The organism is Flexivirga meconopsidis, from assembly GCF_026162425.1.
Classification (GTDB): domain Bacteria; phylum Actinomycetota; class Actinomycetes; order Actinomycetales; family Dermatophilaceae; genus Flexivirga; species Flexivirga meconopsidis.
In genome coordinates, this window is record NZ_JAOBQJ010000005.1 from 1 (window position 1) to 453042 (window position 453042).

426 protein-coding genes, 6 tRNA genes, 1 rRNA gene, 1 other RNA gene, 2 pseudogenes and 3 riboswitches (1 of these 439 only partly in view) are annotated in these 453042 nt (G+C 68.8%); of the genes and pseudogenes, 175 read left to right on the forward strand and 261 right to left on the reverse strand.

The features are described from left to right. The 5 genes from N2M23_RS16470 to N2M23_RS16490 form a co-directional block, all read right to left on the reverse strand. A 16S ribosomal RNA gene (locus N2M23_RS16470) occupies positions 1–124 on the reverse strand; the annotation flags it as partial. A gap of 149 nt (positions 125–273) precedes the next feature. After that, positions 274–423, reverse strand: coding sequence for a hypothetical protein (locus tag N2M23_RS16475; RefSeq protein WP_265447011.1), 150 nt, complete (start codon positions 421–423; stop codon positions 274–276). Between the two features lie 191 nt (positions 424–614). Further along, a complete protein-coding gene (gene tyrS, locus N2M23_RS16480) occupies positions 615–1874 on the reverse strand; it encodes a tyrosine--tRNA ligase (protein ID WP_265447012.1) in 1260 nt (419 codons plus the stop codon). Positions 1875–1938: 64 nt separating this feature from the next. Further along, a complete protein-coding gene (locus tag N2M23_RS16485; protein ID WP_265447014.1) occupies positions 1939–2535 on the reverse strand; it encodes a DNA-3-methyladenine glycosylase in 597 nt (198 codons plus the stop codon). Beyond that, entirely contained in the window at positions 2522–3067 is a 546-nt protein-coding gene (locus N2M23_RS16490) for an AAA family ATPase (protein ID WP_425270264.1), read from the reverse strand. The genes N2M23_RS16485 and N2M23_RS16490 overlap by 14 nt, the downstream gene beginning before the upstream one ends. Positions 3068–3196: 129 nt before the next feature. Between N2M23_RS16490 and N2M23_RS16495 the strand changes: the two genes are divergently transcribed. Together N2M23_RS16495 and N2M23_RS16500 are read left to right on the forward strand one after the other, a co-directional pair. After that, on the forward strand, positions 3197–3799 hold the full coding sequence (locus tag N2M23_RS16495; RefSeq protein WP_265447019.1) for a cysteine hydrolase family protein: 603 nt from the start codon (positions 3197–3199) through the stop codon (positions 3797–3799). 15 nt (positions 3800–3814) lie between these two features. Continuing rightward, on the forward strand, positions 3815–4720 hold the full coding sequence (locus N2M23_RS16500) for a GlxA family transcriptional regulator (protein ID WP_265447020.1): 906 nt from the start codon (positions 3815–3817) through the stop codon (positions 4718–4720). Between the two features lie 14 nt (positions 4721–4734). Here N2M23_RS16500 and argH read toward each other — a convergent pair whose 3' ends face one another. The 15 genes from argH to N2M23_RS16575 all read right to left on the reverse strand — a co-directional run bounded on the left by argH (position 4735) and on the right by N2M23_RS16575 (position 19980). Beyond that, a complete protein-coding gene (gene argH, locus N2M23_RS16505; protein WP_425270252.1) occupies positions 4735–6207 on the reverse strand; it encodes an argininosuccinate lyase in 1473 nt (490 codons plus the stop codon). After that, the gene (locus N2M23_RS16510) at positions 6204–6725 is read right to left on the reverse strand and encodes an arginine repressor (protein ID WP_265447023.1); all 522 of its coding nucleotides are present in this window, start codon (positions 6723–6725) and stop codon (positions 6204–6206) included. The genes argH and N2M23_RS16510 overlap by 4 nt, the downstream gene beginning before the upstream one ends. Further along, on the reverse strand, positions 6722–7663 hold the full coding sequence (argF, locus tag N2M23_RS16515; protein WP_265447024.1) for an ornithine carbamoyltransferase: 942 nt from the start codon (positions 7661–7663) through the stop codon (positions 6722–6724). The genes N2M23_RS16510 and argF overlap by 4 nt, the downstream gene beginning before the upstream one ends. Continuing rightward, positions 7660–8850: an acetylornithine transaminase gene (locus tag N2M23_RS16520; protein ID WP_265447026.1), complete on the reverse strand. Its 1191-nt coding sequence runs from the start codon at positions 8848–8850 to the stop codon at positions 7660–7662. The genes argF and N2M23_RS16520 overlap by 4 nt, the downstream gene beginning before the upstream one ends. Then, positions 8837–9772, reverse strand: coding sequence for an acetylglutamate kinase (gene argB, locus N2M23_RS16525; RefSeq protein WP_265447027.1), 936 nt, complete (start codon positions 9770–9772; stop codon positions 8837–8839). The genes N2M23_RS16520 and argB overlap by 14 nt, the downstream gene beginning before the upstream one ends. Next, on the reverse strand, positions 9769–10920 hold the full coding sequence (gene argJ, locus N2M23_RS16530; RefSeq protein WP_265447028.1) for a bifunctional glutamate N-acetyltransferase/amino-acid acetyltransferase ArgJ: 1152 nt from the start codon (positions 10918–10920) through the stop codon (positions 9769–9771). The genes argB and argJ overlap by 4 nt, the downstream gene beginning before the upstream one ends. Then, positions 10917–11960, reverse strand: a complete 1044-nt coding sequence (gene argC / locus N2M23_RS16535) for an N-acetyl-gamma-glutamyl-phosphate reductase (RefSeq protein ID WP_265447029.1) — start codon at positions 11958–11960, stop codon at positions 10917–10919. Before argC ends, argJ begins: the two co-directional genes overlap by 4 nt. Before the next feature lie 46 nt (positions 11961–12006). Continuing rightward, positions 12007–14547: a phenylalanine--tRNA ligase subunit beta gene (pheT, locus tag N2M23_RS16540; RefSeq protein ID WP_265447030.1), complete on the reverse strand. Its 2541-nt coding sequence runs from the start codon at positions 14545–14547 to the stop codon at positions 12007–12009. Continuing rightward, entirely contained in the window at positions 14547–15641 is a 1095-nt protein-coding gene (gene pheS / locus N2M23_RS16545) for a phenylalanine--tRNA ligase subunit alpha (protein WP_265447033.1), read from the reverse strand. Before pheS ends, pheT begins: the two co-directional genes overlap by 1 nt. Before the next feature lie 30 nt (positions 15642–15671). Continuing rightward, positions 15672–16760 (reverse strand): sensor histidine kinase, encoded by a 1089-nt coding sequence (locus N2M23_RS16550; RefSeq protein ID WP_265447035.1) that lies wholly within the window; start codon positions 16758–16760, stop codon positions 15672–15674. A gap of 10 nt (positions 16761–16770) precedes the next feature. Beyond that, a complete protein-coding gene (locus N2M23_RS16555) occupies positions 16771–17571 on the reverse strand; it encodes a TrmH family RNA methyltransferase (protein ID WP_265447037.1) in 801 nt (266 codons plus the stop codon). A 41-nt stretch (positions 17572–17612) separates the two neighbouring features. Beyond that, complete coding sequence (gene rplT / locus N2M23_RS16560) at positions 17613–17999, reverse strand: 50S ribosomal protein L20 (RefSeq protein WP_171157116.1); 387 nt, start codon at positions 17997–17999, stop codon at positions 17613–17615. Between the two features lie 51 nt (positions 18000–18050). Beyond that, positions 18051–18245 (reverse strand): 50S ribosomal protein L35, encoded by a 195-nt coding sequence (rpmI, locus tag N2M23_RS16565; protein WP_171157115.1) that lies wholly within the window; start codon positions 18243–18245, stop codon positions 18051–18053. Positions 18246–18356: 111 nt separating this feature from the next. Continuing rightward, entirely contained in the window at positions 18357–18944 is a 588-nt protein-coding gene (gene infC, locus N2M23_RS16570) for a translation initiation factor IF-3 (protein WP_265447768.1), read from the reverse strand. A gap of 502 nt (positions 18945–19446) precedes the next feature. After that, complete coding sequence (locus tag N2M23_RS16575) at positions 19447–19980, reverse strand: DUF6886 family protein (RefSeq protein WP_265447040.1); 534 nt, start codon at positions 19978–19980, stop codon at positions 19447–19449. 68 nt (positions 19981–20048) lie between these two features. Between N2M23_RS16575 and yidD the strand changes: the two genes are divergently transcribed. Further along, positions 20049–20447: a membrane protein insertion efficiency factor YidD gene (gene yidD / locus N2M23_RS16580; protein WP_265447042.1), complete on the forward strand. Its 399-nt coding sequence runs from the start codon at positions 20049–20051 to the stop codon at positions 20445–20447. 18 nt (positions 20448–20465) lie between these two features. On the opposite strand, the gene N2M23_RS16585 is transcribed toward yidD, so the two are convergent. From N2M23_RS16585 to N2M23_RS16595, 3 genes are all read right to left on the reverse strand, one after another. Beyond that, positions 20466–21674 carry a winged helix-turn-helix domain-containing protein gene (locus N2M23_RS16585; protein WP_265447043.1) on the reverse strand — a complete coding sequence of 403 codons (1209 nt, stop codon included), beginning with the start codon at positions 21672–21674 and terminating at the stop codon, positions 20466–20468. 48 nt (positions 21675–21722) lie between these two features. After that, a complete protein-coding gene (locus tag N2M23_RS16590) occupies positions 21723–22919 on the reverse strand; it encodes an MFS transporter (protein WP_265447044.1) in 1197 nt (398 codons plus the stop codon). A gap of 219 nt (positions 22920–23138) precedes the next feature. Continuing rightward, positions 23139–23816, reverse strand: coding sequence for a GntR family transcriptional regulator (locus N2M23_RS16595; protein ID WP_265447046.1), 678 nt, complete (start codon positions 23814–23816; stop codon positions 23139–23141). 118 nt (positions 23817–23934) lie between these two features. On the opposite strand from N2M23_RS16595, the gene N2M23_RS16600 reads away from it, so the two are divergent. From N2M23_RS16600 to N2M23_RS16620, 5 genes are all read left to right on the forward strand, one after another. Continuing rightward, positions 23935–25707 carry an FAD-dependent monooxygenase gene (locus tag N2M23_RS16600; protein WP_265447047.1) on the forward strand — a complete coding sequence of 591 codons (1773 nt, stop codon included), beginning with the start codon at positions 23935–23937 and terminating at the stop codon, positions 25705–25707. Between the two features lie 48 nt (positions 25708–25755). Beyond that, positions 25756–26628 carry a fumarylacetoacetate hydrolase family protein gene (locus tag N2M23_RS16605; protein WP_265447048.1) on the forward strand — a complete coding sequence of 291 codons (873 nt, stop codon included), beginning with the start codon at positions 25756–25758 and terminating at the stop codon, positions 26626–26628. Further along, on the forward strand, positions 26625–27551 hold the full coding sequence (locus tag N2M23_RS16610) for a VOC family protein (RefSeq protein WP_265447049.1): 927 nt from the start codon (positions 26625–26627) through the stop codon (positions 27549–27551). Before N2M23_RS16605 ends, N2M23_RS16610 begins: the two co-directional genes overlap by 4 nt. Before the next feature lie 171 nt (positions 27552–27722). Then, positions 27723–27887 (forward strand): hypothetical protein, encoded by a 165-nt coding sequence (locus N2M23_RS16615; RefSeq protein WP_265447050.1) that lies wholly within the window; start codon positions 27723–27725, stop codon positions 27885–27887. Between the two features lie 58 nt (positions 27888–27945). Further along, complete coding sequence (locus N2M23_RS16620; protein ID WP_265447051.1) at positions 27946–28716, forward strand: DUF952 domain-containing protein; 771 nt, start codon at positions 27946–27948, stop codon at positions 28714–28716. Here the strand turns inward: N2M23_RS16620 and N2M23_RS16625 are convergent. From N2M23_RS16625 to N2M23_RS16645, 5 genes and pseudogenes are all read right to left on the reverse strand, one after another. Then, complete coding sequence (locus N2M23_RS16625) at positions 28693–30135, reverse strand: FGGY-family carbohydrate kinase (RefSeq protein ID WP_265447052.1); 1443 nt, start codon at positions 30133–30135, stop codon at positions 28693–28695. The genes N2M23_RS16620 and N2M23_RS16625 overlap by 24 nt on opposite strands. A 7-nt stretch (positions 30136–30142) precedes the next feature. Further along, positions 30143–31635 (reverse strand): annotated as a pseudogene (locus N2M23_RS16630) (mannitol dehydrogenase family protein). A gap of 5 nt (positions 31636–31640) precedes the next feature. After that, positions 31641–32468 (reverse strand): carbohydrate ABC transporter permease, encoded by an 828-nt coding sequence (locus N2M23_RS16635; protein ID WP_246242693.1) that lies wholly within the window; start codon positions 32466–32468, stop codon positions 31641–31643. A 32-nt stretch (positions 32469–32500) separates the two neighbouring features. Beyond that, complete coding sequence (locus N2M23_RS16640; RefSeq protein WP_265447054.1) at positions 32501–33451, reverse strand: carbohydrate ABC transporter permease; 951 nt, start codon at positions 33449–33451, stop codon at positions 32501–32503. Between the two features lie 6 nt (positions 33452–33457). After that, complete coding sequence (locus tag N2M23_RS16645) at positions 33458–34831, reverse strand: ABC transporter substrate-binding protein (RefSeq protein WP_265447055.1); 1374 nt, start codon at positions 34829–34831, stop codon at positions 33458–33460. Between the two features lie 132 nt (positions 34832–34963). Here N2M23_RS16645 and N2M23_RS16650 point away from each other — a divergent pair, with 132 nt between their 5' ends. The 4 genes from N2M23_RS16650 (at position 34964) to N2M23_RS16665 (ending at position 39069) form a co-directional block, all read left to right on the forward strand. Then, positions 34964–35905: a sugar-binding transcriptional regulator gene (locus tag N2M23_RS16650; protein ID WP_265447057.1), complete on the forward strand. Its 942-nt coding sequence runs from the start codon at positions 34964–34966 to the stop codon at positions 35903–35905. Positions 35906–35985: 80 nt separating this feature from the next. Continuing rightward, positions 35986–37386, forward strand: coding sequence for a dihydrolipoyl dehydrogenase (gene lpdA, locus N2M23_RS16655; RefSeq protein WP_265447058.1), 1401 nt, complete (start codon positions 35986–35988; stop codon positions 37384–37386). 34 nt (positions 37387–37420) lie between these two features. Beyond that, the gene (locus N2M23_RS16660) at positions 37421–38203 is read left to right on the forward strand and encodes a hypothetical protein (protein ID WP_265447059.1); all 783 of its coding nucleotides are present in this window, start codon (positions 37421–37423) and stop codon (positions 38201–38203) included. Positions 38204–38214: 11 nt separating this feature from the next. After that, complete coding sequence (locus N2M23_RS16665; RefSeq protein ID WP_265447060.1) at positions 38215–39069, forward strand: patatin-like phospholipase family protein; 855 nt, start codon at positions 38215–38217, stop codon at positions 39067–39069. Between the two features lie 24 nt (positions 39070–39093). On the opposite strand, the gene N2M23_RS16670 is transcribed toward N2M23_RS16665, so the two are convergent. Next, positions 39094–39900, reverse strand: coding sequence for a TetR/AcrR family transcriptional regulator (locus N2M23_RS16670; protein WP_265447061.1), 807 nt, complete (start codon positions 39898–39900; stop codon positions 39094–39096). A 104-nt stretch (positions 39901–40004) separates the two neighbouring features. Here N2M23_RS16670 and N2M23_RS16675 point away from each other — a divergent pair, with 104 nt between their 5' ends. Continuing rightward, positions 40005–41480, forward strand: coding sequence for an MFS transporter (locus N2M23_RS16675; protein ID WP_265447062.1), 1476 nt, complete (start codon positions 40005–40007; stop codon positions 41478–41480). Between the two features lie 4 nt (positions 41481–41484). Here N2M23_RS16675 and N2M23_RS16680 read toward each other — a convergent pair whose 3' ends face one another. From N2M23_RS16680 to hisD, 7 genes are read right to left on the reverse strand one after another with little or no spacing between them, the layout of a single operon-like run. Continuing rightward, complete coding sequence (locus tag N2M23_RS16680; RefSeq protein WP_265447063.1) at positions 41485–42240, reverse strand: SseB family protein; 756 nt, start codon at positions 42238–42240, stop codon at positions 41485–41487. Beyond that, on the reverse strand, positions 42237–42992 hold the full coding sequence (priA, locus tag N2M23_RS16685) for a bifunctional 1-(5-phosphoribosyl)-5-((5-phosphoribosylamino)methylideneamino)imidazole-4-carboxamide isomerase/phosphoribosylanthranilate isomerase PriA (RefSeq protein ID WP_265447064.1): 756 nt from the start codon (positions 42990–42992) through the stop codon (positions 42237–42239). The genes N2M23_RS16680 and priA overlap by 4 nt, the downstream gene beginning before the upstream one ends. A 32-nt stretch (positions 42993–43024) precedes the next feature. Then, on the reverse strand, positions 43025–43654 hold the full coding sequence (gene hisH / locus N2M23_RS16690; RefSeq protein ID WP_265447065.1) for an imidazole glycerol phosphate synthase subunit HisH: 630 nt from the start codon (positions 43652–43654) through the stop codon (positions 43025–43027). Next, on the reverse strand, positions 43651–44277 hold the full coding sequence (locus N2M23_RS16695; RefSeq protein WP_265447066.1) for a hypothetical protein: 627 nt from the start codon (positions 44275–44277) through the stop codon (positions 43651–43653). Before N2M23_RS16695 ends, hisH begins: the two co-directional genes overlap by 4 nt. Positions 44278–44281: 4 nt before the next feature. Continuing rightward, a complete protein-coding gene (gene hisB / locus N2M23_RS16700) occupies positions 44282–44890 on the reverse strand; it encodes an imidazoleglycerol-phosphate dehydratase HisB (protein WP_265447067.1) in 609 nt (202 codons plus the stop codon). Beyond that, on the reverse strand, positions 44887–45996 hold the full coding sequence (locus N2M23_RS16705; RefSeq protein WP_265447068.1) for a histidinol-phosphate transaminase: 1110 nt from the start codon (positions 45994–45996) through the stop codon (positions 44887–44889). The genes hisB and N2M23_RS16705 overlap by 4 nt, the downstream gene beginning before the upstream one ends. Further along, positions 45993–47339 (reverse strand): histidinol dehydrogenase, encoded by a 1347-nt coding sequence (hisD, locus tag N2M23_RS16710; protein ID WP_265447069.1) that lies wholly within the window; start codon positions 47337–47339, stop codon positions 45993–45995. Before hisD ends, N2M23_RS16705 begins: the two co-directional genes overlap by 4 nt. Positions 47340–47417: 78 nt before the next feature. On the opposite strand from hisD, the gene N2M23_RS16715 reads away from it, so the two are divergent. Continuing rightward, a complete protein-coding gene (locus N2M23_RS16715; RefSeq protein WP_265447070.1) occupies positions 47418–48179 on the forward strand; it encodes an ABC transporter permease in 762 nt (253 codons plus the stop codon). Positions 48180–48189: 10 nt separating this feature from the next. On the opposite strand, the gene N2M23_RS16720 is transcribed toward N2M23_RS16715, so the two are convergent. The 3 genes from N2M23_RS16720 to N2M23_RS16730 form a co-directional block, all read right to left on the reverse strand. Next, positions 48190–51180: a bifunctional [glutamine synthetase] adenylyltransferase/[glutamine synthetase]-adenylyl-L-tyrosine phosphorylase gene (locus N2M23_RS16720; RefSeq protein WP_265447071.1), complete on the reverse strand. Its 2991-nt coding sequence runs from the start codon at positions 51178–51180 to the stop codon at positions 48190–48192. Between the two features lie 19 nt (positions 51181–51199). Next, positions 51200–52537, reverse strand: coding sequence for a type I glutamate--ammonia ligase (gene glnA, locus N2M23_RS16725; RefSeq protein WP_171157053.1), 1338 nt, complete (start codon positions 52535–52537; stop codon positions 51200–51202). A gap of 111 nt (positions 52538–52648) precedes the next feature. Further along, positions 52649–54970: an immune inhibitor A domain-containing protein gene (locus tag N2M23_RS16730; protein ID WP_265447072.1), complete on the reverse strand. Its 2322-nt coding sequence runs from the start codon at positions 54968–54970 to the stop codon at positions 52649–52651. 193 nt (positions 54971–55163) lie between these two features. Between N2M23_RS16730 and panB the strand changes: the two genes are divergently transcribed. Further along, positions 55164–56024 carry a 3-methyl-2-oxobutanoate hydroxymethyltransferase gene (gene panB / locus N2M23_RS16735; protein ID WP_265447073.1) on the forward strand — a complete coding sequence of 287 codons (861 nt, stop codon included), beginning with the start codon at positions 55164–55166 and terminating at the stop codon, positions 56022–56024. Here panB and N2M23_RS16740 read toward each other — a convergent pair. The 4 genes from N2M23_RS16740 to N2M23_RS16755 form a co-directional block, all read right to left on the reverse strand. Continuing rightward, positions 55915–57189: an MFS transporter gene (locus N2M23_RS16740; protein ID WP_265447074.1), complete on the reverse strand. Its 1275-nt coding sequence runs from the start codon at positions 57187–57189 to the stop codon at positions 55915–55917. The two genes, panB and N2M23_RS16740, sit on opposite strands and share 110 nt — an antisense overlap. 185 nt (positions 57190–57374) lie before the next feature. Beyond that, positions 57375–58565, reverse strand: coding sequence for a xylose isomerase (xylA, locus tag N2M23_RS16745; RefSeq protein WP_265447075.1), 1191 nt, complete (start codon positions 58563–58565; stop codon positions 57375–57377). A 9-nt stretch (positions 58566–58574) separates the two neighbouring features. Then, positions 58575–59786: an MFS transporter gene (locus N2M23_RS16750; RefSeq protein ID WP_265447076.1), complete on the reverse strand. Its 1212-nt coding sequence runs from the start codon at positions 59784–59786 to the stop codon at positions 58575–58577. Between the two features lie 21 nt (positions 59787–59807). Next, positions 59808–59999, reverse strand: a complete 192-nt coding sequence (locus N2M23_RS16755; RefSeq protein WP_265447077.1) for a methionine aminopeptidase — start codon at positions 59997–59999, stop codon at positions 59808–59810. Between the two features lie 49 nt (positions 60000–60048). Between N2M23_RS16755 and map the strand changes: the two genes are divergently transcribed. Then, positions 60049–60912 (forward strand): type I methionyl aminopeptidase, encoded by an 864-nt coding sequence (gene map, locus N2M23_RS16760; RefSeq protein WP_265447078.1) that lies wholly within the window; start codon positions 60049–60051, stop codon positions 60910–60912. A gap of 41 nt (positions 60913–60953) precedes the next feature. Continuing rightward, positions 60954–61715 (forward strand): polyphosphate--glucose phosphotransferase, encoded by a 762-nt coding sequence (ppgK, locus tag N2M23_RS16765; RefSeq protein ID WP_265447079.1) that lies wholly within the window; start codon positions 60954–60956, stop codon positions 61713–61715. Positions 61716–61870: 155 nt separating this feature from the next. Here ppgK and N2M23_RS16770 read toward each other — a convergent pair whose 3' ends face one another. From N2M23_RS16770 to N2M23_RS16780, 3 genes are all read right to left on the reverse strand, one after another. Continuing rightward, complete coding sequence (locus N2M23_RS16770) at positions 61871–62980, reverse strand: lipid II:glycine glycyltransferase FemX (protein ID WP_265447080.1); 1110 nt, start codon at positions 62978–62980, stop codon at positions 61871–61873. 75 nt (positions 62981–63055) lie between these two features. After that, entirely contained in the window at positions 63056–63232 is a 177-nt protein-coding gene (locus N2M23_RS16775; RefSeq protein WP_265447081.1) for a hypothetical protein, read from the reverse strand. A gap of 46 nt (positions 63233–63278) precedes the next feature. Continuing rightward, a complete protein-coding gene (locus tag N2M23_RS16780; protein ID WP_265447082.1) occupies positions 63279–63932 on the reverse strand; it encodes an MBL fold metallo-hydrolase in 654 nt (217 codons plus the stop codon). Between the two features lie 61 nt (positions 63933–63993). Between N2M23_RS16780 and N2M23_RS16785 the strand changes: the two genes are divergently transcribed. Then, on the forward strand, positions 63994–65451 hold the full coding sequence (locus N2M23_RS16785; RefSeq protein ID WP_265447084.1) for a GuaB1 family IMP dehydrogenase-related protein: 1458 nt from the start codon (positions 63994–63996) through the stop codon (positions 65449–65451). 36 nt (positions 65452–65487) lie between these two features. Here N2M23_RS16785 and N2M23_RS16790 read toward each other — a convergent pair whose 3' ends face one another. After that, positions 65488–66318, reverse strand: a complete 831-nt coding sequence (locus tag N2M23_RS16790) for a phosphatidylinositol-specific phospholipase C/glycerophosphodiester phosphodiesterase family protein (protein ID WP_265447086.1) — start codon at positions 66316–66318, stop codon at positions 65488–65490. Between the two features lie 63 nt (positions 66319–66381). After that, positions 66382–67911, reverse strand: a complete 1530-nt coding sequence (locus N2M23_RS16795; RefSeq protein WP_265447088.1) for an arylsulfotransferase family protein — start codon at positions 67909–67911, stop codon at positions 66382–66384. Positions 67912–68118: 207 nt separating this feature from the next. Here N2M23_RS16795 and N2M23_RS16800 point away from each other — a divergent pair, with 207 nt between their 5' ends. After that, complete coding sequence (locus N2M23_RS16800; protein WP_265447089.1) at positions 68119–68727, forward strand: hypothetical protein; 609 nt, start codon at positions 68119–68121, stop codon at positions 68725–68727. A 299-nt stretch (positions 68728–69026) separates the two neighbouring features. On the opposite strand, the gene rnpB is transcribed toward N2M23_RS16800, so the two are convergent. Both rnpB and N2M23_RS16810 read right to left on the reverse strand, forming a co-directional pair. Then, positions 69027–69398, reverse strand: an RNA gene (gene rnpB / locus N2M23_RS16805) — RNase P RNA component class A. 27 nt (positions 69399–69425) lie between these two features. Beyond that, positions 69426–70865 (reverse strand): RNB domain-containing ribonuclease, encoded by a 1440-nt coding sequence (locus tag N2M23_RS16810; protein WP_265447090.1) that lies wholly within the window; start codon positions 70863–70865, stop codon positions 69426–69428. 74 nt (positions 70866–70939) lie between these two features. Between N2M23_RS16810 and N2M23_RS16815 the strand changes: the two genes are divergently transcribed. Next, the gene (locus tag N2M23_RS16815; RefSeq protein ID WP_265447091.1) at positions 70940–71686 is read left to right on the forward strand and encodes a YaaA family protein; all 747 of its coding nucleotides are present in this window, start codon (positions 70940–70942) and stop codon (positions 71684–71686) included. Positions 71687–71690: 4 nt separating this feature from the next. Next, complete coding sequence (locus N2M23_RS16820; protein WP_265447092.1) at positions 71691–72767, forward strand: SLC13 family permease; 1077 nt, start codon at positions 71691–71693, stop codon at positions 72765–72767. Here the strand turns inward: N2M23_RS16820 and thiD are convergent, their stop codons facing one another. The 11 genes from thiD to N2M23_RS16875 form a co-directional block, all read right to left on the reverse strand. Further along, a complete protein-coding gene (thiD, locus tag N2M23_RS16825) occupies positions 72768–73571 on the reverse strand; it encodes a bifunctional hydroxymethylpyrimidine kinase/phosphomethylpyrimidine kinase (protein WP_265447093.1) in 804 nt (267 codons plus the stop codon). It abuts the gene before it with no gap. Next, positions 73568–74212, reverse strand: coding sequence for a thiamine phosphate synthase (gene thiE / locus N2M23_RS16830; protein ID WP_265447094.1), 645 nt, complete (start codon positions 74210–74212; stop codon positions 73568–73570). The genes thiD and thiE overlap by 4 nt, the downstream gene beginning before the upstream one ends. An 8-nt stretch (positions 74213–74220) precedes the next feature. Continuing rightward, on the reverse strand, positions 74221–75009 hold the full coding sequence (thiM, locus tag N2M23_RS16835; protein ID WP_265447096.1) for a hydroxyethylthiazole kinase: 789 nt from the start codon (positions 75007–75009) through the stop codon (positions 74221–74223). Further along, on the reverse strand, positions 75006–75683 hold the full coding sequence (gene tenA / locus N2M23_RS16840; protein WP_265447098.1) for a thiaminase II: 678 nt from the start codon (positions 75681–75683) through the stop codon (positions 75006–75008). Before tenA ends, thiM begins: the two co-directional genes overlap by 4 nt. Then, positions 75678–75789, reverse strand: a riboswitch (TPP riboswitch). (Overlaps the previous gene by 6 nt.) Positions 75790–75815: 26 nt before the next feature. Next, entirely contained in the window at positions 75816–76517 is a 702-nt protein-coding gene (locus N2M23_RS16845) for a response regulator transcription factor (RefSeq protein ID WP_265447100.1), read from the reverse strand. Beyond that, positions 76514–77668: a sensor histidine kinase gene (locus N2M23_RS16850; RefSeq protein ID WP_265447101.1), complete on the reverse strand. Its 1155-nt coding sequence runs from the start codon at positions 77666–77668 to the stop codon at positions 76514–76516. The genes N2M23_RS16845 and N2M23_RS16850 overlap by 4 nt, the downstream gene beginning before the upstream one ends. Before the next feature lie 63 nt (positions 77669–77731). Next, positions 77732–78922: an O-succinylhomoserine sulfhydrylase gene (locus N2M23_RS16855; RefSeq protein ID WP_265447769.1), complete on the reverse strand. Its 1191-nt coding sequence runs from the start codon at positions 78920–78922 to the stop codon at positions 77732–77734. Next, a complete protein-coding gene (locus N2M23_RS16860) occupies positions 78919–79326 on the reverse strand; it encodes a rhodanese-like domain-containing protein (RefSeq protein ID WP_265447102.1) in 408 nt (135 codons plus the stop codon). Before N2M23_RS16860 ends, N2M23_RS16855 begins: the two co-directional genes overlap by 4 nt. Before the next feature lie 25 nt (positions 79327–79351). After that, the gene (locus N2M23_RS16865) at positions 79352–80482 is read right to left on the reverse strand and encodes a bifunctional RNase H/acid phosphatase (RefSeq protein WP_265447103.1); all 1131 of its coding nucleotides are present in this window, start codon (positions 80480–80482) and stop codon (positions 79352–79354) included. Between the two features lie 3 nt (positions 80483–80485). After that, positions 80486–81226: a zinc ribbon domain-containing protein gene (locus tag N2M23_RS16870; RefSeq protein WP_265447104.1), complete on the reverse strand. Its 741-nt coding sequence runs from the start codon at positions 81224–81226 to the stop codon at positions 80486–80488. Further along, positions 81223–82101 carry a Nif3-like dinuclear metal center hexameric protein gene (locus N2M23_RS16875; RefSeq protein WP_265447106.1) on the reverse strand — a complete coding sequence of 293 codons (879 nt, stop codon included), beginning with the start codon at positions 82099–82101 and terminating at the stop codon, positions 81223–81225. Before N2M23_RS16875 ends, N2M23_RS16870 begins: the two co-directional genes overlap by 4 nt. Before the next feature lie 86 nt (positions 82102–82187). Between N2M23_RS16875 and N2M23_RS16880 the strand changes: the two genes are divergently transcribed. From N2M23_RS16880 to N2M23_RS16900, 5 genes are all read left to right on the forward strand, one after another. Next, entirely contained in the window at positions 82188–84551 is a 2364-nt protein-coding gene (locus N2M23_RS16880; protein ID WP_265447107.1) for a molybdopterin cofactor-binding domain-containing protein, read from the forward strand. A gap of 14 nt (positions 84552–84565) precedes the next feature. Next, a complete protein-coding gene (locus N2M23_RS16885; protein ID WP_265447108.1) occupies positions 84566–85042 on the forward strand; it encodes a (2Fe-2S)-binding protein in 477 nt (158 codons plus the stop codon). Between the two features lie 6 nt (positions 85043–85048). After that, entirely contained in the window at positions 85049–86146 is a 1098-nt protein-coding gene (locus N2M23_RS16890) for an XdhC family protein (protein WP_265447109.1), read from the forward strand. After that, complete coding sequence (locus tag N2M23_RS16895) at positions 86143–86748, forward strand: nucleotidyltransferase family protein (RefSeq protein ID WP_265447111.1); 606 nt, start codon at positions 86143–86145, stop codon at positions 86746–86748. The genes N2M23_RS16890 and N2M23_RS16895 overlap by 4 nt, the downstream gene beginning before the upstream one ends. A 539-nt stretch (positions 86749–87287) precedes the next feature. After that, positions 87288–87818: a glyoxalase superfamily protein gene (locus N2M23_RS16900; protein ID WP_265447112.1), complete on the forward strand. Its 531-nt coding sequence runs from the start codon at positions 87288–87290 to the stop codon at positions 87816–87818. Between the two features lie 926 nt (positions 87819–88744). On the opposite strand, the gene N2M23_RS16905 is transcribed toward N2M23_RS16900, so the two are convergent. Beyond that, the gene (locus N2M23_RS16905; RefSeq protein WP_265447113.1) at positions 88745–90055 is read right to left on the reverse strand and encodes an MFS transporter; all 1311 of its coding nucleotides are present in this window, start codon (positions 90053–90055) and stop codon (positions 88745–88747) included. Positions 90056–90154: 99 nt separating this feature from the next. Between N2M23_RS16905 and N2M23_RS16910 the strand changes: the two genes are divergently transcribed. Continuing rightward, positions 90155–90715, forward strand: a complete 561-nt coding sequence (locus N2M23_RS16910; RefSeq protein ID WP_265447114.1) for a TetR/AcrR family transcriptional regulator — start codon at positions 90155–90157, stop codon at positions 90713–90715. A 245-nt stretch (positions 90716–90960) separates the two neighbouring features. On the opposite strand, the gene mobF is transcribed toward N2M23_RS16910, so the two are convergent. Beyond that, positions 90961–94422: a MobF family relaxase gene (gene mobF, locus N2M23_RS16915; RefSeq protein ID WP_265447115.1), complete on the reverse strand. Its 3462-nt coding sequence runs from the start codon at positions 94420–94422 to the stop codon at positions 90961–90963. A gap of 268 nt (positions 94423–94690) precedes the next feature. On the opposite strand from mobF, the gene N2M23_RS16920 reads away from it, so the two are divergent. After that, positions 94691–95497, forward strand: a complete 807-nt coding sequence (locus tag N2M23_RS16920) for an APH(3'') family aminoglycoside O-phosphotransferase (protein ID WP_265447116.1) — start codon at positions 94691–94693, stop codon at positions 95495–95497. 31 nt (positions 95498–95528) lie between these two features. On the opposite strand, the gene N2M23_RS16925 is transcribed toward N2M23_RS16920, so the two are convergent. Beyond that, on the reverse strand, positions 95529–96227 hold the full coding sequence (locus N2M23_RS16925; protein WP_265447117.1) for a hypothetical protein: 699 nt from the start codon (positions 96225–96227) through the stop codon (positions 95529–95531). Between the two features lie 420 nt (positions 96228–96647). Between N2M23_RS16925 and N2M23_RS16930 the strand changes: the two genes are divergently transcribed. Beyond that, positions 96648–98372, forward strand: a complete 1725-nt coding sequence (locus tag N2M23_RS16930; protein WP_265447770.1) for a recombinase family protein — start codon at positions 96648–96650, stop codon at positions 98370–98372. Here N2M23_RS16930 and N2M23_RS16935 read toward each other — a convergent pair. The 9 genes from N2M23_RS16935 to N2M23_RS16975 all read right to left on the reverse strand — a co-directional run bounded on the left by N2M23_RS16935 (position 98329) and on the right by N2M23_RS16975 (position 105718). Next, positions 98329–98404: transfer RNA gene (locus N2M23_RS16935), tRNA-Val, on the reverse strand. The two genes, N2M23_RS16930 and N2M23_RS16935, sit on opposite strands and share 44 nt — an antisense overlap. 191 nt (positions 98405–98595) lie before the next feature. Further along, positions 98596–99066 carry a peroxiredoxin gene (locus N2M23_RS16940; protein WP_265447118.1) on the reverse strand — a complete coding sequence of 157 codons (471 nt, stop codon included), beginning with the start codon at positions 99064–99066 and terminating at the stop codon, positions 98596–98598. Then, entirely contained in the window at positions 99063–99485 is a 423-nt protein-coding gene (locus N2M23_RS16945) for a DUF3052 domain-containing protein (protein ID WP_265447119.1), read from the reverse strand. Before N2M23_RS16945 ends, N2M23_RS16940 begins: the two co-directional genes overlap by 4 nt. Positions 99486–99569: 84 nt before the next feature. After that, positions 99570–101600 carry a phosphocholine-specific phospholipase C gene (locus N2M23_RS16950; protein WP_265447120.1) on the reverse strand — a complete coding sequence of 677 codons (2031 nt, stop codon included), beginning with the start codon at positions 101598–101600 and terminating at the stop codon, positions 99570–99572. Positions 101601–101693: 93 nt separating this feature from the next. Beyond that, positions 101694–103091: a nucleobase:cation symporter-2 family protein gene (locus N2M23_RS16955; RefSeq protein WP_265447121.1), complete on the reverse strand. Its 1398-nt coding sequence runs from the start codon at positions 103089–103091 to the stop codon at positions 101694–101696. 2 nt (positions 103092–103093) lie between these two features. Beyond that, a complete protein-coding gene (pucL, locus tag N2M23_RS16960; RefSeq protein WP_265447122.1) occupies positions 103094–103981 on the reverse strand; it encodes a factor-independent urate hydroxylase in 888 nt (295 codons plus the stop codon). 7 nt (positions 103982–103988) lie between these two features. Next, positions 103989–104330, reverse strand: coding sequence for a hydroxyisourate hydrolase (gene uraH, locus N2M23_RS16965; protein ID WP_265447123.1), 342 nt, complete (start codon positions 104328–104330; stop codon positions 103989–103991). Then, a complete protein-coding gene (uraD, locus tag N2M23_RS16970) occupies positions 104327–104851 on the reverse strand; it encodes a 2-oxo-4-hydroxy-4-carboxy-5-ureidoimidazoline decarboxylase (protein ID WP_265447124.1) in 525 nt (174 codons plus the stop codon). Before uraD ends, uraH begins: the two co-directional genes overlap by 4 nt. Positions 104852–104941: 90 nt before the next feature. After that, positions 104942–105718 (reverse strand): IclR family transcriptional regulator, encoded by a 777-nt coding sequence (locus N2M23_RS16975; protein ID WP_265447125.1) that lies wholly within the window; start codon positions 105716–105718, stop codon positions 104942–104944. A gap of 124 nt (positions 105719–105842) precedes the next feature. Between N2M23_RS16975 and N2M23_RS16980 the strand changes: the two genes are divergently transcribed. The 8 genes from N2M23_RS16980 to aceE all read left to right on the forward strand — a co-directional run bounded on the left by N2M23_RS16980 (position 105843) and on the right by aceE (position 117154). After that, positions 105843–107114, forward strand: a complete 1272-nt coding sequence (locus N2M23_RS16980; protein WP_265447126.1) for a DUF6986 family protein — start codon at positions 105843–105845, stop codon at positions 107112–107114. 101 nt (positions 107115–107215) lie between these two features. Continuing rightward, positions 107216–108058 carry a hydroxypyruvate isomerase family protein gene (locus N2M23_RS16985; protein ID WP_265447127.1) on the forward strand — a complete coding sequence of 281 codons (843 nt, stop codon included), beginning with the start codon at positions 107216–107218 and terminating at the stop codon, positions 108056–108058. Positions 108059–108175: 117 nt separating this feature from the next. Further along, positions 108176–109150 (forward strand): 2-hydroxy-3-oxopropionate reductase, encoded by a 975-nt coding sequence (locus tag N2M23_RS16990; RefSeq protein WP_265447772.1) that lies wholly within the window; start codon positions 108176–108178, stop codon positions 109148–109150. Continuing rightward, positions 109147–110916, forward strand: coding sequence for a glyoxylate carboligase (gcl, locus tag N2M23_RS16995; protein WP_265447128.1), 1770 nt, complete (start codon positions 109147–109149; stop codon positions 110914–110916). The genes N2M23_RS16990 and gcl overlap by 4 nt, the downstream gene beginning before the upstream one ends. Positions 110917–110935: 19 nt before the next feature. Next, positions 110936–112087 (forward strand): glycerate kinase, encoded by a 1152-nt coding sequence (locus N2M23_RS17000; RefSeq protein WP_265447129.1) that lies wholly within the window; start codon positions 110936–110938, stop codon positions 112085–112087. Continuing rightward, positions 112084–113436, forward strand: coding sequence for an allantoinase AllB (gene allB, locus N2M23_RS17005; RefSeq protein ID WP_265447130.1), 1353 nt, complete (start codon positions 112084–112086; stop codon positions 113434–113436). The genes N2M23_RS17000 and allB overlap by 4 nt, the downstream gene beginning before the upstream one ends. Then, on the forward strand, positions 113433–114254 hold the full coding sequence (locus tag N2M23_RS17010; RefSeq protein WP_265447131.1) for a bifunctional allantoicase/(S)-ureidoglycine aminohydrolase: 822 nt from the start codon (positions 113433–113435) through the stop codon (positions 114252–114254). Before allB ends, N2M23_RS17010 begins: the two co-directional genes overlap by 4 nt. Before the next feature lie 137 nt (positions 114255–114391). Then, positions 114392–117154 (forward strand): pyruvate dehydrogenase (acetyl-transferring), homodimeric type, encoded by a 2763-nt coding sequence (gene aceE, locus N2M23_RS17015; protein ID WP_265447132.1) that lies wholly within the window; start codon positions 114392–114394, stop codon positions 117152–117154. A gap of 148 nt (positions 117155–117302) precedes the next feature. Here the strand turns inward: aceE and N2M23_RS17020 are convergent, their stop codons facing one another. Further along, entirely contained in the window at positions 117303–118361 is a 1059-nt protein-coding gene (locus N2M23_RS17020) for a glycerophosphodiester phosphodiesterase family protein (protein ID WP_265447133.1), read from the reverse strand. 205 nt (positions 118362–118566) lie between these two features. Here N2M23_RS17020 and N2M23_RS17025 point away from each other — a divergent pair, with 205 nt between their 5' ends. The 19 genes from N2M23_RS17025 (at position 118567) to N2M23_RS21035 (ending at position 140078) form a co-directional block, all read left to right on the forward strand. Beyond that, positions 118567–119907: a PucR family transcriptional regulator gene (locus N2M23_RS17025; RefSeq protein WP_265447135.1), complete on the forward strand. Its 1341-nt coding sequence runs from the start codon at positions 118567–118569 to the stop codon at positions 119905–119907. 174 nt (positions 119908–120081) lie between these two features. Further along, on the forward strand, positions 120082–120690 hold the full coding sequence (locus N2M23_RS17030; protein ID WP_265447136.1) for a hypothetical protein: 609 nt from the start codon (positions 120082–120084) through the stop codon (positions 120688–120690). 11 nt (positions 120691–120701) lie between these two features. Further along, positions 120702–122045 carry a Dyp-type peroxidase gene (locus tag N2M23_RS17035; protein WP_265447138.1) on the forward strand — a complete coding sequence of 448 codons (1344 nt, stop codon included), beginning with the start codon at positions 120702–120704 and terminating at the stop codon, positions 122043–122045. A 58-nt stretch (positions 122046–122103) separates the two neighbouring features. After that, positions 122104–122724: a hypothetical protein gene (locus N2M23_RS17040; RefSeq protein ID WP_171156949.1), complete on the forward strand. Its 621-nt coding sequence runs from the start codon at positions 122104–122106 to the stop codon at positions 122722–122724. A gap of 88 nt (positions 122725–122812) precedes the next feature. Continuing rightward, the gene (locus N2M23_RS17045; protein ID WP_265447140.1) at positions 122813–124141 is read left to right on the forward strand and encodes a Dyp-type peroxidase; all 1329 of its coding nucleotides are present in this window, start codon (positions 122813–122815) and stop codon (positions 124139–124141) included. Positions 124142–124176: 35 nt separating this feature from the next. Then, the gene (locus N2M23_RS17050) at positions 124177–125340 is read left to right on the forward strand and encodes a DUF4331 family protein (protein WP_265447141.1); all 1164 of its coding nucleotides are present in this window, start codon (positions 124177–124179) and stop codon (positions 125338–125340) included. Next, positions 125337–126407 carry a tetratricopeptide repeat protein gene (locus N2M23_RS17055; RefSeq protein ID WP_265447142.1) on the forward strand — a complete coding sequence of 357 codons (1071 nt, stop codon included), beginning with the start codon at positions 125337–125339 and terminating at the stop codon, positions 126405–126407. The genes N2M23_RS17050 and N2M23_RS17055 overlap by 4 nt, the downstream gene beginning before the upstream one ends. A 14-nt stretch (positions 126408–126421) precedes the next feature. Beyond that, positions 126422–127843, forward strand: a complete 1422-nt coding sequence (locus N2M23_RS17060) for a dihydrolipoyl dehydrogenase family protein (RefSeq protein ID WP_279672388.1) — start codon at positions 126422–126424, stop codon at positions 127841–127843. 108 nt (positions 127844–127951) lie between these two features. Further along, positions 127952–128572 carry a TetR/AcrR family transcriptional regulator gene (locus N2M23_RS17070; protein WP_265447143.1) on the forward strand — a complete coding sequence of 207 codons (621 nt, stop codon included), beginning with the start codon at positions 127952–127954 and terminating at the stop codon, positions 128570–128572. Positions 128573–128679: 107 nt separating this feature from the next. Beyond that, a complete protein-coding gene (locus N2M23_RS17075) occupies positions 128680–129843 on the forward strand; it encodes a VOC family protein (protein ID WP_265447144.1) in 1164 nt (387 codons plus the stop codon). Beyond that, positions 129840–130778 carry a fumarylacetoacetate hydrolase family protein gene (locus N2M23_RS17080; protein ID WP_265447145.1) on the forward strand — a complete coding sequence of 313 codons (939 nt, stop codon included), beginning with the start codon at positions 129840–129842 and terminating at the stop codon, positions 130776–130778. The genes N2M23_RS17075 and N2M23_RS17080 overlap by 4 nt, the downstream gene beginning before the upstream one ends. Further along, the gene (locus tag N2M23_RS17085; RefSeq protein ID WP_265447146.1) at positions 130778–132706 is read left to right on the forward strand and encodes an acyl-CoA synthetase; all 1929 of its coding nucleotides are present in this window, start codon (positions 130778–130780) and stop codon (positions 132704–132706) included. Before N2M23_RS17080 ends, N2M23_RS17085 begins: the two co-directional genes overlap by 1 nt. After that, entirely contained in the window at positions 132703–134256 is a 1554-nt protein-coding gene (gene mhpA / locus N2M23_RS17090) for a bifunctional 3-(3-hydroxy-phenyl)propionate/3-hydroxycinnamic acid hydroxylase MhpA (protein WP_265447147.1), read from the forward strand. The genes N2M23_RS17085 and mhpA overlap by 4 nt, the downstream gene beginning before the upstream one ends. Positions 134257–134265: 9 nt before the next feature. Continuing rightward, positions 134266–135396, forward strand: a complete 1131-nt coding sequence (locus N2M23_RS17095) for a PucR family transcriptional regulator (RefSeq protein ID WP_265447149.1) — start codon at positions 134266–134268, stop codon at positions 135394–135396. A 172-nt stretch (positions 135397–135568) separates the two neighbouring features. After that, positions 135569–136504, forward strand: a complete 936-nt coding sequence (locus N2M23_RS17100) for an ACP S-malonyltransferase (RefSeq protein ID WP_265447150.1) — start codon at positions 135569–135571, stop codon at positions 136502–136504. Positions 136505–136519: 15 nt separating this feature from the next. Further along, the gene (locus N2M23_RS17105) at positions 136520–137593 is read left to right on the forward strand and encodes a beta-ketoacyl-ACP synthase III (RefSeq protein ID WP_265447151.1); all 1074 of its coding nucleotides are present in this window, start codon (positions 136520–136522) and stop codon (positions 137591–137593) included. Between the two features lie 94 nt (positions 137594–137687). Further along, positions 137688–137936: an acyl carrier protein gene (locus N2M23_RS17110; protein WP_265447152.1), complete on the forward strand. Its 249-nt coding sequence runs from the start codon at positions 137688–137690 to the stop codon at positions 137934–137936. A 95-nt stretch (positions 137937–138031) separates the two neighbouring features. Continuing rightward, a complete protein-coding gene (gene fabF / locus N2M23_RS17115) occupies positions 138032–139279 on the forward strand; it encodes a beta-ketoacyl-ACP synthase II (protein ID WP_265447154.1) in 1248 nt (415 codons plus the stop codon). 4 nt (positions 139280–139283) lie between these two features. After that, positions 139284–140078 carry a GNAT family N-acetyltransferase gene (locus tag N2M23_RS21035; protein ID WP_265447156.1) on the forward strand — a complete coding sequence of 265 codons (795 nt, stop codon included), beginning with the start codon at positions 139284–139286 and terminating at the stop codon, positions 140076–140078. 1 nt (position 140079) lies between these two features. Here the strand turns inward: N2M23_RS21035 and N2M23_RS17125 are convergent, their stop codons facing one another. Together N2M23_RS17125 and N2M23_RS17130 are read right to left on the reverse strand one after the other, a co-directional pair. Continuing rightward, positions 140080–140595 carry a DUF3145 domain-containing protein gene (locus N2M23_RS17125; RefSeq protein WP_265447158.1) on the reverse strand — a complete coding sequence of 172 codons (516 nt, stop codon included), beginning with the start codon at positions 140593–140595 and terminating at the stop codon, positions 140080–140082. Positions 140596–140736: 141 nt separating this feature from the next. Further along, a complete protein-coding gene (locus N2M23_RS17130) occupies positions 140737–142014 on the reverse strand; it encodes an LCP family protein (protein ID WP_265447159.1) in 1278 nt (425 codons plus the stop codon). Between the two features lie 177 nt (positions 142015–142191). Here N2M23_RS17130 and N2M23_RS17135 point away from each other — a divergent pair, with 177 nt between their 5' ends. Genes N2M23_RS17135 through N2M23_RS17155 form a run of 5 tightly spaced genes read left to right on the forward strand, consistent with a single transcriptional unit; the run spans position 142192 to position 147675 of the window. Next, the gene (locus N2M23_RS17135) at positions 142192–143370 is read left to right on the forward strand and encodes a sugar ABC transporter substrate-binding protein (RefSeq protein ID WP_265447160.1); all 1179 of its coding nucleotides are present in this window, start codon (positions 142192–142194) and stop codon (positions 143368–143370) included. Positions 143371–143374: 4 nt separating this feature from the next. After that, the gene (locus N2M23_RS17140; protein ID WP_265447161.1) at positions 143375–144160 is read left to right on the forward strand and encodes an ATP-binding cassette domain-containing protein; all 786 of its coding nucleotides are present in this window, start codon (positions 143375–143377) and stop codon (positions 144158–144160) included. Beyond that, on the forward strand, positions 144157–145542 hold the full coding sequence (locus N2M23_RS17145; protein WP_265447162.1) for a sugar ABC transporter permease: 1386 nt from the start codon (positions 144157–144159) through the stop codon (positions 145540–145542). The genes N2M23_RS17140 and N2M23_RS17145 overlap by 4 nt, the downstream gene beginning before the upstream one ends. Positions 145543–145546: 4 nt before the next feature. Then, positions 145547–146749: an ROK family protein gene (locus tag N2M23_RS17150; protein ID WP_265447163.1), complete on the forward strand. Its 1203-nt coding sequence runs from the start codon at positions 145547–145549 to the stop codon at positions 146747–146749. 35 nt (positions 146750–146784) lie between these two features. After that, positions 146785–147675 (forward strand): hypothetical protein, encoded by an 891-nt coding sequence (locus N2M23_RS17155; protein ID WP_265447164.1) that lies wholly within the window; start codon positions 146785–146787, stop codon positions 147673–147675. Positions 147676–147684: 9 nt separating this feature from the next. Here the strand turns inward: N2M23_RS17155 and N2M23_RS17160 are convergent, their stop codons facing one another. After that, positions 147685–148209, reverse strand: a complete 525-nt coding sequence (locus N2M23_RS17160; protein WP_265447165.1) for a YflT domain-containing protein — start codon at positions 148207–148209, stop codon at positions 147685–147687. A gap of 28 nt (positions 148210–148237) precedes the next feature. Between N2M23_RS17160 and N2M23_RS17165 the strand changes: the two genes are divergently transcribed. Together N2M23_RS17165 and N2M23_RS17170 are read left to right on the forward strand one after the other, a co-directional pair. Next, complete coding sequence (locus N2M23_RS17165; protein ID WP_265447166.1) at positions 148238–149233, forward strand: 2-dehydropantoate 2-reductase; 996 nt, start codon at positions 148238–148240, stop codon at positions 149231–149233. 67 nt (positions 149234–149300) lie between these two features. Next, entirely contained in the window at positions 149301–150164 is an 864-nt protein-coding gene (locus tag N2M23_RS17170; RefSeq protein ID WP_265447168.1) for a phosphatidylinositol-specific phospholipase C/glycerophosphodiester phosphodiesterase family protein, read from the forward strand. A 7-nt stretch (positions 150165–150171) separates the two neighbouring features. Here the strand turns inward: N2M23_RS17170 and N2M23_RS17175 are convergent, their stop codons facing one another. After that, positions 150172–151161 carry an SMP-30/gluconolactonase/LRE family protein gene (locus tag N2M23_RS17175; RefSeq protein WP_265447170.1) on the reverse strand — a complete coding sequence of 330 codons (990 nt, stop codon included), beginning with the start codon at positions 151159–151161 and terminating at the stop codon, positions 150172–150174. Positions 151162–151193: 32 nt separating this feature from the next. On the opposite strand from N2M23_RS17175, the gene N2M23_RS17180 reads away from it, so the two are divergent. Beyond that, a complete protein-coding gene (locus N2M23_RS17180; protein ID WP_265447171.1) occupies positions 151194–152207 on the forward strand; it encodes an ArsR/SmtB family transcription factor in 1014 nt (337 codons plus the stop codon). Between the two features lie 9 nt (positions 152208–152216). On the opposite strand, the gene N2M23_RS17185 is transcribed toward N2M23_RS17180, so the two are convergent. The 3 genes from N2M23_RS17185 to N2M23_RS17195 all read right to left on the reverse strand — a co-directional run bounded on the left by N2M23_RS17185 (position 152217) and on the right by N2M23_RS17195 (position 154034). Then, entirely contained in the window at positions 152217–152786 is a 570-nt protein-coding gene (locus N2M23_RS17185) for an antibiotic biosynthesis monooxygenase (protein ID WP_265447172.1), read from the reverse strand. Positions 152787–152850: 64 nt separating this feature from the next. Beyond that, entirely contained in the window at positions 152851–153315 is a 465-nt protein-coding gene (locus tag N2M23_RS17190; protein WP_265447173.1) for a vitamin K epoxide reductase family protein, read from the reverse strand. Then, positions 153312–154034: a DsbA family protein gene (locus tag N2M23_RS17195; protein ID WP_265447175.1), complete on the reverse strand. Its 723-nt coding sequence runs from the start codon at positions 154032–154034 to the stop codon at positions 153312–153314. The genes N2M23_RS17190 and N2M23_RS17195 overlap by 4 nt, the downstream gene beginning before the upstream one ends. A 674-nt stretch (positions 154035–154708) precedes the next feature. On the opposite strand from N2M23_RS17195, the gene N2M23_RS17200 reads away from it, so the two are divergent. The 5 genes from N2M23_RS17200 (at position 154709) to N2M23_RS17220 (ending at position 160732) form a co-directional block, all read left to right on the forward strand. Then, positions 154709–155386: a hypothetical protein gene (locus N2M23_RS17200; RefSeq protein ID WP_265447176.1), complete on the forward strand. Its 678-nt coding sequence runs from the start codon at positions 154709–154711 to the stop codon at positions 155384–155386. 103 nt (positions 155387–155489) lie between these two features. Continuing rightward, positions 155490–156383, forward strand: a complete 894-nt coding sequence (locus N2M23_RS17205) for a GGDEF domain-containing protein (RefSeq protein ID WP_265447178.1) — start codon at positions 155490–155492, stop codon at positions 156381–156383. Next, positions 156380–157699, forward strand: a complete 1320-nt coding sequence (gene pgsB / locus N2M23_RS17210; RefSeq protein ID WP_265447180.1) for a poly-gamma-glutamate synthase PgsB — start codon at positions 156380–156382, stop codon at positions 157697–157699. The genes N2M23_RS17205 and pgsB overlap by 4 nt, the downstream gene beginning before the upstream one ends. Further along, positions 157692–158702, forward strand: a complete 1011-nt coding sequence (locus N2M23_RS17215; RefSeq protein ID WP_265447181.1) for a poly-gamma-glutamate biosynthesis protein PgsC/CapC — start codon at positions 157692–157694, stop codon at positions 158700–158702. The genes pgsB and N2M23_RS17215 overlap by 8 nt, the downstream gene beginning before the upstream one ends. Continuing rightward, positions 158699–160732, forward strand: a complete 2034-nt coding sequence (locus N2M23_RS17220; protein ID WP_265447182.1) for a CapA family protein — start codon at positions 158699–158701, stop codon at positions 160730–160732. Before N2M23_RS17215 ends, N2M23_RS17220 begins: the two co-directional genes overlap by 4 nt. Positions 160733–161183: 451 nt before the next feature. Here the strand turns inward: N2M23_RS17220 and N2M23_RS17225 are convergent, their stop codons facing one another. The 8 genes from N2M23_RS17225 to N2M23_RS17260 all read right to left on the reverse strand — a co-directional run bounded on the left by N2M23_RS17225 (position 161184) and on the right by N2M23_RS17260 (position 167156). Next, positions 161184–162134 carry a tyrosine-type recombinase/integrase gene (locus N2M23_RS17225; RefSeq protein ID WP_265447183.1) on the reverse strand — a complete coding sequence of 317 codons (951 nt, stop codon included), beginning with the start codon at positions 162132–162134 and terminating at the stop codon, positions 161184–161186. 358 nt (positions 162135–162492) lie between these two features. Beyond that, complete coding sequence (locus N2M23_RS17230) at positions 162493–162924, reverse strand: hypothetical protein (RefSeq protein WP_265447185.1); 432 nt, start codon at positions 162922–162924, stop codon at positions 162493–162495. 125 nt (positions 162925–163049) lie between these two features. Next, a complete protein-coding gene (locus N2M23_RS17235) occupies positions 163050–163292 on the reverse strand; it encodes a helix-turn-helix domain-containing protein (RefSeq protein WP_265447186.1) in 243 nt (80 codons plus the stop codon). Continuing rightward, entirely contained in the window at positions 163259–163513 is a 255-nt protein-coding gene (locus tag N2M23_RS17240) for a helix-turn-helix transcriptional regulator (protein ID WP_341870611.1), read from the reverse strand. The genes N2M23_RS17235 and N2M23_RS17240 overlap by 34 nt, the downstream gene beginning before the upstream one ends. Continuing rightward, complete coding sequence (locus N2M23_RS17245; protein WP_265447190.1) at positions 163443–164864, reverse strand: FtsK/SpoIIIE domain-containing protein; 1422 nt, start codon at positions 164862–164864, stop codon at positions 163443–163445. Before N2M23_RS17245 ends, N2M23_RS17240 begins: the two co-directional genes overlap by 71 nt. Then, positions 164861–165112 (reverse strand): hypothetical protein, encoded by a 252-nt coding sequence (locus N2M23_RS17250; protein WP_265447191.1) that lies wholly within the window; start codon positions 165110–165112, stop codon positions 164861–164863. Before N2M23_RS17250 ends, N2M23_RS17245 begins: the two co-directional genes overlap by 4 nt. Continuing rightward, positions 165112–165471, reverse strand: coding sequence for a hypothetical protein (locus tag N2M23_RS17255; RefSeq protein ID WP_265447193.1), 360 nt, complete (start codon positions 165469–165471; stop codon positions 165112–165114). The genes N2M23_RS17250 and N2M23_RS17255 overlap by 1 nt, the downstream gene beginning before the upstream one ends. 395 nt (positions 165472–165866) lie before the next feature. Continuing rightward, a complete protein-coding gene (locus N2M23_RS17260) occupies positions 165867–167156 on the reverse strand; it encodes a protein rep (RefSeq protein WP_341870612.1) in 1290 nt (429 codons plus the stop codon). Between the two features lie 431 nt (positions 167157–167587). On the opposite strand from N2M23_RS17260, the gene N2M23_RS17265 reads away from it, so the two are divergent. From N2M23_RS17265 to N2M23_RS17290, 6 genes are all read left to right on the forward strand, one after another. Then, positions 167588–167664 (forward strand) — tRNA-Ile (locus N2M23_RS17265). Between the two features lie 720 nt (positions 167665–168384). Continuing rightward, the gene (locus N2M23_RS17270; RefSeq protein WP_265447195.1) at positions 168385–169164 is read left to right on the forward strand and encodes an amino acid ABC transporter ATP-binding protein; all 780 of its coding nucleotides are present in this window, start codon (positions 168385–168387) and stop codon (positions 169162–169164) included. 64 nt (positions 169165–169228) lie between these two features. Then, positions 169229–170077, forward strand: a complete 849-nt coding sequence (locus N2M23_RS17275) for a glutamate ABC transporter substrate-binding protein (protein ID WP_265447197.1) — start codon at positions 169229–169231, stop codon at positions 170075–170077. Between the two features lie 7 nt (positions 170078–170084). Then, a complete protein-coding gene (locus N2M23_RS17280) occupies positions 170085–170765 on the forward strand; it encodes an amino acid ABC transporter permease (protein WP_265447198.1) in 681 nt (226 codons plus the stop codon). Further along, entirely contained in the window at positions 170762–171691 is a 930-nt protein-coding gene (locus N2M23_RS17285) for an amino acid ABC transporter permease (protein ID WP_265447201.1), read from the forward strand. Before N2M23_RS17280 ends, N2M23_RS17285 begins: the two co-directional genes overlap by 4 nt. Positions 171692–171807: 116 nt before the next feature. After that, entirely contained in the window at positions 171808–172983 is a 1176-nt protein-coding gene (locus N2M23_RS17290; RefSeq protein ID WP_265447202.1) for an NAD(P)/FAD-dependent oxidoreductase, read from the forward strand. Between the two features lie 116 nt (positions 172984–173099). Here N2M23_RS17290 and N2M23_RS17295 read toward each other — a convergent pair. The 10 genes from N2M23_RS17295 to N2M23_RS17340 all read right to left on the reverse strand — a co-directional run bounded on the left by N2M23_RS17295 (position 173100) and on the right by N2M23_RS17340 (position 180866). Further along, positions 173100–173172 (reverse strand) — tRNA-Asn (locus N2M23_RS17295). A 68-nt stretch (positions 173173–173240) separates the two neighbouring features. Continuing rightward, a complete protein-coding gene (locus N2M23_RS17300; RefSeq protein WP_265447203.1) occupies positions 173241–173753 on the reverse strand; it encodes a hypothetical protein in 513 nt (170 codons plus the stop codon). Beyond that, positions 173753–174553: a class I SAM-dependent methyltransferase gene (locus N2M23_RS17305; RefSeq protein WP_265447204.1), complete on the reverse strand. Its 801-nt coding sequence runs from the start codon at positions 174551–174553 to the stop codon at positions 173753–173755. The genes N2M23_RS17300 and N2M23_RS17305 overlap by 1 nt, the downstream gene beginning before the upstream one ends. Positions 174554–174589: 36 nt before the next feature. Continuing rightward, positions 174590–176500, reverse strand: coding sequence for a DNA primase (gene dnaG / locus N2M23_RS17310; RefSeq protein WP_265447206.1), 1911 nt, complete (start codon positions 176498–176500; stop codon positions 174590–174592). Between the two features lie 28 nt (positions 176501–176528). Next, on the reverse strand, positions 176529–177572 hold the full coding sequence (locus N2M23_RS17315) for an NAD(P)H-dependent flavin oxidoreductase (RefSeq protein ID WP_265447208.1): 1044 nt from the start codon (positions 177570–177572) through the stop codon (positions 176529–176531). Next, complete coding sequence (locus N2M23_RS17320; RefSeq protein ID WP_265447209.1) at positions 177572–178807, reverse strand: deoxyguanosinetriphosphate triphosphohydrolase; 1236 nt, start codon at positions 178805–178807, stop codon at positions 177572–177574. Before N2M23_RS17320 ends, N2M23_RS17315 begins: the two co-directional genes overlap by 1 nt. Next, positions 178804–179253, reverse strand: a complete 450-nt coding sequence (locus N2M23_RS17325; protein ID WP_265447210.1) for a hypothetical protein — start codon at positions 179251–179253, stop codon at positions 178804–178806. The genes N2M23_RS17320 and N2M23_RS17325 overlap by 4 nt, the downstream gene beginning before the upstream one ends. Then, positions 179250–179675: a DUF3806 domain-containing protein gene (locus tag N2M23_RS17330; RefSeq protein WP_265447212.1), complete on the reverse strand. Its 426-nt coding sequence runs from the start codon at positions 179673–179675 to the stop codon at positions 179250–179252. Before N2M23_RS17330 ends, N2M23_RS17325 begins: the two co-directional genes overlap by 4 nt. A gap of 55 nt (positions 179676–179730) precedes the next feature. Beyond that, entirely contained in the window at positions 179731–180012 is a 282-nt protein-coding gene (locus tag N2M23_RS17335; protein WP_265447213.1) for a DUF2277 domain-containing protein, read from the reverse strand. A gap of 92 nt (positions 180013–180104) precedes the next feature. Beyond that, the gene (locus tag N2M23_RS17340) at positions 180105–180866 is read right to left on the reverse strand and encodes a DoxX family protein (protein ID WP_265447214.1); all 762 of its coding nucleotides are present in this window, start codon (positions 180864–180866) and stop codon (positions 180105–180107) included. A gap of 152 nt (positions 180867–181018) precedes the next feature. Between N2M23_RS17340 and N2M23_RS17345 the strand changes: the two genes are divergently transcribed. After that, entirely contained in the window at positions 181019–181849 is an 831-nt protein-coding gene (locus tag N2M23_RS17345; protein WP_265447216.1) for a sulfurtransferase, read from the forward strand. Positions 181850–181921: 72 nt separating this feature from the next. Here the strand turns inward: N2M23_RS17345 and N2M23_RS17350 are convergent, their stop codons facing one another. Both N2M23_RS17350 and N2M23_RS17355 read right to left on the reverse strand, forming a co-directional pair. After that, positions 181922–183943, reverse strand: coding sequence for a PhoX family protein (locus tag N2M23_RS17350; protein WP_265447218.1), 2022 nt, complete (start codon positions 183941–183943; stop codon positions 181922–181924). A 127-nt stretch (positions 183944–184070) separates the two neighbouring features. Continuing rightward, on the reverse strand, positions 184071–184652 hold the full coding sequence (locus tag N2M23_RS17355) for a TetR/AcrR family transcriptional regulator (protein WP_265447775.1): 582 nt from the start codon (positions 184650–184652) through the stop codon (positions 184071–184073). A 100-nt stretch (positions 184653–184752) separates the two neighbouring features. On the opposite strand from N2M23_RS17355, the gene N2M23_RS17360 reads away from it, so the two are divergent. Further along, a complete protein-coding gene (locus N2M23_RS17360) occupies positions 184753–185505 on the forward strand; it encodes an SDR family oxidoreductase (RefSeq protein WP_265447219.1) in 753 nt (250 codons plus the stop codon). A gap of 58 nt (positions 185506–185563) precedes the next feature. Here N2M23_RS17360 and pdxR read toward each other — a convergent pair whose 3' ends face one another. After that, the gene (pdxR, locus tag N2M23_RS17365) at positions 185564–186970 is read right to left on the reverse strand and encodes a MocR-like pyridoxine biosynthesis transcription factor PdxR (RefSeq protein ID WP_265447221.1); all 1407 of its coding nucleotides are present in this window, start codon (positions 186968–186970) and stop codon (positions 185564–185566) included. A gap of 83 nt (positions 186971–187053) precedes the next feature. On the opposite strand from pdxR, the gene N2M23_RS17370 reads away from it, so the two are divergent. Beyond that, positions 187054–188352 (forward strand): amino acid permease, encoded by a 1299-nt coding sequence (locus N2M23_RS17370; protein WP_265447222.1) that lies wholly within the window; start codon positions 187054–187056, stop codon positions 188350–188352. Positions 188353–188375: 23 nt separating this feature from the next. Here N2M23_RS17370 and dusB read toward each other — a convergent pair whose 3' ends face one another. From dusB to N2M23_RS17395, 5 genes are all read right to left on the reverse strand, one after another. Further along, positions 188376–189581 carry a tRNA dihydrouridine synthase DusB gene (gene dusB, locus N2M23_RS17375; RefSeq protein WP_265447224.1) on the reverse strand — a complete coding sequence of 402 codons (1206 nt, stop codon included), beginning with the start codon at positions 189579–189581 and terminating at the stop codon, positions 188376–188378. A 231-nt stretch (positions 189582–189812) separates the two neighbouring features. Beyond that, the gene (locus tag N2M23_RS17380) at positions 189813–190421 is read right to left on the reverse strand and encodes a response regulator transcription factor (protein WP_265447225.1); all 609 of its coding nucleotides are present in this window, start codon (positions 190419–190421) and stop codon (positions 189813–189815) included. Continuing rightward, a complete protein-coding gene (locus tag N2M23_RS17385) occupies positions 190418–191665 on the reverse strand; it encodes a sensor histidine kinase (protein ID WP_265447227.1) in 1248 nt (415 codons plus the stop codon). The genes N2M23_RS17380 and N2M23_RS17385 overlap by 4 nt, the downstream gene beginning before the upstream one ends. Positions 191666–191687: 22 nt before the next feature. Continuing rightward, positions 191688–192500, reverse strand: coding sequence for an ABC transporter permease (locus N2M23_RS17390; RefSeq protein WP_265447229.1), 813 nt, complete (start codon positions 192498–192500; stop codon positions 191688–191690). Positions 192501–192526: 26 nt separating this feature from the next. Then, positions 192527–193459: an ABC transporter ATP-binding protein gene (locus tag N2M23_RS17395; protein WP_265447777.1), complete on the reverse strand. Its 933-nt coding sequence runs from the start codon at positions 193457–193459 to the stop codon at positions 192527–192529. A gap of 109 nt (positions 193460–193568) precedes the next feature. Here N2M23_RS17395 and N2M23_RS17400 point away from each other — a divergent pair, with 109 nt between their 5' ends. Together N2M23_RS17400 and N2M23_RS17405 are read left to right on the forward strand one after the other, a co-directional pair. Then, positions 193569–193880, forward strand: coding sequence for a DUF6703 family protein (locus N2M23_RS17400; protein ID WP_265447231.1), 312 nt, complete (start codon positions 193569–193571; stop codon positions 193878–193880). Between the two features lie 5 nt (positions 193881–193885). Further along, entirely contained in the window at positions 193886–194296 is a 411-nt protein-coding gene (locus N2M23_RS17405; RefSeq protein ID WP_265447233.1) for a Fur family transcriptional regulator, read from the forward strand. A 12-nt stretch (positions 194297–194308) separates the two neighbouring features. Here the strand turns inward: N2M23_RS17405 and N2M23_RS17410 are convergent, their stop codons facing one another. Both N2M23_RS17410 and recO read right to left on the reverse strand, forming a co-directional pair. Then, entirely contained in the window at positions 194309–195097 is a 789-nt protein-coding gene (locus N2M23_RS17410) for an isoprenyl transferase (protein WP_265447234.1), read from the reverse strand. Beyond that, a complete protein-coding gene (gene recO / locus N2M23_RS17415) occupies positions 195094–195846 on the reverse strand; it encodes a DNA repair protein RecO (RefSeq protein ID WP_171156838.1) in 753 nt (250 codons plus the stop codon). Before recO ends, N2M23_RS17410 begins: the two co-directional genes overlap by 4 nt. Before the next feature lie 63 nt (positions 195847–195909). Between recO and N2M23_RS17420 the strand changes: the two genes are divergently transcribed. Both N2M23_RS17420 and N2M23_RS17425 read left to right on the forward strand, forming a co-directional pair. Further along, entirely contained in the window at positions 195910–197460 is a 1551-nt protein-coding gene (locus tag N2M23_RS17420) for a phytoene desaturase family protein (protein ID WP_265447237.1), read from the forward strand. Positions 197461–197507: 47 nt separating this feature from the next. After that, entirely contained in the window at positions 197508–198143 is a 636-nt protein-coding gene (locus N2M23_RS17425; RefSeq protein ID WP_265447778.1) for an alpha-ketoglutarate-dependent dioxygenase AlkB, read from the forward strand. On the opposite strand, the gene N2M23_RS17430 is transcribed toward N2M23_RS17425, so the two are convergent. Next, complete coding sequence (locus N2M23_RS17430) at positions 198128–198325, reverse strand: GNAT family N-acetyltransferase (protein WP_265447238.1); 198 nt, start codon at positions 198323–198325, stop codon at positions 198128–198130. The two genes, N2M23_RS17425 and N2M23_RS17430, sit on opposite strands and share 16 nt — an antisense overlap. Before the next feature lie 331 nt (positions 198326–198656). Here N2M23_RS17430 and N2M23_RS17435 point away from each other — a divergent pair, with 331 nt between their 5' ends. Next, positions 198657–199502 carry a serine hydrolase gene (locus N2M23_RS17435; protein WP_265447240.1) on the forward strand — a complete coding sequence of 282 codons (846 nt, stop codon included), beginning with the start codon at positions 198657–198659 and terminating at the stop codon, positions 199500–199502. Positions 199503–199505: 3 nt separating this feature from the next. On the opposite strand, the gene N2M23_RS17440 is transcribed toward N2M23_RS17435, so the two are convergent. Then, positions 199506–200072 (reverse strand): polyadenylate binding domain-containing protein, encoded by a 567-nt coding sequence (locus N2M23_RS17440; protein ID WP_265447241.1) that lies wholly within the window; start codon positions 200070–200072, stop codon positions 199506–199508. A gap of 25 nt (positions 200073–200097) precedes the next feature. Further along, entirely contained in the window at positions 200098–201327 is a 1230-nt protein-coding gene (locus N2M23_RS17445; protein ID WP_265447243.1) for an aminotransferase family protein, read from the reverse strand. An 87-nt stretch (positions 201328–201414) separates the two neighbouring features. Between N2M23_RS17445 and N2M23_RS17450 the strand changes: the two genes are divergently transcribed. Beyond that, positions 201415–201888: a maleylpyruvate isomerase N-terminal domain-containing protein gene (locus N2M23_RS17450; RefSeq protein ID WP_265447245.1), complete on the forward strand. Its 474-nt coding sequence runs from the start codon at positions 201415–201417 to the stop codon at positions 201886–201888. Then, positions 201885–202211 (forward strand): hypothetical protein, encoded by a 327-nt coding sequence (locus N2M23_RS17455; protein ID WP_341870613.1) that lies wholly within the window; start codon positions 201885–201887, stop codon positions 202209–202211. The genes N2M23_RS17450 and N2M23_RS17455 overlap by 4 nt, the downstream gene beginning before the upstream one ends. Before the next feature lie 7 nt (positions 202212–202218). Here the strand turns inward: N2M23_RS17455 and leuA are convergent, their stop codons facing one another. Further along, positions 202219–204012, reverse strand: a complete 1794-nt coding sequence (gene leuA / locus N2M23_RS17460; protein WP_265447247.1) for a 2-isopropylmalate synthase — start codon at positions 204010–204012, stop codon at positions 202219–202221. 196 nt (positions 204013–204208) lie between these two features. Beyond that, positions 204209–205174: an LLM class flavin-dependent oxidoreductase gene (locus N2M23_RS17465; protein ID WP_265447249.1), complete on the reverse strand. Its 966-nt coding sequence runs from the start codon at positions 205172–205174 to the stop codon at positions 204209–204211. A gap of 295 nt (positions 205175–205469) precedes the next feature. On the opposite strand from N2M23_RS17465, the gene N2M23_RS17470 reads away from it, so the two are divergent. Further along, entirely contained in the window at positions 205470–206633 is a 1164-nt protein-coding gene (locus N2M23_RS17470) for a M4 family metallopeptidase (RefSeq protein WP_265447251.1), read from the forward strand. A gap of 38 nt (positions 206634–206671) precedes the next feature. Here N2M23_RS17470 and N2M23_RS17475 read toward each other — a convergent pair whose 3' ends face one another. The 8 genes from N2M23_RS17475 to N2M23_RS17510 all read right to left on the reverse strand — a co-directional run bounded on the left by N2M23_RS17475 (position 206672) and on the right by N2M23_RS17510 (position 214174). Beyond that, entirely contained in the window at positions 206672–207400 is a 729-nt protein-coding gene (locus tag N2M23_RS17475; protein WP_265447252.1) for a DUF305 domain-containing protein, read from the reverse strand. After that, entirely contained in the window at positions 207397–208005 is a 609-nt protein-coding gene (locus N2M23_RS17480; protein ID WP_265447254.1) for a DUF3105 domain-containing protein, read from the reverse strand. Before N2M23_RS17480 ends, N2M23_RS17475 begins: the two co-directional genes overlap by 4 nt. Positions 208006–208101: 96 nt before the next feature. Further along, complete coding sequence (locus N2M23_RS17485) at positions 208102–208845, reverse strand: class I SAM-dependent methyltransferase (protein ID WP_265447256.1); 744 nt, start codon at positions 208843–208845, stop codon at positions 208102–208104. Between the two features lie 17 nt (positions 208846–208862). After that, positions 208863–209774 (reverse strand): GTPase Era, encoded by a 912-nt coding sequence (gene era / locus N2M23_RS17490; RefSeq protein WP_265447258.1) that lies wholly within the window; start codon positions 209772–209774, stop codon positions 208863–208865. Then, positions 209771–211126: a hemolysin family protein gene (locus N2M23_RS17495; RefSeq protein WP_265447260.1), complete on the reverse strand. Its 1356-nt coding sequence runs from the start codon at positions 211124–211126 to the stop codon at positions 209771–209773. The genes era and N2M23_RS17495 overlap by 4 nt, the downstream gene beginning before the upstream one ends. 7 nt (positions 211127–211133) lie before the next feature. Further along, positions 211134–211631, reverse strand: a complete 498-nt coding sequence (gene ybeY / locus N2M23_RS17500) for an rRNA maturation RNase YbeY (RefSeq protein WP_265447261.1) — start codon at positions 211629–211631, stop codon at positions 211134–211136. Next, positions 211628–212749 carry a PhoH family protein gene (locus tag N2M23_RS17505; protein ID WP_265447263.1) on the reverse strand — a complete coding sequence of 374 codons (1122 nt, stop codon included), beginning with the start codon at positions 212747–212749 and terminating at the stop codon, positions 211628–211630. The genes ybeY and N2M23_RS17505 overlap by 4 nt, the downstream gene beginning before the upstream one ends. A gap of 12 nt (positions 212750–212761) precedes the next feature. After that, the gene (locus tag N2M23_RS17510; protein WP_265447264.1) at positions 212762–214174 is read right to left on the reverse strand and encodes an MFS transporter; all 1413 of its coding nucleotides are present in this window, start codon (positions 214172–214174) and stop codon (positions 212762–212764) included. A 65-nt stretch (positions 214175–214239) separates the two neighbouring features. Between N2M23_RS17510 and N2M23_RS17515 the strand changes: the two genes are divergently transcribed. Next, entirely contained in the window at positions 214240–215001 is a 762-nt protein-coding gene (locus tag N2M23_RS17515) for an ArsR/SmtB family transcription factor (protein WP_265447265.1), read from the forward strand. Here N2M23_RS17515 and N2M23_RS17520 read toward each other — a convergent pair. From N2M23_RS17520 to hrcA, 3 genes are read right to left on the reverse strand one after another with little or no spacing between them, the layout of a single operon-like run. Then, positions 214998–215738, reverse strand: a complete 741-nt coding sequence (locus N2M23_RS17520; RefSeq protein ID WP_265447267.1) for a 16S rRNA (uracil(1498)-N(3))-methyltransferase — start codon at positions 215736–215738, stop codon at positions 214998–215000. The two genes, N2M23_RS17515 and N2M23_RS17520, sit on opposite strands and share 4 nt — an antisense overlap. Then, positions 215735–216862 carry a molecular chaperone DnaJ gene (gene dnaJ / locus N2M23_RS17525; RefSeq protein ID WP_265447269.1) on the reverse strand — a complete coding sequence of 376 codons (1128 nt, stop codon included), beginning with the start codon at positions 216860–216862 and terminating at the stop codon, positions 215735–215737. Before dnaJ ends, N2M23_RS17520 begins: the two co-directional genes overlap by 4 nt. Positions 216863–216883: 21 nt before the next feature. Next, on the reverse strand, positions 216884–217927 hold the full coding sequence (gene hrcA / locus N2M23_RS17530; RefSeq protein WP_265447270.1) for a heat-inducible transcriptional repressor HrcA: 1044 nt from the start codon (positions 217925–217927) through the stop codon (positions 216884–216886). A 128-nt stretch (positions 217928–218055) separates the two neighbouring features. Here hrcA and N2M23_RS17535 point away from each other — a divergent pair, with 128 nt between their 5' ends. From N2M23_RS17535 to nadC, 5 genes are all read left to right on the forward strand, one after another. Then, positions 218056–218931, forward strand: a complete 876-nt coding sequence (locus N2M23_RS17535; RefSeq protein ID WP_265447272.1) for a DUF3097 domain-containing protein — start codon at positions 218056–218058, stop codon at positions 218929–218931. A gap of 7 nt (positions 218932–218938) precedes the next feature. Beyond that, complete coding sequence (locus N2M23_RS17540; protein WP_265447274.1) at positions 218939–219853, forward strand: NUDIX hydrolase; 915 nt, start codon at positions 218939–218941, stop codon at positions 219851–219853. 95 nt (positions 219854–219948) lie between these two features. Continuing rightward, complete coding sequence (nadA, locus tag N2M23_RS17545; RefSeq protein WP_265447275.1) at positions 219949–220950, forward strand: quinolinate synthase NadA; 1002 nt, start codon at positions 219949–219951, stop codon at positions 220948–220950. Between the two features lie 14 nt (positions 220951–220964). Further along, positions 220965–222419 carry an L-aspartate oxidase gene (locus N2M23_RS17550; RefSeq protein ID WP_265447277.1) on the forward strand — a complete coding sequence of 485 codons (1455 nt, stop codon included), beginning with the start codon at positions 220965–220967 and terminating at the stop codon, positions 222417–222419. Further along, on the forward strand, positions 222416–223294 hold the full coding sequence (nadC, locus tag N2M23_RS17555) for a carboxylating nicotinate-nucleotide diphosphorylase (RefSeq protein WP_265447278.1): 879 nt from the start codon (positions 222416–222418) through the stop codon (positions 223292–223294). Before N2M23_RS17550 ends, nadC begins: the two co-directional genes overlap by 4 nt. Before the next feature lie 14 nt (positions 223295–223308). Here nadC and hemW read toward each other — a convergent pair whose 3' ends face one another. Together hemW and N2M23_RS17565 are read right to left on the reverse strand one after the other, a co-directional pair. Continuing rightward, positions 223309–224547, reverse strand: a complete 1239-nt coding sequence (hemW, locus tag N2M23_RS17560; protein ID WP_265447279.1) for a radical SAM family heme chaperone HemW — start codon at positions 224545–224547, stop codon at positions 223309–223311. A gap of 270 nt (positions 224548–224817) precedes the next feature. Then, entirely contained in the window at positions 224818–226509 is a 1692-nt protein-coding gene (locus N2M23_RS17565; RefSeq protein WP_265447281.1) for an HNH endonuclease signature motif containing protein, read from the reverse strand. A gap of 627 nt (positions 226510–227136) precedes the next feature. Here N2M23_RS17565 and N2M23_RS17570 point away from each other — a divergent pair. Further along, positions 227137–228252 (forward strand): N-acetylglucosamine kinase, encoded by a 1116-nt coding sequence (locus tag N2M23_RS17570; protein WP_265447282.1) that lies wholly within the window; start codon positions 227137–227139, stop codon positions 228250–228252. A gap of 15 nt (positions 228253–228267) precedes the next feature. Here N2M23_RS17570 and N2M23_RS17575 read toward each other — a convergent pair whose 3' ends face one another. After that, a complete protein-coding gene (locus N2M23_RS17575) occupies positions 228268–229338 on the reverse strand; it encodes a YeiH family protein (protein ID WP_265447284.1) in 1071 nt (356 codons plus the stop codon). A gap of 71 nt (positions 229339–229409) precedes the next feature. On the opposite strand from N2M23_RS17575, the gene N2M23_RS17580 reads away from it, so the two are divergent. After that, complete coding sequence (locus N2M23_RS17580; protein WP_265447285.1) at positions 229410–230294, forward strand: LysR family transcriptional regulator; 885 nt, start codon at positions 229410–229412, stop codon at positions 230292–230294. Positions 230295–230302: 8 nt separating this feature from the next. Here N2M23_RS17580 and N2M23_RS17585 read toward each other — a convergent pair whose 3' ends face one another. The 3 genes from N2M23_RS17585 to lepA all read right to left on the reverse strand — a co-directional run bounded on the left by N2M23_RS17585 (position 230303) and on the right by lepA (position 233431). Further along, a complete protein-coding gene (locus tag N2M23_RS17585; RefSeq protein WP_265447286.1) occupies positions 230303–230773 on the reverse strand; it encodes a hotdog fold domain-containing protein in 471 nt (156 codons plus the stop codon). A 39-nt stretch (positions 230774–230812) separates the two neighbouring features. Continuing rightward, positions 230813–231520, reverse strand: a complete 708-nt coding sequence (gene trmB, locus N2M23_RS17590) for a tRNA (guanosine(46)-N7)-methyltransferase TrmB (protein ID WP_265447288.1) — start codon at positions 231518–231520, stop codon at positions 230813–230815. A 63-nt stretch (positions 231521–231583) separates the two neighbouring features. Continuing rightward, the gene (lepA, locus tag N2M23_RS17595) at positions 231584–233431 is read right to left on the reverse strand and encodes a translation elongation factor 4 (RefSeq protein WP_265447289.1); all 1848 of its coding nucleotides are present in this window, start codon (positions 233429–233431) and stop codon (positions 231584–231586) included. Between the two features lie 187 nt (positions 233432–233618). Between lepA and N2M23_RS17600 the strand changes: the two genes are divergently transcribed. Continuing rightward, on the forward strand, positions 233619–234257 hold the full coding sequence (locus N2M23_RS17600; protein ID WP_265447290.1) for a hypothetical protein: 639 nt from the start codon (positions 233619–233621) through the stop codon (positions 234255–234257). A gap of 91 nt (positions 234258–234348) precedes the next feature. Here N2M23_RS17600 and N2M23_RS17605 read toward each other — a convergent pair whose 3' ends face one another. Next, positions 234349–235593, reverse strand: a complete 1245-nt coding sequence (locus tag N2M23_RS17605; protein WP_265447292.1) for an MFS transporter — start codon at positions 235591–235593, stop codon at positions 234349–234351. 172 nt (positions 235594–235765) lie between these two features. Here N2M23_RS17605 and aceB point away from each other — a divergent pair, with 172 nt between their 5' ends. From aceB to N2M23_RS17645, 8 genes are all read left to right on the forward strand, one after another. Then, positions 235766–237373, forward strand: a complete 1608-nt coding sequence (gene aceB, locus N2M23_RS17610; RefSeq protein ID WP_265447294.1) for a malate synthase A — start codon at positions 235766–235768, stop codon at positions 237371–237373. Between the two features lie 5 nt (positions 237374–237378). Next, positions 237379–238848, forward strand: a complete 1470-nt coding sequence (locus N2M23_RS17615) for an FAD-linked oxidase C-terminal domain-containing protein (protein ID WP_265447295.1) — start codon at positions 237379–237381, stop codon at positions 238846–238848. Then, positions 238849–240069 carry an FAD-binding oxidoreductase gene (locus N2M23_RS17620; RefSeq protein WP_265447297.1) on the forward strand — a complete coding sequence of 407 codons (1221 nt, stop codon included), beginning with the start codon at positions 238849–238851 and terminating at the stop codon, positions 240067–240069. Beyond that, a complete protein-coding gene (locus tag N2M23_RS17625) occupies positions 240069–241397 on the forward strand; it encodes a (Fe-S)-binding protein (protein ID WP_265447298.1) in 1329 nt (442 codons plus the stop codon). The genes N2M23_RS17620 and N2M23_RS17625 overlap by 1 nt, the downstream gene beginning before the upstream one ends. Then, positions 241394–242161, forward strand: coding sequence for an IclR family transcriptional regulator (locus N2M23_RS17630; protein ID WP_265447299.1), 768 nt, complete (start codon positions 241394–241396; stop codon positions 242159–242161). The genes N2M23_RS17625 and N2M23_RS17630 overlap by 4 nt, the downstream gene beginning before the upstream one ends. Beyond that, positions 242148–242588 carry a type II toxin-antitoxin system PemK/MazF family toxin gene (locus N2M23_RS17635; RefSeq protein WP_425270258.1) on the forward strand — a complete coding sequence of 147 codons (441 nt, stop codon included), beginning with the start codon at positions 242148–242150 and terminating at the stop codon, positions 242586–242588. Before N2M23_RS17630 ends, N2M23_RS17635 begins: the two co-directional genes overlap by 14 nt. 134 nt (positions 242589–242722) lie before the next feature. Next, entirely contained in the window at positions 242723–244054 is a 1332-nt protein-coding gene (locus N2M23_RS17640) for an acyl-CoA dehydrogenase family protein (RefSeq protein WP_265447300.1), read from the forward strand. Positions 244055–244120: 66 nt separating this feature from the next. Continuing rightward, positions 244121–245371: an acyl-CoA dehydrogenase family protein gene (locus N2M23_RS17645; RefSeq protein WP_265447302.1), complete on the forward strand. Its 1251-nt coding sequence runs from the start codon at positions 244121–244123 to the stop codon at positions 245369–245371. A 161-nt stretch (positions 245372–245532) separates the two neighbouring features. Here the strand turns inward: N2M23_RS17645 and N2M23_RS17650 are convergent, their stop codons facing one another. Both N2M23_RS17650 and N2M23_RS17655 read right to left on the reverse strand, forming a co-directional pair. Further along, positions 245533–245682: a hypothetical protein gene (locus tag N2M23_RS17650; RefSeq protein WP_171156753.1), complete on the reverse strand. Its 150-nt coding sequence runs from the start codon at positions 245680–245682 to the stop codon at positions 245533–245535. Between the two features lie 440 nt (positions 245683–246122). Next, positions 246123–246473, reverse strand: a complete 351-nt coding sequence (locus N2M23_RS17655; protein WP_265447304.1) for a GntR family transcriptional regulator — start codon at positions 246471–246473, stop codon at positions 246123–246125. 129 nt (positions 246474–246602) lie between these two features. On the opposite strand from N2M23_RS17655, the gene N2M23_RS17660 reads away from it, so the two are divergent. From N2M23_RS17660 to N2M23_RS17695, 8 genes are all read left to right on the forward strand, one after another. Continuing rightward, positions 246603–247919, forward strand: coding sequence for a sugar ABC transporter substrate-binding protein (locus N2M23_RS17660; RefSeq protein ID WP_265447305.1), 1317 nt, complete (start codon positions 246603–246605; stop codon positions 247917–247919). Positions 247920–247922: 3 nt separating this feature from the next. Further along, positions 247923–248837 (forward strand): carbohydrate ABC transporter permease, encoded by a 915-nt coding sequence (locus N2M23_RS17665; protein ID WP_265447306.1) that lies wholly within the window; start codon positions 247923–247925, stop codon positions 248835–248837. Then, positions 248834–249655 carry a carbohydrate ABC transporter permease gene (locus N2M23_RS17670; RefSeq protein WP_265447307.1) on the forward strand — a complete coding sequence of 274 codons (822 nt, stop codon included), beginning with the start codon at positions 248834–248836 and terminating at the stop codon, positions 249653–249655. Before N2M23_RS17665 ends, N2M23_RS17670 begins: the two co-directional genes overlap by 4 nt. Then, positions 249652–251166 (forward strand): glycoside hydrolase family 3 N-terminal domain-containing protein, encoded by a 1515-nt coding sequence (locus N2M23_RS17675; RefSeq protein WP_265447308.1) that lies wholly within the window; start codon positions 249652–249654, stop codon positions 251164–251166. The genes N2M23_RS17670 and N2M23_RS17675 overlap by 4 nt, the downstream gene beginning before the upstream one ends. 101 nt (positions 251167–251267) lie before the next feature. Further along, positions 251268–252857 (forward strand): sialidase family protein, encoded by a 1590-nt coding sequence (locus tag N2M23_RS17680; protein WP_265447309.1) that lies wholly within the window; start codon positions 251268–251270, stop codon positions 252855–252857. A 28-nt stretch (positions 252858–252885) separates the two neighbouring features. Further along, entirely contained in the window at positions 252886–253950 is a 1065-nt protein-coding gene (locus N2M23_RS17685) for a DUF4185 domain-containing protein (RefSeq protein WP_265447782.1), read from the forward strand. A gap of 102 nt (positions 253951–254052) precedes the next feature. Then, the gene (locus tag N2M23_RS17690; RefSeq protein WP_265447310.1) at positions 254053–254664 is read left to right on the forward strand and encodes a TetR/AcrR family transcriptional regulator; all 612 of its coding nucleotides are present in this window, start codon (positions 254053–254055) and stop codon (positions 254662–254664) included. A 5-nt stretch (positions 254665–254669) separates the two neighbouring features. Continuing rightward, entirely contained in the window at positions 254670–255557 is an 888-nt protein-coding gene (locus N2M23_RS17695; RefSeq protein ID WP_265447311.1) for an SDR family oxidoreductase, read from the forward strand. A gap of 14 nt (positions 255558–255571) precedes the next feature. Here N2M23_RS17695 and N2M23_RS17700 read toward each other — a convergent pair whose 3' ends face one another. Beyond that, the gene (locus N2M23_RS17700; protein WP_265447312.1) at positions 255572–256561 is read right to left on the reverse strand and encodes a GlxA family transcriptional regulator; all 990 of its coding nucleotides are present in this window, start codon (positions 256559–256561) and stop codon (positions 255572–255574) included. Between the two features lie 71 nt (positions 256562–256632). Between N2M23_RS17700 and N2M23_RS17705 the strand changes: the two genes are divergently transcribed. The 3 genes from N2M23_RS17705 to N2M23_RS17715 are packed head-to-tail and all read left to right on the forward strand — an operon-like array spanning position 256633 to position 259332. Further along, the gene (locus N2M23_RS17705; protein ID WP_265447313.1) at positions 256633–257937 is read left to right on the forward strand and encodes an MFS transporter; all 1305 of its coding nucleotides are present in this window, start codon (positions 256633–256635) and stop codon (positions 257935–257937) included. Positions 257938–257950: 13 nt separating this feature from the next. Then, complete coding sequence (locus N2M23_RS17710; protein ID WP_265447314.1) at positions 257951–258670, forward strand: transporter substrate-binding domain-containing protein; 720 nt, start codon at positions 257951–257953, stop codon at positions 258668–258670. Further along, positions 258667–259332: an MOSC domain-containing protein gene (locus N2M23_RS17715; RefSeq protein ID WP_265447316.1), complete on the forward strand. Its 666-nt coding sequence runs from the start codon at positions 258667–258669 to the stop codon at positions 259330–259332. The genes N2M23_RS17710 and N2M23_RS17715 overlap by 4 nt, the downstream gene beginning before the upstream one ends. Before the next feature lie 6 nt (positions 259333–259338). Here N2M23_RS17715 and N2M23_RS17720 read toward each other — a convergent pair whose 3' ends face one another. Further along, positions 259339–259698 (reverse strand): hypothetical protein, encoded by a 360-nt coding sequence (locus tag N2M23_RS17720; protein ID WP_265447317.1) that lies wholly within the window; start codon positions 259696–259698, stop codon positions 259339–259341. 266 nt (positions 259699–259964) lie between these two features. Here N2M23_RS17720 and N2M23_RS17725 point away from each other — a divergent pair, with 266 nt between their 5' ends. Continuing rightward, positions 259965–260756 carry a helix-turn-helix transcriptional regulator gene (locus N2M23_RS17725; protein WP_265447318.1) on the forward strand — a complete coding sequence of 264 codons (792 nt, stop codon included), beginning with the start codon at positions 259965–259967 and terminating at the stop codon, positions 260754–260756. 9 nt (positions 260757–260765) lie between these two features. Here N2M23_RS17725 and N2M23_RS17730 read toward each other — a convergent pair whose 3' ends face one another. Beyond that, positions 260766–261317: a histidine phosphatase family protein gene (locus N2M23_RS17730; protein ID WP_265447319.1), complete on the reverse strand. Its 552-nt coding sequence runs from the start codon at positions 261315–261317 to the stop codon at positions 260766–260768. Positions 261318–261366: 49 nt separating this feature from the next. Here N2M23_RS17730 and N2M23_RS17735 point away from each other — a divergent pair, with 49 nt between their 5' ends. Together N2M23_RS17735 and cobF are read left to right on the forward strand one after the other, a co-directional pair. Next, complete coding sequence (locus N2M23_RS17735) at positions 261367–262806, forward strand: cobyric acid synthase (RefSeq protein WP_265447321.1); 1440 nt, start codon at positions 261367–261369, stop codon at positions 262804–262806. Next, entirely contained in the window at positions 262803–263582 is a 780-nt protein-coding gene (cobF, locus tag N2M23_RS17740) for a precorrin-6A synthase (deacetylating) (RefSeq protein ID WP_265447322.1), read from the forward strand. Before N2M23_RS17735 ends, cobF begins: the two co-directional genes overlap by 4 nt. Here cobF and bluB read toward each other — a convergent pair. Further along, positions 263579–265213 (reverse strand): 5,6-dimethylbenzimidazole synthase, encoded by a 1635-nt coding sequence (bluB, locus tag N2M23_RS17745; RefSeq protein WP_265447324.1) that lies wholly within the window; start codon positions 265211–265213, stop codon positions 263579–263581. The genes cobF and bluB overlap by 4 nt on opposite strands. A gap of 82 nt (positions 265214–265295) precedes the next feature. Beyond that, on the reverse strand, positions 265296–268964 hold the full coding sequence (gene cobN / locus N2M23_RS17750; RefSeq protein WP_265447325.1) for a cobaltochelatase subunit CobN: 3669 nt from the start codon (positions 268962–268964) through the stop codon (positions 265296–265298). Between the two features lie 56 nt (positions 268965–269020). Beyond that, a riboswitch (cobalamin riboswitch) is annotated at positions 269021–269138 on the reverse strand. Between the two features lie 32 nt (positions 269139–269170). On the opposite strand from cobN, the gene N2M23_RS17755 reads away from it, so the two are divergent. From N2M23_RS17755 to N2M23_RS17765, 3 genes are read left to right on the forward strand one after another with little or no spacing between them, the layout of a single operon-like run. Then, on the forward strand, positions 269171–270292 hold the full coding sequence (locus N2M23_RS17755; RefSeq protein WP_265447326.1) for a cobalamin biosynthesis protein CobG: 1122 nt from the start codon (positions 269171–269173) through the stop codon (positions 270290–270292). Beyond that, positions 270285–270959, forward strand: a complete 675-nt coding sequence (locus N2M23_RS17760; RefSeq protein WP_265447328.1) for a precorrin-8X methylmutase — start codon at positions 270285–270287, stop codon at positions 270957–270959. Before N2M23_RS17755 ends, N2M23_RS17760 begins: the two co-directional genes overlap by 8 nt. Beyond that, positions 270959–272518, forward strand: coding sequence for a precorrin-2 C(20)-methyltransferase (locus N2M23_RS17765; RefSeq protein WP_265447330.1), 1560 nt, complete (start codon positions 270959–270961; stop codon positions 272516–272518). Before N2M23_RS17760 ends, N2M23_RS17765 begins: the two co-directional genes overlap by 1 nt. Here N2M23_RS17765 and cobM read toward each other — a convergent pair. Together cobM and cbiE are read right to left on the reverse strand one after the other, a co-directional pair. Beyond that, positions 272509–273267 carry a precorrin-4 C(11)-methyltransferase gene (cobM, locus tag N2M23_RS17770; protein WP_265447332.1) on the reverse strand — a complete coding sequence of 253 codons (759 nt, stop codon included), beginning with the start codon at positions 273265–273267 and terminating at the stop codon, positions 272509–272511. The two genes, N2M23_RS17765 and cobM, sit on opposite strands and share 10 nt — an antisense overlap. After that, complete coding sequence (gene cbiE / locus N2M23_RS17775; RefSeq protein ID WP_265447334.1) at positions 273264–274535, reverse strand: precorrin-6y C5,15-methyltransferase (decarboxylating) subunit CbiE; 1272 nt, start codon at positions 274533–274535, stop codon at positions 273264–273266. The genes cobM and cbiE overlap by 4 nt, the downstream gene beginning before the upstream one ends. Positions 274536–274579: 44 nt before the next feature. Beyond that, a riboswitch (adenosylcobalamin (AdoCbl) riboswitch) is annotated at positions 274580–274671 on the forward strand. Between the two features lie 69 nt (positions 274672–274740). Here cbiE and N2M23_RS17780 point away from each other — a divergent pair. From N2M23_RS17780 to cbiB, 7 genes are read left to right on the forward strand one after another with little or no spacing between them, the layout of a single operon-like run. Further along, the gene (locus tag N2M23_RS17780; RefSeq protein ID WP_265447336.1) at positions 274741–276786 is read left to right on the forward strand and encodes a VWA domain-containing protein; all 2046 of its coding nucleotides are present in this window, start codon (positions 274741–274743) and stop codon (positions 276784–276786) included. Continuing rightward, the gene (gene cobO, locus N2M23_RS17785; RefSeq protein WP_265447337.1) at positions 276786–277400 is read left to right on the forward strand and encodes a cob(I)yrinic acid a,c-diamide adenosyltransferase; all 615 of its coding nucleotides are present in this window, start codon (positions 276786–276788) and stop codon (positions 277398–277400) included. The genes N2M23_RS17780 and cobO overlap by 1 nt, the downstream gene beginning before the upstream one ends. Further along, positions 277394–279898, forward strand: coding sequence for a bifunctional hydrogenobyrinic acid a,c-diamide synthase/histidinol phosphate aminotransferase CobBC (gene cobBC, locus N2M23_RS17790; protein WP_279672394.1), 2505 nt, complete (start codon positions 277394–277396; stop codon positions 279896–279898). The genes cobO and cobBC overlap by 7 nt, the downstream gene beginning before the upstream one ends. Beyond that, the gene (gene cobA / locus N2M23_RS17795) at positions 279891–280910 is read left to right on the forward strand and encodes a uroporphyrinogen-III C-methyltransferase (protein ID WP_265447341.1); all 1020 of its coding nucleotides are present in this window, start codon (positions 279891–279893) and stop codon (positions 280908–280910) included. Before cobBC ends, cobA begins: the two co-directional genes overlap by 8 nt. Further along, entirely contained in the window at positions 280907–281701 is a 795-nt protein-coding gene (locus N2M23_RS17800; RefSeq protein ID WP_265447343.1) for an adenosylcobinamide-GDP ribazoletransferase, read from the forward strand. The genes cobA and N2M23_RS17800 overlap by 4 nt, the downstream gene beginning before the upstream one ends. Next, positions 281698–282273, forward strand: coding sequence for a bifunctional adenosylcobinamide kinase/adenosylcobinamide-phosphate guanylyltransferase (locus N2M23_RS17805; protein ID WP_265447344.1), 576 nt, complete (start codon positions 281698–281700; stop codon positions 282271–282273). Before N2M23_RS17800 ends, N2M23_RS17805 begins: the two co-directional genes overlap by 4 nt. Next, positions 282266–283192 (forward strand): adenosylcobinamide-phosphate synthase CbiB, encoded by a 927-nt coding sequence (gene cbiB, locus N2M23_RS17810; RefSeq protein WP_265447346.1) that lies wholly within the window; start codon positions 282266–282268, stop codon positions 283190–283192. Before N2M23_RS17805 ends, cbiB begins: the two co-directional genes overlap by 8 nt. Here cbiB and N2M23_RS17815 read toward each other — a convergent pair. Both N2M23_RS17815 and N2M23_RS17820 read right to left on the reverse strand, forming a co-directional pair. Then, entirely contained in the window at positions 283095–283748 is a 654-nt protein-coding gene (locus N2M23_RS17815) for a DedA family protein (RefSeq protein ID WP_265447348.1), read from the reverse strand. The two genes, cbiB and N2M23_RS17815, sit on opposite strands and share 98 nt — an antisense overlap. Before the next feature lie 90 nt (positions 283749–283838). Next, positions 283839–284582: a cobalt-precorrin-6A reductase gene (locus N2M23_RS17820; RefSeq protein ID WP_265447349.1), complete on the reverse strand. Its 744-nt coding sequence runs from the start codon at positions 284580–284582 to the stop codon at positions 283839–283841. A 39-nt stretch (positions 284583–284621) separates the two neighbouring features. Here N2M23_RS17820 and N2M23_RS17825 point away from each other — a divergent pair, with 39 nt between their 5' ends. Continuing rightward, positions 284622–285272, forward strand: coding sequence for a (2Fe-2S)-binding protein (locus N2M23_RS17825; RefSeq protein ID WP_265447351.1), 651 nt, complete (start codon positions 284622–284624; stop codon positions 285270–285272). A 125-nt stretch (positions 285273–285397) separates the two neighbouring features. Then, entirely contained in the window at positions 285398–286384 is a 987-nt protein-coding gene (locus tag N2M23_RS17830) for an alpha/beta hydrolase (protein ID WP_265447353.1), read from the forward strand. 9 nt (positions 286385–286393) lie between these two features. Here the strand turns inward: N2M23_RS17830 and N2M23_RS17835 are convergent, their stop codons facing one another. Continuing rightward, positions 286394–287389 (reverse strand): GlxA family transcriptional regulator, encoded by a 996-nt coding sequence (locus N2M23_RS17835; protein ID WP_265447355.1) that lies wholly within the window; start codon positions 287387–287389, stop codon positions 286394–286396. A gap of 163 nt (positions 287390–287552) precedes the next feature. Between N2M23_RS17835 and N2M23_RS17840 the strand changes: the two genes are divergently transcribed. The 3 genes from N2M23_RS17840 (at position 287553) to N2M23_RS17850 (ending at position 290021) form a co-directional block, all read left to right on the forward strand. Beyond that, positions 287553–288143: an isochorismatase family protein gene (locus N2M23_RS17840; protein WP_265447357.1), complete on the forward strand. Its 591-nt coding sequence runs from the start codon at positions 287553–287555 to the stop codon at positions 288141–288143. Then, positions 288143–288862: a cysteine hydrolase family protein gene (locus N2M23_RS17845; protein ID WP_265447359.1), complete on the forward strand. Its 720-nt coding sequence runs from the start codon at positions 288143–288145 to the stop codon at positions 288860–288862. Before N2M23_RS17840 ends, N2M23_RS17845 begins: the two co-directional genes overlap by 1 nt. 67 nt (positions 288863–288929) lie before the next feature. Beyond that, the gene (locus tag N2M23_RS17850) at positions 288930–290021 is read left to right on the forward strand and encodes a hypothetical protein (protein ID WP_265447361.1); all 1092 of its coding nucleotides are present in this window, start codon (positions 288930–288932) and stop codon (positions 290019–290021) included. An 81-nt stretch (positions 290022–290102) separates the two neighbouring features. Here the strand turns inward: N2M23_RS17850 and N2M23_RS17855 are convergent, their stop codons facing one another. Next, complete coding sequence (locus tag N2M23_RS17855) at positions 290103–291287, reverse strand: zinc-dependent alcohol dehydrogenase (protein WP_265447363.1); 1185 nt, start codon at positions 291285–291287, stop codon at positions 290103–290105. Positions 291288–291453: 166 nt separating this feature from the next. Between N2M23_RS17855 and N2M23_RS21145 the strand changes: the two are divergent. Further along, positions 291454–291672 (forward strand): annotated as a pseudogene (locus tag N2M23_RS21145) (benzoate/H(+) symporter BenE family transporter); the annotation flags it as partial. On the opposite strand, the gene N2M23_RS17860 reads toward N2M23_RS21145, so the two are convergent. Next, positions 291629–292633: an oxidoreductase gene (locus tag N2M23_RS17860; protein WP_265447365.1), complete on the reverse strand. Its 1005-nt coding sequence runs from the start codon at positions 292631–292633 to the stop codon at positions 291629–291631. The pseudogene N2M23_RS21145 and the gene N2M23_RS17860 sit on opposite strands and share 44 nt — an antisense overlap. Positions 292634–293182: 549 nt before the next feature. On the opposite strand from N2M23_RS17860, the gene N2M23_RS17865 reads away from it, so the two are divergent. Beyond that, positions 293183–294355 carry a toll/interleukin-1 receptor domain-containing protein gene (locus N2M23_RS17865; RefSeq protein WP_265447367.1) on the forward strand — a complete coding sequence of 391 codons (1173 nt, stop codon included), beginning with the start codon at positions 293183–293185 and terminating at the stop codon, positions 294353–294355. A 292-nt stretch (positions 294356–294647) separates the two neighbouring features. Here N2M23_RS17865 and N2M23_RS17870 read toward each other — a convergent pair. From N2M23_RS17870 to N2M23_RS17950, 17 genes are all read right to left on the reverse strand, one after another. Next, a tRNA-Ala gene (locus tag N2M23_RS17870) sits at positions 294648–294723 on the reverse strand. 84 nt (positions 294724–294807) lie between these two features. Beyond that, complete coding sequence (locus tag N2M23_RS17875; protein WP_265447369.1) at positions 294808–295623, reverse strand: siderophore-interacting protein; 816 nt, start codon at positions 295621–295623, stop codon at positions 294808–294810. A gap of 65 nt (positions 295624–295688) precedes the next feature. Next, positions 295689–296183, reverse strand: coding sequence for a PaaI family thioesterase (locus N2M23_RS17880; RefSeq protein WP_265447371.1), 495 nt, complete (start codon positions 296181–296183; stop codon positions 295689–295691). Continuing rightward, entirely contained in the window at positions 296180–296797 is a 618-nt protein-coding gene (locus N2M23_RS17885) for a histidine phosphatase family protein (protein ID WP_265447373.1), read from the reverse strand. The genes N2M23_RS17880 and N2M23_RS17885 overlap by 4 nt, the downstream gene beginning before the upstream one ends. Before the next feature lie 3 nt (positions 296798–296800). After that, positions 296801–297157, reverse strand: coding sequence for a ribosome silencing factor (gene rsfS / locus N2M23_RS17890; RefSeq protein ID WP_171156664.1), 357 nt, complete (start codon positions 297155–297157; stop codon positions 296801–296803). Between the two features lies 1 nt (position 297158). Further along, entirely contained in the window at positions 297159–297770 is a 612-nt protein-coding gene (gene nadD / locus N2M23_RS17895) for a nicotinate-nucleotide adenylyltransferase (RefSeq protein ID WP_265447784.1), read from the reverse strand. Continuing rightward, positions 297767–297958, reverse strand: coding sequence for a hypothetical protein (locus tag N2M23_RS17900; protein ID WP_265447376.1), 192 nt, complete (start codon positions 297956–297958; stop codon positions 297767–297769). Before N2M23_RS17900 ends, nadD begins: the two co-directional genes overlap by 4 nt. 55 nt (positions 297959–298013) lie before the next feature. After that, on the reverse strand, positions 298014–299303 hold the full coding sequence (locus N2M23_RS17905) for a glutamate-5-semialdehyde dehydrogenase (RefSeq protein ID WP_265447378.1): 1290 nt from the start codon (positions 299301–299303) through the stop codon (positions 298014–298016). A 185-nt stretch (positions 299304–299488) separates the two neighbouring features. Next, the gene (locus N2M23_RS17910) at positions 299489–300310 is read right to left on the reverse strand and encodes a sugar nucleotide-binding protein (protein ID WP_265447380.1); all 822 of its coding nucleotides are present in this window, start codon (positions 300308–300310) and stop codon (positions 299489–299491) included. Then, a complete protein-coding gene (locus N2M23_RS21040) occupies positions 300307–301110 on the reverse strand; it encodes a DedA family protein (protein ID WP_265447382.1) in 804 nt (267 codons plus the stop codon). Before N2M23_RS21040 ends, N2M23_RS17910 begins: the two co-directional genes overlap by 4 nt. Positions 301111–301142: 32 nt before the next feature. Continuing rightward, a complete protein-coding gene (gene proB / locus N2M23_RS17920; protein ID WP_265447384.1) occupies positions 301143–302282 on the reverse strand; it encodes a glutamate 5-kinase in 1140 nt (379 codons plus the stop codon). A gap of 6 nt (positions 302283–302288) precedes the next feature. Next, positions 302289–303848: a GTPase ObgE gene (gene obgE / locus N2M23_RS17925; protein WP_265447386.1), complete on the reverse strand. Its 1560-nt coding sequence runs from the start codon at positions 303846–303848 to the stop codon at positions 302289–302291. A 97-nt stretch (positions 303849–303945) separates the two neighbouring features. Next, positions 303946–304206 (reverse strand): 50S ribosomal protein L27, encoded by a 261-nt coding sequence (gene rpmA, locus N2M23_RS17930; RefSeq protein WP_171156647.1) that lies wholly within the window; start codon positions 304204–304206, stop codon positions 303946–303948. A 61-nt stretch (positions 304207–304267) separates the two neighbouring features. Then, positions 304268–304576, reverse strand: a complete 309-nt coding sequence (gene rplU, locus N2M23_RS17935; RefSeq protein ID WP_171157235.1) for a 50S ribosomal protein L21 — start codon at positions 304574–304576, stop codon at positions 304268–304270. Between the two features lie 190 nt (positions 304577–304766). Then, positions 304767–307364 (reverse strand): Rne/Rng family ribonuclease, encoded by a 2598-nt coding sequence (locus tag N2M23_RS17940; protein ID WP_265447388.1) that lies wholly within the window; start codon positions 307362–307364, stop codon positions 304767–304769. A gap of 307 nt (positions 307365–307671) precedes the next feature. Then, on the reverse strand, positions 307672–308328 hold the full coding sequence (locus tag N2M23_RS17945; RefSeq protein WP_425270260.1) for a TIGR03936 family radical SAM-associated protein: 657 nt from the start codon (positions 308326–308328) through the stop codon (positions 307672–307674). After that, on the reverse strand, positions 308282–309874 hold the full coding sequence (locus tag N2M23_RS17950; protein WP_265447390.1) for an MFS transporter: 1593 nt from the start codon (positions 309872–309874) through the stop codon (positions 308282–308284). The genes N2M23_RS17945 and N2M23_RS17950 overlap by 47 nt, the downstream gene beginning before the upstream one ends. A gap of 85 nt (positions 309875–309959) precedes the next feature. Between N2M23_RS17950 and N2M23_RS17955 the strand changes: the two genes are divergently transcribed. From N2M23_RS17955 to phoA, 4 genes are all read left to right on the forward strand, one after another. Beyond that, positions 309960–310562, forward strand: a complete 603-nt coding sequence (locus tag N2M23_RS17955; RefSeq protein WP_265447392.1) for a TetR/AcrR family transcriptional regulator — start codon at positions 309960–309962, stop codon at positions 310560–310562. A 91-nt stretch (positions 310563–310653) separates the two neighbouring features. Further along, on the forward strand, positions 310654–311382 hold the full coding sequence (locus N2M23_RS17960) for an ABC transporter ATP-binding protein (RefSeq protein WP_265447394.1): 729 nt from the start codon (positions 310654–310656) through the stop codon (positions 311380–311382). Next, positions 311379–312692 (forward strand): FtsX-like permease family protein, encoded by a 1314-nt coding sequence (locus tag N2M23_RS17965; RefSeq protein WP_265447396.1) that lies wholly within the window; start codon positions 311379–311381, stop codon positions 312690–312692. The genes N2M23_RS17960 and N2M23_RS17965 overlap by 4 nt, the downstream gene beginning before the upstream one ends. A gap of 141 nt (positions 312693–312833) precedes the next feature. Beyond that, positions 312834–314231, forward strand: coding sequence for an alkaline phosphatase (gene phoA / locus N2M23_RS17970; RefSeq protein WP_265447398.1), 1398 nt, complete (start codon positions 312834–312836; stop codon positions 314229–314231). A 56-nt stretch (positions 314232–314287) separates the two neighbouring features. On the opposite strand, the gene N2M23_RS17975 is transcribed toward phoA, so the two are convergent. From N2M23_RS17975 to N2M23_RS18025, 11 genes are all read right to left on the reverse strand, one after another. Next, positions 314288–316243, reverse strand: coding sequence for a TIGR03960 family B12-binding radical SAM protein (locus tag N2M23_RS17975; RefSeq protein WP_265447399.1), 1956 nt, complete (start codon positions 316241–316243; stop codon positions 314288–314290). Positions 316244–316580: 337 nt separating this feature from the next. Further along, positions 316581–318413, reverse strand: a complete 1833-nt coding sequence (locus N2M23_RS17980; protein WP_265447401.1) for an AMP-dependent synthetase/ligase — start codon at positions 318411–318413, stop codon at positions 316581–316583. A 20-nt stretch (positions 318414–318433) separates the two neighbouring features. Next, the gene (gene rodA, locus N2M23_RS17985; protein WP_265447403.1) at positions 318434–319582 is read right to left on the reverse strand and encodes a rod shape-determining protein RodA; all 1149 of its coding nucleotides are present in this window, start codon (positions 319580–319582) and stop codon (positions 318434–318436) included. A gap of 21 nt (positions 319583–319603) precedes the next feature. Then, positions 319604–320422, reverse strand: coding sequence for an LLM class F420-dependent oxidoreductase (locus N2M23_RS17990; protein ID WP_265447404.1), 819 nt, complete (start codon positions 320420–320422; stop codon positions 319604–319606). A gap of 42 nt (positions 320423–320464) precedes the next feature. Next, the gene (locus tag N2M23_RS17995) at positions 320465–321412 is read right to left on the reverse strand and encodes a bifunctional riboflavin kinase/FAD synthetase (protein WP_265447406.1); all 948 of its coding nucleotides are present in this window, start codon (positions 321410–321412) and stop codon (positions 320465–320467) included. Between the two features lie 49 nt (positions 321413–321461). Further along, positions 321462–322589, reverse strand: a complete 1128-nt coding sequence (nicT, locus tag N2M23_RS18000) for a Nickel transporter NicT (protein ID WP_265447407.1) — start codon at positions 322587–322589, stop codon at positions 321462–321464. Positions 322590–322705: 116 nt separating this feature from the next. After that, a complete protein-coding gene (locus N2M23_RS18005; RefSeq protein ID WP_265447409.1) occupies positions 322706–323311 on the reverse strand; it encodes an ABC transporter substrate-binding protein in 606 nt (201 codons plus the stop codon). A gap of 124 nt (positions 323312–323435) precedes the next feature. Beyond that, the gene (gene truB / locus N2M23_RS18010; RefSeq protein WP_265447410.1) at positions 323436–324344 is read right to left on the reverse strand and encodes a tRNA pseudouridine(55) synthase TruB; all 909 of its coding nucleotides are present in this window, start codon (positions 324342–324344) and stop codon (positions 323436–323438) included. A gap of 4 nt (positions 324345–324348) precedes the next feature. Next, complete coding sequence (rbfA, locus tag N2M23_RS18015) at positions 324349–324792, reverse strand: 30S ribosome-binding factor RbfA (RefSeq protein ID WP_265447411.1); 444 nt, start codon at positions 324790–324792, stop codon at positions 324349–324351. A 57-nt stretch (positions 324793–324849) separates the two neighbouring features. Continuing rightward, entirely contained in the window at positions 324850–325872 is a 1023-nt protein-coding gene (locus N2M23_RS18020) for a TRM11 family SAM-dependent methyltransferase (protein ID WP_265447413.1), read from the reverse strand. Between the two features lie 19 nt (positions 325873–325891). Then, the gene (locus tag N2M23_RS18025) at positions 325892–326734 is read right to left on the reverse strand and encodes a helix-turn-helix domain-containing protein (RefSeq protein ID WP_265447415.1); all 843 of its coding nucleotides are present in this window, start codon (positions 326732–326734) and stop codon (positions 325892–325894) included. 25 nt (positions 326735–326759) lie between these two features. Between N2M23_RS18025 and N2M23_RS18030 the strand changes: the two genes are divergently transcribed. Then, complete coding sequence (locus tag N2M23_RS18030) at positions 326760–327155, forward strand: VOC family protein (RefSeq protein WP_265447416.1); 396 nt, start codon at positions 326760–326762, stop codon at positions 327153–327155. A gap of 12 nt (positions 327156–327167) precedes the next feature. On the opposite strand, the gene N2M23_RS18035 is transcribed toward N2M23_RS18030, so the two are convergent. Beyond that, on the reverse strand, positions 327168–327551 hold the full coding sequence (locus N2M23_RS18035) for an SdpI family protein (RefSeq protein WP_265447417.1): 384 nt from the start codon (positions 327549–327551) through the stop codon (positions 327168–327170). Further along, complete coding sequence (locus tag N2M23_RS18040) at positions 327548–328324, reverse strand: TetR/AcrR family transcriptional regulator (RefSeq protein ID WP_265447418.1); 777 nt, start codon at positions 328322–328324, stop codon at positions 327548–327550. Before N2M23_RS18040 ends, N2M23_RS18035 begins: the two co-directional genes overlap by 4 nt. A gap of 85 nt (positions 328325–328409) precedes the next feature. Here N2M23_RS18040 and N2M23_RS18045 point away from each other — a divergent pair, with 85 nt between their 5' ends. Beyond that, on the forward strand, positions 328410–328838 hold the full coding sequence (locus tag N2M23_RS18045; RefSeq protein WP_265447419.1) for a hypothetical protein: 429 nt from the start codon (positions 328410–328412) through the stop codon (positions 328836–328838). Here the strand turns inward: N2M23_RS18045 and N2M23_RS18050 are convergent. Both N2M23_RS18050 and N2M23_RS18055 read right to left on the reverse strand, forming a co-directional pair. Next, positions 328835–329707 carry a Gfo/Idh/MocA family protein gene (locus N2M23_RS18050; protein WP_265447420.1) on the reverse strand — a complete coding sequence of 291 codons (873 nt, stop codon included), beginning with the start codon at positions 329705–329707 and terminating at the stop codon, positions 328835–328837. The two genes, N2M23_RS18045 and N2M23_RS18050, sit on opposite strands and share 4 nt — an antisense overlap. 55 nt (positions 329708–329762) lie before the next feature. Continuing rightward, positions 329763–330716 (reverse strand): zinc-binding dehydrogenase, encoded by a 954-nt coding sequence (locus N2M23_RS18055; RefSeq protein WP_265447421.1) that lies wholly within the window; start codon positions 330714–330716, stop codon positions 329763–329765. 138 nt (positions 330717–330854) lie between these two features. Here N2M23_RS18055 and N2M23_RS18060 point away from each other — a divergent pair, with 138 nt between their 5' ends. Next, complete coding sequence (locus N2M23_RS18060; protein WP_265447422.1) at positions 330855–331268, forward strand: DUF4362 domain-containing protein; 414 nt, start codon at positions 330855–330857, stop codon at positions 331266–331268. Positions 331269–331292: 24 nt separating this feature from the next. On the opposite strand, the gene N2M23_RS18065 is transcribed toward N2M23_RS18060, so the two are convergent. Next, positions 331293–332360 (reverse strand): hypothetical protein, encoded by a 1068-nt coding sequence (locus tag N2M23_RS18065; RefSeq protein WP_265447423.1) that lies wholly within the window; start codon positions 332358–332360, stop codon positions 331293–331295. Between the two features lie 219 nt (positions 332361–332579). Here N2M23_RS18065 and N2M23_RS18070 point away from each other — a divergent pair, with 219 nt between their 5' ends. After that, complete coding sequence (locus N2M23_RS18070) at positions 332580–338075, forward strand: ATP-binding protein (protein WP_265447425.1); 5496 nt, start codon at positions 332580–332582, stop codon at positions 338073–338075. A gap of 124 nt (positions 338076–338199) precedes the next feature. Here N2M23_RS18070 and infB read toward each other — a convergent pair whose 3' ends face one another. The 13 genes from infB to N2M23_RS18135 all read right to left on the reverse strand — a co-directional run bounded on the left by infB (position 338200) and on the right by N2M23_RS18135 (position 352658). Continuing rightward, the gene (gene infB, locus N2M23_RS18075) at positions 338200–341082 is read right to left on the reverse strand and encodes a translation initiation factor IF-2 (protein ID WP_265447426.1); all 2883 of its coding nucleotides are present in this window, start codon (positions 341080–341082) and stop codon (positions 338200–338202) included. Between the two features lie 138 nt (positions 341083–341220). Next, complete coding sequence (locus N2M23_RS18080; RefSeq protein ID WP_265447427.1) at positions 341221–341565, reverse strand: YlxR family protein; 345 nt, start codon at positions 341563–341565, stop codon at positions 341221–341223. 8 nt (positions 341566–341573) lie between these two features. Beyond that, on the reverse strand, positions 341574–342599 hold the full coding sequence (gene nusA / locus N2M23_RS18085; RefSeq protein WP_265447429.1) for a transcription termination factor NusA: 1026 nt from the start codon (positions 342597–342599) through the stop codon (positions 341574–341576). Continuing rightward, positions 342599–343156, reverse strand: a complete 558-nt coding sequence (gene rimP, locus N2M23_RS18090) for a ribosome maturation factor RimP (protein ID WP_265447431.1) — start codon at positions 343154–343156, stop codon at positions 342599–342601. The genes nusA and rimP overlap by 1 nt, the downstream gene beginning before the upstream one ends. Positions 343157–343216: 60 nt before the next feature. Then, the gene (locus tag N2M23_RS18095) at positions 343217–343672 is read right to left on the reverse strand and encodes an HIT family protein (protein WP_265447433.1); all 456 of its coding nucleotides are present in this window, start codon (positions 343670–343672) and stop codon (positions 343217–343219) included. A gap of 1080 nt (positions 343673–344752) precedes the next feature. Next, positions 344753–345631 carry an ABC transporter permease gene (locus tag N2M23_RS18100; protein WP_265447434.1) on the reverse strand — a complete coding sequence of 293 codons (879 nt, stop codon included), beginning with the start codon at positions 345629–345631 and terminating at the stop codon, positions 344753–344755. Beyond that, entirely contained in the window at positions 345618–346400 is a 783-nt protein-coding gene (locus tag N2M23_RS18105; protein WP_265447436.1) for an ABC transporter ATP-binding protein, read from the reverse strand. Before N2M23_RS18105 ends, N2M23_RS18100 begins: the two co-directional genes overlap by 14 nt. Continuing rightward, entirely contained in the window at positions 346397–347491 is a 1095-nt protein-coding gene (locus tag N2M23_RS18110; RefSeq protein WP_265447437.1) for an ABC transporter substrate-binding protein, read from the reverse strand. The genes N2M23_RS18105 and N2M23_RS18110 overlap by 4 nt, the downstream gene beginning before the upstream one ends. Positions 347492–347500: 9 nt before the next feature. Further along, the gene (locus tag N2M23_RS18115; protein WP_265447438.1) at positions 347501–348799 is read right to left on the reverse strand and encodes a sulfate adenylyltransferase subunit 1; all 1299 of its coding nucleotides are present in this window, start codon (positions 348797–348799) and stop codon (positions 347501–347503) included. A gap of 2 nt (positions 348800–348801) precedes the next feature. Beyond that, on the reverse strand, positions 348802–349716 hold the full coding sequence (cysD, locus tag N2M23_RS18120) for a sulfate adenylyltransferase subunit CysD (RefSeq protein WP_265447440.1): 915 nt from the start codon (positions 349714–349716) through the stop codon (positions 348802–348804). A 58-nt stretch (positions 349717–349774) separates the two neighbouring features. Then, the gene (gene cysC / locus N2M23_RS18125) at positions 349775–350323 is read right to left on the reverse strand and encodes an adenylyl-sulfate kinase (RefSeq protein ID WP_265447441.1); all 549 of its coding nucleotides are present in this window, start codon (positions 350321–350323) and stop codon (positions 349775–349777) included. Next, positions 350320–351012, reverse strand: coding sequence for a phosphoadenylyl-sulfate reductase (locus tag N2M23_RS18130; protein ID WP_265447443.1), 693 nt, complete (start codon positions 351010–351012; stop codon positions 350320–350322). The genes cysC and N2M23_RS18130 overlap by 4 nt, the downstream gene beginning before the upstream one ends. Continuing rightward, positions 351009–352658 carry a nitrite/sulfite reductase gene (locus N2M23_RS18135; RefSeq protein WP_425270261.1) on the reverse strand — a complete coding sequence of 550 codons (1650 nt, stop codon included), beginning with the start codon at positions 352656–352658 and terminating at the stop codon, positions 351009–351011. The genes N2M23_RS18130 and N2M23_RS18135 overlap by 4 nt, the downstream gene beginning before the upstream one ends. A gap of 109 nt (positions 352659–352767) precedes the next feature. On the opposite strand from N2M23_RS18135, the gene N2M23_RS18140 reads away from it, so the two are divergent. From N2M23_RS18140 to N2M23_RS18160, 5 genes are all read left to right on the forward strand, one after another. After that, a complete protein-coding gene (locus N2M23_RS18140; protein WP_265447447.1) occupies positions 352768–353664 on the forward strand; it encodes a DUF4439 domain-containing protein in 897 nt (298 codons plus the stop codon). Positions 353665–353825: 161 nt separating this feature from the next. Next, positions 353826–354935 (forward strand): DUF4185 domain-containing protein, encoded by a 1110-nt coding sequence (locus N2M23_RS18145; protein ID WP_265447449.1) that lies wholly within the window; start codon positions 353826–353828, stop codon positions 354933–354935. Positions 354936–354952: 17 nt separating this feature from the next. After that, complete coding sequence (locus N2M23_RS18150) at positions 354953–355888, forward strand: aminoglycoside phosphotransferase family protein (RefSeq protein WP_265447450.1); 936 nt, start codon at positions 354953–354955, stop codon at positions 355886–355888. Then, complete coding sequence (locus tag N2M23_RS18155) at positions 355885–356070, forward strand: GNAT family N-acetyltransferase (RefSeq protein ID WP_265447452.1); 186 nt, start codon at positions 355885–355887, stop codon at positions 356068–356070. Before N2M23_RS18150 ends, N2M23_RS18155 begins: the two co-directional genes overlap by 4 nt. A 130-nt stretch (positions 356071–356200) precedes the next feature. Further along, positions 356201–357598 carry an HNH endonuclease gene (locus tag N2M23_RS18160; protein ID WP_265447454.1) on the forward strand — a complete coding sequence of 466 codons (1398 nt, stop codon included), beginning with the start codon at positions 356201–356203 and terminating at the stop codon, positions 357596–357598. Here the strand turns inward: N2M23_RS18160 and N2M23_RS18165 are convergent. Beyond that, positions 357595–358371: a metallophosphoesterase family protein gene (locus N2M23_RS18165; RefSeq protein ID WP_265447456.1), complete on the reverse strand. Its 777-nt coding sequence runs from the start codon at positions 358369–358371 to the stop codon at positions 357595–357597. The two genes, N2M23_RS18160 and N2M23_RS18165, sit on opposite strands and share 4 nt — an antisense overlap. 112 nt (positions 358372–358483) lie before the next feature. Between N2M23_RS18165 and N2M23_RS18170 the strand changes: the two genes are divergently transcribed. Both N2M23_RS18170 and N2M23_RS18175 read left to right on the forward strand, forming a co-directional pair. Next, positions 358484–359455: a phosphotriesterase family protein gene (locus N2M23_RS18170; protein ID WP_265447457.1), complete on the forward strand. Its 972-nt coding sequence runs from the start codon at positions 358484–358486 to the stop codon at positions 359453–359455. Then, positions 359452–360999 carry a class I adenylate-forming enzyme family protein gene (locus N2M23_RS18175; protein ID WP_265447458.1) on the forward strand — a complete coding sequence of 516 codons (1548 nt, stop codon included), beginning with the start codon at positions 359452–359454 and terminating at the stop codon, positions 360997–360999. The genes N2M23_RS18170 and N2M23_RS18175 overlap by 4 nt, the downstream gene beginning before the upstream one ends. A 15-nt stretch (positions 361000–361014) precedes the next feature. Here the strand turns inward: N2M23_RS18175 and N2M23_RS18180 are convergent, their stop codons facing one another. The 7 genes from N2M23_RS18180 to N2M23_RS18210 all read right to left on the reverse strand — a co-directional run bounded on the left by N2M23_RS18180 (position 361015) and on the right by N2M23_RS18210 (position 367824). After that, positions 361015–361779, reverse strand: a complete 765-nt coding sequence (locus N2M23_RS18180) for a DsbA family protein (RefSeq protein ID WP_265447459.1) — start codon at positions 361777–361779, stop codon at positions 361015–361017. A 43-nt stretch (positions 361780–361822) separates the two neighbouring features. Then, positions 361823–362332 (reverse strand): MauE/DoxX family redox-associated membrane protein, encoded by a 510-nt coding sequence (locus N2M23_RS18185; protein ID WP_265447461.1) that lies wholly within the window; start codon positions 362330–362332, stop codon positions 361823–361825. Between the two features lie 40 nt (positions 362333–362372). Then, on the reverse strand, positions 362373–363080 hold the full coding sequence (locus N2M23_RS18190; RefSeq protein WP_265447463.1) for an HAD family hydrolase: 708 nt from the start codon (positions 363078–363080) through the stop codon (positions 362373–362375). Next, on the reverse strand, positions 363077–364861 hold the full coding sequence (locus N2M23_RS18195; RefSeq protein ID WP_265447465.1) for a proline--tRNA ligase: 1785 nt from the start codon (positions 364859–364861) through the stop codon (positions 363077–363079). The genes N2M23_RS18190 and N2M23_RS18195 overlap by 4 nt, the downstream gene beginning before the upstream one ends. Before the next feature lie 101 nt (positions 364862–364962). Then, positions 364963–366381: an MFS transporter gene (locus N2M23_RS18200; RefSeq protein WP_265447466.1), complete on the reverse strand. Its 1419-nt coding sequence runs from the start codon at positions 366379–366381 to the stop codon at positions 364963–364965. A 66-nt stretch (positions 366382–366447) separates the two neighbouring features. Beyond that, a complete protein-coding gene (locus tag N2M23_RS18205) occupies positions 366448–367011 on the reverse strand; it encodes a TetR/AcrR family transcriptional regulator (RefSeq protein ID WP_265447468.1) in 564 nt (187 codons plus the stop codon). A gap of 60 nt (positions 367012–367071) precedes the next feature. Beyond that, the gene (locus tag N2M23_RS18210; RefSeq protein WP_265447469.1) at positions 367072–367824 is read right to left on the reverse strand and encodes a hypothetical protein; all 753 of its coding nucleotides are present in this window, start codon (positions 367822–367824) and stop codon (positions 367072–367074) included. A gap of 203 nt (positions 367825–368027) precedes the next feature. Between N2M23_RS18210 and N2M23_RS21045 the strand changes: the two genes are divergently transcribed. From N2M23_RS21045 to N2M23_RS18225, 3 genes are read left to right on the forward strand one after another with little or no spacing between them, the layout of a single operon-like run. Beyond that, complete coding sequence (locus N2M23_RS21045) at positions 368028–369188, forward strand: EfeM/EfeO family lipoprotein (RefSeq protein WP_265447471.1); 1161 nt, start codon at positions 368028–368030, stop codon at positions 369186–369188. Between the two features lie 3 nt (positions 369189–369191). After that, positions 369192–370439 (forward strand): Dyp-type peroxidase, encoded by a 1248-nt coding sequence (locus tag N2M23_RS18220; protein WP_265447472.1) that lies wholly within the window; start codon positions 369192–369194, stop codon positions 370437–370439. Positions 370440–370476: 37 nt separating this feature from the next. Continuing rightward, complete coding sequence (locus N2M23_RS18225) at positions 370477–372120, forward strand: phospholipase C (RefSeq protein WP_265447473.1); 1644 nt, start codon at positions 370477–370479, stop codon at positions 372118–372120. Here N2M23_RS18225 and N2M23_RS18230 read toward each other — a convergent pair whose 3' ends face one another. Then, positions 372121–373779, reverse strand: coding sequence for an acyl-CoA dehydrogenase family protein (locus tag N2M23_RS18230; protein WP_265447475.1), 1659 nt, complete (start codon positions 373777–373779; stop codon positions 372121–372123). Between the two features lie 59 nt (positions 373780–373838). Between N2M23_RS18230 and N2M23_RS18235 the strand changes: the two genes are divergently transcribed. The 3 genes from N2M23_RS18235 to N2M23_RS18245 are packed head-to-tail and all read left to right on the forward strand — an operon-like array spanning position 373839 to position 376616. Continuing rightward, the gene (locus tag N2M23_RS18235; protein ID WP_265447477.1) at positions 373839–374615 is read left to right on the forward strand and encodes a maleylpyruvate isomerase family mycothiol-dependent enzyme; all 777 of its coding nucleotides are present in this window, start codon (positions 373839–373841) and stop codon (positions 374613–374615) included. A 4-nt stretch (positions 374616–374619) separates the two neighbouring features. Next, entirely contained in the window at positions 374620–375273 is a 654-nt protein-coding gene (locus N2M23_RS18240) for an MSMEG_1061 family FMN-dependent PPOX-type flavoprotein (RefSeq protein WP_265447478.1), read from the forward strand. Continuing rightward, positions 375270–376616, forward strand: a complete 1347-nt coding sequence (locus N2M23_RS18245) for a CoA transferase (protein WP_265447479.1) — start codon at positions 375270–375272, stop codon at positions 376614–376616. Before N2M23_RS18240 ends, N2M23_RS18245 begins: the two co-directional genes overlap by 4 nt. Before the next feature lie 31 nt (positions 376617–376647). Here the strand turns inward: N2M23_RS18245 and N2M23_RS18250 are convergent, their stop codons facing one another. Further along, positions 376648–377037, reverse strand: a complete 390-nt coding sequence (locus tag N2M23_RS18250; protein ID WP_265447480.1) for a DoxX family protein — start codon at positions 377035–377037, stop codon at positions 376648–376650. A 63-nt stretch (positions 377038–377100) separates the two neighbouring features. Then, entirely contained in the window at positions 377101–377943 is an 843-nt protein-coding gene (locus N2M23_RS18255; protein WP_265447482.1) for a GNAT family N-acetyltransferase, read from the reverse strand. 87 nt (positions 377944–378030) lie between these two features. Between N2M23_RS18255 and N2M23_RS18260 the strand changes: the two genes are divergently transcribed. Further along, positions 378031–378594: a DUF402 domain-containing protein gene (locus N2M23_RS18260; RefSeq protein ID WP_265447483.1), complete on the forward strand. Its 564-nt coding sequence runs from the start codon at positions 378031–378033 to the stop codon at positions 378592–378594. A 1-nt stretch (position 378595) separates the two neighbouring features. Here N2M23_RS18260 and N2M23_RS18265 read toward each other — a convergent pair whose 3' ends face one another. Continuing rightward, the gene (locus N2M23_RS18265; RefSeq protein ID WP_265447485.1) at positions 378596–379255 is read right to left on the reverse strand and encodes a response regulator transcription factor; all 660 of its coding nucleotides are present in this window, start codon (positions 379253–379255) and stop codon (positions 378596–378598) included. After that, a complete protein-coding gene (locus N2M23_RS18270) occupies positions 379225–380337 on the reverse strand; it encodes a sensor histidine kinase (RefSeq protein WP_265447486.1) in 1113 nt (370 codons plus the stop codon). The genes N2M23_RS18265 and N2M23_RS18270 overlap by 31 nt, the downstream gene beginning before the upstream one ends. 132 nt (positions 380338–380469) lie before the next feature. On the opposite strand from N2M23_RS18270, the gene N2M23_RS18275 reads away from it, so the two are divergent. Together N2M23_RS18275 and N2M23_RS18280 are read left to right on the forward strand one after the other, a co-directional pair. Continuing rightward, the gene (locus N2M23_RS18275; RefSeq protein ID WP_265447487.1) at positions 380470–380760 is read left to right on the forward strand and encodes a hypothetical protein; all 291 of its coding nucleotides are present in this window, start codon (positions 380470–380472) and stop codon (positions 380758–380760) included. After that, entirely contained in the window at positions 380757–381656 is a 900-nt protein-coding gene (locus tag N2M23_RS18280) for a hypothetical protein (RefSeq protein WP_265447489.1), read from the forward strand. Before N2M23_RS18275 ends, N2M23_RS18280 begins: the two co-directional genes overlap by 4 nt. Position 381657: 1 nt before the next feature. Here the strand turns inward: N2M23_RS18280 and N2M23_RS18285 are convergent, their stop codons facing one another. From N2M23_RS18285 to N2M23_RS18330, 10 genes are all read right to left on the reverse strand, one after another. Next, the gene (locus N2M23_RS18285) at positions 381658–383379 is read right to left on the reverse strand and encodes an alpha/beta-hydrolase family protein (RefSeq protein WP_265447490.1); all 1722 of its coding nucleotides are present in this window, start codon (positions 383377–383379) and stop codon (positions 381658–381660) included. A gap of 26 nt (positions 383380–383405) precedes the next feature. Further along, positions 383406–384566, reverse strand: a complete 1161-nt coding sequence (ispG, locus tag N2M23_RS18290; RefSeq protein WP_425270262.1) for a flavodoxin-dependent (E)-4-hydroxy-3-methylbut-2-enyl-diphosphate synthase — start codon at positions 384564–384566, stop codon at positions 383406–383408. Positions 384567–384601: 35 nt separating this feature from the next. Then, positions 384602–386125, reverse strand: coding sequence for a hypothetical protein (locus N2M23_RS18295; RefSeq protein WP_265447491.1), 1524 nt, complete (start codon positions 386123–386125; stop codon positions 384602–384604). Between the two features lie 247 nt (positions 386126–386372). Continuing rightward, on the reverse strand, positions 386373–387107 hold the full coding sequence (locus N2M23_RS18300) for a class I SAM-dependent DNA methyltransferase (RefSeq protein ID WP_265447493.1): 735 nt from the start codon (positions 387105–387107) through the stop codon (positions 386373–386375). A 49-nt stretch (positions 387108–387156) separates the two neighbouring features. Continuing rightward, positions 387157–388488, reverse strand: coding sequence for a M50 family metallopeptidase (locus tag N2M23_RS18305; protein ID WP_265447494.1), 1332 nt, complete (start codon positions 388486–388488; stop codon positions 387157–387159). A 58-nt stretch (positions 388489–388546) separates the two neighbouring features. Continuing rightward, positions 388547–389767: a 1-deoxy-D-xylulose-5-phosphate reductoisomerase gene (gene dxr / locus N2M23_RS18310; RefSeq protein ID WP_265447496.1), complete on the reverse strand. Its 1221-nt coding sequence runs from the start codon at positions 389765–389767 to the stop codon at positions 388547–388549. Further along, positions 389764–390468: a hypothetical protein gene (locus tag N2M23_RS18315; protein WP_265447498.1), complete on the reverse strand. Its 705-nt coding sequence runs from the start codon at positions 390466–390468 to the stop codon at positions 389764–389766. Before N2M23_RS18315 ends, dxr begins: the two co-directional genes overlap by 4 nt. Next, on the reverse strand, positions 390465–391985 hold the full coding sequence (locus N2M23_RS18320; RefSeq protein WP_265447500.1) for a WXG100 family type VII secretion target: 1521 nt from the start codon (positions 391983–391985) through the stop codon (positions 390465–390467). Before N2M23_RS18320 ends, N2M23_RS18315 begins: the two co-directional genes overlap by 4 nt. Beyond that, entirely contained in the window at positions 391982–392275 is a 294-nt protein-coding gene (locus N2M23_RS18325; RefSeq protein WP_265447501.1) for a hypothetical protein, read from the reverse strand. Before N2M23_RS18325 ends, N2M23_RS18320 begins: the two co-directional genes overlap by 4 nt. A 102-nt stretch (positions 392276–392377) precedes the next feature. Then, the gene (locus N2M23_RS18330) at positions 392378–393835 is read right to left on the reverse strand and encodes an NAD-dependent succinate-semialdehyde dehydrogenase (RefSeq protein ID WP_265447503.1); all 1458 of its coding nucleotides are present in this window, start codon (positions 393833–393835) and stop codon (positions 392378–392380) included. A 57-nt stretch (positions 393836–393892) separates the two neighbouring features. On the opposite strand from N2M23_RS18330, the gene N2M23_RS18335 reads away from it, so the two are divergent. After that, positions 393893–394576 carry a copper homeostasis protein CutC gene (locus N2M23_RS18335; RefSeq protein ID WP_265447505.1) on the forward strand — a complete coding sequence of 228 codons (684 nt, stop codon included), beginning with the start codon at positions 393893–393895 and terminating at the stop codon, positions 394574–394576. Positions 394577–394586: 10 nt separating this feature from the next. On the opposite strand, the gene N2M23_RS18340 is transcribed toward N2M23_RS18335, so the two are convergent. From N2M23_RS18340 to N2M23_RS18365, 6 genes are all read right to left on the reverse strand, one after another. Next, positions 394587–395603, reverse strand: coding sequence for a metallophosphoesterase (locus tag N2M23_RS18340; RefSeq protein WP_265447507.1), 1017 nt, complete (start codon positions 395601–395603; stop codon positions 394587–394589). Positions 395604–395665: 62 nt separating this feature from the next. Beyond that, positions 395666–397081 (reverse strand): M81 family metallopeptidase, encoded by a 1416-nt coding sequence (locus N2M23_RS21050; RefSeq protein WP_265447509.1) that lies wholly within the window; start codon positions 397079–397081, stop codon positions 395666–395668. A gap of 30 nt (positions 397082–397111) precedes the next feature. Continuing rightward, on the reverse strand, positions 397112–399223 hold the full coding sequence (locus N2M23_RS18350) for an alpha-galactosidase (RefSeq protein WP_265447511.1): 2112 nt from the start codon (positions 399221–399223) through the stop codon (positions 397112–397114). 36 nt (positions 399224–399259) lie between these two features. Next, positions 399260–400606 carry an ABC transporter substrate-binding protein gene (locus N2M23_RS18355; RefSeq protein WP_265447513.1) on the reverse strand — a complete coding sequence of 449 codons (1347 nt, stop codon included), beginning with the start codon at positions 400604–400606 and terminating at the stop codon, positions 399260–399262. Beyond that, positions 400603–401433, reverse strand: coding sequence for a carbohydrate ABC transporter permease (locus N2M23_RS18360; RefSeq protein WP_265447516.1), 831 nt, complete (start codon positions 401431–401433; stop codon positions 400603–400605). The genes N2M23_RS18355 and N2M23_RS18360 overlap by 4 nt, the downstream gene beginning before the upstream one ends. A 9-nt stretch (positions 401434–401442) precedes the next feature. After that, entirely contained in the window at positions 401443–402336 is an 894-nt protein-coding gene (locus N2M23_RS18365) for a carbohydrate ABC transporter permease (protein ID WP_265447520.1), read from the reverse strand. A gap of 144 nt (positions 402337–402480) precedes the next feature. On the opposite strand from N2M23_RS18365, the gene N2M23_RS18370 reads away from it, so the two are divergent. Beyond that, positions 402481–403476, forward strand: coding sequence for a LacI family DNA-binding transcriptional regulator (locus tag N2M23_RS18370; RefSeq protein ID WP_265447521.1), 996 nt, complete (start codon positions 402481–402483; stop codon positions 403474–403476). Positions 403477–403485: 9 nt separating this feature from the next. Here the strand turns inward: N2M23_RS18370 and N2M23_RS18375 are convergent, their stop codons facing one another. Genes N2M23_RS18375 through N2M23_RS18395 form a run of 5 tightly spaced genes read right to left on the reverse strand, consistent with a single transcriptional unit; the run spans position 403486 to position 407854 of the window. Further along, entirely contained in the window at positions 403486–405399 is a 1914-nt protein-coding gene (locus N2M23_RS18375) for a M3 family metallopeptidase (RefSeq protein ID WP_265447523.1), read from the reverse strand. Between the two features lie 44 nt (positions 405400–405443). After that, a complete protein-coding gene (mutM, locus tag N2M23_RS18380; protein ID WP_265447525.1) occupies positions 405444–406310 on the reverse strand; it encodes a bifunctional DNA-formamidopyrimidine glycosylase/DNA-(apurinic or apyrimidinic site) lyase in 867 nt (288 codons plus the stop codon). After that, positions 406303–407055, reverse strand: coding sequence for a ribonuclease III (rnc, locus tag N2M23_RS18385; RefSeq protein WP_265447527.1), 753 nt, complete (start codon positions 407053–407055; stop codon positions 406303–406305). Before rnc ends, mutM begins: the two co-directional genes overlap by 8 nt. Positions 407056–407070: 15 nt before the next feature. Continuing rightward, a complete protein-coding gene (gene rpmF / locus N2M23_RS18390) occupies positions 407071–407265 on the reverse strand; it encodes a 50S ribosomal protein L32 (RefSeq protein ID WP_265447529.1) in 195 nt (64 codons plus the stop codon). A gap of 1 nt (position 407266) precedes the next feature. Next, entirely contained in the window at positions 407267–407854 is a 588-nt protein-coding gene (locus N2M23_RS18395; protein WP_265447531.1) for a YceD family protein, read from the reverse strand. Between the two features lie 192 nt (positions 407855–408046). Here N2M23_RS18395 and N2M23_RS18400 point away from each other — a divergent pair, with 192 nt between their 5' ends. Further along, positions 408047–409150, forward strand: a complete 1104-nt coding sequence (locus tag N2M23_RS18400; RefSeq protein ID WP_265447532.1) for a DUF3533 domain-containing protein — start codon at positions 408047–408049, stop codon at positions 409148–409150. Here the strand turns inward: N2M23_RS18400 and coaD are convergent. From coaD to N2M23_RS18420, 4 genes are read right to left on the reverse strand one after another with little or no spacing between them, the layout of a single operon-like run. Continuing rightward, on the reverse strand, positions 409089–409583 hold the full coding sequence (coaD, locus tag N2M23_RS18405) for a pantetheine-phosphate adenylyltransferase (RefSeq protein WP_265447534.1): 495 nt from the start codon (positions 409581–409583) through the stop codon (positions 409089–409091). The genes N2M23_RS18400 and coaD overlap by 62 nt on opposite strands. Positions 409584–409630: 47 nt before the next feature. Next, complete coding sequence (rsmD, locus tag N2M23_RS18410) at positions 409631–410206, reverse strand: 16S rRNA (guanine(966)-N(2))-methyltransferase RsmD (RefSeq protein WP_265447537.1); 576 nt, start codon at positions 410204–410206, stop codon at positions 409631–409633. Continuing rightward, positions 410203–412407: an ATP-dependent DNA helicase RecG gene (locus tag N2M23_RS18415; RefSeq protein ID WP_265447539.1), complete on the reverse strand. Its 2205-nt coding sequence runs from the start codon at positions 412405–412407 to the stop codon at positions 410203–410205. Before N2M23_RS18415 ends, rsmD begins: the two co-directional genes overlap by 4 nt. Then, entirely contained in the window at positions 412408–413946 is a 1539-nt protein-coding gene (locus N2M23_RS18420) for a DAK2 domain-containing protein (protein WP_265447541.1), read from the reverse strand. A 184-nt stretch (positions 413947–414130) separates the two neighbouring features. Between N2M23_RS18420 and rpmB the strand changes: the two genes are divergently transcribed. After that, positions 414131–414325, forward strand: coding sequence for a 50S ribosomal protein L28 (gene rpmB, locus N2M23_RS18425; RefSeq protein ID WP_171156463.1), 195 nt, complete (start codon positions 414131–414133; stop codon positions 414323–414325). 320 nt (positions 414326–414645) lie between these two features. Beyond that, on the forward strand, positions 414646–415086 hold the full coding sequence (locus N2M23_RS18430; protein ID WP_265447544.1) for a DUF1203 domain-containing protein: 441 nt from the start codon (positions 414646–414648) through the stop codon (positions 415084–415086). A gap of 101 nt (positions 415087–415187) precedes the next feature. Here the strand turns inward: N2M23_RS18430 and N2M23_RS18435 are convergent, their stop codons facing one another. From N2M23_RS18435 to thiL, 3 genes are all read right to left on the reverse strand, one after another. Beyond that, complete coding sequence (locus N2M23_RS18435) at positions 415188–415490, reverse strand: hypothetical protein (protein WP_171156461.1); 303 nt, start codon at positions 415488–415490, stop codon at positions 415188–415190. Between the two features lie 19 nt (positions 415491–415509). Continuing rightward, positions 415510–417177, reverse strand: a complete 1668-nt coding sequence (locus N2M23_RS18440) for a sodium:solute symporter family protein (protein ID WP_265447546.1) — start codon at positions 417175–417177, stop codon at positions 415510–415512. A gap of 132 nt (positions 417178–417309) precedes the next feature. Beyond that, positions 417310–418281 carry a thiamine-phosphate kinase gene (gene thiL / locus N2M23_RS18445; protein ID WP_265447548.1) on the reverse strand — a complete coding sequence of 324 codons (972 nt, stop codon included), beginning with the start codon at positions 418279–418281 and terminating at the stop codon, positions 417310–417312. A gap of 125 nt (positions 418282–418406) precedes the next feature. Here thiL and N2M23_RS18450 point away from each other — a divergent pair, with 125 nt between their 5' ends. Continuing rightward, on the forward strand, positions 418407–418640 hold the full coding sequence (locus N2M23_RS18450) for an Lrp/AsnC family transcriptional regulator (protein WP_171156454.1): 234 nt from the start codon (positions 418407–418409) through the stop codon (positions 418638–418640). Continuing rightward, on the forward strand, positions 418619–419092 hold the full coding sequence (locus N2M23_RS18455) for a DUF3515 domain-containing protein (RefSeq protein ID WP_265447550.1): 474 nt from the start codon (positions 418619–418621) through the stop codon (positions 419090–419092). The genes N2M23_RS18450 and N2M23_RS18455 overlap by 22 nt, the downstream gene beginning before the upstream one ends. A gap of 18 nt (positions 419093–419110) precedes the next feature. Here N2M23_RS18455 and N2M23_RS18460 read toward each other — a convergent pair whose 3' ends face one another. Beyond that, on the reverse strand, positions 419111–420253 hold the full coding sequence (locus N2M23_RS18460; RefSeq protein ID WP_265447552.1) for a D-alanine--D-alanine ligase family protein: 1143 nt from the start codon (positions 420251–420253) through the stop codon (positions 419111–419113). Positions 420254–420335: 82 nt separating this feature from the next. Between N2M23_RS18460 and N2M23_RS18465 the strand changes: the two genes are divergently transcribed. Next, positions 420336–421400, forward strand: coding sequence for a trans-sulfuration enzyme family protein (locus tag N2M23_RS18465; RefSeq protein ID WP_265447553.1), 1065 nt, complete (start codon positions 420336–420338; stop codon positions 421398–421400). Here N2M23_RS18465 and N2M23_RS21055 read toward each other — a convergent pair. The 5 genes from N2M23_RS21055 to N2M23_RS18490 all read right to left on the reverse strand — a co-directional run bounded on the left by N2M23_RS21055 (position 421382) and on the right by N2M23_RS18490 (position 425295). Continuing rightward, entirely contained in the window at positions 421382–422443 is a 1062-nt protein-coding gene (locus tag N2M23_RS21055) for an FUSC family protein (protein WP_265447554.1), read from the reverse strand. The genes N2M23_RS18465 and N2M23_RS21055 overlap by 19 nt on opposite strands. Further along, positions 422440–423015: a cysteine hydrolase family protein gene (locus N2M23_RS18475; RefSeq protein WP_265447555.1), complete on the reverse strand. Its 576-nt coding sequence runs from the start codon at positions 423013–423015 to the stop codon at positions 422440–422442. The genes N2M23_RS21055 and N2M23_RS18475 overlap by 4 nt, the downstream gene beginning before the upstream one ends. Continuing rightward, positions 423012–423446 (reverse strand): MarR family winged helix-turn-helix transcriptional regulator, encoded by a 435-nt coding sequence (locus N2M23_RS18480; protein ID WP_265447556.1) that lies wholly within the window; start codon positions 423444–423446, stop codon positions 423012–423014. Before N2M23_RS18480 ends, N2M23_RS18475 begins: the two co-directional genes overlap by 4 nt. Positions 423447–423529: 83 nt before the next feature. Then, complete coding sequence (locus tag N2M23_RS18485) at positions 423530–424531, reverse strand: NAD(P)H-dependent glycerol-3-phosphate dehydrogenase (RefSeq protein WP_265447558.1); 1002 nt, start codon at positions 424529–424531, stop codon at positions 423530–423532. Beyond that, complete coding sequence (locus N2M23_RS18490; RefSeq protein WP_265447560.1) at positions 424528–425295, reverse strand: lysophospholipid acyltransferase family protein; 768 nt, start codon at positions 425293–425295, stop codon at positions 424528–424530. Before N2M23_RS18490 ends, N2M23_RS18485 begins: the two co-directional genes overlap by 4 nt. Positions 425296–425432: 137 nt before the next feature. Between N2M23_RS18490 and cofC the strand changes: the two genes are divergently transcribed. Beyond that, positions 425433–426062: a 2-phospho-L-lactate guanylyltransferase gene (gene cofC / locus N2M23_RS18495; RefSeq protein ID WP_265447561.1), complete on the forward strand. Its 630-nt coding sequence runs from the start codon at positions 425433–425435 to the stop codon at positions 426060–426062. Positions 426063–426072: 10 nt separating this feature from the next. Further along, positions 426073–426285: a hypothetical protein gene (locus N2M23_RS18500; protein ID WP_265447563.1), complete on the forward strand. Its 213-nt coding sequence runs from the start codon at positions 426073–426075 to the stop codon at positions 426283–426285. 74 nt (positions 426286–426359) lie between these two features. Here N2M23_RS18500 and N2M23_RS18505 read toward each other — a convergent pair whose 3' ends face one another. From N2M23_RS18505 to leuC, 3 genes are all read right to left on the reverse strand, one after another. Beyond that, positions 426360–426983, reverse strand: a complete 624-nt coding sequence (locus tag N2M23_RS18505) for an HU family DNA-binding protein (protein WP_265447564.1) — start codon at positions 426981–426983, stop codon at positions 426360–426362. A 320-nt stretch (positions 426984–427303) separates the two neighbouring features. Then, the gene (leuD, locus tag N2M23_RS18510) at positions 427304–427897 is read right to left on the reverse strand and encodes a 3-isopropylmalate dehydratase small subunit (protein WP_265447566.1); all 594 of its coding nucleotides are present in this window, start codon (positions 427895–427897) and stop codon (positions 427304–427306) included. A gap of 32 nt (positions 427898–427929) precedes the next feature. Next, complete coding sequence (gene leuC / locus N2M23_RS18515) at positions 427930–429327, reverse strand: 3-isopropylmalate dehydratase large subunit (RefSeq protein ID WP_265447567.1); 1398 nt, start codon at positions 429325–429327, stop codon at positions 427930–427932. Positions 429328–429437: 110 nt separating this feature from the next. Between leuC and N2M23_RS18520 the strand changes: the two genes are divergently transcribed. Next, the gene (locus N2M23_RS18520; protein WP_171156433.1) at positions 429438–430190 is read left to right on the forward strand and encodes an IclR family transcriptional regulator; all 753 of its coding nucleotides are present in this window, start codon (positions 429438–429440) and stop codon (positions 430188–430190) included. Here N2M23_RS18520 and N2M23_RS18525 read toward each other — a convergent pair. Beyond that, positions 430172–430678, reverse strand: coding sequence for an SRPBCC family protein (locus tag N2M23_RS18525; RefSeq protein ID WP_265447569.1), 507 nt, complete (start codon positions 430676–430678; stop codon positions 430172–430174). The two genes, N2M23_RS18520 and N2M23_RS18525, sit on opposite strands and share 19 nt — an antisense overlap. After that, the gene (locus N2M23_RS18530) at positions 430675–431178 is read right to left on the reverse strand and encodes a DUF4188 domain-containing protein (RefSeq protein ID WP_265447570.1); all 504 of its coding nucleotides are present in this window, start codon (positions 431176–431178) and stop codon (positions 430675–430677) included. The genes N2M23_RS18525 and N2M23_RS18530 overlap by 4 nt, the downstream gene beginning before the upstream one ends. Before the next feature lie 73 nt (positions 431179–431251). Between N2M23_RS18530 and N2M23_RS18535 the strand changes: the two genes are divergently transcribed. Beyond that, positions 431252–431866, forward strand: coding sequence for a MerR family transcriptional regulator (locus N2M23_RS18535; protein ID WP_265447572.1), 615 nt, complete (start codon positions 431252–431254; stop codon positions 431864–431866). Here the strand turns inward: N2M23_RS18535 and N2M23_RS18540 are convergent. Next, entirely contained in the window at positions 431767–432441 is a 675-nt protein-coding gene (locus tag N2M23_RS18540) for a histone deacetylase (RefSeq protein ID WP_265447574.1), read from the reverse strand. The two genes, N2M23_RS18535 and N2M23_RS18540, sit on opposite strands and share 100 nt — an antisense overlap. Next, positions 432341–433312, reverse strand: coding sequence for a DMT family transporter (locus N2M23_RS18545; protein WP_265447576.1), 972 nt, complete (start codon positions 433310–433312; stop codon positions 432341–432343). The genes N2M23_RS18540 and N2M23_RS18545 overlap by 101 nt, the downstream gene beginning before the upstream one ends. 89 nt (positions 433313–433401) lie before the next feature. Between N2M23_RS18545 and N2M23_RS18550 the strand changes: the two genes are divergently transcribed. Continuing rightward, on the forward strand, positions 433402–434244 hold the full coding sequence (locus N2M23_RS18550; RefSeq protein WP_265447578.1) for a LysR family transcriptional regulator: 843 nt from the start codon (positions 433402–433404) through the stop codon (positions 434242–434244). Positions 434245–434503: 259 nt separating this feature from the next. Here N2M23_RS18550 and N2M23_RS18555 read toward each other — a convergent pair. The 6 genes from N2M23_RS18555 to clpS all read right to left on the reverse strand — a co-directional run bounded on the left by N2M23_RS18555 (position 434504) and on the right by clpS (position 438018). Further along, a tRNA-Glu gene (locus N2M23_RS18555) sits at positions 434504–434576 on the reverse strand. A gap of 61 nt (positions 434577–434637) precedes the next feature. Continuing rightward, a tRNA-Gln gene (locus N2M23_RS18560) sits at positions 434638–434712 on the reverse strand. 60 nt (positions 434713–434772) lie between these two features. Next, on the reverse strand, positions 434773–435573 hold the full coding sequence (locus N2M23_RS18565; RefSeq protein ID WP_265447580.1) for an HAD family hydrolase: 801 nt from the start codon (positions 435571–435573) through the stop codon (positions 434773–434775). A gap of 7 nt (positions 435574–435580) precedes the next feature. Next, positions 435581–437110, reverse strand: coding sequence for a glutamate--tRNA ligase (gene gltX / locus N2M23_RS18570; protein ID WP_265447581.1), 1530 nt, complete (start codon positions 437108–437110; stop codon positions 435581–435583). Positions 437111–437135: 25 nt separating this feature from the next. Then, positions 437136–437714, reverse strand: coding sequence for a DUF2017 domain-containing protein (locus tag N2M23_RS18575; RefSeq protein WP_265447583.1), 579 nt, complete (start codon positions 437712–437714; stop codon positions 437136–437138). A gap of 1 nt (position 437715) precedes the next feature. After that, the gene (gene clpS, locus N2M23_RS18580) at positions 437716–438018 is read right to left on the reverse strand and encodes an ATP-dependent Clp protease adapter ClpS (protein WP_265447585.1); all 303 of its coding nucleotides are present in this window, start codon (positions 438016–438018) and stop codon (positions 437716–437718) included. Positions 438019–438155: 137 nt separating this feature from the next. On the opposite strand from clpS, the gene N2M23_RS18585 reads away from it, so the two are divergent. Continuing rightward, positions 438156–439403 (forward strand): nicotinate phosphoribosyltransferase, encoded by a 1248-nt coding sequence (locus N2M23_RS18585; RefSeq protein ID WP_425270265.1) that lies wholly within the window; start codon positions 438156–438158, stop codon positions 439401–439403. Between the two features lie 173 nt (positions 439404–439576). Here N2M23_RS18585 and N2M23_RS18590 read toward each other — a convergent pair whose 3' ends face one another. The 7 genes from N2M23_RS18590 to N2M23_RS18620 all read right to left on the reverse strand — a co-directional run bounded on the left by N2M23_RS18590 (position 439577) and on the right by N2M23_RS18620 (position 445936). Beyond that, entirely contained in the window at positions 439577–440233 is a 657-nt protein-coding gene (locus tag N2M23_RS18590; RefSeq protein WP_265447587.1) for a DJ-1/PfpI family protein, read from the reverse strand. After that, positions 440230–441198, reverse strand: coding sequence for a GlxA family transcriptional regulator (locus N2M23_RS18595; protein ID WP_265447589.1), 969 nt, complete (start codon positions 441196–441198; stop codon positions 440230–440232). Before N2M23_RS18595 ends, N2M23_RS18590 begins: the two co-directional genes overlap by 4 nt. A gap of 84 nt (positions 441199–441282) precedes the next feature. Beyond that, positions 441283–441894 (reverse strand): hypothetical protein, encoded by a 612-nt coding sequence (locus N2M23_RS18600; protein ID WP_265447590.1) that lies wholly within the window; start codon positions 441892–441894, stop codon positions 441283–441285. Continuing rightward, complete coding sequence (locus N2M23_RS18605; protein WP_265447592.1) at positions 441878–442618, reverse strand: MgtC/SapB family protein; 741 nt, start codon at positions 442616–442618, stop codon at positions 441878–441880. Before N2M23_RS18605 ends, N2M23_RS18600 begins: the two co-directional genes overlap by 17 nt. Then, positions 442615–443559, reverse strand: a complete 945-nt coding sequence (locus N2M23_RS18610; protein WP_265447595.1) for a nucleoside hydrolase — start codon at positions 443557–443559, stop codon at positions 442615–442617. The genes N2M23_RS18605 and N2M23_RS18610 overlap by 4 nt, the downstream gene beginning before the upstream one ends. Then, the gene (locus tag N2M23_RS18615) at positions 443556–444587 is read right to left on the reverse strand and encodes a LacI family DNA-binding transcriptional regulator (RefSeq protein WP_265447597.1); all 1032 of its coding nucleotides are present in this window, start codon (positions 444585–444587) and stop codon (positions 443556–443558) included. The genes N2M23_RS18610 and N2M23_RS18615 overlap by 4 nt, the downstream gene beginning before the upstream one ends. Continuing rightward, a complete protein-coding gene (locus tag N2M23_RS18620; protein ID WP_265447599.1) occupies positions 444584–445936 on the reverse strand; it encodes an MFS transporter in 1353 nt (450 codons plus the stop codon). Before N2M23_RS18620 ends, N2M23_RS18615 begins: the two co-directional genes overlap by 4 nt. Before the next feature lie 237 nt (positions 445937–446173). On the opposite strand from N2M23_RS18620, the gene N2M23_RS18625 reads away from it, so the two are divergent. Then, positions 446174–446740, forward strand: coding sequence for an isochorismatase family protein (locus N2M23_RS18625; protein WP_265447600.1), 567 nt, complete (start codon positions 446174–446176; stop codon positions 446738–446740). A gap of 105 nt (positions 446741–446845) precedes the next feature. Further along, positions 446846–448975, forward strand: coding sequence for a HelD family protein (locus N2M23_RS18630; protein WP_265447601.1), 2130 nt, complete (start codon positions 446846–446848; stop codon positions 448973–448975). Here the strand turns inward: N2M23_RS18630 and N2M23_RS18635 are convergent. Further along, positions 448968–450800, reverse strand: a complete 1833-nt coding sequence (locus tag N2M23_RS18635) for a bifunctional metallophosphatase/5'-nucleotidase (RefSeq protein ID WP_265447602.1) — start codon at positions 450798–450800, stop codon at positions 448968–448970. The genes N2M23_RS18630 and N2M23_RS18635 overlap by 8 nt on opposite strands. A gap of 140 nt (positions 450801–450940) precedes the next feature. Continuing rightward, positions 450941–452182, reverse strand: a complete 1242-nt coding sequence (locus N2M23_RS18640) for a homogentisate 1,2-dioxygenase (RefSeq protein ID WP_265447603.1) — start codon at positions 452180–452182, stop codon at positions 450941–450943. A gap of 60 nt (positions 452183–452242) precedes the next feature. On the opposite strand from N2M23_RS18640, the gene N2M23_RS18645 reads away from it, so the two are divergent. Beyond that, a protein-coding gene (locus tag N2M23_RS18645; RefSeq protein ID WP_265447604.1) for a hypothetical protein crosses the window boundary here: on the forward strand, positions 452243–453042 show its 5' portion. 10 nt of this gene lie beyond the right edge of the window; 800 of the gene's 810 nt are visible here — the first part of the coding sequence; its start codon is at positions 452243–452245; its stop codon lies beyond the right edge, outside the window.

A 453042-nucleotide genomic window follows, 5' to 3' on the forward strand; every position in this document is an offset into this window, starting at 1 on the left:
CTCACGTGTTACTCACCCGTTCGCCACTAATCCACCCGTGCAAGCACGGGCATCATCGTTCGACTTGCATGTGTTAAGCACGCCGCCAGCGTTCGTCCTGAGCCAGGATCAAACTCTCCGCAAAAAAACAAAAAATTCAAACCATGGCTAAAAAATCGATCAAGAGCAAAAATGCTACAAAAACGATCAAAACCAACAAACAATTGGCATCAATCACTCGACACGCTGTTGAGTTCTCAAAAAACGACCGCTCCGAAGAGTTCCGCAGCTTTATCAAGCTGTTTCGCTCTGGGCGACTTCGGTAAAACTTACATCCTCTTCGACCATCTTCCAAATCGGCGTGATCCGGATGATTTCGGGCAGCACAATGACCGCTCGAATATGATCGGTTCGGATGGATTTGTCGCAATCGGGACCGGCCATCCGGATCTCTCCGGCTTGTCCGTGCCTCCCGGGCAACGAGGTTCAACGTTACAGTCAGCAGGTCCGACCTGCCAAATCCGCTTCGCTGAACCGGCGGCTGCCCTGCCGGAGGTGTCCCTCCCGCAAAAGCAGCGGATGTCAACTATACAGATCCCGCGACCCTCTGCCAAGCCGTGAGAGCGTGACCTCGGTCACGACCGTCGGGCGGCGGCCAGGTGCTTGCGACCGCGCTTCACGATCGCCACCTGGTCGTGCAGGAAGGCGTCCTCCGGGAGGGTCGCCTCCGGGTCGGTCACCTTCTCGTTGTTCACCGAGATGCCGCCGTCCCCGATCAGCCGCCGGGCGCTGTTGCGGGAGTCTGCGATCCCCAGCGCGATCAGCACCTCCACGATGTCGGTGCCCGGTGCGACGGGTGCGCCCGGCAGCTCGGCAGTCGCGTCGGCGAGGGTCTGCGGGTCGAGGCCGGAGACATCGCCCTTGCCGAACAACGCCTCGGATGCGGCCTGCACCGCCGCCGTCGCCTCGGCACCGTGGACCAGTGTCGTCACCGATTCGGCCAACGCCTTCTGGCCGGCGCGCCGGAACGGCTCATGCTCGACTTGACGGGCGAACTCGGCGATCTGCTCCTGGTCGAAGTCGGTGAAGACCCGCAACTTGTTGACGACTTCGGCGTCCTCGATGTTGATCCAGAACTGGTAGAAGGCGTATGGCGACATCAGGTCGCGGTTGAGCCAGAGCGCGTTGCCCTCCGACTTGCCGTACTTGCGGCCGCTCGCATCGGTGATGAGCGGCGTCGTCATGGCGTGCACCGAGACCCCCTCGGCGGAGTGGATCAGGTCGACGCCGGCGAGCAGGTTGCCCCACTGGTCGCTGCCGCCGAGCTGCAGGGTGACGCCCTCGTCACGGTAGAGGTGCAGGTAGTCCAGCCCCTGCAGGATCTGGTAACTGAACTCGGTGTAGCTGATGCCCTGGTCGCTGTTCAGCCGACGGGACACCGCATCCTTTTTGATCATCGCGTTGACCCGGAAGTGCTTGCCGTAGTCGCGCAGGAAGTCCAGCGCGGAGATCGGCTCGGTCCAATCCAGGTTGTTGACCATCGTCGCCGGGTTGTCGCCGGTGAAGTCGAGCAGTGCCTCGGCCTGGCTGCGGATCGACGCCACCGCCTCCGCGACGGCTTCCTTACTGCGCAGCACTCGCTCGGAATCGGGTTTGGGGTCACCGATCAGCCCGGTGGATCCACCGACCAGCGCGATCACCCGGTGACCGGCCTGCTGCATCTTGCGGGCGACGATCAGCTGGACGAGGTTGCCGATGTGCAACGACTCGGCGGAGGGGTCGAACCCGACATACATGGTGAGTTTCCCGTCGGCGAGTGCTTCGCGCAGCGCGGCCTCGTCGGTGGTCTGTGCCACCAGCCCGCGCCACTGCAGCTCGTCGAAGATGTTGCTCACGTCGTTGTCCGTCCTCGTCGTTCGTCGTCGCGGCGCCGGTCGGCGCCGGGTCAAGCCTGCCGTATCAGCCGGCGCGGCGGCGACGGGGTTTCGCCGGCCGGTACGGCGACACGGTCGGATCCGCGTCGATCCAGAAACGCCAGGGAAACCGCTCGCCGTCACCGCCCGGCCCGCTGACACCGACCCTGGGCCCGCTGAGAATGCGCTCGGCGGGGAACGGATCCTGCCAGTCAAGACGCAGCGGGCTGGCGTCGTCGTGCAGGTCAGTTCCGTTGTCGGACAGCGAGATTCCCAGGGCAACGGTGAGGCGCGCCGGCCCCCGCGCCAGTTCCCGATCCTTGTCCGTATGACGGCGCTCCCGTGCGAGCTCGATCCCGTCGATCACCTCACCCGCGCGGATCAGCACCGCTCCCGCTTCGCCCGGCTCGCTGCACACGTAGTTGCAACAGGTGTGCATGCCGTAAGTGAAGTAGCAGTAGAGGTGCCCCGGTGGTCCGAACATCACCTCGTTGCGCGGGGTCTTGCCGCGGAACGCGTGTGAGCCCGGGTCGGCCTCGCCGGCATACGCCTCGACCTCGGTGATGCGCAGCGACACGCCCCTGCCGAGCAGGTGCGCGCCGAGCAGTCGACGGGCAGTGGTCCGCGAGTCAGCCGCGGTCATCGATCCAGGCGACGATGCGATCGGCGGCATCGGCGGCCGGCAGTGTCGTGGTGTCGAGCCGCAGCGCGTCGTCGGGCGCAGGCAGCGCCTGCTTGCTCAATGCGTCCGCGACCTTGGCCGGGTCGCGCAGCTTGTTACGCGATCTGCGGTCCGGATGGTCGATCCGTCGATGGATCTCGGCCGGGTCGCAGGTGAGCCACACCGGATGGAAGGAAGCGCCACGAGCCCGCGCGATCTGACGCAGGTCTGCAGCCGAGCGCCGGTCGTCCTCGGTGTCGATCAGCCAGTTGGTGAACACGTGCCGTACGGAGGCGGGCGCCTCCGTCACCGCCTCGTTCACAATGTCGCGCACCCGCCTGGCATAGCCGAAGGCCGCTGGCGGCAGGTCACCGAAGCCATTCGCGCCGAGCGCGGTGAAGACCGGATCGTTGATCAGGTGGTTGTCGATCAGTTGCGCCCCGAGTCGCTCGGCGACCAGCGCACCGATCGTCCGCTTGCCGCACGCGGGCGGCCCGACCAGCTGCACGATCATCGACACGGGTAGCAAGTCTGTCAGAGCGTCATCGAGCTGTGCGCTGTCGGTCGATCAGTGACCGGATCGTTCCGCTTACTGGCTCGATCATCCCTGGGCAGGGGATCCGCCGAGGGGCAGCCTGGAGTCATGACGAACACCGCTCTGCTCGTGATCGACGTCCAGAATTCCTTCACCGCACTGCCGCGCTGGCAGGCGATCTCAGCGCCCGACATCGTGCAACGTACGAAGACTCTCGTGGATCACGCCCGGGCATCCGGCGACCTCGTCGTGTGGGTGCTCCATGCAGAACCAGGCTCGGACGGGCCTTTCGACCCGAAGCGCGGCCAGGTGACATTGCAGCCCGGCCTCAGCCCTGCGCCTGATGAACCCGTCCTGACCAAGACCTCCCGAAATGCCTTCACCACCACAGAGTTGGGCAGGGTGCTCACCCGGCATTGCATCCATCGGCTGCGCATCTGCGGCATCCAGACCGAGCAGTGCTGTGAGACCACGGCCCGCATCGGCGCGGACCTCGGCTACCAGGTCGACTTCGTCACCGATGCCACCGCCACCTTCCCGATCGCGCATCGCGACAGTGACCCGGACCGTCCCTACGAACAAGTCCTGTCCGATCCCCACACCCTGGGGACCGCGGAGATCATCGAGCGCACGGAGTATGCACTGTCCGGCCGGTTCGCTCGCATCACCAGCATCGAAGAGGTCTGCTCGACAGCAACGGCGGAGGCCTGACAAAGTGACCGGATCATGCCAAGGGTTGTATTTGTCATCGCGCCTGACGTGCATCTGCTCGATGTCGCCGGACCGGCCCAGGTGTTGTCGGCCGCCGCGGAGCTGGGCGCGCCATACGAATTGCGGTTCGTCGGTCCTACGGCCGGCGTCACCAGCTTCCAGGGGCTGCCGCTCGCGGTGGACCGGCAGCTCCCGACGCTCACGGCGGACGACTGGCTGTTGGTGCCGGGCTGGAAAGTGCGACGGCCGGTCCGCCCGCCGACGCTGACCGCCGAGCTGCTCCAAGCACTCGCTGACCATCACGCCGGTGGCGGATTGGTGGGGAGCATCTGTGCCGGTGCATTTGCGTTGGGAGCGGCCGGACTGCTCGACGATCGGCGCTGCACAACCCATCACGATGTGCAGGAGGAGCTGCAGCGTCGTCATCCGCGGGCCCGGGTGGAGCGGGATCGGCTGTTCGTGATCGATGGGAACGTGGTCAGTTCGGCGGGCATCGCAAGCGGCATCGATCTCGCACTTGAGCTCGTGGCCAGACACGACGGACCGGCTCTTGCCGCTCGGGTGGCCAGGTCGTTGGTCGTCTATGGCCGCCGCAATGGCGACGCCGCGCAGCTCGGCACGATGCTGCGCCATCGCGACCACCTCCGCGAGACCGTGCATCGCGCACAGGACATGATCGACGCCGAGTTCAGCCGTGCGCTCCCGTTGGCAGAGGTGGCTGCCGTAGCAGGGGTCAGTCCGCGGACGCTCACTCGGGCGTTCGTGGACGCCACCGGTATGACGCCGCTGCGCTACCAGCAGACACTCCGAGTCGAGCGCGCGGAGCTGCTGCTTGCGCAGGGCGCCACAGTCGAGTCCGCCGCTCATACGGTTGGTTTCGACGATGCCCGCATGTTGCGTCGGCTGCGCAGTCGCGACTGACGTCTGCAGGACCGTCAGTCGACGCGTTGGGGGAAGTCGATCGGGGTGGCCGCCCAGGCGCGTGCCTCGGTGCTCGCGTCACGCGCCTGCTGCAGCTGCTCGCCCACGCGCACCGGAGCAGTGCCGCCGGTGGCGTCGCGGGAGGCGAGCGAGCCCTCGACGCTCAGCACGGAGCGCACGTCCGGGCTGAGCGCCGGGTTGATCTCGGCCAGGTCGTCGTCGGTGAGGTCCCAGAGCTCAATGCCGCGGGACTCGCAGACCCGCACGCACTCCCCCGCGACCTCGTGCGCGACTCGGAACGGCACGCCCTGCCGCACCAGCCACTCCGCAACGTCGGTGGCAAGCGCAAACCCTTGCGGCGCAAGGGAACTCAGCCGGTCGGGATGGAAGGTGAGGGTCGCGACCATGCCGGCGAAGGCCGGCAGCAGCAGCTCCAGGGTGTCGACGGCGTCGAACACCGGCTCCTTGTCCTCCTGCAGGTCCCGGTTGTAGGCCAGCGGCAGCGCCTTCAGCGTCGTCATCAGCCCGGCGAGGTCCCCGACCAGACGGCCGGCCTTGCCCCGGGCCAGCTCGGCGACGTCGGGGTTCTTCTTCTGCGGCATGATGCTCGACCCGGTCGAGAACGCGTCGTCGAGAGTGACGAACGAGAACTCCTTGGTCGCCCACAACACGGCCTCCTCGGCGATGCGCGAGATGTCGACCGCCGACATCGCCGCGACGAAGGCGAACTCCGCGACGAAGTCCCTGCCCGCGGTGCCGTCGATCGAGTTGCGCACCGACCGGCTGAAGCCGAGGTCGGCGGCGACGGCAGCCGGATCGAGACCCAGCGAGGATCCCGCCAACGCACCTGCACCGTATGGCGATTCGTCGGTGCGCCGGTCCCAGTCCCGGAAGCGGTCGACGTCACGCAACAGCGCCCAGGCGTGCGCGAGCAGGTGGTGGGCGAGCAGCACCGGCTGCGCGTGCTGCAGGTGCGTGCGTCCCGGCATCGGGACCTCCAGGTGGTCGGTTGCCTGTGCGATCAGCGCATCGACGACATCGAGCAGTTGCACCGAGACCACGCGGGCGTGGTCGCGCAGGTACATCCGGAACAACGTGGCCACCTGGTCGTTGCGGGACCGGCCGGCCCGCAGCCGGCCGCCGACGTCCGCACCGGCCCGCTCGATCAGGCCGCGCTCCAATGCCGTGTGCACGTCCTCGTCGTCGTCCGCCGGCGCAAAGCTGCCGTCGCGCACGTCGGTCGCGAGCTGGTCGAGCGCGGCCGTCATCGCGGCGAGGCTCGCCTCGTCCAGCAGGCCCGCGGCATGCAGGACGCGCGCGTGCGCCTTGGAGCCCGCGATGTCGTATGGCGCGAGCCGCCAGTCGAAGTGGGTGGACTTGGAAAGCGCCGCCAGCGCGTCGGCGGGGCCTCCGGCGAATCGCCCACCCCACAGGCTCAGCCGCTGCTCTGCTTCGGTCACGTGTAGATCGCTCCTGTCATTGGTCATTCGCCTGTCAGCTCCATCAGGAAGCCGCACACGTCATCGGCGGCGGCCTCGGCGGTGATGAGCAAGATGGTGTCATCCCCGGCGATCGTGCCGAGCACACCGTGCAAGGAGGCGTGGTCGATGGCTGATGCCAGAAAGTTGGCAGCACCAGGGGGTGTGCGAAGCACCAGCTGGTTGCCGGAAACCGCTGCGCTGACGAGCAGTTCGCCGCAGATGCGCCGCAGCCTGGCGTCCACCTCGTGATGCGTCTCGCCGGCCACCGGTGCACGGTCGCCGCCCTCACCCGGTATGGCGTAGACGAGCTGCCGCCCGTGGCGCACCTTGACCGCGCCGAGCTCCACCAGGTCCCGCGACAGCGTCGCCTGCGTGACGTGGATGCCGTCCTGCTCCAGGTAGCGGGCCAGCGCGTTCTGTGAAGGGACCGCTTCCCGCGTGATGACGTCGACAATGCGCTGCTGACGCGCGGTGCGTCCGCTCGCCACGGCGCCGTCGTCCCGGTGTGAACCGGAGCCGGTCATGAGTCTCTGCCTACTTCAAGCAGGAACGCCAACAATGCCTTCTGCGCATGCAACCTGTTCTCGGCCTCGTCCCAGACTGCCGACTGCGGGCCGTCGATCACGTCCGCGCTGATCTCGAAGCCACGGTAGGCCGGCAGGCAATGCAGCACGATCGCGTCGTCCGCCGCCCGTGCGACCAGGTCGGAGTCCACGGCGAACGCGGCGAACGGGCTCTGCGCACCCTTGCGGTCACCGGCCTCGGCTTCCTGCCCCATCGACACCCAGGTATCGGTGATCACCACGTCCGCACCGTCCACCGCCGCCACCGGATCGTCGGTGACCTGCACCGAACCCCCTGTCCCGGCAGCGATTTCGCGGGACGCGTCGACGATGTCTGCGCGCGGCTGGTGGGTGGACGGGGTGCCGATCCGCACGTGCATGCCGGCAGTTGCTCCACCGAGCAGGTAGGAGTGGGCCATGTTGTTGGCGCCGTCCCCGACATAGGTCATCGTCAGCCCGGCGAGCCGTCCCTTGTGCTCGCCGATCGTCAGCAGGTCCGCCAGGATCTGGCACGGGTGGAAGTCGTCGGTGAGCGCGTTGACCACGGGCACGCGCGAGTACGAAGCCATTTCGGCCAGGCGGTCCTGCTCGTAGGTGCGCCATACGATCGCGGCGACCTGCCGCTCGATGACGCGGGTGACGTCGGCGATCGACTCACGGGAGCCGATCTGCGCGAGCTTGCCGTCGATCACCATCGGGTGACCACCCAGCTCCGCCACTCCGACGCTGAACGACAACTGGGTGCGCAGCGTCGGCTTGTCGAAGATCAACGCGACACCACGAGGTCCGGTGAGCGGTCGGTCGGCGAAACGGTCGGCCTTCATCCGGGCCGCGCGTTCGAGGACCGCCTGCTGCTCCTGCGGGCTGAGGTCGTCGTCGCGGAGGAAGTGTCGGGTCATGAAGTGAGGGCTCCTTCGACGAAGGTCGGTAGTGCGTGCACGAAGCCGTCCAGCTCGTCCGTGCTCACGATAAGCGGTGGGGCGAGCCGAAGTGCTTGTGGTGCAACGGGGTTGACGATGAAGCCGCCGGCGCGCGCGGCGGTCGCGACGGCAGCACTGATGGGGCTGTCGAGGGTGATGGCGCGAAGCAGCCCTTGGCCACGCACGCCGGTGACGTGCGGGATGCCGGCGGCGGCGACGGCCTGCTCCAGATGACGACCGGTGCTCTCGGCATGGTCGAGCAGTCCCTGCTGCTCGATCGTGTCCAGCACCGCGAGTCCGGCTGCCGCGGCAAGCGGGTTGCCGCCGAAGGTCGAGCCATGCTGACCGGCGGTGAGCAGACCGGACACCTGCTCACCGAAGGTGACGAGGGCGCCGATCGGCACCCCACCGCCGAGCCCCTTGGCGACGGTGATCGCGTCCGGCTGGATGCCGGCGTGCTGGAAGCCGAACCAGGCGCCGGTGCGGCCGACGCCGGTCTGGATCTCGTCAATGATCAGCAAAGCACCTGCGGCAGTGGTGATTTCGCGTGCCGCGCGCAGAAAGTCCGGCGCGGGACTCAGCACGCCGGCCTCACCCTGCACCGGTTCGAGTATGACGGCAGCCACGTCGCCGGTGACGGCCTGACGTAGGGCGTCGACGTCGTCGTACGGCACGTGAACCACACCAGGCAGCAGCGGCTCGAACGGCTCGCGGTAGGCGGCCTTGTGGGTGAGCGCCAGCGCGCCGGTCGTGCGCCCGTGGAAGGCACCCTCCGCGGCCACGATGCCGGTGCGCCCGGTGCGGCGGGAGAGCTTGATTGCCGCCTCGATCGCCTCGGCGCCCGAGTTGGCGAAGAACACCCTGGATCCGGTCGGCGCGTCGGCGATCGACAGCAGTCGTTCGGCAAGCTGCACCTGAGCCGGCGAGGTGAAAAAGTTGGAGATGTGCACCGCCTCGGCGGCCTGCTTGGAAATCGCCGACACCACCGCCGGGTGACCGTGCCCGAGCGCGTTGACGGCGATGCCGCCGACCAGGTCGAGGTATCGGTTGCCGTCGACGTCCCACACGTAGCAACCGTCACCACGCTCGATCACCAGGCTGGGAGTGCCGAACACGCCCAGGAGGCTGTCCGAATATCGCTGCAACCACTGACTATTCGCGCTCATGCACATCTCCGTCCGGTAGCACCATCGTGCCGATCCCCTCGTCGGTGAAGACCTCCAACAGCAGCGAGTGCGGTGCGCGGCCGTCGATGACGTGCGCCTGTGGCACTCCCCCACGAATCGCCCGCACGCACGCCTCGAGCTTGGGCACCATGCCCGAGTCCACCCGGGTCATCAACTGCTCGGCCTCGCTCACCGGCAGTGAGCTGAGCAGGCTGTCCCGATCGGGCCAGTTGCTGTAGACCCCCTCGACGTCGGTCAGCACCACCAGCTTGTGCGCGCCCAGGGCGACGGCCAAGGCAGACGCAGCAGTGTCCGCGTTGACGTTCAGCACTTCACCCGGCGCGTCCAGGTCGGGTGCGACCGACGACACGACGGGAATCCGCCCAGCGGCCAACAGGTCTCGCACCGCGGCCGGGTTGACCGTCGCGACATCGCCAACATGCCCGATGTCCACCGTCTCGCCGTCGACCACCGCACCGCGACGACGCGCACCAAAGAGCGCGGCGTCCTCACCGGACAAACCCACCGCAAGCGGGCCGTGGTGGTTGATCAGCCCGACGAGCTCACGCGACACCTGGCCGGTGAGCACCATCCGCACGACGTCCATCGCCTCGGGCGTGGTCACCCGCAGGCCGCCCTTGAACTCCGACGCAATGCCGAGCCGGTCGAGCATCGCCTGAATCTGCGGCCCGCCACCGTGCACCACCACCGGCCGCAGACCGGCGTAGCGCAGGAACGCGATGTCCTCGGCGAAGGCTGCCTTCAGCCCGTCATCGGTCATTGCATTGCCGCCGTACTTCACCACCACGAGTGCGTCGCGGAAGCGCTCCAGCCACGGCAGTGCCTCGACGAGCGTGGCCGCCTTCCCGGCGGCGGTGGCGAGATCGGTCGGGATGCGGCGCCCGGTGTGCGGCGTGGTCACGTCGAGTACGCCGAGTTCTCGTGGACGTAGTCGTGCGTCAGGTCGTTGGTCCAGATCGTCGCCGTTTCGTCGCCCGCGTGCAGGTCGACCACGATCTGCACCTCGCGCGGGTCGAGGTCCACCAGCGACCGGTCTTCCCCGACGCCGCCGTCACGGCATACCTGAATCCCGTTGATCGACACGGCAAGTCGCTGCGGTTCGAACTGCGCAGAGGTCGTGCCGACGGCCGCCAGGATGCGACCCCAGTTGGGATCCTTGCCGAAGATCGCGCACTTGAAGAGGTTGTTGCGGGCGATTGCCCGACCGACCTCCAGCGCGTCGTCGACATCGGCCGCGCCCCGCACCTGGATCGCGATGTCGTGCGCGGCGCCTTCGGCATCGCCGATCAGCTGACGCGCCAGGTCGGCGCAGACCGCGGTCACCGCCGCACCGAACTCCTCGAGGTTCGGGCGCACCCCTGAGGCGCCCGACGCCATGAGGAGCACGGTGTCGTTGGTGGACTGACAGCCGTCGGAGTCGACCCGGTCGAAGGTAAGCGCGGTGGCGGCGCGCAACGCATTGGTCGCTTCCTCCGCATCGACCACGGCATCGGTGGTGAGCACGACGAGCATCGTGGCGAGAGCCGGCGCAAGCATGCCCGCCCCTTTTGCCATCCCTCCGACAACCCAGCCATCGCCTGTGGCCGTCGCCTCCTTCGAGACGGTGTCGGTGGTCATGATCGCTTCTGCGGCGCTCGAACCACCTTGTGCCGAGGCGAGTTTCACCGCCTCATCCACGCCGGCAAGCAGCTTCTGCATTGGCAGCAACTCGCCGATGAGTCCCGTGGAGCAGACCACCACGTCACCGGCTGACACCTCCAAGGCCTCCGCGACGTGCTCGGCCGTCTGGTGGGTGTCGGCGAAACCCTGCGCGCCGGTGATCGCATTGGCGCCGCCGGAGTTGAGGATCACGGCGTCCACCCGACCGTCGGTCAGCACCTGGCGCGACCAGGTGACCGGTGCGGCCTCGACACGGTTGCTGGTGAACACTGCGGCCGCGGCATGTGCCGGTCCGTCGTTGACCACGATCGCGACATCTTTCGTGCCACTCGGCTTCAGTCCGGCGGTGACGCCGGCGGCCCGAAACCCTTTGGCTGCAGTCACGCTCATGGTGCCACTCCTACTGTCGGAAGGCCGGCGGTCTCGTCGAGACCGAGCAGCAGGTTGAGGCATTGCACGGCACCGCCGGCGGTGCCCTTGGTCAGATTGTCGATCGCCGCAACGACGATCACCCGGCCGACCCGCTCGTCCAGGCTGACTTGCAGCTGCACGTTGTTCGAGCCGAGCACCGAGGCAGTGGCGGGCCACTGGCCATCCGGCAGTAGATGCACGAACGGCTCTGTGCCGTATGCCTTCTCGTAGGTCTCGTGTAGCGACTCAGCCGTCACTCCGGGGGATGCCGGCGCGGTGCACGTCGCGAGGATGCCGCGCGACATCGGCGCCAGCGTCGGGGTGAACGACACGGTGACCGGCGCTCCCGCAGCGCGGGAGAGGTTCTGCTCGATCTCGGGGGTATGCCGGTGCACGCCGCCCACGCCATACGGACTCATGGAACCCATCACCTCCGAGCCGAGCAGGTGGGGTTTGAGTGACTTCCCGGCACCGGAGGTCCCGCTGGCCGCGACGATCACCACGTCGCCGGACCCGATCAGTCCCGCCTGCGCGGCCGGCGCCAGCGCCAGCGAGCACGCGGTCGGGTAGCAGCCGGGCACCGCGACGCGGGTCTGCCCGGCGAGCTCATCGCGTTGCACCCTGCCGCCGGCGAGCCGCAGCTCGGGAAGCCCGTAGGTCCAGGTGCCGGCGTGCGCACTGCCGTAGAACTGCTGCCACGCGTCGGCGTCGGCCAACCGGAAGTCCGCGCCGCAGTCGAGAATCCGCACGTCGGAAGGCAATTCGGCCGCAAGCGCCGCCGAGGCACCGTGCGGCAGCGCCAGGAAGACCGCGTCGTGGCCGGACAGAGTCTCGACGGTCGTGGGCTCGATGACTCGATCCGCCAACGGCGCGAGGTTTGGCTGGTGGTCGCCCAGGCGGTCGCCCGCAGAGTTGCCGGCAGTGACCGCGCCGACGGTGACCTCGGGGTGCGCCAGCAACAGGCGCAGCGCCTCCCCGCCCGCGTATCCGGTGGCTCCGGCTACCGCAACTGTGACCATGCGCATCAGTATACACATTCGTGCATATTCATGCGTCAGGCCGGGTTCAGACGCGCTGCACCGCGCCGGTCGCCTCTGCCGCGGCCTGCACCGCGGAGTCGCGCGCGGCGTTGACCTCGTCGGTGGTGAGCGTCTTGTCTGCGGACCGGAAGCCCATGCGGTAGGCCAGCGACTTCTTGCCCTCCCCCGCCTGGTCGCCGGTGTAGGAGTCGAACAACGCGATCGACTCGAGCAACGGGCCGGCGCCGTCGCGCAGCGCGGCCTCGACGCGCGCGGCCGGCACACCCGCATCGACGACGAGGGCGACATCGCTGCTCGCGAGCGGCAGGTTGGCGATCGGGCGGCTGGTGATCGGACTGCCGCTGGCCGCGATGAGGGCGTCGAGGTCGACCTCGGCCCCAACGGTGCGCGGCGGCAGACCGAGCGCCTGCACGACCTTCGGGTGGAGTTCGCCGGCGTGCCCGATCAGTGTGCCGTCGGCGAGGGTCAGCTTCGCGCAGCGCCCCGGGTGGAACGGCATCGCGTCGCCGTCGGCCTCGACCGTGAGCGGTATGACGAGGGCTTCGGCGATGCTGCGCACCGCGTCGACCGCGTCGCTCCAGTCGGCCGGCCGTCCCTTGCCCCACCACCCAGCGTGCGCGGCGTCACCGGCCATCAGGATGCCGAGGTGACGCGGCTGCGGCGGCACGGCGGCGCGAATCTGCTCCAACAACTCAGGCGCAGGCAACACACCCACCGGCGAGGTCGGTGCCTGTCGCTGCTCATCCTCGAGCGCGACGACCAGGCCGAGCTCGAAGAGCGCAACGTCCTTGACGCCACGCCCGACATTGCGCTTCAGCGCATCGACCATCGTCGACAGCACCGAGATGCGCATCAGCGGCTGCTCGTCGGAGAGCGGGTTGACCAGGCTGACCGTGCGCGCGCGGGCAGCCTCGACCGGGTAGCCGAGTGCCGCGTGCCGCTCGTCGCTGACGAACGGCGCCGACCAGATCTCCGAGAATCCACGCGCCGCAAGGGTATTGGCGATAATGCGGCGGGCATGCTGGTCGTGCGTGAGCCCGCGGCCGCCGGGCGGAGTGGGCAGGATCGACGGGATCTGCTCGTAGCCGACCGTGCGGGCGACCTCCTCGACCAGGTCGGGACCGGTGTGCAGGTCGGGCCGCCATGACGGAGGCGTCACCCGCCACCGGGTGCCGGTGGTCTCGACGGTGCAGCCGATGCGGTGCAGGACGTCGGCGACCTGGTCGTCCGGGTAGTCGATCCCGACCAGCCGGGACGCCAGCTGGGGATCGAAGACGATCGCCTCGCTGCCCGAGACGTCGTTGAGGTCGGTGACGCCCGCGTCGACCGTGCCACCGCCGAGCTCCACGAGCAGCTGCACCACGAGCTCGACCGCCGCGGGCGCGAGCTGCGGGTCGACGCCGCGCTCGAAGCGACGCGACGCCTCCGACGGCAGCTTGTGCCGGCGGGCCGAGCGCGCGACCGTGATCGGGTCGAAGTGCGCGCCCTCGATCAGCACGTCCGTGGTGGAGTCGGTCACCTCGGAGTCGGAACCACCCATCACGCCGGCGATGCCGAGGCCGCGCTCGCCGCCGTCGGTGATCAGCAGATCTTCGTCGAACAGCGAACGCTCATTGCCGTCAAGGGTTTTCAGCTTCTCCCCCGGCCGGGCACGGCGGACGACGATCGGGCCGTCAATGGTCGCCAGGTCATAGGCGTGCAGCGGCTGGCCGAGCGCGAGCATGACGTAGTTGGTGACATCGACCGGCAGCGAGATCGGCCGCATGCCGGCCTCGGTGAGCCGGGTCGCCATCCACGCGGGTGTGGGCGCGGACACGTCGATGCCGCGCACCACCCGCGCCACGAATCGGTCACAGCCCACCTGGTCGCGCAGCGGCGCATCGTCGCGCACCTCGACCGGGTGGCCCACGTCGTTCGCTGCAGGGGCGGCGTCCGTGAGCGCGAGCGCCGGGTCGGTGAAGGACGCACCGGTGGACAGCCCGTATTCGCGGGCTACACCACGCAGCGAGAAGCAATAGCCCCGATCGGGCGTCACGTTGATCTCGACGGTCTCCCCGTCGAGCCCGAGGAGCGGGATCGCGTCCTGGCCGGGTGTGAGGTCGACCCCGGGGAGACGCTCCGCGAGGCGGATGATGCCGCCGGAGCCGTCGTCGGGGAGGCCGAGTTCGTCTGCGGCACAGATCATTCCGGCCGACACGTGGCCGTAGGTCTTGCGTGCCGAGATCGCGAAACCGCCGGGCAGCTCGGCACCGGGCAGCGCCACGACCACCAGGTCGCCGGGTCCGAAGTTGTGCGCACCGCAAACGATCCCCTGATGATCGGAGCCCTTCGCCGAGTCCGCTGAATTGCCGACGTCGACCGTGCACCAGTTGATCGTCTTGCCGTTCTTCTGCGGCTCGGGCTCCATCGTGAGCACCTTGCCGACCACCAGTGGTCCGGTCACCTCGCCGCCGTGCAGGCCCTCCTCCTCCAGGCCGACCCGGACGAGTGCCTCGGCGACAGCGGCGCCGGATACGTCCGCGGGCAGCTCGACATACTCACCCAGCCAGTCCAGTGGGATGCGCATCAGACCTCCAAACCGAACTGCGCGTCGAAGCGCACGTCGCCCTCGATCAGCTCGCGCATGTCGCTGACGCCGCTGCGGAACATCAGCGCCCGGTCGATGCCCATGCCGAACGCGAAGCCGGAGTAGCGGTCGGGGTCGACACCCGCAGCGGTCAGCACATTGCGGTTGACCATGCCGCAGCCACCCCACTCGATCCAGCCGGTGCCGGAGCAGGCCCGGCAGTCGGGGTCCGCACCCCGGCAGACGAAGCAGCGCAGGTCCATCTCCGCGGACGGCTCGGTGAACGGGAAGAACGACGGGCGCAGACGGGTGATGATGCCCTCGCCGAAGAGTTCGGTGGCCAACCGGTCGAGAGTGCCTTTCAGGTGGGCCATCGTGATGCCCTCGTCGACCGCGATGCCCTCGATCTGGTGGAAGGCCGGCATGTGCGTCGCGTCGAGGTCGTCGGTGCGGTAGACCCGGCCGATCGCGCCGACATACAGCGGCACGCCGCGCTCCAGCAGCGAGCGCGACTGCACCGGTGAGGTGTGCGTGCGCAGCACCAGGCCGCTGTCCTCGGGCGCGATGTAGAAGGTGTCCTGCATCTGCCGGGCGGGGTGGTCCTCGTCGAAGTTGAGGGCGTCGAAGTTGAACCACTCGGCCTCGATCTCGGGGCCTTCGGCAATCTCCCAGCCCATCCCGACCAGCAGGTCGGCGACCCGCTGCGCCATGAGTTCGACCGGATGCCGGCGGCCCAGGGGTTGGCGGTCGGTGGGCAGCGTGACGTCGACGGCCTCCTCGACCAGGATGCGCTCGTCGCGCTCGGCCTCCAGCTGCGCCTGGCGTTCCTTGAGCGCCTGGCCGACCTTCCCACGTGCCTGTCCGACCCGCTTGCCCGCCTCGGCCTTGGCCGACGGCGGCAGCGCACCGATCTCACGGTTGGCGAGGGCCAGCGGGCTCTTATCGCCCTGGTGGGCGGCGCGCGCGGCCTTGAGCTCGTCGAGCGTCCGCGCCGCGTCGAAGGCTGCGAGCGCGTCGGTGACGGCCTGCTCAAGCTGCGCTGGATCGAGAGCGGCTACCTCGACCGGGTCGTATGACGTGTTGGGTCCTGACACGACACAGCAGTCTAGGTGTGCGACACGCCTCTACTTCAGGTGGTCGGGCACTCCACTGGGCAGCGTGACCCGGAAGGTCGCCCCGTGCTCGGTGTCCAGCACCTCGACGTGCCCGCCGTGCGCCTGGGCGAGACCTTGCACCACGAACAGGCCGAGCCCGTTGCCGTTGCCCCGGCGGCCGGCCTGCCAGAAACGGGAGAAGACCAGCGACCGGTGTTCCGGCGCGATGCCGGCGCCCTCGTCGGCAATGTCCAACCGCACCTGCTCGTCCACCACGTCGATCGTGGTGGTGACCTTGCCGGCGCCGTGGCTCACGGCGTTCTCCAGCAGGTTGGACACGACCTGGGTGAGCCGGTCGGCGTCACCCCACAGTTCGACCTGGTCGGCGACCTGGACGACCCGGAACCTGGCCGGATCCTCACCACTGCTGACCATCCGGTCGACGCAGGCGCGGACGATCTCGGCCAGGTCGACGGGGCTCCTGCGCAGCTCGAGCCGTCCGGTGTCGATGCGGGAGATGTCCAGCAGCTCGCCGACCAGCCGCTGCAGACGGGCGGCGTCGGTCTCGATCGCGCCCAGCATCCATCGTTTCTGGTCCTCGCGCAGCTGCTCCCACCTGCTGCGCAGCGTGCGGGAGAAGCCGCGGACCGCGCCGAGCGGTGCACGCAGTTCGTGGGCGACAGTGGTGACCAGCGCCGACGTCTCAGCCTCGATGCGGTCTCGGACGGTCGTGCTGCGCATCGTCAGCACAAGCCACTGCAGGGCGCGTAACGGTGCACCGCCGCGGATGTGCCGAGTGGCCATCAGCACACTGCGACCGCCGGGCAACAGCATCCGGCGTTCGGGTGAGCCGCTGCGCGTGTGCAGGCCCGACCAGGGGTTGTCGGTGGTCCAGAAGGAACGCCCATCCGGGCTGACCAGCGGCAGTGCCTCGCGGATGTCGCTGCCGAGCATCCTGGACAGCGGTACGCCGGTGAGGCGCTCGGCCCGCTGGTTGGCCAGCACCAGCCGCGCCTGCGCATCGGCCACCACGACTCCCTCGGGCAGCTGCTCCAAGAGCGCGCGGTAGACCCCCGCGGCGAGCGCGGGCTCGACCGGCTGAGGGCCCTCGAGAGTCACGCGGGCAAGCCTAAACCGGTGACTTATCGGTCAGTTCGGCGGCGCTGGCGTACATGCACACGGTGGCTGCCATGGCCAGGTTGAGCGACTCGGCGTGCCCGTGGATCGGCACCCGCACGACGTCGTCGGCGAGCGACCGGGTCGTCTCGTCCAGCCCCCACGCCTCGTTCCCCATCAGCCACGCGTGTGGCGAGCGCAGGTCGGCGTCGGGCAACAGCGTGCTGCCGGCGCCGTCGGCTGCGAGCACTCGGCGGCCACGGCCCTGGCAGGCGGTGACGAGGGCCGCGACCTCGCCGCCGATCGCGATCGGCAGGTGCCAGAGCGACCCAGCCGTGGACCGGACCACCTTGGGGTTGTAGAGGTCGACGCTCGCGTCGGAGATGAGTACGGCGCGGGCCCCGGCCGCGTCGGCGCCGCGGATCACCGTGCCGGCGTTGCCCGGGTCGCGCACGTGGGCAAGGACGACGACGAAGCCGTCGTCGGCGGCGAGGGCGTCGTCGATCGGGACGTCCATCGGCCGGCAGACCGCCACGACCCCTTGGGGGTGCTGGGTGTCGACCAGCGCGGCCATCACCGCCGCGTCACAGTCGTGCACGGGGATGCCGGCGTCGTCGGCGGCACCCACCAGGTCGTCGTGCCGTGCGCCGCTCTCGACATACAACTCCAGGACGGTGTGCGGGGCGAAGCGCAGCACCTCGCGCACCCCCTGCGGCCCGTCGACGACGAATTTGCCGGCCCGCAGACGCGCCGAACGCCGGCCCAGCGCCCGGATGGCCTTGACCCGCTCCGCACGGGGGTTGGTCAGGGTCATCGGGACGTGGACCGGCGTTCGATCAGGTGTGAGTGGTCGACTCAGGCGACGCTCTCGGCCTTGGCGTCGGTCGCCGGCACGTTGGCCTTGGCGATCTCGACGAGCGCGGTGAAGGCGGCGGCGTCGTTGACGGCCAGCTCGGCCAGCATGCGACGGTCGACCTCGACCTCGGCGGCCTTGAGGCCCTGGATGAACCGGTTGTAAGTCATCCCGTTGGCGCGGGCGCCGGCGTTGATGCGCTGGATCCAGAGGCGACGGAAGTCACCCTTGCGGGCGCGGCGGTCACGGTAGCTGTAGCCGAGGCTGTGGGTGACCTGCTCCTTGGCCTTGCGGTAGAGCCGCGAACGCTGGCCGCGGTAGCCGCTGGCCTGCTCCAGGACGGTCCGGCGCTTCTTCTGGGCGTTGACCGCCCGCTTCACGCGTGCCACGTGAATCTCCTTCTAGCTGTTAGGTGTTCGGGGGAAACGTGAAGTGGGGGCTTACTTGCCCAGCAGCTTCTTGATCTTCTTGGCGTCGGCCGGTGCGGCCTCGACGTCGGGCACGAGCCGGCGCGCGGCGCGGCTGCTGCGCTCCTGGAACTTGTGCACGTGGCGCGCACGCTGCCGGATGACCTTGCCCGACCCGCTGATCTTGAAGCGCTTCTTGGCGCCGCTGTGGGTCTTCATCTTCGGCATTGCCGATCTCCTTCGTCTTTTCGGTGTTCTCAACGCCGGCGGACCGGCTTGACTGCATGCTCAGATCAACGCAGGTCACCCCGCGTCGAGTGGGTGGGACCGACCGTGCGGTCAGGCCTCCGCGGTCGCGGTCTGGTCGGACTGCGACTGCTCGCGTCGGCGGCGACCCTCCGCGCGGGCCTCCGCCTTCTTCTTGGTCGGTCCGAGCACCATGATCATGTTGCGGCCGTCCTGCTTGGGCGCGCTCTCCACGAAGCCCAACTCCTGGACGTCCTCGGCCAGCCGCTGCAACAGTCGGAAGCCGAGTTCGGGTCGCGACTGCTCGCGACCGCGGAACATGATCGTCACCTTGACCTTGTCGCCCGCCGACAGGAACCGCTCGACGTGGCCCTTCTTGGTGCCGTAGTCGTGCGGGTCGATCTTCGGGCGGAGCTTGATCTCCTTGATGACGGTGTTGACCTGGTTCTTGCGTGCCTCACGGGCCTTCATGGCGTTCTCGTACTTGAACTTGCCGTAGTCCATGAGTTTTGCCACCGGTGGCTTGGCCATCGGGGCGACCTCGACCAGGTCGAGGTCTGCCTCTGCGGCCAGTCGGAGCGCGTCCTCGACGCGCACAATGCCGACCTGCTCACCGTTCGGCCCAACCAACCGCACTTCCGGCACCCGGATGCGGTCGTTGATACGGGGCTCAGCGCTGATGTGAAGCTCCTTCGTCGTACGTCATGTGCACGGGAGACGAAGAAAGGCTCCTCGCCGCCCATCATGTGGGTGCACGAGAAGCCTCGGATGCAGCTCAGGACGTGGATGACGTATGCCGGGAAAGCAACTCGCTGCACGCGGGCTGCTCCCGTCGAACGGGATCCTGCCTGGACCGAACCTGGCGACCTGCCGGTCGCTCGAGGTGGAAGCCGGAGCTTCTCTTGCACACTGATCCAACACTGTCGGACCAGTCGGTGATCTCAACGATAACAGCGCGCGCGCCATTCCCGCGAATCGAGCGGGTCGGCGAGGCTGGGTCGGCGTGTGCCGTTCGGCCGACCGTCGTCCCAAAAGTGCACTCCCGCGGAAGGGATGGTGCACAAGTCGCAACCGTTTCGAGTTATGCACGCCACCAGCCCCGATCCCGTGCATAACCCGCAACCGTTTCGAGTTATGCACGCACCGCAGCGCCAAACCGTGCGCAACCCGCAACCGTTTCGACTTATGCACGGCGCGGGGCCGCGTTGCGCAACCGGATTCCGCTGAAGCCGAGCGTGCTGCGCGCGACCGCATCCCACCAGGGCCACAGGTTGCTGGTCACTCGCAGCTCGATGCCGGCGCGCTCGTGCGCGGCGAGCAGGTCGCCGACCGGCTCGGGCGGCCCGAGCGGGGTGACCTCGTGGTCGCTCACCATCGCGTGCCGGTCCTGTCCGAACGCCCGGAACTCCTCGGCGGCGAAACGGTAGGCCCACAACGTCGCCCGCTGTATGACGGGCAGCCACACATACTCGATCAGGTGCACTCGACGGGCGCCCGGCCCGAGCAGCCGCTCGGCATCGGCGGCGGTGCTGTCGTCAGTCACCCACGCCATCGCCCTCGGGCACTGTCGCGGGAACCAGTAGTCCGGACTGCGCGCCGCGTCCACCGCCCAGACGTAGGCATCCGGCTGCTGCGCAGTGGTCGCGACGTGCGGCCGGAAACGGGTGATCGTCGGGTCCTCGCTGAAGTGGAGCACCTCGCGCGGCTCGGCATACATCGCAAGCACGCTACCCGTGCATGACACCCCCGGGCCCTAAGGTGAGCATCCCTGGGGAGGAGCTATCCATGACCGATTACCCGAGCACGCCCGACGCCGCTGCCAATCCGGACAAGTCCCAACGGAAAGGGAGCTGCGACTGCGACATCTGCGATGCGATCGACTGTTGCGACCTGTTCACGCTGTGGCTCCCGATGGTGATCGTATGGCGCAGCCTGCGCGCACTGCCGGCAACGACCCCGGTCCAGGACGGCAGCCTCGGGCAACGCATCGCGATCCGACTGGTCGGTGCCTACCAGTTGGGAGTGTCCGCGCGACGTGCGTCGCCGGTGTGCCGGTCAGTGCCGAACTGCTCGGCATACGGCATCGAAGCGCTGCGCCGGCACGGGGTGTTGCGCGGTGTCGTGCTGATCTACCGCCGGCTGCGGCGCTGCTCACAGGGCGGTTTCGACCCCGTGCCGAGCTAGCGGGTGGACCCGATCGCATCAGCCGACCGCGGCCACCAGCGCCGGTGCGAGGTCACCCCGCGGTGCCACCCCAATGCCGGAAAGCCCCAGCCAGGTGGCGAGTTCGCGTAGGGCGGCCGCCAGCGCTTCGGCGGTGTGGTCGGGCGCATGCGGCTCGGCATACGACCCGGCGACGTGCAGCAGCCCGCCTTTGCGGTCGGCCTTGAGGTCGACGCGCGCGGCGATGCGGTCGCCGAGCAGGAACGGCAGCACGTAGTAGCCGTGCACGCGCTTGGCCGCCGGCACGTAGATCTCGATGCGGTAGAAGAAGTCGAACAATCGCAGGGTGCGGTCGCGCTCCCAGACCACCGGGTCGAACGGGCTGAGCAGTGCCCGCGCGTCGACCTTGCGCGGCAGCCGGGCGTCCCGGTGCAGGTATGCCGGGCGGCCCCAGCCCTCGACGTCGACCGGCAACAATTCGCCTGTCTCGACGAGGGATTCGATCGCCGGGCGCACCTGGCCCTGGTGCGCCTTGGAGTGCTGCATGCGGAAGTAGTCGCGCAGGTCGAACTCCGTCGCCACGCCGTAGGAGCGGGCGGCCCGACCGATCAGCTCGCGCGCCGCCTCCTCGACCGTCGGCTCGGGCCGGGCGAGGATCTCGGGAGGGATCACCCGCTCCGGCAGGTCGTAGACACGCTCGAATGCCGAGTTGCGCTTTGAAACCGCGAGTTTGCCTGCCACGAAAAGGTATTCGAGCGCGACCTTGGTGTTGGACCAGTTCCATCCCCAGTTGTCCCGAGTGCGTGGCAGGCCGTCGTCGAGGTCGCGCGCGGTGGCGGCTCCCCCGGTCTCGATCTCGCGCAGCAACGCGGCGGGCAGCTGCTCGTCCGGCAGGTTGGCCCAGGCGTGGCCGCGCCGCTCGTAGTCGCGCATCCGGTGCACCATCACCGGCCACAGCTCCACCGGCATGTATGCCGCGACGTGCGCCCAGTATTCGACGAGGCGCCTCGGCTTCCGGGAGGACGCGCGCTCCAGGAGGCTCACGTCATACGGGCCCATGCGGGAGTAGAGCGGCATGAAGTGGGCGCGCTGCAGCACGTTGACCGAGTCGATCTGCAACACGCCGGTGCGCTCGATGGTGCGGGTCAGCGTGCGCATCGTCGGCCGCTCGTGGCGTCGGTCGAGGAAACCCTGGGCGGCGAGCGCGACCCGACGCGCCTGGGCAGCGGACATTGAAGCGGCGGTCACGGGCGCCACTGTAGGTGGCACCCGTGACAGCCCAGGGCAAACGCGGCGTCAGGCGGCCAGTGCGTGCGCGGCCACGCGCGCCCGGTGCAGCCGGATCCCGCCGTAGCCGAGCACGGCGACGACGGCACCGATGGCCGCAACGGTCGCGAAACCGCCGGCGAACCCAGCGGTGTCGATCGCCGCTCCCGCGAGCGGCGCGCCGAGCGCCGAGCCGGCGGTCATGAACGACCCGTGCCAGCCCATCGCCTCACCACGCGCGGCGACCGGCACGATGCGGCTGACCGCGTCGACGGTGGCGGTGATCGTCGGCGCGCAGAAGAAGCCGGCGACCAGGGACAGCCCGGCGAGCGACCAGGTGCCCTGTGCGAGCGCCATCGGCGCGGTGACCACGGCGAGGCCGAGCAGCAGCGCGAACGGCGGCAGGGCACGCGGCAACGCGCCGTAGATCAGGCCGCCGAGCAGCGAGCCGAGGCCCCACGGCACGAGCACGATGCCCATCTCGTTGACGGCATCGAAGTCGCGCATCGCGGCTACGATCGCGACGTCACTGCCGGACAGCACGATGGTCGAGGCGGCCGCGGCCGCACAGACCGCGAGGAAGCCGGCCCGGAACCACGACGTGCGCGGCAGCCGCTCTGCGGCGGCGTCGGCCGCGTCGGTGGTCGCCGACCGCAGCGGCGGGTTGACCCACCAGAGGATCGCGCCGACGACGACACCGATCATCTCGACGCCGAAGAGCACCCAGCGGGTGTCGACGAAGCTGGCCAGCCACACCCCGAGGATCGGGCCGACCATGAAGGACATCTCGACGACCATGCCGTCGAGCGAGAGCGCGGTCCGGCGGTCCGAGTCGGGCACGGCCGCGATGACAGCCTGCCGGATGATCGAGAAGGTGGGTACGACGAAAAGGCCTGCAATCGTTGCGAGTACGAGCAGCGCCCAGTAGCCGACGAACGGCGCGGCCGCCCAGCACAACCCGCTGATGATCAGCGACGGCAGCACCACGCGGCGCAGCCCCATCCGGTCGAGCAGCTTGCCGCGCCACGGCCCGGAGACCGCGATCGCGATGGTGGCGCCGGCCGCGACGAGACCGGCATCGGCATACGACCGGTGCAGCGAGCCGACCACGTGCAGGGTCAGGATCACCCCGGCCGAGAAGATCGGGATGCGCAGCAGAAACCCGAGCAGCAACACCCGTCGGGCGTCAGTCACACTCAGCACGCGCTGGTAGGGCTTGATGGACATAGGGGTGTCACTCCTTCGGGGGTGTAGACGTCAAAAAAGGCGGCCGATCGGCCGCTCCTCAATACTTCCATATCGAAATGTTCGACGCCACCGATTTATGCCCGGTATGACGGAACTCACCGGCGATCCACCCGCGAGCCGTAAGCAGAGGTGACTCCAGCCGCACCTTCGCTTACGAGACGCGCGCCCGACCGCGGCCGGACGGCGGAGCAACCTCGCTCAGTCGTCCTGCTCGGTGAGGCCGCGCTCGACGATGTCGGCGGTGCGCTGGTAGTGCTCGCGCAGTCGCTCGGTGGCCAGGTCGGCGTCTCGGGCGAGCGCGGCCTCCAGGATTGCGCGGTGCTCGCCGCAGGCATCCCGGTCCGGCTCGACGATCTGCGACCACCGGCGGTAGAACTCGGCGGCGTCGCGCAGCGTGGTGGCGATGCCGAGCAGCCAAGGACTGTCACAGCCGCTCAGCAGCGACCCGTGGAAGGCCGCGTGCGCGACCTCCCAGTCGTCGGAGACTCGCGGCGGGGCGTCGTCGTCGGTAAACATCGCGGTGCGCTCCAGCCGGTGGTGGGCGGCGACGATCTGCGACTCCCAGTCGACGTCGCCGCGCTCGATGGCCTTGCGAAGTGCGAGCGTTTCCAACTCGATTCGCGTCATCGTCAGATCGCGCAAGTCATCGACCGTCATGGCCCGCACAGCGAAACCGATGCGCGGCTCGGAGACCACCAGGCCCTGCTCGGCCAGTCGGCTGAGCGCCTCCCGCACCACGCTGACGCTCGCGCCATACCGCTCACACAACGCGGAGAACTTCAGCCGCTCGCCGGGACGGTGCACCCCACCGAGCACGTCGGCCCGCACTTGGGCATAGACGGCCTCGGTATTGGCGCGCTGCTTGGTGGATGCCATGACCGGGGAGCCTAACAAGGTGCGACAACGATGGATATTCGAATATTAGTTGATTTTTCGCATATTGGAGAGTAGAACTTGTGAGGTGGCTCACCCGCCCGTGACGCAAGGAGCAGCGATGTCAACCAGTCAGGCAATGCGAACCCGACCCGGGCAGCTCCCCACCCAAACCGACGTGCTCGTCGTGGGCGCCGGCCCGGCCGGCCTCACAATGGCGGCACTGCTGGCCCGGCACGGCGTCGATGCACTGACGGTGACCAAGTACCCGGGCACCGCGCACTCCCCCCGCGCGCACATCACCAACCAGCGCACCGTTGAGGTGTTCCGCGATCTCGGCATCGAGCGCGCGGTCCGGGACGCGGCCACCGACAACTCGCTGATGGGCAACAACGTCTGGGCGACCAGCTTCGCGGGACCGGAGCTCGCGCGGCTGATGACCTGGGGCAGCGGACCCGAGCGGCACGGCGACTACGAGCTCGCCAGCCCGAGCAGCATGTGCAACATCCCGCAGCACATCCTCGAGCCGGTCTTACTGCAGGGAGCGCTCGACCACGGCGCCCGGATCGAGTTCGACACCGAGCTCGTCCAGGTCGAGCAGGACGAGGACGGCGTCACCGCGACCCTGCGCTCACGAATCGACGGCACCGAGCACCAGGTGCGCGCGAAGTACCTCGTCGGCGCCGACGGCGGCCGCTCGCTGGTGGCCGATCAACTCGGTTTCACCTTCCGCGGCGAGACCGGCCTCGGTGCCGCCGCCAACGTCTGGCTCGAGGCGGACCTGACGGCATACACCGCCCATCGTCCGGGCACGCTCTACTGGATGTGCCAGCCCGGCAACGACTACTGGGTCGGCTCGGGCACCTGGATCTGCGTCAAGCCGTGGACCGAGTGGGTGCTGCTGTTCATGTACGACCCGGCACAGGGCGAGCCCGATCTGTCCGAGGAAGCCGTCACCGCTCGCGCCCAGCAGACCATCGGCGATCCGAACGTCGACATCACGATCAAGGCGACGAGCCTGTGGCAGATCAACCACCAGGTCGCCGACAGTTACCGCCGCGGGCGTGCCTTCCTCGTCGGCGACGCCGCCCATCGCCATCCGCCGGCCAATGGCCTCGGCACCAACACCTCGATCCAGGACTCCTTCAACCTGGCCTGGAAACTCGCTTGGGTGCTGCAGGGCCGCGCCGGCGAGGCGCTGCTCGACTCGTACGACGCCGAGCGGCAGCCGGTCGGGTCGCAGGTCGTCGACCGGGCGCTGAAGAGCGTCGGCGACATGCTGCCGATCTCGCAAGCGCTGGGCTTCGCCCCCGGCCAGAGTCGCGAGGAAGGCGAGGCCGCGCTCCAGGGCCTGTATGACGCAGGCAGCGCCGGCGAGGAGCGCCGCGCCGCGCTGGACGACGCGGTCGAGCTGCAGAACTACCAGTTCAACGCGCACGGCGTGGAGCTCGACCAGCACTACGAGTCGGCGGCGATCACCGACGACGGCACACCCTGGCCCGTCCCGGAACGCGACCCCGAGCTGTTCCACCACCCGACGACCCATCCGGGTGCCCGGCTGCCGCACGCCTGGCTGGACCACGACGGCGATCAGGTCTCGACACTCGACCTGGCCGGCCACGGTGAATTCCTCCTGCTCACTGGTGTCGGCGGCGAGCCCTGGGTCGAAGCCGCCGAGAAGCTCGCCGCGGAGCACGGAATCCCCCTGCAGGCCAAGCTGATCGGCCAGGACTACCGCGACATCTTCGGGCGCTGGCGGGCGGTCCGCGAGGTCGCCGACGACGGCGCACTGCTGGTGCGGCCCGACCACCACATCGCCTGGCGGTCCAGTGGATCGACCGCCGACCCGCACACCGAACTCGACCGCGCGCTCCGCCGAGCACTCGGCCGCTGAAGCTCGCCCCAGCACCCGACCCCACCCGACCCCACCAAGGAGACACACATGCGACTGGCAAACCTCGACGGACGCGCACAGCTCATCACCGACGACGAGCGGGCAGTCGACGTTCACAAGGCGAGCGACGGCAAGTTCGGCCCGGAACTCGCTGCGATCTATGACAATTGGGCCGGCTTCGCCGACTGGGCGCAAGGCGCGGACCTGACCGATGCCGTGGAGTTCGACCGCTCCGCGCTCAGTGCGCCGTCGCCGTCGCCGCGCCAGATCCTGGCGGTCGGCCTCAACTACGCCGAGCACGCGCAGGAGTCCGGCTTCGACTCGCCCAACGGCCTGCCCCCGGTCTTCCCGAAGTTCCTGTCCAGCCTGAGTGGTCCCGAGACCGAGGTGGTGCTCCCCGAGGGCGGCAACACCGACTGGGAGATCGAACTCGTGGTGGTGATCGGCAAGCAGGCCGACCAGGTGCCCGAGGAGAAGGCGTGGGACTACGTCGCGGGCGTCACCGCCGGGCAGGACATCTCCGAGCGGGTGATCCAATTGTCAGGCCCCGCACCGCAGTTCGGCCTCGGCAAGTCCTACCCGGGCTTCGCACCGACCGGCCCCTATCTGGTCACTCCCGACACACTGCCCGACCGCAACGACCTGCACCTGCACGCCGAACTCGACGGCGAGACCGTCCAGGACGGCAGCACCGCCAAGCTGATCGTGCCCGTCGCGAAGCTGATCAGCGAGCTGTCGGCGATCATCACCCTCTTCCCCGGCGACATCATCTTCACCGGCACCCCGGAGGGCGTGGGGCTGGGGCGCAAACCACAGCGCTTCATCAAACCCGGTGAGACGCTGGTCAGCACGATCGACGGCATCGGCCGGCTGAAGCAGACGTTCGTCGCTGCCGGCGCCGGACAAGGAGGTCAGTCATGAGCCTGCACGGTCTCAGCCACGTCGTGATGGGCGTGCCCAACGTTGCCGAAACACAGGCCTACTACGCCGACTTCGGCCTCACCCCGCTGGCGGATGGCTGGTTCGCGACCGAGGACGGCGGCCCGCAGCTGCAGGTGGTGCATGCGCCCACCCGCCGGTTGGTGGAGCTCGGCCTGCGAGCCGATGACGCCGACGACCTGGCCCGCGTTGCCGGGTCGCTGCGCGCGATCGGGGTGCAGCCGGACCTCGACCGCGAGGCGGTGGTCGCCGTCGAACCGGTCTCGGGTCTGCGCACCAGAGTGGCGGTGCTGCCCAGACTGCAGCAGGAGCGAGCCAAGCCCACGCCATACAACGGCCCGGGCCGCATCGAACGCCACGGCCGGGCTCCCGGCCTCGTCCGCACGACGCCGATCCGGCCGCGCCGCTTGGGGCATGCAGTCGTCGGCACCACGGACCTGACGGCGACGATGCGCTTCTTCGTGGACGGCCTCGGCTTCAAGGTGTCCGACCACATCGGCGACAAGGGCGCCTTCATGCGGTGCTCGAACGACCACCACAACTTCCTGGCCATGCGGGCGCCGGTCAACTACCTGCACCACACCAGCTGGCAGGTCGACGACATCGACGACGTCGGCCGCGGCGCGATGAACATGCTGGAGGACCACCCGGAGCGGCACATCTGGGGCCTGGGCCGCCACTACGCCGGGTCGAACTTCTTCTGGTACCTCAAGGATCCGGCCGGCAACTTCTCCGAGTACTTCTCCGACATGGACGTGCTACCCGAGGAGGAGATCTGGGAGCCGGAGGTGCTCGAGGGTGCCAAGGGCCTGTTCGCGTGGGGGCCACCTCCCCCGCCGTCGTTCCTCGACCCGGAGGATCTCGCCGGGTTGATGACGGGAGCGCACAGCCTCCGCTCCCGCTGATCGCCGTCCCGAACGACGCTGGCAGTCCCGCCCATTCGTGGGTAAGTGCCAGCGTCGTTTCATGCTGCCCGCAGGTTGGCGAAGAAAACTTCCGAGGTCAGGAAATAAACCGGAGTGACCCTCCGTTACACCTGATGTCCGTCCGATCCAGACCCACGAAAGGACGCCACTATGGGCCAGACCTCGCCCGTCGTACGCCGCACCACCGACCAGCTCCTCGCCGAGCTGCACCGCAACGGCGTGCAGCGCACCGCGCACAAGACGGCACCGACACACAAGCTGCACCCGATGCGGCCGTATGCCGAGCAGCTCGCCTACGAGCAGAGTGCCGGCTGACCGCCATACATCGACAGCACTGACGACCGCTCCCGCCCACCCTGAGAGGGTGTGCACCATGGAGCTCATCTACCACCTGGCGGAGCCGCAGCACTGGGCCACCGCCGAAACGATCGGCCGCTACGAGCAGTCCACCAAAGGGGTGCCGCTCGCAGCGGCCGATTTCGTGCACGCCGCGGACGCGGACCAGTGGCCGACCGTCCGGCAGCGCTTCTACTCCGACTACGAACAAGACCTCTTCCTGCTCGCCATCGATCCTCGGCGGCTCGACGCCGAGGTCAAACGCGAGGTCGGTGACCCGGAAACCGGTGAGCAGTTCCCGCACATCTACGGACCCATCGACGTGGACGCCGTGCAGACCGTGCACACCCTGCACCCGACTCACGACCTGCCGCACGACGACGCGAAGACCGCGTCTCGGTCCGCGGTCGTCATTCCCAATGACGTCGGCACGGTGTGGGAGACCCTCATCGACTGGCAGCGCGCGGGTCGCTGGCTCCCGGGAGTCAACACGATCACCGCCGACGGGCCGACCGCAGTCGGCACCCGGCTGACCTACCTGACGACGGACGGGGCATTCGTCAGCACGGTCACGGCAGTCGACCGCGGCAGCCTGTTGCAGATCCGGTCGGAGCGCGACGACATCACCGCGACACACTCCTTCCACCTGGGCCGTGCTTTCAGTGAGGGGCGCACGGCGACCGTGCTGACCCTGGTGGCCGAGGTCGACGGCACCGCATCGGAGGCAGCGTTGGCGCAAGCGCGCGCCGACGTGGGCAGCGCCGATCGACGGCTGCCGGAGCTACTACGCGGTGCGCTCACCGACTGACGGATCGGGGTGGGTGTTGCGCAAAACCTCCTGGTAGCGCCGCAGCGTCCCCGCGCCCGCGTCCGCATTCTGCGGCCGCACCTCCGCCGCCAGCGGCACGTCCCACTCCGGAGGTGCCGTGGCACCGGACAACGCCCACGCTGCCTGGCGGGCGGCGCCGCGCGCGACGTACTCGGCCGGCTCCGGCACGACCACCGGCACCCCGAAGATGTCAGCGGCGACCGTGCGCACCGTCCGTGACGCCGCCGCACCACCGATCAGCAGAACCCGGTCGGTCCGAATCCCGTTGCGTTGCAACGCGTTGACGCAGCCGGCCAAATTGCAGAGCATCCCCTCGACATACGCCCTCGCGAGATGGCCGGGCGTGGAGTTGGCGCGCGTGATGCCCGCCAGCGTGCCGGTCGCCGTCGGCAGGTTGGGGGTGCGTTCGCCGTCGAGGAACGGCAGCAGAGTCAGCCCACCCGCACCTGCGGGCGCCTCCCCTGCCAGCCGGTCCAGCTCGGCCAGGTCGACCCCGAGCGTCGCGGCCGCAGCGGACAGCACGCGTGCCGCGTTCAGCGTCGCGAGCAGCGGCAGGTGACGACCGGTCGCATCCGCGAAGCCGGCGACCTCGCCGCGCTCGTCCCCGACGACTCCGTCATGCACGGCGAACACGGCCCCACTGGTGCCGAGCGAAACCACGACATCGCCCGGCTCGAGGCCCAGCCCCAAAGCGGCGGCCGCGTTGTCGCCGGTGCCGGCCGCAACGAGCAACTCCCCGGCCTGGCCGGCCGCTTCGGCCGGACCGAGCACCCGAGGCACCCCGACGTCTCGCCCGAACGCCATGCGGAGCAGGTCGAGGCGATAGTCCTCGGTGACCGGCGACCAGTAGGCGGTGCCCGAGGCATCTCCCCGGTCGGTCGTCCATTCGGTGAATCCGCCTGCCTCGGCAAGGATCCGACCGGTCAGCCAGTCATGCGGCAGCACCACCGTGTGGGTGCGCGCGGCGTTCTCCGGCTCGTGTTCGGCGAGCCACCGCAGCTTGGTGCCGGTGAAGCTGGCTACCGGCACCAGGTCGACCGCATCGACCCACGCGCGCGGACCGCCCAACTCGGCGGTCAGAGCGCGTGCGGCGTCCGCCGAACTTGTGTCGTTCCAGAGCATTGCGTCCCGGACGAGCTGACCCGCGTCGTCGAGGGTGACCATCCCGTGCTGCTGGCCGCCGACGGCGATGGCCGCGACGCCGTCGAGCAGGCCGCCTTCGCGGGCGCGGCGGAAGGCGTCCCACCAGGCGGCGGCACTGACCTGTGTGCCGTCGGGGTGGCTCGCCCGCCCCTCGCGGAGAGTGCGACCGGTGACCGCGTCACAGACCACGATCTTGCACGATTGCGTCGACGAGTCGACACCTGCGACAAGAGTCTGAGAGGACGTGCTACTCATCCCCCGGTCAGCCTCGCAGCCGCTCGACGGTCTCCTGCAGCGTCGCGCGAGATCCCTTCTCGTGCAATGACTTCAGCGCCTGCCGGTAAGGGGTGGTGAACGCTTCCTGATCGACCAGATCGCCGAACAGCGTGGGATCCCGCAGGAACGCCAGGTCGTCGTCGGCCTGCCGTGCCGCTGCCGCCATCACCTGCTCCTTGCGGTGGTCGACGATGTCGATCGGCTGACCGTCCTCGTCGACGCCTTCGGCATACCTCGCCCACGCGGCCACCACGAGTGCGGCGCGATCGACCCGCCGTCCAGCTGCCAGGTCGTCACGGATGACCGGCACCAGCCATTTCGGAATGCGGTCACTGCTCTCCGCGCAGAGACGGGCCAGCGTGTCTCGCACCTCCGGGTTGGCGAAGCGCTCGACCAGCTCCTGCCGGTATGCCGCGAGGTCGACTCCGGGCACCTCGGGCAGCGTCGGCGAACCCTCGAATTCCATGTAACCGAGCAGGAATTGCGCGAACAACGGATCTTGCGCCACCTCGTGGGCGTAGCGATAGCCGGCGAGGTAGCCGAGGTAGCACAGCGCCTGGTGACTGGCGTTGAGCAGCCGCAGCTTCATCAGCTCGTAGGGCACGACGTCGGGCACGACCTGCACGCCGACGTCCTCCAACGGCGGCCGGCCCGAGCTGAATTCGTCCTGCAGCACCCACTGAGTGAACGGCTCGCAGACGACCGGCCAGCCGTCGGCGATGCCGAACTCCTGCGCCAACCGGTCGATGTCCTCGGTTGAGGTCACCGGGGTGTGATCCGGTCGACCATCGAGTTGGGGAAGACGACGTTGGCGTCGATCCAGCCGGCAAGCTCGGCGTCCTTGAGTCGCGCGAACGACGTGATCGTGTAGCGCGCGACGTCGCCATTACCGGGCAGGTTGTCGCACGACATCACCGTGAACGGCGGAGTGCCTGCTTCCCGGCGGCGTCGCAGCGCCTCCACGATGAAGCCGAACGCCGTTGTCGGCGTTGCACTCTCGGCCAGGTCGGCCTGGATGGAGGGGTGCCCGGCGTCGAACTCCCCGGTGACCTGGTCGATGAGGTAGCTGCCCTCGGTGATGGTCAGCGACACGATGCGGGTGGCCGGGTCGGTCATCGCCGACAGCACAGCCTCGGGGTCGGCCGGCGCGTGCAGCATCGCCGCGATCGAGCCGATCACCCGCGGCTCCAGCCGGCCGTCCGGGTGTTTGATGACCAGCGTGTAGAGGCCGTCCTGGTCGTTCAGCACCTGCACGATGCGCTCGTCCTGCGGGAGGACCCCGACACCGGTGATCGCCCAGTCGTAGGCGGTGCCGCCGGACATGAGCGCGTCGACATACATCGCCTGATGGGCGCGATGGAAGCCGCCGACACCGAGGTGCACGATGCCAGTGGTGTTCGCCGACCGGTCGTAGCTCGGCACCACGACCCGCGAATCCAGTTGGTGGACGGTGCTTTCGGACAGTGGAGTGACACTCATCCGACTCACCGTACCGCGCCCATGGACAGACCCTGGACCAGCTTGTCCTGCGCGGCGAACCCGGCGGCCAGCACCGGAAGCGACACCACGAAGGACGCGGCGCACACCTGCGCGAGGAACAGGCCCTGGCTGGTGACGAACCCGGTGAGGAAGACCGGCGCCGTCTCCGCGCGGGTGCCGGTCAGCACGCGGGCGAAGAGCAACTCGTTCCAGCTGAAGATGAAGCAAATCAACGCCGCGGACGCGATGCCCGGCATGATGACCGGCGCAATGATCTCCCGGAGCGTGCGCACGAGTCCGGCACCGTCGACCTGCGCCGCCTCGAGCATCTCGTCGGGGATCTCGGAGAGGAAGGAACGCAGCATCCACACCGCGATCGGCAGGTTCATCGAGGTGTAGAGGATGATCAGCAGCCAGATGTTGTCCAGGAACTTGATCTTCTCGGCGAACAGGTAGACCGGCAGCAGCGCCGCGACGACCGGCATGAACTTGGTCGACAGGAAGAAGAACAGCACGTCGCTCCACTTCTTCACCGGCCGGATCGACAAGGCGTATGCCGCAGGCAGCGCCAGGCAGAGCACGAAGACCGTCGAGATCACGCTCGCTGTCAGCGAATTCAGGATCGGCGGCCACGGGTTGGAGCCGAAGAACGCGCTGTAACCCTCGGTGCTGAATGGCGACAGGATCTTCGGCGGGTTGGTCGCCGCGTCCGTCTCGGAGTGGAACGACGTCCAGATCATCCAGACGACCGGGAAGACGAACAGCACCGAGATGATCCAGGCGGCGCCGGTGAGCAGCACCCCGGACCGCTTCTTCTTGCCGGCCTGGGTCATCGCCGGCCCGGCCTGGGCCTGCTTGACGGTGGTCATCGCGACTCCTCCCGAAATAGGCTGAGCACGGTCCGCAGCGCGAAGGTCGCGATGATGATCGTGCCGATCACGACGATCACGCCCGCGGCGGACGCGGTGCCGTAATCGTGTGCGGAATAGAAGGTTTGGTAGATGTAGTACGGCAGGTTCGCGGTGCCGAGCCCACCGGAGGTGATGGTGAAGACCGCGTCGAAGTTCTGCACGATGTAGATGGCACCGAGCAGCCCAGACAGTTCGATGTACTGCCGTAGGTGCGGCAACGTCATGTTGGTGAAGATCTGCCAGCCGGACGCGCCGTCGATGCGGGCCGCCTCGACAACGTCCATCGGCCGGCTCTGCAGACCGGCGAGCAGGATCAGCATCATGAACGGCGTCCACTGCCAGACCAGCGAGAACATCACCGCGATCAGCGGGTGGTCGCTGATCCAGTCCGGTTGCGGGGCGCTGTCCCCGAACACGAACTTCAGCACCCCGTTGAACAGGCCGTACTGCGCGTTGTAGAGCGCGTGCTTCCACAGCAGCGCCGCCGCAACGGGGACGATGAGGAACGGGGTGATCATCAGCGTGCGCGCGACGCTCCGACCCTTGAACTTGCGGTCCAGCAGCAACGCGATCGCCAGCCCGAGCACCAGGCTGATCAGCACCACGCCCACGGTGAGCAGGACGGTGACGATGATCGCCTCGCGGGCGTTGACGTCGGTCAGCACCGTCTTGAAGTTGTCCAAGCCGGCGAAGCTGCGGTCTTTGGGGTAGTAGGCGTTCCAGTTCATGAACGAGATGACGATCGTCGCCACGAATGGCAACTGCGTCACCACGATCATGAAGATCAGCGCCGGCAGCAGCGGCGCCCGCCGCGCCCACGCGCCCGCCTTGGCCAGCGAGGTCGACTTGTCCGGGTCGACGCCCGAATCCTTGGTCACCGCGGCAGCGGACGTATCAGCGCTCATGCCAGATCACTTCCCTTCCCGCTTCCGGTACTGCTTGGCGACATCGTCGGCGAGCTGCTGGCCCTTCGACAGCGCGCTCTTGACCGACTTCTTGCCGGCGATCGCCGAGCTGATGTCCTGGCTGACCTGGGTGCCGAGGTTGGTGAACTCGGGGATGTCGACGAACTGGATCCCGGGAGCCGGCCGGGGCTGCACGCCGGGGTTGTTCGGATCGGCGCCCTCGATCGCCTGCAGCGTCGGCTTGGCGAACGCCGACGACTTCGCCAGGTAAGCCGGGTTGGAGTAGAGGGATTCGCGGGAACCCGCGGGAACCCTTGTCCAGCCGAGCTTTTCGCCGACCAGCTGCTGATACTCCTTGCTGCTCGCCCACGAGACGAACTTCCAGGCCGCCGACTGCTTCGTGCTCGCCTGCTCGATCGCCCACGACCAGGTGTAGAGCCAGCCCGAGCTCTTGGTCTGTACGACGGGGGCCGGCGCGTAACCGATCTTGCCCTTGACCGGTGAGCCGTCCGCCTCGAGCGATCCGGCGGCCGAGGTTGCGTCGTACCACATGGCGACGCTGCCCTGAGTCAGGTTGTTCAGACATTCGGTGAAGCCGGCCTGCGCAGCGCCCTTCTCACCGTGCCGCCGCACCAGGTCCACGTAGAACTGCGTCGCGCGAGTGAACTGCGGAGAGTCGACCTTGGCGTTCCAGTCCTTGTCGAACCAGGTGCCGCCGAAGGTGTTGACCACCGTGGTGAGCGGGGCCATCACCTGGCCCCACCCGGGCTGTCCACGCAGGCAGATGCCGGCCATCCCGGGCCGGGCGCCGTCCACCTTGGCCGCAATGTCGGCGACCTGCTGCCAGGTCGGCTTCGCCGGCATGGTCACGCCCTTGGCCGCGAGCACGTCCTTGCGATACATCAGGAACGACGACTCGCCGTAGAAGGGTTCGCCGTACACCTTGCCGTCGACGGTGAGCGCGGTCTGCATGGATTTGAGGATGTCGCCCTGGTCGAAGCCGGGGTCCTTGGCGATGTCGTCACTCAGCGACGCCACCCAGCCGCTCTTGGCATAGATCGGTATCTCGAAGTTGGACAGCGTCGCCACGTCATACTGACCGGCCTGTGAGGAGAACTCCTGGCTCGCCTTGTCGCGCAGGTCGTCCTCGGGCAGCACCGTGTAGTTGACCTTGATGCCGGTCTGCTTGGTGAAGTACTGGTCGGTCAGCTTCTGCAGATCGATCATCTGCGGGTTGTTGACCATCAGCACGTTGATGGTGTTGGCGCCACCGCCACCGCCGCCCCCACCCCAGCCGGCAGCGGCGCCGCAGGCGGTCAGCGTGCTCATCGCGATCGCACCCGTGGCCAGTGCTGCGATCCGTCGTCTCCGCGCTCGCATGGATCCTCCTTGGACTGCCGCGCACCGCTCATTTGAGCATTCTTCTGCACAGATGAGACTTAGTGTGGCACACTCCACACCACGATGGGTCGGAACCAGCCGATCCGGGCTGACCGGTGGAAGGGGCGAGGCGTGCCGACCGAACCGACCAGCGGCGACCGGGCATTGCTCACCGGTGTTGCCCGCCGCTTCTACCTGCAGGACCAGTCGAAGATCGAGATCGCCCGGGAGCTCGGCCTGTCCCGTTTCAAGGTGGCGCGGCTGCTGGACACCGCACGGGCCCGAGGCATCGTGCGCATCGAGATCCTCGGCGAACCGCAGGTCGACTACCGACTCTCCGAAGAGCTGATCGATCGCCTCGGGGTTGCCTCCGCCGTCGTGCTGCGACCGGACGCCGAGCAGACCATGCAGGAGGTGCGGCGGGACATCGGCGTGATGGCCGCCCGGGAGCTCACGCGCATCGTCACCGAGCGCGACGTGCTGGGCCTGCCCTGGTCCCGCACGGTGTCGGCGACGGTGGCGGCGCTCGAGCAGCTGCCCCGAGTGCCGGTCGTCCAGCTGTCCGGGGCCCTCGCCATACCCGATGTCGAGACGCCGGTCGACGTGGTGCGCACGGCGGCCAACCTCAGCAACGGCACGGCGCATCATTTCTACGCCCCACTCGTCGCCGCGGATGCCGACAGCGCGCACATGCTGCGGCGGCAGCCGGGCGTCGCCGATGCGCTCGCGCAGGTGCCACAGGTGACCGTCGCGGTGGTCGGCATCGGCGGATGGGCTCCCGGTGAGTCCACTCTCTATGACCTTGCCACGGCGAGGGAGCGCACGGCCATGACGCGCGCCGGGGCGATCGGCGAGATCTCGGGAGTGTTCATCGATGCCGGCGGTGAGCGCGTCGACGGCGACCTCGCCGACCGCATCATCACGCTGTCGGCCGAGCAGTTGCGCGCCATACCCGACGTGATCGGCCTGGTCCTCGGCGCAGCGCGCGTCGATGTCGTGCGCGCCGCGGTCAAGGGCGGGCACGTCAACCGGCTGGTGGTCGATCAACCGCTGGCGCAGGCGCTGCTGGCGTAGTGCGCCGCGCCGACTCATGGCACGAGCAGTTGCCGATGCGCTGACGTGCGCCGATCAACGGCGGACTATCGTCTGATGACGTGGCACAACACTTTGACGTCGTCGTCCTCGGTGCAGGTCCTGGTGGGTATGTCGCGGCCATCCGCGCCAGCCAGCTCGGCCTCAAGACCGCCATCATCGAGAAGCAGTATTGGGGCGGCATCTGCCTCAATGTCGGCTGCATCCCGTCCAAGGCGCTGCTGCGCAATGCGGAGATCGCCCACATCCTGACCAAGGAGCAGAAGACCTTCGGCATCTCGGGCGAGGTGTCGATGGATTACGGCGTCGCCTTCACTCGCAGCCGCGGCGTCGCGGACGCCAGTGCCAAGGGCGTGCACTACCTGATGAAGAAGAACTCGGTCACCGAGTTCGAGGGCACCGGCACCTTCACCGACCCGCACACCATCGAGGTCGCGCTCAACGCCGGCGGCACGGAGACGGTGACGGCCGGCAACGTCATCATCGACACCGGCACCACCACCCGGCTGATCCCGGGCACCGAGCTGTCCGAGCGAGTCGTCACGTTCGAGGAGCAGATCCTCACCGACAAGCTGCCGGAGTCGATCGTCATCGCCGGCTCTGGCGCCATCGGCGTCGAATTCGCTTACGTGATGAGCCAATACGGCGTCGACGTGACGATCGTGGAGTTCCTGGATCGGATGGTGCCCACCGAGGACGCCGATGTGTCCAAGGAGCTGCTGCGGCAGTACAAGAAGCTCGGCATCAAGGTGCTGCTGTCGACCAAGGTCGAGTCGATCGACGACTCCGGCGACAAGGTGAAGGTCACCGTCTCCCCCGCCGCCGGCGGCGACAGCCAGGTCATCGAGACCGACAAGGTGCTGCAGGCGATCGGCTTCGCGCCGCGCACCCAGGGCTACGGCCTGGAGCAGACCGGCGTCGAGCTCAATGACAAGGGCGCCATCGCGGTCGACGCCCGGGGCCGCACCAACGTCGACGGCGTCTACGCGATCGGTGACGTCACCGGCAAGCTGATGCTCGCGCACACCGCCGAGGCGATGGCGATCGTGGCCGCCGAGACGATCGCGGACGTCGAGACCGTGGAGATCGACTTCGACATGATCCCGCGAGCCACGTTCTGCCAGCCGCAGATTGCCTCGTTCGGCTACTCCGAGCAGCAGGCCAAGGACCTCGGGTATGACGTGAAGACCGCGTCCTTCCCCTACTCCGCCAACGGCAAGAGCCGCGGCATGGCCGAGACCGTCGGATTCGTGAAGGTGGTCGCCGACGCCAAGCACAACGAGCTGCTGGGCGCGCACATGATCGGCCCGGAGGTCACCGAGTTGCTGCCGGCGCTGACCCTGGCGCAGAAGTGGGACCTGACCGCCGACGAGGTGTCCCGCAACATCTTCGCCCACCCGACATTGAGCGAGGCCGTCAAGGAAGCCGTCGAGGGCATCGCCGGCCACATGATCAACCTCTGAGCGAACCTGCAGCTGCCCGGGTCAGAATGGCCCGGTGCAGCTGCTGCTCCTGCTGACCGCGCACGGCCGCGCCTGGCTCGACGGTCACGTCCTCGATCCGGGCCGATTGCCCCTGCTGCTAGCGCTTTTCGCATTCATCGTCACGTTTCTGGCGACCCGCACCGTGACCCGGTTGATCCGGGCGGGGCGGGGGCCGTTTCGCAATCGGGTGTCACCAAGTGGCGTGCACGTGCACCATGCCGTGCCCGGCCTGGTGGTGCTGCTGATCGGATCGTTCGCCAGCCTGGCCGCACGCGGAACCAGGCCGTGGATCGAGATCGCGGGCGTGCTGATCGGCGTCGGCGCGTCACTGCTGCTCGACGAATTCGCACTGATCCTGCACCTGCGCGACGTCTACTGGAGCGGCGAGGGCCGGGTGTCGGTGGAGCTGGTCACCCTCACCACGGCATGCCTTGCACTGCTGACGATCGGGCTGGAACCCTTTCATTTCCATGCCGATCCGCGGCACCACGTCGTGCATCTGGTGATGCTCGCCGGATTGCCCGTGCACATCCTCGCCGAGATCGTGGTGGTGCTGAAGGGCAAGTACCACATGGCCCTGATCGGCGCCTTCATCGGCCCGGTGGCGTTCTTCGCGGCGCTCACCCTTGCCCGCCCGCACTCGTGGTGGGGCCGCCGTTACGGGCCGGCCAAAGCGGCGCGCGCGATCGAGCGCAGTCGACGCTGGGATGCCCAGTGGGGTCGGCTCACCGCGAACGTCGCCGACTTCGTGGCCGGCGGCCCGACCGACCCGGACCAGGCCGATCCACGTCGATAGGGTCGATCGTCATGAGCGCACCCGCCGCCCGCAAGACCGCGTTCGTCCTCGGCGGCGGTGGTGTGCTCGGCGCAACTCAGATCGGTGCTATGCGCGCCCTGCTGCAGCGCGGCATCACTCCCGACTTGGTCGTCGGCACCAGCATCGGCGCGATCAACGGATCGTTTATCGCCGCTGAGCCGAGTGAGGAAGGCATCGAGGCGCTCGGTGAGCTCTGGGCCGGACTCGGCAGCGGGCGGCTGCTCTTCGACACCGGCACCTCCCGAGGCCGTCGACGCTGGCGCCCGGGGCGCCTGCGCACCCATCTCTACTCCCCCGGCCCGTTGCTGCGCATCCTGCGCCAGGAGCTTCCCGTGCAGACGTTCGAGGAGTTGCAGGTGCCGTTCCAGTGCGTGGCCGCGAGCGTCGAACACGCTGTGTCCCACTGGTTTTCGTCGGGCAAGCTGCCGGAGGCGATCGTCGCGTCGTGTGCCGTGCCCGGGCTCTTCCCGGCGATGCGGATCGGCGGCGAGCACTTCTTCGACGGTGGCCTGGTGCACTCGATCCCGGTCGGTCGCGCGGTGAGCCTGGGCGCGACCGACGTCTACGTGTTGCAGGTGGGCCGGGTCGAGCAGGCACTCAGCCCGCCCCGCTGGCCGTGGCAGGTCGGGCAGGTCACCTTCGAGATCGCCCGCCGGCACCGCTACCTCGAAGAGATCGCGTCGGTGCCCGACCGAGTGCGGCTGCACGTGCTGCCCACCGGCACGAGCGACGCGCCGATGGTGTCACTGCTGCACATCAACCGCGCGTTCGTGCTCGGACGGGTCAACTCGGCATACGACGCAGCGAATGCCTATCTCGACGAGGCAGAACGCCGCTCCTCGTGATCGTGCCCCGGGCGTGGCAGCGGCCTACTTCGACTTCTTTGCCGCCTTCTTGACCGGCTTCGCGCGCGGCACGTCCGCCCGTTTCTTCGCCGTCCGCTTCGTCGCCGACCCGGGGTTGCGCGCCTCGATACCCGCGATCAGCAGCTCCATCCCGAACTCGAAACGCGCATCGCCGCCGCCACTCATCATCGGCGCGAGGTGGCTGGTGATCATCGGGTAGCGGTCGGGAGGGAGCGCCGCGAAGTACTCCTTGACATCCGCGATCCACTGCCGGCCGGCCACTTCGGCGGCAGCAGCGTCGGTGGCGCCGAACCGCTCCTGCAGGAGATAGCCCTCCACGGCGTCGGCCCCGACATACAGCACCATCCGGTCGATCAGCCAGGCGGCGTCCTGCACCTCGACGCCACCCTCGATCAGCGAGCGCAGGATCGCCTCGGAGATATCCAGCGCACGCGCCCCCGTCGGGATGTCGGCGAAACTCAGCCGAGCCAGGTCACGATGGCGGCGGAAGAGGTCATACGTCGACTGCGCCCACTCGCGCACGACGTCCTGCCACGGCTGGTCCAGGTTGGGCATCGCCAGCTCGCTGAGTGCCAATTCGTTGACGGCAGCTAGCAATTCGTCCTTGTCGGCAACGTAGGCGTAGAGGCTCGCCGGGCCGGTGCCCAACTCGGCCGCGATGCGCCGCATGCTCACGCCCTCGATCCCTTCGGCATCGAGGATCTCCAGTGCCTTGGCAACGATGGTGTCTCTGCTGAGCGGCTTGCGCTGCTTGGGTGCTCGGGTCTTGTGCGGTCGGCGCCACGGCGGCTCGGGCATCTGGCTACTCACCCGAACACTGTAATTGACACGAACACCGTTCCAGCGTAGAACGATGTTCGTGTACGCGAACGGTGTTCGCCACTCGAGACTTCTCCCGAAAGGACCTCACGATCATGGAAACCCGGACCGTTCCTCCCGATAGCCCGGCAGCACCGGCCGTCACCGCTTCTTACCGCTGGCGCTGGGTCGCACTGCTCGTGGTGTTGTGCGCCGAGATCATGGACCTGCTCGACGCACTCGTCACCACGATCGCCGGGCCGACGATCGCCGGCGACCTGGGCGGCGGGGACACCCTCATCCAATGGCTCTCGGCCGGCTACACCCTCGCCATGGCAACCGGCCTGCTGATCGGTGGCCGGCTGGGCGACATGTTTGGTCGCAAGCGGATGTTCCTCATCGGCATGGCCGGCTTCAGCTTCTTCTCCCTGCTCTGCGCGATGGCGGGGGACCCGACGACGCTGATCACCGCACGGGTGCTGCAGGGTCTGCTCGGCGCCACCCTGCTGCCGCAGGGCCTCGGCATCATCAACGAGGTGTTCGCACCTGAGGAGCGGGCCAAGGCTTTCGGCGCGTTCGGTCCGGTCATGGGCCTCGGCGCGGTCGGTGGACCGATCCTCGCCGGTTGGCTCACCGACGCCGACATCCTGGGCTTGAGCTGGCGGGCGATCTTCGCGATCAACATCCCGATCGGCGTACTCGCCCTCCTCGGCGCGGTCCGCTTTCTACCGAAGAATCGCCCGGACCGCGGCCTCGGCGTCGATCTGCTCGGCACGGGCCTGGCGGCTGCGGGAATGTTCCTGCTGGTCTATCCCCTCGTGCAGGGTCGCGAACTCGACTGGCCGCTCTGGTGTTTCGCAATGATCGCCGGCTCGCTGGTTGCCTTCGTGCTCTTTGCGTATGTCGAGCGCAGTCGTGACCGCTCCGGTCGCTCGACCCTCGTCGTACCCAGTCTGTTCACCAAGCGGGCCTTCACCGGTGGCCTGGTCACCGGACTCGCCTTCTTCAGTGCACTGATGGGCACCTCACTCATCCTCACGCTGTATGTGCAGGCCGGCCTCGGCTACACGCCCGTGCAAGCGGGCCTGACCAGCGTGCCGCAGGCGGTGGGCATGATCCTCGGCTTCGGCATCGGGCAGGCACTCACGGCGCGGATCGGCCGCTCCACCATGCACCTCGGATTCCTCATCGTGATCGCCGGGCTCGCCCTCTTCGCAGGCACGATCGGCTGGTCGGGCGACGCGATCAACGCATTGCGGCTGGCACCATCCCTGGCGGTGATCGGGATCGGCATGGGCATGGCGATGACCCCGTTCTTCGACATCGTGCTGAGCGGCGTGGACGACCACGAGTCGGGCTCGGCATCCGGCTCGATGACCGCCGTCCAGCAGATCGGTGCGGCGCTCGGCGTCGCGGTGCTCGGCACCGTCTTCTTCGGCCACGTGGACGGCGGGACCGGTTCTCGCACAGAGATTTTCGGATCCGCGACGCAGGTCACGACCTGGGTCGGGATCGGCGCGGTCGTGATCGCCTTCGCGCTGACCTTTCTGTTGCCGAAGCACACCCGCGAGGACGTGGCAGCGCAGTCCTGATCGATCAGGAGGTCGTTGCCGCCACGATCGCGAAGGCGAGGCCGTCGATGCGGGCGCGGGCTTCGCCGTCGGTGGCCACCGCCTCGCCCACCCGTCGCGCGAGTGCCTGGAGCTCTTGCTGGGTGAGGCCGGGCAGCACCGAGAGCACCACGCGCAACTCACCCGGTTCGGCGCCGGCTTCCCCGCGCACCTCGGCCACGTCCGGCTCGTCCGCGACCGCCTGGCGCAACGCCTGCTGCACATGCTGATCGAGGTATGGCGGGAGCCACTCGTGCCGTTGCGCGAGTGCCCAGACCATGCTCGGTCGCAGGACGAGCGGCTGCTCGGATGCCATGTCGAGCACCATGACGTCGCACTGCTCCCCGACCGCCGCCTGCGCGGCGAGCGCTGCGGTCACCGGCGACGGCCGGGCGGCAGGGTCCCACGCAGCGAGGGCCGCGACGTCGGAGAAGACCGGAAGTGCACGCTCACCCGTTGGTGCCGAAAGCGTCACCACCGCCATGTCGGTGCTCTTCTCGACGGCGAGGTCGCCGGATGCGTCGACCTCGGTCGGCGCCGCCACGATCGGCACCAGGAGCCGTGCACCGGCCAGCGCCGTCATCAGCCGGCGTTCGTCCGTGCGGTCGGCCAGCGCAGCGGTCAACGCCGCGTCCGCGGAGCCGTCGTCGCCGTCGAAGCCGGTGCCGGACAGCGCGCGTCCAGCGAACGACTGCCCGGCAGAGTCGGCCGGACCCGACGGGCCGGCCGGCTGGTCGCTCATCCCCGTGCTCCCGTGCGACCGGCCAGGTCGAGCGCATCGGAGAGCTCGAACGCGCCCTTGTAGAGCGCCGATCCGATGATCGCGCCCTCGACGCCCTGCGGCACGAGCTCACGCAGCGTGCGCACGTCCTCGAGGGTCGACACCCCACCGGAAGCGACGACCGGGCGGTCGGTGCGTGCGCAAACCTCCTGCAACAAGGCCACATTCGGCCCCTGCAGCATGCCGTCCTTGGCGACGTCGGTCACCACATAACGCGCGCAACCCTCACGATCGAGGCGGGCCAGGGTCTCCCAGAGGTCGCCACCCTCTTTCGTCCAGCCGCGGGCGGCGAGGGTGGTGCCGCGCACGTCCAGCCCCACGGCGATGCGGTCGCCGTGCTCGGCGATCGCGCTGGCGGTCCACGCGGGGTCCTCCAAGGCCGCGGTGCCGAGGTTGACCCGTCGGCACCCGGTCGCCAGCGCCGCGCTGAGCGACTCGGCGTCACGGATTCCCCCGGACAGCTCGACCTTCAGGTCGAGCCGGCCGATGATGTCGGCCAGCAGGTCGCGGTTGTTGCCACGACCGAAGGCGGCGTCCAGGTCGACCAGGTGCAGCCACTCGGCCCCGGCGTCCTGCCAGTTCTTGGCCGCCTGGAACGGGTCACCGAAGCGACCTCCGGTGCCGGCCACACCCTGCACGAGCTGCACTGCCTCGCCACCCGCCACATCGACCGCGGGCAACAGCTCCAGCCGGGGAGCAGCATCGTCAGCCATCGAATCTCCTTGTCCTTGAGCGTAATTCCAGGTCAAAGACGACGGAGCCAGTTGGCGATCAGCTGGGCTCCGGCGTCACCGGACTTCTCCGGGTGGAACTGCGTGCCGACGAGCGGCCCGTCCTCGACGGCGGCCACGAACGGTGCACCGTGTTCGGCGGTGGTCACGAGCGGACGACCGGCGACACGGCTGGCCAGCAGCTGCGCCGCAGCGTAGGAGTGCACGAAGTAGAAGCGCTCGTCCTCGACGCCCGCCAGCAGGGCAGAGCCGTCGGGTGGGTGCACGGTCGACCAGCCCATGTGCGGCACCACCGGAGCCTGCAGACGGTCGACCACACCCACGAAGTGACCGAGGCCGGGCGGCGGCGGTTGCACGGTCGTCGGCTCGGTGGACCCGTCGAACAGCACCTGGAAACCGACGCAGACACCGAGCACCGGACGGTCCCCCGCGATGCGCTCGGCGATCACCTCGCGGCCGCCGGCGGCGAGCAGCCCCGTCATACAGGCGTGGAAGGCGCCGACTCCGGGCACATAGAGTCCGTCGGCGGCGAGGGCGGCGTCGTGGTCGGCGGTGAGCGTGACGTCGGCACCGACACGTTCGAGCATCCGCACCACCGACCGCACGTTGCCGCTGCCGTAGTCGAAGACGACGACCTTCTTCACAGCGACTCCAACTCGGCGCGAATTTCCTTGTCTTCCTTCGTGACTCGCGCGAACCGATCGACGGCCTTGCCGTCGGGTTCGACGAGCGCGGCATCGTCCGCGGACTTCACCGAACCTCCGCGGAGCAACTCTTCGCCGGGTAGCGCGAGGGTCGTCATCAGGTCGGAGAGCACGTCCATCGGCAACGCCGAGTGCTCGGACAGCACCTGCCGGATCGGGCGGGTGGCCTCCGGCACGACACCGGCCGCCATCGCCAGGTCGCCCGGCCGGGCGGTCGGTAGCGAAGGCAGGCCGGCGACCCCGCGGCCGGACTCCCAGACCAGCCAGCGCGGCAATGCGCGCCAGCCACGCGGATGCACGACGACCACCGCACGTCCGTCGATCTCGAAGAATCCCAGGGCTGTTCGCATGCGCGCCGGCACCGGACGAGCCGCGGTCACGGTCAACTGATCGTCATAGGGAGCGTGACCCTGCGCGGGACCGCCCGGGACGACAGCGGTCCAGCCCGCGAGCGGCACGACGTATGACGGGACGATCCCCTGCCGCACCCACGCCGACGCCGACTTGGCGTCCCCGTGCAGCAGGAGCACTCCGCACGCGCCCCGACGACTCGGTGCCGTCATGGGCTTACAGCGCGCCCTTGGCGCTCGGGATCCCGACGACGCGCGGGTCGCGGGCGATCGCCGCACGCAGCGCGCGGGCGACCGCCTTGAACTGCGCCTCGACGATGTGGTGCGGGTCGCGGCCGGACAGCACCCGCACGTGCAGCGCGATCGCGGCGTGGTGGCCGAAGCTCTCCAGCACGTGCTGGGTGAGCGATCCGGCGTAGTTGCCACCGATGATCGCGTAGATCTGCCCGTCCGGCTCGCCGGTGTGCACCACGTAGGGACGTCCGGCGACGTCGACGACCGCGTGCACGAGCGCTTCGTCGAGCGGCACGGTCGCGTCGCCGAAGCGGGAGATGCCGGACTTGTCGCCGAGCGCCTCGCGGACCGCCTGCCCGAGCACGATCGCGGTGTCCTCGACGGTGTGGTGCGCGTCGACGTCGAGATCGCCGGTTGCCTTGACCGCCAAGTCGATCAGGCTGTGCTTGGCGAAACTCTCGAGCATGTGGTCGTAGAACCGCACACCGGTCGAGACGTCGCTCTGGCCGGTGCCGTCCAGGTCGAGCGACAACTCGATCTGGCTCTCCTTGGTGGCGCGCTCGATGCGCGCGGTGCGGTGCTGATCGCTCATGAAGCCTCTCCTGCCGTCACCGTGCGCAATGCCTGCAGCACGGCGTCGTTCTCCTCCGGGGTGCCGGCGGTGATGCGTAGATGGTGCGCAATGCCGACGTCACGCACGAGCACACCCTCGTCGAGCAGAGCCTGCCACGCCGCCCGGCTGTCGGCGAATCCCCCGACCAGCACGAAATTGGCGTCGCTCGGCACCGGCTGCAGTCCGAGCGCACGGCATCCGTCGACCAACGCGTCCCGGGTGGCCTTGATCCGCTCGACCATCGCCAGCATGGTGTCGCTGTGCTCCAAGGCGGCGCAGGCGACTGCCTGCGTGACGCTCGACAGGTGGTAGGGCAGCCGCACCAGGCGCATCAAGTCGGCGAGTTCCGTTGCAGCAGCGAAGTATCCGAGCCGCGCACCGGCAAATGCGAACGCCTTCGACATCGTGCGACTGACCACCAGCCGGTCCCTGCCCGGCAGCAGCGTCAGCGCGCTCTGGGTGCCGGTCCGGGCGAACTCGGTGTAGGCCTCGTCGACGACCACGATCGCGTGGTCGCTCGCGTCATACACCCGGCGGACGACGTCGAGGTCGATCGAGGTGCCGGTCGGGTTGTTCGGAGAGGTGAGGAAGATCAGGTCCGGGTCGTGCTGCGTGGTCTGCTCGACCGCGAGGTCGGCGTCCAGGTCGAACCGCCGCGGGTCGGCATCGCGCAGCCCGTCGACCCAGGTCGCCCCGCCCCGGCCGGCGATCAGCGGATGCATCGAGTAGGACGGGGTGAAGCCCAGCGCGGTGCGACCGGCTCCCCCGAACGCCTGCACGATGTGCTGCAGCACCTCGTTGGACCCATTGGCCGCCCACACCTGGTCGGCGGTGACGTGCTCGCCACTCGTCTTCGTCAGGTATGACGCCAAAAGCTCTCGCAGCCGGGCAAATTCGCGGTCGGGATAGCGATTGAGCGTGGCCGCGACCTGCGCGACGTCGTGGGCGATCTGCTCGACCACGACGGGCGGCACCGGGTAGGCGGACTCGTTGGTGTTGAGGGCGACCGGCACGTCGAGCTGCGGGGCGCCGTAGGGCGTTGCTCCCTGCAACTCGGGCCGCAGCAGCGCCCGCAGCTCGGTCACGAGTCCGACGCGAAGCGGGCGGTGACCGCTTCGCCGTGTGCCGGCAGGTCCTCGGCGGTGGCGAGCGTGACCACGGTGTCGGCCACGTCGGCGAGCGCCTCGCGCGAGTAGTCGACCACGTGGATGCCGCGCAGGAAGGTCTGCACCGACAGGCCGCCGCTGTGGCAGGCGCAGCCGCCGGTGGGCAGCACGTGGTTGGAGCCGGCGGCGTAGTCGCCGAGGCTGACCGGCGCGTAGTCGCCGACGAAGATCGCGCCGGCGTTGCGGATGCGGGCCGCGACCGCCGCGGCGTCGCGGGTCTGGATCTCCAGGTGCTCCGCCGCGTAGGCGTCGACGACGCGCACGCCCTCGTCGACCCCGGAGACCAGCACGATGCCGGACTGCGGGCCGCCGAGCGCGGTCTTGACCCGGATCGCGTGCTTGGTCCGGGAGGCCCGGCGCTCCAGCGCCGCCTCGACGGCGGCGGCCAACTCCTCGCTGTCGGTGACCAGCACCGAGGCGGCGAGCTCGTCGTGCTCGGCCTGGCTGATCAAGTCGGCCGCGACCAGCTCGGGGTCGGCGGTCTCGTCGGCAAGGATCGCGATCTCGGTCGGGCCGGCCTCGGCGTCGATGCCGATGATGCCGAGCAGCAGGCGCTTGGCGGCGGCGACGTAGACGTTGCCCGGACCGGTCACCAGCGTCACCGGCTCGCAGACGGTCGTGCCGTCGGCGTCGCTCGCGCCATACGCGAACATCGCGACTGCCTGGGCACCGCCGACGGAGTAGACCTCGTCGACCCCGAGCAGCGCGCACGCCGCGAGGATCGTCGGGTCCGGATAGCCCACGAAATCAACGGTGTTCGAGCGCTGCGGCGGGCTCGCGACGGCGAGCGAGCCGACACCGGCGATCTGCGCCGGCACGACGTTCATGACCACGCTGCTCGGGTAGACCGCCTGGCCGCCCGGCACGTAGAGCCCGACGCGGTCGACCGGCACCCAGCGCTCGGTGACGGTGCCGCCGGGGACGACCTGGGTGACCGAGTCGACCCGGGCCTGGTCGGAGTGCACCAGGCGGGCGCGGCGGATCGACTCCTCCAGGGCAGCACGCAGCTTCGGCTCGAGCCCGGCGAGCGCCTTGTCGAGCACCTGCGCCGGCACCCGGAGCGACGGCGGACGGACGCCGTCGAAACGCTCGTCGAGGTCGAGGATCGCGTCGACCCCGCCGGCATGCACCTGCTCGCAGATCGGGCGCACGGTCTCCAGTGCGGCCTCGACGTCGAGTTCGGCGCGGGGCAGGGCGTCGCGCAGGGCCCGCGCGTCCAAGGAGGACAGAGCGGCACCGCGCAGGTCGACACGAGCAATCACGCGGCAATTCTAGGGTTCGTATGACCGTGACCTGCGTCGCGTCCGCGGTGCGAGCGTCCGCCGCCATACTCGTGAGCTGTGAGCCTGGTCCAGATGCACGGCTGGCGCGACGAGGTCGCGGTGCTGATCTTCGTCATCTGCGGCAGCGTCGTCGCCGCCGCCATCGTGCGCTGGGGGCGGCTCGGCAGCGGCGTCGGCCAGCTAACCGCCGCCGCACGCGCGACCGTCCAGCTGGCCGCGGTCGGCCTGGTCATCGGCGCCGTGCTGCACTCGTGGCCACTGTCCCTGGCGTTCTGCGCGCTGATGCTCGGTGTCGCGGCCTTCACCAGCGCGCACCGCATCCTCGGCCGTTGGTCGGCGTGGACCCTGCTGCCCATCTGCGCGGGCGTCGTGCCAGGCGTGCTCGGCATGCTCGCAACGGGCCTGGTGCCGGTGCGACCCATCGCCGTCATCCCGGTGCTCGGCATCGTGGGCGGCAACTCGATGACCGCGACCTCGCTGACCGGCAAACGGATCCACGACGCCCTGCGCACCAGGTATGGCGAGTTCGAGGCGGGTCTGTCCATCGGTCTGCGCGATCACGAGGCGGCGGATGTGGTCGCCCGCGACGATGCCGCCCTCGCGTTGATCCCCGGCCTCGATCAGACCCGCACCGTCGGGATCGTCACGTTGCCAGGGGCGTTCGTCGGGGCGCTACTCGGCGGGGCGAGCGCGTGGGAGGCGGCAGCGGTGCAGTTGCTGGTGCTGATCGCCCTGCTGGTCGCGCAGGCGATCGCGGTCCTGGTGACCACCGAGCTGACCATCCGGGGCAAGCTCGGCCCGATCGAGGGTGCCCGGTGATCGCCGCCGGTTATCTCGTCGGCTCGAAGTCGTCGCCGTCGTCCGGGTCGGTGCCGTAGAACTCCCGCTCGACGACCGCACGGGCGCGCCGGGCGACCCGCAGGTAACGCTCGCCGAGCTCGTGGCCGGCACCGACCGGGCCGCCGAGGATGCGCGCGATGCCGTCGGCGTCGGTCAGGTTGCTCGGCAGGGCGTCGACCGGGCGCCCCCGCCACAACACCGATGCGTTGCGCAATCGCGTTGCCAGTGACCAGGATTCACGTAATGCGGCGGCGTCCCGCAGGCTGATCAGGTCATGCTCGGCCATCACCCGCAGTGGGGTGATCGTGCCCGGATGGCGCAGTGCCGGGATCTCATGGGCGTGCTCCAGCTGCGCGAGCTGGACGGTCCACTCCACGTCGGACAGGCCGCCGCGGCCGAGCTTGAAGTGGGTGCGCACGTCTCCCCCGCGCGGGATGCGCTCGGCCTCCATACGCGCCTTGAGCGTGCGGATCTGGCGCACCGCCTTCTCACTGATGCCGCCCTCCGGCCAGCGCAACGGGTCGATCAAACCGGTGAAGCGGCTGCCGAGCTCGTCGTCGCCGGCGACCGGCGTCGCCCGCAACAGCGCCTGCGCCTCCCAGCCCTCCGACCAGCGCTCGTAATAGCCGGCGTATGACGCGAGCGTGCGCACGATCGGCCCCGCCTTGCCCTCCGGCCGCAGGTCGGCGTCGACTCCAAGCGCGGGGTCGGGACCGCTCGCCGACAGGCCGGTGCGCAGGTAACCCACCACCTGCTCTGCCTGTGCCTGCGCGATGCCGGCGTCGGCACCGGGCAGCGGGTCGTGCACGAACATCACGTCGGCGTCCGACCCGAAGCCGAGCTCGCGTCCTCCGAACCGACCCATGCCGATGATCGCGATCGAGGTGGAAAGCATTGTGCCGCTCTCCTTTTCGACATGCCTGATCGCGAGATCCAGTGCGCCCTGCAGGGTGGCCGCGGCCAGGTCGGTCAGCGCGATCTCCAGGGCGTCCAGGTCCTCCAGCTCTCCGGAGAGCTCGGCGACCGCGATGCGGATGAGCTCGTTGCGGCGGGCCGAACGGATCGCGAGCAGCGCCGCGTCGTCGTCGTCCTGTCGCTGGATCGCCGCCCGCATGGTGGAGTTCAGCTGGTCTCTGCTGAGCGGTCGCCTGGCCTCCCGGCTGCCGAAGACCGACACCGCCGACGGCGCGCGCTCGAGCAGCTGACCGACGTAGCGGCTGCCCGCCAGCACCCGGGCGAGCGTCTCGGCGGCCCGCCCCTCGTCCCGCAGCATCTTGAGGAACCACGGTGTCGAGCCGAGCGCGTCGCTGAGTTTGCGGAAGGCGAGCAGACCGAGGTCGGGGTCGACCTCCTCGGCAAACCACTGCAGCATGACCGGCAGTAGCGTCCGCTGGATGGCCGCCCGTCTGCTCACGCCCGAGGTCAGCGCCTCGATGTGCCGGATCGCTCCCGCGCTGTCACGAAAACCCAATGCGGCGAAGCGATCCCGGGCGCTCTCCGGCGACAGCCGTGCGTCATCGGCCGACAGCCTGGCGACGGCCGAGAGCAACGGCCGGTAGAAGATGCGTTCGTGCAGCCGGCGCACCTGGGCCGACTGCGACCGCCACAGCTCCACGACTTTCCGCTCGGCGTCGACCCGCAGACCTACGGCCCGTCCGAGCGCGCGCAGGTCGCCCTCGCCGGTCGGCATGAGATGGGTGCGGCGCATCCGGGACAGTTGGATGCGGTGCTCCAGCAGACGCAGCTGCCGGTAGGCGTGGTCGAGTTCGTGGGCGTCGACCCGGCCGATGTAGCCGCCACGGGAGAGCGACTCCATGGCTGCCAGCGTGCTGCGGTTGCGCAGCCGGTCGTCGGTGCGACCGTGCACCAGCTGCAGCAACTGCACGCTGAACTCGATGTCGCGCAGCCCGCCCTTGCCGAGCTTGAGCTCGCGGTCGGCCTCGGCCGCGGGCAAGTGCTGCTCGACCCGGCGCCGCATCGCCTGGACGTCCTCGACGAAGTGGTCGCGACCGGCCGCCCGCCAGACCATCGGCTGGATCACCTCGAGGTATGCCGCGCCGAGCTCCTCGTCCCCGGCGATCGGCCGGGCCTTGAGCAGTGCCTGGAACTCCCACGTCTTGGCCCACCGCTCGTAGTAGTTGCGGTGGGAGGCCACCGTGCGCACCAGCGGCCCCTGTTTGCCCTCGGGGCGCAGCGCCGGGTCGACCTGCCAGAGGCTGCCCTCACCGGTCGCGACCGAGCAGGCGCGCATCAGCTCGGTCGCGAGTTTGGTGCCGACCGCGAGCGCCTCGTCCTCGTCGGCGTCGCCAGCCGGCTCGGCGACGAAGATGACGTCGACGTCGCTGATGTAGTTGAGTTCGCGGCCGCCGCACTTGCCCATCGCGATCACGCTGAGCCGGCAGGTCTGCTCGTCGGGGACGGTGTTGCGGGCGATCCGCAGCGCAGCCTCGAGCGCGGCACCGGCCAGGTCCGAGAGAGCCTCGGCGATCACCGGGAACTGCTCGATGCCGTCCCCGGTGAGGTCGACCGCGGCGATCTGGATGAGTTGCCGGAAGTAGGCGACGCGCAGCGCGTCATACGCCTCGGTGCCGGTGCGGTCACCGACCGCATCGGTGAGCGCGGCATACAACTCCTCGCGGGAGGCGATGCGCGCCGCGGCGACGTCGTGCCACTGGCCGGGGTGCCGGACCAGCCGGTCGGTCAGCGCGGCGGAGGCGCCGGTGACCGCGACCAGCCGCGCCCAGCCGTCCGGGTCGTCGGCGAAAAGCGCTGCGAACGAACCCTTCTCGGCGTCGGGCAGCACCTCGCGCAACCGCACCAGTCCGAGCAGCGCCTGGTCGGGCGAGGCCGCCCGGCTCATCGTCGCGATGGCGTCGGCGGGCAGCCCCAGCTCGTCGAGCATCGGCTCGGCGCGGGTGGGTTCGGCGAAACCGGCGCGCACCAGCGCCGCCCGGCGGCTCTGCTCCCGGGGCACGTTCACGGCGTCGTTGCCTGGCGCATCACAGTCGCTTGAGGTATTGGTCCAGCTCGAACTGGGTGACCTGGTCGCGGTAGCCGGCCCACTCCGCGCGCTTGTTGCGCAGGAAGAAGTCGAAGACGTGCTCGCCGAGGGTCTCGGCGACCAGCTCACTGCCCTCCATCAGATGTATGGCGTGATCCAGCGACGCCGGCAACGGGTCGATGCCCATCGCCCGGCGCTCCCGGTCGGTGAGGTTCCACACGTCGTCCTCGGCCTCGGGCGGCAGCTCGTAGCCCTCCTCGATGCCCTTCATCCCGGCCGCGAGCACCACGGCATACGCGAGATAAGGGTTGGCCGACGCGTCGATGGAGCGCACCTCGACCCGGGCGCTCTGGCCCTTGGCCGGCTTGTACATCGGCACGCGCACCATCGCGCTGCGGTTGTTGTGCCCCCAGCTGACGTGCGCCGGCGCTTCGGCGCCGCTCCAGATGCGCTTGTAGGAGTTGACCCACTGGTTGGTGACCGCCGAGATCTCCGGTGCGTGGTGCAGGATGCCGGCGATGAATCCCTTTGCGGTGCTTGACAATTGGTATGGCGCGCCGGCCTCGTAGAACGCGTTGCGGTCGCCCTCGAAGAGCGACACGTGGGTGTGCATGCCGGAGCCCGGGGCGTCGGCGAGCGGCTTGGGCATGAACGAGGCGAACACCCCCTGCTCGAGCGCAACCTCCTTGATCACCGTGCGGAAGGTCATGATGTTGTCGGCGGTCGACAGTGCGTCGGCGTAGCGCAGGTCGATCTCGTTCTGCCCCGGCCCCGCCTCGTGGTGGGAGAACTCCACCGAGATGCCCATCTGCTCCAGCATCGAGATCGCCGACCGCCGGAAGTCGTGGCCGGTGCCGTGCGGCACGTGGTCGAAGAACCCGGCCTGATCGACCGGCGTCGGCGGCTCCCCCGGTCGCATGTTCTGCTCAAAGAGATAGAACTCGATCTCGGGGTGGGTGTAGAACGTCAGCCCCTTGTCGCTGGCCTTGGTGAGCGCCCGCTGCAGCACGTTGCGCGGATCGGCCTGGCTGGCCGACCCGTCGGGCAGCCGGATGTCGCAGAACATCCTTGCGGTGCCAGGGTTCTCGCCGCGCCAGGGCAACACCTGGAAGGTGTCCGCGTCGGGCAGCACCAGCATGTCGGACTCGAAGACGCGGGCCAGGCCCTCGATCGAGCTGCCGTCGAAGCCGATGCCCTCGGTGAAGGCTCCCTCCAACTCCGCCGGTGCGACCGCGACCGACTTGAGGGTGCCGAGCACGTCGGTGAACCAGAGCCGGATGAACCTGATGTCCCGCTCCTCGATGGTGCGGAGCACGTATTCCTGCTGTCGATCCATACCGCTGATCCTGCCTTACCGGGACCGTATGGCGGGAGCGGGCACGCGAAAGCGCCGGCCGCGGGAGAAACTCCTGCGGCCGGCGCCCAGCGTCATACCCTCCGCGAGGGATCAGCGAGTGAAACGGACCTGCAGCTTCACTCCGTCGCCCTGTTTGTTGTGGACGCTGATCTGCGTGCCGGTGCCGGCCACCTTCACCGACGAGGTCGGCGACTGCTCGTACCAGTACTGGTTGGGGTTGGTGTCGTCGAACGTCTTCACCGGGGCCTGCGCCGGGAACTTCAGGCTGGCGCCCTTGCGGTGCAGGGTGAAGGCGTCGGTCTTGTCCAGCCCGAACGACGCGTCGTAGGAGTTGATCCGGTTGCTCGCCACCGTGCCGTCCGGCCAGACGTTCGGGCGCGGGTGCGCGTCAACCGGCAGCACCTGGCCGTAGCCCGGGTGCGTGGTGACGTTGTTGTCCGGGTACTCGTTGTTGACGTACCAGATGATCAGCCCGTCCTGGTAGGGGAAGTGCTCCACCCAGTCCGGCTTGTCCGGGAAGCCGAAGTTGTACGGCCCGGTCTGCAAGGTCGCGTCATAGCCGCTGTAGCGACGCGACTCGGCCAGGTAGTAGCGGGCGACGTCCTCGCTGGTGCTGCCGCCCATCCGGGTGAAGCCCTTGGCGGTCCACGCCGACGTGGCCGACTCGACGTCGTCGGTGGTCGAGCTGTCGCCCACGGTGACGGTGAGGTCGTCCAGGAAGGCGCCGCCCTGGTTGACGCCACCGTCGGTCTGGTAGGAGAACCGGAACAGGATCTTCTTGCCGGCATACGGGGTCAGGTCGTAACTGACTGTGCCCCAGGACTTCTGGGTGCCGGTGATCGCGTCACCGACGTTGGTCCAGGTGCTGCCGCCGTCGGTCGACACCTGGCCGTAGAGGAAGTCGTAACCCTCCTCGATGTCGTACCAGATCGCTGACGAGATCGACCCGCTGCTGGCGCCGGTCAGGTCGACCTCGCGCTGCAGCGTGTTGTTCAGGTTGTCGCCGCGACCACTCCACCACTCGAACTTGCCGGACTTGGGGTTGTTGTACTCGGTGACCACGGTCTTGTCGGGCAGGTTGACCGCGACGGCCATCGGCTTCTGCTTGTTGTCCTCATCGGCGGGCCCGAGGTTGATGTCGGCTCGCTCGCCGAACTGCACCGACTGAGTGTCGGTCCAGCCGAGCTGCAGCTTCTCCCAGGCGCCCATGTAACCGGGCGTGACGCCGATGGCGTCGCGGCCCGGGCCGAGCCACGAGCCGCTGCTCATCAGACTCCAGTAGGCGACGCTGTTGTCTCCGCGGTTGGTGGTGTCGTAGAGGTCCGGCAGGCCGAGGTCGTGGCCGAATTCGTGTGCGAACACACCAAGTCCGCCATTTTCCGGCTCGGTCGTGTAGTCCGAGACCCAGATGCCCGTGTTGCCGATCTGCACGCCACCGGACTTGTTGCCGTCCGGACCGGTCGTGCCCACCCCTGAGCTGACCGCCCAGCGGTGCGACCAGATGGCGTCCTTGCCCTGCGCGCCGCCGCCGGCCTCTTCGCCCTCGCCGGCGTGGATCGCCTGGTAGTGGTCGATGTAACCGTCGGGCTCGTTGAAGTCACCGTCGCCGTCGTAGTCGTAACGGTCCCAGGTGTCGAACTGCTTCAGGTCTTCCTTGATCTGGGCGTCGGTCTTGCCCGACTGCTTCTGCTGGTTGTACCAGGCGGTCAGCGAGTCCTTGATGAACGACCAGTAACCCTCGGCCTCACTGGTGCCGTCGCCCGCCTCCGGGTTGTGCCCGTAACGTGCCTCGTTGTAGGGCACCTTGACCCAGTCGGACACCTCGGTGGTGACCTGGAAGCGGCCCTGCGACTGCTTCTTGTAGAAATTCTGGAACGACTCACCGTCGCCGTCGAACATGTTCTCGTAGTGCTGCTGGTTGAAGTCCTTCTCCCAGTAGGTCGAGTTGTTCGTCGACCGGTCCGGCTCCGGGATCTGGTTGTGCACCGGCCCCGGCGTACCGCCCTGCGCCGGCTTGGCCTGGGTGCCGAACTCGGCGAGCGTGGTGAAGATCTTGGTGGTCTGGTTGGGGTCGTACTGGACGTACTTGCCCTTCTTCGGCTTACTGCCTTTGCCGCGGCCGCCGGCCTGCTCGGCGCTCGCCTCGGGCGCCTGCAGCTCGATGACCTTCTTGCCCTTGATCGTCTTGACCTTGGCCTTGCCCTTCACCAGCTTGGTGACGGCCTCCTGCCGCAGCTTGGCCTGCTTTTCGGCCCGCGGGTTGGGCAGATTGTCCGACTTGGTCACCTTGCCCGGTTCCTGCGGGGGCACGGGTGCCGCGAGAGCGGATGGGGTGAATCCGCCGATGGTGAACGCTGCGGTCGCCGCTGTTGCGGTGAGTCCGGCAACGCTTCCGAACACACGTCTTCTCACGATTCCTCCGGATGTTGTGCGATGTGTGCCGTCCTTAACGGGGATGGACGGCAACTTTGGCAGTTTGACCGAAAAGCTGACCGAATGGTGGGAAACGGCTGGAAAATCTTTGAACTCCCTTTACCTTCGGGCGCCGCCTGACTACGCCCGAGTAGCTCCTTCAGCGTTTCGGCGCGCCGATAGGGTCGCCGGTATGACGGACAAGCCCACCGAGGTCAGCGCCCCCTATGGCACCGGAGCCCAAGCCGCTCCCCAACGCCGCGTCCGAGTCCCGCACCTGCAGGCCAAGAAGGCCAAGGGCGAGAAGTGGGCGATGCTCACGGCATACGACATGTATGCCGCGGAGATCTTCGACGAGGCCGGCATCCCGGTGCTGCTGGTCGGCGACTCGGCCGGCAACAACGTCTTCGGCTTCGAGACCACCGTGCCGGTGACCGTGGACCACCTGGTGCCGCTCGTGCGGGCGGTGGCGACGGCGACGTCGCACTCGATGGTGGTCGCGGACCTGCCGTTCGGGTCCTACCAGGCCAGCCCGCAGCAGGCGCTCGCGACGGCGACCCGCTTCATGAAGGAGGGGCTGGCGCACGCGGTGAAGCTCGAGGGCGGCAAGGCGATGGTGCCGGAGGTCGAGCTGCTGGTGCGGGCCGGCATCCCGGTGATGGGCCACATCGGCTTCACCCCGCAGAGCGAGCACGTGCTCGGCGGCTACCGGGTGCAGGGGCGCGGCGACGGCGCGGACAAGCTGCTCGAGGACGCGCTCGCGCTGCAGGAGGCAGGGTGTTTCGCGGTGGTGATGGAGATGGTGCCGGCACCGGCCGCCAAGCGGGTGACCGAGGCGCTGGCGATCCCGACCATCGGCATCGGTGCCGGTCCCGATTGCGACGCCCAGGTGTTGGTGTGGCAGGACATGGCCGGGCTGCGCGGCGGCAAGTCGCCGCGCTTCGTCAAGAAGTATGCCGATCTGCGGGGCGAGCTGGGCCGGGCTGCGCAGACGTATGCCGCAGAGGTCGCCTCGGGCGAGTTTCCTTCTGCGGAGCAGAGTTTCGAGTCCTGAGCGGCGGCACCGAGCGCCACATGACAAGCGCCGCCGCAAGGCCGACGGCGCCGGAGGTGACGATGCCGGCACCCAGCGCGAACGCGGCGGTCACCCCGGAGAGCACGGCCGGGCCGATGGTCTGACCCGCGTCCGACAGCTCGCGCCAGATGCCGAGGAACTGCGCCCGGCCGACGTCGGGTGAGTAGTCGGCGCCGAGGGTCATCACCATGCCCGACCCGATGCCGTTGCCGAAGCCGAGGATGCCGGCGACCAGGCAGAGCGTGAGCGCGCCATGCGTCAGCGGGATGGCCATCATCGACAGGCCCATCACGAGCATCGACGGCACGGTCACCCACCGGCGGCCGAAGACGTCCATCACCTTGCCTGCCGGGTAGAAGACGAGCATGTCGATGCCGCCGGCGACGCCGTAGATGATCGACGCGGTCTGCGCGGTGAGGCCGAGGTGCTCCGACCAGAGCGGCACCACCGCCTGGCGCGTGGCGCGGATCGCCGAGACCAGGAGCACGCCCATCCCGATGGTGAGGAAGATCTTGCGGTGGTCACGCAGGACACCGCGCACGGTGGCCGGTGCAGCGGACGCCCTGGCCGGGTGCGGCGGCAGGTCCTGCAGAGTCGCGCCGAGGACACCGGCGACCGCCAGCGCGAGCGCGCACACCGCGTAGGCTCCGCGCAGGTGCCAGAGGCCCATCGCCGCCGCGCCGGCGAACGGCCCGGCGAACATGCCGACCCTGCTGACCCCGCCGAGCGTCGACAGAGCCCTCGCCCGGAAGTGGGCCGGGACCGCCTCGGTGAGATAGCTCTGCCGGGCGAGCATGAAGACCGACCCGCTGACGCCGAGCAGGAAGACGCCGATCGCGAACATCGCGAGCGAATTCGCGAGCATGCAGCACGCGGCGGAGAGGACCCCGACGACAGAGGCGCCGATGAGTGCGTGGCGCTCGCCATACCGTGCGGTGATCATCGAGCTCGGCACGTTGAACAGCAACGAGCCGACGTTGAGCAGGGTGATCATCAAGGCCGCGGCCGCGACCGACCCGCCGAGGTCGCGTGCGGAGAGCGGGATCACCGGGAGCATCGCGCCCTCGGCCACCCCGAAGAGCAGCGACGGACCGTATGCCGGGATCGCCAGTCGTCGGAGGTCGAAGTCGGGCGCCGCGGTCATCGTTAGGCAGTCTAATGATCCCGGCACCGTCACTCTCGCGCGTCTCGTACGCGGGAGTACCGATGCGTCACGGGTGCTTACGGCTGGGTGACTGACGTCCGCGCGCGCCGATTGACGTCCGTCGCAACGAGTGACGATCGTGCATGGACGTCACTCATTGCTGACGTCGTCACTCGGCGAGCGGCTCACCGTCCGGTCAGGTGCTCGACGGCGAGCTGGTTGAGCCGCACGAAGCCGTAGTCGCGGTCCGCGGCCGCCTCGACGTCGAACGTCTCGTCCGCTGCGGCCAGGAAGTCGGCGACGGACTCCCCCGCGTCGAGCGTGGGTTGCTGCAGCGAGCTCACACCGGCGTAGTCCATCGCCTCCGTGACCCTGGGGTCGGCCCGGAAGGCGCGGGCCTTATCCGCCAGCAGCAGGTAGGTCGACATACAGGCCCGCGCCGAATCCCACACGCCCTGCAGGTTCTCGGTGCGCGAGGGCTTGTAGTCGAAGTGCCGCGGTCCGGTGTAGCGCGGCGCGTCGGGCTGCCCGGGGAAGCCGTTCTCGAGCAGGTCGACGGTGAAGAACGCCGACAGCAGGTCACCGTGACCGAAGACCAGGTCCTGGTCGTACTTCAGGCCGCGCTGGCCGTTGAGGTCCAGGTGGAAGAGCTTGCCGCTCCACAGCGCCTGTGCCAGCTGGTGGCTGTAGTTGAGGTTGGCCATCTGCTCGTGCCCCGTCTCCGGGTTGAGCCCGACGATGTCGCCGTTGTCCAGCTCGGCGATCAAGGCGAGGGCGTGTCCGACGGTCGGCAGCAGGATGTCGCCGCGCGGCTCGTTCGGCTTGGGTTCCAACGCGATTCGCAAGGAGTACCCCCGCTCCTTGATGTATGACGCAACGGTGTCGAGGCCCTCCTTGTAACGGTCGAACGCGGCATGGAGGTTCTTGCTGCCGTCATACTCCGCGCCCTCGCGACCGCCCCACATCACGAACGTGCTGGCACCGCACTCGGCGGCGAGGTCGACCGCCTGCAGGATCTTGCGGAGCCCGAAGCGCCGCACTCCCCGGTCGTTGCTGGTCAGCCCACCGTCCTTGAAGACCGGGTGGGTGAACGTGTTGGTGGTGACCATCTCGATGACGATGCCGGCGCTGTCGCAGGCCCGCCGCAGCTGCGCGACCCGGGAGCGCTTCGTCTGCTCGTCGGCGTTGAAAGCGAAGACGTCGTTGTCGTGGAAGGTGATGCCCCACACCCCGAGTTCGCCGAGTTGTTTGACGTAGTCCCACGGTTCGAGTGCGGTGCGGGTGGCACTCCCGAACGGGTCGATGCCCGTCCAGCCGACGGTCCACAGACCGAAGGAGAACTTGTCAGCGGGCGTGGGTGCGGGCGTCGTGGTCATGCACGAAGGCTACGGCGGCGCAAGGCGATCCGCGTGGGAACGCGTGCGTTGCAGCAGTCGATAACAGCCGACCGCCAGCAACAACGCCCCGAGCCCGGACAGCACCGGCACGAGATAGCCCGCTCGCGCCCCGGCGTGCTCGACGACCGCGCCGCTGATCGCCGAACCGGCGGCGATGCCGACCAGCGTGCCGGTGAAGACCAGGCCCATCGACTCGTTGACCTGTGACGGCGGCACGAGCGCCTGAGCGAGCTTCATCGAGGTGATCAGCGTCGGCGCCGTGGCGATGCCGGCGAGGAGCAGCACGACGGCGAGCGCGGGCAGTGAGGTCACCAGCAGCACCGGCGCTTCGAGCAGGAACATCCCGGCGGTGCCGAGCAGGAGAGCCCGGGCGAGCGACCCGTGGGTGGCGCGCGTGCCGACGATCAGTGCCGACGTCGCCGAGCCGACCGCAAACACCGCGATGATTACCCCGGCGAGATCCTTCCGGCCGAGCTCGCCCGAGAATGCAAGCGTGACAACCTCGTTCGAGCCGAAGATGCCACCGGTGAACACCATCACCGTGGCCACGACGAGCACCGCCGGGTTGCGTATGACGAGCGCCGCGACCGCGCCTTCCTCGTGGTGCACGGGTGGCTCGGTCGACCGGGCGGAGACGAAGACGAGGGCGCCTGCGCCATACAGCACGAAGGCGGCGATGAGCCCGGCCTCCGGCACGACCGTGGTCGCGAGCAGCACCGCGATCGCCGGGCCGAGCACGAACGAGAACTCGTCGAGCACCTGCTCCAGCGACATTGCGGTGTGCAACCGGCCGGGGCGCTCGGCCAATAGGTAGGACCAGCGGGCGCGGCTCATCGAACCGGTCGACACCACCACCGCGGACAGCCCATAACTCACGAACAGTGTCCAGTCCGGCGCGCCAACCCACGAGGCCACGATCAGCACGGCACCCCAGAGGGTGCTCCAGGCGGTGAGTGGCAGCGTGACCCGGCGCTGACCCCGCCGGTCGACGACCCGCCCGACGGCGGACGCGGTGACCGCAAGCACGACCAGGCCGACCGCGGACACCGCACCGGCCAGCCCGTAGGAGCCGCGACGGCCGGAAACCATTGCAACCACTGCGACTCCGAACATCGCGCCGCCGAGGCGGGCGATACTGGAGCCGACGAGGAAAGTGCGTGCACCGGGCACCGCGAGCAGCGCCCGGTATGGCGTCAGCACCGACGCCTTACGAAGGAGCGCTCAGCCTTCGTTCCACTCCTTGTCGGCCTTGTCCCACTCCTCGGTGCGCTCGCGCGCCGACTCCAGCGCGTTGCGCGCCTCGTCCTCCGAGTCGTACGGGCCGAGCAGCTTCGCCTTGGGGTCGGTCTCCCCGTCCTTCTCCACCTGACGTGTGTCGACGTTGAACCAGTAGGCCACTTCGGTGCTCCTCACTCGTGACGGATGCGCGGTGCGCGCTGTCTTGCTCCTTAGACTGCACCATATGTCCGCGACCAGCACTCCCGTCCGACCCGGTCGGCTCAGTCCCCGACGCCCGGTGCCGGCGAGCATCGCCCGCCCCGAGTATGTCGACCGTCCCGAGCCGGCGGAGTTCACCGGTTCGGAGGTGCGCGACCCCGACCTGATCGAGCGGATCCGGGTCTCCTCGCGGATCGCGGCGCAGGCCCTGCAGGCGGCGGGCGCCGCCGTACGTCCCGGCGTGACCACCGACGAACTCGACCGCATCGGTCATGAGTTCATCCTCGACAACGGCGCCTACCCGTCGACGCTCGGCTACCGCGGCTTTCCGAAGTCGCTCTGCACCAGCGTCAACGAGGTGATCTGCCACGGCATACCGGACGACCGTGAGCTGCAGGACGGCGACATCGTCAAGATCGACATCACGGCATACAAGGACGGCGCGCACGGCGACAACTGCGCGACGTTCCTGGTCGGCGACGTCGACGAGGAGTCGCGGCTGCTGGTCGAGCGCACGCAGGAGGCGATGATGCGCGGCATCAAGGCCGCCAAGCCGGGGCGCGAGGTCAACGTCATCGGCCGGGTCATCGAGATGTACGCATCGCGCTTCGGGTATGGCGTGGTGCGCGACTACACCGGCCACGGGGTCGGCCCGGTCTTCCACTCCGGGCTGATCATCCCCCACTACGACTCGGCCCCGGCGCACGCGGACGTCATCCAGCCCGGGATGACCTTCACCGTCGAGCCGATGCTCGACCTCGGCACCGCCGACTGGGACCTCTGGGACGACGGCTGGACAGTGGTGACCAAGGACAAGCGGCGCTCGGCGCAGTTCGAGCACACCATCCTGATCACCGAGTCCGGCCCGGAGATCCTCACACTGCCGTAAGGTTTCTCGGCGCACGACATGACGAAGGAGTCCGCACTGCCATGAGCAAGACCTACCCACTCGGGATCGACGTCGGCGGCACCGGCATCAAGGGCGCGCCGGTCGACCTGGACAAGGGCGAGTTCGCCAAGGACCGGCTGCGCATCGAGACGCCCGAGGAGTCGACGCCGGACGCGGTCGCGGACATCATCGCGCAGATCGCCGACAACTTCGCCGCCGAGACCGGCAAGGAGCCGATCGGCATCACGCTGCCGGCGGTCGTCACCCACGGGGTGGTGCGCACCGCCGCGAACATCGACCGGTCGTGGATCGGCACCAACGTCGAGGAGCTCTTCAGCAAGAAGCTCGGCCGCACGGTGACCGTCGTCAATGACGCGGACGCGGCCGGCGTCGGCGAGCTGCACTACGGCGCGGCCCGCAATACCGACGGTCTCGTGCTGGTGTCGACGCTCGGCACCGGCATCGGATCGGCATTGCTCAATTACGGTGTCCTGGTTGCCAATTCGGAGCTCGGTCACCTCGAGATCGACGGACACGACGCCGAGTCCAAGGCGGCCGAGAGCGCGCGGGAGAAGGAGGACCTCTCCTGGGAGAAATGGGCCGAGCGCCTGCAGCGCTACTTCAGCCACATCGAGGACCTGCTGTGGCCGGACCTGATCGTCGTCGGCGGCGGGGTGTCGAAGAAGGCGGACAAATTCCTGCCGCTGCTGCACCTGCGGGCGCCGATCGTCGCCGCCCAGTTGCAGAATGCCGCCGGCATCGTCGGTGCCGCGTGGCTGGCGGACCAGGCCGGCAAAGGCTGACTCGCCTCTCGCGGCCGCGGGCCCGGCGGCCCCGGCCAGCCCGGCGGACACGGCGGGCACAAAACTCACCGATAAGGTGCTCGACACGCCGCGCGGACGCCCGCGGACGGCGCGTCAGCCACCTTATCGGTGAGTTTTTGCCCCCGGGCTCAGCGTCAGCGACCGCCGAGCCTCGCCCGCTGCGCCGCAACCTTCTGCTTGGCCGCCGGGATGCCCCGCTTGAGCGCGTGCCGCACCTTGGGCAGCGCGGAGGCGAAGACCGGGTAGAGCGGCGACAGCGACTTGTCCCACGTGCCGATCAGCAGGTCCTCGTGCTTGGCGAACTGCCGTTTGAAGTCCGAAATGCCGTCATTGAGCAGGCCGTTGAAGTCGTAGCGGGAAACGCCTTGTGCCTTCACGTGTTTCATCGCGTGGAACTTCAGGCCGTAATTGAGCCGCAGCTTCATGCCCCGCGGTGACACTCCGCCATACAGCTCGAAGGCGGTGCTCCCGGACACCACGAGCCAGACGAACGCGACGACCTCCTCGCCCTCCCAGGCGGCGAGCAGCTGCGAGCGCTCCCCCATCAGGTCGCGGATCGCGCGGTGATAGTCGTCGTCGTGTACGGCGAAACCCGCGCGCTTGCCGGTCTCCTTGTTGATCGCCAGCACCTGGTCGAGGTCGGCGTCGGTGGTGACCTCGCCGAAGCGAACATCCTTGGCGCGGAACGATTTTCGGACGTTCTGCCGCGTCGACGAGCTGAAGGCAGCCAGCAGGTCGTCCTCGTCCGGCGTGAGGGAGACGATCAGCGTGCGCGGGATCAGGCCGGTGTTCGCACTGCGCGCGAAGCCTGCGGCGGCGACCTGCTGCAGCCAGCCGGTCGGCCGCGCCGCCTCGATCGCGGCGATCTCCTCGTCGGAGACGCCCTTGGCAAGCGGCGAGGCCGGGTCGGCCCAGTCGGGTTCGATCGACAACGCGACCGACCCGCGCTCGCGCTTGACGTGGTCGGCGAGGGCGGTGAGCACCGCGCCGCGGTCGGCTTCCTCGGCAACCGGCCCACGCGGGACGTAGGCGAGCGACTTCAGCGGCGGCGGCAGCCGCCGGTAGAGCACCTGCGCGCAGCCGACCAGGCGGTCGCCGTCGTGCACGAGCAGCCGGTCGGCGCTCCACGCGTATCGCGACTTGAGGTCGCCCCAGCCCCACAACTGCAGTGGGTGACCCCCGGAGGTCACCACCGTGCGGTCCCAGACGTCGCGGTCGCGGCAAGAGGTCACACGCAAAGTCACGGCGCCCAAGTTACCGGCGCCGGGCCGGACCACCGAATCACCGCGCCGAGCCGAGCAGCGAGGCCGGTGAAGGGGTCAGCGCGCCCGGGCCGCCTTGACGACCTTGCGCGGCGGCTTCCCGGTCAGCGCGTAGCGTCGTCCCCCGAGCCGCTCGGCGAAGCCGGCCTTGGTCAGGCGGTGCATGGTGACCGGGCATTTCTTGCAGCGCGGCTTGTCCTCGCAGCACTTCTTCTTCACGGTCACGACGGGCACCCGACCATCATAGGTGAGGCTTACCTATGCGGGCGACACCTGGCGGTCAGAGATTCGTGGTGCCGGCCCCGCGCAGGTCGTGCACCTGCATCCCGCCCTCGCGACCGAACTGCTCGATCTGGCCCAGATAGACCGAGCGGCCGGTGTCGGTGAGGAGCCCGTCGTGGATCGGGATGACCGCCTGCGGCGCGATGCGGCGGACGAAGTCGATGGTCTCCTTGACCGCACACCACGGCGCGCTGACCGGCACCGCGAGCAGGTCGACGTCGCCGGCCGGCTTGCCGTCGAGCGCGTCACCGGGGTGGTAGACCGACGGCTCGCCCGGCGCGCTGAAGTAGAGGCCGACGTTGGCGATTCGCGGCAGCTCCTCGTAGATCACCGCGTGCTGTGCCCCCACGGGCGTGACCTCCAGTTGACCGATCCCGAAGGTCTCCCCCGCGACGGTCGGTTTCGCCTCGATCTCCTTGTCTGCCAACAGTTTCACCGTCTCGGGGTCGGCGCGCAGCTCCGCCCCGGGGCTCCGCTGCAGCAGGCCTGGGAGCTTCTCGGGGTCGAGGTGATCGATGTGCTGGTGGGTGACGAGCACGGCGTCGAGGTCGCCGACCTCGTCATACGCGGAAAAGGCGCCGGGGTCGACCAGCACCCGGCTACCGGCGGATTCAATGAGCAGGCAGGCGTGACCAAGGTGGGTGATGTTCATTCCTGCACCGTATGACGCGCGCCTGCGGCGTGAGTGACCGGACGCCGTAGAATCGACGAACGTGAAGTTTCTCGGCGATCGCCCGGCATACGACCTGACGTACAACGACGTGTTCATGGCACCGTCTCGCTCCTCGGTGACCAGCCGCCTGGACGTCGACCTGACCACACCGGACGGCGTCGGCACCACGATCCCGCTGGTGGTGGCCAACATGACCGCGGTCGCGGGTCGCCGGATGGCCGAGACGGTGGCCCGGCGCGGCGCGATGGCCGTGCTGCCGCAGGACATCCCCGAGCACGCGATGCGGGAGACCGTCGATTACGTCAAGATGCGGCACCCGGTCTACGAGACGCCCGTGACCGTCGACGCGGACGCGCCGGTCGGGGGCGTGCTGGCGCTGATCGGCAAGCGCGCCCACCGCACTGCGATCGTGGTCGACGCCGACCATGCACCGATCGGGCTGGTGACCGAGCGCCACTGCCTCGAGGTCGACCGCTTCGCCACGGTCGGTGAGGTGATGACCCGCGACCTGTTCACGGTCAAGGACGGCGACGACCTGGACTCCACCTTCGACGCGCTGACCGAGCACCACTTCGAGCTGGCTCCGGTCGTCCGCGACGGTTCACTCGCCGGCGTCCTCACCCGCAAGGGCATCCTGCGCTCGACGATCTACCGGCCGGCACTGGACGCCGAGGGACGGCTGCGCATCGGGGTGGCGATCGGCATCAACGGGGATGTCGCGGGCAAGGCCCGGGCTGCCCTGGAGGCCGGAGCCGACGTCCTCGTGGTCGACACCGCACATGGCCACCAGGACAAGATGCTCGAAGCTTTGTCGGTCGTGCGCGGCGCGCGTCACGCCTTCGAGAATGAACGTGGAGCGCGCATCCCGATCGCCGCGGGCAACGTGGTGACCGGCGACGGCGCACGCGAACTCGCCGAGGCAGGCGCCGACATCATCAAGGTCGGAGTCGGCCCTGGCGCAATGTGCACCACGCGCATGATGACCGGCGTTGGACGCCCGCAGTTTTCCGCGGTGCTCGAATGTGCCACGGCCGCAACAGAAGTCGGCGCGTCGGTGTGGGCCGATGGCGGCGTGAAGTATCCCCGGGACGTCGCCCTGGCTCTCGCGGCCGGCGCCGGCTCGGTGATGGTCGGCTCGTGGTTCGCAGGCACCTGGGAGAGCCCGGGCGATCTGAACAAGGCCGCCGACGGTCGGCTCTACAAGGAGTCGTTCGGGATGGCGAGCGCACGCGCAGTGAGCAACCGCACGCAGGCGCGCAGCGCCTTCGACCGCGCCAGGTCCGCGCTGTTCGAGGAGGGCATCTCCTCGTCGCGGATGTTCCTCGACGCGAGCCGTCCCGGGGTGGAGGATCTCATCGACTCGATCATCGCCGGTGTGCGCTCCAGCTTCACCTACGCCGGAGCACGCAACATCGGCGAGTTCCGCGAGCGCGCCGTGGTCGGCATTCAGAGCGCCAGTGGGTATGACGAGGGTCGCCCGCGCGAAACGTCGTGGTGACGAACGCCCGGTGACCGCCGGGGGACGCCCCGCCGATCAGGCGGTGGCGGCCGACGGGTCGCTGTCGGTGATGTCGGCACCGGCGCGAGCGCGGCGGTGCAGCAGGAAGTCGCGGGCACCGGTGAGATCGTCGGTGTTGAGGTAGTCGACGCCGGCCTCCAGCAGGGTGTCCCACAGGTTGTCCCTAGTCGTGCCCCGCCCGTCGGGGGTGCCCCAGAAGCGCACCTGTTGGCCACGCGCGTGCGCAGAGTCGACGAGGTGCTGCAATCGCAGCCGCTCCCCCGTCGGCATCTTTCCTTCGCCGTTCCAGGAGAACAAGCCGGGCCAGCTGTCACTGAGCAACGGCATCGTGCTCGCGGTGCCGTGCTCGGACCCGCCCCGCAGCCGGCCGTCCACTCCGGTCCAGCGCAGCGGGGCGTCGAAGTTCTTGCCGGCGAGCGTGCCGCTGACCACGGCGGTGACCGGACCGGGCACCAGCTCACCCTCGTGCCAGCTGCTGAACAGCTCCGGGTATTCCGCGAGCTGTCGCTCGATCACCGGACGGGCATTGCCGGCGTCGCTCTTGAGGTCGATGAGCAGAAGCACCGGGTCGGTGAACCCGGGGTAAATGCAACCGGTTTCGCGGACCAACTCCGCCAAAGGCTCGAGGTAGAGCCGGCGCAGCGTGCGCAGTGGATTGGGCCAGCTGTGTCCGATGAACAGCTGCCCGCGGACCATCCACAGGTCGGCCTCGATGCTGGTGAATCCGGCGGCGAGGGCGTCCCAGAGGGGTCGCCGGTGGGCGTAGTCGCCATGCGCATGCGTCCCGGGCAGGGCGGCCGTTGCCACCTGACCGGGAGAGCGGGTCCCCAGTGCGCGCATCGTCATACCTTCACCATGATCGGTGTGCCTGGTGCCTTCGGCAAACTGACATCGAACGTCAGGCGGCGATCACGTTGCGGTTTGCACCGTCTTGGAGGTGGCGAGGACGGTGCCGTCCCGGTCGAGCGCGCGCACGGCGACATGGTCGGCGCGCCGGATCAGGGCGGTGCTCTCGAAGCCGCTGCGCCGCATCCGGCGCACCCGGCGCAGCGCCGTCGGCGTCTGGCCGGCAAGGACCTCCCACGCGACCACCTCGGTCGCCCCGTTCCAGCTGGCGTACACCCGCATCCGCCCGTTGCCGGCGGATCGGGTCGCGATGTCCGGCAGCGTCGACGGGCGGCCGACCCAGTCGGTGCGGTAGGCGCGATAGGTGGCGTGGAAGCCGGTGATGTCGAGCACCGGGTTGCCGTCGGCGTCGAACTCGGTGACCCGGTCACCCGAGCCGAAGGACACGATCTCGTGCCCGTCACCGGCCGGCGCGACACTGCCTTCCGACGGGCCGCTGGTGTCGTCACGGCGTAGTGCTCGACGCAGCTTCACGGTGCGAGCGGTGAGGTCGACGGTGAGAAATTTCGCCGACGACACCGACAGGTCGGCGCCGCTGCGCGTGTGGTTGTCGAAAAGCGCTAGCTCGGTGTCGCTGCGCCATCGGGCGTGATGTTGCCACTCGAAGGCGGCGTCCGCAGCGATGTCGAAGTCGCTGCGTTTACCACCCATGCGCCACTGCAGGGCGCCACTGGTGCGGTGCACCGAACACAGCGCATGGGTGTGCCGCACCGAAAGGAGTAGCGAATCACCATACGCCTGAACCGAATTGACGTGATATGCGTCGTATGGCGTGTCCCGGCTCGAGCCGTTCAGCTTCTCGTCGTCGTCGAGGCCCAGATAGCTTTCGTCCAGGTCGATGTCGTCGGACGCGACCCAACGGCGAGTGGCCGCACCGGATTTCAGGTCCACCTCGTAGACATGGCAGTCACGCAGCCAGCCGTCTGCCGGTCCCCCGATGGCCGACAGATCAGCGCGCCGGACGACCTGGGCGAGCGCAAGCAGCGTGCCGTCGTCGGTGAGTTGGTTTTCATGCAGATCGACCGGTTCGCCGCCCAACGTGTCGATGCTGTGCAGCGTGCCGTACGACGAGTCGAGGATGCGCATCGTGCCGGCCCCGAAGCCGCCAATCGCGTCGCCGTCCCAATAGGCCAAAACCGTTCTCCCGTCGAGTTTTTGGGGATGAACGTTGAGGATTCCACTGTCGGCCGGCCGGATCCAGTACGGCTCCCCGCGGTCGTCGACGATCATCGCGACCTGGGTGCCGCTTTGTTGCGAGTCGACGAAGATCTTGCCCGGGGCGGTCGCACCCGACCTGGTCGCCGTGAGCACTGGCATCGTGACGTCCGTCGACACGAAGCTGCGCACCGACTCCGCACCCTCAGCGGCCGCCGGCTCGGACCGTCGGCCGTCAATCACCATCCACGCACCGACACCGGCGAACGAAGCGCCCGCAAGCAGCACCGACCGTCGGCTGACGGCGCGCGAGGCCTTGGCAGCTTCGATGTCATTGGTCGGCGGGGTTGCGGGGCGTCGGGCGCGAAGGACTCTCACGGTCCCACCGTGTCGGTCGATCCTGGCAGCAGCGCATCAGTGCTCGATGAACCGGATGTGTGCGGCCTAGGCCCCCTGGCGAATCCGTACGACTAGGCCGTAAATCGCTCTCCGACACTGGATTTCGGCTCTCCGGCCAGCCAAGGTTGGGCCGTCGGACGGCAGTGGAATCACCGCTGCGACGACATCACTCAGGGGATCTGAACAATGAAGACAAAACGCATCTGCACGACACTCGCCGGCATCGTCGCGGCCACCGGCCTGCTCGCCGCACCGGCGAACGCCGCCGTCCGCAACACCTCGCAGCCGTCGGCACACACGCAGCAGGCGGAGCAGTCGACCTTCGTCGCACAGGACCTGCACCGCCGATCCGATTGCGGTGTCAAGGGGTCGGCACCACAACTGGTCAACGGCGAACTCGCCGACGGCAAATATGTCGTCACGGTGCAGGACGTCCAGGCCGGCTATCTCGAACACCTGATGTCAGCGTCGGTGATGCGGTACGACGAGTCCCAGACGGACTGCCCGCAGGCCCCGACATCGACGAAGGTGGTGCTGAAGCTGCCGGCATCGTTGACGATTGGCCTGAGCGGCTTCCGCCAGAGCGACGGCGCGATGGTGGCGCTGTCGGCGCCGGCCTGGATGATCCACAACGCGACCACGCCCGGTGGTGGCGGCCAGTCCGACTACAGCAGCCCGCTCACTCCGCACAACTACCACGTGCCGGCGCAGTACCGGGTCAACGACACCTCGTTGGCTCAGGTGACCGTCAGCAACGGGACCATCACCCGGCTGCAGACCCTCTACATGCCGTAATCGCCTGTGCGACAACGGCCCCCGGCATACCGGCTGGGGGTCGTTGGTCACTCCCCGCGTGCGCGGTGCCGCCCCGGACGCGGATCGATCCCGCGCAACGCCTGGCCCGGACTCCGCGGGCAGTCGCATCGCGAGCATCCCACGGCCGAATTCACATGCAGCGCCACCGTATGACCGCAGCGGTCACACACGTCGCTTGCCCTTCGGCGCCTCAGCCATGACATGTGTCCAACGGTAGACGAACTGCTCCCGCAGTCGGCAGCCGGCGACGGGTCAATCGCCGGGCTGCGCATGGGGAGTGGATGAGCCGGCCATAAGCCGGATCCTGTGTCGCGGCACCGTTACCGGTGACGCGATGGCGACCATCCATCTAGGACGACCGTTGCCGGCCGCCTCCAGCGATCTACCCGCGTGCTCGGGCGGGCCGCCCTCGATCGCACGCTGTCTGATCTTGCTCCAGGTGGGGTTTACCTAGCCGCGCCAGTCACCTGGCGCGCTGGTGGTCTCTTACACCACCGTTTCACCCTTACCGCCGGCGAACCGGTGGCGGTCTGCTTTCTGTGGCACTGTCCCGCGGGTCACCCCGGGTGGCCGTTAGCCACCACCTTGCCCTTCGGAGTCCGGACTTTCCTCGGCGGGATCACTCCCGACGCGGCCGCCCGGCCGACTCATCCAACGGATCAGTCTACTGGCGGGCCTCAGGCGAGCGCGAACTCGACCAGGTGCTGCCCGATGTCTGCCGTGGTCAGCTTGACCTGCACCTGTGCGCCGAGCTCGGCGTCGCCCGTGCACTTCGCGGTGACCGCGAGGTCGACCAGCTGCACCACGACGCCCTTGTCGTTCTTGTCGACCACGGAGGCGGCAAAGGTCTCGCCGACCCGGTGCGACAGGACCGCGGCCTCCGCGGTGTCGGTGCAGGCATTCTCGACCTGACGGGCGAGCTGGTCGGTGGTGCGCATGATGTCCGGCAGCGACGGCAGCGCCTGCCGCACCCAGTCCGGCACGTCGGCCCCACGGCTGATCGCCTCGCAGGCGGCCAACCCGAAACGGTCCACCAGCCGGCGCAGCGGCGCCGTCACATGAGCGTATGGCGCAGCGACCGCCGCCTGCAGCGGCTGGTCGGGCACCTGGCCGTCGAACGGGGTGTAGCCGGCCCCGCGGAACAGGCTGGTGGCGTCGTAGATCAGCGCCAGGTGCTTGGGGTTGGTCCGGTCCAGGCTGCGGATGAAGTCGCCATACGCCTGGTCCTGCGGCCACGGCACCCCGAGCGCGGTCGCCTGCCTGCGGAACCGGTCGATCGCGCTCTGCTCGGGTTCGGGCATGGTGCGCAGGATGCCGATCTTGGCGCGCAGCATCATGTCGGCGGCAACCATGCCGGTCATCAGCGAGATCTGCGCGTTCCAGTCCTCCGCAGGCACCGGCGGCCGGAAGCTCAGCTCATAGGTGCCGTCATCCTGTTTGTGCACCTCCTGCTCGGGCATCGGCAGACTCGCGCCGCCACGCTTTTGCTCCAAGGCGATCCGGAGTTCACCGATCTGCTTGAGCAGCGCCAAACCCTCGTCCGCGGTGCCGTCGTCGATCTGCTGCTGCACACCCTCGTAGTCCAGGCGGGCAACGCTCTTCACCTTCGCCAGATAGACCTCGCTCGCAGTCGTCTCGCCGGTCGCCGACAGCCGGATGTCCCACACGAACGCCCCGCGCACCTGGTCCGGCAACAGGCTGACCGCGTCCTCGCTGAGCACCTGCGGATGCAGCGGCAACCGGGTGTCGGGCATATAGATCGTCTGACCGCGCCGGCGGGTCTCGGCGTCGAGCGCGCCGCCCGGCGTGACGTATGCCGGTACGTTCGCGATGGCGTAGCGCACCCGGTATCCGTCACCGTCGCGCTCCAGGAACATCGCCTGGTCCAGGTCGTTGGATCCGGGCGGGTCGATGGTGAAGAACGCAACGGCGGTCTCATCGCGATCCGGCAGCGCCGCCCCAGCCGCGGCCTTCTCGGCCTCGGCCTGGGCGTCGGCCGGGTAATCGAGGCTGAGCTTCAACTGCTCACGGATCGCGGCGAATGCCCGCTCCAGCGGCCCGGCGTCGGCGTCGGCCCGTGGATCGGCCTGAGGGGCGATGATCTGGCGAAGCGTCATGGGCCCCACCATAGGCAGAACCGCGGCCGTGGTGCGGGAGCGCGGCGTCGAGCATCGCTCGGTAGTCTGCCGCGGTGCTGATCCTGTTGCCGCCGTCGGAGACCAAAACGCCCCGGACGCGAGGCAAGTCGCTCGACCTGGCCAAACTGAGCTTCCCGGAACTGTCCACGACGCGTGACACCGTGCTCGACGCACTGATCGAGGTCAGCGGGCACGCCGACGCACTCGACCGACTCGGGGTCAGCGCCGGCATCGCCGACGAGGTCGAACGCAACCGCACCCTGCGCACTGCACCGGCGCAGGTCGTCGGTGACCTCTACACCGGTGTCCTCTACGACGCACTGGACCTGCCGAGCCTCGAGCCGGCCGCCCTTCGGCGTGCACGTCGCTGGATCGTGGTGCAGTCAGCGCTCTTCGGCGCACTGCGGCTCGGTGACAAGGTGCCCGCCTACCGACTGTCGATGGGCACCAACCTGGCCGGTGTCGGACCGCTCGCGGCGGCTTGGCGTCGCGTGCTGGACGGGCCGATGACGACGGCAGCCGGCTCTGGCGTCGTCGTCGACTGCCGTTCCAGCACGTATGCCGCGGCCTGGTCACCCGCCGGTGCGACAGCGAAGCGGTGGGTGCGCATCTCGGTGCCCGGGGCCACCCACATGGCCAAGCACACCCGCGGACTGGTCGCCCGGCACCTGGCGCAGGCGGGTGAGCAGCCGCGCACGCCCGCCGCGCTGCGGGACGTGCTCGCCACCGACTTCAAGGCCGAGCTTCGCCAACCGGGTCGCACCGGCACCCCCTGGGACCTCGCAGTGACAGCCCGGTGACCCGGTGACCGCCCTGGTCGACCGGGTCGGCCCGGTCCTGGCCTTCCTGGTGTGCATCACCGTTGTGGCCGAAATAGCCGACCGGGCAGGTGTTTTCGAGGTTGCCGGACATTGGGCGGCACGGGTGGCGCGGGGCCGCACTCTGATCCTCTGGGTGGTGGTCGTCCTGCTGTCCTGCGTCGCCACCACCGTGCTCAGCCTCGATACGACCGCGGTGCTGCTCACGCCGGTGGTGATCACGATGGCACGCCAGGCCCGCATCACGCCGCTGCCGTTCGCGCTGACCACCGTCTGGTTCGCCAACACCGCATCCCTGCTACTGCCGGTCTCCAACCTGACGAATCTGCTTGCCCTGCATGAGTTCTCACGGTGGGGCGGGTTCTCGTCATACCTGTCGGTGGCGTGGCGCCCAGCGCTGACGGCAATGGTGGCCACCGCACTCGCGATCGCGGTGTTGCACGGCCGCTCCCTCGCCGGCCGGTATGCCGTGCCACCCGCGCCGCAGACCGGCGATCCGGTGCTGCTGCGCGTCGCCGGCGCGGTCTGTGCGCTGCTCGGTCCGGTGTTCGTCACCGGGGTGACCCCGGCGATCCCGGCCGCGATCGCGGCGGCGATCTTGTTGGTGACGCTGTGGATTCGCGACCGAGCGGGGGTCAGGGAGATCGCCGTGCCGTGGCGGATGGTGATGGGCGTCAGCGTGCTCTTCGTCGTGGTCGACGTCCTCGGGTCACACGGTCTGAACACGCTGATCGCGCGGCTTGTCGGGGATGGCGACGGACTGGCTGCGCTGTTGCGTGTGGCCGGTGCCGGCGCGGTCGGCGCGAACCTGGTCAACAACCTGCCGGCCTACCTGGCAGCGGAGTCTGCGGCCGGTGACAGCGCGCACCGGCTGATGGCCCTGCTCATCGGCGTCAACGCCGGGCCGATCGTCACCCTCTGGGGCTCGCTCGCCACGCTCCTGTGGCGCAGTCGGTGCGAACGAGCCGGCCTGCGGATCCCGTTGCGGCGGTTCACGATCGAGAGCCTCGTCGTGGCGGTTGCGGCGGTCGGCGCGGCAACCGTGGTGCTCGCGCTGGTCTGATCAGTCCCAGGCGCGCCAGAAGTGGTGCACGGGGCCGTGACCGGACCCGATCGACAACTCGTCCGCGTGCCGCAGTGCACCGGTCAGGTAGTCCTTCGCGGCACGCACTGCCGGCTCCCAGCCCGCGCTGCGCGGCTGAAGGGCGGCGATCGCGGCCGACAGCGTGCAGCCCGTGCCGTGCGTGTTGCGGGTCGACACCCGAGGAGCGGAGAGCTCGGTGACCCGGCCGCCGGAGAGCAGCAGGTCGGTGCTCTCCTCGCCGTCCAGGTGGCCGCCCTTGAGCAGTACTCCCCCGGTCAGATCGCCGAGCGCGTGCACCTGCCGCATCATCTCGGTCACGGTCGTCGCCTCCTCGACCCCGAGGAGGTCGGCGGCCTCCGGCAGGTTGGGGGTGATCAGGTCACACAGCGGCATCAGGTTGCTGCGCAACGCATTCACCGCGTCCGCATCGAGTAACCGGTGCCCGCTCTTGGCCACCATGACCGGGTCGAGCACTACCGGGCCGACCGCGCGCTCTCGCAGCACCTCGGCGACGGCGTCGATCACGTCGGCGGTGCCGAGCATGCCGATCTTGACCGTGTCGATGTGCACGTCGTCGAGCAGGTTGCGCAGTTGTCCCGCGACGGTTGCCCCGTCGAGTTGATGCACCGCGGCAACGCCTCGGGTGTTCTGGGTGACGACCGCGGTGATCACCGCTGTCCCGAAGGCGCCGAGTGCGGAGAAGGTCTTGAGGTCCGCGCTGATCCCGGCGCCCCCACTCGGGTCCGTGCCGGCAATGGTGAGCGCGGTCGGTGTGTCCGTCATGAGGCACTGCCGTCGACGGCGGCCCGCAGCTCTGCGGCTGCGGCAGCGGGGTCAGGTGCAGCGCAGATCGCCGACACGACGGCCACCCCATCGACCCCGGCGGCCAGCAGCGGTGCGACGTCGTCGACACCGATGCCGCCGATCGCGACCGTCGGCAGCGCGGTCGTCCGGGCGATGGCGCGCACCCCGTCATACCCCAATGGCGCGGCGGCGTTCGGTTTGGTGCTGGTTGCGCGCAGCGGCCCGATGCCGAGGTAGTCAACGGTGTCGGCCGGCCACTGGCCGGCCTCCCGGAGCTCGTCCAGGGATGCAACTGAGTGCCCGATCAACAGCTTCGGCCCGGCGATGCGCCGCGCGTCGACCGGGTGCAGGTCGGACTGACCGAGGTGCACTCCGTCCGCGCCGACCGCCAACGCGACGTCGAGCCGGTCATCGACGATGAACGGCACGCCGGCGGCGTGCGTCACCTCGCGCAGGCGCTGGGCGGTCTCGACCAGCTGTCGTGAGCTCGCGTCGTGGTCGCGCAGCTGCACGATCGTCACACCGCCCGCGACCGCCTGGCGCGCGGTCTCGACAACGCCTCGAGCGCCACTCAACCCGGCGTCCGTCACCAGATAGACGCGCAGCTCCTTGGCATCCATCGGCCCGCTCACCTCCGCAGCCGGGTCAGTTCGGCGGGACCGACGCGGTGCAGCGCGTCGAGCAGTTGGACCGCGAATGTGCCTGGGCCGTCGGACTTCTCGTCCGCCAGCTCGGCCGCGATCGTGAGCACCGCGGTGGCCGCGAAGGCGGCTTCCGCCGGCGTTTCGGCGTATGGCGCGAATGCCGCAACCATCGCGCCCAGCGCGCAGCCGACCCCGGTCACCTTGGTCATCATCGGTGTGCCGTTGGCAACGGTGCGCGTGCCCGATCCGTCGACGACGCGGTCCACCGGACCGCTCACCGCAACCGCGCCGCCGGTGCGCCGGGCCAACGAGGTGGCCGCGTCCGACGCCGCCTCGGTCGAGGCCGTGCTGTCGACCCCGCGGCCTCCGCCGTCGGCACCGGACAGGCTGATCACTTCCGATGCGTTGCCACGAATCACGCTGGGCCGCAACGGCACCAACGCTGCACCCACTCGGTCCCGCAGCGGCAGACCGCCCACCGCCACCGGGTCCAACACCCACGGCGTGCCAGCAGCACCTGCTGCCGCGGCCGTGAGCTGCATCGTCTCGGCGACCTCCGCGTCGAGCGTGCCGAGGTTGATCAACACGCCGTCGGCGACACCGGCGAAGACCGGTGCCTCCTCGCGGTTGTCGACCATCGCCGGTGCGGCCCCCAACGCCAAGAGCACGTTGGCGGTGAACCCGGTCACCACCGAGTTGGTGATGCACTGCACCAATGGGGTCTCCTGACGCAGCCGGGCCAACAGGCTCGCCACCTGGTCCTGGTCGCTCACCACGGCCACCTCTCCCCGCGCACCGCGGCATCCCAGAACATCCACTCGTAGCGCGTGGTGGTCTCGATGTGTCCTGCCATCGCAGTGATCTGCTCCGAGGTCAGGGTGGCGACGGTGCGGTCGACGATGTCCAGCACCTGCGCGACGGTGTCGGCGAAGTCCGCGGCGGCATACGCGTCGATCCACTGCTGATAGACCGGGTCGACCGAACCTTGAGCCTGCAACGCGGCGCCCACTTGCTGGTAGATCCAGTAGCACGGCAGCGCCGCAGCAAGTCCCTCGTGGAACGGTCGCTGGGCGGCCACCGCGAGCAGATAACTGGTGTATGCCGTCGTCGCGGGCGATGCCGGCGTCTGCTGTAACAACTCGGGGTCGACACCGGCGTCGACGAGCAGTTTGGGGTGCAGCTCCAGCTCGGCCGCAACCGCCTCACCGGCATGTGCGGCCAACGTGCCGGCATCTGGCGCGGGCGCCTTGGCCGCCAACAGGGCCAGCGCACGGGCGTAGTCACCGAGGTAGAGCGTGTCCTGAATGATGAAGTAGCCGAACGCTTCTCGCGGTAAGTCGCCGTTCGCTAGGCCGACCAGGAACGGGTGATCCAGCACCCGGCCGAGCCCGTCCTGCATCGGTGCGCCGAGCGTCGGCCACCACGAATAGTCGCAGCGAAGTGTCATCGGGCCATCCCTTCCTACGCCGGCTTTACCCGGATCAGGTGCAAGCGGTCGGCGACGGCAGTCGCCCTCTCAGCCCAGTCCGTTCCGGGCTCCCGCGGGTTCAGTCCGACAACGATAACCCGTGGCCGGCCATCAGGGGTCGGGGGTCACCTCGCCGGCCCGGACCAGTCCGGTCTCGTAGGCGAGCACGACGATCTGCACCCGGTCGCGCAGCTGCAGCTTGGCCAGAATCCGGCCGATGTGGGTCTTCACCGTGGCCTCGGCCAGGAAGAGCGAGCCGGCGATCTCACCGTTGCTCATGCCGCGCGCGACGGCGATCATGACCTCACGCTCCCGATCGGTCAGTTCGTCGAGTCTTCTTGTGTCCCGGGAGGATTCGTCGGGTAGGACCGGTACGACTCGCTCCAGCAGGCGCTTGGTGGCCGAGGGCGCGACGACCGCGTCACCGGCGTGGACGGCGCGGATCGCGGCGATGAGTTCGGTCGGCCCGGCGTCCTTGAGGAAGAAGCCCGAGGCACCTGCCCGCAGCGCCGAGTAGACGTACTCGTCAAGGTCGAAGGTGGTCAGCACCAACACCTTCGGCGCCGCAGCACCGAGCGACCGCACGATCTCCGCAGTGGCGGCAACCCCGTCCAGCACCGGCATACGGATGTCCATGAGTACGACGTCGACGGCGGGTCCGCGCAGGATCCGGTCGACCGCCTCGCGACCGTCGGCCGCCTCGGCGGTCACTTCCAGGTCGTCCTCGGCCTCCAGCATCATCCGGAAGCCGACCCGGACCAGCTGCTGGTCATCCACCAGCATCAGTCGCAGCGGGCTCTGTCCGTCGGTCATGTGTCACTCTCCCAGGGAAATTCGGCCGCGACCCGGAAACCGCCACCGGGTCGGGGCGAGGTCCACAACTCTCCGCCGAAGGCGTGCACGCGTTCGCGCATGCCGAGCAGCCCGTGACCACCGGTCGCGGTGCTCGCAGCACCGACACCGTCGTCCTCCACCTCGAGCAGCAGATGGTCGTCCCGACGGCGCAGCCGGATCCAGATGCAAGCCTGTGACCCCGCATGCTTCAACACGTTGGTCGTCGCCTCCTGCACGACCCGGTATGCCGCTCGGCTCACGCCGGGCGGCACCTGCTCCAGGCGCACAGCGCCTTCGTCGAACGACACACTGCGGCCGGTGGAGCGAACGCCCTCGACCAGTGCGGTGAGTGCTGCCAGGTCGTGAGTCGGGGCCCGCTCGGCGGGGTCCTCCCGGCCACCGTCGCGCAGCACCCCGACCAGTGCACGGGTCTCGGCGAGCGCTGTTCGGGCCGTGTCACCGATCGTGGAAAGTGCCTGTGCCGCAGTCAGATCCGGGTCGGCGCGCCGCGATATCGCGTGCCCGGCACCGTCAGCCTGCACCACGATGACGGCAAGGGCGTGCGCGACCACGTCGTGCATCTCCCGTGCGATGCGGGCGCGTTCGGACTGCGCGACGATCACCGCCTGCTGGTCGCGTTCGTGCTCGGCGTCAAGGGCACGCGCATGCAATTGTTCGATCAGTTGCGCGCGCCGGCGACTGGCCTCGGCGATGCCGAGGGTCGCGACAACCACGAGCAGGTTGATCAGGAAGAGGAAGCCGATCTGGGCAGGCCGGTTCCCACCGAGGTCACCGCTCCAGCGCACCGCGGCGATAGCGGCGCCGACGACGCTGACGGCGGTCGCGGCGAGCCCCCAGGGACGCCAGCCTCGCCGGGAGACCACCGCGAAGAGCGCGACGAAGATGCCGACATCGGACACCGTCACGATGTTCAGCACCGGCACGCTCGCGGCGGACGCGAGCGCGACCACGGCGAAGACCGGCACCGGCGCGATGCGCCGCCACAGCAACGGCACGATCTGACCGGCTCCACAACCGAGCACCCAGACCGGATTGGTGTGCCCGGCATACGGCAGCACGGTCACCACGATCAGCGCAGCGACCAGCGCGAAGTCGTAGCGGGTGGGCATACGCGACACGCTACGTGCAGGGGCGCCGGCTGTCGTCATACCCACGTGGCGCCCCCGTCCGCCTCAGGTCGTAGCGGAGTCCAGAGCGCGCTTCACGTCACGCACCAGATCGGCCGAGTCCTCCAGACCGACCGAGATCCGCAGCACGCCGTCGGTGATGCCGACCCGCGCGCGGGCCTCCTCGCCCATTCGCCGGTGGGTGGTGGTCGCCGGGTGGGTGATCAGCGACTTCGAGTCGCCAAGATTGTTCGAGATATCAATGATCTCAAGCGCGTTCATCATCGCGAACGCCTCGGGCTTGCCTCCGGCGAGCTCGAAGGTGACGACCGTGCCGCCACCGAGCATCTGCCGCTTGGCGAGCTCGTGCTGCGGGTGCGACGGCAGGAACGGATACCACACAGTGCGCACCGCATCGTGCGCCTGCAGGGCCTGCGCCAGCTCCTGTGCCGAGCGCGCCTGGTGCTCGACCCGGAGGCGCAACGTCTCCAGGCCCTTCACCAGCACCCACGCGTTGAACGGCGACATCGACGGCCCGGTGTGCCGGATGAGGTTCTTCACCGGTCCGTCGATGTAGTCGGTCGGACCGAGGATCGCGCCGCCGAGCACCCGCCCCTGACCGTCGATGTGTTTGGTCGCCGAGTAGACGACGATGTCGGCCCCGTGCTCCAGTGGCCGCGAGAAGACCGGCGTGCCGAACACGTTGTCGACCACCACTTGGGCTCCGGCCGAATGCGCCTGCTCGCAGACGAATTCGATATCGACCAGTTCCTGCATCGGGTTGCTGGGAGTCTCGAAGAAGACTGCCGTGGTCGGCTCGGCGAGCGCCGCCCGCCATTGCTCGTTGTCGCCGCCGTCGACGAAAACCGTCTCGACGCCCCACCGCGGCAGGATTTCGTCGAGGATCACGAAGCACGAGCCGAACAGGCCGCGGGAGGCGACTACCCGGTCACCCGCGCCGAGCAGTGCGGCGAGCGCGGTGAAGACCGCGCCCATCCCGGACCCCGTTGCGTAGCAGGCCTCCGCGCCCTCCAACGCACGCAGCCGCTCTTCGAAAACCGCGACCGTCGGGTTGCCGTAGCGGCTGTAGACGAACCGGTCGATCTCCCCGGTGAACGACGCCTCGGCCTCTTCGGCGGTCTCGTAGACAAAGCCCGACGTCAGATAGAGCGCCTCGGCGGTCTCCTCGAAACCACTGCGGTCCAGACCGGCGCGGACCGCCAAGGTGTCCGGCTGCCAGTCGTCCTCGAAGCTCACTGCCGCCACGGCAGACCTGCGACCTTCCACCCGGCGAGGGCCCGGTGCCCCTGTTCGTCCAGGTTGCCCTCGAACCCGTCCAGCACGTTGTATGCCGAGCCCACCCCCGCAGCAGTCAGCGCCTCGGCAGCGGCGACCGACCGTGCGCCCGACCGGCACAGCAGGTAGACCGGCCCGTCACCGCCGACGGCGTCGCGCACGTCGTCGACGAACCGCGGATTCTGCGCGCCCGCCGGGAAGTCCTGCCACTCCACGCAGACGACCCGCTTGCCGATCGGCGTCAGGTCCGGCACCCCGACATAGGTCCACTCGGCCTGGGTGCGCACATCGACCAGCGCCGCGTCGGGTTCATCGCGCAGCGCGTCATACGCCTGTTGCGGCGTCACGTCTCCCGCATAACTCATGCTCGGGAGTTTCCCATAGCGCCGGTTATCGCAGGTGATGGGTGTCGTTGGTGTAGCCGACCACGGCGGATCCGTCGTCACGCACCTCGATGGCGGTCAGCGATGCCGGGTCGGTCGCAAGCAGCCAGGAGTGCCCGGTGGAAAGACCGAGCAGCGACTGCAACACCACCATGATGGGCTTGCGGTGGGTGGCGACGACCACGGTGCCGCCGCGCGCGACGGCTCGCGCCCGCGCCTCGCCGACGCGTGCCGCCAGGTCGTGATGGGTCTCACCGCCCTCGACCCGGAAGTCGTCCTCGAGGCGCAACCTCGTCGCCTGACCCGGGAACCGCTCGCCGATCTCGGCGAACGACAGCCCGTCCCAGATGCCGAAATTCTGCTCGTCCCAGTCGGCGTCGACGGTCGGCTCGACCCCGAGCACGGAGGCAACCGCCGCACCGGTCTCCCGCGCCCGCGCCAACGACGAGGTGACCACCGCGACCGGCCCGGAGACCAATTGCGCGACCGCGCCGGCCGCCCGCTCGGCTTGACCGCGACCTTCGGCGTTGAGCGACGGGTCGGCCCCACCTCGCCCGTCGAGACGGCCGGCGACGGTGAAGTCGGTGACGCCGTGCCGGACCAGGATCAGCCGCGTGGTCACCTCACGGTGCGGCACCGGCGGCGGCTGGGTCGAGGCGTCGTCGTCGCCCGCGGGTACGCCGGTCTCCTGCTGGCGCCACAGGTCCCGGGAGATGTTCTTACCGTCCATGCCGTCGTTGGACAGCTTGTCGGCGGCCTTGTTCTGTTCGCGCGGGATCCAGGTCCAACTCACCGACCCGCCGGAGGAGCGCACCTGCCGCACCACGTCCTGCGCCTCGCCGGCCAGCCGGCGCATGTCCTCGTGCTTGATCTTCCACCGGCCGGCCATCTGCTCGACGACCAGCCGCGAGTCCATGCGCACGAGGATCTCGGCGCCCGCGTCGACCTCCTGCGCCGCGAGCAGGCCGGCGATCATGCCCTGGTACTCGGCCACGTTGTTGCTCGCCTTGCCCAGCGGCGCGGCCCGCTCGGCCAGCAATTCACCGGTGTTGCCGTCGCGCACGAGCGCGCCATACCCGGCCACACCGGGATTGCCGCGAGACCCCCCGTCGGCCTCGACGATCAGTGCCTTCCCCATCGGTCAGAGCCCGGATTCCGCGGTGCGCACCAGGATCCGACGGCACTCCTCACAGCGCAGCACTTCGTCCTCCGGAGCGCTGCGGATGCGGGACAACTCCGCCTGCACGAGCTCCAATCCGCAACCGGTGCAACGCTTTTGCTGCAACGCTGCCGCGCCGACACCGCCCTGCTGCTCGCGGACCTTCTCGTAGAGGTCGAGCAACTCCTGACCGACTCCCGGCGCCACGTTGGCACGATCGCGCTGCACCTGCTCACGCTCGGTGGTGATGTCGGCGACGTCCTTGTCGCGCTGCTCGGTGAGCCGGGCCACGGTGTCCTGCGCGTCGGTCTGCGCGGTCTCCTTGGCAGTCAGCTCGCCCTGCAACGTCTCGGCCCGCTCCATCACCTCGAGCTCGACGTCTTCAAGCTCGGCCTGCCGGCGGGCGAGGGTTTCCAGCTCGTGCTGCAGGCTCTGCAACTCCTTGGCCGAGCCGGCACCGCCCTCAAGTCGCTGCCGGTCCCGTGCCGCACGATCGCGCACCAGTTGCACATCGGCGTCGGCCTTGCTGACCGCACGCTGATTGTCCTGCACGGCGGTCCGGGCGAGCACCACGTCCTCGGCGAGGGTTTGCGCGCGGGCCGTCGCGGCGTCGAGTTCGGCCTGCACCGGCAGGGTGCGCTCGCGATGCGCGAGCTGGTCGAGGCGGGTGTCGAGCTTCTGCAGGTCCAGCAGCTTCCACTGCCGGGTGAGATCAGCCTTCACGAGGCGGTTGCTCCTTGCGATGGTTCGGATGTCGGGACGAGGAAATCCCAGGGATCGGTGCGCAGCCGGGATACGGCGGTCTGCACGTCATACCCATTCTCCGCCATCGTCGCCGCGAGTCGCTCGGCGCTCCCGTCGAGCCACAGTGCCTCGGTCGCCCAGTGGCCCGCGTCGATCAGGTATGGCGGGCCGCCGCGCGCATCTTCGCGGGCCTCGAGCGCCGGGTGGTGGCGCAGGTCGGCGGTCACGTAGACGTCGGCGCCGCTTGCCCGCACGGCGTCGAACCGGGTGTCCCCGGCACCGCCTTGCACCGCGACCCGCCGGACGCTCGCGTCCGGATCACCGCTCACCCGCAGCCCCACCGGCGCAGCCGGCAGCGCGGATGCCAGGCGCCGCGCGAAGGCACGCAGCGTCGTCGGCTCCGGCAAGTCGCCGACCTTGCCGATCGGCTGACCGTCCTCCTCGTCCAGCGGGGCGACGTCGGCGGGCAGGCCGCACGCCGCCGCGAGCGCGTCGTTGACGCCGGGTGTCGCGACATCGGCGTTGGTGTGCGCGCAGTAGAGCGCGAGGTCGGCGACTACCAGGGTGGTGAGCGCCGCGCCCTTGGCGGTGGTGGTCGCCACCGAGTGCACGCCGCGCAGCAACAGCGGATGGTGGGTCACCAGCAGGTCGGCGCCGGCATCGCGCGCCTCTTCGATGACCGCCTGCGTCGGGTCGACCGCGAAGTGCACCCGGCGCACCGGCTGCGCAGGGTCGCCGCTCACGAGGCCGACGCGATCCCACCCGGCGGCAGTGTCCGGCGGGTAGAAACCGTCCAGCACCCGCACCACCTCGGCGAGGGTCGCTGCCTTGTCCTGCCCGTGCACCTCTGCCATTCGGACAACCTTAGTCGGGCCGGCGCGTGCCCAAACCGACGTCTCCGAAACCACCAGGGCGGTGTGATCCAGGTCATAGTTGACGAATGAACGATCCCCTCGGTCCCACTCCCACCCAGGCGGGCGTGGCGCCCGCCGAGACCGTCCCCGGCGCCGCCGCGTCGCGGCGCCGACCCTCGCGACGCGCGTTCATCGGGTATGTCGTGAGCGGCGCGACGCTGGTCACCGCCGCGCAATTCGCCCAGCCCGAGACGGCCGACGCCGCCATACCGTCGGTCCCGCAGATCCCGGAACTGTTCGACCTGGAGGACCTGGAGACGCAATCGGCGCTGCCGACCTCGGGCCTCATCACGATCACGATGGACGAGCAGGGCTACGCCAACTTCGCGCTGCCCCGGATGGAGGTCGGCCAGGGCATCACCACCTCGACCGCGATGATCATCGCCGAGGAGCTCGACCTGCCGGTGGACAAGGTGCGGGTCAGTCTTGCGCCGGCCCGGCCCGAACTGGTCTTCAACCAGCTGACCGGCGGGTCGAACACCACCAACTCGACCTTCACCCCGATCCGGGTCGCGGCGGCGACCGCCCGCGGCCGGCTGCTACAGGCCGCGGCCACTCAGCTCGGCGCCACGCTCTCCCAGCTGACCACCAAGGCCGGCGTGGTGCTGGGCCCGGGCGGAAAGTCGCTGACCTACGCCGAGCTCAGCATCAAGGCAGCCAGCCTGGTCGACCTCAAGGTCACGGTGACGTTGAAGCAATCGGCCGACTTCACGGTGATCGGCACACCCACAAAGCGGGTGGACGCCCGCGACATCGTCACCGGTGCGAAGAAGTTCGTCACCGACCTGGATGTCCCGGACGCACTGCCGACGATGGTGTGCCGGCCGCCCACTCTCAACGGCAAACCGGTCGCGCTGCGCAACCGCGAGCAGGTGCTGCGGATGCCCGGCGTCACCGACGTCGCCCAGGTCGACACCGGCATCGCCATACGCGCCAAGACGTTCGGGCAGTGCATCGACGCCGTCCGTGCAGTCCAGGCCGACTGGGCGGGCGGCCCGACAGCGAGCGAGAGCGACGACTCGATCCTCGCCGAGATCCGCCGGGCCGAGGTGCCGTTGGCAGTGCCGAAGCTCCCACTGCTCGCCGTCCAGCTCGACGCGAAGTTCGAGTTCATGTTCCGCAGCAGCGCGGCCCTTGAGCCCAACTGTGCCATCGCGGACGTGCGGGACGACTCGGCGACCGTCTGGGCCGGACTCAAGGCGCCGATCGTGGCGCAGGGCAACATCGCCAAGGCGGTCGGACTGCCGGTCAGCAAGGTGAAGGTCAACGTCGTCACCGGTGGCGGATCCTTCGGACACAAGCTGTTCGGCGACGCGGCCATCGAGGCCGCCAAGATCTCCAAGGCGATGCGCAAACCGGTGAAGTTGCTCTGGCACCGGGCGGACGAACCGCGCCAGGGCCGGGTGCACCCGATGGCGACCTCCCGGCTGCGCGCGACCATGCTGGCCGGCGAGGTGCTCACCTTCGAGCAGCGGCACACCAGCGTTGCGACCGACTTCAGCCACGGCCTCGGCGAGATGCTGGTCGCGACTGCCGCGAAGCTCCCGCCGGGGCTGGTCGGCGTCGGGCTGTCGCAGAGCATCTTTCTGCTCACCCAGGAGCTGCCCTACAACTTCGGCGTGGTCACCCAGCTGCTGAACGAGACCGACACCCGCTTCAACACCGGCAGCATGCGGGCGATCTACTCCCCCGACGTCGCCTGCGCCAACGAACTGTTCATCGACCTGCTCGCCAAGAAGGCCGGCAAGGACCCGCTCGCGTTCCGCCTGGCAAACCTCAAACAGGCCAATGTCAAGGCGGTGCTGCAGAAGGTCGCGCAGGTCGGCAACTGGGGCCGGCCGATGGCACCCGGGACCGCCCAGGGCATCGCGGTGCACCGTGAGTACAAGGGCGCCACCGCCTGCCTGGTCGAGATCGACTGCCGACCCGCGACCGTGAACCGCACGATCCGCGACGCGGTGACCGGGCCGCGGGTGACCAAGGTCGTGATGGCGGTCGACGCCGGGCTGGTGGTCAACCCGGAGGGCCTCAAGGCGCAAATGCTCGGCGGCGTCTCGGACGGCATCGGGCTGGCACTCACCAATAGTCTGCACCTGAAGGACGGCCACTTCCTCGAGGCGAGCTGGGACAACTACTTCTACACCCGGCAGTGGAACACGCCGCCGGAGTTCGAGTGCGTCGTGATGCCGTCCACCTCCAGCGAACCAGGCGGTGCCGGCGAGGCGGGCGTGCCCGCGTCGGTCGCGGCCGTCGCGTGCGCCTACGCGCGCGCCACCGGCAAGGTCCCGACCCGCTTCCCGATCAACCACGACACCTCGTCCTTCGAGGTGAAGTCGTTCGTGCCGCCGGTGCCGGAGTCGCCGACCGACGGCCTGTCCTACACCTTCTGAGAGGCGAGTACCCCATGACCAAGCGCTCTTTCGTGCTCAATGGCAAACAGGTCACCGTCGACGTCGAGGACGACGTTCGCGTGCTGTGGGTGCTGCGCGACGTACTCAAGGTCACCGGACCGAAGTACGGCTGCGGCATCAACGTCTGCAAGGCCTGCACGTCGCACATCAACGGCAAGGCGTTCAACCCCTGCTCGGTGCGGATCGCCGACATCAAGCCGACCGACCGGATCACCACCATCGAGGGACTGGCGGACACCGCGTCCGGCGAGCTGCACCCGATGCAGGAGGCCTGGCTGGAGCAGGACGTCGCCCAGTGCGGCTACTGCCAGCCCGGGCAGATCATGGCCGCGGTCGCCAAGGTCAACCAGGCCAAGGCGCAGGGCCGGACGATCTCCGACGCCGACCTGGACGAGATCCGCAACGTCTGCCGATGCGGCACCTACTTCCGGATCCGGCAGGCGATCAAATCCGGCGCGGCGAAGATGTGACGTCGCGTGCGTGAGCTCCTCCCGGTCCTGCTGGAGCACTGCCGGTCCGAACGCTCCGGCCCGGTCCTGGCGACCGTGGTCTCGACCTCTCGCTCGGCGCCTCGTCCGGCAGGCACCTCGATGGTCGTGCTGCCGGACGGGTCGGTGACCGGGTCGATCTCGAACGGCTGCCTCGACGCCGACGTTTACGAAACTGCCTGCGAGACAAGGACTTCCGGCATACCCACGACAAAACGGTATGGCGTGAGCGACGACCCGTTCGGCGTCGGTCTCAGTTGCGGCGGCAGCGTCGAGGTGTTCGTGCGGCGTCTCGGATCACGCGACCTGCCGTGGCTCACAGCAGCCGCGGAGGCGGTCGCCGACGGTCGCGCGTTCGCGGTGGCCACGGTGGTCGCCGCACCGGACCGGACCCGCATCGGGGACACCGTGCTGGTCGGGCCCGCACCCGAGGTCTGCGACGACCGAGTCACCCGATCGGCGCGTGCGCTGCTCGCGAGCGGGACGAGCGGCACGATGCGCCTGCCGGACAGCGGCGGCTGCCGCACGGTCTTCGTCCAGTCGGTGGCCCCGCCGCCCCGGATGATCATCTTCGGCTCCGGCGACTACGCGATCGCGCTCTCGCGCCAGAGTGCGCTGCTCGGTTATGCGGTGACCATCTGCGACGCCCGCCCGGTCTTCGCCGACGCCGCCCGGCTGCCCGATGCCGGCGACGTCATCGTGCAGTGGCCGCACACCTACCTGGCCGCCGAGGCCGCCGCGGGCCGGGTGGACGGCCGCACCGCGGTCGCGGTGCTGACGCACGACCCGAAGTTCGACGTGCCCGTGCTGCGCGTCGCGCTCGGCCTGCCCGAGGTCGGTTACATCGGCGTGCTCGGCTCCCGCCGCACCCATGAGGACCGCCTGGAGCGGCTGCGCGACGCCGGTGTGCCGCCCGAGCAGCTCGACCGGATGTGCAGCCCGATCGGGCTCGACCTCGGCGGAGTCACACCTGCCGAGCTCGCGGTCAGCGTGACGGCCGAGATGATCGCGCTGCGCACCGGGGCGAGCGGCGCTCGGCTGTCGCAGCTACCGGGCCCCATCCACCGGGCAAGCGCCACCGGATGACGGTCGCGGCGCTCATCCTCGCCGCGGGCGCCGGGCGGCGCATGGGTGCCCCCAAGGCGCTGATCCGGGACGCCGACGGTCGCTCCTGGGTGGAACGTGCCGTGCAGGTCGCCGCCGATGCGGGGTGCCGCTCCGTGGTGGTGGTGAGCGGTGCCGCCGGCGACCAGGTCGAGGCTCTGCTCGATGAGGCCGTGCTCAAGCAGGCCGGGGCCTGCGTCATACGGAATGAGCAGTGGGCGGCCGGGATGGGCGGTTCGCTGCGGGCGGGTCTCTCGGTGCTGCACGAGCGGCCGGGCGTGACCGCGGCGCTGGTCTGCCTGGTCGACCTGCCCGACGTCGGTGCGGACGTCCTGCGCCGGGTCGCACTCGGCGCGCGCCGCGACACCCTCTCCCGGGCGACGTATGGCGGCAGCCCCGGCCACCCGGTGCTGCTCGGCGCGGACCACTTCGCGCGGCTGCTGGCCTCGGACAGCACCGACGGGGCGGGTGGTTATCTGCGGGAGCACGGGGCGCGCGCGGTGGAGTGCGGCGACCTGGCGACCGGCCGGGACGCCGACACGGTGGCGCGGTTGCCGACCGGACACCGGCTGCCACGAGGGTGAAGGGTGGACGCAATGGAACGATGCGGGAACAGGCGACCACGGGTCGAGCGGCTGGTTTCCGCATGGAATCAAGGCATCCGCGAGGATGCCGAGGCCGACGACTGGGCCGATGACCCGTTGATCGGCACGTCTACGGAACCAAAGAAACGACCTCGAACACGTCTCACCGACGAGGAAGTGGACGCTATGCGAACAGCCCGCGCGCAGGGCGTGAGCGTGAACGCGCTGGCAAAGCAATTCGGTGTTCACCGGGGCACGGTGTGGGCGAAGACTCACTCCGCGCGATCCCGGAACGCCGCCTCGCGGTGATGGGGCAGCTTGTGTCGATTCGGCGTTCCCACGCCATTCGTCACCTGGCTGATCGTCGGACCTTTGGCTAGACTAGCGGCAGGCACACGATGGGCCTGCCGCTCGCGCCGAGGTAATCGGTTTGGTGAACACATCGAAATCACTCTGTTCAGCAGTTCTCGTGATCCTCACGGTGCTACGGACGGCAACGCGGGCACCGAACACTCACGGCATCGGGAAACGACGAACCCATGAACCTCACCACCGCAGACGCTAAAAGCGCAGCTCGCTCCCTCCGGCGCAGCCTCTCGGCTACCGGCATCACAATCGGCCACAGCCAGGCTCTCGAACTTGTCGCGCAGCAACTCGGCTTCGGAGACTGGAACACCGCTGCCGCAGCACTGAACACTGAGCGATCAGGATCGGGGCCAGCGGTGCCGGTGCTCCGCATCCAAGACGAGCAGCTTGCTCGAGACTTCTACCTCGACTACCTCGGCTTCGACACAGAGTGGGAGCACCGCTACGAGACGGGCTGGCCGCTCTACACGCGCATCCGACGCGGCGACACGGTGCTCGACCTCTCCGAACACCACGGCGACGGCACCCCAGGCACTGTCGTCTGGGTGCCCGTTCAGAACATTCGCGCGTTCCATGCCGAGGTGTCGGCGCGACCGCACCCGCGCCTCCGGCCGGGCATCGATCGCACCGCGCCGGGCGGACCCACAATGGAAGTCACCGACCCGTGGGGGAACGTGCTGCGCTTCTGCGAACCAGTCAGCTAGCGCTGGTCAGAGGTAGATGCACGAATTCAGCCACGTCTCGGTCCTACAAGCCTCGGTGCGGCCCATCCTGGTCCGTCTCCATATGAGTTACCTTGCGGTCATCCGTCGCCAGCCGATTCGTTGTGGTGCGCTCGACCGGAGCAAAAGTAACTCAGACCTGACCCGCAGCTTTGTGCGGATTTAGCCTATCGTGTCGCCGACTTGGGAATTGTCTGGAAGTTCAAGCCGGGGCTGGTGATATCGATTCGAGTGCGAAGAAGAGGCAACCAGGAGAGGTCGAGAAATGAGCGAAACCCTCAGGGTGCAACTCGTGGGCTTCCGGTTGCGGTTGCGGCTCGGTAATAGTCGCAACGCGGAACCCAGCAGCTGAGAAGGCATCGAGCATCTGCTGTAGCGACTTGCGCCAGAATCGCATCGGAACCCGCTGACCGCCGAACTCTCACTCGAACTCGTAACTGGTGTTCGCGAAGTAGTCTGGCCGAGGCTCCTGAATCGTGTAGGCCACGATGGGATGATCGACAGAGACGAACAGACCGCCTCCGGACACCAGGATGCGGCGCATCTCGATCAGAGGCGGTGTCCAGTCCTCCAAATAGTGCACAGCACCAGAGATGCGATACGTCGTCGAACGAACCGTCTTCGAACGGCAGCGGATCGTTCAGCTCGGCCAGGTATCACTCGACACCGTCACCGAGGCGTTGCCTTGCCAACGCGAGCATCCCGACACTCGGGTCGATGCTCGCGACGGTGGCACCACGAGTAGGGGCTGCCCGAGGTCGCCCGAAAGAATCGTGGAACCATCGCGGACGACGATCTTCTCACCGTCATACGCCGCTGGCTCCACCGGGCGCCGAAACATCCGTGTCCGCGCTATGAGAGCCCGAAACCCGGGCACGGTTTTCCGCTTCCGACGCCGATAGCGCCCACTACCGCGATGCCGGGCCGCGTGTTCGGCCGGAGATGAGCAGGCTGGCGGATCCTGCTGCGGTGATGAGGACACTCATCGCGATGAATGCTGCGTGATAGCCACCGGCAGCGGGCAAGACGGTGAGTGCGGCGAGGCCGATGGCTCCACCGAACTGCTTGCTGGTGTTCATGAGGCCGGAAGCGGCCCCGGCGTCGGCGCGCTCGACGCCACTGGTGACCGCCGTAGCCAAGGGGGTATTGAGCAGACCGCCCCCGATTCCGATGAGCAGTGACGGAGCAAGGAGTACCGCGAGGTCGCCGGAACCGAGCGCGGCGGCTTGGGCGGCGAATCCCGCCGCCGCGACCAACGCACCGCTGGCGGCGACAGCCCGCACGGAGAATCGGCGCAGTAGACGGGGTGCACCCCAGGCGCTGACCGCAAGCATGGTGACAGTGAGTGGGAGAAACGCTATCCCCGTCACGGCCGCCGAATAAGAGTGATCGCGTTGCAAAGTGAATGTGAGGAAGTACCAGATCGCGACTTGGAAGCAGGCTCCGGCCAGCAGCGTCGCTCCGTTGCCTGCGACGACCGCGCGATTGCGCCACAACCGCCACGGCACCAGAGGAACCCTCGCGCTGCGCTGTTGGCCGAGCAGCGCGAGCAGGAGCACGAGCGCGACCGTTCCCGCTATCACTGCAGTTCGGGGGTCACCACCCGGTTCCAGACTGGACACCGCCACGGCAGCGGCGGTGAAGACTCCGGTGACCAGTACCGCACCCAGCAGGTCGACGCAACCACGAGGCGTGGTGCCGCGCTTCCTGTTCAGCGCGAACGCGCCGACAGCGATAGCGATTCCGATGGGAAGATTGATGAGTAGCACTGCCCGCCAGGAGACATATTCAGTCAGCAGTCCGCTGAGCACGTTGCCCGCACCGCCACCGGCCAAGCTCGCGCCTGTCCATATCGCCACGGCCCGAATACGACTCGGTCCTTCGGGGAATGTCACCGTGAGCAAGGTAAACGTCGCCGGAGATGCCGCGGCCGCGCAGACTCCCTGAACCGCTCGCGCGGCGATCAGCACCGACCCATCGGGTGCGAGCCCGCCGCCGACGCTTGCCATCGTAAACACAACCACGCTCCACGCCAGCACACGCTCAGCACCGAATGCATCGGCCAGTCTCGCCCCGGCGAGCAGGGCACCGGCGAAGCCGACCGTATAGGCAAGGGCGACCCACGACGTGCCGACCTCACTCAGGCCCAGCTGAGCACGCGCGGAAGGCAACGCGACGTTCATCACCGAGGCATCGAGCACCACCAGCACCTGCGTCACGCAGGCCACCCACAGCACTGCCATACGCACACTACCCTCCCTTTTGATACGGTCGTATTATGATACGAATGTATCACGCGCGGTGCGAAGGGAGGGGCAGTGGACGAGGCAGCCAGAATCGACCAGATCGTCGGCGCGGTCGAGCGGATCGTCTCGCGCGAGGGCATCCAAGCCGTCTCGATGCGAGCCGTCGCAGCCGAGGCCGGGGTATCGCTGCGGCTGGTGCAGTACTACGGCAAGACCAAGCAGGAACTGCTCACCACAGCACTGCACCGCCTGTCCGAGCGCGCCGTGCAACACTGGCAAGCCTCGCTCGCAGTCTCGGATGACGACCCGTGCCACGCACTTCGCTCGTTCCTGATCTCGTCGCTACCGATCAATGAAGAACGTCGAGCTTTTCACCGCTTCGGTGTCTCGCTAGAACAGCTCGCCATCGGCGACGAGTCCGGCATCCGCGCCATCTACTCCGAGCATCTGAACGGCCTTGCCTCCGTGGTCGCGCCCAAGCTGTACGCCGTTACCGGACGGGGTGACTCCGACCTCGCCTATGAGCTCCTGGCATTCGCGCACGGACTCGGAAGCCTGGTCATGACGGACGCCCTCACCGAAGAACAGGCGAACGCACTCATCACCGGATATCTGAACCGGCTCGCCCCATAACCGTTAGCCATCCCGCACTGTCCATCTGCCCCATCCAGAGCAAGCTCCGTTCGGAGATCCCGGCCGCACCCCTGACTGAAGACCTACAACTGATGCACCCGAGCAACTTTCCCGGTACGAGCCTCGTTCTGCACCCTCGTTCTGCACCCCAAGCCATCTTCTACTTCCCTCAATTCTTCTGAATGGACAGGCGGGCAGACGGAGGCTACCGGCGGTAGATCGCGGCCCAACGGGAGACGACTCGCTCACAGGCTCAGACTGGGGCTGTCTCGGTTTGGTTCGGTGTGCGTGCCCGTCCGGTCAAGCGAGCCGCGTAGCTGCCGCTCGCGGTCGGTTGCGCGTTGCCGGGTCTGTTCTTCTGCCGTTGCCCGCTTCGCTTCGATCTGTGCGGCGGCTTCCTCGGGAGGCAGTGCGCGCAGATTCTCGGCTTCGCGGCGAGCTTCGGCTGCCTGGGTTTGTGCGTCGCTGGCTTCGCGCTCGGGGTGGATCAACCGTGCTCGTATCGAGTCGCGGCGCACGCGCTCAGCGCCTAGCTCTTGTGCGAGTAGTGCGAGGCGTTCGTGGTCGTGGCGATCTTTGAGTGCCGTTTTCTCTGACCGCGCATCAGTGAGAGCGTCGGCAGTGTCGAGTACGCGCGGGTCGTCCTCGGCGCGCCGCTCGGCGGCGGTGGTCGCCCACTCGGTGAGCGTGTCGCTGTTTCGTGGTGGTGCACCCCAGGTGTCGCGCACCCGCTCCCGTGTCGTGCGGGTGTGCTCGGTCGCGGCTTGGTGCTCCTTGCGTGCCTTGCGTCGCCCGAATCTTCCGACCGTTGCCAGACGCTCTGATGCGGCACTCTCATTGGCAACTGCAGTGAGGTAGGCTCCGGCATCCTCGGTCGCTTGCGGTTTCAATGCTGCCGCGACCTCGGTTCGGGCCTCTGCTGCGCGCGCCTCGGCTGCGCGGATCGTCTCTCTGCTCTGCTCGTCCTCCGCTCGGTGGGTGGCCTGCTGGTGGTCGAGGCGTTCCGCAACCCGATCCCAGTTCTCGGCCTTTCGTTCAGCACGGTCGGCTTCGCGCATGAGCCGGGCAAGCTCATCGTTGACGAACTTCACGAGGCCACGCACCACCTCTGCCGCACGCTCGGTAGCGTCTGCGAGTCCTCGGTCTGCGCGGTCGCGTTCCATTGCTTCGATGAACTGTGCCCGTGCGTCGGCCATGTCCTCAGCGACGAAATGCAGGGTGTTCTCGTTTCGGCCTCGGGTCATGCCGACATAGACCGCCGCGCCGCCGATCTGCTCACCAAGCACGGTGTGCGCGGCGGGCACAGTCACGCCCTGCACCCCGTAAGCGGTGGCGGCATAGGACAGGTGGGCGTGCTCGCGCACATACTCTGCGGGCAGACGCAGGGAGTGTTCGCGTTTGCGGTCGCTATGCGCGTCGCGCACCCAGAGCGAACCATCTTGCTCGACGTGCTGCACAATCCACTGCTGCCGATTCGCCACCCCCAGGTCAGTGCGGTTCTTGCGGGTCTGGATCAAGTCACCGCACCCGATGCTGAGGCCGTCGCTGCCCGTGGTGGTCACGGCGCGGTCTACGTCGCCCTGCGCGATCCGCTCATCTCGGATACGGTCATTCAACTGTGCCGCTTCATCGTTCGATGCGACCGTGACAGCCTCTCCGTCGCGCCTGCTGGTGGCGAGATGTGCGTGCAGCTTGTCGGTGTCGGCATGTAGCCGGATCAGCCCAAGTTCTTGCAGTCGGTCGAATACTTCGTCGGGGTTGTGGCGGTCGCGCATCTGCACCGTGACCTCGGCATAGGTGGGGTCTGTGAAGCGGTGTACTTCGGCCATGTCGAACGTGCGGCCCCGCAGTTGCGCAGCCATATCGAGCACGCCGCCCCTGCCGACTGCGGGCAGTTGCGCGCGATCCCCGACGAGCGCGAGCGTTGCGCCCGTCTCCGCTGCAACGGTGAACAGTGCAAGGGCGGTGTCTTGATCGAGCATTCCCGCCTCGTCAACGACGATCCGCTCACCACGACGCAACTGTGCGGTTTGTGGCGGGCCGGTGTAGGTTGCGCCCGTCACCGGGTCGGTATCGCCGGATGCAAGGCGTGTCCATACGCCGTCCTCGTTCCACCGCCACCCGTGCGCGTAGACGAGCGAGGCGACCGACTCTGCGGGCACGCCGAGTTCCTGATGCGCGACCTCAGCGGCGCGCTTCGTCGGCGCAACCACCCGCACACTCCCGCCGCGTTCGTCGGTGGCGCGGATCGCGGTGGCGAGCATCGTCGTCTTGCCCGCGCCCGCTGCTCCCTCCACGATCACCAGCGGATCAGTCGAGGCGACGGCTGCGGCGGCCTCAAGTTGCCCAGGGTCAAGCTGCTGCCCGAGCGCTGCCGCGTGCTCACGCACATCAGCGTGCTCCGGCTCCTGCTCGGGTACTCGTGCGCTGATGTGATCGCGCAGCTCCGTCTCGACTTGCACCACCCGCAAGCTCGTCAGGTGCGCCACATGCTCCGGTGTAGCGGTATCGGGCGGGAGGATCGAGAAGCAATCCTCAACCGCCAACGCGGTCGCAACCGCGATCAACTCCCGCAACTCCTGCGGGGTGCCACGCACACCAGCCTCGGTAATGATCCGGGTTGCGTGCTCCTGCACGGTGTGGCGAGTCCACGCCGACCCACCGGCAGCACACCGATCCAGCGCACGCGACGCAACCTGTTGCACGGAGAGGTCATCCGTCACTACCGGCACCGGTGCTGGTCGGCGCGCCAGGTGTTCGGGGTCGTAGCCGGCTTCGCGGAGTTCGGTGCGCCAGGCTACTTCTTCCCTCAAGCTGGTGGGCTTCTTTGCGGGCCGCTCGTGCGCCCACGCCTTCGCCCGCAGCCGCGACGAGACAACCGGCCCCATCGTCTCGCCCGGATGCGCAGCCTCCCACTCGGCTTCGAGGCGCTCCAAGTTCTTCTCCACTTGCTCGCCACGCTTCGACATGACCGCGTTGAACGGCTCAAGCTCGGTGACTTCGCCAGTCACCGGGTCAAGAGTGAGACCATGCCGATCAAGCACCGCCGCAAGCTGAGGATTGGCGGCGATCACAGCAGTACCGAGGGCACGAATCGCACCCTGCTGCTTGAACAGGGCGGCGGTGTCGAGGCCACGCCACTTCCCCGCTGCAAAGACACGGTTACCAATCTGCATGTGGATATGCCGATGCGGGTCACCTGCACGCGAGGTGCGGTGCGTGATGCCAACAACGTGCATACTCTCGATAGGCACGACCTCCTGCGCGCCCAGCGAACCGACACGAGTGACGGAGTGCTGGGCGAGCCAGCGGCGAATCTCCGCCAGCGCACCCTGCTGCGCCGTATCCAATGCCTCCGACACTTCCGGGTGCAGTGCGGCAGCGATCGACAAGCTCTTGGGGGTGTTGATGACCATTTCCATAAACCGGGGCGAGGCTTGCCGATCCGACCCCGCACGGCGAGGTCTGCCCATCTGTTCCGCGGTCAGCGGGTTCATCCAATCCACCCAGCCCGCATACGCAGCAGGATCAAGACTCAACTCGGCAGACACCGTGCCGTCACTATCGAGCGCCGCGAACTGCGCGACAGTCGCCTCCGCCCCCAGATAGTAGTCGTCAGCACGAGCACGGTCAGCCTCGACATACCGCAGCGCGTCAGCCCCGGTGCCCCGGAACGGGATCACGCCGCCACGCATCTCGACCGCCACCCTTCATTACCTCGTCACTAACTGGCGTATCTGCCACTACCTAAGTTAGCATATGTCCATTCAGAAGAACAGAGGCAAGAACCAGGGAGGTGCTGGGAGCAGGCGGCGGGATGCGGAAGCGCGGCGGCGTGTGGCGAGGGCGCGCTCGGAGGGTTCAGCGAAAGGGGCGCGGTGCGGTGTCAGTCAGGGCAGATGCGGTGGTCGTGACGCAGCGCCGTGCGGGCAGTTCACTCGCGTCCACCCGGCTGGGCGCGAGATGATGGAATGCATGTCGTCTCTCTCGGTCCCACTGACCGGACTACTCCCCGAGGCCTCGGCGTGGTCGCCCGTCACGGATGGCGAGTCCGGCGCGAGCACGCTGCGGCACAGCTCCGGGGGCCGGTTCGCCAAGATAGTCTCCGCTGCCGCCGTGAGCACGCTAGAGGCTGAGCGCGATCGGATTGAGTGGCTTTCGGGCACCGGAATCCCCGGCCCCAGGGTGCTCGACTGGCGCGCCACCGAGCACCGCGCCGCCCTCATCACCAGTGCAGTCGCGGGCGTCCCGGCTGTCCGGCTCGATCCGGCCCAGCTCGCGCAGGCTTGGCCGTCGATCACCGACACCCTGCATCGACTGCACAACCTGCCTGTCAGCACATGCCCATACAGCAGGACACTGGACGAGATGATGGCGCTGGCGCGAACGACAGTCGCCGAGAACCGCGTCCACGCTGAGTTCCTTCCCCAGCACCTCATCGACACCCCGCCGACTGTGATCCTCGACGGCCTGGAACGCGACCTCCGGTTGCGTCGAAAACAGGAAGCCACCGATGCGGTGGTCTGCCACGGAGACTTCTGCCTCCCCAACATCCTTGTAGACCCCGATACCTCGCTTGTCGCCGGGATCATCGACCTCGGGCGTCTTGGGCGTGCTGATCCCTACGCCGACATTGCGCTGCTGCTGGCGAACGCCCGCGAGACCTGGCCCGATGAACGCACCGCCCGCCAAGCGGATCACGACTTCGCCTCCCGGTACGGCATCACCCTCGACCGTGACCGCCTGGACTTCTACCTCAGACTCGACCCGCTGACCTGGTAATAACTGGTAGTCAGGCCGCCGACGGAAGCTCTTACCCGGCGCGGCCTCGCCTGCCGGGTGGGAGGAGGCCTTTACGGCGTGCGCGGGCGACCCAGCCCTGCGCGGTCGAGAGGGGCACGCGGCTAAGGTCAGCCATGCGTGCGGTCGGGTTTGGCTCGCCGTCATCTACGAGGCGGGCGTGCTGCAAGGCGACGACTTCGTAAAAGTCTGGGGTGCGTTTCGGGTTCCCCAACGGCTTCATCACGTCCTCAGCACGCAGGGTGCGACCAGAGGGCATGGTCATGGTGCCGCCAGTGAAACGGCTGGCTCCGGTGACAGCGAACTGGCGGCGGTTGATCGCCGCCTCGATCCGCGAGGTCGGCAGGTTGCGCAGCATCGGGCTTGCCACCGAGTCACCCGCCCACTCGGGCAGGTAGACGATCCCGGTGATTCGCACCTCGCCCTTGGGTTCCTCATCTAGCAGGTACTGGCGTTGCAGACGCAGCAGCACGCGCGTGTTCGACTCGACGTGCTGGATCAAGAACCAACGCCCCGTGTCGGTGTTGTTGTGACTAGAGTGCAGTCGCCGATCCTGACCCGGTACGGGATCGACCCACTGCTCGTAACGCAACGCATGGTCGATCTGGGAACTGTCGCGGTCGGGGTCGATAGGCGAGGCATCGGGCATCTGCCAACCCGCAGGCAGGTCTGCGGGCACCAGCAGGTCGATGCGCTCCAAGTCCTCGATCATGCCCTCATCCTACCGGAAACCCACCCCAATCTCACGCAATAGCCAATACGCCATGATTGTGTTACCGTTGACGCTACTGGCGTACCTGCTGTTCCGTGAGTTAGAGATGAGTGATCCGGCCCGATCTACCCAAGTTGAGCGACCGCGACGCGCGTCGCGGGTCACGGGTGTGCTCGGGTCGGGCGCTCGGAATGATCCGGGGCAGTTGCGTCTGCGGGTTACGCGGCGGACGGAGCCGGAGATGCGCAAGTTGGTGGAGTGGGTGCTGAACATCGCCCAGACCCGCTACGACGCGCACCAGGCTGGGGAACCAGACCCCTATGACCTCCCGCTACCCGACGACCTGGCCATTGATACATCTGGCAGCAACGCAGATAGTCAGCGGACAATGGAGGTCGAGCACCATCGAAGGAGCACCGCATGAGCACCACGACCGCTTCCACACTCGCCCCGGCAAGCACGATCGGCAGCCGTGCCAGCGACGTGCCGGTGCTGCTTGCCGTCTCTTACTTGCGGGTGTCTACTCGTGAGCAGGCTGAGCGCGGCGGTACAGACGAGGGGTTCTCAATCCCCGCGCAGCGTGAAGCGAACCAGCGCAAAGCTGACGAACTCGGGGCGCGCATCGTTCACGAGTTCATCGACGCCGGGGAATCGGCGCGATCTGCTGATCGTGATGGGTTGCAGGAGATGCTGGCGTTCATTGCCGCGTCGCGGGTCACGTTCTGTATCGTGCATAAGCTCGACCGGCTCGCTCGCAACCGTGCCGATGACGTGAAGATTCAAGAAGCACTGCTCGCAGCGGGCGTCACACTCGTGTCAGCGACCGAGTCGATCGACCAGACACCCTCGGGGATGCTCGTGCATGGGATCATGTCGAGTATTGCGGAGTTCTACAGCCGAAACCTCGCCACCGAAGTATCCAAAGGCTTATCGCAGAAGATCGCCCAAGGCGGCACCCCGATGCGCGCGCCCATCGGATACCTCAACGTTCGCACGACGGACGATAATGGCCGTGAAGTCAGGACAGTGGAAGTCGATGCCGAGCGCGCACCACTGATCCGGTGGGCATTCGAACGCTATGCCGAGGGCGAGACTTCGGTGACGGGGCTGCTGCGCGACCTCACCGCGCGTGGACTGGTATCGGTGCCGACACCGAAGCGCCCCGCGAAACAGCTAGGGAAGAACAGCCTGTATAGGGTACTGACGAACCCGTACTACGCGGGTGTGATCCGCTACAAAGGTGCCCTGTATCCAGGCGCGCACGAACCACTCATCGAGCCTGCTCTATTCGATCAAGTGCAGTCGCTCCTGAAAGCGCGCACCGCGAAACAGACACGGCACGTCCAGCACGCCCACCATCTCAAAGGCCTGTTGCATTGCGGCACCTGCGGGTCACGCATGTTGCTCGATTTCGCGACCAACCCGCGCGGCACCACCTACGCCTACTTCATCTGCTCCGGCAGAGCCGCAAAGAAGACCAGTTGCACCAGGCGGGCGGTGCCTGTCGCGGTCGCTGAACGCCTCGTCGCTGACTCCTACGCAAACATCACCATCAGCGACCAGACCTACCGTGATCTCGCTGCCCAAGTGGATGCGGCGTTCGATAAACGCATGACTGGCCGCGACCAAGAAATCGCCGACCTCATGGCGAACCGCCAGAAACTCGAAGCAGAAAGTGACAAACTGCTGGCCGCGCACTTCGCCGACGCGATCGACCTATCTACTCTGAAACGACACCAAGACCGCATCCGAGCAGGTCTGGCAGACGTGAACCAGCGGCTTACTGAGCACGACAAGCACCACACCGGCGGCAGGGCATTCCTCCACGACAGCCTGCGGCTACTCACTGACGCGCACCGTGCTTATGCCCGATCCGGTGACGCGGATCGGCGGCTCGCGAACCAAGCCTTCTACGCCCGCCTCGACATCACCGACGACGAGCAGCTACGCCCTAAGCTCGCTGAACCATTCGCCACGATCATCCGCGAAAGCAGCGAAGAAGACGATGACGACGCAGGCGCGGGGCATGAGCGAGGGGGCAGAAACGACTTACGGGAACAACCCACATCTTCCGATGTCGCCTGTTCCCGTAAGACACTTTTGGTGGGCCCGGCCGGTCTCGAACCGACGACCACCGCGGTGTAAACGCGGTGCTCTACCAACTGAGCTACAGGCCCTCGCACGACCGGACGGTCACGCGGCGCGGCACATTCTGCCAGGTCGCGCGCTACTCGACACCGAGCCTCCCGGCCAGGTCGCGCAAAACTCGACCCTCGGCAGACCGACGCGCCGGGAAACGCGTCTTTTTCGGCGCGTTCGTATGCCGAGGGTCGACTTTTGCCGGCCAGGACGCGCGTGGCCCGGCCGGTCAGAGCGCCGCGAGCGCGTCCCGGTAGCCGGCGAAGTCACGCGCCTGCCCGGGCCCGTTGACCTGTGACCAGACGACCTTGCCGTCGGTGCCGACCAGGAAGGTTCCGCGGATCGCCATACCGGAGTCGGCGTCGAAGACCCCGTAGTCGCTCGCGACTGCACCGTGCGGCCAGAAGTCGGACAGCAACCCGAAGGTGTAGCCCTCGGCGTCGGCCCAGGCGCGCAGCGTGAACATCGGGTCGCAGGAGATCGCCAGCACCTGCGCCGCGCCCTCGCCGGTGTAACCGGCGAGGTCGTCGCGGATCGAGCACAGCTCGCCGGTGCAGATGCCGCTCCACGCGAAGGGGTAGAAGACCAGCAGGACCGGTCCCTGCCGGAGTTGCTCGGCGAGGGTGATCTCCTCGCCGTTCTGATTGCGCAGGGTGAAGTCGGGTGCGGTGTCGCCGACCGCGACGGACGTGTCGCTCATCGCTGCTTGGCCACCCCGCCCTGCACGAGCTTGGTGGCGATCCACTCGTCGCCGGCGCGGGTCGACGTGCCGGCGTTGAGCCCGGCCGTCTGCGCCGCCTCCGAGATGTCGCTCGCGTCGACGTGGTCGGGGTGCCCGGCACCCGGCACGAGGAGTACGACGAAACCCTTGTCCGCCAGGTTGGTCAGAGCGTCGACGCAGTCGTCGATGAGATCGCCATCGCCGTCGCGCCACCAGAGCACGACCGCGTCGACCACCCCGTCGTAGTCCTCGTCCTCCAGGCCGGAGCCGATCGTGTCCTCGATCTGGGTGCGAACGGCGTCATCGACGTCCTCGTCCCACCCGAGCTCCTGCACCACCTGGTCGTTCTCGAAGCCGAGCCTTTCCGCCAGTCCCGTGTTCGGGGCCTCAGTTGCCATGGCCGTAGTTCACTAGGATCGGGCGGGGTTTGCAACCGGAGCCGGTCATTTCGCCGCGTGGTGGACGGTGGGATGACGGTGGGATCAGGCGCCGATCTTCGGATCGCTGACCGATGCGCGGCCGGTCTCGACCCGCCCGGCCACCTGCCGGCCCCAGGTGTCGTCGCCGTCGACGGTGATCGTCAGGTCATACCAGCCCTGCGTGCTGCCGGTCGAGGTGACGACCTGGGTCCGCTTGCCCGCGGGGGTGTGCCGTCGTACGTCCTTGGTGTGGCCGTAGTTGTCGCGCACCCGCACGGTCAGCGCCCGCTCGGCCGGGCCGGTGACCTGCACGATCAGCCGTCCCACGCCGTTGCCCTCCTGGCGCACCTGCACCTGCGGCTCACTGCCGGAGCCGCCCGTGAGCCGCTGCCAGAACCCGCCGGGGCCGTGCACCTGCACGTCGTATGACGCGGCGACCGGCCACGACGCGGTCAGCTCCCGGCCGGCCTCGACCGTGTAGCTGAACGGCGCACCCGCGACGTCGTTCGACCGCACCTGGAAGTGCGCACCCAGCGTCCCGTCGTTTCGGAAGGTCGCGTGCAGGCGGTCACCGACCCGCTGCGCGTCCACGGCGAGCCGGTAGCCCAGCGGACGCGAGGGCCGGGTGCCGGACTCCTGGCGCGGCACCGTGCCGCCACGAGGGGTCGGCGGCACGTAACTCGGGTGCCGGCTGTCGTCGTCCGGTTTGGTCTGTGCCGGAAGGGATTTCGCGGTCCCCGTGCCACTGAAGTCGAACGCGGCGGTCAGGTCGCCGCACACCGCGCGCCGCCACGGGCTGATCTGCGGCTCGTGCACGCCGAAGCGGCGCTCCAGGAAGCGAATGATCGAGGTGTGGTCGAAGGTCTCCGAGCAGACCCAGCCACCGACGCTCCACGGCGAGACGACCAACATCGGCACCCGCTGCCCCAGACCGTATGGCGCGGGCTGCCCGTTGCCGCCCGGGTAACCCTCGAACTGCGTGCTGACCGTCGAATCCCCTTGCAAACCGGACACGTTCGCGTAGGGCGGGACGACATGGTCGAAGTAGCCGTCGTTCTCGTCGTAGGTGATGAACAAGGCCGTGCGGCGCCATACCTCGGGATCGGAGGTGAGCGCGTCGAGCACCTGCGAGACGTACCACTCGCCATACTGCACCGGCCAGTTCGGGTGCTCGCTGAACGCCTCGGGTGCGGCGATCCAGGAGACCTGGGGCAGCTTGCCGCCCTGCACGTCGGCACGCAGCTGGTCGAAATAGCCCTCACCCGCCTTGGCGTTCGTGCCCGTGCGCGCCTTCTCAAAAAGCGGGCTGCCGGGAGCGGCGTTGCGGTAGGCGTCGAAGTAGAGCAGCGAGTTGTCGCCGTAGTTGCCGATGTAGGCGTCGTCCACCCAGCCCCACGACCCGGCGGCGTCCAGTCCGGTGCCGATGTCCTGGTAGACCTTCCACGAAACCCCAGCGCTCTCAAGGCGTTCGGGGTAGGTCTTCCAGCCGTAGCCGGCCTCGGCGTTGTCGATCACCGGGCCGCCGCCCTTGCCGTCGTTGCCGACCCAGCCGGTCCACATGTAGTAGCGGTTCGGATCTGTCGGTCCCATCAGCGAGCAGTGGTAGGCATCGCAGATCGTGAACGCGTCGGCCAGCGCGTAGTGGAACGGCATGTCGCCGCGTCGCATGTGCGTCATCGTGACGCCGCTCTTGGCCTGGACCCACCGGTCGTAGCGACCACCGGCGAAGGCGTCGTGGCCGCCGTTCCACGAGTGGTCGAGCCCTTCCAGGAACTTCGTGCCGTAGTTGTCGACGTCGGGCCGGAAAGGCACGACGACGCCGGCCGCGTCCTGCTGCTCCCAGACCGGGCGACCGCTTGGCAGCAGCGCCGCCCGCGGGTCGTCGAAGCCACGCACCCCGCGCAGCGTGCCGAAGTAATGATCGAAGGACCGGTTCTCCTGCATCAGGATCACCACGTGCTCGACGTCGGCGAGCGATCCACTCCCCCGGTATGCCGGGATGGCCGCGGCTCGCGCCACGCTCTGGGTCAGGGCGGTCGCGGCAGCCGTAGCTCCGGCGATCTGGAGGAACCGGCGGCGATCGAGATCAGGCACGGGAAAGCCTTTCACTGGCAGGGGTGTTCGGGCCATCTGCCAGCGTGCCCCTCTCACGGTCATCCGGGGGTGAAGGGCAGGCAAAGATTCGGTTTAGCTCGGGTCGCCCGTCGACGAGGCACCGAAGGTCGCAGGCGCCGGCGCATGGCTGAAGACCGGCCCTTCGTCGGGTTCGCGCCGTCCCATGATGTTGAAGAGCAGGTTGAGCAGCACCGCCACGATCGCCGTTGAGGTGATGCCCGAATCGAAGATGGTCTGGAACCAGTCCGGCATCTTGGCGTAGAGGTCCGGCTGCACGATCGGCGCCATGCCGAAGCCGAGCGAGCAGGCGACCACCACGATGTTGGCGTTGCCGGAGAAGTCCACTTCCCGCAGAGTCCGTATGCCGGAGGCCGCGACCGTGCCGAAGAGCACCAGTCCGGCGCCGCCCAGCACCGGCAGCGGCACCGCGGCGACGACCGCGCCGAGCACGGGGAAGAGCCCGAGCAGCACCAGGATGCCGCCGCCGACGGCGACGACATACCGGCTGCGGATGCCGGTGATCGCGACCAGCCCGACGTTCTGCGCGAACGCGCTCAGCGAGAACCCGTTGAAGACCCCGGCGATCGCGGTGGAGATCGTGTCGGCCCGGATGCCCGCGGTGACCGTGTCACGGTCGGCCGGCTTCCCGGTCACCTGGCCGAGCGCGAGGATGTCGGCGGTCGCCTCGGTCATGATCACCAGCATCACGATGATCATCGAGACGATCGCACTGATCGTGAAGGTCGGCGCGCCGAAGTGGAACGGCGTCGGCACCTGGAAGACCCGGGCGTCGTTGATCGCGTCGACGTGTGCCATCCCGAGCGGGAGCGCGACCAGGGTGCCGACCACCAGGCCGAGCAGGATCGCGATGCGGCCGAAGAAGCCGGGCAGGAAGCGGTAGATCAGCACCACGATCGCGAGCGTCAGCAACGCCATGCCGAGGTTCTTCGGTGCGCCGAAGTCCTTCGCGCCGACCCCGCCGGCCGCCCACTGCACGCCGACCGGCACCAGCGACAGGCCGATCATGGTGATCACCGACCCGGTCACGACCTCCGGGAAGAAGTGCAGCAGCCGGGTGAAGAACGGAGCCACCAGGAAGCCGACGACCCCGGCGACGATCAGCGAGCCGTAGATCGCCTGCAGTCCCTTGTGCCCGCCGCCCGCCGCGGCACCGACCGACAGCATCGTCGAGACGGCCACGAAGGAGGTGCCTTGCACGATCGGCTGCCGGGCCCCGATCCGCCATACGCCGAGCGTCTGCAGCAGCGTCGCGAAGCCCGACATGAGCAGCGCTGCCGACACCAGGTAGATGGTGTCGGCGGCGCCGAGCTTGAGCGCGCCCGCGACGATCAACGGGACGGCCACCACCCCGGCGTACATCGACAGCACGTGCTGCAGTCCGTAGAGGACGGACTGCAGCAACGGCATGGTCTGGTCGACCGGATGACGTTCGGGCGCGCGAACAGTCATGATTACCAGGCCTGTCCGGGGTCGTAGGCGGCGGTCATGTCGACCTCGTCGGACCGTTTGATGGTCGCCTCGATGAGGCCGTAGGGGCGGTCGGCGGCGTGGTGCACCTCGTTGTTGTTCTCCAGCCCGAAGTGGCTGAGGTCGATCACGAAGTGGTGCTTGTTCGGGCAGCTGAAGCGCACCTCGGCGATGCTCGGCGCGGCGTCCAGCACCGCCGTGCCCATCTCCCACAGGGTGTGCTGCAGGGCATAGCTGTATGCCGCGGCGAAGCTGCCGGTGATCGCGTCCAGGACGGAGTCGAAGGACTTGTCCCAGTCGACGTCGGTCGCGTCGTGCGCCCACTGTGCGGTGACCGCTGTCGCCATGATCCGGTCGTTGGTCGGCTGCAGGGTGGTGTACTTGTCCTGGTAGAAGCCGTGGAACTCCGAGTCGGTCGTCTTCAGCACGGTCAGGTCCTTGAGGCCGCTCACCACGGTCGACTCGCCCTCCGACCGGGTGACGGTCACGGTGCGCACATAGTCGCCGTTCTTGACGAACGCGTGCGGGTGATTGTGGGCGCGCTGCCACGGGAACGCCTCGATGTTGACCCGGACGCGCTCGACCTGCGGCACCTTGGCGAAGTGCTCGGCGAGGGCGAGGCCAAAGGACTCCGGCTGCCGCACCGCCTCGCCGGCCTCCTTGGCGAAGGCGTTGACGGTGTTCTTGCAGGCGTCGGTGGTCAGCACCTTCGCCTGATCGCCGGTGATGTGGGCGTCGTCGAAATCGCCTGTCAACGCGACGGATACGTTGTAGTCGACGATGTCGTGGGGCGCATTGGGGTCGTCGCGGAAAACCCGCACGACGTGCACTTGCGCCTTGCCGTACTGGTTGTGCCCGAGGACGTAGGACATGTGGAGATCAGCTCCCTCGATAGGTGGAGAACGCGAACGGACTCAGTAGCAACGGCACGTGGTAGTGCCGCTCTTCGTCGACGACGAAGGTGATCGCCACCTCGGGATAGAAGGCCCGGACCCCGGCCCGCTCGAAGAACGCGCCGGTGGCGAAGACGATGCGGTGCTCGCCCGGCGCGAGGCCGTTCGGCACCAGGGCGGTGACTCGCCCGTCATCGTCGGTGACCCCGGATCCGATGGTTTCCCAATCGTTTCCGGAGGCAGTGCGGGTGTGCACCTCGACGGCGATGCCGGGCGCGGGTGCGCCCCGGACGGCGTCGAGCACATGGGTGGACAGCGATGACGTCATGCCGGGAAGGCTCCCTCGAGTCGCAGGGTCGTGATCTGGCGCAATTGCTCGCGCACCTCGGCGACCTCGGTCTCGGGGTTGTTGCCGAGTCGGCGACGCAACTCCCCCAGCATCTCCTGCGGGGTGCGCCCTGCGGCACGGATCAGGAAGACGCGGTCGAATTTGCTTTCGTAGTCGGCGCTTCCGCGCAGGATCGCCTCGGAGACGTCGGCATCGGCATCGGCCATCGACGCCTGTTCCGATCGCGACAGGGTCGCTGCGGCTCCGTCGCCGCGCACCCGGTCGCCGATGCGCGGATGGCCGGCGAGCGCCTCGGCGAGATCTGCCTCGGTGAGACCGGCGAACGCCGCGTCGGATGCCTGGAGCAGAGCGGTGCGTGCGTCATACGGACGGCGGGCGGCGACCTCGTGCGCCCATCGGCGACTGCCGCAGAGCGGGAGCAACCCGGCCACGACGGTCGTCAACGGCTGGTCGTTGAACTCGTCCCACGACTTCCATCTAATGGAATTTGCGTTCCGCATTCAGGAATAGTCGATGCTATCGCTTCCCGCTGTCAAGGGATTCGCGGGATTTCTCGAAGCACAAACGCTCCGCCCGGGACGCGAGGCCGGTCAGGCGCTCGCGAGTTCGGTCGCGAGCCGGTCGGCCACGGTGCGCAGCACCGGGATCGCCCTGCGCTGCAGGTCGTCGGTCATCCGCGACACCGGCCCGGAGATCGACACCGCGAGCTGCGTGGTCGCGCTCGGCACCGGAGCGGCCAGGCACACCACACCGTCCTCCATCTCACTGCGGTCGTGCGCGATCCCCTCGGCGCGCACGGTCGCAAGCTCCGCGACGAAGGCGTCGGGATCGGTGATCGTGGTCGCCGTCATCGACGGCATGCCGACCCGGCCGAGGATGCCGCGCACCTGGTCGTCGGGCAGCTGAGACAGCAGCGCCTTGCCGGCCGCACGGCAGTGCGGGTGCACGTGCTCGCCGAGCTGGGTGAACATCCGCATGGCGTGCGGGGACGGCGCCTGCCCGACATACACGAGCAGGTCGCCGTCGAGCGCCGCGAGATTGGCGGTCTCCCCCAACTGGTCGACGACCGAGGCGAGCGCGGCGCTGCTCTGCGAGCCGAAGACGTCGCGGGCGCTGTTGCCGAGCGGGATCAGCCGGGAGCCGAGCGCGTAACGCCGGTCGGGCAGCTGCCGCAGATAGGAGCGGTCGACCAGGGTGCGCACGATGCGGTGAATGGTCGGCATCGGCAGTCCCGACTTGGCACTCATCTCGACCAGCGCCATCCGGCCGCCGGCCGCGTCGATCAGCTCCAGGATGTCGAGCGCGCGCCCGACCGACTGCACCCCGCCGGCCGATTTCGCCGCTGTGCCGGAACGCTCCGCTGCCATGACTCTCCTTGGACGTGTCCGGCCGAAGCCTGACATGGAATTGAAACTCCATGATACGAAATAACCCGCACGCAGGTCCCGTCCGCCGACGGCCCGTGCCCCATCCGACGTGAGAGGTGCCATCATGGCCGACCCCCGAGCAGACTTCCGCAGCAACCTGACCGCGCAACTGGACGCCCAGCTGTCCGCCGCCGATGCGGCGCTCGGCTCGCAATATCCGGGCGCGGCGAGCGGCCGCCACCCGGTGCACACCGTCTATGTGCCCGCCGACCGGTGCACCGCGCAGGCGATCGGCCAGTGGGGTCCGACCGCGCTGGAGCTCCTTGCGTCATACGCTCCGAATGCGGGTGAACTCGCAAGCGCCACAGGGCAATCCGCCGACGACGTGGCGCAGGTCTACGACCGGCTCACCAGCAAGCTGAGCCGCGAACCGATCGAGGACCTGCGCGCCGACTTCGAGGACGGGTACGGCGTGCGGAGCGATGACGCCGAGGACGCGCACCTGCAGCAGGTGGTCGAGGCTTTCGCGTCGCTGCAGTCCGCCGGGACGCTCCCGGCATGGCGCGGGATCCGCTTCAAATCCTTCGAGGCACCCACCCGGGCGCGCGGACTGCGCACGCTCGTGGACTACCTGTATGCCGTGCGCGACGCGGGCCTGCTCGACGCCGACAGCGCGCCACACACCGTGCTCACCCTGCCGAAGGTCACCAGCGTCGACCAGGTCAGCGCGATGACCGCCGCGTGCGGCGCACTCGAACGAGAGTTGCGGCTGCCGGCCCGCAGCCTCACCTTCGAGATCCAGGTGGAGACCCCGCAGGCAATCCTCGGCTCCGACGGACTGGCGTCGGTTGCGCCGATGGTGCACGTCACCGAGGGTCGGGTGACCTCGCTGGTCTACGGCACCTACGACTACAGCGCCGGCCTCGGCATCGCGGCGCCCTACCAGGCGCTCGACCACCCCGCCGCCGATCATGCGAAAGCCGTCATGCAGGTCGCCGCCGCCCAGACCGGAGCGCGGGTGTGCGACGGCTCCACCAACGTCGTCGCGTTCGGCGACCGCGAGGCGGCCCACGCGACCTGGGCGCTGCACACGGCGCTGGTCGAGCGCTCGCTCGTGCGCGGGATCTATCAGGGCTGGGACATGCACCCGGGCCATCTGGTGTCGCGCTACCTGGCCAACTTCCTGTTCTTCCGAGCCGCGCTGCCCGGCGCGGCGGCACGGCTGGCGACCTACCTCGACCGCTCCGCGGGTGGCGACGTGATGGACGAGCCGGCCACGGCCCGGATGCTCGCGGCGGCGCTGTTGCGCGGCGTGCACTGCGGCGCCCTCGACAGCGCGGAAGTCGAAACCGCTTGCGGGGCAGGGGTTTCCACCCTCTCCGAGCTGTCGCAGTGAAGTGCGGCCGATCTGTCCGAAATGGTTGACCGAGTCCAAAGAGCGTGACACTCTTACGTCATTCGAAATTATGATTCCGCATCACGGAATTGGAGTCCAGAATGACGAACACCCTCCGCCCCTGGGTCGCGAACATCTCGATGCTGTTCGCCGACCTGCCGTTCCTCGCCCGGCCCGCCGCCGCTGCTGCGGCCGGTTTCACCGCCGTCGAGTGCTGGTGGCCGTGGCCGACCGCCACCCCGACCGAGCAGGATCGCTCCGACTTCGTCACCGCCATCGAGGACGCCCGGGTACAACTGACCGGGCTCAACTTCTTCGCCGGCGACATGCTCGCCGGCGAGCGGGGCATCGTCTGCCTGGCGGCGCGGCGTGGTGAGTGGGAAGCCAACCTCCCCGTCGTTGCCGCGCTCGGCGAGCGACTCGGCTGCCGGCAGTTCAACGCGCTCTACGGCAACCGGGCACCGGGCGAGGATCCGGCGACTGCCGATGCGTATGCCGTGGAGGCACTCGCCGCCGCCGGGGCCGCGGTCGCCGAGATCGGCGGCACCGTGCTCATCGAGCCGGTCAGCGGCAGCCCCACCTACCCGGTCAAGACGGCCGCCGACGCCGTCAGCGTGATCGACAGCGTCGCGGCCGAGACCGGCACCAGGAATCTCGGATTCCTTTGTGATCTCTACCATTTGGCGACGAATGGTGATGATCTCACCACGGTCGTCGAGCGGTATGGCGACCGGGTCGCGCACGTGCAGGTCGCCGACGCACCCGGACGGGGCGAACCCGGCACCGGCGTGCTGGACCTCGACGGCCCACTCGATGCACTCGCCGAGCGCGGCTATCGCGGCCGGGTCGCGTTGGAGTACAAGCCGATCGGTGACACCGCCCGCGGCCTCGATGCCTGGCTGCCCCGCGAGAACCGCGCCGGCACCGCCTCGCTGGTCGAGTAAACCCCAACCCGCTGGTCGAGTAGCGGCGAGGAACGAGCCGCGCCCACGCTGGTCGAGTAGCGGCGAGGAACGAGCCGCGCCCACGCTGGTCGAGTAGCGGCGAGGAACGAGCCGCGTATCGAGACCAGCACCCGAACAACCGTCTCCCACCGCACAACTCACCCGAAGGAGCCAGGAGTGAGCACGAACAACAGCACCATCGCATTCATCGGCCTCGGCATCATGGGCAACCCGATGTCGGTCAACCTGCAACGCGCCGGTTTCTCGGTGCGCGGCTACAACCCGCCGCCGGCCCGCACCCAGGCCCTGGTCGACGCCGGCGGCACTGCCGCCGAGAGCCTCGCCGACGCCGTCGAGGGCGCCGACATCGTCTGCGTGATGGTGCCGGACTCCCCAGACGTCCAGGACGTCCTGCTCGGTGACGACGGTGTGTTCGCCCACGCGGCACCCGGCACCCTGGTGATCGACTTCTCCACCATCCGGCCTGACATCACCGCGGACCTGGCGAAATCCGCAGAGGAGAAAGGATTCCGGTTGGTCGATGCACCAGTGTCCGGCGGCGAGACCGGCGCCAAGTCGGCCAAGTTGTCGATCATGGTCGGTGGCTCCGAGGCTGATTTTGCGCAGGCCCAGCCGGTGCTCAACGCGGTGGGCGCGACGATCGTGCACGTGGGTGGCAATGGCGCGGGCCAGACGGTGAAGGCGGCCAATCAGCTGATCGTCGCAGGCAACATCGAGCTGCTCGCGGAGGCGGTCGTCTTCCTCCAGGCGCACGGCGTCGACCTCGACGCGGCGCTCGACGTGCTCGGCGGCGGGCTGGCCGGCAGCGCGGTGCTCGACCAGAAGCGTGCCAACGTCACCTCCAACACCTTCGACCCGGGTTTCCGGATCGATCTGCACCACAAGGACATGGGCATCGTGACAGCCGCCGCCCGCGAGGCCGGTGTTGCGATCCCGCTCGGCGCCGTCGTCGCCCAGCTGGTGGGTTCGGCCCGCGCTTGTGGTGACGGCAGCCTGGACCACAGCGCCCTGCTGCGCGGTGTCCGACGCCTGTCCGGTCAGTCCGCGGACGGGCAGGAGGCATCGGCATGACCCGCATGCGGGCCGTCGACGCGGCCGTCCTGATCCTTGAAAAGGAAGGCGCCACGCAGCTTTTCGGCCTTCCCGGCGCGGCGATCAATCCGTTCTACAGCGCATTGCGCGCGCACGGTGGCCTGCACCACGTGCTGGCGCGCCATGTCGAGGCCGCCTCGCACATGGCCGAGGGTTACACCCGCGCCCGTGCCGGCAACATCGGCGTCTGCGTCGGCACCTCGGGCCCGGCCGGAACGGACATGATCACCGGCCTTTACTCCGCGCAGGCCGACTCGATCCCGATCCTGGCCATCACCGGACAGGCACCGGTCGACAAGCTGCACAAGGAGGACTTCCAGGCGGTCGACATCTCCGCCGTCGCCGGACCGGTCACCAAGTGGGCCAGCACGGTCATGGAGGCCGGACAGGTCCCCGGGACCTTCCAGCGAGCGTTCCAGGTGATGCGGTCCGGACGACCCGGACCGGTCCTGGTCGATCTGCCGATCGACGTGCAGCAAGCCGAGATCGATTTCGACATCGACACCTATGAGCCGCTGCCGGTCGACAAGCCGGCGATGACCCGGGCACAGGCGGCCCGGGTGCTCGACCTGCTCGCCCAGGCGGAGCGGCCGCTGATCGTGGCCGGTGGCGGCATCGTCAACGCCGACGCGTCTGCGGCACTCGTCGAATTCGCCGAGCTGACAGGGGTTCCCGTCATACCCACCCTCATGGGCTGGGGTTCGATGCCGGATAACCACCCGCTGATGGCCGGCATGGTCGGGCTGCAGACGTCGCATCGCTACGGCAACGCATCGCTCCTGGAGTCCGACTTCGTGCTCGGCATCGGCAACCGGTGGGCCAATCGGCACACCGGGTCGGTTGCGACCTACACCGCAGGCCGCACGTTCGTGCACATCGACATCGAACCCACCCAGATCGGAAGGGTTTTCGCGCCCGACTACGGAGTCGTGTCCGATGCCGGCGCCGCCCTGGAGCAGCTCGTCGCGGTCGCCCGCGAGCGTGGCACCCTCCCCGACCGCACCGCGTGGGCCGACGACTGCCGCGCGCGACGCAGCAGTCTGCAGCGCAAGACCAACTTCGACACGGTGCCGATCAAGCCGCAACGGGTCTACCAGGAGATGAACACCGCGTTCGGGCCGGACACCCGCTACGTGTCGACCATCGGACTGTCGCAGATCCAGGCCGCGCAGCTGCTGCACGTCTTCGAGCCGCGCCACTGGATCAACGCCGGCCAGGCGGGACCACTCGGCTGGACCGTGCCGGCTGCCCTCGGCGTCGCCGCAGCCGACCCGGAGGCCACCGTGGTCGCACTGTCCGGCGACTACGACTTCCAGTTCCTGATCGAGGAGTTGGCCGTCGGGGCACAGTTCCATCTGCCCTACATCCACGTCGTGGTCAACAACGCCTACCTCGGTCTGATCCGCCAGGCACAACGCGGCTTCGACATGGACTACTGCGTCCAACTGTCGTTCGACAACGTCAACTCGACCGAGGTCGGCGGCTACGGCGTCGACCACGTCAAGGTCGCCGAAGGCCTGGGCTGCAAGGCAATCCGGGTCACCGAACCGGACGACATCCTCCCCGCGCTGGAGCTGGCCAAGAAGCTGTTGGTCGAGTTCGAGGTGCCGGTCGTGGTGGAGGTGATCCTGGAACGGGTCACCAACGTGTCGATGGGCACCGAAATCGACAACGTCGTGGAGTTCGAGGAGCTGGCCGCCTCCGGCGCGGACGCCCCGACGGCCACGATCGCGATGCTCGACTGAGTTGGATGAGAATGCGGTCATGAAGATCGTCGTCGCGGTGGACAAGTTCAAGGGATCACTGTCCGCGGCCGACGTCGCACACCACCTTTCCATCGGTATGACGGGAGCCGCTCCTGGCACGGAGGTCGTCCAGCTACCGGTCGCGGACGGCGGCGACGGCACCGTCGACGCCGCACTCGCTGCCGGCTACCGGTCGTCTTCGGTGGACGTGGAGGGGCCCACCGGCGCACCGGTCTCGACATACATCGCGACGCTCTCCGACCGTGCGGTCGTGGAACTCGCGTCGACGTGTGGCCTGCAGTTGCTGCCCGACGGTGTGCCGGCACCGATGACGGCGTCGAGCCGGGGTGTCGGCCAAGCGATCCGTGCAGCGGTCGAGCAGGGTGCCCGGGACATCGTGATCGGGGTCGGTGGCTCGGCAAGCACCGACGGCGGCGCCGGTCTGCTGCAGGCTCTCGGCGCGCAGCTCACCGACGCGTCGGGCGCTGCGATCGGTCCGGGCGCGACAGCACTGGCCCGGCTGCGCCGCGCCGACCTGCAACCGGCCGCTGAATTGCTGATCGGCGTCGATCTGACGCTCGCCAGCGACGTCACCAACCCCCTCCTCGGCTCCGACGGGGCGGCCGCCGTCTACGGGCCGCAAAAGGGGGCGACCCACCAGCAGGTGCTCGAACTCGAAGCATTGCTCGGCGGATTCGTCGACGTACTCACCGAGACCGACACCGGTGCGAGCGCGCTGGCGATGAGTCCCGGTGCGGGCGCTGCCGGTGGCGCCGGGTTCGCGGCGCTGCTGCTCGGCGCCCGTTTCCGACCCGGCATCGACGTGGTGCTCGATCTCGTCGGCCTCGACGAGAAGCTTGCCGGGGCAGACCTTCTGGTGACCGGCGAGGGCTCGCTCGACGCGCAGAGTCTGCAGGGCAAGGCACCCGTCGGGGTCGCGGCGGCCGGCGCCCGACGAGGCGTGCCGGTCGTCGCGGTGGCCGGCCGGGTCACCCTCAGCGAGACCGAGTTGGCCGAAGTCGGCATCTCGCACGCCTACCCACTCAGCGACCTCGCGCCGGACCCGCAGACCTCGATCCGCGACGCCGCTCGGCTCCTGGAGACGGTCGGGGCGCGGATCGCCACTGACCTTGAGACTCTCGTCCGTCCCCAAACCAATGAGGTGCGATGACCCAGCACGCAGACCTGCTCGTCCACGCCGACCGCGCCGTCGTCGACGATCGAGAGCAGCCGGCGACCGTCGTGATCGACGCCGGACGCGTGGTCGCCGTCCTCACCGGACCCGACGCGTCCGCCGAAACCGGCTGGCAACCAACCGAAACCATCATCCTCCGGCCCGACCAGGTGTTGCTGCCCGGCATGGTCGACACCCACGTGCATGTCAACGAGCCAGGGCGCACCGACTGGGAGGGCTTCACCACCGCCACCCGAGCGGCCCTGGCCGGCGGCACCACCACGATCGTCGACATGCCGCTCAACAGCCTCCCGCCGACCACCACCGCCGCGGCACTGGCGACCAAACGCGACGCAGCTCGCCCGCAGGTCTGGGTCGACGTCGGGTTCTGGGGCGGCGCCATACCCGGCAACCTCAATGACCTGGAAACGCTCGACGCAGCAGGCGTTTTCGGCTTCAAGTGCTTCCTCGCCGACTCCGGCGTGCCGGAGTTCCCGCCGCTCGCAGCCGACGAGCTGGTGACCTACCTGCGCCGGTGCGCCGAGTTGGACGCCCTGCTCATCGTGCACGCCGAGGACGCCGCGACTCTCGCGGCGACCCCGCCGACGCACAGCAACCGCTACGCCGACTTCACCGCCTCCCGCCCCGACGCCGGCGAGGTCACCGCGATCGAGGCGGTGATCGCCGCGGCCGAGGAGACCGGCGGCCGGGCGCACATCCTGCACCTGTCCAGTGCCGCAGCGCTGCCCGCGATCCGGGCAGCAAAAGCGCGTGGCGTGCGGTTGACGGTCGAAACCTGTCCGCACTACCTCACCTTCACCGCCGAGACCATCCGCGACGGCTCGACCGCGCACAAGTGCTGCCCGCCGATCCGCAGTGACACCAACCGATCCCAGCTGTGGGAGGCGCTGGCGGACGGCACGATCGACTGCATCGTGAGCGACCACTCGCCCTGCACGGTCGATCTCAAGCAGGGTGACCTGGCGAGCGCATGGGGCGGGGTCGCCAGCGTGCAACTCGCGCTCTCGGCCGTCTGGACCGAGGCCCGCCGGCGGGGGCGCACCCTCGCCGAGGTGACCGGCTGGATGGCGAGCGCGCCCGCCGACCTGGTGGGTCTGCGGCGCAAGGGCCGCATCGCGGTCGGTGGCGACGCCGATCTGGTCGCCTACTCCCCCGACGCCGAGACCGTGGTCGACGCGGCGACGCTGCAGCACAAGAACAAGCTCACGGCATACCAGGACCTCACGCTCGCCGGCCGGGCTGACCGGATCTGGTTGCGCGGCAACGAGATCAGCCTCGACAGGTCACCGACCGGCACCCTCTTGCGACACGAAAGGACACCATGAGCGGTTACTACACACCACGCGGAGGGCTCCCCGCGCAGACCGACCTGACCACCGATCGCTCGGTCTTCACCGAGGCCTACGCGGTGCTGCCCGCCCGCACGATGACCGACATCGTCACCAGCAACCTGCCCTTCTGGGACGCCACCCGGCTCTGGGTGCTCGCCCGCCCGCTCACCGGCTTCAGCGAGACGTTCTCGCAGTACATCGTCGAGGTCTCCCCCGGCGGCGGCAGCGACAAGCCGGAGCTCAACCCCGCCGCAGAAGGCGTGCTCTTCGTGGTCGACGGCGCACTGCGGCTCGACCTCGCCGGCGAGCAGCACGAACTCCAGCCCGGCAGTTATGTTTTCGTCCCGCCGGGCACGCAGTGGGCGCTGCACAACACCAGCGACGCCACCGCCACCTTCCATTGGATCCGCAAGCGCTACGAGGCCGTCGAGGGCATCGACGCCCCGGAGGCGTTCGTCACCCACGAGTCCGACGTGGAGGCCGGCGCCATGCCGGACACCGACGGACGCTGGACGACACAGCGCTTCGTCGACCCCTCCGACGTGCGCCACGACATGCACGTCAACATCGTCAATTTCGAGCCGGGCGGGGTGATCCCGTTCCCGGAGACGCACGTGATGGAGCACGGCCTCTACGTGCTGGAGGGCAAGGCGGTCTACCTGCTCAACAAGGACTGGGTCGAGGTCGAGGCCGGCGACTTCATGTGGCTGCGCGCCTTCTGCCCGCAGGCCTGCTACGCCGGCGGGCCCGGCCGGTTCCGTTACCTGCTCTACAAGGACGTCAACCGGCACGCGGCGCTCAACCTGCCGTAAGCCCGCACTCGCCATACGCCCTCCGTTACCCATCGGTCAAGACCCCGCGCACGCGCACGCGCGAGGCCGGGTGGAGGATGGAGGCACCGACAACGAAGTCGCATGACGACGCTAGTGCCACATGAGAGGAGCCACTCATGGCGCGCGAGGACGCAGGACCGATCCTCAACGGAATCCCCAGCCAGCTGCCTGACATCGACCCCGAGGAGACCCAGGAATGGCTGGACTCGCTCGACGGCGTGATCGACGAGGGAGGGCAGGCACGGGCGCGCTATGTGATGCTCAAGCTGCTCGAACGCTCGCGGCAGCGGCAGATCGGGGTGCCGTCGCTGACGGCCACCGACTACATCAACACGATCAGCCCGGAGGCCGAGCCCTGGTTCCCCGGTGACGAAGAGGTCGAGCGCCGCTACCGCGCCTGGATCCGGTGGAATGCCGCGATCATGGTGCACCGCGCACAGCGCCCGGGTGTCGGCGTCGGCGGCCACATCTCCACCTACGCGTCCGCCGCGACCCTCTACGAGGTCGGCTTCAACCACTTCTTCCGCGGCAAGGACCATCCGGGCGGCGGCGACCAGGTCTTCATCCAGGGTCACGCCTCCCCCGGCATCTATTCCCGGGCGTTCCTCGAGGGCCGGTTGTCGGAGGACCAGCTCGACGGCTTCCGGCAGGAGCACTCGCACATCGTGCAGGGCCAGCGGATGGGGCTGCCGTCATACCCGCACCCGCGCAACATGCCCGACTTCTGGGAATTCCCAACGGTTTCCATGGGCATCGGCCCGATGAACGCGATCTACCAGGCGCAGTTCAACAAGTACCTCCAGGCACGCGGCTTCAAGGACACCAGCGCGCAGCACGTGTGGGCATTCCTCGGCGACGGCGAGATGGACGAGCCGGAGTCGCGCGGGCTGCTGCAACTGGCCGCCAACGAGGAGCTGGACAACCTCACCTTCGTGATCAACTGCAACCTGCAGCGACTCGACGGCCCGGTCCGCGGCAACGGCAAGATTATCCAGGAGCTGGAGAGCTTCTTCCGCGGCGCCGGCTGGAACGTCATCAAGGACATCTGGGGCCGCGGCTGGGACCCGCTGCTTGCGGCCGACCGCGACGGCGCCCTGGTCAACCTGATGAACTCCACCCCGGACGGGGACTACCAGACCTTCCGTGCCAACGACGGCGCCTACGTGCGCGAGCACTTCTTCGGACGCGACCCGCGCACCCGCGAGATGGTCAAGGACTGGTCCGACGAGGACATCTGGTGGAAGCTCAAGCGCGGCGGGCACGACTACCGCAAGGTGTATGCCGCTTACCGGGCCGCCACCGAACACCACGGTCAGCCGACGGTCATCCTGGCCAAGACCATCAAGGGCTACAGCCTCGGCACCCACTTCGCCGGCCGCAACGCCACGCACCAGATGAAGAAGCTGGCGCTGGACGACCTGAAGAACTTCCGCGACTCGCTGCAGATCCCGATCAGCGACAAGCAGCTGGAGGACAACCCCTACCTGCCGCCGTACTACCACCCGGGTGAGAGCGACCCGGCGATCCAGTATCTGCGTGAGCGCCGGGAGAAGCTCGGCGGCGGCGTGCCGAGCCGCCGGCACACCGCGAGCGCACTGAAGCTGCCGGACGACAAGGCGTATGCCGTGGCCAAGAAGGGCTCCGGCAAGCAGGAGGTCGCCACCACGATGGCCTTCGTGCGCATCCTGCGAGACCTGATGCGCGACAAGGAGTTCGGCAAGCACGTGGTGCCGATCATCCCCGACGAGGCGCGCACCTTCGGGATGGACTCGTTCTTCCCGACCTCCAAGATCTACAACCCGCACGGGCAGCACTACACCTCGGTCGACGCCGAGCTCATGCTCGCCTACAAGGAAGCCACCGACGGGCAGATCCTGCACCTCGGGATCAACGAGGCGGGCTCGGTCGCAGCGTTCACCGCGGCCGGCACGTCATACGCCACGCACGGTGTGCCGATGGTGCCGATCTACATCTTCTACTCGATGTTCGGCTTCCAGCGCACCGGTGACTTCATCTGGGCGGCCGCCGACCAGATGTCGCGCGGATTCCTGATCGGCGCCACCGCCGGCCGCACGACGCTGACCGGCGAGGGGCTGCAGCACGCCGACGGGCACTCGCACCTGCTCGCGGCGACCAATCCCGCTGTGGTTGCTTACGATCCGGCATACGGCTACGAGATCGCGCACATCATGCAGGACGGTCTGCGGCGGATGTTCGGGGACAACCCGGAGAACGTCATCTACTACCTGACCGCCTACAACGAGCCGATGCAGCAGCCCGCGGAGCCGGCCGCCGTCGACGTCGAGGGCATCCTGCGGGGCATGCACCGCATCGCGGAGGGCAGCACCGACGGCGTCGCCGACGATGCGCCGCGGGCGCAGCTACTCGCGTCGGGCGTCGGGGTGCCGTGGGCGCTCGAGGCGCAGCAGCTGCTCAAGGACGACTGGGGCGTGGTCGCCGACGTGTGGTCGGTGACGTCGTGGAACGAGCTGCGGCGCGACGGTGCGGAGGTCGACGAGCAGGCCTTCCTGCACCCGGAGGACGAGCAGAAGGTGCCGTTCGTCACCCAGAAGCTGCAGGACGCACCCGGGCCGGTGCTGGCGGTCTCGGACTGGATGACCGAGGTGCAGGAGCAGATCCGCCCGTGGGTGCCCGGCGACTACGTCGCGCTCGGCGCCGACGGTTTCGGCTTCAGCGACACTCGGGCGGCCGCCCGGCGCTACTTCCACATCGACGGCCCGTCGCTCGCGGTGCGCACCCTGCAGACGCTCGCCAAGCGCGGCGAGGTCGACCCGCAGGTGCCGCGCGACGCCGCAGCGAAGTACGAGTTGCTCAACGTGCAGGCCGGCACCTCCGGCAATACGGGAGGCGACGCGTAACCACGCCGGGCGCTGGGTCTCGATACGCCTCCCCCGCTGCGCTCCGCCGGCTACTCGACCAGCAAGAGGTGGTCGAGTAGCCGCGCGCGCAACGGTGGTCGAGTAGCGGCGAGCCCCCAGGGGCGAGCCGCGTATCGAGACCCCCGTCTCAGACGAAGACCTCGGACCGGGCGAGCGTGCCCAGGTCGACGTGGTCGGTGATCAGCGCGTCGACGCCGGCGTGCAGGAAGGTCGTCATCTCGGCGAGCACGTTGCCGAAGTCTGCGCCGGACTCGCTCGACCGCAAATCCGTTGGCAGGAAGGCATTCTCGGCGCGGAAGGTCCACACGTGGACGCGCAGGCCAGCGTCGTGAGCCGCCCGCACCAGACCGGTCGGCCCGCGGAGGCTGCCGTTCGCGCGGCGTGGGATCACCTGGTCCTTGGCCGGTCCCACACCGGTCGCCCACTCACGCACACGTTGCAGGCCGGGCGGCTGCAACAGCTCGTCGTAACAGCGGCCCGGTAGGTCGACCGGGCCGCCGTCCGCCTCGGTCAGCAGAATGCTCGGCGCCTGCAGGCCGAGTTCCTGCCGCAGCCGCATGAGGCTGGTCGGCTCGAAGGCCTGCACGAAGACCGGCGCGCTCGGCCGGTCCAGTCCGGCGCTGCGCAGCCCGGTCACGAGCGGTCGCTCCAGGTCCAGCCCGATCGAACGATGCCAGGTGGTGTGCTTCAGCTCCGGGCTCAGCCCGATCACCCGGCCGAGTTCCCGCGAGAGTCGCGCGCGCAGTCGCAGCAACTCCTCGAAGGTGGCGATCCGCAGCCGTCCCTCGTAGATGGTGTTCGACTGCCGCAGGGTCGCAAAGCGCTCGCGAGCCCAGAGTGACTTCAGCTCGGCAACCGTGAAATCGCAGACGAACCAACCGGTTTGGGTCTCACCGTCGATCTCTCGCGTCGTGCGGCGATCGGCGAACTCCGGGTGGTCTGCCACGTCGGTCGAGCGCGACAGCTCCGCGTCGTGCCGGCATACCAACACGTGGTCGCGAGTCGCCACCAGATCCGGCTCGAGGGAGTCGGCGCCCATCCGCGCCGCGAGTTCGTATGACGCGAGCGTGTGCTCGGGCCGGTATCCGCTGGCACCGCGGTGACCGACCACGAGCGGCTCCGCGCCCAGCCGGTAGGCAGCGCGCCGGGGATCGAGGGTCGCAGTCGGCTGGTCGGTGATCGCCATCGCTCGTTGCCGCTCCCGTCGGGCTCGAGATCGCCGGACACTACGCGCTCCAGTCGACCTGCTGTGAGAGACGTCGGCGCGGCATACGGGCACCATGTCGCTGACGGTTGGATGAACAGCCGGAACCGCGCCTGACGGCCGCGCGCCCAACGCCACTTTTCCAATATCACTACAACACTGATCATTTGATCAGTAGGATCGGATCATGGTCGGCATAGCGGACGGGTACAACCCGGCGGTCGGGGCGGGGAACGGGACCTGGATCCGGGCCGTGCAGCCGGTCGAGCCCGACGTGATCAGCCACGCCGTGCTGTCGCGCACCTGCGTCGCCGAGCTCGTCGACCGGGTCGGGCCCGGGCCCATCGGCTGGGCGGTCGAGGTGGCGGGCGGCATGGCGCAGAGCATCCTCGCGGTGATCCCCGAGCTCGGCGTCGACGGGTTCGTCCAGGAGATGCGCAAGGGGTGCGAGGTGGTCGCGGTCCAGACCGTGGCCGCCCTGGCCAGGGAGAAGTTCGACCTCGACGCCGTCCTCTCCCCCGAGGTCTTCGCGGGGCCGGCCGAGGCGGTCATCCGCGGCGTCGGCATCGAGCACATCCTGCGCAGCATCCAGGTCGCCCACACCTACGCCCACCACCAGTTCGTCGAGGCCGCTTCGGACAGCCTGCCTCCCGAGGAGAGATTCGCCGCGCTGCGCCTGATCTCCGAGCGGCTCTTCGCCATCACCGACCTGCTCTCGTCCCGGATGGCGGCGGAGTTCAGCCGGGTGCAGGCGGCCTGGCTGACGACCTCGGCGGCGGTGCGCATGGAGTTGGTCGACGAGATCCTGAGCGGCGCCGAGGTCTCGTCGGAGCGGGCAACGAGGGTGCTCGAGTACGACCTGACCCGACGCCATACCGCGCTCGTCGTCTGGGTCGCGGACGCGGCCCAGGCCGGCCCGGGCGTGCTTGAGTTGACGGCGACGCAGGTGCTGCGCGCGTCCGGACACTCCGCCGCCCTGGTCCTGCCGATCGGTCAGCGCCGCGTGTGGGCATGGGGTTCGACCGTCCGCGGCAATGCCCCCGCTCCGAGCATCGGCTCCTACGAGCCCACCGCGGGCGTTCAGGTCGCCGCGGGCCTGCCCGGCGCGGGGGTGTCCGGCTTCCGGGCCAGCCACGGGCAGGCCCTTGAAGCGGCCCGGGTCGGCATGGCGTCCAAGCAGCCCCGCCGGGTGTGGGACTACGGCGATGTCGACATGCTGACGATGCTGACCCACCGCGACGACGTCGCGCGCCAGTTCGTACGCCGGGAGCTCGGCGACCTCGCCGCACCGGGCGAAGCGACCGGCGTCCTCCGGGCGACGCTGAAGTGCTATCTGGACAACGAACGCAGCCTCAACGCCGCAGCCGGGGCGCTGCACGTGGCGCGCAACACCGTCGCCTACCGGGTCGGGCGGGCCGAGGCCCTGCGCGGACGTGCGGTGGGCGACCGGCGCATGCAACTGCAGGCCGCACTCGCGCTCGTCGAAGAGTTCGGCGACGAGTTCGCCGTCAGCCATCCGGAGCCCTGAGCCCGGGCGGCCACCACGCGCAGCGACCGGGTGATTGCACCAGACCCCAATGCACGGCGCACAACCTTGGACCCGAGGCCAAGCCTTCCGGCCTGCCTCGGGGTTGCAATGGATTCGGTGGGGATTCCACCGCGCCGGGCGGACGCCGGGCGCGCGACACCGAAGGAGCACAAGATGAGTCAGCAGTCGCTCGAGCAGCGATTCCAGGGCCTACCCGCCACGGTCCGGCAGAAGGTCGACGCCGTCATCGACGACGCGAAGGTCGCGCTCAAGGTGCGAGTCGGCGAGCTGCTCGCCGACAAGGACGAAGTGGCCGAGCACGCCGTCACCACGGCCGGCCGCGTCGGCGCCAAGAGCGGCGAGGTGTCCGAGTTGACCGCGATCATGCCGCTGAAGCCCGGCGGCGCGGAGCGCCTGCGCAAGTTCTTCAAGCTGGTCGACGGCAATCTCGCCGGGGCCGGCGATGTCGGCACCCTGCACAACATGCGCTTCGTGTTCCTCGACGGCGACACCAAGCTGCTGTTCGCGACGGCATACGACGGCGAGTGGGACCCCTACATCGACGACTTCGCCACCAAGATCCCCGAGATGATGGACCACCTCTTCGGCAACGTCGAGGGCTGGCCGGGCATCCACTCGCCGGAGGTGAAGGACTTCATCGTCCAGTATCAGCTGCCCGCCGAGGCATGGTTCGTCGCTCACCCCAACCTCACGGTCGCCGGCGCCACCCGTCTCAAGCGACTCGACCGCACGGTGCAGAGCTTCCTGACCGAGCTCAACTGAAGTTCGCGCCCGTGGATCTGTTCCGCCGCCTGACCCGACGACCGACGCTCGAGCTGGACGACATCCAGGCCGCCGTCCTGCGTTCGCGGCCAGAGCCCTACTACGGCACGCACGCGATCCTGGAGATCACCGATGCGGCATTGGGCCGCGAGTTGCTACGGCGGCTCTCGCCCCGGATCACCTCCGCGGCCCGATGGGACGAGCCGGTGCCAGCGTGGACCATGCTGGCGATCAGCTATCCCGGCCTGGTGGCTCTCGGCGTCCCCGAGAGCAGCCTGGCGTCGTTCCCCGCCAACTTCCGCGCAGGGATGGCCGCTCGCGCAGAGCGGCTGCGCGACACCGGCCCCAATGCCCCGGAGCACTGGGAGTTCCCGTTCGGCACCGGCCGCGCCCACCTCGCGATCAGCGTGTATGCCGACAGCGAGCAGGCGTGGCAGGCGGCGGTCGAGGGCTACGCGCGCGAACTGGACCAGGTGCCGGGCGTTCGGCTGCTGTCGCATCAGGACTTCGGCGCGACCGGCTTCAACGTCTTCGGCTACCGCGACGGCTTCGCGCAGCCGGCCGTCGAAGGCAGTGGCGCCGAGACGATGCCCGGCGACGGTCGGCCCATCCGGCCGGGCGAGTTCGTGCTGGGCTACCCCAGCGAGACCGGCCAACCGCTCCCGATGCCCAGTCCCGACGTACTCGGCCGCAACGGCACCTTCGTGGTCTTCCGCAAGTACCACTCCCACGTTGCGGCGTTCAATCGTTTCCTGCACGACCACGCCGGCACCCCGCAGGAGCGAGATCTGCTCGGCGCCAAGCTGGTGGGCCGATGGCGCAGCGGCGCCCCGCTCGCCCTGTCCCCCGACCGGGACGACCCCGCGATCGGCGACGACCCGACCCGGTTGAACGACTTCACCTACAGTGGGGACCCGCGCGGACTGCGCACTCCGCTCGGAGCGCACACCCGGCGGATGAACCCCCGGGACGCCAAGCTCGCGATCCTCACCGACACGCGCATCCGGCGGATCATCCGCCGCGGCACGTCCTACGGCGACCCCGTCGCCGAGGACGTGACCCGCGACGACGGCAAGAGCCGCGGCCTGGACTTCATCGCGATCAGCGCGCGAGCGGTCGACACGGTCGAGTTCCTGCAGAGCGAGTGGGTGAACTCCGGCAACTTCGTCGGTCTCGACAAGGAGAAGGACCCGCTCATCTCCCGACAGGACGACGGCGCGCGCTTCACCGTGCCCGGCACCCCACCTCGCCGCGTGCAGGGCATCCAGAGCTTCAACACCCTGCTCGGCGGCGAGTACTTCTTCATGCCGAGCCTTTCGGCCATCGCCTGGCTGAGCCGAGAGCCATCGACTTGACCAGACAGCGATACACACGTCGATCAGCACAGTTCGCGAACAATTGAAGGACACGTTCATGACATCGACCATCGAGAAAAACTCCGGCAAGGGCACGAGCGACGGCGTCGTTTCCGAGCTTGCGGCGTTCTTCGGCGTCAAGCCGGGTCACGAAGAGCAACTGCGGGCCGCGTTGGACCGCTTCGTCGAGGTGCTGCGCACCTCCGACCCCGCCGAGACCATCCGGACCGGGCTGCGCGACTCCCGCCACGTCATCTTCGACGAAGGCCGCCAATTGTTGTGGGCCACGACCTTCGAGACCGAATGGGACCCCTACCTGGAAGACGCACTGCTGGTCGTCGGCGCCCCGCACTTCTTTGACTGGATGCAGCACACCACCGAGGCCGACGTCATCGTCCAGTGGCTGGAGGAGTCCGGCGGCATCGACGCACTGGACAAGGACCACCCGGACTTCGAGACGAATGCCCGCAGAGCCAGCGCCGGCCTGAAAAAGATCATCCAGTCCAGGCAGACTCCGGCCGCGGTCTACTTCAACCCTCTGGGCGCGGTGACGATGACCCAGATCATCAAGGGGCAACTGTTGGACCAGGCGTTCCAGCAGGTGCTCGACAACCCCGCGGCCGAGGAGGCACTCTCGCACCCCGCGCTGAAGCCCCTACTCGACCTGGCCTCTTCCTGATCCAGTCCACGTGCAGGCGGGGGCGGGCACCCCACCCCTCCCGTAGACCCGCTGTGCACGACACCCGTGTTGGAGGTTGCCCGACACCATGAGTACGGACCACGGCAGTGTCCCGAATCTTGCCGACGTTCAAGCGGCGGTACTCCAGCCGCGCCCAACGCCGTATGCCGGCACCTATCTGGCGTTGCGCATCGACGACCGCAGGCAGGCGCGAGCGCTCGTGCAGCGGATGCTCCCGATGCTCGACTCCGTCGCTTCCTTCGACGCCGAGCGTCAGGTCTCGCTCGCCATCGGGTTCAGCTTCGAAGGCCTGCGCGCGATCGGCGTGCCGGAGGACTCGCTGGCGACCTTCTCCCCCGAGTTCCAGCAGGGCATGGCCGCTCGCGCGGCGGAGCTCGGCGATCTCGGCGACAGCTCACCAGCGAACTGGGAGGGTCCCCTGGGATCCAAAGACCTCCACCTCATGCTGGTCGGCTTGGCTCCCGATACCCCCCGATTGGAGGCGATCCTGCTCTTGGCTCGCGACGCCTTGCGAGATCTGCCCGGGGTGGCGACCATCTGGCAGCAGGAGGTCTTTGCTGCGCCCAATGAGCGGGAGCCGTTCGGCTTCAAGGACGGCATCGGCCAGCCGGCGATCGAGGGCGCCGCCATACCCTGCACCAACTCCCGCGAAGAGCCGTTGAAGGCGGGCGAGTTCCTGCTGGGATTCGAAGACGAGACCGGCAGCATCGCGCCGGTGCCGCAGCCCGACATACTGGGCCGAGGCGGCACCTATGCCGCCTTCCGCAAGCTGCACACCCGAGTCGCCGATTTCCGTCAGTACCTGCGCGACCGTGCCGCCGACCGAGCCGACGAGGAGCTGCTGGCGGCCAAGGTCGTCGGCCGATGGCCCAGTGGCGCCCCACTTGCTTTGTCGCCCGACCGGGACGACCCGGAGCTCGGGGCCGACCCGCACCGGAACAACGACTTCCAGTACGGCGACGACCCGCGCGGCCTGAAGTGTCCGCTCGGCTCGCACGCCCGGCGAATGAACCCTCGCGACGCGATCATCACCGGCGAGGTGCGGCTGCATCGGATGATCCGGCGCGGCACCAACTACGGCCCACCGCTGCCCCAGGGTGTCTACGAGGATGACGGCGCCGACCGCGGCATCGTCTTCGCCTTCATCGGCGCTCATCTGGCCCGGCAATTCGAGTTCGTCCAGGCGCAGTGGGTCAACGATGGCAAGTTCATCGGCGTCCCCGCCGAGAAAGACCCGCTCGTGGGCGCGAATGACGACGGACAGTTCACCGTTCCACGCACCCCGATCCGCCGCCGCTTCCAAGGACTGCCACCGTTCGTCGTCAACCGCGGCGGGGAGTACTGCTTCCTTCCGAGCCTGAGCGCTCTGCGCTGGATCGCGGACCTCGACACCTGACCCAACAACCCATTCACCCGCCTAAGGAGCCCACCATGGCTGACCACTTCTCCGGACCACGGATTCTCATCGACCCAGCCTCCGACGTGGCGGACGTCTACACCTTCCCCAGCCCGGACCGCCCCGGTCGTCTCGTCCTGGCGCTCGATGTGTTCCCTGCGGCCGCCCCGGCGGCGCGCTTCTCGGACGCGCTCGTCTACCGCTTCCGAGTACGACCCGTCGCACGGGACGGGCAGGGCTTCTCCGTCGGTGACCAGGAATACACCCTCGACGTCACCTTCGACGCTCCGGGCGCGAGCGCGGGCAGCGAGCCGTCGGCGCAGACCGGCACGTGCACGCTGCCCGGCGGGGAGCAGCTCCGGTTCCCGGTCGACGAGGCGACCGAGACCGGCGGGGTGCGGATCTTCGCCGGCCCCCGCCTCGACCCGTTCTTCATCGACCTCAAGGGCGTCCTCGCGACCGACGCCATCGAGCAGCTCGCCTTCCAGCCCGAGGGCGCGTCCAATGCCCTGCAGGGCGCGAACGTCCTGGCCATCGTCATCGAGATCGACCCCGCAGCAGTCTTCGGACCCGATGCCGGTCCGCTGCTCGGGGTGGTCGGCGAGACGGTGATCGCGGGTGGCCGACCAACACGGCTGGAGCGCATGGGGCGTCCGGAGATCAAGAACGTCATCCTCGCGAGCAAGAAGTTCGACCAGGTCAACCGCGACCTGGAGATCCGGGACCTCTACAACGAGGAGGACGCCTTCGCCGTCCGACCGGACTACGAGGGCGCCTACCGCGCCCGCTTCGACGCCAACCTGGCTTTCTTCGACCGCCTTGCCGGCGACATCGTCTGGCCGCCGGGCGAGGACGGCACGCACCCCCTGACCGACCTGCTCTTCGCCGACTTTCTCGTCGTCGACACCTCCAAGCCGTTCTCCGAGAGCAGCAGCTTCGAGATCGAGCGCGCCGCACTCGCTGGCCGGGAACACACGACCTGCGGTGGCCGAGCGCCCAACGACGACATCGTGGACACCCTCTACACGCTCCTGGTCAACGGCGTCGACGGTGAGCGGATCAGCGACGGAGTCGACCAGGCGACGAGGCCCGCGACCCACACCTTCCCCTACCTGGTCGCCCCCAACCCGACGCCCCCGGACGCGATGACGGTCCTGACCTCCCTGTTGCCGCCGCCCGCTGAAGAGCCGGCGCCGTGACCGCGACGGTCATGGACCGAGGCGACGTGCGGACCACGGACGGCACGCTCGCTCTAGCCAACCTCACGGCGCAGGTCGACATGCTGGTGGGGCAGGCACTCCCGGCAGGGTCACCGGACTCGGCCGCCCACCGGATCCTCGAGCAGCAGGCCACTCTCGTCGATCTGCTGACCCTGCGGGGGCACCTGCTCGGCTGCGTCGCCGACTACGAGCGGGCCTTCCAGGTCGCCGACCGGATGGTCGCCACCGCGCCGCACAGCGCCATCGCCCTGTCGGCAAGAGCCAGGACCAGGGCGACCCTGCACCGGTTCGCCGACGCCTGGTCCGACCTCGACGCTGCGCACCGAGCCGAACCGTCCGTCGACGGCCTCGATGCGGACCGATCAGCGATCCTGCAGGCGGTCGGCTGCTACGAGGAAGCTGAACTCCTGCTGCAGAACGCCGCTTCGCAGCAGTCGGACTTCGCCAGCCTCAGCGCGCAAGCCGTCCTGTATGCCGAGCGCGGCAGCATCGCCGAAGCCGTGCAGGCCTTCGCCGCTGCCCACGACGCGCACCGTGGTGTCTCGCCCTTCCCCCTGGCTCAGCTGGACTTCCGGCGTGGGGTGATGTGGATGCGGGAGGGAGACCTCACGGCTGCACACGAGGCATTCGACGCGGCGCGGCGCCGAGTCCCGGCCTACGCGCCCGCCACCGGTCACCTCGCGGAGATCGAGCTGCTCCGCGGTAATGCCGCTGCAGCCGCCGGCTACCTGCGCCCGGTGGCGGAGACGAGCGACGACCCGGAGTACGCCGCGCACCTTGTCCTCGCCCTGCGGGGCCTCGGGCAGCACGACCGGGCCCGGGTTTGGCGCGATCGGGCGAAGCGCCGGTACGACGAGCTCGTGCGGCTCCACCCGGAGGCTTACGCCGACCACGCCGGGGACTTCTGGCTGGGACCAGGTGGCGATCCCGGCCGGGCGCTGCGCCTCGCCCAGTGGACGCTGGTCATGCGCCAGACGCCCCGCGCCCGCGCCGTGGTCGAGCGCGCCCGCGCTGCCGTCGGCGCGTCGTCGCCCGACGTGCGCTGAGGCGGCGCGGGCGCATGCGTGTCCTCGTCGTCGGTGGCGGGCCGGCCGGGTTGACGGCGGCCCTGCACGCGGCGGAGCTCGGTGCGGAGGTGACCCTCGTCGAGCGTCACCGGGTCGGCGGGACCGCGCTCAGCCGGGGACCGGCCCCGGTGCGGGCCCTGGCTCGTGCTGCCCGGCTGGCCCGCGACTGGGAGTCGTGGCCGGCATTCGGCCTGACCGGTCCCCGCCCGGAGATCGACGTCGGTGCAGCGTTGGCGAACGCCGATCGCGTCGCGCGTTACGCCTACGAGGGCAAGCGTCTCGCCGACCACCTGCAGGCCGGTGCGGTCTCCCTCGCGGAAAACACCGGCGACCTCCGCTTCGTCGGGACTCACACGATCGCCGCAGACGACGGTCGAACCTGGAGCGCCGACCGGATCATCCTCGCCATCGGCGGCCGCCCTGGGCGGTTGGACGTGCCCGGGGCCGAGCTCGCGATCACCTACGAAGACGCTCGCGCGATCACCCGCATCCCCACGAGTGCCTGCATTGTCGGCACCTCCGACACCGGCTGCCAGCTCGCCTCGATCCTGCACGGCTTCGGCTGCCAGGTCACCCTGATCGGCGCGGCGCCGCGACTGCTTCCGCGGGCCGATCACGCGATCTCCGTCGGCCTCGCGTCGGCCTTCACGGCACGTGGCATGACGGTCGTGACCGGCGCCTCCGTGGACCAGCTCGACGCTCGACCCGGTGGCATGCAGGTCGGCCTGTCACTGCGTGACGGGACGCCAAGGGTCGTCGACGTCGAGCGCACCATCACCGCAGTCGGCTGGCCAGGCAACGCCGACCTCGTCGACGCGGCGGCTGCCGGGGTCGTCACCGATCGCGGCTATGTCGTCGTCGACGAGCACCTGCAGTCCTCGGCGCCGCACATCTTCGCCTGCGGCGACGTCGACGGGAACAGCATGCTCGTCTCGAGCGCCGTCCACGAGGGCCGCGTCGCGGCGGAGAACGCCGTGCGAGGACCGACGCGAGGCGTCACCCACGAGGTCGTCCCCGTCGGCAGCTTCACCGACCCGGAGTACGGCATGGTCGGCCTGACCGAGGAACAAGCTCGGCAACGCTACCCCTGCGAGGTGGCGGTCGCTCGCTACGACGATCTCCTGCGGCCTATCGCCGACGGTCGCCCCAATGGCTTCTGCAAGCTGATCATCGACACGCAAGAGCGCCGCATCGTCGGCGCCCACGTCCTCGGCGAGTACTCCGCCGAGGTCATCCAGGTCGCCGCGACGAGCATGGCTGCGGGCATGCGCATCGAGGCGGTCGCTGAGATGGAATTCGCGTTTCCGACCTTCGCCGAAGGGATCAGCCAAGCGGCCCAGATGCTCGTCCGCCGCCTCGGGAAGCGCCCGATGCCGGTGACGTGGAGTCGGCGACCAGCTTCCGGCACGGGGTGAACGGCATCGCCGAGCGGGAGCCGGTCACCATCGAGGAGTTGCCCGACTGACCCGCGGAGCCACCACACCTCTCCGGTGAGGTGATCATCTGATCAGTAGCATCGGGCCATGGAGTCCTCACGCCTCGATCGTCGTAAGGCGCAAACCCGCGCCGCCCTCATCCGATCGGCGCAGGAGTTCCTGGCCGAGGGCAACTCGGCCGCCACGATCCGGGAGATCACCGACCGGGCCGATGTCGGCTTCGGGTCGTTCTACAACCACTTCACCTCCAAGGAGGACCTGTTCGACGCCGCCGTGCTGGCGACGCTCGACATGTTCGACGAGTGGCGCGCGGTGGCGACCGTGGGGCTCACCGAGCCCGCGGAGGTGTTCGCCACCAGCTACCGGTTCGCGCTGGTGCTGGTGCGATCCCAGCCGCTGGTCGCGCGGCTGGCACTGGCGGTCGGCCCCCGGATGCTGACCGTCGACCGCGGCTTCCGGCAGGGAGCGCTGGCGGACCTGACGGCCGGCGTGGCGCAGGGACGATTCGTCGGAGACCCGCTGCACCTGTTCATGATGGTGGGCGGGGCGTTCCTCGGCACCGCGCAACTGCTGCTCGAGGACGAGGACCTCGACGCGGAGTCGACCGCGACCGACCTCGCCCGGCGGGTGCTGCTCATGCTCGGCCTGGACTCGCGGGAGGCCGAACGCATCAGCGCGATCGAGCTTCCCGCGGCGCCACAGCCGTAGCGAACAACACCACCCGACCCCCCGCGACGGAATCGTCATACCCCATTTGCTGATCATATGATCAGTTTTGATGATATAGTCATCATCACTAGGAAGGTGGTGGCGCGATGACGACGACGATTCCGCGCGAACTCCCCAAGCAACACGCTCACGATCCGCACACCGGGCTGCACTCCGAGCAGGGCGGGCTGCCCGGCGAACACCCCGGCAGACACCGCAACCCGGTCATCAAGGTGCGCGACCTCGCCTGGCTCGAGTTCGCCAAACCTGACCTGCCCGCCGCCGAACGCTTCGCGCACGCCTTCGGATTCGCCACCGCCGCGATATCCGCCGAAGAGCTTCAGCTGCGAGGCACTGATCCGGGCAGCCCGTGCGTGATCGTCCGCAAGGATCGGCACAGCCGGTTTCTCGGCACGACCTTCCGCGCCGCAGACGCCACGGACCTGCTCCGGCTCGCCGCCGCGCACCACACCACGGTGCGACCGCTGCCGGAGTCCATCGGCGGCGTCGGGGTCGAGCTGGTCGACCCGAGCGGCCTGCCGGTCCGGGTCGTCGCCGACACCCACGAGCTCCCCCAGCTGCCCGCCCAGGAGCCCTTGGCACTCAACCTCGGCAGCGAGGCTCACCGCGTCAACGCCACGCAGCGGCCGCTGCGCGCACCGGCCAGGGTGCAACGGCTCGGGCACGTGGTGCTGCAGTCGACTCGGTATGTCGAGGCGCTCGACTGGTACCTGGAGAACCTCGGGCTGATCGTCAGCGACTTCCTCTACTACGAGGGACAACGGCACCGCGGGCCGACGATGAGCTTCATCCGCTGCGACCGGGGTGACGAACCGGCCGACCATCACACGCTCGCGATGAACCTCGGGCCCTCCAACCGTTACGTGCACTCGGCCTACCAGGTCGCCGACCTCGACGCGATGGCCGCGGGTGGACAGTACCTGCTGGACGAGGGCTACCGGCGGTCCTGGGGCATCGGCCGGCACATCCAGGGCAGCCAGTTGTTCGACTACTGGCGCGACCCGGACGGCTTCCTGGTCGAGCACTTCGCCGACGGCGACCTGTTCGACTGCCACCTCACCCCGGGCTGGGCGCCGATGTCCGCCTCCGGCCTGGCCCAGTGGGGGCCGCCGGCCACCCCCGACTTCCTCGGTGTCGCTCCGGGCAAGGATGCGCTCGCCGAGGCCCGTTCCATCATCCGATCCCTGCGCGAGGACAACGAGTTCGACCTCGGACGCCTCCGCGGCCTGCTGAAAGTTGCCTCCTCATGACTACCTCCGTTCTGCGCACCGCCGACGCCTGGTGGGTCCTCACCGCCGACGGCACCGCCGCCCGGGTCGCGACCGACGCGGTCACGACCGGGCAACTCATCGCCGACCGCGCCGCGGTCGACGCCGCCGCGGCCGGCCCCGGCGGGACCGCCGTCGAGAGCCTCGACCTGGTCTCCCCCGTCACGGCCCCGTGCCGAGTCGTCGCGCAGATGACCAACTACGTCAGCCACGTCGAGGACTCCGGCATGAACCCCGAGACCGTCCCGCTGACCTTCTTCCGCAAGACGTCCGGCTCGATCAGCGGCCCCACCGACGACATCGTCCGGCCGGAGCACGTCCGTTTCCTCGACTACGAGATCGAGCTCGGCCTGGTCATCGGCGAGCCCCTCACGGTCGGTGACACCGTCACCTCGTCCAACTGGACCCGGCACGTGGCCGGCCTCGTCATCACCAATGACGTCTCGGCCCGTGACGTCCAGCTGCCCAAGACCCAGTTCTTCGAGGCCAAGTCCTACCCGACCTTCACCCCGGTCGGACCGGTGCTCTTGCTGCTGGACGACGCCGAGCTGCGGCGACTGCCCGAACTGCGGCTGCGCCTCACGGTCGACGGCCAGGTGCGCCAGGACAGCACCTGCCTCGACATGATCTACAGCCCCGAGCAGGCCCTCGCCGCGCTGGCCCGCTTCCAGCGCCTCGACACCGGCGACCTGGTGCTCACCGGCACGCCGGGTGGCACCGCGCTGAAGGCGCCACCCCGGCCGGTCGAGCTGATCGGTGCGCTGCTGCCGCCGGCGCTGAAGTGGCGCAAGTTCTTCCAATCGCAGGCCAAGAACCCCAACTACCTGCAGGACGGCGACCGCCTCGAGCTCACGATCGCCACACCGGACGGCGCGCTCGACCTGGGCACCCAACGCACGATGGTCAGGCACAGCTGATGCGCCCCGTGACCGGGCACCCGACGTGGCCGGCGCTCTACGACGCGCCGGAGGACCTGACGCAGATCGAGCAGATCCCGCTCGAGGATCGTGACCTTCCGGCGACGACGTATGACGCGCTCGTCCGGTCCGCCGAGCACTGGCCGGACCGCACCGCCATCACCGTCATGCCCGACGCCGAGCACTGGCAGCAGGCGGTGTCGCGGACGTATGCCGGGCTGCTGGCCGACGTGCACCGCGTCGCCAACGTGTTCCACCGACTGGGCGTACGACGTGAGGACACGGTCGCGCTGATCTGCCCCAACTGCGACCAGCTCGTGACCGCGACGCTGGCTGCCGAGCTCGCCGGCGTCGCCGCGCCGGTCAACAGCGCGCTCTCGCAGGAGCAGGTGCAGCGACTCCTCGGCGTCACCGGTGCCCGCGTGGTGGTCGTCGCCTCCCGTGAACTCGACGCCGCGTCGTGGGAGCACGGCGCCGCGCTGGCGAGGAGTGGCGCGGTCGACGCGGTCGTCGTCCTCGGCCCGACGGGCGGCGCGACCGCGCCTGCCGACGCGGCGCGACCCGCCGACGTCGGCGACACCGTCCGGGTCATCGACCTCGCGGCGGAGGCCGCCCGCGCAAGCGCCGACCGGTTCGACGGCGAGCCGCCGCGCGGCGACGACCTGGCGTCGGTCTTCCATACCGGCGGCACCACCGGCGATCCCAAACTCGCCGCGCACACTCACCGCAATGAGGTGGTCGACGCCTGGAGCGTCGCGGCCAACACCGCCCTCGACGAGGACGCGTCGATCTTCGCGGCGCTGCCGTTGTTCCACGTCAACGCGCTCGTCGTCACCCTGCTCGCGCCGATCCTGCGCGGGCAACGGTCGGTGTGGGCCGGTCCGCTCGGCTACCGCGACCCGCACCTCTACGGCGCTTTCTGGAAGCTCGTCGAGAGCCACCGGATCAGCACGATGAGCGCCGTACCGACCGTGTATGCCGTCCTCGCCGGCGTGCCGGTCGACGCCGACATCTCCTCGATGCGTTTCGCCATCGTCGGCGCGGCTGCGCTGCCGCCGGGTGTCCGCTCGGCATTCGAGGACAACACCGGCGTCACCCTCGTCGAGGGCTACGGCCTCACCGAGGCCACCTGCGCGAGCGCGCGCGGGTTCGCTGCCCACCCGCGGCCCGGCACCGTGGGCCAGCGGCTGCCCTACCAACAGTTCAAGACCGTGCGGATCGAGGACGACGGCACCTGGACAGACCTGCCGACGGGCAGCAGCGGGACGCTCGTCATCAAGGGCCCGACGGTGTTCCCCGGCTACGTCACGGGCCGCGCGCCGGGCGGACGGCTGACCGTCGAGGGCCTCGGCAAGCTGCGCGACGGGTGGCTCGACACCGGCGACCTCGCCCGCGTCGATGAGGACGGTTTCATCCACCTGGTGGGACGTGCGAAGGATCTCATCGTCCGCGGCGGGCACAACCTCGACCCCGCCGTGGTCGAGGAGGCGCTGCTCGCCCACCCCGTGGTCACCGGTGCGGCGGCGGTCGGGATGCCCGACTTGCACTCGGGCGAGGTCCCGGTCGCCTACGTCAGCGTCGCCGAGCCGGTCACCGACGGTGACCTCAGCGCCTGGGCCGCCGACCGGGTGCCGGAGCCGGCAGCGGCGCCCAAGGCGGTGTACGTCGTCGACGCCATACCCATGACGTCGGTCGGCAAGATCCACAAGGTCCCGCTGCGGCTCGACGCCACTCGTCGCGCGGTGCTCGCCGCGCTCACCGCGGCCGGAGCCGACGACGGCATCGAGGATGTCCGCGCCGAGCTCGGCGAGGACGGAGTCGTGGTCACTCTCGTGCCCCGTGCGGGCGACGGGCCGCGCGCCTCCGACGCCGAGGTGACCGCTGCACTCGCCGGATTCGCCCTGGCCTGGCGAGTGCTGCAGCCATGACCGTCGACCGCGGGCCCGACGTCATCGTGGTCGGCGCGGGACCCACCGGCGTCGTGGCCGCGTCCCTGCTTGCCGCGTATGGCGTGCGGTGCCTCGTGCTGGATCGCTGGCACGAGCCCTACCCGCAACCGCGGGCGGTGCACCTCGACGACGAGATCTACCGCATCCTCGGCCGGCTGGGACTCGCCGACGACTTCGCTGCCATCTCCCGCCCCGCGCGAGGCCTACGCCTGGTCGACCGGCAGCACCGCATCCTCGCCGAGTTCAGCCGCGACCGGCTCGTCGGGGTGCACGGCTACCCGCAGGCCAACATGTTCGACCAGCCGGAGCTGGAGCAGCTGCTGCGTGCCCATCTCGCCCGGCAGGACACGGTCACGTTCATCCGCGGGGCCGAAGTCACTGCGGTCGCGAACGTTGCGCATCAGCGGGTCGAAGTGACCTTTTCCGACACCGAGTCCGGCACCGAACACCACACCACTGCGGCGTTCGTCCTCGGCTGCGACGGCGCGAACAGCGTCGTGCGGTCGGCAATGGGCGCCCGGATGGTCGACAAAGGCTTCGAGCAGCGATGGCTGGTCGTCGATGTGGAGACCGAGCTGCCGATCGATGCCTGGGAGGGCGTCCACCAGCTCTGCGACACCCACCGTGCCGGCACCTACATGCGCATCGGCGACCGGCGCTATCGCTGGGAGTTCCGCCTCCTCGACGGCGAGACCGCCGCCGACTTCGGCGACCTCGACGCCATCGGCCCACTCCTCGCGCCGTGGACCGGACCGTGTGATGCCGCCGACCTGACGCTGCGCCGAGTGACCGACTACACCTTCCGCGCCCAGGTCGCTGACCGGTGGCAGGACGGTCGCCTGTTCCTGCTCGGCGACGCCGCCCACCTCACCCCGCCCTTCATCGGCCAGGGGATGGGCGCCGGCCTGCGCGACGCCCTCAACCTCACGTGGAAGATCGCCGGCGTCCTGCGCGGCGACCTGCCCGAGCAGTGGCTCGCGACGTACGAGGCCGAACGCACCCGGCACGCCGCCGAGCTCATCCGCACCGCGATCCTCCTCGGGCGCGCCATGACCCAGGGCGGCCGGGCGGGCGACCTCGCGCGCCGCCTGATCGCACCACGCCTGGCATCGGCGCGCGGCCTGCGGGCGTTCGTCAACGACGCGGCGTCGCCGCGGCTGCGCGGCAACTCCCCGGCGCTGCACACCCGGCGCGACCGGCTCGCCGGGTCACTCTGCCCCAATGCCGTGGTCGGCCCGCACAACGCGGCGGACCGGCAATCTCGTGTGGACGACCTCGCCCGGGGACGCTACGTGCTCGTCTGCCGCGGTGGCCTCGGCCAGCACGACCGGGCCCTGGTCGCGTCCCGGGGCGCACTCGTGCTCGACGTCGCCGAGGGCACGGCGCTGCACGAGTGGCTCCGCGACCACCGCGTCATGGCCGCCCTCGTCCGACCGGACGGCACGGTCGCCCGCAGTGGGCGGGCGAGCGACCTGGCCCGCGCGGCCCCGACATACTCGCCTGTGCACGTCATACAAAATTCAAACTAAGCTGCGGCGATGACCAGCCTCACGACCGGACAGCGGCTGGAGCGCGCCGCCGGCAAGTTGTCGACGGCGGCGATCGACCAGCTGGAGGCCAGTCACGACTGGTATCGCGCACTGCCGGCCGAAGACCGGTCGTGGGTGGGGCTGGTCGCGCAGGCCGGCATCGGCGCGTTCATCGCCTGGTACCGCGACCCGGAGTCGTCGCCGCCGATGACGATCGACGTCTTCGCCACCGCGCCGCGCGACCTCACCCGGTCGATCGCGTTGCAGCAGACCCTGCAGATGGTGCGCACGGTGATCGACGTCGTCGAGCAGAGCACCCCCGAGCTCGCCGCGCCGGGCGAGGAGCAACAGTTGCGGGAAGCGGTGCTGACCTATTCGCGGGAGATCGCCTTCGCGGCGGCGCACGTCTACGCGCAGGCGGCCGAGTCCCGAGGGGCGTGGGACGCCCGGCTCGAAGCGCTGGTGGTCGACGCGGTGCTCCGTGGAGAGGCCGACGAATCCCTGCGGTCCCGCGTCGCCGCACTCGGCTGGGACGAGGTCCGCGGGGTCGTGGTGATTGCCGGAGGTGCGCCACCCGGCTCGGGCAGTGACGCGCTGGATGCATTACGCCGCAGCGGAACTCACCACGGCCTGTCCACGCTCGCATCCGTCCAAGGCCGGCTGCTGGTGGCCGTGCTCGGCGGCGTCGAAGACCCGACCGAGGTCGCCACCGCGCTGCACGATCTCTGGGGCGCGGGACCGGTCGTCGTCGGACCGCTCGTCCCCCACCTGTATGCCGCAGGCCGCAGCGCGCGTGCCGCGCTGGCCGGTTACGCGGCCGCGCCCGCGTGGCCGGACGCACCACGCCCGTGCGCGGCCGCGGAGCTGCTGCCCGAACGCGCCATCGCCGGCGACACCCGCGCGCGGCGGCTGCTCGTGGACAAGGTGACCAGGCCGCTGCGTGACCGGCCGGCGCTGCAGGAGACGGCCACGTCATACCTTGACCAGAACAACCTGGAGGCGACCGCCCGGCAGCTCTTCGTGCATCCCAACACCGTGCGCTACCGGCTCGGCCGGATCGCCGAGCTGACCGGCTACGACCTGGTCGACAGCCGCGACGCGTTCAGCGTGCGGCTCGCCCTGACGATGTCCCGGCTCTGAGACGTGCCCTCGACCCCTCGGTCCGCGCCGGTCGTCCGATCGCTACTCACCGGGCAACCGGAGAGTAGGACCCGACGAGGTTTGATTTTGTAGGTTCCCTCCAAGAAGCCTCGGTGAGCTTCGGAGGATTCGGTGACCCCTCCGGTGGCCCGCGTCGGCGAGAGTGGACCTCGTGCTTGCGATCGTCTGCCCTGGACAGGGTTCCCAGACCCCCGGCTTCCTCGCCCCCTGGATGGAGCTGCCCGGCTTTGCCGATCGGCTGCGGTGGCTGTCGGCGGTAGCGGGCATCGACTTGGTCGAGCACGGCACCACCTCCGAGGCCGACACGATCAAGGACACCGCGGTCGCGCAGCCGCTGATCGTCGCCGCCGGCCTGGTGAGCCTGCTGGAGCTGTTCGAGCACCCGTCGCAGGGCTTCGGTGCGGTGGGCGTCGGCGCCGGTCACTCGGTCGGCGAGATCACCGCGGCCGCCGCGTCGGGCGTGCTCACCGCCGAGCAGGCGATGGTCTTGGTCCGTGAGCGCGGTAAGGCGATGGCCGCCGCGAGCGCGGTCCAACCGACCGGCATGAGCGCTGTCGTCGGTGGCGACCCGGACCAGGTGCAGGCAGCGCTCGACACGCACGGGCTCACCCCGGCCAATATGAACGGCGCCGGCCAGGTCGTCGCGGCCGGCACGATGGAGCAGCTCGCCGCGCTCAAGGACGACCCGCCGGCGAAGGCTCGCGTCATACCTCTTGCCGTGGCCGGGGCGTTCCACACCGAGCACATGGCGCCCGCGGTCGACCTGCTGGCCGGTTATGCCCGGGCGATCACCACCCACGATCCGCGGGTGCGGTTGTTGTCCAACAAGGACGGCGCCGCGGTCACCGACGGCGCGGAGGTGCTGCGCCGGCTGGTGTCGCAGGTCAGCAATCCGGTGCGCTGGGACGCCACGATGCGGACAATGGTCGACATGGGTGTCACCGGTCTGATCGAGATCCCGCCGGCCGGCACGCTGACCGGTCTGGCCAAGCGCGGCATGCCCGGCGTGGAGACTCTGGCGATCAAGTCGCCGGACGATCTGGAGAAGGCACGCCGCATGGTCGCCGAGCACGGCACACGGGCTTAAGAAGGGTATGACGCAATGGCATCCGCACCGAAGGGCACCGGCTCCCTGAATGCCGCACCCGGCGCGCGCTACGCCCGCATCATGGGCGTCGGAGGTTACCGGCCGGAACGCGTGATCACCAACGAGGAGGTGTGCACCTGGATCGACTCCTCCGACGAGTGGATCCGCGAGCGCTCCGGCATCGTCTCGCGCCGCTGGGCAGCACCCGACGAGACCGTCGTCGACATGAGCGAGGCCGCTGCCAAGCCGGCCCTCGAGGCGGCCGGCGTCACCCCCGACCAGCTCAGCGCGGTGATCGTCGCGACCGTCACCCACCCCTACCAGACGCCTGCCGCCGCGCCCTTGCTGGCGACCCGTCTGGGCGCGAACGGCGTTCCGGCGTTTGACATTTCGGCTGCCTGCGCCGGTTACTGCCACGCGATCTCGATCGCCAGCGACATGGTGCGCGGCGGCAGTGCCGAGCGCGTGCTGGTCATCGGCGTCGAGAAGCTGTCGGCATTCACCGACGAGCACGACCGCGGCACCGCGTTCATCTTCGGTGACGGCGCGGGCGCGGCCGTGGTGGGTCCGTCCGACCACGCGGCGATCGGCCCGACGGTGTGGGGCTCGGACGGCACCCACTGGGAGACGATCATGCAGAAGGAGCCGTGGACCGACGTGCGCCGGGAGTGGCAGGCCGAGGCCGCCGCGCAGGCCCCGACCTCGGCGATCGACCCGGCCAAGACCTACGCGGCGACCTCGCTGGCGATGGCCGGCCCGTCGGTGTTCCGCTGGGCCGTCTGGCAGATGGCACCGGTCGCGCAGCAGGCCATCGACGCGGCCGGCATCACCGCCGACGACCTCGACGTCTTCATCCCGCACCAGGCCAACATGCGCATCATCGACGCGATGATCAAGCAGCTGAAGCTGCCCGCCGACATACCCGTCGCCCGCGACATCGCCGAGACCGGCAACACCTCAGCGGCGTCGATCCCGCTCGCGACCGAGCGCATGCTGCGCGAGGGCGAGGCGCCGCACGGCGGGCTGGCATTGCAGATCGGTTTCGGCGCCGGACTGGCGTATGCCGCGCAGGTCGTCGAACTGCCGTAAGAGGCACCAACCACCCGCGGCCCGGCGGGAAAACCGGGTCAGCCCAACGAAATTCACATCACCCGAAATTCACATCACCAAGGAGCACCCGAACATGGCGCAGAGTGACCAGGAGATCCTGGAGGGACTTGCCGAGATCGTCAACGAGGAGACCGGTGTCGACGCTGCCGACGTGCAGCTGGACAAGTCGTTCACCGAGGACCTCGACATCGACTCGCTGTCGATGATGACGATCGTCGTCAACGCCGAGGAGAAGTTCGGCGTCCGCATCCCCGACGACGACGTGAAGAACCTGTCGACCGTCGGCGACGCCGTGAAGTACATCAAGGACGCTCAGGCCTGAGCCAGTCGTCTGCCTGCCGACGGCCCGGTTGGGGAGGCCGGGCCGTCGCAGCAGCATGACCCGTCACGCATCACCACTTTGATCAGGAGCCACTCATGAGCGCAGACAAGCGCGTCGTCATCACCGGCCTCGGCGCCACCACCCCTGTCGGGGGCACCGCACCACAGACCTGGGACGCACTGCTCGCCGGCAAGTCCGGCGCCAAGCCGCTGCCGCAGGAGTGGTTGGACCGCTACGAACTCCCCGTCACCTTCGCCGCGAGCCTCGACCAGGACCCGAGCGAGGTCCTCGCCAAGGTCGAGGTGCGCCGCATGGATCCGTTCTCGCAGTACGCGATGATCGCGGCGCGCGAGGCTTGGGCCGACGCCGGCACCCCGGACATCGAGCCGGAGCGACTGCTCGCCGCGATCGGCACCGGCATCGGTGGCGTCCACACATTGCTCGCCCAGTACGACGTGCTCAAGGAAAAGGGTCCGCGTCGCATCTACCCGCTGACCGTGCCGATGCTGATGCCCAACGCGGCCTCCGGGGTGGTCTCGCTGGAATTCAAGGCGCGCGCCGGCGCCCACACCGCTGTCTCGGCCTGCGCCTCCGGCGCGGAGTCAATGGGTATGGCGGCCAACATGATTCGCGAAGGCCGGGCCGACATGGCCATCGCCGGCGGCACCGAGGCCGCCATACACCCACTGCCGATCGGCGGGTTCGCCGCGGCGCACGCGCTGTCCAAGCGCAACGACGACCCGCAGGGTGCGTCCCGCCCGTGGGCCGTCGACCGCGACGGCTTCCTGCTCGGCGAAGGCGCAGGCGTGATGGTGCTGGAGTCCTACGAGCACGCCAAGGCGCGCGGCGCGAAGATCTACGCCGAGTTTGCCAGCGTGGGTATGACGGCAGACGCCTACCACATCACCGCCGGCGACCCGGAGGGCGAGACGCAGGCCCGCGCGATGAACGAAGCGATCGAGAGCGCCGGCCTGACGCCGTCGGACATCGTGCACGTCAACGCGCATGCCACCTCCACCCCGGTCGGCGACATCGCCGAAATCACTTCGATCAAGCGGGCTTTCGGTGACGCAATCGACGGTGTGGCGCTCACCGGCACCAAGTCGATGACCGGTCACCTGCTCGGCGCGGCCGGTGCGATCGAGGCGATCTTCCTGGCCCAGACGCTGCACGAGCGGGTCATTCCCCGCACGATCAACGTCTCCGAGGTCGACCCGGAGATCGCCGACATGGATCTGGTGATCGACGAACACCGCAAGCTGCCCGACGGTGACCTCGCGGCGATGAGCAACGCCTTCGGTTTCGGCGGTCACAACATCGCGGTCGTGCTCAAGAGCGTCTGACCGGGTGGAGCTCGAGCGCCTCTCCCCCGGCGCGCGCACCGGACTGGGCATCCTGCAGTTGCAGGGTGCCCAGCTCGACGACCGGGGCGACCATCTCGTCGTGCGGTCGCCCCGCAACCCGGAGTTCCACTGGGGCAACTACGTGCACGTCACCACCGGTGATCCCGGCGACGCCGACCGCTGGCTCGACGTCTTCCACACCGAGCTGCCGCAGGCGCGCCATGTGGCGATCTCACTGCCCGCCCTGCCGAGCGTGGATCACTATGCGCCGCAAGGCATTTCGGTGACCACCGACGACGCTTTGTCGAGCACTCGGTTGCCGGAGCAGCGCCCGCTCGCCGACGGCTACACCGCCCGCGCACTGTCGGGCGACGCCGACTGGGAGCAGGTCATCCGGAACGGCCTGGCCGAGAATGCCGTGACCGGCGAATACGACCCGGTCACCCACGAGCGCTACCTGCGCGACCTGGTGCGCGACCGACGGGCGCTGGTCGGCGCGGGGCATGCCTGCTTCTTCGGCGCCTTCTACGGGGACGCCCTGGTGAGCGACCTCGGCATCGTCATACTCGGCGACACCGCGCGCTACCAGTCGGTCGGCACCGACGCCGGGCATCGACGACGGGGGCTAGCCGGCCACCTGCTCGGGCGCGCCGCGCGCTGGGCGGCCGACCGCGGTGCCCGCGAATGGGTCGTTGTCACGGAATCGACCAACGACGCCGGCCGGCTCTACCGGTCGGTCGGTCTCACCGAGCACACGCTGGAGGTCTGTGCCTACCGCGCACCTTCTCGGGAGGGGTAGCTCAGGACACCCGGTGCAACCAGCGCACGGGCGCACCGTCTCCGGCATAGCGGAATGGCTCGAGCTCCTGATCCCAGGCGGTCCCGAGCAGTTCGGCCATCTCGTGGCGGAACTGCTCGGGATCGCCGTGGCTGGCGGCGAGCGCCGCGCGCAACCGGTCCTCACCGACGACCGCGTCCCCCGACGCAGCGGTCCAGGTGTGGTGGATGCCGAGCGACGGGGTGTGCGACCACCGCGACCCGTCACAACCCGGGCTGGGTTCCTCGGTGACCTCGTAGCGCACGTCGGTCCAGCCGCGCAGCGCGCTGGCCAGGCGAGCGCCGGTCCCGGGTTCGCCCATCCACGACAGTTCAGTGCGCAGCATCCCGGGTGCCACCGGTTGCTTGATCCAGTCGATCGGTGCGGCGGCGCCCAGCACACTCTCCAGCGCCCACCCGATGTGCGGGCACAGCGCAGCCGGGGTGGCGTGAATGAACACCACCCCGCGAGTCACGGCACGCGCGTTTGCGGCAGACATCTCCGGGCCTCCTGACTTGCCTAACGAGGGACGTCTTCCCCAACGACCTCGTGCGAGTCCAGGTGCGTGATGCGCCGTGGCGTGCTGATGCGGTTGTGCCGCCTATTGTGCCCCATCAGTCACACCGGCACCAGGGGCGGGCTACGGCGCGGAGACCGGCACGTTCCTGCTGGCCGCGAACGCCTGGGTGGGGTTCATCGCGACGCCGCCGACCGTGACCGTGTCTGCCGTGCTGACCCCCGCACACCCGGTTGCTGCCTCGACCGTGGTCGCATGGTCGTCGGCACCGGCCGACTTCCCCGAGCTCGTGGTCGCCCCCGTGGGCGAACTCTGGGTCGACCCCGTGGGCGAACTCGTGGGCGACCCCTTGGGCGAGGTCGACGTCAGACTCACGTCGGCCGCGATCTTGGCGAACAGCGCCCGCGCATTCGGAGCCGGTATGACGGCAGCCGCGTTCGCCGGATCGGCGCGCGTCGGCGCGGTGACGAACGTCGTACGGGCACCCGGCACCTGGTTGAGCTGATAGGCCAGGTCGGTCAGCGCGGGAATGCTGCCGAGCTTGTCGTCAACGGTCACCGAGGAGGTTGCCGCATTCGCCAGACCGAGCACCTTGACCGGGTTGGCAAGGGTCGAGGCGCTCTCCATGTCGCGCAGCATCGAGGACAGGAAGATGTGCTGAGCGACCGTGCGCCCGATGTCACCGCCATCGCCGAATCCGTGTCTGGTGCGCAGGAATTCGAGCGCGGCCAGGCCCTTGAGCGTGTGTCGGCCCTTGGCCAGTTTGAGGTGGGAGTACGGGTCGTAAACGTTGTTGTCGACGCACACCGGCACGCCGCCGACGGCATCGGACATCCGCACCACGCCCGAGAAGTCGATGACCATGAAGTGATCGATCGGCACGCCGGTCAGCTGATGCACCGCGGCGACCGTGCAGTTCGGGCCGTACTGCATGGTGCTGTTGATGCGGTCGACGTGTGGCTGCTCGGTGCGGCCGGTTGCCGGGTCGGTGCACTGCGGGACGGTGACCGTAGTGTCCCGCGGGATGCTCATCACCGTGGCGTTACTGCGGTCGGCAGAGATGTGCACGAGCATCTCGACGTCCGCATTGGCACCGACCGAGGTCGCATTCGTGCTGGTTGCGTTCGCCGCCGAGCAGTCGCCACCGATCGAGCAATCGCCGCTACTGGCCCTGGTGTCCGAACCCATCACCAGCAAGTTGATCGGCGTGTCACCGTCGGAGTTGGCGTGTTCGTGTCCGCCACCGGTCAGTGCTGACGTGCGCAGATTGCCCTGCAGGTGCAGGTAGACGACCGTCCCGGTGCCGACCAGCACCAGCAGCACGGTCAACGCGATCGCGAGGAGACGATTGCGTCGTACCCGACGGCGCGCCGGGGGGCCGTCGGCCACTCGGGTCAGCATGCCGACGACGGTAGGCAGCGCCCCTGGACGTTTCCCCAGCGCTTCCTGAACGTCGACACAGGGCGCCCACCCCAATTTGTGGTGAATGTGAGGTGAATCACGTCAGAACTCGATATGTTGCCGTTCGCAACATATTGAGTGCGGCTTGCTCCAGGGCCGCCCGGGAAAGGTGGGACCATGCGCAAAGGTGCGCTTCTGACGGCATGTGGCACGGCAGGCATCATCGCCCTCGCGGGCTGCGGCAGCAGCAGTAGCGGAGGTGGCGGCAACGGCTCGACCGCACCGGCCGGGGGCGGCGCGGCAACCGGCGGCAACTCGGCCTCCGCGACCGACGGCGGCACCGGTGGCGGCACCAGCGGCGGCTCGATCGACGGCAAGAACGCCAAGGTCGGCATCATCCTGCCGGACCGGCAGTCCTCGAACCGGTGGATCTCCTCCGACCCCGACGCGCTCAAGCAGCGGTGCGCGGCCGACAAGCTGCAGTGCGACATCCAGAACGCCAACGGTTCGGCCCAGCAGATGACCACCATCGCCACCACGATGATGAACAACGGCGTCAAGGTGCTCGCGCTGGTCAATCTCGACTCGGCCTCTGCTGCGCAGATCGAGAAGACCGCCAAGAGCAAGGGCATCTACACGATCGACTACGACCGGCTGACGCTCGGTGGTTCGGCCAGCCTCTACGTCTCCTACGACAACGTGAAGGTCGGCGAGCTGCAGGGCAAGACCCTGACCGGCTGCGACCAGGTCAAGGGCAAGTCCGCGGTGAAGTACGTCGACCTCAACGGCGCGCCGACCGACAACAACGCGACGCTGTTCAAGCAGGGCTACGACGGTGTGCTGTCCAAGCAGAAGGGCTGGCAACGAGTCGGCGACCAGTCGGTGCCCGACTGGGACAACCAGCAGGCCGGCGTGATCTTCACCTCGATGCTGCAGAAGAACAGCGACATGAACGCAGTGATGGTCGCCAACGACGGTATGGCGGGCTCGGTCGTCACCGCGCTGAAGAAGCAGAACCTGGCCGGCAAGGTCGCGGTCGCCGGACAGGATGCGACCGTCGAGGGTCTGCAGCGGATCATGGACGGCACCCAGTGCTTCACCATCTACAAGCCGTCCAAGGACGAGGCGTTCGCAGTGGTCGACGCGGCCGCGCAGTTGGCCAACGGGCAGGCACCCAAGACCCCGACCACGATCAAGGACACCCAGTCCGGGCGCGCGGTGCCGGCGATCCTCGCCACCCCGATCGCGATCACCAAGGCCAACGTCGCCCAGCCGATCAACGATGGCTACACGCCGAAGTCGACCACCTGCGCCGGTGCCTACGCCGACAAGTGCAAGACCGCCGGGGTGAAGTGACCGGATGACTGATCAGCCGATCCTGCGGCTGCGCGGGGTCAACAAGAGCTTCGGCGCGGTGCACGTGCTGGACGACGTCGACTTCGAGGCGTATGCCGGGAAGGTCACCGCCCTCGTCGGCGACAACGGCGCAGGCAAGTCCACGCTCGTGAAGTGCATCGGTGGCACCTACCCGATCGACTCGGGCAGTTACGAGTTCGACGGCTCGCCGGTGCACGTGTCGGGCCCGCGCGACGCGGCGGCGCTCGGGGTCGAGATCGTCTACCAGGATCTTGCCCTCTGCGAGAACCTCGACGTGGTGCAGAACATGTTCCTCGGCCGGGAACGCATGCGCGGTGTCGTCCTCGACGAGGAGTCGATGGAGATCGCCGCCTCGCAGACGCTGACTTCCTTGTCGGTGCGCACCCTGAAGTCGGTGCGGCAGCGGGTGTCCAGCCTCTCCGGTGGTCAGCGGCAGACCGTCGCGATCGCCAAGGCCGCGTTGTGGAAGTCGCGGGTCGTCATACTCGACGAGCCGACGGCTGCCCTCGGCGTCGCGCAGACGGCCCAGGTGCTCGACCTGGTCCGACGTCTCGCCGACCAGGGCGTTGCGGTCATTCTCATCTCGCACAACATGCTCGACGTGCTGCAGGTGGCCGACCGGATCGCGGTGCTCTACCTCGGCCGGATGGCCGCGACCGTCGACCGCGCCGACGTCAACCAGACTCAGGTGGTCGAGCTGATCACCACCGGCCGGAGCGGCGACCTCGGCATCCAACCCGCAACCGCGAGCGCCGGAGTGTCCATATGAGCACCAACCTCGAAAAGCCTTCGGGCAGCACGAAACCCGACGCCGCAGCCGCTCACACCACGACCGCCGACGAGCTGTCGTCGGCGGCGGTCACCGTGCCCACCGGCGCCGACGTCGGCAGCTACCTGCGGCAGTACTGGCAGCGCATCCGTGGTGGCGACATGGGCTCGCTGCCCGCCGTCGCCGCGCTGGTCGTGCTCTTCCTGGTCTTCTCCGTGGTCGAGAACGGCTTTTTGTCCAAGGCCAACTTCGCCAGTCTGATCACCCAGGCGGCGCCGGGCATCCTGCTCGCGATGGGCCTGGTGTTCGTGTTGTTGCTCGGCGAGATCGACCTGTCGGCCGGCACCGCGTCCGGGGTCGGCGGCGCGATCGTCGCCGTGCTGCTGACCAAGGACTGGCCGTGGCCGCTCGCGGTGCTCGCCGCGCTCGTCGTGGGCGCCGTGATCGGCCTCGGCATCGGGTGGATGCGGACCTTCCTGCGAGTGCCGTCATTCGTCTCCACCCTGGCGCTCTTCCTCGGTCTGCAGGGCGTGGTGCAGATCGTGGTCAACAGCGCCAACACCCAGGGCAACCTGTCGCTGCAGAGTGACACCCTGGTGGCGCTGGAGAACAGCAACATGCCGGTATGGCTCGGCTGGGTGATGGCTGCGGTGCTGGTGATCGGGTATGCCGCGCAGAAGCTCCTGGCCGTCGCGGGCCGGCACAAGCGGGGGCTGCCGACCGAGCCGTCGTCGATCACTGCGGCGAAGGTGCTCGGGATTGCCGTGCTGTCCTTCGGCTTCACCTTCGTGTTGAACCTCAACCGCTCTCCCAACGCCGGGGGCGGCACCCGGATCGTCGAGCGCAACGGTCAGCTGGTCACCGAGAAGACCGGCGGCGAGTTCCTCGGCGGAGTGCCGTGGGTGGTGCCGGTGATCCTGGTGCTCGTCGTCGTCCTGGGGTTCGTGCTCAGCCGCACTCGCTACGGGCGACACGTCTACGCGGTCGGCGGCAGCGACGAGGCGGCGCGACGGGCCGGCATTCGGGTCAATGCGGTGCGCATCTCGGTGTTCGTGATCTGCTCCACGCTCGCGGTCGTCTCCGGTGTGGTGCTCGCGTCACAGACCGCGGTCAACGCTGCCCAAGGCGGCGGCAACACGCTGCTGCTCGCGGTCGGTGCGGCGGTCGTCGGTGGCACCAGTCTGTTCGGCGGCAAGGGCAAGATCACCGATGCGGTCGTCGGTGGCGCGGTCGTCGCGGTGATCCTCAACGGCATGGCTGACCTGCTGCACGGCAAGAACAACTCCGCCTGGCAGTGGATCGTCACCGGCCTGGTGCTGTTGCTGGCCGCGACCGTCGACGCGATGTCGCGCCGACGGGCCGGCTCCACCGGATTGGGCTGATCAGGTGCGCACGGTCGGACCGTCCGCGGCCCGCCCCGAGCAGATCCGCCGACACAACCTCAGCACGCTGCTGCGACACCTGCACCTGCACGGGCAGGTGTCGCGCAGCGAGCTGGCCAGCCTGACCGGGCTCAACCGCAGCACCATCGGTGGGCTGGTCGGCGACCTGGTCGACCTCGGCGTGGTCAGCCAGCGCTCCCCCACGCGCAACAGCAAGGGGGCCGGGCGCCCGGCATACGTGGTGGTGGCGCGACCCCGGTCGGTGCACGTGGTGGCCGTCGACGTCGACGTCGACTCGGTCCAGGTCGCTGCCGTCGGCCTGGGCGGCGATGTGCTCGGCCGGGTGCGGTGGCAGCTGCACGACGGCAACCGCTCCGCCACCGCCGTGGTCGACGACGTCGTGCCGGCGATCCGGCAACTGACCGCCTCGCTGCCGCACAGTCACCGGGTCGGCATCGGTGCGAGCGTGCCGGCGATGGTTGCCGATCCGTCCGGCCTGGCGGTGTATGCACCAAACCTGGACTGGTCCGACGAACCCTTCGGCGAGCTACTCGGTGACCGGCTGAACGAGCCAGTGCTGATCGGCAACGACGCAGACCTGGCCACGCTGGCCGAGCAACGACGCGGCGTCGCGGCCGGTCTGCGGCATGTCGTGTGCGTGCTCGGGCGGGTCGGCGTCGGTGGCGGGGTCATCGTCGACGGGCACCTGCTCAGGGGCGCGCGCGGGTATGCCGGCGAACTCGGCCACATGTCGCTGCAAGCCGACGGACCGCTGTGTCACTGCGGCAATCACGGTTGCGTCGAGGAGTATGTCGGGGAGGCCGCGATCCTGCGGTCCGCGCGGGAAGCCGGCCTCGAAATCAGTGCACTGGCAACGCTTTTCGAGCAGGCCGAGCGGGGTGACGCGGTAGCCGGTGAAGTCGTCGCCACCGCCGCGCGATGGTTCGGACGGGGCCTGGCCAATCTGGCCAACGTGCTCAACCCGGAGGCGTTCGTCGCGAGCGGGCACCTGGCCGAGGTCCTACGGGTTGCCGAGCCATCGGTGCGCGAGGGCCTCGAGCGCGGGATGGTGACCATCGGGCGGGCGCCGATAACCCTGCTACAAGGCGGGATTCGGGACGCCTCCCTCGTCGGGGCCGCGGAGCTCGCCTTCGAGGAGCTACTGGCGGCACCCGACCTGTTGGGCACTCCGAGGCCCGCGAGTTAGTCTGAGTGCACCGCTTCACGACGGGGGTCGATGACATGCACTCTCTGCACGCGCTGAGCCCGCTGCTGCAGTTCCTCGCGGTGTTCGCGATGTTCGCGCTCACCCGCTACGCGTTCAGCACCCGGGCGCAGGCGACCCGCGCAACCCTGACCTGGGCGGCCGTCATGGTCGCGCTGTCCTTCACTCCTGCCGGGTGGGTGGTGCACGTCGGCATGGTGATCGGCCTGTTCGCGGTCGTGGAGTTCCTCTTCCGGCCGTTGTACAAGGTGCGCACCCAGCTGGCCCGTTCGGTCGGGTTCCTCGCCGCGCTATGCGTCGCCGCCTCGCTGAACGGTCAGCCCCCGTGGGTGATCTTCCCGCTGGCCTGCGCGGTCGCGCTGTGGTTCCTCACCGGCGGCCCGGCGCGCAACCAGCGCAAGCGGCTGCAGGCACTGCAACAGCAGGCGATCTTCCAGACGCCGACGTTCCAACCGGCCGCAGCCGGGCAGTTCCCGCAGCCCCAGGCCCCGGCCCACCCGCCGGTCGGCGGTGCGCAGCTCCCGTCATACGTGGCAGATCCGCGACTGCCGAGCGCGGCCCGCGAGCTGCTGCTCACGCTCGACCGCGAGTCCCGCGACGCGCTGACCTACCTGCACGCGCACAGCGACAACGCCCTGCTCATCTTCGAGGTCGAGCAGATCACCGGCGACTTCGCCCCGTCGGCCGTGCAGGGCTACCTCGCGCTGCCGCCCGGGCTGGCCGACACCGAGCCGCTGCACGACGGCGAGACCGGAGCGCAGCTGCTCTGCGACCAGCTGCAACTGCTGATCGACGGGGTGCGCGCCGCGGTCGCTGAGGCACACGGCACCAACGCCGGCGCACTGCTGGCCAGCCATCGTTTCCTCAAGGAGCGGTTCGGCACCCGCCGCGACGACCTGCGGCTGTGACGCTGCCGATCAGGTGAGCGTCGGCCCGCCGCCGGGCATCTTGGCGAGCATCTCGCGTGCCTGCTCGGCGAACTTGTGCTCGACCAGGACCTCGTACTTGGTGGCCACGGTCTGGGTCACCGACTGGAAGTCGCGCTGACCGCCGGTAAGGCTGTAGCCGATCGCCGCCCAGATGGCACCGAAGATCGCACCGAAGATGATCGTCGAAATGACGACCGCGAAGACGTTCACGCCGTTGTCGAACAACGACAGGATCAGGCCGATGAAGGCACCGAACCAGGCGCCGGAGAGCGCGCCACCGGCGATCACCCGCCCCCAGGTGAGCCGGCCGACGACCCGCTCGATCTGCTTCAGGTCGGTGCCGACGATCATCACGTTCTGCACCGGGAACTGGTTGTCCGACAGGTAGTCGACCGCCTTCTGCGCCTCGAGGTAGTCGGTGTAGACACCCAGCGACATCGGGTATTCGAGGGAAAGGCCGCCGCGCAGCGCGGCGCCGGGGCGGTTGAAACCGCCGGACATGGAAGATGACATACGACCACACTAGCTAGCCTGCGGTGTCATGCGAGGCGTATGTGTCTTCGGAGCCGGAAGTGTCGGCTGCTATGTCGGGGGCCGGTTGGCCGCCGCCGATGTCCCGGTGACGCTCATCGGACGCGAGAGCATGCGGGAGGCGACAGCCGGCGGCATACGGCTGCAGGCATTGGACGGCTCACAGGCACAGGCGAATCCGCGGTTCGAGACCGACCCTTCGGCGGCCGCCGAGGCTGATCTGGTGCTGGTGACGGTGAAGTCCGCAGCCAACCCGGATGCGGCCACCGCGCTGCGTGCGGTGCTGGCGCCGGACGCCGTGGTGGTGAGCCTGCAGAACGGGCTGCACGGCGGCGCTGACCTGCGTGCCGGGCTCGACCAGCGGGTCCTGGCCGGCACGGTCGGCTTCAACGTGGTGCGGGACGGCGCGACCTTCCGGCAGGCCACCGCCGGCGACGTCCTGGTGCAGAGCGACCCCGTCTGGACCGGGTATGACGCAGCCTTCGCACGAGCCGGTCTGCCGATCGAGCAACGCGGCGACATGCCCGCGGTGCAACGCGCCAAACTCCTGCTCAACCTCAACAACGCAATCAACGCACTGTCCGGGCTGCCGCTGCGAGAAGAGTTGGCACAGAGGGCTTTTCGCCGTTGCCTGTCCCTGGCACAACGCGAGGCACTCTCGGTGATGGCGGCTGCCGGTCCGGCACCGGCGAAGCTCACCGCGCTCTCCCCCGCGCTGATGGCGCGCACCCTGTCGGTGCCGGACGCGCTCTTCCGGGCCGTCGCCGGGCAGGTGCTGGCCATCGATCCCGCGGCGGGGTCATCGATGGCCGACGACCTGGTCGCCGGCCGCCCGACGGAGGTCGACTGGATCAATGGCGCGGTGGTGCAGCTGGCCGCGGACGCCGGAATGACGGCACCGGTGAACGCCCGCCTGGTCGCGCTGGTGCACGATGCCGAGCACGGCACCCGACGGCGCTGGACCGGCGATGAGCTGTTGACACAGCTGCGGTCGGCCGGTCGCTGACCGGTCGTCGCTCGCTGTTCACGAGAGATTTGCTCGTCATGCGGCCACGGCTCGGGAGCGTGGAGGCATGACTTCCACCTTCACCCGCAGGACCCTGATCGGCGCCGGCGCGGCAACCGTGCCGCTCGCCCTCGCCGGCAACGCCTATGCCGCGCCGCACGCAGCACGGCCATCCAGCCCGCTGGAGGGCGTGACGCCGACCCCGCGCACCCATGCCCACAACGACTACGAGCACGTGCGCCCGTTGTTCGACGCACTCGGGCAGGGCTTCGTCAGTGTCGAGGCCGACATCTGGCTGGTCGGCGGCGAGCTCTACATCGGCCACGACGGCCCCGACCTGACCCGGACCCTGCGCGGCCTCTACCTGGACCCGCTCGCCCGTCTGGCCAAGGCCGGCCGCGGCTGGATCTACCCCGGCCACCGGGTCGGCCTGCAGCTGCTGATCGACGTCAAGAGTCCCGGCGACCCGGTGTGGCCGGTGCTGCAGCGCCAATTGGCTTCGTATCGCGGGCTTTTCACCTACTGGCGCAACGGCCGTCGCCACCCTGGCCCGGTCACCGCCGTGCTCAGCGGCGAGCTCGCGCAGCGCACGTCGACCGAGCGGCTGCGCTGGGCCGGCTTCGACGGCCGGCTCCGGACCCCGCTGCCTGCCGGCGCCACGCCCGAGCAGCTGCCGCTGCTGTCGGACAACTGGGCGCTGATGTTCACCTGGCAGGGCGTCGGCCCGATGCCGGCCGCCGAGCGCGCCAGGCTGCGCGACCTGGTCGCGAGCAAGCACCGGGCCGGGTACCAAGTGCGCTTCTGGAACACTCCCGACCTGCCCGGCCCGGCCCGCACCGCGGTGTGGACGCAGCTGTGGGCGGCCGGTGTCGACTACCTCAACACCGACGACCTGGTCGGCCTGCGCGAATTCGTCCGCGCACAGGGCTGAGTCGCACCTACCGGGTCGGCACCACGCCGACCCGGTAGGGCGGCCGCTGCAGGTCGGAGTTGAGCTGGCTGCCCACCCACAGGTAGCGGGCACGATCCCGAGCAACCGTCGTCGGGCTGACGTCGAAGCCGACCCTGGCACTGTCCGAGACCACGGTCGCGGTCAGATAGTCGCCGCTGAACCGTGCCGTGCGCAGGAAGGTCTGCTCGGTGCTCCAGTCCGTCTGCACCGTGCGCAGCATCCGGCCCTGCAACAGCGCACCGTCGCCGCCGAGCTCCTGCCCGCCGGCGACGGTGACCTGCCGCACCTCCCGTGTCCGGACGTCCACCCGGTAGGTGATGTTGGTCAGCCAGTCGACGACCAGCAGGTAACGCCCGCCCGCGGTCGACACGATCCCGTTCAGGAAGCTCGGCGCCGGTGTGAAGTCGGCGGCCTCGACGAATGGCTCCAATCTGCCGATTCCGCTGCGGGACAACGATGCTCGGTAGACGGCGCCCTTCGCCGAGTCCGTCACGTACACGGCGTCCTTGGTGAACGCGAAGTCGTTCAGGAACGACTCCCCCGGCACCGATCGATCCGCCAGCAGCTCGCCGTCCGGCGAGTAAACATAGAAGTGCCCGGTGGCCGCACCCGCGACGAGCACCCGGCCCCAGCGATCGACGTGGATGCCGGTCGCAGCGGTCCGGCCATCCGAGCCGGCCGGCAGCCAACTGCGAAGCTGGCTGTCACGCGTGCTGCCGCGGAATACCTCACCGGTCGCCACACTCGTGACGTACATCGTGCCGGTGCGCGTCACCTCGATCCCCTCGGGGTTGCTCCCGGCCACCTCCGTGATGACGTATGACGCAGGCCGCGGCACGGCCGCCTCCCGCGCGACACCACCCGCGGCCGCCGCGGCCGGCACGCCCGTGGCCGCGGTCACCCCACCGGCCGCGAGTGCCACTGCGACCGCCGCCCCCACAATTCGCCTGCGATGCAACGCTATTCGATGATTCATGTCGTGCCCTCTCCCTCAGACGGTGAGCCATCATGCTCAACGCGCCGGACTTCACCGACAACGATTCGGGCCAGCCCGAACGGTGCGACAGTGAGTGCATGTTGCGGATCGAGGTGAGTGTCGACGGTCTGGCCGGCGTGCGCTTCACGGTCGATCCGCTCGCTGAGGCGGTCTCCTCGCTGGCCGCGGTGCTGTCCGGTGATCCGCGGCCCGTGCACGGACGACTCGTCGGCCTCCTCCAGGGCGTCGAACTACGCGAGCGGGCGCTGCTGCAGGAGGTCTTCCAGGACCCGGCCTGGGTCCCCGACTTCGTGACGTCGGAGCCGTTGCCCACCGAGGACACCGAGGAGCAGTTGGCGAGGGTGGGTCGGGCCGATCTCGCCGAGGTCGCCGCCGACTTGGCGCGGATGCGGGCGGCGAGTCCGGATCTCGACGCGTGCCGGCTGACGCCCCGCGAACTGCGCAACCGGACCGCGGACGCGCTGCTCGACTACTGGGGTCTGGTGCTGCGTCCGTTCGCCGACCGCCTGCAGACGATCGGAACGGCCGACATCGCGCACCGAGCCGCCCTCGGCGCCACCGAGGGACTCGCTGCCGCATTGGGTGCCCTGCACGGCTGCATCGAGTTCGCGGACGGGGCGCTGCTCTTCCCCAAGCTCGGCGTCACCGCGACCGTGCGAGCCACCGACGGCGTCTGGTTGGTGCCATCGGTCTTCCGCTGGCCGGGTATCAACGTGCGGTTCGACGGCAACCGTCCGGTCGTCCACTACCCGGCACGAGGCGCCGGTCGGGTGTGGGAAGCACCACGCGAGGCCGACCCAGCGCTGGCCAGACTCATCGGACGCAACCGCGCCCGCGTGCTGATGCACCTGCAATTGCCTTGCACCACAACGCAACTCGCGGTGGATCTCGGACTTGCGAAGGCGACCGTCAGCGAGCACCTGGGCGCGCTGGCCGACGCCAGGATGGTGACACCTCGCCGCGTCGGACGCGAGGTGCTCTACGACCGCACCGAGCTCGGCGATCAACTGACCGCCGCCGGTTGAGGTCAGTCGTCAGCGGGTCAGCCAGCGGTGCAGCAACCGACTCATCGCCGGCAGCACGAAGTAGGTCATCAGCGGGGTCATGAACACCGTCGTGGCCAGCACTCGGACCGGCAGCGACCATCCGCTGAGCACCGGTGCGAAGACGACGTTGACGACGAGCGACAGCGGGAAGAACGCCAGCCAGATCATCGTGGCCTGCTTCCACCGCGGCGGCACCTTGGGCGCGGCAACGGTGGTGGTCTCGCTGCTCGGCGGGTCGAACCAGCCCTCGATCCCCACCCGACGGTGAGTGACTCGGTCCTCGACCATGCCGACGCCGCTGCGCAGCCACCACTTGCGCTGCTCGGAGTCTTCCCACGCACGCAGTGCGTCGGCGTCGTCGAAGCGGTAGAGCATGTGCCACTCGTCCGAATCACCGCGCGGGCGCACCCACCCGGTGCCGAGGAAACCCGGAAAGCGTTCGGCCAGAGCGGTGCCGGCGTTGATCCAGGCGAGCATCTGCTCGTCGTTGCCCGGCTGCACCCGGCGGGTGATCGCCACGGTCACCGCGCTCGTGCGGCTCTCGGCAAGTTGCGTCATACGTCAATGGTGCGGGAGCGCCGGGCGTGCTCCGCACCGCTCTAAGCCACCCCGATGGTGAGACTCACCACATTCGTGGCGCTCGTATGACGCACCGGGCCATCGTCCCGGCGAGGACGAGCATGACTGCCCACACCGCCATGCAATAGGGACAGAGCGCCTCGATGACGAAGATGCTCTGGAACGCCAGCCACCCGACGAAGACCAGGCCTGCTGCCACCCCGGCCGTCAGACCCCACCAGAACCAACGGCTGAACCGTGCACCGGCGAGCACGGCGACGCCGATCGTCAGCACCACCGCGAAGCCGACCAGCCCGATGAACGGATTGGGGAAGCCGAAGGCGGCCGCCTGGTCGGACTGCATGACCGTGCCGCAGTTGATCGTCGCGCTGACGTTGCAGGACGGTGCGTAGAACGGGTTGGTCAGCAACTTGTACTTCTCGATGGAGAGCGTGCCTGCGGCGACCAACCCGATCGCACCGCAGATCGAGAGGATCCAGCCCAGCGCGCGGTAGGAGGCAGCGCTCACGCGACGGCGTCCCCGACGGTTTTCTGCAGGTCCTGCACACTCTTGGGCTCGAAGGGCTTGCCGTTGAAGAAGAAGCTCGGAGTTCCCTTGAGGTTCAACGCGGTTGCGTCCTTCAAGTCGGCTTCGACGCGCTGCTTGACCGAATCCGACGTGTAGTCCGCCTCCCACTTGGTCATGTCGAGCCCGAGCTGGCGGGCGTACCCACGGAAGGTGTCGTCGGTCGGCACCTGCTGCTCCGCCCAGTCCTTCTGATTGGTGTACATGAGGCGGTACATCGGCTCCAGCCGGCCCTGTCGGGCGGCTGCTTCCACGGCATACGCGGCGCGTTTGGAGTTGAAGTGCCCGTCGAGCGGGAAGTAGCGGATCGCGTAGGTCAGCTTGCCCTTGTACTGCTCGCGCAACTGCTCCATCACCGGGAAGACCGCGCCACATGCCTCGCACTCGAAGTCGAGGAACTCCACCAGCACCGCCTTGGACGAGCCCGCGTCGAGAAAGTGCGAGGTCGGCCGCAACCACGGCCCGTAACTGATCCCGGCCGGTGGCGCGACGCTGCGCGAGGGTGCGGGCGAGGCCGCTCCACCGGAGGAGCCGTCGGTGCCGGCCGTGCCGCCCGCACCGCCACCGGAGCCGCTGCCGCAGGCCGCGAGGAGTGGCACGAGGCCGACCGCCAGCGCGGCCCGACGCGACCAGAAACGGGGACGACGATCTGATGAGGGCACGGGTCTGCTTCCGGTTGGCGAAGTGGGTGCCTCAGCCAAGAAATATCGGTTATGCGTCTGCTGAGAACACTCCTAGTGCCGGCTGAGAGCCGGGTGACCGCATCGTGCTCGTCTCGCTATTTGGACGGCCACCGGGCGCTCCCTCACCGCCCGAGGGTGACCGTCCAACCCCGTGTGGACCCCTCGACCCGCGGCCGGCGGCGGAGGTCCCGGGGCGGCCCGATCCGTTGCCTTGGCCGTGGCCGATACGAATGAGTTAGCTCACAGTTCGCTCCCGATCCGCCGCAGGCCACCGGCCAGGCGTCCAATTATCGACGGCATCGAATCCTGTTGCAGCAGAGTCCTTTTCACGAATACCTGAACGATCTGAAGTAGTGCAACATTCAACTAGCCGTCATCCGGGCTCACCCGAGTGGGTTAGGACAGCTAGTTACGCATGGGTAAGGTCGGCGACTGCCTGACCGCGGGTCACATCCCGAGATGCGCGGTTTGGCAGCTGACCGACGAGATCGAGTTGGGCAGGTGACAAGGACCACTCAGGCCTGGCATAGTCGCCGCCACCAGATCGTTTGTCTTCCTCTTTTCCCAAACCGTTACCCAGTTGCTGCATTCGGGAGGCGCACGCCCGCCGTCAGGGGGCCGTTGCGAGCAGCCGAAGAACCGGAAGGACCGTCATGTCCAGCGCAACGGTGCGCTACCCGTCCACCGACGCCCCTCGCGATGCACGCGACACCGCGTCGGCCTATGCCACCGCGGCCGAGAGCCTACGGGTCTCGGCGCTGGCACTCGCCGACGCCGCGGACGACGCCGACGACCAGTTGCTGCATCACCCGGCCGCGGTGGTCCGCTCCCGGGCGAGCGTGCTGAAGGACCTGCCCGCGCCGGCGACGGAGCGTTCCGCCGCCCGGCTCGACCTGGACGACCTGGTCACCTGCACGCAGCAGGCAGCACGGTTCGCCGGGATCCCGGCTCCGCTGGTGGGGGCAACCCGCATGCCGGTGAACGACGCACCGGCCGTCACCGAGGCGCTGGGGCTCCTGCTGGCCGAACTCGCCTCGTGGGGCGCGCCGGAGATCACCGTCTCCGCGTGCGACGGTGCCGACTCCGAGGCGCCCTCGGGCCGCGCGCCCGAAGCGTCGGTGCGCATCCGCGTGCCGCACGCCCGCCCCCGGTGGTCGGAGGTCACGCGCGCAATGTCCGCCTTCACCGAGCGTCTGCACGGCGCGGGCGCCGCCGGCGCCCACGTGAGCGTGCACGGGACCGCGCTGGTCGCGCGCTCCGCCGCGCTTGAGATCCGCACCGACGAGGCCGAGACGCTCGCCGTCGCCCATTGGCCGATCGATCACGGCTGATGGCCTCGATCCACACCGACCTGGTGCACGCCGCCATCGGAGGCGCCATCTTCATCGTCGGTTTCGGCATGGCGCGCTGGCGATTCCGAGGGGGACGACGACCGTGAGCAAACACCAGGCGACAGAACGAACGCTTCGTTCGGCGCTCCGCGAGCGCTGGACCCCCGCCCTCACCGACCTGTATGCCGTGAGCGTCGCCGGCGCCGCGGCCGGCCTCGTGGCCGGCGTGCAGACGACCTGGTCGGCCCGCCTCATGCTCGGCGGCGTTGCCGTCGCGGTGGCCCTGCTCGCTCTGTTCGGCGAATCCTTCACCGGGCTCGGCGTGGGCATCGCCGGCGCACTCATCGCCGCCATCGTGCTGCAGTCGGCAAACCTGTGGACCAGCGAACGATTCGGCTGGAGCCTCGCACTCTGTGCAGTCATGCCGTTGCTCGGCTGGCTGAGCGGTGTGGCGGCTGCTGCGGCACGGGCGTCGGCGCGACATGCGGCACGACCGCGAGCCGGGACGGTCGCCCCGGCATACGGCTCGCTCGGGCTGCTCACCTCCGACACGTTCGAGCAGCGGGTCACCGAGGAGGTGGCACGCGCGGAACGCTTCGGCCGTCCCCTGACGCTCGTGGTCATCGAGTCGCGCAGCGTCGTGGACGAGCCGGCGGCATACCAGCGCGCGCGGCGCAGCCTCGCCCGCATCATGGAGGCCACCACCCGCGACACCGATGTGCCGGCCGATCTCGGCGACGGCAGGTTCGGTCTGCTCCTGCCCGAGACCGGCGAGAGCGGTGCCTGGGACCAGCTCGCTCCGATCCTGCGGGTCACCGGCCAGCACACCGTGGAGTTGAGCAACGGCGGTCGCGCTCCCGTCACGTCGGTCCTCCAGGTCGGCATCGGCGTGGCCACGATCGGCGCCGACCGCGCTGCCGCGCCGGACACGCTGTCGCTGCGGGCCCGGCGCGAGGCGGCGGCCTCACTCGACGATCTTGCGAGCTGGGTCGCATGATCCGACAGCTCGCGGGTCTGGCGATCCTCGTGCTGGCGTGCACCGGCCTCTTCGGCTACTGGTGGCTCAGCCTGCGCGCGCACAATCGCCGGATCGACAATCTCTCAGTTCGCTTGCACGTCAACGGGATTCGAGGCAAGTCCACCGTCACCCGCCTGCTCGCCGGGGTCCTGCGCGAAGGCGGCTACGTGACCGTCGCCAAGACGACCGGCAGTGCCGCCCGGGTGATCGAGCCGTCCGGCGCCGAGACCCCGATCAAGCGGCGCGGTGCACCGACGATCAACGAGCAGGTCGACATCGTCGCCGAGCACGTGACGCCCGAGGTCGAGGCGCTCGTCATCGAATGTATGGCGGTGCGACCGCTCTACCAGGAGTACTCCCAGGAGCGCATGGTCCGCAGTCACATCACGGTGATCACCAACGTGCGTGAGGACCACCAGGAGGAGATGGGCGAAACCCTCGAGGAGATCGCCGACTCGATGTCGGCCACCATCCCTCGCGACGGCATCCTGGTGACCGCCGAGGACCGCCCGCACCTGCGGGCACGTCTGGAGCGCAACGCCGCCGAGCGCGGCAGCACCCTGATCTACGCCGATCCGCGCGGTGTCGCCGACGAGGACATGCGGGGCTTTGACTATCTGCAGTTCAAGGAGAACGTCGCGATTGGTCTGGTCATCGCCCGCCAGCTCGGCATCAGCCGCGAGGCCGCGCTGCAGGGGATGTGGCGTTCGGTGCCGGACGTCGGCGTGGTGCGGCTGCGCAGCTACCCGGTGCGCGGTGCGCAGGTGATGTGGGTGCCGATGTTCGCCGCGAACGACCGCGAGAGCGTGATCCTCACCTTCGACACGCTGCGTGCGCAGTTCCCGCCGGACGCACCGGTGATCGGGATTCTCAACAACCGCAGCGACCGTGGACGCCGGGCCGAGCTCTTCGCCGACATGGTGCCGCAGGATCTGGCCCACCACCTGGACCACGTGATCACTTTCGGCGCCTACGAGGAGACGGTGATCCCGCGGATCACCGAGCAGGGCTACCCCGCCGACCGGGTCCACGCGATGGGCGACAGCGTGCAGCCCTCGCTGGACCAGATCCTCGACCTGGTCGGGTCCCTCGCTGGCCCCGGAGGTGCGGTGCTCGTTGGCATGATCAACATCCACACCGCGCAGGCTGAGCTGCTGATCGAGCACTTCGCCGAACTCGCCGGCGACGAGCACGTCGACGAACTCGCCGAGTCGCGACTGGTCTCCCGCGCACCCGCGGGGGTGCGCCGGATGCACCGCGCGGCGGCGCGACGGGCGGTGCTCACCGATGGCTGAGTACGCCGTCTCCCCCGAGATCGCACGGGTCGTGCTGGTGGCGGGGGTCATCCTCAGCATGCTCTTCTACGAGCGTGCTCAGCTGACAACGGGCGGAGCGATCGTCCCGGCATACTTCGCGCTGTCCGCCAACCGGCCGGTCGCGATCGCCGTGACGATCGCCGTCGGATACCTGACCTACCTCATCGTCCATTACGTCGTGGGCCGGCGGAAGATCCTATACGGGAGAAAGAAATTCGAGGTCGAGGTGCTGGTCGGCCTCGGTCTGATCCTGGTGACCACAGCCCTCGCGCGCGCCTTCGGGCACCTCGACCCGTGGCTCGCCGGACTGGCCGGGATCGGCTTCCTGATCCCCGGCATCCTGGCGCACGACATGGGCCGGCAGAAGCCGGGCCGGACGATCTTCGCGGTGGCGGTGACCGCGGCCGCGCTCGTGGTCGTCACCCAGTTGCTGACCCGGTTGCTGGATGTCGTGCCCGGGCAGACCGAGCCGGAGCCGGTGCTCGCGTCGGTGCTCGGCTACCCGCGAGAGGTGCTCATCATCGCCGTCGGGCTGAGCGTGGTCATCGGCACGTTCGTCTTCTCCCGCCTCGGTGTCCGGTCCGGTGGTTTCATCAGCGGCGCCTACCTGGCGCTGGTCAGCCCCCGGTGGCCCGACCTGTTCTTCACCGCGACGGTCGCGATCGCCACCTGGTTCGTGGTGACCCGGGTGCTGATGCCCCGGCTGCTGCTCTTCGGCCGTCGCAAGCTGTCGACGATGATCCTCGTCGGGGCGCTCATCGGCTGGTCCCTGGAGATCGTGTTGTCGGTGCTCACCCACCAGCAATATCAACCGTGGCGCGGGCTGACCGTCGCCACGCTCATGGTGCCGGCGCTGATCGCCAACGACGCGCAGCGCCAGGGCTGGGAGCGCACTGTGTGGGGCACGGGCCTCACTGCGGTCGGTGTGCTGGCCGCCACCAACGCGGTCGCCGCGGCGGCCCTCGCCGGAGGTCTGCTGTGAGCCGAAAACTCATCGCCCGAGTCGTGCCCGCAGCCTTGGCGGTCGGCCTCGCCGGCACCGGCGCGGCCCTCGTGCAGTCCCGCCCGAGCGCCCGTCCGGTGCCCGATGGCGACCAGGTGCAGGGTGTCGTGCGTGACGAGACCGGTCGCCCCGTTGCCGGCGCCACGCTGCGGGTCGGCGACGACACGGCCCAGTCGGGCACCGACGGCCGCTTCACGATCCCCGCCGAACACCCGGCGCTTCTCAAAGCGGTTGCCCCGGGCCATCTCCCCCGCACCCAGGCCGTCCAGCCCGGAACCGCCGCAGACGTCCTGCTCACCACCGGATCGGACCGGACGGTGTCGGTGCGTTTCGGCGGCGACGTGATGTTCGGCCGGCGCTACTACGAGTCGAGGGACGGCCGGCCTCCGGCACTCACCGCCTCGTCCGGCGTCGCCGACCACGCGAGACTGCTGAGCGCCATACAGCCGTTGCTGGAGGACGGCGACCTCACGTCGGTGAACCTCGAGACGCCGCTTGGCCCCGACCCCTACTACGACCCGAAGAAGCCGCGTCCCGCGCGCTTCCACCAGAGCAAGGACCTGGCGTTCGCGAGCAGCCCGAAGGCGGCCGAGGCGCTGCGGCAGTCCGGGGTCGACGTGGTCGGGCTCGGCAACAACCACGTCATGGATCTGCTCGGTCCAGGTGTCGTCTCGACGCTCAAGGCGCTCGACGCGGCACGGCTGCCGCACTTCGGCGCCGGCATGAACGACGCGCAGGCGTGGGCCCCGGCATACGTCGAGCGCAAGGGACGCACGGTCGCCTTCATCGGCTGCACGACGATCACCGGCAACGACCAATCGCCGCCGTATGTCGCAGGCGCCGATCGGCCCGGCGCAGCCGCCTGCAGCGTGCCGAAACTACAGGCTGCGGTCCGCGCAGCTCGCACCCGCGCGCAGGAGGTCGTCGTCCAGGTGCACGGCGGCGTCGAATATCAGCGGGCCCAAACTGCAGACGTACGAGCGTTGTTCACGGCTGCGACGGATGCGGGCGCCTCGGCGGTCATCGGCAGCCACCCACGTGTGGTCGGAGGCGTCGGGCAGCGCGACACGTCCGTGGTCGCCGAGTCAATGGGCACCTTGCTCTACGACCAGGACCTGTGGAGCACCATCCCGTCGTACCTGCTGCGCACCGATCTGCGGGACGGCCGCGCCATGGCCAGCACGACGGATGCCATCACGAGCGAGGGTGGGCGACCGCGGCCGGCGGTCGGGGCGCCCGCCGACGCTGCCGACCGGATCGCCGCCGGCAGTGTGCCCGGCACGGCGCGCCTGGCCGGGCCCGGGACGACGATCGGGCAACCGGAGCAGTCGGTGGGCCGCGACGTCGTCCTGCCGCCGGGTCGGGTCCAGCGAGTGGCACCCGGGTGGTGGCTCACCAAGGGCGCCCGCGCCGGTCAGGACCTGCTCTACGGGGCCGGGGACTTCGAGCGCGCGACTGTCGGCGACGATGACGAAAACCTTTGGGAGCTCGGCAAATTCGCCAAGCTCCGCAGCGCCGCAGCGTGCAACTCCACCCGTGGCCTGATGCTCCTTCGTGGTCCGGCAAGCACCGAGGACGTCTATGCGGCACCGGCCCACCGGGTGCAAGTGACCGCGGGCCAGCCCCTCTCCCTGCTAGTCGACGTGCGTCAGGCGACCAAGGGTGCGACGGCCGAAATCGCTTGGTACACAGGCGCGCAGGGCGCCAGCAAGCAGACGCAGACGATCTCGCTGCCGACGGTCAACAACGGCTCGAACAGTTGCCGCCAGGTGCGGCTGGACGTCGTCGTGCCCCCGGGCATCACCTTCGCCCAGCCCTATCTGCGGCTCGCGCCGCCGACCGACAACGTCACCGCGCACCGGCTGGAAGCCGACAACGTGCGACTGGTCGCCTGGGCCGGATCCGGTGCCGCAGGCAGGCTCTACGACACCGTCGAGGCGACCGGGTCGGCACCCGCGCGGTTCACCCACGACGGCGCCGTCGGCGACGAGAGCCCGGTGGTGGAGTGAGGGGTAACTCGCCCGGGCCCACGTCGAGCACCACCACTGGTCCCGTAAGCAACCGTGCGTCTGACGTCACCGCCGCTTACGAGACGGGGCTGGGGAGCGGGTAGGGTCTACGCGGTCGATCCGTCTCCGCGCGGAGTCGGCGCCAGATAACAAACGCGTCGACGACAGCAGGGGCTCGCGAAGCGCAGCGAGCGAGGCCCTACGCGCGGAGTCGGCGCCAAATAACAAACGCGTCGACGACAGCAGGGGCTCGCGAAGCGCAGCGAGCGAGGCCCTACGCGCGGAGTCGGCGCCAAATAACATGGGGCGGTAGCTCAGCCGGTTAGAGCAGCGGACTCATAATCCACCCGCTCAACCGCACCGTCGTAACGCCACTCGCATGATGAAACATGTTGCAACACAACGACTTTCGCACGTCCTTGGTCTATTCAGTTGTGGTCGGTGTAACGCCCTATGGTCGGTCTCTGGTCGGTGCGTCCTTCGCACCCTCTCGCCGACGGCTCTTGTTCTTGGCCGTTCGTGCGGCTCGATCGAGCTTCTTCGCTATGTCACCGAGGTCTGTCGGGAATGTCCCTGCGTAGTGCCGGAGCGTGGTGCTTGGTGTCTCGTGGCCGAGTAGTTGCGCGACCGCCATCACGGATGCGCCCGCATTGATGGCCAGGGTTGCGGCTGTGTCGCGGAGGTTGTGTGGGGTGATCTGCGGTAGGCCAGTCGCTTCCAGAACCGGATTCAGGACGTTCCGCCGCCAGGAGCCGTTTCGAAGATATGTCCGTGTCGCTGACGGGAACACAAGTGCGTTGCTGTCTTTGGCCTTGATCCACGATGCTAGCTCAGTTGCCACCGTCGCCGGGAGCACCACGGTACGCGTTTCGTGATCTTTCAGCGTGCCGACGTGCAGATGCCCGCCAACTTCCGCCACAGCTTCTCGCAGTCGCAGCTCGGCACCCCGTTGCTGCACATCACGCACGCGCAGCGCCGTCACCTCGCCCCACCGCAGGCCGCCGTACCCCATCACCAGCGTCAGCACTCGATCACGATCCGTCGGCATCGCGTCCGCCAGCTTCCACAGCTCACCGTGCGTGAGCGGGCTCGGCTCACTGCGTGGCATCCTCGGAAGACGCACACCAACAGCCGGATTACGTTGCAGCACACCGTCATTCACTGCCGCGTCAAGTGCCCCGCGCAGCAGGCCGAGGGCTTGCCGTGCCGTCGACGGCGACTTACCGGCGGCGAGCCTTGTTGCCCACTGCTGTACTTCCCCTCGACTGATCGCGGTGATTGGCAACCGGCCCCACCGAGGTAGCACGTGCTGATCCAGCAACCCCCGATATCGCGCGCTCGTGCTCGGCTTATTTGCCTGCCTGCCCGCCCACCACGCTTCAACCCACTCCGACACGGTCACGTCGCCGTCCGCAGGGCGCACCCACGTACCAGCCGCTAGAGCATCGAGCTGTCGCCGCTCCCACGCAGCCGCCTCACTCTTACGGTGAAAGGTTCTACTCGCCACGTACCGGCCGCGGCGATAGATCCTAACCCTGTAGCGGCCATTCGGGCGCTTCTCAATCATGCGCAGGCTAGGCGTGTGCTCCCGGAAAACTCGGCTTTTGACGCGCAGTTCGGTTCCGGGTTGCCTTGATCCGCCGCGTTGCAGTTGACGCCCACGCACCGACCGCGACGCGCCATCGTGCTCTGTGGTCGCCTTCGTGCTGTGGTCCGGGCACATTGCCCTACCGCCCTGCGCGCCCCCACGTGCACGCCTGTCACAGCTTGGCCTCGACGCGATCGAGTCCCCACCGGCACACATCACGGACGTCCGGTGACCACTGCTGCCCGACGCAGATGTCGTTGATGGCGGCCCTTCCCAGCGCTTCCAGTAGCGCGCTACCAGCAAGGGGCTCAGCGCTCAGGACAACGGGGTTGCCGAGATACGTTTGGCCATCAACTACGACAGCTACTGCCGCCTGGCTTCGCCGCCATCCAGCGGGATCACCCGCCCGCACCGCCACCCCACTCACCACATCTGCCACTAGCGCCGCATCTGCGGCCACACACACCGATCCACGCGCCACCTGCCACTGCTGCTGGTCGACCTTCGCGACGACGAGGACCTCGGCAGCCGTGCCCGCGCCAGTCCGCGCGGACGAGCAGGTAGCCGCCTGCACCAGGAGCGACCTCGAGCCGTCGAGAGCCACGACTTCACGGATGAATGGGCGCTCTGCTGCGGGGCGCTCTACAGCACCATGACCACTAGGCGGGACGCCAAGCGACAGCCCCAGAACCAGCAGTACCGCGATCAGTGCACGACTCGCCTGTCTCGTCATGCATCCGATCCCGCCACTCGCTGGGCAGCGAGCCACGCCCGCAGATCAACCACGTCGTATCGGACTCCGCGCCCGACTTTGCAGTAGGTCGGCCCGCCGCCCCTCACACGCCAGGCCCTCATCGCCGCCGGGGTGATATGCAGCCACTCGGCCGCCTCTTCCGTCGTCAGCAGCTCCGGGCCAGCGTCCAGCTTCTTCGTCGTTGTCACGTCTCTTCCTCCGTCTTCGCTCGTATCCATTCCTCAACATCGGCACGCCGATATCGGACGACTTTTGGCGCCAAAATCACCCATTTTGGTCCGACACCGCGTGCCCGCCACCCTCGCAGCCCGCTCTCCGTCATTCCAAGGTGTGCCGCAAGCTCCTTGGGGGTCACAAAATCGGCTGACTCACCCATGGCGCGCGCTTTCTCCGACCCGCAGGTGAGCGGTTGCCTGAGCACGAGGTTCACATTCCTCATCCGGCACCCAATACGAGCGCATTTTCACCGGATTCTCCAGGTGATCCGCACCCAGATACCCCACGCCTTTCCCGCCCCGCAGCTCGTGCGCGGGAGCCGCGGGTGACCACGCACCCATGATTACCTTCGTCATCTCCACCGCCAACGTCCGCATCGCAATTCTCTGCGAAAAAAGGTCGCGGATCGCCGTCGGTACGTTCGAGCTATCCGGTTTTTGAGTCGCCGCCCACACGACCATTCCCACCGCACGTCCGAGCTGCAACAGCCGCTGAATTAAGACCGCCCGCTCCTCCGCCGCTTTCTTTTCTTCGCGAGTCACCGCAGACCCGATCACCTCGGCAAGCTCATCAATGACGGTCACATGGAGCGGAAATTCCGTCATGAGTTGCGGCGTAATTTTCTTGATCCCACGTTGCTGGAAAACGTCGTACCGCGATTCCATTTCTCCTACGAGCTCGGTCAGCAGGGATGTCATTTCGTCGGAATTCCACACGACTTCATCGAATCGTGACCGCCACAGCGACAGTTCAACCCGTTTCGGATCAATTCCGTGAAGCGCGACGTGTGGTAGCTGCGATACGCCAGCCAGCAGCGCATTCAGTGCACCGGACTTACCCGATCCCGGAAGGCCACCGATCAACACCGAATTTTCGAGGAGATTTACTGCAACCGGATTGCCGTACAAATCGACTCCAAGCGGCACCTGATATGCAGTGATATTCGCAATGCCGGGGTATTCCTGCACATCGGCCGTCGCGTCCGGGCGCGTGTGGATTAGTACCTCCGCCGTTCCGGGTACTGCACCCGGCAGATCCAGGACTTCCACGTGCTCGACGCCGAGACCGTGCGCCAGCGCATCCTCTGCCGCTGCGATGTCGTCCGGGGTCTGTCCCGGCGCCAGCTCGATCGTCGCCAGCACTCCCACACGATGCGGCTCGATCGTATGAACGGCGGGCGCCAGGACCGCGTCACCCTGCCGTCGGGTCAGGCCGCAGTCCTCGACCAGCTGCGCCATCCGCCGCCGATTCCGCAGCTGCTTGGCGAGTCCCCGGTCCTCGTCCGGGATCGTCCCGACCACGTTCGTTGCGTGTATGACACCGATCACGTTGCCGACGCCTCGTGCTACAGCGCTCACCTGACGGCGGCACACGATCGCTGCGACTCCGAGTAGGACGAAAACCGCACCACTTGCGGGGAGGGCACCCGCGACCAGCCCCGCCAACACCAGCCCCGCGCCGATCGGGATATTCTTTCCCGCAGCCCGCAGGCCATATCGCAGCAGGATCGGAATGGTCAGCGCCCAGCAGCCAATCCCCGCCAGCAGCAGAACCCCCACAATCAGCGCTTTCATCCTTCCTTCTCCGTTTCCAGTGCGATCCACCCGAGAATGTCTCGCCCAGCTTCTAGTTGTGTGTCTAAGGCCTCGACAATTTCTTTCAGACAGGCCATGATGGGTTCCACGCCCGGGGCCGACCCTGCTGGCGCATGCAGCAGCTCGGCCGCAATTTCCACCAAATTTCTCGCCTGGCGCACCGCCGTGAAGCGCTCTTCGATGTCTGCCGCCGCCTCACGCCCCTTTTCGAGAGAGAATCGCATCATCATCCCTCCTTGCGGGTGCCTGGCTGCGAATAGCTCGCCGCTTCCACCATTTCGGCGAGTTGTCCGGGCTGTCGCGTCGTCCGTGTTGTGATCGTCACGCCATCCAGCGCGAGCGGCCCCGGCGATAGCACGGGCTGTTTTCCCACCACGCGAATCTTGAAAATTCGCGTTTCCGGACCGGAAAATCCTTTCACTCGCCGCATTGCCTCGATATCCCAGACGAGCTGTCCATCGTCTGACATGAGCTGTGCCGCGGTTTTTCCAGCTGCCCGGTCCTCTGCCGACAAAAAAGTTTTTGGGGCCGTAACGATGCCGGTTGTCTCCACCGTCACACGCAAATTCTGCCAATCGGTCTGCACGTCGTCTCCTACGCCTAGGTCGTATCGCGACCGGGGCGCCGCGATACGAACCATCGTGCCCGTTGTCGTGGGTCACGCAAGGTCGTTTATGCGTCCCATCGAACGGTATGCCGTTCCAGCGTTATGCGTCGCCTCTGGGCCTCGGCACGTACTGTCAGAATCGTCGGAACAACCCTAGAACTGTGCCGAGAAGACGAATTTGCTTGCACGCCAAGAGTTCACGCCTGAACGACCGTGGTGGCCAAAGACGTGAGTGTGCACGTAGTGTCAGATACGTCGGAACAACCCCACATGACCGCCGCCCGAAGGGTGACCGCCGAAAATCAGCGTCTCACAATCCGAGATTCGTCCTGGGGCGTCCACCCGGGCGAGCAACCGGCCTCAAGTGAGGCGCGCTACCCGGCGCGCGGACGATCGACTAGAGCCCGCTCAGCGGCAGAATCGAGCCAACCGCCGAGCTCGGATAGGTCGTCACATGCCTCCGCCCGCTCCAGCAGCAGCCAGTAGAGCGCCGACTCTCGCACAACCCGCCACTGAAGCGCGGAGAGCATCAGCACAGCCTCGTCGCCGCGGTGCTCCGCGGCAACCTCCTCGTCGCTCACATCGGTCAGCCCAAGCTCTCGCTTAAACCCGCGAGACCAGGTCATCTGTCGACGGCGCTCCGATCCGGCCTCCCACTCCCGCCACAGGTCGAGGTCGTCTGCGTCGCCCGTCGCAACGAAGTCCGCAAGGATCTGCATCGGCGTCCGCGACCCGGTCGAGCCGCGCTTTGACGGTCCTTTCGTGACCTCCGCCGCCGCATCCCAGGAACCCTTCGTGAAGTAGCGATCCAGCTCGGTGCCTGCCGCGGACAGTGATACTGGACGCATGTCCTGCGCCGCCTCGACGGCATCAAACCCCCTGCCGCGCAGCAGATTCCGCCACGATGCCAGCACGGGAACTCGAGCCGATATCGCCGCGAAGTGCGCCTCGAACTCCGAATCTGCACCGCCAACAGTGGCGAACCTCCGGCCCTGCGCAGGATCGAGAAACAGCAGCGCGTGAATGTGGGCGTGCCAGCCCGCCGCGCCATGCGTCACCTCAACGACCCGCAGCGTGCCTACCAGCCCGGCCGCGGCTTTAAAGGCTTTCCATGGCCGCCCGGCCATCAACCGCGACCAGGTTGATGCCAGACCGTCCCATAACTCGTCGAGCGATTGGCCACGGTGATGGCGCATCGTCAGAGTCAGCAGCACGACCGCGCCGCCCCTTCTACCCCAACCGGACAGGCCCTCTCGAAGCTCCTGAGCGCGCCGCTCTGCGATCACCACTGAGCACCGCGGGCACGCCCAAACGCTGCCGCAGGTCGCAACGCCGCGATATCCGGCGATTCGCTCGCCGGGTGCACCCTCGGACACCACGAGAGCTACACCTTGTGCGTCGGTGGCGGTTCGCCCGCATGCCCGGACCCTTTTCAGCGACGATTCGCGCCACAGCACCCGACGAGCGCGCAGCCGCGATCGACGCCGCTCAGCCCTTTGACCTCCGCCGGGGGGATTATTCGCGTAGGTATCAAGGGGGCCGGCTCCGCCGGCCCCGGCCGTCCGCTCGTCGGCCGGTCCTACGGCCACTGCGCGCGGCTCCTTCGTCGCCGTGCTCGGACCTTGTCCCGGCCCGACGGTGACGGCCGGGATGATGGCGCTCACAGGCCCATCACCACGACGGCGACGACCCCAGCAGGGGGAGCGGGCGCGATCCGGGAAGTGACAGCGTCGACGTGGGCGGAGCAGTAGCAGCGAGTAGCGCGCCGATCGTCGTTGAAGCGCCAGGAGACGCGGGCGACGGCGCGGTCGGAGCAACTAGTGCAGTCGCACGAGAGGCTGTCCGGGGTGTCTCCCGCGGGAGACGGCTGTCCGTCGCGAGGAATCGGCGCTACCGTAGTAGTGCGCGTAGGGAGTGCTGATGACTCTGACATCGGTGTTCCTCCAGAGGCCCCCGGATGACAGCCGGGGGTTTTTGGTGTGGAGGACGCGCGAACGACCGTGGTCGGTGTGTGGTCGGTGCTGGTGTCACAATGGTCACCGCCGATCACCGTGGCTAACTGCAAATGCGCAGGTCAGCGGCGGATTTCGGTCGAGGGGCGGTAGCTCAGCCGGTTAGAGCAGCGGACTCATAATCCGTCGGTCCTGGGTTCAAGCCCCAGCCGCCCTACCACGTTGGTGCAGGGATGAAGAGTGTTATCGCTGCGGGCCAGAGCCGTCTGTCGGGTCGGTCTGACGTCTCGGCGCTCCCCGATCCCGTAAGCAACCGTGCGCCTGACATCACTCCCGCTTACGAGACCAGACCCCCGCATCCCGTAAGCGACCGTGCGCCCAACGTCACCCCCGCTTACGAGACCAGCAGCACCCCCGATCCCGTAAGCAACCGTGCGCCCAACGTCACCCCCGCTTACGAGACCAGCAGCACCCCGCCCCGGATCCCGTAAGCAACCGTGCGCCCAACTTACGAGACCAGCAGCACCCCCGATCCCGTAAGCAACCGTGCGCCCAACGTCACCCCCGCTTACGAGACCAGCAGCACCCCGCCCCGGATCCCGTAAGCAACCGTGCGCCCAACTTACGAGACCAGCAGCACCCCCGATCCCGTAAGCAACCGTGCGCCCAACGTCACCCCCGCTTACGAGACCAGCAGCACCCCGCCCCGGATCCCGTAAGCAACCGTGCGCCCAACGTCACCCCCGCTTACGAGACCAGCACCCCACCGATCCCGTAAGCGACCGTGCGTCTGACGTCACGCGTGCTTACGAGATGAGCGGGCGCGCGCGGCGCGACACCGCGCGGGTGGCGCGAAGCCAGGCAACGGTCCGGCAACAAAGCGCGTCATTACAACGGAAACCTCAAAAATCACTGTGCGCCACCAGTAGTGTTCGATGCCATGACCCAGGCAGCACCGGCGCCGGAGACGCAGGCGTCTCCCGGCGAACCTCTCGTCGTACTCACCGACGTCAACAAACACTTCGGCGACCTGCACGTGCTGCGGGACATCAACCTCAGCGTCGCCAAGGGTGAGGTCGTGGTGGTCCTCGGACCGTCCGGTTCGGGTAAGTCGACCCTGTGTCGCACGATCAACCGGTTGGAGACCTTCGAGTCGGGCTCGATCACCATCGACGGACAGCCCCTGCCCGAGGAGGGTGCCGAGCTGGCGCGGCTGCGCTCGGACGTCGGCATGGTCTTCCAGTCGTTCAACCTCTTCGCGCACAAGACGATCCTGCAGAACGTCACGCTCGGCCCGACCAAGGTCCGCAAGATGAACAAGGCCGACGCGGAGTCCCGCGCGATGGAGCTGCTCAAGCGGGTCGGCGTCGAGCAGCAGGCGCAGAAGTACCCCGCCCAGCTCTCCGGTGGTCAGCAGCAGCGCGTCGCGATCGCCCGCTCGCTCGCGATGAACCCCAAGGTGATGCTGTTCGACGAGCCCACGTCGGCGCTCGACCCGGAGATGATCAACGAGGTGCTCGACGTCATGGCGGGCCTCGCCAAGGACGGTATGACGATGATCGTCGTCACCCACGAGATGGGCTTCGCCCGCCGCGCCGCCGACCGAGTCGTCTTCATGGCCGACGGACAGATCCTGGAGCAGAAGAAGCCTGAGGACTTCTTCACCAACCCCGAGTCCGAACGCGCCAAGGACTTCCTCTCGAAGATCCTGACTCACTGACCGTCACCACCGGAAAACTCAATCACCGCAACGCGATTCGTCGCATGAAGCACTGGAGGAAACCATGAAGTTCCGCGCGATCACCGCCGCGACCGCTGCAGCCGCGCTCGGCCTCGGGCTCTCCGCATGCGGCGGTAGCTCGGGTGGCGGATCCGGTGCGTCGGACGCCGTCTGCAAACTGCCCAGCTCGGGCGGCTCGGTCAAGATCGGCATCAAGTACGACCAGCCCGGCATGGGCCTGAAGGACGGCAGCGACTTCAAGGGCTTCGACGTCGACATCGCCCGCTGCGTCGCATCGCAGCTCGGCTACAGCAAGATCGACTTCGTCGAGTCACCATCCCCGCAGCGCGAGAAGATGCTTCAGGCCGGCACGGTGAAGATGATCCTCGCGACCTACTCGATCACCCCCAAGCGGCTCAAGGTGGTCAGCTTCGCCGGCCCCTACTTCGTCGCGGGGCAGTCGGTGCTGGTGCAGAGCAACTCCGACATCAAGGACGTCGCCGGGCTGGCCGGCAAGAAGGTCTGCTCGGTCACCGGTTCGACCTCGGTGGACAACCTCAAGGAGAAGCAGCCCAACCTGGTGCCGCAAAAGTACGACACCTACTCCGCCTGCGCCGAGGCCCTCTCCACCGGTGCCATTGACGCGATGACCACCGACGACACCATCCTCGCCGGCTACGCCAACCAGCAGCAGTACAAGGGCAAGTTCAAGCTGGTCGGCGGCACCTTCAGCGAGGAGAACTACGGCGTCGGCATGAAGAAGGGCGACGGCGACTGCCAGAAGGTCGCGGACGCGATCAAGAAGATCGTCGACGACGGCTCGTGGAAGAAAGCGCTCGAGAACAACCTCGGCACCGACTACAAGTACAACGAGAAGCTGAACCCGCCGAAGTCCCCGAGCTGCCAGGCCTGAGCCGCCAGTGTCCTCGCTGTTTTCCGACTACGACATCTGGTCGGCGCTGTGGACCACGATCAAGCTGACCGTGTTCAGCGCGATCGGGTCGCTGGTGCTCGGCACCATCGTGGCGATCTTCCGGCTGTCGCCGGTCGGCATCCTGCGGTTCTTCGGCACGTCATACGTCAACATCTTCCGCAACACCCCGTTGACGCTGATCATCCTGTCCTGCAGCTTCGTGCTCTACATCCAGCTGGGCGTCGCGCTCGCCGACTCCAACGCGCAAGACTTCGCCGCGGTCAACGCTTTTCGGCTGGCGATTGTCGGGCTGACCGTCTACCACGCGACCTATGTGTGTGAGGCGATCCGCTCCGGGGTGAACACGATCCCGCTCGGCCAGGCCGAGGCGGCGCGATCCATCGGGCTCACCTTCGGACAAAGCATGCGCGAAGTGGTCCTGCCGCAGGCGTTTCGCGGAGCCGTCGTTCCGCTCGGCAACACGCTGATCGCGTTGACCAAGAACACCACGGTTGCGGTGACCATCGGTGTCGCCGAGCTCTCGGCAGTGCTGAAGACCGTCACCGAGCGCGATCCCGGGTCGCTGAACCTGGCGTTCCTGGTCGTTGGTGTGTTCTTCGTGATCCTCACCTTGCCGATGGGACTTGCCGTCGGCTGGATCGGCCAGAGAGTGGCGGTGAAGCGATGAGCGCCTCGGTTCTTTTCGATGCCCCCGGCCCGAAGGCCCGTCGGCGCAACCTGATCCTCGGCGTCATCGGGTGCCTCATCGTCGCGGCCGTGCTCGGCTTGGCGATCTGGAAACTCGCCGACAAGGGGCAGTTCGACTCCTACAAGTGGAAGCCGTTCACCACGGCCTCGCTCTGGCAGAACTACATCCTGCCCGGCCTGCGCGGCACACTGATCGCAGCGGCACTCGCCGTGGTGATCAGTGCAGTGTTCGGCGGCATCCTCGCGATCCTGCGGCTGATCGAGCTCCCCCCACGGTCGTCGGGTGCGCACTACCCGGTGCTTGCGATCAAGTGGCTGGTCGGCGCCTGGGTCGAGGTGACCCGCGCCATACCGGTGCTGCTGATGATGCTGTTCATCTTCGGTGTGCTGTCCGCCAACGGCATGGGCAGCGGCAACGGTCCACTGATCGCGACCGTCGGCGGATTGGTGTTCTACAACTCGGCGGTGATCTGCGAGGTCATCCGGGCGGGTGTCGGCCAGTTGCCGAACGGCCAGCGGGAGGCCGGCCTCGCGGTCGGTCTGAGCGCCGGACAGACCGTGCGCCTGATCCTGCTGCCGCAAGCAATCACCGCGATGTTGCCGTCGCTGATCAGCCAACTGATCGTGGTCGTCAAGGACACCGCGCTCGGCTACAACGTGCTGTATGGCGAACTGCTCTACACCAGCAAGCCGGCAACCGCGAACAACGGCAACATCTTCGCGATGCTCGTGGTGATCGCGGCGATCTACATCGCGATCAACTACGCGATCAGCAAGTTCGCCGAGTGGGTCGAGCACCGGTTGCAGCAGCGTGGCCGCACCGCAGGCGGCCCGGCCGACGCGGACACCAACCTGGGTGGGCCGAGCACGGTCGCGCCGGTCGCCGGAGGCCCGGCCGGCCAGTAGCCGACCCGCCGCCGCGAAACCCCCTGAGCACCGTCACAGCTCAGGGGGTTTGGTGTGTGGGTATTGGGCCGGTAATAGGTCCGTAGGATCGCTGATGAGCAGCCCGAGGAGGCAACGTGACACGAGAAGTCGTCGTAATCGGGGCAGGCATCGTCGGGGTCTGCCTGGCCGATGCACTCAGCCGCGAACGTGACATCCAAGTCACCGTGCTCGACCAGGCTCCCGACGCGCCCGCGGGATCTACCACCTTTGCACCCGGATTCGTCGGTCTCTACAACGACGCACCCGTCCTCACTGAACTCGCGAAGGCCTCGGCGTCCACGTATGACTCGGTAGGGACCAGTTTCCGCCGCTCCGGGGGCCTGGAGATCGCGACCTCGACGGATGCGGCAGCCGTGATTGAGGCGCGGGTTGAGGCTGCCCGTGCAGCTGGTCTTCCAGCCCGGATGCGCTCTGCAGCGTGGCTCCCGGACAGCGTGACGAGCTTCGTCGATCCGAGCCAGATCGTCGCATTGGGAGACTTTCCCGCTGACGGATCCGCCGACGTCGTCCCAGTCGTGCGGGCGTTGCGGCAGCGTGCAACCGAGCGAGGCGCCCGGTTCTGTGCGGACCGACGCGTCACCGACATAGACAACGAGCGCGGCCGTGTCGTCGTGCACACGGCATCGGGTGAGAGGGTGCCGACCGATGCCGTCGTCCTTGCTGTCGGCGTCTGGGGACCGGCTCTCGCGGACCGCACCGGTCTCAGACTGCCGCTCTTCCCGGTCGCCCACCCCTACGTTTACGACAAGCCACGGGCGCACTGGCGGGCGGGTCCATTCGTGCGCTGGCCGGAGCACCACGTTTACGCCCGCGTCCACAACGATCGCCTCGGGATCGGCAGCTACGACCACCGGCCCGTCAGCGTGACGCAACAGCACCTGCGTGACGGGGCGGGACTGGCCTGGTCGCCGGACCTCGACCCTGTTATCGCAACTGCAGGGCACTTGCTGTGTCCGGAAGCACGGTTCATCCCCGAACACCGGGTCAACGGTGTTTTCGCGATGACCCCAGACAACCTGCCGTTCCTGGGCCGGCACCCGGGACTGGAGAACGTCTGGGTCGCACAGGCACTGTGGGTCACGCATGCCGCCGGTGCGGCCCAGCGCCTGGTCGACGCGTTCGTCGCCGATGAAGCCCTGCCAGCCGAACTTCGTGTCAGCCGCTTCGACGGGCTCGATAACAGCGGCCTGCGGGACCGCGCACTGCGGCTTTATCGGGACATCTATGCCAGCGACCACGAACCGGCCTGACGCCGGTCGTGGCCAGCGCCAACTGTGCCACCCACTACATCGGATCGCTCGCGCGAGTGGACATTAAAAAGGGCCCCGACCTGGCTCAATATGCCTGGTCACAGGGCCCTTCTCGGCTCCCCCACTTGGACTCGAACCAAGAACCCTCCGGTTAACAGCCGAATGCTCTGCCAATTGAGCTACAGGGGATCGCGCCGCTTGAGCGCATCGGAAACTTTAGCAAACCAGGTGCCCGCACGCCGAATCGGCTGCCGCCGTTAGAGACCCACCTGTTCCTGCAGGTATGACGAGACGCGCGCCACGGCGGCCGCGACCTCCGGATCGTCGCCGCGCACCCCGCGACCGAGCACCGTCTGGGTCAGCAACTCGCCGGTCTGCAGGTCGCGGCGGATCACCACCCGGCCGCGCCGACGACCGGTGAGCGGCAACGGTTCGGAGAGCACGACGGTCGACTGCACCCGTTCGTGCACCGTCTCCGGCAGCCGGGTGTCCTGCGGCTCGAAGGTCCACTGGCCCGGCCGGGCACCGTCGACCCAGGTCACCGTGAGGGTCCAGGTCTGCGGCTCCCATTGGCCGGCGTCTACCAGGTGCCACGGTTTGCGCAAGGCGACCGCGTCGGCGGCGACGACGGCCAGGTGGAACGTCGTACCCACCACGCGGGCACCGGTGTTCGCGTCGACCGCCGCGGCGAGCACCTTCTCCCCGCGGGGGAGTGCGAGCCGGGCGAGCACGTCGTCGGGGACTTGGGGGCGAGATCGAAACAGCGGCATCAGACCGCCATTGTCGCGCGCCCGCAGAGCGCGACGTGATCGAAGGTCACCATGTCGTCGCCGTCGCTCACCCGCAGCGCGAGCTCGCGCACCCGCGCCAGGATTTCGTCACGGTCCGCCGCGACCGCGACGGCCGACCACGAGGACACGTGCAGCACGAAGTCGTCGACGCTCTGCCGCAGGTGCTGCGGGAACTGCGCAAACTCGAAGCTGTCGAACGCCTCCACCTCCAGCTCGAACGGGTACTCGCCGGCGACGATCTGGCGCGCCGCATCCGCCAGCCCCGGGTCGCCGATCATCTCGGCCAACTCGTCACGCCAGCGGTCGTCGCCAAGCCACACCATCCAGGCCAGGCCGAAGGTGCCCCCCGGTCTCAGCACGCGAGAGATCTCCGCTGCTGCCTGCACGGCGTCCACCCAGTGCCACGCCTGCAGACACACCGCGGCATCCACGTGGTCGTCGGTGAGTGGCAGCGCCTCGGCGCGGCCCTCCCGGATCGACAGCCGCGCCTGCGCGGGCACCGGCTGCGCGTCGCGCCACGACCGCAGCACCTGCAACATTCCCAGTGATGGATCGACCGCCACCACCTCGTGCCCGTCGGCCAACAGGGTGCGGGTGCCCTTGCCGGTGCCGCAGCCCAGGTCCAGCACCCGGCCGGGCACGACGCGGTCGTCGGTGAGCCACTGCATCACCGCTGCGGGCCAGTCGGGACGAACATCGTCATACGTCTGGGCAGCCGGCCCGAACGATCGTCGGCGGGCATCGAAGAACTCCGGCGGGTCGACGCTGTCCAGTGCCATGATCACTCCCCGATGGTGGTCAGTGCGGCGATTGTCTCATTCCAGCCCGGCGAGCAGGTCGGCCAACGCGCGCTGCTGGGCGGTGAGTTCGCCGGAGATGGCCCGCGTCCGCTCGGCGTCGTCGCTGCGGCGCAGCGCACTCATCGTCTCGGCGATCTGCCGGCGCAGCGCCACCTCCCGCACCCGGACGACGAGCGACCGCACGTAGTGCCAGTCGGGGCGGCCCTGCCCGTCCAGCTTGGTCGGGAGCGGCTCGACCGCGAGCCCGTGGATGAGCGGGCGCACCACTTCCGGCAGCTGATCGGTCACCGCGGACAGCCAGGCGGCCTGCGACTTGGCCGGGTCCGGCCCGACCGCGACGACGCCCTCGAAGATCGCCCGGTGCGCCGGTGCGGTGAAGTCGCTCGGCTTGACCAGCGCGAGTTGCTGCGGCGGCACCGACGTCGGGAACTGCACCAGGCATTGCAGCAGCATGTGCTCGCCCCGCACGATCGGGTCACGCAGATCCGGCAGCATCGCCTCGTATGACGTGGCGCCCGCGCCGGCCTGCTCCCCCGCGACGTCCGGTTCGGCCCCGCGACGCGGGCCGGCCGCTTCGCGTGCCTTGCGGGCGCTCGCAATCCCGCCGCGCGGCGCGCGCCGGACCGCCTCGGCGAATTCGTCGATGCCGATGCCGATCCGCAACGACACCTCACGGGTTTGCGCATTGCGGGTGTTCGCGTCGCGGATGTCGGCGACGATCGGTGCCAGCGCCTTGATCGCCGCGACGCGGCCGGTGACGGCGTCGAGGTCGAACCGGGCGAGCGTGGTGTCGACCACGAACTCGAACATCGGGGTGGCCTGCTCCACCAGCCCGCGCACCGCCTCGGCGCCCCCGGAGATGCGCAACTCGCAGGGATCCTGCCCATCGGCGGCCACCGCGACATAGGACTGCGCTGCCCAGCGCTGGTCCTCGTCATACGCCTTGAGCGCCGCCTTCTGACCGGCGGCGTCGCCGTCGAAGGTAAAGATCACCCTGGCCTGCTCGCCGGTCGTCTCGTCGCGCAGCAACCGCCGCAGCAGCTTGATGTGCTCGACGCCGAACGCGGTGCCGCAGGTGGCGACAGCCTGGGTGACGCCCGACAGATGGGCGGCCATCACATCGGTGTAGCCCTCGACCACGACGGCCCGCCGGTCGTCGGCGATCGCCTTCTTGGCCAGGTCGAGCCCGTAGAGCACCTTCTGCTTCTTGTAGATCGGGGTCTCACCGGTGTTGAGGTATTTCGCCGGTCGCGGGTCACCGTCGAAGATGCGGCGGGCGCCGAAGCCGACCGTGTCACCGGTGATGTCCCGGATCGGCCACAGCAGGCGGCCCTGGAAGACGTCATACCCGCCGCGGTTGATCAGCCCGGCAGTCAGCAGCTCCTCACGTTGAAAACCCTTGCTGCGCAAGTGATTCGCCAGCGCATGTCCGTCGGTTGGCGCATAGCCGAGCCCAAACTTCTCGGCGACCTTGCCGTCGAAGTCCCGGCCGCGCAGGTAGTCGCGGGCGGTCCGCGCCTCCGGCATCGCCGGCAGCAACTCACGGTAGAACTCCTCGGCAACCCGGTGTGCCTCGATCAGCCGGGTGCGCCGGCCGATGGTTTCCTCGCGCGGCCGCTCGCCGTCCTCGTAGTGGAGCTCGACGCCGGCCTTGCCGGCGAGTCGCTCGACGGCTTCGGCGAAGGTGAGGTGGTCGACCTCCATCACGAACGAGATGACGTCGCCGCCCTTGCCGCAGCCGAAGCAGTGGTAGAAGCCCTGGGTCGGGTTGACCGAGAACGACGGGGTCTTCTCGTCGTGGAACGGGCACAGGCCCACCAGGTTGTTGCCGGACCGGCGCAGGGTGACGTGCTCGCGCACGACATCCTCGATCGAACTGCGCTCCTTGACGAGTTCGACGTCGTCGGACTTGATGCGACCCGCCATAGGTCCCTGATTCTAGGTGGCCGCCGGATCAGCCGTCGGCGGGCGCCAGCCCAGCTGCGAGTTCGGCGACGATGTCGGCCGCCGGACCGCTGCGGGCCTGCCGCCATCCGGTGCCGGCCCAGAGGTTGATCAGCTGGTGGTCCTGGCCTCTGGTGGCCGCCGCACGCATCGGTTTGGTGAGCTGGTCCACGATCGGGAAGACCGACGGCGCAGCCGCGTCGAACCGGTCGACGAAGTCATTGCGGAGGCCGCGCGCCGGGCGGCCGCTGAAGGCACGCGTCACCACCAGCTCGTCGAGCGTGTCGTCGGTCAAACCGGCCCGGTATGCCGCACTGGTGCCGGCCTCGTCGGTGAGCAGGAACGCCGTGCCGCACTGCACCGCGACCGCGCCGAGCTCCAGCGCGAGCCGTACCTCGGAGGCAGTCGTGATGCCGCCGGCGACCACGAGCGGTGCCGCGGTCACACTGCGCACCTCACCGAGCAACTGCTGCCAGCTGCGGTCGTTGGGGATCGCCTGCACGCTGTGCGTGCCGCGGTGTCCGCCGGCCTGTGCGCCCTGGACGCACAGCAGGTCAGCGTGGCCGCGCACGGCCGCCAATGCCTCGTCCGCGTCGGTGACGGTGGCCATCACCTGCGTGCCGACCGCGTGCAGCCGCTGCACCGCCTCGACCGGCGGCAGCCCAAAGACGAAGGACACCAACGGGATTCGCTGCTCCTCGAGCAGGTCGATCTTGGCGTCGAAGCTGTCGGTGTCGTCCCATCGGGGTGCCGGGATCGGTGCGTCGAGCGATTGTGCGATCGGCGCGAGCTGGTCGGCGTACCGCTGCACCGCACCGGCGTCGCGCGCTTCGTCCTGCGGGCTGGGCACGAAGACGTTGACCCCGAAGCCGCGCTCGGTCAGTGACCGCGTCCGGTCAATCGCGGCAGCGAGCTTGTCGACCGGCTGGTAACCGGCCGGCAGCATGCCGAACCCTCCGGCGTTGCTGATCGCAGCCGCCAGTTCCGGTGTGCCGGGACCGGCCATCGGGGCGCCGACCACCGGTAGCGTGCTCGCGGCCCAGTCGGCCGCCATCAGCTCCACTCCCCCGCGAGCGAGCGGGCGCGGTGATCGGTGAGCGACGCGACCTGATCGAGCACCACCCGCAGCCGGGCGGCATCGTCAGGAGCCTTGTCGTGGTCCTCGGCCAGCATGGGATCCAGTCTGTCGGGTCGGTCCCGGTATGCCGTCACGAGGGTGTGAATGATCTGACGCTGCTCTTCCAAGAGCATCCGGCGCGCGTCGGTGAGCATCACGTAGCGCGCCGCGACCGCCTTGAGCATGACGCATTCGGCGAGGATCTCGGGCGGTATGACGACGTCGGCTGCGTAGCGGATGAGCGGCCCGTCCCCGAACTTGTCGCGGGTGGCGGTCTCGGCAGTGCCGACGAACCGGCCGATCAACCGGCTGGTCATGTCCTTGAGCGCGGCAACGCCGTGCCGCCCTGCGTGGTGCCGCCCGGGTATGACGCCCGACGCGACCAGCCGCTCGAATGATGCTGCCAGCATTGCGGTTTCCAGACCCGGTGCGTAGAGGCGCCGGGCCAGGCCGGCGAGCTCCTCGATCTCGGTGGATGATCGCAGCGCACGCACGTCGATGAGTCCGGCGGTGATGCCGTCCTCGACGTCGTGCACCGAGTAGGCGACGTCGTCTGCCCAGTCCATCACCTGTGCTTCCACGCATCTGCGCTGGTAGCGGTCGGTCGGGGCGGTCGATCGCATCCAGTCGAAGATCTCCGCGTCATCGGCATAGCAGCCGAACTTCGCCGGATGAGAGCGGTTTTCGCCCCGCTGCCAGGGATATTTGCTGACCGCGTCGAGCGATGCCCGGGTCAGGTTGAGGCCGACGGACGAGCCGTTCGAGCGGGACCGTTTTGCTTCCAGCCGGGTCAGGATGCGGAAGGTCTGGGCATTGCCCTCGAAGCCGCCGATGTGTCCGCTGACCTCGCTCAGCGCGGACTCGCCGTTGTGCCCGAACGGCGGATGGCCGAGGTCATGCGCGAGGCACGCCATGTCGACGACGTCGGCATTGCAACCGAGGCCTTCGCCGAACTCCCGCCCGATCTGTGCGACCTCCAACGAATGAGTGAGCCGGTTGCGGATGAAGTCGTCCGAATGGGGTTGCAAAACCTGGGTTTTCGACGCGAGCCGGCGCAGCGCCGCCGAGTGCAGCACGCGAGCGCGGTCGCGCGCGAAATCGTCACGATCCAGGCGCTTGTGAGCCGGGTCCTCACGGACGAACCGCTGCCGGTCGTATGCCGAATAGCTCACGCCCGCAACGCTTTCCGGAAGGATCGCACCGGCGCCTCCCGGTAGCCGCCGAGCGCCAAACCGGCGTTGCGCTCGAAGACGTTGCGGGAGGAGTAGTCGCCGGTGCGCAGCCACGACCAGGCGAGGGCTGCGACATACAGCGGGAGGAAGGGCAGGCCGCCGCAGACCAGGTACTGCCAGCTGTGCTGCTCCTCATGCTCCAGCAGCGACGGCCGATCCCGTTGCAGCTGTTGCCAATCGCCGCTGGTGACCACGACGTTGCCGACCGTGAATGCGCCGGCCACCGGGAAGCCGAGCCGGTAACCGGACGCGAGCCGCAACCCACGGGGACCGGCCACCACCCGGGCGCCCCCGATGCGCGCGACCGCGAGACCGAGCAGCGTCGAGCCGTTCAGCCAGTTGCCGATGCACTTCACCCGTTGTGCACGGGTGAGGACGCCGCTCACGCCTCGGCGGTGCGCAGCTGGCCGAGGACCTCCGTCACGAAGCCGGGCAACCAGGAGCGCTCACGGGCGTTCCAGGCCTCGGCGACCGGGTCGATCGGGTAGAGGACCCCCATGTCGTCGGCCGAGGCCAACGCCAGGTCGGTGCCCTTCGGGTCGCTCACGATGCGCCACTGCAGCGACGAATTGCGCTGCAGGTGCTCGCCCATCGCCATACCGATCATGGTGAGCGTCTGCGTCGGGTCGACCCGCTCGTCCGCCGGGGTGAGCAGCACCTGGTCCACGTAGTCGTCGAACGCCTTGCTGATCGATGCCGGGTCGTCGATGTCGATGCCGGCCGCGCGCGCGTCGCCGAGCCATCCGGTGAGTGCCCGCTGAGCGGCCCGATCGAGCGGCTGGACGGTGACCTCGCCCGCGGTGCTCATCGGGGCCCCCGCAAAGTATCGGAGCGAGGCACGAGCGGAGAACTTTGTGGGGTGATCATGCTGAAGCGGAGGACGCGTAGCGGGCCTGGGAGCGGGCACGCGCCTTGGCGGCCTCTTCCTCGCGGTTCTTCGGCGGCGCCGTCGTCACCAACGAGTCGATGAAGTCCCGGCTGGCGGCGGTGATCGCCTCGACCGCGCGCTCAAAGGCCTCCTGGTTGACCTGTGACGGTTTGCTGCTGCCGCCGATCTTGCGGACGTACTGGATCGCGGCGGCACGGACCTCGTCGTCGGTGGCCGGCGGCGCAAAATTGTTCAGCGGACGGATATTGCGGCACATGTGCCCCATTGAACCCGATGTGCAACGCCGAAGCGCCGAGAAACACCCGGTTCCTCGGCGCTTCGGGCGATGTTGCGGGTGTGCTGCGTCGATCAGGCGAACTGCGCCTGCGCCTGGCGGGCCGCCTTGGCGGCGCGCTTCTGCGCCCTGCGGCTCAGGTCTCCGCCCTGCTCCCGCAGCGCGTCGGCGACGACCGGGCCGTGCTCACGGGCCGCCTCCGCGAGGGTGGCACCGCGCTCCCTCGCCGCCTCGGCCAGCTCCGGGCCGCGCTCCTTGGCCACCTCGGACAGGTGCGCACCCTGCTCCTTGGCCGCCCCGACGACCGAGCTGAACGTGCTCTTGAACGAGTTGGCCGCCTGGCTGCTCTCGCCGGAGCTGGGCAGGGCGGACGACACGGCGTCGGCGGCCTGGTGCGCGGCCTGCTTGCTGCGCCACGCGACGCTCGGCTTGCCCTCGGTGTCGACGGCAGCGATGAGCAGGCCGCCGAGAATGCTGAGGTTCTTGAAGAACTGCACTCGGTGCTGCGCCTTCTCCGCCGGGTCATCCATGGCCCAGAACGCGTGGCCGGCGATCGTGGTCGGGACGATGCTGCCGGCCAGCGCCAGCGCCGAGACCCGCGGGAACTTACCGATCGCGAGCAGCGAACCGGCCGCGACCTGGACGCCACCGTTGATGCGGGTCGCGAGCACAGCGTCGCTGGGCACGACCTTCTCCGCGCCGGGCACCGACGCGCGCAGCTGGCCCACGACGGGTTCGGTCAGGTGTGCGACACGCTCGGGGTTGCGCACCGTGTTGTACCCGCCGGTGATGAAGATGGATGCGAGCATCGGGCGGGCGAGTCGACGGACGAGCACTGAAAGCCTCCGGTGGTGGTTCGTGGTCCGAGGGGACGGACCCTGTCGGCGACGAGCCTACTCATCCATACCGCGGCAATGTCTCCCCCTTCGGGGTGGTTACGCACCGGTTCCGTTGCGTCCGCAGTGGCCGCCGACCACACTTTGTCGGTATGACGCGCCCCACGCATCCCCTGATCAGCGCCGCCGTCCTGGCCGACGTGCTGCCTGAGGTCACGGTGCTCGACACCCGGTGGCAGCTGGGTCAGCCGTCGCGGCGCCCGTCATACGACGAAGGGCATCTGCCGGGCGCGGTGTGGGTCGAATTCGAGCAGGTGCTGTCCGGCGAGCCGGGTGCCGGAGGCCGGCACCCGATGCCGGACGGCGGGCGGTTCGAGCGGGCGATGCGGGCGGCCGGCGTGCGCAACGACACGCCCGTCGTGGTGTATGACGACGGCAATTCCCTTGCCGCCAGCCGCTGTTGGTGGTTGCTGCAGTATTTCGGCAAGGAGGACGTGCAGGTGCTCGACGGCGGGTATGCCGGCTGGGTCGCCGGCGACCACCCCGTCTCGACCGAGGTGCCGACGCCTGCCGAGGGCGACTTCGTGGCAACCGATCCCGGCGCGGCGCTGCTCGACGCAGACGACGCCGCCGACCTCGCCGATCGTGCGCTGCTGCTCGATGCTCGCCCGGCCGACCGGTTCGCGGGCCGGAACGAGACCATCGATCCGGTCGCCGGCCACATCCCGGGCGCGGTGTCGGCACCGGCCCTGGCCAACGTCGAGGACACCGGGCACTTCCTGTCCCCCGACGACCTGGCGATGCGCTTCACCGCGCTCGGGGTGAAGCCGGACACCGAGGTCGGCGTCTATTGCGGGTCCGGGGTGCAGGCCACCCACCTCGCACTCGCCCTGCACGCCTCCGGCATCCACCCGCACACGAGCGTCTACATCGGGTCCTGGTCGCACTGGATCACCGACCCGGAGCGTCCGGTCGAGGTGTGAGCGCACGCGCGAACGGCGCGGCCGGGAGGGCGTCCCGGCCGCGCCGTTTGCGCGAATCAGCTTGCTATCCGGTCACTTCCGGGTGCGCTGCTTGTCGGCATACACCTGAATGACGGTCGGCCGCGGCTGACCGGTGCCGTCATACGGGAACTGACTGGCCGGGCTGGCGGGCGTCGCGCCACTGACCTCGCCCGGGTGCTGCACCGAGCACAGCACGGTGGTGTCGTCGACGATCAGCGGGCCGGCGGCCTCGGCTCCGTGCGGCATGGTGTGGAACTGCTGCACGTGGCCGAACTCGGCTCCCTCGAGCGGCATCATGAAGAACGCGTCGGCGTTGCCGAGCGCGTTGCCGTCGGTGGAGATCCAGAGGTTGCCGCGCGAGTCGAAGGCGACGTTGTCCGGGCAGGAGATCGGGCTGACCTCGGCACGGTCGTAACCGTCGAAGTAGGTCGACGGGTCGTTCGGGTCGCCGGCGATCAGCACCAGCCGCCAGGTCATCGTGGTCGCGGCCGCGTCGCCCGCGGCCTCGCTGATCTCGATGATGTGCCCGTGCTTGTTGGACGGCCGCGGGTTGGGGCCGTCCACCTGGGCCGCGGTGCGCTTGGAGTTGTTGGTGCAGACCATGTAGACCTTGCCGGTCACCGGGCTGGGCTCGACGTCCTCCGGGCGGTCCATCTTGGTGGCCCCGACCTGGTCGGCCGCGAGACGGGTGTGCACCAGCACCTCCTCGACCGACATGCCCGCGACGGCCGACTTGCCGTCCTTGGTGAGCGGCACCCACGTGCCGGTGCCGTCGTGGTCGGTGGCCGAGCCGCCGGCGAACTTGGCGACATAGAGGTCACCGGCCTCGAGCAGCGTGAGGTTGTGCTTCTTGTCACCGGGCTTGTAGCGGTCCCGGGACACGAACTTGTAGAGGTAGTCGAAGCGCTCGTCGTCGCCGAGGTAGACGACGGCGCGGCCGTCGGCCGACAAGCGAGTGGTGGCGCCCTCGTGCTTCACCCGGCCGAGCGCGGTGTGCTTGCGCGGTGTCGAGGACGGGTCGGCGGGGTCGACCTCCACGACGTAGCCGAAACGGTTGACCTCGTTGGGTTCCCGCGTCGCGTCGAAGCGCGGGTCGACCGACTCCCAGTTACGACCCTCGGAGCCGGTGACGCCATAGCGGTCGTATGCCGCCTTCTGGTCGGCCGGCGCCTCGGGCGCGCGGAAGTAACCGTTGAAGTTCTCCTCGCCTGACAGCACGGTGCCCCACGGCGTCATACCGCCCGAGCAGTTGGCGAAGGTGCCGAGCACGCGGCGGCCGGTCGGGTCGGCGTTGGTGCGCGTCAGCTTGCTGCCGGCGGCCGGGCCGGTGAGCTCGATCGGTGTGGTGGCGGTGATGCGGCGGTTGACCTTCGCACCGAGCTTGGCCCGCCAGGTGTCGCCGGTCTTGCGTACCTCGACCACGGACATGCCGTGCGCCGCCATCACGATCTTGACCTGCTCGGTGGTGAGCGCCGACGCGGAGGTGTAGCCGCGGAACATCAGCTCGTCGTTGGTGTATTCGTTGTTGACCACGAGCAGGCCGGAGTTCTTGCCGGTCCGGATCAGGCCGACGTAGTCGCAGTTGTAGCCGAACTGCTGCTCCTGCGCGGCCGCGGTCTGCCTGTCGAAGTCGAAGCGTGGCGCGCCCTTGACGATCGGGTCGCCCCACTTGACCAGCGGCTCCCAGGTGAAGCCCTCGGGCGTGACGACCTTGTCGGTCGCGAACGGCACCGGTGGGGTCGCCTCGAAGTCCCAGACGTATGCCGAATTCGGTTTCGTCTTAGGGGTTTTCGTCTTCGCCGCAGCAGGCTGGCCGGCCTGCACTCCGACGGCCGAGGCGGCAATGGCGCCGACGCCCACCGCGCGCAGCACGGTGCGACGGCTGTGGCCGGCGCGGGCGACCAGGTCACCGAAGTACTCGTTGTCGGACTCGTTCGGCACCGGGTGGAAGCAGGCGTTGGCGCAGCGGTACTGGCAGGTCATCGGGTCGCGCGAGCCGTTGTGCGGCGCAAGGCGCAGCTGGCGGCGGTTGCCGACCGGCACGGAGGAGGTTTCGTCGGGGCGAGCGGACATGGCAAGGAGCCTTCCTGGCAGGTGACGGAAAGATGCATGCCGTCCCCCCCTGGTGGCGACATACACCCGGCACCTTAAAAAGCCCTGAGCATGCGTTGCGTGAACTCCAGGTGGCCACCACGCGACATCACGGCCACGCGCGAGCGGCGACCGCAGCGACCCGGCGCAACTCGGCCCGACCGGTGCCGTCGCGCGCCGCCTCGGCCATCCCGGTGAGCGTGGCCATCGTGAACCGGGCGAGCGCCCTGGCGTCGACGTCGTCGCTCAGCTCGCCTTGTTTGACGTCCGCGCGGATCCGAGCCGCGAACCGGTCGACCTTCCCGTTGCGCATCCCGGAGAGCAACCGACTGACCTCGGGGTCGTGAGTGCCGGCGTCACCCGAAACCACGAGACAGCCGGAGGGAAGGTCGCGCTGCGTGTAACGAGTCGGCGCTTCGGCGAACAGCCGGAGGGCAACGTCGCGGGCGCTCGGCTCCTCGGCCAGCGCCCGGTCGATGAAGCCGCCGTACACCCGGTCGTAGGCCGCGACGGCCTCCGCGAAGAGCGTTCGCTTGTCGCCATACGCGCGATAGAGACTCGGCGCCGAGATGCCGAGGGCGGTCGTGAGGTCCCGCATGGACGTCGCCTCGTAGCCGTGCCGCCAGAAGAGCCGCATTGCCTTGTCCAGCCCGGCTTCCCGATCGAATGAACGCGGGCGCCCACGAGCCATTTCAGTCACCCACCCATTGTATATCGGTCGTTCCGTATTTATGGTAGGTCGAGCCATTGCGTAACGCTCGCTACGCATAAGCGATCATCGAAGGAGCACCATGTCGGATCTCAGCGGCAAGACCGCGCTCGTCACCGGCGCAGGCCGCGGCATCGGCCGCGCCATCGCCCTGCGACTCGGCCGGGACGGAGCGCGAGTCATCGTCCATTACGGGTCCAGCGGAAACAGTGCGGCGCAAACCGTTGCCCAGATATGCGATTCGGGCGGCGCCGCCGTGGCGATCCAGGCCGAGCTGGGCGTCGACGGCGACGCGGAGCGACTGTGGTCGGCATACGACAAACACGCGGACGGCGTCGACATCATAGTCAGCAACGCCGGCGTGCTCGGCGGCCGGATCCCGTTCGCGGAAGTCACGGAGCAGATCTACGACGAGATCTTCGCGGTGAACACGCGGGCGCCGTTCTTCGTGCTACAGCACGGGTTGAGTCGCCTGCGCGACGGCGGGCGGATCGTCAACGTGTCAACGCGCTTCACGCATGGCGCGCGCGTGCCGGAGCTCGCGGCATACGCGATGTCGAAGGCGGCAATCGACTCGCTGACAGCGACGCTCGCCAAGGAGCTCGGCCCGCGCGGGATCACGGTCAACGCGGTCGGGCCGGGCGCAACCGCCACCGACATGAATGCCGCCCGGTTGTCCAGTGAGCAGGGCCGCGCCGAGATGGCGGCCCTGTCGCCCTTGGCCCGCATCGCCCAGCCGGAGGACGTCGCCGACATCGTGGCGTTCCTGGCGTCCGACGACGCCCGGTGGGTGACCGGTCAGTGGGTCGACGCCAGCGGCGGTTCGATGCTCTAGCGGCGTCAGTTGCCGGAGACCGACAGCTCGGCCTGGCCAAGCGCTGCGAGCGCGTCGATCAGACACCGATCACCTCGCCAATTCGACGTATCGCCAATGGAATCTCCTGCTCGTCGATGTGCCGGATCCCGAGCATGAGGCCCTGCGTCGGGCGCTGCTCGAGGAATCGGGGCGAGAGGGGTTCCACCGCGACGTCGTGTGCGGCGAGCGCCTCCACCAACCGCCGATCGGACCGGCGCTGGTCGGTGAGCACCGCGCAAACGTGCAATCCTGCCGCGGACGGCAGCACTCGCAGCCCGTGCACCCCCTCGAGCGCGCCGAGGAGCGCGGCCCGGCGTCCGGCATACACCTTGGTCGCACGCTTCAGGTGCGCGGCAAGCAGCCCCTCGGCCATGAATCGCGCCATCGCGCCCTGGGTAACGGCATCGCCCTGCCAATCGCTGAGCAGCTTCGCCTGGCGCAACGCCTCCTGGAGCGACTGCGGCGCGATCAGGTAGCCGATGCGCAGCAGCGGCAGCAACGTCTTCGAGAAGGATCCGACGTAGATGACCCGGCCGGATCGATCCAGGCTCTGCAGCGGTGCCAACGGCCTTGATGCGTAACGGAACTCGGAGTCGTAGTCATCCTCGACGATGACCGCGCCGTGCTGTTCGGCCCACTCCAGTAGGGCGACCCGACGCCGCAGGGACAGCACTGCACCGGTCGGATACTGGTGCGACGGCGTCACATACACCAGCCGTGCCCGCGGCGGCAGCCGATCCACGACCAGTCCCTCCTCGTCGACGGGGACGCCACAGATTCGGGCGCCGTGCGAGGCATACAGCCGCACGGCGGCCAGGTAGGCCGGATCCTCGACTGCTACGACATCACCCGGCGAGAGCATGACCCGACCGACGAGATCGAGCGCCTGCTGAGCACCGCCAGTAAGCAACACGTCGGCACCCTCGGCACTGACCGAGCGGGCAGTGCCGAGGTGTTGTGCAATCAAAGACTGCAATTGCGGATGTCCGGATCCGTCGTAGGCGGGGACCGCCCGGAGCGATGGGCGCAACGTCGCCGACACCAGCCGACGCCAGACCGCCATCGGAAAGGTACGCACGTCCGGCCCGCCAACCGTGAGATCAAGACCGCGTGCTGGCTGGTCCCGGACGGGCGCGGGAAGTCGGGACCACTCAGCGCGTGGGCGAACCTCGCCGACAGGGGCGCGCCGGCGGCCGGTCGATGCGACATCGGCGCTGACGAATGTTCCGTCACCCACTCGGCCTATCAGCCAGCCCTCGGCGATCAACCGGTCGTATGCCGCGGCGACCGTCCCACGGGACACGCCGAGCTCGGCTGCGAAGGATCGCGTGGCCGGCAGCCGCTCGCCGGGTTGGAGGCGCCCTGTCGCTATCCCGTCTAGTAGATGCCGGTAGAGCCGGGCGGTGCGATCGCCGCCGTCGCGTAGATCCAGCAGGACATCCATGTGTCGAGCTTAGCCAATGGCCTAATCAAATTGACACGAATTGGTCCTTCCAGTGGACCAATGCCGCCTACCAAGGTAGCCGCATGGAACGGTCGTTGTCGGTGTCCCAAGGGGCCGCACTCAGCATCGGCGCCGTACTCGGGACTGGAGTCATCACGCTGCCGGCGCTGGCCGTCCAGCTCGCCGGGCCGGCGTCGCTGATCGCGTGGATCGCGTTGATAGCACTCAGCATTCCGTTGGCCACGACGTTTGCGACGATGGGTGCGCGCTTCCCGGACCGCGGTGGGGTGTCGACCTACGTAGAACGCGCATTCGGACCATACGCAGCCGGCGCGATCGGCTGGTGCTTCTTCTTCGCGATTCCGATGGCCGCTCCTCCCGCAGGGTTGATGGCTGGCTGGTACGTCGCAGATGCCTTCGGTGGTGGCCGGACCACGGCACTCGCGGTGGCGGTGGTTCTCATCGCCGGCATCGGTCTGCTGAACGCTCGCGGCCTTCGACTGTCCGGTCACGTCCAGCTGTGCCTGACCGCTGTCCTTGCGACCTTGATCGCCGTCGCCGTGTTGGTCGCGGCCCCGCACGCTCAGACCAGCAATCTGCATCCGTTCATCCCCCATGGGTGGACGGGCGTCGGCGCTGCCGCGGCGCTGCTGGTGTGGGGGTTCGCCGGTTGGGAGGCGGTCGCGCCATTGGCCGGCGAGTATCGGCACCCGCACACCGACCTGCCGCGCGCGACGGGGATCGCGATCCTGGTCGTCGGTGCCCTGTACCTCGCGTTGGCCGCAGTGACCGTCCTCGTGCTGGGCCCGGCCGCGGCAGGCAGCAAGGCACCACTATCGGATCTGCTCACCGCAGGGCTGGGCGGTTCGGCCAAGACGATCACGGCGGTCGTCGCGGTGCTGCTGACAGCCGGCACGATGAACGCCTATTACGCGGGGGTCTCCCGCCTCGGCGCCGCTCTGGCCCGCGACGGAGCCCTGCCACGCTGGCTCGCAACGGGTGGCGAGCCGGGTCAGGTCCCGTTGCGGAGCCTGGCTGTCGTGATGGTGATGGGCCTGGGTTCGCTCGTGGTGACCACCGCCCTCGGTCTGAAACTGTCCACGACGATGCTGCTCGCGACCGGATGCTTCACAACGGTCTATGTCGTCGCGACCGGCGCCGCCGTACGCCTGCTGCCCCGCGGGCGACGGCCATGGTGGATCGCAGTGCTGGCCTTTGCGTCCGTGTTCGCGCTACTGCTGACGGGCTTGTCGCACCTGTGGTGGGCGGCGGGCATCGCCGTGCTCTCAGCCGTCTATCGGCGGCTCACTCCCGCTCGGCCGGTGTGCGTGAACCCGCAAGCGGAGCGTCACCCGACTCGTGGCGCGTCACGAAGCAGCTGACCGCTCCACGAGCCGGCGAGCGATCAGCCGCCGGAGACCGACAGCTCGGCCTGCGCGACCTCGGCGCGGAGACGGTCGTCGAGCGCCTGCGAGTCGAGCCACCCCTCGGGCAGCACGACGTGCCGCTCGGATCCGGCGCGCCCGCGCTGACCTTCTGCGGCGTCACCGGGCCACGGCTGGTCGAGCTCAAGGGTGCCGATGAGGTCGTCGAGCGCGGCCAGCGAGTCCACCAGGCCGAGGCTGGCACGCAGGTGCGAGCCGACCCGGAATCCCTTGAGATACCAGGCGATGTGCTTGCGGATATCGCGGCACGCCTTGCGCTCGTCCTCGAAGAACTCGGCGAGGTAGACGGTGTGCAGCCGCAGCGTGTCGGTCACCTCGCGCAGGGTCGGCTGCACCCGGGTCGGGCGGCCGGCGAAGGCGGCGGCCAGGTCGGTGAACAGCCACGGACGCCCGAGGCAACCGCGACCGACAACCACGCCGTCGCAGCCGGTTTCGCGGACCATCCGCACGGCGTCGTCGGCCGACCAGATGTCGCCGTTGCCGAGCACCGGGATGCTCGTCACGGTCTGCTTCAGCTGGGCGATCGCCTCCCACGTGGCCGTGCCGGAGTAGGCCTGCGCCGCGGTGCGGGCATGCAGCGCGACGGCCGCCGCGCCCTCGCCCTCGGCGATGCGGCCCGACTCGAGGAAGGTCAGGTGATCGTCGTCGATGCCCTTGCGCATCTTCACCGTCACCGGGATGTCGTATGGCGCGGCCTCGCGCACCGCCGCGGACACGATCCCGCGGAAGAGTTCAGTCTTCCACGGCAGCGCCGCTCCCCCGCCCCTGCGGGTGACTTTCGGCACGGGGCAGCCGAAATTGAGATCGATGTGGTCACAACGGTTTTCGCTGGCCAGGATGTGCACCGCACGCGCGGTGGTCGCCGGGTCGACGCTGTAGAGCTGGATCGAGCGCGGCTGCTCGTCGGCGTCGTGCTCGATCAGCCGCATGGTGAGCGGGGTGCGCTCGACCAGCGCGCGCGAGGTGATCATCTCGCTCACGTAGAGACTCGTCGCTCCCGAGGCGCCGCCCGCGGCGGAGCCGGCTGCGCCATACCTGCGGCAGAGGCGGCGGAAGGCCCGGTTGGTGATGCCCGCCATCGGCGCCAGCACCACCGGCGACTCGATCGTGTGGCGCCCGATCTGCAGCGGCGGCAGCACGGGGGTCGGGGCAAGGGTCTCGGTCATGGCGTCGTCCATGGTCCCAGGCGGGCGCCGCCGGGCCAAAATCGGCGCGAGTCCGCAGGTTCAGAGCCGGTCGCCGCAGTCGAAGTCACCGAAAAGGTGGCCGACACGCCGCGTCGATCGACGAAATCGGCGTGTCACGCACCTTATCGGTGAGTTTCGGCCTGGTTGTGACCGCGCCGGGGTCGGGCGAGCGCGAGTCCGCAGGATCGGAACCGGCCGCCGCAGCGGACCTCACAACCAGCCGTTGGCCTCGGCGATCTGCGCGGCCTCCGCGCGGGTGCGGGCACCGGTCTTGCCGATGACCGCGGACAGGTGGTTGCGCACGGTGCCCTCGGAGAGGAAGAGCTCCCTCGCGATGTCGGCGACGGTGCCACCACCGCGGGCGGCCCGCAGCACGTCGGTCTCTCGCGCGGTGAGTGGTGACTCGCCGGCGATGAGGCTGTCGGTCGCGAGTGCGGGATCGACCACGCGCAGACCCTGGTGCACCCGCCGCACGGCGTCGGCCAGCTCGCGGGCAGGCGTGTCCTTGACCACGAATCCCGCTGCACCGGCCTGCAGCCCGCGACGCAGATAACCCGGTCGGCCGAACGTCGTCACGATGAGCACTCGGCAGTCGGGCAGCGCCTTGCGCAGCTCTGCGGTCGCCGAGATCCCGTCCAGCCCGGGCATTTCGACGTCCATCAGCACGACATCGGGTCGCTTCTCAGTCGCCGCATCCACGACCTCGGTGCCGTCACCGACCTCGCCGACCACGGTGAGGTCCTGCTCGAGCTCCAGCAGTGCGGCAAGTGCGCCACGGACCAGCGCCTGGTCGTCGGCGAGCATCACCTTGATCGTCATGTGGGCCGCACCTCGGGGGTGCGCGCCACCTGCGCCGTCGTCACCGGCCGCTCCACCTGATCATCCTCCCGCACCGCAACTGTCACCGAGAACCCGTGCGGTGCAACGGATTTGGTGATCAAGACGGCGCCCGAAGCGTTGGCGCGTTCACGCAAGCCACGCAGCCCGTTGCCACTCGGCGACACCTCCGGCCCGCCGACTCCGTCGTCCGTCACCGTGATCGAGCTGGGCGTGACGGTGATGACGCAGTGCTCTGCCTCGCTGTGCCGCAGCACGTTGGTCACGCTCTCGCGCACCGTCCAGGCGAACAGCTCGACCAGATCGGCCGGCACCTGGTCCAGGGCGGTGGGCGTGCGTGCCTCGATGCCGCCCGCGGCGAGCGCCTCCCGGGCCCGGGTCAATTCGCCGGACAACGAGATCTCCCGGTAGCCCTCGACCGCTCGTCGCACGTCCGCGAGCGCTGTGCGCGAGAGATTTTCCAGATCGGCGACCTCGGCCCGGGCCCGCTCGGTCGCGTCGGCGTCGAGCAGCCGGCCGGCAAGCTCCGCCTTGACGGTGATCACCGTCAGCGAGTGCCCGAGTATGTCGTGTAGGTCGCGCGCCATCCGGTTGCGCTCCTGCTGCACCATCAGCTCGGCATTGACCTTCTGCGACTCCTGCAATTGATGCTGACGCCGACCGGCGATCCGGCCGACGGTGATCGCCACCGCGCCGAAGCCGAGCCCGACGAACATGCTCCAGTCGTGCTGCCAGTCCGCCGCCTGCCACAGCACGATGTAACCCACCGCCACCGCGACGACCACGGCCCAGCCGACCAGTGCGGAGAAGGTCCACAGCGCCGACAGCGCGAAGAAGACGCCGGCCGTGTAGCCGTTCTGCCCCACGGCCACAACGCAGGCGACCGCGAGCAGGCCCATCACCGCGTAGCGGGCCCGGTCCCACGCGGGCAGCGCCATACGGCGTCCGGGGAAGGTGCTCTGGAAGAAAACCGCGCGGCGCGCGTAGAAATGCCACAGGTAGACCACGCAGAAGGCAGGCACGACGACCACGCCGAGCATGCCGCGCGGGGTGTCGATGCGCGCAACGGCGTCGACGAACGGCTGGATCATCCAGAACAGCCAGATGCCGCCCCAGAAGAACATCACCGCAAGCGCGCCACGCCGGTCCCGCGACGGATCGGGCTCACGCGCGGGGTCGCACCCGGAGGTTTCCCCCGGGTGCGACCGCTGCTTGTCGGTGGTCATCGTCGGTCAGCTTTTCACGAAGTCAGACCCGCTTGGTGTCCCGGCGGAAGCACCACACCGCACCGGCGAAGAAGAACCCGACCCAGGCGAGCGCGCTGACCAGCCACATGCCGTCGAACGAGCCGCCGAGCACCGGGTAGCGGGCGATCTGCGACAGGCCCCACAGCGGCGTGAACGAGGCGAGCGTCTGCATCGTGGAGTTCATCACCTGCAGCGGCAGGAAGAGGCCGCCGGCGAAGGCCAGCAGCGAGATGCCGGGGCCGAGGATCTGCATGGCGTTCTCGGACGGCACCAGGTAGCCGATGAACAGTCCGAGCGAGGCGAGGCTGCTGCCGCACACCCAGGCCAGCAGCATCGCGACCGGCCACTCGACCGCCGACAGCTTGGCGCCGGTGGCGGCCCCGATCGCGAAGACGATCAGCACCGGCAGCGCCGCGGCGACCATCGCGCACACCACCTTCACCGCGATGTATGCCGAGCCGGTCAGCGGCGTCAGGCGCAACTGCCGGCTCCAGCCCTGCGCCCGCTCGACCGACACGCTGGCCCCGATCGCGGCGGCGGCGGCGACCGCGCCATACACCGCGAAGGTGATCATCTCGTAGCCCTTCACGTCGATCGAGCTGTCCGGGAAGGTGCCGCTCTGCGTCGCGCCGAACGCGGCGTAGAAGATCACCGGCAGCACCACGGTGAAAATCATCGTGCGCTTGTTGCGCAGCACCCGGGCCAGCTCGATGCGCAGCAGGCGGCCGCTGAAGCCGCCGCGCGCGGGCACCCGGCGGTCGAGATTGATCGGCTCATCGGCCGGGATCGGTTGCACTGCGGACAGATTCGTCATGTCAAGTCTTCCCCTCGTGAATGAGTTCAGTGCTCGTCGCTGGTGAGCGCGACGAAGGCGTCTTCCAGCCCGCGCGCGGTTATCTCGATGTCCCTGGCGTTGGTCTGGGTCAGCAGGTGACGTGCCACGGAGTCGCTGTCCTTGGCGTGCAGCAGCACCGACTCACCGCGCACCTCCACCGACTCGACACCGGGTATGGCGGCCAGCTCCCGGTCGCTGAGGCCGCTCAGCGTCGCCCGGACGGTCCGCCCGGACGCCATCGCCTTGATCTGCGAGCCAGTGCCGTCGGCCACGATCTGACCGTGCCGCATCAGCACGATGCGGTCGGCGTAGAGGTCGGCCTCCTCCAGGTAGTGCGTTGCGAAGAGCACCGTGCGGCCGCGCTCGGCGTCCTGGCGGATGGCCGACCAGAAGTCGCGCCGTCCGGTGACGTCCATGCCGGTGGTCGGCTCGTCGAGCACGATGAGCGCCGGGTCGGAGACGAGGGCCATCGCAAACCGCAGCCGCTGCTGCTGGCCGCCGGAGCACTTGTGCACCTTGCGGTCGGCGATATCGTCGATGCCCGCCCGCTGCAGGCACTCCTGCACCGAGCGGGTCTGCACGAAAAGACTCGCGGTCAGGTCGACGGTCTCGCGGACCGTGAGGTCGCGCAGCAACCCACCGGTCTGCATGACCGCCGCCACCAGTCCGCGGGCGACGGCGTCACGCGGTTGCATGCCGAAGACGCGGGCGGTGCCGGCGTCGGGCTTGGACAGGCCGAGCATCATGTCGATGGTGGTGGTCTTGCCGGCGCCGTTGGGGCCGAGGAAGGCCACCACCTCGCCCGGCTGCACCGTCAGATCCAGACCCTTGACGGCATCCACCTGGCCGAAACTCTTGCGCAGACCGGCCAGTGCGATCGCCGGTGCCCCCTGCGGGTCGATGCCGGAGCCCGGCACGCCCGTCGCTGTTGTCGTCATCATGCCCACCAGATTGCCGCGCAGGAAGCTGTGGCAGATCTGCCGCTCGTCATCGGCCTGGCATGACATCGGTCATGGGTGTCGGGACTCGGCAGATATCCTGGCCGTGATGAGCGCTCCGTCCCGTCCCCAGGTCCACGCCTCGCCGCTGCGCGTCCGCGTCGAGCACGCCAGCGACCCCGCGGTCCAGGCGATCGGTCGTGCCCCCCGCGCGCTCCCGGCCGGGGTGGCACTGCTGCTGGTCGTGGTGGGCGCGATCCTGCGAGGTCCGGTCGGCGCGGTGTGTTTCGGCGTCCTCGCGGCCGTGGTCTGCTGGTTGCTCTACCTGGCCTGGCCGCGGATCGAGCCGATCGAGCGGATGATGCGCATCGCTGTGCTGTTGCTCCTCGTGGCGCTGACCGTGGTGTGTGCGGCAGGATGAGCGCGATGACCAGCGGGAACCAACCGGTGCGCCGGACCACCAGACAGCAGGTCGCCGTTGCCGAGCAGCTGAACGGCCAGGACGACTTCGTGTCCGCCCAGGACCTGCACGCCTCGCTGCGCCAGGCGGGCGAATCCGTCGGTCTGGCAACGGTTTACCGGGTGCTGCAGACGATGGCCGCCGACGGTGACGTCGACGTGCTGCGCGGCCCGGACGGCGAGGCGATCTACCGCAAGTGCAGCACCGGGTCCCACCACCATCACTTGGTATGCCGTGAGTGCGGCCGCGCGGTCGAGGTCGAGGGACCGCAGGTCGAGCGCTGGGCCGCGGAGGTCAGCGCCGCCCACGGCTTCACCGGCGTCGAGCACACCGTCGAGATCTTCGGCGTCTGTGCGGAGTGCAGCGCGAAGAAATAGCCGCTACGCGGTCTACGGTGCCGCCTTGTCCACGGCGCCGCCGAAGCGCCGGTCCCGGTCGGCGTAGATCTGGATCGCCCGCCACAGGTCACGGCGGTCGAAGTCGGGCCAGAGCGTGTCGAGGAAGACCATTTCGGCATACGCCGACTGCCACAGCATGAAGTTGCTGGTGCGCTGCTCCCCCGACGATCGCACGAAAAGGTCGACGTCGGGCATGTCCGGCCAGGTCAGGTTGCGCGCGATCGTCTTCTCGCTGATCGAGCTCGGCTTGAGCTTGCCGGCCTGCACCTGCTCGGCGATGCGCCGGGTCGCGTCGGCGATCTCGGCGCGGCCGCCGTAGTTGACGCACATCTGCAGGGTCATCACGGTGTTGCCGGCGGTGATCTCCTCGGCCCGCTGCAGTTCTTTCAGCACCGACCGCCACAGGCGGGGGCGTTGCCCCGACCAGCGGCAGCGCACGCCCCACGAGTTGAGCAGGTCGACCCGGCGCCGGATGACGTCACGGTTGAAGCCCATCAGGAAGCGCACCTCGTCCGGCGACCGCCGCCAGTTCTCGGTGGAAAACATGTATGCCGACAGGTTCGGCACACCCGCCTCGATGCAGCCGGCGATCACGTCGATCAGCTGCGCCTCGCCCGCCTCGTGGCCCTTGGTGCGCGGCAGTCCGCGCTGGTTGGCCCAGCGGCCGTTGCCGTCCATCACCATCGCGATGTGCTGCGGCACCAGCCGCGCCGGTATGGCGGGGGGCTTCGCACCGCTGCTGTGCGGCTCGGGACGCAGGTGGTCGTGCTGCCGGGTCATCGCGTCGTTTCGAGGTGAGAGCTGCTGCGGTCCACAAGGCGCAACGATCTCACGCCGCGTTCGAGGTGCCACTGCACGTAGGCCGACACCAGCCCGCTGCCCTCCCGGCGGGCGGTGTCGTCACTCGCGTCGGCGACCGTCCAGTCGCCGGTGAGCAGCGCCGCGAGCAGCACGAAGGTCTCCTGGTGCGGGGCCGCGCTGCCCGGGGTGCGGCACGAGTAGCAGACCGCGCCGCCGCTTGCGAGATTGAAGGCGCGGTGCGGGCCGGCGGCCCCGCACCCGGCGCAGTCGACGAAGCTCGGTGCCCAGCCGGCGATCGACACCGACCGCAGCAGGTAGGAGTCGAGCACCAGCTCGGGCCGGTGCTCGCGGTGCGCCAGCGACGCGAGCGCGCCGGCGAGCAGGTTGAACTGTTGCGGCACCGCCTCGTGCTCCTCGCTGAGCCGCTCGGCGGTCTCGAGCATCGCCGTCGCGGCGGTGAACGCGCCGTAGTCGCGCACCAGCTGTTCGCCGTATGGCGCGAGCATCTCCGCCTGGGTCACCGTGTCGAGCGAACGACCCTCGTAACACTGCAGATCGACGATCATCCCCGGCTCCAGCCGGGCGCCGAAACGGGACTTGGTGCGACGCACGCCCTTGGCCACCGCGCGCACCTTGCCCCGCCCGCGGGTGAGCATGGTCACGATGCGGTCGGTCTCCCCCAGCTTGTGGGTGCGCAGCACGATGCCGACGTCGCGATAAGTGGCCATGACGGGCTCCATTGTCGCCGACGGGCGGGCGATAGGCGCGCAGGCCCGCCGTACCCTGCCCCCATGCCTCAACGCTCGTATGACGTGATCGTGGTCGGCGGCGGTCACAACGGCCTCACCGCGGCCGCCTACCTGGCCCGGGCGGGCCGGACGGTGTTGCTGCTGGAGCGGCAGGACCACCTCGGCGGAGCGACGGTCTCGGCGCAGGCTTTCGCCGGCACGGGCGCCCGCCTGTCGCGCTACTCCTACCTGGTCAGCCTGCTGCCGCGGCAGATCACCCGCGACCTCGGCCTGGCGATCACGCTGCGGCGGCGGCGCTACTCGTCATACACACCGGTGCCGGGCGGCGATCGCGGGCTGCTGATCGACAACCAGGACGCGGGGGCCACGGCCGCGTCGTTCGCCGCCATCGGTGCCGCCGCGGACGTCGAGGGCTGGCACGACTTCTACTCCCGCACCGGCCGACTCGCGCGGACACTGTGGCCGACGGTCACCGAGCCGCTGCGCCGGGCGGCGCAGGTGGAGGAGCTAATCGGGGACCGTTCGCTGGTCGATGACTTCCTGCGGCGGCCGCTCGGTGAGGTCATCGAGGCCAGCGTGGCCGACGACCTGACGCGCGGGGTGATGCTCACCGACGGGCTGATCTCGACCTTCGCGCAGGCGCGCCAGGCCGACCTGCAGCAGAACATCTGCTTCCTCTACCACGTGATCGGCGGTGGCACCGGCGACTGGGACGTGCCGGTCGGCGGAATGGGTGCGGTGTCGGGTGCGCTCGAGCGGTCCGCGCGCGAGGCCGGCGCCGAACTCGTCACCGGCGCCACGGTCACCGCGCTCGACGACGGGTCGGTCACCTGGCGGACCGGTGATGACGAGCTGACCGCGGATGCCACCCAGGTGCTCTGGGCGGCCGCGCCCGCGGTGCTCGACCGGCTCATGGGGTCCATGCCGTCGCCCGCCGAGGGCGCGCAGGTAAAGGTCAACCTGCTGCTCTCCCGGCTGCCGCGGTTGCGCGAGCAGTCCGTCGCGCCGGAGGCTGCGTTCGGCGGGACGTTCCACATCAACGAGACCTACTCAGGTCTGGAAACCGCCTATCAGCAAGCGATTTCAGGTGCCGCGCCAACACCGATGCCGGCCGAGATCTACTGCCACTCGCTCACCGACCCGACGATCCTGTCGCCAGAACTGCAAGCATCGGATGCCCAGACGCTGACCGTCTTCTCGCTGCAGACGCCCGACCGCCTGCTCGACGGCACCGACGCCGAGCGGGCGAATCTGCAGCGGTCCGTGCTGGATTCGTTGTCCAGCGTGCTCGCCGAGCCGATCGAGGACGTCGTGCTGCGCGATGCCGGCGGCAACCTCTGCATCGAGACCAAGACCACCCGCGACCTGGAGGCGACGCTCGCGATGCCGGGCGGCAACATCTTCCACGGTCCGTTGTCGTGGCCGTGGGCGGACGACGACGAACCGTTGGAGACGGCCGCGCAGCGATGGGGCGTAGCAACGGCATACGACCGGATCCTGTTGGCGGGAGCAGGATCTCGCCGGGGCGGCGGAGTGAGCGGCCTCGGCGGCTATCACGCGGCGCAGGCCGCGCTGGAATCCTTAGGGGACTGATCCGCTCGACATTTTTTCGAACACATGTCTACACTGGCCGGGTGAGTATGCCGCTGCAGGGCTCCCTGCTCGACCAGGTCGACGAGGTGGGTTTGCGCCCGCTCGCCGGCGCGGTCCGGCGCACCACGTTGACCCGCGGCGCGTGGATCGACCTGCGACCGGGCTGGCTGACCGGCGCGGACGAGTTGTTCGCCCGCCTCGCGCTCGGCGGCAGCGCAGGCGTCGACTGGCAGGGCGAGCGCCGGATGATGTACGAGCGGGAGGTCGACACCCCGCGCCTGCTGCGTTTCTACCACCAGCACGAGCAGCTGCCCGATCCGGTGCTGGCACAGGCGCGTTCGGCGCTGTCCGACCACTACCGGGCGGAGCTGGGCGAGCCGTTCACCACGGCGGGGATGTGCCTCTATCGCAACGGCGACGACTCGGTCGCCTGGCACGGCGACCGCATCGGCCGGTCGAGCACGCAGGACACCATGGTCGCGATCGTCTCGATCGGCCACCCGCGCACGCTCGCGCTGCGCCCGGTCGGCGGCGGCAGCTCGATCCGGCACACCCTCGGCCACGGCGACCTGCTGGTGATGGGGGGTTCGTGCCAACGGACTTGGGAACACGCCGTGTTGAAGACCAGCAAGCCGGTCGGCCCGCGGATCAGCATCCAGTTCCGGCCCTACGACGTGCGCTGACCCGCCGCATCGCCGGCACTGCCGACCTCGCTGCGCAGCTTGCCGAAGACGACCAGGTCGACCCGGCCGGCATGCACGAAGCCAGCTGACCGCAGCACGCCCTCACGTTGGAAGCCGGCTGCGAGTGCGGCCTTCTGTGAGCCGAGATTGCCTGTCGCAGCACGGATTTCGACGCGCTCCATGCCCTGGTCGGACAGTGCCCAGTCGGCGAGCAGGCGGGCGGCGCGAAGTCGGCGACGAAGTCGCGGGCGTGGCTCTCGTCATACGGCCTGGGCAGCGGGAGCCATTCCTGAGTGAGCGTGTCGCGACACCCGGCAACGATCGCCGGCACGTCGGCCTCGGTGGGCTTGCGGAGCAGCAGGTCACCGTCGCGCAACAGGGCACGCTCGAATCTCTGGGGCATGCCCCCATTAAGCACCAGGCGCCAGGGGTCGGACACGAATAGGTCACGACCCGCGTGGCGCGAGCCGAACGGCGCGACCCGGGGCGGACGCGCCGATACTGTCCCGCGCCATGGAAAGTCGACCCGTCACCCGGCGCCTGGCGCTGCTGGGCGGCACCGGCGCCGTCGCGACCGGTGCCTTCTTCGCGGCGCCGCAGAGTGCGTCCGCGGCAATCACCGGTGCGCAGCTGCACGCCAGGCTGGGCGCCTACGACGCCTCGCGCAGCGGGCCGGTCGCCGTCAGCGTGCACGACCGCCGCACCCGTGTCTCCTGGAGCTACAACGGCACCTGGCACAACGAAACCCTGAGCATCGTCAAGGTGCTCATCCTCGCGACCGTGCTGCGACGTTGCCAGGAGCGCCAGGTCAGTCTCACCTCGACCCAGCGCTCGCAGGCGGTGGCGATGATCACCCGGAGCGACAACTCCGCGACCAACGCGCTGCTCACCTGGGTGGGTGTCGCCAGCGTTCGTCGGGTTGCCGGTCTCTACGGCCTGACAAGCACTGTCATCCAAGGCGGCACCACGGCCGGTGCGGCCAGTTGGTGGGGCTACTCGACGACGACCGCCGCAGATCAGGCGTCGCTGATGGTCAAGATTGTCTGGGGATCGAGCAGCGTGCTCACCACGGCCAACCGCGAATACATCAAATCGCTGATGCGGCAGGTGATTTCGTCGCAACGCTGGGGTGTCTGCGCGCCGCCGCTGCCGACCAGCAACCAATGGACGACCAAGAATGGCTGGGGACCGCTCAGCGGCGGCTACCGGCTCAACTCGATCGGCTACATCTACGGCAACGGACGTGATTACGCCGCAGCGATCCTGACCCGGTCTCCGGCCGGGTACTCCTACGGCCTCACCACGATCAACGGCGTGTCGAAGGTGCTCTATGACGCGCTCGCCCAGCCGCTGGTCTGATCGTCAGCCGCCCAGCATTATCGGGATCACGCCGAAAACGATGATCAGCACGATGACCGCGATCAGCACCCAGAGCCCCTTGCGGGGTTGTTTGGTCGGCCCCATCGACCCCTTCATGAACTGCACGAACGGCGCCGCGTAATAGACGTCAACCGTCTGCCCCGGAGCCAGCGTCACGTCGTACGACGCCTGGCCGTACTGCACGATCCAGGTCGCATGGGCACTGACCGTGTGGGTGCCCGGTGGCACCGGAATCGTGTTGAGTCCGTAGGAGACTGAGACCGGGTAGCCGTCGATCTGCACCTTCGGCGTCAGCATGTTCGAAGTCAGCACGCTGCCTTGAACGGTCAGCCGGATCAGCGGACTCTGGGTCGCGGGCGACCCGGACGGCGGATAACTCTGCGGCTGCCCGGCACCCGGCTGCGGCGGGTAGCCCTGTGCCGGAGGCTGATTCGGCTGCACCGGATAACCCTGCGGCGTCTGCTGATTCGGCTGCACCGGATAACCCCGCGGCTGCCCGCCTTGCGGCGTCTGCCACGGATCCTGCTGTCCCCCACCTGGATACGTCATACCGGCACCCTAGTGGCAATGACGATCAGCCGAGGGCGGTCTCGATCGCGGTGCCCAGCTCGTCGACCTGGGCGTCGGTCATCACGAACGCCGGCGAGATCTGGATGCCGCCCGCACCGACCGCGCGGGTCGCGACGCCGTGCTGCCGCAGGGCCGCGGCGAGTCCGGCCGCCTCGGACGGCTCGGTCAGCTGCACGGCCGCGAGCGCACCGGTGCCGCTGCGCACCTCACTGACCCGCTCATGCTCCGCAATCGGCGAAAGCCGAGTCTGCAGAGTGGTTTCCAGCCGTGCGGCGTCCTCGAGCAGACCCTCCTGCTCGACCAGGTCGAGGTTCGCCAGCGCAACCGCCGCGGCCGCGGCGTGCCCGGAGTAGGTGTAGCCGTGCCGCAGCCAGCGTCCAGCGTCCGGGGCGAAGAAGAGTTCGGCGACCTTGGGCGCCACGAACACCGCACCCATCGGCAGGTAACCGGAGGTGAGGCCCTTCGCCGTGGTCACGAAGTCGGGCTCGAGGCCGAAACGCGTTGAGGCAAACCACGATCCGCCGATCCGGCCGTAACCGGTCACGACCTCGTCGGCCACGAACAGCACTTCGTTCTCGGTGCAGATCTTGCGGACCGCGGTCAGGTAGTCCTCCGGCGGCGGGTAGACCCCACCGGCGCCGATCACCGGCTCGCAGAAGAACGCGGCGACATTCTCCGCGCCGAGACGCTCGATCGTCCCGCGCAGGTCCTCGGGGTCGTCCCAGGCGACGTGCGCCTGGTCCTCGATGAGCTCGCCATACCCCTCGGTGTTGCCGGGTATGCCGCCGAGCGACGTTCCGGCGTAATGCATTCCGTGGTAGGCCTTCTGCCGCCCGATGATGATGCGGCGGGTCGGCTGACCCATCTCCACCCAGTAGCGGCGGGCGATCTTGGCAGCGGTCTCGACCGAGTCCGACCCGCCTGAGGTCAAGAAGATCTTCGAGCCCGGCACCGGTGCGATCCCGGCCAGGCGCTCGGCGAGCTGCAGCGTCACGTCCGGGACGTAGTCACCGAAGGTCGAGTAGTGCGCCAGCTTGGTCATCTGCTCCGCGGCAGCGTCGGCGAGCTCCCGACGGCCGTGACCGACGTTGGCAAACCACAAACCGGCCGTCGCGTCGAGGTAGCGGTTGCCCTTGTCGTCGTAGACGTGCACTCCCTCGGCCCGGGTGACGATGAACTCGCCCCCGCGCTCGACGGCGCCCATGTCGGAGAACGGATGCCAGAACGCGCCCACAGCGCACCCTCTTCCCTGCTCGATGCCGGTTGTCCCGCACGAAAATATCGGCTGACGTTGTCGGCACCCGACCCTAGGGTCGGTCGTATGACGAATGAGCCGCCCTTCCAGCAGGTGATCGCCGACGAGTCCGCCCGCTTCCGGGCCGCTCTCGCCACCGCGCCTGATCAATCCGTCCCGACCTGCCCGGACTGGACCACCGACGACCTGCTGTGGCATCTGACCGAGGTGCAGTGGTTCTGGGGCACGATCGTCGCCGATGACGTGTCCGACCCGCAGACCCTCGAGCGCCCTGACCGGCCGGGCGGCCGCGCCGCCGCTCTCGCGGCCTTCGACGACGCGAGTGCCGCGCTCCGGCAGGCCCTCGCCGACACCGCGCCGGACCAGCGTCGCTGGATGTGGGCGCAGGACGACGCGCTGCACACCGCCGGTTACATCGCCCGCCGGCAGGCGCACGAGGCGTTGATCCACCGGGTCGACGCCGAGCTCACCGCCGCCGGGCCGGTCGGCCCGATCGACCCGACACTCGCCGCGGACGGCGTGACGAGGTGGTGCGGGTGATGTACGGCCGGGAGCACCGGCTGCTCACCTTCGCGCCGACGGAAGGTCAGGTCGTCGCCCTCGTCGCGACCGACACCGGCCGCCGGTGGCTGCTGCAGCTCGGCCGCGAGACCGGCACCGACCCCGAAAGCGGCGAGCAGTATGACGACGCCAACTTCCGGCCGGCCACGGACGACGCGACGGCCGTGGCGACCGTCAGCGGACCGGCCGCCGAACTGGATCTCTGGCTGTGGAACCGGCCGACGAGCGCGCCGCTGCACCGCACCGGCGACACCGACGCACTCGCGGCCCTTGACGCCATACTCGCCGAAGGGATGCAGTAGGCGCGCGTCAGACCTGCGCCGGTTGAGCGGCCGAATCCCCTTCGCCCTCAAGGCTTTCGACTGCCTGCGCGTCACGCTCGGCCCGGTTGACCGCCGACAGGATCGCGGTGAGTGACGCCTTGACGATCGAGCTGTGCACGCCGACGCCCCAGATGACGCGGTCGCCGATCGCGCACTCGAGGTAGGCGGCCGCGCGGGCGTCCTCACCGGCCGACACCGCGTGCTCGGCGTAGTCGAGCACGCGCACGTCGACGTCGATGGTCGCGAGCGCGTTGATGAAGGCGTCGATCGGGCCGTTGCCGTCGCCCTCGACGGTGATCTCCGCGCCGTGGTCGGTCATCGTCGCCACGATGTGGTCGCGTCCCTCGTCGCCGCTCTCGATGCGGTGGGTGACCGGCGCGAAACGGCCCCACGCGGTCTCGCCGGAGCCGGTGCCCGGCAGGTATTCGTCCTCGAACGCGGTCCACAGCTGCGCCGGCGTGACCTCGCCGCCGGAGGTGTCGGTGTGCCGCTGCACGACGCCGCTGAACTCCACCTGCAACCGGCGCGGCAGGTCCAGCTGGTGCTCGGTCTTGAGCAGGTAGGCGACGCCGCCCTTGCCGGACTGGCTGTTGACTCGGACGACGGCTTCGTAGGACCGGCCGACGTCGTGCGGGTCGATCGGGAGGTAGGGGACGCCCCAGACGAGTTCGTCGATCGACTTGCCGGTCTCCGCCTGCTGGCGGGCCATGTCGTCGAAGCCCTTCTTGATCGCGTCCTGGTGCGAGCCGGAGAACGCGGTGAAGACGAGGTCACCGCCATACGGGTGGCGCTCGTGGACCGGCAGCTGGTTGCAGTGCTCGACGGTGCGCCGGATCGAGTCGATGTCGGAGAAGTCGATCTGCGGGTCGATGCCCTGCCCGAAGAGGTTGAGCCCCAGCGTCACCAGGTCCACGTTGCCGGTGCGTTCGCCGTTGCCGAAGAGGCAGCCCTCGATGCGGTCACCGCCCGCCTGGTAGCCGAGCTCGGCGGCGGCGACACCGGTGCCGCGGTCGTTGTGCGGGTGCAGGCTGAGCACCACCGACTCGCGGCGGTTGAGGTGCTTGCTCATCCATTCGATCGAGTCTGCGTAGACGTTCGGGGTTGCCATCTCGACGGTCGCCGGCAGGTTGATGATCATCTTGTGGTCCGGCGTCGGCTCGATGATGTCGATGACGTCGTTGCAGATCCGCGCCGCGAACTCCAGCTCGGTGCCGGTGTAGGACTCCGGGGAGTATTCGTAGTAGACGTCGGTGTCCGGGATCGTCTCCTCCAGCTTCTTGCACAATCGCGCCGCCTGGATGGCGATGTCGGCGATGCCGTCCTGGTCCAGCCCGAAGACCACCCGTCGCTGCAGCACGCTGGTGGAGTTGTAGAAGTGCACGATCGCCTGCTTGGCGCCGCGGATGGCGTCATACGTCCGCTCGATCAGCGCGTCGCGGGACTGGGTCAGCACCTGGATCGTGACGTCGTCGGGGATGTGACCGCCCTCGATGAGCTCCCGGACGAAGTCGAAGTCGGTCTGGCTGGCGCTGGGGAAGCCGACCTCGATCTCCTTGTAGCCCATCCGGACCAGCAGGTTGAACATCCGCATCTTGCGCTCGGAATTCATCGGGTCGATCAGCGCCTGGTTGCCGTCGCGCAGGTCGACCGCGCACCAGCGCGGTGCCTTGTCGATGATCTTGTCGGGCCACTGTCGGTCGGGCAGGTCGACCTTGATTTGCTCGTGGAAGGGTACGTACTTGCCGATCGGCATCGTGGTCGGCTGCTGGGGGTGCTTCATGGTCTCGCCTTTGCGGTGGGTGCTGGGCTTCGGCCCGGGCAGCAGAACCTCCGCGGCGAGGAAGGCCGAAAGTCAGGCCTCGCCGCGGCAGCGAAGGAGAAGCACGTATGCCGCACGCACGCTCCGCAGCCTAGGCCACCGGTTTGGCTGGTGTCCATGGTTTGGGCAGCACGTCCACCACCTGGACACCTGCGGATCAGCCCAGCTGCGCCGCGATCTCACCCGCGGTGCGGATCTGCTCGAGCGCGATCGGCAGCTCGTCGGCGGGGAAGAAACTGATCGCGTCGATGCCGGCCCCGCGCATCGCGTCGACGTAGGTGACCGCGTCGTCCAGGTTGCCGATCGCGCCGAGCTGGGTCCACCACTCGTCCGGCGCGTGGTCTGCCCAGTCGGTGCCGTGCCGCTCGACGAGGCGTTGCAGGTCGTCGAAGAAGCCGGTCGCGCGCAGGCCGGAGTGGCCGTGACCGACCATCTCAGCGAGGAACGGTGCGGCGATCCGCCGGGCCTCCTGCCGGTCGGGCAGCACGCACAGGGTGGCGTAACAGCGATGCTGGAAGCCTTGGTCGGTGCGACCGGTGTGTCGGCGCGCCGCGACGAGGGCGTCGACCGGGCACGGGGCATCGAGCAGCACGCCGTCGGCGTACTCCCCTGTCATCGCGAGCGATCTCGGTCCGCGCACGCCGGCGACGACCGGCGGCACCTGCTGCGGCCGATGCTCCAGGGTGATGTCCCGCGCGGTGACGTAATCGCCTGTGCTGTCGACGGTTTCGCCGGCAAGCAGCTGACGTACGACGGTCAGCGCCTCACGCAACGCGGTGACCGGTGATGCCGGTCGGACGCCCATCTGCGCCATCCACGACTGCACTCCATGGCCGATGCCGCCGACGACCCGACCCGGCGCAAGACTCTCGAGGGTGGCGATCTCCATCGCAGTGACCGCCGCGGTGCGCGCGACGGCCGGCAGCACCCCGAGGCCGACGGTCAGCTGCTCGGTCGCGGTCAGTGCCGCCGCAGCGAGTGGCGGCGCGGTGGTGAAGAAGCAGTCCTCGATCAGCCACAACTCCGCCAGCCCGGCCTGCTCGACACGGCGCGCATAGTCGGCAACCTCGCAGGCACCGAAGGCGCGGTCGAAGCAGATGCCGAGAGCGGGAGGGTTCGTCATACGCGCAGGCTAGGTGGATGGTCGGACAATGCCGGCTCGAGACCTGTGCCGCAGCGTGCACAGGCCGCAACCGTTTCGACTTATGCACGCCCCCGGGCCGCACAGCGTGCACAACCCGCAACCGTTTCGACTTACGCACGCCCCCAGCCCCCAGACCGTGCACAACCCGCAACCGTTTCGACTTACGCACGCCCCCAGCCCCCAGACCGTGCACAACCCGCAACCGTTTCGACTCATGCACGCCCGGCGTCGCGGAACGCCCACACTGTCGGTAGCGCGAGGCACGATGAAGGACATGAGTCACTGTCTGATCGTCCCGCCCCAGATCCTGCGTCGCCTGCTCGACAGCGACGAACCCGCGGTTGTCCGCGCCGCCGAACGCACCCTGGCGGTGAGTGGCACCATCGTCGGTCGCCGGTCGGTCCGCAGCTCCGGCCTGACCGGTTCGCCGGGTGCCGGCAACGCCGGGCTGATCCCGCAGGATCTGCGCCAACGAGCCGAGACCGCCCAGGAGCGTGAGCTGCCGTCGACGGCCCGCGACCGTAAACGGGCGCAGCAGAGCGCGGCCGCCACGTCATACAGCCCGAAGCGCACGATCTTCGATGCCAAGAACGGCACCGACCTGCCCGGCACCAAGGTGCGCGAGGAGGGAGATCCGGCCAGCAAGGATGAGTCGGTCAACGAGGCGTATGACGGGCTCGGCGACACCTTCGCGCTGTATGCGCAGGTCTACAACCGCGATTCGCTGGACGGCAAGGGTCTGCCGCTGCTCGCGACCGTCCACTACGACAAGGACTTCGACAACGCCTACTGGGACGGCGAGCAGATGGTCTTCGGCGACGGCGACGGCGTCTACTTCCGGTCGTTCACCGACTCGGTGGATGTCATCGGCCACGAGCTCACCCACGGATTCACCCAGTACACAGCGGGTTTCACCTATGTTGCCCAGTCCGGCGCCCTCAACGAGTCGGTGTCCGACTGCTTCGGGTCGATGGTCAAACAGCGCGTCAACAAGCAGAGCGCGGCCGACGCCGACTGGCTGATCGGGCAGGGGCTGTTCACCGACAAGGTCAAGGGCGTCGCGCTGCGGTCGATGAAGGCACCCGGCACGGCGTATGACGACCCGCATCTCGGCAAGGACCCGCAGCCGGCCGACATGGACGGCTACCAGGATCTGCCGCACGACGAGCAGAACGACAACGGTGGGGTGCACGTCAACTCCGGCATCCCCAACCGGGCGTTCTACCTGGCCGCCACCGGCATCGGCGGCAACTCGTGGGACGGAGCGGGCCGCATCTGGTACGACGTGATGACGGCCGGCAACCTGCCGAAAGACGTTGATTTCAAAGGATTCGCAGAGGCGACAATCAAATCTGCCGGGTCGATCTTCGGGGCCGGCAGCAACCAGGAGCAGGCGGTGCAGCAGGCCTGGGTCACGGTGAAGGTGCTGACCGGGTGAGCCGACTGTTCCGCGGCTGAATCCCAGGCCCCGGTCGGTCAGGTCGTCGCCGGCCGATCAGCGAGCATCTTCTTCATCTGGGCGATCTCGGCGGTCTGCGCGGTCTCAATCGCGCTCGCCAGCACGGTGACAGCGCGCACCTTGGTGCGGCCCTGCACGGCCTGCGCCATGTCCAGCCCGCCCTGGTGGTGCCTGATCATCAACTGCAGGAAGAGCCGGTCGGCCGCCTTCCCCTTCACGTCACGCAACTGTTGCAGTTGCGCCGGCGTCGCCATACCCGGCATGGCAGAACTCGTCTCGGGATTCGACGAACCTGGGGATGCGCTCGACGCGCCGCCCATCCGCATGCCTCCGTGGCCGCCGGCCATCCAGGCCATCGGCGGACGTGAGCCGGTCTGCGGCAGACCCCACACCTGCAACCAGCCGTACATCTGACCCATCTGCTGCTGCTGGCTGGTGATGATGTCGTAGGCCAGCGTGCGGATTGCCTCGTCGGACGTTTTGTCCCGGATGATGAACGACATCTCGACGGCCTGCTGATGGTGGGTCTGCATGTCCCGGGCGAACCCGGCTTCCACGCTGTTGTCCCCCGGCGTCGAGTTGCCCATCCGGTAGCCGATCAGCCCGCTCAACAGCACCGCGACAACGGCGGTGGCCGCGAGGACCGTGGTGAGTACGGCGCGCCGGTTGCCGCCGCGCTGTGGTTGCTCGTCGAGGTCGTCGGTGCCCTCGGCCCGGTCGTCGACCTCGTCGGGTTCGTCGGTCACGCCTGCTTGCCCGGAGCGTCCATGCCGCCGGTGCAGGCCGCGCCCGGCTCGGGGGTCTGCGGCCCGAGTCGGTAGGTCTTGATGAACTCCGGCAGCCGCTTGTCGTCGGCACCGGTCAGCGCCAGTTGCTTACCCCATGCGGTGATCACGACCGGGGCGGGCTGGGTCTTGATCGGCGACAGCAGGGTGTAGGTGTCCGGCAACGCGGCACGCAATTTGGCGACGTCGGCCGCCGAGGTGCCCTCCCGGTAGGTGACCCAGACCGCCCCGTGCTCGAGCGCGTGCACCGCGTTCTCGTTGGGCACCGGCTGGTTGTAGACACCACAGTTGAGCCAGACCGGGTTGTGTTCGCCGCCGACGGGCGGGGTTTGCGGGTAGCTCACCGGCGTCGTCACGTGCTGGCCGGCCTGCTCGGCATAACTCTTCACCGCAGCCAGGCTCGGCTTGGACTTCTGCTCGTTCACGACCACGAAGGCGCCGGCGCCGGCGACCGCGAGCGCCGCGACCACGGCTCCGCCCCAGATCAGGGCGCCCCGTCGCCGCTCCCCGGATCGCTGCTCCTTCTGCAGTCGCTGCAACTTGTCCTGCCGGGACGGCTCACTCACCGGGGTCTCCATATTTCTCGTGTGATGCCACTGCGGGCGGAGTGCATGCAGTCAACGGTGCGGAGCCCGTTGCGGTTCCCATGGCGACTCATGCGGTCAGCGCACGATGTCCGGGAGTCGACGGATGGCGAAGTAGCGGTCGTCGAGCTCCTCGATGCCGAACTGCCCGATCGGCACCTCCTCCAGCACCACGTCCTCGTCGAGCCCGAACGGATGGATGGTGGAGACGACCTCACGCACCTGCTCGCCGTCGCGGAGCACCCGGAAGGTGTTGGTCACCTCGACCCGGCCGCCTGAGACCGGATGCGCCTCGAACCAGCGCTGGTATTCCATCCGGCCCATCGTCGCCGACTGCACCAGCTCCCGCTCGACCGGCTTGTCGGGCACACCGCCATACGAACGGCTGAGCAGGATCGGCGCGCCGGGTGCCATCACCCTGGCCATCCGCCGCCAGAACGCGTCACGATCTCGGCCACCGAGGAAGTAGATGACGTTGAACAGCAGTGCGCCGCCGCACTGCTCAGGCAGCCACGCCTGCAGAATCGGCTCGGGCAGCACCGTGGTGCGCCCCCGGATGTCGTCACGTTCGGCGATGCGCAGCATCTGCAGCGAGCGCGACATGGGCTCCGGCTCCACCGACACGATCTCGGTGTCCGGGAAGCGCTCGGCGAGGGTGATCGTGGTCAGTCCGCTGCCGGACCCGATGTCGACCAGCGGCAGCTGTGGCAGGAAACCGGCCGCGTCCCACGGGATGCCGTGCACATAGTCGCGGGACGGGTCGACCGGCAGCCGCAGCACCTCCCCGAACTCCGCCCACACCTGATTGTCGTCGCGCGCCATGATCCAGAGCCCCGCGCCTAAAAGCCCAGCTTCGACAGCTGGTTGGGGTCACGCTGCCAGTCCTTGGCGATCTTCACGTGCAGATCGAGGAAGACCTTCTGCCCGAGCAGGTCCTCGATCGCGGTGCGCGCCCGCGTGCCGACGTCGCGCAACCGCGAGCCGCCGCGGCCGATGATGATCGCCTTCTGGCTGGAACGCTCGACGAAGATGTTCACCCGCACGTCCATCAGCGGCTTGTCGGCCGGCCGGCCCTCGCGCGGGAGCATCTCCTCCACGACGACCGCGATGCTGTGCGGCAGCTCGTCGCGCACGCCCTCGAGCGCGGCCTCCCGGACCAGCTCGGCGACCATCACGTCGTCGGGCTCGTCGGTGAGCACGCCGTCCGGGTAGAGCTTCGGCGACGCCGGCAGATACTTCATCAGCACGTCCCGCACGGTGTCGACCTGCTCGCCGTTGGTCGCCGAGCACGGCACGATCTCGTCCCAGTCGCCGAGTTGCTCGATCGCGACCAGGTGCTCGGCGAGGCGGTCCCGGTCGACCGTGTCGGACTTGGTGGCGATCGCCACCACCGGCCGCTTGCGCCCGCGCCGCAGCTCCTCGAGCTCCTTGGCGATGAACTGGTCCCCCGGCCCGATGCGCTGGTCGCACGGCAGGCAGAAGCCGATGACGTCGACGTCGAGCAAGGTCTCGCGGACCACGTCGTTGAGCCGCTGCCCGAGCAGGGTGCGCGGTTTGTGCAGGCCCGGCGTGTCGACCAGGATCAGCTGGGCGTCGTCGGTGGTGGCGATGCCGCGGATAGTGTGCCGGGTGGTCTGCGGCTTGTTGGAGGTAATCGCGACCTTCTGCCCGACGAGCGCGTTGGTCAGGGTCGACTTGCCCGCATTGGGGCGCCCCACCAGACACGCGAATCCCGCGCGGTACTCGCTCATTTGGCTGTCTCCTTCGCCGACTCCCGCCCATCCTGCTGTATGACGAGAGCCCGCGAGTGCTCGGCCTCCGGCGAGTCGTCCCGGGCGTCGCTCGCACCGGCATCCCCGATGCGCTCAACGGTCACGGTGGCGATCTGATGACGCCGCCCCGCCATACGCTCGGCAGTGAGGCGCAGTCCGGCGATCTCGCCGCTCGCGCCGGGGATCGGCACCCGGCCGACCAGCTTGGCGAGCAGGCCGCCGACCGTGTCGACATCGTCCTCGTCGATCGTCACGTCGAAGTGCTCGGCCAGGTCGTCGACCGCCATCCTGGCCGGCACCCGGGTGATGCCACCGTCGAGTTCCTCCACGCCGGGGGTGACCCGGTCGTACTCGTCGTCGATCTCGCCGACGACCTCCTCCACGATGTCCTCGAGCGTGACCAGGCCTGCGGTGCCACCGTATTCGTCGATCACGATCGCAAAGTGACGCCGAGCGGTCTGCATCTCACGCAGCAGGTCGTCGGCGGGTTTGCTGTCCGGCACGAAGGTGACGTCCCGCATCACCTCGGTGACCGGCTGGCGCAGCATCGCTTCGTGTCCGATGACCCGCTCCGCCACGTCCTTGAAGTACAGCGCGCCCTCGATGTCGTCGGGGCTGCCGTCGGTGACCGGCACCCGGGAAAAGCCCGAGCGCAGGAACAGCGACATCGCCTGCCCCAGGGTCTTGTCGCGGTCGATCGTGATCATGTCGGTGCGCGGCACCATCAGCTCGCGCGCGACAGTGGTGTCCAGCTCGAAGACGGACTGGATCATCTTCCGCTCATCATCCTCGATCAGCGCGGAATCCGTTGCCAAGTCGACGTATTCGCGAAGCTCGGCCTCCGAGTCGAAGGGACCGTCACGATAGCCCCGGCCCGGGGTCACCGCGTTGCCGAGCGCTACGAGCGCGCGCGCCACCGGACTGAGCACCCGATGCAGCCAGAGCACGCCGGGCGCGGTGGCGAGCGCAAAACCGATCGCATGCTGGCGACCGAGCGTGCGGGGCGACACCCCGACCAGCACGAACGACACCAGCGCCATCACCGCAATCGCGATCAGCAGCGCGATCCAGAAGCTGTCGAACGCCTCGCGCATCGCGAGGGTGACCAGCACCGCCGCAGTCGCCTCCGCGATGTTGCGCAGAAAGGTCAGCACCATCGCGACTGCCGAGCTGTCCTCGACCAGCTTGCCGAGCGGACCGGACCCACGCCGGCCCTCCTCGATCAGCGCGTCGGCGGAGTTGCGACCGATCCGGCTGAGGGCGGATTCGACTGCGGCAAAAGCGAACCCGAGGACCACCGCGACCAGCGCGGCGATGAGTAACGGCACCATCGAAGCGTCACTCCCCCGACGGCGGGCTGATGCTGACCGAACCTCCGGTGCGACCGCGGCCCGCCAGGAACGTCAACAGCAGCCGGCGCTGCAGCTCGAACATCTCGCGCCGCTCGTCGGGCTCGGCGTGGTCGAAGCCGAGCAGGTGCAGGATGCCGTGCACGGTCAGCAGCAGGAGCTCCTCCGCGGTGGTGTGTCCCGCCTCGGCCGCCTGTTTGGCAGCGACGGTCGGGCACAGCACGACGTCGCCGAGCATCCCCTCGACCGGTTCGTCACCGTCGGTGCCGGGTCGCAGCTCGTCCATCGGGAAGCTCATCACGTCCGTCGGGCCGGGCAGGTCCATCCACTGCTTGTGCAGCGTCTCCATGGCGGCCTCGTCGATGACCCCGACATAGAGGTCCACTCCCGGGTGCACCCGCATCTCGTGCAGCACGAAGGCGGCGCAGTCGTGCAGCTCGTCGAGGTCGACCGGGAAGTCGGTCTCGTTGAGCAGGTCGATGCTCACGAACGATCCCGCCGTTCGCCGCCGGATGCCCGGCTGGGGCCGGATCGTGCTGTGCGCGCATCGAATTCGTCATACGCGTCGACGATCGCGCTGACCAGCCGGTGCCGCACGACGTCGTGCGAGGTCAGCCGGGAGAAGTGCACGTCGTCGATGCCCTCGAGGATCTCCTGCACCACCCGCAGACCCGACTTGGTGCCGCCCGGCAGGTCGACCTGCGTGACGTCGCCGGTGACGACCATCTTGGAGCCGAAGCCGAGCCGGGTGAGGAACATCTTCATCTGCTCGGCCGTGGTGTTCTGCGCCTCGTCGAGGATGATGAAGGAGTCATTGATCGTCCGGCCCCGCATATACGCCAGCGGCGCCACCTCGACCGTGCCGCTGGCCATCAGCCGCGGGATCGAGTCGGGGTCGACCATGTCGTGCAGCGCGTCGTAGAGCGGCCGCAGGTAGGGGTCGATCTTGTCGTTGAGCGTGCCGGGCAGGAAGCCGAGCCGCTCGCCGGCCTCGACCGCCGGACGGGTCAGGATGATCCGATTGACCTCCTTGGCCTGCAACGCCGCGACCGCCTTGGCCATCGCCAGGTAGGTCTTGCCGGTGCCGGCCGGCCCGATGCCGAAGACGACGGTGTTCTTATCGATCGCGTCGACATACTCCTTCTGCCCCAACGTCTTCGGGCGGATGGTGCGCCCGCGGTTGCTCACGATGTTCATCGTCAGCACGTCGGCCGGACGCTCCCGGGTGCGGGCTCGCAGCATGCCGATCGAGCGCTCGACGGCGTCCCGATTGAGCGGCTGGCCGGCGTCGATGATCGTCAGCAACTCGTCGATCAACTCCTCGACGAGCGCCATATCGGCGGGCGGGCCGGCCAGGTGGAAGACGTTGCCCCGCACGTGGATCTGCAGCCGCGGGAAGGCCCGCTCCATCGTGCGCAACAACTCGTCGCGCGGCCCGAGCAGCGTGACCATCGCGATGTCGGGCGCGATCTCGACCGTGTGCTCGGCGCGCACGTCGCCTGCGGCCTGGGTAGGTGCGTCGGCTTCGCCCGGCGGGCCGCTCGTGGTGTCGTTCAACGCGCGGTGCAACTCGCCGGGCAGCGGATCATGATCGTCGCTTGTCATCGTCGCTCCAGTCTACGGGCGTATGACGCGGGCCTCGACCGAGTTAGCCCCGTCCACGACCCGCGACCCGGCGATCCCGCCCGCGAACGCCCAGATCCCCGCACCGAGCAGGAAGCACACCGCCATCCGGTCGCCGATCTGCGGCGCTGCGATATCGCCGGCGACCGCACCGAAGATGGCGACGCCGAGCGACGTACCGGTCTGGCGGGCGGCGTTGTTCAGGCCACCGGCTAGCCCGCTGTGTCCCGGGGCCGCAGCGACCGAGCCGGCGACCAGGGGCGCGACCAGCAGGCCGAGCGCGACCCCGGTGAGCACCATGCCGGGCACCAGCGGCCAGAACCGGTCCGGCTGCACCCCGACCGCGAGCGCCAGGCACAGCTCGCCGGCGATACCGACGCCGAAGCCGATGCGGATCAGCGTGCTGCCGCGCAGCCGGAGCATCCAGCGGCCGGCGAGCAGCGGCACGATCGTCAGCGGCACGAACGTCGGCAGGGTGAGCAGACCGGCAACCGGCGCACTGTGCCGCTGCACACCCTGCAGCAGGAAGGTGAGCACCAGGAGGGTGCCGTTGCCGACCAGGTTCATGCCCAGCGCACCGCCGCAGCAGCGCATCAGCCGGCTGCTGCGCCAGAGCTCGAGCGACACCATCGGGCGCGCGGCTCGCCGCTGCCGTATGACGAAAGCCGCGATCCCGACGGCCGCGCACGCGAGCAACCCCGCTGCGGTCGGCGACAGCCCGTCGCGCCCGAGGACGATCACGGCGGCGATCAGCGTCCCGAGCCAGACGATGGACAGCGCCGCACCCCACCAGTCGGCGCGTCGCCGCACGCCGTGGCCGGCGGGCAGCAGCCGCGCACCGGCGAGCGCGGCGGCGATCACCGGCAGGTTGACCGCGAAGACCGGCCGCCAACCGCCGACGCCGACCAGCGCGCCGCCGGCGAGCGGACCCACCGCGACGGCCGACCCCGAGATGCCCGACCAGATCGCGATCGCACGGGCGCGCTGCCCGGCGTCGGCCCAGATCGCGCTGATGAGGGCGAGGCTCGCCGGCAGCATCGCCGCCGCACCGACTCCCTGAATCACCCTGCCACACAATAAGATCGGCAGGGTGGGAGCGATCGCACAACCCAATGAGCCGATGCCGAAACCGACCAGACCGGCCGTGAAGCAGCGTCGCGGCGCGACCCGGTCGGCCAATGCACCCGCAGTGAGCAGCAACGCCGCCAGCGGCACCGTGTAACTGTCGACGACGCCCTGCGCGCCGGCCGTGCCGCCGCCGAGGTCGCGGTCGATGCTGGGCAGTGCGACGTTGACCGCGGAGACGTCGAGCAGCACCAGGAACATCGCCGCGCACAGGACGATCAGGGGCGCCCGGGGTGTGAGCGGTTGAGGTCGAAGGGTCGTTCGGGGCGTGGCTGCCGTCATACGACCGATCGTGGGTGGGTGAACCTTCGGTGGCCGCCGAAGCGATCCCGGGCGAGGATGGGCCCATGATCGAGAGCACCCGCGCTGACGAGGGCGACGTGTCGCCGATCGCGGCGATGTTCGCCGACCGGGCTCGTGCCCGGATGATCGCCGCCCTCATTGACGGGCGCCGATTGCCCGCGTCCCGGCTCGCGGCGGAGGCGGGCGTGAGTGCGGCGACCGCAAGCGGTCACCTGCGCAAGCTGCTCGACCATCGCCTGGTCCGGGTGGAGACCAGCGGCCGGCACCGCTACTACTACCTGGCGAGCGCGCAGGTCGCCGCCGCGTTCGAGGCGCTGGTTGCGATGACACCACTGCCGCCGGTCACCTCGCTGCGCCAGGGCACCAGGTTGCAACGGCTGCGGACCGCGCGCACCTGCTACGACCATTTCGCCGGCCGGCTCGGGGTGTCGCTCACCGATGCGCTCATCGCCGACGGGGTGCTCCGGGCCCTGGACGGCACCGGCGACACCCGGCGGCGCGACGGCGACCGACTGTCTGCGCCGATCGAGCAACCGGCCTTCGAGCTCGGCCCGCAGGCGGCGACCGCGCTGGAGGCTTGGGGCGTCGACCTGGAGCAGGTGCAGAGCGCGAGCCGGCCCGTGCTGCGCTTCTGCCTCGATTGGACAGAGCAGCGGCATCATCTGTCCGGCGGCCTTGGTGCGGCCATCCTGCGGACCGCGCGCGACAACGACTGGGTCCGTCCCGGCCCCCGACCCCGCGAGCTATCCATCACCGATGCCGGCACCGCCGCATTCGCAGGATTGGCACCGCAACTCGCCGGTTAGGCCCACTCCCGCGACAGGAGTATGGCGAGGGCCGCGGGCCCGGCACTGGACGCGCGCAGCACGGTCGGCCCGAGCCGGGCGGTCACCGCCCCTACGCCCTCGAAGGCGCTGAGCTCGTCCGGTGCAATGCCCCCTTCCGGGCCGACCACGAGCAGAACCTCTCCCTCCACCGGGAGGGTGACATCGCGCAGGGGCCGGGTCGCCTCCTCGTGCAGCACGACGACCGCCGCCGCAGCGCGCGCCCGCTCGGTCGCGCCGCTGCCGGACACGACAGCTTCCACCGTCGGCACGGTCGGCCGCCTGGACTGTTTGCTCGCCGCGTGCACCAGCGACTCCCACTTGCGCCGAGCCTTCTTCGCTTTGTCGCCGCGCCACTGCACGATGCTGCGGGCGGCCTGCCACGGCACGACGCCGTCCACGCCGAGCTCCGTCGCGGACTCGATCGCCTGCTCGTCTCGGCCACCCTTGGCGAGAGCCTGCATCAGCACGAATCGCCGTGCTGCAGTGTCGTTTTCGTTGATCTGGGTGACCTGCACGGCCAGCTCGTCCCGGCCTGCCGAGACGACCTCGCCCACCGCGACCCGGCCGGACCCGTCGGCGACCTGCACCGTTTCGCCGACACCGATGCGTCGCACCACGGCGGCGTGTCGGGCCTCGTCGCCGGTGACCCGCACGACGTCACCGACCCCGACGCCCTCCAGGGAGCCGGGGTCGGTGAAGAAGAGCGGAGCGGTCACTTGGCCTGGAAGGCATCGCGCAGCTTGCCGAACAGTCCCTTCTCAACACGGCCGAACCGCGCCTCGGGCCGCTCCTCACCGCGCTCCTTGGCGAGTTGACGCAGCAACTCCTCCTGCTGCGGGTCGAGCCTGGTGGGCACCCGCACGTTGGCGTGCACCATCAGGTCGCCACGCTGCTGGGTGCGCAGGTGGGTCACCCCGAGGCCACGCAGGGTGATGACGTCACCGGGTTGGGTGCCTGGCTCGATCGCGACGTCCTGCGTGCCGTCGAAGGTTTCGAGCGGCAGTGAGGTGCCCAAGGCCGCTGCGGTCATGGGGAGTTCGACCGAGCAGTGCAGGTCGTCTCCTTGCCGCTGGAACATCTGGTGCTTGCGCACCCGCACCTCGACGTAAAGGTCGCCGGCCGGGCCTCCCCCAGGACCGACCTCGCCCTCGCCGGTCAACTGGATGCGCGTGCCGCTGTCGACACCGGCCGGCACCTTGACCGAGATCGTACGGCGGTCGCGGACCCGGCCCTCGCCGGAGCAATTGAAGCAGGGGTCGTCGATGATGTCGCCATAACCGCGGCACGCCTGGCAGGCGCGGGCGGTCATCACCTGACCGAGGAACGATCGCTGCACCTGCTGCACCTGGCCGGAGCCGTGGCAGATCTCGCAGGTGTGTCGTCCGGTGCCGGGTCGCGCGCCGTCGCCGTGACAGACGTTGCAGACCACCGCGGTGTCGAAGGTCAGCTCCTCGGCGCCGCCGAAAACGGCGGTGCCCAGCTCGATCTCGACACCGATCAGCGCATCCTGTCCACGCTGCTGGCGGGAGCGCGGACCGGCGCCGCCGGCGGCGGTGCCGCCGAAGAACGCGTCCATGATGTCGCTGAACGAGAAGCCCTGGCCGAAGCCGGCTGCTCCCGCGGCACCGGCGTAGGGGTCGCTGCCCATGTCGAACGCACGTCGCTTCTCCGGATCACCCAGCACGTCATACGCCTGAGAGATCTTCTTGAACTGGTCGGATGCCTCCTCCGACGGGTTCACGTCGGGGTGCAACTTGCGTGCCAGCTTGCGGTAGGCACGCTTGATCTCTTCCTGGGTGGCATTCTGTGCGACACCGAGGTCACCGTAGTAGTCGTTCACGAAAGTCCTTGAGACGTAAGGTTATTGGTTGAGTATGTCGGTGACGTAGCGAGCGACCGCCCGCACCGCCGCCATGGTCGTGGGGTAATCCATCCGGGTCGGACCAAGCACACCGAGGCCGGCCACGCTGCCGGCGGTGTAGGACGTGGTGACGACCGAGGTACCGGTGAGGCCGGCGACGGTGTTCTCCGCCCCGATCCGCACCGAGACGCCGTCGGCGATCTGCTGCCCGTCCATCTGGGCGAGTAACCGCAGCAGGACCACGTGCTCCTCGAGTGCCTCCAGCACCGGGCCGATCGTCATCGGGAAGTCGCTGCTGGAGCGCGCCAGGTTGGCGGTGCCGGCGAGCATCACGCGCTCCTCGCGCTCCTCGGCCAGCACCCCGGCAACGTCCCGCACCAAAGCGGCGTGCACGTCACGCTCGACGCCGGACGCACCGCCGATGAGTTCGTCAGCCCACTCGCGCAGCGCTGCGGCCGCTGACGTGCGACGACGGCCGGTGCTGCGTTCGTTGATCGTGCTGCGCACGTCCCCGATGAGGGTCTCGCCCTCGGCGACGGTGAGCGCACGACGCAGGTCCAGCACCCGCTGCTCGACCTGGCCGGTGGACAGGATGATCACCAGCATCACCTTGTCCGCGGCCATCGTGACCAGCTCGAGGTGCCGGACCGTGGCGGTGTTGAGCGACGGATACTGCATGACCGCCGCTTGACCGGTCAGCGACGACAGCAGCCGCGTGGTGCGCGAAATCACATCGTCGAGGTCGACCGACTGTCCCAGGAAGGTGCGGATCGCGGTGCGTTCGGCCCGAGAAAGCGGCTTCATCTCGCTGAGCTTGTCGACGAACATCCGGTAGCCCGCGTCGGTCGGGATGCGACCCGCCGAGGTGTGCGGTGCGGCGATCAGCCCATCGTCCTCCAGCGCCGCCATGTCGTTGCGCACGGTGGCCGCGCTGACGCCCAATTTGTGCCGCTCGAGCAGCGCCTTCGAGCCCACCGGCTCCGAGGTCGACACGAAGTCCTGCACGATCGCGCGCAGCACTTCGAGCCTGCGGTCCTCGCTCATGTCCACCTCCCACGGTTTCGTCGTCAACCTGCAACGTTCATTGGCACTCAGGTATGCCGAGTGCCAAGTCTACGTGCTCGGGCGTCGTTCCCCGGAATGCGACGGGCGGCGCACTAGTGTTTGGGCGCGTGAACGACAGATACGGCGCCGACGTGCTCTCCGGTGACTGGAAGGCGCCACCGCGCGGACGCTCCCAGCAGATCCCGGCCGAGCGCGACCTGGTCGTCGAGGAAGTCGAGACCGGCTGGTGCGGTGCGATCGTCGGGGTCGAGAAGGCCGGCGGCATGCGCGTGGTCCAGCTCGAGGACCGGCACGGCAAGGTGCGGGCCTTCCCCCTGGGCCCGGGCTTCCTGATCGACGGCGCGCCGGTCGAGCTCGTCCCCCCGGTCTCCCCCGACGCCGGCAAACTCGCGGCCGCACGCGAGGCCGCGAGTCGGACCGCCAGCGGGTCGCGCGCGGTCACCGACGCCCCCGCGCGCGTCGCCCGCGGGTCGCGCATCTTCGTCGAGGGTCGGCACGACGCCGAGTTGGTGGAGAAGGTGTGGGGCGCCGACCTGCGCGTCGAGGGAGTGGTCGTCGAGCAACTCGACGGTGTGGACGACCTGCGCGCGGTCATCCGCGACTTCGCGCCGACCGCGGACCGCCGCATGGGGGTGCTCGTGGACCATCTGGTGCCCGGCACCAAGGAGCAGCGCATCGTCGACGAGGCTCTCGCCATACCGGAGGCACGTGAGGACGTGCTCGTCCTCGGTCATCCGTATGTCGACGTGTGGCAGTCGGTCCGGCCCGAGCGCCTCGGCTGGCAGCAGTGGCCGGTCATCCCGCGCGGAACGTCTTGGAAACACGGCATACTCGCCGAGCTCGGCTGGCCGCACGCCACTCAGGCCGATGTCGCGCAGGGCTGGAAGCGCATCCTCGGCACCGTGCGCACCTATGCCGACCTGCAGCCCGAGCTCCTCGGCCGCGTCGAGGAACTCATCGACTTCGTCACCGCGAACGGCTGACCGCCCGATGACCGATGCGGGGCTCTCGGCCGAGCTCGTTGCCGTGGTGATGGCCGTCGACCGCGGCCGGCCGTTCGTGGTCGCGAGCGGCGAGCCGCCGGCACTGCCGGCCGGGCCGCTCCGCGCGGACGAGGAGTCGCTGCAGGCCGGTGTGCGCGAATTTGCGCGCGAACACATGGGATTCGAGCTCGGGTATGTCGAGCAGCTCTACACGTTCGCCGACCTCGGCCGCTCCACCGACGGCCGCCGGGTGATCTCGATCTCTTATCTCGGCCTCACGCGGGCGGAGATCTCCGGTAGTGAGCGACCGACCGACTGGTCGGCGCTCTACGACCTGCTGCCGTGGGAGGACCGGCGTCACCTCGAGTCGGGCACCGGCAGCGACCGGCTCGGCGAGGAGATCGAGGCAGCGCTGCAGCGGTGGTCCGGCGACGACGGCGACCGGCTCGAACGCTGCCGCTTCCTCTTCGGTTACGACGAACGGGTATGGCGCCCGGACCTCGCACTGCAGCGCTACGAACTTCTCTGGGAAACCGGTCTTGTTGCCGAATCTCCATGCGCTGCAAAGATTTCGGCGCTGACCGCCGGGCCGATGGTCAATGACCACCGCCGAATCCTGGCCACCGGCCTCTCCCGCCTTCGAGCCAAGCTGCAATACCGTCCCGTGGTCTTCGAGTTGATGCCCGAAGTCTTCACCCTCGGCGAGTTGCAGGAAACCGTCGAGGCGATCGCCGGGCAGTCGGTGCACAAGCAGAACTTCCGGCGCGCGGTCGAGGTGCAGCACGAGCTCGTCGAACCCACCGGCGACGTCTCGCACGACACCGGCGGGCGTCCGGCCAAGCTCTACCGGTTCCGCCGCTCGGTGCGGCAGGAGCGCGATCAGGTGGGCACCAAGTTGCCGATCCCACGCGCCGCCCGCTGACATCCCACGCCCCGACAGCACCACCGGCGACCGGTGTTATGCTCACTTCCAGCAAATACTCATTTCGAGCATTTGATCTCCGACGAAGGAGCGCCATGAGCATCACGCAGGACCGCCCGGCGTACGACCACGCTGCGGCATACGAGGCCGTCCGGCACATCATCCCCGAGGTGGAATGGGCGATGTATGCCGAGGACATCGAGGCCATCCACCGGCTCAAGCAAGAGCAGGACGCGGTCATCCTGGCGCACAACTACATGACGCCCGAGGTGTTCCACGGGGTGGCCGACATCCGCGGAGACTCGCTCGCGCTGGCCCGGGAGGCGCAGGACGTCGAGGCGGGCACCATCGTGCTGGCCGGGGTGCACTTCATGGCCGAGACCGCCAAGCTGCTCAACCCGGCCAAGCGAGTGCTGCTGCCCGACCTGCGCTCGGGCTGCTCGCTCGCCGAGAGCATCACCCCCGCGGACATCGCCGCGCTACGCGCCCAGCACCCGGGTGCCCCGGTGGTCACCTACGTCAACACCTCGGCGGCAGTGAAGGCGGCGAGCGACATCTGCTGCACGTCGGGCAATGCCGTGGCGGTGATCCAATCCCTTGGCGTCGACAAGGTGATCATGATCCCGGACCAGTACCTCGCGCGGAACATCGCGGCGCTCACCGGCGTCGAGGTCATCACCCACCCTGGGGCGTGCGAAGTGCACGAGCGCTTCACCCCGCTCGACATCGTCGACATCCGTCAGGGGCACCCCGGCGTGACCGTGCTGGCGCATCCCGAATGCCCGCCCGACGTTGTCGCCGAGTCCGATTTCGCCGGTTCGACCGCCGACATGCAGCGGTATGTCGAGACGCAGCGCCCCGCGAAAGTCGCTCTGATCACTGAGTGTTCGATGAGCGACAACATCGCCGCGGATCACCCGGACCTGGAGTTTGTGCGGCCGTGCAACCTGTGCCCGCACATGAAACGCAACACTCTCGGCGCGATCCGCGCCGCCCTGGAGACCGGTGGTCCGGAGATCCAGGTGGACCCGGCGGTCGCCGAGCCGGCGCGTCGCGCCATTGACAAGATGCTGGCAGCCACCCCGCGGGTGAAGTGATGGAGCGCCGAGTGATGGCACGTCGCCCCCTCGTGGTCATCGGGTCGGGCCTGGCCGGTCTGACCTGCGCCTGGGCCTCGGATCCGCAGGGTTGCATCCTGCTCACCGCCGGCGTTCTCACCGATGGCGCCGCGAGCATGTGGGCGCAGGGCGGCATCGCGGCGGCCCTCTCCCCCGACGACAGCACCGCGTTGCACGCCGAGGACACCTGGCGAGCGGGGGCGTTCGCGGGCGATCGTGCGGTCATCGACCGCATCACCGGAGTGGCTCCCGAGGTCGTGCGTCTGCTCGTCGAGCTCGAGGTGCCGTTCGACCGCGCACCGGACGGCAGCATCGACCTGGCCCTCGAGGGCGGCCACAGCCGGTCGCGCGTCGCGCACGCCGGAGACCACTCGGGTGCCGCGGTGACCACCGCGATGGCCCGTGCGGTTCGGGCCGCACCTCACGTCGAGGTCCGCGAGCACCACACCGTGACGCGGCTGCTCGCCGATGCGTCCGGCGCCGTCTGTGGCGTCGAGGTACGCCGGCGCGACGGCAGCCTTGAGGTGATCGAGACGGACCGGGTCGTGCTCGCGACCGGCGGCATGGGCGGTCTCTGGGCGCACACGACGAACCCGACGACCGCGCTCGGCCAGGGCGTCGCGCTGGCGGCGCGAGTGGGCGCCCGCACCGACGACCTGCATCTGGTGCAGTTCCACCCCACTGCTCTCGATGTCGCCGCCGATCCGATGCCACTGCTGACCGAGGCACTTCGAGGTGCCGGCGCGAAGCTGGTCTCCGACGGCGCGCGCTTCGTGGACGAGCTGCAGCCGCGTGACGTGGTCGCTGCCGCCGTCTGGGAGCAACTCACCGAAGGTCGGACCGTGCGCCTCGATGCGCGCGGAATCAACCGAGTGGCAACGCGATTCCCCGCTGTCGCCGAGCTGACCGCCGCATCCGGACTCGACCTCACCCGCGACCTATTGCCGGTGCGGCCGGCGCTGCACTATTCGATGGGTGGAGTCACCGTGGACGACACGGGCCGTTCATCGGTACCCGGTTTGTGGGCGGTCGGCGAGGTGTCGCGCACTGGCCTGCACGGCGCAAACCGGTTGGCCTCCAACTCATTGCTCGAGGCCGTCGTCACCGGTCGTGCCGCAGCTGCGGATGCGATCACCTGGACGGGGGTGTGGCGCGGATCGGTCCGGCCGGCCGACCCGGCAACTGTTCGCACGCGCACCTGCACGGCCGCCCCCGCCGCCAGTCGGCCGCTACCACTCGCACAGGTGCGCGAGACGCTCGACAGCGCATGTGGCGTGCTGCGCGACGGCCCGACCTTGCAAGCAGCGGTGGACTGCCTGGAGCCCCATGTCGGCGACGACGCGGCGTATGTCGCCTGGCTCATCGCTCGTTCTGCGCTCGCCCACCCGCTCAGTGTCGGAGCCCACCGCCGCACCGACAATGTTCTTCCGGAAGGAGTCTCTGCATGAACGACGCGGATCTGCAACGCGTGGTCGACACCGCACTCACCGAGGACCTCGGACTCTCGGGCGACATCACCACCCTCGCGACGGTCCCCCCGGACGCGACCGGCACGGCATACGTCGTCAGCCGTGAGGACGGTGTGCTCTCCGGGGTGGAGGCATTCGACGAGGTGTTCCGCACCGTCGATCCGTCGGTGCGCGTGGACTGGTCGCGCGGTGCCGGCGACGAGCTGGCGCCGGACGACGTCGTCGCAACCGTCACCGGGTCGGCGCGGTCGATCCTCACCGCCGAGCGCAGCGGGCTCAACCTGCTCGGGCACCTGACCGGGATTGCCTCCCGCACAGCGGGATTCGTGCGTCTCGTCGACGGCACCGGTGCGCGCATCGCCGACACTCGCAAGACGACGCCGGGTTTGCGCGCGCTCGAGAAGCGGGCGGTGGTCGACGGCGGTGGCGCCAATCATCGCTTCGGTCTTTTCGACGCCATCCTGGTGAAGGACAACCACATCGGGCTCGGGGGTGGTCTGACGCCGGTGTTGGAGCGCCTTGCCGAGCACGTCAGACACGTCGTGCGGGTGGAGATCGAGGTCGACACGCTCGACCAGTTGCGCGAGGTGCTGGCCTTCGACGCGGCCCGCCTGGATGAGGGCAAACAGCCAGTCGTGCATGCGGTGTTGCTGGACAACATGGTGCCCATGCAGATCGCCGAAGGCGTCGAGCTCGTGCGCAGCCACGGCGCCCCGGTCATGGTTGAAGTGTCGGGCGGGGTGAACGAGCGCACCGTTCGTGAGCTCGCGGAGGCCGGCCCGGATCTGATCTCGATCGGCGCCCTCACACACAGTGTGCGCTGTCACGACTTCGGGCTCGACCTGCGCAGCTGACCAAGCTGCCGGCGTCACCAGCCGAGCAGGCGGCGCACCACGGTGTCGGCGAGCAGCCGTCCGCGCAGGGTGAGGCGCGCGGCCGGTGCGGGGGCGGCTGCCGCTGACTGGTCGAGCAGCCCATCGGCGACCAGCGCGGGTATCGCGGCGCGGCCGGTGTCGTCGAGGTGGGTGAGCGGCAACCCTTCGGCGAGGCGCACTCCGAGCAGGACCGTCTCGTCATACGTCTGATCGGGGGTGAGGAGTTCGCGTCCGGCGCCCGGCGAGTCCCCTGCGAGCACCCGATTTGCGTATGCCGCAGGGTGTTTCACGTTCCACCAGCGCACGCCGCCGATGTGACTGTGTGCCCCGGGGCCGATGCCCCACCAGTTGTCGCCGCGCCAGTAGCTCTCGTTGTGGCGGCAGCGCCCATCCGTCGTCCGCGACCAGTTGCTGATCTCGTACCACTCGAATCCTGCTGCGGCCAGCGCGGTTTCGGCCAGTTCGTACTTGTTGGCCTCGTCGTCGTCATCGGGCATGCGCACCTGGCCGCGACGGACCTGGGCGGCGAGTTTGGTGCCTTCCTCGACGACCAGTGCGTAGGCGCTGAGGTGGTCCGGTGCGAGGGCGATCGCGTCGTCGATGCTGCGGCGCCAGTCGTCGTGAGTCTCCCCCGGGGTGCCGTAGATGAGGTCGAGGCTGACCTGCAGGCCCGCGTCTCGGACCGCCTGCACCGCGCGAGCGACCCCGGCAGGATCGTGGGTGCGTTCGAGAGTGCGTAGCACGTGCGGCACCGACGACTGCATGCCGAGGCTGATCCGGGTGAAACCACCGGCTGTGAGTGTCTTGGCCACCTCCGGGGTGATCGTGTCGGGGTTCGCCTCGGTGGTCACCTCAGCTCCCGGCAGGAGTCCGAAGGCGTCGCGGATCCCGGCCAGCATCCGGTTGAGGTCGGCGGCGGCGAGCATGGTGGGTGTCCCACCCCCGACGAATACGGTGCTCACCTGCGGCACCGCGGCGCCGGTGCGCTCGATGACGTCGCGGGCCAGTGCCAGCTCGGCGAGTGCGGCGTCTGCGTAGCTGCTCACTCCGGCGCCGTGCGGGCCGAGCTCGGCGAGGGTGTAGGTGTTGAAATCGCAATAGCCACAACGCACTCGGCAGAACGGCACGTGCAGGTAGATGCCGAATTGTCGCGTCGACAATGACGTGGCGGTGTGGGCCGGAAGCGCACCGTCGACCGGCACCGCTTCGCCCTCGGGCAACGCGCTGGGCACCGCACAATCGTACGGGCGCCGAGTTGGCGGGCCGCCCGCCGGCCCGAGCGACCGTCCGTCGGGCGTCCGCAAGAGCCGAGCCGCACACCGAGCGCCTGGCCCGCTGATCGAGTGGGCCGAGCCGTTTCCCACGCTGATCGAGTAGGCCGACCCGCACACTCGAGCGCCTAGCCCGCCGATCGAGTAGGCCGACCCGCACACTCGAGCGCCTAACCCGCCGATCGAGTAGGCCGAGCCGCTAGGCGAGGCCGTATCGAGATCAGCGGCCTGTTAGTCGGCGGGGTGGGTGAGGTAGGTGTGTCCGGTGGGGCTGGTCCAGGTGCAGGTGCCGTCGGGGGTCATGGTGACGGTCCAGCCGGCTTCGTGTTTGGCGCGGTGGTGGTGTCGGCAGAGGCATTGCAGGTTGTGGGCTGCGGTCGGACCGTCGGGGTAGGGGGTGACGTGGTCGAGGTCGGTGAGTGTTGCGGGTCGGGTGCAGCCGGGGAATCTGCAGTGCTGGTCGCGGGCCCGCACGAATCGTGCCAACCGGGTGCCGGGGGTGTAGGTCTGGTTGGCGGTCTCGGCCACCGTGCCGGTTTCCGCATTGACCAGGGCCCGGGTGATCTTGGTACCGAGCAGGCCGGTGAGTTCGCGGATCGTGCCAGCGGGGATGACCCCGACACCGGGGACGTGGACGTCGCCGAGCCGGTACCGCACCGGTGTTGGGTTGTCCGCGAAGCGGGGCACAGTCTCGCGCCGATGGGTTCGCGCTGGGTTAGTGGAGCGCGTTGGATCAGTGCCGCTCATCGGATGAGCCGGTGGCGCCGGGTCGGGTGGTGGGGCCGGTGGTGGTCGGGTGCCGGTCCGTGGTGCGGCTTCGCGCACCATCGCTTTGAGTTGGCGTTCGGCCTCACTGATCGGGCGGCAACTGGTCGGGCGGCAGGTGCCGAGGTCGAGGACGACTGGGTTGATCGGGAGCATGAACTCCCGCAGCGCGGGCGGTCGCACCTTGCCCGTGCTTGTTTCGCGTGCCGGGCCGGTCGCCTCAACGGCCCCGGTCACGTCCCCTCTGTCCGCCGTTGTGGTGGCGGGGTGGAACGGGACGTGCAGGACGAGCTCGGTGGTCACGTGCGCGTTGGACAACAGCAGGTCGGTGAGGGCGTCGACCCGGCACTCGCCCAGTGTTTTGGTTGTCGTGGTTGTCTCGTGCAGGGTCTTTGCGTGGGTGTTGACCGCAGCCATCAGCTTCGCCGCGTCCAACGACGGCAAGACTGCGGTGAGCATGGACATGCCTGCCTCCCAATGGGGTGCGACGGTCACATCGGTGCAGTCCCGCCGCCGCGCAGCCGACGCCTGATCGGACGCGACCGGTGCCTCCTGCACCAGTAGGCGTTGGGTGCGCCGGCGCAGTTTCGTGGACGTCGAGGTCTCCGGGGCGCTGGCCAGGATCTCGGCTTCGATGGTTGCGGCGAGGTCGACCGGACAATCAGCCGCCTCGGGTGTTTCGGGTGTGCCGGTTGCCGGGATTGCGTCGGCGAGGGCGTCGCTGACCGCGACCACTTTCCGTCCCTCCAACTCCCCAGTCCCGGCCTGGTGGAGCAGCAGCGGCGTGTAGCGCACACTCTCGACTGCTTGGGTGAGTCGCAGACTGGTTTGCCGGTCGGTCCACCCCAACCGGGCACCGACTTCCAACGGTGTCCAGGTGTCGGGGTGGTGCGGGTGTTTGTCGTATTCGCGTTGCGCGAGTTGGTCCAGCCGCAGGGTTTGGGTGGCCCAGGCGGAGTTCTGCACCTGCTGGGTGGCGAGCACCTGATCGAGCAACTCGCCATCTGAGAGACCCGTGCCGTTGCCTGGTGTGCCGTTGGGGTCGTGGCGGGCGTTGTTGAACGCGGCCTGCAGCAGCGTGTGTGCTGCCTGCAGGAGTTCGCTGGTGGTGGCAGCGGTGATCACCTGGTTGGTGAGTGCCTGCTGCAGCTGGGACATGCGTCAATCATACACGTGTTCGATGCGGTTGGGAAGGGTGCACAAGGCCGAATAGTGTGTGTTTCCAGTGTGATTCGTGGGATCGAGCGGGGGTTGTCAGTGGCGGGTGGGATGGTGTTGCGTGGTGGAGTAGGAGTGGTCTCGATACGGGCTCCCCCGCTTCGCTCCTCCGCCCTACTCGACCAGCCCCCACCGGCCCCAAGGGCTTCGCTGCTTCGCCCTACTCGACCACCGCCGACGGGACTCCACCCGCAAGGCCGCACCACGGGGCACGGTCCGGTGCGTGGCGAGATCTCTGAGCGGGGCGAGGGGCCGCGTGAGCGGCCCTATGCAGCGAAGCGGAGCGCTAGCGGAGCGAAGCGGAGTGAGGCCGCGAGGGCGGTCCCTCGTCCCGCGGCCAGCGAGTTGCCCCGCGGCGCGCGTTGGCCCCGCGGCCAGCGAGTCGCCCCGCGGCCAGCGAGTCGTCGCGTGGCCTCCTTCGTCCCGCGCCGCGGCGCACCGCAAAGGCCGCGAGGGCGGCCCCTCATCCCGCGGCACGCGTTGGCCCCGCGGCCAGCGAGTCATCCCGCGCGGCGGGACGTGTGCAAACATCGGAGCCGCCAGCGACCAACCGCCAAAAGGAGCACCATGGCCGACCGCCAGGGGGCGCAGGCCGACCAGCCGTCACCCGCCCGGACGACATCGCCCGAGCACCACCCACCCGAGCACCACCCACCCGAGCACCACGCACCCAAGCACGCCCGGCCGGACACCGCGCTCTTCCTCACCATCGACGCCGGCGGCACCTCGACCCGAGCGGTCGTGCACGACAGCGACGGCCGGAGCTTCGGCTATGGCGTCGCCGGCTCCGGCAACCCGACGGCGGTGGGCGCGAATGCCGTTGCCGATGCGATGCATTCGGCCGCTGCGACAGCGTTGACCCAGTCCGGTCGTGCGGCGCAGGACGTCACTTTCGCACTCGCCGCGATGGCCGGCTCGCGCACCGCGGCGCCCGGGGTCGAGGACGGTCTCGCCCGCCTCGGCGTCACCGCCGAGCTCACCATCGCCGGCGACCTGGAGGCGATCTTCGCCAGCGGCACCCATCAGCTGGACGGTGCCGCACTGGTGTCCGGCACCGGCGCCGCAGCCGTCGCGGTCCGTGACGGCGCAGTGGCCCGCACCGTCGACGGCCGCGGCTGGCTGCTCGGTGACATCGGCTCCGGCTTTTGGATAGCCCGCCGGGTGCTGCGGGCAGTCGCCGCCCACGTCGACGGCTTCGGCGCGCCGACGTCGATGACCACCGCGGTCCTGGCCGACATCGGGCAGCCGACCGATCTCACCGATCGCGAGGCGACGGCTCAGGCGCTCGTCACCGCGACCTACCGGATCGGCGCGCCGGGCATCGCCAGGTTCGCGCCGATTGCCTTCTCCCACAGTGAAACCGACGAGGTCGCACGAAGCATCGTCGACGATGCGGCGTCGGGTCTGGCACGCAGCGTGATCGCGCTGGGAGCGCCGCCGGCACCGGCCGCACTCGTCGTCGGCGGCAGCGTGCTCTTCCACCAGCAGGCATTGCGGAGCCGACTTTCGGCGTTACTCACCGAGCAGGGGTGGACCGGCCTCACCCCGGTCGCCGACGGTATGACGGGGGCCGTCACCATGAGCATGCGCGCCGCCGGGCACACCGTCGACGCCGCACGGCACAGGCGAATCGCGGCCTCACTGGCCGCGATTCGCCCGGAGTCACCTCCCCGGGCCAGGTAGCTGACCCGCCAGCCGTCAGATCGTCCCGGTCAGCGCCTGCAAGCCCAGGCTCGCGACCGCGACACACACCCACAACAGCGCACCGAGCAGCAACGGGCGGTGACCCGCCTGCCGCAGCTGCGCCGGACGCAGCCCGAGACCGATGCCGGTCAGCGCCACGGTGATCAGGAAAGTCCCGAGGAAGGTCAGACCGTCGTGCCAGCCGGCGGGGATGGCACCGAACGAGTTCAGCGCGGCCGCCGCGAGGAAGCCCAGCAGGAAGGCCGGCACGATCTTGCGCACCGGGATCCGCACCTGCTCGCCCTGAGCCGCGGCCTCCCGCTTCGCGGTGAGCACCGCCAGCACCATCACGATCGGGATGATCATCAGCGACCTGGTCAGCTTCACCACAATCGCGTACGGCCCAGCTCCGTCGCCGAAGCTGTATGCCGCAGCGACCACCGACGAGGTGTCGTTGACCGCGGTGCCGCTCCACAACCCGAAGGCGTGCCCGCCGAGACCGAGGAGATGACCGACCGGCGGAAACAGCAGCACGGCAGCGATGTTGAAAGTGAAGATGGTGCCGATCGCGTAGGCGACATTGCTCTGCTTCGGACGCATGACCGCCGTCGCTGCCGCGATCGCCGAAGCACCGCAGATGCCGGTGCCCACGCCAATGAGGGTCGCGAGCTCGGTGTTGATCCGCAGCAGCTTGCCGAGCAGGAACGCGCCGCCGAGCGCGATGGCCAAGGTCCCGAACATCACCGGCAACGACCCACCGCCCACGTTGACCACCTGGGTGAGCGACAGACCCGTGCCCAACACGACGATCGACGCCTGCAGCACCGTGCGCCCGGCGTACCTGGCACCGACGGCAACGCGCTCCTCGCGCAGCCACGACACGGTCGTGCCCGCGAGCAACCCGAGCAGAATTCCGAACACCGGGCCGCCAACGACCGGGAAGAAATGCCCGAGCAGCGTTGCCGCACAAGCGATCCCGACCGTGATCGGCAGTCCCGGCAGCAACGGCCCCAACGCCCGGAGCACCCGAGCACTGTCGAACTCCGCGGCCCCACCCCGCGCTGCATGCCCCTCTGCACTCGTCATGCTCATCAGCATCGATCCACGCCGCCGGCAACGGTAGACATTGCTTTCCCATACCGATATATCCTGTGCATATGAGCACGTGGCCGGACCTCAGCGCACTGGAACTACTCGTGGCTGTTGCCGACCACGGCAGTCTGTCGGCCGGCGCGCGCGCCACCGGTATGGCGCAGCCGAACGCGAGCCGCTCGATCGCTCGCCTGGAACGGCATCTCGGGGTGCCCCTCCTCCACCGTTCGACCCATGGCTCGAGCCTGACGCCGGCAGGACTATTGGTCGTCGAATGGTCACGCAAAGTGATGGACGCAGCGCGCGAAGTAGTCGACGGCGCACGCTCTCTGGCAGCCGACAGCACCGAGTCGATCGTGGTCGCGGCCAGTCAGACCGTGGCGGAGCATCTGCTGCCCGCCTGGCTGGCCCGCTTCCGTGCGCGCCGCCCCGAGGTGCGCGTCGTGGTGCACGTGCACAACAGCCAGGAGGTCGTCGACAACGTCCTCGGTGGCCGCTGCGACGTCGGATTCGTCGAGGGGCCACGACCGCCCGGCGGGGTGCACCACGTGGTCGTAGCCGAGGACGAACTCGTGCTCGTCACTTCTCCCGATCATCCCTGGACCAAGCGGCGGAGACCGCTTTCTGCCGACGAACTGATGGAAACTCCTTTGGCGACAAGGGAACCCGGCTCAGGCACCCGCGTCGCACTGGACCGCGCCCTCGGCCGTCCGGTGCAGCCTGCGATGGAGCTGCCCAGCAATGCGGCCGTGCGGGTAAGCGTGGCCTCGGGGGGCGCCCCCGCGGTGCTCAGCCGACTCGCCGTGGGCGACGCACTGGCCGCAGGGTCGCTGTGCGAGATCCCGGTGGACGGCCTCGACCTGCATCGCCCACTGCGTGCGGTCTGGACCGGACCCCGCCGGCTGGGCGGGTCGGCCGCCGATCTGGTCGCCGTCGCCGGCCGGCCCTGACTACCTCGTCAACGCTTCGGGTTGTCGGTCACCCAGACCGGGATGTGTCCGGTGACGACCTCGGTCCCGTCGCCCAGCCGGCCGGTGAGCCGCACCTTCACCTCGTGCGGCCGTTCCTGGTCCCAGTCGGCCGGATCGGTCTCGGCGATGCACTCGACGGCGCTGGTCACCTTGGTGAGGTATTCCAGCTCGATTCCCTTGGGAATCCAGCGCGTTCCCGGCTTCACGGTCGCTTCGGCGAGTAGCCCCATCGCGGCCTCCATGCCGTTGGCAACCGCGATCGCATGAATCGTGCCGATGTGGTTGTGCACGCCCCACCACTTACGGATCCGGACCACCGCGCGGTTCGGCGCCATCTCGAGCACCTGCGGCTGCACCGTCGAGAAGTAGGGCGCGCGCAGCATGAAGCCGATCCCGAAGAGCTGCTTGCCGAGCGGGCGGGCCGACAGGCGCTGGTAGAGCTGGTATGTCGAAGTCATGCCGGAATGTTACTCATGAGTAACCACTCAGCGCGAGCCTCAGCGCGCAATTGCCTCGACATCGCGCACCACGCGCCCCACCCGCAAACCCTTGCGCTCGAAACGCGTGAGCACCCGGCCGTCGAAGCGGGGTGCGAAGCCACCGTGGTCCCCGCGCGGATCGACCGCCGGGTCGCCGGGATCGGCCAGCCGGCCGGCATGTGGATTGCGCAACGCCGGGCACTCCTCGACGACGTCTCGGATCTGCCAGGCGTAATCGGCCCAGTCCGTCGCAAGTCGCCAAACACCTTGAGGTTTCAGCAGATTCGCTACCTTGTCGGCGAATTCCGGTTGCACGAGTCGGCGCTTGTGGTGCTTGGTCTTCGGCCACGGGTCGGGGAAGAACGTCCACAACTCGCGCACGCTGCCGTCGCCGAGCATCGCCGGCAAGGCCTGAGCAGCATCGGCGCACATGAGCCGGATGTTGCGCACGTCCTCGTGCACCGCCTTGGCGATCGTCTGCGCGACCCCGGGGCGCCATACCTCGACGGCGAGGAAGTCAAGCTCCGGATGCTCCTGCGCCGCGTGTACGACGCAGTCACCCCCGCCCGAGCCGATCTCGACGACCAGCGGCGCCGACCTGCCGAACACCTCCGCCGCGTCGAGCCGGTAGGCCGGGTCGACCAGCGTGCCCTCCCCCAGCATCGGCACGTCGATCAGGTATGACGAGCCGTGCTCGGCGAGCGCGCGATGATGTCGGGGAGGCATGCGCCCACCACGGCGGGTGAACGACCGCGTGCGCGCCGCCGGACCCGAAAACGCCTCGGACACCTACTTCTTCGCCTTCTCGACAGCGCTGCCGTCCTGGGACAACGCGGCGATGAAGGCCTCCTGCGGCACCTCGACCGACCCGACCATCTTCATCCGCTTCTTGCCCTCCTTCTGCTTCTCCAGCAGCTTGCGCTTGCGGCTGATGTCACCGCCGTAGCACTTGGCGAGCACGTCCTTCCGGATGGCGCGAATGGTCTCGCGGGCGATCACCCGCGAGCCGATGGCGGCCTGGATCGGCACCTCGAACTGCTGCCGCGGGATGAGGTCCTTGAGCTTGCCGGCCATCATCACGCCGTAGGCGTAGGCCTTGTCCCGGTGCACGATGGTGGAGAACGCGTCGACCTTGTCACCTTGCAGCAGCACGTCGACCTTGACCAGATCCGCGGTCTGCTCACCGTCGGGTTCGTAGTCGAGAGAGGCATATCCGCGGGTCTTGGACTTCAGCGCGTCGAAGAAGTCGAAGACGATCTCGGCGAGCGGCAGGGTGTAGCGCATCTCGACCCGCTCGGGCGAGAGGTAGTCCATGCCGAGCAGGTTGCCGCGCCTCGACTGGCACAGCTCCATGATCGAGCCGATGAACTCACTCGGCGCGAGAATCGTTGCGCGCACGACGGGTTCGGTGATCGAGGCGACCTTGCCCTCGGGAAACTCACTGGGGTTGGTGACGGTCACCGTGCGTTCGTCGTCGAGGGTCACCTCGTAGACCACGCTCGGCAGCGTGGAGATCAGGTCGAGGTCGAACTCCCGCTCCAGCCGCTCGCGCACGATCTCCAGGTGCAGCATCCCGAGGAAGCCGACCCGGAAGCCGAAGCCGAGCGCGGCGGAGGTCTCCGGCTCGTAGACCAGCGCGGCGTCGTTGAGCTTCAGCTTGTCGAGCGCGTCACGCAGGATCGGGTAGTCGGAGCCGTCGATCGGGTAGAGGCCGGAGAACACCATCGGCTTCGGATCCTGGTAACCCCCGAGCGGTTCGGTCGCCCCGTCGCGGGCAGCGGTGACGGTGTCACCGACGCGAGACTGGCGGACGTCCTTCACCCCGGTGATGAGGTAGCCGACCTCTCCGACGCCCAGACCCTTCGCGGGCACCGGTTCCGGTGAGATCACACCGATTTCGAGCAGTTCGTGAGTGGCGCGAGTGGACATCATCTCGATGCGCTCGCGCGGCTTGAGCTCGCCGTCGACGACACGCACGTAGGTGACCACGCCGCGGTAGGTGTCGTAGACCGAGTCGAAGATCATCGCCCGCGCGGGGGCGTCGGCGTCGCCGACGGGCGACGGGAACTGCCGCACGATCTCGTCGAGCAGCTCCTCGACGCCGACGCCGGTCTTGCCGGAGACCTTGAGCACGTCGCCCGGGTCGCAGCCGATCAGGCCGGCGAGCTCCTCGGCATACCGCTCCGGCTGCGCGGCCGGCAGGTCGATCTTGTTGAGCACCGGAATGATCGTCAGGTCGTTCTCCATCGCCAGATAGAGATTGGCGAGCGTCTGCGCCTCGATGCCCTGCGCGGCGTCGACCAGCAGCACCGCGCCCTCGCACGCCGCCAGCGAGCGCGACACCTCGTAGGTGAAGTCGACGTGCCCCGGCGTGTCGATCATGTTCAGGCAGAAGGTCTGCTCCTCAAGCTGCCACGGCATCCGCACCGCCTGGCTCTTGATCGTGATGCCACGCTCCCGCTCGATGTCCATGCGATCGAGATACTGCGCGCGCATCGCCCGCTCATCGACGACGCCGGTGATCTGCAGCATGCGGTCGGCCAACGTCGACTTGCCGTGGTCGATGTGCGCGATGATGCAGAAGTTGCGGATCAGGTCCGGCGGCGTCGCGGCAGGTTGCAGCGCGTTGCGGGCCATGGGAGACAAGTGACTACCTCGGGTGTTGCCGGGCTTGCGTGGTGACTCTCCAGTCTCCCACGAGGCGCGCGATCGCCCCGAATCGGTGCAGCTCCCGGACAGGAACCTACTTTCCGGTAGCGGGGGTGACGTCGATCACATTATTGTTACCGTCACGTAGGTTTCTCCTCCCACAAAGGATCGCCCCATGCAGCTCACCGCCCGCCGCGCCGTCGTCGCCGCCGGATCCGTCGCCACGGCCGCCTCGATCACCCTCGCGGCCGCTCCCGGCGCCTCCGCGGACCCGTTCGTCAACATCGACCAGACCGCCACCGTCACCACCCACGTTGCCAAACCGAACAAGGACATCACCTTCACCGGCACCCAGGCCGCCAAGATCGACCTCGGCAAGACCGAGGGCAACGTGTCCGCCGACCTCAAGCTCGGCACGGGCACGATGAAGGTCGACATCCCGGTCATCCCAGGCATGTTCACCCTCCGCGGCCTCGCGACCGCGACGCTGCAGATCGAGCCCACCGGCCCCGCGACCGGCACGCTCGCGGGCGGCAAGCTGGACGTGACGCAGAACTTCAACGTGCGCATCACCAAGGTCAACCCGGTCATCCTGAGCTTCGTCAACCTGGTGCCGAGCACCTGCCGCACCGCGTCGACGGCGACGATGAAGCTGAGCGGTGACGCCGCCAATCCACTGGGTCCGATCACCGTCAACGGCACCTACACGCTGCCGAACTTCGCCAACTGCGGGCTGATGACCCCGGTGATCAACGGCCTGACCGCAGGCCCGGGCAACACCGTGACCGCGACGTTCGTCCCGGTCCTGCCCTGACCTGACCCAAGCTCCGGCGCGGGCTCAAGCCTCGAGTCGACGAGCCCACCGACGATCCGTTCCGGCAGCGCGCCGGGGCGGATCGTCGCGTTCAGGCCGCCACCGCGGAGGCGGTACGCCGAGCCAACATCGCTGAGACGAAGGTGATCCCGACGCCGCCAATCGCGAGGAAGGCGCCCAGCCGGCTCGGCCATTCATAACCCAGCCCGTGCGATAGCACCACGCTGCCGAGCCAGGCACCAAGGGCGTTGGCGATATTCAAGGTCGAGTGGTTGAGCGCAGCGGCGAGCGACTGACCCTCGTGCGCCACGTCCATCAGGCGGGTCTGCAGCATCGGCACCAGCAAGGACGGCAGCAACCCGAGCAGGAACACCGCGATCACCGCCGTGACCTTCTGGTGCGCCATCGGGCCGAAGAGGGTGAGCAGTATGGCGATCGCGATCAGCGAGCCGAACATCCCGCGGAGCATGCCGAGCGCCGCGACTCGTCCGGCGAGGACCGCGCCCGCCGTCATACCGACGCCGTAGACGACGAGCAGGACCGGCACCGCGCCATCGGCGAAGCCGGCCAGCTCCGTCATCGTCGGGGTGATGTAAGAGAACGTCGCGAACATGCCACCGAAACCGACGGTGCCGATGCCGAGGGTGAGCCACACCTGAGGGCGTTTCAGAGCGCGCAGCTCCTTGCGCGGGGACGCCGCGTCGTCGGCCGGTTGCCGAGGCACCCAGAGCCATACGGCGCCGATCGTGACCAGTGCGAGCAACCCGACGAACGCATAGGGCCACTCCCAGCCGAGGTTCTGGCCGAGCAGCGTCGCGAGCGGCACACCGACGATGTTGGCGACGGTGAGCCCGGCGATCATCATCGACACCGCCCACGTCCGTCGTTCCCGACTGACCAGCGAGGCCGCCACCACCGACCCGATGCCGAAGAACGCGCCGTGCGGCAGGCCACTGACGAAGCGGGCCACCATCAGCGTGAGGTAGTTCGGAGCGAGCGCGGAGCCGACGTTGCCGGCCGCGAAGGCGACCATCAGCCAGATCAGCACCCGCTTGCGCGGGGCACGCGCGGCAAGCGTGGCGATGGTCGGCGCTCCGACGACGACACCGAGGGCGTATGCCGAGACGACATGGCCGGCCGTGGGGATGCTGATGCCGACGCCGTCCGCGATCTGCGGAAGGAGTCCCATAGTGACGAACTCCGTTGTGCCAATTGCAAACCCGCCCAGCGCGAGTGCAAACAGCGCAAGGCCGAGGTGAGTGCCTCGCGGAGCACGAGGAGCACGGTCGGCGACCTCGTCGTCGCAGATGTCGTGCAAAGCGGTTTGTTCGGTCACCGATCCAGTGTTCCGGCGCCGGTCCGTTACTGGCGAGTCAGAACGACCGGACGTGAGCGGATTCACGCCATACCCGGGTCGAGGCGAGATGGACGGAGCCGTTATTGTTTTCCACGGAGCGAGCCAGTCTTTCCGCATCATGAAAACGATGCCCCACAGCACGGAGGTGCGCATGTCAGACACGACCGGTTTGGAACTGCCCGAAGGCGTGGAGGTCACCGGCCCGGTGAAGGAGCGCTATGCCGAGATCCTCAGCCCGCAGGCGCTGGAGCTGATCGCGAAGCTGCACCGTGAGCTCAACGGGCGCCGACTGGAAGCGCTCAAGGCTCGCGAGGAGCGGGTCGCCAAGGTCGCCGCGGGCGAGGACCTGGGCTTCCTCGAGGAGACCGCGTCGGTGCGGGAGGACCCGAGCTGGAAGGTCGCCCCGCTGGCACCGGGCTTGGAGGACCGCCGTGTCGAGATGACCGGGCCCACCGACCGCAAGATGACGATCAACGCGCTCAACTCCGGCGCGAAGGCGTGGCTGGCCGACCAGGAGGACGCCAACACCCCGATGTGGGAGAACGTCGTCGAAGGCCCGCTCAACCTGAAGGACGCGCTCGACGGCACGATCGACTTCACCAGCCCGGAGGGCAAGGAGTACAAGCTCGTCGAGGCGGACAAGCAGCCCACGATCATCGTCCGGCCGCGCGGCTGGCACCTGCCGGAGAAGCACATCCTGGTCGACGGGGAGGAGACCTCCGGCTCGCTGGTCGACTTCGCGCTCTACTTCGTGGCCAACGCCCAGAAGCAGCTCGACCGCGGGAAGGGCCCGTACTTCTACCTGCCCAAGATGGAGAGCCACAAGGAAGCCCGGCTCTGGAACGACGCGTTCGTCATCGCCCAGGACGCCCTCGGCATCCCGCAGGGCACGATCCGGGCGACCTGCCTGATCGAGACGCTGCCGGCCGCGTTCGAGATGGAGGAGATCCTCTACGAGCTGCGCGACCACTCCTCCGGCCTCAACGCCGGCCGCTGGGACTACCTCTTCTCGGTGATCAAGACCTACCGCACCCGCGGCGCCGACTACATCGTCCCGGACCGCAACACGGTGACGATGACCGTGCCGTTCATGCGCGCCTACACCGAGCTGCTGGTGCGCACCTGCCACAAGCGCGGCGCATCCGCGATCGGCGGGATGGCGGCGTTCATCCCGAGCAAGGACGAGTCGGTCAACACCGCGGCCTACGAGAAGGTCACCGACGACAAAACCCGTGAAGCGACAGACGGATTCGACGGTTCGTGGGTCGCGCACCCGGCGATGGTCGAGACCTGCTTCAACGTCTTCAACGAGATCCTCGGCGGCAAGCCCAACCAGATCGAGGACAAGCAGCGGGAGGATGTCTCGGTCGAGGCGGCGCAATTGCTCGACGTGAAGTCGACACCGGGCGAGGTCACCTCCGCCGGGCTGCGCAGCAACATCGACGTCGCGCTGCAGTACCTGCGCACCTGGCTCACCGGTCGAGGCGCCGTCGGGATCCACAACCTGATGGAGGACGCTGCGACCGCCGAGATCAGCCGCTCCCAGATCTGGCAGCAGATCAAGAACGAGGTCAAGCTCGCCGACACCGGAGAGACCGTCACCAAGGACATGGTGCTCAAGCTCGTCGACGAGGTCATTGCCGAATTGCCTGGTGAGGCAAGCGATTACGACGACGCGAAGGCAACCTTCCTGGAGGTTGCGGTGGCCGACGACTACGCGCCGTTCCTGACGCTGCCGGCCTACGAGCGGATGGCCTGAGGCGTATGACGCAGGCAGCGCCGATCACGGCCGTCGCAGCGCGGCTTCGGTCGGCGCTGCCGGCTGACGCCGTCATCGACGACCCGACGAGGCTGGCGACCTACGACTGCGACGGGCTGCTGCACTACCGCGTCAGCCCGGCGCTCGTGGTGCTGGCGGGCAGCGCGGACGACGTGCAACTGGCGGTCCGCGCCTGCGTCGAGCAGGACGTGCCGTTCGTCGCGCGCGGCTCGGGCACGGGCCTGTCCGGAGGCGCCCTCCCGCACGCCGACGGCGTGCTCATCGTGATGAGCGGCTTCCGCGAGATCCGTGAGGTGTCACCGCGAGATCAGCGTGCGGTCGTCGACCCCGGAGTGATCAATCTGGCCGTGTCCGGGCGGACTCGGCCGGACGGCTACTACTTCGCGCCCGATCCGTCGAGCCAGCAGATTTGCACGATCGGCGGCAACGTCGCGGAGAATTCCGGCGGCGCACACTGCCTGAAATACGGCTTCACCGCGACCCATGTGCTGGCCGCAGACGTGGTCACCCCCGACGGCGAGCGGACCACGCTGGGCACCACCGCTCCGGACGCGCCCGGTTACGACGTGCTCGGCGCGTTCGTCGGGTCCGAGGGCACGCTGGGCATCGCGACCGAGGTCACCGTGCGGTTGCTGCGCAATCCGCAGAGCGTGCAGACCTTCCTCGCCGGCTTCGCCGACTGCAACGCGGCAGGCGCGGCGGTGTCGGCGATCATCGGGGCCGGCATCGTGCCCGCTGCGATCGAGATGATGGACGCGCTCGCGATCGAGGCGGCCGAGGCGGCCGTCTCCTGCAACTACCCGCCCGGCGCGGGCGGGGTGCTGGTCGTCGAACTCGACGGGCCCGAACACGAGGTGGAGGCCGAGCTCGCCGCGGCAGAGCACCATTGCCAGGAGGCCGGCGCCTTCGAGATCCGGGTCGCCGCCGATGACGCTGAGCGGCAAGCAATCTGGCGCGGCCGCAAGTCGGCCTTCGCCGCCGTCGGGCGCATCAGTCCGGACTACATCGTGCAGGACGGCGTTATCCCCCGCACCGCGCTGCCGGAGGTGCTCCGGCAGATGGACGAGCTGGCCGCCGAGCGCGGTGTGCGGGTCGCCAACGTCTTCCACGCCGGCGACGGCAACCTGCATCCGCTCGTGCTCTTCGACGAGAAGGTCCCCGGTCAGGGCGACGCCGCGGAAGACGCCTCGGGGGCGATCCTCGACCTCTGCCTGGCGCACGGCGGCTCGATCACCGGCGAGCACGGCGTCGGCTCCGACAAGGCCAAGCACATGCCGAAGATGTTCACCGACGACGATCTGGACACCATGCAACTGGTGCGCTGTGCATTCGACCCACAGGGAATCTCCAACCCTGGCAAGGTTTTCCCGACGCCCCGGTTGTGCGGCGAAGTGCCCGGAAAACGCAAGGCCGCGCACCCGGCCCAACAGGCCGGCCTGGGCGAGGTGTTCTGAGTGGACCTGCTCGAGGACCTGCGGTCGCACGACATCGACGTGCGCGCCGGCACCTCCGACGACGCCGTGGACGGCCGTGTCCCGCGCCTGGTCGCCAGACCGGCCTCCACCGAGCAGGTCGCGGCGACGATGCGCGCCGCCCACGCTGCGGGGGCGGTCACCGTCGTGCGCGGCAACGGCACGAAGCTGCGCTGGGGCGCGCCCGCACCGGAGCTAGACCTACTGCTCGACCTCGGCGGCATGCAGCAGCTCCTGGAACACCAGCCGGGTGACCTCATCGTGCGCGCCGAGGCCGGTATGCCGCTCGCCGACCTCCAGGAGCACTTGCGGTCCAGCGGACAGCGTCTCGGGGTCGACGAGCCGGTCGCGGGGACGACACTCGGCGGCCTGATTGCCAGCAATGCCAGTGGTCCTCGCCGGTTGCACACGGGCACCGCGCGGGATCTGCTGATCGGCGTCACGATCGTGCTGGCCGACGGCACGATCGCGCACTCCGGTGGCAAGGTCGTCAAAAATGTCGCCGGCTACGACCTGTGCAAGCTGATGACCGGCTCGTTCGGCACGCTCGCGGTGGTAACCGAGGCGACCTTCCGCCTGCACCCCACGCCCGCCGCCTCCGGCTGGGCCACGGTGCAGGTTGCCCCTGACCAACTCGAGCCGATGCTGGAGCGTTTGTGCCGCACTCAGCTCGCGCCCGCAGCCCTCGAGATCGATGCTCCCCCAGGCGAATCCGTCACGATAGGCACGCTCATCGAAGGCACCGTCGCGGGAGTGCCGGGTCGGCTGGCCGCGGCCCGCGCCGAGATCGCGGACCACGCGGAGCTGCGGGACGACCTCGACTGGCCGTGGCGGTACCCCTTCTCGACGGACGGCACGCAGAGCGGCCTGAAGATCACCTGCCGCCTCGGCGCGGTCGCCACCTTGACTGCCGCGGCGACCAATCTCGGTCTGCACGTGCGAGGTTCGGCCGGCACAGGTGTGCTCTACGCGGCCGCACCGTCCGCCGCCGGACCCGCCGACCTTGCCGATGCGTTGACTTCGCTGCGCGCGCTCGCCGCCGACCACGGCGGCTCCGTCGTCGTGCTCGATGCTCCCCGCGAGCTGCGCGGGGCGGTCGATGTCTGGGGCCCGGTCCCCGCGACGGCGATCATGCGACGGCTCAAGGAACAGTTCGACCCTGCCCGGCTGCTCGCACCGGGTCGATTCGTGGGAGGCATCTGATGACCGACGTCGCGAAGGACGGCGCCTTCGACGCGCACAATCCGCCGTCACCGGAGCTGATCTCGGACTGCGTGCACTGCGGCTTCTGCCTGCCGACCTGCCCGACCTACCTGCTCTGGGGCGAGGAGATGGACTCGCCTCGGGGACGCATCCACCTGATGCAGGCGGGCAACGAGGGCACTGCGATGACCCCGGAAATGGTCGGTCACTTCGACGCCTGCCTGGGCTGTATGGCGTGCGTGACGGCCTGTCCGAGCGGTGTGCAGTATGACCGCCTGCTGGAGCAGACCCGGGCTCAGGTGGAGCGCAATCATCCACGCTCAAGGGCCGAAAAGGCGCTGCGCGAAACGATTTTCAAACTATTCCCCTACCCGGACCGATTGCGCCGCCTCCGCGCTCCATTGCGTATGGCGCAGCGTCTCGGCCTCGACCGGCGTCTGCGCAGCACCGGCTTGCTGGAGCGCTTTCTGCCCGGACTCGCCGCCATGGAGCGACTGACGCCGAGCCTCGGCCCTGCGGAGGCGCTGCCGGCGGAGGTTCCCGCAGTGGGCGGTGAGCGCGAGGTGGTCGCGATGCTCACCGGCTGCGTGCAGGACGTGTTCTTCTCGCAGGTGAACGCGGCAACCGCCCGGGTGCTCGCCGCCGAGGGGTGCCGGGTCGTCATACCGCAGGACCAGGGATGCTGCGGTGCGCTGTCCAGTCACTCCGGACGTGAGCCGGAGGCGCAGCGGTTCGCGCGGGCGACGATGGCTTCCTTCGCCGGGTTGGGGGACGCGACGACGGTGGTCACCAACGCGGCCGGCTGCGGCAGCGCGATGAAGGACTACGGCTTCCTCTTCGAGGGCGAATCCGATGCGACGACAACCCAATCCGCCCAGACATTCGGCTCCCGGGTGCAGGACCTGAGCGAGGTGCTGACCCGCCTCGGCGCGGTCGCCGAGCGGCATCCGCTGCCGATCACCGTCGCCTATCACGATGCATGCCACCTCGGCCACGCCCAGGGAGTGCGGGACCAGCCCCGTGCGCTGCTGCGGGAGATCCCCGGACTGCGCCTCGTCGAGATCCCGGACGCCGCGATCTGCTGCGGCTCGGCGGGCATCTACAACATCCTCAACCCTGAGCCGGCCGCGGAGCTCGGGGAGAAGAAGGCGCGCGACATCATCTCCACCGGCGCCGATCTGATCGTCACCGCCAACCCCGGCTGCCTGATGCAGATCGCGACCGCGCTGGAGCGACTCGGCAAGCCGATCCCCATGGCGCACACCGCGACCGTGCTCGACGCCTCGATCCGCGGCCTACCGGTCGACACTCTTCTGGACACTCGATGACCGATCAGGCGCAGTCCCGCAGACCCGGCGTGCAGGCCATCGACCGGGCGCTGGACCTGGTCGAGGCCCTGGGCCAGGGGCGTCCGCGCGGCGTCAGCGAACTCGCCGGCGCGACCGGGTTGCCGGTCGGCACCGTGCACCGGATCCTGGCCACGCTCACCGAGCGCGGCTACGTCGTGCAAGACGACGAACGCAAGTATGTCGTCGGGCCGTCGGCGCTGCGCCTTGCCGATCTCAGCCGTCAGAGCGTGGCCGCGATCGGGCTGCCGTTTGCCCGGCGTCTGACCGCGCTCTTCGGTGAGTCGGCGAATGTCGCTGTGCAGCACGGCAATTCGATGGTTTACGTCGCACAGTCGCCGTCACCGCACTCGCTGCGCATCTTTGCAGAGGTTGGCCGGATGGTCCCGATGCACAGCACCGCGGTCGGCAAGGCGACACTGGCTGCGCTCGGCCCGAACGAGGCCTCCGCGCTCATCGACCGGCTCGACCTGCGTGCTGCCACCCGCCATACGATCACCGACCGCGTCGATCTCAGCGCCGAACTCAGCGCGGTGCGCGCCAAGGGCTTCGCGATCGACGAGGAGGAGCAGGAACTCGGGGTGCGATGTGTCGCCGCCGTCGCCCCTGGCCCACAGTGGCCCTACGCCGCCCTGTCGGTGTCCGGCCCGACCGAACGCTTCAACCGGGCCAGCGCCGAACGCGCAGGCCCCGAAATCGCCGCTGTCGCACGCGAACTCGGAAAGGCTCTCGATGGCTCCCTCTGAGGCGTCCCCTGCGTTGCCCTACCCCGGCGACTTCGCCGGCGTGCCTCCGCTGGACTACGCACCGAAACCGGACGGCCGCCCGGACCCTGGCGAGATCGTCTGGGGCTGGGTGCCCTACGAAGAGGACCACACCAAGGGCAAGGACCGCCCCGTGCTGTTGGTCGGCCGGGACGGCGAATGGCTGCTCGGGCTGATGCTCACCAGCAAGGACCACGACCGGGACGAGGAGCAGGAGCGGCGCGCGGGCCGGTTGTGGTGCGACATCGGCACCGGTGACTGGGATCCGGACCGACGGCCCAGCGAGGTGCGGGTCAACCGGGTAATCCGGCTGGCCGAGACCGGCATTCGGCGGGAAGGCGCGGTGCTGCCGCGTGACCGCTTCGAGATCGTGGCCGGCGCGGTACGGGCGGCGTACGGATCGGCCTGAGGAAGAATTCTGCCGAGGAAGTACCCGATACTCGTTGTTTCCGGTACCGTAAGTACGCGTAACTGGTGAAGATCCGGGTCAGGCGCTGCGCGCGAGAGCCACGCACGGGCACCGGAACCGATCGAAAGGCAGACATGAGCAACCTGCACGGAAAGCCGACCCTGGCCGATCGCGGTCAGTCCTTCGGGATGCGGCTGATCACGCGGGCCGGCGGCCTGGAGGCCATGAAGAACCCGGCCCTGCGGTCGAAGATCGAGAAGGTGCTCTATCGCGGCGCCCGGCAGGGCTTCAAGGCACAGACCGTCGCCGGTCGCACCTTCGCCAAGAAGTCGGGTTCCGGATCACCCACCCGCACCGCCCCGGCCAAAAAGCGCATCGAGTTCGACCTCACCCCGAACGACGACCAGGACATGATCCGCGAGGCGGCTCGCGAGCTCGCCGACGAGGTGCTGCGCCCCGCCGCCGCACAGGCTGACACCGACCGCGCCGTGCCGGACAAGGTGCGCGATCAGGCCGCCCAGATGGGTATGACGCTGCTCGGCGTGCCGACCGACCTCGGCGGTGTCGCCGAGGAGGCGTCCGCCGTGACTGGGGTGCTGGTCATCGAGGAGCTTGCCCGCGGGGACATGGGACTTGCTGTTGCGGTCATGTCGTCCGCCGCCGTTGCCAATGCCCTTGTCAACTATGGTGATTCGGACCAGCAGGCGACCTACCTCGCGGCGTTCACCGACGAGAAGAGTCCCGCCACGGGCGCCCTCGCGATCATGGAGCCGCAGCCGCTCTTCGACCCGGCCAAGCCGCGGACGACCGGCAAGCTCGAGGGTGATCAGCTCGTCCTCAACGGCGACAAGGCCCTGGTGCCGGGTGCCGACTCGGCCGACCTGTACATCGTCTCCGCGCTCGTCGACGGTGAGCCGCGCCTGGTCATCGTGCCCCCGGGCACCGAGGGTCTGACCACCACCGACGACCCGGCAATGGGCGTGCGGGCGGCGCACACCGGCGCGCTGCACCTGGCCGACGTGCGGGTGCCGAAGGCCAACCTGCTCGGCACCACTGCCGACCACGCCGACGCGGTCGCTCGTGGCCGGCTCGCCTGGTCCGCCGCCGCGGTCGGCACGTCGCAGGCGATTCTCGACCAGCTCAAGACCTACACCAAGGAGCGCAAGGCGTTCGGCGAGCCGATCGCCTACCGCCAGGCGGTCGCCTTCACCGTCGCCAACATCGCGATCGAGCTGGAAGGCCTTCGCCTGGTCGTATGGCGCGCCGCCGCCCGTCTCGACCGCGACGGTGACGCGTCGGCACAGATCGCGCACGCCCGGGCGCTCACCGCCAAGCACTGCGCGCAGATCGGCTCTGACGGCGTGCAGCTGCTGGGCGGCCACGGCTTCGTCAAGGAGTTCGACAACGAGCGCTGGTATCGCGACCTGCGCGGCGCGGGCCTGCTCGAAGGCGTGCTGCTCGTCTAGGCCCGTGGCCTGCGCAGCTCCCGTCATACCTCCCGAAAACGCTTTTGTGACAAAGGATTTGAAGCAATGATCGATCTTGAGGTTCCGAAGAAGTTCGTGCCGCTGGTCAAGCAGGCGGCTGGCCTCGCCGACGAGGTGTTCCGCCCGATCAGCCGCAAGTACGACCTGGCCGAGCACGAGTACCCGCGCGAGTTGGACCTGATGTCGGCGCTCATCGACGGGCTGTCCGACTCCGGCGCCTCGCAGGGCGCCGGCGCCCGCACCACCAGTGGTGGCGGTGCCAAGGAGGAGCCGGCCGGGGTCGGTGCGGGCACCAAGGCGAAGTCGGGCGGTGAGAACAAGAACGGCTCCAACCTCTCCTCGGTGCTGTCGATCATGGAGACCTGCCGCGGAGACGTCGGGCTGACCCTGTCGATCCCCCGGCAGGGCCTCGGCAACGCCGCGATCGCGGCGGTCGCCAACGACGAGCAGAAGGAGCGCTACGGCACCAAGTGGGCCGCGATGGCGATCACCGAGCCGGACACCGGCTCGGACTCCGGCGCGATCCGCACCACCGCGACCAAGGACGGCGACGAGTACGTCCTCAACGGCGAGAAGATCTTCGTCACCAGCGGTGAGCGAGCCGAACTCGTGGTCGTGTGGGCCACGCTGGACCGTTCGCTCGGCAAGCAGGCGATCAAGTCGTTCGTCGTGAGCCGGGACAACCCGGGGCTGAAACTGGTCCGTCTGGAGCACAAGCTCGGCATCCGCGCGTCGGACACCGCGGCGTTCACGCTCGACAACTGCCGGGTGCCCGCCCAGGACCTGCTCGGCGACCCGGAGATCCGCATCGAGGGCGGCTTCGGCGGCGCGATGCAGACCTTCGACAACACCCGTCCGCTGGTCGCCGCGATGGCCATCGGCCTGGCTCGGGCGTCGCTCGACACGGCGACCGAGCTGCTCGGCAAGGCGGGCGTCACGCCGGACCCCGACGCCCCGCTGCACTCCCAGCCGTATGCCGCAGCGCGTCTGCTGCAGATGGAGGCCGACTACGAGTCGGCCTACCTGCTCACGCTGCGCGCCGCATGGATGGCCGACAACGGCAAGCCCAACTCGATGCAGGCTTCGATGGCCAAGGCGAAGGCCGGCCGCACCTGCGTCGAGATCGCGCTGCAGTGCGTGGAGCTGTGTGGCGCGACCGGGTATGCCGAGACCGAGCTGCTCGAGAAGTGGGCGCGCGACTCCAAGATCCTCGACATCTTCGAGGGCACCCAGCAGATTCAGCTGCTCGTCGTCGCGCGTCGTCAGCTGGAGCTCAGCTCGAGCGAGCTGAAGTAGCTCGTCGAGTAGGCCGAGCCGCTAGGCGAGGCCGAACCAATGCTGGTCGAGTAGGCCGAGCCGCTAGGCGAGGCCGTATCGAGACCAGCATGCGAAAGGCCCGCTCCCCCAAAGGGATCGGGCCTTTTGTGTTACCGGCGGGCCGGCTCAGTGCAGTGCGGTCAGCGAGTGACGTCCTGCGAGCGCTGCATGGCGATGAGCAGGTCCTCGCGTGCCGACGGGGTCGAGGCGCTGTCGATCGCGCGCATCAGGGCGCGACGGCTGCGGGCGGACTCACGACGGGAACGGATGGCGTGGGCGAGCGAGGTCATGCTGGGGTCTCTCCTTTGAGACGTTCGGTGTCGAGAACTTCGATATCGAAAACTCTAGCCGGGCGTCAGGTATTCCCGCCAGCTGCGCGACGGTGAGATCGCACACACCCGAGCGTGGGTGGTGGGCCGGGCGCGACATCCCGCGTGCGGGTGCGGGTGCGGGCGGGTCTGCCGTCATACGCGCGGGATGTGGGCGTGGCGCGGAGCTCGCTCACGCGAAACTCACCGAAAAGGTGCGTGACACGCCGATATGAGGCGATCCGACGGCGTGTCGGCCACCTTATCGGTGAGTTTGTCCGCCCTCGCCCCGGCCCCAGCCCCGCCCCGGCCCCAGTCCACCGCCCCAGCCCCAGCTCTCCGCGCCAGCCCCAGCTCTCCGCGCCAGCCCCAGCTCTCCGCCCTCGCCCCGGCCCCACCCCAGCCCGCGCCTGTCGCTCGGGCTAGGACGTGAGCGCCGCACGCACCAGCTTCACCAGTTGCTCGTCGTCGAGACCGAGCGGCCGCACCCGGTCGGCGAAGGAAGCGGCCGCCTGCGCCGCGAGCGCCATCGGACCACCCGACGCGGCGACGCGGGTGCCGGATCGCCCGGCGGTCTCGATCAGGCCGGCCTGTTCCAGCTGGGTGTACGCCTTGGCGACCGTGCCCGGTGCGACGTGCAACTCGGCCGCGAGACCACGCACCGACGGCAGCCGCGCCCCGGCCGCCAGCCGGCCCGAGTCGATCCCCGCGGACACCTGGTCGCAAATCTGCTGGTACGGCGGGACATCCGCCGCATCGTCGATGCGGAACATGCGCCCATCCTCCCACCCGCGACGCGCCCGGAAGTTTTTTCCCGCGGTGTCGGCATTACGAAGCAAGTTTTCTCTAGGGTCGGTCGATAAGCCGCGTTCGTCAGGCGGCCGGACCACGGGAGGAACACCATGCGCACCAGAACAGCTGCACTTGTCGCGTCCGTCACGGCTCTCAGCTTCGCCCTCGCCGGCTGCGGCGACAGCGGCGGCTCGGGCGGGTCCGGCGGCTCCGGCGACGCCTCGGGCGGCGCGGCGGCAGGCGGCAAGTCGCTCACCTTCTGGGTGATGAAGGGCACCAACCCGGACGCCTCGAAGTTCTACGACGCGGCCAAGGCGGAGTTCAAGAAGCAGACCGGTGCGACCCTCAACATCCAGGAGGTCGAGTGGGCCGACGCACATGACCGCCTGGTCCGCTCCTTCGCGGCCGGCAACGGTCCGGACGTGTCGGAGATCGGCTCCACGTGGACGCCGGAGTTCGCCGCGGCCGGCGGGCTCGCCGACCTCACCAAGCAGGTCAACTCCTCCGACACCGGCAAGGACGAACTACAGGCGCTGAAGGACTCGGCGACCTACGACGGCAAGCAGTACGGCGTCGGCTGGTATGCCGGGGTCCGCGGCGTGGTCTACCGCAAGGACGTCTTCGCCAAGGCGGGGATCACCCCACCGACCAACTGGGCGCAGCTGCAGCAAGCGGTCAAGACCCTGAAGACCAAGGCGCCGGGTATGACGCCGTTCCCGATCGCGGGCGGATCGTCATACGCCTCAGCGCCTTTCGTCTGGGGCGCCGGTGGTGACTTCGCGACCAAGGACGGTGACAAGTGGAAGGGCGCACTCGACGGGGCGAAGGCGCGGGAGGGGCTGAACTTCTACACCGGCCTCGCACTCAAGGACGGTTCGTCGACGACGGCCGCCTCCACCTGGAAGGAGACCGACCTGCTCGACTCTTTCGCAAAGGGCAAGTCCGCGATGGTGATCCAGGGCAACTGGACGCCGAAGACGGCCATCGAGCAGAACCCGGACCTCAAGGGCAAGATCGGGGCCTTCGCCATACCGGGCAAAGACGGCGGGCTCGCCCCTGCGTTCGTCGGCGGCTCGAACCTGTCGGTGATGGCGCGGAGCAAGAACCAGGACCTCGCCTGGAAGTTCATCCAGCTGATGACCACTGGCTCGCTCGCCAAACAATGGGCGGACGCGAGCGGTTTCTTCCCGACCACGAACAGCCTGCTCAAGACGTATGCCGGCAGCTCCGATCAGTTGGTCGCGCCGTTCGCCAAGGCGATGCTCGACGCCGGCCGCAATGTGCCGAACGCCCCGCAGTGGGGCACGGTCGAGGGCAACAAGACGATCAGCCAGATGCTGCAGTCGATCCTCACCGGGACCTCGGTCGACTCCGCGACCACCAAGGCGTCGCAGTCGATCACCGCCACGCTGAACAGCACGAGCTGATCGGTGCGCGAGTCGAAAACCCGACCCTGGCTGCTCCTGGCCGGGCCGCTACTGGTCATCGCCGGGCTGCTGCTCTATCCGATCGTCCGGGTGACGACACTGTCGTTCCAGCGGTACAACCTGCGCGAGGTGATCAGCGGCAGCCCTGTCTTCATCGGGTGGGACAACTACAAGCAGGTCTTCACCGGTGCACCCGGCCTCCCCGGGTCCTACCTGTGGCGGACCATCCTGCCGAACACCGTCGTATTCGCAGCATTGGCAGTCATTCTCACGATTGTGCTCGGCACATTGGTCGCGCTGCTGCTGCAGTCGGTGGGACCGAGGGTGCGCGCCCTGGTGATCGGCGCCGCCCTGATCGCCTGGGCGCTGCCGGCGGTGACCGGCACCTACGTGTGGGTGTGGATCTTCGACCCTGACAACGGGGTCGCGCTGCACTTCCTGCAGAGCATCGGGATCCTCGGCCAGGAGGGCCACAACTGGTTCACCGACCGCTACTCGTTCTACGCGATTGCGTTGCTCAACGTGGTGCACCACAGCTATCCGTTCGTGGCGATCACCATCTTCGCCGGACTGCTGACCGTGCCGACGGAGTTGCACGAGGCCGCCAAGATCGACGGGGCGAGCGCCTGGCGCCGCTTCTGGTCGATCACCGTGCCGTTGATGCGGCCGGTGTTCGCGGTGGTGACGATCCTGTCGACGATCTGGGACTTCAAGGTGTTCGCGCAGATCTATCTGATGCCCGGCGGCGACGGCAGCAACCCGGAGGTTTTCAACCTCGGGGTGTGGTCCTACGTGTCGTCGATCAACCAGACAAAGTACGGCCTCGGGTCGGCCATCGCGGTGCTGCTGACCGTGGTGCTGTTGCTGATCACGCTGGTCTACCTGCGATTGCTCTTCCGTGAGGAGGACACCGCATGACCACCCGCACCTGGACCAGCGTCGGCAAGACCGTCGCGGTCGTAGCGCTGCTGACGTTTACGCTGTTCCCGGTCTACTTCATGCTGAGCACCGCGCTGAACGGCCAAAACGGTTCCGGCACGGACAGTCTCGTGCCGAGCGACTTCACCCTCGACAACTTCAGTCGGGCCTTCACCGAGGACCATTTCGGTCGCTACATGCTCAACTCGGCGATCGTCACCGTCGCGACCGTGGTGGTGTCGGGCGCGCTCGCGATGCTGGGTGCGGTCGCGATCGCCCGGTTCCGGTTCCGTTTCCGCAGCACGATGCTGGTCCTGATCCTGATCGTGCAGATGCTGCCCGCCGAAGCGTTGGTGATCCCACTCTTCCTGCAGATGAAGGACTGGCGGATGCTCAACTCACTGCTCGGCCTGATCCTGGTCTACATCGCCTTCTCGCTGCCATTCGCGATCTGGAACCTGCAGGGATTCGTCGCGGCGGTCCCCCGTGAGCTGGAGGAAGCGGCTTACCTGGACGGATGCGGTTGGTGGCGGATGTTCCGGTCGGTTCTGCTGCCCCTCGTCGTGCCGGGATTGGTTGCCACCTCTGCGTTTTCGTTTGTGATGGCGTGGGAGGAGTTCACCTTCGCACTGACCTTCCTGAGCAAGGACGACCGGCTCACGGTCGGGGTCGGTCTGCAACGGTTCTTCGGCGCACACGTCAACGACTGGGGCGGGCTGATGGCCGCATCGACGATGGTCACGATCCCGGTCGTCGTGGTGTTCGTGCTGGCCCAACGGCGGCTCGGCGCCGGGCTGGTCTCGGGAGCGGTGAAGTGATCGACCCGGCCGTCGACCGTCTGGTGCACCGGGTGCTGAAGCCCGGGTTCGCGGGGCGCTCCGCCCCACCGGACTGGCTGGCGAGGGCGCTCGAGGCCGGCCTGGGCGGAGTCGTCTACTTCAGTCACAACATCGGGGATGTCACCGAGACCGCCGCACTGTCAGCACGACTGCACGGCCTCGGCGAAGTCGTGATCACCACCGACGAGGAAGGTGGCATCGTCAGCCGACTCGGCGCCCGGGGCGGCTCGCCGCACGTCGGTGCCGCTGCACTCGGACGTGCCGATGAGCCTGCCCTCACCCGACTCGTCGCCGCCGCGATCGGCCGGGACCTCGCGGCGTCGGGGATCGACGTCGACCTGGCCCCGGTGGTCGACGTCAACAGCAACCCGGACAACCCGGTCATCGGCGTCCGCTCCTTCGGTGCCACTGCCGAGCTGGTCTCACGCCACGGAGTCGCGTATGTCGAAGGACTTCAGGGCGTCGGGATCGCTGCAACCGCAAAGCATTTCCCAGGGCACGGCGACACCGCGGTCGACTCGCACGTCGGACTCCCCCGGGTCGAGGCTCCGATCGCGGTGCTGCGCGAGCGGGAACTCGCGCCCTTCGCCGCAGTGGTGGCGGCCGGAGTGCGGGCGGTGATGACCGCCCACGTGATCATCGGCGCGGTCGACCCCGACCGACCGGCCACGATCAGCCCGGCTGCGCTGCGGCTCCTGCGAGACGAGCTCGGCTTCAACGGCGTGATCATGAGCGACGCGCTCGACATGGGCGCGATCCGCGACACCATCGGCCTCGGCGAGGGGTGCGTGCAGGCGCTCCTCGCCGGCGCCGACCTGCTCGGGTTGGGCAACCCGGTGCTCGGCGCCGATCATCCGGACAATGACGAACGCGTTTTCACCGAGGCACGCTCGGCGGTGCTTGCCGCAACGCACCAGGGCCGGCTTCCGGTCGGCCGACTCGAGGAAGCGGCTGCCCGGGTCGAGGAGCTGCGACGGTGGTGCACCGAGCGTGCCGGGGCCGCCGGCGCCGGGGATGTCGAAACCGACTCCGACCGGCTGGTTGCGCAGCGTTCGTTGGCCGTGCGCGGCGACGTCAGACTGCCCGCTGCACCGCAGCGGATCGTCGATCTGCGCCGGCAGCGCAACGTCGCCAGCGGCGCCTTGACCGCCCCCGTGGTGGCCGCACTCGTCAACGCGCGGCCGGGCTCGGCCGTCACCAGCGCATTCACCCTGCGAGGCGGCGGTGAAGGGCAGGCCGCCACCGAGGAGCTGGTGGCTCGGACTGACCTTCCACGGCCCGACGTGATCATCGTCGGATCGCCCGCACGGGACGAGCTGGAGCGATCCGAGTTGCGAAAAGCGTTGCGCCGCAACCCGAATGCATTGCTGGTCGCGCTCGGGTATGTCACCGATGACGATCCCCTGGAAGGCGCGAGCCGCGTCATACGGACGTTTGGTGACAGTGTGCCGACTGGTCGCGCAGTCGTTCGGCTGGTGGCCGGCGGCTGATCCGTCCGGCAGAGCAAAGGGTTAGTAAACGTTTTCCGAAACGCTTGTCTTCACGGAAATCAACCAGCACCATGGGGTGATCGCACGCCCGGAGGCAACCCATGACCCAACGCACTCTGCTTGCCGCTCTGACACTGATGGCACTGCTCGTGAGCGGCCTCCTGCCTGCCGCGAGCCGCGCCGAAGCCGTGCCCGCGAGCGCTACGACGGACCCGAACCTGTTGAGTGATCCCGGCTTCGAGCAGCAGACCAGCGCCTCGCTCGGCGGTGCATGGCACTGTGTCGGCAACTGCGGCGCCGACCTGGCCAAGGGCTGGGCCCACGGTGGCTCGAACAATGCGTTCGCCCGCTACAACAGCGGCTGGAACAGCGTCTACCAGACGGTCACCGTCACCCCCAACACCACGTACGCACTCACCGGTTGGCTTCGCACCTCGACGAACTCGACCGAGGGCTACATCGGTGCCCGGGTGCCGGGAGGCGGACCCGTGCGCAACGAGGATCGATTCGCCGCAGTCGGTGACTGGCAACGGGTCAGCGTCACCATCGACAGCGGCGACGCCACGTCGCTCGATGTCTATGGCGGTCTCTGGGCAAGCGGTGACACCTGGGCCCAGTTCGACGACTTCTCACTGATCTCGGTGGGCTCCGACCAGCTCGGCGCCGGCAGCAACATGTATCCGCGCGCAATTCGGCTGCAGCACTCAGGCTCAGCCAACGGTCAGATCATCGCCTCCAGCTCGTATGACGCACAACGAGTTTCGTCCATCTACCGAAGCACCGACGACGGACGCACCTTCACCAAGATTGCCGCCATCAACGAGCCGCGCGCACCGCAAGGCGTCTGCTGCGCGAGCATCTACGAACTCCCGCAAGCCGTCGGTGACCTACCCGAGGGGACCTTGCTGTTCGCTGCGTCATACGGCGCAAATGCCCTGCCGATGTCGCTGGAGCTTTGGGCGTCCACCGACCACGGGGTCACCTGGGCCAAGCGCTCGACGGCGCTGACGGCCACACCGGGCGGGCACCTCTGGGAGCCGGAGCTGCGGGTAAATGCCGAGGGCCAGCTGACGATGTACTACTCCGACGAGACCCGGCCGGGACACAGCCAGACGCTCATGGAGGTCTTCTCACCCGACGGCGGGCGAACCTTCGGAAAGCCTTATCCAGTCGTCGAACTAAGCGACCCGGGCGCCCGGCCCGGTATGGCGGTGGTCCGCGAGCTCAAGAACGGCACTCGGATCATGACGTATGAGATCTGCGGCTCGTCATACGGTTGCGACGTCTACTTCCGCACCTCCAGCGACGGCGCCGACTGGGGCAATCCCGGCGCGGCCGGCACCCGCATCGTCGCGAGTGACGGCACCCGCTTCCAGCACACGCCAACCATCACCGTGGTCGATGACGGATCGGCCACCGGCAAGCTCGTCCTCGCCGGGCAGTTGTACGTCAACTCAACCGGCGCTCGCGACGGGGGCAACGGCATCACCCTGCTCACCAACTCGACCGGTGGGGCCGGAGCGTGGCACCGAATCGTCGCCCCGGTGAGCGTCCCGCAGGCGGCGAACAACATCTGCGACAACTACAGCCCGGCGCTCGTGCCGACCGCGGCAGGCAGGCACGTGCTCGAGATCTCGACCATGTGGGCCGGTGACACCTGCATCGCCCGCTTCGCGACCGGGCGTGTCTGACAACACTTTTCGACCAGGAGGACCGGTGATGCACCCGACCCGACGGACCGTGCTGACGGGAAGTGCGGCGGCCGCACTCACAGCGCTCGCCACGCGAGCGGCAGGCGCCGACCCGCTGCCGGGCAGCGGCGCCACCAAGATCAAGGACCTGAGCGGACCAGCACAGACCGGTCAGTTCGCCACCCCGTGGAGTGACCTCGGCATACCTGCACGATGCCCGGACGGCTCGATGCTCTTCGTCGGTGGCGACTCGTTCGACGGCGCCGGTGCCCCAGGGACCAACTGGCGCTCTCCTGTCGGATTGCGTTCCAGCAGCAGCAATCTCGCATCGCTGACGATCGACAGTGCGGTGGGCGGCAGTTCCGCGGTCGGTCTGGTGCCGGAGGGGCACGTGCCGGTCGGAGATGGCCGGACGACGGCGATCCCGAGCGACATCTTCACCATCGGCAACACGATGTACCTGCATTTGATGCGTGGTGTCATCTATCGGACCGACCACAGCGACTTCTGGAAGTCCGACGACAACGGCAACACCTGGACGTTTCTGTGCCAGTGGCCCGGCGACCTGCTCGGTGGCCAGTTCCAGCAGAAGACCTACGCTGTCGCCGACGACGGCTACTGCTATGTGCTGTCAAGCGTCTTCAACCGCAAGGCCGTCTCGGGGCTGCTGCTGCACCGCGTGCCGCATGCCGAGGTCGGTGTGCCCGCGTCATACCAGCCGTGGGGTTTCGCGAATGGCGCTTGGGCCTGGGGCAATCCGGCGTCTACGATCACCACTGCACGGGGCTGGGGCGAGATCTGTTTCCGGCAACTCGACGGGCATTTCGTCTTCACCTTCTTCAACGACGCGGACGCCACCATCCGGGCCCAGGTGTTGAGCAGCGCACTCGGCAACTTCTTCGCGACGCGTGAACAGACGTTGATCACCAACGGTCCGGTCGCGGCGCAGGGCGGGACGGTGGTCACCTCGCCATACGGCGGATTCGTCGTGCCCGGGTCCACGATCGCGGACTTCCACATCGTGGTGAGCCAGTGGTACGACTCGACGAACTATCGGTTCATGCAGTACCGCATCAACGGCCTGGGTGTATGACGACGGCGCCTCACATGGATGCGTGGCGGCACCTACCGAGTACGTACCCGATCGATCCACAGTGATGTCACCAAGTGACATGACGGGTGTTAGGCTGATGGCGTGGCTCGATGGCAACCCGGTGCGCGCGAGCGCCTATCTCAAGCGGCGATGGAGTTGTTCCTGGAGCAGGGTTACGACCGGACCTCGGTGACCGAGATCGCCCAGCGGGCCGGCCTGACCAAACGCACCTTCTTCCGCTATTTCGGCGACAAGCGTGAAGTGATCTTTGCCGAACGTGACCTGCTCGGTGACGCAATGACCGCGGCGATCGCGGCCGCACCAGCGGGAACAACTGCGTGGCAGACCGCGCTCCTCGCCGTCGAGGCGGTCGCCGAGATCTTCCCCGACGAGCGCCGGGCCTTCGTCCGCACCAGAGGGGCCGCCGTCGGATCGGCACCCGAGCTGCTGGAGCGCGACCTGCTGAAGCGGCAGGCGCTCACCGACAGAGTCACCGATGCAGTGCGGCGGCGCGGCATCCCGGCTTCGAGCGCGGTCACCGTCGCGACCCTCACCGTGCTCTGCCTGCGCAACAGTCTGGCGGCGTGGGCCACGGGAGACTCCGACTTCGGGGCCGCCGCCCGCAAGCAGCATCGACAACTGTCCGACCTGCTTGCCGATGGGTTGACCCAACCCCTCCCCTCCTCCCCCTCAGCGCCCGACATCAAGGAGTGATCGCCATGCGCGTCTTCGTCACCGGAGCATCCGGTTGGATTGGATCGGCCCTCGTGCCAGAACTTGGGGCGGCCGGACATCAGGTCGTCGGATTGGCTCGATCCGAAGCCGCAGCAACGGCGTTGACCGCCCAGGACGTCGAAGTCGTCCGGGCAGACATGACTGACCTGGCCGCGATGGGCGACGCCGCTCGGGATGCCGACGCCGTTGTCCACCTCGCCTTCAACCACGACTTCTCCCGCATGCAGGAGTCGGTGGCCGAGGATGCCGCACTGATCGCGGCGTTCGGCGACGCGCTCGAGGGCAGTGGCAAGCCGTTCACCATCGCGTCCGGCACTCCCGTCATACCCGGGCAGATCGCGACTGAACGAGACCGTGCCGCGGCAGGCAGCCCCGCGTCCGGGCGCGATGACAATGGGTACGCCGTGCTCGCGCTCGCAGATCGGGGTATCCGCTCGTCCGTGGTGCGGCTGCCACGGTCCGTCCACGGCGCCGGCGAGCAACACGGCTTCATCACCCGACTGGTCGAACTCGCCCGCACCTCAGGCGTTTCCGGGTACGTCGATGACGGCTCGCAGCGATGGCCGGCTGTGCATGTGCGGGATGCTGCAACCCTTTTCCGACTCGCTCTCGAGCGCGCCGAACCCGGCACGATGCTGCACGCCGTCGGTGACGAAGGAGTGCGCACTCGCGAGGTGGCCGAACTCATCGGCGCACAACTCGGCCGGCCGGTCGCTGCGCGCCCACCTGAGGACTTTGGTTTCCTCGGTGCACTGCTGTCGAACGACCAGCCTGCCTCTGCCGAGCTGACCCGACGACTCCTTGGCTGGGAGCCGACCCACCCAAGCCTGACCGAGGACCTGGCAGCCGGGCGGTACACGGCGCGCATCTGACCCGCATCCCGCTCTCAGCCCACCCGGTCTGCGGTGTAGCTGCGGCGGTGGACGCTCGGCGAAATGCCGACACACGAACGGAATTGGGCTCGGAACGCGGCCGTGGTGCCGAAGCCGCACGCGGCGGCGACCTGATCGATGGACAGGTCCGACTCCTCCAGCAGGTGCCGCGAGTGGACGATGCGCGCGGCCGCCAGCCACTCACCGGCCGACTGACCGGTCTCGGCCCGGAAGTGCCGGGTGAAGGTGCGCACGCTCATCCGCGCGTGCTTGGCCAGGTCGGCCAAGGTCAGTGGCTCCTCCAGATGTTCCAGCGCCCATGTGCGGGTTTGGCCGGTGCCCTCCCCGGCCACGGTCGGCACCGGCCGGTCGATGAACTGTGCCTGGCCGCCCGGCCGCGCCGGTGCCACGACGCAGCCGCGGGCGACTTTCGCGGCAGCAGCAGCCCCGTGGTCCTTGCGAATCACGTGCAGTAGCAGGTCGATTCCCGCGGCGTTCCCCGCGGAGGTCAGGATGGAGCCGTTGTCGACGAACAACACGTCGGGGTCGAGGTCAATGTCCGGAAACAGGTGGCGGAATGCCTCAGTGTGCCGCCAGTGGGTGGTGACGCGCAGCCCGTCGAGCATCCCACGCGCGGCCAGCACGAAGGCACCGGTGCACACGCTGATCCATCGGGCGCGGTCCGGCACGAGGTCGAGCGCCGCGTGCTCGGCGTCGGAGAGGGTTCCGTCGCGCATCACCGAGTGGCCGGGCATGCCACAGATGACGACGGTGTCGGCCTCGGCCAGCGTTGCGACCGGGTGTGTCGGCAGCACCTGGTAACCCGCTGACGTCGTCACCGGTCCATCGTCGACCGTGACATGGGAGACGACATACGGCGGACTCCCCTGCGGTGCCTCCGGCCAGCCGGGCAGCAGCGAGTCGGTCGCGAAGAACCGGGCGGGCAGCCCGAGCTCGAACGCCACGACGTTGTCCAGAGCCAGAACGACCACGTGATGAGGCATGGCCTGATTCTTTCATATAGTGGCTCACCGGCCACTCGTTTTTGTATGACGCAGCGGGGCACCCTGATCGAGTGAGCATTGACACCCGACGCATCCCACGGCTGCTGCACCCTGCTTGGGCAATTGCCGCAGTCACCTTCCTGACGATGATCGGTTCTGCCGGGTTTCGCGCGGCCCCAGGTGTTTTCATGGATCCACTGCATCAGGAGTTCGGGTGGTCGATGGGCCTCATGGGGTCGGCGGTGTCACTCAACTTGGTGCTTTTCGGGTTGACCGCGCCGTTCTCTGCGGCGCTGATGGAGCGCTTCGGCATCCGGCCGGTGTGCATGGTCGCCCTGGTCCTGGTGGCGGCCGGCGCGATCCTGCCGGTCTGGATGACCAGTCCATGGCAGCTCATTGTGTGCTGGGGGTTATTGATCGGACTCGGCACGGGCTCGATGTCGATGTCACTGGTGGCGACCGTCACCGGCCGCTGGTTCCACGCCAAGCGCGGGCTGATCTCCGGCGTACTCACCGCGGCCAACGCCACCGGTCAACTGATCTTCCTGCCTGTCCTGGCAGCCATCTCGCACGCGGCCGGCTGGCGCTGGGCAACTTCGGTGGTCGGCCTCGCGGCCTTCGCCGTGGTGCCACTGGTGCTCGTCTTCATGCGCAACCGGCCCGAAGACCTCGGCACCGTGGCCTACGGCGCACCGGAGGGCTACAGGTCGCCGAAGTCGACCGGCGGGGCACGAATGGCCCTGGAAACGCTCAAGATCGCAAGCCGAAGTCGCGCATTTTGGTTCCTCGCCGGCACATTCGCGATCTGTGGGGCGACCACCAACGGACTGGTGAGCACGCACTTTATCCCGGCCGCCATGGACCACGGCATGCACGAGACGACCGCAGCGTCACTACTCGCGTTGGTCGGCATCTTCGATATCGTCGGCACGATCGGGTCCGGGTGGCTCACCGACCGGGTCGATCCCCGGATACTTCTCGTCTTCTACTACGGGCTGCGCGGTGTCGCACTGAGCCTGTTGCCATCGCTGTTCTCCGGGACGATGCGGCCGAACATGCTGGCGTTTGTGCTCTTCTACGGACTGGACTGGGTGGCGACCGTGCCACCGACAATGGCGCTGGCGCGGCAGCACTTCGGGGACCGGGCACCGGTCGTCTTCGGCTGGATCTTCGCCTGCCACCAGCTCGGTGCCGCGCTCGCGGCGTGGGGTGCGGGATGGATCCGGGACGACACCGGCACCTACGCGTCAGCGTTCTACATCGCCGCGGTGCTCTGTCTGGTGGCAGCCGCGGTCTGTCTTACGATCCGACGCATCAATGGTCCGGCAACATCCGAGGCCGCACCGACACCCCTCGCGGTGTCGGAGCCGACCTGACAGGATCGGCGGCATGGAAGCCTCGAACGTGGTCCGTGCCCTGGCCCCGACCGGCACCCTGCGGGCGGTCATCAACCTCGGCAACCCGGTGCTGGCCGGTGGCTCCGCCGCAGAGCCCACCGGCGTGACTGTCACCCTCGCGCAGGAGCTCGCGCGCGGATTGGGCGTCCCGGTCCAATTGCGGACCGTCGATGCCGCGCGAGACTCATTCGCCGCGCTGACTTCGGGGGAGGTCGACATCGCCTTCCTCGCCAACGAGCCGGCGCGTGCTGCGGAAGTGACGTTCAGTGCGCCATACGTGGTGATCGAGGGGGTGTATGCCGTGCCTGCCGACAGCGAGTTGCAGCATGCGGACCAGGTCGACCGAGCCGGCAATCGCGTTGGGGTCAAGGAGGGTTCGGCCTACGACCTGTTCCTCACCCGCACGCTGCAGCAGGCGACCGTGGTGCGCGGGGCGGACGGGGTCGAGGTCTTCGAGGCGGCGCGCCTGGAGGTGGCTGCGGGCATCCGGCAGCCGGTGCTGGCTCATGCCGAACGCTTCGACCTGCGGGTGCTCGAGCCGGCGTTCATGCAGATCCAGCAGGCGGTCGCCGCACCCAAGGCGCTGCCGCCGGTCGCTGCGTCATACCTGCGCGCGTTCGTGGAGCACGCCAAGTCGAGCGGGCTGGTCGCCGACGCGCTGCGCCGCTCCGGACAGGAAGCAACGGTCGCCCCGGCAACTGATTTCGTATGACGCTCGAGGTGCGTCTCGATGCGGTGCGCGTCGGGGGCGTCAGGCCGCTCCCCCGGGAGGGGCAGCCGTCGGCGATCGACAAGCACGAGGTGGACGGGCCCGTCCAGGTGACCACGCTCGGTCTTGCCGGTGACGAACACGGCGACCCGCGCGTCCATGGTGGCCCCGAGAAGGCGCTGCACTTCTTCTCCGTCGAGGGATACCGCAAACTTGCCGACGCGCTGCCCGATGTCGATGTGCGGATCGGGTCACTGGGCGAGAACCTCCGCGGCGTTGGCGCGACCGAGCAGAACGTGTGCGTCGGCGATGTGTTCCGACTGGGCACGGCGCTCGCACAGGTCTCCCGGCCACGCTCTCCCTGCTGGAAGATCGACCACGTCCTCGACCATGACGGCGCAAACCTGACCCTCGCCGAATTACGTTGCCAGGGCTGGTATCTGCGCGTACTCGAGGAGGGCGAGGTTGCCGCCGGGGACCGCATGACGTTGGTCGACCGGCACTCACCCGCGGCAACGCTCGACCGGTTGCTCCGAGTGCAGCAGGAGCACCGGCCGGACGTCGCCGAGCTGCGGGAACTGGCCGGAGCCACCGGCCTCGCCGATCAGATCAGGCGTCGACTGCTCGGGCGTGCGCAGTGGCTGCAGGCCAATCCCGGAGCGTGAAGGCCGTCAGCAGTTCGCCCAGCCGTAAGTCGCCTGGCTCAGGTACACCTGCCCAGTCCAGGTCGACCAAGTCCCGGCGTCGTACAACCGCTTCGTCTGTCCGTTGTAGATCGTGATGCAGCTGTCCTGGTATGGCGCGTTGACGTAAGTCCAAGTAAAGCCTGTCTGCAGGTAGACCTTCATCTGGCCCTTGATCCGGATCGTTTTGCCACAGTTGTTGTGTGCACCTTCGAACGACCGGTTGGGTCCGACCCATGTCTGCACGCAGGACGCAGCATCCGCAGCAGGTGCGACTGCGACGTATCCAGCCCCGCTCCCTCCCGCGACGATCGCGGCAGTCAGTGCGGTCCGTGCAAGCTTCTTCATTGCTCTCCCCTTTGGTGAACGTCGACAACGTCAGTGAGTTCGGTGACGGTTCGGTGCCGGCACGCTCGAACGCTAGAACGCCAACCTTGTGGTGGCCAGTACTGATGTAGTGCCGCACACGTACTGCTTCCGGGCGGCACCTGCGGCATGATCTTCGCGTGCAGTTCAGTCCTCGGGTCGCGGTCGCCCTGCGTGACGCCAACCGTCGTCTCGCATCCGTCAGCCCCGGCAGCCGGACCGAACCTGCCCAAGCGTGCCTGCACGCGATGCTGACCCTGGCGCCGGTCGACAGCTTCTACGTCGGCTTCTTCGAACCGCACAGCGTGGTGCGTATGACGTATGTCTTCGATGGCGGCCGGGTGCTCGGCCCCGACATGGTCCCCTATGGACCGCATGGGCTGTCGGCGCATGTGCGCGCCGGGCACACTTACTCATGGAGCCAGGATGCCGGCGCCCTCGTGCAACGCGGGTTGTCGTTCGGAGATATCGAGCGAGTCAGTCACGATGCCGTCGTTACCCCGATCCGAGACGACGTCGGGCCACCACTCGGTTTGATCGGGTACCTCTCCTACCAGCCGTCAGTCTTCTCCAGCGAACTCGTGGCCGCAGCCGAATGGCTCGCGGACGCATTCGCGGTCACCGAGAAGTGGTCTCGCAGCTATCACTTGCGCATCGACCATGCTGCGATCACCGGTCCACAGATAGAACTGACTCCGGCCGAGGCACTGTTGCAGGTTCGCAAGAAGTTGGCTCAGCTCTCGGACCGCATGAGCACGCTGCGCACCGAACAGCGAATCACCGTGGGCGATTTGGACGAGCTCATCGCGCTGTGCGAGCAAGCGACGACGAGCGCACTCCAGGCGCGCGACGAGTCAGCATGCGTAGGAACGAACTTCAGCATCCTGACGGATCGTGAGCGCGAGGTTGCCTTCTTGGTACGCGAGGGACGCACCAACGCTCAGATCTGTTCTTCGCTCCATCTGTCGGAGAGCACCGTCAAAGGACATGTGACTCACATCCTCGCCAAGCTCGGCCTGCAGAACAGGACCCAGATCTGAGATTGCTCATCACAGGGGCCAAGGTCTGACGCCTCCATTGGGCATCGGGCTGTCCCAGTCGACCTCGCGATGAGTGCGCCCGTCGAGGATCGCGAGAGCGACCCGGATCGCGTCGCCGTGGCTGACCAGGACGTGCGTGCCCTCGTCGAGTTCGGCGAGAAAGATTGCCAGACGCCGATGAACGTCGAGCACGGATTCGCCGCCGCCCCAGCGGACTTCGCTGATATCAAGGCCGCCGGCGGGCGGATCCTCGGCGCGAAGCTCGTCATAACCGCGCCCCTCGAGGTCCCCCATGCCCTGCTCCCGCAGCGCCGGAGACTCCCGGGGCGTCAGGCACAGCCGCATCCCGATGACTGCCGCCGTCTGCCGGGCGCGCACCAGATCGCTGGTCCAGAGCGTTGGCGGCCGGTCACTACCCAGCCGGTCTCGTAGCTCGGCGGCCGCCGACGCCGCCTGGGCACGGCCGAGCTCGGTGAGCGGTGGATGCGCGGTCTGCCCTTGCAGCCGACGCTCGTGATTCCAGGTCGACTGCCCGTGCCGGACCAGGTAGATGGTGCGCATTGCGGTCCACCCTACGTGCCCGCCGACGCGCCACACCTACACTTGCCCCGTGCCTGGGATCCTCGTTGCCGGAACGACTTCCGATGCCGGCAAGTCCTTGGTCACCACCGGCCTGTGCCGGGCATTGCGTCGACGTGGGCTGCGCGTTGCACCGTTCAAGGCGCAGAACATGTCGAACAATTCCATGGTCTGCACCGACGGCTCGGAGATCGGGAGGGCGCAGTATCTCCAGGCTTTGGCTGCGGGGGTCGAGCCGGGCAGTTTGCACAATCCGGTCCTGCTGAAGCCGTCCTCGGACCGGCGCTCGTTCGTGGTCGTCCGGGGTCGGCCGGCCGGCGAGCTTCGGTCCGGCGAATATGCCACTGGTAGAACGGCATTGGCGGCTGCTGCGTTCGACGCATATGACGAATTGGCGGCGACCTGCGACGTTGTCGTCTGCGAGGGTGCCGGCTCCCCGGCCGAGATCAACCTGCGCGAAGGCGACTACGTGAACATGGGCCTGGCCCGACACGGCCGGCTTCCGGTGGTGTTGGTCGCCGACATCGACCGCGGTGGTGCGCTGGCTGCGATCTACGGCACGTGGGGCCTGCTGGACGAGGCCGATCGTGCTCTGCTGAGCGGCTACCTGGTCAACAAGTTCCGCGGCGACGAGACCGTGCTCAAGCCGGGCCTGGCGGAGCTGACCCGGCGATGCGGGCTCCCGTCATACGGTGTCGTGCCGTGGCTGCGTGACGTCTGGATCGACTCGGAGGACGCCCTGTCCAACGGTCGCTACGCACCAGTGAGCCCCGAGGAGCCGACGCTCTCGGTGGCCGCCGTGGCGCTGCCTCGTACCTCGAACGCGACCGACCTCGACGCGCTGGAGTGTGAGCCCGGGGTAGCCGTCACCGTGACCCGCGACCCACGCGTCTGCGCCTCGGCCGATCTGCTGGTGCTGCCCGGCTCGCGGGCAACCGTCGCCGACCTGCGCTGGTTGCGCGAGTCCGGCATCGCTGACGTGGTGCGTGACCGGGCCGCGAAGGGACGGCCGGTGCTGGGCATCTGCGGCGGCTACCAGATGCTGTGCGAACGCATCGACGACCCGGTCGAGAGCCGAGCCGGCGCGGTCGACGGACTTGGACTTCTCGGCGGCACAGTGCAATTCACGACGGACAAGGTGTTGGGTCGCCCCTCGGCCGTATGGCGGGGGCTCCCGGTCGCCGGTTACACGATCCACCACGGACGACCCGACGCGGACGGCTCGTTCCCCGGCGGTGCGACCACCGGCAGCATCACCGGCACCATGTGGCACGGCATCTTCGAGAGCGACGACTTCCGCGCGGCGTGGCTGCGGCAGGTCGCGGAGACGACCGGCTCAGCTTGGCGTCCGGCAGCCGACCGGCCGCGCTTCGCCGCCGCCCGTGAAGCGATGATCGACCGCCTCGCAGACACACTCGAGACCCATGCCGACGTTGACCGGATGATCGAAGTTGCGGGTGAATCACGATGAGTGCCAGGCACGTTCGGCAGGTCGAGGTGATCGGCATCGGCGCCGGGTCACCCGGTCACCTGACTGTCGGAGCGATCGACGCGATCCGGCGCGTCGACACCTTCCTGGTGGCCCACAAGGGCGACGCGAAGCGGCAGCTGGTCGCCCTGCGTGAGGAAGTCGTGCGGCGCAGTGCCGGCGACCATCCCCATCGCTTCGTGACGCTGCCCGACCCGCAGCGCGGGCCCGACGCGGCGCGACCGGCTGCGGCATACGCCGGAGCAGTGCGTGACTGGCACGAGGCCCGGACCGTCGCCTACGCCGAGGTGATCGCGGGCCTGCCGCCCGACGAGGTCGTCGGTTTCCTGGTATGGGGCGATCCGGCCTTCTACGACAGCACGATCCGGGTAGTGGACAACCTCGCCGGTCGAATGCCGCTGGACGTGCGAATCACGCCTGGCATCACCGCGTTTCAGGCCCTCGCCGCCGCCCACGGGACCGTGCTGCACGGCATCGGCGAGCCGGTGCACATCACCACCGGACGGCGGCTCGTCGAGTCCTACTCCCCCGACCTCGGGACGGTCGTGGTCATGCTCGACGGCCACCTGCGGTGCGCTGAGCTGGTCGAGCGCTTCCCCGACCTGCAGATCCAGTGGGGCGCCCAGCTCGGCCTGCCGTCACAAGCCCTCGACGCGGGACGCCTGTCCGACGTCATCGACCGGATCACCAGCACGCGCGCGCAGATCCGCAGGCGCGACGGCTGGGTGATGGACGTCTACGCCCTCAGCAGCGGCTAGTCGACCGTGCGTGCGGTGCCCGCACGGATCGCGGTGCCCTGCAGCAACAACGAGGTCGCGAGGCACGCGCCGACTCCCTCACCGGCGCGCAGGCGCAGTTGAAGCAGAGGTTCGAGGCCGAGGTCTGCGAGCAGCGCCCCGTGGGCCATTTCCCGACTCTGCTGTCCGGCAATCAGATAGGCCTGCACCCCCGCTTCCATCCGTATGGCGAGGGCCGCGGCCACCGAGGTCGCCAAGCCGTCGAGCACGACCGGCGAGCCGGCGGCGGCCGCACCGAGTGCGACCCCAGTCAGCACCGCGATCTCGGGTCCGCCGAGCTCTGCCAACAAGGCCATCGGCTCGCGGACAGACCCTGCACGGGCGAGCGCCTGGCTCATCACCTGCCTTTTGCGCGCGACGATCGCATCGTCAGCTCCGACGCCGAGTCCGGCGACCTCTGACGGGCGCAATCCCAGCAGAGCGCAGGCCAGAGACCCCGCGACGGTGGTGTTACCGATGCCGACCTCGCCGAGTGCGACGATGCCTGTCGCAGCTGCGGACTCGCCGATCGCCCTGCCCCGATCAAGCAAGGCCTCGACGCTGTCCGGGCTCATCGCCGGGGTAGCGACCAGGTCACCGGTCGGTCCGGCAACTCTGGCGTCCAACGCTCCCGGCACCGCGCCACCGGCGACTCCTGCATCGACCACGACGACCTCGAGTCCCGCGGCACGGGCCGCAACCGCTCCCGCCGAACGCCCTTCGACGGCCGCCGTGAGCACGTCTCGGGTCACCGATTGCTCGAACGCACTGACCCCGCGGCCGACCACCGGATGATCGGCGCCCGCCAAGATCAGGCTGCCACCCCGCACCCGGCTGCCGGTCAGCGCGGACACCCGTGTCACCGCACGGTCGAGCACCCCGAGTGCGTCGGGCGGGGTGAGCACTGCATCCGCCGAGTCTGTTGCAGTCACGAGCTTCTCGGCGGCCGGCCCGCGCACATGAGAGTCCGGCGGGGCGTGCTCCTGCCAGCCGTCGCGCATCACCACCTGATCCAGCGGCAACCGCCGGGACCACGCCGCCCGTGCCAGCCCGGGCTCCGGCGGTCGCTCGTCAGGCCAGCCGAGGCACAGCCAGCCCAGGGTCTCGACGCCGTCGGGCAGCCCGAGCAGCTCGGCCAGCTCGCCGGGCTCGAAGAGGGTGACCCACCCCATGCCGAGACCCAGCGTGCGCGCGGTGAGCCACATGTTCTCGATCGCGCAGGCGCACGACCACAGGTCAGTGTCGGGGAAGGTCGCCCGGCCCAGGACTCCGGCGGCGGCCGCACGCCGGTCGCAGGCAACCACGACGCCGAGCGGCGCTTCGCGGATCCCCTCGAGTTTCAGGTCGAGCAGTCGGGCTGCCCGGTCCGGCGTCATCCCGGATGCCTGCCGGATGCGCTCCCGATCCGCCATATGCGCAGCCCGGTCGCGCAGACCGGGGTGGGTGACCACGATGAATCGCCAGGGCTGAGAATGTCCGACCGAGGGCGCGGAATGCCCTGCCGTCAGGACCTTTTCGACATACTCCCCGGGCACGGGGTCGGGGCGGAAACGCCTGATGTCACGCCGGGCACCGATCGCCGCGTCGAGTCCCTGAACGATCTCGTCAGCCATTTGCCAGCCCGCCGGATCCGTGCCGCGTTCACGTGCAGACGACCGGTCGCCGACCACCGGGGTCGGTCGGCGGAAGCCGCGCTCAGGCGCCGTCATCTTCGAGGTCGCCCTCGACGTCGAGATAGATCCGCTGCATCGCCTCGATCGTCTCCTGGTCAGGGTCTTCCCACAGGCCACGCTCGACCGCTTCGGTCAGCCGCTCGACAATGCCCTGCAGTGCCCAGGGATTGGCTTGACGCAGGAAGTCCTGGTTCTCCTTGTCCAGCACGTAGGCGCCGGCGATCTGCTCGTACATGTGGTCTGCCACCACGCCGGCCGTAGCGTCGAAACCGAAGAGGTAGTCGACCGTGGCGGCAAGCTCGAAGGCACCCTTGTAACCGTGCTTGCGCATCGCGGCGATCCAGCGCGGGTTGACCACCCGTGACCGGAAGACTCGATTGGTCTCCTCCTGCAGCGAACGTGTCCGCACCGCACCGGGATTCGTCGAATCACCGACGTACGCTCTGGGTTCCTGACCGCTCAGCTGACGGACGGTGGCGACCATGCCGCCGTGGTACTGGAAGTAGTCGTCGGCGTCGAGGATGTCGCTCTCGCGGTTGTCGATGTTCTTGGCAGCGACCTCGATGCGACGGTAGCTGCGCTCCATGTCCTCCCGTGCCGGCTTGCCGTCGAGATCGCGGCCATAGGCGTAACCACCCCACGCGGTGTAGACCTCGGCCAGGTCGCTGTCGCCGCGCCACTCACCGGATTCGACGACCTGCAGGACCCCTGCCCCGTAAGAGCCGGGCTTCGAGCCGAAGATGCGGGTGCGGGCCCGGCGGATGTCACCGTGCTCGGCCTCGTCGGCGCGAGCATGCGCCCGCACGAAGTTTTGCTCCTCCGGCTCGTCGAGTCCGGCCACAAGGGCGACGGCATCGTCGAGCAGCGCGATGACGTGCGGGAAGGCGTCCCGGAAGAAGCCGGAAATGCGCACGGTCACGTCGATGCGCGGGCGGCCCAGCTCGGCCAGCCCGATCGGCTCGAGTCCGGTGACGCGGCGAGATGCCTCGTCCCAGACCGGCGTCACGCCGAGGAGCGCGAGGATCTCGCCGATGTCGTCGCCGGAGGTGCGCATGGCGGACGTGCCCCATGCGGAAATGCCCACGGACCGCGGAAGTTCACCGGTTTCCTCGCGGTATCGGTCGAGCAGAGACTCGGCCATCAGCTGGCCGGTCTCGTAGGCCAGGCGCGACGGAATCGCCTTCGGATCGACCGAGTAGAAGTTGCGCCCGGTGGGCAGCACGTTGATCAGACCACGCAACGGGGAGCCGGACGGGCCGGCAGCGATGTAACGGCCGTCGAGTGCCCGCAGCACGTTGGCCAGCTCGTCCGGTGTCCGGTCGAGACGCGGCACGATCTGCGTGCAGGCGAACCGCAAGGCAGCAGAGGCCTGCTCGTTCGGCGCACCGAGCACGCCGGCGACCGCGTCGTCCACGGCGTCCAGGCTCCAACCGGCATTGGCCACGGCTTGCACGAGAGACCGTGCGGTCTGCTCCGCCCGGTCCACCGCGCCACGGTCACCCTCGGACTCGTCGAGGCCGAGGGTGGTGCGCAGACCCGGCACCGCGGCCGTCGTGCCGTCGAACATCTGCGTAGCTCGGAGCATCGCCAGGACCAGATTGACCTGGCCCGCACCGGCGGGCGTCTGCCCGAGGATGTGCAACCCGTCCCGGATCTGCACGTCCTTGACCTCGCACAGCCAGCCGTCGACGTGCATCACGAAGTCGTCGAAGGCATCCGAATCATCAACGTCGACACCGGAAACACCGAGATCGTGGTCCATTTTCGCGGCCTGGATCAGAGTCCAGATCTGAGCGCGCAGCGCGGGTGCCTTCGCCGGGTCCATGGCTGCGACGTTGCCGTACTCGTCCAGCAGCTGTTCGAGCCGAGCGATGTCGCCATAGGACTCGGCACGAGCCATCGGCGGCACCAGATGGTCAACGACGGTCGCGTGCGCGCGGCGCTTGGCCTGAGTGCCCTCCCCCGGGTCGTTCACCAGGAACGGATAGATCAGCGGCATCGTGCCGAGGGCAGCATCGGTGCCGCAGCTGGGCGACATCGCGAGGTTCTTACCCGGCAGCCATTCGAGGTTGCCGTGCTTGCCGACGTGCACGACGGCGTGCGCCCCGAACTCCTCCTGCAGCCACCGGTAGGTCGCAAGGTAGTGATGCGTCAGTGGCAGGTCCGGATCGTGATAGATCGCGATCGGGTTCTCGCCGAATCCTCGAGGAGGCTGCACGAGTATGACGACGTTGCCGGACACCATTGCCGCACAAACAATTTCGCCGCCCGGGTCCGCACCCGGCTGACCGACGCGCGACCTGTCGACGTAGAGCGAACCGGGTGCCTCTCCCCACTTCTGCGTCATCGACTGGCGCAGGTCGTCGGGCAGCGCGTCGAACCACTGCCGGTAGCGAGCCGCCGGAATGCGCACGACGTGCTCGCTGAGCTGCTGCTCGGTGAGCCAGTCGGGGTCCTGACCACCGGCCGCGATCAGCGCGTGGATCAGCGCGTTGCCGCTCGTGGTGTCGGGCTCCTCGCCCTCGACGGCCGGCAGCGGCACCAGCCCCGGGATCGCCGCCGGGTCGCCGACGTCGTAGCCCGCGTCGCACATCGCGCGCAGCAACCGGATGGTGGAGACCGGTGTGTCGAGCCCGACCGCATTGCCGATGCGGGAGTGCTTGGTCGGGTATGCCGACAAAACCACCGCGATCCGCCGCTCCCCCACCGGGGTATGACGCAGTCGCCCGTGGTTGACCGCGAGCCCCGCGACCGCCGCGCAGCGCTCCGGGTCGGCGACGTAAGCGGGTAGCCCGTCGGCGTCGATCTCCTTGAACGAGAACGGAACCGAGATCAGTCGGCCGTCAAACTCCGGCACGGCGACCTGGGTCGCGACATCGAGCGGGGACATCCCGTCGTCGGAGGCCGCCCACTCGGCGCGGGACCAGGTCAGGCACAGCCCCTGGATGATCGGGACGTCCAGCGCGGCGAGCGCGGCCACGTCCCATGCCTCGTCGTCACCCCCGGCCCCGGCCGTGCCGGGCTTGGTGCCACCCGCGGCCAGCACAGTCGTGACCAGGACGTCATACGACTGGAGATGCGAGAGCAGGTCGTCGTCGGCGTCCCGCAAGGAGCTGACGTAGAGCGGCTGCCCGATGCCACCGGCGGCGTCCACTGCATCGGCGAGTGCATGGGCGTATGCATCGTTACCCGCGACATACTGCGCCCGGTAGAAGAGAATGCCAACCCTCGGACGAACAGCCGAATCATCCACAACTGCAGGGCGATCCAGCGCGCCCCAGCTCGGCAGGGTGGCGGGCGGGTCAAAGTCGTCATCGGTCAGCCGAAGGGTGGACGCCAGGAAGCCGTGCAGGCTGCGCAGGTTGTCGGCTCCGCCCTGCACGAAGTAGGTGTGCGCCTGGTGAACGACGCCCGCCGGCGCGGTCGACAGCTCCATCAGCGCTGCGTTCGGGGTCTGCTCACCGCCGAGCACGACCAGCGGCTTGCCCGCGGCGCGCGCCTGAGCAAGGTAAGCCTGCAACTCGTCGGGGTTGCCGAGGAGGCGGATCACCACGATGTCGGAAGTGGTGATCGCAGCTGCCAGATCGACCGGGCCCGGCCTGGTCGGGTTGGCCAGCAGGTAGTCGGCGCCGCTCGCGCGAGCGGACAACAGGTCGGTGTCGGACGTCGACAGCAGGGCAATGCGCGTCATCGGCGGTCTCCTTCGCGGGGTCCGCGCCCCTGCGATCCGGTGTGGGACGCGCGACGTGCGTCGCGCGCCGGCCGGACGCTGTTCCTGACTTGCCGCGGGATGCACGGCTCACAGTGGCGGGACCGCGCCGGATTCACACCGGCTTCCAGACCACCCGACCGCGGCCGACTCTAATCCACCGATGCACCCGCGTACGCTCGGGAGCCGTGACGCCGCAATTGCCCACCCCTGACGCGTGCCCGGGAGTGTTGCGGCCTCATCCGGGCGGCGACGGGGCCATCGTGCGGCTGCGCCTGCCCGGAGGGTGGCTGCCACTGCCGACTCTGCAGGCCCTCCTGCAACTCGCCGACGGCTACGGCGCGCCGTTCTTGCAACTCACGTCCCGGGCCAACTTGCAGGTGCGCGGCCTGCCGGATCCGCTGCCCGATGCGTTCGTGGCCGAGATCAGCCGGCTAGGGCTGCTGCCGTCGACCACGCACGAGCTGGCTCGCAACGTGCTGACCGCACCGTTCTCGTCCACGGCAGCCAGCACGGCGCGACAACTCGACCGTGAGCTGTGCGGTCGGCCCGCACTCGCGGGGCTACCCGGACGGTTCCTCTTCGCGGTCGAGGGCGAAACCCCTACGGCCATCGGTGGATCCGGTGCCGACATCGTCATACGTCCCGGTGCGGTCGCGGTGCGCCGGCCCGACCTGACGTATGTCGGGCGCGAAGTGGAGCCCGGTGCCGAGATCACCAGTGCCCTTGCCTTGGCCGAGCAGTTTCTCGCCAGCCGCCCCCACATCGGGGTATGGCGCACTCACCAACTCCCGCCTGAGTCAATGGTTTTCGCCGGGTTAGCGCCGTGGACCCCACCGGTAGTCCGCCCGCCACAGCCCGGCGTGCACGGCCAACACGCGCTGGCCGGCATACCGCTGGGGTTGCTCGGCGCCGGGGAGCTGACCGCTCTGTCCAACCTCGCCGATCGGCTTGGGTCCGACCGGGTTGAGCTGACGCCGTGGAAGGCCGTCGCGGTGCCGATCGGGCGGCCGGAAGCCGCTCCACCCGCCGTGACCGCTGCCCGGGACGAGGGGCTCGTGACCGACGACGCGCCCGCGGTCACAGCCTGCCTCGGCGCGCCGTGGTGTGGTCGCACCAATGTCCAAACTCTCCCGCTGGCACGCGCTCTGCTGGACCGGGCGAGCGCACCCGACACCCCCCTGCACCTGAGCGGCTGCGAACGTCGCTGCGGGACCCCGGCGCATGCTCACGTCGGCCTCGTGCCACGATCCGACGCGACAGCCGACGACCTGATGGATGCCTGGAAGACCACCACAACGCATGAATGACAATGCGGTTCGCCGTCCTAGCCGACGCTACGACTACGAGACCGACGGGCTGTCGATCTATCGGGAGTCGTTCGGGATCATCCGTGCCGAAGCACCGTTGCACGACCTGCCTGCGCCGCTCCGCCCGGTTGCGGTGCGAGTGGCGCACGCGGCAGGCGACGTGGACGTCGTGCGGCAACTCGCCGGCCATCCCGACGTGGTGACCGCTGCGCGCGTGGCGCTCGCATCAGGCGCTGCGATCCTCACCGACAGCGAGATGCTGGCCCGCGGCGTGACCCGCCGACGACTCCCCGCCGACAACCAGGTGCTGTGCACGCTGCGCGACCCGCGCACTACCGAGCTCGCCGCGGAGTGGGGCACCACTCGCTCGGCGGCGGCGGTGTCGCTGTGGCAGGACCGGCTCGACGGCGCGGTCGTCGCGATCGGCAACGCGCCGACCGCGCTGTTCCACCTGCTGGAGCTGCTCGCCGACGGGGCCCCGCGGCCGGCTGCAATCATCGGCATGCCAGTCGGATTCGTCGGTTCGGCGGAGTCAAAGGTGGCGCTCGCAGAGCACGCGCTGCCGGGCGGCCAGGTGCCCTGGCTGGTGGTGCACGGACGGCGCGGCGGGTCGGCCATGGCAGCGGCCACTCTCAATGCTCTGGCCCACCCCGACGAGTTGGCGTAGTGCGCACTCGAACGGCCGCATCAGGTCAGCTCTACGGCGTCGGCGTCGGCCCCGGTGACCCGTCGCTGCTCACCGTGGCGGCGGCTGGCCTGATCGGCTCCGCGGATGTCGTCGCCTACCACCGGGCCGCCCACAAGGATTCGGTTGCGCTCTCGATCGCGCGGGATTACCTGCCGGACAACGTCATCCGGGAGGAGCTCATCTATCCGGTGACGACCGGCACGGCTGATCACCCCGGTGGTTACCACGCCCTGCTTGCCGAGTTCTACGACGAATGCGCCGAGCGGCTGGCGGCGCATCTGACGGCCGGACGCTCTGTCGTCGTACTCGCCGAGGGAGACCCGCTCTTCTTCGGATCGTTCATGTATGTGCACGACCTGTTGAAGCCGCGCTTCCCGGTCGAGGTGGTGCCAGGTGTCACCTCCATGGCTGCCGCCACAGCGGCGGTCGGCACCGGGCTCTGCCGGCACGAGGACACGCTCACGGTGCTGCCTGGCACACTGCCGGTGCGCGACCTCGCCGACCGGTTGAGCGCCACCGACGCGGCGGTGATCATGAAGCTCGGCCGCACCTTCCCGAACGTCCTGGAAGCGGTCCGCCAGGCGGGCCTGCTCGACCGGGCCTGGTATGTCGAGCGGGCGAGCAGCGATCGTCAGCGGGTGAAGCCCATCACCGAGGTCGACCCGACGACGGTCCCCTACATGTCCATGATCGTGATCACCGGCCGCGACCTGCGAGCGGACGCAGCCGGACGCGCAACAACACCAACACAATCCGAAGACTCGGCGCCATCCGCCCGTCCCACGGGACGGACCGGGACGGTGCACGTCCTGGGGCTCGGCCCGGGGCCGGACGACTGGGTGACCCCGGAGACCGAACGGATTCTCGGCCAGGTGCGCCATGTCCTTGGCTACCGCCCGTATGTCGAGCGCGTCGTGCCACGTGAGGGCCTGACCCGTCACTACTCGGCCAACACCGTCGAGGTCGACCGGGGTGTCGCCGCGCTCGATCTCGCCCGCGGCGGGGACGACGTCGCAGTGGTGTCCGGAGGCGACCCGGGCGTATTCGCCATGGCGTCAGCGGTATTGGAGGCGCAGCAGACCGCCGGTGCCGAGGACCCGTCATACAAGGCGATAGAAGTGCGGGTGCACCCCGGCGTCACCGCCGCTCACGCCGCCTCGGCCCGCGTCGGTGCGCCCCTGGGCGGCGACCACGCGCTCGTCTCATTGTCGGACCGGTTGAAGCCGTGGGAGGTGATCGAGCAGCGACTTCGCTCGTTGGCGGCGGCCGACATGGCAATCGCGATCTATAACCCGCGCAGTGTGACCCGCCCCGGAGGGCTGGCTCGTGCTCGTGAGGTTCTGCTGGACGCCACTGACGGCGATCGGGTCGTGGTGATCGGTCGGCGCATCGGCAAAGCGGATGAGACGGTCAGCGTGACGACGTTGCGCGACTTCGACCCGGAGACGGTCGACATGGGTTGTCTGGTGATCGTCGGATCGAGCACGACCACGGTCACCGGCTCCGGCGCGGTCTGGACGCCGCGCTTTCAGTCCTGAGCCACGTCAGGGTCTCGCGACGCACCCGAATACAGGTGTGACTCCACGAAATCGCGGCTGTCGACCGCCCGGCCGACGATGATCACGGCGGCCTGTTTCAGGCCGTGCCGCTCCGTCTGCTCCGCGATGTCGGCAAGCGTGCCCCGCAACACCAGCTCGTCCGGCTGGGTCACCCGGCTGCCGATGACCACCGGACAGTCGGCGCCGTAGAACGGCGTGAGCCGCTCGGCGATCTCACGCACCCGTCGGATCGACAGGTGCAACACCAGCGTTGCTCCCGTAGCGGCGAACGCCTCAAGCGTCTCTCCTCTCGGCATCCGCGTCGAATCCCGTTGTGTGCGAGTCAGCACCACCGACTGCGCGACCTCCGGCACGGTGAGTTCGCGTCCGGCGAGCGCGGCTGCCGCGGCATACGCAGGCACTCCGGGGCAGACGTCCCATGGCACGCCCGCAGCGTCGAGTCGGCGCGCCTGCTCCGCGACCGCCGAGAAGACCGACGGGTCGCCGGAGCAGAGTCGCGCGACGTCCTGACCGGCGCCGTGGGCGGCCACCAGCTCGGCGGTGATCGTGTCCAGGTCAAGGTGTTGGGTGTCGACCAGCTTCGCGTCCGGCGGACAGTGCCCGAGCACTTCTGCGTCGAGGTAGGTGCCGGCATACAGGCACACCGGGCTCTGCTGGAGCAACCGGACGGCGCGGACGGTGAGCAGGTCGGCGGCACCCGGTCCGGCGCCGATGAAGTGGACGGTCACGGCGCACCATCCTGCTGGATGGCCAACTGCACGATCGCGCGGGCCGGGCGCAGGCTCAGGTATTCGCCCAACGGTTCAACGGATTCGACGGCGACGCGGCGCAGGGTCGCACTTCCGCCCTCGGCGACGATACGCCGATATGCCTGCACCAGAACGCCTTCCGACTCCAGCGTCACCGCGTGGGCAACCAACCGGCCGCCGGGTCGCAGCGCAGCAAGGCACCGCTTGAGCACCGGTTCGGTGACGCCGGCGCCGAGGAAGATCGCATCGGGACGGTCCAGGTCGACCAGCTCCACCAACGCACTGCCGATGTCGGTCGCGAGCACGTGCAGATCTGCACCGGCCTCGGCTGCGTTGTGCTCGATCAACGCCACTCGGTCCGCGCGCCGCTCCACGGCATACGCCCGTGCGGAGGTATGGCGCAGGCACCACTCGAGAGCAACGGACCCGCTGCCAGCACCGAGGTCCCAGAGCACGGCGCCGGGAGCGGGACGCAATCGGGCCAGTGCGATCGCGCGCACCTCGGCCTTGGTGAGCTGACCGTCGGTGTGAAAGGCATCGTCCGGTCGACCGGCGGCACCACCGAGCAACGCGTTCTCGCCGCCGAACGGGCCGGGATGCCCAGCAGCGACCGCGGGAAGTTGCAGAGCGACGATGTTGAGTCTCGGTGCCTGGTAGGCGAATTCGGCTGCTGTGCAGTCGTGCCGGGACTCCGTCTGCGTGTCCAAGTCGCCCAGAACCGTGACGCGGGTGTCACCCAGGCCGCGGTCGGTGAGCAAGGCAGACAGCTGCGCCGGCGTGGTCTCGTCCGAGCTCAGCACCAGCACCCGCGCACGGGGCGTGAGCAGTGGGGTCACCCGGCCGATCGGGCGGCCGACGACCGACACCCACGAGGTGGTCTCCGCCGGCCAGCCCATCCTGGCCCGGGCGACCGCAAGAGACGACACCGCCGGGTGCACTCGCACCCGCTCCGGCCCGAGGCGTCGCAGCAGAGTGCTGCCGATGCCGGACAGCAGCGGGTCGCCGGTCGCGAGCACCACAACAGACCCGTCGCCGGGCTCGCCGACCGAGTCGAGCAGATCGTCGAGACCGGGTAGCAGCGGCGTCGGCCAGGGGCGACGCTCCGCCCTGGGAGCGGGGTCCAAGGAGTCGAGAGCGCTCAGCAGGCGGCGCGAGGAGATGACGAGTGCTGCGTCATACAGCAGGGAGAGCTGGGTGGCGGGCAGGTCGGCCACGCCGCTCGCGGGGCAGCCGACGACCTCAATCACGCCGCCACAGTAATCTGCGCCGGCCCTTCGTGACATGATGCCCATGCCCTCGGCGAGGAACTCCGGTGCGAATCCGGGACGGTCCCGCCGCTGTGATCCCGGGCAACCCGGGAGAGTCAGAACGTCACCGGGGGCACACGACCCGCGCCGCGGGCGTGTCCGGGCAACGGTGAGCGAGGCACTCACCGAGGAGGTTCTGCTTGCTGTGTCCACCTTCCCTTTCACCGCCGTAGTCGGCGCCGACGACATGTCGCTCGCGCTCGTGCTGACCAGCGTCGCGCCAGAGATCGGCGGCGTGCTCGTCCGCGGCGAGAAGGGCACCGCCAAGTCGACACTGGTGCGGGCGTTGGCGGCGGTGCTCCCCGAACAGGACGTCATCGCCGGATGCCGGTTCGGCTGCGACCCGGGCGCGCCGGACCCGGAGTGCCCCGACACCGGCCGTCACGAGCAGGGGGTCGTACGGCGTCGCCCGCACCTGGTCGAGCTGCCGGTCGGCGCCGGTGAGGACCGGGTGACCGGGTCGCTGGACCTGTCCGCTGCCCTCTCCGAGGGGCACGCGGCGTTCGAGCCGGGCCTGCTCGCCGCCGCCAACCGCGGAATCCTTTACGTCGACGAGGTCAACCTGTTGCCCGACCACCTGGTCGACGTGCTGCTGGACGCAGCGGCCATGGGGCGCAATACCGTTGAACGCGACGGGGTTTCGGTCAGTCACGCCGCCCGTATGGAGCTCATCGGCACGATGAATCCCGAAGAGGGAGAGCTGCGCCCGCAGTTGCTGGACCGTTTCGGGCTGACCGTCGAGGTCGCCGCCAGCCGCGACCCGCAGGAGCGCGCCGAGGTGGTGCGACGCAGACTCGCCTTCGACAACGACCCCGGGTCGTTCACCACCCGGTATGCCGACGCGCAGGCGGACCTGTCCGCACGTCTCGCGGCCGCGCGCAAACGACTGCCCGAGGTCGAGCTGAGCGACCGGGCGATGGCCGCAATCGCCCGGGTTTGTGCGGGATTCGACGTCGACGGAATGCGCGCCGACATCGTGACCGCCCGTGCCGCACTCGCCCACGCCGCCTGGCGCGGGGGTGACCAAGTGCTGCGTGAGGACATCCGGGCGGCGGCGATGTTCGCGCTCCCCCACCGGCGCCGCCGCAATCCGTTCGACGCGCCCGGCATGGACGAGGACCTGCTCGACCAGCTGCTCGACGAGTCGGAGCTGCCGGAGGACCCGCCCGATCCCGATGACGGACCGGACGATGACCCCAGTGGCGGCAAATCGACCGAGTCCCCTCAGTCTCCTGGTGATTCGTCCTCCAGCACGGGCACTGCACCGACGAGCCAGGACGCGCCACCTGCATCGGACACTGCGGACTCGGCCGAGGATGCTGCGGACGCAGCCGATCCGCCGTCGGCGGGCATCGCACCGGTCGGCGTCGCCGGCGCCGAGACGCCATACCGGGCACGGGCATTCGAGGTCCGCGGCGTCGGCGAGGGCTCGCTCGGACGGCGCAGCAAGGCACGCACCGACGCCGGGCGCACCATCGCTCATTCGGTGTATGACGGGGGCTCCGTGCACCTGCCGGCGACCATCCGGACCGCCGCTCTGCGCGGTGCGCGCAGCGGCGAGTCGCGTCCGCAGCTCAGGATCGTGCGGGACGACCTGCGTCGGCAGGTGCGCGAAGGACGCGAGTCCAACCTGGTGCTCTTCGTGGTCGACGCGTCCGGCTCGATGGCCGCACGGAAGCGAATGACCGAGGTGAAGACGGCTGTGCTGTCGTTGCTCCTCGACGCCTATCAGCGACGCGACCAGGTGGGGCTGATCAGCTTCCGCGGCCGGACCGCCGAACTCACGCTGCCGCCGACGAGTTCGGTCGACACTGCAGCTGCCCGCCTGGCCGAGCTGCCCCACGGCGGCCGCACTCCCCTCGCCGAGGGTCTTGAGCTCACCGCACACACCCTGCGCCTGGCGCGGCTGCGCGACCCGCGCCGCCGGCCCCTCGTCGTGCTCGTCACCGACGGCCGGGCGACCGCAACGTCCGACGCTCTCGATCGCGCCAACGTGATCGCCGACCACTGGGCCGAAACCGGTTGGGAAACCTTGGTGCTCGACTGTGAGTCCGGACGGATGAGACTCGGACTCGCGGCACGGCTCGCGGCCCGCATGCACGCACGCCACGTGCCGATGGGGGACGTCGCCGCGCAGACCCTCGTCGACCACGTTGCCGAGTCCACCTCCCGGCTTAGCAGGAGCGCCTGATGGTCCGCGGCAACACAGAAGTCACGCCGAAGGACGGCCTGACCACCCGCCAGCGACGCAACCAGCCCTTGGTCGTCGTCAATCACGGTGCGGGCAAAGGAAAATCGACCGCGGCGTTCGGTCTGGCACTGCGCGGCTGGAACCAGGGCTGGGACATCGGTGTCTTCCAGTTCGTGAAGTCGGCCAAGTGGCGAGTCGGCGAGCAGACGGCGCTGGAGACCCTCGGTCGGCTGCACACCGAGACCGGCGAAGGCGGCCCGGTCGAGTGGCACAAGATGGGTTCCGGCTGGTCCTGGTCGCGCAAGCAGGGCACCGAGGACGATCACGCCGCCGACGCTCGGGAGGGCTGGGCGGAGATCAAGCGCCGACTCGCGGACCAGCGCCACACCCTCTACGTGCTCGACGAGTTCAGCTACGTCCTCAAGTGGGGCTGGGTCGACGCGGCCGAGGTGGTGGAGACACTGCGTGACCGCCCGGGTTATCAGCACGTGGTGATCACCGGCCGCGATCCCCATCCGGACCTGCTGGCGATCGCCGACCTTTCGACCGAGATGGTCAAGACCGCTCACCCCTTCGACAAAGGGCAGAAAGGCCAACGGGGCATCGAATGGTAGACCTACCAAGGCTGCTCGTGGCCGCCCCGGCCTCCGGGCAGGGAAAGACCACGATCGCGGTCGGGTTGATGGCCGCGCTGCGCGCCGCAGGACAGGTGGTCGGTGCGGCAAAGGTCGGCCCGGACTACATCGACCCCGGCTATCACGCGCTGGCCACCGGTCGCCGAAGCCGCAACCTCGACCCGGTGCTCACCTCCCCCGACCTCGTCGGGCCGCTGCTGCGCCGAGCGGCCGAGGTGCCGCACCCGGCTGACATCACCGTGATCGAGGGTGTGATGGGTCTGTTCGACGGACGTCTCGGCACCGACGGCTTCGGCTCCTCCGGCTGGGTCGCCGCGCACACGCAGACGCCGGTCCTTGTGGTGGTCGACATTTCGCACGTCGGCAACACTGTCGGCGCACTTGTCGCCGGACTGGCCGGAACGGACCCGGAGGTGCAGGTCGTCGGGGTGATCCTCAACAAGGCGGGCTCGGCTCGGCATGCCGACGAAGCGCGCCGTGCGGTCGAACGCATCGGCCTACCGGTCCTTGGCGTGATCCCGCGGGACACCGGTCTGCACGTGCCGTCCCGCCATCTCGGGCTGGTCCCGGTCGATGAGCACGAGCGGGCGGCTGCCGCGCTCGATAGCGTTGCACGCACCATCGCCGACCATGTCGACCTCGACCGGGTGCTCCGGCTGTCTCGCTGCGCGCCCCAAATCGATTGCGCGTCATGGGATCCCGTAGCCGCCCTCCAACCGGCTCAGCCGGTCTCCGACGCTCCTGTCGTCGCGGTGTCGGGCGGCCGGGTCTTCACCTTCCGCTACCCCGAGACGGTCGAGCTCCTCGAGGCGGCGGGCTGCCGCGTCGAGTTCTTCGACCCGATCATGGACCGCGAGCTCCCGGCCGGGACGAGCGCGCTCTATCTCGGCGGCGGCTTCCCTGAGGTGCACGCCGCGGCTCTGTCGCACAACCGGCCGCTGCGCAGCCAGATCAAGCAAGTCGTAGCTGCCGGTATGCCGACGGTCGCCGAGTGTGCCGGAATGCTCTATCTGGCAGACGAACTCGACGGCCAGCCGATGACCGGCGCGATTCCGGTCGTCGGCGCGATGCACCGGAAGCTTGTGCTCGGTTACCGCGAGGCACGACTGGCGACCGACAGCGTGCTCGGCCCGGCGGGCACCACAGTCACCGGCCATGAGTTCCACCGCACGCGAGTCACCCCGGCCGCCGGTGCCGCCCCCGCCTGGCTGCTGTCGTATGACGGGGGCTGCGCTGTGCCGGATGGATTCGCGCTGGACCCGGCCGGCACCGGACGCGCAAGCGTGGTGGCGTCATACCTGCATCTCGAGTGGGCCGGTCACCCGCAGCTGGCGGCGAATTTCGCTGTCGCGGCAGCCGATTTCGCCGGCACCGACATCGCCACGCCCTCCCCGGCGGCCCACCGGCCGACGACACCGGAACATCCTGCCCCGGACCCACTCGACCATCACGGCGACGACGAGCTGGCCGAAGGCCTGGTCGACCTGGCCGTCAACGTCCGGGTGAGTGAACCTCCCGCATGGCTTGCCGACCGGCTCCGCAGGTCGATGTCCCGACTGGCGGCATACCCGGATCTGACCGCGGCACGACGAGCAGTCGCCCAAGCGCACGGGATCGCCGAGCACCGGGTGCTGTTGACCGCCGGCGCCGACGAGGCGTTCACCCTCATCGCCCGCTGCGGCCTGACCCAGCGCGCGGCAGTCGTCCATCCGCAGTTCACCGAGCCGGAAGCCGCCTTGCGCCGGGCCGAGATCCAGGTCGAGCGGATCCTGCTGGACGCCGCCGAGGATTTCACGCTCACCGACGAAACGATCTCTAACGCAACGGCTTCCGGCGCCGACCTGATCGTGATCGGCAACCCGACCAACCCGACCGGAGTGCTGCACCCACGGGCGGCCATTGAGCAGCTCGCCGCACCTGGCCGCCTGGTCGTGGTCGACGAGGCATTCCTCGACGCGATCCCCGGTGAGCCGGAGTCGTTCCTGCAGGCAGGGCAGCGGGACGACGTGATCGTCGTCCGGTCGCTGACCAAGACCTGGGGCCTGGCCGGCCTGCGCGTCGGCTACGTCATCGCGGCACCCACCGTGATCGACCGCCTCCGATCTGCGCAGCAGCACTGGCCGGTCGGCACTCTGGCCGCCGAAGCCGTGCTGGCGTGCTCCACCGCGACGGCATGCGCGGAAGCTGCCCGTGCGGCCGAGCAGCAGCTCCACCAGCGCGATCACCTGGCCGAGCGACTGCATGAGATCGGTGTCCGAACCGTCCCCGGGATGGCTCCGTTCGTCCTGGCCCAACCGGGCGTCGGCATCCGGGAGCGCCTGCGCGACAACGGTTTTGCGGTACGCCGCTGCGACACCTTCCCCGGTCTCGATGCCGGCTGGATCAGGATCGCGGCCCGCGACTTCATCACCACCGACGCGCTCATCACCAGCCTGCGGTCTGTGCTGCAACCAGCGCAGGAGCCGGCCCATGTCTGAGCCGAGTCTTGCTGGGCTGAGTCTTGCCGGCCGCACGGTGCTGGTGCACTCGCCCGGTCCGCGGGTCGCCGAGACCGTCCATGCTCTCGTCAGCAGCGGCGCCACGGTGACCGTGTTGCTGGCCGCCTCTGACCCGATCGTCAGCGATTTGGCCGACCGCAGGCTCGCTGCGGTGGTCCACGGATCACTCACTGCCCAATTGATCGGTGAGTATGACGTGGTGCTCCGTGACGGTGCCGCGTCCGTGCCGTCACCGGCACCGGTGCCCAGCGATGCGCCCGGTGAGGTGGTGCTCGTCGGTGGAGGGCCTGGAGCGCCGGGGCTGCTCACCGTCGATGCAGTACGGGCACTCGAGCGAGCCGATGTCGTGGTGACCGACCGGCTCGCCCCCGTCGCGGTGCTCGACCGACTGGGACCTGAGGTCGAGGTGATCCACGTCGGCAAGATCCCGCGTGGCGAGAGCACGCCGCAGGAGACGATCAACCGGCTCCTCGTCGAGCACGCGCGAGCGGGACTCCGCGTCGTACGGCTGAAGGGCGGCGACAGCTTCGTCTTCGGTCGCGGTGGCGAGGAGTGGATCGCGTGTGCTCAGGCCGGCGTTTCGGTGCGCGTCGTGCCCGGAGTGTCGAGTGCGCTCGCGGCGCCTGCCCTCGCCGGCATCCCACTCACTCACCGGTCGCTCACGCAGGGCTTCGCGGTGGTGTCCGGTCACGTCGCGCCCGACGACCCGCGCAGCGATGTCGACTGGGCGGCGCTGGCGCGCAGCGGGCTCACCCTGGTGATCCTGATGGGGATCGCGACCCTCGAGGCGATCACTCGCACCCTCATCGACGCGGGGATGTCACCGGACACTCCCGCCGCCACCATCGAGAATGCCGCGGTCACCGGGCAACGAGCCGTCCGGGCTCGCCTCGACGCCATCGCGAAAAGCACGCAATCCGAAGGTGTCCGGGCCCCGGCTGTCACGGTGGTCGGCCCGGTGGTCGACACCCTGCCCGAGGTCGGGAAGTGAGTCCGGTGATCACCGGCCTGCGGGTCGCTGCCGGCGTCACGACGATCATCCCGGTCGGCCGCCTCCCCGATATCGATCGAGCCGCCGCGCGGACCGCCATGCTGCTGACGCCGGTCGCGATCCTTCCGATCCTCGCGATCGCCACCGCCGCCGGCGCGCTCGCCACCGAGCTCGGTGTCCCGGAGGTCGTGGCCGGTGCGGCCGCTGTCGGGGTGATGACCTACGGCTCGCGGGCCATGCATGTGGACGGATTGGCTGACACCGTCGACGGATTGGGCGGCGGCTGGACGCGCGAGCGCGCCCTGCAGATCATGCGCACGGGCGATGTCGGTCCGATGGGCGTGGCCGCGATCGTGCTGGTGCTACTCGTGCAGTCAGCCACCCTCGGCGCGCTGTTCGGCACGCCACGCGGGTGGCTCGTGGCGGCGGCCGCGCTCTGCTGGTCTCGCGTCGGCACAGCCATCACCGCCGAACGGCACTTCCCGGCGGCTCGCTCCGACGGCCTGGGAGCGGTGATGTCCGGATCGGTGCCAATGGCGCTCGCGGGCATCGCGGTCATCGGTTATGGAGCGGTTCTCTCCGCAGCGACCTGGTGGTGGCAGTCGACGTCCTCAGCGCCCGGTCGGCCTTGGCTCGGCAGCATCGCCGCCGCAGCCGCAACCGTGAGCGTACTTCTGTTGCTGCAAAGGGTGATTCGCCGCATAGGCGGGGTCACCGGTGACGTTTTCGGAGCCGCGATCGAGGTCGCGCTCACCGTCACGCTGGTGGTGTTGTCGGCGGGCGTGCGATGACTCTCGTGCTTGTCACCGGTGGCGTGCGCTCGGGCAAATCCGCGCTCGCCGAGCGGCTGTTCGACCCAGGCGCTCTGGTCCGGTATATCGCAACCGGCCCCGACCGCGACGACGCCGACTGGGCCGACCGGGTCCGCGCGCACCAGCGCCGCCGCCCCGCACACTGGAGCAACGTCGGCACCCTCAACGTGCCGGCGGCGCTGACCGATGCGCCCGGGGGGACGCTCGTGGACTGCCTCGGCACGTGGCTCACCGGCGTGCTCGACGCACTGGCTGCCTGGGACGCTCCACGCGCCGTCTGGGGGCCCGAATACGACCGGAAGGCGACGAGGTTGGTCGACGCCCTGCTCGCGCCGAGCGGCGACATTGTGGTCGTGACCAACGAGGTCGGCTGGGGCTTGGTGTCCGAGCACCGGTCGGGTCGCATCTTCGCCGACGAGCTTGGCCGGCTCAACCAACGGCTCGCGGAGGTCGCGGACGCGGTGCTGCTCTGCGTGAGCGGTCAGGTGCTACCCGTCAAGGGCGCTGCCCCGCCAGCCGGCAGTCTCGGCCGGCTGCACCGTGATGCGTAGGGACTGGCCGCGGGCCGTCGGGCTACTGCTCGGGTGCGGCCTCGATCGGGCCTTCGGCGACCCGCGCAGCGGGCATCCGGTCGCGCTGTTCGGTTCTGCCGCAGGTCGATTGGAGCGAAGGCTCAACACGCGCACAGTGACCGCCGGCGTGGTCGCCGAGGCCGTCGCCGTGCTCCCGATCGTCGCGCTCGGGACAGCGCTGGAGCGGCGAGGGCCGCTGATGCGCTGTATGGCGACCGCAGGGGCTACCTTCGTCGTGCTCGGCAGCCGCACCCTCGCCGACGAGGCGTCGCTCGTCGCCGACTACCTCGGCGCCGGCAACCTTCCGGGGGCGCGCGAGCAGGTGACCCATCTGGTCGGCCGCGTCACTGATGACCTCACCGAAACCGAGATTACCCGGGCCGCAACCGAATCCGTCGCGGAGAACTCCTCGGATGCGGTGGTCGCGGCGCTCTTCTGGGGCGTCGTCGCGGGCGTCCCTGGCCTGCTGGGATACCGGGCGATCAACACGCTCGACGCCATGTGGGGGCACCGCAGCGACCGCTACGAACGCTTCGGCAAGACCGCCGCCCGGGCCGACGACGCGGCCAACCTGCTGCCGGCCAGACTGACCGCGCTGCTCGTCGCGGCGGTGCGGCCGGACGCGACTGGCGCCATACGGCGCACTGTTGCGCGTGATGCGAGCGCCCATCCGAGCCCGAACGCCGGCGTGGTCGAAGCGGCGTTCGCGGCAGCGCTCGGCGTGCGGCTCGGCGGCCGGAATGTCTACGCATCGGGGGCCGAGGATCGGGGCACACTCGGCGACGGCGGACCGCCGCCCGTCACCGCTCTTCGGTCTGCGGTGCGACTGCTCGGGCGGGTGTCGGTTGCGGCTGCTGCTGTTTCGGTCGTCGCGAGCCTGCCGAGACCTGGTCGATGAGCAGCCCGATGCTGAGTGCGATGGCAATCCCGACACCGGCGGCGAGCAACGGGTTGTCACCGAGCAATCGGCCCGCCAGCGCGCCGACGAGGACGGACCAGCCGGACCAGGCGGCACAGCCGATCGCGGCGTAGGTGAGGAATCGGCGCGGTCGCATGCCGGTCGCGCCGGCGGTCATCATCACCGCAATGCGCCCGACCGGGATGTAGCGGGCAGTGAAGATCAGTAGGCCGCCGCGACGCTCGAGCTCGTTGCCGGCCCAGGTCAATGCCTTGGCAACTCGGGGTTTGCGTTGCCAGGCAAAGCGTTCGGTGCCGACACGGCGGCCGATCAGAAAGGCGACCGTGTCGCCGAGCAGTGCGCCGACCGCGCCGACGACGCCGAGCAACCACAGGTTGACTCCGCCCGCCTCCCCGAGCGCGGCCAGCGCGACGATTGCCGACTCGCTGGGCAGCGGCGGGATGAAGGCGTCGAGCGCCCCGAGGGCGCCGATGACGGCATACACCCAGGGTTGGCCGGCAAGTTGCAGGATGAAGTCGTTGACAGCTTCGAGCACGGGTCGGTCCCCCTGGAACGGATCGGATGGCGTGCCTTCGACGTTACGAACGATCACCGGGGTGCACATCGTGCCCAGGTCTGGTGTGTCCTACGCCCCAGGGAGGAGGGCGATCGCCGCTGCCGCCGCCTCGGGGCTGTCGACCGTGGTGACACCGGCCGCCTGCGCCGGGCGGCGCACGACGACGACCGGCACCCCGAGCTGCGCCGCGGCAGCCAGTTTGGCGGCGGTGTAACTGCCGCCGGAGTCCTTGGTCAGCAGCACGTCGACCCGGTGCTGCCGCATCAGCGCCACTTCCCCGGGTATGACGTAGGGCCCCCGATCGTGCACGACCCGCCACGCGGTCGGCACCTCGACGTCGGGGTCCACGACGCGCAGCAGCACCTCGCGGCCGGCCCAGGCGGACGTGAAGAACGGCAGCGTCTGGCGCCCCGTCGTGAGGAACGGCCGCTGCCCCCATCGCTCGGCTTTCTCGCGCGCCGCGTCGTAGTCGTCGGCCCAGTGCCAGGTGTGCGCGTCAGGGTGCTCGGCCCATCCGGGCCGCGCCAGCCTGATGAGCGCAATCCCGCTCTCAGCACAGGCTTTTCGGGCGTTCTCCCGCATCCCGGTGGCAAAGGGGTGGGTTGCGTCGACGACTGCCTCAACCCGGTGCTCCGTCAGGTAGTCGCGCATCCCGGTCACACCGCCGAATCCGCCGATCCGCACCTGCCCCACCGGCAGCCGGGGTGAGGCCACGCGTCCCGCGAGCGAGGAGGTCAAGTCGTGGCCCCCGTCATACAGGATTTCGGCGAGGGCGCGGGCTTCGGCGGTCCCACCGAGCACCAGTACACGCACCTGCACGAGGTTACCGGCCCGAGATAGCCTCCTATGCCGATGGCCCACCCTCTCGGCGAACATCTCGCCTTCGACCTGCACGACCCGTCCGCGACGCCGGACGCGTCGTGGAGTCGTATGACGGAGCTGCTCTCCCCCGCTTGGTTGAGGCAGCGAGTGGACACCGTGCAACGGCTGCTGCGTCAGCCCGGCGGCGCCCCCGTCGAACGGCGAGTGGCGGCCTCGACGGCGCACCTGGGCATCGTGGCGAAGCTGGTTGCCGCACACATTGGCGCACGGGCACTGGGGTGGCCGGGAGTCGTGCTGTCACCGGGCCAGGTGTGGTGCCGGGAAACGGCGGGTGGACCGTTGGCGTTCTCGTTCGCGGCTGCCACTCATCCGCGAGATCCGTTGCAGGACAGTGTCATCGAGACTTTCACCGCCACCGTCGCCGACAGCTTCGCGGTCAGCGAGCGGGTGCTGTGGGGCAACGTCGGATCGGCCGCCAACAGCACGGTCACGCTGATGCGAATGTCCCGGCCCGACCTCGTGCCGGCCGCGACCGCCGAGGCCGACACTGTCCTCGCGGATCCGCGCATCGACGGCGGTGGCCTCCGCAGCGGCCCGGGCTTCCGGCGGCGCAGCTGCTGCCTCATCTACCGCGCCGCGGGCACCCGCGAAGCCATCTGCGGCGACTGCGTGCTCGGTTGAGCCCTGCTCTCCGACGGCGGATCCGTCCCGTCCACGAAAATTTTTCTCGCATCTGTTCCCATAGTGGAAATCGATTACTACAGTCGGCGGCACCAACCGTTACCAACCGAGGAAGGCCACATCGCATGTCTTCGCATCAGCCCAGTCGACGCAGGGTGCTCAAGGGTGTCGGCGGCGTCGCGGCCGCGACCGCATTGGGGACCGCCGCCGGCGTCGCAGCCGCACCTCGCGCACACGCGGTGGACGGTTTGCAACAGATCGAGCATCAGAGCTTCGGCCGCATGCAGTACTACCGATTCAAGACCACCGCTCTCGCCTGGAACCCGGCGGTCAACGTGCTGTTGCCCGACGGCTACACACCCAGCAAGCGTTACCCCGTCTACTACCTCTTCCACGGTGGGGCTCAGGACTTCCGAAAGTTCGACCTCGAGGACCACATTCGCGACCTGACCGTGGGCAAGCAACTGATCATCGTGATGCCGGATGGCGGCACGGCCGGATGGCACGGTGACTTCGCGCAGAGCAGCTTGGGTGTGAGGCACTACGAGCAATTCCACATTCACCAGCTGATTCCGTGGGTGGATGCAACGTTCTCGACCTTCGCGGAATTTGCCGGTCGCGCCGTCGGCGGGTTCTCGATGGGTGGTTTTGGGGCGCTCAAATTCGCGCACGTCTACTACGGTCACTTCGCGTCGGTGTCGGCGCACTCGGGGCCGGCCAACCTGCGCAGCGCGGCCAACCTCGACATCGTCACGCACTGGATCAACGTCAGCTCGCTGGCCGAGTCAGGCACCTTCCCGCTCTATGCGAACGGCCCGCTCTCGCCGGCGTGGAATCAGCAGTTCGTGTCCCGGGACAACCCGTGCGAGCACATCGACAGGTTCCGCGGAAAGCGAATCTTCCTCGTGTCGGGCACCAACCAGTCAGACGTCAACGAGCGCTTCGTCTTCGGCACCCAGCGCGAGTTCAAGGGCCTGCTCAACGGCGCCGGCATCGGTTACACGGCGTACGAACTCGGCGGTGCCGGTGACAACGGTGGACACTTCGTGCGCCGCGACCGACTCGTCGAGGACATCAACGGCGTAGTGGCGCACCTGCGCAAGGCGGGCTGATCGAGTCGCTCAGGTCACCGGGTCGGCGGGCCGTGTGCGGAACCGGCGGCGGTATTCGGCAGGAGTCGTGTCGAGCCGCCGCCGGAAGGCCCGCACCAGAGTGTCGACCGTGCCGAGACCGCAGGCGCCCGCGATCCGGTCGAGCGTGTCGTCGGTTGTCTCCAGTCGATTGCGGGCCGCCTCGACGCGCAGCGACTCGACATACGCGTGCGGCGTCACCCCGAGCTCGGTCTTGAACAGCCTCGTCAGCTGACGGTCTCCGACGTGTGCCTCTGCCGCGAGTTCGCCTACGGTGAGCGGCTTTTGGAGGTTGCGGAGGATGTAGTGCCGCAGCTCCTCGATCCTCCGAGTGGTCGCGATCTGCTCGAGCGGCACGCTGAACTGGCTCTGCCCGCTCGGCCGCTTCAGATACATCACCAGCTGCCGCGCGACGCGCAGTGCGACCCCCTCGCCGAGGTCGTCCGCGATGAGCGCCAGCGACAGGTCGAGGCAGGAGCTGATCCCCGCCCCGGTCCAGACGTCACCGTCCCGGATGAAGATCGGGTCGGCGTCGACCTCCACGGCCGGGTGATCGGCCGCCAACTGGGCGGCCGTCGACCAGTGGGTGGTGGCCCGCTTGCCGTCGAGCAGGCCGGCGGCGGCCAGCACGTGGGCGCCGACGCACACCGACGTCACCCGTCGCGTCCGTCTCGCCAATCGGTCCACGGCGGCGACGATCTCGGGGTCGACCACGGGCTGCACCCGCCGGTCGGTGTCGACGTCAACCGCCCCGGGAACGATCAGGGTGTCGATCGCCCGTCGCGACAGTTGCTCGAAGGTCACATCCGGCAGCACGCGCACGCCGGCACCGGTCGTGACCGGGTCGGTCGTCGCCGCCGCCAGCACCACCTCGTATGACGCAGCGTCGTCGGTCACTCGCCGCGCGAGCGAGAACACCTCCGGCGGCCCCGTGACGTCCAGCAGATCGACCCGGTCGAACAGCACGATCACGATCAGGCGGTCCACGTGCACCCTCTCCCCCGGCGGTCATGACACGGCCCTTGCGGCAATGTCGGTTTATGCAGGTTAGACGACATTGCCGACATCTGGCCAGCCGCGTAGCGTGGTGAGCACCGCACCGGAAACCTGTGCTGAGTCATGAAAACCGTTATCTGAGAAGGGATTTCCCATGTCTCGAACCACCCTGCGCCAGCTCAACAAGTTCGACGACGCTCCGGCGCCACTGGCCGACTCGACGCTGATCATGGTCGATTACCAGAACACCTACACGACAGGGGTTATGGAGCTCGACGGCTGGGAGGCGGCGCTCGAAGCCGCCGCCGGCCTCCTCGCGCAGGCGCGCGAAGCCGGCGCCACCGTCGTACACGTCATCAATGACGGAGGTGAGGGCACGCCCTACGACATCCGGGCGGAGATCGGGCAGATCCACCCGGCGGTGGCTCCGATCGAGGGAGAAGCCGTGGTCGTCAAGCAGGTGCCGGACGCATTCGTCGACACCGACCTGGGCAACCTCGTCGACGCCGCCGGGAACGACAATCTGGTCATCGCCGGCTTCATGACCCACATGTGCGTCGCCTTCACGACCCAGGGCGCCTTCCTGCGCAGCAACCGGGCGACGGTCGTCGCCAACGCCTGCGCCACCCGCTCGTTGCCAGTCGCCGGCGCCGACCTCGACGCGTGCCAGGTGCATTACGGCGCACTGGCCACCATCGGCGACCTGTTCGGCGTGGTGGTCGCGAACGCGAAGGAGCTGAACTGATGAGCCGATGGTCAGGCCTGGCGGCCTTCGCCGCGGCAGGAACACTCGCGCTTGGCCTCAGCGCATGCGGTGCAGCCGGAAGCACGGCCCAGCCGAAGGCCCCCGCGACCTCCACCACGGCCGGCAAGAACCTTGCGAAGGACACGACGACACTTCGTGAGCTGAACAAACTCCCGGAGAGTCCGGCGACTCTCGCAGATGCGACGCTGGTGCTCGTCGACTACCAGAACGTCTACACGTCGGGCGCGATGAAGCTCGACGGTTGGCGGCCCGCGGTCGACAACGCGAAGCAGTTGCTCGACAGGGCGCGGGCGGCACGCACTCCGGTGATTCACATCGTCGACAAGGGGTACGACCTCAAATCGGCGCAAGGACAGATCATTCCGGCGCTCAAACCACGGGCCGGTGAGCAGGTGGTCGTCAAGAGTGTTCCCGACGCGTTTCGGGGCACCCGACTCCTCGCGGATCTCAAGAAGACCGGCAGGACGAAGGTCATCGTGGCGGGCTTCATGACCCACATGTGCACCCTGTTCACCACCCAGGGAGCGTTCGTCAACGGATTCGCGCCGACCGTCATCGGCGACGCGTCGGCAACTCGTGCGCTCCCGCTGAGCGGTGACCCGAACGGGATACCGGCCGATGCGGTTCAACGCACCGCACTCGCAACAGTGCAGGACCTGTACGGCGTCGTCGTACCCGCCCAACGCGACCTTTCCTGACCACCGACCGTCACCGATCACACCAAACCCACAGGGGGGAACCATGTCCACAACTCGCCGCAGCTTCATGGGCGGAGTCTCGGTCGCGGGTGCCGCGACGTTACTCGCAACGCCGGGAGCGCAGGCCGCGACGACGTCTGAGACTGCCGCGGTCACGGCCGCGCAGGCGAAGGCGTCCATCCGCGCGGTGAACGCCGGAATGCGCTCGAACTATGCAGCTTTGAAGTCTGAACTGATCAAGCATCTGTCGCCCGTGATCGTCGTCGAGAACGACGCAAGGGGCGGCAAGTTCACCCTCGTCACCAGTGGCGGGCAGGAGTCGGTCAATCCCGTACCGGAGGCGTTCGAGCTGGCAAAGTCGATCGCGCATGTGCCGCTCGGGTGCTTCTCGGTGCTCGCCTCATACCTTGCCGACGAGATTCCGGCCGTGCCGAATGCCGGCCGCATCGACGCGCACGACGTGCTCATGGTGGCGTTCCGCGACGCGTCCTCCACCGCATGGACGGTGCCGTTGCAGGCGTATGCAGACACGCTGACCACGGCACGCAAGAATCTGCCGGCGGCCCAGCTGCCACCGGAACTGACACAGTCGTGCACGAACATCCTCGACGGCGCGTTGCGCTTCATCCGCAGTTGCCTGGCAACGAAGCGTTTTGACATGCAGACGTTCGAATCCTTCTCGGGCAGTGTCTATCCCGACATCCGCACCAACATGAGGTTCGCGTCCGAAGCGCAGATCTCCGGTGTCCAGAACGTCATGAACACATGGCGCGCCAGGCTGGGCGCCGCTGCCTGGTCGGACCTCTACACGGTGGTGGTCTCCCAATGGACGACCTCAGTCCTCAACCAGAACACGATCATCATCAAGGACTGCATGGATCCGGCCAAGGTGGAAACGCACCTGATCGATCTGCCCGGGCTCGAACCGCCGACCGACCCCATCTTCACTGCGTTGGACAATCTGGCCCGGATCGTCCAGGACAACGTCGCCGCCGAACTCGTCTTCCCCCGGGACACGAAGGTGGCCGATGCGCTCAAGGGAAGCCAGGACCTGCTGTCCGACGAGATCCTGAACCAACTCGGTAGCACGTCGCCGCTCAGCGCACCGACCTACAACCTGGCCAATGCTGCGGAAGGCACGTGTCCGGTCCGACGGTGACTGCGCGTTAGCAGCCAGCCAGAAGTGGGACAGCCAATCTCCACTTCTGGCTGGTTCATCGCGGCCACCGGTGACGGCGGGTCACGGCTGCAGCACCACCTTGATGCAGCCGTCCTCCTTCTTCTGGAACATGTCGTACCCCTTGGCGGCATCGGCCAGCGGGAGGTGGTGGGTCGCGAGGCCCTCAACGTCGAAGACGTCATCGTCGCGACTCAGCACGTCGCGCAGTTCGTCGGTCCAGCGGCGCACGTTCGCCTGGCCCATCCGCAGCGTGATCCCCTTGTCGAACATGTCCATCAGCGGCATCGGGTCGACCATGCCGCCGTAGACGCCGCTGAGGGAGACGGTGCCGCCGCGGCGCACCGCGTCGAGCGCGGTGTGGAGCGCCTTCAACCGGTCGATTCCGGCCCGCTCCATGGCTTTTCGGGCGATGGCCTGCGGCATACGGGTCACTGCGGAGGTCGCGGTCTTGGCCAGCGGGTCGCCGTGTGCCTCCATGCCGACGGCGTCGATCACCCGGTCGGCTCCACGGCCGCCGGTCAGTTGCCGGACGACATCGCCGACATCCTTGTCGCGGCGTATGTCGATCGTCTCGACCCCGTGCGCGTCCGCCATCGCCAGCCGCTCGTCGACCAGGTCCGCGCCGAACACCCTTGCAGCGCCTTGCTGTTGGGCGGCTCGGGTGGCGAGTTGCCCCACCGGGCCGAGTCCGACGACCAACACCGTGTCGCCGTCGGTGACGTCGGCGTAGCGGGCGCCCTGCCAGGCAGTCGGGAGGATGTCCGACAGGTAGAGCCAGCGCTCGTCGGACCCGCTCTCCGGCACCTTCACCGGTCCATACTGCGCCTGAGGCACGCGCACGAATTCGGCTTGGCCACCCGGCACCGAGCCGTAGAGGCTGGTGTAGCCGAAGAGCGCAGCGCCCTTCTCCTGCGAACGCACCTGGGTCGTCTCGCACTGCGCCTGCAGGCCGTGGTTGCACATCCAGCAGTTGCCGCACGAGATGTTGAACGGTATGACGACTCGGTCGCCGGGACGCAGGTCGCCCGCGGCGGCACCAACCTCCTCGACGATGCCCATCGTCTCGTGCCCGAGCACGTCGCCCTTGCTGAGGAACGGGCCGAGGACGCTGTAGAGGTGCAGATCGGACCCGCAGATTGCGGTCGAGGTGACGCGGACGATCGCGTCGTGCGGCTCCTCGATCCGTGGGTCCGGCACGTCGATGACTTCGACGTTCTCCCGGGACTGCCAGGTCAGTGCCTTCACGTCGGCTCCTTCGCTCGCGTCAATCTTTACGATCGCCGCCTACCCGAGCGGTCCCGTGGGCAAACGGACCCGGACGGCGGACTCGCGCTCGCTTGCCCCGCCGATGTTGTGCAACAGGCTTTCTCCCAACATCTCCGCTCGAGGTCGCTGACGAGCGTCGAGGGAAGCTGCCCTCGTGACGTTCGCGGTAAGCGCCTCCGGCATCACCATCGCAAGCATTGACAGCGCCTTCTGGGGCCTGTTGGGCGGTCTCGCGGTCTACCAGATGCTCAAACAGCAAGGCATCCAATTGCCGTGGCGAAACACCAGGCGCTCCTCCGAGGCGCCTACCGACACACCCGCTAGCTCGACCTCATCCGCGCCACGCGCACCGCCAGCAGGGTAGAAGGCCGCACCCCCGTCTCGCGCTCGGAGAACTCCCATAGCTCGCGCGCGACGGCCTCGTCCCGGGACAGCCGGCTCGATGCCGCGACACCGGGGGTGCCGCGGTAGCCGCCGAGTTTGCTCGGGCCGACGAAGGTGCCGTTGGGTAGCTCCGGGAGCGTGGCGGCGCAGACGGTCGGCCAGGCGCCCTCCTCCGCGGAAGTGGCAAGAAGGGCGTTGCCGAGTCTCATCGTCAGGCGGGTGACGCCCTCTACCCCGTCGGTCTGCAGGTCGGTCGCCGAGTAGCCGGGATGCGCGGCATAACTACGCAGCGCCACGCCGGCTGTCGTGGCTCGCCGGGCCAGCTCGCGAGCGAAGACGAGGGTGGCGAGTTTGGAGCGCGCGTAGGCGGCGTTCTGGGCGTAGCCGCGAGTGAAGTGCATGTCGTCGAAGGCGAACGTGCCGAAGCGGTGGAAGACGCTGCTCAGGCTGACGACTCTCGGTGCAGGGCCGGCCAGGAGCGTGGGCAGCAGGAGTCCGGTGAGCGCGAAGTGGCCCAGGTAGTTGGTGCCGAGCTGGGCCTCGAAACCGTCGACGGTCGTCATGCGCGGACCCCACATCCGGCCGGCATTGTTGATCAGGACGTCCACCGGCCCGTCCAACTCGTCGACGAACGACCGGACGGTCGGGAGGTCGGCCAGGTCGAGGTGACCGACCGTGACGTCGACCCCGTGCTCCCGGCGGATCTCCTCCGCCACGGCATACCCTGCCGCCGGGCTCCTCACGGGGAGCACCAGAGAGGCGCCTTTGCTGGCCAGTGCGAGCGCTGTCGCGCGACCCAACCCGCGGGTGGCACCGGTGATCACGACCCGTCGCCCCGCGAGGTCCGGCACCGAGCGCGCGGTCCAGCGCTTGCCGATGGCTGCCCGCGCCATGGCGTCGGACGCGGGCGACGCGATGCTGCCGGCCACACATTCGGTCACGTGGGATTCCCCCGATCGGAAGGCTGCGACTAAGCCTAGCCGTGCGTCCAACATGGAAAACGCCCTCCTCATCCGCGACCATCATTACGCGAGCGAGAAGGGCGAACTCAGGAGTGGAGCTGGTTCGACGACTTTCACACCGTCGCATCGGCCCATTGCCGCAGTTCTGACTAGGGATCATCACTGACGTCCGAGACGCTCGTTCAGCAGACGGTCCTGCTCTGCCTGCAAGCTGCGGAAGCCATCGATATCGAGTACTGACACGTCGTCGATGCGACATTAGCTCACTCTCATCGAGTGAGCTAGACGTCAGTGCAAAACGGTCAAACCAGGGCCTCAAGATCCGATCGCCGCAGGCCGAACAACGCATCGGGGTCAAGAACCAGCACTTGCATAAGCTGTTCGCGATATTCCACATAGCGTTTGCTGGTAAGGCGTGGCATCCAGCGTCAGGCATGACCGAAGTAACTGAGAAATCCCCTACTCCGGCAGCTGATACCTAACACCGGACATAATGGCATAGTCGTTAGATCGCGCTAGTATTAGTGCATGTCACCCAAGAGTCTCGAGCTTCCACCGATTCAGATCTTCCTGAGCTATGCAAAGGAGGACGATAAGAACTTTCATTTTATCGAGCCGCTGCGAAGCACGCTCTCGCAGCTAATTGTCGCTACTACGGGGCGGAAAGCGGAGATCTTTTTAGACAGAGAATCAATACCTCTGGGTGAGAACTGGCAAGACAAGATCGAAAACGGCGTTCGTTCGTCCCTAGTCTTCATCGCCGTTTATACCGCGCACTATACCCAGCGCGAAGCGTGCCGTGAAGAATTTCTCTTGTTTCGAGACCGCGCAACCCAACTCCATGTGCCAGGGCTACTGCTCCCAGTGGTATTGCTCGGGTTCAGCTCGTTGTTGCCTGAGGGTGATGATGAAGTCTCAGACTACGTTAGGGCACACCAAGCGGCCGACTTTCAACAAGCGTGGGTCGATGGAACTGATTCCGCGGAATTCCGCCAAGTTCTTCTTAAGCTGGCGACCCGAATCATCGACGTGGTTGCCAAGAACGAAGATGCCTTGGCAAGCTTGGAGTATGCCCAGGCCGACGCTTCATTGCCCGACACGGAATCGGCGAAGTCAAGTGCTCCTTCTAGCGGGAGTACACAACTTGATGAACTTGAGGATGAAGATGATTTTTTAGAACTAACGACTCAAATAGGTGAACAGATGGAGCTACTGACGACAGATGCGACCAACCTAGGTGAAAATCTAGGTTCCCTTGGCCAGATTCCGCCCCAGCCGGCGAACCTAGGATCGTCTCCCGCAGTGGCCTCGAAATACTTCGTCCGGGTCGCTGCCTCACTACGTGATCCTTCCCTAAAGATCGAGGAGAACGGCCAGTCTATGCTCAATCATACACGTGAGGCCGACAGGACACTTAGAAGAATCGTCAACCTAGCCCGCGCCTCCGAATCCGAAGATTTTATCAGCACCATCTACACCCAACTAGACGAGGGAGTCGGCAGCCTTGACGGATTGCCATCGGTGGCGCAGCAGCTGGAAGACCTACTAACCGCCATGAAAACGCCAGAAGCATTAAGCGCTACCATCAGAAAGTCGGTCCGCCCAGCCCGCAAAGGAATACTCAATATCAACGACGCCATAGCGATCTTGTCGACATGGCGAGAAGCTATAGACACACTCAAACCTGCGTCTAGCGAGTAACCGTGTTCCGACAGCACGCCGCGGACGGGCCTTGAAACACACGCTGCTGCGGAACACGAATAACGAGCGACACTGCGCGCGCAGCCACGGTTGTTACCAAGTAACCAGTCGGACCAGAGGCGATAACGACGCGTCGGCACGTTCTGGAAGCGCCCGGGGCGCGTAGCACGATTCCCTGATGGCCCGAACCAGACCACGCGACGACGTGCCGTGGCGCACGCGCCAACCCGAAACCAAAAGATCGCCCTTCTCACGCGCGTCCGTTCCGACGCGGGTGTGAAAGACGATCTACTGGTGGAGCTAAGGGGATTCGAACCCCTGACCTCCTCCATGCCATGGAGGCGCGCTACCAACTGCGCCATAGCCCCTAGTGGGTGATCGCCGACCTGCGGCGACCGACATACTCTAGCCAGCCGGACCCGACTCCACCAAATCGGGTGGGGGCTGCGGGGTCACGCGACGGGTGCCGCCTCCTCGGCCTGCTTGAGGTCGCGCTTCCAGCGGCGGAAGCCCTCCTCGGTGCGGCCGTGCCGCCAGTAGCCGGAGATCGAAGCCAGGTCGGCCGGGACACCGCGGTCCTTGCGCAGGTAGGGCCGCAGCTGCTTCATCGTGACCTCCGCTTCGCCGTGCACGAAGACCTGCACGACACCGGCCGGCCAGGGCGCGCTCGTGACCGCGTCATAGAGCGCCGAGTGGTCCTCCCCCACCCGCCGCACCCAGGTCAGCGAAACACCCTCCGGACGGTCCAGGTCGAGCTCGTCGGCGGCGTCCCCGGTCTCGACGTAGATCGCGCCCCTCGCACTCCCCGGCAGCGCGCGCAGCGCGGCGCTGATCGCCGGCAGCGCGGTCTCGTCACCGACGAAGAGGTGGAAGTCGACCTCGGCCTGCGGGCTGTATGCGCCGCCCGGGCCGAGCACCGTGACCGGATCGCCCGGCTTGGCCGCCAGCGCCCACGGACCCGCGACACCTTCGTCACCATGGACCACGAAATCGATTGCGATACGCCGGTTTTCGTCATCCACCTGCTGCACCGTGTAGGTGCGCAGCACCGGCTGCGCCTCCGGCGGGAAGCTGTCCCGCACCACGTCCAGGTCGAGCGGCTTCGGGTAGTCGAAGCCGGGAGCCAGGAACACGAGCTTCACATACGAGTCCGTATGGCGCCGTGCGGCGACCGCGTCGAAGCCGTCTCCGGAGAGCCACACCCGCACGAAGTGCGGGCTGAGCGAAACGGTCTCCACGACGTGGAAGTCCTGCGGGGTGCGTGCCATGACGTCAGCTCCTGAAGTTAGGTATACCTAACTCTATCCGCCGAGGCCTGGCAGCAAAAACCGGGTCAGCGGCCCTCGGGCTTCTTGCGGATGTAGACCTGCCGGCGCACGTGCGCGACCACGGTGCCGTCGCGCAGCAGCAGGTCGGTTTCGAACCACTGCAGCACCTTGCTGCCCGACTCGGCCTTGGCACGGATCGCCTCGGCGGTCTCCCGCGGCACCTCGAAGCGACCGTAGACCGTCGACGTGCCGGGACTGCGGTAGTCGATCTCGGCCTTGGCGTCCCACACGTAGTAGCCCGGACCGAGCTGGTTCATCAGCAGGATCGCGAAGAACGCGTCGGACATCGAGCCGATCGAGCCGCCGAACGCGGTGCCCTGCTGGTTGCGGTTCCAGCGGGTCAGGCGCAACCGGGTGCGGCATACGGTCCAGTCGTCGGAAAACTCCACCACCCGGATCCCCGCACCCAGCAACGGCGGGTAGATGCTGAGCGCCCGCGCCAGCCACTGCGGCGGGATGCGGCGGCGCTCGCCGAAGCGCGACGTCCTCGTGCGGCTCATCGCGGCAGGTTCCATCCGGCGATCCGCCAGCCGGTGCCGTGCTCCTGCAGCGCCGCCCAGTGGCAGTTGCTCATGCCTTGCAGGCTCGTCCAGGCGACATACTGCGGCATCCCGACGAGCGCCGCGCACAGCGTCCGGGATGTCATCCCGTGGCAGGCGATCACGACGGTCTCCCCCGGCTCCAGCTGCGCCGCCACCTCGAGCGCGCCCTGCTCGACCCGGGCCGCGAGCTCGCTGATCGTCTCCCCGGTGCCGCCGCGCCGCAGGTCCTCGCCGGCGTCGATGCGGTCCAGTAGGTTGCCGGTGCGGGCCCGCACCTCCGCGCTGGTCAGCCCCGACCAGTCGCCGACGTCGACCTCACGGAAGCGCTTGTCGAAAGAGATCGGGATACCCGCCTCGTCGGCGAGCGCCTGACCCGTGTCCGCCGCGCGCGACAAGTCACTGGCCACGATCCGCGAAGGCCCGTATGCCGCAAGGAGTTTCGCGGCGTTGGCAGCTTGCTCGCGACCGCGCTCGGACAGCGGCGCGTCGAACTGCCCCTGCCAGCGCCCGGCGGCGTTGTAGGTGGTCTCCCCGTGTCGCCATACGAGCAATCGGCGCGGCGCGTCGGTCACGGGCTATGCCTCCAGGTCGATCACCGGGCAGTCGCGCCACAGCCGGTCGAGCGCGTAGAACTCGCGCTCCTCCTCGTGCTGGACGTGCACCACGATGTCGCCGAAGTCGAGCAGCACCCAGCGTCCCTCGCGCTGGCCCTCTCGGCGAATCGGCTTGGCCCCCAACGAATGCAGCCGCTCCTCGACCGCGTCGACGATCGCGCTGACCTGGCGGTCGTTGGCGCCGGCGGCGACCACGAAGACGTCGGTGAGCGCCAGCTGGTCGCTGACGTCGATCGCGATCACCGAGGTCGCCAGTTTGTCCTCGGCGGCTACGGCCGCCGCCTTGGCGAGGTCGATGGCGCGGGTGGTGGCTGCCACGTCAGACGTCTTCCTTTGCGGTCTCGGCCTTGGGCCGGTAGAGCTGATACTTGCCGATGTATTGCACGACACCGTCGGGCACGAGGTACCAGACCGGTTGCCCCTCGGCGACCCGGCGACGCACGTCGGTCGAGCTGATCGCCATCGCCGGCACCTCCATGAGCTTGACCCGGTCGCGTGGCAGGCCCTTGTCGGACAGTTCGTGCCCGGGCCGGGTGACGCCGATGAAGTTGGCGAGCGGCCACATCTGGTCCACGCCCCGCCAGGAGAGGATCTGGGCCAGCGCGTCGGCACCGGTGATGAAGAACATCTCGGTGTCCGGCCGCTGCCGGTGCAGATCGGTGAGGGTGTCGAGCGTGTAGGTCGGGCCGGGCCGGTCGATGTCGACCCGGCTCACCGTGAAGCGCGGGTTGGATGCGGTGGCGATGACCGTCATCAGGTAACGGTGCTCGGCCGGCGTGACGTCACGCCCGGCCTTCTGCCACGGCTGTCCGGTGGGGACGAAGACGACCTCGTCGAGGCCGAGCCGGGCCTGCACCTCGCTCGCCGCGACCAGGTGGCCGTGGTGGATGGGATCGAAGGTGCCGCCCATCACCCCCAGGCGGGTGGTCAGTGCTCCGACTTCCCGTCGGGCGAGGCGGTCTTGGCGGCGGTGTTGCGGAACGACCACAGCACACCCAGCAGCGCAAGGAACACGGCCATCGCGATGATGCCGTAGACGATGTGCGGCATCGGCAGGTTGTTCTCCTCCAGCTTGGGCACGCTGGACTCCGCTGCGAGGTTGACCAGGGACGACTTCATGCGGGGCAGCCTATCGGGTATGACGGGCGCCGCTCACCGCGCCTCACCGCACCTCTTATCGCACCTGACCGTCCCCGTCGACGAGCCACTTGGTGCTGGTCAGCTCCTGCAGCCCCATCGGCCCGCGCGCGTGCAGCTTCTGGGTGGAGATGCCGATCTCGGCGCCGAAGCCGAACTCGCCGCCGTCGGTGAAACGGGACGACGCGTTGACCATCACGACCGCAGCGTCGACCTGCGCCTGGAACTGCCGTGCCGCCGCCCGGTCCTGCGTCACGATCACCTCGGTGTGACCCGACCCGTAGCGGTCGATGTGCTCGATCGCGGCCGCCAGGTCGTCCACCACCCCGACGCTCACGTCGAGGTCGAGGTATTCGGTGGCGAAGTCGCGCTCGGTCGCCTGCTCGTATGCCGTGCCGGCCCGCTCCGCGATGGCACTCGCCTGCTCGTCGGTGTGCAACCGCACGCCGGCGTCGCGCAGCGCGTCATACATCTGCGGCAGGAAGGTGTCGGCAACGTCGCGGTGCACCAGCAGTGACTCGGCGGCGTTGCAGACGCTGGGGCGGTGGGTCTTGGCGTTGAGCGCGATGGCGAGCGCCTGCTGCAGGTCGGCGGCGGAGTCGACGTAGACGTGCACGTTGCCGACGCCGGTCTCGATGACCGGCACGGTCGCGCCCTGCACGACGGCCTGGATGAGCCGATCGCTGCCGCGCGGGATGACCAGGTCGACCAGTCCGCGGGCGGTGATCAGCGCGTCGACGTCCTCGTGGCCGCCGTCGAGCAACTGCACCGCGTCCGGCGAAATGCCTTGCTTGTCAAGGGCTTTGCGCAGCTCGTCGACGATTACCCGGTTGGTGTCGGCGGCCGCCGAACCGCCCCGCAGGATCATCGCGTTGCCGCTCTTGAGACCGAGCCCGGCGGCGTCGACGGTCACGTTGGGCCGCGATTCGTAGACCATCCCGACCACGCCCATCGGCACCCGCACCTGCCGCAGATGCAACCCGTTGGCAAGGGTCGAGCCGCGCACCACGTCACCGACCGGGTCCGGCAGCGCCGCGAGCGCGCGCAGGGCACCGGCGATGTCGGCGATGCGCTCGGGGGTCAGCGTGAGCCGGTCCTGCAGGCCCTGCGGCATACCGGCCTCGCGGCCGCGCAGCAGGTCCGCCTCGTTCGCGGCGACGATGCGCTCGGTCGCGGCGACCAGGGCGTCGGCCAGCGCGGCGAGCGCGGCGTCCTTGTCGGCCCGGGTGAGCAGGGCGAGCTGCTTGGCGGCGCGCCGCCCGGCTCGGCCGGCCGCGTCGACCCGGCTGCGGGCATCGGTGAGCACCGGCTGATCGAGCGTGGTCATGGGATCCAGCCTAAACGGCGCGTGCGAGCGGCCCCGCTCGTTTCTCGACCCTCGGCATACCGGATCCCGAGCATTTCTCGACCCTCGGCATAGCGACGCGCCGGTGTCGCCGCTGATCGCGGCGTGTCCGTATGCCGAGGGTCGACTTTTGTCGCGGCCGCTGCCGCCGGGCGCGAGGCGCGGCCCTACGGCGCGAGGAACTCCCGCGCGCCGCGCAGCCGGGTGCGCAGACCGGCCTGCGTGCGGCGCGAGTCGAGGCGGACCTGCATCGGTCCGGGCTCGGGCAGGTCGCGACGGGAGCCGGTCCGCACCCCGGTGAGGTCGAGACCGTCGCGGGCGGCAATGAGCTCACCGAGTTCGACCCGGCTGACGGCATCGGCGCCGCCGCAGTGGAACAGCCCGGTCGCGCGGGCGTCCGCGAGCTCGAGCAGCGCGGCCGCGGAGTCGCATCGGTGCACCGGGCAGCGCACGTCGTCGGCGAAGAGCACGCCGTCGGCGCCGCCGATCAGGTCGTGCACCAGCTTCTCCATCGGCGACCCCGGTCCGAGCACGAGGCTGCTGCGGGCGATGGTCGCGGTGGGCGCGACGGCGCGCACGGCGGTCTCCGCGGCCGCCTTCGCCGCGCCGTAGGCGGTGATCGGGTCCGGGGCGCAGCTCTCGTCATACGACGGGCGGCGGCCGGAGAAGAGCGCATCGCTGGACACGTGCACCAGGTGCGCGCCGACGGCGGTCGCCGCCAGCGCCACGTGGGCCGCACCGTCGGCGGTGGTGGTCCAGTCCCGATAGTTGTATGCCGTGTGCACCACCACGTCCGGTGCCGCTTCGCGCAGCACGCGCAAGCACCCATCACGGTCGCGAATGTCCAGATGCTGCCAGCGGACCCCGCCGGCCACCTTGAGCCCCGGCACCCGCGAGGTCGTGGCCAGGACCTCGTCACCGCGCGCGAGCGCCTGGGCGACCACCTCGCTGCCGAGCAGCCCGGCGCCGCCGGTGACCAGCAGCCTCACTGCTCGGCGGCCATCCGGCGTTGCTGCCGGTAGACGCCGAGGAAGACCACGACAAGGCCCGCGATGGTGATCCACTTGCTGTAGCTGGCCAGCTTGTCGACCAGGTCCTTTGCCGGCTCGCCCAGTTGGTAACCGGCGTACATCCACAGACCGCGATAGACTAAACCGGCAGCGAAGTCGATCAGCAGGAACTTGCGCAGGCTCATCCGGGCATCGCCGACGAAGGCGTAGACGATCGAGCTCGGCAGGAACGGGATGAACCAGACCAGGAAGACCGCCGGGCCGCCGAACTTGCGGGCGATGCCCTCGGCGTAGCGCGCGGTGCGGCCGGCCCATCTAGAGCGGGCGGCGATCATGTCGATGACGCCGCGGCCCCAGAGTCGCCCGGCCCACCACCACAGCCAGTCGAACTTGATCGAGGTCAGCGACGCGGCGATGACGGCCGCCCACCAGAACGGTTGCGACTGCCCGACCCGCATGAACGCGCCGATGTCGACCATTGCGATGTTGGAGCCAGTGACCGCGGCGAGCACGTAGTCACGGGTCGGCGCCGTGAACGCCCCGAGGATCACCCCGCGCAAGAAGAGTGCGAACAACCCGTAGATGCCGGTGGCGATGATCAACCCGATGCACCACAACTCGGCCTTGCCCGGCTTGCCCTTCCAGGGCATGCGCGGGTCGTCCCACCACTCCTTGGTGGGCGGCTGCTCGGTGCTGTCCGCGGTGTCGGCCACCTTGTCCAGGTCGACCTTGCCTGGCTCGCCGGCGACCGGCCGCACGGGCTCCCCTGCTGTGCTCACGTGGTCAATCCTCGTTCATCTGAGGGCAAATTTCATCGTCGGTCCCGGACCCGGTCGAGCACGGCGAGGTGATCGCGGTGGATCACTTCGCGTTCGTATGCCGGGCCGAGGTCACGAGCCAGGTCGTGCGTGCTGCGGCCGAGCAGCTCGGGCAGCTCCTTGGAGTCGTAGTTGACCAGCCCGCGGGCGACCGCGCGGCCGGACTCGTCGATCAGGTCAACGGCGTCACCGGCCACGAAGTGCCCGGCCACCTGACGAATCCCAGCAGGCAGCAACGATTTTCCGCGCCGCGTCACAGCCTCGACCGCCCCCGGGTCGAGCAGCAACCGCCCCTGTGGGGAGGTCGCGTAGCGCAGCCACAGCTGCCGCGCGCTCGGCCGGGTCTTGGTCGGCGCGAACACCGTGCCGACGTCTTCCCCGGCGAGCGCAGCTCCCGCCCGGTCGGCGGCGGTCAGCACCGTCGGGACGCCGGCCGAGGTGGCGATCTGGGCGGCCTCGATCTTGGTGATCATGCCGCCGGTGCCGACGTGTGAGCCGGTGCCGCCGATGTCGACTCCGTCGAGCTGCGCATGGTCGGTGACCGTGTCGATGCGCCGGGCGCCGGGGTGCGAGGGCGGCGCGTCATACAGCGCATCAACGTCGGAGAGCAGCACGAGCGCCCGGGCGTCGATCAGGTGCGCGACGAGCGCGGCGAGGCGGTCGTTGTCGCCGAAGCGGATCTCATGGGTCGCGACGGTGTCGTTCTCGTTGATCACCGGCACGACGCCGAGCGCGAGCAGCCGCTCAATGGTGCGGCGCGCGTTGAGGTAGTGCCCGCGCCGGGTGACGTCGTCGGCGGTCAGCAGCACCTGCCCGGTGGTCAGGCCGTGCCGCCCGAACTCGGTGCTGTATGACGCAAGCAGCGCCCCCTGGCCCACACTCGCGGCGGCCTGCTGGGTTGCCAGATCGCGCGGCCTGCGGCGCAAGCCGAGCGGCACCATGCCCGCCGCGATCGCCCCGGAGGACACCAGGATGACGTTGCTGCCGGCCAGCCGGCGGGTCGCGAGCGCGTCGACGAGGGCCGCGAGGCGGTCGGTGGAAAGACCTCCCTCGGGATCGGTCAGCGAACTCGAACCCACCTTGACCACAACGGTCTCGGCCGCCGCAATGCCGGCCCGCAGCTGAGCTGTCATCACCGGTCAGGCGTCGCCGGCGTCGTCGGGCAGGTCCTGCGTGGCAACCTCGACCGGGTCGCGGTCGGTCCACAGTCCTGCCTTGCGCTCGGCCTGCAGCTCCTCGCGGGCCTCCCGTTGGGCGTCCTTGCGCTGGTGGAACTGCTCGCGCTTCTCCGCACGCGTCGCCCGACCGGACTCGTCCAGCCGCAGGTCGGTGCCGCGTGGGCCGAGCAGCTCGGCGCCGGTGGCCATGGTGGGCTCCCAGTCGAAGACGACGGCGTTGTCGTCCGGGCCGATGAGCACGGTGGAGCCGGGCACCGCCCCGGACTTGAAGAGCTCCTCCTCGACACCGAGACGGTTCAGCCGGTCGGCGAGGTAGCCGACGGCCTCGTCGTTGGCGAAGTCGGTCTGCCGCACCCAGCGAGTGGGACGTTCGCCGATGATCCGGAAGATCGTCTCGTCGCCGTGCTTCTCCTTGCGGATGTGGAAGCCGGAGTCGTCAACCGCCTTGGGGCGCAACACGATCCGCTGCGGCGCGGTGGCGATCTCGATCTCGGCGCGCGCCTGGTCCACATGCTTGGCGAGCGAGAAGCTCAGCTCCCGCAGGCCCTCGTGGGCCACCGCGGAGACGATGTGCACCTCGAGGCCGCGTGCCTCCAGGTCGGGCTTGACCAGCTCGGCGAGCTCGCGCGCGTCGGGCACGTCGGCCTTGTTGAGCACCACGACGCGGGTGCGATCGGACAGCGGTTTGCCGCCGAGGGTGTCGTCGGCGACATACTGCGACAGCTCCTGCTCGATGACCTCCAGGTCGGTCATCGGGTCGCGGCCGGCCTCGAGGGTGGCGCAGTCGATCACGTGCACCAGCACCGAGCAGCGCTCGACGTGCCGCAGGAACTCCAGGCCAAGACCCTTGCCCTCGCTCGCGCCCGGGATGAGGCCCGGCACGTCGGCGATCGTGTAACGCTGCGAACCAGCAGTGACCACACCGAGATTGGGCACCAGCGTGGTAAACGGGTAGTCGGCGATCTTGGGCCGGGCGGCGGACATCGCCGACACCAGGCTGGACTTGCCGGCCGACGGGAAACCGATCAGCGCCACGTCGGCGAGGGTCTTCAGCTCGAGGGTGATGTCGTGCTCGTCGCCGGGCTCGCCGAGCAGCGCGAAGCCGGGAGCCTTGCGGCGCGGGGACGCCAGCGCCTTGTTGCCGAGACCACCGCGGCCGCCGGCCGCTGCGACATACGTCGTGCCGGCACCGACCAGGTCGGCGAGCACGTCACCACGGGCGTCCTTGACGACGGTGCCCTCGGGGACCGGCAGCACCAGGTCGGCGCCGTCGGCGCCGTTCTTCTCGTCGCCCGCACCCGGTCGCCCGTTGGGCGCCGCGCGGTGTGGGCTGCGGTGGTATTCGAGCAACGTGGTCGACTGCGGGTCGACTTCGAGCACGACGTTGCCGCCGTGCCCGCCGTTGCCGCCGTCGGGGCCGCCGAGCGGCTTGAACTTCTCGCGATGCACCGATGCGACGCCGTGGCCGCCGTTGCCACCGCGCACGTGCAGCACGACGCGGTCGACGAAATTGGTTGCCACGGGGGTTTCTCCTACTGGTTCAGATGTGTACGCCGAAAGGGGCGGGTCACCGGTTGGGACCCACCCCTTTGGGTTGCGACGTGCGCGCCGTGCGGCGTCAGGCCTGCTCGACCTCGACGACGTTGACGGTCTTGCGACCGCGCTTCGCGCCGAACTCGACGGCACCGTCGCGCAGTGCGAACAGCGTGTCGTCGCCGCCGCGGCCGACGCCCTCACCGGGGTGGAAGTGCGTGCCGCGCTGGCGGACGATGATCTCGCCGGCGCCGACCAGCTGGCCGCCGAAGCGCTTCACGCCGAGGCGCTGGGAGTTGGAGTCACGACCGTTGCGGGTCGAGGACGCACCCTTCTTGTGTGCCATGTCTTTAGTGCCTTTGCTTGAGAGTGTGCTGGTGTGGGACGCGAGAGCCGAAGCGCGAGGCTTAGGCGTCGATTGCGGTGACCTTGACCTGGGTCAGCGGCTGACGGTGACCCTGCCGCTTGCGGTAACCGGTCTTGTTCTTGTACTTCATGATCGTGATCTTCGGGCCCTTGGTGGCCTTCATGACCTCGGCCTTCACGGTGACCTTCGCCAGCTTGCCGGCGTCGGAGGTCACGGTCGCGCCGTCCACGATCAGCAGCGGCTTCAGCTCGATGCTGTCGCCCGGGGCGACGGTCACTTTGTCGATGGTCAGGATGTCGCCGACGGAGACCTTCTCCTGGCGGCCGCCTGCGCGAACAATCGCGTACACGTTGGAACTCTCTTTCGTCATGAGTGCGCTCTTGATGGATTGACCGGCGGGCAGCTACCCCGGGGAAACCGGGACGCCCGCTCGGTGGGCACACCGAGGCACGAGTTTACCGGTCGCGCTCGGCGCGCTCCAAATCGTCGGAGCCGTATGGCGTGCGGGTTTGCTCACGCCATACGGCCCGGGAGGGGGTTCAGGCGTCGTCGCCGGTCGGCGGGCCGGCCGGAGCCACCACGCGGGTGCGCTTCTTGCGCTTGGGCGCGGCGGTCGTAGCAACCGGTTGCACGGGCTCCGGCTCGTGACCGGCGTCCGCGGAGTTCTCGGCTGCCGCGGCGGTCACCGTCACCGGAGCCGGGGCGGCCGGGGTGTCCACGTGCGGCGCACTGCCGGCCGCGGCGGTCGCCCGCCGGCGCCGGGCCCGGCCGGTCAGCTTGGGTGCGGGCTGCTCGGCCGACTCATCGGGCTCGCTCGCAGCCTCCTGCTCGGCTTGCGCCCGGTCCGTCTCCTGCGCCGCGTTGCGCTGACTGCCGGCTCGGCCGGTCACCGCGAGGTCGGGCCGGTCGATGGCCTCGGCGGCGATCGTGTCGGACGTCGCGTCGTGCTCCCGGGTGCCGTCGGTGCCGTCGGCCCCGTCGGTGCCCTGGTCGTGCTTGTCGGCCGAGACGGCCGCGGCGTGGGCCGCGGCGGCGATCTGGGCGGCGGTCGGACCGCTGGGCACGGCCCGCTCGTCCTGTTGCTTCTTGCCCCGGCCCTTGCGTGACTTGCCGTTGCCGCCGGAGTTGCCGCCACCGCCGTTGCCGCCACCGGAGGGCTTGTCGACCGGGTCGGTGTGCACGATGATCCCGCGGCCGCCGCAGTGCTCGCACGGCTCGGAGAAGACCTCGAGCAGACCGGAGCCGACCCGCTTGCGGGTCATCTGCACCAGGCCGAGCGAGGTGACCTCGGCGACCTGGTGCTTGGTGCGGTCGCGGCCCAGGCACTCCAGGAGCCGGCGGACGACCAGGTCGCGGTTGGACTCCAGCACCATGTCGATGAAGTCGACCACGATGATGCCGCCGATGTCGCGCAACCGCAGCTGACGGACGATCTCCTCGGCCGCCTCCAGGTTGTTCTTGGTGACGGTCTCCTCGAGGTTGCCGCCGGACCCGACGAACTTGCCGGTGTTGACGTCGATGACCGTCATGGCCTCGGTGCGGTCGATGATCAGCGAACCGCCGCTCGGCAGCCACACCTTGCGGTCCAGCGCCTTGGCGAGCTGCTCGTCGATCCGGTGCACGGTGAAGACGTCCTGCTCACCGGTCCACTTCTCCAGGCGCTCGGCCAGGTCGGGCGCGACCGAGGTGACGTAACCCTCGACCTGCTTCCAGACGCCGTCGCCCTGCACGACCAGTTTGCTGAAGTCCTCGTTGAAGACGTCGCGGATGACGCGGACGGTCAGGTCGGGCTCGCCGTGCAGCAGACTCGGGGCGCCCGCGGTCTTGGCGTCGGCCTGGATCTGCTCCCACTGCGCCTGCAGCCGCTCGACGTCGGCGCGCAGGTCCGCCTCGCTCGCGCCCTCGGCGGCGGTGCGCACGATGACGCCCGCATCGGCCGGGACGACCTCCTTGAGGATCTTCTTCAGCCGGGCCCGCTCGGTGTCGGGCAGCTTGCGGGAGATGCCGGTCATCGAGTTGCCGGGCACGTAGACCAGGAAACGGCCGGGCAGCGACACCTGGCTGGTCAGCCGGGCGCCCTTGTGCCCGATCGGGTCCTTGGTCACTTGCACCAGCACGGTGTCGCCGGACTTCAGCGCGTTCTCGATGCGCTTGGCCTGGCCGTTCTCGAGGCCCGCGGCGTCCCAGTTGACCTCACCGGCATACAGCACGGCATTGCGGCCGCGGCCGATGTCGACGAAGGCCGCCTCCATGCTGGGCAGCACGTTCTGCACCTTGCCGAGGTAGACGTTGCCGGCCATCGAGGCCTGCTGCACCTCGCGGGAGACGTAGTGCTCGACGAGCACGCCGTCCTCGAGCACGCCGATCTGGGTGCGGCCGTGGCGCTCGCGCACCACCATCTGCCGGTCGACGCTCTCGCGGCGGGCAAGGAACTCCGCCTCGGTGATCACCGTGCGGCGGCGGCCGGCCTCGCGGCCCTCGCGGCGGCGCTGCTTCTTGGCCTCCAGCCGGGTCGAGCCCTTGATCGCGGTGACCTCGTCACGGTCCTTGCGGGGCTCGCGCACCTTGGTGACGGTGCCGGGCGGGTCGTCGCCCTCGCTGGTGGCGCCGCTGCGGCGGCGCCGGCGGGTACGGCGACGGCTGCCGTCGGACTGCTCGTCGTCCTGGTCGGAGTCGCCCGAGTCGGCGGAGTCGCCCGAGTCGTCGTCGGTCTGCTTGGCGTCAGACTTCTTGGCGTTCTTCCGGCCGCCCTTGCCCTTCGGCTCGTCGGCGTTGTCCTCACCCTTGTCGGCGTCGTCCTTGCGACGGCCGCGGCCGCCGCGGCGGCGGGAGCGGTTGCTCGGCTGCTGGTCGGTGCCCGAGTCCGCATCCGAGTCGGAGTCGCCCGAGTCATCGGCGTCGTCGATCGGCTCGGCCTGCTCGCGGCGCGGTGCGCGGGTCTCCGGGTCCGGCGCCTGGAAGAGCAGCCCGAAATTCATCGGTGTCGACGAGGCGGGCTCGACTGGCGGGGCGGTCTCGGCGGTCCGGGCGGTGTCCGCGCTGTCGGTGGTCTGGGCGGTGTCGCCCGAAGTGGGTTCCTCGACGCCATCGGTGGATGCACCGGGCGCCAGGAACGGATTGGTGTCCTGGGGGGCCATGGCCCTCTTTCTGGTCCAGCACGCGAACGCACCCACAACGAGGCAGTGCCTGCACGTCCGCATGTCGCGGATAGTCCGTCGCTTGCCGGGCGCCCCCTAAAGGCGCCCCTGCGACGCAAAGTCGGCTGTTACGCCCGGCCCGGGTTCGCGGCAGATGCGCGGCTTCCGTTGGGCCGACCGCCGTCGATCCGGCGCTGCGCTGATCGCGAGTCTCGCGGGCTCCAGTGCGGATATCGACGGGGCGTGGGCACGTTGTGGCGATGCCGACGACCAGTGTCATTGTCGCACACGATCGGCGGCACGGATGTCAACCGGTTTCGAGCGGGTTGCCGATCGTGCCCTGGGCGTCGGTCAGGGGGCCCTGGCTGAGCCGCGTGACCAGCGGACGGGTCGCCTCGTCCAGCCCGGCGTGTCGGTGCAGCGCGGCGAGCACGTCGTCGGGCCGGACGAGCGGGGTCTGGTGCCGCAGGACGAGTTCGAGTGAGCCGCCGTCGGCGGTGAGCGCGACGATCGCGGCGCGCACGTCGAAGCTGCGCTCGCCGCGTTTGGTCATCCGTGACACCTCGGCGGTGTCCAGGTCCAGCAGGCGCGCGGCGGCGTCGGCCACCCGCGACCCTGCCTCCGCCGGGAAGTCGAGCCGCCAGCGACTGCCCTGGAGCCGGTCGGCGAGCGCACCCTGCTCGGCTTCGGCGACCGCGAGGATGTCGAGCCCGTCGGGCAGCGCCGCGTCGAGTGCGGTCAGCACCTCGGCCGGCTCGCGGCGTTCGCGCAGTTGGACCTCGAAATACTCCGCCTCGCTCGCCGTGCCGGTGGGCGCGGCGTTGGCGTAGCTGATCTTCGGGTGCGGGTGGAACCCCGCGGAGAACGCCGTCGGTATGTCGGCCCGCCGCAGCGCCCGCTCCAGGGCCCGTTGGAAGTCACGGGTCGAGGAGAAGCGGAGACGGCCGCGCTTGGCGTACTGCACGCGGAGCTTCTGCACCGCCGGGTCGGGAGCCGGGCCTTCCGGCACGCGTTGTCTGGCCACCGGCCAACCGTAGCCGCCGGGGTGGGGTGTCATCCCCCGCCCATGACCGCAGCAGCGCGACGACGAGTACGCCGCAGAGCGCCACGACACCGGCCCCGGTGAAGAGCGCGTGGTGCATGCCTGCCATAAAGGCATCCCGCGCCGACTGCGCGACCGAGCCACCGAAGTGCGTTGCCGCCGCGACGGATTCGCGCGCCTTCCCAGCTGCCGGCTGCGGCAGTCCAGGCGTGCGCAGTCGCGCGCGGTAGGTGCTGGACAGGATGCTGCCGAGCACCGCGATCCCGAGCGCGCCGCCGAACTCGCGGGCCAGGTCGTTCATGGCGGAGGCGACGCCCTGCTGTTCGCGCGGCAGGGCGTCGGTGATCGCCGAGGTCGCCGGGGTCATCGTCCAGCCCATGCCGGTGCCGAGCACCCAGAGCAGGACCGCGATCAGCCAGTAGGCGGTGGAGTCGCCGAGCGCGGCAAGGCCGCACATCGCCCCCGCGACCAGCGTCATACCGGCGGCGCAGAGCGGGCGGAGACCGAAGCGTGCAACGAGGTGCGGCGCCACCCGCGCACCGGGCATCAGCCCCGCTGCCAGGGGCAGCACCGCGCACGCCGTGACCAGCGGTGACCAGTCCCGGACGAACTGCAGATATTGCACGAAGACGAAGACGAAACCGAAGAAGAGGAAGAACAACGCGCTGACGGCCAGCGTGCCGCCGGTGAACCCGCCGTGCCGGAAAAGCCGAACGTCGAGCAACGGCGCGGTGATTCGTCGCTCCCACAGCACGAACGCGGTGAGTACGACGGCGCCTGCGACCAGGCCGCCCACGGTGCGCCCGGCGGACCACCCGTAGGTCGGTGCCTCGATGATCGAGTAGACGCCGATGCCGAGCCCGGCGACAGCGAGCAGGGCACCGACTCCGTCGAACCGGCCGGTCCGCGGCTCGTGTGACTCGGGCACGTTGCGCCATGACGCAAGCAGTGCGATGCACCCAATCATGCTGCTGAGCAAGAAGATTGAGCGCCAGGACCACCAGGTGAGCAGCAGCCCGGAGCCCAACAGGCCGAGCACGGCGCTCGCGCCGGCGAGCCCGGTCCAGACGGCCACCCCCCGCATGCGCTCGGCCTCCGGGAAGGTCGCGGTGATGGTGGACAGGGTCGCGGGCATGACCAGTGCGGCCGCGACGCCCATCGCCACCCGCACCCCGATCAGTGCCGCGGGTGCCTCGGTGGCGACCGTTGCCAGTGTCGCGACGACAAAGAGCGTCAGGCCGCCGAGCAGCACCCGACGACGGCCCAGTCGGTCACCGAGGTAGCCGCCCGGCAGCAGCAGCGCGGCGAAGGTCAGCGCGTATCCGTCGACGATCCAGGACAGTTCGGTCTGCGTGGCGCCGGTTGCGCGGGCCAGGTCGGGCAACGCCACCATCAGCGACGACACGGCCGACACGACCGCGGTGAGCGCGAGGCAGACCGCGACGAGCGCGGCACGGTGTGTGTTCATCGGAAGTCACTCCTTGGATTCGACGCCGGCGTACCTGCGCCGACCTCGTCACTCTCGGGCCGCACGGACGCTAGATTCAACACTGATGAATAAGTCACGAGGACGCCGACCGGGCCGTCCGCAGACCCGCGAACGGATCCTGGACGCTGCCCGCGAGGCCTTCCTGGCGAGCGGTTACGAACGCACCTCGCTGCGGCGGATCGCCGCGGCAGCCGAGGTCGACGTGGCACTGCTGAGCTACCACTTCGGTTCCAAACAGGGGCTTTTCGCTGCCGCGATGACTCTGCCGATCCGGCCCGGTGACGAGATCGAGAAGGCGCTCGGCGCACCCGTCGAGCAGTGGCCCGAACGGATCCTGCGCACCGTGCTCCGTGTCTGGGACCACCCGCAGGCCGGGCCTGCCGCGGTCCACACCCTGCTTGCCGCCGCCGCGGACCCGGTCGCGCGGCGCGCTCTCGATGAATTCCTGGAGCGGGAACTGCTCGCCCGCATCGAACGGCATCTGGCCGGCCGCGACGCCCGCCAGCGGGCGATGGGCCTGCTCGTGCCGACCGCCGGATTGCTGACGACGCGCTACCTGCTGCGGGTGCCCGCGTACGCCGAGGCGTCGCACGACGAACTCGTGCGCATCGTGGCGCCGTCCCTCGCCATACACCTGCGCGGAGCGCGGGCGGCGTCGCCGGACTGAGCCACGTCGCCGCCGCGTACGACTGCGGTCGCAGACAAGAGGCGACCCGCGGGCGATCCACGGGTAGCGACGGTGCCGCGACGGTGGTGGCATGACACAACAACTGCACTCACTCACTCCCCCGCCGACGGCCGACCGCACGCTGCTCGGGGACCGGCTGGTGAAGCGCTACGCGCCGTCGGTCCAGGACAGTCCGCCCGCGCTCGCCGGGGTCTCGCTGGCTGTCGCGCCCGGTGAGTCCGTCGCCGTCATGGGTCCGTCGGGCTCCGGCAAGACGACCCTGCTGCACGTGCTGGCCGGAATCGTCCGACCCGACGAGGGGGACGTCGTGTGGAACGGCAACAGCCTGCGCGGCGCCTCCGACGCCACTCGAACCACGTTGCGGCGCAGCGAATTCGGCTTCGTCTTCCAGTCCGGTCAGCTGATCCCGGAGCTGCCCGCGATCGAGAACGTCGCGCTGCCCCTACTGCTCGGCGGCACCGACCGCCGGCAGGCCGAAGCGCGCGCGGCCGCGCTCTTCGCACCTCTCGGACTGGGCGGCCTGGAGCGACGCCGACCGGGCGAGCTGTCCGGCGGCCAGGCGCAACGGGTGGCGATCGCCCGCGCGCTCGTCGGCACGCCGGGAGTCGTCTTCGCCGACGAGCCGACCGGGGCGCTCGACCAGCACACCAGCGGCGAGGTGATGCACCACCTGACCGGACTGAGCCGCCACCTGGGGGCGTCCCTGCTGATCGTGACCCACGACGCGAACGTCGCCGGCTGGTGCGACCGCACGCTGCATATGCAGGACGGCCGCATCGTCGGGGAGGCGCGCCGATGAACGTGCTGCCTGCCCTGCGCACCGCCCGCCGCATCGAACGCGCCACCGACTCGTCCGGCCGGTTGCCCAACACCCTTGCCATCGTTGCCTTCTCGGTCGCGACGGCTGCCCTGCTCATTGCGCTTGCCGGCCTGCACGGCTTCCAGGTGCGCGACGCGACCCACCCGACCGACGTGTCCTACACCTACGTCGGGCTCGCGGCCTGCGCTGCCGGCCTGCTCGCCGCGCCGGTGCTGACCCTTGGGGGCGTCGCCGCCCGGCTGACCGTCGGTCGCCGCGACCACCGTCTCGCGACGCTGCGCCTCGCGGGCGCCACTCGCACCCAGGTCGTCGCGATCACGCTCGTGGAGTCCGGACGGCTGGCCCTGCTCGGCTCACTCATCGGCATCGTCCTGTATGCCGGGAGTCTCGTGCCACTGTCGACCCTCCGTTTCGAGGAACACGCGTTCAGCTACCGCCAACTCGTGGTGCCGCTGTGGTGGTTGCCGCTCGTCGTGCTCGGCGTGACGCTGCTCGCCGTCGTGTCCGGGGCGATCGGGCTGCGCCGGGTCGCGATCAGTCCGCTGGGCGTGACTGCCCGCCATACGCCTCGAGGGCTGAGCGTGGTCCGGGTGCTACTGACGATGGCAGCCGTCGTCGTCTGGGTCGCCATCGGGAGCAGCCTGCAGCAGGCGGGCGTCGCCGTACTCCTGGTCATCGTGACGCTCATGGTCGCGATCGCCAACGTGGTCGGGCCGTTCGTGCTCGGTCTGGCCGGGCGACTGATCGCCCGCAATGCGCGGCATGCGCCGACTCTGCTCGCCGCCCGGCGGATCATCGATGACCCCAAGAACGCCTGGCGCGCGGTCGGATCCATGGGTCTGGCGATCACCGTCGCCGGCGTCGGCGGCTCAATGGGATCGATCGACACCAGCGATATGAACCGCACCCAGCAGCTCATTGCCCAGGACATGCGCACCGGCTCGCTCCTCACCGTCGGCATCATCGCGATCGTGGCGGCCACCTCCACCTGTGTCGTCCAGGCCGCCCGGGTCATCGATCGCCAAAGCGAGCTGCGCGCGCTCGCCCGCAGCGGCGCGCAGGACCGGACCTTGATCGCAGCCGCGCTGCGCGAGACCTCGCTACCGCTGGCGATCACGGTGGCGTTGTCGGCGGGTTTCACGGTGGTGATGATGGCGCCGTTCGCGCAGTACCTGAACCTGGCGACAGCGGGCTGGATCGCGCTCTCGGTGGTCGCGAGCATCGCGCTCATGCTGGGCACCGTGCGGCTGACCCGGCCGCTGATCCGTCAGGCCGTCACAGAGGTATGACGCCAGCACCAGGTGTTCACCGGTTCTTCAACGGGCGGACCCGTCCTCGGCAACTACAGCCGATTGCATCAAGGGTTGGGCCCCGGACCTCAAGGAGTGCATCCCCGACCGCACCGCCGGCGCCCGAGTGGAGGGACGAACATGACTGCAAACAAGCGCATCTCACGTCGCGCGAAGGTCCTCGGCGCAGGCGTCGCGGCAGCCGCGCTGGTCGGCACCGCGGCGGCGACCGCCAGCCCCCTGGCGAACAACGGGAACGGCCACGGCAAGGGTGGCAAGCAGCCGCGCAACGTCATCCTGCTGATCGGCGACGGGATGGGCGACTCGGAGATCACTGCCGCCCGCAACTACCAGGTCGGGGCCAACGGGCGCCTTAACCTGGACAGCCTGGCCAGCACCGGCGCCTACACGACGTACTCGCTGCAGAAGGGCACGAACACCCCTGACTACGTGACGGATTCGGCGGCTTCGGGCACCGGTTGGGCGACCGGCACCAAGACCTACAACGGTGCGATCAGCGTTGACACCAACGGCAAGAAGCAGCCGACGATCCTGGAGAACGCCAAGGCGGCCGGCTTCAACACCGGCGACGTCAGCACCGCGGAGATGCAGGACGCCACCCCGGCAGTGCTCGGATCGCACGTCACCAGCCGCGACTGCAAGGGCCCGTCGGCGACCACCGCCAAGTGCCCGACCAACGCGATCGAGAACGGCGGCGACGGGTCCATCTCGGAGCAGCTGATGCAGACTCGCCCCGACGTGCTGCTGGGCGGCGGACGCAAGTACCTCGAGGAGAAGGTCACCGCCGGTAAGTACGCCGGTCAGACCGTCCTCGACCAGGGCCGGGCGCAGGGTTACCAGGTCGCGACCACCGCGGCGCAGATGCAGAAGGCCCCGCTGGACAAGCCCCTGCTCGGCGCCTTCGCCCCGGGCAACATGGATCTGGAGTGGGTGGGCCCGACCCCGACCCGCGAGGGCACCCCTGCGCAGCGCTGCGCGGTGAACGACAAGCGCGACGCGGCACAGCCGCACCTGTCCCAGATGGCCGACGTCGCCATCAACCGGCTCGACTCGCTGAGCCGCGACGGCAAGGGCGCCAAGGGTCGCGGCGGCAGCGACGACAAGGGCTTCTTCCTGCAGATCGAGGGCGCGTCGATCGACAAGCAGGACCACGCGGCCAACCCCTGCGGTCAGATCGGCGAGAACGTCGAGTTCGACAAGGCCGTCGGCAAGGCACTGGACTACCAGAAGAAGAACCCGAACACGCTCGTGATCGTCACCGGCGACCACGGCCACACCAGCCAGATCGTCGGCGCCGGCAGCAAGACCGCCGGTTTCACCGCGACCCTGACCACCGCGGACAACGCCCCGATGACGATCAGCTACGCCACCTCCTCGGAGCTGACCGGCCAGGAGCACACCGGCACGCAGATCCGGGTGGCCGCAAGCGGCCCGGAGGCCTCGCGCGTCGAGGGTGTCACCAACCAGACCGACCTGTTCACCACCATGTCGGTGGCGCTCGGTCTGAAGCGCGGCTGACCCTGACAGCAGGTATGACGCGAGGCGGCGCCCGGATCGGGCGCCGCCTCGTCTCGTCATACGACGGTCAGCGGGAGCAGCTTCTTGCCGGTCGGGCCGATCTGGATCTCGGTGTTCATCTGCGGGCACACGCCGCAGTCGAAGCACGGCGTCCAGCGGCAGTCCTCGACCTCGGTCTCGTCGAGCGCGTCCTGCCAGTCGTCCCAGAGCCAGTCCTTGTCCAGGCCGGAGTCCAGGTGGTCCCAGGGCAGCACCTCGTGCTCGCTGCGCTCGCGGGTGGTGTACCAGTCAACCGAGACCGGGCTGTCGGCGAAAACCGTTGCGGCAGAGTCCATCCAGCGGTCGTAGCTGAAGTGTTCGCTCCAGCCGTCGAAGCGGCCGCCGTCGCGCCATACGGCCTCGATGACGGCGCCGACCCGGCGGTCGCCACGGCTCAGCAGACCTTCGACGATGCCGGGCTTGCCGTCGTGGTAGCGCATGCCGATCGACGACCCGAGGCGCCGGTCGGACCGGATCGCCTCGCGCAGCTTGGCGAGCCGGGCGTCAGTCTCCTCGGCGCCCAGTTGGGCCGCCCACTGGAAGGGAGTGTGCGGCTTGGGCACGAATCCGCCGATCGAGACGGTGCAGCGAATGTCCTTGCGGCCACTGACCTTTCGGCCGGTCTCAATGACGCGCTTGGCCATGTCGGCGATCTGCAGCACGTCCTCGTCGGTCTCGGTGGGCAGCCCGCACATGAAGTAGAGCTTCACCTGCCGCCAGCCGGCGGAGAACGCCGCGGTGACGGTGTTGATCAGGTCGTCCTCGCTGACCATCTTGTTGATGACCTTGCGGATGCGCTCGGAACCACCCTCGGGTGCGAAGGTCAGGCCGGAGCGGCGACCGCCGCGGGTCAGCTCGTTGGCGAGGTCGATGTTGAACGCGTCGACCCGGGTCGAGGGCAGCGACAGGCCGGTCTGGCTGCCTTCGTAGCGGTCGGCCAGGCCCTTGGTGATGTCGGCGATCTCGGAGTGGTCGGCCGACGAGAGCGACAGTAGCCCGACCTCCTCGAATCCGGTTGCGGCCAGGCCCTTTTCGACCATTTCACCGATGCCGGTGATCGACCGCTCCCGCACGGGACGGGTGATCATGCCGGCCTGGCAGAAGCGGCAGCCGCGGGTGCACCCGCGGAAGATCTCCACGGACATGCGCTCGTGCACGGTCTCGGCCAGCGGCACCAGCGGCTGCTTGGGGTAGGGCCACTCGTCGAGGTCCATCACCGTGTGCTTGGAGACCCGCCACGGCACTCCGGTCGCGTCGGGTGAGGGCGCGACCCGCTTGATGCGGCCGTCGGGCAGGTAGTCGACGTCGTAGAACCGCGGCACGTAGACGCCGCCGGTGCGGGCCAGGCGCAGCAGCAGCTCGGTGCGGCCGCCCGGTCGCCCCTCGGACTTCCACGCGCGGATGTGCTGCGTGATCGCGAGGACGGCTTCCTCGCCGTCGCCCACGACGGCGGCGTCGATGAAGTCGGCGATCGGCTCGGGGTTGAAGGCGGCGTGCCCGCCGGCCAGCACGATCGGGTCGTCGTCGGTGCGGTCGGCGGCGTGCAGCGGGATGCCAGCCAGGTCGAGCGCGGTCAGCATGTTGGTGTAGCCGAGCTCGGTGGAGAAGGACAGCCCGAAGACGTCGAAGTCGCGCACCGGCCGGTGCCCGTCGACGGTGAACTGCGGCACGCCCGCCTCGCGCATGGCGGCCTCCATGTCGGGCCACACGGCGTAGGTGCGCTCGGCGAGTGCGTCGGATCGCTCATTGAGCACTTCGTAGAGGATCATCACGCCCTGGTTGGGCAGCCCGACCTCGTAGGCGTCGGGATACATCAGCGCCCAGCGCGTGGTCAGCTCGTCACCCCCGGGGCCGAACCCACCGCACTGCCAGTCCTTGACGCATGAGTTGAGCTCGCCGCCGACATACTGGATCGGCTTGCTCACCCGCTCCAGCAACGGCTCGAGCGCGGGGAAGAGGGACTCACCTGCCATGCTTCCCAGGGTATGGCGCGGCGCGCGTCCGGGCGAAATTCTGGGCCCGGTCGCCTACCGCGGCCCCCGCACCCCCGCAAAACTCACCGAAAAGGTGCGCGACGCGCCGTACGCGTCCGGATTCTCGGCGTGTCAGCCACCTATTCGGTGAGTTTCGCTGATCGGTGCTCGACGCGCGCCCGGCACCCCGCAAAACTCACCGAAAAGGTGCGCGACGCGCCGTACCCGATGCGGACTCTCGGCGTGTCAGCCACCTATTCGGTGAGTTTCGCTGGTCGGGTCGGGGCGTGCCGAGTTGTGCGTGCCGGGGCCTGGGGTTGCGCGGGCGGAGAGCGGGTCAGTCGTAGAGGCTGTCCAGCTCGTCCTTGAACTTGCGCGTCACGACGGTCCGCTTGAGTTTCAGGCTGGGCGTGATCTCGCCCTGCTCGACGGTGAGGTCACGCGGCAGGATGACGAACTTCTTGACCTGCTCCCAGCGGTTGAGGCCGAGGTTGAGTTCGTCGATGTACTCCTGGACCATCTCGCGCGCCGCGTCGGAGGTGACGATCGTGCGGTAGTCGGCCCCCGGCATGCCGTGGGACGTGGCCCAGTCACCGATGCCGTCGGGGTCAAGGGTGACCAGCGCGGAGACGAACTTGCGGCCGTCGCCCTCGACGACGAACTGCGAGGCGTAGGGGCAGATGCCCTTGAAGCGGGCCTCGATCAGGCTCGGCGCGACGTACTTGCCGTTGGAGGTCTTGAACAGGTCCTTCTTGCGGTCGGTGATCTTGAGGTGACCGCTGGGCAGCAGTTCGCCGATGTCGCCGGTGTGGAACCAGCCGTCGACGAGCGTCTGCGCGGTCACGTCGTCCAGGCCGCGGTAGCCCTGCATGACGCCGGGGCCTTTGATCAGCACCTCGCCGTCGTCGGCGATCTTGACCTGAGTGCCGGGCACCGGCCAGCCGACGGTGCCGACGACATTGGCGTCCGGGCGGTTGACGCAGGACGCGGCCGAGGTCTCGGTGAGGCCGTAGCCCTCGAGGATCGGCATACCCATCGCGTCGAACCATTTCGCGACGTCCTGGTTGAGCGCGGCGGAGCCGGAGATGAAGAAGCGCACCCGGCCGCCGAAGCGGTCGCGGATCTTGCCGAGCACGATTTTGTCGCCGACCGCGTGCTGCGCGCCGAGCAGCGGACTGGCCGACTTGCCGGCGGCGCGGCTGTCGGCGACCTTGCGGGCGTTGCCACTGGCCCAGTCGAAAAGCTTGGCCTTCGCACCGCCCTCGTCGGCCATCATCGTGGTGATGCGGCCGTAGACCTTCTCGAAGATGCGCGGTGCCGCGCCCATCCAGGTGGGCCGCACGTCCGGCAGGTTCTCCACGATCTTGTCGACCCGGCCGTCGATCGCGGTCGGAAAGCCGATCTGCAGCGGCAGGGTGAGCAGCACCTTGCCGAAGACGTGCGCGAGCGGCAGCCAGAGATATTGCAGGTCGTCCTCGCCGAGGATGTGCGTGGAGTCGACCGCGGCCGCTTCGTAGGTCCAGGCGTCGTGCGGCAGCCGGACACCCTTGGGCCGACCTGTCGTGCCGGAGGTGTAGATCAAGGTGGCGAGCGAGTCCGGCTCGATGGCGGCGATGCGCTCGTCCAGCGCCTGCGGGTGGTCGGCGAGGTATGCCGTGCCGAGTCGCTCCAGCTCATCGAGCGTGATCACCCAGTCGCCGTCACCGGCGCCGTCGAACAGCACGACCTTGCGTACGCCCGGGATCGCGTCGCGGCCGTCGCGCAGCTTGGCGACCTGGTCGTCGTTCTCGGCGAAGACGACCTTGCTGCCGGAGTCGGAGACGATGAAGAGCACCTCGTCGGCGGTCGTCGTCGGGTAGATCGTGGTGGTCGCGGCGCCGGCGAGCATGATGCCGAGGTCGGCGAGCGCCCATTCCAGCCGGGTGGCCGCGGCGATCGCGACCCGGTCCTCCGCGTCGACGCCGAGCGCGACGAGGCCGGCGGCGATGCGGCGAGCGCGTTCGTCAGCCTGCCGCCAGGTCATCGAGCGCCACTTCTCCCCCACCGGGTAGCGGAACGCCTCACGGGTCGGGCTGGCTGCCACCCGATCGATGAAGAGCTGCGCGACCGACGAGGCCCGCTGCTCGATGACGGACAGATCCGGCTGCTCTTCGCTGAGCGACTTCACCATAGCTCCGGACTCTACCGACCTCAGGTCAGTCGCCGCAGGCTGCTCAGGTGCACGTTGCCGAGCAGGCCGATGCCGAGCCAGCAGGCGAACATGCTGGACCCGCCATACGACACGAACGGCAGCGGCAGGCCGGTGACCGGCAGCAGCCCAAGGTTCATGCCGACGTTCTGCAGGATCTGGAAGAGGAACCACACCGCGACCCCGACCGCGACCAGCCGGCCGAAGGAGTCGCGGGTGCGCCGGGCGATCAACAGCGCTCGTATGACGAGGAATCCGAGCAGCAGCACGATGCCGGCCGCACCGACGAAGCCGAGCTCCTCGCCCGCGACCGAGAAGATGAAGTCGGTCTGCTGGAACGGGATGAACCCGCCCTGGGTCTGCCGGCCGTGGAACAGGCCCTCTCCGGTCCAGCCGCCCGACCCGACGGCGATCTTGACCTGTTGCACCTGGTAGCCGATGCCGGTCGGGTCGACCGACGGGTCGGCGAAGGCGGTCAGCCGGTTGCGCTGGTAGGCGCTCAGGATCGGCGTCGTCAGCGCGGCGGTGACGGCCCCCGCGAGCCCCGTCGCGAAGCCGAACAGCCACCAGCGCGATGCGCCGCTCACCGCGATGACGCCGATCCCCATGAAGACCAGGACGGTCGCCGAACCGAGGTCGGGCTGCGCCAGCACCAATAGGACGGGTATGCCGAGCACGACCGCCGCGACCGCGACGTCCCGCGCCGGCGGCGGTGCGTCCCGCTCGCCGCGTTCGGCGAGGATCATCGCCAGCCCGACGCAGAGCGCGACCTTGGCGAATTCGGCCGGCTGGATGGAGAACCCGGGCACCTGGATCCACGACCGTGACCCGTTGATGGTGGAGCCGAGCGGTGACAGCACGAGCAGCAGGCCGACGAGCGAAGCGACATACACCCACGGCGCGAAGGCGCGGATCGCCCGGAAGTCGATGCGCATCACGACCGCGGCCAGCGCCATACCGACGCCCAGGTTGAACAGGTGCCGGATCAGGTATGCCGAGCCGTCCGCGTGCCTCGTCGCCGACCAGACGAGCAGGGCCCCGATGACCGACAGCGCGAATGCGGCGACCACCAGCCCCCAGTCGGTGCGCGCCAGCGGCAGTTGCCGGTGGTCAGCGGCCGCGAGCGGTCGGCGTCCGGTCAGCTGCGTCACGCCCGCCATCGTGCCGCACGGTCAGTGGATTCGTTGGGCAACTTCCTCCAGTGCCGGCCACGGATCGTCGCCGAGTGCCTGCACCGCGACGTGGTCGGCGCCGGCGTCGAGGTGTGCCTGCACGCCGGCTGCGATCGTCTCCCCGTCGCCGTGCAGCACGAGAGCGTCAACCACCCGGTCACTGCCGGGTCGCTCCACGTCGGTGTCCTCGAAGCCGAGCCGCCTCAGGTTGGCGACGTAGTTTCGCAGTCCGAGGTAGTGGTCGACGATGTCCCGGCCGGCGCGGCGGCCTGCGTCGACGTCCGCCTCGAGCACGATCTTTTGTTCCGGTGCGAGCAGCACGTCGTCGCCGAGGATCCCTCGCGCCTGCCGGGTGTGCTCCGGTGTCGTCAGGTAGGGGTGTGCCCCAGCCGTGCGATCGGCTGCGAGCCGCAGCACCTTCGGGCCGAGTGCCGCCAGGACTGTCCTGTCCTTCGACACCCCGGCCTCCTGCAGGCCGTCGAGGTAGTCGACGAGCGCGGCGTACGGCGTGCGGTAGTCGCTGGTCGCCTCACGGTGACCTGCACCGATGCCGAGGACGAACCGGCCGGGGTGAGCGCCCTCGATGCGGTGGAACGCCCGGGCAGCCGACTCGGGGGTGTCCTGCCAGATGTTCAGGATGCCGGTCGCGACGGTGAGCTCCTTTGTCGCTGCCAGAAGTTCGTCGACAATGCCGAGGTCGCCCCCAGGCGAACCACCGAGCCAGAGCGTGCCGTAACCGAGGCGCTCAGCTCGCTGCGCGAAGTCGGCGTCCAGTTGCGCGGCGTTCCGCCAGATCCCCAAAGGGCCGAGAGTCGTCATGCTGGTGCGAACGCGGTGCGGGTGGTCCGGCTTCCCGAAAACTCAGCGCAGCAGGTCGCGGGCGGCGTCGACGTCGCGAGTCATCTGGTCGATCAGGGCGTCGATCGAGTCGAACTTGGTGTTGCCGCGCAACCGCTTCACGAACTGCACGCGCACGGTCTCGCCGTAGAGGTCGAGGTCGTCGCGGTCCAGCACATAGGCCTCGACGGTCCGCTGCGGCACGTCGTCGAAGGTCGGGTTGGTGCCGACCGAGATCGCGGCCGGCATCCGGTGCTCGGGGTCCGCCGTCGGGAGCGACTCGCGGACGAGCCAGCCGGCATACACGCCGTCGGCGGGCACCATGCCTTCCGATTCCGGGCTGAGGTTCGCGGTGGGGAAGCCGAGCTCGCGGCCGCGCTGCAGGCCCAGGACGACCTCACCGCGCACCTCGTGCGGCCGGCCGAGGACGGTGGCCGCCCGCTCGGCGTCGCCGTCGGTGAGCGCCGACCGCACCTCGGTCGACGAGAGCCGGTGGCCCTCCCCCACATCGGCGAGCACCCGCACGTCGAAGCCGAACTTCGCGCCGAGCTCCCGTAGCGTGTCGACGTCGCCGGAGTTGTTCACCCCGAAGCGGGTGTCGCGGCCGACGACCACGGCGTCGGCGCGCAGACCGTCGACGAAGAACTCGCGGACGAACTCTTCGGGGGTCAGGGCCGCGAGCTCCTTGGTGAACGGCAGCACCAGGACCGCGTCCAGACCGGTCGCGTCGAGCAGCTCGAGGCGCTCGGCGGACGAGGAGATCAGCGTGGGCGCGCGGTCCGGGAAGAGCACCTTCAGCGGGTGCGGCTCGAAGGTGACCGCGACCGACCGGGCGTCGCGCTCGCGGGCGAGCTCCACGACGCTGGCCAACAGGGCGGCATGTCCACGATGCACACCGTCGAAATTGCCGATGGTGACCACGCTTTCGCCGAAGTCGGCGGGCAGGTCGGTCAGCTTCGTCGCACGCAGCACGGGCGCAACTGTAGTGCGCGGGGTAGGCCGGCACGATCGGCCGGTCGGCTCAACCGGTTGGCAGTTCCTTCTCGGACAGCCCGAGAAGGCGCCACGCCGCGAGCGCGATCACCCAGGTGGCCACGAACACCCCGACGATGACGAAGCCGACGCCGTCCAGATTGATCGATCCGATCGCCGCGACCGGGCCGGACTCCCACGAGAACCGGTCGGACAACACGCTGCACAGCTCGATCGTGCCGATCACCAGCGCCACGAAGACCGACAGTGCGGTGACCGTGGCGTTGTAGTAAAGACGGCGCAGCGGCTTGGCGAATGCCCAGCGATATGCCTTGGCCATGAAAACGCCGTCCGCCGCGTCGAGCAGGCTCATGCCGGCGGCGAACAGGATCGGCAGGGTCAATATCGCGTACCACGGCAGCGCGAAGGCGGCAGCGCCGCCGGCGAGCACCAGCAGGCTGACCTCGGTGGCGGTGTCGAAGCCGAGCCCGAAGAGGAAACCGATCGGATACATGTTCCACGGCTTGGTGACCGACTTGGTCAGGCCGCCGAGGAAGCGGTTGATGAAGCCGCGCGAGTTGAGGTGGTGCTCCAGCGCCGCCTCGTCGAACTCGCCGCGATTGGCGCGCCGCCATACCTGCACGATGCCGATCAGCGCCATCAGGTTGAGGATGCCGATAATCCAGAGGAACGTGCCGGACACGGTGACGCCGACGACGCCGGTGATGTCGTGCAGCGTGGAGTTGTCGTCCTCCACCGAGCCGGCGAGCGCCTTCATGCCGAGGGCGAGCAGGAAGCACAGCCCGAACACCACGCTGGAGTGACCGAGCGAGAACCAGAACCCGACCGACATCGGGCGGCGGCCGTCGGTGAGCAGTTTGCGGGTGGTGTTGTCGATCGCGGCGATGTGGTCGGCGTCGAACGCGTGCCGCATGCCGAGGGTGTATGCCGTGACGCCCAGCCCGATGCCGAACACCTGGGCATGGCCGGCGTCGCTGCCGAGTTTGAAGTGCTGCGGCTCGACCAGGAAGAACAGCGAGCCCCAGCCGACCACGTGCAGCGCGAGGATGAACAAGGCCATCCCGAACACCGAACGGCGTTCTGCCGGCGTGAAATCGGCGACGAACGCGCGCGCCTTGGCGGCGGCTCCGGAGCTCGGTGCGGTGACGGTCGCCATAAATATGGAGCATAGCGATAGGACGCGACTGCGTCGCATCTACCGGACGGTCCGAACGCGAAACGCCCGACCGGCGCAGGTGGCCGGTCGGGCGGGTCGGGTGTGAAGCGGCGCGATCAGGCGACCGGCAACGCCAGGCCGAGCGCCGAGAGCAGGTTGTTCAGCAGCGCGCTGAGCCCGGCGAGCGGACCGCCCTTGTCGAGCAGCCCGGCGATGGCGCACACCAGGTTGCCGAGCAGGTTGCCGGCACCGGGCACGGCGGTGATGTCGAGCACCACCTTGTTGAGGTCGATCACCAGCCCCAGCAGGTCCAGGTGCAACGGCCCGAGCACCAGGTTGAGCACCGAGCAGCTCTTGGCCGCCGCGGCCTGCGCCGCCTGGGCGGCGCCGGCGTTCGCCGCCTGACCGTTGATCTGCTCCACCGGTGCGGTGAAGGTGGTGCCGGCGGCCGGGAGCCCGGTGCCGCGGATGGTGCCCTTCACCATCAGCGCGCCGTTCTGCACGTAGGTGCGCAGATTGCTGAGCGAGCCGCTGAAGACGGTGCCGTCCGGCAGTGTGCCGGTCACCGGCAGCGACGTGGCCGCCTGCCGCGCCCCGTGCGCGACGGCCTTGCCGGAGTTTCCGGGTGCGGCGAGGGCAGGCGTGGTGGCAGCGGCGCCGACGCCGATCGCGGTGGCGAGCACGGTGCCGGCGGTCATGATGCGGAACTTGTCGGTGAACATGAGATCCCTTCATCTCCCCGAGGCGAATTCCCCCGAAGCACCGTGCAGCGAAGCACACGCGACCCTGGTTACGCTTCCGTACCAGGCCTGTTCGGCGAAATTTCACCCCTCGGGGTGAGGCCGATCAGGCTGGGAAGACCACCCGCGACTTGGGGATCTCGCCACTTTCGTCGAGCATCGCCACGAGCTCGCCGCCGGCGGTGATGGCGGCCGACAGTGGGGGCGCGTCCGTGCGCGTCGCGAGGCGTTTGCCGTGGCGCAGATCGCGGGCCTCGTCCTTGCTGATCGCTCGCACCGGGAACTGCGCAGCAGCCGCCTGCCCCATGGGTATGACGGGCAGCGGCTGCCCATCGTCCACCAACTGCTCCAGCCCGGCCAGCTGCCGAGCGTCCGTGACGCCGAAGCGGCCCACCCGGGTGCGCCGTAGCGCGGTCAGGTGGCCGCCGACCCCGAGCGCCGCGCCGAGGTCGCGGGCGAGTGCTCGCACGTAGGTGCCCGACGACACGTCCACCTCGACGTCGAGGTCACGGAAGGTCTGTCCGGTCGCGTCGTTCGACGCCGTGCGGTCGGCGACGACCTCGAAGCGCTCGACCCGGACCGCCCGAGGTTGAAGCTTGACTTCGTCTCCGCCGCGGACCTTGGCATAGGAGCGAACGCCGTCGACCTTGATCGCGCTGACCGCGCTCGGCACCTGCTGCAGGTCCCCCGTCAGGTCGCGCACCGCGGCGGCGACTGCTTCATCGGTGAGCGCGGCTGCGTCATACGTCCCGGTGACCTCGCCCTCGGCGTCGTCGGTCACCGTGGTCTGCCCGAGACGGATCGTCGCGGTGTAGCTCTTGTCGCAGCCGACCAGGAAGGTCAGCAGCTTGGTCGCCTTGTTGAGGCCGAGCACCAGGACACCGGTCGCCATCGGGTCGAGCGTGCCGGCGTGCCCTACCCGGCGCGTGCGCGCGAGCCGGCGAGTGCGGGCGACCACGTCGTGGCTCGTCCAGCCGGCGGGTTTGTCGACGATGAGCAGACCGTCGGCAGTCATCGGGTCATCCTTCGGCGCGGTGTTCCTCGTCGGCGGGCTTCTTGTAGGGGTCTGCCTCGCCGGCGTAGTTGGCGGACTGCTTGGCGCGGGCTAGCTCGTCGTCGCGCTCGCGGGCGGCCCTGAGCGCCTCCTCGATATGCGCCGCGCCTTCCGGGATCGCGTCGGGGATGAACTCCAGCGACGGGGTCAGCCGGATGCCGAGGCCCTTGCCGACGTGCGAACGGATGCGCCCGCGCCAATCCTCAAGCGCCGCAGCGGTGTCCGCGCGTTCCTCGTCTGTGCCGTAGACGGTGTAGAAGATCGACGCGTGCTGCAGATCGCCGGTGACGCGCACGTCGGTGACGGTCAGGAAGCCAAGTCGCTCGTCCTTCACGCGACGCTCGATGAAGTCGGCGACCAGCGTCTTGGTGCGCTCGGCAATCTTGCGGGCGCGGGCCGGATCAGCCATCGATCTCACTCCATTCGGGCTGGACGGTTGCAGCAAACCACCACCCTACGATCAGGTCTACTTGCTCGCGACCACGAGGTCCCGGTCGATCGAGGCGTCCACCCGGTGGCGGAACGCGTCGGGGTCGCCGTCCGCGACCGCCAGCCCGTGGTCGGCGAGCAGGGCGACGAGTTCGTCGCGCGGCGCCACGTGCCGGTTGTAGGACAGGCCCACCGCTCCCCCGGTGCGCAGCACCCGGGTCCACTCCGGCAACGCCCGGTCCAGCAGGTCGAGCGGGCGACGGGCGAGGCGGTCGCCGTGCGAGCCGTGTTGGACGCCGTATGGCGTGTCGGTCGCGACCACGTCGACGCTGCCGGACCGCACGAGTCCTTGCAGGTCGGTCGTGTCGGTCGACAGGTAGGTGAGGTGCTGCACGCCTCCGGCCTTGAAGTCCTCCTTGGTCGGTGCCAGCTGCGCGGTCAGCCGGCGGCCACGCTTGGTGCCGCCGATGGTCAGCTGGGCGTCTTCGACGGTGTGCTTCAGCCGATGCTGCCGCATCCAGGTTTTGAGGAACGCCGAATATGCCTCGTAATCCTTGCGATCCACGTCGACACCGATCGCGTCGAGACCGAGCGAGAGCGCGATGTTGAGCGTGGTGCCGCGGCCACACATCGGGTCGAGCACCTGCAGACCCCCATCGAGCAGCCTGCCCGGGGTCCTCGTCGCGGCCGCGGTGACGTTGAGCAGCAACCGGGTCCACTGCTCGTTGGTCTTGCCCTGGTATTTCTGGATCGTCACCAGGTCGTCCGGGTAGTGCCCCAGCCGTGGCAGTCGCACCGGCGCCAGCAGGTCGCCCTCGCGACGGAACACTGCGTGCGCGGCCGACAACGCCGCGAGCAGCTGCTTGCCGGTGTCGTCCAGGTCCTCGTCGCTGTGCAGCCCGAGGTAGTCCACCCCGGCCAGCGTGATCGGCTCGACGCGCGCCCCCGTCATACCGAATCCTGCTGCGAGTGCTTGCAACTCGGCGCCCACGAGGCGAGGGGCGTCGGCCGCGTAGACGCGGTTGGCGGACGGGGCGAGCAGGATCAGGTGTTCGGGCACGTGCACACGGTAGTGCGCGCTAGTGCCGGTCGGCTGCTCGCTGCCGGTCGCGGTAGGCCCCTGGGGGTTCTCCGACGAGCGCCACGAAGTCGCGGCCCATGTGCGCCTGGTCGAACCAGCCGAGATCGGTCGCGAGCTCGGCGAGCGTCGCGTCGTCGCCGTCGTGCAGGCGCTCGATGGCTGCGTGCACGCGGGCGCGGGCGATCAGCCACTGTGGGCCGACCCCGACATACCGCCGGCACAGCCGCTGCAGGCTGCGCAGACCGAGGCCACAGCGGTCCGCGAGTTCGGTTGCGGTGATTGCGAGCTCGGCTAACTCGAGTGTTTCGATGACGCGACGAACCGTCGGGTAGTCGTCGTCATACCGCTCCGGCAGGCCTCTCAGGTAGCTGTCCAGGTGCGCCACGACGCCCTCGTGGTCCGACCGCAGACCGGCGATGCCGTCGACGCCGGGCAACAGGTCGGCGGCGGGCACGACACGATCACGCAGACCGGCCGCATCGATGCCGGTCAGCGCGGTGAAGCCGCCGGGCCGGAACTTCACCCCCACGACTCCCCCGGCCTGCGTCAACTCGACGTCGAAGCGCGAGCGGCTGACGACGCCGGTGACGAACACTCCGCCACCAGGCGCGCCGTCGCGGCGACAGCCGCCGTACTCCACGGTGAGGTTGCAGGAGGAAACCGGCACCGTCGAGCTGCGGAAGCTCGCGCCGGCCGGCAGTTGCCAGCGCAGCAGCCAGTAGTGCTCGACCCAGTCCTCCAGGGACGGGTCGCAGGCCGGTCGTTCGAGGGTCGCCACCCGGGCGAACTGCGCCGGGTCGAGGATGATCCCGGCCGGTGTCGCCTTTGTCCTAGCGGGCATGGGTGCAGCGTAGGAGGCTGGCGGCATGAGCGACCAGAATCCCTCCGCACCGACCGCCAGCATCGCGATGGTCAGCATCGACTGCGACGACGCCAAGGCGATGGCTGACTTCTACAGCGCTGTCCTCGGCTGGCCGCTGGCGTATGCCGACGACGAAGGCAACTATGCGATGTTGCAGGACGGCGACCAGCGACTCGGCTTCGGCAAGACTCCGGACTACCAACGACCGGACTGGCCGAACCACGGCAGCAAGCAGTTCCATCTCGACCTTGGTGCCGAGGATGTCGACGGCACGGTCGCGCGGTGCGTCGAGTTGGGCGCCACCAAACCCGACGAGCAGCCCGGCGGTGACCGGTGGACGGTGCTGCTCGACCCCGCGGGCCACCCGTTCTGTGTGACCAATCTGGCGAACTGGGGCTGACCTCAGCGGTTTTCAGTTGCTACCGGACGGCCCGAGCGTTTCGCGGGCTGCCCGGTCGGCGACCCTGGCCAAATAGAACGCGCCGCCGAGCATGATGCCGTAGCCCAGGACGAAGAGCACCACGATGGTCACGGTCGGGTCGGGTTTGCCGTCCATCGCGCCGGCGATGACCAACAGCACTGCGAGCGCCCCACAGATCAGGCCGACCAGGCGGGCGGTCGGCAGCGCGGCCCGGTGACCGGCCAGCCATGCCTCGTCGGAGGACCTGGTGCCGACGGTGCGGATGCCCGCACCGCCATTGCGCGGCAGGTTGCCCTTCGCCGCGCTGTTGATCACCCCGTAGATCGCGATCGCGCACGCCAGCAGCCCGATGCCGCCGAGCAGTCCCATGGTCATGCGAGTACCTCCCGAACAGATTCTCGCACTCGCCGCGGCCAGTCCGCCGGCACCTCCGCGGTCGGGTCGGGCTCGAGGTAGGCGGCCAGGAGCGCCGGGAACGCGACCTTGACGTCGTCGGTGACACGACTTCGCGCGCCCCGGTCGGCCGACCGCCACGCGTCGGTGACCGAGCCGCGGATCATGGCAGTCGCGACTCGTGCGAGCGAAACCTGGGTGCGCCCAGCGCGCAGGCGCAGCCCGAGGGTTTCCGTGACCACGTCGTATGCCGCCACCACACCCGCACTGCGCCGTTCCTCCGCCACGGCGAGCGTTTTTGCGATGGAATCGCGCACGTCCCCCTCGGGGAGCGTGTCCACGGCAGCGACCAGCAGGAGGTAGTCGCGCCATTCTCCCGAGTCGAGCAGGTGGGCGACCTCAAGGAGGGCTGCCTCGGTCAGCAAGTCGGCGGCGATCTGCAGACGGTTCGCCGGAATCTGCTTGTGCCGGCGCGCTATTCGCTGCACCAGCCGATCGGCCTCTGCCGCAGACACCGTCGGTGGTTCGACGCTGTCGGCAACATGCTGCAACACGTCCCGGACGAGCACATCGCGATTGGGCCACTTGCGGTAGGCCGCGGCGCGGGACACCCCCGCCGCCTCGATGACCTCTTCCATGCGCAACCGCAGGTCGAGGGTCAATCCTTCGCGGCGCAGCAGGGACATCGCCGCACCGAGCATGCGATCGCTCGTCTCGGCCTCGGTGAGTCGCCTCCTGGTCGGCACGTTCGCCATCGTGCCACGAACCATTTTGAGACATGATGTTGCATTTATTGCGACATCATGTCTCAATTGAGGAAACGTCTCCTGAGAGGAAGCCATGAACCCGACGACCGGACCCGTCCCCACTCGAAAAGTGTTGTGGGCGGGCGCACTAGCGTGCGTCGCGTCGATCATTGTCACCATCGCAACGCAGAGCGCGCTGCGCGACGACCTGGCCGCTGCGTACACCTACACGCCGGACCGCACTCTCGACGGTGCGCACTCGGCAACGTTGACCTATCTGTTCACCATCGCCGGTTGCGGCCTGGTGCTCTTCAGCAGCTACGCCCTCGCCGGACAGTGGGCGCAGCGATCGTGGTTGCGCTGGAGCGCAGTCGCCGTCCTGGTCACTGCCAGCGCGCTCGCCGTCTACAACCTGACTCAGCCGTTCCCGTTCGCCGTCAAGCTGGTCGGGTTGCTCCCGCCGGCGGTCGGGTTGTTTTCGGTCGCGATGCTCTTCGGCCGCCGCGACAGCGCACGTCGTTAGCGGTGCAGCTGGGCGCCCGCATCGGCGAGCAGTTGCACCACTCGCGTGCCGAAGTCGAGGCCGAGCGGGTGCTCCCGGCCGTCCGCAACGGCCTGCCCGAGCTCGTTCGCCGCAGTGGCGAGCGCAAGGTGTGCCGGGGTCTGCTTGCCGGGCGCCTCGCGCACCCCGTGCTCGCCCCACACCCGCGTCTGCCAGGTGTATGACGCAGGCGGCGCCCACAGCGCGAGCGTCGCCGTGCTCACCGCGCCACCCTCGTGGGTCAGTGTCAGGTGCACATCGTCGCCCTCGCCCGCGACCGCGACCACGCGCGTGATCGGACCGAGCGCCGGGACGAGGGTGGCAAGCAGGTGCGGACCGATGTCCCAGAGCGCACCCTCGCGCTGCCGCCACGGTGAGTGGCGGTATGGGCTCTCGGCCCGCTGGTTGGCCACCACCCATTGCACCCAAGCGCCCCGCCATCCGCCGACAGCAGCGAGTTGGTCCAGCCAGGAACGGGTTTCGGGCGTGAACCGCGCGGTGAAGAACACGACGGACCGGGCACCGGCCGCGTGCGCGGAGTCTCGCAGGTCACCGGCGACCGCCGGGTCGAGGGCGACCGGTTTGTCGAGCAGCAGGTGTTTGCCGGCCTTCGCCGCCTCCACGGCGAGCGGTGCCTGCACGTCCGGCGGCACGGCATATGCGACGGCGTCGACGGCCGCGAGCAATTCGTCGTAGGACCCGAAGGCGGGGACGCCGACGTCGGCCGCGAGCGCAGCCACCTTGGTCGCATCGCGGCCCCATACCCCGACCAGTTCGTGCTCGGAGGCGAGCAGCCCGGGCGCGTGCGTCGCACGGGCCCAGTGGCCGGTGCCGACGAGTCCGAAACGCATGCGCCACATCATCGCAGTGCAACCCGCGCACCGAGCCACCGTCAACCGAGCACCGTCAGCAGACCAGCAGGGTGCGACCGGTGGCCCGGCGCTGCTCGATGACGGTGTGGGCGTCGACCGCGTCCTCCAGCGGGAAGGTCTGGCCGATCACGACGGTGATTCCACCACTGCCAACCAGCTCGAGTGCGCGCCGCGAGATCTTCGCCCAGTCGATCGCACCGGCGGCGTTGAGTTGTCGAAGGTCGATGATTTGCGCGGGCGACCCGTCGGCGTCGGCGAACTCGCCGGAGGCTGCGCCATACGGAAGGAAGCGGCCGCCCGCGCCGAGCAGACGCGCGGCGTCCGTGCCGACAGCTCCGCCGGCACCGTCGAAGACGACCTGGGGGCGGTCCGGCAACTGCTCGGCCCACCCGGGTGTCGCGGCATTCAGTGTGACTTGCGCGCCCAACCGGTGCAGCATGTCGGCTTTGTCCGAATTGCCCACCACCGCAACGACATTGGCTCCCGCGCGGACGGACAGCTGGGTGAGCAGTGTGCCGAGACCACCCGAGGCCGCGGTCACCACGACGAGCTCGCCGGGTTGCACGGCCGCCGCGTCATACGCCGCAATTGCCGTCCGCCCGTCGTGCACCATCGCGGTCGCGGCGGCCAGATCGACCTCAGCCGGCACCGGCGTGAGCGCGTCGGCGTCCGCGACGGCCTGCTCGGCGTAACCGCCGACCGGGAGCACGCCGCCGACCCGTGCCGTCACCACAGTGCCGAGCAGCGCGGCATCGACACCGTCGCCGACCGCGGTGACCGTCCCACCGACACCGCCGCCCGGAACGTACGGGACGGTGACCTGGAAGTAGTCGCGACCCCATCCACTGCGCAGGCGGACATCCAGGAACATCACGTCGGCGTACGCCGTCTCGATCACGACCTGGCCAGGATCCGGCGCAGGATCCGGCAGGTCCTCCACCTGCAGCACGTCGGGTGCGCCGAACTCATGCACTCGCACGGCGCGCATCAGTAGAGCTCCGGGTTTCGGGTCCGCTGGGAAAGGGCTCTCGTCATACGACAAAGGCTAGGAATTGAAGCCCACTTGAGGTCAAGGCGGCAGCAAATGGGGTGACCGCAACCCGGGTGCCGGGCGAGAATGACCCTCGTGAAGCAGCTGCTCGGTGCACTCGCGGTCGCCCTTGTGCTGTGCGGGTGCGCGAGCGACGACCTGGCAGCGCAGACCGACCCGGTCCAGGTCGCGTTCAAGCGCCGCGCGCCGATGCACTCGTGCGGGAAAACCGAGCTACCGCAAGGCAGTGCGAGCGTCATGCCCGCGGCGATGACCAACTGTCTGCAGACCGCCCGCGCCCGTCACGAAACCGCGGAGGCGCGGATCACCCAGCGGACGACCGAGGGCGATCCGATCGTGACCTATCTGCGGGTTCGCGCCGACGGCACGTTCGAGTTCTACGTGGATTCGACCAAGGACAAGTTCGGCCTGCGGCAGTGGCAGTATTCCGACAGCAACTGCAGCGCAACCGATCCACTGCTGCAGCAGATCTGTTCTCCCGCCGGCTGAATGCACCGGCACCGACCACCGGAGTTAATGGCCGAAGGACTCCTGTCCGGTGCGCCGCTGTTCCGGCCCGGTCTGGCCTCCGTCCGCCTTGGCCACCCACGTCTGGCCGCCGGTCCACCCATACGCGCTCTGCTGCGGCGGGGTGATGTCGGCGTAGTCGAGGGTGAACTCCACGACATCACCACCACCGACCTGACCGACGATCGGGAACGCCACGAGGAGTTGGTCGTAGTAGTCGTCCACGGTCGCCTTCGGCGGGCCGAAGACGTCCGCGGGCACCCCATTGATCGTGGTGCCGGCAATCGTGATCGCGCTCGCCGTCGACGCCGGCGTCGTGGTCTCGATGGCCTGGTCGGTCGGTATGCCGGCCGGCCCGACCGAGGTCAGCTGGCCCCGCTCCGGACGACGGAAGCTAGTGCCATCGGCGAGCGTCCGGGTCTGCCAGGAGAGCGGCTTGACGATCGCGCCCCAGATCTGCGCAGGCCCTTCGTCGGAAGCAGGCAGGTCCCGAATGTTGTTGGCGGCGTTGGCATCTCCTGCCGGTGGCATGAGCTGCCACACCTCATTCGCGGGTGCGTCGACGCCGTCCCTCGGATACTCAGCCAGGAAGGTTGTCTTGAGCCAGACTCCGTAGCCGGAGTAGGAGTCAGTGCCCGGGGGGATCGTCTCGGGCACGGTGACGGTGACCGTCGTGGTGTTGCCGTTCACCGACCGCGACTCGATCGGCAGATCGGTTCTCGCGTCGTTCGTGGCCTGCCATGCGCCGCTCACGCTGTCGATGCGGAAGAGTCGATTGTCCAGCGTGATGGTGAGCGGGAAGCCGCCCGGCGCGGGCACGCTTCCGTGATTGGCGACGATCCACGCAATCGGGGCGCCCACTTGGTAGATGTGGGTGAAATCGCCGTTGTAGACGATGTAGGAATCCCCCAGTTGCGGTGGGTCGAGCACCAGATCGAAGCCTGCCGGGCTCGCCGAAGCGCTCGGCGCCGCGACCGCGGTCGCGACGACAGGTGCCACCCATGCACCCGCGACAATCGTGCGACGCGCCACCCCATCCTTGCCGCCCTCCCGACGGCGTGCTGCATCAGACATCACATCTCCATTCCCCCTGGACGCGGACTTCCCCAAGCCGCGTGCTGTTCAGTCTTCAGACCGACGACGCGTCGACCTGACCGGTTCCACCTGGCCGATGCCGGCGCAACTCGGGCACACCAATTGGTGGGTTACTCGCGCGTTCGGGTGCGAGCCTGAGAACCTTGGCTCCTGGCGACTGACGCCGTCGCCGAACCGACCCGGAGGTAACCACCCGCGATGTTCTCGCGTATTGCCATCGTCAACCGCGGTGAAGCCGCGATGCGACTCATCCACGCTGTCCGTGATCTCAACGCACAGGCGGGCCGGGGTGGGCATTACATCGAGACGGTCGCGCTGCACACCGAGGGCGAACGGCATGCGATGTTCGTGCGCGAGGCGGACCTCGCGGTGAACCTCGGTCCCGCCTCCGCACGGCCCTACCTGGATCACTCCCTGCTGGAGCGCGCACTGCGCGACAGCGGCGCCGACGCGGCCTGGGTCGGTTGGGGATTCGTTGCCGAGGACGCCGATTTCGCCGCCATGTGCGCACGCATCGGCGTCACTTTCATCGGGCCCAGCCCGGAGGCGATGCGCAAACTCGGCGACAAGATCGGCTCCAAGCTGATCGCCGAGGAGGTCGGCGTGCCCGTAGCCCCGTGGAGTCGCGGCGGCGTCGACACCCTGGACGACGCGAAGGCGGCGGCCGCCCGGATCGGATACCCGTTGATGCTCAAGGCCACCGCAGGCGGCGGCGGTCGCGGCATCCGCAAGGTCACCTCTGACGCGGAGCTGACCGACGCCTACGAGCGCACCCGCGACGAGGCCGAGCGTGCCTTCGGCTCGGGAGTGGTCTTCCTCGAGCAGCTGGTCACCGGAGCGCGGCACGTCGAAGTGCAGGTCATCGCCGACGGCCAGGGCACCGCGTGGGCCATCGGCGTGCGTGACTGCTCGGTGCAGCGCCGCAACCAGAAAATCATCGAGGAGTCGGCCTCTCCCCTGCTCGACGAGACGCAGACCGCCGAGTTGAAGGCCAGCGCCGAACGACTCGCGATCGCCGTCGGGTATGCCGGGGCCGGCACCGTCGAGTTCCTCTACCACCCGCAGGATCGACGATTCGCCTTCCTCGAGGTCAACACTCGCCTGCAGGTCGAGCACCCGATCACCGAGGCCACCACCGACACCGACCTGGTGCGGCTGCAGTTGCACGTCGCCTCCGGAGGTCGCCTCGACGGCGACAAGCCGGCCGAGAAGGGCCACGCCGTCGAGGCGCGACTCAACGCCGAGGACCCCGACCGCGACTTCGCCCCGTCGCCCGGGCACATCGCGCGACTCGACCTGCCCGCGGGCCCCGGCATACGGGTTGACACGGGTGTGGCAGAAGGAGATTCGATCCCGGCCGACTTCGACTCGATGATCGCCAAGATCATCGCGTTCGGGCGCGACCGGGACAAGGCACTGGCGCGGTTGCGGCGCGCGATGGGTGAGACGACCGTGGTCATCGACGGGGGCGCCACCAACAAGAGCTTTGTGCTCGACCTGCTCGACGCTCCCGAGGTGATCGACGGTTCTGCCGACACCGGCTGGATCGACCGCACCCGCGCCGCGGGTGGTCTCGTCGCGCACCGCTACTCGGGAATCGCCCTGGTAGCAGCCGGTATTCAGGCATACGAGCTGCACGAGTCGGTCGAGCGCGCCCGGTTGCTGGAGACCGCACGCGGCGGTCGGCCGCAGGTCCAGCACAAGGGTGGCCGCACGATCGATCTGAAGCTGCGCGGCACGTCATACAAGCTGACCGTGTCCCGCATCGGACCGCACCGCTTCCGGGTGACGATCGCGACCGCCGGCATCGAGCAGACGGTCGACGCCGACGTCGAGCAGCTCGACGATTACAAGAGCCGGATCACCGTCGGCGACCACGCTCACCGCGTGACCTCCGCCAGCCACGGGCCGGTCCAGCTGATCGAGGTCGACGGCGTCGCCCACCGCATCAGCATCGATGAGGGCGGCGTGTTGCGCTCTCCCGCACCGGCACTCGTCGTGGCGACCCCCGCTCCGGTCGGCATTGAGGTCGAGCAGGGCGCCCCGGTCGTTGTGCTCGAATCCATGAAGATGGAGACCGTCCTGCCGGCACCGTTCCCGGCACGGGTGAAGGAGCTGCTGGTCGCTTCCGGCAGCCAGGTCGAAACCGGTGCCCCCCTGGTCCGCCTCGAACCGCTCGGTGAGGCCGACGAGGTGATCGACGCCAGCGGTGTGGATGAGGTGGACCTCGACTTGCCTCCCGCATCCTCCGACAGCGACCCGGCACGGCACGCCAGACGACTCACGGCCGACCTGACCTCCATGCTCCTCGGGTACGACGTCGACCCCCGCGACGAAGGGCGCGCCCTCGCCGACTATCTGACCCTTCGCGATACGGCTGCTGCACAAGGGTTTTCGAGCATCGACGAAGAGATATCACTGCTCGGCACCTTCGCCGACTTCGCCGACCTGTCGCGCAATCGCCCGGCCGACGACGACCAGCACCTGGACGACCGGGTGCACAGTCCTCGCGAGCATTACCACGCCTACCTGCAGAGCCTGGACCCCGACCGCGCGGCCCTGCCGCAGGCTTTCCGCGACCGGTTGCTGCAGGTGCTCAGGCATTACGGCGTCAGCTCACTCGATCGCACCCCGGACCTCGAATCGGCGGTCTTCCGGATCTTCCTGACCCAGCAGCGATCTGCGCCGGATCTGCAACTGGTGACCACCCTGCTGCAGCAGTGGATCGCTCAGCCACCACCGGCTCCGGAGTCGGGTGCAGCAGTGCGCGATGTGCTGGACCGGCTGGTCTGGTCGACCCAGTTGCGTTTCCCGGCGATCGGTGACCTGGCCCGCAGTGTGCGGTTCCGGTGGTTCGACCAGCCGGCGGTGGACGCCGAACGCGCCAAAGTGCTCGAGGGTGTGCGGGACGAGCTTGCCGCCATCACCGGTGCACCAGTCGGCACCGAGCGGGACCGGCGCACGGACGAGTTGGCCGCCATACCGGAACAATTGGTGCGCTTCCTCGCCGAACGCATCGACGGCCCGGAGCTGCCGCAGGACGAACCGATGCTCGCGGTGCTGATCAAGCGGCACTACCGCGGCTACGGCATGCATGACCTGCGCGAGTCTTCGGTTGGCACAAGGCCATTCGCGTCTGCCGACTATGTGCTCGACGACCGGAAGACTCACGTGGTGTCCACCATCGGTCGAGTCAGCGAACTCACCCCGGGCAGCGAGTTGGTCGAAGCGGTCGCTGCGCAAGTCGTCAAGACGCCGGCGGGTTCGCAGGGTGTGGTCGACCTCTACCTCGCCTGGCCCGACGCCCCGGACTGCGCCGACGAGGCCTCCGATGCACTGCGGTCCATGTTGGAGCCGCTCGGGTTTGCGCACGACGTGCGACGGGTGTCGCTCGCGGTCTCACCAGGCGAGGGAAAACCGGTGGGCTACTTCATCTTCCGGCCGCAGCCGGACGGCTCGCTCGCCGAGGACGTGCTGGTGCGTGGCGTGCACCCGATGGTCGGCCGCCGCCTCAACCTGTGGCGACTGCGCGACTTCGACATCACGAGACTCGAGGCACCGGAGGACGTGCTGCTCTACCGGTGTGTCGCACGCGACAACGAGTCGGACAAGCGGCTCGTCGCGCTGGCCCAGGTGCGGCAGCTGACCGTCACCACCGACGATGCCGGGCAGGTCACTGGCCTGCCGCACGCCGAGCGGGCAATCTCCAACTGCCTGGAGGCAATTCGCCGGGTGCGTGCCGAGGGCAGCGCCGTCTACGACATGAACTACGTGTGGGTGCACATCTGGCCGACCATCGAAGCCGACCTGGATCAGCTCACCTCGCTGAAGGACCGGATCGCTCCGGTGACCGCGCGGGCCGGCGTGGAGGAGGTCGTCGTCGACGGCACCGTTGCCTTCCCGTCCGGGCCGGAGGCGGTGTCGGCCAGCTTCCACTTCGAGCCGGGCTCCGGGGTGGTCTCCACGCTCGGCGGTCGGCCGACTGAGCGGTTGCGGCCGCTGGATGACTACGACCGCAAGGTCGCTCGGGCTCGTTCTCGCGGAACGGTCTACCCCTATGAGCTGTTCCGGATGCTCGCCGGTCCGCAGGGCCAGGTCGTGGAGTACGACCTGGACGACACCGGCCGCCTCGTGCCGGTGGACCGGCCCGCCGGGTTGAACAAGGCCGGCATCGTCGCCGCCGTCGTGAGCACGCCGACCGAGCGCTACCCCGAAGGCGTGAAACGCGTGCTGCTGTGCGGAGATCCGCTGCGCGCACTCGGTGCGCTATCCGAGGCCGAATGCGCCCGGGTGATCGCCGCGATCGACCTCGCGGATGAGTTGAGTGTGCCGATCGAGTGGTATGCCGTGTCTGCGGGCGCGCGCATCTCGATGGAGTCCGGCACCGAGAACATGGACTGGGTGGCCAAGGCACTCAAGCGGATCGTGGAGTTCACCCAGACCGGCGGTGAGATCAACATCGTCGTCGCGGGCATCAACGTCGGCGCGCAACCCTATTGGAATGCCGAGGCGACGATGCTGATGCACACCAAGGGTGTGCTGGTGATGACGCCGGATAGCGCCATGGTGCTGACCGGCAAGCAGTCGCTCGATTTCTCCGGTGGTGTGTCGGCCGAGGACAACTACGGCATCGGTGGTTACGACCGGGTGATGGGCCCGAACGGCCAGGCGCAGTATTGGGCCGCGGATCTGGCGGGTGCGCACCGCATCCTGATGACTCACTACGACCACACGTATGCCGCCTCCGGTGAGTCCGGTCCCCGTCGCGCCGCGACCACCGACCCGGTCGACCGCGACGTGACGAGTTACCCGCACGATCCGGCCGATGCCGGGTTCAGCACGGTCGGCGACATCTTCTCCACCAGCGCGAACCCGGACCGCAAGAAGCCCTTCGACATACGCACCGTGATGGCGGCACTCGCCGACCAGGATCACGAGACGTTGGAGCGCTGGGCCGGCATGGCGGACGCCGAGACGTCCGTGGTGTGGGACGCGCACCTCGGCGGGATCCCGGTCACCCTGATCGGCATCGAGTCCAAGCCGACCCCGCGGCGGGGCTTCCCGCCCACGGACGGCCCGGACGTCTACACCGGCGGCACGCTCTTCCCGAAGTCGTCGAAGAAGACCGCTCGCGCGATCAACGCGGCAAGCGGCGTGCGACCGGTCGTCGTGCTGGCGAACCTGTCCGGCTTCGACGGCTCACCGGAGTCGATGCGCAGCGTCCAGCTGGAGTACGGCGCCGAGATCGGCCGGGCGATCGTCAACTTCGACGGCCCGATCGTGTTCTGCGTGATCTCCCGCTACCACGGCGGCGCGTTTGTGGTCTTCTCCAAGACCCTCAATCCCCGTATGACGGTGCTCGCGGTCGAAGGGTCATTCGCGTCGGTGATCGGCGGCGCTCCGGCCGCGGCCGTCGTCTTCACCCGCGACGTCGACGCCCGCACCGCGCAGGACCCGCGGGTGCGCGACCTGCAGCAGCGGCTGACTGCTGCCACCGAGTCCGAACGCGCCTCACTGGCAACCGAATTGGCGCAGATGTGGCAGGAGGTGCGCAGCGAGAAGCTGTCCGAGGTGGCGACCGAGTTCGACCGCAAGCACGACATCCACCGCGCGGTGCAGGTCGGCTCGGTGGACGCGGTGATCGAGGGCACCGAACTACGCCCGCGCATCATCGCCGCACTCGAGGAGCAGTAGGACGCGCGGCCCCCTTCCCGCCGAGCGGACCACTTAACGCCGAGAGGCCCACATATTCGCCCCCTCGGGGAGCGAAATATGTGGGCCTCTCGGCGATTACTGAGCCTCTCGACGGAGAGGATCGTCAGTCGCGGGGCTTCTCGCGCATCTCGTAGGTCGCGATCAGGTCGCCGATCTGCAGGTCGTTGTACGACCCGAGGTTGATACCGCACTCGTAGCCTTCGCGGACCTCGGTGACGTCGTCCTTGAACCGGCGCAGGCCGGTGATCTCGACGTTCTCCGAGATGACCGTGCCGCCACGGGTGATCCGCGCCTTCGAGCCACGCTTGATCTCACCCGACTGCACCAGCGAACCGGCGATGTTGCCGAACTTGCTGGATCGGAAGATCTCGCGGATCTCGGCGGTGCCGAGTTCGACCTCTTCGTACTCCGGCTTGAGCATGCCCTTGAGCGCCTGCTCGATCTCCTCGATGGCCTGGTAGATCACCGAGTAGTAGCGGATCTCGACGCCCTCCTTGTCGGCATACTCCGCGTTCTGACCCTCGGCTCGCACGTTGAAGCCGATGATCACCGCGTTGGAGGCCACCGCAAGGTTGATGTTGTTCATCGTGATCGCACCGACACCGCGGTCGATGATGCGCAGGTCGACCTCGTCGCCGACGTCGATCTGCATGAGGGCGTCTTCCAACGCCTCCACCGAACCGGACACGTCGCCCTTGAGGATGAGGTTGAGCGTCTCGACCTTGCCGGCCGCGAGCGCGTCGTTGAGGTCCTCGAGGCTGATCCGCTTGCGGGCCTTGGCGAGCGACGCCTGGCGGTCGGCCGCCTCGCGCTTCTCGGCGATCTGCCGCGCGGTGCGGTCGTCGGGCGCCACGATGAACGTGTCGCCGGCGCGCGGCACCGAGGCCAGACCGGTCACCTGCACCGGACGGGACGGGCCCGCCTCGGCCAGGTTGTTGCCGTGCTCGTCGAGCAGCGCGCGCACACGACCGTGTGCGGTGCCGGCGACGATGCCGTCACCGACGCGCAGCGTGCCGGACTGGACCAGGACGGTCGCGACGGCGCCGCGGCCACGGTCCAGGTTGGCCTCGATCGCGACACCCTGGGCGTCGCGGTCGGGGTTGGCGCGCAGGTCGAGCGCGGCGTCCGCGGTCAGCAGGACCGCCTCGAGTAGCCCGTCGATGTTCTGGCCCTGCTTGGCCGAGACGTCCACGAACATGGTGTCGCCGCCATACTCCTCGGCGATCAGGTTGTACTCGGTGAGCTGCTGACGCACCTTCGCCGGGTTGGCCCCGTCGACGTCGACCTTGTTGACGGCCACCACGATCGGCAGGTCGGCTGCCTGCGCGTGGTTGAGCGCCTCGATGGTCTGCGGCATGACGCCGTCGTCGGCGGCGACCACCAGGATCGCGATGTCGGTGACCTTCGCACCGCGGGCACGCATGGCGGTGAACGCCTCGTGACCGGGAGTGTCGATGAAGGTGATCGCGCGGTCCTGACCCTCGTGGTCGACGTGCACCTGGTAGGCACCGATGTGCTGGGTGATGCCGCCGGCCTCGCCCGATTGCACGTCGGCGTGCCGGATGGCGTCCAGCAGGCGGGTCTTACCGTGGTCGACGTGACCCATGACGGTCACGACCGGCGGACGCGGCTGCAGGTTCTCTTCGTCCTCCTCGGCGTCCAGGTCGATGTTGAAGGAGTTGAACAGCTCCTTCTCCTCGTCCTCCGGGGAAACGATCTGCACCTCGTAGCCGAGCTCGGAACCGAGCAGCTGGAAGGTGTCCTCGTCCAGCGACTGGGTCGCCGTGGCCATCTCGCCGAGGTGGAACAGCACGGTCACCAGCGACGCTGCATTGGCGTCGATGCGGTCGGCGAAGTCGGTCAGCGAGGCACCGCGGCGCAGGCGTACGACGGTGGACCCGTCGCCGCGAGGCACCTGCACACCACCAATGGTGGGCGCCTGCATCTGCTCGAACTCCTGGCGCTTGGCGCGCTTGGACTTGCGGCCGCGGACCTTTCCGCCGCCTCGACCGAACGCACCCTGAGTGCCGCCGCGCCCACCGGGACCGCGACCGCCCGGGCGACCGCCGAAACCGCCGCGCGGGCCGCCACCACCGGGACCGCCGCCACCAGGACCGCCACGGCCACCGCCGCGTGCCGGGCGCTCGCCCGGCCGCACGGCCGCGCGGTCGGGCATCATGCCCGGGTTGGGGCGGGCGCCGCCGGGGCGCGGACCACCGGCACCGGCCGCGGCACCACCCGGACGCGGCGCACCCGGGCGGGGACCACCGGCACCGGCGGCGCCGCCACGGCCCGAGGCGGGACGCGGCATGCCCTGGCTGGACGAATAGGGGTTGTTGCCCGGGCGAGGGCTGCCCGAGCGCATGCCCTGGCTCGACGAGAACGGGTTGTTGCCCGGGCGCGGCGCGCCGCCGGGACGCGGAGCATTGCCGCCGCGAGCTGCGGGTCGGGCGCCCTGCTGGGCATCGCCCGGACGCGGGCGCGGACCCGGGCGGGGGCCGCCACTCTCCCGAGCGGCCGGCGCCGGTGGGGCAGCCGGTGCTGCGGGCTCGGCTGCGGGGGCCGGCTTCGCCTTCGGCGCGGGAGCCGGGGCCGCCGGTGTCGGTGCAGCGGCTGCGGGAGCGGCCGGCTCAGCCGGAGCAGGTGCCGCCTTCGGGCCCGGCTTCGGACCCGGGGTCGCGGCCGCCTTCTTCGCCGGCGCCGGCGCAGGGGCCGGAGCGGGCGCCGGGGTCGTCGTCGCGGTCGCGCCGCTGGACGACTCACTCGTCGTGGTCTTCTTCGCGGTGGTCTTCTTGGCCGCGGGAGCCTCCGCATCGCCGGACTTCGCGCCGGCCGGCGGGTTTTCCTTGATCTTGCGCACCACCGGAGCCTCGATGGTCGAGCTCGCCGTCTTGACGAACTCGCCCTGCTCCTTCAGGTAGGCAAGCAAATCCTTGCTTGGCATTCCGAGCTCTTTTGCCAGCTCGTGAACCCGAACCTTAGCCACACTTCTCCTTGGAATCGCGGCGGTCCGGGCGGGCCGGCCAAAAAGCCGGGCAGCATGGACCGCCAGTTAGGGGTGCTTCATCGCTGAGTACTCATCGGGTGCTCATCAGCGTCATACCCGCTTTCGGTCAGTTACCACTTACTCATCAAGTGCGTGCTGCGAAATCCAGCCCCGCACCCGGCTCACGTCGACCGGGGAGGTCAGACGCAGCGCCCGGGGAAAGGCACGCCGCCGATCGGCCAAATCCAGGCAATCGGCGCACGGATGGAGCCAAGCCCCCCGGCCCGGCAACCGGCCGCGCTCGTCGGGGACCAGCTCGACCGACGAAACGTCCTGCGTCGTACTGGCATTCCCGTCGAGTGCAACCACCCGCAGCAACGCTGATCGTTCGTCGCGAGCCCGGCATCCCACACAGGTGCGCAGCCCGGCATGCGGTCTCACGGTTGCGTGTGGAGTGCGGCGGTCTCGCGTGCGACCGCTCATCGAACAGCCTACCGCAGCCGGTCGGCCGTCCCGGACCCGCCGGACCCACCCGCGGCGGTGTCCGGCCGGATGTCGATCCGCCAACCGGTCAGCTTCGCAGCGAGGCGGGCGTTTTGCCCCTCCTTGCCGATCGCCAGGCTGAGCTGGAAGTCGGGTACGACGACACGCGCCGACCGGGCCCGGTCGTCGACGATCTCGACCGATTGCACCCGCGACGGCGAGAGGGCCGCGGCAATGAACTCGGCCGGGTCGTCGGAGTAGTCGACGATGTCGATCTTCTCGCCGTGCAACTCGGTCATCACCGCGCGCACCCGCGAACCCATCGGGCCGATGCAGGCGCCCTTGGCGTTGACTCCGGGCACGGTCGCCTTGACCGCGATCTTGCTGCGGTGCCCCGCTTCCCGGGCGAGTGCCTTGATCTCGACGGTGCCGTCGGCGATCTCGGGCACCTCCAGCGCGAATAGTTTGCGGACCAGGTTGGGATGCTTGCGGGACAGCATGATCTGCGGACCCTTGGGCCCGCGCTTGACGCTCACCACGTAGCAGCGCAACCGCTCGCCGTGCACGTAGCGCTCCCCCGGCACCTGTTCGGCCGACGGCAACAACCCCTCGACGGTGCCGAAGTCGACGTGCACCGCGTGCGGGTCACTCGACTGCTGTATGACGCCGGCCACGACGTCCCCCTCGCGGCCACGGAAGTCACCGAGGATCGCCTCGTCCTCCACATCGCGCATCCGCTGCACGATCACCTGGCGCGCGGTCGCGGCCGCCACCCGGCCGAAGTCGCTCGGGGTGTCGTCGAACTCGGGTCCCGGCTCGCCACGGTTGCCCTCGTCGTCGACCGGGGCATCTTCGCGCGCCCAGACCACGACGTGTCCGCTCTTGCGGTCCAGCTCGACGCGCGCGTTGCGGTAGGTCCCGTCCTCCCGGTGGTATGCCGTGAGCAGCGCCTGTTCGATCGCGGGCACGATGACGTCCATCGGGATGTCGCGTTCCCGCTCCAGCGCACGCAGGGCGGCCATGTCGATGTCCATCAGTCGTTCTCTCCCTCTCCGCTCGCCGGCGCGGCGTCGTCACTGCGGTTGAACTCGACCTGCACCGCGCCGCGCAGGCCCTCGTCATACGTCCTTGTCTGCTCGCTGACCGCGCCCTTCTTCCCGGTGACCGCCAGCGTGATGCCGCTGTCGTCGGCCCGGGTGATCCGGCCGGTGACCGGCTCGGCGCCGTCGGCGGTGACCTCGACCAGCCGGCCGACGTTGCGCTTGAAGTGCCGCGCCGTGGTGAGCGGGCGGTCGGTGCCGGGCGAGCTCACCTCGAGCACATAGGGCTGCTCCCCCATCGCGTCCGTCTCGTCGAGCCGGTCGCTCACCGCGCGGGTCGCGTCGGCGATCTGGTCCAGGTCGAGCGACTTCACGGGCGCGGTCGGGTCTGCGTCTGCGGGCAGCTCCCGGTCGACGAGCACGCGCACGAGGCGGCGCTTGCCCGCGGGCATGACGGTGATGTCTTCGACCACGAGACCGAGCGGAGCCAACACGGTGGCGAGGTCCGTAGCGATCCGCTCGGTGCGGGCGGATTGGCTGTCGGCGTTCATACCTCTACCTTCGGCTCCTGCTGTTCTCGAGTGGGAGAGATCACCATACCGTGAGCAGGTCTAGGGCAGTGCCGCCCGGATCCGCAGCGCCAGCGCGTCGCGCTCGGTCTCGGTGAACCAGTCGGCCTCGTCGTCGGCGAGGAAGCTGAACACCCGCGGCCCCTTCGCCTGCTCCGGGTGGTCGGCGGCCCGCGGGACCACGTGCACGTGCAGGTGGCTGTAGCCCTCCGCCTCGGCGAACTGCATCAAGTAAACCTTCACGCACCCGGTCACCGTCTCGAGCGCACGGCTCAGCCCGTGCAGCAGCCCGCCGAGCTCGGCCGCGGCCTCCTCGCTCAGCTCGGCGTATGACGTGACGTGCCGTGTCGGCACGACCACCAGCCAGCCCGGCAGCGTGCTGTTGAACGCCACCGCCGCCCGCCAGTGGTCGGTGTGCACGACATCCTCACGTGACGGGATCTGCCCCATCGCCTGGTAATCGCAGGAGTAGCAGCCGGGCACCAGATCAGTAGTCATGGGCGGATAGTAGGTGCGGTCACCGACAGCTTCCGGAGGGGCTTGCTCAACCGGCACGTGCCCGCCGGCGAAATGGCGAAGTTGGAATGGACGGGGCAGTTCGTTGCGGACCAGCAGACCGCACCATCCGTCCCCGCGCCGCGAAGGTCCTATCGCGCTCCGCCCTCGCGGTGCGAAGCCCTGCACCGATTGCGATCGTGAGGAGGGGGTGTTCCAATCCGGCCACACCGCTGAGCTAACCACCGGTCGAAAGCGTCCGCTCGGACCAGGAAATCAATCACGTCGCCGCCTCGTCGTCACCATGAGCGATGACCTGTGCAGGTCTCAATGTTTCGCCGACCTCGACAACATCTTTATGATCCGCTGCGGGTCGTTCACACTGGCGACAAGCACTTCGTGGGACGTCTCGATTCGAACTTCGGGACCGCCAACAAGGTAACCTCGCACGTTCGGCCCCATGATCCGATACCCATAACCGCTGGTGCCAGCAGTCGAGTCTGTCGTAACTGAGACTATCTCGTTTCTCGATACGGTTTTCCGGAAAGTTTCACAAAAAGACACCTCCACATTTGAGGAATCTACGCGAACAGTGACCGTCATACAAGAGACGAATAACCCGACGACACCAAGTATCCCTGTAGCCAAGAGATACTGCGGATCCGAGGAAAGGGCTGAGCCCACAGCGAACCCAACGCCTGAGGCAATCAGACCGAGGCCAATGAATCGTGGAATTCCGCTAGGGCGCCTTCTCGAAAAAACGAAATCCGCCTCGCCACGGCTAGCCAATGCACAACACCCCCTCCCCGAACAAGTTGCGGCGCGTCACGCTTCTAGACGGGTCTAGGTACACGACCTAGGAAGAGAGTACTGGATTGAAGATATAGGGTAGGTAAATTGAGGGTTAGAAATCGGCAAGTTCGCGATTTGGTTCCGCGGCGCGGCCATCGTGCCTATGCGACGGTTGCGGCACGCCGCGGTAAGCGGACGGGCAAGATGCACTCGGCGGCTCGAACTCGCTGCCGACGCCGACCCGGCGGACCTGCGGCAGGGCTGGAGCGACGTGCTCGACCGGTTGGCGGGTTAGAGCCCGCTCGCAGAGAGCCCGCGGTCGCGAAGGACCTTGCGTTCGATCGGCGCGAAGACACAGAGCTCGACGACCACGCCGACGACCAGGATCAGGAAGATGCTGGCGATAACCGACGGCATGTCGAGCATCTCGCGGCCGTTCTCCAGCAGCTGACCGAGCCCGGTGCCGAGGTCGGGGCTGTTCACGATGACCTCCGCAGCCATCAGCGAGCGCCAGGAGAAGGCCCATCCCTGCTTCAACCCGGTCAGGTATGTCGGGAGCGCCGCGGGCAGCAGGACCTTGCGGATGAGCTGCAGGCGTCCGGCGCCGAGCACGACGCCGGCCTTGCGCAGCAACGGCGGCGTCTGGTCGAGGCCACCGATCAGGCCGTTGGCGATCGACGGCACGGCGCCCATCAGGATCACGAAGTAGATCGTGCCTGGGCTGAGGCTGAACCACATGATCGCGAAGGGCACCCACGCGACCGACGGCAGCGACTGCAGCGCGGACAAGATCGGCCGAAAGCCCTTGCGCAGCAACGAAAACTGGCCGACGAGCACACCGAGGACGGTGCCGGCAACCACCGCGATGGCGAAGCCGAGGATGGCGCGGCTGAGACTGGTCCACACCGCCTCCAGCGCGGTGCCGTCGGTGATCGAGGTCCACAGCGACTGCCCGACAGTGGCCGGGGACGGGAGCGTCGACTCCGGTTTCCAGGCCGTCCACCAGACGAAGTGCCAGATGCCGACGAACGCGGCGAGCACCAGGATCGGCGCGACGATCGCGGTCCAGTCGATGCGTCGCCGGCGTGGTGGCGCTTGCTCGAGCGCGTCGAGTCCGTCGCTGACGCTGGCGAGTTCGGGCGACTCCTTGACCAGGTCAGGCTGCGGCATGGCGGCTGATCTCTTGGCGCAGGGCGGCGGTGATCTCTGCGGAGAGCGCGCCGACGCCGGGGTCCTCGATGGTGCGCGGCTGGGAGAGCTCGATGTCCCAGGTGCGCAGCACCCGTCCGGGTCGGGACGAGAGCAGCACAACTCGCTGCCCCAGACGGACTGCCTCACGCACGTTGTGCGTCACGAAGACCACGCTCATCCCGGTGCGCTGCCACAGGTCGGACAGTTCCTCGTGCAACACGTCGCGGGTGATCGCGTCGAGTGCGGCGAACGGCTCGTCCATCAGCAGCAGGTCGGCACCCTGCCCGAGACTGCGGGCCAGTGCGATGCGCTGGCGCTGCCCACCGGACAGCTCGTGCACCCGGCGGTCGCCGGCGGCGCCGAGCCGGACGAGCTCGAGCAACTCCTGCACCCGCTCGGGACGCTCCTTGCGCGGCACACCGGCCAGTTTCAGTGCCAGCTCGACGTTGCCGGCCGCGGTCAACCACGGGAAGAGCGCCGACTCCTGGAACATCAAGGCGGGCTGGGACGAGGTCTCCACGGTCCCGCTGGTCGGCTTGTCGAGGCCGGCGAGCAGTTGCAGCAGGGTGCTCTTGCCGCAGCCGGATGCGCCGAGGACGGTGACGAACTCCCCCGGCGTGACGTCGAGGTCGATGCCGTCGAGTGCGGTCACTGCCTGGCTGCCTTGGCTGAACACCTTCGTGACGGCGCGGACACTTGCGCGCGGCACGACCTCGGTGTGCGCGGAACGTTCGTCGACCAGGGTCATGAGCCACTCCTCTTGCCGAGTCCTGCGTCCGAAACTGGTTGCAGGCCTTGGGCTTTCAACACGTTGTTGAGCGGGGTCAGGTCGTAGATGCCATTCAGGTCCGGCTTCTTCAGCAGGTCCACGGCGACGGCGTGCTCGGCGGTCTGCTGCAGACTCGCGGCATACGGGTCCCAGCCGACCTGCACATTGCCGAGAGCCTTGGCCGCGACGCCCTTGGGCAGCGGCTTGCCGGTCAGCTTCGCGAGCGCGCCGTCCAACTGGGCCGCTGACCCGGTCGGATCCTTCTTGATCTGCTGCACGGTCTGCACCTGCGCCTTGAGCAGCGCCTCGACGGTCTGCGGGTGCTCTTGAAGGAACTTGGTCGAGACCAGCAGGTTGGTGGTCACGAACTGCCCGCCGGGCCATTGCGACTTCTCGTCCACGAGGGTTTTCGCGCCACCCTGCACCTGCAGCCTGGTCGCCCACGGCTCGGGTAGCCAGCCACCGTCGATCTGACCCTGCTGGAAAAGCTGCAGCGTCTGCGCGTTGTCCTGGGCGAGAACCTTGACGTTCTTCGGGCCGGAGCCGTTGACGGTGAAGCCGTTCTTCTTGAGGAAGTACTTCAGCGCGATGTCCTGGGTGCCGCCCAATTGCGGTGTGGCGAGGGTCTTTCCGGCAAGCTGCGAAACGCTGGTGATGCCAGGCTTGACGACGAGGGACGCGCCTCCGGAAGCACCCCCGGCGATCAGCCGCACGCCGTCGCCCTTGGTTTTGGCGTAGGCATTGATCGCCGGGTTGGGACCGAGGTAGACCGCGTCGATGGAGCCGGCGAGCAGGGCTTCAGTGGCGGCCGGGCCGGCGTTGAAGGTCTGGGTCTTGAGCTTGGTGGCGCCGAGGTCGCGCTGGTAGACGCCGTCGGCGACACCGAGGACGGGCACAGCGTGGGTGACGTTCGGGAAGTAGCCGAGCCTCAGGGTCGAGGCGGCGCTGGTGGGGCTCGGGGTTTCGTTGTCGGCGGCGCTCGCCCTGCGGGAGCAGCCGCTGAGCGACGCGATCGCGAGCGCAGCGATGACGGGCACGGCGAGCGCGGTCGCCGAGCGATTGCGGTTCATGGGTAGTCCTCAGGCAGTGGTGAGTGCGCCGAGATCGGCGCCGGTCAGGCCGGCCGCGAGCGTCGCGCCGGTGTCGGGGTCGATGACGACGAAGGCGCCGGTGGCTCGCTGATCGGCGTAGTCGTCGACCGCGACGGGTTCGGCGAGCTGCACGGAGACTCGGCCGATGTCGTTGAGCTGCAACGGTGCTGACGAATCCTGCCAACAGAGATCATCAACGTGCCAGACGCCCTGCACGGCGCCGAGCATCGCGCGGGTCGTCTTGGTGCCGACCTTGACCAGCACCCGTTGCCGTGGCGCCGGCGGACGCTCGTCGAGCCAGGTGAGGACAGCGTCGAGCTGCTGCGTGGTGCGGATCGGGTTGCTGGTGGTGAGCACTTCACCCCGCGCGATGTCGAGTTCGTCGGCCAGTCGCAGGGTGATCGAGTCACCGACGCGTGCCTGCTCCAGCTCGCCGGTCGCGCCGTCGATGCCGACCACGACCGAGCTGGTGCCGCTCGGGTATGCCGTGACGGAATCCCCGACACTGATCGTGCCGGAAGCGACACGTCCGGCGAGGCCGCGGTAGTCCGGATGTTCGGCGGTGCGCGGACGGATCACCAATTGCACTGGTAGCCGGAACGGTTCGTCCACATCAGCGATGCGAGTGGGCAGCTCCTCAAGCACGGTGAGCAGGGGCAGCCCGGCATACCAGTCCGGGCCGGGGGCGGCGACGTTCTCTCCGGTGAGCGCGCTGATCGGCAGGATCTCCGGCGCGGACAGCCCGACTCGGGCGGCGACGTCGCGCACGTCGTCCGCGACCTGCGCGAAGCGCTCCTCCGACCAGTCGACCGCGTCCATCTTGTTGATCGCGAAGACCACGTGCGGCACCCGCAGCAGCGACAGCACAGCCGCGTGCCGACGGGTCTGCGCGGACACCCCGCCCCGCACGTCGACCAGCACGACGGCGGCGTCGGCGGTGGACGCACCGGTGACGGTATTGCGGGTGTACTGCACGTGCCCAGGGGTGTCTGCGAGCACGAAGCTGCGCCGGGGGGTGGCGAAATAGCGGTAGGCGACGTCGATGGTGATGCCCTGCTCGCGCTCGGCGCGCAGGCCGTCGGTGAGCAGAGCCAGGTCGATCTCGGTGGCGCCGCGCCCCTGACTGGCGTGCAGCGTCGCCTCGAACTGGTCGGCGAGGATCGACTTGGTGTCGTGCAGCAGGCGGCCGACAAGCGTCGATTTGCCGTCGTCGACGGACCCGGCGATGACCAGCCGCAGCTGGTCACGCGAGGCGACGTCGGTGGCGGTGCTCTCGGTGATCGTCATCTTTAGAAGTAGCCTTCCCGCTTGCGGTCTTCCATGGCCGCCTCGGAGAGTCGGTCGTCGGCGCGGGTGGCGCCGCGCTCGGTGAGGGTGCTGACTGAGATCTCCTCGATGACCTCGGCGATGGTGCCGGCCGAGCTCTCGACTGCGCCGGTGCACGAGCCGTCACCCACGGTGCGGTATCGAACACTGCGTGTTTGCAACGTTTCCGAACCGCGTGGGCCGCCCCACGGGCCGGGCGTGAGCCACATGCCGTCGCGTTGGAAGACGGGTCGCTCGTGGGCGTAGTAGATGCTCGGCAGGGCGACGTTCTCGGCCGCGATGTAGCGCCATACGTCGAGCTCGGTCCAGTTGGAGATCGGGAAGACCCGGGTGTGCTCGCCGGGAGCGTGCCGTCCGTTGTAGATGCGCCACAGCTCGGGACGCTGCTTGCGCGGGTCCCAGCTGCCGAACGCATCGCGCACCGAGAAGATCCGCTCCTTGGCCCGGGCCCGGTCCTCGTCGCGGCGCGCGCCGCCGAGCAGGGCGTCGAAACGCTGGTCGGCGATCGTGTCGAGCAGCGGGACCGTCTGCAGCGGGTTGCGGGTGCCGTCGGGGCGCTCGGTGAGCCGGCCGTCGGCAAGCCACTTCTCGACCTCGGCCACGACCAGCCGGTGGCCGCCTTCGGCAACGACCTGGTCGCGGAAGTCGAGCACTTCGGGCAGGTTGTGGCCGGTGTCGACGTGCAGCAGCGTGATCGGCAGCGGCGCCGGCCAGACGGCCTTGCGGGCCAGGTGCAGCAGCACCGCGGAGTCCTTGCCACCGCTGAAGAGCAGTGCGGGGCGGTCGAATTCGGCGACCACCTCGCGGATGATCTCGATCGCCTCGGCTTCGAGCTCGCGCAGCGACACGTCGGTCGCGGTGGGGATGACGGTGGTCATGCGGGGTCCCTTCGAAGTATCCGGAGGAGCGAAGCGGGGGAGGAACTTCGTGGGGTGCTCATGCTATGTCCTCCAGCTCGGGCAGCAGGCCGCGGATGCGGGCGACTGCTGCGGGCACGGCAACCTGGGCGGTGTCGATAGTGAGGTCGGGTGCGGCCGGCGGCTCGTAGGGGTCATCCACGCCGGTCAGGCCGGTGAGTTCGCCGGCGGCGGACCTGGCGTAGAGGCCCTTGACGTCCCGACGCCGGCACTCCTCAAGTGACGTCGCGACATACACCTCGCGATAGGGCGTGCCGTGCGCGTCATGGTGCGCGCGCACCCGGTCCCGCGCGTCGGCGTACGGCGCGATGACCGGCACGATCACGGTGACGCCGTGTCGGGCCAGCAACTCCGCGACGAACCCGACGCGGGTGACGTGCGTCGTACGATCCTCGCGCGAAAAGCCAAGCCCGGCAGACAGATTGGTGCGCACTTCGTCGCCGTCGAGGATCTGCACCCGCTCCCCCGCCTCGGCGAGTGCGGCGGCCAGCGCCTCGGCGATCGTCGACTTCCCGGCACCGGACAGACCGGTCAGCCAGATGGTCGTGCCCGCTCCTGCCCCGCTCACAGGTGAATCCCGCACTCGGTCTTGTCGCTGCCCGACCAACGCCCGGCGCGCGCATCCTCGCCGGCGAGCACGCGACGGGTGCACGGAGCGCAGCCGATCGACGGATAGCCCTGGGAGAGCAGCGGATTGGAGATGAGGTCATGCTCGGCGATGTATGCCGCAACCTGCTTGTCGGTCCACGCAGCCAGCGGGGCGAGCTTGATCTTGTCGCGCCGGTCGTCGTAGCTGATCGTCGCGGTGTGACGACGACTCTCGGACTCCGCGCGGCGCAAACCCGTTGCCCACGCGTCGTATTCGTCCAGCGCCTCGTCGAGCGGGTGGGTTTTGCGCAACGCACAGCACAGGTCGGGGTCACGCTCGTGCAAGGCCACGCCGTAGTCGGCGTCCTGCTCGGCGACGGTCTGCCGCGGGGTCAGATTGCGCACGTTCACGTGGTAGCGCTCGGCGACCCGGTCACGCGTCTGCAGGGTCTCGGCGAAGTGGTAGCCGGTGTCGAGGAAGAGCACGTCGACCCCGGGCAGGACGGTGCTGGCCAGGTGGATCAGCACGGTGTCCTGCATGGAGCCGGCTACGGCCAGCCGCAATCCGGAGTCCACCGCCCACTGCAACACCTCCTGCGCGGAGCCGTCGCCGACCTCGCGGGCGCCCTGCTCGGCGAGGTCGCGCAGCTGGGTGTCGGTGAGTGTCATCGCAGCGCCTCCTCGTCGGCGCGCACGGCCCACTCGGAGAAGGTCTCGCCCTCGGTGTGCCCGGCGACGTAGTTGCGGGTCACCCGCTCGATGTAGTCGTCGAGCTCGGCCGAGGTCACCTTGTGGCCGCGCAGCTTGCGGCCGAAATCGGCTTCCTGGCCGAGGCGACCACCGAGGTGCACCTGGAAACCCTCGACCTGGTTGCCGTCGTCGTCGGTGACGATCTGACCCTTGAGACCGATGTCTGCGACCTGGATGCGGGCGCACGAGTTGGCGCAGCCATTGAGGTGCACCGAGATCGGGTTGTCCGGCGAGATGTCGGCGAGCCGACGCTCCAACTCCGGCAGCAGCGAGTGCGCGCGTTCCTTGGTCTCGACGATCGCCAGCTTGCAGTATTCAACGCCGGTGCAGGCCATGATCGTGCGTCGCCAAGGTGTCGGATTCGCGCTCAGGCCAATGGAATCCAGCTTCTCGACGAGCTCGTCGACGGCGTCGTCGCGCACGTCGGCCACGATCAACTTCTGGTATGGCGTGAGCCGCACGCGCTGCGAGCCGGCCTCCTCGGCGGCATCGGCGACGGCGGCCAGCTTGGTGCCGCTGAGCCGTCCGGCCACGGCGGTCAGGCCGACGTACTTGCCACCCCCGCGCTGGTCGTGGACACCGACGTGGTCCATGGTCGCGCGCGGTTTGACCGCGGCGGGACCGTCGGGCAGCGGCGCCTTGAGGTATTCGGTCTCCAGCACCTCGCGGAACTTCTCGGTGCCCCAGTCGGCGACCAGGAACTTCATCCGCGCCTTGTTGCGCGACCGGCGGTAGCCGTAGTCGCGGAAGATGCGCACCACCGACACCCAGACCTCCGGCACCTGCTCGAGCGTCACGAAGACGCCGAGCCGCTCGGCGAGGAACGGGTTGGTCGACAGGCCGCCGCCGACGAGCAGGTCGAAGCCGGGCCCGAGCTCAGGATGCTGGACCCCGACGAACGACACGTCGTTGATCTCGGGGGCCGCGTCCGGCAGCCAGGCGATGGAGCTCTTGAACTTGCGCGGGAGGTTGGACAGATCGGGGTCGCCGACATACTGGCGGTTGATCTCCTCGATCGCGGGGGTCACGTCGAGCACCTCCTCGACGCTCAACCCGGCAACCGGCGAGCCCATCACCACGCGGGTGCAGTCGCCGCAGGCCTCGGTGGTCTCCAGGCCGACCGCCTCGAGGCGGCGCCAGATCTCCGGGACGTTCTCGATCTCGATCCAGTGGAACTGGACGTTCTCCCGGTCGGTGAGGTCGGCGGTGTCGCGGCCGAACTCCTGCGAGATGCCGGCGATCACGCGCAGCTGCTCGGTGCTGAGCTGGCCGCCGTCGATGCGCACTCGCATCATGAAGTAGGGCGCCTCGAGCTCCTCCGGGGACAGGGTCGCGGTGCGTCCGCCCGGGATGCCTTCGCGGCGCTGGGTGTAGAGGCCCCACCAGCGCATCCGGCCACGCAGGTCGGTCGGGTCGATCGAGGCGAATCCCTCACGGGCGTAGGTGTCCTCGATGCGTGCGCGCACGCTGAGGCCGTCGTCCTCCTGCTTGAAGACCTCGTTGGGGTTCAGCGGCTCGCGCTCGCCGAGTGCCCACTGGCCATTGCTTCTGGTCGCCACCGACATAACTTCGCATTTTGGAAAGGTGTCGGTCAAATAATGATGCGGCGTTCTCAGCGGGCGAGACGACGACGGCGGCGGGACGACGCGGACTGCCCATGACAAGATCAGGCCCATGCCAGACCGGGGAGACGGCGCCATGCTGCGGCGCCGAGCGCTGCTGGCCGGGGCCGCGGGTGCCAGTCTGCTCGCGCTTGCCGGCTGCGGCATTCGATTGGAGCGTGATGCTCCTCACATCCCTGGCCTGAAAACCGCCGGCCCGCCCGCGGACCAGGCCGCCCTGCAGGGGCTGCTCGACGTCACGACCGCAGCCCAGGCCGTCGCCGCCGCCGACAAGGCCGCGTGGGGACCGAGACTTGCCGCCATACATGGGCAACAGGTCACTCGCCTGACCCAGGTGATGGCGACGCAGGGTATGACGGTGCGCTCTGCCACCACGAGCCCGGTGGGGAGCGGGATGCTGCCGGCCGAGCAGGCCGGCGTCGCCCGGCTGGCGTCCATCGCGTCGACGACTTCCGGCAACCTGCCGATGGCAGCCGCCGTGGTGGTGTCACAGGCGGCCGCGTGCCGGGTGCTGGGCACGCCAGCACGGTTCAGCGGACAGGAGTTGCCGGACCAGCAGGTGTTGCTCGCCGTGCTGCCGGCGCTGCGCACCGCGACCTACGGCTTCGAGGTGCTCGCCGCCAAGACCCCGCTGAAAGAGCGCAAGGATGCGGCCGCGGCGTTGCAGACGCTCGCCGCCGCGCGCTCGGAGTGGGAGGCCGCCGCTGGGAGCGCCGCGCCTGCCGAACCCCCGGGCTATGCACTGCCGGTCGCGCCGACGACACCGGACAATCGGCGGGCGCTCGCGCGACGGCTGCTGGGTGACGTGGCAACGACCGCGGCCAGCCAGGTGGACGGCGTGCGAGGGCGCGCGTCGCAGCTGGCCGGGCTCGCGCAGGTCTGGTCAGACGCGGTCGGCCTGGGGTGGCAGTGGGGCAGCGCGCCGACCGCGTTTCCCGGGCTCGACTGAGTTTCTGCGCACACCCCCGTTTCCGCGCGCCTCGCGAGCGGCCGGCGCGCCGGCGCCCTGACCGCCTGGGCCGCTTCACTCTTGACGGATGCGTATGGCGACGGCACCTTGGTGATGAGAAATCGTTTTCTCATCACCGTCAGCGTCGACAGGAGCCCGCAATGGTGCACGACGAGTCCACACCCGACGAGACCATCGGCAAACCCAGCCGCCGCACGCTGTTGGCCGGTGCCGCCGGAGGGCTGGCCCTTGCGACCGGAGCACCAACGGCGGGCGCGTCGCCCCGCCATACCGGACTGCGGGTGTCCAAGATCGGCGACCTGACCGGCCCGGACATCACCGGCCGATTCGGCGTGCACTATGCCGACCTCGGCATACCCGTCCGCTGCCCCGACGGCCGAGACCTCTACGTCTTCGGCGACACATTCGGCCCGCAGTGGGGTCAGAACTGGCGGTCCCCGACGGCCCTGTGGGGGACGCGGCTGCACCCCGGCCGGGCGACCCGCTTCGACGGCACACCGGGCGGGTCGTTCGCCAGGCAGTTGATCCCCTACGACCACGACGACAACGGGATCACCACGATCATCCCGAGCGACGTGATCACCCTGGGCCGGACGATGTACCTGCAGGGCGTGGTCAATCGCGGATTCGGCAACGTGCTCTGGTCGGGCATTTGGACCTCGACCGACAACGGCGAGACCTGGACTGATTCCGGCGCGCGTTTTCCTGCGGACGCGTACAACCGGATGTGGCAGATGGTCAGCTGGGATCTCGGGCCGGACGGCTGGGTTTACATCTACTCGTGCGAGTTCCTGCGCAAGTCCGGGATGATCCTGCACCGCGTTCGGCCGCAACAGCTCACTCAGCCCGATGCCTATCAACCGTGGGGCCGCAAGAGGGGTCGATGGCAGTGGGGCGTGGCACCGACTCCTGTGACGACCGATCAGGTGGTCGGCGAGATGTCGCTGCGCTACCTGGACGGACGCTGGGTCTGGGCGTGGTTCAACGGCCCCGACTACCGCATCGAGGCCAGCGTGCTGCGCGAACCGACCGAGGACCTGACCACGGCGCGCCGAGTGCCGCTCTTCTATGGGACCGAGTGGGACCAGCAGGACGACACCCACATCGCACAGCTCTACGGCAGCTTCGTGATCCCGGGCTCCCGCCTGGACGATCTGTCGCTCACGGTCAGCCAGTGGAAGACCGATGACAACAGCGTCTATCACGTGTCGCAGTATCGAGTCCGGGGACTGTCCCGTCTCAGCCGGTGAGGTCGTAGCCTCGCCGAGTGACCGATCTGCAGCATTTCGCTCCGAGCATTCCGAGCGGTTTCCGCACATTGCTCGACGCCCGTGCTCCCGACGAGGCCATGGGCGGGCGGGGCGTGAGCGGTGACGTCTGGCTGCGCGCGCTGCCGCGTGTCCTGGCCGAACTCGCCCACCGATGGGGCCTCGTCGCCGACGGGCCGGTGTGGCACGGCGTGTGCGCGATCGTCGTCCCGTGTCACCGGGATGGCGAACCGGTCGTGCTCAAGGTCAGTTGGCCGCACGTCGAGGCGAGATTGGAGCATCTGGCACTGCGCGATTGGGACGGCCAGGGGGCGGTGCGACTAACTGCGGCGGACCCGGCGCACTGGGCGCTGCTGCTGGAGCCGCTCGCCCATGATCGCGATCTCACCTCGATCGGCCTGCTCGAGGCATGCGAGGAGATCGGCGGGCTCTTCCGGCAACTCGATCGTCCGGCGTCGCCGCAGTATGACCGGCTGAGCTCCCAGACCGATCGGTGGATTGCGCAGTGCCGCAAGGGTTCTACACTCGTGCCGCGCCGGCTGACCGAGCAGGCGGTTGCGATGATGACCGACCTGCGGCAGGACTGCGACGGGCGGTTGATCCACCAGGACCTGCACTTCGAGAACGTGTTGGCCGCCGAGCGCGCGCCGTGGCTGGCGATCGATCCGAAGCCGCTGTCGGGTGAGTGGGCGTTCGCGGTCGCTCCCGTGCTGTGGAACCGGTGGGATGAGGCGGCTGCGTCATACAGCTTGAGGACGCATCTGCGCCTGCGCGTCGGGCTCGTCGCCGAAGCCGCTGGCATCGACGAATCCCGAGCGTTGGCATGGAGTTTCGTGCGCCTGGTGTGCAACGCGGTGTGGGAGGCGGCCGAGTCCGAGCCCGATCAGCACCTGCTGTCGGTCTTTGTTGCGGCGGCGAAGGCGATGCTGGAATGAGTCCGCTCCCCTATCCGGAGCCGGCTCTGACCGACGTGGCGGTCGGCTTGATTGCATCACAGCAGGTGCTGCGGGGCGCCGGCTATCTGGAGGAGGGCCGCCTGCGCAGCTTCCTCACGTCCGGCGGCACGACATCCGATGCCCTGGTGTTCTCGGTGGTCTCCCCCGGAGAAGCTGACTGAGCGCTGCGGTGAGCTTGCGTGATCGACCCGGCTGCCTGTGGATGACTCGTCACAAACCCGGGGGATGTGGATAACATTGATCGCTGAAAACTGTTGTGGTGCAGCGCAATTCGACGCTAGTATCGAACACATGAGCGATTCAGTGAGCACTACAAGCGCGGGCCGGTCGGCCGGCGCTGTCGGGTGCACGTCGCTCACCGCCGACGCAGTCCGGGCCTTCCACGATTGTCTCGACGGCCCGCTTCCTGAGGCCGACGAGAGCGAGCCGTTGCTGGCCGAGCTTCGCGCCCTCGAAGAACTGAAGAACGCGCTGAGTGCCCGGCAGGTCCGACTCACCGTCGCCGTGCACGAGCACCAACAAGGCCGCGACCGTGCACGTGGCATCGAGACTGCCGACACCGCGCGCCTCGTCGGCTCGCAGGTCGCGCTCGCCCGCCGCTGCAGTCCGCATCTCGGCTCCCGGCTCCTCGGCCTGGCGCACGCGCTGGTCGACGAACTCCCCCACACGCTCACCGCGCTGCAGGCCGGCGTCATCACCGAATGGCACGCCACCCTGATCGCCCGCGAAACCGCCGGCCTCACCCGCGACCAACGCATCGCAGTCGACGGGTTGCTGCGCGATGACTTGGGCACTTGCTCTCAGAACCGGCTGACCGCACTCGCCCGACAGCACGCTTACCGGGCCGACCCGGCCGCGATCGTCGCCCGCCGCGCCAAGGCAGAGACCGCGCGACGCGTCACCCTCCGCCCCGCACCGGACTGCATGACCCTGCTCACCGCGCTGCTGCCGGTGAAGGACGGCGTCGCCTGCTACGCCGCGCTCAACGCCGCAGTAACGACCGACGGCACCGACCGCACTCGCGGCCAGGTCATGGCCGATACGCTCACCGATCGCGTCACGGGACGAGAGCTTGCTGGCACCAACGGCACGGCGACGAACGTGCAGGTCGAATTGCTCATGCCACTGGACACGCTCACTGGTGACACCCCCGCCGAGCTGCCCGGCTACGGCCCCATCCCTGCTGACCTCGCCCGCGAACTCGTCACCGACAACGACGGCGCGGACGGTTCCGCGTCCGGCAACAGTGACACTCATCGCGTGCAAGTGCGTCGCCTGTTCACCTACCCCGGCACCGGCGACCTGATCGACCTGGAATCCCGTGCCCGCACCTACCCCGGGCTCCTCGCGAAACTGATCCGGCTGCGCGACCAGACCTGCCGCACGCCATGGTGCGACGCCCCGATCGCGCACATCGACCACATCACGCCGCACACCGCCGGCGGCGCCACCAGCGAGCGCAACGGCGCCGGGCTCTGCGCACGCTGCAACTACGTCAAGGAACATCCCGATCTTACGATCACCGGCGACGCCGCCGAAACCATCACCACCACAGGCGGATTGACCGCAACCAGTCGCCCGCCGGCACCTCCCGGGCACCCACCGCCGACCACGTCACGCATCGAACGACAACTGATCGACCTCAGTCGGCGTTGGGTCGCGCAGGTCAAGGCGCCGGAGAGCAGCTAGCCCGCGTTCCAGTCGGCGGGACGGCCGTCCCGGCCGGCAAAGGCGAGCACCGCGTCGACATCCGACGGTGGATTGAGCACATACTCCTCCACCCATGCCGCCACGCCAGGAAAGGCGCTGTCCGCAATCACTTGCGCGGCCACCGCTCGAGCATCGATCGCCGTCGAACGCAGCTGAACCCCCTTGGCGTCCAACAACACCCAGGGAATGCCGGTGCTGCCGTAGGGCATGCCGACACTGCCACTGTTGACCACCCACCGCCGGTCGACCAACCGGACAGAAGGCATGTGCGTGTGCCCACAACACACCACCCGCACCTCGTCCGGGACGTCCGCCAGAACCTCGGCCCACCGCGCCGGCCGGGTGTCGACCAGCACCACCTCGTCATCGTCCCGAGGACTGCCGTGACAGCACATCACCGCGCCCAGCCCGGCGAGCTCGAGCACCACCGGATGAGGCAGTCCCCCCAGCAACTCGACGTATGACGAAGGCAGCTGCCCGGCCGCCAACCAGTCGACCGCCGGCGTCCCCCCGGGAGGCGTCCCGCCCCGCGCGATCGTCACCAGATCGCGGTCCGCGTTGCCCCGCACCAGCACCCCACGCTCGCCCAGCGCCACGAGCGCATCGAGCACCTGCGTCGGCTGCGGTCCGGCCGCGAGGTCGCCGGTCACCACCACAAGATCGGCGGCCTGCACCTCCGGCTCGGCGAGCACCGCGCGCACGCACGGCTCGACCCCGTGCGTGTCACTCAGCACCGCGATCCGTTCCACCATGCGACCTACTATGCCGTCGCCTCTTCGATCCGACACCGCTCCCGACATACATAGCTTGGCTACAGGCGTAGTGTCTGTTCCACGACCACCCGACAACGACGACGGGAGCAGCATGGCAACGGTGCAGACGGTGCGTGGACCGGTCGACGTCGACGCGCTCGGCCAGACGCTGATGCACGAACACGTCTTCGTGCTCAACGAGGAATACCGGCTCAACTACCCCGACCACTGGGACGAAGAGACCCGGGTCCGCGACGCCATCGATCGCCTGCGCGCACTCAAGGCCGTCGGTGTCGACACCATCGTCGACCCCACCGTGCTGGGCCTCGGCCGCGACATCCGGCGCATCCTGCGCGTCAACGCCGAGGTCGACCTCAACATCATCCCGGCCACCGGCCTTTACACCTACAACGAGTTGCCGTTCGTCTTCTCGCTCACCGGCCCGGGCACCATGCTCGGCGGTGACGAACCCATGACACCGCTCTTCGTGCGAGACCTCACCGAGGGCATCGCCGACACCGGGGTGAAGGCGGCCTTCCTCAAATGCGCGGTCGAGGAGCAGGGCGTCACCCCTGGGGTGCTCCGAGTGTTGCACGCCGTCGCCGACGCGCACCGGCAGACTGGCGCCCCGATTACCGTGCACACCAACGCAATTCACCACCGCGGCCTGGAGGTCCAGGAGATCTTCCGCGAGCAGGGCGTCGATCTCGCCAAGGTCGTCATCGGGCACAGTGGGGATTCGACCGACCTCGACTACCTGCAACGCCTCATCGACGGTGGCAGCTATGTCGGCATGGACCGGTTCGGTCTCAACATCCTGCTGCCCTTCGAGGACCGGGTGCGCACTGTCGCACGCCTCGTCGAGCGCGGCCTCGCCGAACGCATCGTGCTGGCTCAGGACGCGTCCTGCTATATCGACTGGTTCCCGCCGGGTATGCCGCAGCAGCTGCAGCCGCAATGGAAGTACACCCATATCCACGACGACGTGTTGCCGGCACTGCGCGAGCAGGGCGTCACCGAGGAGCAGATCGACACCATGCTTGTCACCAACCCGCGCACGTACTTCACGCCCGACGCCGTATGACGCACGCACAGCTCCGCATCCTGCCTCCCCCGCCGGGCCGCCAGGCCGACCTCACCGGAGTGGTCCGCGACGAGACCGGCGCGGCGCACTACGCCCACCTCCCGGCCTCGATGACAAAGCTGCTGGCCGAGCGCGCCCGCACACAGCCGGACGACGAGGCCATCGTCGAGCTCGACGCAGACCGGCTCACCTTCACGCAGCTGTGGGACCGTGCGTCCCGCGTCGCCGGCGGACTGCGCGATGCCGGACTGCGCCCGGGCGACCGCGCCGCGATCACGCTGCCGGCCGGCGCGGACTGGACCGTCGCTCTCTGGGGCTGCTTCCTCGCCGGGGTGATCGCGGTCCCCGTCAACACCCGCTTCGCCGCACCCGAGATCGAGCACGTCCTGCAGGACAGCGGCGCCGCCTTCGTCTTCGCGCCGGATCACCGTCTGCCGCAAGGCGATCCGTGGCACACCGACAGCAACCTGACCGACGTCGCCGCGATCTTCTACACCTCCGGCACCACCGGTCGCCCCAAGGGCGCGATGACCACCCACGAGGCGTTCCTGAGCAATTGCGAGAGCACCGCCAACCGCGGCTCGGCGCAACATCCGCCGGTCACCGGCACCGCCTACCGCACGCTCATCACGGTCCCGCTCTTCCACGTCACCGGCTGCAACTCGCAACTGCTAGCAGCCACCTACGTCGGCGGCACGGCGGTCATCATGCCAACCCTCGATCTGGCCCGTATGACGAAAGCCCTTGGCGACGAATGCATCTCCAACCTCACCACGGTCCCGGCGATCTACGCGATGCTGCTCGGGCACGAGAGCTTCGCCGACGCCGACGTCTCGACGGTCCAGCGGTGCGGCTACGGCGGAGCGCCGATGCCACCGGCCCTGTTGCAACGGATCCGGGCGGCCTTCCCGAAGGCCGCGCTCGGCAACGGCTACGGCATGACCGAGACAGCGGCCCTCGCGACGTCGCTGCCCGACGAGGACGCCGACGCCCACCCCGACTCGGTCGGCTACCCGACCGCGGTCGTCGATTACGCGCTCTACCACCCGGATCCGGCCACCGGCATCGGTGAGTTGCTGATGCGCGGGCCAAACATCACGGTCGGCTACTGGAACGACCCGGCCAAGACCGAGGCTGCCTTCGTCGACGGCTGGCTGCGATCCGGCGACATGGCCCGCATCGACGCGGACGGCCGGGTCTATATCGTCGACCGCGCGAAGGACATGATCAACCGCGGTGGTGAGAACGTCTACTGCGTCGAGGTCGAGAATGCCCTCGCCGGCGCACCCGGAGTCGCCGAGTCGGCAGTGGTCGGCGTCCCCAACGAGCGCCTCGGCGAAGCGGTCGGTGCTGTGCTGGTGCCCCGCCCCGGCACCACCATCGACCCGGAGGCAGTCACGGCGTACCTCACGACACGGATCGCGGATTTCAAGGTGCCGCAATACATCTCGATACGGAACGAGCCGCTCCCCCGCAACCCCGGCGGCAAGATCCTCAAGGGAGGCTTGCGCACCGGGATCGACTGGGGCGAGCGGCTGCGTTGAGCGTCGGGCCGGCGGCTACTTTCCGGTCTTCTGCTTCAGGATCGCGTCGAACGAACCGGGCTGCTGCAACAGCTGGTTGTACTCCTGCGAGGTGTTGCTCACTGCCTTGCCGTTGAACTTCACCGTCGGGGTGCTTGTCACGTCGTCCTTGCCGGCATTCTCGGCTGTCTTGGCGACGTAATCCTTGTACTTGTCGTCGTCAACACACTTGTTGAAGGTGTCGAGAGCACCGCCGGTGATGCCGGCTTCCTTGCCGAACTTCTTGATGTCGGCCACGGAGTAGCCGGCGCCCTCCTTCGTCGGCTGGCCGGCGAAGTTCGCCTTGTGATACTCCGCCGCCTTACCGGCGTCGGCGGCGCAGTAGAGGCCGTTAGCGGCGATCGCCGATGCCGGCGCATTCTGCAGGTTGTCCTGCAGGAAGGTCATTAGGTGCCACACCAGCTTGATGTCGCCCGATTTGGCCTTGGCCAAGATCTGCTCGCCGTTGGACTTCTCCAGCTGGTTACAGACCGGGCACTGGAAGTCCTCGTACAGGTCGACCGTCGGAGCCCCGGCCTTCAACTTGACGTCGGGGTAAGCGCGAAGGCCCGTCGCGTCGCTGGTCCCGCCCTTGGGTACGCCGCCTGAATAAGAACTGCTCTTGTTCGCCTGGGTGACGAACACGGCCGCGACCACTCCGATCACGAGGATCACGGCGACGACCGAGGCGATCAGTCCCTTGGAGGGCCCGTCCTTGGGCTTTGAATCAGCGAGTTTCTGCGAGGCATCAGGGCGTGGCATGTGGGTCACCCTAACCGGCCATGCTTAGAAGTTCTGCAGTCGCTCAGCCCCACAACGCGCGGTCGGCGCTGAGCTTCGTCCGCGGCCAGATGACCAACCACACCGCGCACAGCAGCAAACCGACATCGCGCAGGATGTCCCATTTGTATGCCGCCGTCGTGGGCAACTTCCCGCTGCTGCCGAAGCACCCGCACTCGATGAGGATGCCGCGCGACCAGACCGACGCGATCCCGATGATGAACGCGAGCATCAGCAGGCCGCCCAGCACCGCGGTCATCCTGGTGAGCAGCCCCACGATCAGCAGCACGCCGAGCACGATCTCCAGGAAGGGCATGAACGTGCCCCAGATGTTCGCCAGGTCGTAGGGCAGGATCTGGAACGCGCGGGTGTCCATCCGGGTCGTCTCGAGTTGCTGCGCCTTCAGCACGCCGGCGACCAGGTAGGTGATGCCGAGGATCAGGCGAGCGGCGACCCCGATCCACTCCGTGACCGGGTGCGCGTACCACCCGGTCGGTGCGGAGGTGCCGGACGGAGCGTCAGTCTGCGAGGACACGGCGGACAGACTAGATCACCGGGCTGTATGCCGCGGCAGGTCACGCAGCCGACCAGCCGTCCACGATCGCCAGGATCTCGATCAACTCGTGCGCAACGGCGTCGGGGCGCGCGTCGGTGGCGACCACCTGCGCGTCGGGCAGCACCGAGTGCGGGATCCAGATCGCCCGCATGCCGACCTGCTGCGGGCCGTGCACGTCCTCAAAGAGCCGGTCCCCGACATACACGCAGCGGCTGGGGTCGACCTCGACCGCCTCGGCGGCCGCGCGGAAGGCCGAGGCGTGCGGTTTCACCCACGGGATCTCGCTGGAGTAGACGTCGCCGTCGATCAGGTCGAGCACACCGTCGCGTTCGAACAACCCACGGTGGTAGTCCCGGTCCCAGATGGTGTTGGACAGCACTCCGACGCGAATCCCCTTGTCACGCAACCCTTCCCACAGCGGTCGCACCTGCGGGTCGGTCAGCGTGTGCGGCTCCCAGAAATCCCGGTATGCCGCCAGCCCCGCCCGGTGCGCGTCCCCGGCGACGTCCGCTCCCGCCGCGGCGAGGATCTCCTCGACGCGGGCGCTGCTGTGCTGCTCACGGGCGCGTGCCCAGGACGCGGTCGCTTCCTCCAGGAAGCGCGCGGCGAGCTCGCGGTCGCCGTATGCCGCGGCATACGACATCGCCTCCGCCTCGAAATCGATGTCGTGCCAGGGCGTGAGCGTGCCGCCCCAGTCGAAGATGACGGCCTCGACCGCCCCGGTCACAGCCGAGCCTCGGCGTCCTGCTGCGGCCTGATCTCCCGCCTCACCTCGGCGACGATGTCGTCGACCGGCACCTCTCGCCGTTCACCGGAGGGTCGGTCCTTGAGCTCGACCGTGCCGTCCGCGAGGCCCTTGCCGACCACCACGATCGTCGGCACCCCGATGAGCTCGGCATCCTTGAATTTCACCCCGGGCGACACCTTCCGGCGGTCGTCGAAGAGCACCTCGACCCCGGTGGCCTCAAGCTTCGCGACGATCTCCTCGGCCTTGACGAAGACCTCCTCGTCCTTGCCGGTGGCGACCAGGTGCACGTCGGCCGGCGCCACATGGCGCGGCCAGATCAGGCCGATGTCGTCGAGGTTGTCCTCGGCGATCGCGCCGACCGCACGGGTGACGCCCACACCGTAGGAACCCATGGTGACGGTGACGAGCTTGCCGTTCTCGTCGAGCACCTTCAGGCCGAGCGCCTCGGCATACTTGGTGCCGAGCTGGAAGATGTGCCCCATCTCGATGCCGCGGTCCAGTCGCAGCGGGCCGTTGCCGCTCGGCGAGGCGTCGCCGTCCCGGATCTCCGCGGCCTGGATCGTGCCGTCGGCGGTGAAGTCGCGGCCGTGCACCAGGTCGAGCACGTGCTTGCCGGACTCGTCGGCGCCGGTCACCCACGCCGAGCCCACCGCCACGGACGGATCGAGCAGGTAGCGAATCTTGCTTGCCTTCTCCTCCCCCAGCACGCCCGGGCCGATGTAGCCCTTGGCCAGCATCGGGTATGCCGCAAAGTCCTTCTCCTCGAAGGCCGCGACCTCGGCCGGCGCGACCTTGACCTCCAGTCGCTTGGCGTCGACCTCACGGTCGCCGGGCAGTCCGATCGCGAGCGGCTCGCGCGTGCCGTCGGGGTGCACGAGCATCACGATGACGTTCTTCAGGGTGTCGGCGGCGGTCCACGCCCGTCCGTCGGCCCGCGGGTGGTTCTCGTTGAGCGCGGCCACCAGCGTGTCGATCGTCGGGGTGTCGGGGGTGTCCTCGACGTGGGCCGGCCCGGCGGTCACCTCGACCTCGGGCGCGGGCGGCACCTCCACGGCCTCCACGTTGGCGGCGTAACCGGAGGCGTCGCGGGCGAAGGTGTCCTCACCATGTGGGCTGACCGCGAGGAACTCCTCGGACGCCGACCCGCCCATCGCGCCCGAATCCGCTTGCACGATCACGTATTCGAAGCCGAGCCGGTTGAAGATGCGGATGTAGGCCTCACGGTGCGCGTCGTAGGCCTTTTGCAGGCCGGCTTGGTCGACGTCGAAGGAGTAGGAGTCCTTCATGATGAACTCGCGACCGCGCAGCACGCCGGCCCGCGGACGTGCCTCGTCGCGGTACTTGTTCTGGATCTGGTAGAGCGCGAGCGGGAAGTCCTTGTAGGACGAATACATGTCCTTGACCGCAAGGCAGAACATTTCCTCGTGGGTCGGACCGAGCAACATGTCGGCGTCCTTGCGGTCCTTGAGCCGGAAGAGGTTGTCGCCGTACTCGGTCCACCGCCCGGTCGCGTCGTAGGGCTCGCGGGGCAGCAGCGCCGGGAACTTCACCTCCTGGCTGCCGATGCGGTTCATCTCCTCGCGCACGATGTTCTCGACCTTGGCGAGCACTCGCATGCCGAGCGGCAGCCAGGTGTAGATGCCCGGCGCGACCCGCCGCACGTAACCGGCCCGGACCAGCAGCTTGTGACCCGGCAGTTCCGCATCGGCCGGGTCCTCGCGCAGGGTTCGCAGGAACAGGGTCGACATGCGCAGAGCCACTGGGCGCTCCTAATAATTTCGGCGGTATGACGACGCCGGCCCACCGGCCGCACGCTCGCACAGAGTATCGATCCGTGCGAGCGTCGCTGCCCCCGCGGGCGTCACGACCGGACTTCACCCGGCTGTCGGGTTCTTCCACCGAGGGCGATCACCGCGCCGACAACGAGCATTCCGGCCGCGATCCAGGAGACCAGTCGCAGCCCGGACGCCGTGTCGGACGCGGTCGGCGCGCCGGAGCGTGTCGCGACCGCGGCAGCCAGCGCCCCAAGGAAGGCAAGGCCTGCCGCGTTGCCGATCTGTTGGCAGGTCGACATTAGCGCCGAGGTGACACCCTGGTGTTCGGGATCCACTCCGGCCGCGGCGGAAGCGAACAGACTCGCGAAGCCCATCGCCTGGCCAAGGGCCAGCACCAAGGTGGCGACGACGGCGACCCAGACCGGTGTCGTCGTCCGGATGGTCAGGGCCAGCGCCGCGGTGCCGGCGGCTCCGATGACCATCCCGGCGCAGAGGGTGGTGGTAACGCCCCACCGGTCCAACACGGACTCTGCCATCTTCGAGCCGACGATGCCGGCAACGCCCCACGGGAGGAACGCAAGCCCAGTGACCAGGGCCGAACGGCCGAGCACGTCCTGGAGGAACAGCGTGAAGACGTAGTAACTGGTGCCGATCGAGCCCAGGAACAACAGCATCGAGACCAAGCCGATGGTCAGCACTCGATTCCCGAGCAGGTGCAGGGGAAGCAACGGATGGGCCGAGTTGCGCTCGACGACGACGAATGCCGCAAGTGCCGCGATCCCGGCCAGCGCCGCAGCGACCACAGACCGGCTCCCCCAGCCCTCGGCCGGTCCCTGGGCGAGCGCGAACACGACGCCAACACTGCCGATGGTAGCCAGGATGGCACCCGGCACGTCGAGGCGCGGGCGCTCCGCACCTACCGCATCACGCGGCATCGCGATCGCCGCGCCGACCAGGGCGAGCACCACCAAAGGGATGTTCACTACGAACACTCCACGCCAGCCGGTGGCGGAGGTCAGAATTCCGCCGAGTGCAGAGCCCGAAGCTAGGCCGACGGCGCCGGCACCCGACCATACGGCCAGCGCCTTGAAGCGCGCCGGCCCTTCGGCATACGTCCGGAAAATGGTGGACAGCACCGATGGCGTCAGCAATGCACCACCGAGACCTTGCGCAACCCGACCGACCAGGACAAGCGCGGGGTTGCCAGCGACCGCGGCTAACCCTGAGCCCAACCCGTAAAGGGCAAGCCCGATGAACATCCCGATCCGTTGGCCGAAGATGTCGGTGAATCGGCCGGCGAACAGCAGAACGCCTCCGAACGCGAGCGCGTAGGCGCTCACCACCCACTGCAGGCTCGAGGGGGAGAAGCCCAACGCCTCCTGCATGCGCGGCAAGGCGACCAAGACGATGTTGTAGTCGATGGCGACGATCAACTGGCAGAAGGCAAGCAAGGGCAGAAGGAGTCGGTGCGGGGCAGCGACCCTGACGGCTGTAAGGCTAGACATGAATCTCCTCGAAGATAGAGTGGTAGAACACTCACTGAAACGGCAAAAATTTTTGCCTGAAGCCCATCAGTCCGTCGACCCGTTGTCGCGGAGCGCGGGAATCAACGAGCGATCACGAGCGTCGGCAGAGGCAGCATCGAGACCGGCAGCACGCATCGCGTTGGCGTACTGACTCCAGGCGAGGTAGGCACGGACATCGTGCTCGCTCGCCCCGAGCCCGATCAGTCGATCGAACTGGCTGCGGTAACACTCGCGCACCGCGCTCCCGATCGGCTCGATGTGCGCCGCAGCTACCGCGTGCAGCATCAGGCTTGCGGCTTCAGCGGCATGACCGGGCACCGGGGTGACCGCGGCCCGACGCAGAGCCTGTCCGACGGACTCGCCGCCTGGAGCTTGCGCGACGATCGTGTTGACCTGGTCGACGAATTTCTGTTTGGCGGCTTCGATGCAGGCGACGAACAACTCCTCTTTGTTGCGATAGAGGCGATACAGGTATGCCTGGGAGATGCCGGCGTCGTGGGCGATCTCCGTGGTGTTTGCCCCGAAGTAGCCAGCTCGAGCGAAGGCGGTGAGCGCAGCCGCGACCACGTCGTCTCGTCGCTCGTCTGCGGTACGGAGCTTTCGGGTCATGAGAGTAATTTACCACTCACTCTCCCGGATAGCCAAACGCTCCAAGCGCGCGAGTCGGTCTCAGCTCTGCTTCGCCCGTGTCAGCGCCTTGTTGACGATGGTGCTCAGGTCAATCGCGCTGGCGTCCTTCGTGGCGGGTACGGCGAAGGTGAGTCCGACGAAGCGGTTACCGACCCGGCCGGCCACGATGGTGCCCTTGACGGTCTTGCCGTCGCCGAAGTCCCACGCCTTGAGCTCGTCCGCGGCCGTGCCCGCCGCGGCAGGTTTGGTGACGATCCGGATCGTGGTGTCCGACAGCTTCCCGGATGAGCACGAGAAGCCGTCGACGGCAGCGGTGAATGCGCGCTTGGCGCTCGCCTCATCGGCATACTCCTTGAGGCTCTCGCTGAGCTGCAGCTGCTCGGTCTTGTTGGCAAACTCTGCGGCCGCATCCTCGTCGGCCGGCACCTGCTTGCCGAGTGCGGGCTTGCTCGGGGTGCACGGCATCGGCGTGCCATCGGTCACCGGCCGCGGGCCGCCGGTGTAGCCGGTGCCGAGGTCGGCCGGGGTCAGCAGGCCGTTGCCGAGCCCGCCCGCCGCAGTCGACGAACCGGCGTCCGCACTCGACGACGAAGCGCTGGGCTCGCTGGACGGGGTCGTCGACGTCGTGCCGCTCGAGGGCTGCTCGCCGGACGAGGGCGCGGAGCTCGTCGCCGAGGTGGTTGCCGACCCGGCGCCGGACGGCGTCTCGACGGTGGCACTGCCCGAGCTGGAGCAACCGGCCAGCAATGCCGCGGCTGCGAGCGACGGAACGGCCAGGTGAAGTGCATTCATGGAGCTCTCCCCTACGACGGTGCGACGGACGCCGCAGCCGACCCTAGCGCCCAACCGAGCCACGCGGATTCTGAACGCAACCTGAACGCGAGCCTGGGAAACCCCTGAAAATTCGGCCACATCGCGGTGAACTCACGACCCGTAGTCGTGAACTCCCAGCAACGACAAGCGTTTCCGGCACTTCGGCTTCCTACGGTATTCAGGTGCTCCCCCGGAAGATCTGTGCGCTGGCTGCTGCCCTCGCCGGCGTGACGACGCTCAGCGCGTGTTCCGGGCACGGCAACTCGGGCGCAGCGCCGCAGGCTGCGCGCCTACCGGCCGTCCAGGCGTCACGCAGTCATTGCGGCGAGGGCTGGACGAGCGCACAGGCCGGCGTCATCCGGCTGAACGTGCGCAACACCGACGTCAATGCCGCCGAGGTCTACCTCGCCGACACCTCAGGCAAGCTGTATGGCGAAATCGACCCGCTCGGCCCGAACGCGACGGCCGTGCTGACCGCCCAGCTTTCGGCAGGCAGCTATCACCTGCGCTGCTCGGTCAACGACGGCGACCCGGTCGACGGCCCGACCGTGAAAGTGACCGGCACCGGCCGCGGCACCCAGGGGGTCGAACCGGTCAGCTCGGCCGACCTGGTCCCCGCGGTCATCGGCTACCAGAAATGGGTTCGCAGCCGACTCACCACGCTGCAGACCCAGACCGACGCATTGGTGCGCCGGCTGCGCGCCGGAGACCGTGCCGCGGCCCAAGCCGCCTGGAAGACCGCCAACCACACCTGGCACACGATGGGTGCGGCATACGGCGCGTTCGGCGCCACCGGCGACGCGATCGACGGTGACGCGCACGGGCTCGCCCTTGGAGTGAAGGACCCCGGCTGGACCGGGCTGCTGCGCATCGAATACGGCCTCTGGCACGGCGAATCGCCCTCATCCCTGGGCAAACTCGGCACCGCGCTGCGAACCGACCTGAGCAAGCTCGCCGGTCAGCTGCAGACCACCCAGTTCCAACCACTCGACGTGGTCAAGCGAGCCCACGAGATCAGCGAGGACACCCTGCAGCAGACGCTCACCGGCAACCACGACTACGGCGCCCACGTGCAGCTCGACGAGGCACTTGCGGAGCTGGAGGGCACCACGCAAGTGCTTTCCGCACTGCGCCCGCTGCTCGCACCGCGCTATGCGGGACTGACCCGGGTGGATGCGCTGATCACCAAGTCCACCAAGGACATTCATGCCCAGCCGGACTGGCAGGCGCCCGCATCCGGCAGAGCACCGTCCACCGGGCACGCCGTGGTCGACGCCGACATCGCCCAGCTCACCGAGCTGCTCGCGCCGGTGCCGACAAGACTGGAACCGAGGGTCGCATAAGGCATGAGCACGAATACGAGCTGCCCGCACGCACCCGGGCCGAGCCGACGCCGCATGTTGCAGGCCGGTGCGCTCACCGCAGGCGCCGGTGCCCTCACTGCCGCCCTACGTGCCGGTGGCTCGTCCGCGTCGGCGGCGCCGGCATCGTCGCCGCGTCGCGCGATGTCGGACTTCCACGGCACCCATCAGAACGCCGCTCTCGGAAGTCCTTTGCCCGCAGCGATTTTCACCTCCTTCAACCTCACAGTCACCGACCGCGCCGGTCTGACCGAGCTGCTGCACACCCTCACCGACAGGCTGCGCGCGCTGACGTCCGGCGGCATACCGACCCCGGTCGGAGTCACCACCACCGACGGCACCGGGATCCTCGGACCGGACACCCCGACCAATGCGCTGGAGTCGATCCTCGCGCTCGGGTCCGGCGTGTTCACCGACAGGTTCGGGCTCGGTGCGGCCAAACCGCGCGGGCTGCGTCCGATGGACACTTTCCCAAACGACCAACTCGATCCGGCCTGGTGCGGTGGGGATCTGCTGCTCACTGTGCAGAGCCACGACCGCGACATCGTCACCAATGCACTGAGAGAGATCTGCCGCTCGACCCGCGGCGCAATGCAGATCCGTTGGAAACAGGACGCTTTCAGCGCGCCGCCACGCCCGAGTGGAGCGCCGCGCAACCTGCTCGGTTTCAAGGACGGCATCGCCGGACCGGACACCTCGAACAACGCCCAGTTGAGCAGGTTGGTCTGGGCTGGCGCCGGTGAGCCGGCGTGGGCGACCGGCGGCAGCTACTACGTGGTGCGCCGCATCCGCATGCTGGTCGAGTTCTGGGACCGGGTTTCCACCTCCGAACAGGAGCGGATCTTCGGCCGGCGCAAGGACTCCGGCGCCCCGCTCAGCGGCGGAGCCGAGACCACCGCGCCGGACTACACCAACGATCCCAAGGGCGATGCGATCCCGTTGGACAGTCACATCCGGATGGCGAACCCGCGCACTCCGCAAACCGCCGACTCGCAGTTCCTACGTCGCTCCTATTCGTATGACGCAGGCGTCGATTCGGTCGGCAACCTCGACATGGGCCTGATGTTCGGCGCGTTCAACAACGACCTCGACCGGCAGTTCGTCGCCGTCCAGAAGCGACTCGCGAACGAGCCGCTGGCCGACTACATCACCCCGGTCGGCGGCGGTTACTTCTTCGCGCTGCCGGGCGTGCGCAACTCACGAGACTTCTACGGCAGCGCCCTGCTGGCGTAGGACACCCAACCCGAGCCCACACCCCTGGGGAGGAACCATGCGCAGGAAGCGCACAGCAGTACTCGCAACATGCGCCGGAGTCGCGATCGCGGCCTCGGGCGCCGCCGTCGCCATACACGGTGATAGCGCGCAGGCGGCCCCGGCCGCCACCGCGAAGAGCCCGATCAAGCATGTGGTCGTGCTTTTCGACGAGAACGTGTCGTTCGACCACTACTTCGGGACCTACCCGAATGCCGCGAACACCGACGGCACGAAGTTCACCGCGGCCCGGCACACGCCGAAGGCGAACACCGTGCAGAACGCCGGGCTGATCAAGGCAAACCCCAACCTTTACAACCCTTTCCGGCTGTCGTCGAGCCAGGCGGTCACCTGCGACCAGAACCACTCCTACCGCCCGGAGCAGAAGGCGGTGAACAACGGCAAGAACGACAAGTACGTCGAGAACACCAGTGTCGACACGTGCACCGGCCAGTACGGCGCGCCGGGCCTGGCGATGGGCTACTACGACGGCAACACCGTCACCGGCCTCTGGAACTACGCCCAGCACTACGCGATGAGCGACAACATGTACGACTCGACCTACGGTCCGTCGACCCCCGGCGCCCTCAACTTGATCGCCGGGCAGACGCATGGCGTGCACGCGGTCGACCCGAAGACCGGGAAGCCGGCGACCGACAGCTACGTCGTGTCGGGCCCGAACGCCAAGGGGGTAGGCACGGTCACCAATGACCCCGACCCGGCATATGACGACTGCTCGGACAAGAACCACACCTCGAAGAACAACCTCGCGGTGATGGATGGCAAGAACATCGGCGACACGTTGAACGACGCCAAGGTCAGCTGGGGCTGGTTCCAGGGCGGATTCGCACCGAGCACACCGTCATCCGGCGACGGCAGCTACGCCCAGTGCAACACCTCGCACACCAATATCGCCGGCGCGTCATCGGTCGATTACAGCCCGCACCACAACCCGTTCGAGTACTACAAGTCGACCTCGAACCCGCACCACCTGCCCCCGAAGTCGACCGCCGAGATCGGCCACGACGGCCAGGCCAACCACCAGTACGACCTGACTGAGTTCGACAAGGCGCTCGCCGCGGGCAACATGCCGGCCGTGTCGTTCCTCAAGGCCGGTGAGTACCAGGATGGCCACGCCGGCTATTCCGACCCGATCGACGAGCAGCACTTCCTGGTCAACGAGATCAACAAGATCCAGCAGTCACCCGAGTGGAGCAGCACGGCGATCGTGGTGACCTACGACGACTCCGACGGCTGGTATGACCACCAGAGCTCGAAGGTGCTGACCGGCGCCAAGGACGCATCGCTCAACGAGCCGATGTGCACCGCCCGGAAGCAGCCGGTCGGCGACAGCGGCCCGCAGGACGACCGCTGCGGTCCCGGACCGCGACTGCCCTTCCTGGTGATCTCGCCTTACGCCAAACCGAATTCAGTCAGCCACCAGCCGCTCGAGCAGGCCTCGGTGCTGACTTTCATCGAGCAGAACTGGCGGCTGCCGCAACTTGGCAACGGCTCGTTCGACGCCCGCGCACAGTCCTTCGGCTCGCTGCTGAGCTTCGGTAAGCCCAAGGCGGACACCGTGCTGCTGGGCCAGGACGGCTCGGTGCAGAGCGTGACGCCGCCGGCCAAGCCGCACGGCAAGGGTCACTCCAAGCAGAGCTGATCAGGGTATGACGGGAGTCGCGCGCCGCACGATCGCAGCCGTGTCGACCCCCGCGGGCAGGGTGCCGAAGACCCCGGCGCCCTGCCCGAGCACCCGCGAGACCAGGAACGCGTCGGCCACCGCGGCCGGCGCGTTGCGCACGAGCAGGCTCGCCTGCAGCAGCACCGCCATACGAGCCGCCAACCATCGGGCGACATACTGCGCACCCTCCGGATCAGTAATGTTGGCAATGATTTTCAGCACTTCGTCGACACCGTCGCGCAGCTCCGGCGTGTCCGCGGCGTCGACCTCGTCGCGCCATACGTCGACGCCTTCGGGGTTGCGCTGCAGCACCCGCAGCACATCGAGCGCGTTGACGTTGCCGCTGCCCTCCCAGATCGAGTTCAGCGGCGACTCCCGGAAGAGCATCGGCATCCCGGACTCCTCGACGTAACCGTTGCCGCCCAGCACCTCCAGTGCCTCGGCGACGTGGAACGACGTGCGCTTGCACACCCAGAACTTGGCCACTGGCAAGCTGATTCGCCGGAACGCGCGTTGCGCCGGGTCGTCCGCCTCGTCCACCGCGCGGGCGAGCCGGATGCCGAGCTGAGTGGCCGCCTCGGACTCCACGGCGAGGTCAGCGAGCACGTTGCTCATCGCCGGCTTGTCGGCCAGCACCCCGCCGAACGCGCTGCGGTGCGCCGCGTGCCACGACGCCTCCGCCACCGTGCGCCGCATGAGCGCCGCCGAGCCGAGCACGCAGTCCAGCCGTGTCGAGGCGACCATCTCGATGATCGTCCGGACACCGGCCCCCTCGTCGCCCAGCCGTATGCCGTGGGCCCCGTCGTACTCCAGCTCGCTGGATGCGTTGGCCCGGTTGCCGAGCTTGTCCTTGAGCCGCACGATGCGCAACGAGTTGCGGCTGCCGTCCGGCAGCACCCGGCGGAGCACGAAGCAGGTCAGCCCGCCGGGCGCCTGGGCGAGCGTGAGGAAGATGTCGTTCATCGGCGCAGAGGTGAACCACTTGTGTCCGGTGAGCCGGTAGCTGCCATCGGACTGAGGGGTCGCCACCGTGGTGTTGCTGCGCACGTCCGAGCCGCCCTGCTTCTCGGTCATGCTCATCCCGGCCAGCAGGCCGTTCTTCTCAGCGGTCGGCCGGAGTCCGAAATCGTAGCTGCGAGAAGTCAGTCCGGGGGTGAGCTCGGCCGCGATGTTGGGATCCGCACGCAGCGCCGGCACCGCCGCATAGGTCATCGACGCAGGGCAGCCGTGTCCGGGTTCGATGGCACTCCAGGCGATCGAACCCACCGCACGCCGCACGTGCGGGCTCGGCCCGTCGTCCGCCCAGGCGCTGCCCGCCAGCCCGTTGCTCACGCTCTTGTCCATCAGCCAGTGCCAGCTCGGGTGATAGTCGACCTCGTCGACCCGGTTGCCGAAGCGGTCGACGGGCCGGAAGACCGGCTCGTGCTGATTTGCGAGCATGCCGTGCTCGCGCGCCTCGGCGGAGCCACCCAGCTCGCCGACGGCGGCCAGCGACGACAGCACCGCCTCCGCGTCGTCACCGGCTTGGGCGCGCACGGCGTCGACCAGCGCCGCATCGCCGGTCACGGTGTTGTGCCCGACGAGCGGGGGCACTTGGTTGCGGGGCGTGCGGGCGAACGGATCCTCGAGTGCGGGCATGTGATCCAGGCTACTCACGAGTAGGGCATGGGCACCAGGGTCAGCGATACGGTCGGTTCATGCCCGCTTCGCTCGCGCTCGACGACTACCTTGACGGCCTCGCGACGGCAGCTGCCCGGCTGCGCGAGGACACCACCGACCTCCCCGACGAGAGCGTGGTGCCCACGTGCCCGCAATGGTCGGCGCTGCAGCTCGTGGCGCACACCGGGATGGTGCACCGGTGGGCGACGGCGATCATCCGCGGCGACGAGCACGCGCAGGCTCCGTCATACAGCGCGGCGTTGGAGGAGGACGGCATGCAGCAGCCCGACCCAGGCGGCTGGCTCCTGGCCGGCGCCGACGCGCTCGAACTCACGCTGCGCGAGGCGCCGGACGACCTCGACGTCTTCTTCTTCCTGCGGGATGCGCCGAAGCCGCGGCTGGCCTGGGCCAGGCGGCAGTGTCACGAGACGACCATCCACGCCTTCGACGGCCTGGCGGCCCGGCTCGGGCAGGTGCCGACCGCCGCGGACGCCGAGCTCGCCCCGCGCATCGCGGCGGACGGGATCGACGAGCTGCTGCGCGGATTCGCAACTCGCCGCGGCGAATCCCTGCGCACCAGTCGCCTGATCACGGTGGCCATCCAGCCATCCGACGTCGAGCAGAGCTGGACGCTGCGCCTGTCCCCAGAGCAGGCGTCGTGCGAGATCGGCCTGCCCGACCGGGCCGACTCGACCTGGACCGGCACCGCCGCCGAGCTCTACCTCGGGCTGTGGAATCGTGGCCGGCAGATCGGTCAGGACGGCCTCGACGTGATCGGGTTCTGGCGGGACAACATGCGAGTGGAGTGGAGCTGAGCCGGTGTATGACGAGAGCAGCAACCCGTATGCCGACCTGCCGACGATCACCGATGCCGGGCAGCTCGACCGGTTCGGCACCCCGGAGCCGGCCACGCGGGACAAGGTGCGCGACGTGCTGCACCCGCTGGACAAGGAATGGCTGGCCGTCTCCCCGTTGGTCTTCATCGGCACCGCGACCCCTGACGGACGGTGCGACGTCTCGCCCAAGGGCGACCCGGCGGGCCTTGCCCTGGTGCTGGACGACCACACGATCGTGATCCCGGAGCGGGCCGGCAACAAGCGCATGGACGGCTTCCACAACATCCTCGCCAACCCGCACGTCGGACTCAACTTCGTCATTCCCGGCCGCGGAGACACCTTGCGCATCAACGGAGTTGCCCAGCTGGTGACCGACGGGCCCTTCTTCGACGAGCTCGTCGTCAAGGGGCATCGTCCGAAGCTGGCGACGATCGTGCACGTCGAGGAGGTCTTCTACCACTGCCCCAAGGCGTTCCTGCGGGCCAACGTGTGGAAGCCCGAGACCTGGGCGCCGGGTGCGGTGCGCCGCTACGCCGACGTCGCCAAGGAGCTGTGGCGCAAGGGCGACGACCCGGCGGAGGTCGAAGCGCACTACGCGGAGCGCAAGTACGCCGCGCAGCTCTATCCCACGACATGACCTGGCCCGCCCTCCCGCTGCCCTGGCCGGCCACGGCGGACGTGCGCGGCCCGCGTGCGTGGTGGGCCGGGCCGCTCGACGTGGAGGGGCTCGCGGTCGGCAGCGTGCGGGCAGCGGTTTCGGCTGCGAACACCGTTGCCGTTGCTCGTGATTGCCCGTGGACCGGCTGGGTGGCGCGTGGCCTCGTCGGCGCGTCTTTCGGCTCGATCAGCAGGTTGCGGGTCGATGGTGAGGCGGTCACCGAGTGGGCCGAGCTTTCCGGCTTCTTCGCGACCGGCGACGGCTGGGTCCGGCTGCACGGCAACTACCCGCATCACGCCGAGGTGCTGCGGCGGGTGTTCGGCGCGTCCGATCGGGACGGTGTTGCGGCAGCGGTGCGCGAGCGGTCGGCGCTGGACGTCGAAGAAGTGGTGCGCGCGGCGGGTGGCATCGCCGGTGCCGTGCGCGGGCCGGGTGAGTGGCGGGCTCACCCGCAGTATGCCGCGGCGATCGCCGGCCGCGACCTGGTCACCGTAGGCACCGCGACCGGCGCCGTTCGACCGCTGGAGCCGTCGGTTTCGTTGCCGCTCAGCGGGATGAGAGTGCTTGACCTGACGCGGGTGATCGCCGGGCCGACGGCGACCCGATTCTTGGGGGCGCTCGGGGCGGATGTGTTGCGCGTCGACCCGCCCGCGATGCCTGAGCTGATCGCGCAGCATCTGGACACCGGCTTTGCAGGGCGCAGCACGACACTCGACTTTGCCATCGACGATCAGTTGGCGACTGCTCGCGAGCTGGCCGGGTCGGCGGACGTGGTGCTGTCGGCATATCGACCCGGTGCGCTGGATCGTTTTGGCCTCGATCGGGATTCGCTACTCGTCGACCACCCGCACCTGGTCGTGGTGGAGCTGTCCGCCTGGGGCGACACCGGGCCATGGGCAACGCAGCGCGGCTTCGACAGCATCGTGCAGGCCGTCAGCGGGATCGCCACGACGTATGCGACGCCGGACGGCGCTCCGGGTGCGCTTGCGGTGCAGGCGCTCGATCACGCCACCGGTTACCTGATGGCGACCAGCGCGATGCGGCTGCTCAGCCGGCGACCGCAGGAAGGCGGAGCGTCCGCCCGGCTGGCGCTCGCCCGCACTGCCGACTGGTTGTTGCACCAGCCTGCACTGGACGGGCCGATGGACGCGGACGCCTTCGACGGCCCCGACTGCCCGCTGTGGCTGGACCGAGCAGATTCGTCATACGGCATCCTGGAGCACGTGCGCCCGCCGGTCTTCGCCGGTGACGTGCCACTTGAATACCCCACTGCGCCAACGCCATACGGCTCCGACGTGCCGGAGTGGTGGCAGCAGGAGTGACGATCCGGCAAGAGCTGCCCGACGCCGGATTTCAGCGACCGGCCGACCAGGCCGCTCGGATCAGCGGCCACTGCAGCGGCAACCGCGCGACTGTCCCGGCGAAGAAGCCGACCCGCGGCACGGAGGCCCCCTTGGCGGCCACGGCGCGGCCGGCGTCGAGGGTCATCTGCAGGTTCGCCGGCAGCACGCCCAGCAGCAGACCAGCCGATGCCTTCCCCGCCAGCCGACGGGTGCGTGGGGTCAAAAGCCCTGCCACGCAGGCCAATTCGGCAACACCGGAGACATACACGAGCTCACGGGCACGCGGCAGCTGCGGCGGCACGATCGGCTCGAAGACCTGCGGGCGCACCAGATGGATGATCCCCGACCCGGTAAAGGCAGCAACCAGCACCTTGGCGGTCGGACGCAATGGCTGAGTCATGGCGACCACTCTGCCACGACGACCGGACGCGCCCGGCGGGTGCGGCCGGTGACCCCAGAGACTTCAGAGGATGACGGTCGCGAACCGGCTGACCTGCCGAAAACCGGCGGCGTAGTAGGTCCGCAGCGCCGGCTCGTTGTAGGCGTTGACGTAGAGGGTGACGGTCGGCGCGATCGTGTCGATCACTTGCTGCACCACGGCATTCATCGCCGGCACCGCAATGCCCTGCCCGCGCCGGTCCGGCGCCACCCAGACTCCCTGGATCTGCGCGACTCCGGACGCCAGCGAGCCGATGTCCGCCTTGAAGATGACCCGGCCGTCCTCGACGATCACGAAGGTGTGTCCGGCCCTGATCAGGGCGGCGACCATCCGTCGATAGTCCCTGTCCGAGCCGAGGTATGGCGGGTAGCCGATCTCCTCGGTGAACATCCGCGCGGACGCCGGCAGCACGATGTCGACCTCGTCCGGGCGCGCCGGTCGCACGCGGGTGTCGATCGGCCGGTCGTTGAGCAGCGGCGCAGTGGACACGGCCATCATCGGCTGGTCGGGCCGCACCGATCGGGCATCGCCCCAGTGGCGTTCCAGCCGGGACCACAGGCCGAGCACCTGCTCGGAGTCACCGAAGATCGACGAACAGCGCCGCCTTTTCCGACGCAACCGCGCGGCATACGCGTCGAGTGCCTCGTCGTCGGCGGCCACCGGCACGACGTTGGCCGAGATCCAGCAGAGCGAACGCAACTGGTGGGACGCCTCGACCCCGAGCAGCGAGCCGGTGAACGTCGGGCCGCCCTCGATCAGGCGCGCGGCGACGAACACGTTGGCCAGCGGATCGGTCGCGCACAGGTCGAGCGCAGCGTTGTACTCGCCGGGCCCGAGGGTCCGCGCGGCGCTCAAAGTGCGTAACACACCTCTACCCTGCACCTTGGACACTTGTCACGAGCAGAAAAACGGGCGAAGGATTGAATGTCGGACTACCTCGATAGTGTCGCGGACGTGACCACTTCGCCCGATCGCCCGACCGAGCCCGGCACCCCGGTGCATGTCGACTACCGCAAGTGGGACGGCTCACCGCATTGGCAGAGCGAGGGACTTGTCGCAGGCGTCGACGAGTACGGCGTGTGGGTCGCGGTCCCGGCCGGGACCCACTTCGAGCGGCCCGGCGCCGCGTTCGACATCGGCTGCGACTCGGTGTCGCTCTTCCCGGACGCCGGCTGGACGCCGGCCTTCAACGACCAGTTCGCGGCCGAGCGGATCGCCGTTTATGTCGACATCACCACAGTCCCGTCCTGGACGTATGACGGGGGCCGCTGGCGGGTCACGATGATCGACCTCGACCTGGACGTCATCCAACGGGTCGACGGCTTCACGTTCGTCGATGACGAAGACGAATTTGCCGAGCACCAAAAGCAATTCGGCTATCCGGTGGAAGTCGTCGTGCGGGCGGAGCAGGACACCAGGGCGGTGTTCCGGGCGGTGCGCGACCGCACCGGCCCGTTCGACGGCACCGGCTGGGAGTGGCTGCGCCGCTTCCAGGCCGGCCGCGCCGCCACCGGCTGAGTCAGCTCATGAAGCCCGACTCGTACGCCGCGATCACCGCCTGAGTGCGGTCCCGGACACCGAGCTTGGCCAGGAGCGCTGCGACGTGCGACTTCACCGTCTCGGCGCCGACGAAGAGCTGCGAGGCGATCTCGGCGTTCGTCAGACCGGTCGCAAGCAGCCGCAGCACCTCCTGCTCACGCGCGGTGAGTGCCGGCAGCGCTCGGCGCGACTGGCGCCCTTGCCGCTCGGCGACCAGCTCACGGATGGCGGCCGGGAAGAGCACCGCATCGGTCTGCGCGAGCGTGCGCACGGCGAGCAGCAACTGCTCGGCACCCGCCCGTTTCAGCAGGAAGCCGGACGCACCCGCCTGCAGTGCGTCATACACGTAGGAGTCGTGCTCGAAGGTGGTCACCACCAGCACCCGTGGCGCCTCGGGCAGCGCGAGGATGCGGCGGGTGGCCTCGATGCCGTCGAGTGCGGGCATCCGCACGTCCATCACGACGACGTCCGGACGCAGCTCACGAGTTGCGGCGATCGCATCCACCCCGTCGTCGGCGGTGCCGACCACCGCCAGGTCCTCCTGGCTGCCGAGGATCGCCGCGAACCCGTCGCGCACCATCGCGTCGTCGTCCACCACCAGCACGCGGATCACCTCGGGATCCGGGCGGTCATCCGCCATGTGCCCTCCTCGTTCGTGGTCTGCAGGCTGCCGTCGACCAACCGCAGCCGTTCGGTCAGGCCCAGCAGGCCCCGCCCACCGCCGGGCGACGGCTCACCGACCGCATTCGTGACCGTGATCTCGGCGTCACCGGCGACCTCGACCAGCACCTGCGCCGGGCCGGTGCCGTGCTTGGTCGCGTTGGTGAGCCCCTCCTGCACCACCCGGTATGCCGTGCGCCGCACCTGCGGTGGCAGCGCATCGAAGTCGCCGCGCACCGTCAGGCTGCTCCGGCCCGGAACCCCGGCGACGAGACTGCGCAGATCGTCTTCGGAGACAACGGTTTTCGCCGGATTGTCAGCGCTCCCCCGCAGATCGCCGAGCAGCTGATCGAGCTCACCCAGCGCGCGTTGCGTCGTCGACCGGATCCGCACGAGCGCCTCACCGACCGGCCCCTCGGGACGGTGCAGCAGCGCCGCCTGCGCCTGCACGTCCACCGCGGTAAGCGCGTGCCCGACGCTGTCGTGCAGTTCGCGGGCCAGCACGTTGGCCTGCGCCAGCTCGGCCTCTCGGTCGGCCGCGTAGGCCAGCCGGTCGGCGGCCGTCGGTCCGAGCAGGTGGGGCGTGGTCCGCACGAGGAGCAGCCCGAAGAGCGTCTGCACCGCGAATGCTGCCGGCACCAGCAGCAGCCCGAGCGGGATGCGCCATACGCCAGCGCCGTTCAGCCCGCTCACGATCAGCCCGACGCCGAGCGGCACCAAGCCCAGCAGTACGACGGCGGCGACGGCCCCGACCAGGGCGACCCAGAGCGCCCACACCGCGCCGTGCCACCGGCTGTCCCAGGACCGGCGATCCCGGACCGGGGGCAGATCGACGCCGAGCAGCGGGCGCGCCAGCGCCACTTCCGCGTCGCGCACCGGCGGGCTGAGCAGCACGACCGCCGCGATCGCGAGGGCGAGCGCCGCGAGCCCGATCACCATCGCCCGGTCACCGCCCGAAGTGCGACCGATCGTGTAGCCGAACGCGTACGCGAGCCAGCCCAACAGCGCCGCGCCAGCGGCACCGAGCACCAGCAGGGCAGCGCCGCGACTCGCTCTGGTCATGGCCCCATCCTGCCGGGCGGCCCCGGAGCAAAGATCCCCCACGCGGGGGAACCGGCTCCCCGGCACGGGTGGCGCACCCACCCGGTCCGCCGCGAGAGCGTGGTGCCACCAACGAACGAGGTGGAGGACAGCATGCGACTTCCGATCGACAAACACCGTGAAATGCCTTGGCGCATCCACGAACTCACCCCCGACTTCCGCATCGAGGACGTATGGCGCCTGCCGGTCACCGGCGGGCCGGACGACCTGACGGTGTTCGTGGAGCAGTTTGCGTCGGGCTCGCCGACCGCGGGCCGCTCGCGCGTCTTTCGTTTCCTGTACCTGCTGTGCATTCGGCCGCTTCGGTACACCGTCATCTACCCAGAGCTCATCCGCGGGATCGGCGCGCGCTGGGCCGGTCGCACCTTGCAGGTGGCGTCATGACCGCGCTGCGCACGGCGCACACCCACGCCGCACCCACGCATCCTGGCCGTCGCACCGGTCGGGCGCAGCGCAGCCTCGCCGTCGGCGCCGCGGTGCTGGCGATCCCCTACTTCGCGCTCAAGGTGGTCTGGCTGTCGGGCTCGCGCATCGGCATCCAGGACGCGGACTTCGGCCGCAGCGTGGTGATGCACGTGCTGAACGGTGCCACTCTCGGACTCGACCTCGCGGTCTTCGCGCTCGCCTTCGTGTTCTACCGGGGCGTCCGGCCGCCCACGCCGCTCGTGACCGCGCCCATGTGGATCGGTTATGGCCTGCTCGGCCAGATCCTGCTGCTCATCGTGCCGTCGGCACTGCTGCAACCGGCGCCGAGCGAGGGGGCAGCGCCCGAGCCGATCGCCGGCTGGGTCTACGCCGTGGTCTACACCGGCTTCTGCGGCATCGGCCTCTGCCTGCTGCCGGCGTTCGCGCTCTATGCCCGCAACCGGTGGGGACAGGACTGGTCGCGACCGCTGAAATCGCTTGCGAAAAGGCCGGTTCCGCGCGTCACAACCGGCCTGACCGCGATCGTCGTGCTCGCACTCACCGGCTACGGCGCGACACGCGGCGAACTGCTCGACGGCATCGGCTGGCTGACCGACGCGGCCCTCGGCGCGCTCGCGGTCCTCGCTCTGCTCGCACTCGCCCGAGGTATGACGGGGCTCCCGCGGTGGACCGCGTTGCTGGCGATGTTCGCCGGTTCGGGCGCATGGGTCGCTTGGGGGGTCTACAGCCTGGTGCTCGAGCTGGTGCCGAACGACCTGACGTCCGGTCCGTCGAGCGCGGCCCCCGTCATACTCAATGCGGCGAAGGTGGTCGCCGGCCTCGCTCTGGCCCGGATGATCCGGCGACGCGCGTGACTTAGGAGTCCTTGTCGAACGCCTCGACCGACGCGACGATCCGGTCCTTCTCGCCCGGCGCGACCGAGACGTTCAGCACGCCGGCCCAGCCGTCGACCTGCTCGGCCCGGTAGCGGTGCCCGTGACCGCCCGGCGCGGAGTTGGCCGAGATCAGGTCGACAGTGGTCAGCCAGAAGGTGACCAGCGGATACCAGCTGAGGTCGCTGTCGACGTCGAAGCCGGACGGCTCCTTGCTCCAGGAGGGCCGGTCGTAAATGAGCGACCAGTCCCACCAGACGATCGGGTCCGACGGGTGCTGCATGAAGAGGAACCGCCGGTCGCCCCACTGCCCGAGCGGCCGTCCGTAGGCGTCGGCGTCGATCTGGCTGGGGTTGCCGGCGAAGCGAATGTGCTTGCCGTTGTCGATGACCGGCGCGATCTGCGGGCTGCCCTTCTGCCGGGATGCGGTGATCGACCGCCAGAGCGGCGTCGAGTTGGGCGTCCCGGTCCAGAGCGCACCGGCGACCGGCGACGCGAGCAACTCGTCGGCGTTGTCGAACGCCGACTCCATGCTCAGCGCACCGAGCGACTCGCCGGACAGCAGCAGCTTCGGGCGTCGGTCCGCGGGCCGTGCCTCCACCAGCGCGATGACACGACGCACGAGTGTGCGGCCGACGTTCGCAGGCAGCGAGCGGTTGGTGAGGAACTGCGCGACGCTCGGCAGGAACGAATACTGCACCGCCGCGGTCGCCACGTCACCGTCGGTCAACGCCTCCAGGGAGCGCACGTTGTATTCATCCACCCAGCCGCTGCCGGTGGTGCCGACGATGTTGAGGTAGTCCCGGTCCAGTGCTCCGGTGCGCTCGATCTCGCGCACGATGGTGTCTGCCAGCTGGTCGGCCTCCACGTGGCCGTCGGGCGGTGCGGCATACAGCCGGATCGGTTGTTCCGCCGGTTTGCCGGTGAGCGCCTGCAATTGGGCGGGGGTCGGAGTGTGCGCGGTGTAGATCTGGCCCTCGCGGCCGAGGTCGGTCCACGGCTGGGTCGCGCCGGGTCCACCGGACACGAGAGGTAAGGTCGGTGCCGAAACATCCTCTGGCGATTGCTTGTTCACCTTCGACGCGGATGCGGAGAGCATTTCCAGGCCCTGCGCGGCGATGACGCTGGTCGACAGCCAGGTGCCGGCGAGCGCCACCAGGCACATCGCGAGCAGACCGGCGACCGGCTTCGGCAGCGCGAAGCGCAGCACCCGGCGCGAAACGCGAAAAGCACTGCGAACCGTCCAGATCAGCGCCATCAGCACGGAGGTGACACCGATCGCGGCGAGCAACGACAGCGCGTCGGTGCCGACCGACGGTGCGGGCAGCCCGACGAGTTCGGCGCTGTGCCGCCGGCCCTGGTAGCCCGCGCCCCACAGCACGACGGTGATCAGTGCCGCGAGTGTGTAGAGCACTACCGACAGCCGCACCCGATGTCGATGGTCGACGACCGACACGTGCACGCCGAGCCAGCGCGCGACGTCCCGGACGATCGAGCCGAGCAGGGTGCCGACGGCATACCCGGTGATGACGGACAGTGCGGACGCGGCGGCCTGGACATACCACGGGCGCGGCAGCAGGCTGGGCGCGAAACTGACCAGCAGGGCCAGCCAGCCGACGACCAGGCCGAACTCCGAGCGACGCTCGACGAAGGCGACGAACCTGCCCGGCCGCTCGTCGGCGGAAGTGTCGGGCTCCGTGGTCACCGACGCAGACTAACGGCCGCCCGCACTCAGCCGACGGTGACGCTCGGGCTGCCCGCAGACTCCTCGTCGATCGGCTCGCCCATCTCCTCGGCGATGCGCATCGCTTCCTCGATCAGCGTCTCCACGATCTGCGCCTCCGGCACGGTCTTGATGACCTCGCCCTTGACGAAGATCTGGCCCTTGCCGTTGCCGGACGCGACGCCGAGGTCGGCCTCGCGGGCCTCACCCGGGCCGTTGACGACGCAACCCATCACGGCCACGCGCAGCGGCACCGTCATACCCTCCAGACCGGCGGTCACCTGGTCGGCGAGGGTGTAGACGTCGACCTGGGCCCGGCCGCAGGACGGGCAGGAGACGATCTCCAGCTTGCGCGGCTTGAGGTTGAGGCTCTGCAGGATCTGGTTGCCGACCTTGACCTCCTCGACCGGAGGCGCCGACAGCGAGACCCGGATGGTGTCGCCGATCCCCTTGGACAGCAGCGCGCCGAACGCGGTCGCCGACTTGATCGTGCCCTGGAACGCCGGGCCGGCCTCGGTGACCCCGAGGTGCAGCGGCCAGTCGCCGCGCTCGGCGAGCATCTCGTAGGCCTGCACCATCACGACCGGGTCGTTGTGCTTGACCGAGATCTTGAAGTCGTGGAAGTCGTGTTCTTCGAACAGGCTCGCCTCCCAGACCGCCGACTCGACCAGCGCCTCGGGGGTCGGCTTGCCGTACTTGTCGAGGAGCCGCTTGTCGAGCGAGCCGGCGTTGACACCGATCCGGATCGACACGCCGGCGTCCTTGGCGGCCTGCGCGATCTGCTTGACCTGGTCGTCGAACTTGCGGATGTTGCCCGGGTTGACCCGGACCCCGGCGCAGCCGGCCTCGATCGCGGCGAAGACGTACTTGGGCTGGAAGTGGATGTCGGCGATGACCGGGATCTGCGCCTTCTGCGCGATGGCCGGCAGCGCGTCGGCGTCGTCCTGGCTCGGGCAGGCGACTCGCACGATGTCGCAGCCGGAGGCGGTCAGCTCGGCGATCTGCTGCAGCGTGGCGTTGATGTCGGTGGTCGGCGTGGTGCACATCGACTGCACCGAGATCGGAGCGTCACCTCCGACGTCGACCTTGCCGACCTTGATCTTGCGGGTCTTGCGGCGGGGGGCGAGCACCGGCGCGGGCGCGCTCGGCATACCGAGGGAAACAGTCACCCCTTCAGTATGACTCGCGCGCCCGCGACGTTTCGTCAGCCCTTCGGGATGGTGAGCTTGACGGTGAACGGTTTGGCCGCGAAGTCCACCGACTTGGCGGGATACCCGACCTCACCGGTCCCCTGCGGCGCGTAGGTGAAGGTGCCCGTGCTGAACGTTTCCGGCACGAGGAAACCGAACGTGCCCGTGCGGCCAGCATTCTTGCTCGCTTGATAGGTCTTGCCGTCGGCGCTCACCGTCCCGCTCTTGGACCAGTTGAGCTTGAGGTCGCTGTTGGCCTCTGCGCTCTCGGTGGAGCCGGGCACCGGGATCTCCAGCCACGCCTGACCCTTCGGCGCCCAACCCTCGTGTGCGTCATAGGGGGACAAGAAGGCGGCGGCGATACTCCCAGAGACCTGGTACTCGACGTAATCGTCGACCTTGAGGTCCTGCGACGGCACTGTCGAATTGATCTGCTGCACCTGGGATTTGCCGTCCTGACCCACCGTGCTGACCGACGCGGACACCGAGCCGCCCGCCAACGGCACCGACAGGTTCTGCCCGTCGACCGAGGCGGTGATCGTCGGCGCGCCGCCCGACGCCACCGACATGATGAGGATGTACTCCGTGGTGTCGTTCGAGCCGGAGTCCTGCGAGGCACACGGCGCACCGTCGGTGCAGGCCACGCTGAACGTTTTCGCCGAGGAGCCGTCGGTGCTCCAGGAGTCACCGGAGGAGTCCGCCTGATGTATGGCGATCTGCTGCCCGCCCACTCCGACGCTGAAGCTGGCGCTGGCGTCCTTGAAGGTCACATCGCCGAACGTGTTGCTCGAGTTGGGATCGGGATAGTTCAGGCCGGGCCCGACCGTGATCTTGTAGGCCAGCACCCGTTGCCCGGCCGCCGGACGGTAGGCCGACGTGCCCGGGGTGGTCGGCGACGGGGCCGGGGTCTGCGTGTCCTCCGACCCATAGCTACCGTCACTCGAGGAGTCGGAGGAGCCCGAGGAATCGGAGGCACCGGTTGCCGCCTGCTCGAACCAGGCCGGCACCGTCGTGGCGTCCGCCTGGGCCTGCACGGTGATCGTCGCCGACGGCGTGCGCACCGAGGCGGGGGTCTTCAGTGGCGTGAACGACAGCCCGCTTTGCACCGAGCTGGACTCTTGCAGCAGTGCGTAGTCGCGCACGCTCGACTGCGGCGCCTGCGGCTGCGCCAGCGCCTTGACCGAAGCAGGCGACTTGCCGTCGGGGCGCACCAGCAGGTCGGTGTCCACGGTCGTGTTGGAGGCCGTCAACTGACCGACCGCGACCTGACCGGCTGCCGTCGGGTCGTCGGTGCCGAGCGGCATCACCGAGTAGCTGTCCCACGAGTGTGCCTCGTCGCTGCCGGCCCGGCGCACCGGGCCGCAGAAGACATTGGGCACAACGTCCTTGCTGTCCTTGACCGTCCGCCGGTAGAAGCAGTCGGTGTCCTTGTCCACCGAGGTCGCCTTGGAGTCGATCGCCGCTTGATTCTGTGCGATGAAAGAGCTGCGCGCCTGGTCCAGCACCTTGCCCGGGTCCTTGGCCTTCACGCCGCTCACGGTGATCTCACTCAGCTTGTGATCGCTGCCTCCATCACTGCATGCGGTCAGTCCGCAGACTGCCACCGCCACTCCTGCTGCCAACCGCACTGACGTCCGCCGAGATGCCGGCATCGTGGTTCCTCCCTGAGCACGACTTTGCTTGACCTCGCGAGCATCGCAGCGCGGAACCGGCGCAAACCGTTGTCCACAGGCAGGAATCGCCTGATCAGGCCGTCTGAAGGGGATGTGGACAACTCGCGTGAGCTCAGGGCAGCGGCTTGCGCCATACCGACACGTGGCTCTCGCTGTCGCCGGTGAAGGGCGCACCGGCCCAGTCGGCGACCCGGCGCTCGAGCTCCAGCCCGGCCAGCCGTGCCATCAGGTCGCACTCGGCCGGCCAGACATAGCGGAAGTTGTGGATCCCGTAGCGGAAGCTGCCGTCCGCCTCCCGCGTGTAGTGGTGAGAGATCCCGGCCTGGGTGGCCAGGTCGTAGGTGTCGAAACCCACGTGCTCGGGGCTGAGGTCGAACGGTGCCGCGACCTGGCCCGGCGGCATCCGGCGTATGGCGGGCAGTCCCATCTCGATCACGAACCGTCCACCGGGCGCGAGATGGCGCGCCGCGTTGCCGAAACACTCGACCTGCTCGTCCTGGGTGCGCAGGTTGCCGATCGTGTTGAAGACCAGGTAGACGAGGCTGAACTCCCCCGGCACGACCGTCGTGGCCATATCGCCGACCGTCACCGGCAGCTCCGGTCGTTTGGCGTGCAGGTGCTCGACCATCGGCTCGGACAACTCGATGCCGACGACGTCGATCCCCTTGTCCGCCAACGGGATTGCCACCCTGCCGGTGCCGATCGCAAACTCCAGCGCACGGCCGTCGCCAGCGAGGTCGGCGAGAAACGCGACCGTGGGGTCGAGCACCTCCGGGGTGAACATCTCGGGCGACTCCGCGTCGTAGCGGGCTGCGGTGTCGGCATCCCAGAGGTCGCTGCTCGTCATACCGGCGAGCCTGACGGACGCGGCCGTCCGGGCGCCAACGATTTTCGGCTCAGCCGAGCTTGATCGGGTTGACGACGTCGGCATACGCCAGCAACCCGAACATCACCAGCAGCACGATCGACACGCCGTACGCGATCGGCAGCGCCTTGGCGACATCGACGTAGACCGGCCCGGTGATCCCACGGGCCCGGGCGATGCGGCGCTTGACCGCCTCCCACAGCGCGCCGGCGATGTGTCCGCCGTCGAGCGGCAGCAGCGGCACCAGGTTGAAGACGAACAGCGCCAGGTTGAGTGAGGCGATGATCGTCAGCAGGAAGGTCAGCTTGTCGCCGAAACTGGCCGGCGCCGAGGCCACGTCCCCGGCGGTGCGGCCGACGCCCACCACCGATTGCGGGCCGTTCTTGTCCCGGGTGCCGTCGCCGAACGCGGCGTAGCCGACCCCGACCATCTTCTGCGGGATCTTCACGAACACCGAGGCGGTGCGCTGCAACGCGTCGCCGAAGGTGCCGAGCGCGGCCGGGATCGACTGGCGCTCGGTGCGGTAGGTACCACCGATCGAGGCGCTCATCACGCCGACCTGTTCGGTCTCGACCTGGCCCTTCCAGTTGACGACCTCGGTGCCGTTCTTGTCGAGCTTCGGCATCACCTTCTGCTGCGGCGTCACGGTGAGCGTCAGCCGCTGGTCGCCGCGCTGCACCACAATCGGCACCGCCTGCCCGGCATGCGACCGGATCACGTCGGTGAGGTCGCTGGTCGTGGTGACCTGCTCGCCGCCCGCGGACACCACCCGGTCGCCCTCCTTGAGGCCGGCGGCAGCGGCCGGGGTGCGGTCGGCGGCGGAGCAGGTCTGCGGCACGGTGCCGTCCGAAAGCGCCTGACACTGCTGGACTTTGGCGATCGATGCCGACTTCTGCACCGGCAGGCCGATGCCGCTCGCGATCACGATCAGCAGCACCAGCGCGATGACCAGGTTCATGAACGGGCCGCCGAACATGATGACGACCTTTTTCCAGGTCGGCAGCTTGTAGAAGACCCGGTCGCGGTCCTTGACGGAGATCGGCTCGTAGGCCGCCTCGCGCATCTGGTCGGCCATCTGGCTGAACCGTCCGGTCGAGGAGACCCGCGCCATACCGTCCTCCTCGTGACCGGGTGCCGGCGGGAACATGCCGATCATCCGGATGTAGCCGCCGAGCGGGATGGCCTTGACGCCGTACTCGGTCTCGCCCTTGCGACGGGACCAGAGGGTCGGGCCGAAGCCGACCATGTATTGCGTGACCTTGACGCCGAACTTCTTGGCAGGCAGCAGGTGGCCGATCTCGTGCAGCGCGATGGACACGCCCACACCGAGCAGCAGGAAGATCACACCGAGGAGGTACAGCACGCCTGCAATCGTCGCACGGCTGACTGGGTCGTGCCGACGTCGACGGCTCAGCGCCGGCTCAGCGTTGTCCCAGAATCTCCTGTGCTCGGGCCCGCGCCCAGTCCTCGGCGGCCAGCACCTGCTCGACGGTCAGCTCGCTGCCGGGCGCCTCGTGCTCGTCGACGACTCGTTGCACGGTGCCGACGATGTCGGGGAAACCAATGCGCTCGGCGTGGAAGGCCTCGACGCACTCCTCGTTGGCGGCGTTGTAGACCGCCGGGTAGGTGGAGCCTGCCTCGCCGACCTGCCGCGCGAGGCGTACGGCGGGGAACGCGTCGTCGTCCAGCGGCTCGAACCGCCAGTCGGACGCCTTCGTCCAGTCGATCGGCGTCTCGGCGTCCGGCACCCGGTCCGGCCAGCCGAGTCCGAGCGCGATCGGCACCAGCATCGTCGGCAGCCCGATCTGCGCCACGACCGCGCCATCGACGAACTCGACCATCGAGTGGATGAACTGCTGCGGGTGCACCACCACCTCGATGCGGTCGAATGGCACGTCGAAGAGCAGGTGCGCCTCGATCACCTCCAGCCCCTTGTTGACCAAGGTCGCCGAGTTGGTCGTGATCACCTTGCCCATCGCGAAGTTGGGGTGCGCGAGCGCCTGTGCCGGGGTGACCTGCCTGATCTCGTCCGCGGGCATCCCGCGGAACGGCCCGCCGCTCGCGGTAATCACCAGCTTGCGCACCTCGCGCTCGGAGCCGGCCCGCAACGACTGCGCGATCGCCGAGTGCTCGCTGTCGACCGGCACGATCTGACCGGGCGCGGCGGCGCGTTTCACGATCGGGCCGCCGACGATCAGCGACTCCTTGTTGGCCAGCGCGAGCGTCGAGCCGGCGGCGAGCGCGGCGAGCGTCGGTCGCAGCCCGATGGAGCCGGTGATGCCGTTGAGCACGACGTCCGCACCGCAGGAGGCGACCTGCTCGGCGGCGTCGGCGCCGCCCACCACCTCCGGGCTGTATGACGAAAGCCCTTGCGCAGCAGCCGCATTCGCAATCGCTGCGCGAACAGTTGCGACGTCGTCGGTGGCCACCCCGACGAGTGGCACCCGCAGCTGCGCCGCCTGCTCGGCGAGCAGGTCGAGGCGGCTGCCGCCCGCGCTGAGCGCAACCGCCCGGAATCGGCCGGGGTTGCGGCGCACGATGTCGATGGCCTGGGTGCCGATGGATCCGGTCGACCCCAGGATCGCAACGGTGCGTAGGGCGGGCTCTGCGGTCGGGTCGGGCTGCGCGGCGGTGTCGGTCACGTCCTCATTAAAGCCTCGATCCCATCGACGACCTCGCTCACCCGCACCGGGTGCAGCTCGACCGGTGCCGGGTCTCCCATGACGTTGCGGCTGCACCAGCTGCCGGCCGTGCCGAGCAGGAAGCCGAGCAGCACCGGCGGATCCGTGCCGGCGCGCGGGTCTGCGCGCCATACAGTCGCGTCGAGGTGCACGACGATCTCGCCCCACCGCGCATCGTCCACCCGACCCGCCGAGAGGTCATCGGGCGCGATCACGACGGGCTCCCCCGTGCCGTCGATCGCGCCGTCAGCGGACACGAACGTCCGCAGCGCGTCGGTCAGTCTGGCACGGTCGACCAGGGCAAAATCGTGCACACCGTCGGCGGCGACGTCCTCCAACACCACGATCTGGTCACCGAAATGGTGGTAACGCACGACTTGACCGTGCGAGGTCGTGCGGCTGACGAAGAGCACCTCTCCCGCCGCAGCGCGCACCTGCATCATCGACACGACCCCGTCAGGCACGACCAGGGCGGCGCCGTCCGCGGTCGGCTCCAGACCGTGCGCACACAGCGACCGGTAGGCGACCTGGGCCGCCAGCTGCCGACCGGCCGGGTCCAGGCCGTCGAGGAATGGCGCCGCCACCGCCGGGTGGGTCGCGCCCATCAGCACCAGTTCTTCGTCGGTGAGCCGCACCAGGGGCAGCACACGCTCGGCGGTCACCATTGCTGCTCCGGCGATTGCACGACATCCTGCCGGCGCGGCAGCAGGGACGGGCCATCGATCGGGAGATCCCGGCCGCTGAGCGAAGCGCCGAGGCGTGGCCCGGCCCGGCGGATCGGCGGGGTGATCCGGCGGGACGGCTCCGGACGTGGCGTGTTGGCCTCGGGCAGCGGCGGCGGCGTGATCACCGGCGGTGCCTGCCGGCCGAACACTCCGGCCAACGCATCAGGGGTGACCCGGTCAACAAGTTCGTCGGTGTGCTCGCTCAGTGTCGGCACCCGGCCGTAGAGCGGATTCGGGATGCTCGGTGTGGGTTTGATCTTCGTCAGGTCGACGATGAGGCTCTCTGCGAGCAGGTCGTCCGCCAGAGCCGCTGCACCGCGGACCACTGGTTTCGAGCGCTGAATGTCCTTGGCGAGCTGCTCCTGACCGGCTTGGGATCCCAGCACCGCGGAGCCATCGGTCTTCGCCCTGCGGCCCACGTCGGCGATGGTCACCTTGTGGTCGTACATCGCGCCACCGATGCGCCATGCCGCCCAACTGCCCACGGCGACCGCGCCGGCAACCTTGGCCCAGCCCGGGCCGCGCAACATGAGCACCCCGCCGACCTCGATCAGCCCCATGGCGCGGTCGGCGGCGTCGCGCAGACCGTCGTGGCCGCGTCCCTTGACCAGGTCGGTGATGCCCGGGGTGGCCGCCTCGTATTCGACGAGCAGCCTTCGCAACACTGGTGATTTGCCCTCAGCCGGACTGAGCGCGGTGGTGAGCCCACCCGGTGGTCGTCGGGCGACGCCGACCCGGTCCGCCAAGACACGAGCGGTGCCACCCGGGCCGCGCAAGAGTTTGGCCAGCGGTTCCTCCAGTGCCTTGAGGTCTCGGCCGAAGGCGCCCGGACCGTACCGCGCGGTGCCGATCAGCAATTTGCTGGCCTGGAAGAGCCGGCCGGCCGCGCCGCCGAGCATCACCGCCAACCCACCGGTCGACCAGAGCCGCTCGATGTCGGCCAGCATGCCCGGCGGAAGCAGCTCGTCCAGTTGGCCGGCGAACCGGCGCCGTGCGAGCAGCATCCGGTGCTCGAGCTCGGCGATCCGGGTGTCGATACCTGTCAGGGTGCCGCGGGTGTCCTCGATCAGTCGCCCGATAGCGGCGCGGGCATCCTCCTCACCGGCCTGTATGGCGAGGCGCTCGCGCGCGTGCAGCCCGCGCAACCGGGCACGCCCCTCGCGGGCCTGCGCCTGCGTGCGGCGCAGCTCGCGTTGCGCCTCATCGAGCAGGTCGGCAAAGCCGCGCGTGTGCACGGCGAGCGAGCGCAGTGCCTCGCGCGCGGTCTGCAGCAGCCGGCGGTGCGCCGCACCGACTCCGGCGAATTGCACTGCTGCTGCCCCGCTCCAGCCGGCCGTCGCGCTCGACAGGGCGCCGAGCAGTGCGCCGCTCGCCGCATCGCACTCGTCCGCGATCACCAGACAGCGATCGGCGGCCGCCCACAGCTGGCCGGGATCTCCGTCGAGCGCGCTCATCGCGCGCCGCCGAAGAGGCCCGACGCGAGTCCCTCGACCCGTCCGTAGGCCGAGGCGGACAGCTCGGTCGCCGTCCCGAAGATCCGGAGCTGGTCTCCGAGCACACCCAACACCTTGCCGACCGTGCCAGCCAGATCCGTTGCGGCAACAGCACATTCACCGCCGCCGGCACCCCCCGCAATGGCACGTATGGCGGAGCTCGCCGCACTGTCGACGCCCTCGAGGGACGCCGCACGCATCGCTGGCGCGATCGCACCCAGCGCCTGCGGATCGACCGCGAAGTAGCTCATGGACCGACTCCTTGCTGTTCATGCGTTTCGCACGACAGTAGGAGCCCTCGTCGCGCCGCCGCAGAAGTTGTCCACAGGCGGCCGGGCGGTGCGCGGTTCTTCTTAAAGGGCCAGGCCGACGTACTTGGTCTCGAGATACTCCTCAATGCCCTCGAAGCCACCCTCGCGGCCGTAACCGCTGGACTTCACGCCACCGAACGGCGCGGCCGGGTTGGACACGATGCCCTGGTTGACGCCGACCATGCCGTATTCGAGCGCCTCGCTGACCCGGACGACGCGCGCGACATCGCGGGTGAAGAAGTAGGCCACCAAACCGAATTCGGTGTCGTTGGCCCGGCGTACGACATCGGCCTCGTCGGTGAAGACCTGGATGCCGGCGACCGGTCCGAAGATCTCTTCCTTGGCCATCGCGGCGTCACCGGGCACGCCGGTGATGACCGTCGGGTTGAAGAAGAAGCCGGGGCCGTCGCCCTTGGCGCCGCCGGTGACGACGGTCGCGCCGCGGTCGGTTGCGTCCTGCACCAGCGAGGTCACCTTGTCGACCGCCTTCTGGTTGATCAGCGGACCGACCTGGACGTCGTCGCCCATCCCGTCGCCGACATTCAGGGCGTCCATCTTGGCGGCGAACTTCTTCGCGAACTCGTCGGCGACATCGGCATGCACGAAGAGGCGGTTGGCCGCGGTGCAGGCCTCGCCGATGTTGCGCATCTTGGCCAGCATCGCGCCTTCGACCGCCGCGTCGACGTCGGCGTCGCCGAAGACGATGAAGGGCGCGTTACCGCCGAGTTCCATTGACAGCCGGAGCAATTGGTCGGCCGACTGCTCGACCAGCTTGCGTCCGACCGGGGTCGAGCCGGTGAAGGTCAGCTTGCGCGAGCGCGGATCGCGGATGAGCGGCTCCATGACACCGCCGCTGTCGGTCGTGGTGACCACGTTGAGCACACCCTTGGGCAGCCCGACCTCCTCCAGCAGCTGCGCCAGGTAGAGCATCGTGAGCGGCGTTTCGGCGGCGGGCTTGACGACCATGGTGCAGCCGGCGGCGATCGCCGGGCCGATCTTGCGGGTGCCCATCGCCAGCGGGAAGTTCCACGGGGTGATCATCAGGGTCGGGCCGACCGGCTGCTTCATCGTCATCAGCCGGGTCTGCCCGTTGGGCGCGACCGACCAACGCCCGGAGATGCGCACCGCCTCCTCGGCAAACCAGCGGAAGAACTCCGAACCGTAGGTGACCTCACCGCGCGACTCGGCGAGCGGCTTGCCCATCTCGAGCGTCATCAGCTCGGCGAGCACGTCGGTGCGTTCGACAATCAATTCGTATGCCGCGCGCAGCAATTCGCTGCGGTCGCGCGGCGCGGTGGCGGCCCAGTCGGCCTGCGCGTCGGCGGCGGCGGTGAGCGCTGCCGCGCCGTCGGCGACCGAGCCGTCGGCGACGCGCGTCAGCTCGGCTCCGGTCGCCGGATTGTCCACCTCGAACGTCTTGCCGCCCTCGGCGTCACGCCATTCACCACCGATGAACAGCTGCTTCTTCACCTGCTCCACTGCCTGCTGATTCTGCGCCATGTGGCAAGCGTCTCACCCGGTGTGCGGCCGCCGGGGCCGGGGTGTGGGATATGAGACATGTCTGCCTCGCTGCTCGAAGTGATCGTCACCGACAGGGCCGATGCCGAAGCCGCCGCGGCCGGTGGCGCCGACCGGCTGGAGTTGATCGCGCACCCCGACCTCGGCGGTATGACGCCCTCGGCCGCGATCCTGCATGACGTGCTGTCGGCGACCGACCTGCCGGTGCGGGTGATGATCCGCCGCCAGGAGGCGCACCGCCTCGACGGTGCAGCGGTGGCACGTTTGGCTACCGACGTCGAGAACCTCACGCAGGCAACCGAATTCGTCTGTGGCGCCGTCGACGGCGCTGGCCTGCCGGACCCCCGGCTGCGGCCGGTCATCGACGCGTTCGCCGGGCGCTCCTGGACGTTTCACCGAGCCGTCGACGGGGCACCGGACCTGGCCGATGCGGTGCGCGCCGCGCTGGCACTACCCGGCTGCGACCAGGTGCTGACCGCCGGTGCCGCCTCGGGCGTGGACACCGGACTCCCCCGGCTGCAGGCACTTCTGTCCGACGACACCCTCGCTCCGGGCGTGCTCGTCGGCGGCGGCATCACCGACGACAACCTGCCGGCCCTGCTCGCGATGGGCGCCCGCGGCATCCACGTCGGTCGCACGGTGCGCGCCGACGGCACCTGGCACTCCCCTGTCGATGCCGCCCGCGTCCGCGCACTGCGCCGCCTCTCCTCGCCGGTCGAGTAGCCCTCCCCCGTCAGGACGTGTACGGCACCCGCTCGAACGACAGCGGCTCGGCAGCACCCGGCCGGCCCACGGTCACCTTCAGCCAGTCCTTGTTGTTGCTCGAACCATCGACGGTGCGCCGCTCGAGGTTGTCGGCGGATCCGCTGACGCCATACGTCGTCAGCCACGGCGACCCGGCGGCCAGCGGCTTGTCGGAGTTGAAGATGTGGCTGTCACCGTTGATCAGGTAGACCTTGCCGTCGAACGCCTGCGACTGGTCGACGAGCGTCTGCACCAACGGCTTGAACGCCGAGATGTCGTCCCAGGTCGGCGTGTATGTCGGGTCGAACATGTCGGCCTGCAGGAAGACCGCGACCGCCCGGTCGTTCTTCTGCTTGGCCGACGCGAACGCCGACTTCACCGTGTTGATTGAACTGGTCATCCTGGCCTGCTGCTCGGCGACCTGCTCGGGCGTCGCAGTGGTGTTGCCGATGCCGGTCCAGGGCTGCAGGTCGTTGTTGCTGCCGACCACGTGCACGACGGCCAGGTCGACGCCCTGTCGGCGCAGCGTGACGTTCTCCGGGAAGCCGTTCGCGGTGTCGGCGTCCAGCTTCGTCGGCCGCTGGCCGAGCGACGTGCCCGGTTGCGCGAAAAACACCGACCGGTCGTAGCTCAGTCGCTCGAGCGGGTTGTAGCCGCCGTTGTTGGCGCGGTGGCAGTCGGTCCACTCGTTGTCACCCGGCGTGTAGATCAGCGGGTTCCGGAAGCGGTTGAAGTCGTCCTTGATCATCCCGTAGTAGGGGTTGTCGCAGCGCGTCGAGCCGTTCTTGATGTCACCGACGTGCACGGTGAATGCCGGGTTCGCGGCGTTGATCTGATCGATCCAGCCCGGGAAGGCGGCGATCTGGTCGGCGCCGTAGGGCACGTCGCCGATGACGGCGAAGCTGTAGTTGCCGGGCTTGTCCTGGCCCGGCGCTGCGGAGGCAGGGGCTGCGACGGCAGCGATCAGCGCGGTGGCAGCAAGGGGGGCTGCGAGTCGAGAGAGCATGCGCCTGATCTTGCTGCCTGCACGCCTTGACGGGGTGAACACAGCCACACCGTCAGGTGAACTCACCAGGTCTCGATTGCCGGGGTCCAGTCGGCCGGCAGCTCGTCGAACGGGTGCGTCGGCCGGGTCAGCTTCTCCAGCCGCAGGTGCTCGATGCGTTGATCGACCGGACCCTCGGTCAGTGCCATCACCCAACCCGCGGCGGCGTCGTCCAGCTCGGGTTCGAGGTAACCGATCTTGTTGATCACCAATCGGGTTCGTCGTATGTCGATGCCAACCCGCTCATAATCGGCGAGCGTGTGGAACGGCGTACGCCGCTCCGTGAGCACTACCGACAGACCGCTGACCCGGACGACTGCCAGCAGACCGGTCGGTCCTTCGACGAGCCGGCCGACCGTGCCGGTAAGCCGAAGCCGGTCCGGCCAGCCGAAGCAGCCACCGACCTCGGCCGCAAAGGTCGCGCCCACCCCGGACGTGGCCGCCAGCCGCCCCGCGGCCGGGTCGACCAATGCCGACCAGACCGCGCTGTCCCGGTCGCCGATCACTCGGGCGTCGGCTAGCAGGGTGCGAAGCGTGGTCACGACGTCACCGGAGCCTCCGGCAGTCGGGTTGTCCCCGGTGTCGCTGACGAAGAACGGCGCGACGTGCGAGCCGAATGCTTCATCGAGTGCCCATCGCAGAGACCCTGATGGGCCGCAGAAGGCGAAATCGTCTCGTGCATCGACCATTTCGCGCGCGACGCGAGCTGCCTCGGTGCGGACTGCGGACTCGTCGTCACCCATCGAAACGACTGCGGCGGAGGCCCGCGCCTGATCGGCCCACGGGTAACCCATCCACAGCGCGGTCTCCCAGACACCGTCCGGTGTGCTGCTCACCGAGCGGTAGAGACCGGCGGCCGGTTCCACCCGGGTGGAGGTCTTCTCCCCCGGCAACGCGACCGGGATCCGGCACCACGCCCGCGCCGGGCGCGACGCCGATCGCAGCCCGCGCACGAGCAGACGGGCCGCCCGCTCCCGCGTCGCTTCCTCGTCGACGTGCGGCGCGGTGCGGTAGCACGTGGGCAGGTCTACCGTCGCGGCGAACTCGCGTGACACCTGCCCGTGCAGATCCATGGCGGCGGCAATCAGCACGTCGGCGCGACCGGCTGCCTCGCGCACGGCCGCCGCAAGCTGGCCCTCCGGATCGTCCAGGCCGTCCACCAACATCGCACCGTGTATGTCGAGCAGCACCCCATCCCACGGCGACCCCGCGCGCACGACGGCCAACAGCCGCGCGAGCAGCTCGTCATACGCTGACCGCTCCACGGGTCCACCGGGCAGAGCACGCGCGACGAACCCCGGCACGAAGTCGACCTGATCATCGACGGGAAGGAAGGGATAACGCTCCAGCAACCGGTCACCGGAGCGAATCCCGAAGTCCGTCAACGTCGTTCGGTGTGGCGCGAACGACGAGCATTCCGTGCCGATCCCTACGATCACGACGCGACGCTGCACCCGGCAGACCCTACGTCAGCTCACGCGACGCACGTGCAGCAGGCGGGCGACCTCCGGCCGAGTGCGCGGCACCCAAACGCCATGCGCGTCCAGCGCGGCACCGGATGCGGTGGCTCCTTCGGGCAACACTGGCTCCGGCTCGCGGTCCCCGCCGACCCAGTCGAGCCGGAATGCGGCGTCCAGCATGAGCCCTGGCACCCGGATCGCCGTGCCGCGGTTGTGCGTCGACTCATCGAGCTGCACGACCGCGATCAGCGCCTCCGCACCGTCCGTGGCAACCACACCGTGCACCAGCAGTGCCGGATCGTCAGCCTCCACGCGCACCACACGCCCGGAGTGCAACAGTCGTCGGTGCTCCTTGTGCAGTGCGATCCACGAGGCCAACTCGGCGCGCTCCTGCTCGGTCGCCTGCGTGAGATCCCACTCGATGCCCATCGACCCGAAAAGTGCTGTGACCGCTCGGAATCCGACGCTCAGCGTGCGCTCGGTCTGGTGCGATCGGGTGGCCGAGACGTGGGCACCGAGATACTCCGGCGCCATCAACTGCCCGGTCCACCGTTGGATCTGCTGACGTGCCAAGGCATCGGTCATGTCAGAGGTCCAGAAGCGCTGCACCTGCTCGATGACGTCCAAGTCGATCCGACCGCCCCCGCCCGCGCACGACTCCCAGGTGACCCGCGGGTGCCGCTCCCGCAGGTCGGCCAGCAGCCGGCGGTAGGCCTCCGCCTGCGCGTGGAACGCCGGCGCCCCCTCGTGCGCGTTGCTGCCCGCGTCGAGCTCGTCGCGGTTGAAGTCCCACTTCACAAATCCGATGTCGTATGACGAGAGCACCGCATCGACCTGGTCCCGAACATGCTGCCACGCCTGCGGATTCGTCAGGTCGAGCACCAACTGGTTGCGGTGCTGAAGCGGCGTGCGGTCACCCGTCTGCAGCACCCAGTCCGGGTGCGCGCGGTAGAGATCGGAGTCGGGGTTGATCATCTCCGGCTCGAACCACAACCCGAACTCCAGCCCGAGCGCCCGCACCCGATCGACCAGCGGGCCGAGGCCGTCCGGCCAGGCATCCACCGACACCGTCCAGTCGCCGAGACCTGAGGTGTCGTCGCGCCTCGATCCGAACCATCCGTCGTCCAGCACATACCGCTCGGCACCGACCTCACGCGCGAGTTCGGCGAGCTCGAGCAGCCGGTCCAGCTGGTGGTCGAAGTAGACCGCCTCCCACACGTTCAGCGTCACCTTCGACTCCTCTGGGTGCGCCGGGAGGGTGCGCTGCCACTCGTGCAACGCGGCGGCCACACCGTCAAGCCCTTCCGCAGCGATGATGAAAACCCAGGGGGTTGTGTAGGACTCACGGTTTTGCAGGACAACCTCGCCTGGCATCAGCAGCTCACCGGCGGACACGGTCGCTCGCTGCGCACCATTGCGCTCCACGACCGAGGTCTGATTGCCGCTGGTCGCCACGTGCACGGCGAGCAGGTCGCCGGATCGGAAGCCGAAGCCCTGCGGCCCGACAACCGTCATCGTCCACGCGTCGTGCCCCGGGTACCCCTGCCGCCCCTCTCGCACCCACTGACCGTCCGTGATCGGGCGCCGCTGCGGCACCCGCTCCCGTTCGTGCCGACCGCTGAAGTCCAGGATCTCGTCGGCACCGACCGGCGCAGGCACGCAGACCTCGAGTCCATCGACCAGATAAGGAGTTTCGCCGGTGTTGGTCACTGTGTGACGAGCCCGCAGCGCGCCACCGGGCAACGCCTCGACCTCGGTCAGCAGCTCCAACCCGGCCACCGGGTCGACGGCCCGGACCTGCAGCCGGTCGCCGGTCTGTTCGGCGCGCGCCCGCTCGAAGCGCGCAGCCCAGTCCCGCCCGGCGATGTCCCGGCTGTCGGCGCGGGCCGGGCTGGCCGCCCCGTCCGGCGTCGCCAGCCGGTGTCCGCGCAGCCCCGGCCGGCCGAAGAAGGAGCGCCATTCCTCGCGCAGCATCGGCACGCCCGGGTGCCCGGCGAGCAGCGCGGCGGACTCGTGAGCGGCGCCGTGGGTGACCGCGTGCACGAGCGGCAATGTGCCGTCCCCGGCTTCCCCGAGGTAGATGGTCGTTGCGGGGCTAGGGCTGTCGCTGGGGAACATCATCGGTGCGGCAATCTCCTTGGTACATGGTCGGTTCGGTCACTTGGTGTAGGAAATGCGGTAGTCGAGGATGCGTTGCGCGTCACGCAGTCCCTGCGCCGGCGAGGACTGGCCGAGGTAGGTCGGGCCGAGCGCGATGCTCACATCCGACAGCGCCTCCGCGAGGCCCGTGGCGACCGGGAAGTTGACGGTCTTGCCCTTCGCCTCGTCGAGGAACGGTGTGAGATCGATGCCCTTGCGCCTCCAGTAGTCGAGGAACAGCGGGTCGAGCTTCTCGATGGCCGGCCAGACGTAGCCGCCGCTGCCCATCAATCGCTGCGACTGCTCGCCGGCGAGCCACTGCACCAACTGCCACGCTTCCTTGGGGTGTTCGGTGTTGCTGGCGATGCCGTCGGTGAGGCCATTGAACACGCTGATCCGCCCTTTCGGTCCGGCGGGCAGCGGCGCGACGCCGATCTTGAACTTCGACAGTCCGGACAGGCCGAGAGTCTGCCAGTCCCCGGTCTGCCAGAGCGCCGTGCGTCCTGAGGCGAAGAGGGTCTGCGCGTTGGTGTCGTCGCCGTTGGGGCCGGTCTGCCCGGCCGGGACCGCGACGTGCGCCTGCTGCAGCATCCTGGTCAGGAAGGTGAGCGACTGGCGATTCTGCGGGCTGTTCAGACTGGACTTCTTGGCAAACGGCGCCGGCAGCATCGAGCCGCCGTTCATCGCAAAGAAGCTCAGCAACTGCGCTTGCGGGTCGTTGGTGCTGGCGATCGCATACGTCTTCACCGAACTCGGGTCGAACTTCGGGTCGAGCGCGTTCCGGCCGCTGGTGTCCGTGGTGATCCGCTTGAGAAATCTCAGGTAACTGCCGCCGTCGACCGGGTTCCACGAGAGGTCGGTCGGCACCGACCGGACCCCGATCTTCGCCAGGTAATCCTTGTTGTAGTACTGCGCGATCGTGTCCCAGTCCTTCGGCAGCCCGTAGAGCCGGCCGTCCTTCTCGTGCAGTTTCACCAACGACGGGTAGTACTGCCCCAGATCGATATTCGCGGTCTTCACCTGATCGGTGATGTCGGTGAGCAGCCCACCGGTGACCCAGTCGCCGAGCCACGGGGTGTTGACCCAGAACACATCCGGTGCGTTGCCGGAGATGTACTGCGCGGTGATCTTTTGTTGGTAGCTCGCGTACGGGACCTGCTCGATGGTCACCTGGATATTCGGGTGCTGCTTCTCGAACTCATCGATCGAACGCTGGTATCCCTTCTGCTGATTCGCGTCCCACAGCGCGTAGGTCAGGTGCACTTTTCCGCCGCCACCGGACGGCAACCCCCAGCCGGCCGCCGAGCAACCGGACAGGGTCAGCGCCCCGATCGCGGCCACTGCCGTCATACGCAGACGTTTCATCGGCTCGCTCCTGACACGTTGACCGAGTTGACGATGTGCTTCTGGAAGACGACGAAGAGCACCACCATCGGGATGAGCGCCACCAGGGAGCCGGCGAGCACGAGATTCCACTGCGCGGCGAAGTTGGAGTTGAAGTTGGCGATGCCGACGGTCAGCGTCTGCAGCGCGTTGGAGTCGGTGGCGATGAGCGGCCAGAGGAAGTTGTTCCAGCCGAAGATCACCGCGATGATCGTCGCCGTCACGATGATCGGGCGGGCCATCGGCACCACCACCCGGGTGAGGATGCGCAATTCCGAGCAACCGTCCAACCGGGCAGCCTCGATCACCTCGCCGGGGATGCTCAGCAGATACTGCCGCATCAGGAACACCGTGTATGGCGTGCCGAACACATACGGCAGGAACAACGCCCAATAGGTATTGACCGCACCGGCTTTCGACATCATCACGTAGAGCGGGATCATCGTGACGACGTTGGGCACCATGAGCATCATCAGGTAACCCCAGAAGACCGCCTCCCGGCCCGGAAACTCCAGCCGGGCGAATGCGTAGGCGCCCATGAACGAGAAACCCACCTGGCCGACCGCCAGGATCAGCGTGACGCCCGCGGTGTTCAGCAGGTAGTCGCCGAAGTGGTACTCGCCGAAGATCGTCGTGAAGTTGTCGAAGGTAAAGTTCTTCGGCAGGTCCCAGGCATGTCCCGACTGGATCTCGCCCAGGGGTTTGAAGGCGGCCATGACCGCGAAGACGTAAGGCGTGACGAAGATCGCCGCGATCACCAGCAGCAACAGGACGTATGCCGTGCGCCGCGCTATCCGATTGATGAACATCGTTTCCCCTCAGACCATTTCGTAGACGGTGCGCTTGCGGAAGTAGGTGAACTGCGCGATCGTCACGGCCAGAATGATCAGGAAGAGGATCACCGACAGCGCAGACGCCGCACCGATGCGGAAGCCTTGGAAGCCGCTGGTGTAGATCAGCTGGTTCATCACCGTGGTGGCCTTGCCGGGGCCACCCTTGGTCATCACGTAGACGGTGTCGAAGACCTGGAACGAGCCGATCACGCCGGTCACCAACACAAACAGCAGGGTCGGGCGAAGCAGCGGCAGCGTCACGTGCAGGAACTGCCGGAAGCGGCTGGCGCCGTCGATCGAGGACGCCTCGTAGACCTGCGCGGGGATCGCCTGCAGCCCGGCGAGGAAGAAGAGCATGTTGTAACCGACGTACTGCCAGATGTTGGCGAAGGCGACCACCGGCAGCGCCCACATGTTCGAGTTGAGCCAGTCAGGGCCGGTGACGCCCACCGCCGACAGCAGCGTGTTCACCATGCCGTTGGTGGGGTCGAAGATCCACTGCCAGACCACCGCCATCGCGACCGGCGTCGCGAGGTACGGCAGCACGCAGAGGACGCGCACGACCGAGGTGAACCGGCCGGTGCGGTTCATCAACATCGCCATACCGAGTGCCAACGCGGTCTGCAGCGGGATGTTGAGCAGCACGTAGAGGACGGTGATCCACAGCGCGTGCCCGGCACCCTCGTAACGGAACACGTCGACGTAGTTGGCCAGGCCCACGAACTCCGGTGCGTTGAGCAGATTCCAGCGCAGGAAGGAGAACGCGATCACCAGGATGACCGGCACGGCGAGGAACACCGTCACGCCGAACAGGCTCGGCGCGAGCAGGCCGTAGGCGGTAAGTCGTTGTCGTCGGCGATTGCCGGTGTCCGTGGTCATCGAGGACCCCCTCGGTCGGAACGTCAGGCTCGCGATCGAATCCTGGTTGAACGTTCACGCTGGATGACTAAACTGCCACCCGGACCAGTGCACGTCAAGGCTTTCGCGTGATTTGCACCACAACGAGGAAAGAAGGTCGGCGCGGTGCCCGCACGTGACCAACGCACCACGATCACCCAGGTCGCGAATGCTGCCGGGGTCTCAATACAGACTGTTTCCAACGTAATCCGGGGCCGCGGGCGCGTCGGCGAGGCGACCCGGGAGCGGGTTGCCAAGGTGATCAGCGAGCTCAACTATGTGCCGCATCCGGGCGCGAGCAGCATGCGGTCCAATCGCACCGGGCAGCTCGCGCACCCGATGCCGCCGCAGTCTTTCGAGCCAACCAACAACATCAACGTCGAGTTCATCCGCGGACTGGTCGCCGCCGCCGCGACGCATGGCTACCACGTGGTGCTGACCCGATCTGACGGCGATCCCGAGGAGATCGCCGAGCTCTGCCGCTCGGGCCGCATCGACGGGTTCGTCTTCACCGGTATGCAGCCGGACGACCTGCGCATGGAGACCGCGCACCGGCTCGGCATGCCGTTCGCCTGCTTCGGGCGCACCGCGCCCGACCTCCCGCAGGCCTGGGTCGATATCCACAACGCGGACGGCACCGACGAGGCGACGACGCTGCTGATCGACACCGGACACCGCAGGATCGCCTTCCTCGGTCATGAGAGCCCCTACTTCTGGGATGCCGAACGCCGTGACGGCTACCTGCAGGCGATGGCCCGCGCCGGACTCCAGTCGCGCGTCGCCCTCTGCGGCTCGACCGACAAGGACATCGAGGCGGCCGCCCGCAAGCTGCTCGGTCGCGGACGCCCGTCGGCGATCGTCTGCTCCAGTGACCGTCTCGCGGTCGCCCTGTATGCCGAGGCGGGTCGCCGCGGGATCGAGGTCGGCAAGGAGCTGGCCATCACCGGCTTCGACGACTGGATCGTGGGCCGCAACCTCTCCCCTGCCCTGACGACGGTGAGCACCGACCTGCACGACATCGCGGGTCGGGTCGTAGACCGGTTCCTGACCGAACTCGCCGGCCCGACCGACGCACCCGGCGAGTTCGTCCCGGTCGAGTTGCTACGCCGCGGAAGTGCCTGATAGCTCTCGCTATTCAGCGAGCCAGGAGGCGTAGGCGTCGAACGTGTAGGGCCTGCCGAGGAAGTCCGCGACGAGGTCGGCCGCGTCCTTGCGGCCACCCGGCACCAGCACCCGGTCGCGATAGTGACCGGCGACCTCGGCGTCGAAGAGCTGCTCTCGGTCAAACGCGCTGAACATGTCCTTGGCGATCACCAACGACCACATGTAGGTGTAGTAGCCCGAGCTGTAACCGTCCAGATGCCCGAAGGCGCAGTGGAAGTGGGTGTTCGGCAGGTAGGGGAACACCGAGTATTTCGCCTGCAAGTCCTGCACGACGGCGGTGATGTCGTCATACGCCCGCAGGTGCAGATTGAGCGACAGCGCCGCGTAGAACATCTGGGTGCGCGCCTGGAAGCCCTTGCCGAAGTCGTCGGCCTTGCGCATCCGGTCCACCAGGTCGGCGGGGATCGTCTCCCCCGCCTCGTTGGCGGCGAAGGTCGCGAGCACGTCGGCGTCCCAGGCCCATTCCTCGAGCATCTGGCTCGGTGCCTCGACGAAGTCCCACTCGGTTGCCACGCCGGAGAAGCGCACCCACTCCTGGTCCCCACCCAGCACGTGATGGATCAGGTGGCCGAACTCGTGGAAGAGGGTCACCACCTCGTCGTGTTCCATGAGCCCGCGGCTGAAGTTGCAGACCAGCACGCCTTCGGGCAGTTGCCGTCCGCGCACGCCCGGACGCAGGTCAAACTGCGCAGCGTGCTTGAACTTGCCGTCGCGCGGGTGCAGGTCGAGGTAGATGCGGCCGATCCGCTGCCCGTCCCGGGTGACGTCGTATGACGTGACGTCCTCGTGCCAGGTCTGCGTCTGCACCGGCGTGAAGCCGATGCCGAACAGCCGACCGGTGACGTCGAGCAGGCCCTGACGCACCGTGGGGAAGGGGAAGTAGGTGCGGACCAGCTGCGCGTCGACCGCGTAGTCCTCCTTGCGCACCAGCTCCGAGTAGTAGTTGACGTCCGGGGAGTCGATGTCGGTCGCGTCCGGGCGGTCCCGCTGCAGCCGGCGCAGCAGGACGTCCTTGTCGCGGGTCGCGCTGTCGGTTGCCGCGTCGGTGATCTTGTCGATGAATTCGCCGATGGCAGCGGCGTTTCCGATCATCTTGACCTCGGCGTCGTAGTCGGCCCAGGACGGGTAGCCGAGTAGCTTCGCGTGCTCGGCGCGCAGCCCGAAGAGCCGCTGCAACACCGCGTCGTTCGCCGGCCACGCGACGTTGAGTCGCTCCATCGACATGGCCCGCCGGGTCTGCGGGTCACGCGCGAACGTCATCAGCGGGACCGCGTCGGGGTAGTCGGTGGTCACCGTGACCAGACCGTCCTCCTCCGCGGGGTGGGCGTCGAGCCAGTCCTGCGGCAGGCCGGCGAGCGCGTCCGGAGCCACCCGGATCTCGCGCACCCCCTCGCGGATGTGCTTGCTCAGCTCCTGGCCGGCCTTGAGCTCCTGCTCGGCGAGAACGGCCAGCCGCTCTCGGGTGGCGTCGTCCCGGTCGACGCCGCTGCGCCGGAAGTCACGCAGCGTCCGCTCCAGCAGCCGCTGCCCGTCCTCGTCCAGTCCGCTGCCATCGACACCGTCGATGATCGCGAAGACCTCCACATCCATGCCGAGCTCGGTGGCAAACGCGTCGAGCTCCTGCATCGCGGCCTCCGCCCGCTCGCGCACCGCGCCGCTCGGGTGCACCTCGGAGAAGACCGCGACCACCGACGCGGCGTTGCCCAGCGCGAGCTGGATGTCGTTCCAAGCCTGCAACACCGCCAGCGGCTCGGCAGGCGGCTGCTTCTTGAACGTGTCGACCAGCTCACGGGCGCTGGCGAGCCCACGGTCGCCGATGTCGCGCACCCAGTCCTCGAACTCATCGGCGGTGGGCAGGGTCTGCGGTTGCAACTCGGTCACCGCAGCAAACTAGCCGACCGCCCCCAACAGTCGTCGGCGGCTGGCTACTTGCGCACCCGCGGCCTCGGCTGGCAGGCCGGGCAGCTGAACGACGACCGGTTCATGAAGCTCTCCCGCACCATCAGCGTGCCGCACCGACGACACGGATCACCTTGCCGTCCATAGGCATTCAGCGATCGCTCGAAGTAGCCACTTGCACCGTTGACGTTGACGTAGAGCGCGTCGAAGCTCGTGCCGCCCTTGCCGAGCGCCTCGGTCATCACGGCCGTGGCGTGGTCGAGCACCTGCAGCACGGCTCCCGCGGCGAGCCGCTCGGTCGGTCGTTCGCCGTGCAGCTTCGCCCGCCAGAGCGCCTCGTCGGCGTAGATGTTGCCGATGCCGGACACCAGCGTCTGGTCCAGCAGCGCTCGCTTGAGCTGGGTGCGCCGGCGGCGCATCGCTCGTCCGACGGCCACCTGGTCGAAGACCGCCTCGAGCGGGTCCGGCGCGATGTGGGTGATCACGTCCGGGACGGGCGCCCCGCCATACGGATCCTCGGCGAGGTCGACCAGTTGGAGGCCGCCGAAGGTGCGCTGGTCGACAAACCGCAGCTGCTGCCCGTCGGGGAGGTCGAAGATCGCGTGCGCGTGCTTCTCCCGGGGCGCGTCGGCGGCCTCGACGAGCAGTTGCCCACTCATCCCCAGATGTATGACGAGAGCCTCGCCCCCGTCGAGCTCCAGCCAGAGATACTTCCCCCGCCGCCGGGCCGCGGCCACCTGCCGGCCGCGCAACCGCGCGGCGAGATCGTCCGGCCCGGGCACATGCCGGCGTGCGACGCGGGAGCCGTGAATCTCCACGGCCTGGAAGGTTTTGCCGAGGACGTGGCTTTCGAGCCCCCGTCGGACGACCTCGACCTCGGGTAGCTCAGGCACCGGTGGCGGCGGCGTCGCTGCGCGCCTTGAGCTCGCGCCAGGCGGCCTCGGCGGCCTGTTGTTCGGCGGCCTTCTTGCTGCGGCCGACGCCGGAGCCAAGCTGCTCCTCGGCGATCATCACTCGCGCGGTGAAGGTCTTGTCGTGGTCGGGCCCGTCCTCCTCGACCTGATAGGACGGCACGCCGAGCGCCAGGGTGGAGGTGATCTCCTGCAGCGAGGTCTTCCAGTCCAGCCCGGCGCCGAGCAGCGCCGACTGCTGGATCAGGTCGCCCATCAGGTTGTGGATCAGCGAGGTCGCGGCTGGCAGGCCACCGCACAGATAGACGGTGCCGATCACCGCCTCCATCGTGTCGGCCAGGATCGAGTCCTTGTCGCGGCCACCGGTCGTGGTCTCACCGCGCCCGAGCATGAGGAAACCGCCGAGCTCGAGCTCACGGGCGACTTTCGCCAGGGCACGCGAATTCACCACGGCCGCACGGAATTTCGCGAGCTGCCCCTCCGGCAGGTCGGGGTGCGCGTCATACAGGTGATCGGTCACGACCAGACCGAGGACGGCGTCGCCGAGGAACTCCTGGCGCTCGTTGTGCGGGATCCCGCCGTTCTCGTAGGCGAAGGATCGGTGCGTCAGGGCACGCACCAGCAGCGGCTCGTCGACAACCGTCCCCGATCGCTGTTGCAGGATCGAGGCGAGGTCGCCGACGGGCCGCTGCGGGACGTCAGCACGAGGCCGCTTTGCAGGACTCATGCGGAGTGCGAGCCCTTAGCTCTGGTGCTCGGTGCGCTCCGCCGCGCTGTAGTGGCGGTCCTTGTAGGTGCCACAGTTCGGGCACGCCATGTGGCCCTGCTTCGCTGCGCCGCAGTTGGGGCAGGTCGCGAGCGCGGTCGGCGTCGCCTTCCACTGCGCACGGCGCGAACGGGTGTTGGCGCGCGACATCTTCCGCTTCGGGACAGCCACGTCAATTCCTCTTCTCGTCGGAGTCGGTGGTGTCTTCGCCGCCGGCGAGGCCCGCCAGCGCCGACCACCGGGGGTCGATCACTTCGTGGTGGTGCGTCGGGTCGTCCGCCAGACGTGCGCCGCATTCGGAGCACAGGCCCGGGCAGTCGTCCCGACATACCGGCTGGAAGGGCAGTGCAGGCACCACCGCATCCCGCAGCACGGGCTCCAGGTCGGCCAGGTCGCCGTCCAGCTCGTGCACGTCTTCTTCTTCGTCCTCACCGGCCACCTCGTGGTGGTGAGCGGCCTTGTCGGTGTAGGCGAACAGCTCCTGAAACGGCACGTCGATCTCCAGATCGACAGGTTCCAGGCACCGCACGCAAGCACCGGTCGCCGTGGCGCTCACCGTGCCCGAGACCAGCACGCCCTCCATCACCGACTCCAGCCGCAGCCGCAGGGTCATCGGCTGACCCTCGGGAACGCTGATCACATCGGTGCCGAAGTGCTCCGGCGCCGGCACCTGCAACTCGCGTTCGACCATCTGACCGGGTCGCCGAGCAAGCTCCTTGGTGTCAAGGACCAGTGGGCGGCGGGTATCAGCGTTCATCATCGAAGAAAGGCGTGAGTTGCAGGTGAAAAGGCACGGCCCTGCGCGTGGACGACAAGACCGAAGGTCAAGGCTACCGGCTCCGGTGCCAGTCTCCCAAACCGACCGATTTTCGTTCCGGTGTGAAACCGTCATAACATCGTATGCCGAAACCCACTACATCTGTAGTAAATCAGCACGGGAGGAGACGAGGTCATGCAACACGGACGACACGAGGCGGGGCACGTCGGGCAGCCGCCGCGGCGCAGCGGGTTCGGCACCGACTTCGCCACCGAGTTGCGCACGCTCGTCTCACCCAGGGTGCTCGGTCTGCTGATCGGGGTGCTCGTCCTGCAGATCGCCTTCATCTTCAGCTACGTGGCGGCGTTCCACGCCCCGAAGCCCACGAGCATCCCGGTGGCCGTGGTCGCGGGCCCGCAAACGCAGCAGGTCGTCGGCAAGCTCAACGCGATCGACGGCTCCCCGCTCAAGGCGTCGGGCGCCGCCGACGAGGCCACCGCCAAGCGGCAGGTCACGGGCGGGGACAAGAGCGCCGCGCTGGTGATGAACCCGCGCGGCACCACCGACGCGCTGTATGTCGCAGGCGGCGGTGGACCCGCGGTCGTCAGTGCCGTGGAGCAGGTCACCGGCCAGGTCGAGGCCTCCCAGCAGCGCACCGCCCGCACGGTGGATCTGGTCCCGGTGCAGAAGGAGGACGGCCGCGGCCTCACCGGCTTCTACCTGGTGATCGGCTGGATCGTCGGCGGCTACCTGGTCACCGCGGCGATCGGCTTCCTCGCCTCGGCGCGACCGGCCAACGTGGCCGCCGCGACCGGACGGATCCTCGCCCTCGTCCCCTACGCCGTCCTGTCCGGACTGCTCGGCGCGATCGTCGTCGACCCGATGCTGGGTGCGCTCACCGGACACTTCATGGCGCTCTGGGGCCTCGGCACGCTGCTGGTGCTGTCCAGCGCGGTCATGACCATCGGCATGCAGGCGCTGCTCGGGGTGGTCGGCATCGGTGTGACGATTCTCATCTTCGTGGTGCTCGGCAACCCGTCCGCGGGCGGGCCCTACCAATATGACCTGCTGCCGGGCTTCTGGCGGGTGATCGGCCCGTTGATCCCGAACGGCGCGGGCACCAGCGCGGTCCGGGACATCGTCTACTTCGGCGGCAACCACCTCGGCGGCCCGATCGCAGTGATCGTCGCCTACATCGTGATCGGTGCGGCGATCGCGCTGGGCGCGACGGCGTTCTTCAGCCGGCGCGCAGCTTCGCAAGCAGCGGACCCAGCACCGGCTCCGGCACCATCGCACTGACGTCGGCGCCGTGCGCGGCGATCAGCCGGATCAGTGAGCTCGAGTAGTGACCGAGCGTCGGGTTGCCGGGCAGCAGCAGGGTCTCGACGCCGGTCATCTCGGAGTTCATGAGCGCCATCGGCAGCTCGTAGTCGTAGTCGGTCGAGCCGCGAATCCCCTTCAGCAGCACGCCCGCGTCGAGCTCGCGGCACACGTCGACGATCAGCCGGTCGCCGTAGGCCGCGGCCCGCACGTTGGGCAGGTCCGCGGTCGACGCCTCGATCAGCGCCACCCGTTCTTCCGGGGTGAAGGTGCCCTGCTTGTTCGGGTTGTGCAGGATCGCGACGACCACGTCGTCATACAGCCTGCTGGCGCGGGTGATGACATCCAGGTGGCCGTTGGTGATCGGGTCGTAGGAGCCGGGCAGCACGGCCCGGCGCGGGTTGCCGGTCATGCCGAGACTGTATGCCGTGCCCGGTGCCCGCGCGGGTCAGCACGAGATCAGGCGGACTCGCCCTCGGGCACATACTGCGCGAACCAGCAGGTGGTCTCGCCGTAGCGGCGCGGGCCGATCAGCTCGACGTCGACCGGCCAGGTCGGCTCCGGGGAACGGCTGGACCGCTCGACGACCAGCACCGCATCCTCGGCGAGCGACTCGTGCTCGACGAGCGCACCCAGCACCCGGGCAAGCGTCTCGTCGTCGACGGCGTAGGGCGGGTCGGCGAAGACCAGGTCGAGCGGCGGCCGCAGCGGCGCGGCAACCACCTTCTCCACCGGCGCGATCCGCACGGTCGCCGCGGTGAGCCGCAGGTCACGAACGTTCGCCGCGATCACCGCAGCCGCCTTGCGGTCCGACTCGACCAGCAGCACCGATGCCGCACCGCGCGACGCAGCCTCCAGACCGAGCGCGCCGGACCCGGCATACAGGTCGAGGACGCGGCAGTCGGCGAGCGCGTCGAGGTGTTCGAGCCGGCCGAAGATCGCCTCGCGCACCCGGTCGGACGTCGGGCGGGTGCCCGAGCCGGCCGGCGTCGCTATCCGCCGGCCGCCCGCGGTGCCGGCGATGATGCGCGTCATCCGCGCTCCAGGAAGGCGGCCTGCTCGGCGTCGAGGCGTTCGGCGACCAGAGCCGCGAGCTGCGGGTGGTCGGTGAGGGCGGGGTCGTCGGCGACGAGCATCGCGGCGTCCTCCCGGGCGAAGTCGATCAGCTGCACGTCGGACTTGTGGGTGAGGCGCAGCAGGCGCAGCTGCGACCGGCTGCCGCTCTGCGCGGCACCGAGGATGTCACCCTCACGCCGCAGGCTGAGGTCGAGGTCGGCCAACTCGAAACCGTTGGTAGTGCTCGCCACCGCCTCCAGGCGGGCGATGGTGAGCGGGTTTTCGGTGTCGCTCACCAGCAGGCAGAGGCCGGCGGCCCCACCCCGGCCGACCCGGCCGCGCAGCTGGTGCAGCTGGGAGATGCCGAACCGGTCGGCGTCCATCACGACCATCGCGGTCGCGTTGGGCACGTCGACGCCGACCTCGATGACCGTGGTCGACACCAGCACGTCGATCTCGCCGCGGCCGAAGGCCTGCATCACCGCTTCCTTCTGGTCCGGTGGCATCTTGCCGTGCAGCATCTCGATGCGCATGCCGGCGAGCGACGGCTCCTCGCGCAGCCGCTCGATCTGCTGGTAGACGCCGGTGAGCTCGCGCGGGGTCGCCTCGCCCTCCTCCCCTTCGGCGTAGTCGTCGGCCTCGGGCGGGTCGTCCTCGGACACCACCTCGAGCGAGCCGTCCATCGGGTCGCCGATGCGCGGGCACACGACGTAGGCCTGGTGGCCGGCACGCACCTCCTCGGCGACGCGGGCCCAGGTGCGCGCCACCCAGTCGGGCCGGATGCCGGGCACGACATGAGTCGCGATCGGCTGCCGGCCGCGCGGCAGCTCGCTCAGGGTCGAGGTGTCCATGTCACCGAAGACGGTCATCGCGACCGTGCGCGGGATCGGCGTCGCCGTCATCACCAGCACATGTGGCGGCCGGATTGCTTTGGCCCGCAAGGCATCTCGCTGTTCGACCCCGAAGCGGTGCTGCTCGTCGACGACGACCAGGCCGAGGTCGGCGAACATCACGTGCTCCTGGATCAGCGCGTGCGTGCCGATCACGATGCCGACCGGCCCGGTGGCCACGTCGAGCAGCACCTTCTCCCGCTGCGCCTTGGTCATCGACCCGGTGAGCAGCGCCACCTGAGTGGCGTTGTCCGCGCCGCCGAGCATGCCCGCCTCGGCGAGCTCGCCGAGCATCGCCCGGATCGAGCGGGCGTGCTGCTGGGCCAGCACCTCGGTCGGCGCGAGCAGCGCCGCCTGCGCCCCGGCGTCGATCGCGGCGAGCATCGCCCGCAGCGCGACGATCGTCTTGCCCGAGCCGACCTCGCCCTGCAGCAACCGGTGCATCGGGTGACCCTGCGCGAGATCGTGCTCGATCTGCTCGCCGACCCGCCGCTGGCCGTCGGTGAGCTCGAAGGGCAGCTTGGTGTCGAAGGCCGCGAGCAGCCCGCCGCTGGTCGCGTGCCGTGGGGTGGCCTCCTCGGCCTGCGCCTCGGCCCGCCGCTGGGCGAGGACGGTCTGCACGACCAGCGCCTCGTCGTAGCGCAGCCGCCGCTTGCCGCGGCCCCAGTCCTTGGGGTCCATCGGGAAGTGCAGCAGCCGGTAGGCGTCGGCCAGCACCGGCAGCCCGCGCTCGCGCCGGATGCCCGGCGGCACGGGGTCGGGCAGCTCGACCTCGTCCAGCACCAGCCGCAGGGCGCTGGTCAGTTGCATGTCGGTGACGCCCTTGACCGTCGGGTAGAGCGGGATCAGCCCGCCGCGGTAGACCGGGTCTGCCTCGCCGCCGTCGAAGAGCGTGTAGTCGGGGTGCGCCAACTGCCAGGTGTTGCGGTAGGTCTGCAGCTTGCCGCGGAAGACGCCGTGCGCGCCCGGCACCAGCCGGGCCTCGTGCCCGTAGGCCTTGAAGAAGACCAGGTCGGCGCGCTGCCCGTCGGCGTCCTCGAGCACGACCGTCAGCATCTTGCCGCGCCGCTGCCGCATCGTGCGGGTGGTGGCGCCGACCACGGTCGCGACCAGCACGACGTCCTCACCCGGCGCGAAATCGGCGAGCCGGCCGCTCTTGCTCGCATCGAGGTAGCGGCGCGGCAGGAAATCCAGCAGGTCACCGACCGTGTGCACGTCGCGGTGCCTCGCGAGCTTGGTCGCAAGCTCGCCGACGATCGGCTTGAGGGACGACTCCCGGGTGAACACCACCTACTCGACCCCGATCGTGAGCGGCGGCTCCCCCGCCCCACCGTCGACCACGGTGACGTCGACCTTCGGGTATGCCGCGCGCAGCGCAGCCCCCAATCCCGTTGTGCCCGGGCCATTCTCGCCGACCACGACGGTGATCAGCTCGGCGTCGCCGGGCAACCCGTCGACGAAGTCACCCACCTCCCGCATGGCGTCATCCTCGCCGACCGCACTGACAACCCGCAGGCTGCGCACGCCGTCGACCGCGCTGCGCGCCGCGTCGCTTGCCGTTGCCAGATCGGCGTCCGGGACGATCACCGCGAGCGCCGCGAGGAGCTGGGCGGCGTCCGTGCCGACGACCTGCACCCGGTCGGCGTCGGGAGCGCCGTGCGGTGCGGCGCCAGCGGCGGCGTCGTCGGCCAGCTCGCGCAGGCGCGGACTGCCGCACAGCACAAGGGTGTTCGCGTCACGCAAGCGGCTTCGCAACTGGGCGGGAGTGGCGCCCTCCACCGGGGTGAAACCGGCCTCGCGGACCGCCTGCGCCATACCGTCGCTTGCGACGAGTGGCAGGACGATCAGTCCGGCGGCGGCGTCGTCGGCAAACCGGGTGATGGCGAAACGGTGCGCCCGCCCGGCACCGACCGCGGCATTCACGGCGGCGGCGACGTCGTCGACGTGCACGTGCACCGACCACAGGTCGGGTCCGCCCGCGACCACGAGCGAGTCGCCCAACCCGTCGAGCGTGCTCTTCAAGGTCGTGACGCGGGGGGCGTCCGACTCTTCGAGCAGGAACATCACCTCGTATGCCGGGCCGCCCGCGACAGCATGGTCGTCGCATCCGTCGAGCACCGCAGGGTCGGAGTTGCGCACGGCGCTGCCCTGCGCGCTGATCCGCAGCCACTCCGGTTCCGCCGCGGGTCGCTGTGCGAGGCCGCCCTCGCCGCGCACCACCCGCTGGAGCGCCTCGATTACCAGCAGGTAGCCGGCTCCGCCGGCGTCGACGACTCCGGCGCGGCGCAGCACCTCGTGCTCGGTGCGGGTGCGCAGCAAGGCGGCACCGGCCCCGGCAACCGCGGCATCCACCACCCCGCGCAGGTCGGCACCACCACTGTCGGCCGACACCGCGGCGGATGCGGCCGCACCCGCGACGGTGAGCATGGTGCCGCGCTCGGGACGGGACACCCCGTCACGGGCCAGTTGCGAGGCCCGGGAGAGCACGGCGGCCAGGTCGTGCCCGTCGAGCGCGTCGCCCTCGACCTGGGAGACCACCTCGTTGACGCCGCGGGCGAGTTGACTGAGGATGACGCCGGAGTTGCCGTGGGCGGCCACGAGCGTGGCGCGGGCCATGGTCGCGGTCGCCTCGCGCAGGTCGCCCGGGTCGTCGGTGCCGAGCTGGTCGATCGCCTCGCTCATCGTGAGCAGCAGGTTGCTGCCGGTGTCGCCGTCCGGCACCGGGAAGACGTTGAGCCGGTTGAGCGCCTCGGCGTAGGCGGCGAGATCGGCGCGCGCGGTGATCACCCAGCGGCGCAACGCCACCAGGTCGAGCTGCGCGAGCGGCATGGAGGAGGCACACTTTCTCGGGCGGATGCTTGGCCACCGCGAGACTAGTTCACCGGCCGTTTTGGTGTCCTGACCCCGCCTCGGCTACGCTTGTGCGGTTCCCGCGTGCGACTGCTCGCCATACCTCATGGCGTCGTGCACCGGGCATCGGACGCTCAACCATTTCATTCCAAGGAGATTCACCGTGGCTGCCACCTGCGACGTCTGCGGCAAGGGACCCGGCTTCGGTCACAACATCTCGCACTCACACCGCCGCACCAAGCGCCGTTGGAACCCCAACATCCAGCGTGTCCGTGCGCTGGTCGGCGAGGCGGGCGTGACCCCGAAGCGGATCAACGTCTGCACCTCCTGCCTCAAGGCGGGCAAGGTCAAGCGCTGACGCGTTCCCAACGCATCTTCGAAGCGGGTCGTCCCTCACCGGGGCGGCCCGCTTTCGTATGCCGCCTGCGCCGCCCGCGCACGATGTCACCTTTTCGGTGAGTTCCGCCGCTCCGCGCGCGAAGCTCCGCACTTCTCACTCGGAACTTCCGCTCCCCCAAGCGAAACTCACCGATAAGGTGCCCGACGCGCCGTGATCGCGCAGCCACACGGCGTGTCGGCCACCTATTCGGTGAGTTTTACGTCCCCCAGCGCCGCAGCCAGGAGCGCGACGTCGCATTCCGGCTAGCAGTGCTCGCCGGCGCGCCCAAGGATCGACGCATGCAGATCGAAGCACTCGCCCGCGATGTCCTCACCGAACTGCGCGACCGCGCCCCCAGCGAGGCGCATGTGCCGGTCACCGCGGACGGCGGTGAACCGCTGCGCTGCTGCCTGCGGAACGCCGAACCACGTGAGCAACTGCTGCTGACCAGCTACTCCCCGCCGCTGCCGGACAGTCCCTATCGCGAGCACGGACCGATCTTCCTGCATGCCGACGCCACCGACTGCACGCCGCTGCCGGCCGGCTTTCCGCCGATGTCGAGCGCACGCCGCCAGGCGCTCCGGGCGTATGACGAGCGCGGCTGGATACGCGAGACGGAACTAGCTGAGCCAGGCGAATCCGCCGCCCTGACAACGAAACTCCTCGCCGAGCCGGGCGTCAGCTTCGTCGAGGTCCGCAGTCCCGGCCACGGTTGCTACATGTTCCGCGTCCGACGCTGATACCAGAACGGCGAACACCCCCGCGCATCTCGTAAGCGACGGTGACGCCGGCGTCACCTGCACTTACGAGACGACCGCGGGGGTGACGCCTCATGACAGCACTACTTGTGCAGGTTGGGGTTCTCCATCTCGGCCGCCGCCTTCTCCCGGGCGAGCTCCTGCTCGTCGACCACGATCGGCCGCAGGTAGGCCCAGGCCGCCATACACACGGCGAAGACGAACATGCCAAGGCCGCACCAGAGGTTCAAGTTGAAGTTGTCCGCGCGCTGTTTGTCGGCCTCGGTGAAATTGACCAGGCCCATGATGAACAGCACCACGCCGTAGATCCCCATGAGTGCGGCAATGATGTTGCGGACGTCGAACAGACCCGCGGTGTGCCGCTGGGAGCCAGTTTTCGTCGTCATCGTTTTCAGCTCCTTTGCGTCAGTGGAAGATCACGTTGAGGGCGATGACCATGACCAGCGAGACGCCGGCCAGCTTGACCGGGGACAGCCACCAGTGTGCGACGGCTTCCTCGGCGTGGTCCTCCTTGGGCGTCACCGACTTGACCAGACCACGCAGCTCCGAGTCGGGCTTGGGCACCGTGAACGCGGTGACGATCACGCTGACCAGGATGTCGATCACGAACGCCGCGCCGGCGCAGACGAAGCTCGCGCCCTGGCCGGACAACCCGATCCAGCCCTGGGACGCGCCGCCGAGCGCGTCCTCGGAGGCGATGCCGACCAGTACGGCGCCGAGCGTTCCGGAGACCAGGCCGGTCCAGCCGGCGGTCGGGGTCATCCGCTTCCAGAACATGCCGAGGATGAACGTGGCGAACAACGGTGCATTGAAGAAGCCGAACAACGTCTGCAGGTAGTTCATGACGTTGCTGTACTGACTGGCGAAGGCCGACGTGCCGACCGCGAGAACGGTGGCCACGATGGTCGCGATGCGGCCGAAGCTCAGGTAGTACTTGTCGTCGCGGTTCTTGACCACGTAGGTCTGCCAGATGTCGTAGGACATGACCGTGTTGAAGGCCGAGATGTTGGCCGCCATACCCGCCATGAAGGCGGCGAGCATGCCAGCGATCGCCACCCCGAGCAGGCCATTCGGCAGCAGGTCACGCATCAGGAAGAGCAGCGCGTTGTTGTAGTCCTTCTCGCCCGAACCCGAGAAGGCACCGAGACCGGCGGCCGCCATACCCGGAATGATGATGATGAACGGGATGAACATCTTCGGGAAGGTGCCGATGATCGGTGCCCGCCGGGCGGAGTTCATGTCCTTGCTCACCATCGCGCGCTGAACCTCCACGAAGTTGGTGGTCCAGTAGCCGAAGGACAGCACGAAGCCCAGCCCGAAGACGATCCCGACCACCGACAGGAACGCGCTGTCGAAGTTGGTCAGCCCCTGCCCCGGCCACGACTTCATCGGGTCGTGCGCGTAGCTCATCGAGCGCAGCTTGTCGGTCAATCCGCCCCAGCCGCCGATCTTGTGCATCGCGATCAAGGTCAACGGCAGCAGCGCCGCGACGATCACGAAGAACTGCAGCACCTCGTTGTAGATCGCCGCCGACAAGCCGCCGAGGGTGATGTACGACAGCACGATGATCGCCGCGATCACCGTGGAAACCCAGATGCTCCAACCGAACAACGTGTTGACGATGGTGGCAAGCAGGTAGAGGTTGATGCCCGCGATGAGCACCTGGGCGACCGCGAAACTGATCGCGTTGACCAGGTGCGCAGCCGATCCGAACCGGCGGAACATGAACTCCGGCACGCTGCGCACGCCGGAGCCGTAGTAGAAGGGCATCATCACCACGGCGAGGAAGAGCATCGCCGGGATCGCGCCGATCCAGTAGTAGTGGAAGGTCGCCATACCGATCTGGGCACCGCTTGCCGACATGCCCATGATCTCGGTGGCGCCGAGGTTGGCGGAGATGAATGCCAGGCCGGTGATCCAGGCCGGCAGCGAGCGGCCGGACAGGAAGAAGTCCACGCTGCTGGAGACCTGGCGCCGGGCGATCAGCCCGATCCCCAGCACGAAGACGAAGTAGAGCGCGATGAGGAAGTAGTCGATCGGACCGGCGTCCAACCTCAACGCGGAGGAATCCATGTGCATGGTCGACCTCGGGCTTTCTACACGTGAGCTTTGATGGAGCGACGTGACACGCTACACACGCCCGGTGTTGACCTTACCGCCGCCCCTACACAATCGAACGTCGAAACGCGTGTGTCCCTGTGTATTTCACCGGAAGTGCGTGCCGAAATGATCCCATCCGCCGCCCGTTTGGGGAACTTTTGCCACCGTCACACCGTCTCCGCGCAGCACCCTGCCGACCTGCCGCCAACCGTTCGGCACCGCGCCGGGCGGGAATGTCGCCAGCAGCGAGTGCTCCTCTCCTCCGGTCAGCACGCACCGCTGCGCCGCCTCAGCGCCGAGTGCGGGCGCGAGTAGGTCGATATCCGGCTGCAGCGTGTCGATGTCGAGGTCGACGCGCGCACCGCTCGACCGGGCAATCCGGCCGGCGTCTCGCACCAGGCCGTCCGAAATGTCGATCATTGACGTGGCACCGGCCCGCGCCGCCAGCGGTCCCTGCTCGTATGGCGAGTGCGGACGGCGTTGCGCGGCAACGAGATCCGGCGCAGCGGCGGCTGAATCTTGTTGCAGCAGAAGCAAACCCGCGGCCGCGTGGCCAAGTGTGCCGCACACGGCGACCACATCGCCCACCCGCGCACCGGACCGGAGGACAGGAGCAACACCATCCAGCTCACCGAGCGCGGTCACCGAGACTGCACGCACTCCGACGGGAGCCGAGGACAGATCTCCGCCCAGGACAACGGTTTTCGCGGCATCCACTGCTTCGGCCAGGCCGGCGTTGAAGTCGAGCACCCACTGCAGCGGGGTCGCGGGGTCGGCGATCAGGGTAACCAGGAGACCGGTGCACCGCCCACCCATTGCGGCCACATCGGCGACGTTCTGCACCACGATCTTGTGACCGACGTCCGTCGCGGACGACCACTCGTCGAGCCAATCACGCCCGAGCACCATGGTGTCCGTGGTCGCGATGGCGGCGCCGGTGCGGACTCGCAACAAGGCGGCGTCATCTCCCGGCCCGACGAGCACGTCGTCGCCGGTGGCGAAGCGCGGGAGGGTCTGTGCCAGCAGACCCTCCTCGTCCAGGTCCGCCAGGGTGCGACCCGTGGAATCGTCAGTCATTGGTCAAGTCCCGCCCTTCCTCCATGTCGCGACAGCACCGCACGGTAGCGTGCGCACGAGCACGGCGACGGCGCCGAGCTCGTGCGTCGCGTGCGGCGTACCCCAGCCAGTCTCGGGAGATCGTGATGGTCCAGGCCTACATCCTCATCCAGGCAGACCTCGGCAAGGCGACCGCGGTCGCCGCCGCGGTGCGTGAGATCCCCGGTGTGTTGTCCTCCGAGGACGTCACCGGGCCGTATGACGTGATCGCGCGCGCGGAAGCACCGACGCTCGACGAGCTCGGGTCGCTGGTCATCGCCAAGATCCAGGACGCGCCCGGCATCATGCGCACGCTCACGTGCACCGTCGTACACCCCTGACGCGCCGGGCCACCGCAGCCGGTGGCACCGTCGCGCTCGCGCTCACACTCGCCGGCTGCGGCAGCAACGGACCCAAGCCCGTCGATGCGTCGCCCGCCGACAAGGCGTCGAACCCGTTGTGCGCCAAGGTTTCTCAACACTGGCCCGCGACCGTGTCCAACGAGAAGCCGCGCAAGCTCACGACCGACTCGCCGACCGTGCGCGCGTGGGGTGACCCGGCGATCATCGCCCGCTGCGGGGTCACCTCCCCGGGCCCGACCACGGACGAGTGCGTGAGCGCGAACAATGTCGACTGGGTGGCCACCAAGCTGTCCGACGGGACGCGCTACGTCACCTACGGCCGCACCCCCGCGATCGAGATCCTGGTGCCGACGAAGTATGGCGGGTGGCCGCTCGCTGCGTTCTCCGGTGCCGCCGCGCAGATCCCGCAGGGGTCACACCGCTGCAGCTGAGCCGAATCCGGCTGCGGCTCAGCGCAGTCCGGTCGGCCGCTCCATCGCCAGGGTGATCAGCTCGGTGATCAGCGACGGGTAGTCGAACCCGGTTTCGGCCCAGATGCGCGGGAACATCGAGCTCGGAGTGAAGCCGGGCATCGTGTTGATTTCATTGAGCATCAGCCGCCCGTCGGCGGTGTAGAACCAGTCGACCCGGGCCAGCCCCTCGCACCCGGCTGCTTCGAACGCCTTGATCGACAACTCGCGAATCTCGTCGGCGACGCTCTTGGGCAGCTTCGCCGGGCAGGTGAGCTGGGCGTCGTCGTCGAGGTACTTCGCCGCGAAGTCGTAGAACGTATGCCGGTCGCCGGTCACGGTGATCTCGCCGATCTCGCTGGCCCGCGGCCGGTCCGCGCCGTGCCCTTCGAGCACCCCGCACTCGACCTCGCGGCCGTCGATCGCGGCCTCCACCAACACCTTCGGATCCGACTCGCGGGCCTTCTCGATCGCAGCCTCGAGGTCGGCCGGGTCGTCCACCTTGACCACGCCCACGCTGGATCCGGCCCGAGCCGGCTTGACGAAGACCGGCAGGCCCAGAGCCGCGATCGGATCCAGAGCGGCGGCCTTGTCGCGTCGCCACTCCTTGTCGGTGATCACGACATACCGCCCGATGGGCAGCCCGGCGGCGGAGAACACGACCTTCATCAGTGCCTTGTCCATCATCACCGCGGAGGCGGCGACCCCGGACCCGACGTAACGGGTATCGGCCAGCTCGAGCAGGCCCTGCAACGTGCCGTCCTCGCCGAATGGCCCGTGCAGCAACGGGAAGACGACGTCGACCGTCGTGAGGCGGCGCGGCGGCTCGTCCGGCGGGAAGATCATCAACTCGCGGTCGCCCGGATTGGCTGGGATCAGCGCGGTGGTGTCGCCCTGCACGCTCGGCGTGTGCTCGGCGGTCAGTTGCAGTGGCTCGGGATCGTCGGCCATGAGCAGCCAGCGACCGTCCTGTGCGATCCCGATCGGGACGACGTCGAAGCGGTCGCGGTCGATCGCGCGCAACACGCTGGCGGCTGTGGAACAGGAGACCGCGTGCTCGCTGGATCGTCCACCGAAAACAATTGCGACGACGGGCTTTCGCCCGCCGTCCTCGACCTTCTCGGGTGCGTTGCTGGTGCTCATCACGAAGGAGACTAACTGACCGGGGGCGCCCACCTTGCGAACGCCGGCACCCCGGTGTCCGGCGGCGTGCCAGGGTGAGCGCATGGCAGACGACTCCACGCACTCCCCGGCCACCCGTCTGGTCGGCCTCGGCCGACCGGCGCGCCGGCCGGGCGCCCCGGTCGGGCCACCCGTTGAGCTCAGCTCGACGTTCGTAGCGGACGGCCGGGCCAACTACGGACGATCCGGCAACGCCACCTGGACGGCGTTCGAGGACGTGCTCGGCGCGCTGGAGGGTGGTCGTGCCCTCGCCTTCGCCAGCGGTATGGCGGCGATCAGTGCCGCCTTGTCCCTGACGCCGCAGGGCGGCACAGTCGTGTTGCCGGAGCACGTCTACAACGGTTCGTCCTCGCTCATGGCCGCGCAGGAGGAGGCCGGCCGGCTGCGCACACTCCGGGTCGACCCGACCGACACCGCCGCGGTCGTGGCAGCTCTCGACGGTGCTGACGTGCTGTGGATGGAGTCGCCGACCAACCCGATGCTGGAAACGGCCGATCTGCCGGCGATCCTGTCCGCCGCCCGCGCCAAGGGCGTGCTGAGCATCGTCGACAACACCTTCAACACGCCGTTGCTGGCCCAGCCGCTCTCCCTCGGCGCGGACGTCGTCGTGCACTCGGTGACCAAGTTCCTCGCGGGCCACTCGGACGTGCTGCTCGGTGCCGCCGTTACCGCGAACGACGAACTCTACGAGCAGCTTTCGACCCACCGCGTGATGTATGGCGCGATCCCCGGGCCGCACGAGACCTGGCTGGCGTTGCGTGGGATGCGCACGCTCCACGTGAGGCTGGAGCGGTCCTGCGAGAACGCCGCCGAGCTGGCACTCCGACTTGCCGGCCACCCGCAGGTGGCCGATCTGCGCTACCCCGGCTTCGGGGCGATCATCGCGCTGGAGCCGGCAGGTGGCCGCGAGGCTGCTGAAGCCGTGGAGAGGCGGGTGCAGCTGTGGCTACCGGCCACCAGCCTGGGCGGCGTCGAGTCGCTGCTGGAACGCCGCCGACGGCATGCCGGCGAACCGGCGACCGTGCCCGACGCGCTGCTGCGCCTGTCGGTCGGCATCGAGCACGTCGAGGACCTCTGGCGCGATCTGGATCAGGCGCTGCGCTCCTGACGGAAACCACCGCGGGGGTGCTGAACTCGGTGTGGCCACAACAGATTCACCGCGGCCAGGGTCACCGCGGCACCGAGCAGGTTGTTGCCGAGCCGATAGACCGCATCGATGGTGTGGAAGTGATCGGTGACGCTGACCAGGAGCAACAGCACTGGCGTGCCGAAGATCGGCCAATAGCCGTAGTTGAACTGACGAAGGGGCCGAGCGAGGCCGCCGAAGACCGCGATCGTGACGATCCCGACCCAGACGGAGGTCTGGGCAACGACGGCCAGCATGACCGCGGTCAGCACCGCCCCGCCGACCATTCCCACGCTGCGCTTTACCACCCGTGCGTGCGTGGCCTCCCAGGTCGGTCGCAGCGTGGTCAGGATGCCGACGATCGCCCATGACTCGTGCGGCCAGTCGAGCAGCTTCAGCACGACGTAGGCGACCGCACAACAGATGGCCGCCTGTGCCGCGTAACGAAATTCGGGCGAGCCGCTGCGCACGTGGCCGTGCACCGTCGCCACGATCGGCCGGCGCGGGCCGCGAGGCGGCCGCTCTGCGGCATACCGGCCACCGACGAACGGCACCATCATCAGCGCCACGGCCCAACAGGCACCGACCCCGAATGCCACTGTCCCGGAGCCTGTTTCGGTGCCCGGTGCCAGATTGAGGCCCATAACGAACGTGACCAGCGGCGTGATCGTCATACCGGGCACCGGGATCAGCATGCCGAGCACCAGAATGCCGAGCACGGAGAGTCCGACGGATGGGGATGCCAACAGCCCGGCCGCAAAGGCAACGGTGAGGATCGCGGCGCGCCGGCCCAGCACGAACAGCCGAAGTCCCGGATGAGCCTCGGGTATGGCGAGCGCCACGAACCACGCGGCGAGCGAGGCCACCACGCCGACCGTTCGCTCGTCGACGGCAACACCGAAGGCGATGGGCAGGCCGACGATTGCGGCGACGCCGATCCCGAGCCGCCAGTTGTAGTGCGCGTTCTGCTCCGGGCGGAGGTAGAGGTCGGCGTGCCGGCGCGCCGCGCCGGTGAGCGTGCTCACGACAACTCGCCGAGTCGATCCGTCGTCGTGATGGTCGCGATCGTCTGCAACGTCCGCATGGACTCCTCGTGCTCGGCCTCCGTCGGGGCCGCGCAGGCGTCCTCCAGCACGACCACCTCGAAGTCGCGGTCGTGCGCGTCACGCGCGGTTGCCTGGACGGCCCACACGCTGCTGACTCCGGCGAGCACGACACGGTCCACCTTCGCCGCCGACAGTGCCGGCCCGAGCCGGGTCCCGTAGAACGCGCTGATCCGCGGCTTGGTGACCACCAGGTCCGCCAGTTCGTCGTCGAGGTCCGGGTGAAACGCCGTGCCCTGCCCGGCGAGGTCGAGCGCGCCATACTCGTGCGCCTTGCCGAACATCGGCGAATTCTTCGGCTGCGCCGCGTAACCCGGCTCGAATCCGACCTTCACCAGCACGTTCAGCCAGCGCTCGCTCCGACCGAGGCGCAGCGCGCTGTTGAATTTGTCCACGATCCCGCGCTCAGCGGCCTGTCCGGCAGCCCGGGCGATCTTCCCGTCCGGATGCATGATGTCGACGATGTAGTCCAAACCGATCAGTGCAGTTTTCATCGATCCGTCCCCTTCCAGTCGGCGAGCCGGCGCATGATGTCCGCCGCCCGCACCAGCGTTTCCCGTTCGTCCGGCGACAGTTCGTCGCCGGCTGCCGACACCAGCCAGGCCTCGCGGCGTTCGCGGTCTCGCTTCAGCAGTGCCTTGCCGCGCGGGGTGAGTCGCAACAGCTTGCGTCGTCCGTCCTCAGGGTCGTCCCCCGCAACGACCAGACCCGCCTCGGTCAGCTCGCGTAAGGCGACCGCGACGTTCGACCGGGCGATCCCCAACTCCCCCGCGATATCACTGGGATGCGTGCGTGCACCCCGGCGGTCAATGACGCCCAACACGAGGATGAGCGTGAGCGACACCTCGCCCAGGTGCTCCGCACGTAGCCGCCGATGCAATGACATCAACCCTTCTCGCACGGTGCGCGCCTGGTCGAAGTTCATGGCCCGAGCATTACATATAGTTACGTTTCATAACTAGATACAGCGAGTGAACAGCCGGTGTGAAACACCTCACGCCTACGACGTCAGTGACCCTCGTGCTTGCGCGCGCGGGACATCAAGGCCCCCACGACATCTCGCGGGCTACGCCCTTCGTGTACGACGGCAGCGACGTTCTCCACGATCGGCACATCAACGCCCGCGCCCTGCGCCAGCTGCAGGATGGATTCGCACGACTTCACGCCCTCGGCGGTCTGGGTCGTGCTCGCGGTGACCTCGGCAAGGGTCATTCCCGAGCCGAGCTTGTAGCCGAACGTGCGGTTACGCGACAGCGGCGAGGCACAGGTGGCCACCAAGTCTCCAACACCCGCCAGCCCCAGGAAGGTCTGTGGATCAGCGCCCAAAGCCGTTCCGAGACGGGCGGTTTCGGCCAGCCCCCGGGTCAGCAAGCTCGCCATCGTGTTATCGCCCATGCCCATGCCGGAGGCCATGCCCACCGCCAACGCGATGACGTTCTTGGTGGCACCCGCGATCTCGGTGCCGATGACGTCGTTGCCGAGGTAGGGCCGGAAGTAACCGGTCGCGCTCGCCTCTGCCACTCGCGCGCGAGCCCGCGGGCTGGCCGATGCCACCACAGCAGCGGCCGGCTGTTGCGCGGCGATCTCGTGGGCGAGGTTGGGACCGGAGACCACGACGATGCGCTCCGGGTCCACTCCCCCGGCGTCCGCGATGACCTCGCTCATGCGTTCGCCCGTGCCGAGCTCGATGCCCTTCATCAGTGACACGACAGGGGCGTCCCCAGGCAGTTGGTCCCGCCATACGGCGAGGTTGTCACGCAGGCTCTGCGAGGGCACCGCCAGCACGACAATCTCCGCGTCGACCAGTGCCTCAGCGGAGTCACTGGTCGCCGAAATGCCTTCCGGGACGGTGAGTTCGGGTAGGTAGGCCGAGTTGACCCGGGTGCGGTTGATCTCGTCCGCAACCTCGGCGCGACGAGCCCACAGCCGCACGGTGCACCCGGCGTCGGCCATGACCGCGGCGTACGCCGTGCCCCAGTTGCCGCCGCCGAGCACCGCGACCCGAGTCATTGCGGCCGTTCCTCGCCGGAGCCGGCGCCGTGACCACGAGCCGCCTTCTCCGTCCTCGGGTCGAATCGGTGATCCGGCGCCGGCTCCCCGCGAATCCCTTCGAGGAGACCGGTGATCGCGTCCATCAATCGATCGGTCGCCACCCGCAGCGCCTTCGCGTCGACCGGCCCGTCCCGCAAGTCGTCCAGGTCGATCGCCGGACCGGCGCTGACACTGACCGTTTTCGCCGGCCAGATCCTCGGCAGCTTGTCCTTGTAGGGCCACATGATGTCGCGAGTGCCCCACATTGCCATCGGCACCAGCGGCACACCGGTCTCCAGGGCCAGACGTGCAGCGCCGGACTTGCCCACCATCGGCCAGAAGTCGGGTTCGCGGGTGATCGTCCCCTCGGGGTAGACGCAAACACAGGCGCCACGCTCAAGCGCCTCCTCGGCGGCCGAGAGCGCGGAGGTGGCCTTACTCGTGCCGCGATAGACCGGGATCTGCCCGGTGCCCCACATGATCTGCTTCACGCCTGGCGGTTTGAACAACGAGGACTTCGCCAGGTAGTGCGGCGCGCGTCCCGCATCGACCAGAAAGTGTGCCAACGGAAAGTGGTCCATGTTCGAGGTGTGATTGGACGCCGCAACGAAACCACCTGTGCGCGGAATGTTCTCCATGCCGGTCCACTCGCGGACGGTGATGCGCTGCATCACCGGGTACAGGGTCGCAATGACCTTGGAATACATCGGTTCGATGTGTTCGCTCATCGGTGGCCGAGACACGGATCGAGTCTCCTTTACTGCTCGTGGTTCGGTGAGCCGGTTCGTCAACGGCCCACCGGCTATCTAAACCGAGACGGGCCGGTCTTGCGACCGAACCGCCGCGAGCGACCGCAGGTCGGTCTGAGAACATCATGCCCGTGAACTCCCCTGGTACGTCGACCTGGCACGTCATCGTGCCGGTCAAGCACAGCGCGTACGGCAAGTCGCGATTGCATCCTCCGGCGGGCGTACGACGCAGCGACCTCGCCCTCGCGATCGCGCTGGACACGTTGCAGGTCGTTCTGGAAGTCGTGCCCGCTGACCAGGTCGTGGTGGTGACCGAGGACCCCGAAGTGCGCCTGCAGATGCAGGATCGGGGCGCACACGTGCTGTCCGACCCCGGGCGCGGCTTGAACCCCGCGATCACGGCAGGCATCGACCGGGTCCGCAGCGCCGCCCCCGCCACCCCGGCGGCGGTCCTGCTCGGCGACCTGCCCGCCCTGAGCGCCGGCGAACTTCGTGACGGTCTGGCGGCGTGCGCCGCCACCGAGTCCGCCGTCGTTCCCGACCGGGACGGCACCGGCACGGTCCTTCTCACCCACCACGACGGGAGCCGACTGATCCCCCGGTTCGGCACCGGTTCGGCCGCTCGGCACGCACGCACTGCGACCGTGTTGCAGCCCGAATTGCCCCGGTTGCGTACGGATGTCGACGACGACGCTGCATTGCAGGCAGCGGTCGCGCTCGGAGTCGGGCCGTGGACCCGCCGGGTGCTGGACAGCGAATAGTCTTGGGCCCATGCAGGCCACGATTCACGAATTCGATCACGACTCCGGCGAGGGCTCGGTGCTCACCGACAATGGTCGGGTGCTTGCCTTCTCCCACGCGGTTTTCGCGGCTTCGGAGCTTCGCCACTTGCGTGTCGGCCAGCGAGTCAGCATCGAGGTCGGGTCGTTGGGGGTGAGTCGTCTCTGGATCGTCGGCATCGGCTCCGGCCAGCGCATCCGCTGAGGCGAGCCGCTCTGCCACAACGCAATTCGGCCCGCCCAGTCGTATGACGGGGCGGGCCAAATCAGCTGCGGTCCTCAGCGACGCGAGGCCTTCTTCGCGGTCGCCTTCTTGGCTGCCGTCTTCTTGGCGGGAGCCTTCTTCGCCGGCGCCTTCTTCGCGACGGTCTTCTTGGCCGTGGTCTTCTTCGCGGCGGTGGTCTTGGCGGTCGCCTTCTTGGCCGTGGTCTTCTTCGCGGCAGTGGTCTTGGCGGTTGCCTTCTTCGCCGTGGTCTTCTTCGCGGCGGCGGTCTTGGCGGTCGCCTTCTTCGCCGTCGCCTTCTTCGCGGCGGTCTTCTTGACAGCCGCCTTCTTGGTGGTGGTCTTCTTCGCCGGAGCGCCGGCCGCCGACGCACGCCCACCGGCGTTGCCGGTCTTCGGCAGCGAACGCGGGTCAGCGACAACGGACTTGAAGGCCGTGCCGGGCTTGAACTTCGGCACCGCGGTCTTCTTGATGCGCACGGTCGTGCCGGTGCGCGGGTTGCGCCCGGTGCGGGCTGCGCGCGAGATCTTCTCGAACGTGCCGAAGCCGGTGATGCCGACCTTGTTGCCCTTGGCAACCTCGCGGATGATCGCGTCCACGACAGCCTCGAGCGCGTCGCTTGCGGCCTTCTTGCTGCCCAGGCGAGATTCGAGGCTCTCGATGAGCTCTGCCTTGTTCATGGGTCGTGTCCCCTTCAAAGGTGCGGCCGGCAAATGCCGGGCTGCGGATTGCATACCTCGAGCTTCATGCACTCGATTGGGACAAGACGGTATGCCTCGCAGGCCCGGTCGGCAACCAACCACGCGCGGAATTTGCCTAAGGCACAACAGCTTTGGGAGGTCCGCAACCCTCGCCGGTGACACCCGGACCGTCGATGGCCGCGGCCGAGCCGACAGGGGCGTCTCATACCACAGAATCCCGAATATCATTACTGCACAATGAAATTCGCGTGGTCCACCCCGCAGGGCAGACCACGCGAATCAGCGGGATATGGGCGATATCAGGCCGGTTCGACGGCGGGTTTCCAATCCGGACGGGTGGATTCGAAATTTGTGATCTCGTCCGCGTGTCGGAGGGTCAAACTGACGTCGTCGAGGCCCTCGAGCAGCCGCCAGCGGGTGTAGTCATCGACCTCGAAAGCGAACACGTGCTCACCGGCGGTGACCGTGCGCTGCTCGAGATCGACCGTCAGCTCCATGCCCGGTTCGTTCTCCAGCAGCTTCCAGATCAGCTCGATGTCCTCCTGCCGCAACTGAGCGGTGAGCAGGCCGGACTTGCCGGAGTTGCCCCGGAAGATGTCGGCGAAGCGCGAGGACAGCACGACCCGGAAGCCGTAGTCCATCAGCGCCCAGACGGCGTGCTCCCGGGATGACCCGGTGCCGAAGTCCGGACCGGCGACGAGCACCGAACCCTGAGCGAAGTCAGGGTTGTTCAGCACGAACGTGTCGTCGCTGCGCCAGGCCGAGAAGAGGCCGTCCTCGAAGCCGGAACGGGTGACCCGCTTGAGGTAGACGGCCGGGATGATCTGGTCGGTGTCGACGTTGCTGCGCCGCAGCGGCACCCCGACGCCGGTGTGCTTGGTGAACTGCTCCATGGCTGAAGTCCTCTCTGGTGGTGCGGGGCCCGCTACTTGGACAGGTCTGCCGGGCTGGACAGCGTGCCGCGGATCGCGGTCGCCGCCGCGACCAGCGGACTCACCAGGTGGGTGCGCCCGCCCTTGCCCTGCCGTCCTTCGAAATTGCGATTCGAGGTGGACGCGCTCCGCTCCCCCGGCGCCAATTGGTCGGGGTTCATACCGAGGCACATCGAGCAGCCAGCCAGCCGCCATTCGGCGCCGGCGTCGGTGAACACCTTGTCCAGGCCTTCGGATTCGGCCTGCAGCCGGACCTTTGCGGAGCCGGGCACGACGAGCATCCGCACACTGCCGGCCACCTTGCGGCCCTTGACGATCTCGGCCGCGGCCCGCAGGTCCTCGATCCGGCCGTTGGTGCAGGAGCCGAGGAAGACGGTGTCGACGCTGATGTCGCGCAGCGGTGCGCCCGGGGTGAGGCCCATGTATGCGATCGCACGCTCGGCCGCGGTGCGCTCACCGTCGTCCGAAAGCATCTCGGGGTCAGGGACATTCGCCGACAACGGGAGCCCTTGACCGGGGTTGGTCCCCCACGTGACGTATGGCGAGAGCTGCGACGCGTCGATGTCGATCTCGGCGTCGTAGGTCGCGTCGTCATCGGTCTCCAGCTCGCGCCACGCGGCGACTGCGGCATCCCAGTCGGCGCCCTTCGGCGCGTAGTCGCGGCCCTTGAGGTAGTCGAAGGTGGTGTCGTCCGGGGCGATCATCCCCGCGCGGGCGCCGGCCTCGATCGACATGTTGCACACCGTCATTCGCGCCTCCATCGACAGCGCGCGGATCGCCTCGCCGCGATATTCCAGCACGTAGCCCTGGCCGCCGCCGGTGCCGATCTCGGCGATGACCGCCAGGATGATGTCCTTGGCCGTCACGCCGTCGGGCAGTTCGCCGTCGACGTTGATCGCCATGGTCTTGAACGGCTTCAGCGGCAGCGTCTGGGTGGCGAGCACGTGCTCCACCTCGCTGGTGCCGATGCCGAATGCCAGCGCTCCGAAGGCGCCGTGTGTCGAGGTGTGGCTGTCGCCGCAGACGATCGTCATACCCGGCTGGGTCAGACCCAGCTGCGGGCCGATGATGTGCACGATGCCCTGCTCGGCGTCGCCCATCGGGAAGAGCCGCACGCCGAACTCGGCGCAGTTCTTCCGCATGGTCTCCACCTGGGTCAGGCTCACCGGGTCGACGATCGGGCCGGGCGTCGTCGGCACGTTGTGGTCCTCGGTGCCGAGCGTCAGGTCCGGTCGGCGCACCGTCCGGCCGGCGAGACGGAGGCCGTCGAACGCCTGGGGGCTGGTGACCTCGTGCAGCAGGTGCAGGTCGATGTAGAGCAGGTCGGGCTCGCCCTCGGCATGCCGCACCACGTGGTGTTCCCAGACCTTCTCCGCCAACGTGCGTCCCACGATGGACCTCCTTCACGAATGTTCTTCTCGCCCCGTCTGCATCCTCAGCCTGACTCGCCAATTTTGCGGAAGGACTTGCGTCTCGCGGACTGAGACTGCAATATCAATGCATGGACAACTCTAGCGGAGTCGGCGTTCTCGACAAGGCCGCAGTCGTGCTTTCCGCCCTCGAGGCGGGTCCGTCGACGCTTGCCCAGCTCGTCGCGCACACCGGTCTGGCCCGTCCCACGGCGCACCGCCTGGCCGTCGCGCTGGAGCACCACCGGCTGGTCGCACGGGACATGCAGGGCCGCTTCATCCTCGGCCCGCGCCTGGCCGAGCTGGCTTCTGCCGCGGGCGAGGACCGCCTGCTCGCCGCCGCCGGTCCGGTGCTCGGCGCACTGCGCGACCACTGCGGCGAGAGCGCGCAGCTGTTCCGCCGCCAGGGCGACCAGCGCATCTGCGTCGCGGCGGCCGACCGTCCGATGGGGCTGCGCGACTCGATCCCGGTCGGCGCGACGCTGTCCATGCAGGCGGGCTCAGCCGCCCAGATCCTCTTGGCCTGGGAGGAGCCCGACCGGTTGCACCGGGGCCTGCAGGGCGCGAAGTTCACCGCGACCATGCTGTCCGCGGTCCGCCGGCGCGGATGGTCGCAGAGCGTGAGCGAGCGCGAGCAAGGCGTCGCGTCGGTGTCTGCGCCCGTGCGCAGTCCTTCCGGACGGGTCATCGCCGCGGTGTCCATCTCCGGGCCCATCGAGCGAGTCTCACGCCAGCCCGGCCGGCTGCACGCCGCCACCGTGGTCGCCGGCGCCAACAAGCTGACCGAGGTGCTGGCCCGCGCGCACGCGGCCACGCAGCAACCGCGTCAGACCGAAACCGCCTGAGCTACCTGGGGATCCGAGGTGCGGCGTCGTACGACCCGCTCCAGAATCCCCAGCGTGCCGCGTAGCGCGGCCTGCGACACGACCGGGAAGATGCCGCCCGCCCGCCACTCGGCGCTGGCCGTCGACCAGTCGTAGACCGAGGTGACCGTTGTGCCGCCGTCACCCGGCTCGAGACGGTAGCCGAAGGTGTGCCCGATGCCGGAGCGCACCGTGCCGAGCACCGACCAGCTGATCGCCCGATCGGCCTTGAACGTCTCGATGATGACGGTGACGTCATACCGGCCCATCGGCAGGTCGCCGAGCGCCTCGCGGTCCATGTGTACGACGAAGGAGTCGCCGACCCGAGTCACGCGCTCCCCCTCGGCGTCCTGCAGCATGCCGCTGGCGTCGATGTCGACGTGCCCCATCGGGTCGGTCAGCACCGCGAAGATCTGGTCGGCGGGGAACGGGATGAAGCGGGTGACCTCCAACCGCTCTTCGGTGCTCATGCTGCGCCCATGCGTTCGCGCGCGGTGCGGCCGCGGCGGCTGAGCGGGATGGATCCGGTCGCCTTGGCCAGCCCCCAGTCCGGCAGATTCCCGTATGCCGACTCATGGCCGCCCGCCGGCACGGCATACGTCTCGTGCCAGAGGCCGATCCCTCCGTCATGTTTCTGCCCGTGCGCCTTGCGGTAGAGCTCCAGCCAGGCCGGGCGGTGCACCCGGCGAGCGTCATTGGCGTAGCGGTAGATGTCCTCCGCGTTGCGCCAGTACTGCACGACGACCGGCCCGCGTGGGCCGACGCAGTTGTAGCCGCCGAGGAAGCCGAGCCACTGCGCCTCACCTCGATCGGCGGCCGCCTTGTTGCGCTGCAGCTCGAGTTGCATCTTGGCCATCGCGGCACCGACTCTGGCCCATTGATCGACGCGCCACGGCTTGCGCACGGTCATCCCGATGAGGAAGACCGCGAGTTCGCCCTCGTGGGCGTGGGTCGTCATGGTGAATTTCATGACCGCTCCTTTATTGGATAGTGACACTCCCCATTATTGGCGAGTGACACTATCTAATGTCAAGATCTACCGCATGCGGATCTCCCAGCTCTCCCACGAGACCGGCGTCGCGGTGGCGACGCTGAAGTTCTATCTGCGCGAGGGCCTGCTGCACCCCGGTCAACAGACCAGTCGCACCCAGGCGATGTATGACGAGAGCCACGCCGAGCGGGTTCGCCTGATCCGGGCACTGAGCGAAGCCGGCGGGCTGAGCCTCGCGCGGGTGCGTCAGGTGCTCGACGCACTGGACGATCCGCCCACCAGCCGGCACCACCTGCTCGGCGCCGCGCAGGACGCCCTGCGCCCCGAGGACGCCCACGCAGATCCGGAATGGACAGCATTCGCACGTGAATTCGTTGATCAACGCGGGTGGCAGATCCGGGACGACGAGCCGCTCGTCGACCTCCTGGGCGAGCAGCTGCACGCCGTGCTCGACGCCGGCATCAATCTCGCCGACGGTGCACCGCTCGCCGCGTGGGCCGATGCGGCCGAGTCGATCGCGGAGGCCGACCTGTCGACCGTTCCGGACGATCCGGCCGCCGCTCTGCGTCAGGTGGTGGTTGGCACCGTGCTCACCGACCCCGTCCTCGCCACCCTGCGGCGCCTGGCCCAACAGCACAGGAGCGCAACGCTTTTCGAGAGCGAGTAGAGCTCAGGTGGCGGGGCGAGCGACGCGACATACGTGCGCGCGACATCCTCGGACAGCCCGTGCGTCTCGACCAGGCCCCGCACGATCGTGTCGGCATACGCGGGGCTCGGCGGGTTCTCCGCCGGGCGATGCCCCCGAGGGAAGGTGAAGGTCACAACCGGATCCGACCCGAATTCATCGACCACGAGCAGCCGTTCGTACCTGCCAGGTCCCGCGACCAGAGAGCCGCGCCGCAGCAGCAAATCCAGGTCGAGGTCGGCTCCCGGCTGCCGATGCATCTCCTGCGCCCAGATGTCGGCCAGCTGGTCGGCGCCGAGCCGGTATGCCGTCACCAGTGCGCGCCCCGACGCGTCGGGATCGTAGAACGCGACTCCCCCGCCCCAGGAGGGCGACTCCCAGCCGAAGAAGACCGCGCCGGGCAGCTCCAGGGGCACCCGCTCGTCGGGTTCGGTCGTGTCCCGACAGCCGGGATAGTCACGCGTCGCGCCGGCAGGCCGGCCGCCGGTCAGGTAGCAGTCCAGCCGACCCGGGGAGATGTTGGATCCGTAGGCGGCGTACCAGAGTCGGTCGGTCACTCGCCGATGATCGCAGCCGAGGCGGGCTGTCACGACCGATGACACAGGCCACCGCGCCGACGACCAGGCCGATGACCACCCCGACGTCGGGTCGCTCGCCCAGCAACAGCCAGCTCAGCAGTGCAGCGCCGGACGGTATGACGGCGAACAGCATCGCAACCTGCGACGCCCCGCCGGACCGCAGGGCCGCGAAGTAGAGACTCATCCCGATCAGTGAACTGAACAGCACCATGGCGGCAACGGACAGCACCGCCTGCCGGGGCCGGTGGACCTCGATCGGCTCGGAGAGCGCGAAGACGAGCGCGGGAGGCAGTGACGCGGTGAGCCCGATCGCGGTGCCGAGGATCGGATCGACCCCGCGCACATGACGCTGCTGGTAGACGCCGCCGAACGACAGCCCGAGCAATGCGATCACCGCGCCCGCCAGACCGACACCGACGCCCCCGGATGCACCCAGCCGCCCGGCAAAGGCGATCAGCACCGCGATAACCGCCAATGCCAGCGCGATCAGCTTGCGCCGGGAGACTCGCTCGCCGAGCAGCACCGCCGCGAGCACCGCGGTCGCCAGCGGATTCATCGCGACCGTGAGAGCAAGCAGCACCGGGGAGAGGCCGAGGTCCATGGCCCAGTAGGACGCGATGAACTGCACGGCCTGGATCAACAGGCCGACGATCGCGACGTGCAGCATGCGACCGCGCGGCCAGGAGACCCCGCGAAATGCACTGATTGCCAACAGGACCGGGGCCGAGAGCGCGAACCGCAACACCATCACCGGCCCCGGGGACATCGCCTGCACGGCAAGCGCGCCGAGCGGGTATCCGAGCGAGTAGAAGACGACGACCGGGATCGCGAGACGCGAGGACAACGACATGTCGTCCATCGTTGCGAGGCCCCCGTCATACGTCCAACAATGATTAGTGATCACTATCAATCAGATTTACTGATCGGTATGGTGAGCGGGTGACGACCACCCTCGACATCACTCCACTGCGCTCACTGGTCGCGATCGCGGGTTCGGGCGGCTTCCACCGTGCGGCAGCGACGCTGCACCTGACACAGTCCGCGGTCAGTCAGCACGTGCGCAAGCTGGAGCAGGCAACCGGACACCGCCTCGTCGAGCGCATCGGCCGGCAGACCAGGTTCACCTCCGATGGCGAGCGGCTGCTCGCCGAGGCGCGCCGCATCCTTGCCGCGCACGACGACGCCGTCCGCCTCTTCGAGGCGGGCACGTCGCGCACGTTGACCATCGGCGCCTCCGAGCACGCGGCCGAGATGCTCCTGCCGGAGATCTCGGCCGCCCTGCACGAGAGCCACCCCGAGCAGCCGGTGCGCTTCCGGCTGGACCGCACGGCCAATGTGCAACAGGCGTTCGCCGCCGGCGCGGTCGATCTCGTGGTCCTCGCCGAGGTCGGCGAGGCGCCGCCCGCCGAACGCAGCCGCCTGCGCCTCACCTGGTATGCCGCGCCCGACTTCGCCGTCGATGCACCCGGACCGCTGCAGGTGATCGCCTTCGACGAGCCGTGCATGTTGCGCGCACCGACCTTCGACACCCTCGGCGCGGCCGGCATCGACTACGACGTGGTTGCCGAGGTGAGCTTCCTGTCCGGCGGGCACTCGGCCACCCGCGCCGGCCTGGGGGTGATCCTGCTGCCCACGCTGGACCGCGCGCCGGAAGGTTTGCAGGAGGTGTCCGCACTGCCGGAGCCCCCGCCCGCGCGGATGGTGGTGCGGGCCGCGCCGGACGTGCCGCGCGCCGCCGCGCGCGCAGTGACCTCCGCCGTACGCCGGGCCATGCGCGGGTGACCCGCCGGTCCCGCGCATTTCTCACCGATAAGGTGGCTGACGCGCCGAAGATCCGGGCCGGCACGGCGCGTCGCCCACCTTTTCGGTGAGTTCCGGGCCCGCACGGCGCGTCGCCCACCTTTTCGGTGAGTTCCGGGCCCGCACGGCGCGTCGCCCACCTTTTCGGTGAGTTCCGGGCCCGCACGGCGCGGCCGGACACACCCCCGCGCAAACGCAAGTACGGCTCCCGATCTTGATCGGAAGCCGTACTCGTCAAACGTGACCCCAGCGGGATTCGAACCCGCGTTACCGCCGTGAGAGGGCGACGTACTAGGCCGCTATACGATGGGGCCGCGGCTGGCAGAACATTACCGGTTACCGGCAGTTCTGCCCAATCGGTGATCGCTCACCGACTGGCTGGGGTACCAGGACTCGAACCTAGACTAACTGAACCAGAATCAGTCGTGCTGCCAATTACACCATACCCCAAGGGGGTATCACTCCCGTGCTGCCGGTGACCGGCCGTGCGGGGTGAACCGAGGAGAAACCTTACCGGGCAGGTGCCGTTCGGCCCAAATCGAGCACCGCCAGACCGGCCGCGTCCGGCCGCAATTGGTCGAGGCCTGTGATGACCGGCACATCATCGGGCGCGGTGGCGTCCGAGATCGCCGCGTCGGGTGCGTGGCCGACCTCGGTATGACGGGGGCGGCGTAACCAGATCGGCTGCAGCCCGGCGCGGGCGGGGCCGAGCACGTCGGCTTCGAACTCGTCGCCGATGTACGCCGTGCGCGACGGGTCGCTGCCGAGCTCTGCGACGGCGTGCCGGAAGACCGCTGGGTCCGGTTTGCCGACGCCGAGCGTGTCGCGGGTGACGACCGGTCCCAGCCGCCCTTCGAGCCCGAGAGCCGAAAGCTTCGACTGCGTCGCCGCCGCGGACGAATTGGTCAACGCGCCGAAGCGCAGGCCGGCCGCGGCGCAGGCGTCGAGGAAGGGCAGCACGTCGTCGTAGACCCGCTGCCGCTCGAGGAACGCCGGACGGAAGGCCGCCTCATAGACGTCGATCGCATCGTCGGGAAGCGAACGCCCTTGTGCCGCACCGACTTCGGCGAGTCGGGCGGCCCGCATCTGCTCGAAATCGAGTTCTCCTGCGGTGTAGCGCTTGAAGAACCCTCCTGGGTCGCTGCGAAAGCGACGGGCCGCGGCCTGGCGCCATACGTCCGACTCGTCCGGCCAGACCGCCGCCATCGCCACCTCGCCGGCCCCGATCATCGCCGCGGTCGTGTCGAGCAGCGTGTCGTCGATGTCCAGGAGCACCGCGTGGACCGGCAGTGTCCCGGCTGCCTGCGTCACCCCCACGTCAGAGCGAGTCGCGCAGCGCCTGCAACCGCCGCATCGTCGAGGCCTTGCCGAGGATCTCCATCGACTCGAAGAGCGGCGGAGAGACCCGCTGCCCCGACACGGCCGTGCGGATCGGACCGAACGCCAGCCGCGGCTTGATGCCGAGGCCGTCGACGATCGCGGTGCGCAGTGCCTCCTCGAGCCGGTCGGCGGTCCACTCCAGACCGGAGCCGTCCGGGTTGCCGATCGCCCCGCTGATCGGCTCGAGCGCGGCGATCGCCGCATCCAGCACCTGAGGAGCGCTCTCCTTCAACTGCTTTCGCGCGTCGTCGGCGATCTCGAGCTTGTCGTCGGCGACGAAGAACGGAGCCACCAGCGGGGTCGCCTCGGTCAGCAGATTGATGCGCGTCTGGATCAGCGGCACGATCGCATTGAGCCGGCCGAACTGCGGCAACGACGGGTTCTCCGGGAGCACGCCGTCACGCTGCAGGAAGGGCAGCAGCCGCGCCGTGAGGTCCTGCTCGGACAACTCCCGGATGTAGTGCGCATTGAGCCAGTTGAGCTTGTCGAGGTTGAACACCGCACCCGCGGGGTTGATCTTGTGCCAGGCGAAATTCTTGCTGAACTCCTCGAAGCTGAAGACCTCGCGCTCGGTTCCGTCGTCCTCGATGAGCGGCGGATGCCCTTGCAGCGCAAGGAAATTGACAAGCGCTTCGGGAACGTAACCCTCGTCCTTGAACCACGTCAGCTTGGCCCACGGACTCTTGCGCTTGGAGATCTTCGCCTTCTTCTCGTCCCGCAGCAGCGGGATGTGCGCAAACTCCGGAGCCTGCCAGCCGAGCCATTCGAAGAGCAGCAGGTGCTTGGGTGTCGAGGAAATCCACTCCTGCCCGCGCACCACGTGGGTGATCTCCATCAGGTGGTCGTCGACCACGACCGCCAGATGGTATGTCGGGAAGCCGTCGGCCTTCACGATCACCTGGTCGTCCGGCTTCGGCGCCTTCGTGCGGCCCATGATCAGGTCGTCGAACTCCAGCGGCACGTCGTCCGGGATGAGCATCCGCACTACCGGGGTGTCGGTGAATCCCGGTAGTTTGGAACGCTCTTCGCGGGTCTTGCCCAGGCACATCCGGTCGTAGCCGGTGGGCTGCTTGGTCTTCTGCTGCACCTCGCGCATCTGCGCCAGGCGCTCGCTGGAGCACCAGCACAGGTAGGCGTGGCCGTCGGCGAGCAGCTGCTCGGCATACGGCTTGTAGGTCTCGAGCCGTTCGGACTGCTTGTAGGGCGCGAACGGGCCGCCCTTGTCCGGGCCCTCGTCCCAGTGCAGCCCCAGCCAGTGCAGCGTGTCGTAGAGCTGCTGCTCGCTGTCGGCCTGGAACCGCGTCCGGTCGGTGTCCTCGATGCGCAGGATGAAGCTGCCCCCCTGCTGCCGGGCGAATGCCAGGTCGAAGATCGAGACGTATGCCGTGCCGACGTGCGGATCGCCGGTGGGCGACGGCGCGACGCGCAGACGGGGCTTGCGGACGGATTCGGGCGTAGCGGTGCTCATGATGGGCACGATGATATCGGCGCTTTCAGAGCAGTGCGTGCGCCAGTGACTCCTGCATCCAGGTGAGGAAGTCGTAGTAGAGCCCGGTCAGCAGCCTCGGGTCGTCGCTGACCGCGTCGCCGGCTTCGACAATGTCGTGCTGCAACTGTTCGGAGTCGTCGTCGGAGCGCAGCCCCAACCGCTCGCCGAGCGCCAGCCGCGCGTCGGTGAGTGAGATGAGCAAGGCCTGTGCCTGACCGAGGTCGAGCTCCAGTTTCTCTCCGCGTGTGGCGTCGAGCGCCGCGATCGCGGTCGACAGATTGGCAGCCTTGCGCTGCCGCAGCCCGTGCTCGGTGAGCGACCGGAACTCCGAGGCGACCTCGGCGTCCTCCCGATGGCCGTCGGGCAGCAGCCGGGCGAGCGCCGGGTCACGCGAAGCCAGCTCGTCGGGGTCGGCGGTGCGGCCGATCGACGCCATCATGTCCTCGACCGGATCGCCAGTCGCTCCGTCGTTTGGCGCGACCAGTTGACGGGTCTGGGTCAGCAGCTCGCTGACCACTTCGCGTTCCTCCGCCGCCATCTTGGCCACGACGCGAGAACCCTTGCGCTTGAAGGCGGTTGCCACGTCATACGTCCTTTTCGAAAGTGGCCCACAGCCCGTATCCGTGCATCGCTTCGGTGTCGGTCTCCATGCGCTCGCGCGGGCCGTGCGAGACCGCCGCCTTGCCGTCGCGGTGCACGCTCATCATCAGCTTCTCGGCCTTGGCCTGCGAGTAGCCGAAGTAGTTCTGAAAGACCCAGGAGACATAGGACATCAGGTTGACCGGGTCGTTCCAGACGATCGTGACCCACGGCTGGTCGAGCTGGCGCTCGGCATCGGTGTCGACATCGACGTCGGGCGAGGCATGCTCGGGGGGCGCGACTGACACGCTTTCCACGATAGGCACTGGGGCGCCCGTCACGCGAGGCTCCCCCACCCATCAGGGCGTCATTAACTACAGTGACGCGGGTGACGACACCACCGGGCGTGTCCACCGCCCTGCTCACCGACCAATACGAGCTGACCATGCTCAGTGCCGCCCTCAAGGACGGCACCGCGCACCGCCGCAGCGTTTTCGAGACGTTCGGGCGCCGGCTGCCCGACTGTCGCCGGTACGGCGTGGTCGCCGGCACCGGGCGCCTCCTGGACGCATTGGCCGACTTCCGCTTCGGCGACGCCGAGCTGGCCGACCTGCGCGAGCGTGGCGTCGTCGACGAGCCGACACTCGACTGGCTGGCCGACTACCGCTTCACCGGCAACATCTGGGGATACGCCGAGGGCGACGTCTACTTCCCCGGCTCGCCGATGCTGATCGTGGAGTCGACCTTCGCCGAGGGCGTGGTGCTGGAGACACTCGTGCTGTCGATCCTCAACCACGACAGCGCGATCGCATCCGCGGCTTCCCGTATGACGGCAGCCGCGGAGGACCGGCCCTGCATCGAGATGGGCTCCCGTCGTACTCATGAGGACGCGGCCGTTGCGGCGGCCCGGGCGGCATACATCGCCGGCTTCGCGACCACCTCCAACCTGGAGGCCGGGCGACGTTACGGCGTGCCGACGACCGGCACGTCGGCGCACTCGTTCACGCTGCTGCACGACGATGAACGCGCCGCGTTCGCCTCGCAGGTGGACGCGCTCGGGGTGGGCACCACGTTGCTGGTCGACACCTACGACGTGACCAACGCGGTCAAGCTCGCCGTCGAGGTTGCCGGTCCCGAACTCGGTGGTGTGCGGCTGGACTCGGGTGACCTGTTGCAGCAGGCGCGCGAGGTGCGGGCCCAACTCGACAGCCTCGGCGCCACCAAGACCAAGATCGTGGTCACCTCCGATCTCGACGAGTTCGCGATCGCGGCGCTGCAGGCCGGCCCGGTCGACGGCTACGGAGTCGGCACCCAGTTGGTCACCGGATCCGGCGCTCCCACAGCGGGATTGGTCTACAAGCTGGTCGCCCGCGAGGACTCCGCCGGCCAGATGCAGGGCGTCGCCAAGAAGAGCAAGGACAAAACCTCCGTCGGCGGCCGCAAATATGCCCTGCGCCGCCGTAACGCGCGCGGCACCGCCGAGGCCGAGCTGATCGGCATCGGCACCCGCCCCGAGGACGACGGCGACGACCGCCAACTGCTGGTGCCGCTGGTCAAGGACGGCGACCGGGTCTTCCACGGCACGCTCGACGACGCGCGCAAGCAGCACACCGCGGCCCGCGACGAGCTGCCGCCCACCGCGCGCCAGATGTCACGCGGCGAGCCGGTGATCCCGACGGTTTACGAGAGCTGAGCCGCGCCCCCGCCTGTCGAATAGCCCCCTGCTGGTCGAGTAGCGGCGAGGAACGAGCCGCGTATCGAGACCCAGCCCGTCGCCGAGGTAGCACTCCCGGTCGCTTCGGGAGCCGCATAATGACCGCGAGTGCTACCTCGCGGACCGTCACTCCGGCGGCTGAGCATGCGCTCCTACGACGCTTGACTCGCGCGCTGCGCACCCATGGACGCCGCGCGCTCGAGGATCCGAGGCCCCGCCTTCTCCGGTGAACCGGCATCGACGGGCGGCTGCGGGTCGTGCTCGATGATGAGCTGGGCGGCCCTCGCAGTGTCGGCGTCGCGCAGCAGTTCGACCAGTCGCAGCGCCATGTCGATGCCGCTGGAAACTCCTGCCGCCGTGATGACCCGGTGCGGCAGGAGTTCCACAACGCGCTGCGTGGTCGGTGCCGCACCGAGTTCGCCGAGCAGCTGCAGCACCGAGTAGTGCGAGGTGGCGGGCAGACCGTCGAGCAGCCCCGCCGCAGCGAGCACCAGAGACCCGGAGCAGACGGACGTGGTGAACTGGGTCATCCGGTGGATGTCGCGCACCCATGCGCGAAATTCGTTGTCCGCCAGGCAGTCTCGAGTGCCCGGACCGCCCGGGACCAGGAGCACGTCTGCGTGCTCAATCTCGGCGATCGGCCGGTCGACCAGGAGCCCGAGCATCCCGTGGTCACAGCGAACCGGTCCCAGTTGCTTCCCGGCGAAGACGACATCGATGTCCGGCACCTGGTGCAGCACCTCGTAAGGACCGATCGCATCGAGCGCCGTGATCCCGTCGAACAGCGGTATGACGACAGTCGTTGTCATGTGGAGCTCCCGGTAGTGAACCGACGGCGGTATGCCGACGGGCTGGTGCCGCAACGCATCTGGAATCCGCGACGTAGGCTCTCAGCGGACGCAAATCCGCAGTCCCGCGCGACGGATGCGACAGTCGAATCAGTAGTGGTCAGTAGCGTTTTCGCGATGTCGATCCGGGCAGACGTCACGTATTCGCCGACGCTCACCCCGACCTCTGCAGCGAACCGGCGCTGAAACTGGCGCGGCGAGAGTTGAGCTGCGCGGGCCAGCACCTCGACCCGGTGATCGTGCTGCGGGTCGGCGTCGATGCTGCGTTGCACCGCAGAGATGCGGTCGTCGTGCGCCCGCCTGCGCCGTACCGGCCCGGCGAACTGTGACTGGTTTCCATCACGTCGTAATGACATGACCATGTGCCGCGACACCGTTTGTGCAACCTCGCTGCCGCAGTCGTCCTCGATGACGGCCAGGCCGAGGTCGATGCCGGCAGTGACGCCACCGGAGGACCAGATGTGACCGTCGCGATGGTAGATCGGGTCGGTCATCACCCGGGTGTTCGGCAGTCGGCAGGCAAGCTCGTCGGCGTAGGCCCAGTGCGTGGTGACCGCAGCTCCGTCGAGGAGTCCGGCATCGCCGGCCAGAAAGGCACCGGTGCACACCGTCATCAGGCGGTGCGGCCTGCACTCGCGCAGCCACGCCAGCAGCTCCGGCTGCGGTTCGCGCGTGCCGTAGCCGCCGGGGATGACCAGCGTCCCTTGGACGAGGTCGGGCAGCGGATCCGCCGACAAGCGCAAGCCGCTGCTGCTGCGCACGGCGGATCGGGCGGCGACAACGCGGAGTTCGTACGCCGGCGCCCGCCCGGCCGAGCGCAACACGTCGTTCGCGGCTTCGAGGACCTCCAACGGCCCGGTGAGGTCCAGCGATTGCACGCCATCGAAGACCACGAACGTCACTCGTTCGGCTCGGTTTGGCTTCACACGATGCATCCTTCGGCGATCTCGCCGACGGCACAATGTCGTTGATCGCACGATTCATGCCATCAGTGGGACGTTGTCCGAACCTCAGCCGCCGAGCGGGAACGCGCGGCGGTCGGCCCAGGTGAATGCTCCCGTCTCCGGTCGCTGGTTCACCGCCACCAGATCAAGGCTGCTCGCGGTCACCACGACCGGCTCCCACGACCGCGCGACGTTCTCGATCAGTTGCTCGATGCGGCGCCGAGACGTGGGCCGCACGGCATACGCAAGGCTGACGTGCGGCAGCGCGGTCGGCACCGGCACCCCCGCATGACCGTGCAGTCGCAGCTGTGACAAAAACGTGGTGAGGTCCGCCCACCCTGGCACGTCACACGGCACGACGACGCCGGTATCGACCACGACCGGAGGCAGCAATCGCACCGATATCGGCGCTATGTCGAGCGTCGCCTGCTCAATCGCCACCTGCAAACCCTGCCACGCATTGGGATCGAGATCGTCGACATACCAAGGGAATTGGGCAACGGTCAGGTGGCGATACCGCGCTGCTTGAGTCGGCATGACTGCGTTGATGCGGTGCGCAGCCGCATCGAGCGCAGACAGCTCGGGAAGCAGGTAGACGTGCAACCGGCCGTCACGGCCCCAGCGCACCCCGGGGCGGTCGAAGAACGGCTCAAGCGTCGGCTCAGTCAGCCTGATCACGGACCCGCACCTGGAGTACGTCGTCCACTCTGCCCACGTGCGACACCAGACCGCCGATCGGCAGCTTGCCGTGCAGGTCCAGTTCGACATCGACCAGACGGAGCAAGGTCGTGGTCTGAGTCGCTCCGTCTTCCTGCTGCAGGAACTCCTGTCGCCGCGTCGGGTGGGAGGTGAAGCCGCGCAGGTCGAAACCCTCTTCGGCGACAACCTCAAGCACCCTGCGCAGAGCGCCCGTGCCGTCGATGTACCGCACCGACAACGCGGTCTGGTTGGTCGGGACGTGGGCCCGCCGGAAGACCGACGGCCAGGCCCTGACGATCAAGATGTGGCAGCCGGTGACGAAGAGCGCCGGCCAGATGAGTCCGGCGCCGCACGCGGTGCCGATGGCCGCCGTCAACCAGATCGAGGCGGCGGTCGTGAGCCCGTGGACCATATTGCGACGAACGAAAACCAGTCCAGCGCCGATGAATCCGATGCCCGAGACGATCTGAGCGGCGACGCGGGACGGGTCCAGCGTGACCAGTCCCTCGCGGACAACGTCGGTGAATCCGTACTTGCTGACGACCATGAACAGCGCCGCTCCCACCCCGACGAGGGTGTGAGTCCGGATGCCCGCGGACTTGTTCTTCAGCTGACGTTCCAGGCCGACGGCGGTCGACAGCACCAGCGCCATCGACAACAGGCCGAGCATCTCCGGAGTATGCGGCGGGTGAGCGAGGATCATGCGCTTGTCCTGATCGGTGTGTGGAATGCCGCGGCGAGTAGGGCGTGCAGCCGGGTGTTGTCGACGCGGGTGACCACGTCGACCGCCGCGCCCGAGCCCGCAACGAGGGCACCATCGTTGGTCACCGACACCCGAGCACGTCTGGTTGCCACCAGTTCGGGGTCGACGAGCAATCCCACGGCCACAGCATCGTGCAACCAGCAGCCCGGCAAACCGCGGGTGGCGGCGGAGAAGCGCACCCAGGGGTCAACACCCGGCACGAGGCTTCGCGCGACCGGCCCTCCGGAAACCGCCATCGCATGCAGTTGCTCGGCGGTCAGCATCGTCTGGATGGTGGCGTCCATCGGCACGACCGTGATCGGCACCGGCGCCGCCAGCACTTCGCGCGCGGCGAGCGGGTCAAGACCGAGATTCGTCTCGACCCGGTAACCGGGAACGTCCAGGGCACCTCCCATGAGCACCAGTCGGCTGATCTGTTCCGGTAGTCGAGAGTGTCGCCGGAAGGCGCGCGCGAGGTTGGTCAGCGGTGCCGTCGCAACGACCACGATCTCCCCGGGATGCGAGCCGACCGCGGCCGCGAGCGCATCGGCCGCGTCGACCGTCGGGGGTGGCACCTCCTGCGGACGGAGCGCATCCAGGCCTGCCCAGTACTGCTCAGCCAGCGGGTGGTCGGATCGGTCGGTGCGAGCCGACACGTCGCGGTTGGGGGCTCCGAGCGGACTGTCCTGCCCGGCGATCACCGGCACGTCTCGTCCCCACGCAGCGAGCAGCCGCTCCGCGACAGCCGCGCCGACATTGGCAGCGGTGTTGCCGGAAACCGTTGTCACCAGGTCGAGTTGGAGGCCGGGCGCGGTGGCAGCCACGGCCAGTGCCAACGCGTCATCGATGTTCGCGCCAGGGACACCCAGCCCCGGGTCGCAGTCCAATGTCATCCGGATCATGCGGAACCACCGCAGCCGCAGGACTCCCGAGGCACCAGCTCGAAATCGAAGACGATGGGCTCCGCAGCGTAGTGGTCCGGCCGCGACAGGATCCGCAGCGCCTCACGTGCCATCTCCGCAATGGGCTGCGTCACCGTCGACAGTGCCGGCACCAGGAATTCCGAGTCGTCCGTGCCGTTGAGGCAGAAGACCGCGACGTCTTCTGGCACCGACAGACCGCGGCGGTGCAACGCTGACACCAGGCCGATCGCCTGCTCCTGGTTGCCGGTCAGCACTGCGGTCGGGTGAGCGCCGCCGTCGCCGAACAGCACTGCAGCTGCAGCAGATCCGGCTTCCCGGGTGTATGGCGCATGCACGGTCCACTCATCCGGGATGGTCAGTCCCGCTCGCGTTGCGGCGTCGCGCGCTCCGCCGAGACGCAGTGCGGAGTTCATCATCGACTCCGGACCGGTGACCATCGCCAGTTCGCGTTGCCCGTGGACATCGATGAGGTGCGTCATCGCAGCGTCGGCGGCGGCCCGTTCGTCGATCCGCACGGATGCGGTAAGGCCATCGGAGTTTGCGTGTGTCACCACGACGACCGGGGTCCCGGAGGCCGTCGCCCGGTCGAGTTGCACGTCCTGGGTGACCGCCATGTAGAGCAGGCCGTCCACCTGCCGATCGAGCAGGTTGCGCACCAGGGCTGCCTCGCGCGCAGCGTCGTCAGCGCTGTCCCCGAGAAGCAGCACGCAGTCCTGGTCGAACACCTCACGCTCGACCTGATGAGCGATCGATGCGACGAACGGGTTGGAGATGTTCGGCACGACAAACCCGAAGGTCCGGGTCGTGCCGCGAGCCAGTGCGCTGGCAATCCCATTGGGGCGGTATCCGATTCGCTCTATCGCGTCGAGCACGCGCTGCTTGGTCGCCGGTGCCACCGGCCGAGGGCCGTCGTTGACGACGTAGCTGACCACCGCCACCGAGGTGCCCGCCTCACGGGCCACGTCCTGCCGGGTGACCTTGCCTCGGCGGTTCGTCTGCTGCGTCATACTGCGTCCTCCGTGAGGGTCAGGTCCCGGCCGCGGGTCTCGGGCGCGTAGTGGGTTGCCACCAGCCCGATGGCCGCCATCAGGGCGAAGTATGCCGCGACTGGCCACCAACTGCCGGTCAGCGCCAGCATCGCCGAAGCAACTACCGGAGCACTGCCACCCGACAGCATCGACCCGACTTCCTTGGCCAATGCCATCCGCGAGTATCGAGCCCGGGTGCCGAACAACTCCACGCCGTATGCCGCCTGCGCCGCGAAGATGCCGAGGCTGGCCAGGCACACACCGAGCACGACCATCGTGTAGACGACTGCGGGGTCACGGGTCTGCATCAACGCAAACGCCGGGAATGCATACAGCACCAACGCAATACAGAAGAACCGGTAGACAACGCGCCGACCCCACCGATCGGTCGCGTATCCAGTCAATGGGATGACCGCGAAGCCGATCACCGAGGCTACGAATACCGCTTGGGCAGGAAGGTCGCGGTTCATGTCGAGCACCTTCGACACATAGCCAACGACGAATGTCAGCGCGAGGTAGGAGGGTCCGTTCTCGGCGATGCGTAGGCCGACCATCAGCAGGAACGTCCGGTTGCGGTCGCGAAACGGACGGTCGTCGTTGGTCGCGACGGACTCGGCGGCGACCGCCTCGAAAACCGGGCTCTCCCCCATGTATCGCCGGATCAGCAAGGCGGCTGCGGTGATCAGCAAGCTGCAGACGAATGGGATCCGCCAACCCCAGCTCATCAACTCCTCCTTCGGCAGTTGCGCCACGAGCAGCCAGATCCCCGACGAGACGAGAATCCCGCTGTTGGAACCCAGGGCGATCGCCGAGGAGATGAGGCCGCGACGTTCGACCGGCGAACTCTCGGCGAGCATGATGACGCCGCCGGACAATTCGGCTCCGGCACCGAACCCCTGCAGCAAGCGCAGCAGAACCAGCAGCAACGGTGCGATCACCCCGGCCTGCGCATAGGTGGGGAGCAGGCCGATGAGGGTCGTCGATCCGCCCATCAACGCGATGGTCATCACCAGCACGACCTTGCGACCGCGCCGGTCGCCGAGCCGGCCGAAGAACACCGCGCCCACCGGTCGGGCGAGGAAGCCCACGGCATACGTGCTGAAACCGGCGAGCATTGCGATAACAGGGGACGCCCCCGGAAAGAAGATGTCCCCGAACACCAGCCCCGCGGCCAGACCGTAGAGCGAGAAGTCGACGTACTCCATCGTCGTGCCGAGCCAGGTCGACAGGACGGTGTTGCGCACCTGCGCCGGATTGCCCGGCCCGGCTGTGGGCCGCTGTTTCGTTGTCACTGTGGTTTCCCCGCTGACCTCTTCGTCCAGCCGCATGGTGCATCCTCCAAAATCTACCCGCGTAGATCTACGCGGGTAGATTGACGGTAACGCCCTCCCGTTGATCTGACAAGGCATTCGGCGAAGTTCGCCCACGCCGAGGTATCACTATCTGCCGCTTCGACGGCTCCAAAACGACCGCGACTGCTGCCTCGGCGTGCGCCGAGCGATCCGGCGATGGGGCTCGAGCTTCCGCACCGCGGCGGACACATCAGCCGACGTATGCTCGCAGGCATGGCACGCGCACTGGTGATCGTGGACGTACAGAACGACTTCTGCGAGGGCGGATCGCTGGCCGTCAACGGCGGCATCGAGGTCGCCGAGCGGATCAATGCGTATGTCGCAGGTGACGACCCGGCATACGACCAGATCGTCGCCACGGCCGACTGGCACATCGACCCGGGCGACCACTGGTCGGAAAGCCCCGATTTCCAACGCAGTTGGCCGGTGCACTGCAAGGTCGGCACGCCGGGTGCGGACTTTCGCGCCGAGGTGCAGCCGGCGATCGCGCGAGCCGCGGCGATCTTCCGCAAGGGACAGTACGAAGCCGCATACAGCGGGTTCGAGGGCGCGACCGAGGACGGCGAGAAGCTCACCGACTGGCTGCGCGACCACAACGTCGACACCGTCGACGTCGTCGGGATCGCGACCGACTACTGCGTGCGAGCGACCGCGCTGGACGCGGCCCAAGCCGGCTTCGGCACGACCGTGCTCGCCGACCTCACCGCCGGGGTCGCCGTCGACTCGACCGCAGCCGCCGTCGAGGAGCTTCGAGGCGCGGGAGTCGTCGTCCGCGACTGACCGCGGCGAGGCCACGATTCGCCGGCCGAGTCAAAGGTGCGCAATCGGGAAGAACCCCTCATCCTCGGTGGTTGATCCGGTGCTGCCACCCGAGAGGACTCCGCCATGAGCGCCACTCCGCCCGCTTCCCGTTCGACCGCGACGACAGAGGAACAAGTCGTCCTCGACCGCGCCTACAACCGGCGCGAGGAGTTGCTCGTCGCGCTCGATGGCGAGTGCGACAACTCCGACAACTCCCCCGCGGACGCAACGGACGCGGCACGCCTCGCGTCCCTGCGCCGCCGCCGGGCCGAGCTGCGGCAGGCGGAGAGCGGGTTGATCTTCGGCCGACTCGATGCCACGGACGGCACCACTCGTCGCCTCGGGCGGGTTGGGCTGGCACGCGAGGACGAGGGCGACGAACCACTGGTCCTCGACTGGCGCGCGCCCGCCGCTCGGCCCTTCTACACCGCGTCACCGCTCGACCCGCAGGGGCAGCGACGTCGTCGCCACATCCGCACACAGGGGCGGCAGGTTGTCGGCGTAGACGACGAACCTCTCGACAGCGCAGCCGATTCCGGCGATTTGGTCGGCGAGGGTGCGCTCCTTGCCGCACTGTCCGCTCGCCGCACCGGTGCGATGGGGACCGCGGTCGCAACCCTGCAGCGCGAGCAGGATGAAATTGTCCGTTCCGACAGCCGCGGGCCGCTGGTCGTCCAGGGCGGACCCGGCACCGGCAAGACGGTCGTCGCGCTGCACCGGGTCGCCTATCTGCTCTTCACCCATCAGGAGTTGGCGAGTCAGGGCGTGCTGGTGCTCGGACCGTCGCGTCGATTTCTCGACTACATCGCGCAGGTCCTGCCAGCGCTCGGCGAGACCTCTGTGGTCTCCGCGACCTGCGACACCCTGCTGCCCGGGGTCGCCGTCAGTCGCGGGGAGTCTCGTGAGACCGCCGAGCTCAAGGGTCGCGCGTGCTGGCAGGACATCCTGAGCTCGTATGTCGGCGCGCTCGCACCGGTCGCGGCACCACTGACCTTCGTTGTCGACTCCGAACGACACACGCTGCCAACGGCATCCGTCGAACGTGCGCTGCACACCGCCCTCGCCGGCCGTGACCTGCACTCTGCGCGTGCATGGTTCACCACCCAGGTGCACGACCTGCTGACCGACGATGCCGTCTCACGGCACGAGGCGCTGCTCGCCGCGATGGAGGAGGGCTTCGAAGACATCCTTGCCCGAGTGGACGCCGGTCTACAGCGCGCCGACGATCGCGGTGTCCGCACCGGCGCGACGGGCAGCGACGTCGACGGTGGCCTCACCGATCAGGACGTCGACCGGCTTCGCAGCCGCATCGCAAACGACCCGGCGATCCAGCAGGTCATCGACGCATTCTGGCCGGTCCGCGACATTGCAGACACGCTGCGTGCGCTGCTCGGCGACGCCGATCTGCTGCGGCGGCACGGACCATCTCTCACTCCGCATGAACGTCGGCTGATCACCGAGGAGCCGGACGCGTTTGCACCGAGCGACATTCCGCTCCTCGACGCGCTTGCGGAGCTGCTCGGCTCTGCCGACGACCGACCGCAGCAGGGCGAGTTCCTCGCCGACCGGGCACTAGCGACTCGCGACTGGGGCTACGGGCACGTGGTCGTCGACGAGGCTCAGGAACTGTCGCAGATGCAATGGCGGATGGTGCTGCGCAGAGTGCCGTCGCGATCGATCACCGCAGTGGGCGACATCGACCAGACCGAGGCACCGCACCGGCATACCTCGTGGGAGTCGGCCGTCGGCGAGGCTTTCGGAGATCGTTGGCGCCGAAGCGATCTCACGATCTGTTACCGCACCCCGCGCGAGGTCATGGCGCTGACGGACGAGGTGCTGCGACGGGCCGGCAGCCACAACGCACCGCCGCGCGCGGTGCGTTCGTCCGGCATCGACCCCTGGGCCGTTTCCGTGGCGGAGTCAGACCTGCACCGGACTGTGGCCGACCTGGCGCTTGAGTTGTCGGCTCGGTGGTCCGGAGGAACCGTCGGCGTCGTCGCACCCGGACCACGCTCCGCTGCACTACGTGAATCGCTGGAACGACAGGGCATCGGCGTACCGGTGCTCACGCCGACCGAGGCCAAGGGATTGGAGTGGGATGCCGCCCTGGTCGTCGACCAGGACGGCATCACCGCCGAGCCGCGCGGCTGGAACGCGCTCTACGTGGCGTTCACCCGCTGCACTCAGGAGCTCGGCCAGGTAGTCGTCAGCTGACGGTAATCGGCGTGCTGCCGGACACCAGGCGCCAATCGATCGTATGGAACGCTGGCGGGTCGATGACCTTGTTCGCTGTCACCCAATCGATGATCAACTGGCGAATCTCGTTCTGCCGGTTGTAAACCACCGGCGCGGTCGTGACCCCGGGGAAGCCGCCGCCACCGGACTGCCGGTAGTTGTTGATCGCGATGACGAAGCTGTCACCATCGGCGACCGGCTTGCCGGCATACGCCAGGTTCTTGATGCGGCTGCCCGGCGCGACGCTGACGTCGATGTCGTAGGTGAGCGGTGCGTCCAACCCGCCCATCACGTCGTAGTTGTAGTCGGGCGTGCCATTCGGTGCCGTCGGGGTGACCGCATTGGTGAGCTGATCGATGGTGAACGGTCCGGTGCCGTTGACCTGCTTGAAGTACGTCGCCGACGTCTCCAGGTAGGCCTTCACCTGAGCGCCGGTGAACTTGATGCCGAGCAAGGTGTTGTCGTAGATGTAGAGACCCGCCACGTCGCGCACGGTCACGTCGCCCTTCGGGATCGACGCGGTCCGGCTGAACGGCGCCGCGATCGACAGCACCGGTGTCTTCTCGTCGGCGGTGCCCGCCAGACCAGCCTTGACCGCCTCCGCCTGCACCAGGTTGATCAGGTCGACGGCAGCCGAATCCTCAACAACCGCACGGGCACCGGTCATCTCCTGGGTGCAGGTGCCGATGACGCCGTTGACGTAGGAGAGCACCTTCTGGTGCTGCGGGCGCAGCAGCGCGGCGACTGCCGGGTCCTCGGGGACAGTGTTGGAGTTGAGCAGCGTCGCGGTCGCGCTAGCGACCTGCCACTGACCGCGGACCTTCTCCAGACCCAGATCCATGACGGTCACGCGCTCGCCCCAGCACAGCGGCTCGGACAGCAGCACCTGCTTGCCGGTCTTGTCGTTGGTCACGTAGCGCTGCGGGATCTCTTGGTGCGCGTGCCCGACCAGGATGGCGTCGATGTCCGGCACCTGCTGAGCCATCAGCGTGCTCGCATTCTCCGGGTAGGGCAGCGAGTCGCCGTAGGACGAGGAGGTGTCCATGCCGGAGTGGCAGGAGACCACGACGACGTCCGCGCCGCGCTTCTTCACCTCAGGCACGACGATCTTGGCCTGCTCGACGATGCCGTTGAACTTCACCTTGCCGTCCACGTTGGCCTTGTCCCAGATCGCGACGCCGGGGGTCACCAGCCCGACGATCCCGACGGTCACCGGCTTGTGTCCCGGCACCTTCACCGTCTTCAACGTGTATGACGGGAAGACCGCCTTGCCGGAGTGCCAGTCGAGGGCGTTGGCACCCAGCAGCGGATGGTCGAGCTGGCTCTCGAAGGTGCGCAGGATGTCCAGGCCGTAATTGAACTCATGGTTGCCCAGAGCCGCTGCGTCATACCCGATCTCGTTCATTGCCAACGCCATCGGGTGCTTCACGGTCGCGCTGATCGGCTCGATCTTGGCGAAGTAGTACGCCAGCGGCGTGCCCTGAATGGTGTCGCCCGCGTCGAGCGTGATGCAGGTGTCGGCGCCGCGCTCGGCCCGCACCGCCTTGATGAGCGTCGCGCACTTCGCCGCGCCGACGTCGTTGTGCTTCGCGTCGTCATACTCGGCGTTCTTGAAGTAGTCCCAGTTGTAGACGTTGCCGTGCAGGTCCGTGGTGCCGAGCACGGTGAGCCGCAACCCCTTCCCGCCGGGCTTCGCCTCGGCGTCCGGTGCCGTTGCCAGACCGGCGAGACCGGCTCCACCGATAACGGTCATCGCCAGCAGCTGGCGGCGGCTGGCGGACGTGCGGATGACGGGGTGCGACATGGTTTTGCTCCTCGAGCACATGGGACGGAACGCCGCTCGTGGCGGCCGGTCCACGCTAGCGGGCCGCGGCCGCGTCGGCGCCCGAACCGGGCCACAGGTTCGGCCAACGTTCACCCGCCCTCAACCCCGGCCGGGTCGGTTCAGCGTCCTCCGACCCAGCTCCACGCATACTTGCCGTCGTCGACGGCGCGGCCACCCTCGCCGAGCTCCAACGGGCGGAAGGTGTCGACCATGACGGCGAGCTCGTCGAATTCGGTGACCCCGATCGAGTTTTCGTAGGCACCGGGCTGCGGGCCGTGGGCGTGGCCACCCGGATGCAGCGAGACCGAGCCCTTGCCGATGCCCGAACCCTTGCGGGCCTCGTAGTCGCCGTCGACGTAGAACATCACCTCGTCGCTGTCGACGTTGGAGTGGTAGTAGGGCACCGGGATCGAGTCCTGGTGGTAGTCGACCTTGCGCGGCACGAAGTTGCAGACCACGAAATTCTGCCCCTCGAAGACCTGGTGCACCGGCGGCGGCTGGTGCACCTTGCCGGTGATCGGCATGAAGTCGGCGACGTTGAAAACATACGGATAGAGGCAGCCGTCCCAGCCGACCACGTCGAGCGGGTGGTAGGGGTAGGTGTAGATCGTGCCGACGATGCCGCCACTGGCGTGGGCGCCGGTCCCCCGGTGCTTGACGTAGACCTCGGTCGGCTCGGACGGCTCGACTCCGATGTCCTCGGCGAGCAGCGGCCCTTGCGGTCCGCGCAGGTCGCGTTCGCAGTATGGCGAGTGCTCCAGCAACTGACCGAAACGCGACAGGTAACGCTTGGGTGGGCTGATGTGCGAGTTGCCCTCGATGGCGTAGACCCGCAACGGCTCGCTGAATCCCTCGTCGCCCGCTGCGACCGGGAGCCATCGGTGCGTCGTCGCCCGCGGCACGATCAGGTAGTCGCCCTCGGCCACCTCGAAGCTGCCGAAGACCGTTTCGACGCGGGCAGCGCCGCGTTCGACATACAGACACTCGTCGCCGATCCCGTTGCGATACCACGGGCTTGGCGCATCGGCCACGACATACGACAGCCGTACGTCGCCGTTACCGAGCACCAGTCGGCGACCGGTGACGACGTCGACGCCGGTCTGACCATCGGGGAACAGGTCGTGCAACTTCAGGTGACGCGGAAGCAGCGGATGGTTGGGTTCGGTGTCCAACGCCCGGGCGAACTCCCACGGTTTCGCGTCCAAGATCGCCGACGGCAGACCCCGGTGGTAGAGCAGCGAGGAGTCGCTGGAGAAGCCCTCCTCCCCCATCAACTCCTCGTAGAACACCCCACCTTCGGGAGTGCGCAGCGCGGTGTGCCGCTGCCGGGGCAACTCGCCCATCGATCGGTAGAACGCCATTGTCCTTCTCCTCACTCGCTCAGCAATCGCGCGCCGCTTCGGTTCGTTACGGTGGCAACCATGCCGAGTCTGCCCACGCGAGCACTCTTCACTCAGCTGATCGACGACGCCGCTGTCTTCCCACCGGGCAACTTCCCGCTCGACGAGGCTATCGAGCGCAGGGCCGGGCGGCGCGGCACCCCGGCGTCGGACTTCGTCGGCCCCTTGCTGCTGCCTCCGAGCCTCGTCGATGCGGCGCTGGCTGACCCCGGTGGACTGGTCATCACCGTCGTCGGCCGGGCCGGCACGTCGATCTCCGAGGTGATCGCTGCGGCAACCAAAGTCGCCGATTCGGCGGCCCATGCGCTTGCCGGGGTCGAAGTGCCGGCGACCGACGGTTGGCAGGACGCGATCGGCCTCTCGGTGCCGATCGCGGTGGAGGTGCCGGCCGGGTCGGGCGGCCTCAACGTGCTCGCCGACCTCGCCGGTCCACGGGAGGAAGTCGTGGCCAAGCTACGCACCGGTGCCACGGCCAACAACGCGGTGCCGTCCACTCGAGATCTCGCGGCCTTCATCTCCGGTTGCGTGCAACACGGCCTGCAGTTCAAACTCACCGGCGGACTGCATCACGCCATCTCGACCACGGTGACCACCGACTCCGGCACGGAGGACCAGTTCGGCTTCCTCAACGTGCTGCTCGCCACCGATGCCGCACTGGGACAAGGCGATCCGGAAGCACTGCTCGACAGCCGCGACAGCGACTCGATCACCTCGGCCCTCGCCGGCTTCTCCGAGGCGCGCGCGGTCACTACCCGCAACACCTTCAGCAGCTTCGGGTGCTGCAATGTGCTCGACCCCATCGACGACCTGACCACGCTCGG

What these genes read in the sequence shown, in the direction of transcription:
- N2M23_RS16475 (WP_265447011.1), bottom strand. Translation starts at nt 423, where the DNA reads ATGGCCGGTCCCGATTGCGACAAATCCATCCGAACCGATCATATTCGA.
- N2M23_RS16485 (WP_265447014.1), bottom strand. Translation starts at nt 2,535, where the DNA reads ATGACCGCGGCTGACTCGCGGACCACTGCCCGTCGACTGCTCGGCGCG.
- N2M23_RS16490 (WP_425270264.1), bottom strand. Translation starts at nt 3,067, where the DNA reads ATGATCGTGCAGCTGGTCGGGCCGCCCGCGTGCGGCAAGCGGACGATC.
- N2M23_RS16495 (WP_265447019.1), top strand. Translation starts at nt 3,197, where the DNA reads ATGACGAACACCGCTCTGCTCGTGATCGACGTCCAGAATTCCTTCACC.
- N2M23_RS16500 (WP_265447020.1), top strand. Translation starts at nt 3,815, where the DNA reads ATGCCAAGGGTTGTATTTGTCATCGCGCCTGACGTGCATCTGCTCGAT.
- argH (WP_425270252.1), bottom strand. Translation starts at nt 6,207, where the DNA reads ATGACCAATGACAGGAGCGATCTACACGTGACCGAAGCAGAGCAGCGG.
- N2M23_RS16510 (WP_265447023.1), bottom strand. Translation starts at nt 6,725, where the DNA reads ATGACCGGCTCCGGTTCACACCGGGACGACGGCGCCGTGGCGAGCGGA.
- argF (WP_265447024.1), bottom strand. Translation starts at nt 7,663, where the DNA reads ATGACCCGACACTTCCTCCGCGACGACGACCTCAGCCCGCAGGAGCAG.
- N2M23_RS16520 (WP_265447026.1), bottom strand. Translation starts at nt 8,850, where the DNA reads ATGAGCGCGAATAGTCAGTGGTTGCAGCGATATTCGGACAGCCTCCTG.
- argJ (WP_265447028.1), bottom strand. Translation starts at nt 10,920, where the DNA reads ATGAGCGTGACTGCAGCCAAAGGGTTTCGGGCCGCCGGCGTCACCGCC.
- argC (WP_265447029.1), bottom strand. Translation starts at nt 11,960, where the DNA reads ATGGTCACAGTTGCGGTAGCCGGAGCCACCGGATACGCGGGCGGGGAG.
- pheT (WP_265447030.1), bottom strand. Translation starts at nt 14,547, where the DNA reads ATGCGCATCCCACTGGACTGGCTGGGTGAGTATGTCGAGCTGCCCGCG.
- N2M23_RS16555 (WP_265447037.1), bottom strand. Translation starts at nt 17,571, where the DNA reads ATGACCCTGACCAACCCCCGTGCGGAGCGGGTCAAGGCCATCCGGGCG.
- rpmI (WP_171157115.1), bottom strand. Translation starts at nt 18,245, where the DNA reads ATGCCGAAGATGAAGACCCACAGCGGCGCCAAGAAGCGCTTCAAGATC.
- N2M23_RS16575 (WP_265447040.1), bottom strand. Translation starts at nt 19,980, where the DNA reads ATGTATGCCGAGCCGCGCGAGGTGCTCCACTTCAGCGAGGACCCGACG.
- yidD (WP_265447042.1), top strand. Translation starts at nt 20,049, where the DNA reads ATGACCGATTACCCGAGCACGCCCGACGCCGCTGCCAATCCGGACAAG.
- N2M23_RS16590 (WP_265447044.1), bottom strand. Translation starts at nt 22,919, where the DNA reads ATGTCCATCAAGCCCTACCAGCGCGTGCTGAGTGTGACTGACGCCCGA.
- N2M23_RS16595 (WP_265447046.1), bottom strand. Translation starts at nt 23,816, where the DNA reads ATGGCATCCACCAAGCAGCGCGCCAATACCGAGGCCGTCTATGCCCAA.
- N2M23_RS16600 (WP_265447047.1), top strand. Translation starts at nt 23,935, where the DNA reads ATGTCAACCAGTCAGGCAATGCGAACCCGACCCGGGCAGCTCCCCACC.
- N2M23_RS16605 (WP_265447048.1), top strand. Translation starts at nt 25,756, where the DNA reads ATGCGACTGGCAAACCTCGACGGACGCGCACAGCTCATCACCGACGAC.
- N2M23_RS16610 (WP_265447049.1), top strand. Translation starts at nt 26,625, where the DNA reads ATGAGCCTGCACGGTCTCAGCCACGTCGTGATGGGCGTGCCCAACGTT.
- N2M23_RS16615 (WP_265447050.1), top strand. Translation starts at nt 27,723, where the DNA reads ATGGGCCAGACCTCGCCCGTCGTACGCCGCACCACCGACCAGCTCCTC.
- N2M23_RS16620 (WP_265447051.1), top strand. Translation starts at nt 27,946, where the DNA reads ATGGAGCTCATCTACCACCTGGCGGAGCCGCAGCACTGGGCCACCGCC.
- N2M23_RS16625 (WP_265447052.1), bottom strand. Translation starts at nt 30,135, where the DNA reads ATGAGTAGCACGTCCTCTCAGACTCTTGTCGCAGGTGTCGACTCGTCG.
- N2M23_RS16635 (WP_246242693.1), bottom strand. Translation starts at nt 32,468, where the DNA reads ATGACCCAGGCCGGCAAGAAGAAGCGGTCCGGGGTGCTGCTCACCGGC.
- N2M23_RS16640 (WP_265447054.1), bottom strand. Translation starts at nt 33,451, where the DNA reads ATGAGCGCTGATACGTCCGCTGCCGCGGTGACCAAGGATTCGGGCGTC.
- N2M23_RS16645 (WP_265447055.1), bottom strand. Translation starts at nt 34,831, where the DNA reads ATGCGAGCGCGGAGACGACGGATCGCAGCACTGGCCACGGGTGCGATC.
- N2M23_RS16665 (WP_265447060.1), top strand. Translation starts at nt 38,215, where the DNA reads ATGAGCGCACCCGCCGCCCGCAAGACCGCGTTCGTCCTCGGCGGCGGT.
- N2M23_RS16675 (WP_265447062.1), top strand. Translation starts at nt 40,005, where the DNA reads ATGGAAACCCGGACCGTTCCTCCCGATAGCCCGGCAGCACCGGCCGTC.
- N2M23_RS16680 (WP_265447063.1), bottom strand. Translation starts at nt 42,240, where the DNA reads ATGAGCGACCAGCCGGCCGGCCCGTCGGGTCCGGCCGACTCTGCCGGG.
- priA (WP_265447064.1), bottom strand. Translation starts at nt 42,992, where the DNA reads ATGGCTGACGATGCTGCTCCCCGGCTGGAGCTGTTGCCCGCGGTCGAT.
- N2M23_RS16695 (WP_265447066.1), bottom strand. Translation starts at nt 44,277, where the DNA reads ATGACGGCACCGAGTCGTCGGGGCGCGTGCGGAGTGCTCCTGCTGCAC.
- hisB (WP_265447067.1), bottom strand. Translation starts at nt 44,890, where the DNA reads ATGAGCGATCAGCACCGCACCGCGCGCATCGAGCGCGCCACCAAGGAG.
- glnA (WP_171157053.1), bottom strand. Translation starts at nt 52,537, where the DNA reads ATGGATCGACAGCAGGAATACGTGCTCCGCACCATCGAGGAGCGGGAC.
- panB (WP_265447073.1), top strand. Translation starts at nt 55,164, where the DNA reads ATGACGGACAAGCCCACCGAGGTCAGCGCCCCCTATGGCACCGGAGCC.
- N2M23_RS16740 (WP_265447074.1), bottom strand. Translation starts at nt 57,189, where the DNA reads ATGACCGCGGCGCCCGACTTCGACCTCCGACGACTGGCGATCCCGGCA.
- xylA (WP_265447075.1), bottom strand. Translation starts at nt 58,565, where the DNA reads ATGACCACGACGCCCGCACCCACGCCCGCTGACAAGTTCTCCTTCGGT.
- map (WP_265447078.1), top strand. Translation starts at nt 60,049, where the DNA reads ATGTCCGCGACCAGCACTCCCGTCCGACCCGGTCGGCTCAGTCCCCGA.
- ppgK (WP_265447079.1), top strand. Translation starts at nt 60,954, where the DNA reads ATGAGCAAGACCTACCCACTCGGGATCGACGTCGGCGGCACCGGCATC.
- N2M23_RS16780 (WP_265447082.1), bottom strand. Translation starts at nt 63,932, where the DNA reads ATGAACATCACCCACCTTGGTCACGCCTGCCTGCTCATTGAATCCGCC.
- N2M23_RS16790 (WP_265447086.1), bottom strand. Translation starts at nt 66,318, where the DNA reads ATGACGATGCGCGCACTGGGGACCCGCTCTCCCGGTCAGGTGGCAACG.
- N2M23_RS16800 (WP_265447089.1), top strand. Translation starts at nt 68,119, where the DNA reads ATGAAGACAAAACGCATCTGCACGACACTCGCCGGCATCGTCGCGGCC.
- N2M23_RS16810 (WP_265447090.1), bottom strand. Translation starts at nt 70,865, where the DNA reads ATGACGCTTCGCCAGATCATCGCCCCTCAGGCCGATCCACGGGCCGAC.
- thiD (WP_265447093.1), bottom strand. Translation starts at nt 73,571, where the DNA reads ATGACGGACACACCGACCGCGCTCACCATTGCCGGCACGGACCCGAGT.
- thiE (WP_265447094.1), bottom strand. Translation starts at nt 74,212, where the DNA reads ATGGATGCCAAGGAGCTGCGCGTCTATCTGGTGACGGACGCCGGGTTG.
- tenA (WP_265447098.1), bottom strand. Translation starts at nt 75,683, where the DNA reads ATGACACTTCGCTGCGACTATTCGTGGTGGCCGACGCTCGGCGCACCG.
- N2M23_RS16845 (WP_265447100.1), bottom strand. Translation starts at nt 76,517, where the DNA reads ATGACCGACGGACAGAGCCCGCTGCGACTGATGCTGGTGGATGACCAG.
- N2M23_RS16850 (WP_265447101.1), bottom strand. Translation starts at nt 77,668, where the DNA reads ATGCCCACCCGCTACGACTTCGCGCTGGTCGCTGCGCTGATCGTGGTG.
- N2M23_RS16860 (WP_265447102.1), bottom strand. Translation starts at nt 79,326, where the DNA reads ATGAGTTATGCGGGAGACGTGACGCCGCAACAGGCGTATGACGCGCTG.
- N2M23_RS16865 (WP_265447103.1), bottom strand. Translation starts at nt 80,482, where the DNA reads ATGGGGAAGGCACTGATCGTCGAGGCCGACGGGGGGTCTCGCGGCAAT.
- N2M23_RS16875 (WP_265447106.1), bottom strand. Translation starts at nt 82,101, where the DNA reads ATGGCAGAGGTGCACGGGCAGGACAAGGCAGCGACCCTCGCCGAGGTG.
- N2M23_RS16880 (WP_265447107.1), top strand. Translation starts at nt 82,188, where the DNA reads ATGAACGATCCCCTCGGTCCCACTCCCACCCAGGCGGGCGTGGCGCCC.
- N2M23_RS16885 (WP_265447108.1), top strand. Translation starts at nt 84,566, where the DNA reads ATGACCAAGCGCTCTTTCGTGCTCAATGGCAAACAGGTCACCGTCGAC.
- N2M23_RS16895 (WP_265447111.1), top strand. Translation starts at nt 86,143, where the DNA reads ATGACGGTCGCGGCGCTCATCCTCGCCGCGGGCGCCGGGCGGCGCATG.
- N2M23_RS16900 (WP_265447112.1), top strand. Translation starts at nt 87,288, where the DNA reads ATGAACCTCACCACCGCAGACGCTAAAAGCGCAGCTCGCTCCCTCCGG.
- N2M23_RS16920 (WP_265447116.1), top strand. Translation starts at nt 94,691, where the DNA reads ATGTCGTCTCTCTCGGTCCCACTGACCGGACTACTCCCCGAGGCCTCG.
- N2M23_RS16925 (WP_265447117.1), bottom strand. Translation starts at nt 96,227, where the DNA reads ATGATCGAGGACTTGGAGCGCATCGACCTGCTGGTGCCCGCAGACCTG.
- N2M23_RS16930 (WP_265447770.1), top strand. Translation starts at nt 96,648, where the DNA reads ATGAGCACCACGACCGCTTCCACACTCGCCCCGGCAAGCACGATCGGC.
- N2M23_RS16940 (WP_265447118.1), bottom strand. Translation starts at nt 99,066, where the DNA reads ATGAGCGACACGTCCGTCGCGGTCGGCGACACCGCACCCGACTTCACC.
- N2M23_RS16945 (WP_265447119.1), bottom strand. Translation starts at nt 99,485, where the DNA reads ATGGCAACTGAGGCCCCGAACACGGGACTGGCGGAAAGGCTCGGCTTC.
- N2M23_RS16955 (WP_265447121.1), bottom strand. Translation starts at nt 103,091, where the DNA reads ATGACTGTTCGCGCGCCCGAACGTCATCCGGTCGACCAGACCATGCCG.
- pucL (WP_265447122.1), bottom strand. Translation starts at nt 103,981, where the DNA reads ATGTCCTACGTCCTCGGGCACAACCAGTACGGCAAGGCGCAAGTGCAC.
- uraH (WP_265447123.1), bottom strand. Translation starts at nt 104,330, where the DNA reads ATGACGTCATCGCTGTCCACCCATGTGCTCGACGCCGTCCGGGGCGCA.
- uraD (WP_265447124.1), bottom strand. Translation starts at nt 104,851, where the DNA reads ATGCGGAACGCAAATTCCATTAGATGGAAGTCGTGGGACGAGTTCAAC.
- N2M23_RS16975 (WP_265447125.1), bottom strand. Translation starts at nt 105,718, where the DNA reads ATGGCAGCGGAGCGTTCCGGCACAGCGGCGAAATCGGCCGGCGGGGTG.
- N2M23_RS16980 (WP_265447126.1), top strand. Translation starts at nt 105,843, where the DNA reads ATGGCCGACCCCCGAGCAGACTTCCGCAGCAACCTGACCGCGCAACTG.
- N2M23_RS16985 (WP_265447127.1), top strand. Translation starts at nt 107,216, where the DNA reads ATGACGAACACCCTCCGCCCCTGGGTCGCGAACATCTCGATGCTGTTC.
- gcl (WP_265447128.1), top strand. Translation starts at nt 109,147, where the DNA reads ATGACCCGCATGCGGGCCGTCGACGCGGCCGTCCTGATCCTTGAAAAG.
- N2M23_RS17000 (WP_265447129.1), top strand. Translation starts at nt 110,936, where the DNA reads ATGAAGATCGTCGTCGCGGTGGACAAGTTCAAGGGATCACTGTCCGCG.
- allB (WP_265447130.1), top strand. Translation starts at nt 112,084, where the DNA reads ATGACCCAGCACGCAGACCTGCTCGTCCACGCCGACCGCGCCGTCGTC.
- N2M23_RS17010 (WP_265447131.1), top strand. Translation starts at nt 113,433, where the DNA reads ATGAGCGGTTACTACACACCACGCGGAGGGCTCCCCGCGCAGACCGAC.
- aceE (WP_265447132.1), top strand. Translation starts at nt 114,392, where the DNA reads ATGGCGCGCGAGGACGCAGGACCGATCCTCAACGGAATCCCCAGCCAG.
- N2M23_RS17020 (WP_265447133.1), bottom strand. Translation starts at nt 118,361, where the DNA reads ATGGCGATCACCGACCAGCCGACTGCGACCCTCGATCCCCGGCGCGCT.
- N2M23_RS17025 (WP_265447135.1), top strand. Translation starts at nt 118,567, where the DNA reads ATGGTCGGCATAGCGGACGGGTACAACCCGGCGGTCGGGGCGGGGAAC.
- N2M23_RS17030 (WP_265447136.1), top strand. Translation starts at nt 120,082, where the DNA reads ATGAGTCAGCAGTCGCTCGAGCAGCGATTCCAGGGCCTACCCGCCACG.
- N2M23_RS17040 (WP_171156949.1), top strand. Translation starts at nt 122,104, where the DNA reads ATGACATCGACCATCGAGAAAAACTCCGGCAAGGGCACGAGCGACGGC.
- N2M23_RS17045 (WP_265447140.1), top strand. Translation starts at nt 122,813, where the DNA reads ATGAGTACGGACCACGGCAGTGTCCCGAATCTTGCCGACGTTCAAGCG.
- N2M23_RS17050 (WP_265447141.1), top strand. Translation starts at nt 124,177, where the DNA reads ATGGCTGACCACTTCTCCGGACCACGGATTCTCATCGACCCAGCCTCC.
- N2M23_RS17060 (WP_279672388.1), top strand. Translation starts at nt 126,422, where the DNA reads ATGCGTGTCCTCGTCGTCGGTGGCGGGCCGGCCGGGTTGACGGCGGCC.
- N2M23_RS17070 (WP_265447143.1), top strand. Translation starts at nt 127,952, where the DNA reads ATGGAGTCCTCACGCCTCGATCGTCGTAAGGCGCAAACCCGCGCCGCC.
- N2M23_RS17075 (WP_265447144.1), top strand. Translation starts at nt 128,680, where the DNA reads ATGACGACGACGATTCCGCGCGAACTCCCCAAGCAACACGCTCACGAT.
- N2M23_RS17080 (WP_265447145.1), top strand. Translation starts at nt 129,840, where the DNA reads ATGACTACCTCCGTTCTGCGCACCGCCGACGCCTGGTGGGTCCTCACC.
- N2M23_RS17085 (WP_265447146.1), top strand. Translation starts at nt 130,778, where the DNA reads ATGCGCCCCGTGACCGGGCACCCGACGTGGCCGGCGCTCTACGACGCG.
- mhpA (WP_265447147.1), top strand. Translation starts at nt 132,703, where the DNA reads ATGACCGTCGACCGCGGGCCCGACGTCATCGTGGTCGGCGCGGGACCC.
- N2M23_RS17095 (WP_265447149.1), top strand. Translation starts at nt 134,266, where the DNA reads ATGACCAGCCTCACGACCGGACAGCGGCTGGAGCGCGCCGCCGGCAAG.
- N2M23_RS17105 (WP_265447151.1), top strand. Translation starts at nt 136,520, where the DNA reads ATGGCATCCGCACCGAAGGGCACCGGCTCCCTGAATGCCGCACCCGGC.
- N2M23_RS17110 (WP_265447152.1), top strand. Translation starts at nt 137,688, where the DNA reads ATGGCGCAGAGTGACCAGGAGATCCTGGAGGGACTTGCCGAGATCGTC.
- fabF (WP_265447154.1), top strand. Translation starts at nt 138,032, where the DNA reads ATGAGCGCAGACAAGCGCGTCGTCATCACCGGCCTCGGCGCCACCACC.
- N2M23_RS17125 (WP_265447158.1), bottom strand. Translation starts at nt 140,595, where the DNA reads ATGTCTGCCGCAAACGCGCGTGCCGTGACTCGCGGGGTGGTGTTCATT.
- N2M23_RS17130 (WP_265447159.1), bottom strand. Translation starts at nt 142,014, where the DNA reads ATGCTGACCCGAGTGGCCGACGGCCCCCCGGCGCGCCGTCGGGTACGA.
- N2M23_RS17135 (WP_265447160.1), top strand. Translation starts at nt 142,192, where the DNA reads ATGCGCAAAGGTGCGCTTCTGACGGCATGTGGCACGGCAGGCATCATC.
- N2M23_RS17140 (WP_265447161.1), top strand. Translation starts at nt 143,375, where the DNA reads ATGACTGATCAGCCGATCCTGCGGCTGCGCGGGGTCAACAAGAGCTTC.
- N2M23_RS17145 (WP_265447162.1), top strand. Translation starts at nt 144,157, where the DNA reads ATGAGCACCAACCTCGAAAAGCCTTCGGGCAGCACGAAACCCGACGCC.
- N2M23_RS17155 (WP_265447164.1), top strand. Translation starts at nt 146,785, where the DNA reads ATGCACTCTCTGCACGCGCTGAGCCCGCTGCTGCAGTTCCTCGCGGTG.
- N2M23_RS17160 (WP_265447165.1), bottom strand. Translation starts at nt 148,209, where the DNA reads ATGTCATCTTCCATGTCCGGCGGTTTCAACCGCCCCGGCGCCGCGCTG.
- N2M23_RS17165 (WP_265447166.1), top strand. Translation starts at nt 148,238, where the DNA reads ATGCGAGGCGTATGTGTCTTCGGAGCCGGAAGTGTCGGCTGCTATGTC.
- N2M23_RS17170 (WP_265447168.1), top strand. Translation starts at nt 149,301, where the DNA reads ATGACTTCCACCTTCACCCGCAGGACCCTGATCGGCGCCGGCGCGGCA.
- N2M23_RS17175 (WP_265447170.1), bottom strand. Translation starts at nt 151,161, where the DNA reads ATGAATCATCGAATAGCGTTGCATCGCAGGCGAATTGTGGGGGCGGCG.
- N2M23_RS17180 (WP_265447171.1), top strand. Translation starts at nt 151,194, where the DNA reads ATGCTCAACGCGCCGGACTTCACCGACAACGATTCGGGCCAGCCCGAA.
- N2M23_RS17185 (WP_265447172.1), bottom strand. Translation starts at nt 152,786, where the DNA reads ATGACGCAACTTGCCGAGAGCCGCACGAGCGCGGTGACCGTGGCGATC.
- N2M23_RS17200 (WP_265447176.1), top strand. Translation starts at nt 154,709, where the DNA reads ATGTCCAGCGCAACGGTGCGCTACCCGTCCACCGACGCCCCTCGCGAT.
- pgsB (WP_265447180.1), top strand. Translation starts at nt 156,380, where the DNA reads ATGATCCGACAGCTCGCGGGTCTGGCGATCCTCGTGCTGGCGTGCACC.
- N2M23_RS17215 (WP_265447181.1), top strand. Translation starts at nt 157,692, where the DNA reads ATGGCTGAGTACGCCGTCTCCCCCGAGATCGCACGGGTCGTGCTGGTG.
- N2M23_RS17235 (WP_265447186.1), bottom strand. Translation starts at nt 163,292, where the DNA reads ATGGATACGAGCGAAGACGGAGGAAGAGACGTGACAACGACGAAGAAG.
- N2M23_RS17240 (WP_341870611.1), bottom strand. Translation starts at nt 163,513, where the DNA reads ATGAGGAATGTGAACCTCGTGCTCAGGCAACCGCTCACCTGCGGGTCG.
- N2M23_RS17245 (WP_265447190.1), bottom strand. Translation starts at nt 164,864, where the DNA reads ATGAAAGCGCTGATTGTGGGGGTTCTGCTGCTGGCGGGGATTGGCTGC.
- N2M23_RS17250 (WP_265447191.1), bottom strand. Translation starts at nt 165,112, where the DNA reads ATGATGCGATTCTCTCTCGAAAAGGGGCGTGAGGCGGCGGCAGACATC.
- N2M23_RS17270 (WP_265447195.1), top strand. Translation starts at nt 168,385, where the DNA reads ATGACCCAGGCAGCACCGGCGCCGGAGACGCAGGCGTCTCCCGGCGAA.
- N2M23_RS17275 (WP_265447197.1), top strand. Translation starts at nt 169,229, where the DNA reads ATGAAGTTCCGCGCGATCACCGCCGCGACCGCTGCAGCCGCGCTCGGC.
- N2M23_RS17285 (WP_265447201.1), top strand. Translation starts at nt 170,762, where the DNA reads ATGAGCGCCTCGGTTCTTTTCGATGCCCCCGGCCCGAAGGCCCGTCGG.
- N2M23_RS17300 (WP_265447203.1), bottom strand. Translation starts at nt 173,753, where the DNA reads ATGCCGCTGTTTCGATCTCGCCCCCAAGTCCCCGACGACGTGCTCGCC.
- N2M23_RS17305 (WP_265447204.1), bottom strand. Translation starts at nt 174,553, where the DNA reads ATGGCACTGGACAGCGTCGACCCGCCGGAGTTCTTCGATGCCCGCCGA.
- dnaG (WP_265447206.1), bottom strand. Translation starts at nt 176,500, where the DNA reads ATGGCGGGTCGCATCAAGTCCGACGACGTCGAACTCGTCAAGGAGCGC.
- N2M23_RS17315 (WP_265447208.1), bottom strand. Translation starts at nt 177,572, where the DNA reads ATGGCGGCCGACTGGGCCGCGAGCACGCTACCGGTGGTCGGCGCCCCG.
- N2M23_RS17330 (WP_265447212.1), bottom strand. Translation starts at nt 179,675, where the DNA reads ATGAGCACCGCGGGCGAGGTCACCGTCCAGCCGCTCGATCGGGCCGCT.
- N2M23_RS17335 (WP_265447213.1), bottom strand. Translation starts at nt 180,012, where the DNA reads ATGTGCCGCAATATCCGTCCGCTGAACAATTTTGCGCCGCCGGCCACC.
- N2M23_RS17345 (WP_265447216.1), top strand. Translation starts at nt 181,019, where the DNA reads ATGACGCGCCCCACGCATCCCCTGATCAGCGCCGCCGTCCTGGCCGAC.
- N2M23_RS17350 (WP_265447218.1), bottom strand. Translation starts at nt 183,943, where the DNA reads ATGTCCGCTCGCCCCGACGAAACCTCCTCCGTGCCGGTCGGCAACCGC.
- N2M23_RS17355 (WP_265447775.1), bottom strand. Translation starts at nt 184,652, where the DNA reads ATGGCTCGTGGGCGCCCGCGTTCATTCGATCGGGAAGCCGGGCTGGAC.
- N2M23_RS17360 (WP_265447219.1), top strand. Translation starts at nt 184,753, where the DNA reads ATGTCGGATCTCAGCGGCAAGACCGCGCTCGTCACCGGCGCAGGCCGC.
- pdxR (WP_265447221.1), bottom strand. Translation starts at nt 186,970, where the DNA reads ATGGATGTCCTGCTGGATCTACGCGACGGCGGCGATCGCACCGCCCGG.
- N2M23_RS17370 (WP_265447222.1), top strand. Translation starts at nt 187,054, where the DNA reads ATGGAACGGTCGTTGTCGGTGTCCCAAGGGGCCGCACTCAGCATCGGC.
- dusB (WP_265447224.1), bottom strand. Translation starts at nt 189,581, where the DNA reads ATGACCGAGACCCTTGCCCCGACCCCCGTGCTGCCGCCGCTGCAGATC.
- N2M23_RS17380 (WP_265447225.1), bottom strand. Translation starts at nt 190,421, where the DNA reads ATGACGATCAAGGTGATGCTCGCCGACGACCAGGCGCTGGTCCGTGGC.
- N2M23_RS17385 (WP_265447227.1), bottom strand. Translation starts at nt 191,665, where the DNA reads ATGACCACCGACAAGCAGCGGTCGCACCCGGGGGAAACCTCCGGGTGC.
- N2M23_RS17390 (WP_265447229.1), bottom strand. Translation starts at nt 192,500, where the DNA reads ATGACGAATCTGTCCGCAGTGCAACCGATCCCGGCCGATGAGCCGATC.
- N2M23_RS17395 (WP_265447777.1), bottom strand. Translation starts at nt 193,459, where the DNA reads ATGACGACAACAGCGACGGGCGTGCCGGGCTCCGGCATCGACCCGCAG.
- N2M23_RS17400 (WP_265447231.1), top strand. Translation starts at nt 193,569, where the DNA reads ATGAGCGCTCCGTCCCGTCCCCAGGTCCACGCCTCGCCGCTGCGCGTC.
- N2M23_RS17405 (WP_265447233.1), top strand. Translation starts at nt 193,886, where the DNA reads ATGACCAGCGGGAACCAACCGGTGCGCCGGACCACCAGACAGCAGGTC.
- N2M23_RS17410 (WP_265447234.1), bottom strand. Translation starts at nt 195,097, where the DNA reads ATGACCCGGCAGCACGACCACCTGCGTCCCGAGCCGCACAGCAGCGGT.
- recO (WP_171156838.1), bottom strand. Translation starts at nt 195,846, where the DNA reads ATGGCCACTTATCGCGACGTCGGCATCGTGCTGCGCACCCACAAGCTG.
- N2M23_RS17420 (WP_265447237.1), top strand. Translation starts at nt 195,910, where the DNA reads ATGCCTCAACGCTCGTATGACGTGATCGTGGTCGGCGGCGGTCACAAC.
- N2M23_RS17425 (WP_265447778.1), top strand. Translation starts at nt 197,508, where the DNA reads ATGCCGCTGCAGGGCTCCCTGCTCGACCAGGTCGACGAGGTGGGTTTG.
- N2M23_RS17430 (WP_265447238.1), bottom strand. Translation starts at nt 198,325, where the DNA reads ATGGAGCGCGTCGAAATCCGTGCTGCGACAGGCAATCTCGGCTCACAG.
- N2M23_RS17435 (WP_265447240.1), top strand. Translation starts at nt 198,657, where the DNA reads ATGGAAAGTCGACCCGTCACCCGGCGCCTGGCGCTGCTGGGCGGCACC.
- N2M23_RS17440 (WP_265447241.1), bottom strand. Translation starts at nt 200,072, where the DNA reads ATGACGTATCCAGGTGGGGGACAGCAGGATCCGTGGCAGACGCCGCAA.
- N2M23_RS17450 (WP_265447245.1), top strand. Translation starts at nt 201,415, where the DNA reads ATGACGAATGAGCCGCCCTTCCAGCAGGTGATCGCCGACGAGTCCGCC.
- leuA (WP_265447247.1), bottom strand. Translation starts at nt 204,012, where the DNA reads ATGAAGCACCCCCAGCAGCCGACCACGATGCCGATCGGCAAGTACGTA.
- N2M23_RS17465 (WP_265447249.1), bottom strand. Translation starts at nt 205,174, where the DNA reads ATGACGAACCCTCCCGCTCTCGGCATCTGCTTCGACCGCGCCTTCGGT.
- N2M23_RS17470 (WP_265447251.1), top strand. Translation starts at nt 205,470, where the DNA reads ATGAGTCACTGTCTGATCGTCCCGCCCCAGATCCTGCGTCGCCTGCTC.
- N2M23_RS17485 (WP_265447256.1), bottom strand. Translation starts at nt 208,845, where the DNA reads ATGGCGCGCGACGACAATCAGGTGTGGGCGGAGTTCGGGGAGGTGCTG.
- era (WP_265447258.1), bottom strand. Translation starts at nt 209,774, where the DNA reads ATGAGCGAGTACCGCGCGGGATTCGCGTGTCTGGTGGGGCGCCCCAAT.
- N2M23_RS17495 (WP_265447260.1), bottom strand. Translation starts at nt 211,126, where the DNA reads ATGGTGCCGTTACTCATCGCCGCGCTGGTCGCGGTGGTCCTCGGGTTC.
- N2M23_RS17505 (WP_265447263.1), bottom strand. Translation starts at nt 212,749, where the DNA reads ATGACAAGCGACGATCATGATCCGCTGCCCGGCGAGTTGCACCGCGCG.
- N2M23_RS17510 (WP_265447264.1), bottom strand. Translation starts at nt 214,174, where the DNA reads ATGACGGCAGCCACGCCCCGAACGACCCTTCGACCTCAACCGCTCACA.
- N2M23_RS17515 (WP_265447265.1), top strand. Translation starts at nt 214,240, where the DNA reads ATGATCGAGAGCACCCGCGCTGACGAGGGCGACGTGTCGCCGATCGCG.
- hrcA (WP_265447270.1), bottom strand. Translation starts at nt 217,927, where the DNA reads ATGAGCGAGGACCGCAGGCTCGAAGTGCTGCGCGCGATCGTGCAGGAC.
- N2M23_RS17540 (WP_265447274.1), top strand. Translation starts at nt 218,939, where the DNA reads ATGACCGATGCGGGGCTCTCGGCCGAGCTCGTTGCCGTGGTGATGGCC.
- nadA (WP_265447275.1), top strand. Translation starts at nt 219,949, where the DNA reads ATGAGCATCACGCAGGACCGCCCGGCGTACGACCACGCTGCGGCATAC.
- N2M23_RS17550 (WP_265447277.1), top strand. Translation starts at nt 220,965, where the DNA reads ATGGCACGTCGCCCCCTCGTGGTCATCGGGTCGGGCCTGGCCGGTCTG.
- nadC (WP_265447278.1), top strand. Translation starts at nt 222,416, where the DNA reads ATGAACGACGCGGATCTGCAACGCGTGGTCGACACCGCACTCACCGAG.
- N2M23_RS17565 (WP_265447281.1), bottom strand. Translation starts at nt 226,509, where the DNA reads ATGTCCCAGCTGCAGCAGGCACTCACCAACCAGGTGATCACCGCTGCC.
- N2M23_RS17570 (WP_265447282.1), top strand. Translation starts at nt 227,137, where the DNA reads ATGGCCGACCGCCAGGGGGCGCAGGCCGACCAGCCGTCACCCGCCCGG.
- N2M23_RS17575 (WP_265447284.1), bottom strand. Translation starts at nt 229,338, where the DNA reads ATGACGAGTGCAGAGGGGCATGCAGCGCGGGGTGGGGCCGCGGAGTTC.
- N2M23_RS17580 (WP_265447285.1), top strand. Translation starts at nt 229,410, where the DNA reads ATGAGCACGTGGCCGGACCTCAGCGCACTGGAACTACTCGTGGCTGTT.
- N2M23_RS17585 (WP_265447286.1), bottom strand. Translation starts at nt 230,773, where the DNA reads ATGACTTCGACATACCAGCTCTACCAGCGCCTGTCGGCCCGCCCGCTC.
- trmB (WP_265447288.1), bottom strand. Translation starts at nt 231,520, where the DNA reads ATGCCTCCCCGACATCATCGCGCGCTCGCCGAGCACGGCTCGTCATAC.
- lepA (WP_265447289.1), bottom strand. Translation starts at nt 233,431, where the DNA reads ATGGCCCGCAACGCGCTGCAACCTGCCGCGACGCCGCCGGACCTGATC.
- N2M23_RS17600 (WP_265447290.1), top strand. Translation starts at nt 233,619, where the DNA reads ATGCAGCTCACCGCCCGCCGCGCCGTCGTCGCCGCCGGATCCGTCGCC.
- aceB (WP_265447294.1), top strand. Translation starts at nt 235,766, where the DNA reads ATGTCAGACACGACCGGTTTGGAACTGCCCGAAGGCGTGGAGGTCACC.
- N2M23_RS17615 (WP_265447295.1), top strand. Translation starts at nt 237,379, where the DNA reads ATGACGCAGGCAGCGCCGATCACGGCCGTCGCAGCGCGGCTTCGGTCG.
- N2M23_RS17625 (WP_265447298.1), top strand. Translation starts at nt 240,069, where the DNA reads ATGACCGACGTCGCGAAGGACGGCGCCTTCGACGCGCACAATCCGCCG.
- N2M23_RS17630 (WP_265447299.1), top strand. Translation starts at nt 241,394, where the DNA reads ATGACCGATCAGGCGCAGTCCCGCAGACCCGGCGTGCAGGCCATCGAC.
- N2M23_RS17635 (WP_425270258.1), top strand. Translation starts at nt 242,148, where the DNA reads ATGGCTCCCTCTGAGGCGTCCCCTGCGTTGCCCTACCCCGGCGACTTC.
- N2M23_RS17640 (WP_265447300.1), top strand. Translation starts at nt 242,723, where the DNA reads ATGAGCAACCTGCACGGAAAGCCGACCCTGGCCGATCGCGGTCAGTCC.
- N2M23_RS17645 (WP_265447302.1), top strand. Translation starts at nt 244,121, where the DNA reads ATGATCGATCTTGAGGTTCCGAAGAAGTTCGTGCCGCTGGTCAAGCAG.
- N2M23_RS17650 (WP_171156753.1), bottom strand. Translation starts at nt 245,682, where the DNA reads ATGACCTCGCTCGCCCACGCCATCCGTTCCCGTCGTGAGTCCGCCCGC.
- N2M23_RS17655 (WP_265447304.1), bottom strand. Translation starts at nt 246,473, where the DNA reads ATGTTCCGCATCGACGATGCGGCGGATGTCCCGCCGTACCAGCAGATT.
- N2M23_RS17660 (WP_265447305.1), top strand. Translation starts at nt 246,603, where the DNA reads ATGCGCACCAGAACAGCTGCACTTGTCGCGTCCGTCACGGCTCTCAGC.
- N2M23_RS17670 (WP_265447307.1), top strand. Translation starts at nt 248,834, where the DNA reads ATGACCACCCGCACCTGGACCAGCGTCGGCAAGACCGTCGCGGTCGTA.
- N2M23_RS17680 (WP_265447309.1), top strand. Translation starts at nt 251,268, where the DNA reads ATGACCCAACGCACTCTGCTTGCCGCTCTGACACTGATGGCACTGCTC.
- N2M23_RS17685 (WP_265447782.1), top strand. Translation starts at nt 252,886, where the DNA reads ATGCACCCGACCCGACGGACCGTGCTGACGGGAAGTGCGGCGGCCGCA.
- N2M23_RS17695 (WP_265447311.1), top strand. Translation starts at nt 254,670, where the DNA reads ATGCGCGTCTTCGTCACCGGAGCATCCGGTTGGATTGGATCGGCCCTC.
- N2M23_RS17700 (WP_265447312.1), bottom strand. Translation starts at nt 256,561, where the DNA reads ATGCCTCATCACGTGGTCGTTCTGGCTCTGGACAACGTCGTGGCGTTC.
- N2M23_RS17710 (WP_265447314.1), top strand. Translation starts at nt 257,951, where the DNA reads ATGGAAGCCTCGAACGTGGTCCGTGCCCTGGCCCCGACCGGCACCCTG.
- N2M23_RS17715 (WP_265447316.1), top strand. Translation starts at nt 258,667, where the DNA reads ATGACGCTCGAGGTGCGTCTCGATGCGGTGCGCGTCGGGGGCGTCAGG.
- N2M23_RS17720 (WP_265447317.1), bottom strand. Translation starts at nt 259,698, where the DNA reads ATGAAGAAGCTTGCACGGACCGCACTGACTGCCGCGATCGTCGCGGGA.
- N2M23_RS17725 (WP_265447318.1), top strand. Translation starts at nt 259,965, where the DNA reads ATGCTGACCCTGGCGCCGGTCGACAGCTTCTACGTCGGCTTCTTCGAA.
- N2M23_RS17730 (WP_265447319.1), bottom strand. Translation starts at nt 261,317, where the DNA reads ATGCGCACCATCTACCTGGTCCGGCACGGGCAGTCGACCTGGAATCAC.
- cobF (WP_265447322.1), top strand. Translation starts at nt 262,803, where the DNA reads ATGAGTGCCAGGCACGTTCGGCAGGTCGAGGTGATCGGCATCGGCGCC.
- bluB (WP_265447324.1), bottom strand. Translation starts at nt 265,213, where the DNA reads ATGGCTGACGAGATCGTTCAGGGACTCGACGCGGCGATCGGTGCCCGG.
- cobN (WP_265447325.1), bottom strand. Translation starts at nt 268,964, where the DNA reads ATGACGCGCATTGCCCTGCTGTCGACGTCCGACACCGACCTGTTGTCC.
- N2M23_RS17760 (WP_265447328.1), top strand. Translation starts at nt 270,285, where the DNA reads ATGAATGACAATGCGGTTCGCCGTCCTAGCCGACGCTACGACTACGAG.
- cobO (WP_265447337.1), top strand. Translation starts at nt 276,786, where the DNA reads ATGGTCCGCGGCAACACAGAAGTCACGCCGAAGGACGGCCTGACCACC.
- cobBC (WP_279672394.1), top strand. Translation starts at nt 277,394, where the DNA reads ATGGTAGACCTACCAAGGCTGCTCGTGGCCGCCCCGGCCTCCGGGCAG.
- cobA (WP_265447341.1), top strand. Translation starts at nt 279,891, where the DNA reads ATGTCTGAGCCGAGTCTTGCTGGGCTGAGTCTTGCCGGCCGCACGGTG.
- N2M23_RS17805 (WP_265447344.1), top strand. Translation starts at nt 281,698, where the DNA reads ATGACTCTCGTGCTTGTCACCGGTGGCGTGCGCTCGGGCAAATCCGCG.
- cbiB (WP_265447346.1), top strand. Translation starts at nt 282,266, where the DNA reads ATGCGTAGGGACTGGCCGCGGGCCGTCGGGCTACTGCTCGGGTGCGGC.
- N2M23_RS17825 (WP_265447351.1), top strand. Translation starts at nt 284,622, where the DNA reads ATGGCCCACCCTCTCGGCGAACATCTCGCCTTCGACCTGCACGACCCG.
- N2M23_RS17830 (WP_265447353.1), top strand. Translation starts at nt 285,398, where the DNA reads ATGTCTTCGCATCAGCCCAGTCGACGCAGGGTGCTCAAGGGTGTCGGC.
- N2M23_RS17840 (WP_265447357.1), top strand. Translation starts at nt 287,553, where the DNA reads ATGTCTCGAACCACCCTGCGCCAGCTCAACAAGTTCGACGACGCTCCG.
- N2M23_RS17845 (WP_265447359.1), top strand. Translation starts at nt 288,143, where the DNA reads ATGAGCCGATGGTCAGGCCTGGCGGCCTTCGCCGCGGCAGGAACACTC.
- N2M23_RS17850 (WP_265447361.1), top strand. Translation starts at nt 288,930, where the DNA reads ATGGGCGGAGTCTCGGTCGCGGGTGCCGCGACGTTACTCGCAACGCCG.
- N2M23_RS17865 (WP_265447367.1), top strand. Translation starts at nt 293,183, where the DNA reads ATGTCACCCAAGAGTCTCGAGCTTCCACCGATTCAGATCTTCCTGAGC.
- N2M23_RS17875 (WP_265447369.1), bottom strand. Translation starts at nt 295,623, where the DNA reads ATGGCACGCACCCCGCAGGACTTCCACGTCGTGGAGACCGTTTCGCTC.
- N2M23_RS17880 (WP_265447371.1), bottom strand. Translation starts at nt 296,183, where the DNA reads ATGAGCCGCACGAGGACGTCGCGCTTCGGCGAGCGCCGCCGCATCCCG.
- N2M23_RS17900 (WP_265447376.1), bottom strand. Translation starts at nt 297,958, where the DNA reads ATGAAGTCGTCCCTGGTCAACCTCGCAGCGGAGTCCAGCGTGCCCAAG.
- N2M23_RS17905 (WP_265447378.1), bottom strand. Translation starts at nt 299,303, where the DNA reads ATGACCACGCTCGATCAGCCGGTGCTCACCGATGCCCGCAGCCGGGTC.
- proB (WP_265447384.1), bottom strand. Translation starts at nt 302,282, where the DNA reads ATGACAGCTCAGCTGCGGGCCGGCATTGCGGCGGCCGAGACCGTTGTG.
- rpmA (WP_171156647.1), bottom strand. Translation starts at nt 304,206, where the DNA reads ATGGCACACAAGAAGGGTGCGTCCTCGACCCGCAACGGTCGTGACTCC.
- N2M23_RS17940 (WP_265447388.1), bottom strand. Translation starts at nt 307,364, where the DNA reads ATGGCCCCCCAGGACACCAATCCGTTCCTGGCGCCCGGTGCATCCACC.
- N2M23_RS17950 (WP_265447390.1), bottom strand. Translation starts at nt 309,874, where the DNA reads ATGAACACACACCGTGCCGCGCTCGTCGCGGTCTGCCTCGCGCTCACC.
- N2M23_RS17955 (WP_265447392.1), top strand. Translation starts at nt 309,960, where the DNA reads ATGAATAAGTCACGAGGACGCCGACCGGGCCGTCCGCAGACCCGCGAA.
- N2M23_RS17960 (WP_265447394.1), top strand. Translation starts at nt 310,654, where the DNA reads ATGACACAACAACTGCACTCACTCACTCCCCCGCCGACGGCCGACCGC.
- N2M23_RS17965 (WP_265447396.1), top strand. Translation starts at nt 311,379, where the DNA reads ATGAACGTGCTGCCTGCCCTGCGCACCGCCCGCCGCATCGAACGCGCC.
- phoA (WP_265447398.1), top strand. Translation starts at nt 312,834, where the DNA reads ATGACTGCAAACAAGCGCATCTCACGTCGCGCGAAGGTCCTCGGCGCA.
- N2M23_RS17975 (WP_265447399.1), bottom strand. Translation starts at nt 316,243, where the DNA reads ATGGCAGGTGAGTCCCTCTTCCCCGCGCTCGAGCCGTTGCTGGAGCGG.
- N2M23_RS17980 (WP_265447401.1), bottom strand. Translation starts at nt 318,413, where the DNA reads ATGGTGAAGTCGCTCAGCGAAGAGCAGCCGGATCTGTCCGTCATCGAG.
- N2M23_RS17990 (WP_265447404.1), bottom strand. Translation starts at nt 320,422, where the DNA reads ATGACGACTCTCGGCCCTTTGGGGATCTGGCGGAACGCCGCGCAACTG.
- nicT (WP_265447407.1), bottom strand. Translation starts at nt 322,589, where the DNA reads ATGGCGACCGTCACCGCACCGAGCTCCGGAGCCGCCGCCAAGGCGCGC.
- N2M23_RS18005 (WP_265447409.1), bottom strand. Translation starts at nt 323,311, where the DNA reads ATGTTCACCGACAAGTTCCGCATCATGACCGCCGGCACCGTGCTCGCC.
- truB (WP_265447410.1), bottom strand. Translation starts at nt 324,344, where the DNA reads ATGACTGCCGACGGTCTGCTCATCGTCGACAAACCCGCCGGCTGGACG.
- rbfA (WP_265447411.1), bottom strand. Translation starts at nt 324,792, where the DNA reads ATGGCTGATCCGGCCCGCGCCCGCAAGATTGCCGAGCGCACCAAGACG.
- N2M23_RS18025 (WP_265447415.1), bottom strand. Translation starts at nt 326,734, where the DNA reads ATGCCCGCTAGGACAAAGGCGACACCGGCCGGGATCATCCTCGACCCG.
- N2M23_RS18030 (WP_265447416.1), top strand. Translation starts at nt 326,760, where the DNA reads ATGAGCGACCAGAATCCCTCCGCACCGACCGCCAGCATCGCGATGGTC.
- N2M23_RS18035 (WP_265447417.1), bottom strand. Translation starts at nt 327,551, where the DNA reads ATGACCATGGGACTGCTCGGCGGCATCGGGCTGCTGGCGTGCGCGATC.
- N2M23_RS18040 (WP_265447418.1), bottom strand. Translation starts at nt 328,324, where the DNA reads ATGGCGAACGTGCCGACCAGGAGGCGACTCACCGAGGCCGAGACGAGC.
- N2M23_RS18045 (WP_265447419.1), top strand. Translation starts at nt 328,410, where the DNA reads ATGAACCCGACGACCGGACCCGTCCCCACTCGAAAAGTGTTGTGGGCG.
- N2M23_RS18050 (WP_265447420.1), bottom strand. Translation starts at nt 329,707, where the DNA reads ATGCGTTTCGGACTCGTCGGCACCGGCCACTGGGCCCGTGCGACGCAC.
- N2M23_RS18055 (WP_265447421.1), bottom strand. Translation starts at nt 330,716, where the DNA reads ATGCGCGCCGTGCGAGTGCATGAGTTCGGCGCACCCGACGTGCTGCAG.
- N2M23_RS18065 (WP_265447423.1), bottom strand. Translation starts at nt 332,360, where the DNA reads ATGTCTGATGCAGCACGCCGTCGGGAGGGCGGCAAGGATGGGGTGGCG.
- N2M23_RS18070 (WP_265447425.1), top strand. Translation starts at nt 332,580, where the DNA reads ATGTTCTCGCGTATTGCCATCGTCAACCGCGGTGAAGCCGCGATGCGA.
- N2M23_RS18080 (WP_265447427.1), bottom strand. Translation starts at nt 341,565, where the DNA reads ATGAGCGGTCGCACGCGAGACCGCCGCACTCCACACGCAACCGTGAGA.
- nusA (WP_265447429.1), bottom strand. Translation starts at nt 342,599, where the DNA reads ATGGACATCGACATGGCCGCCCTGCGTGCGCTGGAGCGGGAACGCGAC.
- rimP (WP_265447431.1), bottom strand. Translation starts at nt 343,156, where the DNA reads ATGAACGCCGACAGCCAATCCGCCCGCACCGAGCGGATCGCTACGGAC.
- N2M23_RS18095 (WP_265447433.1), bottom strand. Translation starts at nt 343,672, where the DNA reads ATGACTACTGATCTGGTGCCCGGCTGCTACTCCTGCGATTACCAGGCG.
- N2M23_RS18100 (WP_265447434.1), bottom strand. Translation starts at nt 345,631, where the DNA reads ATGCCGCAGCCTGACCTGGTCAAGGAGTCGCCCGAACTCGCCAGCGTC.
- N2M23_RS18105 (WP_265447436.1), bottom strand. Translation starts at nt 346,400, where the DNA reads ATGACCCTGGTCGACGAACGTTCCGCGCACACCGAGGTCGTGCCGCGC.
- N2M23_RS18110 (WP_265447437.1), bottom strand. Translation starts at nt 347,491, where the DNA reads ATGAACCGCAATCGCTCGGCGACCGCGCTCGCCGTGCCCGTCATCGCT.
- N2M23_RS18115 (WP_265447438.1), bottom strand. Translation starts at nt 348,799, where the DNA reads ATGACGATCACCGAGAGCACCGCCACCGACGTCGCCTCGCGTGACCAG.
- cysD (WP_265447440.1), bottom strand. Translation starts at nt 349,716, where the DNA reads ATGACCACCGTCATCCCCACCGCGACCGACGTGTCGCTGCGCGAGCTC.
- N2M23_RS18130 (WP_265447443.1), bottom strand. Translation starts at nt 351,012, where the DNA reads ATGACACTCACCGACACCCAGCTGCGCGACCTCGCCGAGCAGGGCGCC.
- N2M23_RS18135 (WP_425270261.1), bottom strand. Translation starts at nt 352,658, where the DNA reads ATGTCGGTGGCGACCAGAAGCAATGGCCAGTGGGCACTCGGCGAGCGC.
- N2M23_RS18140 (WP_265447447.1), top strand. Translation starts at nt 352,768, where the DNA reads ATGCCAGACCGGGGAGACGGCGCCATGCTGCGGCGCCGAGCGCTGCTG.
- N2M23_RS18145 (WP_265447449.1), top strand. Translation starts at nt 353,826, where the DNA reads ATGGTGCACGACGAGTCCACACCCGACGAGACCATCGGCAAACCCAGC.
- N2M23_RS18155 (WP_265447452.1), top strand. Translation starts at nt 355,885, where the DNA reads ATGAGTCCGCTCCCCTATCCGGAGCCGGCTCTGACCGACGTGGCGGTC.
- N2M23_RS18160 (WP_265447454.1), top strand. Translation starts at nt 356,201, where the DNA reads ATGAGCGATTCAGTGAGCACTACAAGCGCGGGCCGGTCGGCCGGCGCT.
- N2M23_RS18165 (WP_265447456.1), bottom strand. Translation starts at nt 358,371, where the DNA reads ATGGTGGAACGGATCGCGGTGCTGAGTGACACGCACGGGGTCGAGCCG.
- N2M23_RS18170 (WP_265447457.1), top strand. Translation starts at nt 358,484, where the DNA reads ATGGCAACGGTGCAGACGGTGCGTGGACCGGTCGACGTCGACGCGCTC.
- N2M23_RS18175 (WP_265447458.1), top strand. Translation starts at nt 359,452, where the DNA reads ATGACGCACGCACAGCTCCGCATCCTGCCTCCCCCGCCGGGCCGCCAG.
- N2M23_RS18180 (WP_265447459.1), bottom strand. Translation starts at nt 361,779, where the DNA reads ATGCCACGCCCTGATGCCTCGCAGAAACTCGCTGATTCAAAGCCCAAG.
- N2M23_RS18200 (WP_265447466.1), bottom strand. Translation starts at nt 366,381, where the DNA reads ATGTCTAGCCTTACAGCCGTCAGGGTCGCTGCCCCGCACCGACTCCTT.
- N2M23_RS18205 (WP_265447468.1), bottom strand. Translation starts at nt 367,011, where the DNA reads ATGACCCGAAAGCTCCGTACCGCAGACGAGCGACGAGACGACGTGGTC.
- N2M23_RS18210 (WP_265447469.1), bottom strand. Translation starts at nt 367,824, where the DNA reads ATGAATGCACTTCACCTGGCCGTTCCGTCGCTCGCAGCCGCGGCATTG.
- N2M23_RS18220 (WP_265447472.1), top strand. Translation starts at nt 369,192, where the DNA reads ATGAGCACGAATACGAGCTGCCCGCACGCACCCGGGCCGAGCCGACGC.
- N2M23_RS18225 (WP_265447473.1), top strand. Translation starts at nt 370,477, where the DNA reads ATGCGCAGGAAGCGCACAGCAGTACTCGCAACATGCGCCGGAGTCGCG.
- N2M23_RS18230 (WP_265447475.1), bottom strand. Translation starts at nt 373,779, where the DNA reads ATGCCCGCACTCGAGGATCCGTTCGCCCGCACGCCCCGCAACCAAGTG.
- N2M23_RS18235 (WP_265447477.1), top strand. Translation starts at nt 373,839, where the DNA reads ATGCCCGCTTCGCTCGCGCTCGACGACTACCTTGACGGCCTCGCGACG.
- N2M23_RS18245 (WP_265447479.1), top strand. Translation starts at nt 375,270, where the DNA reads ATGACCTGGCCCGCCCTCCCGCTGCCCTGGCCGGCCACGGCGGACGTG.
- N2M23_RS18250 (WP_265447480.1), bottom strand. Translation starts at nt 377,037, where the DNA reads ATGACTCAGCCATTGCGTCCGACCGCCAAGGTGCTGGTTGCTGCCTTT.
- N2M23_RS18265 (WP_265447485.1), bottom strand. Translation starts at nt 379,255, where the DNA reads ATGGCGGATGACCGCCCGGATCCCGAGGTGATCCGCGTGCTGGTGGTG.
- N2M23_RS18270 (WP_265447486.1), bottom strand. Translation starts at nt 380,337, where the DNA reads ATGACCAGAGCGAGTCGCGGCGCTGCCCTGCTGGTGCTCGGTGCCGCT.
- N2M23_RS18275 (WP_265447487.1), top strand. Translation starts at nt 380,470, where the DNA reads ATGCGACTTCCGATCGACAAACACCGTGAAATGCCTTGGCGCATCCAC.
- N2M23_RS18280 (WP_265447489.1), top strand. Translation starts at nt 380,757, where the DNA reads ATGACCGCGCTGCGCACGGCGCACACCCACGCCGCACCCACGCATCCT.
- N2M23_RS18300 (WP_265447493.1), bottom strand. Translation starts at nt 387,107, where the DNA reads ATGACGAGCAGCGACCTCTGGGATGCCGACACCGCAGCCCGCTACGAC.
- N2M23_RS18320 (WP_265447500.1), bottom strand. Translation starts at nt 391,985, where the DNA reads ATGAGCGCGCTCGACGGAGATCCCGGCCAGCTGTGGGCGGCCGCCGAT.
- N2M23_RS18325 (WP_265447501.1), bottom strand. Translation starts at nt 392,275, where the DNA reads ATGAGCTACTTCGCGGTCGATCCGCAGGCGCTGGGTGCGATCGCGCCA.
- N2M23_RS18330 (WP_265447503.1), bottom strand. Translation starts at nt 393,835, where the DNA reads ATGGCGCAGAATCAGCAGGCAGTGGAGCAGGTGAAGAAGCAGCTGTTC.
- N2M23_RS18335 (WP_265447505.1), top strand. Translation starts at nt 393,893, where the DNA reads ATGTCTGCCTCGCTGCTCGAAGTGATCGTCACCGACAGGGCCGATGCC.
- N2M23_RS18340 (WP_265447507.1), bottom strand. Translation starts at nt 395,603, where the DNA reads ATGCTCTCTCGACTCGCAGCCCCCCTTGCTGCCACCGCGCTGATCGCT.
- N2M23_RS18350 (WP_265447511.1), bottom strand. Translation starts at nt 399,223, where the DNA reads ATGATGTTCCCCAGCGACAGCCCTAGCCCCGCAACGACCATCTACCTC.
- N2M23_RS18355 (WP_265447513.1), bottom strand. Translation starts at nt 400,606, where the DNA reads ATGAAACGTCTGCGTATGACGGCAGTGGCCGCGATCGGGGCGCTGACC.
- N2M23_RS18360 (WP_265447516.1), bottom strand. Translation starts at nt 401,433, where the DNA reads ATGTTCATCAATCGGATAGCGCGGCGCACGGCATACGTCCTGTTGCTG.
- N2M23_RS18365 (WP_265447520.1), bottom strand. Translation starts at nt 402,336, where the DNA reads ATGACCACGGACACCGGCAATCGCCGACGACAACGACTTACCGCCTAC.
- rnc (WP_265447527.1), bottom strand. Translation starts at nt 407,055, where the DNA reads ATGAGTCCTGCAAAGCGGCCTCGTGCTGACGTCCCGCAGCGGCCCGTC.
- N2M23_RS18395 (WP_265447531.1), bottom strand. Translation starts at nt 407,854, where the DNA reads ATGATGAACGCTGATACCCGCCGCCCACTGGTCCTTGACACCAAGGAG.
- N2M23_RS18400 (WP_265447532.1), top strand. Translation starts at nt 408,047, where the DNA reads ATGCAACACGGACGACACGAGGCGGGGCACGTCGGGCAGCCGCCGCGG.
- coaD (WP_265447534.1), bottom strand. Translation starts at nt 409,583, where the DNA reads ATGACCGGCAACCCGCGCCGGGCCGTGCTGCCCGGCTCCTACGACCCG.
- rsmD (WP_265447537.1), bottom strand. Translation starts at nt 410,206, where the DNA reads ATGACGCGCATCATCGCCGGCACCGCGGGCGGCCGGCGGATAGCGACG.
- N2M23_RS18420 (WP_265447541.1), bottom strand. Translation starts at nt 413,946, where the DNA reads ATGCCGCTCGCGCAGCTCGACCTGGTGGCGTTGCGCCGCTGGGTGATC.
- N2M23_RS18430 (WP_265447544.1), top strand. Translation starts at nt 414,646, where the DNA reads ATGCAGATCGAAGCACTCGCCCGCGATGTCCTCACCGAACTGCGCGAC.
- N2M23_RS18435 (WP_171156461.1), bottom strand. Translation starts at nt 415,490, where the DNA reads ATGACGACGAAAACTGGCTCCCAGCGGCACACCGCGGGTCTGTTCGAC.
- N2M23_RS18440 (WP_265447546.1), bottom strand. Translation starts at nt 417,177, where the DNA reads ATGGATTCCTCCGCGTTGAGGTTGGACGCCGGTCCGATCGACTACTTC.
- thiL (WP_265447548.1), bottom strand. Translation starts at nt 418,281, where the DNA reads ATGACTGACGATTCCACGGGTCGCACCCTGGCGGACCTGGACGAGGAG.
- N2M23_RS18450 (WP_171156454.1), top strand. Translation starts at nt 418,407, where the DNA reads ATGGTCCAGGCCTACATCCTCATCCAGGCAGACCTCGGCAAGGCGACC.
- N2M23_RS18460 (WP_265447552.1), bottom strand. Translation starts at nt 420,253, where the DNA reads ATGAGCACCAGCAACGCACCCGAGAAGGTCGAGGACGGCGGGCGAAAG.
- N2M23_RS18465 (WP_265447553.1), top strand. Translation starts at nt 420,336, where the DNA reads ATGGCAGACGACTCCACGCACTCCCCGGCCACCCGTCTGGTCGGCCTC.
- N2M23_RS18475 (WP_265447555.1), bottom strand. Translation starts at nt 423,015, where the DNA reads ATGAAAACTGCACTGATCGGTTTGGACTACATCGTCGACATCATGCAT.
- N2M23_RS18480 (WP_265447556.1), bottom strand. Translation starts at nt 423,446, where the DNA reads ATGAACTTCGACCAGGCGCGCACCGTGCGAGAAGGGTTGATGTCATTG.
- N2M23_RS18485 (WP_265447558.1), bottom strand. Translation starts at nt 424,531, where the DNA reads ATGACTCGGGTCGCGGTGCTCGGCGGCGGCAACTGGGGCACGGCGTAC.
- N2M23_RS18500 (WP_265447563.1), top strand. Translation starts at nt 426,073, where the DNA reads ATGCAGGCCACGATTCACGAATTCGATCACGACTCCGGCGAGGGCTCG.
- N2M23_RS18505 (WP_265447564.1), bottom strand. Translation starts at nt 426,983, where the DNA reads ATGAACAAGGCAGAGCTCATCGAGAGCCTCGAATCTCGCCTGGGCAGC.
- leuD (WP_265447566.1), bottom strand. Translation starts at nt 427,897, where the DNA reads ATGGAGCAGTTCACCAAGCACACCGGCGTCGGGGTGCCGCTGCGGCGC.
- N2M23_RS18520 (WP_171156433.1), top strand. Translation starts at nt 429,438, where the DNA reads ATGGACAACTCTAGCGGAGTCGGCGTTCTCGACAAGGCCGCAGTCGTG.
- N2M23_RS18525 (WP_265447569.1), bottom strand. Translation starts at nt 430,678, where the DNA reads ATGAGCACCGAAGAGCGGTTGGAGGTCACCCGCTTCATCCCGTTCCCC.
- N2M23_RS18530 (WP_265447570.1), bottom strand. Translation starts at nt 431,178, where the DNA reads ATGAAATTCACCATGACGACCCACGCCCACGAGGGCGAACTCGCGGTC.
- N2M23_RS18535 (WP_265447572.1), top strand. Translation starts at nt 431,252, where the DNA reads ATGCGGATCTCCCAGCTCTCCCACGAGACCGGCGTCGCGGTGGCGACG.
- N2M23_RS18545 (WP_265447576.1), bottom strand. Translation starts at nt 433,312, where the DNA reads ATGTCGTTGTCCTCGCGTCTCGCGATCCCGGTCGTCGTCTTCTACTCG.
- gltX (WP_265447581.1), bottom strand. Translation starts at nt 437,110, where the DNA reads ATGAGCACCGCTACGCCCGAATCCGTCCGCAAGCCCCGTCTGCGCGTC.
- N2M23_RS18585 (WP_425270265.1), top strand. Translation starts at nt 438,156, where the DNA reads ATGCTCAGTGCCGCCCTCAAGGACGGCACCGCGCACCGCCGCAGCGTT.
- N2M23_RS18590 (WP_265447587.1), bottom strand. Translation starts at nt 440,233, where the DNA reads ATGACAACGACTGTCGTCATACCGCTGTTCGACGGGATCACGGCGCTC.
- N2M23_RS18605 (WP_265447592.1), bottom strand. Translation starts at nt 442,618, where the DNA reads ATGATCCTCGCTCACCCGCCGCATACTCCGGAGATGCTCGGCCTGTTG.
- N2M23_RS18610 (WP_265447595.1), bottom strand. Translation starts at nt 443,559, where the DNA reads ATGATCCGGATGACATTGGACTGCGACCCGGGGCTGGGTGTCCCTGGC.
- N2M23_RS18615 (WP_265447597.1), bottom strand. Translation starts at nt 444,587, where the DNA reads ATGACGCAGCAGACGAACCGCCGAGGCAAGGTCACCCGGCAGGACGTG.
- N2M23_RS18620 (WP_265447599.1), bottom strand. Translation starts at nt 445,936, where the DNA reads ATGCGGCTGGACGAAGAGGTCAGCGGGGAAACCACAGTGACAACGAAA.
- N2M23_RS18625 (WP_265447600.1), top strand. Translation starts at nt 446,174, where the DNA reads ATGGCACGCGCACTGGTGATCGTGGACGTACAGAACGACTTCTGCGAG.
- N2M23_RS18630 (WP_265447601.1), top strand. Translation starts at nt 446,846, where the DNA reads ATGAGCGCCACTCCGCCCGCTTCCCGTTCGACCGCGACGACAGAGGAA.
- N2M23_RS18635 (WP_265447602.1), bottom strand. Translation starts at nt 450,800, where the DNA reads ATGTCGCACCCCGTCATCCGCACGTCCGCCAGCCGCCGCCAGCTGCTG.
- N2M23_RS18640 (WP_265447603.1), bottom strand. Translation starts at nt 452,182, where the DNA reads ATGGCGTTCTACCGATCGATGGGCGAGTTGCCCCGGCAGCGGCACACC.